The organism is Micromonospora sp. NPDC047670 (assembly GCF_043204915.1).
Classification (GTDB): Bacteria; Actinomycetota; Actinomycetes; order Mycobacteriales; family Micromonosporaceae; genus Micromonospora.
Genome location: NZ_JBIDDA010000004.1, coordinates 193,663 through 553,695, shown reverse-complemented (window position 1 = coordinate 553,695; position 360,033 = coordinate 193,663). Strand labels below are relative to the sequence as shown.

General features: G+C 73.5%; 347 protein-coding genes, 5 tRNA genes, 8 pseudogenes and 2 riboswitches. Of the genes and pseudogenes, 209 read left to right on the top strand and 151 right to left on the bottom strand.

What is annotated here, in order from left to right; all coding sequences use genetic code 11:
• Both ACGF7U_RS13820 and ACGF7U_RS13815 read left to right on the top strand, forming a co-directional pair.
• Positions 1-351, top strand: a pseudogene (locus ACGF7U_RS13820) (hypothetical protein); the annotation flags it as partial.
• A 656-nt stretch (positions 352-1,007) separates the two neighbouring features.
• The gene (locus tag ACGF7U_RS13815; protein WP_393106235.1) at positions 1,008-1,658 is read left to right on the top strand and encodes a C39 family peptidase; all 651 of its coding nucleotides are present in this window, start codon (positions 1,008-1,010) and stop codon (positions 1,656-1,658) included.
• A 91-nt stretch (positions 1,659-1,749) separates the two neighbouring features.
• Here the strand turns inward: ACGF7U_RS13815 and ACGF7U_RS13810 are convergent, their stop codons facing one another.
• Positions 1,750-2,649 carry an A/G-specific adenine glycosylase gene (locus ACGF7U_RS13810; RefSeq protein ID WP_393106233.1) on the bottom strand — a complete coding sequence of 300 codons (900 nt, stop codon included), beginning with the start codon at positions 2,647-2,649 and terminating at the stop codon, positions 1,750-1,752.
• A 141-nt stretch (positions 2,650-2,790) separates the two neighbouring features.
• Here ACGF7U_RS13810 and ACGF7U_RS13805 point away from each other — a divergent pair, with 141 nt between their 5' ends.
• The 3 genes from ACGF7U_RS13805 to ACGF7U_RS13795 all read left to right on the top strand — a co-directional run bounded on the left by ACGF7U_RS13805 (position 2,791) and on the right by ACGF7U_RS13795 (position 4,744).
• Positions 2,791-3,303: a glycine cleavage system protein R gene (locus ACGF7U_RS13805; RefSeq protein WP_393106231.1), complete on the top strand. Its 513-nt coding sequence runs from the start codon at positions 2,791-2,793 to the stop codon at positions 3,301-3,303.
• Positions 3,300-3,884, top strand: a complete 585-nt coding sequence (locus ACGF7U_RS13800) for a peptide deformylase (protein WP_393106229.1) — start codon at positions 3,300-3,302, stop codon at positions 3,882-3,884. The genes ACGF7U_RS13805 and ACGF7U_RS13800 overlap by 4 nt, the downstream gene beginning before the upstream one ends.
• A 137-nt stretch (positions 3,885-4,021) precedes the next feature.
• A complete protein-coding gene (locus ACGF7U_RS13795) occupies positions 4,022-4,744 on the top strand; it encodes a hypothetical protein (RefSeq protein WP_393106227.1) in 723 nt (240 codons plus the stop codon).
• A gap of 70 nt (positions 4,745-4,814) precedes the next feature.
• Here the strand turns inward: ACGF7U_RS13795 and disA are convergent, their stop codons facing one another.
• From disA to ACGF7U_RS13775, 4 genes are all read right to left on the bottom strand, one after another.
• On the bottom strand, positions 4,815-5,996 hold the full coding sequence (disA, locus tag ACGF7U_RS13790; RefSeq protein WP_393106225.1) for a DNA integrity scanning diadenylate cyclase DisA: 1,182 nt from the start codon (positions 5,994-5,996) through the stop codon (positions 4,815-4,817).
• A 143-nt stretch (positions 5,997-6,139) separates the two neighbouring features.
• Positions 6,140-7,594, bottom strand: coding sequence for a DNA repair protein RadA (gene radA, locus ACGF7U_RS13785; RefSeq protein ID WP_393106223.1), 1,455 nt, complete (start codon positions 7,592-7,594; stop codon positions 6,140-6,142).
• A gap of 88 nt (positions 7,595-7,682) precedes the next feature.
• Positions 7,683-8,471 carry a hypothetical protein gene (locus ACGF7U_RS13780; RefSeq protein ID WP_393106221.1) on the bottom strand — a complete coding sequence of 263 codons (789 nt, stop codon included), beginning with the start codon at positions 8,469-8,471 and terminating at the stop codon, positions 7,683-7,685.
• Positions 8,472-8,609: 138 nt separating this feature from the next.
• Positions 8,610-9,449: a UbiA family prenyltransferase gene (locus ACGF7U_RS13775; protein WP_393106219.1), complete on the bottom strand. Its 840-nt coding sequence runs from the start codon at positions 9,447-9,449 to the stop codon at positions 8,610-8,612.
• 45 nt (positions 9,450-9,494) lie between these two features.
• Between ACGF7U_RS13775 and ACGF7U_RS13770 the strand changes: the two genes are divergently transcribed.
• From ACGF7U_RS13770 to ACGF7U_RS13755, 4 genes are all read left to right on the top strand, one after another.
• A complete protein-coding gene (locus ACGF7U_RS13770; protein ID WP_393106217.1) occupies positions 9,495-10,292 on the top strand; it encodes a methyltransferase domain-containing protein in 798 nt (265 codons plus the stop codon).
• Between the two features lie 43 nt (positions 10,293-10,335).
• Positions 10,336-11,502, top strand: coding sequence for an acyl-CoA dehydrogenase family protein (locus ACGF7U_RS13765; RefSeq protein WP_393106215.1), 1,167 nt, complete (start codon positions 10,336-10,338; stop codon positions 11,500-11,502).
• 105 nt (positions 11,503-11,607) lie between these two features.
• Positions 11,608-12,666, top strand: a complete 1,059-nt coding sequence (locus ACGF7U_RS13760) for a type III polyketide synthase (RefSeq protein WP_393106213.1) — start codon at positions 11,608-11,610, stop codon at positions 12,664-12,666.
• A 38-nt stretch (positions 12,667-12,704) separates the two neighbouring features.
• Positions 12,705-13,370, top strand: coding sequence for a hypothetical protein (locus tag ACGF7U_RS13755; RefSeq protein WP_393106211.1), 666 nt, complete (start codon positions 12,705-12,707; stop codon positions 13,368-13,370).
• A gap of 99 nt (positions 13,371-13,469) precedes the next feature.
• Here ACGF7U_RS13755 and ACGF7U_RS13750 read toward each other — a convergent pair whose 3' ends face one another.
• Entirely contained in the window at positions 13,470-14,162 is a 693-nt protein-coding gene (locus tag ACGF7U_RS13750) for a hypothetical protein (RefSeq protein ID WP_393106209.1), read from the bottom strand.
• A gap of 326 nt (positions 14,163-14,488) precedes the next feature.
• Between ACGF7U_RS13750 and ACGF7U_RS13745 the strand changes: the two genes are divergently transcribed.
• The 6 genes and pseudogenes from ACGF7U_RS13745 to ACGF7U_RS13720 all read left to right on the top strand — a co-directional run.
• Complete coding sequence (locus tag ACGF7U_RS13745; protein ID WP_007073334.1) at positions 14,489-14,974, top strand: CarD family transcriptional regulator; 486 nt, start codon at positions 14,489-14,491, stop codon at positions 14,972-14,974.
• A 56-nt stretch (positions 14,975-15,030) separates the two neighbouring features.
• Positions 15,031-15,726, top strand: a complete 696-nt coding sequence (ispD, locus tag ACGF7U_RS13740; protein ID WP_393106207.1) for a 2-C-methyl-D-erythritol 4-phosphate cytidylyltransferase — start codon at positions 15,031-15,033, stop codon at positions 15,724-15,726.
• A 16-nt stretch (positions 15,727-15,742) separates the two neighbouring features.
• Entirely contained in the window at positions 15,743-16,225 is a 483-nt protein-coding gene (gene ispF / locus ACGF7U_RS13735; RefSeq protein WP_393106205.1) for a 2-C-methyl-D-erythritol 2,4-cyclodiphosphate synthase, read from the top strand.
• 10 nt (positions 16,226-16,235) lie between these two features.
• Complete coding sequence (locus ACGF7U_RS13730) at positions 16,236-17,261, top strand: tetratricopeptide repeat protein (protein ID WP_393106203.1); 1,026 nt, start codon at positions 16,236-16,238, stop codon at positions 17,259-17,261.
• Positions 17,262-17,430: 169 nt separating this feature from the next.
• Positions 17,431-17,631: a hypothetical protein gene (locus ACGF7U_RS13725; protein WP_393106201.1), complete on the top strand. Its 201-nt coding sequence runs from the start codon at positions 17,431-17,433 to the stop codon at positions 17,629-17,631.
• Between the two features lie 135 nt (positions 17,632-17,766).
• Positions 17,767-17,943: pseudogene (locus tag ACGF7U_RS13720) on the top strand (sigma factor-like helix-turn-helix DNA-binding protein); the annotation flags it as partial.
• 143 nt (positions 17,944-18,086) lie between these two features.
• Here ACGF7U_RS13720 and ACGF7U_RS13715 read toward each other — a convergent pair.
• Positions 18,087-19,253, bottom strand: coding sequence for a homogentisate 1,2-dioxygenase (locus tag ACGF7U_RS13715; protein ID WP_393106274.1), 1,167 nt, complete (start codon positions 19,251-19,253; stop codon positions 18,087-18,089).
• A gap of 96 nt (positions 19,254-19,349) precedes the next feature.
• On the opposite strand from ACGF7U_RS13715, the gene ACGF7U_RS13710 reads away from it, so the two are divergent.
• The 8 genes from ACGF7U_RS13710 (at position 19,350) to ACGF7U_RS13675 (ending at position 26,379) form a co-directional block, all read left to right on the top strand.
• On the top strand, positions 19,350-20,231 hold the full coding sequence (locus tag ACGF7U_RS13710; protein WP_393106199.1) for a hypothetical protein: 882 nt from the start codon (positions 19,350-19,352) through the stop codon (positions 20,229-20,231).
• A gap of 151 nt (positions 20,232-20,382) precedes the next feature.
• The gene (gene fahA / locus ACGF7U_RS13705) at positions 20,383-21,582 is read left to right on the top strand and encodes a fumarylacetoacetase (RefSeq protein WP_393106197.1); all 1,200 of its coding nucleotides are present in this window, start codon (positions 20,383-20,385) and stop codon (positions 21,580-21,582) included.
• A 199-nt stretch (positions 21,583-21,781) separates the two neighbouring features.
• A complete protein-coding gene (locus tag ACGF7U_RS13700) occupies positions 21,782-21,991 on the top strand; it encodes a DUF397 domain-containing protein (protein ID WP_091101629.1) in 210 nt (69 codons plus the stop codon).
• A 101-nt stretch (positions 21,992-22,092) separates the two neighbouring features.
• Complete coding sequence (locus ACGF7U_RS13695) at positions 22,093-22,566, top strand: SRPBCC domain-containing protein (protein ID WP_393106194.1); 474 nt, start codon at positions 22,093-22,095, stop codon at positions 22,564-22,566.
• A gap of 221 nt (positions 22,567-22,787) precedes the next feature.
• Positions 22,788-24,077 carry a PQQ-binding-like beta-propeller repeat protein gene (locus ACGF7U_RS13690; protein WP_393106192.1) on the top strand — a complete coding sequence of 430 codons (1,290 nt, stop codon included), beginning with the start codon at positions 22,788-22,790 and terminating at the stop codon, positions 24,075-24,077.
• Positions 24,078-24,135: 58 nt separating this feature from the next.
• Positions 24,136-24,669: a hypothetical protein gene (locus ACGF7U_RS13685; protein WP_393106190.1), complete on the top strand. Its 534-nt coding sequence runs from the start codon at positions 24,136-24,138 to the stop codon at positions 24,667-24,669.
• Positions 24,669-25,271: a hypothetical protein gene (locus tag ACGF7U_RS13680; RefSeq protein WP_393106188.1), complete on the top strand. Its 603-nt coding sequence runs from the start codon at positions 24,669-24,671 to the stop codon at positions 25,269-25,271. Before ACGF7U_RS13685 ends, ACGF7U_RS13680 begins: the two co-directional genes overlap by 1 nt.
• A gap of 25 nt (positions 25,272-25,296) precedes the next feature.
• Positions 25,297-26,379 carry a hypothetical protein gene (locus ACGF7U_RS13675; protein WP_393106186.1) on the top strand — a complete coding sequence of 361 codons (1,083 nt, stop codon included), beginning with the start codon at positions 25,297-25,299 and terminating at the stop codon, positions 26,377-26,379.
• 51 nt (positions 26,380-26,430) lie between these two features.
• On the opposite strand, the gene hisC is transcribed toward ACGF7U_RS13675, so the two are convergent.
• The 4 genes from hisC to hppD are packed head-to-tail and all read right to left on the bottom strand — an operon-like array spanning position 26,431 to position 30,407.
• Complete coding sequence (gene hisC, locus ACGF7U_RS13670) at positions 26,431-27,534, bottom strand: histidinol-phosphate transaminase (RefSeq protein WP_393106184.1); 1,104 nt, start codon at positions 27,532-27,534, stop codon at positions 26,431-26,433.
• Entirely contained in the window at positions 27,531-28,451 is a 921-nt protein-coding gene (locus ACGF7U_RS13665) for an RDD family protein (protein ID WP_393106182.1), read from the bottom strand. Before ACGF7U_RS13665 ends, hisC begins: the two co-directional genes overlap by 4 nt.
• 22 nt (positions 28,452-28,473) lie before the next feature.
• A complete protein-coding gene (locus tag ACGF7U_RS13660) occupies positions 28,474-29,190 on the bottom strand; it encodes an RDD family protein (protein ID WP_393106180.1) in 717 nt (238 codons plus the stop codon).
• Between the two features lie 11 nt (positions 29,191-29,201).
• Positions 29,202-30,407: a 4-hydroxyphenylpyruvate dioxygenase gene (gene hppD, locus ACGF7U_RS13655; RefSeq protein ID WP_393106178.1), complete on the bottom strand. Its 1,206-nt coding sequence runs from the start codon at positions 30,405-30,407 to the stop codon at positions 29,202-29,204.
• A gap of 147 nt (positions 30,408-30,554) precedes the next feature.
• On the opposite strand from hppD, the gene ACGF7U_RS13650 reads away from it, so the two are divergent.
• The 3 genes from ACGF7U_RS13650 (at position 30,555) to ACGF7U_RS13640 (ending at position 34,303) form a co-directional block, all read left to right on the top strand.
• On the top strand, positions 30,555-31,046 hold the full coding sequence (locus tag ACGF7U_RS13650; RefSeq protein WP_393106176.1) for an Lrp/AsnC family transcriptional regulator: 492 nt from the start codon (positions 30,555-30,557) through the stop codon (positions 31,044-31,046).
• A 151-nt stretch (positions 31,047-31,197) separates the two neighbouring features.
• Positions 31,198-32,568, top strand: coding sequence for a PQQ-binding-like beta-propeller repeat protein (locus ACGF7U_RS13645; RefSeq protein WP_393106272.1), 1,371 nt, complete (start codon positions 31,198-31,200; stop codon positions 32,566-32,568).
• Positions 32,569-32,635: 67 nt separating this feature from the next.
• Positions 32,636-34,303, top strand: a complete 1,668-nt coding sequence (locus ACGF7U_RS13640) for a fumarate hydratase (RefSeq protein ID WP_393106174.1) — start codon at positions 32,636-32,638, stop codon at positions 34,301-34,303.
• Positions 34,304-34,364: 61 nt separating this feature from the next.
• On the opposite strand, the gene ACGF7U_RS13635 is transcribed toward ACGF7U_RS13640, so the two are convergent.
• Positions 34,365-36,011 (bottom strand): hypothetical protein, encoded by a 1,647-nt coding sequence (locus ACGF7U_RS13635; RefSeq protein WP_393106172.1) that lies wholly within the window; start codon positions 36,009-36,011, stop codon positions 34,365-34,367.
• Positions 36,012-36,397: 386 nt separating this feature from the next.
• On the opposite strand from ACGF7U_RS13635, the gene ACGF7U_RS13630 reads away from it, so the two are divergent.
• Positions 36,398-37,807 carry a class II fumarate hydratase gene (locus ACGF7U_RS13630; protein ID WP_393106170.1) on the top strand — a complete coding sequence of 470 codons (1,410 nt, stop codon included), beginning with the start codon at positions 36,398-36,400 and terminating at the stop codon, positions 37,805-37,807.
• Between the two features lie 56 nt (positions 37,808-37,863).
• On the opposite strand, the gene ACGF7U_RS13625 is transcribed toward ACGF7U_RS13630, so the two are convergent.
• Positions 37,864-38,409 carry a CGNR zinc finger domain-containing protein gene (locus ACGF7U_RS13625; RefSeq protein ID WP_393106168.1) on the bottom strand — a complete coding sequence of 182 codons (546 nt, stop codon included), beginning with the start codon at positions 38,407-38,409 and terminating at the stop codon, positions 37,864-37,866.
• A 76-nt stretch (positions 38,410-38,485) separates the two neighbouring features.
• Here ACGF7U_RS13625 and ACGF7U_RS13620 point away from each other — a divergent pair, with 76 nt between their 5' ends.
• Together ACGF7U_RS13620 and ACGF7U_RS13615 are read left to right on the top strand one after the other, a co-directional pair.
• Complete coding sequence (locus tag ACGF7U_RS13620; RefSeq protein ID WP_393106166.1) at positions 38,486-39,451, top strand: DMT family transporter; 966 nt, start codon at positions 38,486-38,488, stop codon at positions 39,449-39,451.
• Between the two features lie 9 nt (positions 39,452-39,460).
• Positions 39,461-39,577 (top strand): annotated as a pseudogene (locus ACGF7U_RS13615) (HAD family hydrolase); the annotation flags it as partial.
• A 29-nt stretch (positions 39,578-39,606) separates the two neighbouring features.
• On the opposite strand, the gene ACGF7U_RS13610 reads toward ACGF7U_RS13615, so the two are convergent.
• Entirely contained in the window at positions 39,607-40,593 is a 987-nt protein-coding gene (locus ACGF7U_RS13610) for a hypothetical protein (RefSeq protein WP_393106164.1), read from the bottom strand.
• 194 nt (positions 40,594-40,787) lie between these two features.
• Positions 40,788-41,435 carry an IclR family transcriptional regulator gene (locus tag ACGF7U_RS13605; RefSeq protein WP_393106162.1) on the bottom strand — a complete coding sequence of 216 codons (648 nt, stop codon included), beginning with the start codon at positions 41,433-41,435 and terminating at the stop codon, positions 40,788-40,790.
• A 63-nt stretch (positions 41,436-41,498) separates the two neighbouring features.
• Between ACGF7U_RS13605 and cysS the strand changes: the two genes are divergently transcribed.
• Both cysS and rlmB read left to right on the top strand, forming a co-directional pair.
• Positions 41,499-42,914 (top strand): cysteine--tRNA ligase, encoded by a 1,416-nt coding sequence (gene cysS, locus ACGF7U_RS13600; RefSeq protein WP_393106160.1) that lies wholly within the window; start codon positions 41,499-41,501, stop codon positions 42,912-42,914.
• Positions 42,914-44,044: a 23S rRNA (guanosine(2251)-2'-O)-methyltransferase RlmB gene (gene rlmB, locus ACGF7U_RS13595; protein WP_393106158.1), complete on the top strand. Its 1,131-nt coding sequence runs from the start codon at positions 42,914-42,916 to the stop codon at positions 44,042-44,044. The genes cysS and rlmB overlap by 1 nt, the downstream gene beginning before the upstream one ends.
• Positions 44,045-44,115: 71 nt before the next feature.
• Here rlmB and ACGF7U_RS13590 read toward each other — a convergent pair whose 3' ends face one another.
• Both ACGF7U_RS13590 and ACGF7U_RS13585 read right to left on the bottom strand, forming a co-directional pair.
• Positions 44,116-44,712 (bottom strand): hypothetical protein, encoded by a 597-nt coding sequence (locus ACGF7U_RS13590; protein WP_393106156.1) that lies wholly within the window; start codon positions 44,710-44,712, stop codon positions 44,116-44,118.
• A gap of 139 nt (positions 44,713-44,851) precedes the next feature.
• Positions 44,852-45,943, bottom strand: a complete 1,092-nt coding sequence (locus ACGF7U_RS13585; protein WP_393106154.1) for an ABC transporter ATP-binding protein — start codon at positions 45,941-45,943, stop codon at positions 44,852-44,854.
• A gap of 333 nt (positions 45,944-46,276) precedes the next feature.
• Here ACGF7U_RS13585 and ACGF7U_RS13580 point away from each other — a divergent pair.
• Positions 46,277-46,353: transfer RNA gene (locus ACGF7U_RS13580), tRNA-Thr, on the top strand.
• A gap of 260 nt (positions 46,354-46,613) precedes the next feature.
• Here the strand turns inward: ACGF7U_RS13580 and ACGF7U_RS13575 are convergent.
• Positions 46,614-47,033 (bottom strand): hypothetical protein, encoded by a 420-nt coding sequence (locus ACGF7U_RS13575; RefSeq protein WP_393106152.1) that lies wholly within the window; start codon positions 47,031-47,033, stop codon positions 46,614-46,616.
• Between the two features lie 110 nt (positions 47,034-47,143).
• Between ACGF7U_RS13575 and ACGF7U_RS13570 the strand changes: the two genes are divergently transcribed.
• The 4 genes from ACGF7U_RS13570 (at position 47,144) to ACGF7U_RS13555 (ending at position 50,629) form a co-directional block, all read left to right on the top strand.
• Positions 47,144-47,548, top strand: a complete 405-nt coding sequence (locus ACGF7U_RS13570; protein ID WP_393106150.1) for a helix-turn-helix domain-containing protein — start codon at positions 47,144-47,146, stop codon at positions 47,546-47,548.
• A 35-nt stretch (positions 47,549-47,583) separates the two neighbouring features.
• Entirely contained in the window at positions 47,584-48,003 is a 420-nt protein-coding gene (locus ACGF7U_RS13565) for a VOC family protein (RefSeq protein ID WP_393106148.1), read from the top strand.
• Between the two features lie 122 nt (positions 48,004-48,125).
• Positions 48,126-48,899 carry an enoyl-CoA hydratase/isomerase family protein gene (locus ACGF7U_RS13560; protein WP_393106146.1) on the top strand — a complete coding sequence of 258 codons (774 nt, stop codon included), beginning with the start codon at positions 48,126-48,128 and terminating at the stop codon, positions 48,897-48,899.
• Between the two features lie 119 nt (positions 48,900-49,018).
• Positions 49,019-50,629, top strand: a complete 1,611-nt coding sequence (locus ACGF7U_RS13555) for a serine/threonine-protein kinase (protein WP_393106144.1) — start codon at positions 49,019-49,021, stop codon at positions 50,627-50,629.
• A gap of 96 nt (positions 50,630-50,725) precedes the next feature.
• Here the strand turns inward: ACGF7U_RS13555 and ACGF7U_RS13550 are convergent, their stop codons facing one another.
• The 4 genes from ACGF7U_RS13550 to ACGF7U_RS13535 all read right to left on the bottom strand — a co-directional run bounded on the left by ACGF7U_RS13550 (position 50,726) and on the right by ACGF7U_RS13535 (position 54,831).
• A complete protein-coding gene (locus ACGF7U_RS13550) occupies positions 50,726-51,169 on the bottom strand; it encodes an HNH endonuclease (protein WP_393106142.1) in 444 nt (147 codons plus the stop codon).
• Between the two features lie 251 nt (positions 51,170-51,420).
• Positions 51,421-52,590: a hypothetical protein gene (locus ACGF7U_RS13545; RefSeq protein WP_393106140.1), complete on the bottom strand. Its 1,170-nt coding sequence runs from the start codon at positions 52,588-52,590 to the stop codon at positions 51,421-51,423.
• 122 nt (positions 52,591-52,712) lie between these two features.
• Entirely contained in the window at positions 52,713-54,245 is a 1,533-nt protein-coding gene (locus ACGF7U_RS13540) for an FAD-dependent oxidoreductase (protein ID WP_393106138.1), read from the bottom strand.
• A 97-nt stretch (positions 54,246-54,342) separates the two neighbouring features.
• Complete coding sequence (locus tag ACGF7U_RS13535; RefSeq protein ID WP_393106136.1) at positions 54,343-54,831, bottom strand: MSMEG_6728 family protein; 489 nt, start codon at positions 54,829-54,831, stop codon at positions 54,343-54,345.
• A 112-nt stretch (positions 54,832-54,943) separates the two neighbouring features.
• On the opposite strand from ACGF7U_RS13535, the gene ACGF7U_RS13530 reads away from it, so the two are divergent.
• Positions 54,944-56,734 (top strand): NAD-binding protein, encoded by a 1,791-nt coding sequence (locus ACGF7U_RS13530; RefSeq protein WP_393106134.1) that lies wholly within the window; start codon positions 54,944-54,946, stop codon positions 56,732-56,734.
• Between the two features lie 89 nt (positions 56,735-56,823).
• Here the strand turns inward: ACGF7U_RS13530 and ACGF7U_RS13525 are convergent, their stop codons facing one another.
• Both ACGF7U_RS13525 and ACGF7U_RS13520 read right to left on the bottom strand, forming a co-directional pair.
• Positions 56,824-58,062 carry an APC family permease gene (locus ACGF7U_RS13525; protein WP_393106132.1) on the bottom strand — a complete coding sequence of 413 codons (1,239 nt, stop codon included), beginning with the start codon at positions 58,060-58,062 and terminating at the stop codon, positions 56,824-56,826.
• A 10-nt stretch (positions 58,063-58,072) separates the two neighbouring features.
• Positions 58,073-58,843, bottom strand: a complete 771-nt coding sequence (locus ACGF7U_RS13520; protein ID WP_393106130.1) for a phosphatase PAP2 family protein — start codon at positions 58,841-58,843, stop codon at positions 58,073-58,075.
• Between the two features lie 102 nt (positions 58,844-58,945).
• Between ACGF7U_RS13520 and ACGF7U_RS13515 the strand changes: the two genes are divergently transcribed.
• Positions 58,946-60,157, top strand: coding sequence for a DUF4032 domain-containing protein (locus ACGF7U_RS13515; RefSeq protein ID WP_393106128.1), 1,212 nt, complete (start codon positions 58,946-58,948; stop codon positions 60,155-60,157).
• Positions 60,158-60,644: 487 nt separating this feature from the next.
• Here the strand turns inward: ACGF7U_RS13515 and nagA are convergent, their stop codons facing one another.
• The 3 genes from nagA to ACGF7U_RS13500 are packed head-to-tail and all read right to left on the bottom strand — an operon-like array spanning position 60,645 to position 63,600.
• Positions 60,645-61,754, bottom strand: a complete 1,110-nt coding sequence (gene nagA, locus ACGF7U_RS13510) for an N-acetylglucosamine-6-phosphate deacetylase (protein ID WP_393106126.1) — start codon at positions 61,752-61,754, stop codon at positions 60,645-60,647.
• The gene (locus ACGF7U_RS13505) at positions 61,754-62,674 is read right to left on the bottom strand and encodes an ROK family protein (RefSeq protein ID WP_393106124.1); all 921 of its coding nucleotides are present in this window, start codon (positions 62,672-62,674) and stop codon (positions 61,754-61,756) included. The genes nagA and ACGF7U_RS13505 overlap by 1 nt, the downstream gene beginning before the upstream one ends.
• Entirely contained in the window at positions 62,671-63,600 is a 930-nt protein-coding gene (locus tag ACGF7U_RS13500; protein WP_393106122.1) for an SIS domain-containing protein, read from the bottom strand. The genes ACGF7U_RS13505 and ACGF7U_RS13500 overlap by 4 nt, the downstream gene beginning before the upstream one ends.
• A 195-nt stretch (positions 63,601-63,795) precedes the next feature.
• On the opposite strand from ACGF7U_RS13500, the gene ACGF7U_RS13495 reads away from it, so the two are divergent.
• From ACGF7U_RS13495 to ACGF7U_RS13405, 19 genes and pseudogenes are all read left to right on the top strand, one after another.
• On the top strand, positions 63,796-64,581 hold the full coding sequence (locus ACGF7U_RS13495) for a DeoR/GlpR family DNA-binding transcription regulator (RefSeq protein WP_393106120.1): 786 nt from the start codon (positions 63,796-63,798) through the stop codon (positions 64,579-64,581).
• Positions 64,582-64,824: 243 nt separating this feature from the next.
• Entirely contained in the window at positions 64,825-65,748 is a 924-nt protein-coding gene (locus ACGF7U_RS13490; protein ID WP_393106270.1) for an ATP-binding cassette domain-containing protein, read from the top strand.
• Positions 65,745-66,761 carry an ABC transporter permease subunit gene (locus ACGF7U_RS13485; protein ID WP_393106118.1) on the top strand — a complete coding sequence of 339 codons (1,017 nt, stop codon included), beginning with the start codon at positions 65,745-65,747 and terminating at the stop codon, positions 66,759-66,761. The genes ACGF7U_RS13490 and ACGF7U_RS13485 overlap by 4 nt, the downstream gene beginning before the upstream one ends.
• Positions 66,762-66,982: 221 nt before the next feature.
• A complete protein-coding gene (locus ACGF7U_RS13480; protein WP_393106116.1) occupies positions 66,983-67,441 on the top strand; it encodes a DUF3263 domain-containing protein in 459 nt (152 codons plus the stop codon).
• Between the two features lie 280 nt (positions 67,442-67,721).
• Positions 67,722-68,453: a hypothetical protein gene (locus ACGF7U_RS13475; RefSeq protein WP_393106114.1), complete on the top strand. Its 732-nt coding sequence runs from the start codon at positions 67,722-67,724 to the stop codon at positions 68,451-68,453.
• Positions 68,450-68,845, top strand: coding sequence for a phage holin family protein (locus tag ACGF7U_RS13470; RefSeq protein WP_393106112.1), 396 nt, complete (start codon positions 68,450-68,452; stop codon positions 68,843-68,845). The genes ACGF7U_RS13475 and ACGF7U_RS13470 overlap by 4 nt, the downstream gene beginning before the upstream one ends.
• A 22-nt stretch (positions 68,846-68,867) precedes the next feature.
• Positions 68,868-69,554, top strand: a complete 687-nt coding sequence (locus ACGF7U_RS13465) for a DUF3618 domain-containing protein (protein ID WP_393106110.1) — start codon at positions 68,868-68,870, stop codon at positions 69,552-69,554.
• Positions 69,523-70,422: a hypothetical protein gene (locus ACGF7U_RS13460; protein ID WP_393106108.1), complete on the top strand. Its 900-nt coding sequence runs from the start codon at positions 69,523-69,525 to the stop codon at positions 70,420-70,422. Before ACGF7U_RS13465 ends, ACGF7U_RS13460 begins: the two co-directional genes overlap by 32 nt.
• Before the next feature lie 156 nt (positions 70,423-70,578).
• The gene (locus tag ACGF7U_RS13455; RefSeq protein ID WP_393106106.1) at positions 70,579-71,088 is read left to right on the top strand and encodes a GNAT family N-acetyltransferase; all 510 of its coding nucleotides are present in this window, start codon (positions 70,579-70,581) and stop codon (positions 71,086-71,088) included.
• 278 nt (positions 71,089-71,366) lie between these two features.
• Entirely contained in the window at positions 71,367-71,798 is a 432-nt protein-coding gene (locus ACGF7U_RS13450) for a hypothetical protein (protein WP_393106104.1), read from the top strand.
• A 2-nt stretch (positions 71,799-71,800) separates the two neighbouring features.
• Positions 71,801-73,012 carry an SRPBCC family protein gene (locus tag ACGF7U_RS13445; RefSeq protein WP_393106102.1) on the top strand — a complete coding sequence of 404 codons (1,212 nt, stop codon included), beginning with the start codon at positions 71,801-71,803 and terminating at the stop codon, positions 73,010-73,012.
• Positions 73,013-73,047: 35 nt separating this feature from the next.
• Positions 73,048-73,224, top strand: a pseudogene (gvpJ, locus tag ACGF7U_RS13440) (gas vesicle protein GvpJ); the annotation flags it as partial.
• A gap of 214 nt (positions 73,225-73,438) precedes the next feature.
• Complete coding sequence (locus tag ACGF7U_RS13435) at positions 73,439-74,194, top strand: GvpL/GvpF family gas vesicle protein (RefSeq protein ID WP_393106100.1); 756 nt, start codon at positions 73,439-73,441, stop codon at positions 74,192-74,194.
• A 3-nt stretch (positions 74,195-74,197) separates the two neighbouring features.
• Positions 74,198-74,635, top strand: a complete 438-nt coding sequence (locus tag ACGF7U_RS13430; RefSeq protein WP_393106098.1) for a gas vesicle protein GvpG — start codon at positions 74,198-74,200, stop codon at positions 74,633-74,635.
• Positions 74,595-74,954 carry a gas vesicle protein gene (locus ACGF7U_RS13425; protein WP_393106096.1) on the top strand — a complete coding sequence of 120 codons (360 nt, stop codon included), beginning with the start codon at positions 74,595-74,597 and terminating at the stop codon, positions 74,952-74,954. Before ACGF7U_RS13430 ends, ACGF7U_RS13425 begins: the two co-directional genes overlap by 41 nt.
• 43 nt (positions 74,955-74,997) lie before the next feature.
• Positions 74,998-75,153: pseudogene (gene gvpJ / locus ACGF7U_RS13420) on the top strand (gas vesicle protein GvpJ); the annotation flags it as partial.
• 154 nt (positions 75,154-75,307) lie between these two features.
• Positions 75,308-76,147 carry a GvpL/GvpF family gas vesicle protein gene (locus ACGF7U_RS13415; protein ID WP_393106094.1) on the top strand — a complete coding sequence of 280 codons (840 nt, stop codon included), beginning with the start codon at positions 75,308-75,310 and terminating at the stop codon, positions 76,145-76,147.
• Between the two features lie 103 nt (positions 76,148-76,250).
• On the top strand, positions 76,251-76,556 hold the full coding sequence (locus tag ACGF7U_RS13410; protein ID WP_393106092.1) for a gas vesicle protein: 306 nt from the start codon (positions 76,251-76,253) through the stop codon (positions 76,554-76,556).
• Positions 76,553-77,014 carry a gas vesicle protein K gene (locus ACGF7U_RS13405; protein WP_393106090.1) on the top strand — a complete coding sequence of 154 codons (462 nt, stop codon included), beginning with the start codon at positions 76,553-76,555 and terminating at the stop codon, positions 77,012-77,014. Before ACGF7U_RS13410 ends, ACGF7U_RS13405 begins: the two co-directional genes overlap by 4 nt.
• A gap of 103 nt (positions 77,015-77,117) precedes the next feature.
• Here the strand turns inward: ACGF7U_RS13405 and ACGF7U_RS13400 are convergent, their stop codons facing one another.
• Genes ACGF7U_RS13400 through ACGF7U_RS13370 form a run of 7 tightly spaced genes read right to left on the bottom strand, consistent with a single transcriptional unit; the run spans position 77,118 to position 85,156 of the window.
• Positions 77,118-79,385, bottom strand: a complete 2,268-nt coding sequence (locus ACGF7U_RS13400; RefSeq protein WP_393106088.1) for an AAA family ATPase — start codon at positions 79,383-79,385, stop codon at positions 77,118-77,120.
• 9 nt (positions 79,386-79,394) lie between these two features.
• Positions 79,395-79,916 (bottom strand): hypothetical protein, encoded by a 522-nt coding sequence (locus ACGF7U_RS13395; RefSeq protein WP_393106086.1) that lies wholly within the window; start codon positions 79,914-79,916, stop codon positions 79,395-79,397.
• Between the two features lie 44 nt (positions 79,917-79,960).
• Positions 79,961-80,701, bottom strand: coding sequence for an ATP/GTP-binding protein (locus tag ACGF7U_RS13390; RefSeq protein ID WP_393106084.1), 741 nt, complete (start codon positions 80,699-80,701; stop codon positions 79,961-79,963).
• Positions 80,679-81,155: a DUF742 domain-containing protein gene (locus ACGF7U_RS13385; RefSeq protein WP_393106082.1), complete on the bottom strand. Its 477-nt coding sequence runs from the start codon at positions 81,153-81,155 to the stop codon at positions 80,679-80,681. Before ACGF7U_RS13385 ends, ACGF7U_RS13390 begins: the two co-directional genes overlap by 23 nt.
• Positions 81,152-81,622 (bottom strand): roadblock/LC7 domain-containing protein, encoded by a 471-nt coding sequence (locus ACGF7U_RS13380; RefSeq protein WP_393106080.1) that lies wholly within the window; start codon positions 81,620-81,622, stop codon positions 81,152-81,154. Before ACGF7U_RS13380 ends, ACGF7U_RS13385 begins: the two co-directional genes overlap by 4 nt.
• Complete coding sequence (locus ACGF7U_RS13375; protein WP_393106078.1) at positions 81,619-83,985, bottom strand: nitrate- and nitrite sensing domain-containing protein; 2,367 nt, start codon at positions 83,983-83,985, stop codon at positions 81,619-81,621. Before ACGF7U_RS13375 ends, ACGF7U_RS13380 begins: the two co-directional genes overlap by 4 nt.
• A complete protein-coding gene (locus ACGF7U_RS13370; RefSeq protein ID WP_393106076.1) occupies positions 83,972-85,156 on the bottom strand; it encodes a hypothetical protein in 1,185 nt (394 codons plus the stop codon). The genes ACGF7U_RS13375 and ACGF7U_RS13370 overlap by 14 nt, the downstream gene beginning before the upstream one ends.
• A gap of 374 nt (positions 85,157-85,530) precedes the next feature.
• On the opposite strand from ACGF7U_RS13370, the gene ACGF7U_RS13365 reads away from it, so the two are divergent.
• The gene (locus ACGF7U_RS13365) at positions 85,531-88,395 is read left to right on the top strand and encodes an alpha/beta fold hydrolase (protein ID WP_393106074.1); all 2,865 of its coding nucleotides are present in this window, start codon (positions 85,531-85,533) and stop codon (positions 88,393-88,395) included.
• Complete coding sequence (locus tag ACGF7U_RS13360) at positions 88,392-89,267, top strand: ABC transporter permease (protein WP_393106072.1); 876 nt, start codon at positions 88,392-88,394, stop codon at positions 89,265-89,267. Before ACGF7U_RS13365 ends, ACGF7U_RS13360 begins: the two co-directional genes overlap by 4 nt.
• On the opposite strand, the gene ACGF7U_RS13355 is transcribed toward ACGF7U_RS13360, so the two are convergent.
• The 3 genes from ACGF7U_RS13355 to ACGF7U_RS13345 form a co-directional block, all read right to left on the bottom strand.
• Positions 89,262-89,936 carry a DUF4232 domain-containing protein gene (locus tag ACGF7U_RS13355; RefSeq protein WP_393106070.1) on the bottom strand — a complete coding sequence of 225 codons (675 nt, stop codon included), beginning with the start codon at positions 89,934-89,936 and terminating at the stop codon, positions 89,262-89,264. The two genes, ACGF7U_RS13360 and ACGF7U_RS13355, sit on opposite strands and share 6 nt — an antisense overlap.
• An 85-nt stretch (positions 89,937-90,021) precedes the next feature.
• The gene (locus tag ACGF7U_RS13350; protein ID WP_393106068.1) at positions 90,022-90,396 is read right to left on the bottom strand and encodes a hypothetical protein; all 375 of its coding nucleotides are present in this window, start codon (positions 90,394-90,396) and stop codon (positions 90,022-90,024) included.
• A gap of 143 nt (positions 90,397-90,539) precedes the next feature.
• On the bottom strand, positions 90,540-91,196 hold the full coding sequence (locus ACGF7U_RS13345) for a hypothetical protein (protein ID WP_393106066.1): 657 nt from the start codon (positions 91,194-91,196) through the stop codon (positions 90,540-90,542).
• A gap of 183 nt (positions 91,197-91,379) precedes the next feature.
• Between ACGF7U_RS13345 and ACGF7U_RS13340 the strand changes: the two genes are divergently transcribed.
• The 4 genes from ACGF7U_RS13340 (at position 91,380) to paaN (ending at position 96,619) form a co-directional block, all read left to right on the top strand.
• Positions 91,380-91,808, top strand: coding sequence for a DoxX family protein (locus tag ACGF7U_RS13340; RefSeq protein ID WP_393106064.1), 429 nt, complete (start codon positions 91,380-91,382; stop codon positions 91,806-91,808).
• 133 nt (positions 91,809-91,941) lie between these two features.
• Positions 91,942-92,077: riboswitch (SAM riboswitch) on the top strand.
• A gap of 10 nt (positions 92,078-92,087) precedes the next feature.
• Positions 92,088-93,374, top strand: a complete 1,287-nt coding sequence (thrC, locus tag ACGF7U_RS13335; RefSeq protein WP_393106062.1) for a threonine synthase — start codon at positions 92,088-92,090, stop codon at positions 93,372-93,374.
• A 499-nt stretch (positions 93,375-93,873) separates the two neighbouring features.
• Positions 93,874-94,893 (top strand): GNAT family N-acetyltransferase, encoded by a 1,020-nt coding sequence (locus ACGF7U_RS13330; protein ID WP_393106060.1) that lies wholly within the window; start codon positions 93,874-93,876, stop codon positions 94,891-94,893.
• A 52-nt stretch (positions 94,894-94,945) separates the two neighbouring features.
• On the top strand, positions 94,946-96,619 hold the full coding sequence (gene paaN / locus ACGF7U_RS13325; RefSeq protein WP_393106058.1) for a phenylacetic acid degradation protein PaaN: 1,674 nt from the start codon (positions 94,946-94,948) through the stop codon (positions 96,617-96,619).
• Positions 96,620-96,793: 174 nt separating this feature from the next.
• On the opposite strand, the gene ACGF7U_RS13320 is transcribed toward paaN, so the two are convergent.
• The gene (locus ACGF7U_RS13320; protein ID WP_393106056.1) at positions 96,794-97,339 is read right to left on the bottom strand and encodes a GNAT family N-acetyltransferase; all 546 of its coding nucleotides are present in this window, start codon (positions 97,337-97,339) and stop codon (positions 96,794-96,796) included.
• Positions 97,340-97,547: 208 nt separating this feature from the next.
• On the opposite strand from ACGF7U_RS13320, the gene ACGF7U_RS13315 reads away from it, so the two are divergent.
• The 3 genes from ACGF7U_RS13315 (at position 97,548) to groL (ending at position 100,930) form a co-directional block, all read left to right on the top strand.
• Positions 97,548-97,751 carry a cold-shock protein gene (locus ACGF7U_RS13315; protein WP_013288855.1) on the top strand — a complete coding sequence of 68 codons (204 nt, stop codon included), beginning with the start codon at positions 97,548-97,550 and terminating at the stop codon, positions 97,749-97,751.
• A gap of 112 nt (positions 97,752-97,863) precedes the next feature.
• A complete protein-coding gene (locus ACGF7U_RS13310; protein ID WP_393106054.1) occupies positions 97,864-99,033 on the top strand; it encodes a hypothetical protein in 1,170 nt (389 codons plus the stop codon).
• A 274-nt stretch (positions 99,034-99,307) separates the two neighbouring features.
• Positions 99,308-100,930 (top strand): chaperonin GroEL, encoded by a 1,623-nt coding sequence (gene groL, locus ACGF7U_RS13305; RefSeq protein WP_393106052.1) that lies wholly within the window; start codon positions 99,308-99,310, stop codon positions 100,928-100,930.
• Between the two features lie 58 nt (positions 100,931-100,988).
• Here groL and ACGF7U_RS13300 read toward each other — a convergent pair whose 3' ends face one another.
• From ACGF7U_RS13300 to ACGF7U_RS13290, 3 genes are all read right to left on the bottom strand, one after another.
• Positions 100,989-101,186 (bottom strand): hypothetical protein, encoded by a 198-nt coding sequence (locus ACGF7U_RS13300; RefSeq protein WP_393106051.1) that lies wholly within the window; start codon positions 101,184-101,186, stop codon positions 100,989-100,991.
• A 166-nt stretch (positions 101,187-101,352) separates the two neighbouring features.
• Positions 101,353-102,279 carry a GNAT family N-acetyltransferase gene (locus ACGF7U_RS13295; protein WP_393106049.1) on the bottom strand — a complete coding sequence of 309 codons (927 nt, stop codon included), beginning with the start codon at positions 102,277-102,279 and terminating at the stop codon, positions 101,353-101,355.
• 105 nt (positions 102,280-102,384) lie between these two features.
• Entirely contained in the window at positions 102,385-102,981 is a 597-nt protein-coding gene (locus ACGF7U_RS13290) for a helix-turn-helix domain-containing protein (protein ID WP_393106047.1), read from the bottom strand.
• A 63-nt stretch (positions 102,982-103,044) separates the two neighbouring features.
• On the opposite strand from ACGF7U_RS13290, the gene ACGF7U_RS13285 reads away from it, so the two are divergent.
• Positions 103,045-103,635: a dienelactone hydrolase family protein gene (locus ACGF7U_RS13285; protein ID WP_393106045.1), complete on the top strand. Its 591-nt coding sequence runs from the start codon at positions 103,045-103,047 to the stop codon at positions 103,633-103,635.
• Between the two features lie 21 nt (positions 103,636-103,656).
• On the opposite strand, the gene ACGF7U_RS13280 is transcribed toward ACGF7U_RS13285, so the two are convergent.
• Positions 103,657-106,224, bottom strand: coding sequence for a S8 family serine peptidase (locus ACGF7U_RS13280; protein ID WP_393106043.1), 2,568 nt, complete (start codon positions 106,222-106,224; stop codon positions 103,657-103,659).
• Between the two features lie 79 nt (positions 106,225-106,303).
• On the opposite strand from ACGF7U_RS13280, the gene ACGF7U_RS13275 reads away from it, so the two are divergent.
• Positions 106,304-108,121 (top strand): glycerol-3-phosphate dehydrogenase/oxidase, encoded by a 1,818-nt coding sequence (locus ACGF7U_RS13275; RefSeq protein ID WP_393106268.1) that lies wholly within the window; start codon positions 106,304-106,306, stop codon positions 108,119-108,121.
• A gap of 83 nt (positions 108,122-108,204) precedes the next feature.
• Positions 108,205-108,735 (top strand): hypothetical protein, encoded by a 531-nt coding sequence (locus ACGF7U_RS13270; protein ID WP_393106041.1) that lies wholly within the window; start codon positions 108,205-108,207, stop codon positions 108,733-108,735.
• Between the two features lie 93 nt (positions 108,736-108,828).
• Here the strand turns inward: ACGF7U_RS13270 and ACGF7U_RS13265 are convergent, their stop codons facing one another.
• Positions 108,829-110,229, bottom strand: a complete 1,401-nt coding sequence (locus ACGF7U_RS13265) for an FAD-binding oxidoreductase (RefSeq protein WP_393106040.1) — start codon at positions 110,227-110,229, stop codon at positions 108,829-108,831.
• Between the two features lie 67 nt (positions 110,230-110,296).
• Between ACGF7U_RS13265 and ACGF7U_RS13260 the strand changes: the two genes are divergently transcribed.
• Positions 110,297-110,638: a DUF4031 domain-containing protein gene (locus ACGF7U_RS13260; protein ID WP_393106038.1), complete on the top strand. Its 342-nt coding sequence runs from the start codon at positions 110,297-110,299 to the stop codon at positions 110,636-110,638.
• Between the two features lie 62 nt (positions 110,639-110,700).
• Here ACGF7U_RS13260 and ACGF7U_RS13255 read toward each other — a convergent pair whose 3' ends face one another.
• Entirely contained in the window at positions 110,701-111,336 is a 636-nt protein-coding gene (locus tag ACGF7U_RS13255; protein WP_393106036.1) for a metal-dependent phosphohydrolase, read from the bottom strand.
• A gap of 73 nt (positions 111,337-111,409) precedes the next feature.
• Between ACGF7U_RS13255 and ACGF7U_RS13250 the strand changes: the two genes are divergently transcribed.
• Positions 111,410-112,669 carry an aromatic acid exporter family protein gene (locus ACGF7U_RS13250; protein ID WP_393106266.1) on the top strand — a complete coding sequence of 420 codons (1,260 nt, stop codon included), beginning with the start codon at positions 111,410-111,412 and terminating at the stop codon, positions 112,667-112,669.
• A gap of 85 nt (positions 112,670-112,754) precedes the next feature.
• Here the strand turns inward: ACGF7U_RS13250 and ACGF7U_RS13245 are convergent, their stop codons facing one another.
• Positions 112,755-114,023 carry an aminotransferase class V-fold PLP-dependent enzyme gene (locus ACGF7U_RS13245; protein WP_393106034.1) on the bottom strand — a complete coding sequence of 423 codons (1,269 nt, stop codon included), beginning with the start codon at positions 114,021-114,023 and terminating at the stop codon, positions 112,755-112,757.
• Between the two features lie 45 nt (positions 114,024-114,068).
• Positions 114,069-114,190: riboswitch (SAM riboswitch) on the bottom strand.
• A 63-nt stretch (positions 114,191-114,253) separates the two neighbouring features.
• Here ACGF7U_RS13245 and ACGF7U_RS13240 point away from each other — a divergent pair.
• On the top strand, positions 114,254-115,720 hold the full coding sequence (locus tag ACGF7U_RS13240) for a PrsW family intramembrane metalloprotease (RefSeq protein WP_393106032.1): 1,467 nt from the start codon (positions 114,254-114,256) through the stop codon (positions 115,718-115,720).
• A 159-nt stretch (positions 115,721-115,879) separates the two neighbouring features.
• Here ACGF7U_RS13240 and ACGF7U_RS13235 read toward each other — a convergent pair whose 3' ends face one another.
• Both ACGF7U_RS13235 and ACGF7U_RS13230 read right to left on the bottom strand, forming a co-directional pair.
• Positions 115,880-116,047, bottom strand: coding sequence for a hypothetical protein (locus ACGF7U_RS13235; RefSeq protein WP_176737359.1), 168 nt, complete (start codon positions 116,045-116,047; stop codon positions 115,880-115,882).
• 102 nt (positions 116,048-116,149) lie between these two features.
• Positions 116,150-116,488, bottom strand: a complete 339-nt coding sequence (locus ACGF7U_RS13230; protein WP_393106030.1) for a GroES family chaperonin — start codon at positions 116,486-116,488, stop codon at positions 116,150-116,152.
• A 15-nt stretch (positions 116,489-116,503) separates the two neighbouring features.
• Between ACGF7U_RS13230 and ACGF7U_RS13225 the strand changes: the two genes are divergently transcribed.
• Positions 116,504-117,946, top strand: a complete 1,443-nt coding sequence (locus tag ACGF7U_RS13225; RefSeq protein WP_393106028.1) for an AI-2E family transporter — start codon at positions 116,504-116,506, stop codon at positions 117,944-117,946.
• 182 nt (positions 117,947-118,128) lie between these two features.
• Here the strand turns inward: ACGF7U_RS13225 and ACGF7U_RS13220 are convergent.
• Together ACGF7U_RS13220 and ACGF7U_RS13215 are read right to left on the bottom strand one after the other, a co-directional pair.
• Positions 118,129-118,824: pseudogene (locus ACGF7U_RS13220) on the bottom strand (ATP-dependent DNA helicase); the annotation flags it as partial.
• Positions 118,825-118,944: 120 nt separating this feature from the next.
• A pseudogene (locus tag ACGF7U_RS13215) lies at positions 118,945-120,436 on the bottom strand (ATP-dependent DNA helicase); the annotation flags it as partial.
• Between ACGF7U_RS13215 and ACGF7U_RS13210 the strand changes: the two are divergent.
• The gene (locus tag ACGF7U_RS13210; RefSeq protein WP_393106026.1) at positions 120,435-120,941 is read left to right on the top strand and encodes a DUF402 domain-containing protein; all 507 of its coding nucleotides are present in this window, start codon (positions 120,435-120,437) and stop codon (positions 120,939-120,941) included. The pseudogene ACGF7U_RS13215 and the gene ACGF7U_RS13210 overlap by 2 nt on opposite strands.
• 55 nt (positions 120,942-120,996) lie before the next feature.
• On the opposite strand, the gene sigJ is transcribed toward ACGF7U_RS13210, so the two are convergent.
• On the bottom strand, positions 120,997-121,962 hold the full coding sequence (gene sigJ, locus ACGF7U_RS13205) for an RNA polymerase sigma factor SigJ (protein ID WP_393106024.1): 966 nt from the start codon (positions 121,960-121,962) through the stop codon (positions 120,997-120,999).
• Positions 121,963-122,158: 196 nt separating this feature from the next.
• Between sigJ and ACGF7U_RS13200 the strand changes: the two genes are divergently transcribed.
• The 3 genes from ACGF7U_RS13200 (at position 122,159) to ACGF7U_RS13190 (ending at position 125,000) form a co-directional block, all read left to right on the top strand.
• A complete protein-coding gene (locus ACGF7U_RS13200) occupies positions 122,159-123,247 on the top strand; it encodes a PPK2 family polyphosphate kinase (protein ID WP_393106022.1) in 1,089 nt (362 codons plus the stop codon).
• Between the two features lie 117 nt (positions 123,248-123,364).
• Positions 123,365-123,991: a DUF47 domain-containing protein gene (locus ACGF7U_RS13195; protein ID WP_393106020.1), complete on the top strand. Its 627-nt coding sequence runs from the start codon at positions 123,365-123,367 to the stop codon at positions 123,989-123,991.
• Positions 123,992-123,995: 4 nt separating this feature from the next.
• A complete protein-coding gene (locus ACGF7U_RS13190) occupies positions 123,996-125,000 on the top strand; it encodes an anion permease (protein WP_393106018.1) in 1,005 nt (334 codons plus the stop codon).
• A 61-nt stretch (positions 125,001-125,061) separates the two neighbouring features.
• On the opposite strand, the gene ACGF7U_RS13185 is transcribed toward ACGF7U_RS13190, so the two are convergent.
• On the bottom strand, positions 125,062-126,030 hold the full coding sequence (locus ACGF7U_RS13185) for a Gfo/Idh/MocA family protein (protein ID WP_393106016.1): 969 nt from the start codon (positions 126,028-126,030) through the stop codon (positions 125,062-125,064).
• Positions 126,031-126,101: 71 nt separating this feature from the next.
• Between ACGF7U_RS13185 and ACGF7U_RS13180 the strand changes: the two genes are divergently transcribed.
• Positions 126,102-126,935: an NUDIX domain-containing protein gene (locus ACGF7U_RS13180; protein WP_393106014.1), complete on the top strand. Its 834-nt coding sequence runs from the start codon at positions 126,102-126,104 to the stop codon at positions 126,933-126,935.
• Positions 126,936-127,081: 146 nt separating this feature from the next.
• On the opposite strand, the gene pstB is transcribed toward ACGF7U_RS13180, so the two are convergent.
• From pstB to ACGF7U_RS13145, 7 genes are all read right to left on the bottom strand, one after another.
• Complete coding sequence (gene pstB / locus ACGF7U_RS13175; protein WP_350684604.1) at positions 127,082-127,858, bottom strand: phosphate ABC transporter ATP-binding protein PstB; 777 nt, start codon at positions 127,856-127,858, stop codon at positions 127,082-127,084.
• Between the two features lie 20 nt (positions 127,859-127,878).
• Complete coding sequence (pstA, locus tag ACGF7U_RS13170) at positions 127,879-128,964, bottom strand: phosphate ABC transporter permease PstA (protein WP_393106012.1); 1,086 nt, start codon at positions 128,962-128,964, stop codon at positions 127,879-127,881.
• Complete coding sequence (gene pstC / locus ACGF7U_RS13165; protein WP_393106010.1) at positions 128,961-130,052, bottom strand: phosphate ABC transporter permease subunit PstC; 1,092 nt, start codon at positions 130,050-130,052, stop codon at positions 128,961-128,963. Before pstC ends, pstA begins: the two co-directional genes overlap by 4 nt.
• 52 nt (positions 130,053-130,104) lie before the next feature.
• The gene (gene pstS, locus ACGF7U_RS13160; RefSeq protein WP_393106009.1) at positions 130,105-131,211 is read right to left on the bottom strand and encodes a phosphate ABC transporter substrate-binding protein PstS; all 1,107 of its coding nucleotides are present in this window, start codon (positions 131,209-131,211) and stop codon (positions 130,105-130,107) included.
• A gap of 424 nt (positions 131,212-131,635) precedes the next feature.
• Complete coding sequence (gene mshD, locus ACGF7U_RS13155; protein ID WP_393106007.1) at positions 131,636-132,562, bottom strand: mycothiol synthase; 927 nt, start codon at positions 132,560-132,562, stop codon at positions 131,636-131,638.
• A 173-nt stretch (positions 132,563-132,735) separates the two neighbouring features.
• Complete coding sequence (locus ACGF7U_RS13150) at positions 132,736-133,620, bottom strand: polysaccharide deacetylase family protein (RefSeq protein ID WP_393106005.1); 885 nt, start codon at positions 133,618-133,620, stop codon at positions 132,736-132,738.
• A 149-nt stretch (positions 133,621-133,769) separates the two neighbouring features.
• A complete protein-coding gene (locus ACGF7U_RS13145; RefSeq protein WP_393106004.1) occupies positions 133,770-134,489 on the bottom strand; it encodes a winged-helix domain-containing protein in 720 nt (239 codons plus the stop codon).
• Between the two features lie 245 nt (positions 134,490-134,734).
• Between ACGF7U_RS13145 and ACGF7U_RS13140 the strand changes: the two genes are divergently transcribed.
• The 6 genes from ACGF7U_RS13140 (at position 134,735) to ACGF7U_RS13115 (ending at position 139,387) form a co-directional block, all read left to right on the top strand.
• A complete protein-coding gene (locus ACGF7U_RS13140; RefSeq protein WP_393106002.1) occupies positions 134,735-135,796 on the top strand; it encodes a hypothetical protein in 1,062 nt (353 codons plus the stop codon).
• A 78-nt stretch (positions 135,797-135,874) separates the two neighbouring features.
• Complete coding sequence (locus tag ACGF7U_RS13135; protein WP_393106000.1) at positions 135,875-136,663, top strand: DUF2993 domain-containing protein; 789 nt, start codon at positions 135,875-135,877, stop codon at positions 136,661-136,663.
• Positions 136,664-136,858: 195 nt separating this feature from the next.
• Complete coding sequence (locus ACGF7U_RS13130; protein ID WP_311202345.1) at positions 136,859-136,936, top strand: Ms5788A family Cys-rich leader peptide; 78 nt, start codon at positions 136,859-136,861, stop codon at positions 136,934-136,936.
• A gap of 208 nt (positions 136,937-137,144) precedes the next feature.
• Positions 137,145-137,993, top strand: a complete 849-nt coding sequence (locus tag ACGF7U_RS13125) for a sulfurtransferase (protein ID WP_393105998.1) — start codon at positions 137,145-137,147, stop codon at positions 137,991-137,993.
• 3 nt (positions 137,994-137,996) lie between these two features.
• On the top strand, positions 137,997-138,320 hold the full coding sequence (locus ACGF7U_RS13120; RefSeq protein ID WP_393105996.1) for a DUF1416 domain-containing protein: 324 nt from the start codon (positions 137,997-137,999) through the stop codon (positions 138,318-138,320).
• A gap of 209 nt (positions 138,321-138,529) precedes the next feature.
• Entirely contained in the window at positions 138,530-139,387 is an 858-nt protein-coding gene (locus ACGF7U_RS13115) for a hypothetical protein (RefSeq protein ID WP_393105994.1), read from the top strand.
• A gap of 8 nt (positions 139,388-139,395) precedes the next feature.
• Here ACGF7U_RS13115 and ACGF7U_RS13110 read toward each other — a convergent pair whose 3' ends face one another.
• From ACGF7U_RS13110 to ACGF7U_RS13100, 3 genes are read right to left on the bottom strand one after another with little or no spacing between them, the layout of a single operon-like run.
• A complete protein-coding gene (locus ACGF7U_RS13110; protein WP_393105992.1) occupies positions 139,396-141,453 on the bottom strand; it encodes a glycogen debranching N-terminal domain-containing protein in 2,058 nt (685 codons plus the stop codon).
• Entirely contained in the window at positions 141,450-141,830 is a 381-nt protein-coding gene (locus tag ACGF7U_RS13105) for an SCP2 sterol-binding domain-containing protein (protein WP_393105990.1), read from the bottom strand. Before ACGF7U_RS13105 ends, ACGF7U_RS13110 begins: the two co-directional genes overlap by 4 nt.
• A gap of 56 nt (positions 141,831-141,886) precedes the next feature.
• On the bottom strand, positions 141,887-142,249 hold the full coding sequence (locus tag ACGF7U_RS13100; RefSeq protein WP_393105988.1) for a DsrE family protein: 363 nt from the start codon (positions 142,247-142,249) through the stop codon (positions 141,887-141,889).
• 23 nt (positions 142,250-142,272) lie between these two features.
• Here ACGF7U_RS13100 and mtfM point away from each other — a divergent pair, with 23 nt between their 5' ends.
• Positions 142,273-142,377 (top strand): small membrane protein MtfM, encoded by a 105-nt coding sequence (mtfM, locus tag ACGF7U_RS13095; protein WP_043966460.1) that lies wholly within the window; start codon positions 142,273-142,275, stop codon positions 142,375-142,377.
• Between the two features lie 98 nt (positions 142,378-142,475).
• Positions 142,476-143,069 (top strand): FABP family protein, encoded by a 594-nt coding sequence (locus ACGF7U_RS13090; RefSeq protein ID WP_393105986.1) that lies wholly within the window; start codon positions 142,476-142,478, stop codon positions 143,067-143,069.
• Positions 143,070-143,172: 103 nt separating this feature from the next.
• On the opposite strand, the gene ACGF7U_RS13085 is transcribed toward ACGF7U_RS13090, so the two are convergent.
• Positions 143,173-144,021, bottom strand: coding sequence for an aminotransferase class IV (locus ACGF7U_RS13085; RefSeq protein ID WP_393105984.1), 849 nt, complete (start codon positions 144,019-144,021; stop codon positions 143,173-143,175).
• A gap of 114 nt (positions 144,022-144,135) precedes the next feature.
• On the opposite strand from ACGF7U_RS13085, the gene ACGF7U_RS13080 reads away from it, so the two are divergent.
• The 4 genes from ACGF7U_RS13080 (at position 144,136) to ACGF7U_RS13065 (ending at position 147,662) form a co-directional block, all read left to right on the top strand.
• Positions 144,136-144,564 (top strand): Fur family transcriptional regulator, encoded by a 429-nt coding sequence (locus tag ACGF7U_RS13080; RefSeq protein WP_393105982.1) that lies wholly within the window; start codon positions 144,136-144,138, stop codon positions 144,562-144,564.
• Positions 144,561-145,673 carry a YgfZ/GcvT domain-containing protein gene (locus tag ACGF7U_RS13075; protein ID WP_393105980.1) on the top strand — a complete coding sequence of 371 codons (1,113 nt, stop codon included), beginning with the start codon at positions 144,561-144,563 and terminating at the stop codon, positions 145,671-145,673. The genes ACGF7U_RS13080 and ACGF7U_RS13075 overlap by 4 nt, the downstream gene beginning before the upstream one ends.
• Positions 145,674-145,765: 92 nt before the next feature.
• Positions 145,766-146,608, top strand: coding sequence for a 3-keto-5-aminohexanoate cleavage protein (locus tag ACGF7U_RS13070; RefSeq protein WP_393105978.1), 843 nt, complete (start codon positions 145,766-145,768; stop codon positions 146,606-146,608).
• Between the two features lie 94 nt (positions 146,609-146,702).
• Complete coding sequence (locus ACGF7U_RS13065; RefSeq protein WP_393105976.1) at positions 146,703-147,662, top strand: asparaginase; 960 nt, start codon at positions 146,703-146,705, stop codon at positions 147,660-147,662.
• 63 nt (positions 147,663-147,725) lie between these two features.
• Here ACGF7U_RS13065 and ACGF7U_RS13060 read toward each other — a convergent pair whose 3' ends face one another.
• The gene (locus tag ACGF7U_RS13060) at positions 147,726-148,523 is read right to left on the bottom strand and encodes an alpha/beta fold hydrolase (protein WP_393105974.1); all 798 of its coding nucleotides are present in this window, start codon (positions 148,521-148,523) and stop codon (positions 147,726-147,728) included.
• Positions 148,524-148,633: 110 nt separating this feature from the next.
• On the opposite strand from ACGF7U_RS13060, the gene ACGF7U_RS13055 reads away from it, so the two are divergent.
• From ACGF7U_RS13055 to ACGF7U_RS13035, 5 genes are all read left to right on the top strand, one after another.
• The gene (locus ACGF7U_RS13055) at positions 148,634-149,236 is read left to right on the top strand and encodes a helix-turn-helix domain-containing protein (protein ID WP_393105972.1); all 603 of its coding nucleotides are present in this window, start codon (positions 148,634-148,636) and stop codon (positions 149,234-149,236) included.
• On the top strand, positions 149,233-149,991 hold the full coding sequence (locus ACGF7U_RS13050) for a hypothetical protein (protein WP_393105970.1): 759 nt from the start codon (positions 149,233-149,235) through the stop codon (positions 149,989-149,991). The genes ACGF7U_RS13055 and ACGF7U_RS13050 overlap by 4 nt, the downstream gene beginning before the upstream one ends.
• A gap of 72 nt (positions 149,992-150,063) precedes the next feature.
• On the top strand, positions 150,064-150,378 hold the full coding sequence (locus ACGF7U_RS13045; RefSeq protein ID WP_393105968.1) for a DUF2516 family protein: 315 nt from the start codon (positions 150,064-150,066) through the stop codon (positions 150,376-150,378).
• Positions 150,375-151,262 carry an alpha/beta fold hydrolase gene (locus ACGF7U_RS13040; protein WP_393105966.1) on the top strand — a complete coding sequence of 296 codons (888 nt, stop codon included), beginning with the start codon at positions 150,375-150,377 and terminating at the stop codon, positions 151,260-151,262. Before ACGF7U_RS13045 ends, ACGF7U_RS13040 begins: the two co-directional genes overlap by 4 nt.
• An 11-nt stretch (positions 151,263-151,273) precedes the next feature.
• Positions 151,274-152,011 carry an alanyl-tRNA editing protein gene (locus tag ACGF7U_RS13035; RefSeq protein WP_393105964.1) on the top strand — a complete coding sequence of 246 codons (738 nt, stop codon included), beginning with the start codon at positions 151,274-151,276 and terminating at the stop codon, positions 152,009-152,011.
• A gap of 45 nt (positions 152,012-152,056) precedes the next feature.
• Here the strand turns inward: ACGF7U_RS13035 and ACGF7U_RS13030 are convergent, their stop codons facing one another.
• Together ACGF7U_RS13030 and ACGF7U_RS13025 are read right to left on the bottom strand one after the other, a co-directional pair.
• Positions 152,057-152,959, bottom strand: coding sequence for a GNAT family N-acetyltransferase (locus ACGF7U_RS13030; RefSeq protein WP_393105962.1), 903 nt, complete (start codon positions 152,957-152,959; stop codon positions 152,057-152,059).
• A 213-nt stretch (positions 152,960-153,172) separates the two neighbouring features.
• Positions 153,173-153,868 (bottom strand): DNA polymerase beta superfamily protein, encoded by a 696-nt coding sequence (locus tag ACGF7U_RS13025; protein ID WP_393106264.1) that lies wholly within the window; start codon positions 153,866-153,868, stop codon positions 153,173-153,175.
• 76 nt (positions 153,869-153,944) lie between these two features.
• On the opposite strand from ACGF7U_RS13025, the gene ACGF7U_RS13020 reads away from it, so the two are divergent.
• On the top strand, positions 153,945-154,859 hold the full coding sequence (locus ACGF7U_RS13020) for an SDR family oxidoreductase (RefSeq protein WP_393105960.1): 915 nt from the start codon (positions 153,945-153,947) through the stop codon (positions 154,857-154,859).
• On the opposite strand, the gene ACGF7U_RS13015 is transcribed toward ACGF7U_RS13020, so the two are convergent.
• The gene (locus tag ACGF7U_RS13015) at positions 154,850-155,854 is read right to left on the bottom strand and encodes a helix-turn-helix transcriptional regulator (RefSeq protein WP_393105958.1); all 1,005 of its coding nucleotides are present in this window, start codon (positions 155,852-155,854) and stop codon (positions 154,850-154,852) included. The genes ACGF7U_RS13020 and ACGF7U_RS13015 overlap by 10 nt on opposite strands.
• 62 nt (positions 155,855-155,916) lie before the next feature.
• Here ACGF7U_RS13015 and ACGF7U_RS13010 point away from each other — a divergent pair, with 62 nt between their 5' ends.
• Together ACGF7U_RS13010 and ACGF7U_RS13005 are read left to right on the top strand one after the other, a co-directional pair.
• Positions 155,917-156,708 carry an EI24 domain-containing protein gene (locus ACGF7U_RS13010; RefSeq protein ID WP_393105956.1) on the top strand — a complete coding sequence of 264 codons (792 nt, stop codon included), beginning with the start codon at positions 155,917-155,919 and terminating at the stop codon, positions 156,706-156,708.
• Between the two features lies 1 nt (position 156,709).
• Positions 156,710-157,225 carry an O-acetyl-ADP-ribose deacetylase gene (locus ACGF7U_RS13005; protein WP_393105954.1) on the top strand — a complete coding sequence of 172 codons (516 nt, stop codon included), beginning with the start codon at positions 156,710-156,712 and terminating at the stop codon, positions 157,223-157,225.
• Positions 157,226-157,233: 8 nt separating this feature from the next.
• On the opposite strand, the gene ACGF7U_RS13000 is transcribed toward ACGF7U_RS13005, so the two are convergent.
• The 8 genes from ACGF7U_RS13000 to ACGF7U_RS12965 all read right to left on the bottom strand — a co-directional run bounded on the left by ACGF7U_RS13000 (position 157,234) and on the right by ACGF7U_RS12965 (position 165,343).
• Complete coding sequence (locus tag ACGF7U_RS13000; RefSeq protein ID WP_393105952.1) at positions 157,234-158,127, bottom strand: GNAT family N-acetyltransferase; 894 nt, start codon at positions 158,125-158,127, stop codon at positions 157,234-157,236.
• A gap of 1 nt (position 158,128) precedes the next feature.
• Positions 158,129-158,542: a RidA family protein gene (locus ACGF7U_RS12995; RefSeq protein WP_393105950.1), complete on the bottom strand. Its 414-nt coding sequence runs from the start codon at positions 158,540-158,542 to the stop codon at positions 158,129-158,131.
• Positions 158,543-158,597: 55 nt separating this feature from the next.
• Positions 158,598-159,605, bottom strand: a complete 1,008-nt coding sequence (locus tag ACGF7U_RS12990; protein ID WP_393105948.1) for a LacI family DNA-binding transcriptional regulator — start codon at positions 159,603-159,605, stop codon at positions 158,598-158,600.
• 19 nt (positions 159,606-159,624) lie between these two features.
• Positions 159,625-161,004, bottom strand: coding sequence for a GH1 family beta-glucosidase (locus ACGF7U_RS12985; protein ID WP_393105946.1), 1,380 nt, complete (start codon positions 161,002-161,004; stop codon positions 159,625-159,627).
• A complete protein-coding gene (locus tag ACGF7U_RS12980; RefSeq protein WP_393105944.1) occupies positions 161,001-161,834 on the bottom strand; it encodes a carbohydrate ABC transporter permease in 834 nt (277 codons plus the stop codon). The genes ACGF7U_RS12985 and ACGF7U_RS12980 overlap by 4 nt, the downstream gene beginning before the upstream one ends.
• A complete protein-coding gene (locus ACGF7U_RS12975; RefSeq protein WP_393105942.1) occupies positions 161,831-162,823 on the bottom strand; it encodes a carbohydrate ABC transporter permease in 993 nt (330 codons plus the stop codon). Before ACGF7U_RS12975 ends, ACGF7U_RS12980 begins: the two co-directional genes overlap by 4 nt.
• A 76-nt stretch (positions 162,824-162,899) precedes the next feature.
• Complete coding sequence (locus tag ACGF7U_RS12970; protein ID WP_393105940.1) at positions 162,900-164,204, bottom strand: ABC transporter substrate-binding protein; 1,305 nt, start codon at positions 164,202-164,204, stop codon at positions 162,900-162,902.
• Between the two features lie 377 nt (positions 164,205-164,581).
• On the bottom strand, positions 164,582-165,343 hold the full coding sequence (locus ACGF7U_RS12965; protein WP_393105938.1) for a maleylpyruvate isomerase family mycothiol-dependent enzyme: 762 nt from the start codon (positions 165,341-165,343) through the stop codon (positions 164,582-164,584).
• A 70-nt stretch (positions 165,344-165,413) separates the two neighbouring features.
• On the opposite strand from ACGF7U_RS12965, the gene ACGF7U_RS12960 reads away from it, so the two are divergent.
• Positions 165,414-166,505, top strand: a complete 1,092-nt coding sequence (locus ACGF7U_RS12960; RefSeq protein ID WP_393105937.1) for a UDP-N-acetylmuramate dehydrogenase — start codon at positions 165,414-165,416, stop codon at positions 166,503-166,505.
• An 18-nt stretch (positions 166,506-166,523) separates the two neighbouring features.
• Here ACGF7U_RS12960 and ACGF7U_RS12955 read toward each other — a convergent pair whose 3' ends face one another.
• Positions 166,524-167,330: a class I SAM-dependent methyltransferase gene (locus tag ACGF7U_RS12955; RefSeq protein WP_393105935.1), complete on the bottom strand. Its 807-nt coding sequence runs from the start codon at positions 167,328-167,330 to the stop codon at positions 166,524-166,526.
• A gap of 22 nt (positions 167,331-167,352) precedes the next feature.
• Positions 167,353-168,117: an SDR family NAD(P)-dependent oxidoreductase gene (locus ACGF7U_RS12950; RefSeq protein WP_393105933.1), complete on the bottom strand. Its 765-nt coding sequence runs from the start codon at positions 168,115-168,117 to the stop codon at positions 167,353-167,355.
• 182 nt (positions 168,118-168,299) lie between these two features.
• On the opposite strand from ACGF7U_RS12950, the gene mshA reads away from it, so the two are divergent.
• The 3 genes from mshA to ACGF7U_RS12935 all read left to right on the top strand — a co-directional run bounded on the left by mshA (position 168,300) and on the right by ACGF7U_RS12935 (position 171,474).
• Positions 168,300-169,655, top strand: coding sequence for a D-inositol-3-phosphate glycosyltransferase (gene mshA / locus ACGF7U_RS12945; RefSeq protein WP_393105931.1), 1,356 nt, complete (start codon positions 168,300-168,302; stop codon positions 169,653-169,655).
• A 153-nt stretch (positions 169,656-169,808) separates the two neighbouring features.
• Positions 169,809-170,432 (top strand): YbjN domain-containing protein, encoded by a 624-nt coding sequence (locus ACGF7U_RS12940; RefSeq protein ID WP_393105929.1) that lies wholly within the window; start codon positions 169,809-169,811, stop codon positions 170,430-170,432.
• A 79-nt stretch (positions 170,433-170,511) separates the two neighbouring features.
• A complete protein-coding gene (locus tag ACGF7U_RS12935) occupies positions 170,512-171,474 on the top strand; it encodes a hypothetical protein (RefSeq protein ID WP_393105927.1) in 963 nt (320 codons plus the stop codon).
• A 449-nt stretch (positions 171,475-171,923) separates the two neighbouring features.
• On the opposite strand, the gene ACGF7U_RS12930 is transcribed toward ACGF7U_RS12935, so the two are convergent.
• Together ACGF7U_RS12930 and ACGF7U_RS12925 are read right to left on the bottom strand one after the other, a co-directional pair.
• A complete protein-coding gene (locus ACGF7U_RS12930; protein WP_393105925.1) occupies positions 171,924-173,264 on the bottom strand; it encodes an MFS transporter in 1,341 nt (446 codons plus the stop codon).
• Between the two features lie 77 nt (positions 173,265-173,341).
• Complete coding sequence (locus tag ACGF7U_RS12925) at positions 173,342-174,721, bottom strand: MDR family MFS transporter (RefSeq protein WP_393105923.1); 1,380 nt, start codon at positions 174,719-174,721, stop codon at positions 173,342-173,344.
• Positions 174,722-174,872: 151 nt separating this feature from the next.
• Here ACGF7U_RS12925 and ACGF7U_RS12920 point away from each other — a divergent pair, with 151 nt between their 5' ends.
• Positions 174,873-175,640: a phosphoglyceromutase gene (locus tag ACGF7U_RS12920; protein ID WP_393105921.1), complete on the top strand. Its 768-nt coding sequence runs from the start codon at positions 174,873-174,875 to the stop codon at positions 175,638-175,640.
• Between the two features lie 54 nt (positions 175,641-175,694).
• Here the strand turns inward: ACGF7U_RS12920 and phoU are convergent, their stop codons facing one another.
• On the bottom strand, positions 175,695-176,348 hold the full coding sequence (gene phoU / locus ACGF7U_RS12915) for a phosphate signaling complex protein PhoU (RefSeq protein WP_393105919.1): 654 nt from the start codon (positions 176,346-176,348) through the stop codon (positions 175,695-175,697).
• A gap of 194 nt (positions 176,349-176,542) precedes the next feature.
• Here phoU and ACGF7U_RS12910 point away from each other — a divergent pair, with 194 nt between their 5' ends.
• Both ACGF7U_RS12910 and ACGF7U_RS12905 read left to right on the top strand, forming a co-directional pair.
• The gene (locus ACGF7U_RS12910) at positions 176,543-177,829 is read left to right on the top strand and encodes a sensor histidine kinase (RefSeq protein ID WP_393105917.1); all 1,287 of its coding nucleotides are present in this window, start codon (positions 176,543-176,545) and stop codon (positions 177,827-177,829) included.
• A gap of 23 nt (positions 177,830-177,852) precedes the next feature.
• Complete coding sequence (locus tag ACGF7U_RS12905; protein ID WP_393105915.1) at positions 177,853-178,536, top strand: response regulator; 684 nt, start codon at positions 177,853-177,855, stop codon at positions 178,534-178,536.
• Between the two features lie 61 nt (positions 178,537-178,597).
• Here ACGF7U_RS12905 and ACGF7U_RS12900 read toward each other — a convergent pair whose 3' ends face one another.
• Entirely contained in the window at positions 178,598-179,407 is an 810-nt protein-coding gene (locus tag ACGF7U_RS12900; RefSeq protein WP_393105913.1) for a hypothetical protein, read from the bottom strand.
• A 74-nt stretch (positions 179,408-179,481) separates the two neighbouring features.
• On the opposite strand from ACGF7U_RS12900, the gene ACGF7U_RS12895 reads away from it, so the two are divergent.
• Both ACGF7U_RS12895 and ACGF7U_RS12890 read left to right on the top strand, forming a co-directional pair.
• On the top strand, positions 179,482-180,426 hold the full coding sequence (locus tag ACGF7U_RS12895) for a Ppx/GppA phosphatase family protein (RefSeq protein ID WP_393105912.1): 945 nt from the start codon (positions 179,482-179,484) through the stop codon (positions 180,424-180,426).
• A 61-nt stretch (positions 180,427-180,487) separates the two neighbouring features.
• Positions 180,488-181,294: a sugar phosphate isomerase/epimerase family protein gene (locus ACGF7U_RS12890; RefSeq protein ID WP_393105910.1), complete on the top strand. Its 807-nt coding sequence runs from the start codon at positions 180,488-180,490 to the stop codon at positions 181,292-181,294.
• A gap of 36 nt (positions 181,295-181,330) precedes the next feature.
• Here the strand turns inward: ACGF7U_RS12890 and ACGF7U_RS12885 are convergent, their stop codons facing one another.
• Genes ACGF7U_RS12885 through ACGF7U_RS12875 form a run of 3 tightly spaced genes read right to left on the bottom strand, consistent with a single transcriptional unit; the run spans position 181,331 to position 183,372 of the window.
• A complete protein-coding gene (locus tag ACGF7U_RS12885; protein WP_393105908.1) occupies positions 181,331-181,915 on the bottom strand; it encodes a CGNR zinc finger domain-containing protein in 585 nt (194 codons plus the stop codon).
• 22 nt (positions 181,916-181,937) lie between these two features.
• Positions 181,938-183,101, bottom strand: coding sequence for a glutathionylspermidine synthase family protein (locus ACGF7U_RS12880; RefSeq protein ID WP_393105907.1), 1,164 nt, complete (start codon positions 183,099-183,101; stop codon positions 181,938-181,940).
• A 1-nt stretch (position 183,102) separates the two neighbouring features.
• A complete protein-coding gene (locus tag ACGF7U_RS12875; RefSeq protein WP_393105905.1) occupies positions 183,103-183,372 on the bottom strand; it encodes a hypothetical protein in 270 nt (89 codons plus the stop codon).
• A 131-nt stretch (positions 183,373-183,503) separates the two neighbouring features.
• On the opposite strand from ACGF7U_RS12875, the gene ACGF7U_RS12870 reads away from it, so the two are divergent.
• Positions 183,504-184,424 carry a proline dehydrogenase family protein gene (locus ACGF7U_RS12870; protein WP_393105903.1) on the top strand — a complete coding sequence of 307 codons (921 nt, stop codon included), beginning with the start codon at positions 183,504-183,506 and terminating at the stop codon, positions 184,422-184,424.
• Between the two features lies 1 nt (position 184,425).
• Here ACGF7U_RS12870 and ACGF7U_RS12865 read toward each other — a convergent pair whose 3' ends face one another.
• Positions 184,426-184,836 carry a VOC family protein gene (locus tag ACGF7U_RS12865; RefSeq protein ID WP_393105901.1) on the bottom strand — a complete coding sequence of 137 codons (411 nt, stop codon included), beginning with the start codon at positions 184,834-184,836 and terminating at the stop codon, positions 184,426-184,428.
• Positions 184,837-184,912: 76 nt separating this feature from the next.
• Here ACGF7U_RS12865 and ACGF7U_RS12860 point away from each other — a divergent pair, with 76 nt between their 5' ends.
• The 8 genes from ACGF7U_RS12860 to ACGF7U_RS12825 all read left to right on the top strand — a co-directional run bounded on the left by ACGF7U_RS12860 (position 184,913) and on the right by ACGF7U_RS12825 (position 191,826).
• Positions 184,913-185,713, top strand: coding sequence for an alpha/beta fold hydrolase (locus tag ACGF7U_RS12860; protein ID WP_393105899.1), 801 nt, complete (start codon positions 184,913-184,915; stop codon positions 185,711-185,713).
• Positions 185,706-186,281: a TetR/AcrR family transcriptional regulator gene (locus tag ACGF7U_RS12855; protein WP_393105897.1), complete on the top strand. Its 576-nt coding sequence runs from the start codon at positions 185,706-185,708 to the stop codon at positions 186,279-186,281. Before ACGF7U_RS12860 ends, ACGF7U_RS12855 begins: the two co-directional genes overlap by 8 nt.
• On the top strand, positions 186,281-186,616 hold the full coding sequence (locus ACGF7U_RS12850; RefSeq protein WP_393105895.1) for a YrdB family protein: 336 nt from the start codon (positions 186,281-186,283) through the stop codon (positions 186,614-186,616). The genes ACGF7U_RS12855 and ACGF7U_RS12850 overlap by 1 nt, the downstream gene beginning before the upstream one ends.
• A gap of 128 nt (positions 186,617-186,744) precedes the next feature.
• Positions 186,745-188,388, top strand: a complete 1,644-nt coding sequence (locus ACGF7U_RS12845; protein WP_393105893.1) for a hypothetical protein — start codon at positions 186,745-186,747, stop codon at positions 188,386-188,388.
• Positions 188,389-188,957: 569 nt separating this feature from the next.
• Entirely contained in the window at positions 188,958-189,167 is a 210-nt protein-coding gene (locus ACGF7U_RS12840) for a helix-turn-helix domain-containing protein (protein WP_007465625.1), read from the top strand.
• A gap of 218 nt (positions 189,168-189,385) precedes the next feature.
• The gene (locus tag ACGF7U_RS12835; RefSeq protein WP_007465623.1) at positions 189,386-189,487 is read left to right on the top strand and encodes a 30S ribosomal protein bS22; all 102 of its coding nucleotides are present in this window, start codon (positions 189,386-189,388) and stop codon (positions 189,485-189,487) included.
• 120 nt (positions 189,488-189,607) lie between these two features.
• On the top strand, positions 189,608-190,681 hold the full coding sequence (locus tag ACGF7U_RS12830; RefSeq protein ID WP_393105891.1) for an NAD-dependent epimerase/dehydratase family protein: 1,074 nt from the start codon (positions 189,608-189,610) through the stop codon (positions 190,679-190,681).
• A 263-nt stretch (positions 190,682-190,944) separates the two neighbouring features.
• A complete protein-coding gene (locus tag ACGF7U_RS12825; RefSeq protein WP_393106262.1) occupies positions 190,945-191,826 on the top strand; it encodes a lysophospholipid acyltransferase family protein in 882 nt (293 codons plus the stop codon).
• Positions 191,827-191,848: 22 nt separating this feature from the next.
• Here ACGF7U_RS12825 and ACGF7U_RS12820 read toward each other — a convergent pair whose 3' ends face one another.
• From ACGF7U_RS12820 to ACGF7U_RS12810, 3 genes are all read right to left on the bottom strand, one after another.
• The gene (locus ACGF7U_RS12820; protein ID WP_393105889.1) at positions 191,849-192,724 is read right to left on the bottom strand and encodes an HAD family hydrolase; all 876 of its coding nucleotides are present in this window, start codon (positions 192,722-192,724) and stop codon (positions 191,849-191,851) included.
• Between the two features lie 120 nt (positions 192,725-192,844).
• Positions 192,845-193,717: a DUF5667 domain-containing protein gene (locus ACGF7U_RS12815; protein ID WP_393105887.1), complete on the bottom strand. Its 873-nt coding sequence runs from the start codon at positions 193,715-193,717 to the stop codon at positions 192,845-192,847.
• A gap of 287 nt (positions 193,718-194,004) precedes the next feature.
• The gene (locus ACGF7U_RS12810; protein ID WP_393105885.1) at positions 194,005-194,961 is read right to left on the bottom strand and encodes an ECF subfamily RNA polymerase sigma factor, BldN family; all 957 of its coding nucleotides are present in this window, start codon (positions 194,959-194,961) and stop codon (positions 194,005-194,007) included.
• A 596-nt stretch (positions 194,962-195,557) separates the two neighbouring features.
• Between ACGF7U_RS12810 and ACGF7U_RS12805 the strand changes: the two genes are divergently transcribed.
• From ACGF7U_RS12805 to ACGF7U_RS12795, 3 genes are read left to right on the top strand one after another with little or no spacing between them, the layout of a single operon-like run.
• Positions 195,558-197,258, top strand: coding sequence for an AMP-binding protein (locus tag ACGF7U_RS12805; protein WP_393105883.1), 1,701 nt, complete (start codon positions 195,558-195,560; stop codon positions 197,256-197,258).
• Complete coding sequence (locus tag ACGF7U_RS12800) at positions 197,251-197,502, top strand: glutaredoxin family protein (protein WP_350707036.1); 252 nt, start codon at positions 197,251-197,253, stop codon at positions 197,500-197,502. The genes ACGF7U_RS12805 and ACGF7U_RS12800 overlap by 8 nt, the downstream gene beginning before the upstream one ends.
• A gap of 20 nt (positions 197,503-197,522) precedes the next feature.
• On the top strand, positions 197,523-198,200 hold the full coding sequence (locus ACGF7U_RS12795; protein ID WP_393105881.1) for an HAD family hydrolase: 678 nt from the start codon (positions 197,523-197,525) through the stop codon (positions 198,198-198,200).
• Here ACGF7U_RS12795 and ACGF7U_RS12790 read toward each other — a convergent pair.
• Positions 198,185-198,838 carry a response regulator transcription factor gene (locus tag ACGF7U_RS12790; protein ID WP_393105879.1) on the bottom strand — a complete coding sequence of 218 codons (654 nt, stop codon included), beginning with the start codon at positions 198,836-198,838 and terminating at the stop codon, positions 198,185-198,187. The genes ACGF7U_RS12795 and ACGF7U_RS12790 overlap by 16 nt on opposite strands.
• A gap of 24 nt (positions 198,839-198,862) precedes the next feature.
• Positions 198,863-200,161: a sensor histidine kinase gene (locus ACGF7U_RS12785; RefSeq protein WP_393105878.1), complete on the bottom strand. Its 1,299-nt coding sequence runs from the start codon at positions 200,159-200,161 to the stop codon at positions 198,863-198,865.
• 434 nt (positions 200,162-200,595) lie between these two features.
• On the opposite strand from ACGF7U_RS12785, the gene ACGF7U_RS12780 reads away from it, so the two are divergent.
• From ACGF7U_RS12780 to hemB, 5 genes are read left to right on the top strand one after another with little or no spacing between them, the layout of a single operon-like run.
• A complete protein-coding gene (locus ACGF7U_RS12780) occupies positions 200,596-201,366 on the top strand; it encodes a redox-sensing transcriptional repressor Rex (protein ID WP_393105876.1) in 771 nt (256 codons plus the stop codon).
• On the top strand, positions 201,363-202,757 hold the full coding sequence (locus ACGF7U_RS12775) for a glutamyl-tRNA reductase (RefSeq protein ID WP_393105874.1): 1,395 nt from the start codon (positions 201,363-201,365) through the stop codon (positions 202,755-202,757). Before ACGF7U_RS12780 ends, ACGF7U_RS12775 begins: the two co-directional genes overlap by 4 nt.
• On the top strand, positions 202,754-203,722 hold the full coding sequence (gene hemC, locus ACGF7U_RS12770; protein ID WP_393105872.1) for a hydroxymethylbilane synthase: 969 nt from the start codon (positions 202,754-202,756) through the stop codon (positions 203,720-203,722). The genes ACGF7U_RS12775 and hemC overlap by 4 nt, the downstream gene beginning before the upstream one ends.
• Complete coding sequence (locus ACGF7U_RS12765; protein WP_393105870.1) at positions 203,719-205,299, top strand: uroporphyrinogen-III synthase; 1,581 nt, start codon at positions 203,719-203,721, stop codon at positions 205,297-205,299. The genes hemC and ACGF7U_RS12765 overlap by 4 nt, the downstream gene beginning before the upstream one ends.
• A gap of 22 nt (positions 205,300-205,321) precedes the next feature.
• Positions 205,322-206,305, top strand: coding sequence for a porphobilinogen synthase (hemB, locus tag ACGF7U_RS12760; protein ID WP_393105868.1), 984 nt, complete (start codon positions 205,322-205,324; stop codon positions 206,303-206,305).
• 182 nt (positions 206,306-206,487) lie between these two features.
• Here hemB and ACGF7U_RS12755 read toward each other — a convergent pair whose 3' ends face one another.
• The 3 genes from ACGF7U_RS12755 to ACGF7U_RS12745 form a co-directional block, all read right to left on the bottom strand.
• A complete protein-coding gene (locus ACGF7U_RS12755) occupies positions 206,488-209,766 on the bottom strand; it encodes a lamin tail domain-containing protein (protein WP_393105866.1) in 3,279 nt (1,092 codons plus the stop codon).
• A gap of 97 nt (positions 209,767-209,863) precedes the next feature.
• Positions 209,864-210,880, bottom strand: coding sequence for a GNAT family N-acetyltransferase (locus ACGF7U_RS12750; RefSeq protein ID WP_393106260.1), 1,017 nt, complete (start codon positions 210,878-210,880; stop codon positions 209,864-209,866).
• A 72-nt stretch (positions 210,881-210,952) separates the two neighbouring features.
• Positions 210,953-212,257 (bottom strand): lytic murein transglycosylase, encoded by a 1,305-nt coding sequence (locus tag ACGF7U_RS12745; protein ID WP_393106258.1) that lies wholly within the window; start codon positions 212,255-212,257, stop codon positions 210,953-210,955.
• Between the two features lie 356 nt (positions 212,258-212,613).
• Between ACGF7U_RS12745 and ACGF7U_RS12740 the strand changes: the two genes are divergently transcribed.
• Both ACGF7U_RS12740 and ACGF7U_RS12735 read left to right on the top strand, forming a co-directional pair.
• Positions 212,614-212,838, top strand: coding sequence for a zinc ribbon domain-containing protein (locus tag ACGF7U_RS12740; RefSeq protein WP_393105864.1), 225 nt, complete (start codon positions 212,614-212,616; stop codon positions 212,836-212,838).
• 154 nt (positions 212,839-212,992) lie between these two features.
• Positions 212,993-215,821 (top strand): ATP-binding protein, encoded by a 2,829-nt coding sequence (locus tag ACGF7U_RS12735; RefSeq protein ID WP_393105862.1) that lies wholly within the window; start codon positions 212,993-212,995, stop codon positions 215,819-215,821.
• A gap of 116 nt (positions 215,822-215,937) precedes the next feature.
• On the opposite strand, the gene ACGF7U_RS12730 is transcribed toward ACGF7U_RS12735, so the two are convergent.
• Positions 215,938-217,599, bottom strand: a complete 1,662-nt coding sequence (locus tag ACGF7U_RS12730) for a glycoside hydrolase family 10 protein (RefSeq protein WP_393105860.1) — start codon at positions 217,597-217,599, stop codon at positions 215,938-215,940.
• A 327-nt stretch (positions 217,600-217,926) separates the two neighbouring features.
• On the opposite strand from ACGF7U_RS12730, the gene ACGF7U_RS12725 reads away from it, so the two are divergent.
• A complete protein-coding gene (locus ACGF7U_RS12725) occupies positions 217,927-219,426 on the top strand; it encodes an amino acid permease (protein ID WP_393105858.1) in 1,500 nt (499 codons plus the stop codon).
• A gap of 133 nt (positions 219,427-219,559) precedes the next feature.
• Here ACGF7U_RS12725 and ACGF7U_RS12720 read toward each other — a convergent pair whose 3' ends face one another.
• Genes ACGF7U_RS12720 through ACGF7U_RS12700 form a run of 5 tightly spaced genes read right to left on the bottom strand, consistent with a single transcriptional unit; the run spans position 219,560 to position 225,347 of the window.
• The gene (locus ACGF7U_RS12720; protein ID WP_393105856.1) at positions 219,560-220,576 is read right to left on the bottom strand and encodes a glycoside hydrolase family 43 protein; all 1,017 of its coding nucleotides are present in this window, start codon (positions 220,574-220,576) and stop codon (positions 219,560-219,562) included.
• On the bottom strand, positions 220,573-221,463 hold the full coding sequence (locus ACGF7U_RS12715; RefSeq protein WP_393105853.1) for a carbohydrate ABC transporter permease: 891 nt from the start codon (positions 221,461-221,463) through the stop codon (positions 220,573-220,575). Before ACGF7U_RS12715 ends, ACGF7U_RS12720 begins: the two co-directional genes overlap by 4 nt.
• A gap of 10 nt (positions 221,464-221,473) precedes the next feature.
• Complete coding sequence (locus ACGF7U_RS12710; RefSeq protein WP_393105851.1) at positions 221,474-222,439, bottom strand: carbohydrate ABC transporter permease; 966 nt, start codon at positions 222,437-222,439, stop codon at positions 221,474-221,476.
• Positions 222,440-222,445: 6 nt separating this feature from the next.
• Positions 222,446-223,774, bottom strand: a complete 1,329-nt coding sequence (locus tag ACGF7U_RS12705; protein ID WP_393105849.1) for an ABC transporter substrate-binding protein — start codon at positions 223,772-223,774, stop codon at positions 222,446-222,448.
• Positions 223,775-223,832: 58 nt separating this feature from the next.
• Positions 223,833-225,347: an alpha-N-arabinofuranosidase gene (locus ACGF7U_RS12700; RefSeq protein ID WP_393105847.1), complete on the bottom strand. Its 1,515-nt coding sequence runs from the start codon at positions 225,345-225,347 to the stop codon at positions 223,833-223,835.
• A gap of 138 nt (positions 225,348-225,485) precedes the next feature.
• Between ACGF7U_RS12700 and ACGF7U_RS12695 the strand changes: the two genes are divergently transcribed.
• Positions 225,486-226,493, top strand: coding sequence for a LacI family DNA-binding transcriptional regulator (locus tag ACGF7U_RS12695; protein ID WP_393105845.1), 1,008 nt, complete (start codon positions 225,486-225,488; stop codon positions 226,491-226,493).
• 128 nt (positions 226,494-226,621) lie between these two features.
• On the opposite strand, the gene ACGF7U_RS12690 is transcribed toward ACGF7U_RS12695, so the two are convergent.
• From ACGF7U_RS12690 to ACGF7U_RS12680, 3 genes are all read right to left on the bottom strand, one after another.
• Positions 226,622-227,347 carry a methyltransferase domain-containing protein gene (locus tag ACGF7U_RS12690; protein WP_393105843.1) on the bottom strand — a complete coding sequence of 242 codons (726 nt, stop codon included), beginning with the start codon at positions 227,345-227,347 and terminating at the stop codon, positions 226,622-226,624.
• Between the two features lie 102 nt (positions 227,348-227,449).
• On the bottom strand, positions 227,450-227,764 hold the full coding sequence (locus tag ACGF7U_RS12685; RefSeq protein ID WP_393105842.1) for a hypothetical protein: 315 nt from the start codon (positions 227,762-227,764) through the stop codon (positions 227,450-227,452).
• Positions 227,765-227,802: 38 nt separating this feature from the next.
• Positions 227,803-229,440 carry an ABC-F family ATP-binding cassette domain-containing protein gene (locus ACGF7U_RS12680; RefSeq protein WP_393105840.1) on the bottom strand — a complete coding sequence of 546 codons (1,638 nt, stop codon included), beginning with the start codon at positions 229,438-229,440 and terminating at the stop codon, positions 227,803-227,805.
• A 217-nt stretch (positions 229,441-229,657) separates the two neighbouring features.
• On the opposite strand from ACGF7U_RS12680, the gene ACGF7U_RS12675 reads away from it, so the two are divergent.
• The 3 genes from ACGF7U_RS12675 to ACGF7U_RS12665 all read left to right on the top strand — a co-directional run bounded on the left by ACGF7U_RS12675 (position 229,658) and on the right by ACGF7U_RS12665 (position 231,401).
• Positions 229,658-230,428 (top strand): ROK family protein, encoded by a 771-nt coding sequence (locus tag ACGF7U_RS12675; RefSeq protein ID WP_393105838.1) that lies wholly within the window; start codon positions 229,658-229,660, stop codon positions 230,426-230,428.
• A gap of 101 nt (positions 230,429-230,529) precedes the next feature.
• Positions 230,530-230,898 carry a tetratricopeptide repeat protein gene (locus tag ACGF7U_RS12670; RefSeq protein WP_393105835.1) on the top strand — a complete coding sequence of 123 codons (369 nt, stop codon included), beginning with the start codon at positions 230,530-230,532 and terminating at the stop codon, positions 230,896-230,898.
• Between the two features lie 248 nt (positions 230,899-231,146).
• Positions 231,147-231,401: a Smr/MutS family protein gene (locus tag ACGF7U_RS12665; RefSeq protein WP_013736060.1), complete on the top strand. Its 255-nt coding sequence runs from the start codon at positions 231,147-231,149 to the stop codon at positions 231,399-231,401.
• Positions 231,402-231,458: 57 nt separating this feature from the next.
• Here the strand turns inward: ACGF7U_RS12665 and ACGF7U_RS12660 are convergent, their stop codons facing one another.
• The 14 genes from ACGF7U_RS12660 to ACGF7U_RS12595 form a co-directional block, all read right to left on the bottom strand.
• Positions 231,459-232,700, bottom strand: coding sequence for a tyrosine-type recombinase/integrase (locus ACGF7U_RS12660; RefSeq protein WP_393105834.1), 1,242 nt, complete (start codon positions 232,698-232,700; stop codon positions 231,459-231,461).
• A gap of 1 nt (position 232,701) precedes the next feature.
• Entirely contained in the window at positions 232,702-232,896 is a 195-nt protein-coding gene (locus ACGF7U_RS12655; protein WP_393105832.1) for a helix-turn-helix domain-containing protein, read from the bottom strand.
• Positions 232,893-233,096, bottom strand: a complete 204-nt coding sequence (locus ACGF7U_RS12650) for a hypothetical protein (RefSeq protein WP_393105830.1) — start codon at positions 233,094-233,096, stop codon at positions 232,893-232,895. The genes ACGF7U_RS12655 and ACGF7U_RS12650 overlap by 4 nt, the downstream gene beginning before the upstream one ends.
• Before the next feature lie 89 nt (positions 233,097-233,185).
• Positions 233,186-234,772 (bottom strand): replication initiator, encoded by a 1,587-nt coding sequence (locus ACGF7U_RS12645; RefSeq protein ID WP_393105828.1) that lies wholly within the window; start codon positions 234,770-234,772, stop codon positions 233,186-233,188.
• Positions 234,769-235,659, bottom strand: a complete 891-nt coding sequence (locus ACGF7U_RS12640) for a hypothetical protein (protein ID WP_393105826.1) — start codon at positions 235,657-235,659, stop codon at positions 234,769-234,771. The genes ACGF7U_RS12645 and ACGF7U_RS12640 overlap by 4 nt, the downstream gene beginning before the upstream one ends.
• Positions 235,656-235,865: a hypothetical protein gene (locus ACGF7U_RS12635; RefSeq protein WP_393105824.1), complete on the bottom strand. Its 210-nt coding sequence runs from the start codon at positions 235,863-235,865 to the stop codon at positions 235,656-235,658. The genes ACGF7U_RS12640 and ACGF7U_RS12635 overlap by 4 nt, the downstream gene beginning before the upstream one ends.
• A gap of 26 nt (positions 235,866-235,891) precedes the next feature.
• Positions 235,892-236,173, bottom strand: coding sequence for a hypothetical protein (locus tag ACGF7U_RS12630; RefSeq protein ID WP_393105822.1), 282 nt, complete (start codon positions 236,171-236,173; stop codon positions 235,892-235,894).
• Complete coding sequence (locus ACGF7U_RS12625; protein ID WP_393106257.1) at positions 236,170-236,514, bottom strand: RRQRL motif-containing zinc-binding protein; 345 nt, start codon at positions 236,512-236,514, stop codon at positions 236,170-236,172. Before ACGF7U_RS12625 ends, ACGF7U_RS12630 begins: the two co-directional genes overlap by 4 nt.
• Before the next feature lie 764 nt (positions 236,515-237,278).
• A complete protein-coding gene (locus ACGF7U_RS12620; protein WP_393105820.1) occupies positions 237,279-237,581 on the bottom strand; it encodes a hypothetical protein in 303 nt (100 codons plus the stop codon).
• Entirely contained in the window at positions 237,578-238,078 is a 501-nt protein-coding gene (locus ACGF7U_RS12615) for a hypothetical protein (protein WP_393105818.1), read from the bottom strand. Before ACGF7U_RS12615 ends, ACGF7U_RS12620 begins: the two co-directional genes overlap by 4 nt.
• Positions 238,079-238,168: 90 nt before the next feature.
• Positions 238,169-238,354 (bottom strand): hypothetical protein, encoded by a 186-nt coding sequence (locus tag ACGF7U_RS12610; protein WP_393105816.1) that lies wholly within the window; start codon positions 238,352-238,354, stop codon positions 238,169-238,171.
• A complete protein-coding gene (locus tag ACGF7U_RS12605) occupies positions 238,351-239,241 on the bottom strand; it encodes an FtsK/SpoIIIE domain-containing protein (protein WP_393105814.1) in 891 nt (296 codons plus the stop codon). Before ACGF7U_RS12605 ends, ACGF7U_RS12610 begins: the two co-directional genes overlap by 4 nt.
• A 108-nt stretch (positions 239,242-239,349) precedes the next feature.
• Positions 239,350-240,288, bottom strand: a complete 939-nt coding sequence (locus ACGF7U_RS12600) for a hypothetical protein (protein WP_393105812.1) — start codon at positions 240,286-240,288, stop codon at positions 239,350-239,352.
• Between the two features lie 124 nt (positions 240,289-240,412).
• The gene (locus tag ACGF7U_RS12595) at positions 240,413-240,742 is read right to left on the bottom strand and encodes a hypothetical protein (protein WP_393105810.1); all 330 of its coding nucleotides are present in this window, start codon (positions 240,740-240,742) and stop codon (positions 240,413-240,415) included.
• Positions 240,743-240,937: 195 nt separating this feature from the next.
• On the opposite strand from ACGF7U_RS12595, the gene ACGF7U_RS12590 reads away from it, so the two are divergent.
• Positions 240,938-241,687, top strand: coding sequence for a helix-turn-helix domain-containing protein (locus ACGF7U_RS12590; protein WP_393105808.1), 750 nt, complete (start codon positions 240,938-240,940; stop codon positions 241,685-241,687).
• A gap of 26 nt (positions 241,688-241,713) precedes the next feature.
• Complete coding sequence (locus tag ACGF7U_RS12585) at positions 241,714-242,184, top strand: NUDIX hydrolase (protein ID WP_393105806.1); 471 nt, start codon at positions 241,714-241,716, stop codon at positions 242,182-242,184.
• Here the strand turns inward: ACGF7U_RS12585 and ACGF7U_RS12580 are convergent.
• The 4 genes from ACGF7U_RS12580 to ACGF7U_RS12565 all read right to left on the bottom strand — a co-directional run bounded on the left by ACGF7U_RS12580 (position 242,172) and on the right by ACGF7U_RS12565 (position 248,514).
• On the bottom strand, positions 242,172-242,726 hold the full coding sequence (locus ACGF7U_RS12580; RefSeq protein ID WP_393105804.1) for an HD domain-containing protein: 555 nt from the start codon (positions 242,724-242,726) through the stop codon (positions 242,172-242,174). The two genes, ACGF7U_RS12585 and ACGF7U_RS12580, sit on opposite strands and share 13 nt — an antisense overlap.
• A gap of 203 nt (positions 242,727-242,929) precedes the next feature.
• Positions 242,930-245,692 carry a restriction endonuclease gene (locus ACGF7U_RS12575; protein ID WP_393105802.1) on the bottom strand — a complete coding sequence of 921 codons (2,763 nt, stop codon included), beginning with the start codon at positions 245,690-245,692 and terminating at the stop codon, positions 242,930-242,932.
• Positions 245,693-246,668: 976 nt separating this feature from the next.
• On the bottom strand, positions 246,669-247,313 hold the full coding sequence (locus ACGF7U_RS12570) for a dihydrofolate reductase family protein (RefSeq protein ID WP_393105800.1): 645 nt from the start codon (positions 247,311-247,313) through the stop codon (positions 246,669-246,671).
• A gap of 325 nt (positions 247,314-247,638) precedes the next feature.
• Positions 247,639-248,514, bottom strand: coding sequence for an NAD(P)-dependent oxidoreductase (locus ACGF7U_RS12565; RefSeq protein WP_393105798.1), 876 nt, complete (start codon positions 248,512-248,514; stop codon positions 247,639-247,641).
• Positions 248,515-248,633: 119 nt separating this feature from the next.
• On the opposite strand from ACGF7U_RS12565, the gene ACGF7U_RS12560 reads away from it, so the two are divergent.
• Positions 248,634-249,011, top strand: coding sequence for a winged helix-turn-helix transcriptional regulator (locus ACGF7U_RS12560; RefSeq protein WP_393105796.1), 378 nt, complete (start codon positions 248,634-248,636; stop codon positions 249,009-249,011).
• 14 nt (positions 249,012-249,025) lie between these two features.
• On the opposite strand, the gene ACGF7U_RS12555 is transcribed toward ACGF7U_RS12560, so the two are convergent.
• Positions 249,026-251,701 (bottom strand): LuxR C-terminal-related transcriptional regulator, encoded by a 2,676-nt coding sequence (locus ACGF7U_RS12555; RefSeq protein ID WP_393105794.1) that lies wholly within the window; start codon positions 251,699-251,701, stop codon positions 249,026-249,028.
• A gap of 94 nt (positions 251,702-251,795) precedes the next feature.
• On the opposite strand from ACGF7U_RS12555, the gene ACGF7U_RS12550 reads away from it, so the two are divergent.
• Positions 251,796-252,206, top strand: coding sequence for a hypothetical protein (locus ACGF7U_RS12550; protein WP_393105793.1), 411 nt, complete (start codon positions 251,796-251,798; stop codon positions 252,204-252,206).
• 92 nt (positions 252,207-252,298) lie between these two features.
• On the opposite strand, the gene ACGF7U_RS12545 is transcribed toward ACGF7U_RS12550, so the two are convergent.
• Entirely contained in the window at positions 252,299-254,674 is a 2,376-nt protein-coding gene (locus ACGF7U_RS12545) for a M28 family peptidase (RefSeq protein WP_393105791.1), read from the bottom strand.
• Positions 254,675-254,969: 295 nt separating this feature from the next.
• Between ACGF7U_RS12545 and ACGF7U_RS12540 the strand changes: the two genes are divergently transcribed.
• The 7 genes from ACGF7U_RS12540 to ACGF7U_RS12510 all read left to right on the top strand — a co-directional run bounded on the left by ACGF7U_RS12540 (position 254,970) and on the right by ACGF7U_RS12510 (position 263,709).
• Positions 254,970-256,148: a PP2C family protein-serine/threonine phosphatase gene (locus ACGF7U_RS12540; protein WP_393105789.1), complete on the top strand. Its 1,179-nt coding sequence runs from the start codon at positions 254,970-254,972 to the stop codon at positions 256,146-256,148.
• Positions 256,145-257,911, top strand: a complete 1,767-nt coding sequence (locus ACGF7U_RS12535; RefSeq protein WP_393105787.1) for an ATP-binding protein — start codon at positions 256,145-256,147, stop codon at positions 257,909-257,911. The genes ACGF7U_RS12540 and ACGF7U_RS12535 overlap by 4 nt, the downstream gene beginning before the upstream one ends.
• Positions 257,908-258,360 (top strand): response regulator, encoded by a 453-nt coding sequence (locus ACGF7U_RS12530; RefSeq protein ID WP_393105785.1) that lies wholly within the window; start codon positions 257,908-257,910, stop codon positions 258,358-258,360. The genes ACGF7U_RS12535 and ACGF7U_RS12530 overlap by 4 nt, the downstream gene beginning before the upstream one ends.
• Positions 258,353-259,165, top strand: a complete 813-nt coding sequence (locus ACGF7U_RS12525; RefSeq protein ID WP_393105783.1) for an inositol monophosphatase family protein — start codon at positions 258,353-258,355, stop codon at positions 259,163-259,165. The genes ACGF7U_RS12530 and ACGF7U_RS12525 overlap by 8 nt, the downstream gene beginning before the upstream one ends.
• Positions 259,166-259,351: 186 nt before the next feature.
• A complete protein-coding gene (locus ACGF7U_RS12520; protein WP_393106256.1) occupies positions 259,352-260,383 on the top strand; it encodes a coiled-coil domain-containing protein in 1,032 nt (343 codons plus the stop codon).
• Between the two features lie 36 nt (positions 260,384-260,419).
• Positions 260,420-261,973, top strand: coding sequence for a fused MFS/spermidine synthase (locus ACGF7U_RS12515; RefSeq protein WP_393105781.1), 1,554 nt, complete (start codon positions 260,420-260,422; stop codon positions 261,971-261,973).
• Between the two features lie 71 nt (positions 261,974-262,044).
• Positions 262,045-263,709 (top strand): serine/threonine-protein kinase, encoded by a 1,665-nt coding sequence (locus ACGF7U_RS12510; RefSeq protein WP_393105779.1) that lies wholly within the window; start codon positions 262,045-262,047, stop codon positions 263,707-263,709.
• A gap of 8 nt (positions 263,710-263,717) precedes the next feature.
• On the opposite strand, the gene ACGF7U_RS12505 is transcribed toward ACGF7U_RS12510, so the two are convergent.
• Complete coding sequence (locus ACGF7U_RS12505) at positions 263,718-264,350, bottom strand: potassium channel family protein (RefSeq protein ID WP_393106255.1); 633 nt, start codon at positions 264,348-264,350, stop codon at positions 263,718-263,720.
• 28 nt (positions 264,351-264,378) lie between these two features.
• Positions 264,379-265,713, bottom strand: a complete 1,335-nt coding sequence (locus tag ACGF7U_RS12500; RefSeq protein ID WP_393105777.1) for a TrkH family potassium uptake protein — start codon at positions 265,711-265,713, stop codon at positions 264,379-264,381.
• A gap of 143 nt (positions 265,714-265,856) precedes the next feature.
• Here ACGF7U_RS12500 and ACGF7U_RS12495 point away from each other — a divergent pair, with 143 nt between their 5' ends.
• From ACGF7U_RS12495 to ACGF7U_RS12455, 9 genes are all read left to right on the top strand, one after another.
• Positions 265,857-266,981 carry a glycerophosphodiester phosphodiesterase gene (locus tag ACGF7U_RS12495; RefSeq protein WP_393105776.1) on the top strand — a complete coding sequence of 375 codons (1,125 nt, stop codon included), beginning with the start codon at positions 265,857-265,859 and terminating at the stop codon, positions 266,979-266,981.
• A gap of 440 nt (positions 266,982-267,421) precedes the next feature.
• Positions 267,422-268,621, top strand: coding sequence for a substrate-binding domain-containing protein (locus ACGF7U_RS12490; protein WP_393105774.1), 1,200 nt, complete (start codon positions 267,422-267,424; stop codon positions 268,619-268,621).
• Positions 268,622-268,627: 6 nt separating this feature from the next.
• Positions 268,628-269,371, top strand: coding sequence for an ABC transporter ATP-binding protein (locus ACGF7U_RS12485; RefSeq protein WP_393105772.1), 744 nt, complete (start codon positions 268,628-268,630; stop codon positions 269,369-269,371).
• Positions 269,371-270,153, top strand: a complete 783-nt coding sequence (locus ACGF7U_RS12480; RefSeq protein WP_393105770.1) for an ABC transporter ATP-binding protein — start codon at positions 269,371-269,373, stop codon at positions 270,151-270,153. Before ACGF7U_RS12485 ends, ACGF7U_RS12480 begins: the two co-directional genes overlap by 1 nt.
• A complete protein-coding gene (locus ACGF7U_RS12475; RefSeq protein ID WP_393105768.1) occupies positions 270,153-271,043 on the top strand; it encodes a branched-chain amino acid ABC transporter permease in 891 nt (296 codons plus the stop codon). The genes ACGF7U_RS12480 and ACGF7U_RS12475 overlap by 1 nt, the downstream gene beginning before the upstream one ends.
• Positions 271,040-272,167, top strand: a complete 1,128-nt coding sequence (locus ACGF7U_RS12470; protein ID WP_393105766.1) for a branched-chain amino acid ABC transporter permease — start codon at positions 271,040-271,042, stop codon at positions 272,165-272,167. Before ACGF7U_RS12475 ends, ACGF7U_RS12470 begins: the two co-directional genes overlap by 4 nt.
• 90 nt (positions 272,168-272,257) lie before the next feature.
• Positions 272,258-273,004, top strand: a complete 747-nt coding sequence (locus ACGF7U_RS12465; RefSeq protein WP_393105764.1) for an SDR family NAD(P)-dependent oxidoreductase — start codon at positions 272,258-272,260, stop codon at positions 273,002-273,004.
• Positions 273,005-273,135: 131 nt separating this feature from the next.
• Positions 273,136-275,328, top strand: a complete 2,193-nt coding sequence (locus tag ACGF7U_RS12460) for a DEAD/DEAH box helicase (protein ID WP_393105762.1) — start codon at positions 273,136-273,138, stop codon at positions 275,326-275,328.
• A gap of 144 nt (positions 275,329-275,472) precedes the next feature.
• Complete coding sequence (locus ACGF7U_RS12455; RefSeq protein ID WP_393105760.1) at positions 275,473-276,552, top strand: hypothetical protein; 1,080 nt, start codon at positions 275,473-275,475, stop codon at positions 276,550-276,552.
• 39 nt (positions 276,553-276,591) lie between these two features.
• Here the strand turns inward: ACGF7U_RS12455 and ACGF7U_RS12450 are convergent, their stop codons facing one another.
• From ACGF7U_RS12450 to ACGF7U_RS12440, 3 genes are all read right to left on the bottom strand, one after another.
• A complete protein-coding gene (locus ACGF7U_RS12450; protein ID WP_393105758.1) occupies positions 276,592-277,008 on the bottom strand; it encodes a helix-turn-helix domain-containing protein in 417 nt (138 codons plus the stop codon).
• A gap of 134 nt (positions 277,009-277,142) precedes the next feature.
• Positions 277,143-278,306: a class I SAM-dependent methyltransferase gene (locus ACGF7U_RS12445; protein WP_393105756.1), complete on the bottom strand. Its 1,164-nt coding sequence runs from the start codon at positions 278,304-278,306 to the stop codon at positions 277,143-277,145.
• A 133-nt stretch (positions 278,307-278,439) separates the two neighbouring features.
• Positions 278,440-280,092 (bottom strand): DEAD/DEAH box helicase, encoded by a 1,653-nt coding sequence (locus tag ACGF7U_RS12440; protein ID WP_393105754.1) that lies wholly within the window; start codon positions 280,090-280,092, stop codon positions 278,440-278,442.
• Positions 280,093-280,408: 316 nt separating this feature from the next.
• Between ACGF7U_RS12440 and ACGF7U_RS12435 the strand changes: the two genes are divergently transcribed.
• Positions 280,409-281,155 (top strand): ferritin-like fold-containing protein, encoded by a 747-nt coding sequence (locus ACGF7U_RS12435; protein WP_393105752.1) that lies wholly within the window; start codon positions 280,409-280,411, stop codon positions 281,153-281,155.
• Positions 281,156-281,226: 71 nt separating this feature from the next.
• Here ACGF7U_RS12435 and ACGF7U_RS12430 read toward each other — a convergent pair whose 3' ends face one another.
• Positions 281,227-281,454: a DUF3107 domain-containing protein gene (locus ACGF7U_RS12430; protein ID WP_091102353.1), complete on the bottom strand. Its 228-nt coding sequence runs from the start codon at positions 281,452-281,454 to the stop codon at positions 281,227-281,229.
• A 65-nt stretch (positions 281,455-281,519) separates the two neighbouring features.
• Positions 281,520-282,158 (bottom strand): TetR/AcrR family transcriptional regulator, encoded by a 639-nt coding sequence (locus ACGF7U_RS12425; RefSeq protein WP_393105750.1) that lies wholly within the window; start codon positions 282,156-282,158, stop codon positions 281,520-281,522.
• A 146-nt stretch (positions 282,159-282,304) separates the two neighbouring features.
• Between ACGF7U_RS12425 and ACGF7U_RS12420 the strand changes: the two genes are divergently transcribed.
• From ACGF7U_RS12420 to ACGF7U_RS12395, 6 genes are all read left to right on the top strand, one after another.
• The gene (locus tag ACGF7U_RS12420) at positions 282,305-285,337 is read left to right on the top strand and encodes a hypothetical protein (protein WP_393105748.1); all 3,033 of its coding nucleotides are present in this window, start codon (positions 282,305-282,307) and stop codon (positions 285,335-285,337) included.
• Between the two features lie 59 nt (positions 285,338-285,396).
• Entirely contained in the window at positions 285,397-286,371 is a 975-nt protein-coding gene (locus ACGF7U_RS12415) for an alpha/beta fold hydrolase (protein WP_393105746.1), read from the top strand.
• Positions 286,372-286,376: 5 nt separating this feature from the next.
• Positions 286,377-287,312, top strand: coding sequence for a DUF3152 domain-containing protein (locus ACGF7U_RS12410; RefSeq protein ID WP_393105744.1), 936 nt, complete (start codon positions 286,377-286,379; stop codon positions 287,310-287,312).
• 287 nt (positions 287,313-287,599) lie between these two features.
• Positions 287,600-288,283 (top strand): DUF3152 domain-containing protein, encoded by a 684-nt coding sequence (locus tag ACGF7U_RS12405; protein WP_393105742.1) that lies wholly within the window; start codon positions 287,600-287,602, stop codon positions 288,281-288,283.
• Between the two features lie 109 nt (positions 288,284-288,392).
• A complete protein-coding gene (gene moeZ / locus ACGF7U_RS12400; RefSeq protein WP_393105740.1) occupies positions 288,393-289,574 on the top strand; it encodes an adenylyltransferase/sulfurtransferase MoeZ in 1,182 nt (393 codons plus the stop codon).
• Positions 289,575-289,646: 72 nt separating this feature from the next.
• Positions 289,647-290,492, top strand: coding sequence for a prenyltransferase/squalene oxidase repeat-containing protein (locus ACGF7U_RS12395; RefSeq protein ID WP_393106253.1), 846 nt, complete (start codon positions 289,647-289,649; stop codon positions 290,490-290,492).
• Positions 290,493-290,552: 60 nt separating this feature from the next.
• On the opposite strand, the gene ACGF7U_RS12390 is transcribed toward ACGF7U_RS12395, so the two are convergent.
• Together ACGF7U_RS12390 and proB are read right to left on the bottom strand one after the other, a co-directional pair.
• Positions 290,553-291,797 (bottom strand): glutamate-5-semialdehyde dehydrogenase, encoded by a 1,245-nt coding sequence (locus tag ACGF7U_RS12390; protein ID WP_393105738.1) that lies wholly within the window; start codon positions 291,795-291,797, stop codon positions 290,553-290,555.
• Positions 291,798-291,808: 11 nt separating this feature from the next.
• Positions 291,809-292,966 carry a glutamate 5-kinase gene (gene proB, locus ACGF7U_RS12385; protein WP_393105736.1) on the bottom strand — a complete coding sequence of 386 codons (1,158 nt, stop codon included), beginning with the start codon at positions 292,964-292,966 and terminating at the stop codon, positions 291,809-291,811.
• 13 nt (positions 292,967-292,979) lie between these two features.
• On the opposite strand from proB, the gene ACGF7U_RS12380 reads away from it, so the two are divergent.
• The 3 genes from ACGF7U_RS12380 to ACGF7U_RS12370 are packed head-to-tail and all read left to right on the top strand — an operon-like array spanning position 292,980 to position 296,283.
• The gene (locus tag ACGF7U_RS12380) at positions 292,980-293,291 is read left to right on the top strand and encodes an MGMT family protein (RefSeq protein WP_393105734.1); all 312 of its coding nucleotides are present in this window, start codon (positions 292,980-292,982) and stop codon (positions 293,289-293,291) included.
• 32 nt (positions 293,292-293,323) lie between these two features.
• Positions 293,324-294,796: an MFS transporter gene (locus ACGF7U_RS12375; RefSeq protein WP_393105733.1), complete on the top strand. Its 1,473-nt coding sequence runs from the start codon at positions 293,324-293,326 to the stop codon at positions 294,794-294,796.
• On the top strand, positions 294,793-296,283 hold the full coding sequence (locus tag ACGF7U_RS12370; protein ID WP_393105732.1) for a pyridoxal phosphate-dependent decarboxylase family protein: 1,491 nt from the start codon (positions 294,793-294,795) through the stop codon (positions 296,281-296,283). The genes ACGF7U_RS12375 and ACGF7U_RS12370 overlap by 4 nt, the downstream gene beginning before the upstream one ends.
• 43 nt (positions 296,284-296,326) lie before the next feature.
• Here ACGF7U_RS12370 and ACGF7U_RS12365 read toward each other — a convergent pair whose 3' ends face one another.
• Genes ACGF7U_RS12365 through ACGF7U_RS12355 form a run of 3 tightly spaced genes read right to left on the bottom strand, consistent with a single transcriptional unit; the run spans position 296,327 to position 298,774 of the window.
• The gene (locus tag ACGF7U_RS12365; protein WP_393105731.1) at positions 296,327-297,199 is read right to left on the bottom strand and encodes a hypothetical protein; all 873 of its coding nucleotides are present in this window, start codon (positions 297,197-297,199) and stop codon (positions 296,327-296,329) included.
• A gap of 1 nt (position 297,200) precedes the next feature.
• Positions 297,201-297,839 (bottom strand): SigE family RNA polymerase sigma factor, encoded by a 639-nt coding sequence (locus ACGF7U_RS12360; RefSeq protein WP_393105729.1) that lies wholly within the window; start codon positions 297,837-297,839, stop codon positions 297,201-297,203.
• A gap of 5 nt (positions 297,840-297,844) precedes the next feature.
• The gene (locus tag ACGF7U_RS12355) at positions 297,845-298,774 is read right to left on the bottom strand and encodes a hypothetical protein (protein WP_393105727.1); all 930 of its coding nucleotides are present in this window, start codon (positions 298,772-298,774) and stop codon (positions 297,845-297,847) included.
• Between the two features lie 223 nt (positions 298,775-298,997).
• Between ACGF7U_RS12355 and ACGF7U_RS12350 the strand changes: the two genes are divergently transcribed.
• Positions 298,998-299,588 carry an NADH-quinone oxidoreductase subunit B gene (locus ACGF7U_RS12350; RefSeq protein ID WP_393105725.1) on the top strand — a complete coding sequence of 197 codons (591 nt, stop codon included), beginning with the start codon at positions 298,998-299,000 and terminating at the stop codon, positions 299,586-299,588.
• 135 nt (positions 299,589-299,723) lie between these two features.
• On the top strand, positions 299,724-301,040 hold the full coding sequence (locus ACGF7U_RS12345; protein WP_393105723.1) for a DUF2252 domain-containing protein: 1,317 nt from the start codon (positions 299,724-299,726) through the stop codon (positions 301,038-301,040).
• A 6-nt stretch (positions 301,041-301,046) separates the two neighbouring features.
• Here the strand turns inward: ACGF7U_RS12345 and ACGF7U_RS12340 are convergent, their stop codons facing one another.
• The gene (locus ACGF7U_RS12340) at positions 301,047-302,093 is read right to left on the bottom strand and encodes a glucose 1-dehydrogenase (RefSeq protein ID WP_393105722.1); all 1,047 of its coding nucleotides are present in this window, start codon (positions 302,091-302,093) and stop codon (positions 301,047-301,049) included.
• Positions 302,094-302,269: 176 nt separating this feature from the next.
• Between ACGF7U_RS12340 and ACGF7U_RS12335 the strand changes: the two are divergent.
• Positions 302,270-302,869: pseudogene (locus tag ACGF7U_RS12335) on the top strand (NADH-quinone oxidoreductase subunit C); the annotation flags it as partial.
• 305 nt (positions 302,870-303,174) lie between these two features.
• A complete protein-coding gene (locus ACGF7U_RS12330; RefSeq protein ID WP_393105720.1) occupies positions 303,175-304,137 on the top strand; it encodes an NADH-quinone oxidoreductase subunit H in 963 nt (320 codons plus the stop codon).
• Between the two features lie 48 nt (positions 304,138-304,185).
• Here the strand turns inward: ACGF7U_RS12330 and ACGF7U_RS12325 are convergent, their stop codons facing one another.
• Positions 304,186-305,205 (bottom strand): glutathione S-transferase family protein, encoded by a 1,020-nt coding sequence (locus tag ACGF7U_RS12325; RefSeq protein ID WP_393106251.1) that lies wholly within the window; start codon positions 305,203-305,205, stop codon positions 304,186-304,188.
• A gap of 202 nt (positions 305,206-305,407) precedes the next feature.
• On the opposite strand from ACGF7U_RS12325, the gene ACGF7U_RS12320 reads away from it, so the two are divergent.
• The gene (locus ACGF7U_RS12320; RefSeq protein WP_393105718.1) at positions 305,408-305,842 is read left to right on the top strand and encodes an ester cyclase; all 435 of its coding nucleotides are present in this window, start codon (positions 305,408-305,410) and stop codon (positions 305,840-305,842) included.
• Positions 305,843-305,867: 25 nt separating this feature from the next.
• Here the strand turns inward: ACGF7U_RS12320 and ACGF7U_RS12315 are convergent, their stop codons facing one another.
• Entirely contained in the window at positions 305,868-305,993 is a 126-nt protein-coding gene (locus tag ACGF7U_RS12315; protein WP_393105716.1) for a hypothetical protein, read from the bottom strand.
• A gap of 55 nt (positions 305,994-306,048) precedes the next feature.
• Between ACGF7U_RS12315 and ACGF7U_RS12310 the strand changes: the two genes are divergently transcribed.
• From ACGF7U_RS12310 to ACGF7U_RS12275, 8 genes are all read left to right on the top strand, one after another.
• Positions 306,049-306,675 (top strand): 4Fe-4S binding protein, encoded by a 627-nt coding sequence (locus tag ACGF7U_RS12310; RefSeq protein WP_393105714.1) that lies wholly within the window; start codon positions 306,049-306,051, stop codon positions 306,673-306,675.
• The gene (locus tag ACGF7U_RS12305; RefSeq protein ID WP_393105712.1) at positions 306,672-307,268 is read left to right on the top strand and encodes an NADH-quinone oxidoreductase subunit J; all 597 of its coding nucleotides are present in this window, start codon (positions 306,672-306,674) and stop codon (positions 307,266-307,268) included. The genes ACGF7U_RS12310 and ACGF7U_RS12305 overlap by 4 nt, the downstream gene beginning before the upstream one ends.
• Complete coding sequence (nuoK, locus tag ACGF7U_RS12300; protein WP_393105710.1) at positions 307,265-307,648, top strand: NADH-quinone oxidoreductase subunit NuoK; 384 nt, start codon at positions 307,265-307,267, stop codon at positions 307,646-307,648. Before ACGF7U_RS12305 ends, nuoK begins: the two co-directional genes overlap by 4 nt.
• Entirely contained in the window at positions 307,645-309,582 is a 1,938-nt protein-coding gene (locus ACGF7U_RS12295; RefSeq protein WP_393105708.1) for an NADH-quinone oxidoreductase subunit L, read from the top strand. Before nuoK ends, ACGF7U_RS12295 begins: the two co-directional genes overlap by 4 nt.
• Positions 309,579-311,084 carry a NuoM family protein gene (locus ACGF7U_RS12290; protein WP_393105706.1) on the top strand — a complete coding sequence of 502 codons (1,506 nt, stop codon included), beginning with the start codon at positions 309,579-309,581 and terminating at the stop codon, positions 311,082-311,084. Before ACGF7U_RS12295 ends, ACGF7U_RS12290 begins: the two co-directional genes overlap by 4 nt.
• A gap of 40 nt (positions 311,085-311,124) precedes the next feature.
• Positions 311,125-312,606, top strand: coding sequence for an NADH-quinone oxidoreductase subunit N (locus tag ACGF7U_RS12285; RefSeq protein ID WP_393105704.1), 1,482 nt, complete (start codon positions 311,125-311,127; stop codon positions 312,604-312,606).
• A gap of 175 nt (positions 312,607-312,781) precedes the next feature.
• Complete coding sequence (gene htpX / locus ACGF7U_RS12280) at positions 312,782-313,657, top strand: zinc metalloprotease HtpX (protein ID WP_393105702.1); 876 nt, start codon at positions 312,782-312,784, stop codon at positions 313,655-313,657.
• A 145-nt stretch (positions 313,658-313,802) separates the two neighbouring features.
• Positions 313,803-315,062 carry an MFS transporter gene (locus ACGF7U_RS12275; protein ID WP_393105701.1) on the top strand — a complete coding sequence of 420 codons (1,260 nt, stop codon included), beginning with the start codon at positions 313,803-313,805 and terminating at the stop codon, positions 315,060-315,062.
• A gap of 98 nt (positions 315,063-315,160) precedes the next feature.
• Here ACGF7U_RS12275 and ACGF7U_RS12270 read toward each other — a convergent pair whose 3' ends face one another.
• Positions 315,161-315,604: a MarR family winged helix-turn-helix transcriptional regulator gene (locus ACGF7U_RS12270; RefSeq protein WP_393105699.1), complete on the bottom strand. Its 444-nt coding sequence runs from the start codon at positions 315,602-315,604 to the stop codon at positions 315,161-315,163.
• 76 nt (positions 315,605-315,680) lie between these two features.
• Here ACGF7U_RS12270 and ACGF7U_RS12265 point away from each other — a divergent pair, with 76 nt between their 5' ends.
• Complete coding sequence (locus tag ACGF7U_RS12265; protein ID WP_393105697.1) at positions 315,681-316,931, top strand: multidrug effflux MFS transporter; 1,251 nt, start codon at positions 315,681-315,683, stop codon at positions 316,929-316,931.
• A 90-nt stretch (positions 316,932-317,021) separates the two neighbouring features.
• On the opposite strand, the gene ACGF7U_RS12260 is transcribed toward ACGF7U_RS12265, so the two are convergent.
• The 3 genes from ACGF7U_RS12260 to ACGF7U_RS12250 form a co-directional block, all read right to left on the bottom strand.
• Entirely contained in the window at positions 317,022-317,474 is a 453-nt protein-coding gene (locus ACGF7U_RS12260) for a DUF1877 family protein (protein WP_393105695.1), read from the bottom strand.
• A 253-nt stretch (positions 317,475-317,727) separates the two neighbouring features.
• Complete coding sequence (locus tag ACGF7U_RS12255; RefSeq protein ID WP_393105693.1) at positions 317,728-318,366, bottom strand: hypothetical protein; 639 nt, start codon at positions 318,364-318,366, stop codon at positions 317,728-317,730.
• 656 nt (positions 318,367-319,022) lie between these two features.
• A complete protein-coding gene (locus ACGF7U_RS12250; RefSeq protein ID WP_350681660.1) occupies positions 319,023-319,517 on the bottom strand; it encodes a YajQ family cyclic di-GMP-binding protein in 495 nt (164 codons plus the stop codon).
• A 148-nt stretch (positions 319,518-319,665) separates the two neighbouring features.
• Here ACGF7U_RS12250 and ACGF7U_RS12245 point away from each other — a divergent pair.
• A tRNA-Tyr gene (locus tag ACGF7U_RS12245) sits at positions 319,666-319,749 on the top strand.
• Between the two features lie 600 nt (positions 319,750-320,349).
• On the opposite strand, the gene ACGF7U_RS12240 is transcribed toward ACGF7U_RS12245, so the two are convergent.
• The 5 genes from ACGF7U_RS12240 to ACGF7U_RS12220 all read right to left on the bottom strand — a co-directional run bounded on the left by ACGF7U_RS12240 (position 320,350) and on the right by ACGF7U_RS12220 (position 327,107).
• Positions 320,350-322,722: a restriction endonuclease gene (locus ACGF7U_RS12240; protein WP_393105691.1), complete on the bottom strand. Its 2,373-nt coding sequence runs from the start codon at positions 322,720-322,722 to the stop codon at positions 320,350-320,352.
• Positions 322,723-322,819: 97 nt separating this feature from the next.
• Positions 322,820-324,799, bottom strand: a complete 1,980-nt coding sequence (locus tag ACGF7U_RS12235; protein ID WP_393105689.1) for a DUF3732 domain-containing protein — start codon at positions 324,797-324,799, stop codon at positions 322,820-322,822.
• Positions 324,800-324,804: 5 nt separating this feature from the next.
• The gene (locus tag ACGF7U_RS12230) at positions 324,805-325,287 is read right to left on the bottom strand and encodes a three component ABC system middle component (RefSeq protein ID WP_393105687.1); all 483 of its coding nucleotides are present in this window, start codon (positions 325,285-325,287) and stop codon (positions 324,805-324,807) included.
• 43 nt (positions 325,288-325,330) lie between these two features.
• Positions 325,331-326,518 carry an ABC-three component system protein gene (locus ACGF7U_RS12225; protein ID WP_393105685.1) on the bottom strand — a complete coding sequence of 396 codons (1,188 nt, stop codon included), beginning with the start codon at positions 326,516-326,518 and terminating at the stop codon, positions 325,331-325,333.
• A 163-nt stretch (positions 326,519-326,681) separates the two neighbouring features.
• Complete coding sequence (locus ACGF7U_RS12220; protein ID WP_393105683.1) at positions 326,682-327,107, bottom strand: GntR family transcriptional regulator; 426 nt, start codon at positions 327,105-327,107, stop codon at positions 326,682-326,684.
• Between the two features lie 552 nt (positions 327,108-327,659).
• On the opposite strand from ACGF7U_RS12220, the gene ACGF7U_RS12215 reads away from it, so the two are divergent.
• The 4 genes from ACGF7U_RS12215 to ACGF7U_RS12200 all read left to right on the top strand — a co-directional run bounded on the left by ACGF7U_RS12215 (position 327,660) and on the right by ACGF7U_RS12200 (position 330,064).
• Positions 327,660-327,992 (top strand): hypothetical protein, encoded by a 333-nt coding sequence (locus tag ACGF7U_RS12215; protein ID WP_393105681.1) that lies wholly within the window; start codon positions 327,660-327,662, stop codon positions 327,990-327,992.
• Positions 327,985-328,329: a precorrin-4 C11-methyltransferase gene (locus tag ACGF7U_RS12210; RefSeq protein ID WP_393105679.1), complete on the top strand. Its 345-nt coding sequence runs from the start codon at positions 327,985-327,987 to the stop codon at positions 328,327-328,329. Before ACGF7U_RS12215 ends, ACGF7U_RS12210 begins: the two co-directional genes overlap by 8 nt.
• Before the next feature lie 149 nt (positions 328,330-328,478).
• A complete protein-coding gene (locus tag ACGF7U_RS12205; protein ID WP_393105677.1) occupies positions 328,479-329,300 on the top strand; it encodes a GntR family transcriptional regulator in 822 nt (273 codons plus the stop codon).
• Positions 329,288-330,064 carry a glycosyltransferase family 2 protein gene (locus tag ACGF7U_RS12200; protein ID WP_393105675.1) on the top strand — a complete coding sequence of 259 codons (777 nt, stop codon included), beginning with the start codon at positions 329,288-329,290 and terminating at the stop codon, positions 330,062-330,064. The genes ACGF7U_RS12205 and ACGF7U_RS12200 overlap by 13 nt, the downstream gene beginning before the upstream one ends.
• Here the strand turns inward: ACGF7U_RS12200 and ACGF7U_RS12195 are convergent.
• Positions 330,048-330,497: a hypothetical protein gene (locus tag ACGF7U_RS12195; RefSeq protein WP_393105673.1), complete on the bottom strand. Its 450-nt coding sequence runs from the start codon at positions 330,495-330,497 to the stop codon at positions 330,048-330,050. The two genes, ACGF7U_RS12200 and ACGF7U_RS12195, sit on opposite strands and share 17 nt — an antisense overlap.
• Positions 330,498-331,149: 652 nt before the next feature.
• Between ACGF7U_RS12195 and ACGF7U_RS12190 the strand changes: the two genes are divergently transcribed.
• The 11 genes from ACGF7U_RS12190 to ACGF7U_RS12140 all read left to right on the top strand — a co-directional run bounded on the left by ACGF7U_RS12190 (position 331,150) and on the right by ACGF7U_RS12140 (position 340,895).
• Positions 331,150-331,545: a transcriptional regulator gene (locus ACGF7U_RS12190; RefSeq protein ID WP_393105671.1), complete on the top strand. Its 396-nt coding sequence runs from the start codon at positions 331,150-331,152 to the stop codon at positions 331,543-331,545.
• 301 nt (positions 331,546-331,846) lie between these two features.
• Positions 331,847-333,439, top strand: coding sequence for an FtsK/SpoIIIE domain-containing protein (locus ACGF7U_RS12185; RefSeq protein ID WP_393105669.1), 1,593 nt, complete (start codon positions 331,847-331,849; stop codon positions 333,437-333,439).
• Positions 333,436-333,690: a hypothetical protein gene (locus ACGF7U_RS12180; RefSeq protein WP_393105668.1), complete on the top strand. Its 255-nt coding sequence runs from the start codon at positions 333,436-333,438 to the stop codon at positions 333,688-333,690. The genes ACGF7U_RS12185 and ACGF7U_RS12180 overlap by 4 nt, the downstream gene beginning before the upstream one ends.
• A 5-nt stretch (positions 333,691-333,695) precedes the next feature.
• Positions 333,696-333,887 carry a hypothetical protein gene (locus tag ACGF7U_RS12175; protein WP_393105667.1) on the top strand — a complete coding sequence of 64 codons (192 nt, stop codon included), beginning with the start codon at positions 333,696-333,698 and terminating at the stop codon, positions 333,885-333,887.
• A complete protein-coding gene (locus ACGF7U_RS12170; protein ID WP_393105665.1) occupies positions 333,884-334,462 on the top strand; it encodes a DUF2637 domain-containing protein in 579 nt (192 codons plus the stop codon). The genes ACGF7U_RS12175 and ACGF7U_RS12170 overlap by 4 nt, the downstream gene beginning before the upstream one ends.
• On the top strand, positions 334,459-336,234 hold the full coding sequence (locus ACGF7U_RS12165) for a replication initiator (RefSeq protein ID WP_393105663.1): 1,776 nt from the start codon (positions 334,459-334,461) through the stop codon (positions 336,232-336,234). The genes ACGF7U_RS12170 and ACGF7U_RS12165 overlap by 4 nt, the downstream gene beginning before the upstream one ends.
• Positions 336,231-336,416, top strand: coding sequence for an AlpA family transcriptional regulator (locus ACGF7U_RS12160; RefSeq protein ID WP_018784531.1), 186 nt, complete (start codon positions 336,231-336,233; stop codon positions 336,414-336,416). Before ACGF7U_RS12165 ends, ACGF7U_RS12160 begins: the two co-directional genes overlap by 4 nt.
• A complete protein-coding gene (locus tag ACGF7U_RS12155) occupies positions 336,413-337,849 on the top strand; it encodes a tyrosine-type recombinase/integrase (protein WP_393105661.1) in 1,437 nt (478 codons plus the stop codon). The genes ACGF7U_RS12160 and ACGF7U_RS12155 overlap by 4 nt, the downstream gene beginning before the upstream one ends.
• Positions 337,850-337,863: 14 nt before the next feature.
• Entirely contained in the window at positions 337,864-338,442 is a 579-nt protein-coding gene (locus tag ACGF7U_RS12150) for a hypothetical protein (protein WP_393105659.1), read from the top strand.
• Between the two features lie 683 nt (positions 338,443-339,125).
• A complete protein-coding gene (locus ACGF7U_RS12145) occupies positions 339,126-340,157 on the top strand; it encodes a hypothetical protein (protein WP_393105658.1) in 1,032 nt (343 codons plus the stop codon).
• Positions 340,158-340,895 carry a site-specific integrase gene (locus tag ACGF7U_RS12140; protein ID WP_393105656.1) on the top strand — a complete coding sequence of 246 codons (738 nt, stop codon included), beginning with the start codon at positions 340,158-340,160 and terminating at the stop codon, positions 340,893-340,895. It begins immediately after the preceding gene.
• Between the two features lie 231 nt (positions 340,896-341,126).
• Here the strand turns inward: ACGF7U_RS12140 and ACGF7U_RS12135 are convergent, their stop codons facing one another.
• The 4 genes from ACGF7U_RS12135 to ACGF7U_RS12120 form a co-directional block, all read right to left on the bottom strand.
• On the bottom strand, positions 341,127-341,498 hold the full coding sequence (locus ACGF7U_RS12135; protein ID WP_393105654.1) for a hypothetical protein: 372 nt from the start codon (positions 341,496-341,498) through the stop codon (positions 341,127-341,129).
• 414 nt (positions 341,499-341,912) lie between these two features.
• Entirely contained in the window at positions 341,913-342,326 is a 414-nt protein-coding gene (locus ACGF7U_RS12130) for a YybH family protein (protein WP_393105652.1), read from the bottom strand.
• A 54-nt stretch (positions 342,327-342,380) separates the two neighbouring features.
• Positions 342,381-343,334, bottom strand: a complete 954-nt coding sequence (locus tag ACGF7U_RS12125; protein ID WP_393105650.1) for an alpha/beta fold hydrolase — start codon at positions 343,332-343,334, stop codon at positions 342,381-342,383.
• A complete protein-coding gene (locus tag ACGF7U_RS12120; RefSeq protein WP_393105648.1) occupies positions 343,331-343,900 on the bottom strand; it encodes an NADPH-dependent FMN reductase in 570 nt (189 codons plus the stop codon). Before ACGF7U_RS12120 ends, ACGF7U_RS12125 begins: the two co-directional genes overlap by 4 nt.
• 135 nt (positions 343,901-344,035) lie before the next feature.
• Here ACGF7U_RS12120 and ACGF7U_RS12115 point away from each other — a divergent pair, with 135 nt between their 5' ends.
• Complete coding sequence (locus tag ACGF7U_RS12115) at positions 344,036-344,497, top strand: MarR family winged helix-turn-helix transcriptional regulator (RefSeq protein WP_393105646.1); 462 nt, start codon at positions 344,036-344,038, stop codon at positions 344,495-344,497.
• 25 nt (positions 344,498-344,522) lie between these two features.
• Here ACGF7U_RS12115 and ACGF7U_RS12110 read toward each other — a convergent pair whose 3' ends face one another.
• On the bottom strand, positions 344,523-345,197 hold the full coding sequence (locus tag ACGF7U_RS12110; RefSeq protein ID WP_393105644.1) for a hypothetical protein: 675 nt from the start codon (positions 345,195-345,197) through the stop codon (positions 344,523-344,525).
• Between the two features lie 542 nt (positions 345,198-345,739).
• Between ACGF7U_RS12110 and ACGF7U_RS12105 the strand changes: the two genes are divergently transcribed.
• The 17 genes from ACGF7U_RS12105 (at position 345,740) to ACGF7U_RS12025 (ending at position 359,903) form a co-directional block, all read left to right on the top strand.
• Positions 345,740-345,880: a hypothetical protein gene (locus tag ACGF7U_RS12105; protein ID WP_393105642.1), complete on the top strand. Its 141-nt coding sequence runs from the start codon at positions 345,740-345,742 to the stop codon at positions 345,878-345,880.
• A 51-nt stretch (positions 345,881-345,931) separates the two neighbouring features.
• A complete protein-coding gene (locus ACGF7U_RS12100; RefSeq protein ID WP_393105640.1) occupies positions 345,932-348,460 on the top strand; it encodes a putative bifunctional diguanylate cyclase/phosphodiesterase in 2,529 nt (842 codons plus the stop codon).
• 96 nt (positions 348,461-348,556) lie between these two features.
• Positions 348,557-348,629, top strand: a tRNA-Thr gene (locus tag ACGF7U_RS12095).
• Positions 348,630-348,654: 25 nt separating this feature from the next.
• Positions 348,655-348,727: transfer RNA gene (locus ACGF7U_RS12090), tRNA-Met, on the top strand.
• 131 nt (positions 348,728-348,858) lie between these two features.
• Complete coding sequence (gene rpmG, locus ACGF7U_RS12085) at positions 348,859-349,026, top strand: 50S ribosomal protein L33 (RefSeq protein ID WP_013288652.1); 168 nt, start codon at positions 348,859-348,861, stop codon at positions 349,024-349,026.
• Positions 349,027-349,151: 125 nt separating this feature from the next.
• A complete protein-coding gene (locus tag ACGF7U_RS12080; protein ID WP_393105638.1) occupies positions 349,152-349,598 on the top strand; it encodes a MaoC family dehydratase N-terminal domain-containing protein in 447 nt (148 codons plus the stop codon).
• A 1-nt stretch (position 349,599) separates the two neighbouring features.
• Complete coding sequence (locus ACGF7U_RS12075; protein ID WP_393105636.1) at positions 349,600-349,992, top strand: MaoC family dehydratase; 393 nt, start codon at positions 349,600-349,602, stop codon at positions 349,990-349,992.
• A gap of 126 nt (positions 349,993-350,118) precedes the next feature.
• Positions 350,119-350,191, top strand: a tRNA-Trp gene (locus tag ACGF7U_RS12070).
• 211 nt (positions 350,192-350,402) lie between these two features.
• Positions 350,403-350,795, top strand: a complete 393-nt coding sequence (gene secE, locus ACGF7U_RS12065; protein ID WP_393105634.1) for a preprotein translocase subunit SecE — start codon at positions 350,403-350,405, stop codon at positions 350,793-350,795.
• A 38-nt stretch (positions 350,796-350,833) separates the two neighbouring features.
• Positions 350,834-351,556 carry a transcription termination/antitermination protein NusG gene (nusG, locus tag ACGF7U_RS12060; protein WP_393105632.1) on the top strand — a complete coding sequence of 241 codons (723 nt, stop codon included), beginning with the start codon at positions 350,834-350,836 and terminating at the stop codon, positions 351,554-351,556.
• Positions 351,557-351,739: 183 nt separating this feature from the next.
• On the top strand, positions 351,740-352,171 hold the full coding sequence (gene rplK / locus ACGF7U_RS12055) for a 50S ribosomal protein L11 (RefSeq protein WP_350681614.1): 432 nt from the start codon (positions 351,740-351,742) through the stop codon (positions 352,169-352,171).
• Between the two features lie 82 nt (positions 352,172-352,253).
• Positions 352,254-352,970 (top strand): 50S ribosomal protein L1, encoded by a 717-nt coding sequence (gene rplA, locus ACGF7U_RS12050; protein WP_393105630.1) that lies wholly within the window; start codon positions 352,254-352,256, stop codon positions 352,968-352,970.
• Positions 352,971-353,046: 76 nt separating this feature from the next.
• On the top strand, positions 353,047-353,868 hold the full coding sequence (locus tag ACGF7U_RS12045; protein WP_393105628.1) for an ATP-binding cassette domain-containing protein: 822 nt from the start codon (positions 353,047-353,049) through the stop codon (positions 353,866-353,868).
• Positions 353,865-354,554, top strand: coding sequence for a hypothetical protein (locus tag ACGF7U_RS12040; RefSeq protein WP_393105626.1), 690 nt, complete (start codon positions 353,865-353,867; stop codon positions 354,552-354,554). Before ACGF7U_RS12045 ends, ACGF7U_RS12040 begins: the two co-directional genes overlap by 4 nt.
• A gap of 360 nt (positions 354,555-354,914) precedes the next feature.
• Positions 354,915-355,460, top strand: coding sequence for a 50S ribosomal protein L10 (gene rplJ / locus ACGF7U_RS12035; protein ID WP_393105624.1), 546 nt, complete (start codon positions 354,915-354,917; stop codon positions 355,458-355,460).
• A 54-nt stretch (positions 355,461-355,514) separates the two neighbouring features.
• Positions 355,515-355,901: a 50S ribosomal protein L7/L12 gene (gene rplL / locus ACGF7U_RS12030; protein ID WP_393105622.1), complete on the top strand. Its 387-nt coding sequence runs from the start codon at positions 355,515-355,517 to the stop codon at positions 355,899-355,901.
• 570 nt (positions 355,902-356,471) lie between these two features.
• Entirely contained in the window at positions 356,472-359,903 is a 3,432-nt protein-coding gene (locus ACGF7U_RS12025) for a DNA-directed RNA polymerase subunit beta (RefSeq protein WP_393105620.1), read from the top strand.
• Positions 359,904-360,033: the final 130 nt, after the last annotated feature.

Here is a 360,033-nt window from a genome sequence, read left to right as displayed (position 1 = left end):
ATCGTCGACATCATGATCGCCCGGATCGAGACGCAGCTGCGGAACAAGGACATGGGCCTGGAGTTGACCGACAACGCCAAGAAGTACCTGGCCACTAAGGGCTTCGACCCCGTCCTCGGCGCACGGCCGCTGCGACGCACCATCCAACGCGACATCGAGGACAACCTGTCCGAGCGGATCCTGTTCAACGAACTGACCCCCGGCCAGATCGTCGTCGTCGACTGCGAAGGCGACCCCAACAACGTCGACAAGTCCAAGCTCGTCTTCAAGGGCGCGGATCGTCCGGCCAGCGTGCCGGACGCCGTCCCGGCCGATCTCGGCGGCACGGCCGCCGCGGGGGCGGACGAGTAAGGCAGACAGCACGAGGCGACGGCCCGGTGGCACCAGCCACCGGGCCGTCGCCTTTCCCTGTCGTTGCTGTCGAGCTGATGTCGCAGACGATTCAGTTCGGCGACCGAGGACGTCCGGGGGGCGGGAGATGCCCCGGGGGCGCGTCTTTCATCAGACGGGCCGAACCACCGGATGATGTCGTAGACGATTCAGCTCGACAGGGCGCGCAGCACAGCACCCGCCGCCACCAGGGCCCTGTAAGCGGTCGCCCGGTTGCTCGCCGAGGCGGGAGGCGGGTCGGCCCGGCCCTGGCTGTCGGGGTGAAGCCCTTACGTCTGAGCCCTATGTCGGGTTCGTGAAGGCGGTGTGGGGGTCATCTGGGGCGCGATGTCCGCTTCGTGGTGGATTGTGGTGGCGGGCGCCACCGGCCCGGCGGGCATGCACCGGGGGCCCGGGTCGTTGTACCCATCGTGACCGCGTGACCCCCGAGCCGTTCCGACGGCCCGGGCGACGGCCGGAATGCCGACCGGACCCACGTCGTTACATCCCCCGGGACCGCGCCCCACCCCCTCCGGGTCGAGGACGCCTGATCCCCTCTGGTTCGACCTTTCCTTTCCCGTGACGCACCCACCCCCCTTGGTGTGTCGCGTACCCCCGATCGAAAGGTGCACCCCATCATGCGTACCAACCTGATCCGCAACGCCGCCCTGACCGCTGCCGGCCTCGCCTTCACCGGCGGCGCCATCGCCGGCCCCGTCACCGCCGCCCACGCCGCCCCCACCGAGGGCAAGCCCACCACCGTCGGCCAGGACCGCAAGAGCGGCGAGCGGGAACTGGGCGTGCGCTACGAAGCCCAGCCCAACTTCTACTACTGCGGCCCCGCCGCCGCCCGCAACGCCCTGAGCGTGCAGGGCAAGAACATCGACGTCGACGCCATGGCCAAGCAGATGGGCACCACCGAAGCCGGCACCAACTCCATCAACGACATCACCCCCGTACTGAACAAGCAGACCGGCAAGGACGCCTACCAGTCGGTGGAGATCCGCCAGGCCAAGGCCGACGACAAGCAGACCGACAAGCTGCGCGCCGACATCACCAAGGCCATCGACGAGGGCCACGCCGTCGTGGCGAACATCGCCGGCACCGCCACCGACACCGACGGCGGCGTGCACTCCTTCGAAGGCGGGCACTACATCAGCGTCGTCGGCTACCGCGACAACGGCCACACCGTCACCATCGCCGACTCCGCCGACCCCGCCCAGGCCTCCTACCGGATGAGCGTCGACAACCTCGCCGACTGGATCGCCACCCGCGGCTACACCGCCTGACCCCAACCAGCCGAACACCACCAACGACAAGGGCCGGCCCCCACCCAGGGGCCGGCCCTTCGTCGTACCCGCCTGATCAGTCGAGGGGCGGTCAGGCGACCGGGACCGGCGGGCCGTCGCCGACGAGGCGGAACGACGATTCACCCACCGGCTCCACGAGGCCGTCCCGCACCAGCCCGGTGAGCGCCCGGGTCCGCTGCACCTCGTCGGCCCACACCTGGTCGAGACGCTGGTGCGGCACCGGGCCGGTCGCCTCCCGGAGCACGCCGAGCAGCAGCCCGCGCACCTGGCGGTCGGTGCCGGCGTACCGCTGGGGGCGGCGGGACGGACCGGCAGGGGCCTCCCGGCCGGACGCCCGCCACGCGCAGACAGACTCGACGGGGCAGCTTCCACAGCGGGGCGACCGGGCGGTGCAAATCACCGCCCCCAGCTCCATGAAGGCCGCACTGGCCAGTGCGGCGGCGGCCGGTTCGGCGGGGAGCAGTTCCTCGGTGGCCGCCAGATCGGCCGGGCGGGTGGCCGGGCCGGCGTCCGGCTCGCCGGCGACCGCCCGGCAGACCACCCGCCGCACGTTGGTGTCGACCACCGGGTGCCGCTGACCGTACGCGAACGCGGCCACCGCACGGGCCGTGTACGTCCCGACGCCCGGCAGGGCCAGCAGTTGGTCCAGCCGCTCCGGCACCCGGCCGCCGTGGCGCTCGATGATCGCGACGGCGCAGTCCCGCAGCCGTACCGCCCGACGGGGGTAGCCGAGGCGTCCCCACATCCGGATCGCCTCCGCCGGGCTGTCGGCCGCGAGCGCGGCTGGATCGGGCCAACGGGCCAGCCACGCCTCCCAGGCCGGCAGCACCCGCACGACGGGAGTCTGCTGGAGCATGACCTCGCTGACCAGGATCGCCCACGGGGTCACGTCGGGCCTCCGCCACGGCAGGTCGCGGGCGTTCTCCTCGTACCACCGGCTGACCAGGGTGGCGAAAGTGGGCTCAGTCATCGCGCCGCCGATGATGTCACGCGGCGGGGCGCCGACGCGGCGCGGGCGGCGGGCTCCGACACCCGCCCGTGCCGTCCCGCTGGCTGGGCGACCTGGGTGGGGCGCCGCGGAGCCGCCCGGCGGATCGGGCAGAATGCCCGGATGAACGAGCTCGCGATCACCGTCATCGGCCGGGACCGGCCGGGCATCGTGGCCGACGTCGCCGAGGTGCTCGCCCGGCTCGGCGCGAACCTCACCGACAGCACGATGACCCGGCTGCGGGGGCACTTCGCGATGACCCTGGTCTGCGTGGGCCCGGCCGCCGCCGACGTCGAGGCCGCGCTGGCGCCGCTCTCCGCCGACGGCCAACTGCTGGCGACCGTACGCGAGGTCACCCCCGACGGTGAGACGGCCCCGGCCGGCGAGCCGTACGTGATGGCGGTGCACGGTGCGGACCGGATGGGCATCGTGGCGGCGATGACCCGCGTGCTCGCCGACGCCGGCGGCAACGTCACCGACCTGAGCACCCGGCTGACCGGGTCGCTCTACGTGGTGGTCGCCGAGGTGGAACTGCCGCCCGGCGCGGCCGACGAGGTGGCCGGACGCCTCGCGGCGACGGCCGCGGACCTGGGTGTCGGGGTGACCCTCCGGCCGGCCGACCCGGACCTGCTGTGACCGGCGTCGAGCGGACCCCGGAGACCGAGGCGTACGCGGGCCTCGGCGACTGGACCCCGGAGTCGCTGGACCTGCCGGGGGAGGTCCGGCCGGTGGTGTCCGCTCCGGACCAGGTGCTCAGCCGGCCCGGTGGCGAGGTCGACCCGACCGCCGAGGAGACCGTACGCCTGGCGGCCGACCTGGTCGCCACCATGCGCGTGTCGCCGGGCTGCGTCGGGCTGGCCGCCCCGCAGATCGGCGTGGGCGCGCAGGTCTTCGCGGTCGACGTGACCGGCCACCCGAAGGCGGTCACCGTGCACGGCGCCTTCGTGTTGTGCAACGCCCGGGTCGTCGAGGCGAGCCGGTGGAAGGTGGCCCGGGAGGGGTGCATGTCGGTGCCCGACCTGACCGGCGACGTCAAGCGGGCCAGCCGGCTGGTGGTGGAGGGCGTGCTGCCCGGCAGCGGCAGGTCCGTCCGGCTGGTGACCGACGGGTTCGAGGCGCGGGCGCTGCAGCACGAGATCGACCACTGCGCCGGGCTGCTCTTCCTGGACCGGGTGGCCGGCGCCCACGCCGTCTACCAGCGCAAGGTGTATCTCTGACCGGCGACCCAGTGTCGCCGTCGGGACACCGTCGGCAGACATGACCGTCGCGTGTGGAGGGTGGGAACGGTGAGCTGTCGACGACTCGGCGCGTCGCGCCGGGCTGCCGCGCCCCGCGCCGCTACGGTGGGGGCATCATGCGTCTGACGGTCGGCCCCCTGCCACCCGCCGTGTACTGGCGGCGTCGCGCCGTCGTACTCGGAGCGGGGCTTCTCTTCCTGATTGTCCTGCTCTATTCGTGCACCGGTTCGGACCGGAACGCCGGCAGGAGCGGCGACGCGCAGCCCTCGGCGGGCGCGGCGTCGCCCGGCGCCTTACCGGAGGCGACCGGCCCGGTGCTCAGTCCGCAGACCGGGGAGCCCTCGCCCGGCGCGTCGGGCGGCCCGGGCACCGCCGACCCCTCGGGCGGCACGACCACCACCGACACGCCGCCTGCGCCGGTCGTGCCGGCCGCCGACGACGGCACCTGCACGGACGCCGAGATCACCGTGACCCCGGTGGCCCTGCCCACGTCGGTGGTCCGGGGCGCCGTGGTGGACCTCCAGCTGAAGATCAAGAACCGGTCCGAGCGGACGTGCAGCCGCGACGTCGGCGCCGACGCGCAGGAGCTGTTCATCAAGTCGGGGGCCGAGAAGATCTGGTCGTCCGACACGTGCGGCACGGGCAAGGGCTCCGATGTGCAGTCCTTCACGCCCGGCTTCGAGCGCTCCTACCAGGTGGGCTGGAACGGCCGCGACAGCAGCAAGTGCGCCAGCGGGGTGGCGGCGGGCCCGAATCCGCCGGCCGGGACCTACCAGGTCTTCGCCCGGGTGGGCACCAAGCTCAGCGAGCCGGTGAAGCTCACCGTCACCGACGGCTGAGCGACCCCGGGCCGCCCGGTGGCGGACGCCGGACCGGCCGGCAGGACGGACCCGCGCCGGGCCGCCCGGATCAGACGTAGCGCTCCAGGATGGACGCCTCGGCGAGTCGGGACAGCCCCTCCCGGACGCCGCGCGCCCGGGCGTCGCCGACCCCCTCGACGGCCTGAAGGTCCTCCACGGTGGCGCCGAGCAGGCGCTGGAGGCTGCCGAAGTGCACGACGAGGCGGTCGACCACGGTCACCGGCAGCCGGGGCACCTTGGCCAGCAGCCGGAAGCCGCGTGGGCTGACCGCGGCGTCCAGCGCGTCGGAGGCGGCGGGATAGCCGATCGCCTTGGCGACGGCGACCAGGTCGATCAGCTCGGTCGCGCCGAGCAGATCCAGCTCGACCAGCGCCTCGTCCAGGGTGCGGGACTTCCGGCCGGCCGGGAGGTAGTCCCGGATGACCAGGGTGCGGTCGGCGTCGACGCCGGCCATCAGCTCGTCGAGCTGGAGGGCCAGCAGGCGGCCGTCGGTGCCCAGCTCCACCACGTAGCCGGCGATCTCGTCGGCGATCCGGCGGACCATCTCCAGCCGCTGCACCACCGCGACCGCGTCCCGTACGGTGACCAGGTCCTCGATCTCCAGGGCGGAGAGGGTGCCGGAGACCTCGTCCAGCCGGAGCTTGTAGCGCTCCAGCGTGGCGAGCGCCTGGTTGGCGCGGGACAGGATTGCCGCCGAGTCGTCCAGCACGTGCCGCTGACCGTTGACGTAGAGGCTGATGATCCGCATCGACTGGCTCACCGAGATCACCGGGTAGCCGGTCTGCCGGGCGACCCGCTCGGCGGTGCGGTGGCGGGTGCCGGACTCCTCGGTCGGGATGCTCGGGTCGGGCATCAGGTGCACGGCCGCCCGGACGATCCGGGTGCCGTCGCTGGAGAGCACCACCGCCCCGTCCATCTTGCACAGCTCGCGGACCCGGGTGGCGGAGAACTCGACGTCGAGCGGGAACCCGCCGGTGCAGAGCCCCTCGACGACCTTGTCGTAGCCGAGGACGATCAGCGCGCCCGTCCGGCCGCGCAGGATCCGCTCCAGGCCGTCGCGCAGGGCGGTGCCCGGGGCCATCAGTGCCAGGTTGGCCCGCAGCGGGTCGCCGGCGCCCCCGGCGCCGCCGGTCACGCTCACGCTGATCGGGCGGGCGGGCGAGCCCACGGCGCCGGTGCGGGCGTGGGGTGTCGCGCCGGCTGGCTTGGTGGTATCGCGGTCGATCGGCACGGGCACAGTCTACGGACTGCCCTGCGGTGGGTGCTGTCGTGGTTACTGTGATGTGTCGCGATGCCCCAGCTCGCCCGGACCGGGGGTCGGCGCCCCAGCTGTCCGGTATCGCCCGCGCGGTCCCGTCGTCGGCCCACCATCGGTCACTCCGCGGACGCGCGCGCGACGGCCTGGAGCGCCGAGCGGACGTCCGTGACCTCGATCACGGTCATGCCGCCGGGGGTGACGCCGGTGCTGTCGGGGCCGCACCCGCTCGGCACCAGCGCGAGCCGGAAGCCCAGCCGTGCCGCCTCGGCCAGCCGACGCGGCACCGCGCCGACGCGGCGCACCTCGCCGGTCAGCCCGACCTCGCCGATCGCCACCAGGTGCGGCGCGATGGCCAGGTTGAGCCCGCCCGAGGCGACGGCGAGGGCGACGGCGAGGTCAGCCGCCGGCTCCACCACCCGGATGCCGCCGACGGTGGCCGCGAAGACCTCCCGGTCGTGCAGGGTCAGCCGCTCGGTGCGCCGCTGGAGCACGGCCAGCACCATGGCGAGCCGGGCCGAGTCGAGCCCGGACACCGTGCGTCGGGGCGAGCCGGCGACCGTCGCGCCGATCAGCGCCTGCACCTCGGTGACCAGCGCCCGCCGGCCCTCCATCGCCACCGTCACGCAGGTGCCGGGCACCGGCTCGGAGTAGCGGGTCAGGAAGAGCCCGGACGGGTCGGCCAGGCTGCTGATGCCGCCCTCGTGCATCTCGAAGCAGCCCACCTCGTCGGCGGCGCCGAACCGGTTCTTGACGCCGCGCACCATGCGCAGCGAGGAGTGCTTGTCACCCTCGAAGTGCAGCACCACGTCGACGAGGTGCTCCAGCACCCGGGGGCCGGCGACCTGGCCGTCCTTGGTGACATGGCCGACCAGCACGGTGGCGATGCCGCGCTCCTTCGCCACCGCGACCAGCGCGGCGGTGACCGCCCGCACCTGGGTCACCCCGCCCGACACCCCCTCGGCGCCGGTGGTGGAGATGGTCTGCACCGAGTCGAGCACCAGCAGGCCCGGCTTGACCGCGTCGAGGTGGCCGAGCACCGCGGCGAGGTCGCTCTCGGCGGCGAGGTAGAGCTGGTCGTGCAGGGTGCCCATCCGCTCGGCGCGCAGCCGGACCTGGCTGACCGACTCCTCGCCGCTGACCACCAGTGAGGGGCTGCCGGCCCCGACGGCCCACTGCTGGGCCACGTCGAGCAGCAGGGTGGACTTGCCGACGCCCGGCTCCCCGGCGAGCAGCACCACCGCGCCGGGGACCAGGCCGCCACCGAGCACCCGGTCGAGCTCGCTCACCCCGGTGGGCCGGGCCCGCGCCGGGGCGGCGCTGATGGTGGCGATCGGCCGGGCCGGCTCGGCCGGCATCCGCGAACTGACGACCTTGCCCGAGACGGTCGGGCCGGTCACGGTGCACTCGACCACCGAGCCCCACTCGCCGCACTCCGGGCACCGCCCGACCCACTTCGGCGGCTGGTGCCCGCAGGCGTCGCACTCGTAGGCCGGTCGGGGCTCGCGGCTGGCCGCCCGGCCGCGCCCGGTGGCAGCGCCGGCGCGCGGGGACGTCGATCGGGAGGTGGTCACAGGGGGACGTTAGTCCCCGGGTACGACGAAGACACCGCCGGCGTGGTGGTCGCCACGCCGGCGGTGTCGTCGAAGTCGGGAGCGGGCGTCAGTGGCCGCCGCCGTGGCCGCCCTCTTCCTCCTGGCCCTCGTAGCCACCCTCGCGCTCGATGATCGGCGACGGGGGCGCGGCCGGGGTGAGCGGCACGGCGACCGGCGCCGGGCCCGTGACGGTGACGCCGTTGCCGAAGTCGAAGGTCAGGAAGACGTTCTGGCCGGAGCGCAGCGACTCGTTCAGGCCGATGAGCTGGAGGACGCGGTCCGCCTGGGTGTTGAGCTGCACGTAGCTCAGCGGCGGGATCTCGATCCGGGCCGGCTCGCCGGCGGGCGCGGCCGGGCTCTCCGGGGCCGCCGGGGTCTCCCTGGTGTTCGGGCTCTCCGTCGCGTTCGGGCTCCCCGTGGCCTGCGGACTCTCCGTGGCGTGCGGGCTTTCCGTGGCGTGCGGGCTCCCCGTGGCGTGCGGGCTCGGCGACTCCGCCTCGGTGGGCGTCGCCGACGGGCTGGCCGCGGCACCCTTACCGGTGATCACGATCTCGCGGGCGCTGTCGGTGGTCACGGTCACGGTGACCGGCTGCTCGGAGTCGTTGTAGATCACGGCGTTCAGGACGGCGTTGGCGCCCGCCTTGTAGCCCTCGACACCCGGGAACTCGACCAGCAGGCCGCGGACCGCGTAGTCGCCGTTGCGGGCCGAGAGGTTGACGCCCTGGACCGACGGCTCCTTGTTGGCGGTCTCGGCGACCTGGCCGGTGCCGCAGCCGGACAGCAGCAGCCCGGTCGCCGCCGCCATCCCGGACAGCAGCAGGGCCGCCCGCCGGGAACCCCTGATCGAGCGCGTCACGTCGGTCCTCCTCGTCACGATCCCACCCGGTGCTCACGCCGGGCACGGTGGCCATGCCCGCGCAGACCGCGCTCCAGGGTAGTTGGGCCTGATCCACCCCCGCACGCCGACCCGGGGATGCCACCCCCGGGGCGGACCTCAGACCAGGCGACCGTTCGTGACCAGCAGGACGACGTCGATGAGGGCGATCAGCATGACGGCCCGGAACGCGGCCACCGGCCGACCCCCGGCCCGGGCGGTGGCGCGCCCGCCGTACCAACTCAGGGGCGGCACCACGACGGCGGCCGCGACCGCGGCGACGCCGACGCCCGACGGGCGCCCGGGCGGCCCGAGGACCAGGGTGGCGGTCGCCGCGAACAGCAGGGCGGCGGCTGCGGCGCGGCTGCCCGCCGGGCCCAGCCGGTGCGGCAGCCCGCGCACCCCCGTCCGGGCGTCGTCGGCCAGGTCGGGCAGGACGTTGGCGAAGTGGGCGCCGGCGCCCAGACAGGCCGCCGCGGCGACCAGCCAGACCGGTGGGGCCGGCGCCCCGGGCAGCGCCAGGACGACGAAGGCGGGCAGCGACCCGAAGGAGACCGCGTAGGGCACAACCGACACGGGCGTCGACTTCAACGGCCAGTCGTAGAGCAGCGCGGAGACCAGCCCGACGGTGGCGCAGAGCGCGGCGGCCGGGTTGGTGGCCAGCGCCAGCACCGGGGTGGCGAGCGCGGCCACCGCCGCGGCCCGGGCGGTGGCGCGCCGGCCCACCGCGCCGGTGGCGACCGGCTTGTCGGTACGCCCCACCGTGGCGTCCCGGTCGGCGTCGAGCGCGTCGTTGGCCCAGCCGACGGCGAGCTGGCTGGCCGCCACGGTGAGCGCCACGGCGAGCACGCCGGCCGGCCGGTGCCCGACACCCCAGGCCAGCAACCCGGCCACCGTGGTGACGGCGGCGGCCGGCTCCGGGTGACTCGCCCTGACCAGCCCTAGCACCGTTGACGACATGAGGGAAGTCTGGTCGTTACCGGGCAGTCGTGCCACGCTCGGTCCATGCGAGACGCGGGCCGCACCCTGCCGCGCAACGATCCGCGCCAGTACGACGACCTGGCCGGCGAGTGGTGGCGTCCGGACGGCGTGTTCGCGATGCTGCACTGGCTCGCCGAGGCGCGGGCCGCCCTCGTGCCGCCGGCGTCCCGCCCCGGCGCCCTCCTGGTCGACCTCGGCTGCGGGGCCGGTCTGCTCGCCCCGCACGTGGCGGGCAAGGGCTACCGGCACGTCGGCGTCGACCTCACCCGGTCGGCCCTGGCGCAGGCCGCCGCGCACGGGGTGACCCCCGTCAACGGCGACGCCACCGCCGTCCCGCTGGCCGACGGCTGCGCGGACGTGGTGGCCGCGGGCGAGATCCTGGAGCACGTGCCGGACTGGCGGCGCGCGGTGGCCGAGGCGTGCCGGCTGCTCCGACCCGGTGGGCTGCTCGTCCTGGACACGTTGAACGACACGGCGCTGAGCCGGCTGCTGGCCGTCCGGGTCGCCGAGCGGCTGCCCACCGTGCCGAGGGGCATCCACGATCCACGGTTGTTCGTGGACGCCCGGGCGCTCGTCGCCGAGTGCGCCCGGCACGGTGTCGGGCTGCGCCTGCGGGGCATCCGCCCGGGCGTGCCCGGGCTGCTCGGCTGGCTGGCCCGCCGGGTCCTGGCCGCCTGCCGGCCCCACCGGACGGGCGCCGGCGGTCCGGGGGCGGCGCCGGCCGACCGTCCGCACCCGATTGTGGGCGGCCCGGCGCCCCGGATCGTGCCGACCTGGTCGACCGCCGTTCTCTACCAGGGTCGTGGCACGCGGAGCGGATAGCGGGGCCGGTCGCTGGGTAGGGACAGGCCGAGAAGGGGGCTGTATGACGCAGCACGCGCTGGAGGCGGCTCGCCGCCTGGCACCGAGGCTGGCCGCCCGCGCGGCCGAGCACGACCGGGACGGCTCGTTCCCGGTGGAGGACTTCCGGGATCTGCGCGAGGCCGGGCTCCTCGGCCTGATGGTCCCCACCGAGCTGGGCGGGATGGGCGCGACCTTCGCCGAGTACGCGGCGGTCGCCACCGAGCTGGCCCGGGGCAACGGGGCGACCGCCCTGGTGTTCAACATGCACGCCTCGGTCACCGGCGCACTGGGCGCGGTCACCGAGGAACTGGCCGAGGCGCTCGGTGTGCCGGAGGAGGCGCTGGCCGCCCGGGACCGGCTCCTCACCGCCGCCGCGCGGGGCGCCTGGTACGCGGTGGCGATGAGCGAGCGCGGCGCGGGCGCGAGGCTGTCCCAGCTCAGCACCGTCTACGAGCCGGTCGACGACGGTTGGCACCTGAAGGGCAGCAAGACGTTCTGCTCCGGGGCCGGGCACGCCGACGGCTACCTCGTGGCCGCCCGCAGCGCCGCCGACCAGTCGGTGGTCTCCCAGTTCCTGGTGCCGGCCGGGGACGGGCTGACCGTCGAGCCCACCTGGGACTCGCTCGGCATGCGGGCGACCTCCTCGCACGACCTGCACCTGGACGTGACCGTTCCGGCCGACCGGCTGCTCGGCGGCGTGGAGGGGCTGGCCCTCGTGGTCGCCCAGCTCATGCCGCACTGGCTGGTGGCCAGCTACGCCGCCGTCTACGTCGGGGTCGCCCGGGCGGCGGTCGACGCCGCGGTCGAGCACCTCAACGCCCGCGGTCTCGCCGGGCTGCCGGCCGTCCGGTCCCGCCTCGGCCGGGCCGACGCGGCCGTGGCGGCGGCGCACCTGGCGGTCGCGGAGGCCGCCCGCCGGGTGGACGAGGCGCCGGGGGACGCGGAGACCAACCGCTGGGTCTGGCGGGCCAAGCTGCTCGCCGGCACGACCGCGGCCGACGTGGCGGCGTCCCTGCTGGAGGCGGCGGGCACGTCCGCCACCCGGCGGGGGCATCCGCTGGAGCGGCTCTACCGGGACGCCCGCTGCGGCTCGCTGCACCCGGCGACCTCGGACGTCTGCGCGGACTGGCTCGGCATCGCCGCGCTGGGTGGGGACCCGGACCGGGACGGATCGGTTCCTCGTTGGTGACCGTGAGATGTTCGCCGGGGTCGCGGACGGAAGCAGCCCCGGTGCGGGGGACGGCGGCCCCTCCCGGGGCGGGGTGGCCGCCCGGCGCGCAGGGCCGGACGAGAGGTGGGCATGGTGGCCGTACCGGTGATCGCGGGGCTGGGGACGGCGCACCCGCCGTCGGCCGCGCAGGGCGATTTGTGGGAGGGCTTCTTCTCGAAGCACTTCTCCGGCGGCACGCGGGCGCTGGCCGAGCGGATCTTCGCCCACTCGGGGGTCACCCGCCGCCAGGCGGCGGTGAACCCGCTGCTGGAGGACGTCTCCGACTGGCCGACCGAGCGGCGGATGCGCCGCTACCAGGTCGAGGCGCTGCCGCTGGGCAAGGAGGCGGTCGGCCGGGCGCTGACCGCGGCCGGCCTGGCCGCCGGGGACCTCGGCCTCTTCGTCGTCTGCTCGTGCACCGGGTACGCCACCCCGGGGCTGGACATCCTGCTCGCCCGGGACCTGGGCATGGCCCCGGACACCCAGCGCATGTTCGTCGGCCACATGGGCTGCTACGCGGCCCTGCCGGGGCTGGGCGCGGCGAGCGACTTCGTCACCGCCCGCGGCCGGCCGGCGCTGCTGCTCTGCGCGGAGCTGACCAGCCTGCACATCCAGCCCTCCAGCGCCCGGGTGGACACCCAGCAGATCGTCTCGCACGCGCTCTTCTCGGACGCCGCGGTCGCCGCCGTGGTCGTCCCCGGCGGCCGGGGGTATGCCCTGCGTGAGGTCGCCTCCGTCACGGACACCTCGACCGCCGACCACATGACCTGGGACGTCACCGACACCGGCTTCCGGATGGGGCTGTCGCCGAAGGTGCCGCAGGTGCTCTCCAGACACGTCCGGGGCCTGGTCGACGGCCTGTTGGGCCGGCACGGCACGGCGCTGTCCGACGTGGACGGCTGGGCGGTGCACCCGGGCGGCCCGCGCATCCTCAACGTGGTGGAGCGGGAACTGGCCCTGCCGCCGGAGGGGCTGGCGGCGTCGCGGGCGACGCTGGACGAGCACGGCAACTGCTCGTCGCCGACGGTGCTGCTGATCCTCGATCGGCTGCGCCGGGCCGCGTCGCCGCCGCGGCGGGTGGTGATGCTGGCGTTCGGGCCGGGCCTGACCCTCTACGCCGCGCTGCTCGAACGGCGGGACTGACCGGGACGCCGCGGGCACCCCGAGGTTACCCTCTGGTAATGGACGCCGAGGCGGCAGGCCGGCCGGGACGTGTGCCGGACGCCGGTGAGCACGCGACACCCGTCGGGGCCGACGACCGGCTGCGCGCGACGGTGCTGGCCGTGGCGACCCTCGCCGCCCTGGTCGGCGGTGGCTGGTGGTGGCAGGCCCATCCGCCCCGCAGCGGTCCCGTGGCGACCGCGTCGAGCGCCGGACCGGACGCTCCGCTCCGGGTCGTCGTGCCGGCGCAGTCGGACCGCGGCGCCACCTTCCGGGTGGATCCGAGCACCGGTGCCGCCTTCCGCGTGGACATGGTGCCGGAGGGGCCGGATCCGCGCCGCCTGATCGAGGGGCGGCTCGACGAGGCGGCGCGGCGCAGCAGCCTGGGCAGCTTCCCCGGCACCATCTGGACGACCCGCGTCCGGCTCGACGGGACGCAGAGGCACGCCCGGCAGGCGTTAGCCGAGGAGGGTGTCCGTCACCTGCTGCAGTACCGGTGCGTCGGCCCGGGCGAGCTGCTGGTGGTGGTGGACGGGGCGCGGGCGGCCGACCCGATCACGAGCGCGTGCGACGGTTCGGTCACCGCCACGGAGGTCACCGGCACCGGCGGGCCGTTCCAGGTCTCGCTGGCGAGCGCCAACGCCCAGCCGCTCCGGGTCGAGGCGCAGCTCGTCGCTCTGCCCTGACGCGCCTCGGCCCCGCACGGCCGTCCCGAGACGCGGCTCGTCGCCGTGCCCTGACGCGGCGCCGGGGCACGGGCGCGGCCGGTCCACGGTGGACCCGGCTCAGGCGGCCAGGCCCACCAGCTCGGCGCGGTAGTCCTCGGCGGAGCGGATCTCGGGCACCACCGCCACCAGCACGCCGGCCCGGTCCACCAGCAGCGCGGTGGCGGCGCCGGGGCGGGACGGCAGGTGCAGGAACGCGCGCAGCCCGCCGGCCGGGTCGGCCAACGGCCGCAGGGTGGTCCCGGCGGGTAGGGGCGGGGCGGGCGCCGGCCGGCCTCCGGCGACGGTGACGACGGTGACCCCGGTGGGCGCCAGGGCGGCGGCGGTGGCCACGTCGTCCGGGCAGGAGCACCCGTCGACCAGGATGATCATCGCTGGCAGCAGTCCGCGTAGCGGCACCGGTGACTGCCGCGCGTCGACCAGGTCCAGCGCCGGCAGCGGTCGACCCGTCATCCCGGGCATCGGGGCGTACGGCGCGGGGGCGGCCTCCGGCGCGGACCGGCCGGAGCGGGGCCACGTCACCGCCACCAGGCCGGCGACGGTGGCGAGCACCGCCACCAGCAGGACCAGCAGGGGCAGGGCGAGCGGGGACCGGGCGACCCCGGATCGGCCCTGACGGGCCCTCGCGCGCAGTTCGCGGCGGACCTGCTCGGCCTCGGCCGCCAGGGCGGAGGCGTCGTCCGGCACGACCACCCGACCCCACTCCGGCGGCAGGTCGGGCAGTCCGGGGCCGTCTGCGTCGGGCTTGCCCATCGGACCCCCAGGACGTCTCGGTGAGCGGACAGCGGCTCGACCTCCAGCGTCCCGCACGGGGCCTCCTACCGCTACACCTGGGCGCGTAACCGGACGGCGGGATACCATGGGAGGAGCGCATAGCCCTTGATCTCGACGTTCGCGTCACTCGTACCGGCCCGTCATCCACAGGTTACGGAGCGTGTTCGAACCATCGGTTTGGCGGCCTGTCAAGCCGAAGAAATACCTCTCACAGGGCCCCTGAGCTGCGCCAACGGTCAGGACAGCGGTGAGACATCGGTGCCTGAGCGTGTTACCCTAGACACAGCGAAAGGGGTTTCGAACCTATGGTTTTCAGTGTCGGCGAGACCGTTGTTTACCCCCACCACGGGGCCGCACTCATCGAGGCAATCGAGACTCGGGTCATCAAGGGCGAGCCTAAGCAATACCTCGTCCTGAGGGTCGCGCAGGGTGACCTGACGGTCCGGGTGCCCGCCGAGAACGCCGAGATCGTGGGTGTGCGCGAGGTGGTCGGCGAAGAGGGCCTCGGCAAGGTCTTCGACGTGCTCCGTGCACCGCACACCGAGGAGCCGACCAACTGGTCGCGGCGTTACAAGGCGAATCTTGAGAAGCTGGCCTCCGGTAACCCGCTGAAGGTCGCCGAGGTCGTTCGCGACCTGTGGCGCCGGGAGCGGGAGCGGGGCCTTTCCGCGGGTGAGAAGCGCATGCTCGCCAAGGCCCGCGACATTCTCGTCGGCGAGGTCGCGCTGGCCGAGAAGAGCACCAAGGACGAGGCGGAGACGCTGCTCGACAAGGTGCTCACCGAGGCCTAGTCCCCACAGCATCGTCGTACCCGATTCGTAGCGAAGAAACCACCGAGGACCGCGACGTGACCGCGCAGCTCAATCCGCGCGGTGACGTCGCGGTCCTCGTGCCTGCGGCCGGTGCCGGCGTACGCCTCGGGCCCGGCCGGCCCAAGGCGCTGCGCCTGCTGGCGGGGGAGCCGCTGCTGGTGCACGCCGTCCGCCGGCTCGCCGCCGCGCCCTCGGTGCACACAGTCGTCGTGGCGGCCCCGGCGGCCGAGGTGGCGGCCGTCCGCGACCTGCTCGCCCCGGTCGCCCCGGTGACCGTGGTGCCCGGCGGCGCGGAGCGGCAGGCGTCGGTGGCCGCGGCCCTCGCCGCGGTGCCCGCCGGCCCGGAGATCGTCCTCGTGCACGACGCCGCCCGGGCGCTGACCCCGCCCGACCTGGTGGAGTCCGTGGCGGCGGCCGTCCGCGCCGGCCACGACGCGGTGATCCCGGTGCTCCCGGTGGTCGACACGATCAAGGAGGTCGGCGCCGGCGAGGTCGTCCTCGGCACCGTCGACCGATCCGCCCTGCGCGCGGTGCAGACCCCGCAGGGTTTCCGCCGGGCGGTGCTGACCGCCGCGCACGCCGCCGCCGGCGATCCGCTCACCGACGACGCCGGCCTGGTCGAGAAGCAGGGCGTCCCGGTGCTCTGCGTCCCCGGCTCGGAGTACGCGCTGAAGGTCACCCGCCCGTTCGACCTGGCGTTGGCCGAGCACCTGCTGGCCGCCGGCGGCTGACGCGTACCCTCGTCGCATGATCGTTCCCCGGGTCGCCATCGGCACCGACGTGCACGCCTTCGAGGCGGGCCGGCCGTGCTGGGTGGCCGGCCTGCTCTGGCCCGACCAGGACGGCCTGGCCGGGCACTCGGACGCCGACGTGGCCGCGCACGCCGCCTGCAACGCGCTGCTCTCGGCGGCCGGCCTCGGCGACCTGGGCGCCAACTTCGGGGTGGGCCAGCCCGAGTGGGCCGGCGCGTCGGGCGTCGCCCTGCTCGCCGAGAGCGCCCGCCGGGTGCGGGCCGCCGGCTTCGCGATCGGCAACGTCTCCGTGCAGGTGATCGGCAACCGGCCCAAGATCGGGCCGCGCCGCGAGGAGGCCCAGCGGGTGCTCTCCGAGGCGGTCGGCGCGCCGGTCACCGTCTCCGCCGCCACCACCGACGGCCTCGGCTTCCCCGGGCGCGGCGAGGGCCTCACCGGGATCGCGGTGGCCCTGGTGTACGAGGCTCCGGCCGCCTAGGCTCGCCGCGATGTCCAGCGACGCCACCTCCGACCGCTCCGCCTTCCACGGCTACCTCCAGCGCGCCCAGCTCCTCGCGGAACTGGGCCGCTACGACGAGGCCGCGGCCGAGGTCTCCTACGCGGTCGCCCTGGAGCCGGCCAACGCCGGGGCGCTGACCATGCTGTCCCGGGTGCACCTCGCGGCCGGCCGGCCGACGGAGGCGCGCACCGCCGCCGATGCCGCCGTCGCCGCCGCCCCGGACGCCGTGCCGGCGCTGCTCGCCCGCGCCCTCGCCCTGACCGACCTGGAGGAGTACGCCGAGGCGGCCCGGACCGCCGACCGGATCCTGGCGCTCGGCCCCGACGACGCGTACGCCCAGCGCAGTGCCGCGGCGATCCTGGCCGGCTCGCGCAACGGGCAGCCGGCGCTGAACGCGGCCTGGCGCGGGGTCGAGCTGGCCCCCGAGGAGCCGGAGGCGCACCTGGTGCTCGGCCTGGTCGCCGCCAACATGGAGCTGTTCGACCTGGCCGAGCGGGCCTACCGCGAGGCGCTGCGGCTGGATCCGCAGCTCGCCGAGGCCCGGCACGACATCGGGGTGCTCCGGTTGGAGCAGCGGCGCTGGAGCGAGGCGCTGGAACACCTCGCGGAGGCCGCCGCGATGAGCCCCGGCCGGGTCGACTCCGGCCGCACGATCTCGGCCGGCCTTCGTCAGCTCGTCGTCTACGGCGCGGGCTGGACGATGATCACCGCCGTGCTGATCGCCTGCATGGCGCCGGGCAGCGCCGGCCTGTCCCGGATCGCCGCGGCGTTCGCGGCGCTCGGCGGGGCGCTCGTGGTGTGGCGCTTCGCCGCCAAGCTGCCCGGCCTGACCCGGACCGTCCTGCCCGGCCTGCTGCGCTCCGACCGCACGCTGGCCCTGGCCGTCTACGCGGCGGCCGCCGCGCCGGCGCTGATCCTGCTCTACGCGCTGGTCGGCACCCCATGGCCGCTGGTGCTCGCCATCGCGACGGCCACCGCCGCCGAGCTCGCCGTCCTGTCCCGCGTCACGGCCTGACCCGTTCTCCGGCTCGGTCACGAGCCGTGGGGGTCGCGCAGGGTCCGGCGGGAACGTCGCCGCCCCGCTCCGCGCCGGACACCGTCGACCTCCCGCGCGCCGGTCGGTGACCGGGGCGGACGGCGTGGTCGCTGAGAGCGGGCTCCACGGCGGTGAAGGCGGTGTGCACGTGGACGGCGACGATCGCCGCGATCTCGTGGTCGGCGTGCCCGTCGAGCGTCAGGCGCAGCAGCTCGTCGAGGAGGAGCCGCAGGACGCCGCCGAGCTGGGCGGCGGCGACGCGCGGCAGGACGTCGTCGGGCGCCGCGCCCGTCTCCTCCGCGAGCGCCCGGGCCAGTGCCCGCTCGCGGTCGTCGTGGAACTCGCGTAGCCGGGCGACGAGGGCGGGACTGCCCGGTGATCATGCGGGCGAACTCCGGGCCGGTGAAGCCGATGACCGGGTCGTGTGCGGCCACCGCCACCGGGTGGGACCGACGTAGCGCGGCCAGCGTCGACTCGCCCGGCGGAGGCGACGGTCATCTCCCAGCGGTTCGGCCTGGCCGACGAGCAGCCGCGCACCCTGGACGAGATCGGCCGGGCGCTCGGTCTTACCCGGGAACGCATCCGCCAGATCGGGACCAAGGCGATGACCAAGCTCCGGCACCCCACCCGGACCCGCGTCCTGGCCGACCTCCTGGCCTGAGCGGAAGGGGCATCACCGGGCCCGGCCGGAGCGCCCCGGTCGTGCGGCGTGGCTGCCGTCCGGCCCGCACATGAGCGCAGCCGGCGTGATCGTGGCCCGGTGCGAGGTCACGATCACGCCGGCTGGCGGCTGCCGGGTACGCCTCAGCCGCGGCGGGCCCAGGTCCAGGCGTAGCCGTCGTCCTCGCACGCCTGGGCGGCGTCGCAGAGGTCGAGCGGGCGGAAGGTGTCGACCATGACGGCCAGCTCGTCGAAGTAGTCGGCGCCGATCGAGCGCTCGGCGGCGCCCGGCTGCGGGCCGTGGGTGAAGCCGGAGGGGTGCAGGGAGATCGAGCCCTGCTCGATGCCCGAGCCGCGCCGGGCCTCGTAGTTGCCGCCGGTGTAGAAGAGCATCTCGTCGGAGTCGACGTTGTGGTGGTTGTACGGCACCGGGATGGCGTCCGGGTGGTAGTCCACCTTGCGCGGCACGAACGAGCAGATCACGAAGTTCGGGCCCTGGAACGTCTGGTGCACGGGCGGCGGCTGGTGGATCCGGCCGGTGATCGGCTCGAAGTCGTGGATGGAGAACGCCCACGGGTACATGTGACCGTCCCAGCCGACGACGTCGAACGGGTGGTGCGCGTAGACGTAGCGGGTCCAGCCGCGGCGGTGCCGGACGAGCACCTCCACGTCGGTCCCGTCCACCAGCAGCGGCGCGTCCGGCCCGCGGACGTCCCGCTCGCAGTACGGCGAGTGCTCCAGGAACTGGCCGCGGACAGAGAGGTAGCGCTTGGGCGGGCCGATGTGGCCGGCCGCCTCGACCGCGAGCAGGCGGGTCGGCTCGTCGCCGGTGGGCACCAGCCGGTGGATCGTCGAGGTGGGGATGACGACGTAGTCGCCGGCGACCGCGTCGAGGACGCCGAACGTCGACTCCACCCGCAGCGTGCCCGACTCGACGTAGAGGCAGTGGTCGCCGGTCGCGTCACGGAACAGCGGGGACGGCCGGTCCGCCAGCACGTACGCGATCCGCACGTCGTCGTTGGCGAGCAGGTACTGCCGGCCGAGCACCGGGTCGGCGCCGGTTCCGTCGAGCTTGTGGGTGCGCAGGTGGCGGGGCTTGAGCGGCAGGTTGGGCACCCGGGTGAACGCCGGCGGCGCGAACTCCTCGGCCGCGACGATCGCGGTCGGCGCGTGCCGGTGGTAGAGCAGGGACGAGTCGGAGGAGAAGCCCTCCTGGCCCATCAGCTCCTCGGCGTAGAGGCTGCCGTCGGGCTGACGGAACTGGGTGTGGCGCTTGCGGGGCACCTCGCCGACGCTGCGGTAGTACGGCATCTCGCCTCCCGGTTCGTCCCGTTCATCGAAACCCACGGCGTCCGATAGTCGGACACTGTTGTCCGTTCCTTGTAGCGTCCCGTACATTCTTGTCTCGTGTCAACGCAGGTGCCCGCGCTTCTCGACGGCCTCGTCGACGACGCCGCCGTCTTCCCGCCCGGCAGCGCGCCGCTGCCCGACGCCGTCGCCGCGCACCGGCGGCACCGCACCTCCTGGTACGCCGACCTCGTCGGCCCGCTCCTGGTTCCCGCCACACGGCTGACCGAGCTGGCCGGCCTGCTCGACCCGGGAGAGCGGATCGAGGTCGGCGTGATCGGCGACGTGCCGCTCGCCCGGCTCGACGAGGCGCGGACCGGGGTCGACCCGCGCATCCTCGTCCGCCAGGTCGAGGCGGCGGTCGCCAAGCGCGGCGAGGACCCGCTGCCGGGCCTGACCGAGCTGGTCGAGCTGGCCCGCCGGGCGAACCGGCCCGAGGCCGCCGGCGCGGAGGAGCTCACCGTCTACGCCGAGGTGCCGCTGACCTTCGGGCTCACGGGGGCGCTGGACGCGCTGGCCGAGGCCCGCGCCGGCGGGCTGCCGGTCGCGGCGAAGTTCCGCACCGGTGGGCTTGCCGCCGAGCTCTTCCCGACCCCGGCCGAGCTGGCCGCCGTCATCGGCGCCTGCCGGGACCGGCACCTGCCGTTCAAGCTGACCGCCGGGCTGCACCAGGCGGTCCGGCACCTCGACCCGGAGACGGGCTTCACCCACCACGGCTTCGCCAACGTGCTGGCCGCGACGCTGGCCGCCGCCGACGGCGCCGGGGTGCAGCGGATCGCCGAGCTGCTCACCGCGGCCGACCCCCGCCCGCTGGTGCAGTGCGTGGAGAGCGACCTGGCCGCGCCGCGCCCGCTGTGGGCCGGCTACGGCTCGTGCAGCATCCTGGAACCACTGACCGATCTGATCCGGCTGGGGCTGGTGAACGGGGGCTTCGACGCATGAGCGAGCGTCAGCGAGCGAATCATCTCTGCGGGCGGGTGGCGCCCCAGGGCGGCACTGCTCACAGTCCGACCCCCGGCCGAGGTCGTGTCGATGCTGCGGCATCCACCGACGCGGCCGGGGCTCGGACCGTTCGGCGAAGCGGAGGGCCGGCGTGAGCTGGGTGACGGGTGCCGACGGTTCGCCGTACGGGGTGGCCAACCTGCCGTACGGGGTGTTCCGCCACGGCGAGCGCGAGCCGCGCGTCGGCGTACGGATCGGCGACTTCGTGTTCGACCTGGCCGGCGCGGAGGCGGCCGGCCTGGTGCTGGCCGCCGGGACGCTGGGCCGGCCCGCCCTCAACGACTTCATGGCCCTGGGCCGCCCACAGTGGACCGCGGTCCGGCAGCGGGTGACCGAGCTGCTCACCGACGCCGCCCACCGGCCGGCGGTGGAGCCGCTGCTGGTGCCGCTGGCGGAGGTTCGGATGGCGCTGCCGTTCGAGGTCGCCGACTATGTCGACTTCTACTCCTCCGAGCACCACGCCGCCAACGTGGGGCAGATCTTCCGCCCCGGCCAGCCGCCGCTGCTGCCCAACTGGAAGCACCTGCCCATCGGCTACCACGGCCGGGCCGGCACGGTGGTCGTGTCCGGCACCCCGGTGGTGCGGCCCAGCGGGCAGCGGGCCACCCCGCAGGGCCCGGTGACCGGCCCGTCCGTACGCCTCGACATCGAGGCCGAGGTCGGTTTCGTGGTGGGCGTGCCCAGCGCGCTGGGCGACCGGGTCTCCGTCGACGACTTCGCCGACCACGTGTTCGGCGTGGTGCTGGTGAACGACTGGTCGGCCCGGGACATCCAGGCGTGGGAGTACCAGCCCCTCGGCCCGTTCCTGGGCAAGTCCTTCGCGACCTCGGTGTCCGCCTGGGTGACCCCGCTGGACGCGCTCGGCGACGCCTTCGTCCCCGCACCCGACCAGGATCCGCCGGTCGCCGACTACCTGCGCGACGTGCCGCACCTCGGGCTCGACCTGCGCCTGTCGGTCGAGTGGAACGGCGAGCGGGTCAGCGAGCCGCCGTTCGCCACCATGTACTGGACCCCGGCCCAGCAGTTGGCCCACCTCACCGTCAACGGCGCCTCGCTGCGCACCGGCGACCTCTACGCCTCGGGCACCGTCTCCGGCCCGGAGCGGGGGCAGGTCGGCTCGTTCCTGGAACTCACCTGGGGCGGGACCGAGCCGGTGAAGTTCGCCGGGGGCGGGACCCGCACGTTCCTGGAGGACGGCGACACGGTGACCATCACCGCCAGCGCGCCGGGGCCGGACGGCACCACCCTCGCCCTGGGCGAGGTGACGGGGACGATCCGCGCGGCGCGCTGACCCGTCCGCCCGCCCCGCGCCAGAGGTGTTCGCACGCGCCGGACCCCGGTCGCACAGATGGTGCGACCGGGGTTCGTCGTTGCCCCGTTGATCGTCGCGGATTCCGACGCCATGCCACGCCGCGCCGGGCCGGATGCCCCCTTTCCGGTCTTCGGCCCGGCCGCCGGCTGGTGTCCCGACGACAGGAAGGGTGACGACGATGAACGATCTCCCGGGTGCGGTCTGGCGTACCAGCAGCCGCTCCAACGACCAGGGCCTCTGCGTGGAGGTGGCGGACAACCTGGTCGACGTCCTCGGTGTGGTGGGCGTACGCGACTCGAAGGACCAGGCCGGCCCCACGCTGGCGGTCAGCCCGCCGGGATGGGCGGCCTTCGTCGGCGCGATCCGGGCCGGCCAGTTCGGCCGTTGACGGGCCGCTACTCGTGATCGGGGCGCCCGGCGGTGGAATTTCCGCTCCGGGGGCCCCGTTCCGCGCTCACCCGGCGTACCGTCGATGCCACGGGAGGTGGCATGTCGACGGTGGCGGTCACGCAGTTCGTGGAGGCGCACGACGCCGACCTCTGGCGGCTGCTGACCGACCTGACCACCCGCACCCGGCGTTTCACCGGCCCGGTGGAGGTGCTGACCCCCGGCCGATTCGGCCCGGGCACCGCCTGGCGGGAGACCCGTTCCCAGCCCGACGGCACGGCGCTGGTCGAGGAGTTCGTCGTCATCGAGGCCGAGCCGCCCCGACGGCTGGTGCTCGGCTCGAGCGGCGCCGGGGTGGACTACCGGATCACCTGGACGTTGCGCCCGGTCGAGCGGCGCCGGCGCGGCTGCACGGCCGTCACCGTCGAGCAGGAGTCGGTGCCGACGGCCCCGTACGGCCGGGTGGTCGCGTTGCTGCTCGGTGGGCTGGCCGCCCGGGCGGTCGAGCGCGCGCTGCGGCGGGATCTCGCCGACCTGGCCGCCGCGGCCGTCACGGGCGCCGCCGAGGCGGCCTGAGCGCGGCCGCCGCCGACCGGCAGGTGCTCTCGTCTCCGCCGGGCGACCGACGCGCCCGAGGGGCGCCCGGCCGGGCCTGCAGGCTCCGCCTCCACCGGTCGGCCGCTCCCGGCGCGGCTCCGGGGCGGTCAGCCGGGCCCGGCGCAGCCGCGCGGGTACGCCGCCCGACCTGACAGGGCTCTGACCGGCCCCGCTGGGTAGGGTGCCGGGCGGAGGTGCGCATGGGGTTCCCGAAGGGCCGGCGGCGGTTCGTGGTGGCGGTCGTGGCGCTGCTCGCCACCGCCGTCGTCGCGGCGACGGTCTACCGGGTGCTCGCCCCCGCCGAGGTCAGCACGCCCGCGCGGGGCGCGTACCCGGCGGCCGCCGACCCCGCGGTCGGCGTGGTCGGCCGGCTCCCGGTCGCCCCGCTGATCGTGGACGGCCGGCTGCGGGTCTACGCCGCCCACCGCCAGGTCTACGCGGACCGGCCGGTCGACGGCCGGCACCGGACCACGCCGTACTGGTCCTACCGGCGCTGGCCGGCGAAGCTGGACTCGGTGGTGGCGAGCGGGACGACGGTGGTCACCCGCTGGTCGGACGGGCGGCTGGTGGCGCTGGACGCGCGTACCGGCCGGGTGGCCTGGGACGCGGACGGGCCGGCGCCGGTCGGGGAGCGGACGGTCCGGCGCACCGGCGCGGCCGCGGTGTGGGCTCCTCGGGGCGTCTTCGTCGCCCGGGCGCCGGACGGCCGGCAGGTCGTGGCGGCGGCCGGGGCGGAGTGGATGCGTGCCGTGGACCTGGCCGACGGCCGTGAGCTGTGGCGGTCGCACACCACCGTGACGGTGCCACCCGGCGACGGCTCCGACGCGGCCGCCGGCTGTCGCGATGTCGTCGGCACGACCGGCTCGGGCCAGTTGCTCGTCGTCGATTCCTGTGCCGGTCCGGCCGTGGTGGAGTTCCGCGACGCCGCAACCGGCGCGGTCGGCGTCCGCTGGCGGCCGCCGGGCGCCGGCGACCGGTTGGTGGCGACCCCCGTGGGCTGCGGGAACGGCCGTACCGGGTGCGCCGGACTGCGGACGGCCGCGCCGGGCGACGACGCGGGCCGGGGCTGGCTGCTCGGCGCCGGCGAGCCGGTTCCCGCCCCGGCCCTGGACCGGCCGGACGCCGAACTCGTCGATGGGACGGCGGTGGCGGTGGTCGACGGGGTGCCGGTCGGCCGCTCGGCGCGCACGGGCGCGGAGCTGTGGCGTCGCCCCGACCTGCCCGGGGCGCGGCTGATCGCCGTCCAGCCCGGTCGGGTGCACCTGCTGACCGAGACGAACGACCTGGTGACGCTGGACCCGGCGACCGGGGCGCAGCGGTCCTTTTTCGCGTTGAACGCGGGCTCGGACGGCATCGGCTGGGCGCCCGGCGCGGCGTACGCGGCCGACGGCTTCGTGGCCGTGGAGCGGCTCCGCGAGCCGGTCGACCCGACGGGGGACGACCAGCGCTACTACCTCACCTCGGAGCCGGTGATCCTGGCCGCGACGTGAAACGCCGGGGCGGCCGGGCTGCTCGACAAAACGGACATAAGTTACTTATAGTCCCACTGTGCGTCTCCTGGCTGCCCTGTTGGGCGCGATCCTGATCCTGGTCACCGCGTCGCCCGCCGACGCCGCGCCGTCCGGCCGGGCGGTCCGGCTCGCCCGGACCGCAGGGGTGGACATCACCGTGCCCGCCGCCGCGAACCTCGGCGCCAGCTTCGTCGGCGGCACCCTGACCGGGCGGTTGGGCATGGTCGAGGTGCGTGACTCGCGCGGGCCGGTGAACCCGAACTCCTGGGTCGCCACCGTCTCCGCCACCGCCTTCGTCACCGGTGCCGGTGGTCCGCAGCGGACCATCGGCACCGACCGCATCTCGTACTGGTCCGGGCCCGCGGTGCGCAGCACGGGCGGCGGCACGCTGGTGCCCGGGCAACCCACCTCGGCGCAGGCGGTGACCCTGGATGTCCCCCGCGAGGCGTTTCGCAAGAGCGCCGGCACCGGCAGTAACGAGGTGGTCTGGGAGCCGACGATCCGGATCGCCATCCCGGCCGACGTCGTCAGGGGGGCGTACCGGGGCACGATTACCCATTCTGTCGCCTGATGAGCGATTTGTCCGAAAAATGGGTCATGGCCGGCTACGGCGCGTCTAACGTCCCTGCCATGAAGAAGCCACTTCTTGCCCTGACCGCCGCCGCGGCCGCCTTGGTGGCCATGGCGGCGCCCGCTGCCGCCGCGCCGACCGGCGACACCATCGTCACCTTCACCGTGGCCACCGCCGACCTGAACATCACCGTGCCGGCGTCCGTGAACCTCGGTTCGGTCTTCGCCGGCGGCGTCCTCACCGGCGAACTTGGCACGGTGACCGTCACCGACAGCCGAGCCGCGCTGAATGCCACGTGGACTGTCACCGTGTCGGCCAGCTCCTTCACGACCGGCGCCGGTACGCCGGCGGAGACCATCTCGCCGGGCCTGGTGGAGTACTGGTCCGGCGGAGCGACCAGCACCACCGGCGCCGGCGTGTTCGTGCCGGGGCAGCCCACCCAGGCGGACGCGGTCACCCTGAGCGTGCCCCGCACCGCCTTCTCGAAGACGTCGGGCAGCGGCAACAACACCGCGAGCTGGGCGCCGGACATCCGGATCGCCGTCCCGGACACCGCCGTCGGCGGCACCTACACGGGGGTGATCACCCATTCGGTGGCATGACCGGGCAGGTGCCCTCGCCCTGGCCGTGAGCGTCCTCGTCACGGCCGGGGCGCCGGCGTCGGCCGCGCACCCCGCACCGGCGTCGGCCGTCCGCGCCCCGGCGCTCGCGGAACCGGAGGGCCCGGAGGCGGACGTGCCGGCCGCCGAGCCCGACGGGCGGGACGGCCGGCACCGGCCCTCGGCGCGACCGGGCCCGGGCGGCCCCTCCACGACGGTCGGGATACGCCTGATCGACGCCCCGATCGACCGGCGCGACGACACCCGGGCGCACAAGTACGTCGTCGACCACGTCCGCCCAGGCACGACGATCATGCGGCGGGTCATGGTGCGGAACAGTTCGGAAATCCGCCGGACCGTCGCCCTCTACGCCGCCGCCGCGGACGTCGGGCAGAAGGGGTTCGTGCTCGCCCCGGACCGCACCGAGAACGAGCTGAGCAGCTGGATCCGCATCGCGCCGGCGGAGGAGGTGCTGGCTCCCGACGAGGAGGCGGAGGCCCTCGTCACCATCACCGTGCCGCGCCGCGCCGAGGCCGGCGAGCGGTACGCGGTGATCTGGGCCGAGGTCGCCGGTGTGGACGGGCGCAACGTGCGCAACGTCGGCCGGGCCGGGATCCGGGTCTACCTCTCCGTCGGGCCCGGCGGCGAGCCACCCTCCGGCTTCGAGATCGGCCCGCTGACCGGCGGGCGGGAGAAGGACGGCACCCCCGTGCTGACCGCCGAGGTGCGCAACACCGGCAGGCGGGCGCTCGACCTGGCCGGCGAACTGCGGCTCGCCGAGGGCCCCGGCGGGCTCTCGGCCGGGCCGGTGAAGGTGGAGGCGGGCACGCTCGCGCTGGGCGGCAGGGCCACCGTCCGGGTCGCACTGGACCGTCGGCTGCCGGACGGCCCGTGGGCGGCGACGCTCGACCTGGCCAGCGGCTGGACGAAGCGGTCGGCCACCGGGCAGGTCAGCTTCGGGCCCGTACCGGTGGCGGCCGTCACCGCCGTGGACCGCTCCGGCCAGATGCTCACCGGCGGGCTGGCCACCTCGGGTCTGGTCCTGGTGCTGTTCGGGGTCTACGCGTACCGGCGTCGGACCCGGGTCCGGCAGCCGGCGACGGTCGCCTGAGATTCGCCGGTCCGGTCCGCGAGGGGATGGCGGACCGGACCGGCACGGGCCTCAGCCCAGGGCCGCCTCGGCGGCGGCGAGGAAGGCGTCGTTCTCGGCCGGGGTGCCGATGGTGACCCGGACCCCGTCGCCGGGGAACGGCCGGACGATCACGCCCCGCGCCTCGCACGCCTTGCCGAAGTCGACCGCCCGGTCCCCCAACGGCAGCCAGACGAAGTTCGCCTGGCTGCCCGGCACGTCCGGGACGAGCTTGCGCAGCGCCTCGGTCACCCGGTCGCGCTCGGCGACGACGAGGGCGCACCGCCGCTCCACCTCGTCGGCCTGGGCCAGCGCGGCCAGCGCGCCCGCCTGCGCGGCCACGCTGGTGGAGAACGGCGTGACGACCTTGCGTACGGCCGCCGCCACCGCCGGCTGGGCGACCAGGAAACCGATCCGCAGGCCGGCCAGGCCCCAGGCCTTGGAGAGCGTCCGCAGCACGACCACGTTCGGCCGGTCGAGGTAGGTGAGCCCGTCCGGCACCTCGGGGTCGGTCACGAACTCCCGGTACGCCTCGTCGATCACGACGAGCACGTCCTCGCCGACCGCGTCGAGGAACCGGTCCAGCTCGGCCCGGCGCACGGACGTGCCCGTGGGGTTGTTCGGGTTGCAGACCAGGATCATCCGGGTCCGGTCGGTCACCGCCGCCGCCATCGCGGCCAGGTCGTGCCCGTGCCCGGCGTCGTTGGGCACCCGCACGCTGGTCGCGCCGCTGGTCGCCGCGATGATCGGGTACGCCTCGAAGGAGCGCCACGAGTAGAGCAGCTCGTCCCCGGGCAGGCAGGTGGCGCGGACGAGGTGCTCGGCCAGCGCCACCGAGCCGCAGCCGGTGGCGATCCGGTCGACGTCCACGCCGTACCGCTCGGCCAGCGCCTCGCGCAGCGCGACCACGCCCATGTCCGGGTAGCGGTGCACCCCGGCGACGGCCTCGGCGACGGCCTCCACCACGCCGGGCAGCGGCCCGTACGGGACCTCGTTGCTGGCCAGCTTGATCGCCTCGGGGAGCCCGAGCTCGCGGGCCAGGTCGGCCGGGCTGCGGCCGGGCACGTAGTTGGGCAGCGCGTCCAGGTCGGCGCGGGTCAGCCGCAGCGCCGGCTGGTGGCGTCCGGTGTCGGTCATGGGGTGTCTCCCGAGGGGTCGGTGCGGTCGTCCGGGGCGGTCCGGCGGGTGCGGGGGAGCTGGACCACCACGGTCTGCGCCCGCTTGTCGTGCAGGGCCTGACGCAGCGGGTGGTCGAAGAGCGGGGAGAGCGCGTCGACGAGCTGGAGCAGCAGGCCGAGGCCGCAGCAGTACCAGAGCAGGGTGGGCAGGCCGAGGGTGTTCCACCGGCGCAGCGCCCGGCCGAAGCCGAGCGGCTCGTCGGCCGCCGTCGGGACCACCCTGACGCCCACCACGCGCTTGCCGAAGGTCTGCCCGTTGGCCGCCGTCGTCGGCACCTCGTACGCGAGCCAGAGCGCGGTGGCGATCAGCAGGATGACGACCTGGAGGCCGCCGGCCTGCTCGCTGGGCTGCGGCAGCCCCTCGGTGGAGGTGTCGCCGGCCATCGCCCGCCGGAACACCTCCCGCCAGTACGGGGTGACCTCCTCGACCAGCCGCCACACGAACCAGCCGTTGACCACTGCGTTCAGCGCGAACACGATGGCGAAGTCGATCAGCCGGGCGATCAGCCGGGCGCCGAACCCGGCCAGCGGCAGACCGTGCGGGCGGGGCTCGGGCGGCCGGCCGGGCCAACTCCCCGGCGGCCAGCCGGGCGGTGGGCCCTGCGGGTGCGCGTGGGCCCCGGGCGGCTGCCAGGGCTGGGGCTGGCCGGGATGCGGCTGCCCGGGGTGGGGTTGCCGGGCCGCGGGCGCGCCCGGCGCGGAGACCGGGGCCGCGGGCGGCGTCGGGGCGGGCGCGGGCGGCCGCTCGGCCGGCGGCGGGCCCTCGGGTGGGGTGGCGTCGACGGGGATCGGCGCGCCGATCCAGCCCTCGCCGTCCCAGTAGCGCCGGGTGTCCGGATCGGCCGGGTCGACGTACCAGCCCGGTTCGACGCTCACGGCCTGGCCTCGCTGCGCTCGCTCACGCAGACACCTTAACGACGACGGTACCGGCGAACTTGTCGTGGAGGCACTGCTGCCAGGGCTTGTCCCACAGTTGCCAGAGCCCGTCGAGGTAACTGAGGCCGGGAAGGAACATCGCGGCGACGTGCTGCACGGCGTACCGCCTGCCGGCCATCCCCCGGTCGAGCGTGCGGTCCGGGTCGAGCGGCACCACCCGCAGCTTCATCACCTTCTTGCCGAACGTCTGCCCGGTGCGCTTCATGTACTCCACGTGGTAGAGCCAGTAGAACCCGAGCATCAGCACGAACAGGCCCAGTTCGAGCAGGAGCAGCGGCAGGAAGAAGTCGGTCATGAACGCCCCGGGGTCCGGCTCGACGAGGGTGCCGTCCGGGTTGGTCCGGGTCAGGTCGTCCATCATGTTCCAGAAGAACAGCAGGAACGCCGGCAGGAAGAGGACCATCGCCACCAGCGTGCTCAGCCCGACGTCGATCAGCGCGGCCAGCAGCCGGTCGGCGAAGCCGGCGAGCGGCTGGCCGCCGGGGCCGAGCGGCGGCGGGGCGGGGTGCGGGGCCCAGCCCGGCGGCGGAACCCAGCCCGGCGGGGGATGCCCGGGCGGTGCGTACTGCGGCGGCACCGCGTACCCCTGGCTGGTCGGACCGGAGGGCGGCGCGAAGCCGCCGGCGGCGGGCGAGGGCCCACCGGCCGGCGGCGTCGGGTACGACGGAGGCTGCGTCACGCTCGACAGTGTTACAGGTTGCCGCGCTTCTCCTGCTCCCGCTCGATGGCCTCGAAGAGCGCCTTGAAGTTGCCCTTGCCGAAGCCGAGCGAGCCGTGCCGCTCGATCAGCTCGAAGAAGACGGTCGGACGGTCCTGCACCGGCTTGGTGAAGATCTGGAGCAGGTAGCCGTCCTCGTCCCGGTCCACCAGGATCTTGCGGGACTTCAGCTCCTCGATGGGCACCCGCACCTCGCCGATGCGGGCGCGCAGCTCCGGGTCGTCGTAGTACGAGTCCGGGGTGTCCAGGAACTCGACGCCGGCGGCGCGCATCGCGTCGACGCTGGCCAGGATGTCGTTGGTGGCCACGGCGATGTGCTGGGCGCCCGGGCCCTGGTAGAACTCCAGGTACTCGTCGATCTGCGACTTCTTGCGGGCGATCGCCGGCTCGTTGAGCGGGAACTTCACCTTGCGCGTGCCGTTGGCGACGACCTTGCTCATCAGCGCCGAGTAGTCGGTGGCGATGTCGTCGCCGACGAACTCGGCCATGTTCGAGAAGCCCATGACCCGCTTGTAGAACTCGACCCACTCGTCCATCCGGCCGAGCTCGACGTTGCCGACCACGTGGTCGACGGCCTGGAAGAAGCGCTTCGGCTGGAGGCCGGCGTCGATCATCGGCTGCCGGTCCACGATCGGCTTGCGGGCCACGAAGCCGGGCAGGAACGGGCCGGTGTAGCGGGACCGGTCGACAAGCGTGTGCCGGGTGTCGCCGTACGCCGCGATCGCGGCCAGCCGGACGGTGCCGTGCTCGTCGCTGACGTCGTGCGGCTCGACCAGGCCGGTCGCGCCCTGCGCGGTGGCGTGCGCGTACGCGGCGTCGACGTCCGGGACCTCCAGCGCGATGTCGGAGACGCCGTCGCTGTGCTTGGTCACGTGCTCGGCGCCGGGGGCGTCCGGGCGGACCGCGCCGGTCAGCACGAACCGGGCCGAGCCGCTGGTCAGCACGTACTGGGCGTGGTCGCGGTAGCCCTGCTCGGGACCCCGGTACGCCACGCAGGTCATGCCGAACGCGGTCGAGTAGTAGTGCGCCGCCTGCTTGGCGTTGCCCACCAGGAAGTGCACGTGGTCGAGGCCCTTGACGGGGAACGGGTCGCGGCTGATGTCGTGGTCGACGGCACCGACGAGCACGTCGATGTCGACATCGTCGGTCGCCTGGGGTCGGTCGATCGCCTGGGTCATCGCGGTCTCCCTCAAGTACCGGTCGGCCTCGTGGCCGCCGCCGTGGTCTGTGCGGTCCTCTGTGGCGAGGATCGCGGTGACCCGGCGCACTGGGCAACTGTCAGCCCTGGAGCTGGTCAGGTTGCGCATTAAGTAGGGTGTTCAGCTATGAACGCTGGTCAGGCTGTACAGCTCGACACCCTCGACGCGCGGTTGATCGAACTGCTCACCGAGGAGCCGCGGATCGGGGTGCTGGAGTGCTCCCGCCGCCTCGGGGTCGCCCGGGGCACCGTGCAGGCCCGGCTCGACAAGCTGGTCGAGCGGGGGGTCGTCGGCGGGTTCGGCCCGGAGATCTCCCCGGCGGCGATCGGGTTCGCGGTGACCAGCTTCGTCACCCTGGAGATCAGCCAGCGGCACGGGCACGACCGGGTCGCCGCGCACCTGGCCGCGATCCCCGAGGTGCTGGAGGCGCACACCATCACCGGCTCCAGCGACCTGCTCTGCCGGATCGTGGCCCGCTCGAACACCGACCTCCAGCGGGTGATCGACCAGATCGTCTCGTACGAGGGCATCCGCCGGGCCTCGACCATCATCGCCCTGGCCGAGCAGATCCCGTACCGCACCCTGCCGCTCGTGCGCTCCGCGGCCGCCAGGGGGTGAGGGTGCCGAGGCGACACCACCCCCCGGGCGCGGGGAGAAAGGGCGGCGACACGGCGGCGCGGGACCACGGGAGCACGGTGGTCGTCGCTACCGTGTGCGTGTGGCGAAGGCGGGCGGCCCCGGATGGCGTGGGGGGCTGCTGCTCGCGCTGATCGTGGTCGTCGTGCTCGCCGCGACCGGGGTGTGGAACCCGTTCCCCGCCGTGTGGGACTGGGTCGACCGCAGCGAGCCGATCTCCGAGCCGGACGTGGTCTGGCAGCAGCGGGTCGGCGGCACCCCGCGCAGCGTCACCATCGCCGGCGAGACCGTGGTGGTCGAGCAGCGCACCCGGGTGGAGGCGCGCAGCCTGGCCACCGGCACCCAGCTGTGGGAACGCAAGGCCGACTGGTCCGCGGTGGCCGGGGGCGACCGGGACCCGGTCGTCGTCGTGGGCAAGCTCCTGGTCAAGGGGTACGAGGTGCTCGACCCGACCACGGGCGCCACGCGGCGGCGCGACGGCGACGCGGTGGCCGTGTGGACGTACCGCAACCTGCTGCTCGACGCCCGCTGCGTCGACGCCACCGACTGCACGATCAGCGCGTGGGAGCCGCGCGGCACCGCCCCGCTCTGGACGGCCTTCGTCCCCGGGGTGCGCAGCGGGCTGCTCGGCGACAACCCGGGGCTGCTCGGCACCCGCCGGCTCGACGCCGTCCGCGTCGACGAGGACGTGGCGGGGCCGGAGGCGGTGCCGCCGCTGCTCGGGTTCCCCATCGACGGCCGGGTGCACGTGCTCGACACGGCGACGGGGCGCGTGCTGCAGAACGTCGAGCCGGGCCGGGACGAGCGGCTGTCGGTGGTCGGCGGCCGGCTGCTGCGGATCACCGCCCGCTCCCAGGACGGCACCTGCTACTTCGCCATCTCGGGCCGCGACGCGGCGACCGGCCAGGAGACCTGGCAGCGGGCGGGGGTCAACCTGCGCACCGCCGACAACGCCGGCTGCGTGCAGCGGGAGGATCCGCAGGGCGCCCGGAACGTGCTGATCGGCGTCGCCCCGGACGCCCGCGAGGCGGTCCTCGACGGGTACGACGGGCGGCTGCTGCTGGTCACCGCCGCCGGGCAGCGGCTGCTCGCGGTCGACGACCGGTACGCCCTGGTCCGGGCGGCCGACAGGCGGGCGGTGGTCAGTCACGAGCTGGGCGGCGGGCGCGTCCGGTGGACCCGTCCCGCCGGGGCGAAGGCGGGCGCGGCGCTCACCCCGTACGCCGCCGTGATCGCCGACGAGAAGCCGTCCCGGCTAGTGGCGCTCGACCCGCGTACCGGTCGCGAACTGGCGAACCTGCGGACCGCGGCGAACGCCCTCGCGGTCGGCCCGAACGGCATGATCATCGGTGAGGGGCGGGAGATCGGGTACGTCCGCTTCGGTGGCGGGGCCGGCGCACCGCCGCCCCCGGGCGACGGCGGCGTCCCCCGCCCCGGCGGCACGGCCGGGGTGCCCAGCCCGGCGGACAGCTGCGGCCCGAAGCGGGAACTCTGCCCCGGGTGAGAGCGCCGTCCCAGGACCCACCCGGCGGGTGACACTGATCGACCCTTCTGCCCTAGGCTTTCCGCTCATGAGCAGTGCCGCCGCGTTCTCGTACGCTCCCTTGCTGCCGACCGGTCCCGACCAGACGGAATACCGCCTGGTCACCGACGAGGGCGTCGACGTCGTCAACGGTCCGGGGGGTCGCCGGTTCCTCACCGTGGAGCCGGCGGCGCTCACCGCGCTGACCGCCGAGGCGATGCACGACATCGCGCACTTCCTGCGCCCCGCGCACCTGGCCCAGCTGCGGTCGATCATCGACGACCCGGCGGCCTCGCCCAACGACCGCTTCGTCGCGCTCGACCTGCTGCGCAACGCCAACATCGCGGCCGGCGGCGTCCTGCCGATGTGCCAGGACACCGGCACGGCGATCGTGATGGGCAAGCGCGGCCGGCACGTGCTCACCGACGGCCGCGACGCCGAGGCCGTCTCGCGCGGCGTCTACCAGGCTTACACCCGGCTCAACCTGCGCTACTCGCAGCTCGCCCCGCTGACCATGTGGGAGGAGCGCAACACCGGCAGCAACCTGCCGGCGCAGGTCGAGCTCTACGCGGAGGACCCGGACGGCCACCCCGACGCGTACAAGTTCCTCTTCATGGCCAAGGGCGGCGGCTCGGCCAACAAGTCGTACCTCTACCAGGAGACCAAGGCGCTGCTGAACCCCACGCGGATGATGCAGTTCCTGGAGGAGAAGCTGCGGCTCATCGGCACCTCGGCCTGCCCGCCCTACCACCTGGCCATCGTCATCGGCGGCACCTCCGCCGAGTACGCGCTGAAGACCGCCAAGTACGCCAGCGCCAAGTACCTCGACACGCTGCCCACCTCCGGCTCGATGACCGCGCACGGCTTCCGGGACCTGGAGCTGGAGGCGGAGGTGCTGGAGCTGACCCGCAACTTCGGCATCGGGGCGCAGTTCGGCGGCCGCTACTTCTGCCACGACGTGCGGGTGGTCCGGTTGCCGCGGCACGGCGCCTCCTGCCCGGTGGCGATCGCCGTCTCCTGCTCGGCGGACCGGCAGGCGGTCGCCAAGATCACCCCGTCGGGCGTGTGGCTGGAGCGGCTCGAGACCGACCCGGCGCGTTTCCTGCCCGACGTCACCGACGAGACGCTGGACGCCGAGACGGTCGTCAAGGTCGACCTCAACCGGCCGATGGACGAGATCCGCGCCGAGCTGTCCAAGTACCCGGTGAAGACCCGGCTGTCGCTGACCGGCCCGCTGGTGGTCGCCCGCGACATCGCCCACGCGAAGATCGCCGAGCGGCTGGACGCGGGCGAGCCCATGCCGCAGTACCTGCGCGACCACGCCGTCTACTACGCCGGCCCGGCCAAGACCCCGGAGGGCTACGCCTCGGGGTCGTTCGGCCCGACGACCGCCGGCCGGATGGACGCGTACGTGGCGAAGTTCCAGGCCGCCGGCGGCTCCCAGGTGATGCTCGCCAAGGGCAACCGCTCCGCCCAGGTCACCCGCTCCTGCCAGCAGCACGGCGGGTTCTACCTCGGCTCGATCGGCGGCCCCGCCGCCCGGCTCGCCCAGGACTGCATCAAGCACGTCGAGGTCCTGGAATACCCGGAGCTGGGCATGGAGGCGGTCTGGAAGATCGAGGTGGAGGACTTCCCGGCCTTCATCGTGGTCGACGACAAGGGCAACGACTTCTTCGCCGAGGTCACCAAGCCGGTGCTGACGGTCGGCCGCCGCTGACCCGGACATGTCGCAGGGGGCGCCGGGCGGTCAGCCCGGCGCCCCTCGTCGTTTCCGGACGTCAGCTCGCCCGGCTGGCGTAGAACGTGCCGCTGAAGGTCTCCGACACGATCCCGTCGCCGGTTCGCGTGTACACGGTGATCCGGTGCAGCCCGGCGGTCGTCGGGGTGTAGCCCACCGACGCCGATCCGTCGGCGCCCGCCGCGACCCTCTGGACGGGGTGGCCGTCGAACGAGTAGACGAACTCCGTCACCCCGGGCATGCCGGGCTGGAGGGCGAAGGTCCCCGGGGTGCCGGCGACCGCCCCCTGGAACTTGTTGATCGGGTACTCGACGGAGCTGACCGTGGGCTTGGTCGCCAGGTAGAAGCGGTAGGTGCCCTCGCCCGACGGCAGGTCGCCGGCCGTCCGGCTGCGGACGTACACGTCGTTGTAGCCGGGCTTGGTCGGCGTGATCGTGACCGTGGCCGTGCCGTCGGCGACCGCGGCGACGATCTGCTCCGGACCGTCGTTGAGCCGGTAGGTGTACTCGACGACGTCCTCCATCCGGGGCGTGAAGGTCAGGGTGCGCGGCTGGCCGTACCCGGCCGTCGGGTCGCCGTCGGTGATCGTCGGGCTGGTGGTGCGGACCCGGAACCCGTAGCTCGTGGCCGGGGAGCGGTTGCCGGCCGCGTCGACCGCCTCGACGCTCAGCGTCATCGGCCCGTCCCGGTCCGGCGTGATGGTGACGGTCGCCGAGCCGCCCGGCGCGTCGGCGGCCACGTAGGCCACCGGTCCGGACATGAGGCTGTACCGGAATCCCACGGCGTCGGTGTCGCCGCCGGCCGTGAAGGTGAACCGGCCCGGGACGCCCGGACCGCCGTACCACCCGTCGCCGGCCGGGTAGTCCGTGGAGCTGACCGTCGGCTGCGCGGGGCCGGTGGTGTCGACGGTGAACCGGCACTCCGGCGACCAGGGGGAGCTGCCGCCGGCCCCGTCCGTGGCGCGGACGGCGAAGGCGTACGTCCCGTCGACCAGCTGACCGGCCGTGACGTCGTAGCGGAAGACCGACCCGGCGGCCCTGGTCGGGGATGTCCACTCGGTCCGCCCGGTCGGGTCGCTCACCCGCCACCAGGCGAAGGTGGCGGTCACCGGCTCGGTGTTCGGCGGTACCGCGTCCGGGTCGGTGACCTTCGCCGCCAGGTACGGCGTGGTCGTGCCGACGTAGAGCCCGTCGGCGCAGAGGAACCCGCTGACTCCCAGGTCGGTCGGTACGTCCGGCGGCGTGTTCGCCTCGATGGAGATGCCGAGTTCCCTGATCCAGCGGCCGTACGGCAGCTTGCCCTCGTTGTCCCCGGCGATCCGGGCCATGAAGGTGATCGAGGTCTGTCCGGCCTCGACCGCCTGCCGTACCGCCTCGGTGAGCGGCACTTCCAGCTGTCCCCGGCAAGGAGCGGTCGGCGCGATGTCAGCAACCTTCTCTCGAACCGCGGGCGACGTCTCCCAGGTCGGTGCGCTGGCCGGTACGTCGGTCCGCCACAGCTCGATTTCGCGTGGCTTCGAGCAGTCGTTGACCGCCGTCTCCTCGGTGACACCGAGGGCCCGGATGATCTGCCTGCCCTGGAACGGCGAGAGGTCGTAGGTGAAGTAGGCCCGCGAGGTGTGTTTGTCGTCGTCGGACTCCCAGGTGCCGACCGGAACGGTGCCGTCGGTCTCGGCAGAAGTGGTCAACGGCTGACGGGCGTCGGTCCAGCTGCCGCTGGTCGGCAGGATGAACCGGCTCGCCCCGGCGGTTGCCGGCCCAGCGGTCAGGACCAGGGCGCTGGTCGTGATCAGGAGAGCGGCGAACCCTGCGGTCGGGAGGATCCGGCGCGTGCGCCGGGCGGCCGAGGTGATTCGACTCTGTGGGTCGGGCAAAGGAACCTCCGTGACGTGAGAGTTCCACGATCTTAAGTTCTTCGAATCCTTGGAGGGCCCCGTTTTCCGCCGCCGTACCCGCCACTGATCGTCCACAGGCCGCCGGACGCACGCCCGTACGCGTGGCCGTGGGCAGGCCGGGCGAGATGTGACGGAACGGTCAGTGCGATCATCTGCGGCCCGGCGCTTGGCGCGGCAGGATGGTACGCGTGACGACTCCAGAGGCGACGGGCTACCGGATCGAACGCGACTCGATGGGCGAGGTGGAGGTGCCCGTCGAGGCGCTGTGGCGGGCCCAGACACAGCGCGCGGTGCAGAACTTCCCGATCTCCGGCCGGGGGATCGAGCCGGCCCAGATCCGGGCGCTGGCCCAGATCAAGGGGGCGGCGGCCGAGGTCAACGGCGAGCTGGGCGTGATCGACGCGAACGTGGCCGCGGCGATCGCCGCCGCGGCGGCGCACGTGGCCGACGGCGGCTACGACGACCAGTTCCCGATCGACGTGTTCCAGACCGGTTCCGGCACGTCGTCCAACATGAACACCAACGAGGTCATCGCCACGCTGGCCAGTCGCGAGCTGGGCCGGGACGTGCACCCGAACGACGACGTGAACGCCTCGCAGTCCAGCAACGACGTGTTCCCGTCGTCGATCCACCTGGCCGCCACCGAGGCCGTCGCGCGGGACCTGCTGCCCGCGCTGGCCCACCTGGCGGAGGCGCTGGAGGGCAAGGCGGCGGAGTTCGAGACGGTGGTCAAGGCCGGGCGTACCCACCTGATGGACGCCACCCCGGTGACCCTCGGGCAGGAGTTCGGCGGGTACGCCGCCCAGGTGCGCTACGGCATCGAGCGGCTGGAGGGGGCGCTGCCCCGGCTGGCCGAGCTGCCGCTCGGCGGAACCGCCGTGGGCACCGGCATCAACACCCCGCTCGGCTTCGCCGCGAAGGTCATCGAGAAGCTGCGCGGATCGACCGGGCTGCCGCTCACCGAGGCGCGTAACCACTTCGAGGCGCAGGGCGCCCGGGACGCCCTGGTGGAGACCTCCGGGCAGTTGCGCACGATCGCCGTCGGCCTGTACAAGATCGCCAACGACATCCGCTGGATGGGCTCGGGCCCGCGCGCGGGCCTGCGCGAGCTGCGCATCCCCGACCTCCAGCCCGGCTCGTCGATCATGCCGGGCAAGGTCAATCCGGTGGTCGCCGAGGCGATGCGGCAGGTCTGCGCCCAGGTGATCGGCAACGACGCCGCCGTCGGCTTCGCCGGCTCGCAGGGCGACTTCGAACTGAACGTCATGCTCCCCGTGATGGGCCGCAACCTGCTGGAGTCGATCCGGCTGCTCGCCGCGTCGAGCCGGCTCTTCGCCGACCGCCTCGTGGTCGGCCTGGTCGCGGACGCCGAGGTCTGCCTGGCGTACGCGGAGGGCTCACCGTCGATCGTCACCCCGCTCAACCGCTACCTCGGGTACGACGAGGCCGCCTCGATCGCCAAGGAGGCGCTGGCCAGGCAGGTCTCGATCCGCGAGGTGGTGATCTCCCGGGGGCACGTCGACTCCGGCAAGCTGAGCGAGACCCAGCTCGACGAGGCGCTCGACCTGCTCCGCATGACCCACCCCTGAGCGGTGCCGCCACTGGCCGGCTGCCGGCCCCTGGTCGTTGCGGGACGGCAGCCGGCTCAGGGCCGGGTGGCGGCCTTGCGGGCCCGGTAGGCGGTGACGGCGGCCCGGTTGCCGCAGCCCGCGTCGCAGAACCGGCGGGAGCGGTTCTTCGACAGGTCGACCAGCACGTTCGCGCAGTCCGGGTGGTCGCAGATCCGCAGCCGGCTCAGCTCGCCGTAGCGCACCAGGTCCGCCACCGCCATCGCGGCCTCCACGGCGATCCGTGCCGCCAGCGGCGCGTCGCGCGGCACGGCGTGGAAGTGGTACGGCTCGTCGTCGTGCGTGATGAGCTGCGGCAGCGCGTGGTTCTCGCGGAGCAGCCCGTTGACGACGGTGACGACCTCGTCGGTGTCGGCGTACCAGATGCGGCGTAGCCGGGGGCGCAGGTCGCGGACCGACCGCAGCTCGGCCTCGGTGTGCTCGTGCCGGCCGGTGTAGGCGTGCGCGAGGTAGAAGGCGTCCAGGGCGGCGATGTCGGGCAGCCCGTCGCCATCGGGGCCGTCGGTGTTGACGAGCGCGGCGGCCGCGATCAGGGAGCAGTCCGTGTCATGGGCGAAGAGCAACTTGACTCCTGTCAGGGGGCCGGCCTAGCGTCATGAGCATACCGACGGTTGACTGATGACAGCTAGGAGCGGATCGATGCGCCAACCACCCGCCGCCGGGCTCGGCCTGGGCCTCGCCCTGCTCTCCGCCGTCACCTTCGCCACCTCCGGCACGTTCGCCCGGTCGCTGATCGACGCGGGGTGGTCCGCCGAGGCCGCCGTGGTCGCCCGGGTCGGCATCGCCTCCCTGGTGGTGGCGATCCCGGCGGCGCTGTCGCTGCGCGGCAAGTGGGACGTGCTGCGGCGCAACCTCGCCACAATCGGCGTGTTCGGGCTGCTCGGGGTCGCGGCGGCACAGGTCTGCTTCTTCAACGCGGTCCGCTACCTGCCGGTCGGCGTCGCGCTGTTGCTGGAGTACCTCGGCATCATCCTGGTCGTGGGCTGGATGTGGCTGGTCCACGGGCAGCGCCCCCGCCGGCTGACCGTGGCCGGTTCGGTGGCGGCCCTCGCCGGCCTGTTCTTCGTCCTCGACCTGACCGGCGCCACCCGGCTCGACCCGGTGGGCGTGCTCTGGGGGCTGGGGGCCGGGGTCGGCCTCGCCGGCTACTTCGTGCTCGCGGGGCGGGTCGACGAGGGTCTGCCCTCGGTGGCGCTGGCCAGCGGCGGCATGGCCGTCGGCGCGGCCGTCCTGTTGCTGCTCGGGGCGGTGGGGGCGCTGCCGCTGCGGGCCACCTTCGGTGAGGTCACGTTCGCGGGGCAGCGCACCAGCTGGCTGCTCCCGATCGCCGGCCTGTCGCTGGTCGCCGCGGTGGTCGCGTACCTCGCCGGGATCGCCGGGGCCCGGATCCTCGGAGCCCGGCTGTCGTCGTTCGTCGGGCTGACCGAGGTGATGTTCGCGGTCCTCATCGCCTGGCTGGTGCTGGGCGAGCTGCCGACCGTCGTGCAGCTCCTCGGTGGGGCCCTGATCGTCGCCGGTGTCGCACTGGTGCGCGTCGACGAGCTGCGCGCGCCCCGCGCCGAGGAGCACCCGGAGCCGCGACCCACCGAGGCCGCCCTGTCGTAAACCGTCGTCGTGCTGACCACGGTGGTGTTCGACGCCGACGAGACCCTGCCCGACCTGCGTCCGGCGGTGACCGGTGGCCTGGCCGTACCCGGGGAGATGCGGCGGCTGACGCCGCCGTCGGGCAGCCCTCGGCCTCTGCGGGCCCGGCAGGCGGGTCAGTTCCGCCAGCCGCGGGCCGCCAGGGCGGCGCGGACCTCGACCAGCAGGGCCGGGAACTCCTGGCGCAGGCGTCGGCTCGTCGCGGACAGCACGAGCCAGCCCGCCGCGGCGAGCTGGTCGAGCTGCGGGTGGTCGAGCTGCGGGTGGCCGGCGTCGACGTGTCGGCGTCCGGCGTACCGGACGGCGACCCGGTATCGCGGCCAGGCCAGGTCGGGACGCAGGACCAGCCCCGGGGCCAGGTCGACGGGGTGCCGGGTGACCGGGCGCGGCAGCCCGGCCAGCACCAACCGGACCCGCAGCTGCGACTCGTCCGGCGACCCGGCGCCCGGATCTGCCAGGCCGAACACCCAGCGCGCCCGCCGGCCGCCGGGTCGGTCGGCGTTCCGGTCGGCGGTCTCGGCGAGCTCGTCGCGGCTGGTGAGGCCCTGTCTGAGCAGGGCGTCGACGATGCCGACCGCACGCAGTGGCTCCAACCAGACCGCCGTCTCCCACGCCGCCGCGGCCGGCGCCGTCCTGGGCGGTGGCCCGGCGGTCCTCAGTGGCGCCGTCGTCGCGTCGTCGGTCGGACGGGCGGACGCGTGGGGCCGGTCGCGCGGCAGGTCGGCGCCCGGCGCCGGTGCGGACGGTGGCGGCGTGGCCGGTCCCACGGAGTGCGCGCGCAGGCCGCGCTGGGGGCTCACCCGGATCGTCCTGGGCAGGAGGACGTGCACGTCGTCGGTGAAGGCGGCGGCATGCGCGACGCCGTGCAGGTACGCCGCCGAGGGGCCGGCGGCCACCGCCTCGGGCGGCAGGCGCAGGGTGGCCGCCCGGCACGCCAGGGCGTGATCGCGGTCGAGCCGGGCATCGGCGTACACGTCGTGGCGCAGACGCGTCCAGGCGGAACTGCGGAGCTGGTGCTCGGTGACGAGACCGCGCCGGATCGCGTCGGAGCCTCGGAAGACCTGCCAGGCCAGGGCGCTGGGCCGGTGCGGTGAGGGTGGCATGTGGACCAGCGTCGCGGCCACTCCGTCCGCCCCGACGCCCCTGTGGACGAGCCGGCCCGCCCGCCGGGCGGCACGCTGTGGACGACCGCCACGACGACCGGCGGATGTGGTAGGGGCCCGTTGGCCGGCGAGGCACCGCGGGCGGTCAGGCACCGCGGATCGGTGAGCCCGGTGGGCCGGCGGTCGGCGGGCGGTCAGGAGAGGGCGGCGGCGATGGCGGTGGCGGCGGCGAGGACCTGGGCGCCGACCGTCTCGCTGTCCAGCGGCGCCAGCGCGACGACCCCGACACTGGCCTCCAGGCCCGGCACGCCGAGCACCGGTGCGGCCACCCCGTACGCCCCGGCCTGGAGCTCCCCGGCGGTGCTCACGGGGCCGGCGGCGCCCGCCCGGCCGGCGAGGATGGCCCGCCCGGCCGCCCCGCGCTCCAGCGGGTGCCGCGCCCCCGTCCGGTACGCGACGTGGAACGACGTCCAGCTCGGCTCCACCACGGCGAGCGCGACCCCCTCGCCGCCCTCGACCACGGTCAGGTGGGCGGTCGCGCCGGCCTGCTCGGCGAGCCGGCGCAGCGCCGGCAGCGCCCCCTCGGCCAGCAGCGGCTGGGCCCGCCGGGCCAGGTGCAGCACCCCCGCGCCGAGGCGCAGCCGGCCGTCGCCGTCGCGGCGCAGCATTCCGTGCGCGGTCAGCGCGCTGACCAGCCGGTAGACCGCCGCCCGGCCGATGCCCAGCCGGTTCGCCGCCTCGGTGACTGTCAGCCCGCCCGGCGCGTCGGCGACCAAGTGCAGCAGCCGCAGCCCCCGGTCCAGGGTCTGCGCCGTCTCCCCGCCCCGCGCCGTCGTGTCCACGCCGAGCAGCGTACGACCCGGCTCCGGCCGATCCCGGAAAGCGTGGACGGCTACCCTTGTACGGTGACACTACGCCTGTATGACACCGCCACCCGATCGGTGCGGGACTTCGTCCCGCGGGAAGCCGGCAAGGTGGGGGTCTACCTGTGTGGTCTCACCCTCCAGGCCCCGCCGCACATCGGTCATCTTCGCTCCGGCGTCAACTACGACGTGCTGCGCCGCTGGCTGCTCGCCGCCGGCTACGAGGTCACCTTCATCCGCAACCTGACCGACATCGACGACAAGGTCCTGGCCAAGGCGGTGGAGCGGGGGCGGCCCTTCTGGTCGATCGCGTACGCCAACGAGCTGGTCCTGGCGGAGTCCTACCGGGCGCTCAACGTGCTGCCGCCGACGTACGAGCCGCGGGCCACCGGGCACATCCCGGAGATGCACGAGCTGATCACGAAGCTGATCGCCGACGGGCACGCCTACCCGGCCACCGACGGCTCCGGCGACGTCTACTTCGACGTCTGCTCCTGGCCGGCCTACGGGTCGCTGTCCAACCAGTCGGTGGACGCGATGCAGTCCGCGGGGGACGCGCCCGACCGGGGCAAGCGGGACCCGCGCGACTTCGCGCTCTGGAAGGGCGCCAAGCCCGACGAGCCGGCGGACGCCTACTGGCCGTCGCCGTGGGGGCGGGGCCGGCCGGGCTGGCACATCGAGTGCTCGGCGATGTGCTGGCGCTACCTCGGCGCCGAGTTCGACATCCACGGCGGCGGGCTGGACCTCACCTTCCCGCACCACGAGAACGAGATCGCCCAGTCGCAGGCGGCCGGGCTGCCGTTCGCCCGCTACTGGGTGCACCACGGGCTGCTCAGCATCGGCGGCGCCAAGATGGGCAAGTCGCTCGGCAACGCCCTCGACCTGACGTACGTCGACTCGCTCGGGGTGCGCCCGGTGGAGCTGCGCTACTACTACGCCGCCGCGCACTACCGCTCGCGCATCGACTACTCCGAGGAGGCGCTGCGGGAGGCGGCCGTCGCGTACCGCCGCATCGAGGGCTTCGTGCAGCGGGCCGTCGAGCGCGTCGGCGCCGGCCAGCTCGGCGAGCTGCCGGGGGCGTTCGCGGCGGCGATGGACGACGACCTGAACACCTCCGCCGCGCTCGCCGTCCTGCACGAGGTGGTCCGCGACGGCAACACCGCGCTGACCGGCGGCGACGATGTGACCGTCCGCACGGCGCTGGCCGCCGCCCGCGCCATGCTGGATATCCTCGGGGTCGACCCCCTCGACCCGGCGTGGACCGGTGGCGGCCGCGCGGACGACCTGCGCGCCGTGGTGGACTCCCTGATCGCGCTGGCCCTGGAGCAGCGTGCCCAGGCCCGCGGTCGCAAGGACTGGGCCGCCGCCGACGCGGTACGCGACCAGCTCAAGCAGGCCGGCGTCGTGGTGGAGGACACCCCGCAGGGCCCCCGTTGGACTATTGGAGAGCAGGACTGATGGCCGGCAACTCGCAGCGCCGTGGCCGGCGACTGACGCCGAAGGCGGGAGCCCCGAAGGGCTCCGGTGGCAAGAACAAGGACGCCCTCGCCGGGCGGGGCAGGACCCTGCCCGCCGACGAGCGGCCCTGGCACAAGGCGTACTCGGGCACCGAGAAGCTGCCCCAGCGCACCGCCTGGAAGCAGGAGAAGGAGCGCCGGGCGGCGGCCGAGGAGGGGCGCGCCCCCAAGATCGGCCAGCCGGGCAGCAAGGACACCACCTGGGGCAAGGGCGGTGGCCGGGGCACGCCGGGCGGCGGGCGCGGCACCGCCGGCCGGGGCGGTCGGCCGGCCGGCCGCGGCGGCCCCCGGGTCGCGCCGGGCCGCAAGTCCAACCCGTCGAAGGACACCCCGGAGCTGCTGGTCGGGCGGAACCCGGTGCTGGAGTCGCTGCGCGCCCAGGTGCCGGCGACCGCGCTCTACACCGCCCAGGGCATCGACATCGACGACCGGGTCAACGAGATCGTCCGGACGGCCGCCGACCGGGGCATCGCCATCCTGGAGATCAGCCGCGCCGAGTTGGACCGGATGACCGGCGGCGTCCTGCACCAGGGCGTCGGGCTCCAGGTGCCGCCGTTCGCGTACGAGCCCTTCGACGACCTCGTCGCGGCGGCGCTGGAGCAGACCGCCCCGCTGCTGGTGGCGCTGGACGGGGTGACCGACCCGCGCAACCTCGGCGCGGTGATCCGGTCCGCCGCCGCCTTCGGCGCGCAGGGTGTCTTCGTACCCGAGCGGCGTGCCGCCGGGATCACCGCGACCGCCTGGCGGACCAGCGCCGGCGCGGCCGCGCGGGTGCCCGTCGCCCAGGTGACCAACCTGACCCGGTCGCTCAAGGCGTGCCAGGACGCCGGCTTCGTGGTGGTCGGCCTGGACGCCGACGGCGAGACCGACCTCTACGACCTGGAGGCCGCCGTCGGCCCGCTGGTCGTCGTGGTCGGCTCCGAGGGCCGGGGGCTCTCCCGGCTGGTCGGCGAGACCTGCGACCTCACGGTGAGCATCCCGATGGTCTCCGAGGTCGAGTCGCTCAACGCCAGCGTCGCCGCCGCGGTCACCCTCGCCGAGGTGGCGCGCCGCCGGGCCGCCGAGGGCTGAGCCCGCTGACACGGCGGAAGGGGCGGTCCGCCCGTGGCGGGCCGCCCCTTCCGCGCGCTCGTTCATGGGTCCTACAGCTGCCGGCTCCAGGCGAAGATGACCAACGCTCCGAACAGGGCGACCACCACCGTGGCCGGGATGAGCCAGGGCGCCCGTCGTGCGCCGTGCAGAGCCAGCGTCAGCCGCTGGTGGATCGCGGCGATGCCGGCCAGCGCGGCCAGCCCGGCCAGCGCGAACGGGATGCCGATCAGGAAGTGCGCGAGCCAGGCGCCGGCCAGGGTCGGACCGCCCCACGCGTCGTCGAACGGGCCGGGCTCGACGAAGCCGTACAGGGCGCCGCGTGCCACGGTGAGCAGCGTGGCCCCGAGGGGCACCAGCGCGGCGGCGCCCAGCAGCAGGCTCAGCACGGCGTGGTTGACGACGGCCACCGGCCCCGGCCGACCTGCCGGCTCCACATCCGGCCGGCCCAGCAGGCGGGCGCGCAGGGCGCCCCACCACCCGGCGACCGACCGCCCCCGACCGAGCAGCCCGGCCGGTAGCGCGGCCACGGCGACCGGGACCAGCGCCGCGCAGTAGAGCAGGCCCCGGATCGCCGAGCGGCCCAGGCGGTACGCGCTGCCGGCGCGTGACACAGGGGCCTGGGGCGGGATGTGGATCATGGTCGGCACGGGCTCCTCGGTTCGCTACGAGTCGCGTCGAACCTATGCCGGGCCGGCGCGGCGGCGCTTCGGTGACAACCCGGATGCCGGCCCGGAGACGACGATGGGGGTGCCCACCGATCGGTGGGCACCCCCGTCTCGTCGTACGTCAGATGCGGTTTCCGGTGGCCGCGTTGAACACGTGGCTGCGGCCCTCGCGCGGCTTGACGAACACGGTGTCGCCCATGTTCGGCATGGTGCGCCGGTCGGTGCGGACCACGAAGCGCTCGTTGTTGCCCTCGAGCGCGGCGTGGCCGTAGACGTTGGCGTCCGAGCCGAGGTCCTCGACCAGCTCGACGACGACCGGCATGCCGCCCTCGGTCGGGCTGACCAGGTCGCAGTCCTCCGGCCGGAAGCCGACGGTCACCTTGCCGTCGCCGCCCTCGGCGCGGGCGGCCTCGACCTGCTCGCGGGTGAGCGGGATGTGCATCTCGGCGAACGCGGCGCCCCGCTCGTTCAGCGGCACGGTCTTGATGTTCATGGCGGGGGAGCCCATGAAGCCGGCGACGAAGACGTTGGCCGGGGTGTCGTAGAGCGCCCGCGGGGTGTCGACCTGCTGGAGGACGCCGTCGAGCATGACCGCCACCCGGTGGCCCATGGTCATGGCCTCGATCTGGTCGTGCGTGACGTAGACCGTGGTGACGCCCAGCTTGGCCTGCAGCGACGCGATCTGGGTACGGGTCTGCACACGCAGCTTCGCGTCGAGGTTCGACAGCGGCTCGTCCATGAGGAAGACCTGCGGCTCGCGGACGATCGCCCGGCCCATCGCGACCCGCTGGCGCTGACCGCCGGAGAGGGCCTTCGGCTTGCGGTTGAGGAACTCCTCCAGCTGGAGCAGCCCGGCCGCCTCCTTGACCCGCCGGTCGATCTCGGCCTTCGAGGTCTTGCGCAGCTTGAGCGCGAACGCCATGTTCTCGTACACCGTCATGTGCGGGTAGAGCGCGTAGTTCTGGAAGACCATCGCGATGTCGCGGGCCTTCGGCGGCAGGTGGGTGACGTCCCGGTCGTCGATGTAGATCGAGCCCTGGTCGACGTCCTCCAGGCCGGCGAGCATGCGCAGGCTGGTGGACTTGCCGCAACCGGAGGGGCCGACCAGGACGAGGAACTCGCCGTCGCCGATCTCCAGGTCGAGCTGGTTGACGGCGGGACGCTCCGTGCCCGGGTAGATCCGGGATGCCTTGGAGTAGGTGACCGTAGCCATGGTCAGGTGCTTCCTTTCACCGGCAGGAACGTGCCGGACGATCCGAGTGGAAGGAGCGGCCGGCACGTGCGTGCACCGGCCCACGGGCGACGCGCCGATGATCGAGGTGTCATCCGTGTCACTGCACGGTAAACGGCTTTCCGTATCCTGCCAAGACGGGGAGCATCGGGTGGGACGGATGGCATACGCATTCCGGGCACTCGGGCACGGGGAGACATCAATCGACCCCGACGCTTGGCGGGCAGGCCCGAGATGACGACGTTTCCCGTGCTCGCAGGGCCTGCCGAGGGGGAAATCCGGACGTCAGTCGCTATGCTGACGTCGACGCCACGCGCCCCTGTAGCTCAGCTGGCCAGAGCACTCGCCTTGTAAGCGAGATGTCGCCGGTTCGATCCCGGCCGGGGGCTCCATTTTTCCGCCAGGCGTTTCGCGCCCGGCGCCGTCGTGAGCCGGCGGGTTGGGTCGCGAGCCGGCGGGTTGACGGCAACGCCGGCAGCCGGCAATCAGGGACAGCGGGATCACGGGAACGGCGGAGGGCCCGTCAAGCCGCGGCGGGCGATCGCGGTGCTGATGTCCGCCCAAGGTCAGCGGGGGCCGCACCGAGCCGGATCGGTGCGTAGACCCACGACCGGATCTGCGTCATCGCCCGGTGCGGCCCCCGCCTCCCTGGCTAGGCCCTTGCCGTCTGGGTACGGCAGTTGAGCAGGTTTCCGTCGTTGGTCTGGCACGTCGTAAAGGTCACGCTGGTTCCCTCGGCGATGTCCCCCAGATCCAGGGTGCGACTGGTGTACTGGCCGCTGGTCAGCCGGAAGCCGTTCTCGTGCCTGGTGCTGCCGGACCACCACGTGGCGTTCACGTAGACGCCCCGGCCGTCCGCGGCCCCGTCGTACGCGTACAGCCTCTCGCCGTACGCCAGGAACCAGCCCTCGCCCTTCGAACTGGTGCTGTCCCCGTAGATGACGTGGCAGTCCAGGCTGCTGCCGCCCGCCGACTCGCAGCCGTAGTAGTCCGCGTAGGCGGCGGTCGACGTCGACGCAACCAGCACGGTGGCCAGCGCCGCGACGACGCCCGCCCTTGCACGCTTCCGCATGATCTCCCCTTCCGTTCCTTTCAGGAGAGCGACTATCCCATGACGATGATCTTCGAGGAAGGCGGTTCCCGACGGCCCACGAGCAGAGCATCGTTCCGTAAGCTGGCCGCGTGAGCAGGGCCACGGAGGAGTCGAACCGGGCCATGCTGCGCGCGCGGGACGCCATGGACCGCGCGTACGACCAGCCGCTGGACATCCCGGCGCTGGCCCGGATCGCGTACGTCTCGGAGGCGCACTTCATCCGCACCTTCCGGGCCACCTTCGGCGAGACCCCGCACCGCTACCTGCAGCGACGGCGGGTGGAGCGGGCGATGTACCTGCTGCTGCACAGCGACCGGGACGTCACCGACATCTGCTACGCCGTCGGGTTCTCCAGCCTTGGCACGTTCAGCCGCACGTTCCGGCAGATCGTCGGCGAGCCGCCGTCGGAGTACCGCAGGCGCAAGGCCCCGATCGCCGCGACCGTGCCGAGCTGTTTCGCCAAGGCCTGGACCCGGCCCAGCAGTTTTGGATAAGCAGCAGGTGAGGGCCGCCCCGTAGCGTCTTCGGCATGACGATGAACGCGATCACCCGCTCCCAGATCTACGTCCTCGACCAGGACGAGGCCCTCGACTTCTACGTCGGCAAGCTCGGCCTGGAGGTCAACACCGACCAGGACCTCGGCTTCATGCGCTGGCTCACGGTCAACGTCCCCGGCGACCCGAACCGCGAGATCCTGCTGGAGAAGCCCGGCCCGCCGGCGCTGGACCCGGCCACCGCCGAGCAGGTCCGCGAGCTGCTGACCAAGGGGGCGCTGGGCGGCTTCCTCTTCATGACCACCGACGACGCGCACAAGACGTACGAGGACCTGGTCGCCAAGGGCGTCGAGATCACCGACGAGCCGATGGAGCGCCCGTACGGGATCGACTTCGGCATCCGCGACCCGTTCGGCAACAAGATCCGCATCGGCCAGATGTTCCCCCGGAGCTGACCTGGCGGCGGCCACCCCGCCCGGGTGGTCTCCGGGCCCCCGCCGTTATGGTCGCCGCACCGGCGCCGCCGATCCGGGCGGCCGGCGCGGCGGGCCGGCCGCACGGCCGGGACGAAGGGGTGGTGACGGTGGCGGACGCGGAACTCCTCGTCGGGGTGACGGGTGCGGTGGCCACGGTGGTGATCCACAATCCGGCCCGGCGCAACGCGATGACCACCGCGATGTGGCGGCGGCTGCCGGAACTGCTCGACGGCCTGGAGGCCGACCCCGTCGTCCGGGCGCTGGTGCTCACCGGCGCCGAGGGCACCTTCTGCGCGGGCGCGGACCTGGGTGACCTGGACGACCTCTTCGACGGCGGCGACCTCACCCTCGCGGTCGCCGCCGAGGAGCGGCTGGCCGACTTCGCCAAGCCCACCGTCGCCGCCGTTCACGGCGCCTGCGTGGGCGGCGGCTGCCAGCTCGCCGTCGCCTGCGACCTGCGCATCGCCGCCGCCGACGCGCGGTTCGGCGTGCCGCCGGCGCGGCTGGGTCTGGTGTATCCGGCGCCCACCACCCGCCGGCTGGCCCGGCTGGTCGGCCCGGCCGCGGCCAAGCACCTGCTCTTCACGGCCGAGCTGATCGACGCCGAGCGGGCGCTGCGGATCGGCCTGGTCGACGAGGTGCTGCCGGTCGACCGCCTCGCCGCCCGGGTGGACGAGATCACCGGCGCCGTGGTCGCCCGGTCGCAGCTCAGCGTCGCGGCGGCCAAGGAGATCATCGACGGTCGGGCGGACGAGGACCGGATCGCCTGGTGGCACGGGCAGGTTCGGGCCAGCGGCGAGGCCCGCGAGGGCGTCGCCGCCGTCAACGAGCGCCGCCCGCCCCGCTTCGGCTGGACGCCGCCCGCCCGCCCCTGACCGCCGGCCATTTTCCTCCCGCCGTACGGGTTGGCCGAACGGACCGACTGACCGCGCCGCGGCGGACACGGTCCGCACGTGGGTGGTGTCGCGCGGTGCGGTGGGGCAGGCTGTCCGCTGTGCAGCGTGATCAGTTGCTCGCGGGCCGCTACCGGCTCGGCGAGCGTCTCGGCAAGGGCGGCATGTCCGTGGTCCACCGGGCGCACGACGAGGTGCTGGAACGCGACGTCGCGGTGAAGGTGCTGGTGGCGGCGGACCCCCCGGCGCGGCGGCGGATCCAGGACGAGGCGAAGGCGGCGGCCCGGCTCTCGCACCCCAACGTCACCAACGTCTACGACTACGGGGAGTCCGTCCTCTTCGGCCGGTGGGTGCCCTTCGTCGTCATGGAACTGCTCACCGGCCGTACGCTCGCGCAGCGGCTCGCCGCCGGGCCGTTGCCGCCCCGGGACGCCCTGCGGGTCTGCGCGGACGTGGCCGCCGGCCTCGCCGCCGCCCACGCGCAGGGGCTGGTGCACCGCGACGTCAAGCCCGAGAACGTCATGCTCACCCCGACGGGGGCGAAGGTGGTCGACTTCGGGATCGCCGCCGTCGCGGGCACACCCGAGATCGACTTCGAGGGGCGGCTGCTCGGCACCCCGGCGTACCTGGCCCCCGAGCGGCTCGCCGCCGGGGAGGTGCTGCCCGCCTCCGACGTCTACGCGCTCGGCCTGCTCGTGCACCAGGTGCTCGCCGGTCGGCTGCCGTGGCACAGCGAGACGCAGACGGGGATGCTGCGCGCCCACGCGTACGCCGAGCCCGGCCCGCTGCCGGAGGTCGACGGCGTGCCGCCCGAGATCGGCCGGCTGTACCGGCGGTGCCTGGCGAAGGCCCCGGGCGACCGGCCCTCGGCCGCCGACGCGGCGCGCGTCCTCGCCGGGGCGCTGACCCGGATGCCGGACCCGACGGTGTGGCACGCGGACATTCCGGTCACACACCTGGACGTTCCCATCGGGCCCGCGGACCATCCGGCGGGGCACGCGGACACCGCGGCGGGGCCGGAGGACGGGTCGGTGCGGCCTTCCGGCGGGTCGCCCGGTGCCGACGCGGCGCCGGCCGCCGGGGACGACGTCCGCCCGGCGCGCCGGGGCTGGCGGTCGAGGCAGGGCTGGCGGTCGAGACGGGCCTCGCGGGTGCTGATGGCGCTGGGCGCGGCGGTGGTCGGGGCGGTGGCCGTGGCCGGCACGCTCGGCGACCCCTCGGTCCGGCGGCCGGGCGCGGCCGACGAGCCCCGCACCGGCATCGGCACCGGCACGGTGGGGTCCACCAGCGTCGCCCTGCCGGTCACCGCCGACGCCCCGAAGCGGCCGGCCGCCCCCGGTGCCGGCCCGCCGGCCGGGTCCGCGACGGCGGCCGGTCGGTCCAGCCCCGGACCGGTCGCGCCCACAGCGCCGGGCCCCACCGGCGCGAGCCCGAGCGCGCCGGTGCCGACCGGCGGCGTCGAGCCGTCCCCCATGCGGCCGCCGGGGACGGACGTGATTTCCCGGGGCGGGGTGGTGACGGTCCGCTGCGACGGGAAGCTCGCCGTGGTGGTCGACGTCGCGCCCGCCGCCGGCCACCACGCCGAGGCGTACGCGCCGGGCCCGGCGCGGGAGGTGCGGGTCGAGCTGGTCTCCGCCGGGAGCCGCAGCGTGGTCACCGTGCGCTGCGCCAACGGCCGCCCGGTTCCCCGGGTCAAGGAGGAGGGCCGGTAGCCGCTGTCCGTGGCCCCGTCCCCGGTCAGGGGCCGGCGGGCGCCGCGCCGGGGGTCGTACCCCCGACGCGGCCCCCCGTTCCCGCCGGCCGGTCCGTCACCGCCCGGCCAGCGCCGCCCAGCTCGGGGTCGCCGGCTCGCGCCGCAGCGGCATGCCCGCCTCGGCCGGCGTCCGGTCACCCTTGCGCTGGTTGCACTCGTAGCAGGCGGCGGTCGTGTTCCGCCACGTGTTCCGGCCGCCGCGCGAGCGGGGCAGGATGTGGTCGATGGTGCCGGCCGGCCCGCCGCAGTACGCGCAGCACCGACCGTCCCGGCGCAGCACCCCGGCCCGCGACCAGGCCGGTCCGGCGCTGAACCGCCAGCGGGTCACCACGTACCGGACGAGGCGGACCACCCGGGGGACCGGGAAGACCCCGATCACCCGGTCCGGCTCGGCCTCGTGGATCTCGGCGACCCGCCGGCAGAGCATCCGGATCGCGTGCTGAACGGTGACCCGGTGCAGCGGGCCGAGGTCGGCGTTGACGACGAGGACGGCGTCCACCGGTGTCTCCCTTCGTGGCGGTGACGGTCTCGACGGGCCGGACAGCGAAAGAGCCGCCCGGTCCGGTACGTGCGGACGGGCGGCTCGACGTCGTGCGGGCACGCGTCAGTCGGGCCGGCCGCCCCCGGGGCCTTCGGCTCGGCAACCGCCGCCGGACGCCGGGTGCGCCCGGCCGGGCAGCCACGACGGCACGCGGGTGACGTGCGACATCGACATGACGGGCTCCCGTGGCGGTGGTTGACCTTGCGGGATCACGGTAGGTCGGCGGGCGAGAGACGGGCAACGGATTTCGATCGAGGGGTCGCCTCGTCGGGGCGGCGCTGCCGGCGGGCCCGGCCGGCGGCCCGCGCGGCGGCCAGCGGCCGGTCGATCCGCAGCGCCATCCGCACGGTCAGCTCGCTCTCCAGCAGTGGCCGGTTGACCTCCCCGGCGACCGCCAGCGCCGGCCCGGAGACCGTGCGCCAGATCGCGGCCATTCCCGCGCCCAGCCCGAGCAGGGCCACGGCGGCCCGGGTCGCCGGTGAGCCGGCCGCCGCGAGCGCGCTCACCCCCACCACGGCGAACAGCACCGCCAGCAGCGGTACGAGCACCGGCCAGAAGATCCCCCGGGCGGCCTGCACCACCAGCCGCCGGTCCCGAATGATCAGGTTGCGGGCGACGACCGCGTAGTCCTCCTCGTCCAGCAGGTCCCTCGGGTGCAGGCCGCCGGTGAGCACGCCCCGCCACAGCTCGCCCTGGTTGCGCAGCTCGCGGGCCAGGTCGGGCAGCCCCGCCTCGGCGGGATCGCCGACGCCCGCCCGGGCGACCGCCGACGCCCACGTCGCCAGCGACCGGCGGACCACCGCGGCCGAGTACGGGGGCAGCACGCTGGCCAGCTCGCCCAGCCAGCGGCTGAGCTGGATCTGCCGGCCGCCGAAGCGGCGGGTCACCTGCTCGGCGTCGCCGTGCCGGACGGTGTCGGCCAGCGAGCGCCCCAGCCGGTACGCCAGCCCCACCCGGTGGTTGGTCGCCATCGTCCAGCGCAGCACGTCCACGTTCAGGTCGTCGAGGGCGAGCAGCAGGTCGTCCCGGGCGCCGCCGGTCACCCGGTCCCTCGCGTCGGCGGTGGACGGCGCGGGGCCGTCGCGCCGGGTCAGCTCGGCGATCTGGCCGAGGGCGACCTCCACCCCGTCGAGGTACATCTGCATGCGCCGCCGTCCCGACATCTCGGTCAGGTTGGACAGTTTCGCCGGCGCGCCCGCCGGCCGGTCCTCCCCGGCGTCGAGCGGCTCGGCGGTCTGCGCGTGGTGGTACGCGTCGGCCATCCACCAGCCGAGCCGCAGTGCGGTCACGATGCAGGCCCGCTCGTCCCGGATCAGCGGGTACGCGTCGTCCCGCGGCACGTCGGCGACGAGCGGGCCGTCGTCTCCACGCGGCGACATCCCGCTGACCTCCCGGCTCACCCCAGAGGATCAGCCTAGGCGAGCCGAGCGACCCGTTTGTCCCTTTTTGCCACCATCGCTACCCGCCGCCCGCCGGCCGCCGGCCGCCTCGGCGGCTCCCGTCAGCGTCGGCCGGCGAGCAGGCCCCGGGGCCGGATCGAGCGCACCGGCTCGGTCGCGCCGCCCTCGGCCCGCAGGATGTGGTTGGCCGCGACGATCCCCGTCGCCGCCGACCGCTCCATCAGCGCGCTCGGGAAGTCGGTCCGGATGCCGTCGCCCGCCAGGTAGAGCCCGTCGGCATCGGTGCGCACCCCCGGCCGCCAGGCGTGGCTGCCGGGCGTGAACGCCGGCGCCTGCGCCGCCACCCGCGCCCGCACCTCCCGGACCCGCAACCGCGCCGCCTCCGGCCAGAGCGCGGTCAGCTCGGCCCGCATCCGCTCGGCCAGCTCGCCGGCGGGCACGCCCGGCTCGCAGGCGTACGCGTGCAACTCCACCACCGAGCCGCCGGTGCGTCCGGCCCAGCGCCGGGACTCGTTCTCCAGCCGGTGGTAGAGGGTCACGGAGTCCAGGGTCGGCTGCCGGGACACCCCGCTGAACACCGCCCGGTCGGCGGCCACGTCCCCGTCGCACCAGTAGCGCGCCACCGCGTACGGCGGACCGGGCCGGCCGAAGTCGGGCATCCGCTCCACCAGCGCGGGCGCGTGGTCGCGCAGGCCGGGCGACGCCGCGACCAACGCGGCGAGGGCGGGCGGGTCGACGGCGAGCACCACGTGCCGGGCGGCGTACGACGTGCCGTCGGCGGTCGCCACCCGCCATCCGGCGCCGTCGCGGGTCAGCGCGGTGGCGGCGGCGCCGGTCAGCACCCGGCCGCCGTGCTCCTCGACGTGCCGGGTCAGCGGCTCCCAGATCGCCGTCGCGTAGTCCTCGTCGGGGCAGTCGAAGGCCAGCCCCTCCGGGTTGCCCAGCAGGTAGAAGTGGAACTGCGCGATCATCTCGGCGGCCGACATCTCCGCCTCGTGGTTGAAGAACGAGTGGGAGAAGACCTCGAAGAGCATGGCGCGGGCCCGGTCCGGCAGGCGCAGCGAGGTGAGCAGCTCGTCGGCGGTGGTGTCGTCGAACTCGGCGTACGTGCGCACCGGATCGTAGGTGAGCAGCGGCAGCGCCGCGTCCCGGTCCATCCCGCGCAGGTCCCGCAGGCGCAGGCTGGGGCTGCGCAGCAGCAGCGCCAGCAGGTTCGCCGGCGGCGCGGGCGGCAGCCTGCCGAACTCCTCGGTCGGCCACCGCTCGCTCAGGATCGGGTAGCCCGGGACCGGTCGGAGGAAGCCGAGCGCCGGGTCGGCGCGGCGCAGGATCGACCGCCAGTTGTAGTACTGCCGGAAGAACGCGTGGAACCCGTGCTCGTTGACCTGTCGGGTGCCGTCCGCGAGCGTCTCCCGCCAGGCCCCGAGCCGGCCGCCGAGGGTCGGCGCGGCCTCCAGCACGGTCACCGCCACGCCGCGCTCGGCCAGCACCACCGCCGCCGACATGCCGGCGATCCCGCCGCCGACCACCACCGCCCCGACCGGGTGCGGCACCCGGGGGGCGCCACCACCGCCCGGGTCCACCTCGTGCTGGCGTACACCGACGAGCCGGCCGACCACTTGCGACAGCGCCATATGCACCTCCCCGCCCGGGTGGGCCTCCAGTCTGCCCCCTCAGGCGCCCGGAGGGGCCGCTCGCGCGACACGGGTCGCCACCGAGGCGCCCGTTTCGTCACCGCGGCGCCAGGCAGCGCCGCTCACGGTCCGAGGCGGGCCAGACGTACTCCAGGTCGGGCGGGACGTCGTCGCCGAAGATGGGGCGGTAGTGCCCGGGGTCCTTGCGCAGCAGCGACGAGCGGTGGCTCAGGTGCAGGTCCTCGCGGCCCAGCCAGGGCGGCAGCTCGCCGGCCTCGGCCAGCTCCGCCTGGGTGCGGACGCGGGTCAGGCCGCAGGCGGCGGCCAGGTCGGCGGTCATCGTGGTGGCGCAGGTGTCGGCCCGGCCCGGCTCGCACCAGACCGCGCACACGTCCAGCCCGTACCGGGTGAGCGCCTCCTCGTACCCGGCCCACATCTTCACCGCCGGGTGGTTGCGCCAGCCGTACGTGGGGCGGGTGAGCCCCCGCAGCACCTGGATCGTCTCCACCCGCTGCTTGCCCAGCCGCTTCTGGTCCAGCGTCCGGGCGCTGGCCAGAAAGTCCGGGTACGGCAGGAACGTCTGCATGCCGCTCGTCTACCCGCCCACGGGCCGGGGAATCTGCCCGGAGCGTCGGGACATGCCGGCCGAGCAGCGTTCATGATCACAGGGCTGCGCGGGGTGCGACCGGCTGACTACCATGCGGCGCATGGCGGAGCCCCTGCTGGATCGTGCGCGGCGGGCGGGGCGTCGGCTCCGGGTCAACGGGGACGCGCGGGCGCACTACGTGGTCTGCGGCCGGGACGCGCTGGCCTACTGGGTGGTGCGGGCGCTACTCGCCACCGAGCTACAGGCGACGGGCCGCGTCCGGATCACCCTGGTCGTGCCGGAACGCCCGCGCTCGGACGAGCCGGACGGGCGGGACCTCCAGGGCGTCGAGGTGGTGCGGGCGGACCGGCTGGACGAGGTCACCTTCCGGCGGGCCGGGCTGGCCGGCGCCGACGGGCTGGCCCTGCTGCATCAGGACGACGTCGGCAACATGCACGCCGCGCTCTGCGCCCAGGAGGTCGAGCCCCGGCTGCGCCTGGTGGTGCGGATGTTCAACACCGGCCTCGCCAACGGGGTGCGGCAGATCTTCCCCGACTCGGCGGTGCTCTCCGACGCGTCGATGGCCGCCCCCGCCTTCGTGGCCGCCGCGCTCGGCGAGGTCGCCCCGACCCACTTCCGGCACGGCGGGCGCACCCTCTACGTGGCCCGCCGCGACGACGTACGCCCGGGCGACGTGGTCTGCGGGGTGGCGGACACCCGCGACCCGCAGCAGGTCCGGGTGCTGCCCGCCGACGGGTCCGCCGCCGACGTGGTGCTCGCCGAGGCGACCGGGGCGCCGCCCGGCACCGAGGTGGCCGCGCGCCGGCTGAGGCGGGCCCGGCGGCGTCGCCGCCCGCTGACCGTGCTGCTCCGCGCGGTACGCAGCTTCGCCACCCGCAAGATCGGCATCGCGGTGATCACGCTGCTGGCGGTGATCGGGGTGCTCGGCTGGCTCAACGGTCGCGCCACGCACGCCAACTGGGGTGACTCGCTCTACCTGACGCTCGTGACGACGCTGAGCGGGCAGGACCCGGATCCGAACAAGCCGATCGCCCAGCAGGTCATGCAGGTGGTGCTCAACCTCGCCGGGCTGGCGCTGATCCCGCTGATCACCGCCGTGGTGGTGGACGGGATCGTCAACGCCCGGCTGGCGCTGCACTCCGGCCGGATCCAGCCCGAGCGGTCCCGGCACGTGGTGGTGGTCGGGCTGGGCAACGTCGGCACGCGGGTGATGGCCCAGCTCTGCGACTTCGGCGTCGAGGTGGTGGCGATCGACAAGGTGCCCGAGCCGCGCGGTGCGGCGCTGGCCCGGCGGCTCGGCGTGCCGCTGATCGTCGGCGACGCCGCGCTGGAGGAGACCCTCCAGGCGGCCTCGGTGGGCAGCTGCCAGGCGCTGGTGGTGGTCTCCACCGACGACGAGACCAACCTCCAGGCGGCGCTGAACGGCCGGGCCGTCAACCCCGAGCTCCAGGTGGTGCTGCGCCTCTTCGACGGCCACTTCGCCGAGCGCGTCCAGCAGGCGTTCGGCATCGGCGTCTCGCGCAGCGTGTCGTACCTGGCCGCGCCGTCGTTCGCCGCCGCGCTGCTGGACCGCGCGGTGATCGCCACCATCCCCGTCGGCCGGCACGCGCTGCTGGTCACCGAGGTCGTCGTCGCCGCCGGCTCGTCGTTGGACGGGCGGCCGCTCGCCGCCGTCGGGCGGGCCGAGAGCGTACGCCTGCTCGCGCACGCCCGGGCCGGGCAGCGCCTCGACTGGGAGCCCGATCCGCGGCTGGTGATTGTCGCGGGGGACCGGCTGACGGTGGTGGCCCGGCGGGCCGGCCTGAACGCCCTGCTCCGCGAGGCCGCGCCGCCCCCGCCGGAGGACCCGGTCACGCCGGCGCCCCGGCCGCCGGAGGACTGACCGTCGCCCCGGTCTCGGCCGCTGCCGGAAGTTGACGGCCGGCGGCGGTCGCCGCGCCCCCGGCCTGCCGCCCCCGGTGCTGCCCGGCGTCAGGCCCGGTGGGGGCGCAGGGCGTACCAGGCGGCGCCGGCGGCGAGCACGGCGAAGCCCGCGAGGACGCTGGACAGCGGCAGGTTGACCGCGAGCAGCAGGCAGCCGGCCAGCCCCAGCACCGCCAGCGCCCGCACCGGCAGGCGTCGGGCCGGGTCGCGACCCAGGGTCAGCGCGGCGGCGTTGGTGATCGCGTAGTAGACCAGCACCGTGCAGCTGGAGAAGCCGATCGCGTCCCGGACGTCGCCCAGCAGCACGATCAGCACCACCACGGCGGCCACGGCCAGCTCGGCCCGGTGCGGCACCCGGTGGACCGGGTGGACGGCGGCGAGCGCGCCGGGCAGGTCGCGGCGGCGGGCCATCGCCAGCACGGTGCGCCCGACCCCGGCGAGCAGGGAGAGCAGCACCCCGGTCACCGCCACGGTCGCCCCCGCCCGGACCAGCCACGCGAGACCGGGCAGCCCGGCGGCCGTCACCACGTCGGCCAGGGGCGCGGCGGACGCGGCGAGCCGGTCGGCCCCGAGCACGCCGACGGCGACCACCGCGAGCACCAGGTAGATCGCCAGCACCATGCCGAGCGCCAGCGGCACCGCCCGGGGGATGGTCCGCTCCGGATCGCGTACCTCCTCGCCGAGGGTGGCCACCCGGGCGTACCCGGCGAAGGCGAAGAAGAGCAGCCCGGCGGCGGTGAGGACGCCCCGCCCGGAGCCGCCGAGGTCGCCGAGCCGGTCCAGCGAGACGTCACCGCCGACCGCGCCCGCCGCCGCGACCAGGGCCAGCACCGCCAGCACCACGCCGACCAGCACCTTCGTCGCGGTCGCGGTCTTGCCGATGCCGCGCAGGTTCACGGCGGTCACCGCCAGCACCGCGCCGACGGCGACGAGCCGGGCCTGCCCCGGCCAGAGGTACGCCCCGATGGTCAGCGCCATCGCCGCGCAGCTCGCGGTCTTGCCGACCACGAAGCCCCAGCCGGCGAGGTAGCCGGCGAACGGGCCGAGCCGCTCCCGGCCGTACACGTAGGTGCCGCCGGACTCCGGGTAACGGGCCGCGAGCCGCGCCGAGCTGGTCGCGTTGCAGAAGGCGATGAAGCCGGCCAGCACCAGCGCCGCCAGCAGCCCCGCCCCGCCGGCCGCCGCGGCGGCGGGCGCGAAGACCACGAAGACGCCGGCGCCGAGCATCGACCCCAGGCCGATGACCACCGCGTCGGGTACGCCCAGTCGGCGCGCCAGTTGATCCACGCCGGGCACCTTAGGGGGTCGAGATGAACGGGCGGTCCCAGTCGCGCAGCGCTCCGGGCAACGGCAGGTCGTCCCAGGGCACCCGGTGCAGCACGCGATCGAGGACGACGCCGAGCAGCAGGGCGGCCAGCCCGTCGGTGAGCCAGTGGAAGTTGAGGAAGGTGGTGGTGACGAGCAGGATCGCCGGCGGCGCGAACCGGATCAGCCGGTACGCGACCGGGGGCAGCCGCCCGGCGGTCAGCGCGGTCAGCAGCACGGCGATCACCCCGTACCAGACGATCGCGTTGGCGACGTGCCCCGACGGGTAGGACATCGAGTAGGCCCCCGCCGGCAGCCGGTTGAAGATCTCCACCGCCTCGCCCGGCGGCAGGAACGGCTCCTTGACCGTCGCGCTCGGCGCGGCCCGGTCGGTCCACGTCTTGAGCGGGCCGATGGTCAGGTAGGTCAGCACGAACGCGCCCGCCACCAGCAACAGCGGCCGGACGGAGTGCCGGCGCCACCCCACCGCGAGGGCGAGCGCGCCGGAGACCGGCATCAGCAGCCAACCGCCCTGGCCGAGCAGGTTGAACACCCGGGCGGTCCAGTACAGCGGTGCCGGGTCGTGCGCGAACGCCCACTCGCTGACCGCCAGGTCGAGATCGTGGAGCAGCCCCTCGGCGAGCGCCAGGGTCAGCGCCGCGAATCCGGCGAGCAGGAACGCGTCGAACCACCAGCCGGCCGGCCGAACCGGCCTCAGCCGTGCTCCGGACCGTACCGTCGTGGTCTCCCGCACGACGACCACGCTACCGGCCCCGGACGGCGCGGGACCGGGACGGGCCGGGGCGGCTGTGTGCCGAGCCACGAAGGGAGGCGCTCGCCGGGGCGAGCCGTCAGACTTGTGCCCGTGCGGATCACCTCAGCCCTCGTCGACCCGGCGCTGCTCGACCTCCCGTGGTCGACCCCGCTGGAGGAGTGGCCTGCGGAACATCTGGTGGCGCTGCCGCAGGGCATCTCCCGGCACATCGTCCGGTTCGTCCGCCTCGGCGGCTACGTCTACGCGGTCAAGGAGACCGGCGAGCGGGTCGCCGAGCGCGAGTACGACCTGCTCCGCGCCCTGGAGCGGATCGACTTCCCGTCGGTGGAGGCGGTGGCGATCGTCGCCGACCGGCAGACCGACGACGGTGAGCCGCTCGATCCGGTGCTGATCACCCGGCACCTGCAGTTCTCGCTGCCCTACCGTGCGCTCTTCTCGCACACGCTGCGCCCGGAGACGATGGGCCGGCTGCTCGACGCGCTGGCGGCCCTGATCGTGCGGATGCACCTGACCGGCTTCTTCTGGGGCGACTGCTCGCTGTCCAACACGCTGTTCCGGCGGGACGCCGGCGCCTTCGCCGCCTACCTCGTTGACGCGGAGACGGGGGCGCTGCACCAGTCGCTCTCCAACGGGCAGCGCGGCGAGGACCTGGAGATCGCGCGGGTCAACATCTTCGGCGAGGCGCTCGACCTCCAGGCCGCGGGCCTGCTGCACGAGTCGATCGACCCGGAGGTGGTCTGCGAGGAGGTCGTGCAGCGCTACGAGCGGCTGTGGCACGAGATCACCTACGAGCAGCAGGTCGAGCGGGAGGCCCGGCACGACATCGAGGGGCGGATCCGGCGGCTCAACGAGCTGGGCTTCGACGTGGCCGAGGTGGCGATGTCGACCATCGACAACGGGCGCTACCTGATCCGGCCGAAGGTGGTCGACGCCGGCTACCACACCCGGCGGCTGCTCCGCCTGACCGGCCTGGACGCGGAGGAGAACCAGGCCCGCCGGTTGCTCAACGACCTGGACGCCTACCGGGCCGAGAGCGACCTGACCGACGAGCAGCAGGCCGCCCACCGCTGGCTGACCGAGGTGTTCGAGCCGGTGGTCCGGGCGGTCCCCGCGCACCTGCGCCGCAAGCTGGAGCCGCAGGAGCTCTTCGCCCAGATCATCGAGCACAAGTGGCTGCTCTCCGAGCGGGCCGGCCGGGACGTCGGCATGGCACCGGCCGTGCACTCGTTCCTCTCCGACGTGCTCGTGCACCGCCCCGACGAGCAGGCCGTGCTCGGCGTCGAGGTCCCCACCACCGGCTGACCCACCGGGCGGCGCCGCGCTGGTGGGGCGGCGCTGCGGCGGCGCTGCGCTGGTGGGGCGGCGCCGCGGCGGCGCTGCGCTGGTGGGGCGGCGCTGCGGCGGTTCGGCGGTTCGGCGGTTCGGCGGTGGTGGTCATCTTGGGGGACGGGACCCTGGTGCTGGACGTGCTCATCGGTGACCGCACCCTCTTCCCGGACGCCGCTGAGGTCCGCGAGCGCTGAGGTCCGCGAGCGCTGAGGCCCGCGAGCGCTGTCGAGCTGATGTCGTAGACGATTCAGCCTGCGCGGTCCGCGCGATGTCGTAGACGATTCAGCTCGACAGCGCGGACACGAACCCTCCCGTCTTGAGCGCCGGTGACCCTGCACGCACGGCCGACCGCCGGGACGCCCTGCCGCGCCCTGCGCCAGCCGACGCGGCCTGCGCCAGCCGACGGGATCGCCCGGCCGGCCGGACGCCCCCGCCGCGCCTCCGCCCTGCCCCGCCGGGGTCACTCCACCCAGGAACCGCCGCGCATCACCCGGACCACGTTCAGGTCGTCGTCGAGCACCACCAGATCGGCGCGGAGCCCGACCTGGAGCGCGCCCAGCCGGTCGCCGAGGCCGATCGCGCGGGCCGGCGTGGTGGCCGCCATCCGTACGGCGTCCGCGATCGGGATGCCGGCGGCCACCGCGTGCCGCAGCGCCGCGTCCATGGTCAGGGTGCTGCCGGCGATCGCGCCGTCGCGGGTCAACCGGGCCACCCCGCCCGCCACCGTGACGGCCTGGCCGCCCAGCTCGTAGTCGCCGTCGGGCATGCCGGCGGCGGCCATCGCGTCGGTGATCAGGGCGGCCCGCTCCGGGCCCGCCGTCGAGGTGGCGAAGGCCAACATCCCGTCGTGCAGGTGCACGCCGTCGGCGACCAGCTCGCAGACCACGTTCGGGGCGTCGAGCAGGGCCACCACCGGGCCGGGCTCGCGGTGGTGCACGGGCCGCATCCCGTTGAACAGGTGGGTGCCGACGCTCGCGCCGGCCGCCACGGCGGCGCGGGTCTCGTCGTACGTGGCGTCGGTGTGGCCGACCGCGGCGACCACCCGGTGCGCGGTGAGCAGCTTGACCGCCTCCAGCGCGCCGTCCCGCTCGGGGGCGAGGGTGACCATCCGGATCGCGCCGTCGCCCAGCTCGATCAGCTCGGCCAGTTCGTCCGTCGACGGGTCGCGCAGGAACTCGGGGTTCTGCGCGCCGCAGCGGGCGGAGGAGAGGTACGGCCCTTCGAAGTGGATGCCGGCCAGCACCCCCTCGGCGACCAGTGGCGCGAAGGCCGCGGTGGCCGCACGCATCAGCTCGAACGGCGAGCTGACCAGGCTCGCCAGCAGGGTCGTCGTGCCGTGCCGCAGGTGGAAGTCGGCGGCCTGCCGCGCCTGCTCGGCGTCGCCGGTGGTGAAGGTGTGCCCGCCGCCGCCGTGCGTGTGCATGTCGACGAAGCCGGGGACGATCCAGTGCCCGTCGCGCACCGACGGGTACTCGGCCACCGCCGTGATCCGGCCCCCGTCCAGCTCCACGCAGCCCTGCCGGATCACGCCGGTCGGGGTCACCACCTTGCCGTTCACCCGAATGGCCATCACTTCTCCAGACTGTCGAGAGCGAGCAGGGCGGCGCCGAGGCAGCCGGCCTCGTCGCCGAGGGCCGCCGCGACGAGGCGCGGCTCCCGGTGGAACGTCATCCGCTCGTGCAGCGCGGCCCGCAGCGGGTCGAGCAGCAGCGCGCCGGCCTGCGCCAGGCCGCCGCCGAGCACGACGGTCTCCACGTCGAAGAGGGCCTGGCCGATGGCGAGGCCGTCGGCGAGCGCCTCGACGGCCTCCCGCCAGACGTCCGCCGCCAGCGGCTCACCGGCCGCCGCCCGGGCGGCCACGTCGGCGGCGGTCGCCGGGACGCCGGCCAGCGCCGCGTAGCGCCGGCCGATCGCGCCCGCGGAGGCCACCGCCTCCAGGCAGCCGGGACGGCCGCAGCCGCAGGACGGACCGCCGGGGCGTACCAGCACGTGGCCGATCTCCCCGGCGGCACCGTGCGCGCCGACGACCGTCACGCCGTCGACCACGTGCGCCGCGGCGATCCCGGTGCCGATGGCGACGAAGAGGACGTGCCGGTCGTCGCGGCCCGCGCCGAGGCGCGCCTCGGCCAGGCCGCCGGCGCGCACGTCGTGGCCGAGCGCCGTCGGTAGCCCGAGCCGCGCCTGCGCCAGGTCCCGCAGCGGTACGTCCCGGAAGCCCACGTTCGCGGACCAGACCGCGACCCCCCGCGCCTCGTCGATCACCCCGGGCACGGCGACGCCGAGCGCGACCGGGGCGAGCCCGTCGGCGCGGGCCTTGCCGGCCAGCCCCTCGGCGACCGCCAGGATGGTGTCGACCACGGCCTCCGGGCCGCGCCCGGCGTCGGTGGGGTGCCGCTCGGTGTGCAGCACGGCGCCGTCCGGCCGGACCAGGGCGCACTTCATCCCGGTGCCGCCGACGTCCAGCGCGACGACGACGTCGGCCGGGCTCACGCGAGTACCACGGACCGGCTCAGGTGCCGGGGCGCGTCGGGGTCGAGGCCCCGGCTGGTGGCGAGCGCGACGGCGAAGCGCTGCGCCAGGATCAGGTCGGCCATCGGGTCGACGGGGGTACGGCCGGCGGCCCAGCTGCCCAGCACGGTGCGGCAGCCGTGGGTGCGGCTGTGCACGAACGCCGCGCCCGTCGCGGCCACGTCCTCCGGCAGCCCGTCGGGCAGCTCGCCGAACGCCCAGACCAGCCGGCCGGGGGCGGCGACCGAGATCGGCCCGTGCCGGTAGTCCATCGCCGGGTACGCCTCGGCCCAGAAGGTGGCCGCCTCGCGGCACTTCAGCGCCGCCTCCTGGGCCAGCCCGACCGTCCATCCCCGACCGAGGAAGGTGGCCTGCTCGATCCGGGTGGGGTCGATCGGCAGCGGGGCGCGCACCGCCACCTCCGCGTCGGCGGAGAGCGCGGCGATGTTGTCGCCGAGGTGGGCGCGGAGCAGGGCCAGCGCGGTGGTCGCGAAGCGGGTCTGCACCACCGAGCGCTCGTCGGCGAACGGCATGGGCACCGCCGCGTCGGCCAGCGCGACGGCGGGGGAGGCGGGGTCGCCGACCAGGACGGTCGTCGGCACCCGTCCGCGCAGGGCGGCGAGCAGCTCGGTGACCTCGGTGGTGGTGCCCGAGCGGGTGATCGCGACCAGCCGGTCGTAGCGCCGCCCGGCGGGGAACTCGGACGCCTGGAAGGCGTCGGTCTCGCCCTGGCCGGAGTGCTCGCGGCGGGCCGCGTACGCCATCGCCATGAACCACGACGTGCCGCAGCCCACGACGGCGACCCGCTCGCCGGGGCGGGGGAGGCGGTCGGCCGCGGTGGCGGCGACCCGCGCCGCCTCCCGCCAGCAGTCGGGCTGGCTCGCGATCTCCGCGTCGACGTACGGCATGAGAACTCCTACGCAGGGGAGCGGTGCGCAATACGGCTCGTTAGAGCCATCTTTCGCGCGTTATTCTGCGCGAACCCGGTTGGCCGTGGCAACCAGCCCCGACATCGAGCAGGCCGTGGTTTTGCGCCCTCGTAGTTTCGCGCACTACTGTGCACGCAATCAATCACCGACCGCGCAGTAACTGGAGGCCCTGGGGTGGACCGGTACGCCAGATGGAACGCCCTGCTCGAAATGCTGACCGACAGCGGCCGGGTCAGCGTCGAGGAGGCTGCCGAGCGGCTGGACGTCTCCCAGGCCACCATCCGGCGTGACTTCGACCAGCTCGCCCAGCAGCAGATGATCACCCGGACCCGGGGTGGCGCGGTGGCGAACGGTGTCTCGTACGACCTGCCGCTGCGCTACAAGACCGCCAAGCACTCGGCCGAGAAGCAGCGGATCGGCGCCGCCGCCGCCGCGCTGGTCTCGCCCGGCACCGTGGTGGGCCTCAACGGCGGCACCACCAGCACGGAGGTGGCCCGGGCCCTCGCCGTCCGGCCCGACCTGAACACCAGCGCCGAGGGTGCCCAGCTCACCGTGGTCACCAACGCGCTCAACATCGCCAACGAGCTGCTCGTCCGCTCCCGGATGAAGGTCGTGGTGGCCGGCGGCGTGGTCCGCCCCAAGTCGTTCGAGCTGGTCGGCCCGCTGGGCGGGGCGCTGCTGCGCGAGGTCACCCTGGATGTCGCTTTGCTCGGCGTGGACGCGATCGACCCCCAGCTCGGCGCCGCCGCCCACCACGAGGGCGAGGCGGCGATGAACAACCTGATGGTGGCCCGGGCGAAGCGGGTGGTGATCATCGCCGACTCGTCCAAGCTGGGCGGGCACGCGTTCGCCCGGATCTGCCCGGTGGACCGGGTGGAGACGCTGGTCACCGACTCCGGCGCCAACCCCGAGGTGGTCGAGGCGTTCCGCGCCGCCGGCGTCAACGTCATCTGCGCCTGAGGTGAGGTGAGGGGCGCCCCCTCCTGACGCCGGCGCACGAGTGGCGGCGGCAATTCTCCTCACCCTATCGGCGCGCCGAATGCATACCGCGTATTGCGCTCGGCTGCATACCGCGTATGGTGTCGCGTGTCATACGCCCATCGGGGGAGGTGCAGCTTGCCAGCTGTCCTGGAGATCGAAGGTCTACGCAAGACGTACAAGAGTCGTCGGCGCGGCACCCGCAACGCGCTGGACGGCTTCGACATGCTGGTCGAGGCGGGGCAGGTGCACGGCTTCCTCGGCCCCAACGGGTCCGGCAAGACCACCACGCTGCGCACGCTGCTCGGCCTGATCCGGCCCAACGGCGGCCGGATGGCCATCCTCGGGCACGAGGTGCCCGAGGCGCTGCCCAGCGTGGCGGGCCAGGTCGGCGCGATCGTGGAGAGCCCGCAGTTCTTCCCGCACTTCTCCGCGCGCGACACGCTGTCCCTGCTCGCCGGCGCGGGTGACGTGCGGCCGCAGCGGATCGACGAGGTGCTGGAGCTGGTCGGGCTGCGCGACCGCGCCGGCGAGCGGGTGAAGACCTACTCGCTGGGCATGAAGCAGCGGCTCGCCGTCGCCTCGGCCCTGCTGAAGAATCCGAAGCTGCTGATCCTCGACGAGCCGGCCAACGGGCTCGACCCGGGCGGCATCCGGGAGATGCGCACGCTGATGCGTACCCTCGCCGAGTCGGGGATGACCGTGGTGCTCTCCAGCCACATCCTCGGCGAGATCCAGCTGATCTGCGACTCGGTCACCATCATCTCGCTGGGCCGGCGGGTGGCCTTCGGCCCCGTCGAGCAGGTGCTCGCCCAGCACTCCTCCGGCGCGGTCCGGGTGCGGCTGGAGGCGGTCGCCGACCTGCCGGCCGCCGCCGAGGCGCTGACCCGCGCCGGGATCCGGGTGGACGGCCAGCCCGACCACCTGATGCTCGCCGGGGTCGACAAGCCGGCCGACGTGACCCGGCTCCTCGCCGAGCGGGGCCTCTACGTCAGCGAGCTCGCCCCGGTCGCCGTCGACCTGGAGAGCGTCTTCCTCGAACTGACCGCCACCGCGCCGGTACCCGGCCAGCACCGGCAGGTCGACCAGTCCACGAAGGTCGGTGGGGCGGGGCAGCCCGGCACCGCCGGAGGAGGGTGGGGCGCGTGAGCCTCTACCGTACGGAGCTGCGCCGGCTCGCCAAGCGGCGCTTCACCCGCTGGATGAGCCTGCTGGGCCTGGTGGTGCTCGCGCTCGTGGTGGTCGGGGTCTTCCTCACCAACGAGAAGATCGACGCCGCCGCGCTGGCGAAGGCCGAGCGCGCCGCCGAGCAGCAGTGGCAGCAGGACGTCCGCCACAACGAGCAGTACCGCGCGGAGTGCGAGAAGGCGAAGGCGGCGGGGGCGGGCGAGCCCGGTCAGTACCCCGACGACTGCGCCATGATCCAGCCGCCGCCCCGGGAGGCGATCGAGGCGGAGTGGTTCCTGCCCTCCACCTTCGACTTCCGCGAGAACTTCGGCTCCACGCTGCTGCCGCTCGCGGCCATGTTGGCGCTGGTCGGGTTCGTCGTCGGCGCCTCGTTCGTCGGGGCGGAGTGGAACACCGGCGGCATGATGAACCTGCTGCTGTGGCGGCCGAAGCGGCTGACCGTACTGCTGACCAAGCTGGCGGCGCTGCTCACCGGGTTGCTCGCCCTGGCGGTGCCCACGACGGCGCTCTGGTTCGGCAGCTTCTGGCTGGTCGCCACCTTCCGCGGGAGCACGGCGAAGATGACCTCCGGGGCCTGGCAGTCCTTCGCCCTCACCGGGCTGCGCGGGCTGGTGCTCGCACTGGTCACCGCGACCATCGGCTTCGCGCTCGCCTCGCTGGGGCGGCACACCGCGATGGCGCTGGGCGGGGTGATCGCCCTGATGGTCGTCGGCCAGTTCGGCCTGGGCCTCCTGCTGCATACGGCCGGGGTGCGCTTCGCCGAGGCGTGGCTGCTGCCCACGTACGCCGTGGCGTGGATGGAGAAGAAGGTGACGCTGGAGGACTGGGACGCCTGTCAGGCCACCTTCTTCGGCGAGTGCAAACCGGACACGATGGACATCACCTGGCAGCACTCCTCGGTGTTGCTGGCGGTCGGGCTCACGGTGATCCTCGGCGCGGCCTTCTGGGCGATGCGCCGGCGGGACATCTCCTGACCCACGGTGCGACCGGCGGGCTCTCCCCGGCCCCCGGTCGCACCGTCGCCCCTTCCGCCGCCCGGGCCGCCGCACCGCAGGGGCCGCCGGGCGGACACGCGGTGAACCGGCGCGGTCACGGTCCGGCACCGTCGTCCGATGCGAACCGGGTGGGCCCTGGTTAGGCTGGGGTCCCCCGGTCGGCGTCGTGGTGTGCCGCCCGCCTGCCCACGAGGAGCGCCATGCAGCCCGCCGACGCCGCACCGGCCGCCACCGAGCCGTCCACGGCGGACGGGGCTGCCGCGACCGGCGAGGCGCGTGGCGCGGGAGGCGTCGTACCCCAGCCCCGGACCGGCCCCGACGCCGGGGTCCCGGCCGTGCCGCAACCCCGGTCGGCGGTCGAGCCGGGCGTCGGCGCCGCCGGGGCGCCACCCCACGAGGTCGACCCGCCCGCGGGCGACCGGCCGGACGGCGGGCTCACCGAGCGGGAGCGCGGCATCCTCGCCTTCGAACAGCAGTGGTGGCGACACGCCGGCGCCAAGGAACAGGCCATCCGGGACACCTTCGGCCTCTCCGCCACCCGCTACTACCAGTTGCTGAACGCGCTGCTCGACAACCCGGCGGCCCTGGCCGCGGAGCCCGTGCTGGTCGGTCGGCTGCGGCGGCTGCGTTCCTCCCGGGCCCGCAACCGCCGCCGCTGACCGCTCCGGCACCTGCCGGCGGTCCCCCGCAACCGTCGCGGCCGGCTGTCGTGCCCCGGCCGTTCGTCCCGCACCAGCGGCCGCTGACCGCTGTCGCGCCGTCCGACCGTTCCGCCCCGGCGGGCCACCCGGCGTCCGGTTCTCGTTCCTGTTCCGGCCTCGGGGCCGGAATGCCGGCGAGCCGCGCGGGTAGGCGGGTGACGTTCCGAGCCGCGTCCCGCGGCCGGTTCACGTTCCGGGCCGTGACCCTGCGGCCCGGGGCCGACGGAGGGAGCGGGCGATGACGGGAATCAACCCGAGCCGGCCACCGGACGGTGCGACCGGCACCGGGCGACAGGCCCGGCAGGAAGCGTCGCGGGTCGGGCACCAGGCGACCCAGGCCGGGGGCCAGATCGCGCACGCCGCCGCCGAACAGGGCGGACACGTGGCCTCGGAGGCCCGGCGGCAGGCGCGCAACCTCACCGGTGAGGCCACCACACAGTTGCGCGACCAGGCTCAGGCGCAGCAGCGGCGGGCCGCCGAGGGGCTGCGCGGCATCGGGCGCGAACTCGACTCGATGGCGGAGCGCAGCGAGGACTCCGGCATGGCCGCCCAGCTGGTCCGTCGCGCGGCCGACGCCGCCCAGCAGGCGGCCGGCTGGCTCGACGAACGCGAGCCCGGGGCGGTCTTCGACGAGGTGCGGTCGTACGCGCGCCGGCATCCGGGCACCTTCCTGACCGGCGCGGCCGTGGCCGGCATGCTGGTCGGGCGGCTCACCCGGAACCTCACCGCCTCCGGCGACGGGGCGCGGGGCGGCGCCGGCCGGCAACCGACGCCGCCGGCGGCCACGCCGACCACGGGTGGGCCCCGGCCGTACGAGCGGGACGTCGAGGCGCCCTACCTGGCCGAGGAGGCGTACCCGCGGACGGAGACGTACCCGCGCGAGGAGGCGTACACGGGGACGGCCCGGGTGCGCAACGCCTCGCCGCCCGGCCGGCAGGGGCCGGACATCCCCGGTGGGGTGGCGCCGTGAGTGCCCCGGAGAAGGAGCGGACCCAGGCGTCGGTCGGCGACCTGCTCGGCGACGTGACGCGGGACGTCTCCACGCTGGTCCGCAAGGAGATCGAACTGGCCAAGGCGGAGCTGCGCGAGGAGGCTACCCAGGCGGGCAAGGCCGGCGGGATGTTCGGCGGCGCCGCACTGGCCGGTTTCCTCACGGTGCTGTTCGTGTCGTACGCGCTGTGGTGGGGCTTGTCCAACGTGATGGACCAGGGTTGGGCCGCGCTGATCGTGGCGGTCATCTGGGCCGCGGTCACCGGGGGCCTGCTCGCCAACGCGCGGACGAAGATGAAGGAACTCCGCGCCGTGTTGCCGCGTACGCAACAGACCGCCCGGGAGATGCCGAGGGCGATGCGAGGCCGGTGAACCAGCCGGGAGGGAGCAGATCATGTCCAACGATCCGGACCGGATCCGGTGGGAGATCGAGAACACCCGGAACGAACTGAGCAGCGACGTCGACGCGCTGGCCGACAAGGTCAACCCGCGACGGATCGCCGGTGACCGCGTCGGGCAGGCCCGTGGCGCGCTCACCCGGGCCAGGGAGAAGGTGATGGGCGTGCAGTCGGACGGGCACGGTGTCGCACAGCGGATGTCGCACGCGGCCGGAGAGCGGGTGTCGCAGGCGGCCGGCACGGCACGGTCGTTCGGGGAACAGTCCCGGGACCAGATGTCGCACGCCGCGGTGTCGGTGCGGGACGAGGCCCGCTCGCTGGGGCAGCAGTCCCGTGAGCAGGCGCAGGGCAACCCCCTCGCCGCCGGTCTGATCGCCTTCGGCGCCGGGCTGCTGGTCTCGTCGCTGCTCCCACCCAGCCGACCCGAACGGCAGTGGGCCGGGCAGGCCAAGGGCAAGGTGGCCGAGCACTCCGGGCAGCTGCGGGAGCAGGCCAGCCAGGTCGGCCACCAGGTGCGCGACAACCTGCGGAACAACATGCGGGAGCCGGCGCAGCACGCGGCGCAGTCGGTGGGCTCGACCGCGATGCACGGCGCGTCCGCCGTACGGGAGCAGGGCCGGTCGGCCGCCCACCAGGTGCAGGGGCAGGCGCATGAGGCCGCCGACGACCTCCGTCGCCGCTGAGGCGATCCGGGTGGTCGGGGCGGCGCGGACGATGCGGGTACGCTCCGCGTCCGCGCCGCCTCCCGGCCGGCCGGTGAACGAGGACCTGGTCTTCCGGTTCGGGCCGCTGGTGGGCGTGCTGGACGGGGCGACCGTGCCGGAGGGCTTCGACACCGGCTGCGTGCACGGCCCGTCCTGGTACGTGCGGCACCTCGCCGCCCGGCTCGGGCTGGCGGAGGCGGCCCGCCCGACGGCGACGCTGACGAGCAACCTGGCGGCGGCGATCCTGGCCGTGCGGTCCGACCACGGCGACGAGTGCGACCTGGACCACCCGGGCACCCCGTCGAGCACGGTCTGCCTGCTGCGCGACGGCGGCGACCACCTCGACTACCTGGTGCTCTGCGACAGCCCGCTGGTGCTGGACGCCGGTGGCCGGGTCGGCGTGGTCACCGACGACCGGCTGGACGCCGCGACGGCGGAGCTGCGGGCCACGGTCGCGGCGGTGCCGGCCGGGTCGGCCGACCGGGCCACCCGGTTCCGGCAGGCGGTCGCCCTGCAACGGGAACGGATGAACCGGACCCACGGCTACTGGGTGGCGGCCGCCGACCCGGACGCGGCGTTCCACGCGGTGACCGGCACGCTGCCGCTGCGCGGGCCCGGTGCGGTACGCCGGGCGGCGCTGCTCAGCGACGGCGCGTCGGCCGTGGTGGAGCAGTTCGGCCTGCTCGACTGGGCGGGGCTGCTGGACGTGGTGACCGCCGAGGGTCCGGGCGCCCTGGTCGACCGGGTACGCGCCGCGGAGCGCGAGCACCCGGACCGGCTGCGCCGGCACAAGCCCGCGGACGACGCCTCCGTGGTCCTCTGCGAGTTCGACACCGACGCGCCGTGACCCCGGGCCGGGGCGCGGCGGCGGCCTGCGGGGCGGTCGACAGCGGAGCGTGAGGTGGAACACGATGCGGTCCGACCGGCCCGTACCTTCGGCCGGACCGCCAGTCGGTGCCCGATGGGGTGGACTTGGGCCGGTGGGGGCGGCAGACTGCGGCACGTGGCGGGAACGGTCCGGTTGGAGCCGGTGGACGAACGGAACCTGGAGCCGTTGCTGTCCGTAGCGGCGGCTGAGGCGGAGCCCGGTGACGTGATGCCGCCGGTGGAGGCGCCGGCCGGCTGGTCGCACGCCCGTCGGGAGGCGTTCCGCGAGTTCCACCGGGCGAGCTTCGCCGGTCTGCACGGTCCCACCGGCACCCAGATGTACGCGATCCTCGCCGGGGGCGAGGTGGTCGGCATGATCCGGATGAGCCGTCGCGACGAACCGGGCACGGTCGAGACCGGGATGTGGCTGGGCCGGTCCGCCCGGGGCCAGGGTATCGGCCCGGCGGCCCTGCGCGAGTTGTTGAACGAGGCGGCGGCGGCCGGGATGCGGATCGTGGTCGCGGAGACCACCGCCGACAATCACGGGGCGTTGTCGGTGCTCGAAAAGTGCGGGGCGAAATTGCGCGAGGATGCGGGTCGGGTGCACGCCGAGATATCCCTCGATTCGACTCCGCCGGCCTTGTGACGACCATTTTGCGATTCCTGTCGCTCTGAGGTTGTCGCTGCTCGTAGCGGCCTAGCTGACCGTTTTGAGTGGTTGGCGAGCCTCGCCTCGGGGGCTCCGAAATGGTTCGGGGATATGGCGCGGATGTTTCGCCGATAAGTCATCGGGTATTGCCCGGCGGGTCCGATTGAACGCGACACCTGATTGCGGTCCGGCACGTGCTGATCCCCGGCAGCCATTTCTTTTGGACCGCTGCTTGTCAGGTGTCTGCCGCCGCTCCGGGGAGCGAAGGAGAACAGATGAACAGCGGAGCACGAATCGGGCTTGCCGTGGGTTTCGGCTATCTGCTCGGCCGCCGGCGCAAGCTGCGTACCGCCCTCACCCTGGCAGCCGCGGTCGCGGCCGGCCGCGCGAGCCGGGAGCCCGGAGGGCTGCTGAAGGCGGGCGGCAACCTCCTCCAGTCGTCCCCCCACCTGACCCACCTGGGCCGCCTCGGCGGCCCGCTCGCCGCGGCCTCGAAGGCGGCCGCGACCGCCGCCGCCGGGAGCGGCATCGACGCGATCAGCGGCAAGCTGCGCGGCTCGGCCGACGCGCTGCGCCGCAAGGGGGGTGCCGGCGCGCCCGCCGACCGACCGGACGGCGACGACTCGCCCGACGACAGGTCGGACGACGGGGACCGGCCGGACCGGGACGTCGACGCCGACACCGACGCCGGCCGGCGGGGGCGGTGACCATGGCGGACACGACGAACTCCGGCGGCCTCGGCGACAAGGTCCGGGGCCAGCTCGCCGGCGAGGCGCGGAACCTGGCGAGCGCCCTCGGCGAACGCGCCGTGCAGGTGGTGACCGAGCGGATCACCGGCGCGACCGGTCGGCTCAGCGACTACGCCAGGCAGGGCGGCGGTCCCGGCCTGATCGCCGCCGCGACGGGCGCGCAGAAGCTCGCCGAGGGCGGCTCTCCGGTCAAGGCGATGGTCCATGCCGGGCTCGCCGGCGGTAAGGAGAAGGTGATGGCGGCTCTCGGCAGGAGCGGCAAGGGCGGCAAGGGCGGCGGCAAGAAGCTCAAGGTCACCAACATCGTGGAGGCGATCGAGGTCGGCGTGCCGGTCCGGGTCGCGTACGACCAGTGGACCCAGTTCGGCGACTTCCCGAGCTTCATGAAGAAGGTCGAGAACGTCGACACCGAGGCGGACGAGAAGCTGACCTGGAAGGCGCAGGTCTTCTGGTCGCACCGCACCTGGGAGTCGACCATCGTCCGGCAGATCCCGGACAAGTTGATCCACTGGCGCTCCAAGGGCGAGAAGGGCTCCGTCGACGGCACCGTCAGCTTCCACGAGCTGTCGCCCGACCTGACCCGGATCCTGGTCGTGCTCGAGTACCACCCGCAGGGGCTCTTCGAGCACACCGGCAACCTCTGGCGGGCCCAGGGCCGCCGCGTCCGGCTGGAACTCAAGCACTTCGTCCGGCACGTGATGACCCAGACGGTCCTCGACCCGGACTCGGTGCAGGGCTGGCGCGGTGAGATCGAGGACTCGCAGGTGGTCAGGGACCACGAGACCGCCCTGCGCGAGGAGCAGGAGGAGCGCGAGGGGCAGGAGGAGCGCGAGCAGCGCGGCCGGCGCGAGCCCGAGCCGGAGGAGGAGGCGGAGGAGCAGCCGCGCGAGGAGCGCCGGCCCGCCGAGCGCGGCCGCCGCCGGCCGCCCCAGCGCCGCCGTCCGGCCGAGGAGGAGTACGAGGACGAGTACGACGAGGGCGAGTACGACGAGTACGACGAGGAGGAGCCGGAGGAGGAGGAGCAGCCGCCGCCGCGTCGCCGCGCCCCGGAGCGGGCCCGTCGCCCGCAGCCCCGGGAGGAGCCCCGGGCCCGCGAGGAACCCCGGGCGCGTCGTGCCCCGGAGGCGCCCCGCCGACCCGTGGTCCGCCGCCGACGGGAGGAGCGCGAGTGACGATCGCGACGAGTGAGGGTCAGGCCGGCGGCGCCCTGGAGCGCGGTGGGGGGGGCTCCAGCCTGGCCGACGTCGTCGAGACGGTGCTGGACAAGGGCGTGGTGATCGACGCCCAGGTGTCGGTCGCCGTGGTCGGCATCCAGTTGCTGGAGATCAACGCCCGGATCGTCATCGCCAGCGTCGAGACGTACCTGCGTTTCGCCGAGGCGGTCGACCGGTTCGACATCACCCCGAAGAACCAGAAGGGACTGCCCGACCTGGTCGAGGGGGCCTCCGGGGCGGTCGGGGCCGGCAAGGCGGCATCCGGGATCGGCCGGACCGTCGGCGCGATCGGCGGCGCGGTGAAGGACGCCGTCGACGGACTCGGCTCCGACCGGGACCGCGACCGGGACCGACCCCGGCGGCGCCGGGACGAGGAGCGCTGAGATGGCCGAGGAGACCGGACTGTTCATCTACGGCATCGTGCCCTCCGACGTGGAGCCGACCCAGGACGCCGCCGGGGTCGGCGACCCGCCCGGGGAGGTGGCCGCGATCCGGCACGGGGAACTGGCCGCGCTGGTCAGCGAGGTGAGCCTGACCGAGCCGATCGGCCGGCCGGCGGACCTGACCGCGTACCAGGAACTGGTGGACGGCACGGCGGCCGTGGCCCCGGTGCTGCCGGTGCGCTTCGGCACGGTGGTCACCGGCCCGGACGCGGTGGCCGACCTGCTGGAGGCGCACCACGACCGGTTCGCCGCCGCCCTCGACGAGTTCGAGGGCCGGATCCAGTACGTCGTGCACGGCCGCTACGACGAGCAGAACCTGATCGCGGCGGTGCTGGCGGAGCACCCGGCCGCGGCCGAACTGGCCGACCAGGTGCGCGGGCAGCCGGAGGCGGCCACCCGGCCGCAGCGGATCCGGCTCGGCGAGATGATCAGCCAGGCGGTCGAGCTGCGCCGCGAGGCGGAGAACCGGCAGCTCGTGGACGCGCTCGGTTCGGTCGTCGTGGCGAGCGCGCCCCGACCGCCGAGCAACGAGCTGGACGCGGCGAACGCCGCCTTCCTGGTCGAGCGGGACCGGGAGGACGACTTCGTGGCGGCCGTCGAGGAGTACGCCGAGCAGCGCCGGGAGCTGATCCGCACGCGCCTGCTCGGCCCGCTGGCCCCGTACGACTTCGTCAGCGCGCACCAGTTGGCGGAGTGACGGGTGGACATCCTCTGGACGCTGCTGACCCTGCCGTACGCGCCGGTGCGCGGGCTGACCGCGGTGGTCAGGGTGATCGCCCGGGAGGCCGAGTCGCGGCAGCGCAACCCGGTCGACGTCCGGCGCGAGCTGGAGGCGCTGGACGCGGCGGAGGCCGCCGGGGAGATCACCGCCGCGGAGCGGGACCGGGGGCAGCAGCAGGTGCTGACGCGGCTGACCGGCGGCGCCGGCCGGCCGGCGCCGCCCCGGGCCCGGGTCCAGGACGGCGAGCAGGGCCGGGGCGGCGATCCGGCCGGGGACGCCGTCGGGGCCCGCCGGGGTGCCGGCGGCCCCCGACGGCGGGCCGGCACGGAACGGGCGCGGCGGGTGCCGCGCGACGGTGGCGAGGGAGGTGAGCGGCATGGCGGACCGGATCCGCGGCGACGGCGGCCGGGCGCGTAGCAGGGAGCCGGACGACGACCGGTACGACGACGAACGGTACGACGAGGAGGAGTACCTGGAACCGATCTCGGCCGCCGAGGCCGCCCGCGAGGGGATGCGGCAGATCGTCGAGCTGACCGGCCGCGACCCGGTGGGGACCACCTCGCTGAAGTCGGTGCGGGACGGCTGGCTGGTCGGGGTGGAGGTGATCGAGGATCGCCGGATCCCCGCCTCCACCGACCTGCTCGGCCTCTACGAGGTGGAGCTGGACCTGGAGGGCGGCCTGCTCGGCTACCGGCGGGTGCGGCGCTACCAGCGCGGGAAGGGCGAGGTGGGTTGAGATGACCGTGCAACCGCCACCGGTGGTGCAGAACTCCGGCCAGGTGCTGCCCGCCGGGCACGAGCCGGCCAACCTCGGCGACATCCTGGAACGGGTGCTCGACCGGGGCATCGTGATCGCCGGCGACATCCGCGTCAGCCTGCTCGACATCGAGCTGCTGACGCTCAAGCTGCGGCTCGTCATCGCCTCCGTCGACACGGCGCGGCAGATCGGCATCGACTGGTGGGAGCACGACCCGTGGCTCAGCTCGCGGGCGAGGCCCCCGGTCGAACCCGGCCCCCGCGACCCGGAGCAGGTGGAGGCGGAGCGCCGCCCCCGGGTCGCCCGGCGGGCCGCCCGGAGGGAGGAGTGGGATGAGCTCGACGGCTGACCTCGCGCCCGCCGGCCGGACGGCGCGCCCGGACGCTGGGGTGTGGCTGCACGGCGTGGTGCGGGAGGCCGACCCGGCCCTGCTCGCCGCGACCCCCGGGATGGACGGCGCGCCGGTACGCGCGGTGCCGGCCGCCGGGCTGGTCGCGGTGGTCAGCACCGCCCCGCTGGCCGAGTACGGCGAGGAGGCGTTGCGCCGCAACCTGGAGGACCTGGCCTGGCTGGAGCGCGCCGCCCGGGCGCACCACGCGGTGGTGGCGGCGCTGTCCCGGGCGGGCGCGGTGGTGCCCGCCCGGCTGGCCACGGTGCACCACGACGACGACCGGGTGGCGGGGCAGCTCGCCACCCGCCGGAGCGAGCTGACCGCCGTCCTGGACCGGCTCGCCGGTCGGGACGAGTGGGGCGTGAAGGGCTACGTCGTGCCGGGGGCCACGCCCCGGAGCGCGGAGCCCGCCGGGCCGGGCGGGGCCGGGGCGGCGTACCTGCGGCGACGCCGGGCCCAGCTCACCGCCCGCGAGGAGGGGCAGCGGATCGCCGCCGACGCGGCCTGCGCCGTGCACACGGCCCTGGCCGGGCACGCGGTGGCCGCCCGGCGGCACCCCCCGCAGGACCGCCGGCTCTCCGGCGCGCCCACCGCCATGGTGCTCAACGGGGCGTACCTGGTCGAGCAGGTCACGCTCGCCGACTTCCGCCGGTTGGTCGACGCGCTGGCCGGCCGGCATCCGGAGATCCGGTTGGAGTTGACCGGCCCGTGGCCGCCGTACTCCTTCGCGGAGCAGCGTCCGCCCGAGCCGGCGCTCACCGTCCGGGAGCCGGCGTGCTGACCGCCCGGGAAGCCGGCGTGCCGACCGCCCGGGAAGCCGGCGCGGCGACCGCCCCGCAACCGGGCGTGCCGATTGCCCCGGAACCCGGCCGGGGGCCCGCGTGGTGACCACCTCGCTCGCGCCGAGCAGCGCCGACGACCCGCTGGCCTACCGCCCGGTGGCGCTGGTGGACCTGCTGGACCGCGTCCTCGCCACCGGCGTGGTGATCAGCGGCGACATCACCATCGCCATCGCCGACGTCGACCTGGTCCGGATCTCGCTGCGCGCCCTGGTCGCCTCCGTCGGCGCGCTCGCCCCGCCGGAGCTGCGGGACGCCGCCCCGGCCGACGCCCTTGCCCCGGGCTGCGGACCGCCCCTCCCGGCGGGTCCACCGCAAGGCGCCACGGGGACGCCGGGAGCGCCCGAATGACCGCGGCGGGCGGCGGGCCGACCGCCGCGCCGGATGGCGCCGACGGTCCCGGACAGGCCCGCGTGGCCGGTCGGGCCGGAGACCCCGACGGTCGGGGCGGGGGTGCCGGCCGGCGCGACGAGGCGGCCGAGCTGGCCGCCGCGCTCGGCGACACCCGGTGGCAGGCGCCCCGGGTCACGCCGCTGGACCGGCGGCTCGCGGTCGACCGGGACTCCGTCGAGCGGGGACTGGCCAGCCTCGTGCTCACCGTGATCGAGCTGTTGCGTCAGCTCATGGAGCGGCAGGCGCTGCGCCGGGTCGACCTCGGCGACCTCACCGAGGAGCAGGTCGAACGGATCGGCACGACGCTGATGGCGCTGGAGGAGCAGATGACCGGGCTGCGCGAGTACTTCGGCCTGGCGCCCGAGGACCTGAACCTCGACCTGGGGCCCCTCGGCCCCCTGCTGCCGACCGACTGACGCCCGCCGGCCCGGCGTCCCTGCGCGCTGGCGATTCGTCTACGACATCAGCTCGACAGCGTCCCGGCGGGCATACCCGGCCCCGCCGTCGCCGAGCCGGCCGTCAGCCGGGGCGCTTCTCGGCGTACGCGGCGAGCCAGGCGACCTGGGCCGGGTCCAGGGACGGACGGACCCGGGCGCGGGCGGCCGTCACGTGCGCGGCGGTGACGGTGGAGGCGGTCAGCGACTCCCGCATCGCGGCCAGCGCCGCCTCCCGCACCAGCGCGGCGCAGTCCGCCGCCGAGAAGCCGTCCAGCTCCGCGCCCAGCGCCGCGAGGTCCACCTCGGGTGCCAGCGGCACGTTACGCGCCGAGGCGCGCAGGATCTCCGCCCGCGCCGGCCCGTCCGGCGGCGGCACGTAGACCAGCCGCTCCAGCCGCCCGGGGCGCAGCAGCGCCGGGTCCACCAGGTCGGGCCGGTTCGTCGCGCCGACCACCACCACGTTGCGCAGCGTCTCCACCCCGTCCAGCTCGGTGAGCAGCGCGGCGACCACCCGGTCGGTGGTGCCGCCGTCGGTGGCCTGGCCGCGTACCGGGGCGAGCGCGTCCACCTCGTCCAGGAAGACCAGCGTCGGCGCGGCCTCCCGGGCCCGGCGGAACAGCTCGCGGACCGCGCGCTCGCTCTCGCCGACCCACTTCGACAGCAGCTCCGCCCCCTTGACCGAGAGCACGTTCGCCCGCCCCGACCCGGCCAGCGCGGTGACCAGGTAGGTCTTGCCGCAGCCGGGCGGGCCGTAGAGCAGCACCCCGCGGGGCGGCCGCACGCCGAGCCGGGCGAACGTGTCCGGGTAGGTCAGCGGCCACAGCACCGACTCCGTCAGCGTCTCCTTGACCTCCGTCAGGCCGCCCACGTCGTCCAGGGTCACCGCGGCCAGCTCCAGGGTGGACGCCGCCATCGTGGTCGGCCGGACCACCTCCAACGCCGCGGCGAAGTCCGCCATCGCCACCGTCGGCGTCTCGGCCGACTTCTGCCGCAGCGCCGCGCGCACCCCGGCCTCGCGGACCAGCGCGGCCAGGTCGGCGGCGACGAAGCCGGGGGTACGCCCGGCGACCTCGTCGAGCCGCACGTCCTCGGCGAGCGGGACCTGCCGGGTCAGCACGGTCAACTGCTCCCGGCGCAGCGCCGCGTCCGGCAGCGGGACGCTGATCCGCAGCGAGAGCAGGTCCGGCCCGCTCAGCGCCGGGTCGACGGCCTCGGGCCGCCCGGTCGTGCAGACCACCGCCGCCCCCGCCCGGACGGTCTCGGCGACCACCTGACGGAACACGGTCGCCACCGGCCCCGGCCCGTCGGCGGGGGCGAGCGCCTCCACGTCGGTGACGAGCAGCACCGCGGGGCCGTCCGCCTGTGCCGCGGCCGCGGCCGCCCGCAGCCGGTCGGCGGCGGCCTGGTTGGTCAGCGCGGCCACCTCGGGCGCCCAGAGCGGGCAGACCCGGGCCCCGACCTGGGCGGCCACCGCGCGCACCAGCGCCGCCTTGCCCGAGCCGGCCGGCCCGGCGACCAGCACGCCCAGCGAGACGGTGGTGCCCAGCCGGCCGAGCACCTCCCGGTGGTGGAAGCCGAGGTCGAGCAGCTCGGTCAGCTGTTCGGCCTGGGCCCGCAGTCCCGGCAGTTCGTCCACCGAGGGGGCGGCCTCCGCCTCCGCCCGCGCGTCGTCGTCGCGCGCGGGACGCGGCCCGCCGGGGGCGCCCGCCCACCCGTGACCCGCCGGGGCGGAGGGCCCCGCGCCGGGTCCGCCCGCCGCGCCGACGGAGCCGTGGGTCGCCGGGCCGTGCTCCCAACCGACCAGGGTGTCCATGGTGACCAGCGAGCCGTCCGGCTCGGCGTCGGCCACGGTGAGCAGGGTGCTGGTCCAGGCGTACCCGACGCTGTCGGAGAGGCTGCGCCGGGCGGCCTCCACCAGGCTGCGCACCGAGGCGTCCGGCAGGACGTCCTGCGGCAGCAGCGACACGTCGTCCCCGGTCGTCACCACCTTGCCGAGCAGGGCCAGCCGGAGCATCTCGGGGGACACCACCGCGGCGATCTGCGCCGGGCCGGCGAGGACCACCCGCCGGGCGGCGGTGACCCGCAGGGGGCTCACCGTGACCTGGCCGCCGTCGCGGACCCCGAGGTTGCCCAGCATGAGGTCGTCGGCGTAGAGCAGGGCGGTGCTGGCGGTCGGCTCGGCCGGCACGACGACGCCGGCGGTCACCCGCCGGCCGGCCAGCCGCACCGGATCGCCCGGGCGCAGCGCCAGGGCGGTGAGCGCCTCCGGGTGCAGCCGGACGATGCCGCGTCGGGCGTCCAGCGCCGCCGGCCGCAGGCTCGCGGTCAGGGTCAGGTCGGGTTGCGCCACCGCCCGACCCTAGCCGCCGCCGTCACCCCACGCGTCTCCCCGGCGGATCAGTTCGGCCAGCCGCGCCGCCGGGTCCGGGCGCACCCCCTCCTGGCCGGGCGTCCAGGCCGGCACCGTCTTGGCCGACATCGGCCACGCCGGCGGCGGTACGGCGGGTGCCTCGGTGTCGACCGTCACGCCCGTGCCGGTCCAGGCGACCCGCAGCGGGTACGCCTGCCCGTCGTGCTCGACCCGGACGGTGACCGCCATGCCGGGGTGACCCGCCACCACGCGCCGGACGGCCTCGGCGACCTCCGCCACCGGGTCGCGGGGCTCGCCGGTCCGCCGGGTGTCGGCCCAGCCGGGCCCGGCGTTGCGGCCGTCGCCCCGGCCGTCGGCGCGGCCCGGAGCGGCCCCGTTCTGCCCGGCCGGCGCTCCCGGCGCCGCGGTAACCTTCCCGTCCGCCGCGCCGCCCTGCTCGGCAGCCCGCCGGCGCAGCGCCTCCTCGCGCCGGGCCAACCGGGCCAGCGTCTCGTCCAGTCCACCTCTCATCACGACCACCCCTTCACGTGAAACGGGTCGAACCGCCGGCCGGTTCAGGTCTTCCTCTCCCGGGTGGCCCGGTCCAGCGCGCGGTCCAGGACGACCAGCAGGGCGTCCCGCACCGAGAGCCGCTCCCGGGCGTCGAACTGCACCAGGGGCACGTGGTCGCCGACGGCCAGCGCCCACCGGATGGCGTCCAGGTCGTGCGCCAGCCGCCCGTCGAAGGCGTTCACCCCGACCACGAAGGGCAGGCCGGCCCGCTCGAAGAAGTCGATCGCCGGATAGCAGTCGTCCAGCCGGGCGCTGTCCACCACGACGAGCGCGCCGAGCGCGCCGCGGGCCAGGTCGTCCCACATGAAACCGAACCGGGCCTGCCCCGGCGTGCCGAACAGGTACAGCTTCAGGCTGCGGTCGATGGTGACGCAGCCGAAGTCCATCGCCACCGTGGTGGTGGTCTTCGCGGAGCGGACGCCGGGGTCGTCGATGCCGATCCCGGCGCTGGTCATCTCCGCCTCGGTGGTCAGCGGGGCGATCTCGGAGATCGCGCCGACGGTGGTGGTCTTGCCCACCCCGAAGCCGCCGGCGATGAGGATCTTGACCGGGATCGGCGGCGCGGGACGGGGCACCGGGGCCGTCCCCGACGCGCCCGCCGGCCGGTACGGCGGCGGGGGGACCGGCGCGGCCCGCCCGCTCGGCGGTGCCTGCGCCGGGGAGCCGTACCGGGCGGTGGCGCTGTTGGCGGCGAGGCCGCCCTGCGGGGCGACCGGCCATTCAGGAGATCGCACGGAGTCCATCAATCACTCGCAGGATGATGTCGGGGTCGAGGGCGTCGGCGCCGTCGTGCACGTCCAGGTGGCCCGCGGCGCGGAGGTCGCCGACCAGCACCCGCGTCACGCCGAAGTGCAGCCGGGTCCGGGCGGAGATCTCAGCGACCGAGATCGGCTCGCCGCAGAGCGAGACGATCGCCTGCAACTCGGGCGCCAGTCGGGTGAGCGGGGTGGCCCGCTCGGCCGCCAGCCGGGCGGTCACCTGGGTCTCCAGCCCAATCGCCGGGTCGGCGCCAGCCACCCGCCCGGCGGTGAGCACGAACGGGCGCGGGCCGGCCGGCCCGCGTGGCTCGGGCTCCGGCGCGGGCGGCACCGCCGGCGGACCGGGGCGGGCGTCGTCCGCGAGCGGCGACCGCAGGTAGGGCCGGATCCGGACCGTCGGCTCCGGGTCCGGTCCCTCGCCGGGGACCTCCGGGGTCATTGCTGGACGGCGTTCTTCAGCTCGGCGATCAGCTTCGGCGTGAGGGCGCCGCCGGCCCGCCCGGCGAAGAGCGTCATCTCGTACGCGACCGTGCCGAGGTTCGCGGACCGGTCGGCGACCACCCCGAGCACGGAGCCGCTGCTGATCGCGCTGATCAGCAGGTAGCCCTCGGCCATGTCCACGATCACGCGGTTCAGCCCGCCCAGGGCGTACCAGCTCGCGGCGCCGCCGGCGAGGCTGGTCATGCCGGAGACCACCGCGGCGAGCCGCTCCGCGTTGGACCGGTCCTTGATCGCCGACATGGCCATCAGCAGCCCGTCGGACGAGACCGCGATCGCCTCCAGCACGCCGGCCGTGCTGGAGGTGAAGGAGTCCAGCAGCCAGTTGAAGGTGCGCGCCTCCGGGCTGAGGTCGCCGGGCGTCGGGTGCGGGTGGTCGACGTTGTCGTGCAGGAAGGGGCTGGTCACCGTGATGATCCCTCTTCGTAGCGGCGGTCTTGGCTGACTTCACGCAGAGCACGGGCGACGCCCGCCTCGAACTCGGTGAGCAGGTCGCGGACCTCGGCCGGGTCGCCCGGGTGCGGGCTGGTCGGCGGGCTGGGCGGGCACGCGGTCAGGTTGGCCCCGGGCACGCGCCGGGTCAGGCCGGGGCGGACCGGACCGGCCGGGAGGCGCCCCGGTCCGACCGGCGCGTCGACCGCGACGGACGGCGCGCTGATCTTTTGCTGGGCCGTGCCGCCGGCCGCTGCGCCCGGGGCGGCGGGGTCCGGCCCGGCGCCGAACGCGTCCCAGGACTCGCCGGACTCCATCGTCCGGGTGGCGCGGCTGAGCAGCGCCGCGTCGAACCCCGGCCCGGGGCCGTCCGGCGCGGCCGCGACCACCGATCCGGCCCGCGCGGCGTCGGGTGCGGCGACCGGGGTGCGCCGGTCGCGGGCGGGCACGGCGGCCCGGGCCACGGTCGCCCCGGCCCGCGCGTCGTGGTGGACCACCAGCGCCGTCTGCGGGATGTCCAGGTGCGCGGTCACCCCGCCTCCGGCCGTCGGGGCGAGCCTCACCGTCCAGCCGTGCCGGCGCGCCAGCCGGCCCACCACGAAGAGCCCCAGCACCTCCGTCGGGGCAAGGTCCAGCCGTTCCCGGCGGGTGAGCCGGGCGTTCTCCTCGGCCAGCCGCTCCCGGGACATGCCGATGCCGCGGTCCACCACGCTCAACCGGGCCCCGGCGCCCGTCGGCTCGCCGCCCACCGTGACGCGGGTGTGCGGCGGGGAGAAGACGGTGGCGTTCTCCATCAGCTCGGCCAGCGCCAGGACGAGGTCGCCGACGACGCCCGGCGCCACCGAGACGCCCGGCGGGACCTGCACGTCGACGCGGGTGTAGTCCTCGATCTCGCCGAGCGCCAGCCGGACCACGTCGCCGAGCGGCACCGGCGCCACGTGGGGGTCCGCGCCGGCCGAACCGGAGAGCACCACCAGGCTGCCGGCGTTGCGGCGCAGCCGGCTGGAGATGTGGTCGAGTCGGTAGAGGTGCTCCAGCCGGCCGGGGTCGGTCTCCTGCCGCTCCAGCCGGTCGATCAGCGCGATCTGCCGGCCGACGAGGTTCTGCGTACGCCGGCCGACGTGACCGAACATCTGCGCCACGTTGCGCCGGCCGGCCACCTGCCGTTCGACCAGCCGGGCCGCGGTGCTCTGCACCCGGTCGAAGGCCCGGGCCAGGTCGCCGATCTCGTCGCGGGCCCGTACGTCGACCGGGTCGAGGCGGATTGGCGGGGCGCTCTCGGCCTCGTCGTCGGCGACCCGGGTCAGCTCCGCCTCGGCGACGTGGGCCACCCGCTCGGCCGAGCGCGTGAGCCGGGTCAGCGGCCGGGCCACCGTCCGGGCGACGGCCGCGCTGAGCAGCAGCACCACGGCCAGGACCAGCGCGGCCACCCCGCCGACCAGGTACGCGGCGGTCAGCGCGCGCCGCTGCTGGCTGGTCACCTCGGCGATGACGTCCGCGACGATCTTCTTCTCGATGAACTGCCCGAGGGTGATCATCGAGCGGACCGACGGGAAGAGCGCGTCCAGCGGCACGTTCCTGATCGCGCCGGCCGGGTCGAGCACGCTCGTGGTGAGGAAGTCCGCGCTGGTGCGGGCGGCCACCGCCGCGTCGTTCAGCGCCGCCAGCTTGAGCTGCTCCGCCGTGATCAGGTTGCGGAACCGCTGGTTGTCCACCCGGAGCGCGGCCATGCAGGCGACGTACGAGGCGGTCGACCGGGGGGTGCCGGTCGCCTTCACCAGCACGATCAGGGTGGCGCAGGCGCCCAGCCCCTCGTCGGCGCGGAGCAGCCCGTCCAGGGCCAGCACCTGCCGCCCGGCCGCCGTGTCGGTGTCCACGCCGAACGGCAGTCGCAGCGACTCGATCAGCGCCCTGTTGACCGGCCCGTAGGCGTCCATGATCTGGTCCGGGGTGGCCGTCCCGGCGAGCACCGCCGCCCGCAGGTCGGTCAGGCCGCGTACGCCGTCGAGGGCGTCGGCGACCCGCTGCGGCAGCAGGTCTGCCCCGGCGGCGCGCAGGTCGGCGACCCGGTCGTCCACGGTGGCCGTCCGCTGCACGAGTTCGGTGCGGGCGACCCGGCCGAGCAGCAGGCCCACGGAGAGGACGCGCTCCTGTTGCAGGTCCTGCACGAGGGTGCCGATCCGGCTGGCCACGCGGACCCGGTCGGCGATGTCGCCGGCCCGCTGCGCGGCGGCCACCCGGTCGAGCACCACCGGCACGGCGAGCCCCACCGTGCTGAGCAGCGGGATGACGACGAGCAGCGCGAGCTTGGCCCGGATCCGGAGCCTACCGAGCAGCATCGAAGGGCCCCCACTGCGCGCGCCCGGGCTCGCCGACCGGCCCGGCCGGCTGGAGCTGGCGCGGGTCGCCGTCACGGGTCGGCGGCTGCCACGGGGTGTCCGCCGCCGGGGCGTCGGGGCCCTCCTGCTCGCGCCGGCCCTCCGCCGCGCGTCGCCGGGCCCGCCGGGCGGCGGCGAGCCAGACCGCGCCGAGCGCCCCGCACAGCAGGACGGCCAGCACCCCGGCTGCGACCGTCAGCCGGCGGTCCCGGTCCAGGCCGTCGGCCCGCTCGGCGAGCAGGGCGTCGAGTTCGCCCAGGATGACGGGCTGGAGCAGCCGGGCCGCGGCCTGCGCGTTGAGCCGGGCGCCGGCGACCTGCGCCGGATCGACCACGCCGCTGCGGCCGGCGGGCGCTGAGTGGGCCGCGAGCGCCTCCACGGCGCGCTGGTAGGTGTCCAGCGGGGTCAGCACGTTCGGGCCCAGGTCGGTGCTCGCCGAGCTGTCCACCGCCGCCCGCAGGTCGGCGACCAGGTCGCCGGCCGGGGCGAGGGCGGCCACCCGGAGGGCCGCCAGTTCGCCCGTGGTGCGGTCCCGGTCGGCGGCGGCCCGGCGGGCGGCGAGCACCGTCAGGTCGGCCAGCCGCCCGGTCGCCACCACCGCCTCGGGCAGGTCCCGGCCGGCGGCGTCCTGGAGGAAGAAGGAGTCCGACCGGGGGTCGCGGACCAGGCCGGAGGTCTCCCGGACCTTGCGGTGCAGCGCCAGCAGCAGGTCGGTCACCTCGCCGTACGCGGCGAAGGCCGCCTCCGGATCGGCCGGTCCCCGGTCGCCCAGCGCCTCGATCTTGGCCCGCAGGCCGGCCCAGCGCTCCTGGCTGCGCAACTCGCCCCCGACCCGCGCGTCGACCGAGGCGGCGGCCTCGACCGCGCGGGTCAGCGCCGCGCCGGAGGCGGGCCGGGCGGCGACGGCGGCCGACTGGGCGTCCACCAGCGCGTCGGTGACCGGGGCGAGGGCCCGCAGGTACTGCACGCCGAGCCGCTCCCGGGCGGCCAGGTCCCGGTCGTCGCCCGTGAGCCGCCAGGACTGGGCGAACAGCAGGGCCAGCGGCGCGAGCAGGACGACGAGGAGCAGCAGCGGCAGTACGCGGCCCGCCGCGGACGGCCGCCGACGGGCCTGCGGCGCGGGGACTGTCATGGTCTGTCTCCTCCGGCGGGAGCGGGGGATCGGCGGGTGTCGGGCATCGACGGTGAAGTCCCGTCCACCGGACCGGAAAAGTAACCGACCGGCGAGTAGATGTTCTTGGCGTAGAACAGTCAGTTTTGCGTCATGAAGCGCGATGTGACCGTCCGTCCGTGCGGCAGCCACCCTGTGTGCCGCGTCAGAGAACGACATGGATGGATCGGAGCGGATTTCCGCGGAACATCGGAATTCACATGATCCGAATTCATCTCTCTGGGGCGGTCCGGATCCGCGGCGGTCGCACCGGCCGGGCCGCCGATCGGACCAACCGGACGGACGTACGGAGGATCTCAGCCGACGCTCAGGATCCGGCCCGTACCGTGTGCCGCATGAGATCGCCGTTCTCGGCCGCGTGGATCCGACGTGCCCTGCCCACCCGCCGGCGCGCGGTCGCCTCGGCGGCGGCCGTCGTGCTGCTCGGCGCCGCCGTGACCTGGGCGGTCCTGCCGCAGGGGCCGGACGTCCGCATCGAGGCGGCGATGCTGGCTGTCCGCTCCGGGCCGACCGGCGACCAGCCGGTCGACCTGGACACCACGCTCTACCTGCCGGAGGGCGCCTCGGCGTCACGCCGGGTGCCGGCGGTGCTGCTGGCGCACGGTTTCGGCGGCACCAAGGAGTCCGTCCGCGCCGACGCCGAGGAGTTCGCCGGGCGCGGCTACGCGGTGCTCACCTGGACCGCGCGGGGCTTCGGCCGCAGCGGTGGGCAGATCCACCTGGACCACCCGGACTACGAGGTCCGGGACGCCCAGCGCCTGCTGGACTGGCTCGCCGCCCGCCCCGAGGTCCGCACCGACGCCGCCGGCGACCCGCAGGTCGGCGTCGTCGGCGGCTCGTACGGCGGCGGCCTGGCACTGCTGCTGGCGGCGCAGGACCAGCGCGTCGACGCGATCGTCCCGATGATCACCTGGAACGACCTGTCCCGCTCCTTCCTGCCGGAGAGCACCGGGAAGCAGCCCACCGAGGGCGTGTTCAAGTCCGGCTGGGCCGGTCTCTTCTTCGGCGGCGGCGGAAACGTCGGCTCCGGGCCGGTCGGGCTCTCCGGGGCCGGCGCGGTCCGGCCCGAGGGGGTGTCCGCCTCCCCCGGGCCGCCCAGCCCGGGGCCGGGCGCCGGCCCGGGGACGGCGCCGGGGACCGCGCCGGCCGGGGCCGCCGACCCGTCGTGCGGCCGGTTCGCCGCCGACATCTGCGCCGCGTACCTGCGCATCGCCACCACCGGCCGGGCCGACCAGGCCGCCGTGGACCTGCTGCGCCGCTCCAGCCCGGCCGGCGTGCTCGACCGGATCAAGGCGCCCACCCTGCTGGTGCAGGGCGAGGCGGACACCCTCTTCCCGCTCGCCGAGGCGGATGCCAACGCGCGCGGCATCGCCGCCGCCGGCACGCCCGTGCGGGTGGCCTGGTTCACCGGCGGGCACGACGGCGGCGAGGGCCCGAAGACCGATTCGGACCGGGTGAGGTTCCTGACCGTGCAGTGGCTGGACCACTACGTCAAGGGCGAGGGTGAGGCCCCGGGGGACGGCTTCACCTGGTCCCGCATCGCCGGCTTCGACGCCCTCGACCGGGGCCTGGTGGCGACCGGCTACCGCACCGCCGACTACCCGGGCGTCGCCGGCACGGCCCGCCGGGACGTTCCGGTGGCCGGTCCGGCCCAGCCGGTGGCCAACCCGCCGGCCGGCAACCCGGCCGCCATCTCCTCGGTGCCCTTCGCCGGCGAGCTGTCGTCGCTGCTCGGCGGCGTGGCGGGGGACATCCCCGGCCAGCACGCCCGGTTCGAGTCGGAGCCGCTGGCCGAGGCGGTGGACGTGGTCGGCGCACCCACCGTCGACATCCGGGCGGCGTCGCCGACCGGCGAGGCGGTGCTCTTCGTCAAGCTCTACGACGTCGACCCCAACGGCGCGGCCACCCTCCCCAACGGCCTGGTCGCCCCGGTGCGGCTGACCGGCCTGCCGCGCGCGGTCGAGGCGGCGCGGCCGGTCACCGTCACCCTGCCGGCCATCGTCCGCCGGATCGAGGCGGGGCACCGGCTGCGCGTGGTCGTGGCGACCTCCGACCAGGCGTACGCCACCCCCGTCGAGCCCACCGTCCACACCGTCGCGGCCGGCGGCGCGGTCAGCCTGCCGACCGTCGCCGGCGACCCCATCCCCACCACGGCCACGGTGTGGCGCTGGGTGCTGGCCGCCCTGGTCGCCGCGATCGCGGTCGGGCTCGTCGTGGTCGTCGCCGTGGCCCGCCGCCGGCACCGCCGCCAGGACAGCTCGGTGCACCCGGCGTACGCGGGCGTCCCGCTGGCCGTGCGGCAGCTCCGCAAGGAGTACGCGGACGGCTTCGTCGCCGTCTCCAACGTGGACTTCGAGGTGCACCCCGGGCAGGTGGTCGGCCTGCTCGGCCCGAACGGCGCCGGCAAGACCACCACGCTGCGGGTGCTGATGGGCCTGACCCAGCCCACGGCCGGCGAGATCTACGTCTTCGGGCACCGGCTGGTGCCCGGCTCGCCGGTGCTGTCCCGGATCGGCGCGCTGGTCGAGGGGCCGGGCTTCCTGCCGCACCTGTCCGGCCTGGAGAACCTGAAGGCGTACTGGCGGGCCACCGGGCGGCCGGCCGAGGACGCGCACTTCGACGAGGCCCTGGAGATCGCCGGTCTGGGCGCCTCCGTCCACCGGAAGATCAGGAACTACAGCCACGGCATGCGGCAGCGCCTCGCCATCGCGCAGGCCATGCTGGGTCTGCCCGAGCTGCTGGTGCTCGACGAACCGACCGACGGGCTCGACCCGCCGCAGATCGCCGAGATGCGCCGGGTGCTCCAGCGCTACGCCACCGACGGCCGCGCGGTGCTGGTCTCCAGCCACCTGCTGGCCGAGGTGGAGCAGACCTGCACCCACGCGGTGGTGGTCAACAAGGGCCGGATCGTCGCCTCCGGCCCGGTCGAGGAGATCGTGGGCGAGTCGCCGAGCGTGCTCTTCGAGGTGACCGACCCGGCGGCCGCCCGGGCGGTGCTGGACCGGCTGCACGGGGTGCGGGTGCTCCCCGACGGCGAGGGTCAGCTCGTGGTGGACACCAACGGGACGGCCCGCAGCGAGGTGGTCGCCGAGCTGGTCCGGGCCGGCATCGGGGTGGACCGGGTGGTGCCCCGGCGCCGCCTGGAGGACGCGTTCCTCGCCCTGGTGGGCGAGAACTCTCGGGGAAGCGGGGACCGATGATGGCGGAGACGTCACCCACGGTGGGGGCGGCGGCGGGCTACCGGCCGTCGGCCACCCTGCCGTTCGGCGCGGAGTTCCGGCGGCAGGCCTCCCGGCGGCGTACCCAGCTCGCCCTCGGGTTCATGGTCCTGTTGCCGCTGATCATCCTGATCGCGTTCCAGTTCGACACGGGCGACGACGAGGACAACGGGCGCGGGGAGTTCGGCAGCCTGGTCGAGTTCGCCACCTCGGGCGGGCTGAACTTCACCCTCTTCACCATCTTCGTCTCGGCGTCGTTCCTACTGGTCGTGGTGGTGGCGCTGTTCTGTGGCGACACCGTCGCCAGCGAGGCGAGCTGGGGCAGCCTGCGCTACCTGCTCGCCGTGCCGGTGCCCCGGGCCCGGCTGCTGACGGTGAAGCTGCTGGTCGCGCTCGTCTACTCGGCGCTGGCGCTGCTGCTGCTCGCCGGCACCGCCCTGCTGATCGGCACCCTGCGCTACGGCTGGGAGCCGCTGCGCAGCACGGTAGCGGCCCAGCTCGAGCCGGGGGAGGGGCTGCTGCGGCTGCTGGGCGTGCTCGGCTACCTGGCCGTCGTGCTGCTGGTGGTGGCCGGCCTGGCGTTCCTGCTGTCGGTGGTCACGGACGCCGCGCTCGGCGCGGTCGGCGGCGCGGTGCTGCTCTGGATCCTCTCCAGCATCCTGGACCAGATCACCGCGCTCGGCGCGCTGCGGGCGTTCCTGCCGACGCACTTCAGCACCGCGTGGTTGGGCCTGCTGTCGACGCCGGTGCAGACCGACGACGTGGTACGCGGCGCGATCTCCGCGATCAGCTACGCGACGCTGTTCTGGGGGCTGGCGTTCTGGCGCTTCACCCGCAAGGACGTCGTCTCATAGCAGCGGCGCCGACCGGGAGGGCGTCGGCACGTCCGGGGAGGCTGTCTCCGTCGCCGGATCGGCCTTCTTCCACGCGCTCACTCCGAGTCGCCCGGTGTTGCCGAGGTCGATCGGGCCGTCCAGGTCGAGGACCCGCGCGGGCCGGCCCACGGCCGGTGCGACCTCCAGGCGCTCACCGTGGGTGGCGGTCACGGTCGCGTCGGTGACCAGGTTGCGCCACAGCACGGCGGCACGGGCCCGTTCCCCAGGCCGCAGGGTCAGCGCACGGGGCGGCTGGTCGAAGCCGGAGGTGATGCCGGTCGCCCCGTTGACCACCTGGACGGGGATCGGCGTTCCGTCGGCGTCGAACAGCCGCAGCGCCGGGTAGCCGTGGAGCGGGTATGGCCGGGTGCCGCAGTTGACCAGTTCCAGGCCGAGCGCCCGCAGCCCCATCGCGGCGTCGGTGCCGAGCGACCTGATCCGGACGCCCTCCTCCGGGCAGCCGGTGGTCGCCTCGGGCCGGGAAGGCGTCGTCGGTGCCGTCGGGCCGGGTGTCGGTGCCGTCCGGTCGGTCGCCGGCGAGCAGGCGGCCAGCAGCACGAGGCCGGTGATCGCGAGCCCGACCGCGCGAGCGCGACCCGGACGCGCGCCGTCGAGGTGCGGCGCGGAGCGGTGCGTCGGGCGTGCCATCAGCCGATCATCGCACCGGTCGGCTGTCGCCGGTGGTCACGGACGCCGCGCTCGGCGCGGTGCACGCAGGAACGTCACTAGCTGATCAGCGTGCCCGCCGGCCGTCGGTGGCGCGCCGGACCACCTCGGCGGCGGCCAGCCGCCCGGCCGCCCGGTTGATCGCCGCCGACGAGTCCACGTCGTGGACCAGGAGGCGGCGCAGCACGACCCGGACCGGGGGCGGCTGTCCGCCGCAGAGCCGAGCCAGCTCGGTCCGCATCCCGTCGGCGAAGCCCTCGACGCACTCCTGGCGCAGGTCGGCCGGGCCGGGCGGTCGCCCGTCGAACCGTGTGGTGAAGGCGTACGTCGGATGCGGCTCGACGTCGGCGAGCACGACGGCGATCCCGCCGCAGGCCGTCTGGGTGCCGTGCCGCACGTGCACCGCCCGGATGGCTGTGGTCCAGTCCGGTTGGTCGGTCATCGCTTGATCATCGCACCGGCCGGGTGACCCGGCGGACGGCTCACGTGACAGGTGGATCCCGGACGATGAGGCGGCACATCGTCCGGGATCCGCCTGTCCGCCATGGTCACGCCCCCGGGCGTGCCAACCGCGTCGGCGGCGCGTCAGGAGCGGTACGGGGCGTCGGTGTGGCTCAGCTCGGTCAGCGACGTGCCCGCGAGCTGGTAGACGGCGGTGCGCCGGATGTTCAGCTCGGCCATCGCGCTGTCCGGCGTACGGGTCAGGTAGACCACCGTCGCCTTGCCGTCGCGCACGCTGACGCTCGTCACCGGGGTGCGGTCGCCGAGGTCCGTCTGCGCCTGGTAGGACGGGTCGCCGCCGACGTTCCGCCAGACCGCGAGGGTGAAGAAGCTGCCGCTGCCACCGCCGTTGAGCATGACCACGCCGACCGCGTCGTCCGCGCTGTCGCCGTCGAGGTCCCCGATCGCGCAGGGCTTCTGCAGCTCCACGGTCGCGCCGTCCTCGCCCGACCAGCGGCCGCCGGCGAGGGGGATGGGACCGGCGTACCCGTTGTAGCGGGCCTTGCTGCTGCCGACCTGGGCGTCGCGCAGCTCCGCGCAGGTCAGCCGCTCCGCGTGTCGGGTGGTGCGGCGGGGGGTGGGGGTCGCCTTGGTGACGTCGACGTCCTTCTTGACCGAGGTGCCCGCGGGCCGGTCGGAGGAGCGGTTGCGCTTCTTCCGGCTGCCCGAGGAGCAGGCGGACGTGACGACCAGCAGGCAGGCCATGGAGAGCGCGACCACCGGGACGAGCTTGCGACGCATGGTGCGATCCCTTTCCGTCGATGTGCTCGCACCGTAACGGGTCCGCGCCAGCCCCGTCGCAGCCCGGTCGGGCGGAACCGGCAACTCTTGGGAGCGTTCCCACGAAGAGGGAATGCATCGACATGGCCGAATGACTCCCGGCATCCTGGGTTCCCCATGGTCATTCTGATCGGAGGTGCCCGAATGCTCGCTGACCGGCTCGGCGGCCCGGCCCTGTCCCTGTTCCGCGCCGTCGTCGGACTGCTCTTCCTCTGCCACGGTCTGGCCTCGCTCTTCGGGATCCTGGGTGGGAACCGGGGCACCGGCGAGGCCGTCCCGTTCGGCGAATGGCCGGGTTGGTGGGCCGCCCTGATCCAGGCGGCCTGTGGTGGCCTCGTGCTCGTCGGCCTCCTGACCCGGGCGGCGGCCGTCCTGGCGTCCGGCTCGATGGCCTACGCGTACTTCGTGGTGCACCAGCCCGACGCGCTGCTCCCGCTGCGCAACGGCGGTGAGCTGGCCGTCCTGTTCTGCTGGTCGTTCCTGCTGATCGCGGTGTTCGGCCCCGGCGCCTGGGCGGTCGACACCCTGCTGCGCGCCCGCCGTCCCGCCAACCCGCGCTCGGTGACCGTCTGAGCGCGAACCGGCTCCGCCGACGCCCCCGCCGGGCCCGGCGGTCGCCCGGCGGAGCCGCCGGCCGGGTTCACACCGTGGGAACCTGGCTCGGCGGGCCCGGCGGTTGCCCTTAGACTCGACGGCACAACTGCATACCTCATCCAGAGGGGCTGAGGGATACGGCCCGACGACGCCCCGGCAACCACCCCGCGCGCTCATCGCTGAGCGACCGGCGGGGCAGGTGCCAATTCCGTCCCCGCCGCAGAGCGCGATGCGGGGAAAGATGAGAGGAATCTCGACATGACGTCGACGCTCGCCCCCTCCGGCATCGACACCACCGCCAGCCCCGCCCGCGCCCTCGTCTGCCGCGCCTGTTCGGCCCGCTACCCGCTGGCCGCCCAGCACGCCTGCTACGAGTGCTTCGGCCCGCTGGAGGTCGACTACGACGCCGCCGCGCTGGCGAAGGTCACCCGGGAGCAGATCGAGGCCGGCCCGCAGAACATCTGGCGGTACGCGGCGCTGCTGCCCGCCGGCCAGGACCCGGCCGCCCGGGTCACCCTCGACCCGGGCTTCACCCCGCTGGTCGCCGCCCCGAATCTCGCGGCCGAGCTGGGCATCACCGCCCCGCTCTGGGTCAAGGACGACAGCGCCAACCCGACCCACTCGTTCAAGGACCGGGTGGTCTCGGTCGCGTTGACCGCCGCCCGAGCGCTCGGCTTCAGCCGCTTCGCCTGCGCCTCCACCGGCAACCTGGCCAACTCGGTGGCCGCGCACGCCGCCCGGGCCGGCGCGCCGTCGGTGGTCTTCATCCCCAGCGACCTGGAGCAGGGCAAGGTCGTCACCACCGCCGTCTACGGGGGCGAGCTGGTCGCCATCGACGGCTCGTACGACGACGTGAACCGACTCTGCGGCGAGCTGGTGGAGACGGACGAGTTCGAGGACACCGCCTTCGTGAACGTCAACGTGCGCCCCTACTACGCCGAGGGGTCGAAGACGCTCGGCTACGAGGTGGCCGAGCAGCTCGGCTGGCGGATCCCGGCCCAGGTGGTCATCCCGATGGCCTCGGGGGAGCTGCTCACCAAGATCGACAAGGCGTTCGCCGAGCTGGTCGAGATCGGCCTGGTGGAGGCGCCGGCCGGCGGCTGGAAGGTCTTCGGCGCCCAGTCGGCCGGCTGCAACCCGATCGCCGCCGCCCTGCACGCCGAGACGGACACGATCACCCCGGTCAAGCCGTCCGGCATCGCCAAGTCGCTGAACATCGGCGACCCGGCCGCCGGCCTCTACGCGCTGGAGGCGGTGCGCCGCACCGGGGGGTGGATGGAGTACGCCGACGATGACGAGATCCGCGCCGGCATCCGGCTGCTGGCCCGCACCACCGGCGTGTTCGCCGAGACCGCCGGCGGCGTGACCGTGGCGGTGCTGCGCAAGCTGGTCGAGTCGGGCCGGCTCGACCCGGCCGCCGAGACCGTCGTCTTCAACACCGGCGAGGGCCTCAAGACCCTCGACGCGGTTGCCGGCCAGGTCGGCCCGACCCACCGCATCAAGCCCTCGTTGCGCGCCGCCCGCGACGCCGGCCTCCTCGGCTGACCGGCCGCCCCTGCCCGGCTCCTCCTTGCGGTCTCGAACTTTGCCGACCCGGCCCCTCCGGGCCTTCCCGCTCGTGCTTGCCGCCCCGGCTCTCCGGGCCTTCCCGCTCGTGCTTGCCGCCCCGGCTCTCCGGGCCTTCCCGCTCGTGCTTGCCGCCCCGGCTCTCCGGGCCTTCCCGGCATACCGGGAGCCCAGGGCGCGAGATCCGCGGAAGGAGCGGGCGGAACGGGGGAGGGTCGCCTCGCCCGGACGGGGGATCGGGTCGATCCGCCGGGTAACTGGCTTTTCGCTGTGAGTGCGGAAAACGCGCCGACAAGGACTTGACGACAGGAACCGGACGGCGCAAGATGCTCCGTGCGGGAGGGCGTTTCGCCGGAGACTTTCAGTTCTTGCGACCCAACGCCGGAGGCGTTGTGCGAACGTCCCTCCCGACCAGCTTCCGATCGGGCCAGCGGTTAAATCGCTGGCCCGATCGTCGTTCCGGGCGCACCCTCGGCGCATGACCATCACGATCACGCCGATCGACACCGCCGACCCGGCGGCGATCGACGAGGCGTACCGGATCGGTTCCGCGGCCAACGACGCCGACCTGCCGGACTTCCCGCCCTTCTGCCGGCGGCGCTTCGAAGCCGCGATCCGGCACCCGATGCCCGGCAACGCCCCGCTCTGGGCGCTGGCCCGGCTCGACGGCGTGCCGGCCGGCTACGTCGGGCTGGACCTGCCGCAGCTCGACAACACCGAGAACGCCGCGGCGGACCTGGTCGTGCATCCGGCGTACCGGCGTCGCGGGGTGGGTCGGGCGCTGCACGAGCACGTCGTACGCCTGCTGCGCGAGCGGGGGCGCAAGCGGGTGCTGGGGATGGCGGTCTCCGCGCTGCCGGGCGGGCCGGAGCGTTCCGTCGCCGGCGCCGCCTTCGCCGCGTCGACCGGCGCCCAGCCGGCGCTGGTCGAGGTCCGCCGCCGGCTCGACGCCACCCGGCTGGACCACGACGGCCTGGACGCCGCGCTGGCCGGGGCCCGGACCCGGGCCGCCGGCTACCGCGCCCTCCACTGGCAGGGACGGACCCCGGACGAGTACGTCGCCGACATCGCCTACCTCGACGGCCGGTTGATGGCCGACGCGCCCCTCGGCGACGTGGAGTGGGAGCCGGAGCGGATCGACGTCGATCGGGTCCGTGGCATCGAGCGGGCGCTGGAGGCGCGGGGGCGGCGGCGCTACCACACGGCGGTGCGCCACGAAGACTCCGGCCGCGTGGTCGCCTGGACCCTGCTCGACGTGGGCGACTCGGCGGACTGGCACGCGTTCCAGCAGATCACCATCGTCGACCCCGCCCACCGGGGACGCCGGCTCGGCCTGCTCGTCAAGATCGAGAATCTGCGTCACCTGCTCGCGCACGAGCCGGCGGTCCGCGCGATCGACACCTTCAACGCGGCGGTCAACAGCCACATGATCGCCATCAACGAGCAGCTCGGTTTCCGCCCGGTCGACGGCTGGACCGACTGGCAGCTGACGATCTGAGTTGTGACACGCCCCTACTGATCCTGATGCTTCCTGTTGCATGATGGCGGGCATGACGGAGACCCCGCACCCCCTGTACGACAGGCACGCCGACACCCTCACCCGTGCGCTGACCGCCATCACGGAGCGCGGGTACTGGTCCGCCTACCCCGAGTCACCCAGCCCCCGGGTCTACGGCGAGAGCGCCGCCGCCGACGGCAAGGTCGCCTTCGAGGCGTACCTCGGCGGTGACTTCCCCCTCGACCAGCCGGGCGCCGGCGACCGGGTCGCCACCGAGTCCAGCCCGTTCGGCGTCGAACTGGGCGTCCGCTACCCGCACGCCGGCGCGGACGAGCTGGTCGCCGCCGCCTCCGCCGCCCTGCCCGGCTGGCGCGACGCCGGCCCGCAGGCCCGGGCGGGCGTCTGCCTGGAGATCCTCAACCGGCTGCACAAGCACGTCTTCGAGCTGGCCAACGCGGTGCAGTTCACCAGCGGCCAGGCGTTCGTGATGGCCTTCCAGGCCGGCGGCGCGCACGCGCTGGACCGCGCGCTGGAGGCGATCGCGTACGCGTACGCGGAGATGACCCGGCACCCGGGGACGGCGGGCTGGGAGAAGGCGGCCGGCAAGGGCGACCCGCTGCGCATGAGGAAGACCTTCCACGTGGTGCCCCGCGGCGTGGCGTTGGTGATCGGCTGCAACACGTTCCCGACCTGGAACTCGTACCCGGGGCTGTTCGCCTCGCTGGTCACCGGCAACCCGGTGGTCGTCAAGCCGCACCCGCGCGCCGTGCTGCCGCTGGCGATCACGGTGAAGTACGCCCGGGAGGTGCTGGCGGAGGCCGGCTTCGACCCGAACCTGGTGCTGCTCGCCGCCGAGGCCCCCGGCGAGAAGCTCGCCTCCACGCTGGCCCTGCACCCGGCCGTGAAGATCGTCGACTTCACCGGCTCCACCGAGTACGGCGACTGGCTGGAGGCCAACGCCCGGCAGGCGGCGGTCTACACCGAGAAGGCCGGCCTCAACACGGTGGTGATCGACTCCACCGACGACTTCGCCGGGATGTGCCGCAACCTCGGCTTCACGCTGAGCCTCTACAGCGGCCAGATGTGCACCACCTCGCAGAACATCCTCATCCCGCGGGCAGGCATCTCCACCGACCAGGGGCACAAGAGCTTCGACGAGGTGGCCGGCGGCATCGCCGCCGCGATCGGCAAGCTGACCGCCGATCCGGCGCGCGGGGTGGAGTTCACCGGCGCGATCGTCAACGACGGGGTGCTGGAGCGCCTCGCCGAGGTCACCAAGGTCGGCGAGACGGTGCTGGAGTCGCGTACGGTCGAGCACCCGGCCTTCCCGGACGCGGTGGTCCGCACCCCGACGCTGGTCAAGCTGGCGGCCGACGACACCGCGACCTACTCGAAGGAGTGGTTCGGGCCGATCTCGTTCGCCATCGCGACCGACTCCACCGCGCACAGCCTGGAGATCCTGCGGTCGACGGTCGGCGAGAAGGGCGCGCTCACGGCGGCGGTCTACTCCACCGACGAGGCGGTCCTCGACGCGGCCGAGGCGGCGGCGATCGAGGTCGGGGTGCACCTGTCCTGCAACCTGACCGGCGGGGTCTTCGTGAACCAGTCGGCGGCCTTCTCCGACTTCCACGGCAGCGGCGCCAACGCCGCCGCCAACTCCGCGCTCACCGACGGCGCCTACGTGGCCAACCGGTTCCGCATCGTGCAGTCGCGTCGGCACGTCTGAGTCGTCCTGGTCGGGTCTCCGGGGCAGCCCGCCCTCACTCCGGGCGGTCAGGTCCGATCCCTGCGCGGGGCGGGCCGCCCCGGAAGCCCTTCCGTGTCACCGCACGTCACGACTGCCGGCCCAGCGGGGTTTGGCCTGGGGTGTCGCGTCGGGGGCGGCTTCCCGGCCGGTGGGTCAGGCGGGGCGGCGCATCTGGAGTTCGGTGAGCGCCGGGACGGTGGGATGTGGGACGCGCACCCCGGTGTCGACGAAGCCCAGCCGCCGGTAGGCGCGGTAGGCGCGGTCGTTGCCGACCACCACCTCCAGCATCAGCTCGGGCCGGCCGCAGGCCCGGGACCAGGCGGCCACCGCCTCGACCAGGTCGCCGAGCAGGCCGGTGCCCCGCCAGGACGGGGTGACGTACACGGCGTAGACGACGGTCAGCCCGGGCTCGTCCGGGGTCACCGTGCCCCCGGCGTGCCCGACCAGCCGGCCGCCCGGGTCCGCCACGAACTGCGCGGTGTCCGCGCCGGCCGACACGTACGCGACCCGGGCCGCGTAGTCGGCGTGCGGGCGGGCCGCGGCGTCGGCGAGGGTCTCCAGGAATGCCAGCGGCGCGTCGGCGAGCATCTCCAGCCGTAGCGCCCGCATCCGGGCCGCGTCCCGTGGCCGGACCCGCCGGACCTCCGCCCGGCGGACCTCCGTCGGAATCCGCCCCGGGCCGCCCGGCGTGCTCGTCATGCCGCATGCCTACCACAACGACGGATACCGATGTCGCTCGATCGAAATATGCCCGATTTGTGGTCGTGCGCCGCCGTCACGCCTCGTGTAGCGTGCGATTTCGGTCACCGATTCAGCGGCCCTCCGACCGCCGAACCCGGTGGTCCTCCGGTGCCGGTCCGCCGGCCTCCGGGGTCGTGGAACGCCGCGCAGAGTGAGGAAGTGCACCGTGGCACAGGGCACCGTGAAGTGGTTCAACGCCGAAAAGGGCTACGGCTTCATCGCCGTCGACGGCGGGCAGGACGTCTTCGTCCACTTCTCCGCGATCGAGATGGACGGCTACAAGGCGCTGGACGACGGTCAGCGGGTGGAGTTCGAGATCGCCCAGGGCCAGAAGGGGCCCCAGGCCGAGCGCGTGCGCGTCATCGCCTGACCGACCGGCCGTTCCGGGGGCGGGCGGATCGGGGCGCGCCGGGGCGGGCTGCGCTCCGGACGCCCGGGCGGGAAGGATCGTGAACCGTTCCAGCCATCGCTGAGGAGGGTTCATGTCCGACCAGCCGCCCCACGCCATGCCGCCCCCGGGAGACCCCGACCCCGCGCCGGGGCAGCCCGGCGATCCGACCGCGCCGCCACCGGGTTCGACCACGCCCCCGCCCGCCGGGGAGCCACCCGTCGCGCCCCCGCCGGCCGGGCAGCCGGCGGCCGCGCCCTCCTGGGACCCCACGGGCGCGCAGTCGCCGCAGGGCTGGGTGTTGCCGCCCACGGGCGGGTTTCCGGCCGGCTCCGGCGCGTACGGCGGGCAGCCGTGGTATCCGGGCGCACCGGTCGCGTACCCCGGCCAGCCGGGCCACGGGTGGTACCCGCCGGGCATCGACCCGGCCGACCCGCTGGTCACCCCGCCCGGCGGCGGCGTGAGCGGCTGGTTCGACCGGTGTGTCGGCGCGGCACGCCGGGGCTGGCGGCAACTGCTGCCCATCCTGCTGCTCACCCAGGTGCTGCCCGCCGTGGTGGTGTCGCTGCTCGCCCTGGCGGTCGACCCGACGGCCAAGTGGGACGAGTCGACGGCCGACGACCCCGCCGCGCTGCCCGACACCTTCCTCGCCGACCTGGGCACCATGCTGGCCGTGCTGATCGGGGGCAGCCTGGTCTTCGGCCTGGTGCAGAGCCTCGGCTGGGCCGCCGGCACCTGGGTGGTCGCCCGGCAGGCGGCTGGCGAACCGGCGGGCGTCGGCGCCGCCCTGGGCTACGGCCTGCGCCGGGCGCTGGGCCTCTGGGGCTGGACCCTGGTGATGAGCCTGATCGTCGGGCTCGGAATCTGCTTCTGCGTCATCCCCGGCATCTACTTCGCCTTCGCGCTGAGCATGGCCGGGCCGGTCTACCTCTTCGAGCGGCAGCACCCGATCGGCCGCTCGTACCGGATGTTCCACGACCGGCTGGGCCTGCTGCTCGGCCGGGTGGCGCTGGTCGCCGCGGCGGTGATCGTCGGCGGCGGGGCGGCCGGCGTGGTGGAGGGTGTCGGATCGCTGCCGCTCGGCACCGCCCCGCTGGAGTCGCCGGGCACGGCGGTGGGCGTGATCGTGGTGACGCTGCTCGGCGGCGTGCTGGCGCTGCCGGCCCACCTCGCCCAACTGGTCGGACTGGTCGTCACGTACGCCGAGCAGCGCGTCCACGAGGGGCCGGTGGACAGCGCGCGGCTGGCCGGTGAACTCGGCTGACGGGAGCGGGCGTGCTTGCACTCGGCAGGGGAGAGTGCTAAACAAGTCATTGGCACTCGCATACCGTGAGTGCCAATGGTCGGGGCGGTAGGGCCACGGTCGCACGGGCGTCCACACGCCGGTGCGGCACATGGCCGGTCGTCGCGGGCTATCCGGCCCGGCCGAGGAGACGTCGTCGTCGCCAGGTGGCGACGTCCCAAGGTGCGTACACCAGGCGGCCCATCCGGGACACACACTCCGGGTGGCCCGTGAGTGTCCAGGAGGACAACGCCGTATGGCCAAGATGATCGCGTTCGACGAAGAGGCGCGCCGCGGCCTCGAGCGGGGCATGAACCAGCTCGCCGACGCCGTGAAGGTGACCCTCGGCCCCAAGGGCCGCAACGTCGTGCTCGAGAAGAAGTGGGGTGCCCCCACCATCACCAACGATGGTGTGAGCATCGCCAAGGAGATCGAGCTCGAGGACCCCTACGAGAAGATCGGCGCCGAGCTGGTCAAGGAGGTCGCCAAGAAGACCGACGACGTCGCCGGTGACGGCACGACGACGGCGACCGTCCTGGCCCAGGCCCTCGTCCGCGAGGGTCTGCGCAACGTGGCCGCCGGTGCCAACCCGATGGCCCTGAAGCGGGGCATCGAGGCCGCCGTGGCCAGCGTCTCGGAGGAGCTGTCCAAGCTCGCCAAGGACGTCGAGACCAAGGAGCAGATCGCCTCCACCGCCTCCATCTCCGCCGGTGACAGCACCGTCGGCGAGATCATCGCCGAGGCGATGGACAAGGTCGGCAAGGAAGGCGTCATCACCGTCGAGGAGAGCAACACCTTCGGGCTGGAGCTGGAGCTCACCGAGGGTATGCGCTTCGACAAGGGCTACATCTCGGCCTACTTCATGACCGACCCGGAGCGCATGGAGGCCGTCTTCGACGACCCCTACCTCCTGATCGTCAACAGCAAGATCTCGTCGGTCAAGGACCTGCTCCCGATCCTGGAGAAGGTCATGCAGTCGGGCAAGCCGCTGCTGATCATCGCCGAGGACATCGAGGGCGAGGCCCTGGCCACCCTGGTCGTCAACAAGGTCCGGGGCACCTTCAAGTCGGTCGCCGTCAAGGCGCCGGGCTTCGGTGACCGCCGCAAGGCCATGCTGGCCGACATCGCCATCCTCACCGGTGGCCAGGTCATCAGCGAGGAGGTCGGCCTCAAGCTGGACGCCGTCGGCCTCGACATGCTGGGCCGCGCCCGCAAGGTCGTGGTGACCAAGGACGAGACCACCATCGTCGACGGCGCCGGCGACGCCGAGCAGATCCAGGGCCGGGTCAACCAGATCCGGGCCGAGATCGACAAGAGCGACTCCGACTACGACCGGGAGAAGCTGCAGGAGCGGCTGGCCAAGCTGGCCGGTGGCGTTGCGGTGATCAAGGTCGGCGCGGCCACCGAGGTCGAGCTGAAGGAGCGCAAGCACCGCATCGAGGACGCCGTCCGCAACGCGAAGGCCGCCGTCGAGGAGGGCATCGTCCCGGGTGGTGGCGTCGCGCTGGTGCAGGCCGGCAAGACCGCCTTCGACAAGCTGGACCTGACCGGTGACGAGGCGACCGGCGCGCAGATCGTCAAGATCGCGCTGGACGCCCCGCTGCGGCAGATCGCCGTCAACGCGGGCCTCGAGGGTGGCGTGGTCGTCGAGCACGTCCGCAACCTCGAGCCGGGTCACGGCCTCAACGCCGCCAACGGCGAGTACGTCGACCTGCTGGCCGCGGGCATCATCGACCCGGCCAAGGTGACCCGCTCGGCGCTGCAGAACGCCTCGTCGATCGCGGCGCTCTTCCTCACCACCGAGGCCGTCGTGGCGGACAAGCCGGAGAAGACCCCGGCCGCCCCGGCTGGTCCGGGTGGCGGGGACATGGACTTCTGAGTCCAGTTCCACTACGCCGAAAGGGGCGGGCCGCGTCAGCGGTCCGCCCCTTTCCGCGTCAGGTCGGCAGTGGCCGTTGGTTGCGTCTCTTCTGCGTCCGGCCGTACGGCTGCGGGATCTGGACCGGCTCGTCGACCAGCGCCACCGGCTCGTCGCTCGGCTCGTCGGCGCCGGTCATCTCCGCCTGCTGCTCGGCGTCGCCGTAGTCGAGCCGGTCGAACGGCAACGGGCCGGGGCGTTCGTCGTCCGTGGTCATGGCTGCCTCCTCTACCGAAACGGTAGGGGGCGTCGATCACTGTTGCGGGCAAATGGCGCTATCGGCGTCTATATCCCGTTCGCCCCTTCTGCCGGGCCTCGCGCGTCCGGCGGCACCCAGGCTCCGCTCGTCCGGCGGCACCCAGGCTCCGCGCGTCCGGCGGCACTCAGGCTTCGAGCGTCCGGCGGTACAGGAAGAAGACCCGCTCGATCCGGGCGCCCGCGCTGCCCGAGTAGAACGGCACCGGCCCGACCCAGCCGATCTGCGCCGCCGTCACCCCCGCCGCCCGCTGGTCGCGCAGGCAGCGGCGCAGCAGCACCCCGCCGATCCCCGAACCCTCCGCCGCCGGGGCGGTGCCCATCGGGCCGAACCAGCTCGGCCGGGACGACCCGTACGCGGCGAAGCCGAGCACCTCGCCGTCGCGTTCGGCCAGGTGGCAGCCGGCCCCCTCCCGGCCCACCGAGCCGGCCAGTTCCGCGTCCCAGGCGCCGCCGAAGGTGGCGCGGGCGAACTCCGTCAGCGCCGGCAGGTCGGCCGGTTCCGCCCGCCGTACGGTCACGCCCCGCGCCGCCAGCCGCTCCTCCGCCGGCGCCGTCGTGCGCAGGGCAGGACTCCCGTCGTACGACAGGTCGGCGGTCATGTTCCAGGCCGTGCGGTCCCGCGTGTATCCGAGCGCCGTCGCCGCGCAGACGGCCGGGGTGTAGCGCACGTCGATGCCGGGCCAGGCGTAGTACGGCGGGTTGCCGGCGAGCAGCACCTCCACCGCGCCGAGCCCGGCGAACCACGCCTCGGCGACCGCCAGCAGCGCCCGCCCGACACCCTGCCGCCGCTGCTCCGGCGCCACCGCGACCAGGTCGACGTGACCACGGGCGTCGCCGCCGTCGGCGAGGGAACCGACGAGCGCGCCCACGAGGCGCCCCTCCCGGTACGCGCCCCACGCGAGGACCGGACGGTGGGTGGCGGCCCGCGCCCAGAGCGCGTCCACGATGGCCGGCGCCTCGGCCGCGTCCTCCGGCAGGTCCAGCGCCCGCCCGCAGAGCTCCACCACGGCGGGCCGCTGGTCGGGCCCCAGCTCGACGATCTCCAGGTCCATGGACGCCGACCCTAGATCACCGGAGCCCTTCTGTTAAGAAGGGGCCCTGTTGGCGTAGCCCCGGCCGGCGGACCGCCGTGGCGTGCGACGGCCGGCCCGGTCGCGTCAGCCGGCCGGCTCGGGCTCCGGTTCCGGATCGGGCTCGGGGAGGGTCGGCGCGTCGGTGGGGTAGAGGCCGGCGACGAACCCGTACACCTGATCGCCGGAGCGGGGGATCTGGGCGAAGCGGCGGGCCAGTGCCTGCACCTCGGCCCAGAACGCGCGTACCTCCTCGACCGGGATGCGGGCGTGGACGAGGGTGCAGCGCAGGTCGTCGGCGGCGTGGGCCGCGGCGGACTCGGCCACCGCCTCCGCGAGCCCGTTGACGGCGGTCGCGACCCGTTTGTCCTCGGGGCGGGTGAGCGCGCCGATGTAGAGCGTGCGCGCGACCCGGCCGTAGTACCGCTCGTCGATCGCCCGCACCCGCCGGGTCCGCACCACCCGGAGCAGGCCGGCGTCGACGAGCGCGTTCACGTGGTAGGCGACGCTGCTCTTGGGCCGATCGACCGCCCGGGCCAGCTCGGTCACCGTGGCGGCCCGCTCCAGGAGCAGCTCCAGGAGGGTGGCGCGCAGGGGATCGGCCAGCGCGCGGAGCTGCGCGGGCGCGGTGACCACGAGCATCTCGTCGAGGTCGTAGTCCGGGATCCGCTCATTGCTCGACATTTCTCGACCGTTCTAGAATCATGGATCATTCGATCGTTGTCGTCTGTCGACAGGAGTGTAGAGATGGCCGACGTCGTCCTGTTCCACCACCTGCGGGGGGTCACCGACGGGCTGGGCGGGTTCGCCGAACAGCTGCGGGCCGGTGGGCACAGCGTGCACACGCCGGACCTGTTCGACGGCGAGCGACCGGCGACCCTCGACGAGGGCTTCGCGCTGACGAAGCGCATCGGCGGCGAGGTGCTCCGCGAGCGCGCCGACCGGGCCGTGGCCGACCTGCCCGCCGGCCTGGTCTACGGCGGCTTCTCCTGGGGCGCCGCCACCGCCCAGCGGCTCGCCCAGACCCGGCCCGGCGCCCGGGGCGCGCTGCTCTACGAATCCTGCCTGCCCGTCACCGGCGAATGGGCCGTCGGTCCCTGGCCCGCGGGGGTTCCGGTGCAGATCCACGGCATGGACGCCGACCCGTTCTTCGCCCTGGAGGGCGACATCGACGCCGCCCGCGAGCTGGTCGGCCTCGTCGGCTCCGACCTCGCCGAGCTGTTCGTCTACCCGGGCGAGGAGCACCTGTTCACCGACAGCACGCTGCCGTCGTACGACCCGGACGCGACGGCCCTGGTGGTGCGGCGGTCGCGGGAGTTCCTCGACCGGCTGCGCTGACCCGGCGCTCCGCCCCGGCTCTCACCCCCGCGCCGCCCGGACGGCGGCGTACGCGTCGACCAGGCCGGCGCCGGTGATGTTCGCGTCGCCGCCGCAGGTGTCCGTCCGGGAGGCGTACGTCGGCTCGGCCCGGGTCGCGGTGTCGCGCAGGATCTGCCGGGTCCGGGGCAGGTCACCCACCAGCGCCGGGTTGGCCGACCACATCAGCGCCACCACGCCGGCCACCTGCGGGGTCGCCATCGAGGTGCCGCTGAGCGAGTCGTACCCGCCGCCGGGCATGGCCGACAGCACCTCGTCGCCCGGCGCGACCAGGTCCGGCTTGGCGGCCCCCGGCACCGGTCCCCGCGACGAGAAGCTGGTCACCCGGCGCTGCCGGTCCACCGCGCCCACGGTCAGCACGTCCTCGTACGGCGCCGGCGGGTCGTCGATCGAGCCGCAGTACGGGCCGGTGTTGCCGGCGGCGGCGACCACCATGATGCCCGCGGCGTCCAGGGCGGCGGTGGCCGGCCGGAGCACCCGCGGGTCGCAGCCCTCGATCGCCGGGCAGCCCCACGAGTTGGTGAGGATCTCCGGGGCGCGCGCCGGCCGCCCGTCCGTGAACGGGTTCCCGCCGGGCGGGAAGGGCGCCAGCATGAACTGGAGGCAGTCCAGGTAGTACCCCGGGTTGCCGAGGTTGCGGTCCAGGTTGACGCAGCCCACCCACTGCGCGCCCGGGGCCACCCCGATCCCCCCTCGACCGACCGCGCTGCCCACCGTGTGGGTGCCGTGCCCACCCTGGTCGGTCGGCGACCGGGTGCCGTCCCACGGGTCGTACCAGGAGTCGTCGCCGCCCCGGAAGCCGGCGGCAAGCGCGGGGTGCCCCCCGTCCACGCCGGAGTCCGAGCTGCCCACGACGATGCCGGAACCGTCCACGCCGAGCTGCGACCAGACCCGGTCCGCGCCGAGCATCCGGACGTTCCACTCCGGACCGGCCGGCGCGGGCGCGGCGCCGCGACTGCGGCCGGCCGGCGCGGGCAGCGGCCGCACCCGCTGGCTGACCAGCACGCGGGCCACCTCCGGCCGGCGCGACAGCCAGGCCCGCACCGCCGGCCCGCCGTCCACCTCGACCGCGTTCACCAGGTAGTAGGGGGTGTGGTCCAGCCGCAACCGGCGCAGGTCCCGGCGCAGGTCGGCCTGGGTCCGCTCGGCGGTGTCGACCAGCCGCCGGTAGACCTCGCCGGCCCGGGCGTCCCGGCCGGCCCGACCGGCCGCCGTGGGCACGCCGCCCAGGTCGGCCTGCTCGCGCAGCACCACGAACAACCGCTCGCCGTGCAGACCGGGCTGGCCCGCGCCGACGGCCACCGCGCCGACCGCGACCAGCAGGGCGGCAGCGGTCGCCCCGGCCACCCGCCGGCTCGGCCGCCGGCCCCCGGGCCGGGCCAGCAGCACGCCGTACGCCACGGCGAGCACGGCCGCGACGGCGAGCCCGGCGCCGGCGGCGGCCGCCACCCAGAACGGCACGTCGCGGGTGTTGGCCAGGACGAGGGTGATCTCCTCGGGATCGGTGAGGGCCAGCGGGCCGAACACCGCGAGCCCGACCAGCCAGCGGGTGGCGGCGCGGGCGCCGCCCGTGCCCGCCGGCCCGACGACGCCCGACGGGTCCGCGTGGGCGGCGCCCGACGGGCCGGCCGGCCTCCTCCCGGCGGCGCCCGGCCGGTCGGCGGGGGCGGTGCGCGACGGGTCGAGCGCGAAGGGGCCGGCGTCCGGCGGGCCGGTCGGGGTGGCGCCGGCGGCCCGGCGGGCCGCCGCGTGCAGGGCCGCCAGCGCGAAGCCGGCCGGCGGCAGGGTCAGCAGCAGGGGGAGTTGGGCGCCGGACTGCCCGACCCCGGCGGCGAGCAGCAGCAGCGCGACCCCGGCGACGAGCCCGCCGACCAGCACCAGCCGCGCCGGCCGGGGTGGCTCGCCGACGGTGAAGCGTGACCAGAAGGCGTCGTCCAGCAGCGCCCCGGCCAGCGATCCCAGGGCGGCGGCGGCCAGCCCGGCGAGCACCGTCTCCAGCAGCCCGCCCAGGGCCCCCAGCCAGACCCAGGGCAGCAGCAGCGCCAGCCCGCCGGCCACCCCGAGCAGGGTGGCGGCCGGGGCCGACGCCCGGGGCGCCGCGGTGGCCGCGCGGCCGGCGAGCACCCGCAGGACGAGGGCGGCCAGGGCCGCGACGGCGGCCAGCGCGGCGAGGTACGCCTCGTGGTGCACGGGCGGGATCGCCCGGAGCAGGCCCAGCGCGCCGAGCACGAGCGCCGCCGCCAGCCAGGCCCGGCCGGTGGCGCGGACCGCCACCGAGCGGGGCAGCAGGGCCAGCGCCAGCGCGGGCGCGCCGATGAGCAGCGCCGTGAACAGCACCGTCGCCGGCCACAGCCACCCCACGCGGTCCAGCCCGGAGGCCAGCACGACCTGGTCGGCCAGCCACCCGCCGAGCTGGCCGACCACGACGAACCCGGCCGTCCAGCAGCCGGCCACCGCCGCCGCCACCACCGGCCAGGGGCTGGACGGGGCCGGCGCGGACGGCGGGAGCGGGGCGGGCCGACCAGCGGGGAACGGGGGGCCGATCTCCATGCCCCAGACAGTACGGCGCGGACGGCGTGTGCCGCCCTATGGCCACGACGGTTACCGTGGACGGGTGCGCGACCCCAACGTGTCCCGAACCGCGGCCAGCCAGCTCTCCCCGGAGCGCCGGGCGGCCGACCTGCGCCGCCTGCGGGCCGAACGCTTCGACGTGCTGGTCATCGGCGGTGGGGTGACCGGGGCGGGCGCCGCCCTGGACGCGGCCTCGCGGGGGTTGAAGGTGGCCCTGGTGGAGGCGCGCGACTACGCCGCCGGCACCTCCAGCCGCTCCAGCAAGCTCATCCACGGCGGCCTGCGCTACCTGGAGCAGTTGGAGTTCCACCTGGTGCACGAGGCGCTCACCGAGCGCGGGTTGCTCGCCACCCGGCTCGCCCCGCACCTGGTGCGTCCGGTGCCCATCCTCGTCCCGCTGCCCGCCGGGCGGGGCGTGCGCGACCTGCCCGCGCGGCTGTTCCGCCGCTCCTACTACGGCGCGGGCGTGGCGGCGTACGACGCCTTCGCCGGGATCTTCGGCGGCGGGCGGGGCATGCCGCTGCACCGCCACCTGACCCGCGAGGGCGCCCGCCGGGTCTTTCCCAGCCTGCGGGCCGACGCGGTGGCCGGCGCGATCCGGTACTACGACGGGCAGGTCGACGACGCCCGGCTGGTGGTGACCCTGGCCCGCACCGCGGCCAGCCTCGGCGCGACCGTGGTGACCAGCGCCCGGGCGGTCGGGCTGATCCGGCAGGCCCGCGAGGTCACCGGCGTCCGGGTCCGCGACCTGGAGGCGCCCGCCGGCTCCCCGGACGCCGAGTTCGAGGTGCACGCCCGCACGGTCATCGCCGCCACCGGCGTGTGGAGCGACGACATGTCGCGGCTGCTGAACGACGTCGGGCTGCGCCCCGGCATCCGGGTCCGGGCCTCCAAGGGGGTCCACCTGGTGGTGCCCCGCTCGGCGATCACCGGCGAGGCCGGGCTGATCCTGCGTACGGCGACCAGCGTGCTCTTCGTCATCCCGTGGGGCGGCCACTGGATCATCGGCACCACCGACACCGACTGGCGGCTGGACCGGTCCCACCCGGCCGCCTCCGCGCGGGACATCGAATACCTGCTGGAACAGGTCAACACGGTGCTGGACCGGCCGCTCACCACGGCCGACATCGAGGGCGTCTACGCGGGGCTGCGGCCGCTGCTGGCCGGCGAGGCCGACTCCACCTCGAAGCTCTCCCGCGAGCACGCCGTCTTCGAGCCGATGCTCGGGCTGCTGCTGGTGGCCGGCGGCAAGTACACGACGTACCGGGTGATGGCCTCCGACGTGGTCGACCGGGCCGCCCACCGGCTCGGCGCCGTACGCCCCTCGCGGACCGCCGACCTGCCGCTGCTCGGCGCCGACGGCTATCCGGCGATGTGGCGGGACCGGGCGGACCTGGCCCGCCGGCACGGGGTGCCGGTCGGGGTGGTCGAGCACCTGCTGGAACGCTACGGCACCCTCGCCCTCGACCTGCTCGCACTGATCGACGCCGACCCGCTGCTCGCCTCCCCGCTGGCCGGCGCCCCGGAGTACCTGGCCGCCGAGGTGACGTACGCGGCCCGCGCCGAGGGGGCGCTGCACCTGGAGGACGTGCTCACCCGGCGGACCCGGATCTCCTTCGAGACCGCCCACCGGGGCCTGGAGTCGGTCGGGCACGCCGCCGAGCTGATGGGCGCGGTGCTCGGCTGGGACGAGGCCACCCGGGCCCGCGAGGTGGAGCACTACCGGGCGCGGGTGGAGGCGGAGCGCCAGTCCCAGCTGATGCCCGACGACGCCACGGCGGACGCCGCCCGACTCGGGGCGCCGGACGTCCGGGGTTTCGCGGCGGACCGCGGCTCGGACGACGACCCGGTCGAACTGCCGTCCTCGTCCCGCTGACCGACCCCTCCCCGACCCCTACCGTCGACGCCCGGCCGCTCAGCCGGTTACGGCGCTACCTACGGTGGGGTAGGTTCCGGCGCGTGGCACCCGCTCTCTGGTCGCGTCTGGCTCCCTTGTCCGTCGCCGCGCTGCTGACCGCCGCTCTCGCCGGCTGTTCCCTGCCCGGGATCGCCGCCGACGACCCCGAGCCGCGACCGGCCGGGACCGGACTGCCGCAGCCGGGTCAGATCGGCGCGGCGACCGCCGAGAAGGGCAAGGTCAGCCTGCTCCAGAAGGTCGGCACGGACGGCCCGCTGCGCACGCTGAACGTGGAGGCGGACGGCCGGTGGGAGTGCGTCGACTGCGCCGGCGACGGGGTCACGTCGACCGGCACGCTCGACCCGGAGCAGGTCACCCGGCTGCAAGGGCTGTTGGCCGACCCGGGGCTGGCGAAGGAGACCGACCAGGCGCGGGCCTACCAGGTCACCTGCATCGGCTCGCTGACCTCCAGCCTGCTCACCTCCGCCGGCCTGATCACGTCCCAGGACTGCCCCGGCGAGGAGCGCCCGCCGATCGCCGAAGAGATCCTGCTGCTCCTCACCCAGGCCACCCCGGCCGAGATCACCGACTGACCGCCGCCGCGCGTGCGGCGCGCCGCGACGTCGCCGTGCCGGCGTCGAGGAGCGCCACCCCGTGCCACGGGGGCGACCCGGAACCGGGGCCGGTCAGAGGACCTTGCCGGGGTTGAGCAGGCCCGCCGGGTCCAGCGCGGCCTTGACCGCCTGGTGCACCCTGACGCCCACCGGGCCGATCTCGCGGGCCAGCCAGTCCCGCTTGAGCAGGCCCACGCCGTGCTCGCCGGTGCAGGTGCCACCCAGGTCCAGGCCGAGCCGCATGATCTCGTCGAAGGCGCGCCGGCCGCGTGCCAGGCTCGCCGGGTCGGCCCGGTCCACCACGATGTTCGGGTGCATGTTGCCGTCGCCGGCGTGGCCGACGACGCCGATGGGCACGTCGCACTCGGCGGCGATCCGGGCCACCCCGTCGAGCAGCGCCGCCAGCGCGCCCCGGGGCACGGCCACGTCGTCGATGACCAGGCCGCCGTTGCCGCCCGGGTGGGCGTCCGCGGCGAACTTCTCCATCGCCGGGTGCGCGAGCCGGCGGGCCTGCAACAGTGCGGCCGCCTCCACGGCGTCGGTGGCCGCGTAGACCTCGTCGGCCCCGGCCGCCTCGCAGACCGTGGCCAGCCCGGCCAGGTCGTCGGCCGCGCGGGAGCCCGTGTCGGCGGCGGCCAGCAGCAGCGCCTGCGCGTCCGTCCGCAGGCCCATCGGCCGGTACGCCTCGATCGCCCGCAGGTGGGTCTGGTCCAGCAGCTCCAGCAGGCTGGGGGAGAACCCCCGGGCGGCGATCTCGGCGACGGCCACGCCGGCGGCCGCGGTGGACGGGAAGACCGCCACCATGGTCAGCGACTCCGCCGGGGCGGGCCGCAGCGCGACGGTCACCTCGGTGATCACGCCGAGGGTGCCCTCCGAGCCGACGAAGAGCCGGGTGAGGTCGTAGCCCGCGACCCCCTTGGCCGTACGCCGGCCGGTGCGCAGCACCTCGCCGGAGGCGAGCACCACCTCCAGGCCGAGCACGTACTCGGTGGTGACCCCGTACTTGACGCAGCACATGCCGCCGGCGTTGGTGGCGACGTTGCCGCCGATGGTGGAGGACTCCCACGAACCGGGGTCGGGCGGATACCAGAGCCCCTGCTTCGCCACCGCGGCGGCGAGCGTCGCGTTGACCACGCCGGGCTGCACCACGGCGATCCGGCTCACCGGGTCGATCTCCAGGATGGCGTCCATCGCCACGGTGCTCAGCACGACCGCGCCCGCGACGGCGTTGGCCGCCCCGGCCAGCCCGGTCCGGGCCCCCTGCGGCACCACCGGCACGCCGTGCCGGGCGGCCGCCCGCAGCACGGCGGACACCTGCCCGGTGTCGCGGGGGCGGACCACCACCAGGGGTGTGCCGGCCGCGCAGAGGTCCGCCTCGTCCCGCTCGTGCATCCGCAGCAGATCCGGGTCGGTCAGTACGGCGTCGTCACCGAGCGCCGCCCGCAGGTCGTCGAGGAGGGGGGATCCGGGCATGCCGCCGAGGCTACGGTCGGCCGCGCGCGACCGGCAACCGGCCCACCGGCCGGGTAACTTGGCCCGCATGCTCTACCTGGACCGGCCCGCCTGGCCGTGGCGGGGGCGGCTCTGGTCCCACCTGATCAGCGACGTCTCCCACGCCGAGCTGCACGCCTTCGCCGAGGCCCTGGGCGTGCCCCGCCGCGGCTTCGACCGGGACCACTACGACATCCCCGCCGACCGGTTCGCCATGGCGGTCTGGCTGGGCGCCCGGGTGGTGCCGAGCCGGGAGCTGGTGCGCCTGCTCCGGCAGGCCGGCCTGCGCCGACCCAAGCACCTGACCCGCCCACCCACTCCCGCCCGACCCTCCGGCGGGCTTGCGCTCCCGCCCTCCCGCGGTGACGCACGGCTGCCGGCGGGGCGGTAACCAGCCGGGGGACCGGTTGCCGGCCGCGGCTGTCCGCGGCACCGCCCGTGGCGCGGGGCGGGTCAGCGGAGGGTGGCCAGCTCGCGGCTGAGGTTGGCGCGGGCGGGGGCCTCCCAGCGCGCCGCCAGCGGGGGAAGGCGGAACAGCGCCGGCAGGGCGAGCAGGCCGGCGAGTATTTGGGCGCGGCCGGCCCGGAAGGCCGGGTCGGGCACGTGGGCGTACTCCCGGCGGATCGCGGCGGCGTAGCGGTCGTACGCCTCGGGCGGCGCGGCCAGGACGGCGAGGTCGGCGTCGCAGAGCAGCGCGCCGTCGGCGTCGCCCGGCTGCACGGCGTGCCCGGCGGTGAGCAGCACCAGCCGGCGCACCTCGGCCACGGCGTCGGCCGGCAGGCCCGCCCGGGCGAGCAGGGTGTCGGCGAGCGCCGCGCTGTCCCGCTCGTTGGCGTCGCCCCCGGCGCGCGGGTCGTAGACCGCGTCGTGGCACCACGCCGCGAGGCGTACCAGGTCCGGCCGCGCGGCGGCCGACGCGTGCGCGTCGACCACGTCGAGGACGGTGGTCAGGTGGGCGACGGTGTGGTGGCGCCGGTGCGGCTCCCGCCAGCGCGCCAGCAGCTCGGCCCCGACCCGGTCGCGCTCCGCCGCGTCGGACGCCCCGGCGCCGCGGGCCGCGGCGCGCCACCGGTCGAGAAGGTCAACCACGCGGTCGAGTCTGCCGTACCGCTGCCACCGCGAGGATTCGTCCGGTCTGAGGCGGGTAGTCCCCACCATGGCAGTGGCGCGGGACCGACGACAGTCGCTGCTGCGACGCGCCGTCGGCCGGGACCGCGGGGCGGACATCGACGGGGCCCGGATCGCCGACGCCGTGGAGAAACTGCGGCACCACGGCAAGGCCACCCTGCACGACCGGCTGCACCGGGTGCGGATGGCGCTCGGCCTGGCGGTGCAGGCCGGCCTGGCGGCCGGGCTGTCCTGGCTCGCGGCACACGAGTTGCTGGGCAACCCGGAGCCGGTCTTCGCGCCGATCTCCGCGGTCGGCACCCTCGCCGCCTCGGTCGGCCAGCGCCTCCGCCGCACGGTCGAGCTGATCGCCGGGGTCGCGGTCGGCGTCGCCGTCGGTGACTTCCTCATCTACCTGGTCGGCACCGGGGCGTGGCAGCTCGGCCTCGTGGTGACCGCGGCGATCGTGCTCACCATCTTCGCCGGCGCCAGCGTGGCCATCGTCATCCAGGCGGCGGCCACGGCGGTGCTGATCGTCACGCTCAGCCCGTCGACCGCGAACCTGGAGATCCCCCGGTTCGTGGACGCCTTCGTCGGCGGCGGCATCGCGCTGCTGGTCACCGCGGTGCTGCTGCCGCTCAATCCGCTGCGGGTGCTCAACCGAGCCGCCCGCCCGGCCCTGGACCTGCTCGCCGCGCAGCTCGACAGCGCCGCGGACGCCCTGCGGGAACGGGACCGGGACAAGGCCCAACGGGCCCTGGACCGGCTCCGGAACAACCAGGAGGAGCTGACCGCCTTCACCGAGGCGATCGAGGGGGCGAAGGAGACCGCCACCATCTCGCCGGCCCGGTGGCACCGGCGGGACGAACTCACCCACTACGCCGAGGCCGCCGAGCCGATCGACCGGGCGATGCGCAACGCGGGCACGCTGATCCGGCGCGCGGTCACCCTGATCGAGGACGAGGAGCCCGTCCCCGAGCCGATGCCGGACGCGACGGCGCACCTCGCCGAGTCGGTACGCCTGCTCAAGCACGAGTTCGCCGTCGGCGAGGAGCCGGAGAAGGCGCGGGAGCGGGCGCTGCGCGCGGTCAGCGAGGCCGGCCGGGCGTACGCCGAGGGGGTCGGCTTCTCCGGCAGCGTGGTGATCGCGCAGGTGCGCACCACGGCCAGCGACCTGATGGTGGCCTCCGGGATCAGCCAGGAGGAGGCGAACCGCCTGGTCCGGCAGTCCTTCGGTGACCAGGAGCGGCTCAGCGGCCCGACCGCGCAGGAGGACACCGCCCCGAAGCCGCCGGCCGCCCCGCCGCTGGGCTGATCCGCCGGTCCGGGGGCCGGCACGCGTCGGGGGCGGGCCGCGGGACGCCCGGGCCAGTTCCCCGGCCGGCGGCACCCAGGAACGCTCAGGCCAGCGCGGCGAGGGCGGCGAGCAGCCGGTCGACGTGCTCCGCCGTGCTGCCCAGGCCGATGCTGGCGCGCAGGGCGGTCGGCGGCAGGTCCCGCCGGCCGCTGCGCGCCGCCGCCTCGTCGAGCAGCCGGCGGGCCAGCGGGTGGGCGCAGAAGAGGCCGTCGCGCACCCCGATGTCGTGGGTGCCGGCCAGCTCCGCCGCCACGTCCGCCGAGTCCCGGCCCGCGACCACGAACGACACGATGCCCACCCGGGGCGCCTCCGGCCCGAACGTGCGCAGCTCCACCACGTGCGGCAGGGCTGCCACACCGCGGCGCAGCCGGGCCAGCAGGGCCTGCTCGGCCTTGTGCAGCGCGGCCCGGTCGGCCTCGACCAGGGCGGCGCAGACCGCCGCGAGGGCGACCGCGCCGAGCAGGTTCGGCGTGCCCGCCTCGTGCCGGGCCGGGCCGGTCGCCCACCGTACGTCGTGGGTGGCCGCGCCGACGTGGCTGGTGGCACCCCCACCGGCCAGGTACGGCGGGGCGGCGTCGAGCCAGTCGCCCCGCCCGACGAGCACCCCGGCGCCGAACGGCGCGTACAGCTTATGGCCGGAGACGGCGAGGTAGTCGACGTCGAGGGCCGCCGCGTCCACCGGCGCGTGCGGCGCGAGCTGCGCGGCGTCCACCGCGATCCGGGCCCCGTACCGCCGGGCCACCCGGGCCAGCTCCGCCACCGGCCAGCGCTCGCCGGTCACGTTGCTCGCCCCGGTCACCGCGACCAGCACGGGCGGGCGGTGGTCGCCGCCCGGGCCCGGCCTGCGCAGCTCGGCGAGGGCGGCGGCCAGCGCGCGGACGGCCTCGGCCGGCTCCCGCGGCACCGGCAGCCGGACCGAGCCGCGCGGCCAGGGCAGCAGGTTGGCGTGGTGCTCCCCGCCGAAGGTCACGACCGTGGTGCCGGCGGGCAGTGCCCGGGCCAACAGGTTCAGCGCGTCGGTGGTGTTGCGGGTGAAGACCACGTGGTCGTCGGCCCGGGCACCGAGGAAGTCGCCGACCGTCTGCCGGGCACGCTCGTAGGCGAGGGTGCAGCGCCGCGACAGCGCTCCCGCGCCGCGGTGCACGCTGGCGTACCACGGGAGCAGCTCGGCCACCGCGTCGGCCGCGGCCCGCGCGCACGGCGCGGTGGCCGCGTAGTCCAGGTTGACCTGGCCCGGCACGCCGAGCACGTCGAGCGGTCGCGCGGTCCGCGCCACGTGCGGCGCCGGTGGGGGTACGAGGGTGACGGTCATCGGCCGACCTCCGGGTCCAGGGACCCCGGGTGGGCACACGGGCGGGGTCCGCGCTTGCCCGGCACGCGGATCGGGCCGGGCCCGGTCATCACCCGGGGCACCCCACCGCGAACCTCGACGAGGGTTGCCGGCCAGCAAGCCGGGGCTTGACGCTGGCGCTCGTGACCTGCCGGCAGCATAGCGCGCGGATGCGGCCGGACCAGTCGGCCGGGGGTGGCTACGCTGACCGCATGGCCGACACCCCGCCCGGCGCACCCCTGCCGCCGTCGCCGACCGCGCCCGCCCTCCAGCCGTCGGGTGCGGCCGCGCCCCGGATGCCGCTGCGCCGGCTGGGCTGGCGGCGGGCCCTGGTGCTGGCCGGGGTCGTCCTGCTGATCGCCGCCTGCGCGGTGTTCATGGTCTTCACGCTCGGCGAGAGCCTCGGCGTCGAGGCGCTGCTGATCGGCGTGGTCGCCGCGATCCTCCCGGTTCCGGTGCTGGTGGGCTGTTTCCTCTGGCTGGACCGGTACGAACCGGAACCGCTGAAATACCTGATCTTCTGCTTCGCGTGGGGCGCGTTCGTCTCCACCGCCGCGTCGCTGACCGTCAACGAGTTCTCCGCCGGGCGGTTCGAGGACTGGGGGCTGCCGACCGCGCTGACCGCGGTGCTGGTCGCGCCGTTCATCGAGGAGCTCACCAAGGCGCTCGGGCCGATCCTGCTGCTGATCTTCCGCCGGCGGGAGATCTCCGGGATCACCGACGCCCTGGTCTACTGCGGGCTCTCCGCGGTCGGGTTCGCCATGGTGGAGAACATCCTCTACCTGGGCGGCTACGGCTACGCCACGGGCGTCGAGCGGTACGGGCCGGCGACCGGCACCCAGCAGGTCATCGCGATCTTCATCGTCCGGATCCTGCTCTTCGGCTTCGCCCACCCGCTGTTCACGTCGATGACCGGGGTCGGCCTGGGCATCGCGGCGCGCACCGCCGACCGGCGGGTGCGGGTGCTGGCCCCGATCGCGGGCCTGCTGCTGGCGATGATGCTGCACGGCCTGTGGAACCTGCTGCCCACGCTCACCCAGGCCACCGGCGAGGCGTTGATCATGCTGTACGGCTTCATCGGGGTGATGGTGCCGATCTTCTTCGGCATGGTCGGGCTCGCCGTGTGGCTGCGGGCCTGGGAGGGGCGGCTCACCGAGCGCACCCTGCCGGACTACGTCCGGGCCGGCTGGCTCACCCCGCCCGAGGTGGCGGCGCTGAGCAGCCTGGGCCGGCGGCACGCGGCCCGCGTGTGGGCCAAGCGGGTGGCCGGCGACGCGGGGCTGAGGGCGATGCGCGGTTACCAGTTCGCGGCGACCCGGCTGGCGCTGCTGCGCGACGGCGCGCTGCGCGGCCTGGACCGCAGGCCGGCGGACCGGGAACGGACCGCGCGGGAGGAGCGGGAGCTGTTGGAGGCGATCGCCGCGTACCGGTCGTTCTTCGTGGGGAGGGATCCGCAGGCGCCGGCCGGGATCTGGGACGGGCAGCGCTACCACCTGCGGTTCCCGGACGGCTCGCAGCGGCCGGTCGAGGCCCCGGACGAGCCGGTCGTGCCGATCCCGGTGGTGCTCGCCCCGCCGCCGCCCCCGGTCCTGCCCGCCGGCTACGGCCCGCCCGGCTACGGTCCACCCGGCTGGCACGGCCCGCGACCCGCGGCACCCTGGCAGCCCGGTCACCACTGACGCGGCCCCCGGGCGCCGCGTCACCGCCGACGCGGCCCCCAAATCGACTGGTCGCCGCTGTCGCGGCCCTCTGGGGTCGCCCCGTCGCCGCTGTGCGGCCCTTGGTTTCCCGCACCACCGCTGCGCGGCCCCCGGGCCGCCCGGTCGTGACGCGGGCGGTCAGGTCATCAGGCTGGTGAGGAAGTCGCCGAGGCCCTGCGCCATCGCCATCAGCCCCGCCCCGATCGCCTTGAACATCTCGGCCGCGCCCTCCGGCCGGAACGCCATGAAGTAGATCAGGAACGCGACGCTTCCCCAGATCAGCAGCTTCTTCACGAATACCGGCATCGTCCCTCCCCAGGGCCGGTGGTGCGGCTGGCTTCCCGACCGGGAGCGGCGCAAACGACACCGGCGCCCGCAGCCGCGCGGGGCGGGACGGGCGGGGAGGGGTCAGAGGTAGAGGCCGGTGGAGTCGTTCTCCACCCGCTCGGCGGCCACGGCGTGCACGTCACGCTCGCGCAGCAGCACATACCCGCGGCCGTGCAGCTCGACCTCGGACCGGTCGTCCGGGTCGAACAGGACCCGGTCGCCCGAGACGATGGCGCGGACGTTCGGCCCCACCCCCACGGCGGTGGCCCAGGCCAGCCGCTTGCCCACGGCGGCGGTCGCCGGGATCACGATGCCGGCGGTGGAGCGGCGCTCACCCTCGCTCCCCTCCATCCGCACCAGCACGCGGTCGTGCAGCAGGCGGATCGGCAGGCCGGGGTCGAGATTCTTGTCGGCGGTCACGCCGGAAACGCTACCGTGTCCCGGTCGGCCGGCCATGAGCGGTTACGTGCCGGGGGCGGGGGGCACTGTGTGGCGGAACTGCCCTACGGTGGCGTGGTCGGACGTACCCTGTCCGCCCGTCGGGCGTACGGGGCCGGGTTCTCTTGCCAGGAGGTGCGCTTGAGCCGCTTCGAGCGGGTACGCGGACGGCTCCGTCGCGCGTACGAGTCGGGCCGCGAATCGGTGCGCACCCGCCGTACGGACCCGGCCGACGCCGCCGAGCCGGCCGGGGTGGCCTCGCCGGCGTCCCCGGGACCGGTGGCGCCGCCGTCCGCGACCGTCGTCGGCGCGGAGCCGCCCGCGGCGATGCACAACTCCACCTCCAGCCGCGACGACGCGGACGTGCCGCACGCGCTGCGGATCGCCGCCGCGTGGTCCTGGCGGCTGATCGTGATCGGCGTCGTCGCCTGGGCACTGCTGAAGATCGTCGGCACCGTCCGGATCGTGGTCATCCCGCTGGCGATCGCGCTGCTGCTCTCGGCGCTGCTCGCGCCGGCGGTCGGCTGGCTGCTGCGGGCCCGCTTCCCCCGGTCGCTGGCGACCGCGGTGGTGCTGGTCGGTGGCCTGGCCGGGGTGATCGGCACGCTGACCCTGGTGGTGAACGAGTTCATCCAGGGCGTGCCGGAGCTGAGCAAGAAGTCCTCGGAGGGCGTCCGCCAGATCCAGGACTGGCTCAAGACCGGCCCGTTGCACCTCTCCGACGGCCAGCTCGACAACTACATCGAAGAGGGCCAGGAGTGGATCAACAACAACACCGAGAAGTTCACCAGCGGCGCCCTCTCCACGGCCGCCACGCTGGCTGAGGTGCTGACCGGCACGCTGCTGGTGCTCTTCGCCACCTTCTTCTTCCTGCGGGACGGCAACAAGATCTGGCGCTTCCTGGTCCGGCTGCTGCCGGTGGCCGCGCGCTGGAAGGTCGACGACGCCGGGCGGGCGTCCTGGGCGACCCTGGTCGCCTACGTCCGGGCGACCGTGCTGGTCGCCTTCATCGACGCGGTCGGCATCGGCGTCTTCCTGGTCATCTTCGACATCCCGTTCGCCTTCCCACTCGCCGCGCTGGTCTTCCTCGGGGCGTTCATACCGATCGTCGGGGCGACCCTGTCGGGCGTCGTCGCGGTCCTGGTCGCCCTGGTCGACAGCGGCCCGGTGACCGCGCTGATCATCCTCGGCGTGGTGATCGGGGTACAGCAGGTGGAGGGGCACCTCCTCCAGCCGCTGATCATGGGCCGCGCGGTGGCCATCCACCCGCTCGCGGTGATCATCGGGATCGCGGCCGGCGTGGTCCTCGCCGGGATCACCGGCGCGCTCGTCTCCGTGCCGCTGATCGCCGTCCTGAACACCGCCGTCCGCCGGCTCGCCGCCCGTACCGTCCCGGACACCCCGCCCGACGCCGTCGTCGTCGCCTCCCAGGCCCCCTGACCCGCGGGCCGGCCCAGACCCGCCGACCGGCCGCGCCGGGCCGCGCCCCCGCCGCGCCCGCCTGTCCCGCGCAAGATCCCCGCGACCTCCCGGAAGGTGCGGCCCTCCCGCCGCGTGAGGCCGCACCTTCCCCGAAGTCTGCGCGGACCTTCGGTGCCGGGTGCCGGAGTCGGGTGCCGGGGTCAGGTCTTGGCGAGGCGTTCGAGGGCGCCGCGGGCGACCTCGGGCCGGGTGGTGTACCAGAACGGCGGCAGCGAGCGGCGCAGGAACGCCCCGTAGCCCCGCGCGGTCTCCAGCCGCGAGTCGAGCACCGCGACCACGCCCTTGTCGCCCGTCGACCGGATCAGCCGCCCCACCCCCTGGGCCAGCCGGACCGCGGCGATCGGCACGCTGACCGCGGCGAAACCGGACCCGCCGTTGGCGTCGACCGCCGCCGCCCGGGCCGCCGCGAGCGGCTCGTCGGGCCGGGGGAAGGGCAGCCGGTCGATGACCACGAGCTGGCAGGAGTCGCCCGGCACGTCGACGCCCTGCCACAGCGACATCACCCCGAACAGGCAGCTCTCCTTCTCCTCGCGGAACCGGCGCACCAACAGCGGCAGGGCCTCCTCGCCCTGGAGCAGGACGGGCAGGTCGGTCCGCGCGCGGAGCAGCTCCGCCGCCTGCTGCGCGGCCCGTCGCGACGAGAAGAGGCCGAGCGTACGACCGCCGAGCGCGGTGACCAGCGCGAGCAGCTCCTCGCCGGCCGCGTCGGGCAGCCCGGAGACGCTGGGCCGGGGCAGGTGCGCGGCGACGTAGAGGATGCCCTGCCGCGCGTAGTCGAAGGGTGAGCCGACGTCGAGCGAGCGCCACCCCGGACCCGACGTCGCCGGCACCCCCGACGTGCCGGTCGCCGGCCGGGCCGGGTCGCCCTCGGCCGCCCGGGTGCCCTCCGTCGACCCGGCGCGGCCGGCGGCACGGGCGGCCAGGGCGGCGGCGGCCGGCGACGGCGGGTCGGCCGGCGGCGCCTCCAGCCCCAGCGCCCGCGCCACCGTGTCGAACCGGCCGCCCAGGGTCAGGGTCGCCGAGGTGGCGACCACCGTGCGCTCGTCGTACAGGTGGGTGGCGAGGGTGCCGGCGACCGACAGCGGCGCGACCACCAGCGCGCGGCGGCCGGTGTTGTCGTTCTTTTCCACCCAGGCCACGTCGTGGTCGGCTTCCTCCAGCAGCCGCTGGGCGGTGGTGGAGAGCTCGTCGAGCACCGCCTTGGCCTGCTGCTTGCGTACCGGGTCGGGATCGTCGGCCTTGATCTCGCCGATGCCGTCGAGCGCCGCCCGGGTGGCCGCGTCGAGCAGGGTGCACGCCTCGCGCAGCGCGGGCGGCAGCCCGGAGGTGATCCGCCCGGCCGGCGCCTCGGCCAGCCCGACCGCCAGGGCGTCGCCGGCCGCGGTGAGCGACTCCGCCGTCTCCGGGCGCAGCAGCGGACGGGCCCGCTTCGCGGAGCGGTCGATCAGCTCCGGCACCAGCTCGGCCTGGGCGGCCGAGGAGACCCGGTCGGCCAGCTCGTGCGCCTCGTCCACGATGAGCAGCTTGTGCGGCGGCACGATGTGCCGGCCGGCGAGCATGTCCACGGCCAGCAGGCTGTGGTTGGTGACGACGATGTCCGCCTCGCGGGCCCGGGCGCGGGACGCCTCGGCGAAGCACTCCGCGCCGAACGGGCAGCGGGCCGCGCCGACGCACTCCCGGGCCGGCATGGAGACCAGCCGCCAGGCCTGGTCGTCGACGCCCGGGTCCAGCTCGTCGCGGTCGCCGGTGTCGGTCTTCTCCGCCCAGTCGCGCAGTCGCTGGATCTGCTTGCCGAGCCGCCCCGCCTCGCCGAGCCACTTCGTGCCGCCGCCCGGGCGCGCCGCCGGGGCGTCGAAGAGCGTGTCCTCCGGCTCGTCCTCCGTCGAGTTGTCCAGCCGGGCCAGGCAGAGGTAGTGGTGCCGCCCCTTGAGCACGGCGAAGGTGGGTCGCCGGCCGAGCACCGGCTCGACGGCGTCGGCGAGCCGCGGCAGGTCGTGGTCGACCAGTTGGGACTGCAACGCCAGGGTGGCCGTGGAGACCACCACCGGGCCGTCCACGGTCAGCGCCGGGGTGAGATAGGCCAGCGACTTCCCGGTGCCCGTGCCGGCCTGCACGAGGAGGTGCTCGCGCGACTGCACGCACTCCTCGATGGCGGTCGCCATCTGCTGCTGGCCCGGGCGCGCGGCGCCGCCCGGCACCGCGCCGACCGCGGCGGCGAGCAGCTCGGCCCCGCTCGGCCGGGCGCCGCGCCGCCGGCTTCCCGTGCGGGGCGAGGGGGCTGCGGAACCGGTGGCGAGGCGCGGAGTCACCGTGCGACGGTACCCGCCGGCGCCGACACCGGCCGTGCCGATCCGGGCGTGGCGTCGTCACGGTACGGATTCCCACGAGCCCGGTCCGGTTACTTCCGTGCGGCGACGGATGGGCGGAATCGGCTAGGGTGCGACTCATGCCGAGCGACGTGGTCCGCGTGATCTACCGCAAGTACGACGGCAGCGCCCACCGCGACTACCCGGCCCGCCGTCTCGCCGAGGACGACCTCGGCGTCTGGCTCGGCGTGACCGAGGGCACGAAGTCCGTCTACCACGGCCGGCCGTCGGTCGAGCAGATCCCGTTCGTGCTCCTGGTGCCGCACCAGGGCTGGTGGACCGGCATGTTCAACCCGCCGCCGCGGACCAGCGAGGTCTACTGCGACATCGCCAGCCCGGCCCGCTGGGAGAACGACGACACGGTCCATTTGATCGACCTGGACCTCGACGTGGTGCGCCGCCGGGCCACCGGCGCGGTCGAGTTGCGCGACGAGGACGAGTTCGCCGAGCATCGGGCGCGCTTCGGCTACCCCGACGACGTGGTGGTCGAGGCCGAAGCGGCGGCGCGGTGGCTCCTCGGCGCGCTCGGCGACGGCACGGAGCCGTTCGCCACGTCGTACCGCAAGTGGCTGGCCCTGGTGCTCTGAGCCGGCGCCGTGGACCGGCGCGTGCCCGGCCGGTGGCCCGGGACCGCCCCGGGGATCACCAGCGCGGCGGCCAGTCGTCCCGGGACTCCAGCGGCGTCAGGTCGCGCAGCTTCTCCGGGTTGAGCTGGCTGAAGATTCCGGTCACCCGCCCGCCGGCCACCGCCAGGGCGGCGACCACCCGCAGCGGCCGGCCGTCCGAGTGCACCGTCTCCAGCTGAAGCCCCACCGCGCCGTCGACCAGCACCGGGCGGGCGCGCAGCGTGCCGCCGTAGCGGCCGGCCCTGCCGAAGAGGCCCAGGACGAAACGGGCCGCCGCGTCGGGCCCGACGACCGGGCGGCGGGCCGCCGGGAAGTGGCCGCCGCTGTCGCCGATGACGATCACGTCCGGGGCGAGCACCCGCACCAGCGCCTCCAGCTTTCCCGACTCGACGGCGGCGACGAAGGCGGCGAGCACCCGGCGTTGCTCGCCCGTGTCGGCGGTGTGCCGGGGCGCGTCGGGCGCCTGCACCGCCCGGCGGGCCCGGGAGGCGAGCTGGCGGGCGGCGGCGTCGGTGGTGCCGAGCACCTCGGCGATCCGGGTGAAGGGCACCGCGAAGACGTCGTGCAGCACGAAGGCGACCCGTTGCTCCGGCGTGAGCCGTTCCAGCACCACCATCAGCGCCGTACCGACCTGGTCGGCGCGGACCGCCCGCTCGGCCGGGTCGGGCGCGAAGCCGTCGGCGCGCGGGCCCTCGTCGAGCGGGGTCACCACCGGCTCCGGCAGCCACTGGCCGGGGTACGCCTCCCGCCGCACCCGAGCCGAGCGGAGCACGTCCAGACAGATCCGGGCGCAGGCGGTGGTGAGCCAGGCGCCGAGGTCCCTGATCTCGGCGCGGGCTGCCGGGTCGGCGAGCGCGGCGGCGTACCGCAGCCAGGTCTCCTGCACGGCGTCCTCGGCCTCGCTGCGGCTGCCGAGCATCCGGTACGCGACCGCCAGCAGCCGCCCCCGTTCGGCCTGGAACTCCGTCGCCAGATCCCGCACCCCGAACCTCCCCGCCGACCGTCGCCCCACATTCTCCCGTCCACCGATCGGCCCCACCCACCCCACCCGCCCGCGCCACCGCCGGCGACCACGCAGTCGTGCTGCCCTCGCGGCGACGGCAGCGACAGCGGGCAGGAGCGGTACGGGCGGGGGCGCTCGGCGGGCGGAGTGGGCGGGGGTGGGTGATGATCCGGGGATGGGAGCGACGGGTGGAGCGGGCGTTGTCGGGCCGGTCGGCGGGGCCGTGCGGGAGTTGCTGCGGGTGGCCCCGGGCGGGACGGCGGACCTCGGGGCCGTGGACCCCCGGTCGACGCCCGGGCTGCCCGGGCCGGAGGTGACCGGCGAGCACCGCAAGGTCTGGGCCCGTGGCCAGGTCGAGCTGATCGGCGCGGAACTGGGCCGGCAGCAGGAGATGCTGTTCGCCGACGCGAAGGCGCGGGAGGCGGGCGGGGCCGACCAGTCGGCCGGGGCGGCGGGAGCGGCCGGTGCGGCGGGCGGCCCCGACGGCGGTGCGCACGGCCGGGACGCCGGGGCGGGCGGTCTCGATGCCGGGGTGTCGGGCCGGGACGCCGGGGTGCCCGGCCCGGGCGCCGGGCACCGGGTGCTGCTGGTGTTGCAGGCGATGGACTGCGGCGGCAAGGACGGCACGATCAAACGCGTCGCCGGCGCCATGAACCCGCTCGGCCTGCACATCCGCTCGTTCGGCCCACCCACCCCCGAGGAGTTGCGGCACGACTTCCTGTGGCGGATCCGGCGGGCGCTCCCGCCGCCCGGGTACGTGGGGGTCTTCAACCGCTCCCACTACGAGGACGTGCTGGTCGCGCGTGTCGACTCGCTGGTGCCGGAGTCGGTCTGGCAGGCCCGGTACGACGAGATCAACGCGTTCGAGCGGGAGCAGGCCGCGGCCGGGGTGACCCTGGTCAAGGTGATGCTGCACATCTCGTACGCCGAGCAGGGCCGGCGGCTGCTGGAGCGGCTGTCCGACCCGCGCAAGCACTGGAAGTACAACCCCTCCGACATCGACGCCCGGGCCCGCTGGGCCGATTACCAGGCCGCGTACGCCGAGGCGCTGGGCCGGTGCGGCACGGACGCCGCGCCCTGGTACGTGGTGCCGGCGGACCGCAAGTGGTACCGCGACTGGGCCGTCGCACACCTGCTCAGGGAGACGTTCGACACCCTCGATCTGGGGTATCCGGCTGCCGGTTTCGACGTCCGGCGGGAACGGGAGCGGCTGCTGGGATCGGAGGGGGCTGCCGCAGGTGAACGACAGGTGAACGATCGGTGAATGTGGCCTGGCCAGGGGGAGGCCGCCGAAATCCCGGTTCTGTCGTTTCCTAGCATTCCCAGGCGGGCACCCTCCGGGCGGCCGCCACCCTTCCACCGACACGACGAGGTCCGTGCTGTGAAGTTTTCCTTCCGCCCGAACGAGGGCGCCTTCTACGAGCTCTTCACCAGGGCCGCGCAGAACCTGGTGAAGGGCACCGAACTGCTCAACGAGCTGGCCCTCCCCGGAGTCGAGGTGCAGTCGGTCAGCGAGCGGCTCACCGAGGTGGAGCACGACAGCGACCAGATCACCCACGAGCTCTACAAGAAGATCAACTCCACCTTCATCACCCCCTTCGACCGCGAGGACATCTACCGCCTCGGCTCGCTGCTGGACGACGTGATGGACCACCTCGAGGCGGTCGGCAACCTGCTCTACCTCTACGGGCTGACCAAGATCCCGTCGCTGCCGCGCGAGATGCACGAGCTGATCAACGTCCTCGACGCGCAGGCGAAGCTGACCGCCGACGCGATGCCGCGACTGAAGTCGATGAAGGACCTCGAGGACTACTGGATCGAGTGCAACCGGCTGGAGAACGACGGCGACCAGGCGTACCGGATGCTGCTGGTCCGCCTCTTCTCCGGCGAGTACGACGCGCTGACCGTGCTGAAGATGAAGGAGGTCGCCGACGAGCTGGAGGCCGCCTGCGACTCCTTCGAGCACGTGGCCAACACCGTCGAGACCATCGCGGTCAAGGAGTCCTGATCCTGTGAGCCCCGAACTCATCGCCGTGCTGGCGGTGATCGCGGTGGCGTTGGCGTTCGACTACACCAACGGCTTCCACGACGCCGCCAACGCGATCGCGACCAGCATCTCCACCAGGGCGCTCACACCCAGGGTGGCCCTGGCCATGGCGGCGGTCGGCAACTTCATCGGCGCCCACTTCGGCGCCGAGGTCGCCAAGACCGTCGGCAGCGGCCTGGTCAAACTACCCACCGGGCAGGCCAGCCTCGGCATCGTCTTCGCCGGCGTGATCGGCGCGATCGTCTGGAACCTGATCACCTGGTACTTCGGCCTGCCGTCGTCCTCGTCGCACGCGCTGATCGGCGGCCTGGTCGGCTCCACCGTCGCCGCGTCCGGCACCGTGCTGTGGACCGGCATCGGGGAGAGCGTGATCATCCCGATGATCCTCTCGCCGATGGTCGGCTTCCTGCTCGGCTACATCGTCATGATCGCCGTGCAGTGGATCTTCCGGAAGGGACACCCGGGCAAGCTCAACCGGGGCTTCCGCTGGGCGCAGACCGCCTCCGCGGCGGCCATGTCCGTCGGCCACGGCATGCAGGACGCCGCCAAGACCATCGGCATCGTGGTGCTCGCCCTCTACGTCGGCGGCTACCAGGACGACCCGAGCTTCATCCCGGAGTGGGCGTTCTGGACCTCGGCCGCCGTGCTGGCCGCCGGCACGTACGCCGGTGGGTGGCGGATCATCCGGACGCTGGGTCGGAAGATCATCGACCTGAAGCCGCCGGAGGGTTTCGCGGCCGAGACCGTGGCCAGCTCGGTGCTGTACTTCAACGCGCTGGTCCTCGGCGCCCCGATCTCGACCACCCACACGATCACCTCGGCGATCATGGGTGTCGGCGCCACCAAGCGGCTCTCCGCCGTGCGCTGGGGCGTCGCCGGCAACATCGTCGGCGCCTGGATCCTCACGTTCCCGGCCGCCGGCTCGATCGGCGCCCTGATGTACTTCCTGGCCCGCCCGCTCTTCAGCTAAGACACGACGGAAGGGCCCCTGTCGACGCCGCGTCGGCAGGGGCCCTTTTCCGTGCTCGCCGTCAGGCGTAGGAGACGCCGATCCGGGCGCGGATCCCGTCGAGCAGCGCCATCACCTCCAGGGTGGCGGCGTGCGGCACCAGGGGGCTCTCCAGCAGGCCCTCCGCCAGGCAGCGCTGAACCTCGGCGGCCTCGTACTGGTAGCCGCCGCCGACCAGCTCGCCGGTGATCGTCTCCGGCTCCGCGCCGGCCCGGTGCAGGGTCACCGAGCCCGGGCGGAAGAACGGCTCGGGCAGGTCGATCCGGCCGGTGGTGCCGGTGATCGAGGCGACCAGCGGGGTCGCCCCCACCATGCCGCAGCTCAGCGTGGCGACCGCGCCCGAGTCGTACCCGAGGAGGATCCCGGTGTTCTCGTCCACCCCCTCGGGGCTCAGCTTCGCCCACGCCCGGACGTGGTCGGGCACGCCGAGCAGCAGGTGGGCCAGGCTGACCGGGTAGACGCCGAGGTCGAGCAGGGCGCCGCCGCCGAGGGCGCGGGCCCGCATCCGGTGCTCCGGCGGGAACGGCCCGGCCGCGCCGAAGTCGGCCCGGACGCTGGTCACCGTGCCGATCGCGCCGTCCGCCACCAGCTCGCAGACCCGGCGTACGAGCGGGTTGGTCCGCATCCACATGGCCTCCATGAGGAAGACCCCGGCCGCGCGGGCGGCGTCGACCAGCTCGACGCTGGTCGCCAGGTCGAGCGTGAACGGCTTCTCCAGCAGCACCGCCCGGCCGGCCGCAAGGCAGGTCAGGGCCGCCTCGTGGTGCGCGGCGTGCGGGGTGGCGACGTAGATGACGTCCAGGTCGTCGTCCGCGGCGAGTTCCGCCCAGGAGGCGTACGCCCGCGGCACGTCGTGCCGGCGCGCGAACCGCTCCGCGCTCTCGGCGGTCCGCGAGCCGACCGCCGCCAGTTCGGCACCCGGCACCAGCCGGAGGTCCTCGGCGAAGCGGGCGGCGATGTGGCCGGTGGCCAGGATGCCCCAACGAGTCATGGCGGCCACGCTAGCGAAGATCACCGGGCCGCAGGGCGGGCGATCCACCGGTCGGGAACTAGGCTCGGCGCATGACGATCCACGCCGACGGCTTCCCCGCACCTCCGGCGCTGGTGGAGCACGCCCGCCGGTTCCGCGCCGAGGGCGGCACGCCGGCGGCACCTCGGGTCGCGGCCACCGTGCTGCTGCTCCGCCCGGCCGGCGACGACTTCGAGGTCTACCTGATCCGCCGGGTCGCCGCGATGGCCTTCGGCGGGATGTACGCCTTCCCCGGTGGCGGCGTCGACCCCTCCGACTCCCAGGCGCACCTGGACTGGGCCGGCCCGACGCCGGCCGGCTGGGGCGAGCGGCTCGGGGTGCCCCCGGCGGCCGCCCAGGCGGTGGTCTGTGCCGCCGCCCGGGAGGTCTTCGAGGAGGCGGGTGTACTGCTCGCCGGCCCCGACGCCGGGGCCGTGGTGGGCGACGTGAGCGGCGACGACTGGGAGGCCGACCGGGTGGCGCTGGAGCAGCGCCGGGGAGGCTTCGCGGATCTGCTCGCCCGGCGCGGGCTCACCCTCCGGTCGGATCTGCTGCTGCCGTGGAGCCGGTGGATCACGCCGGAGTTCGAGCCGCGCCGCTTCGACACGTACTTCTTCGCCGCCCTGCTGCCCGAGGGGCAGCGGACCCGGGACGTCTCCGGCGAGACCGACCACACGCTGTGGATCCGCCCGGCGGACGCCCTGGCCCGCGCGGAGGCGGGCGAGCTGACCATGCTGCCGCCGACCCTGGTGAACCTGGCCCAGGTGGCGGCCTGCGCCGACCTGGCCGGCGTGGCCCGCGCGGCGGCGACCCGGGACGCCGCCACCCCCGTCACCCCGCGCCTCGACCTGCCCGACGACGGCGAAGCCCGGTTCGTCCTGGCCTGACCCGCGCACCCGCGCACCCGTCCGCCCGCGCGGCCGGGTGCCGCGCGCCCCCGCGCTCCGGGTGGCGGACCGGCGGACCGGGGTCGGAACGGGGCCGCCGGCGCCCCGCCCGGGAGGGCGGGACGCCGGCGGACGGACCGGGCGGGTCAGCCGAAGCGGCCGGTGATGTAGTCCTCGGTCTTCTTCACGCCGGGGTTGCTGAAGATCTTCTGCGTGTTGTCGTACTCGATGAGACGGCCGGGGTCGCCGGTCTTCTCGATCGAGAAGAAGGCGGTCCGGTCCGAGACGCGGGCGGCCTGCTGCATGTTGTGCGTGACGATGATGATGGTGAACTTGTCCTTGAGCTGGAACATCAGGTCCTCGATGGCCAGCGTGGAGATCGGGTCGAGCGCCGAGCAGGGCTCGTCCATCAGCACGACCTGCGGCTCGACCGCGATGGTCCGGGCGATGCAGAGCCGCTGCTGCTGACCGCCGGAGAGGCCCGCGCCGGGCTTGCCGAGCCGGTCCTTCACCTCGTCCCAGAGGTTGGCCGAGCGGAGCGCCTTCTCCGCCGCCTCGTCCAGGATCGACTTCTTGCGGACCCCGTTGAGCCGCAGGCCGGCCACCACGTTCTCGAAGATGCTCATGGTGGGGAACGGGTTCGGCCGCTGGAAGACCATGCCGATCATGCGCCGGACCGCGGTGACGTCCACGTCCCGGTCGTAGATGTCCTGGTCGTCGATCGTGAGGCTGCCCTCGACCCGGGCGCCGGGCAGCACCTCGTGCATCCGGTTGATCGACCGCAGGAAGGTCGACTTGCCGCAGCCGGACGGGCCGATCAGGGCGGTCACCGTCTTCGGCTCGACCGTCAGGTTGATGTTCTCGATCGCCTTGAAGGCGCCGTAGTAGGCGGTGACGTTCGAGGCTTCGATGCGCTTGGCCATGGTGGTGGTACCTCCGGGGTTCATCGGCCGAGCCGGTTGCGACGGGCCAGCAGCTTCGCCGCGACGGTCAGGATCAGCACGAGGGCGACCAGGGTGAGCGCCGCGGTCCACGCCCGCGCGGGCGCGTACCGTGACGCGTCACCGGCCTGCTGGTAGACGAAGAGGGCCAGCGACGACTGGTTGTTCTCGAACGGGTTGAAGTTGATCGCCGCGCCGCCACCGGCGACGAGCAGCACCGGGGCGGTCTCGCCGGCCGCGCGGGCGATGGCGAGCATGACGCCGGTGACGATGCCCGGCAGCGCGGTCGGCAGCACGACCCGCAGGATGGTCTTCCACTTCGGCACGCCGAGGGCGTACGCCCCCTCGCGCAGCGGCGCCGGGACGAGACGCAGCATCTCCTCGGTGGAGCGGACCACGGTGGGCAGCATCAGCACGCTCAGCGCGAGCGCGGCGGCGAAACCGGAGAAGCTCGGCCGGCCGTCGTTGAACCACGGCGAGACGATCAGCACCCAGAACGCCAGCACGAACAGGCCGGCCACGATCGACGGGACGCCCGTCATGACGTCCACGAAGAACCGGATCGTGAAGGCGAACCGGCCCCGGCCGTACTCGACGACGTAGATGGCGCAGAGGATGCCGAGCGGGACGGTGATCAGGGCCGCGATGCCGACCTGCTGGAGCGTGCCGACGATCGCGTGGTAGGCGCCGCCGTCCGGGTCGCGGGCGCCGATGTTGTTCATCGAGGTGAGGAAGAAGTCGGCGTCCAGCCGCTCGGCGCCCTTGCTGACCAGCGTCCAGACCACCGAGGCCAGCGGCAGGACGGCCAGCACGAACGCGGAGTGGATCAGCGCGCTCCAGGTGCGGTTGCGTGCCGACCGGCGCCCCTCGACCGCGTTCGCCGCGGCGAAGAGGCCGACCAGGTAGAGCAGCGCGCCGAGCACCACGACCAGCACCGGGCCGCCGATGCCGGCGCCGTAGACGACCGCGGCGGCGACCAGCAGGGCGGCCGCGGCGATGGCCGGTGCGGCGTACTTCGGCAGTCGGCGGGCCCGCAGCGTCGCCGGCTGCGCGGGCGGGCGGGTGCGGTGCGAGGCGGTGGTGGTCATGCGGCCGACTCCGTGAACTCCCGGCGGCGGTGGATGATCGCCCGCGCCGTGATGTTGACGATCAGCGTGATGGCGAAGAGCACCAGGCCCGAGGCGATCAGCGCGCCCCGACCCGTGTCGTTCGCCTCGCCGAACGTGTTGGCGATGTTGGCGGCGATGGTGTTGCCGCCGCTCTCGATGAGGTTGAACGAGATGTTGAAGGTGATGCCGAGGGTCATCGCCAGGGCGATGGTCTCGCCGAGCGCCCGACCCAGGCCGAGCATCACCGCGGCGACGATGCCGGGGCGGCCGTACGGCAGCACCGCGGTGCGGATCATCTCCCAGCGGGTGGCGCCGAGGGCGAGGGCCGCCTCCTCGTTGGCGGTCGGGGTCTGCGTGAACACCTCGCGGGAGAGCGAGGTGATGATCGGCAGCACCATGATCGCCAGGACCAGCGCGCCCAGCATGATGGACTTGCCGAACGGGCCGTCGCCGCCGAAGATCGGGATCCACCCGAAGTACGTGTTCAGCCAGGCGGAGAAGTCCCGGACCGGGTTGATGAAGACGTCCCGGCCCCAGAGGCCGAAGACCACGCTCGGCACCGCGGCCAGCAGGTCGATCAGGAAGCCCAGGGTGGTGCCGAGCCGGCGCGGGGCGTAGTGGGAGAGGTAGAGCGCGATCCCCAGGGCCACCGGCACCGCCATCAGCAGGGCCAGGGCGGAGCTGAGCACGGTGCCGAAGGCGAGCGCGCCGATGCCGAACTTCGGCTCCGCGTCGTTCGGGAACCAGCCCTCGAACGTCCAGAAGCCCTCGGTGTTGGCCCGCAGCGCCGGCACGGCCTTGGCGATCAGGAAGACCGCGATGGCGGCGATGATGACCAGGACGGCGACGCCGGCGGCCAGGGTGAGGCCGCGGAAGGCCCGCTCTGCGCCGAACGCCCGGGCCCGCGGCAGCGCGCCGCCGCCGCCCAGCCCGGCTCCGCCCGGGGTACGGGTGCGAAGTGGTGCCTCGGCCAGACGCGCCGAGGCACCGGCGGGCCGGTCGTGACCTTCGGTCACGCGGGTCCCGCCGGTGCCGGCGTCAGCCGAGCGGTGAGGGGTTTCACCCATCTGCTCGCTCGCTTCGAGTTGAGGTGGTGGTGACGGTGTCGGTGAGGGCGGGTCAGGCGAGGTTCTTGACCGCGGCCTCGACCTTGGTGCGGACCGACTCGGGCAGCGGGGCGTAGCCCAGCTCTGTCAGGTCGGCCTGGCCCGCGGTGCTGGCGGCGTGGCCGAGGAAGCCCTTGACCAGCGGGAGCTTGTCGGCGGGCAGGCCCTTCGAGCAGACGATCTCGTAGGTCACCAGGACGATCGGGTAGGCCCCGGCCTCCTTGGTGTTGTAGTCGATCTTCATCTTGAGGTCGTCGCCCTGGCCGACCACCTCGGCGCCGGCGATGGTCTTACCGGCCGACTCGGCGGTCAGCTCGGCGAACTCGCCCGCGCCGTTGCCGACCTTGGCGGTCTTCAGGCCACCGTTCTCGGCGTACGACCACTCGACGTAGCCGATGGTGCCGTCCTGGTTCTTGATGGCGCTGGCCACGCCGTCGGACTTGGCCGCACCGGTGCCGCCCGGGGCCTTCCACTCCTTGGCCTTGCCGAAGGTCCAGTCGGACGCGGCGGTCTTGGCGAGGAAGTCGGTGAAGTTGTCGGTGGTGCCGGAGGAGTCCGAGCGGTGCACCGCGTTGATGGCGGTCGACGGCAGCTTGGCGTCCGGGTTGTCGGCCTTGATCGCCGGGTCGTCCCACTTGGTCACCTTGCCGGCGAAGATCTTCGCCAGGGTGGCCGGCTTGAGCTGGAGGTTGTCCACGCCGTTGACGTTGTAGGCGATGGCGACCGGGCCGATCACCATCGGCAGGTTGATGGCGGCGCCGCCGACGCACTTGGCGTTGGCCTGCGGCTGCTCCTCCTCCTTGAGGGCGGAGTCCGAGCCGGCGAAGTCGGCGGTGCCGGCGATGAAGGCCTGGATGCCGGCGCCCGAACCGGACGACTCGTAGTTGATCTTCGCCCCGGAGCACTTCTGCTGGTACGCCTTGATCCACTCGTCCATGGCGTTCTTCTGCGCCGACGAGCCCTGGGCGTTCAGCGTGCCGGTGGCGCAGTCGGCCGCGGCGGCCGACCCGGAGGCGGAGGCGCCGCTCGCGGACTCGTTGTTGTCCGAGCCGCATGCACTGAGAGCGAGCGTCGCGGTAAGAGCGAGGCAGGCGAGAGTGCCGTGCCGCTGGAGCTTCACCTGAGGGGTATCCCTTCACGTCTGACTTCGCACCCGGATTGGGGGCCCGGGGTGCCGGCGCTGACCGGCTGGTCCAAAAGTTAGGAGTGCCAGGTAGCCGGTTCGCCGGTCAGAAGTGAACGGGGGGTGAACACGTGCGGCAGCGCAGGTGACCGCTTGCTGAGGGTGGGTTGTCCGTTAAGTGAACTCGGGTGCCCCTGTCGGACGTATGGGGATTTTCCCGGTTAGCCGTTATCTCGCCGACGCGCCGCCGTTATCCGGCGGTGACCGGTCGCGCGCCGGCCCGGCCCCGGACCCGCCGCCCCGAGCGGAGGGCCGGCCCGGAGAGGGCTCGTCGCGCCGCGCGGGCCGGCCCTGCGGACGCGGGCGCCGGCCCGGCTCCCGGCTCGCCACCTCCTGGTTGGGCCCGGAGCCGGGCCGGTGGTCAGGCCGACTGGTAGTTCACGTGGGCGGACCAGCGGGCGAAGCCGAGCCGCTCGTAGAGGGCCACCGCGGCGGTGTTCGACTCGTCCACGTAGAGCATGACGCGGTCCAGGCCCCGCCGGTCCCGCAGGTACGCCAGGCCGGCCGCCGTCAGCGCCCGGCCCAGCCCGCCGCCGTGCGCCGCCGGGTCCACCCCGAGGACGTAGACCTCGCCGATCCGCGCCGAGCCGGGCCGCTCGTGGACCTTCGTCCAGTGGAAGCCGAGCAGCCGGCCGGTGGCCTCCTCGACGGCGAGCAGGAAGCCGTCCGGGTCGAACCACGGCTCGGCGAGGCGTACCCGCAGGTCGGCCGGGGACCAGCGGCCCTGCTCCGGGTGCTCGGCGAAGGCCCGCGCGTTGAGCGCCAGCCAGGCCGCGTCGTCGTCGCCGGGCCGGAACGCGCGCAGCGTCACCCCGTCCGGCAGCCGGGGCTCGGGGATCGGGGCGGTCAGCGGCCGGCGCAGTTGCCAGAGCACCCGTGCCCGGCGCAGGCCCAGGTCGACGCCGAGCGCGGCGGCCGACGGGTGGTCGCCGTGCGCCCACACCCGCAGTGGGCCGGGGGCCGCCGCCAGTACGCCCCGGGCCAGCGCCCGGCCCGTCCCGCGCCGCCGGTACGCCGGGTGCACCGCCAGTTCCGCCCCGGTGCCGGCGTCGCCGTCGGTGGTGTCCAGATGGGCGTAGCCGGTCAGCGTCCCGTTGGCGGCCCGGGTGGTCAGGTGCACGGCGGCCGCGTCCGGGTCCCGCAGCCGGAGCAGGACGTGCTCGTCGAACGGGTCCGCCCCGTCGGCGTCACCGGCGGCCCGGGCGAGGGCGAGCACGTCGGCGATCTCCGTGGGGCTGAGGCGGTCGGTCCGGGTCACCTGCTGGCTGGTCGGTTCGGCGCTGCTCATGCCGTCACCGTAGTCCGGTCGGTCGCCGCCGCCGCCGACCCCGGCGCGCTCCGCCGCGTGGTGTAGCGGGCGTCACGCCGGCGTGGGCGCGCCGCACGACCCGACCCCGGGGTAAGCCGGCACCTGGCTCCCGCACGGCCCGCCCCGTCGGGGAGCGCCGCCACGTGACGCCCTCACGTCCCGCCGTCGGGGAGGGCCTCCACCTGGAACCGGCTGGTCAGGCTCGGCAGGATGCGGTAGAGGGCGTCCACTGTGCCCTGCCGGTCGCCGCCGGCGTCGTGCAGCAGCACGACCGAGCCGGGTTCGACGTTGGTGACGACCATCGTGGCGATCCGGCCGGCCCCCGGCGCCGACCAGTCCGACGGGTCCACCGTCCAGTGCAGCGGCGTCATGCCGAGTTCCCGGGCCACCGACACCACGGGGCCGGTCCAGGCGCCGCCGGGCTGGCGGTAGTAGGCGATGGGGGCGCCGGGCACCGCCGCCCGGATCGCCGCGCTGGTGCGCAGCAGGTCCGCCCGGATGACCTCCGGCGACCGGCGGCCGAGGTTGACGTCGTGGTTCCAGCTGTGGTTGCACAGGGTGTGCCCGTCGGCCACGATCGCCTGGATCAGGTCCGGGTGGTTCTGTGCGTTCTCACCCACCACGCAGAAGGTGGCCCGGACCTGGTGCCGGCGGAGCAGGGCGAGCACCTGCGGGGTGTACTGCGGGTCCGGGCCGTCGTCGAAGGTCAGGGCGACCAGCGAGGTGCCGCTGGTGGTCTGCGCGCCGAACGGGCCGGCGGTCCCGGTCGCGCCCGGTGTGCCGCTCGGGTCGACGCCGCCGTCCTGCCCGGCCTCGGCCGGTGCGGGGCTCCGGTCCCCGCCGGGCGTGCCCTGGCGGGAGGAGTCGTCCGCCGGCGGCTGGTCGGCGTAGTGCGGGCCGGTGGCGCTCGTCGTCACGCTGGAGGCGGGTGGGTCGGGCACCAGGCTGCGCCCGAGCGCGTACGCCGTGCCGAGCAGGACGGTCACCACCAGCGCGACGAGGCCGACGGCTCGGGCGGCCGAGGGATCCCGTCTCACTGCGCCCGTCCGTGCCGAACCGCCGCCCCCGTGGTCGATGCGCACGCCGCCGCCTCCCTCTCTGCCCGGCAAACCCGGCAGTCAGAATAGAGCCGACTAGCGGTGCAAAAAGGGCATATGGGGAATAGGCCCCGGAATGGGGTGCGGGATCAGACTGGCAGGGGGGCGTGCTCCGCCTCCGGCAGCGACCGGGACGGCGGCACCACGAACTTGTAGCCGACCTGCCGCACGGTGCCGATCATCGACTCGTACTCGGAGCCGAGCTTCGCCCGCAGCCGCCGGACGTGCACGTCGACCGTGCGGGTGCCGCCGAAGTAGTCGTAGCCCCAGACCTCGCGCAGGAGCTGGTCCCGGGTGAACACCCGACCGGGGTGCTGGGCCAGGAACTTCAGCAGCTCGAACTCCTTGTAGGTCAGGTCGAGCGGGCGGCCCTTGAGCTTGGCGGCGTAGGTGTCCGGGTCGATGGTGAGCTCGCCGGCCCGGATCGAGCCGCCGGCGCCGGAGGTCGCGTTGCTCAGCCGACCGACCGCCAGCCGCAGCCGGGCCTCCACCTCGGCCGGCCCGGCCGAGGCGAGGATGACGTCGTCGACGCCCCAGTCGGCGTTGAGCGCGATCAGGCCGGCCTCGGTGACCACCGCGACCAGCGGCACCCCGAGCCCGGTGGCGTGCAGCATCCGGCAGGTGGCCCGGGCCTCGCTCAGCTCGGAGCGGGCGTCCACCAGGACCGCGTCCGGGCTGGGGCCGGCGACCAGGGTGCGGACGTCGCGCGGCGCGGTGCGGACCGAGTGCGGCAGCAGGTCGAGTGCCGGCAGCACAGCGGATGGTTCGCCTGCGCGCGCGGTCACCAGCAGCAGGATCTCCACGATCACCTCCGTCCCGGCGGCCGTCGGCCGCGCGCGACCAGCGCACCCCGAAGGGGGTGTGGCGCTGATGAAACTTGCGTGGGTCCCGGCGTCGCTGACGGGCGGGTAACGCTCCGAGCCTAACGGATGACCCCGGCTTCACCTTCGCGTCCTTTCCCGTTTGCCCGGCTTGCCCGTGATCGCGCCGCAGGTTTTAACGTTGCCGAAACCGTGACCTCCGCGTGGGCCGGCCGGTCTGGCACGATCGGGGCGTGTTTCCCTCCAGCTCGCCCGAGACCGGCCGCGACCCGTGGCCCGACGGGCCCCGCCCGGGCCCGGCGGGCCCGTCCCGTGGCCAGCCGCCGGCGCCGCGCACCGGGCCGGCCACCGACGACGACGGCGACCGTCGGGAACGCGGCGGGCCGCGTCGCGCCCGGCGCGGTGGCGAGCCGCCGCGCCGGCCCGACGACGAGGCCGACGCGGAGCCGGACGAGGAGGAGGTGGAGCCGGTCGAGGTGCGCCGCCAGCTCGCGCTGTCCGTCGCCGGGTTCGCGGTCCTGCTCGGGGTCGGCCTGGTGCTCGGGGCGCAGACCTCCGGCCCCGGCCACCGGCTGCCGTTCGCGGGCATCATCTTCGGCGTACAACTGCTCTTCGTGCTGGCCTGGACGATGGCCATGCGGCCGCCGGCGCTGCTGCTGGTCGCCCTGGTCAGCGGGGTGGCCGCGGTGGCGGCCGACGCCGCGGCCGTGCAGACGGACGTCGCCGGCCTGGCCCCGCTGGGCTACGTCGCGGCGGGCGGCTTCCTCCTCGGGGTGCTCGGCCAGCTCGTCCGGCGGGTCGACCGCGTGCGGGTGACCGACTCCCTGGGCAGCACCCTGCTGATCGTGGTGGGCGTCGTCGCCTTCGCCACCCTGATCACGCTCAGCCGGATCCCGGCCGGCACCCAGGCCATCACCGTCTGCCTCACCGCCAGCGGGGTCGCGCTCACCGTCGCCCGGCTCACCGACGCGGTGGCGCCCTGGCCGCGGCTGGCGCCGCAGGTGCCGAGGGGCGCGGCCGGCGTGGTCGGCGGCGCGATGGTCGGCACGCTGGTCAGCGCCGTCCTCGGTAGCTACCTGGTGACGCCCTTCACCCCCACGAAGGCTGCGATCATCGGGCTGGTCGCGGCGGTCGCCGCCGTGCTGGCGGACCTCGCCGTGGGGTACGCCGAGGCGGGCCGCCTGATGGCGGGGGAGCCGCCGACGATGTGGGTCGCCCGGCACATGCAGGGGCCGCTCGGCGGCTTCGCCCTCGCCGCGCCGGCCGCGTACGCCATGTGCAAGCTCGTCCTCTGACGGCGATTGGGCGTTCGTCCGTTCGGGTACCACCGGGGGGCCGCTGTGCGGCACCCGGCACTCACGACAGGAGGCGGCGTGGCGCAGGATCACACGTACGGGGAGCGGCCCCGTCGACGCGGGCGCAAGGTGCTGATCACCCTCGTCGTCCTGCTGCTGGTGCTGGGCGGCCTGATCGTCGTGGCCGACCGGGTCGCGGTCGGGGTGGCCGAGCGGGCCATCGCCGACCAGGTCCGGCAGGAGATCGCCAAGCAGGGGGCGCAGTCCTCGGCCCCCGAGGTCGAGGTCGGCGGCTTCCCGTTCCTCACCCAGGTGCTCGACGGCCGGTACGAGCGGATCACCATCGGGCTGCGGGACGTGCAGGGCCCGGTGCAGGGCGACGTGGTCGCGCTGCCGAAGCTCGACGTGGACGCCCGCGACGTCCGCGCCTCGCTGGACACGATCCGCTCCGGCCAGGGCGAGGTGGTCGCCGAGACGGTCGACGGCACCGGCACCATCAGCTACGACAGCCTCGCCAAGCTGCTCGACCGCCCGGGGCTGACCCTCGGCGAGCAGGGCGGCCGGCTCGCCGTCACCGCGCCGGTCGACATCCTCGGCCAGCGGCTCACCGTGACCGGCACCGCCGACATCACGGTCGGCGACCAGGGGCAGGTGGCGCTGCGCTTCAACGACCTGAACGCCCAGGGGCTGCCGAACGTGCCGCTGGCCCGGACGCTGCTCAACAACTACGCCAAGAGCATCTCCGTCAACGTGCCGCTGCCGGAGCTGCCGTTTCAACTCGCCGTCCGGGAGGTCCGGCCGCTGCCCGAAGGGCTGGCGGTGACGGCGGACGCGAAGAACGTGCCCATCAACTCCGCCACCGGCTGAGCTCCGACCCGGCCATCGGCTGGGCCTGGTCCCGGCCATCGGCTGGCCCCGACCCGGTCATCGGCTGGGCCTCGACCCGGCCGTCGGCTGGGCCTCGACCCGGCCGTCGGCCGGGCCGCCGGCGGCCCGGCGGCGCGTCCCGGATGCTGGTCGGTCCGCTGGCGTCCCCCGGCGTGGCTGGTAGGCTCCCTGCTCATGGGGACGCTCCTCACCAAACGGCGCGCGGTCGACCTGTGCCGCGTGGCCACCTGCCTGTGTCGCCCCGTCATCTGACGGCGGGGCTGTCCTCGGCTGCCTGACGCAGCCAGTGGCACTCAGGGTCCGCGTACCCCCGGTGCTCTCCCACCGAACGCCCGGCAGCGGCGCCGTCGCACGAACCCGTGATCCGTTTCTCGCTATGGGTCCCGCGCGTGGTGCGACAATCATGTGCATCGATTTCCGCGCGCTGGCTCACCATCCATCCTCACCAGGGAGTGATCTGATGAGTCGCGACACCGCACTCGTCTCGGCCGAGTGGGCCGAGAAGAACATCGACGCCCCGGGCGTCGTCTTCGTCGAGGTCGACGAGGACACCTCGGCCTACGACACCGGCCACATCGCCGGCGCGATCAAGCTGGACTGGAAGACCGACCTGCAGGACCCGGTGCGCCGGGACTTCGTCAACAAGAGCCAGTTCGAGGCGCTGCTCTCCGAGCGCGGCATCGGCAACGACGACACCGTCATCCTCTACGGCGGCAACAACAACTGGTTCGCCGCGTACGCGTACTGGTACTTCAAGCTCTACGGCCACCGGGACGTGAAGCTGCTCGACGGTGGCCGCAAGAAGTGGGAGCTGGACGCCCGCCCGCTGGTGAAGGACGCGGTGACCCGCCCCGCGACGCAGTACGTGGCGCAGGAGCCGGACACCTCCATCCGGGCCTTCCGCGACGAGGTCGTGGCCGCGATCGGCACCAAGAACCTGGTCGACGTGCGCAGCCCCGACGAGTTCGCCGGCCGGCTGCTCGCCCCCGCCCACCTGCCGCAGGAGCAGGCGCAGCGGGCCGGGCACATCCCCACCGCGATCAGCGTGCCGTGGTCGAAGGCGGCCAACGAGGACGGCACCTTCAAGTCCGACGACGAGCTGCGGAAGATCTACGCCGACGCGGGCCTGGACGACAGCCGGGAGACCATCGCGTACTGCCGGATCGGCGAGCGCTCCTCGCACACCTGGTTCGTGCTCCAGGAGTTGCTCGGGCACCGCAACGTGAAGAACTACGACGGATCCTGGACCGAGTACGGCTCGCTGGTCGGCGTGCCGGTCGCGCTCGGCGACGAGCCCGGGGAGGCCTGAGCCATGACCGCACCCACCGCCGCCGGCTGCGCCGCTCCCGACCAGGCAGCCCCGCTGCCCGCGAGCCTGGACCTGGAGAAGGAGACCGTGATAACCGGCGTCGTCCGGTCCGACGAGGGCGAGGCCGTCCCGGGCGCGTACGTCCGACTGCTCGACTCGACCGGTGAGTTCACCGCCGAGGTGGTGACCTCGCCGGCCGGCCAGTTCCGGTTCTTCGCCGCGCCGGGCACCTGGACCCTGCGGGCCCTGTCCCGGCACGGCAACGGCGACACCGCCGTGACCGCCGGCCGGGGCATCAACGAGGTCGCCGTCACGGTCGCCTCCTGACCCACGCTCTGATCGGCCCGTGGCCCGCCCCTCGCCGAGGGTGCGGGCCACGACCGTCCCCGGGCGCCGGCACGATCCTTCCGGCCGGCGCGGGCGCGGAGCGCGACCGTCTCCGGGCGGGTTCGCGGGCACGATCCTTCCCGGCCGGCGTGGTCGCCGGACCGCGACCGTCTCCCGGGGGCGGGCCGCCGACGTGACACGATGATGTCGTGAACGGTGTCGTAGAGGCGGGGCAGGCCCCGCCGACCGGTCCCGACCGGCCGGCGTCCCCCCGGCGGTGGCTGCCCTGGCTGCTCGCCGCCACCGTGGCCTGGGCGGTGCTGCTGGCGGCGCTCACCTGGACGTCGGTGCGGGACGACCCGCCGACCGTCCGGGAGCAGCGCTCCCTGGCCGAGGCCGGCCCGGTCGTCGACCGCGCGGTCGGCGAGCTTGTCGCGGCGGCCGGCGACACCGCCGTCCTGACTCCGCCCGAGATCGAGCGGGGCTGCCGGGTCACCCCGTTCGCCGACGGCGCCGTCCTGACCCGGGGGGTGGACGTGTTCGTCCCCGCGGGCCTGGAGCGGGCGCTGCTGGAGCGGGTCGCCGACCGGCTCCCCGAGCGCTGGCGGGCCGGCGTCCGGGTGACCTCGGACGACGGCCCCCGGCTGCGCGCCGACGCGGGCGAGTTCGTCACCGTCTCCGGCGGGATCGAGGCCGACGGCCGGGTCCGGTTGACCGCCGACACGGGCTGCCGGCCGGTCGGCGCCGGCTACGCCGCGCCGGCGGTCGCCGCCGACGGCGAGCAGGCCGACGCCCTGGCCGCGGCGCTGCGGGCGCTCGGCGCTCCGGCCGATCCGGCCCCCACGCTGGTCGTGGCGCCCTGCCCGGCCGGCGGCACCGCCCGCACCGCCCGCGCGGCCGCCGTCCCGGCCCCGTCGTCCCCGGCCGCCGCGCTCGCCCCCGTCGCCCGCCCCCCGCTGCTGGACACCGCGCAGGCGTACGCCTACCGGCACGGCGGCGTCATCGTCGTCGCCGACCTGACGGGCGACCGCGTCGTCGTCTCCGCCAGCACCGGCTGCGCCGCCTGACCCGACGGTCAGTGGCGCGGGGCCTGGTCGCGCGGGCGGCGGCTGCGCCCGAGGGCGTCGACGTGCCCCCAGCGACCGGGGATGTCGAGCAGCTCGACGCGCCCCATCCCCTCCGGCACGGCGGGGTCGATGATGAGGTGCTCACCCTGTGGCTCCAGCCCCAGCATCACCCGGAGCAGCAGCAGCGGCGTCCCCGCCGACCAGGCCTGCGGGCTGCACGCGGTCGGATACTCCACCGGGTACTCGGTCAGGTCGCGCTCGTAGCCGGCGAAGGCCTCCGGCAGCCGCCCGCCGAAGAACCGCGACGCGGCCAGCATCGCCTCGCAGATCTGGCCGGCCTCCTTGCGGAACCCGTACCGCCACAGGCCCCAGGCGATGAGCGAGTTGTCGAACGGCCACACGGTCCCCACGTGGTAGCCGACGGGGTTGTACCGCCCCTGGTCGTCGGCGAGGGTCCGGACCCCCCAGCCGGAGAAGAGCCGGGGCCCCAGCAGGTGCTCGGCGATCCGTCCGGCGCGCGACTCGTCCACGATGCCGCTCCAGAGCAGGTGCCCGATGTTCGAGCTGAGCGCGTCCACGTGCCGGCCGTCGGCGTCGAGGGCGAGCGCGTAGTACTCCCGCTCCGGGATCCAGAAGTCCCGGTTGAACCGCATCTTGAGCTCGGCCGCCTCCCGCTCCAGCCGGTCGGCGTACGCGGGGTCGCCCCAGAACAACCGGGCCATCCGGGCGCCACGGATCTTCGCGTCGTACGCGTACCCCTGGAGTTCGCAGGTGGCTCGGGGGAAGCCCGGTAGCCGGCCGTCGCGGTAGGAGATCGAGTCCCAGGAGTCCTTCCAGCACTGGTTCGCCAGCCCGGTGTCCGGGTTGCGGGTCCGGTACCAGATGTACCCGGTGCCGAGCAGGTCGCCGTACGTGTCGATCCAGGCGAGGGCCGCGCGGGCGTTCGCCTCCAGTTGCCGCACCAGCGCGGCGTCGCCGGTCCACCGCTCGTACTCGTCGAGGAGGATGACGAACAGCGGCGTGGAGTCGGCCGCCCCGTAGTACGGGGAGTGGGGCTGCTCCTCGAAGCCCGCCGTCTCGCCGTAGCGCAGCTCGTGCAGGATCTTGCCCGGCTCCTCGTCCCGGAAGTCGTCGACGCGGTGCCCCTGCAGACCGGCGAGCATCAGGATGGTCGCCGGGATCAGCTCCGGCAGGAAGGGCACCACCTGGAGCGAGGTGATGATGCTGTCCCGGCCGAACAGGGTCATGAACCACGGCAGGCCGGCGGCCATCAGGCGTACGCCGAGGGCGATCGACTCGTAACGCAGCGCCGCCAGGTCGTTCAGGCTCTGCCGGTACGCCCCGGCCAGCGGCTGGCAGTCGCAGCCGAGCTTCGGCGCCCGCTCGATCAGCTCGTCCTGCTCGGCCCGGATCGCGGCCGGGTTGCGACTGCCCCCGTAGAGCGGCAGGTTGGCCCGGATGTCCTCGCCGCGGGCCCCGTAGACGACGGTCGACACGTGCAGCCGGGTCGTCCACTCGCTGTGCGGGCCGACCCGGATCCGGAACGTCATCCCCGCGACCCCGATGTCCGCGGGCGCGCTGGTGCTGATCACCGTCTCGCGGTGGAAGCCCTCCCGGCGGTACGTGAGGCGCAGGTCCCTGTCGCCGGTGGTGGCGATGGTGCGACCCTTCTTCCGCCGGACGTGCTTGATCTCGAAGACGTCCGCGAAGTCGGCGCCCATGTCGAGCCGGACGGTGAACTCCATCTCCTCCCCGGCGTGGTTGAGCAGGGTCAGCTCCTCCTCGAAGCTGCCGCCGATGGCCCGGCTCCGGATCACCGAGACCTTCGCGTCGAGGTAGTGGGTCGGCTCGCCGGGGACCAGGAAGAAGCGGGTGCGGTAGGACTCCGCGTCGTCGACGGAGAGCGCGTGCAGCCGCTCGCCGTCGACGGTCAGGATCCAGGTCGAGAGGTACCGGGTGTCGAACGAGAAGAGCCCGGTCGGGAAGTCGAGGGACGGCTCGATGTCGCCGTGCCGGTCGCTGACCAGGAAGGTGTTGCCGTCCAGGATGCTGACCAGGTCCTTCATCGCAGCCGCCCGGCCTGTTCGCGGGCGACCTCGCGGGGGTCGCGGGTGTCGGGCGGGTCGGGGAAGAACCGCCGGAAGGCCAGGAAGAGCACGACGTCGCCGCTGAAGCTGCTCTCGTTGCGCAGCACCGTCGAGATCGCCTGGGCCCGCCCGGTGACGAGCCGGTCGAACAGGTCCTCGCTGGTGTACCAGATCGCGTCGGCCGGCCCCCGTTGGCGGCTCACCTCGATCGCGCCCGGTCGCATCCGGACCACCCAGTGCGCCGTCTGGTTGCCGCGGGCGAGGTCGATCTGCATCGTCCCGTTGACCGGACCGCGCAGCACGTGCGGGGCGCGCGCCGGCAGTGATTCGAAGAACCGCTCCGTCGCCTCGCTCACACCCGAATCGTAGGCATTGGCCCGACTTGCCGGGTCGGTATCGGAAGGGGTGGCCGTCAGTAGACCAGCGCCTGCGTCCCCTCGGCCATCGCCTCCTCGACGAAGACCGCCGCGCCGGCGATGCGCACGCCCGGCAGCACGTCGTCCGGGCCGATGTCCCGTCGGGCGGCGCACTGGGTGCAGGCGGTCACGGTGCCGGTGGTGAGGATCACGTGCAGCAGCTCGGCCAGCGGCGCCGAGTGCGGCAGCTCGAACTCCTGCGCCCGGCCGGGCAGCGCGAACCAGGTCGACTCCCCGGTCAGCCAGAGCGACACGTGCACCCCGGCGGCGGCCGCGGTGGCGGCGACGGTGAATGCCTGGGCGCACCGCTCGGGGGCGTCGGCGCCGGCGGTGGCCTTGACGACCAGAGTGCGGGCCATGGGGCCAGCATAGGATGGTCGCGATGGTTACCGAGATCGGGTTCGTCAGCCTGCTGGTCGCCGGTCTGGGCGCGCTCGCCGGTGGCCTGGTCTACGTTGCCGTACGCATATCGAGAGGACGCTGGTGAGCGCGAGGAGTGAGCCGGGTTTGCGAGCCCCGCAGTCGCGAACGAAGGTGGCTCGGTGAGCTGTGGTGGCCGCTGGCGAGGAGAGGCGGAGTGAACCGGTGAGCGACGAGAACCCCCTGCAGCCGCCGCCGTGGCTGAACGCGCCGCCGGTCGACCCGTACCCCTTCGAGGAGAGCCACGACCTGCGGGTCGGCCCGAAGCTGCACCCGTCGCTGGACGGCCTGCTGCCGTACATCGGGGTGTGGCGCGGCCGTGGCCGGGGCGGCTTCCCGACCATCGAGGACTTCGACTACGCCCAGGAGATCCGGATCAGCCACGACGGCCGACCGTTCCTGTTCTACGAGTCGCGCGCCTGGCTGCTGGACGAGCAGAGCAAGCCGGTCCGCCCGGCCGGGCGCGAGGTCGGCTGGTGGCGGCCGGTGATGGACGGTGACCGGGTCACCGACGAGCTGGAAGCGCTGATGACGACCCCGACCGGGGTGATGGAGCTGCACATCGGCAAGCGCAGGGGCACGCAGCTGGAGTTCGTGACCGACGCGGTGGTCCGCACGGCCACCGCCAAGGAGGTCACCGCCGGGCACCGCCTCTTCGGCATCGTCGAGGGCGCGCTGCTCTACGCCCAGGAGATGGCCGCCGTCGGCCACGGCCTCTCGCCGCACCTCTCCGCCCGCCTCACCCGCGTAGCGGGCTGACCCGGCCCCGCCCGTCCGCCCCCGGATCCCGCGGACTCCGGGGCGGGCAAGGGAGGGGACCGGCCCCGCCCGTCCGCCCCGGAAGACGCGGGCCCGGGGCGGGTCAGGGAAGGGGAAAGGCCAGGAGTGCCTGGAGCGCGGGCGTGCGCGGGCAGCGACGCAACGGGACGGCGTCCAGGGTGCGGACCTCCGTCAGGCCGCGGACGGACGAGGTGAGCCAGACGCCGTCGGCCGAGCGCAGCTCGGCCGGGGTGACCAGGCGCTCGTCGGCGCGCAGGCCCAGTTCGTCGGCGTTGGCGAGGAGCCAGCCCGCCGTCACGCCCGGCAGGATGCCGGTCCCGGCGGCGGGCACGGTGCAGAGGGTGTCGTCGGCCAGCCACACCACGTTGGCCGTGGGCCCCTCTAGGGCGTACCCGTCGGAGGAGACCCAGAGCGCGTCGTCCACCCCGTTGCGGGCGGTCCAGCGGCGGGCGGCGGTGCTCACCGCGTACGAGGTGGACTTGATCCCGGCGGGCAGCCAGTCGAGTGCGGCGCGGGCCCCCGCCGCCACGCCGAGCGGCAGGGTGGCGACGGTGATCCCGTCCCGCCGGGCCGTCCGGGTCGTCGCCGGCACCTCGCCCAGCGTGGCGTAGACGCTCGGCGGGCCGCCGCCCTCCGGGCCCCGCGTGCAGACCAGCCGCAGCGCGCCCTCGACCTCGGCCGGCCAACCGGCGCTCACGGTCTCCAGCAGGTCGACCAGCACGCCGGCGGGGGGCAGCGCCAGCTCGACGGCCGCCGCCGCCCGGGCCAGCCGGGCCAGGTGCGCGTCGCGCAGCCACGGCCGCCCGCCCCGCAGGTGCATGGTCTCGAAGAGGCCGTCGCCGTGCAGCACGCCCCGGTCGTCGCCGCGCAGCACCGGCTCCCCGGGCGGCACCAGCCCGCGCCCCGGCACGGCGATCCTCGACGCCACCATGACCGCCGAGCGTAGCGGCGGACCCGGCGACCCGGCGGCCGGTGCGGCGGGACGAACACGGCGGCGGCCCGTCGAGCCGGCGGTCGGGGCGTCCGGGCGAACTATGATCGGACGGTGTCCGAATCCTCCCTCGCGGAAATGCTCCGCGCCCGTGGGCTGCGGCTGACGGCGCAGCGGCAACTGGTGCTGCAGGCCGTGCTGGACCTGGGGCACGCCACCCCGGAGCAGGTGCACACGGCCGTTCGGGAAGTGGCCGCGGGGGTCAACATCACCACCATCTACCGCACGCTGGAGCTGCTGGAACGGCTCGGCCTGGTCACCCACACCCACCTCTCGCACGGCTCGCCGACCTACCACGCGGCCGGCGAGGACCAGCACGTCCACCTTGTCTGCCGGGAGTGCGGCGCGATCGACGAGATCGATCCGGAGTTGCTGCGCCCGCTGGTCGACCAGTTGGCGCAGCAGCGCGGGTTCCGGGTGGACATCGGCCACGTCTCCCTCTTCGGCGTCTGCGACCGCTGCGAGAACGGGGACCCGAAATGATCGACATCGCGGGCGCGGTGAGCGTCGAGAGCATCGACGAGGCCAGCCGGGACCAGCCCGAGCCGGCGCACGCGGCGGCCGGCGTCCGGGGGGTGGCCGCGCACTACGGCGACCCGATGCGCGAGCAGCGCACCCTCGACACCGCCGTCGGCCTGGTCGACCGCTCGCACCGGGGCGTCGTCGCGGTGCCGGGCGAGGAGCGGATCGGCTGGCTGCACACCCTCACCACCCAGCACCTGGCGCAGCTCACCGCCGGTCAGGGCACCGAGTTGCTGGTGCTCTCCCCGCACGGGCACGTCGAGCAGCACGCCATGGTGGCCGAGGACGGCATCACCACCTGGCTCGACACCGAGCCCGGCGCCACCACCGGCCTGCTGTCGTACCTGGAGCGGATGCGGTTCTTCAGCAAGGTCGAGCCGCGCGACGTCACCGGCGAGCACGCGCTGCTCTCGCTGGTCGGGCCGCAGGCCCCCGCCGCGGTGGAGACGCTCGGCGTGACCGGGCTGGCGGCGCCCGACGTGGTCGCGGTGCCGGGCCCGAAGTTCCGCTCCGGCGAGGTCCCGCCCCGGCCGACCGCGCTCTACGACGTCAAGCCGCTCCCGGTCGGCGGGTGGGCGCGGCGCGGCCCGCTGGGCGTGGACCTGCTGGTCCCCCGGGCCGCGATGGAGCAGGTGGTCACGGAGCTGCGCGGTAACGGGGTGCCGGTGGCCGGGCTGTGGGCGTACGAGGCGGCGCGGGTGGCGGCCCGGCGGGCCCGGGTCGGGGTGGACACCGACCACCGGACGATCCCGGCCGAGGTGGACCTGGTCGCCCCGGCCGTGCACCTGGACAAGGGCTGTTACCGGGGCCAGGAGACCGTGGCCCGGGTGCACAACATGGGCCGGCCGCCGCGCCGGCTCGTCCTGCTGCACCTGGACGGGGTCACCACCGACCAGCCGCCGGTCGCCGGTACGCCGGTGACCCTCGACGGCCGGGCGGTCGGCTTCGTCGGCACCGCCGTGCACCACCACGAGCTGGGTCAGGTCGCCCTGGCCGTGGTCAAGCGCAACGTCGCCGACGACGCCCGCCTCCTGGTGGGCGAGACCGCCGCCGCGATCGATCCGGCCTAGCCCTCGGCCGGCGAAAGAATCTCTCCTTCGCGGCGCTGAGGCGGGAAAAGTTCCGGTCGACTGCCTCCCGGACCTCGGTCTAGGATCCGGGCATGACGACAGGGACGTTGATCACGGTTGCCCCCACCGGCGCGGAGTCGGCCAAGGCGGAGGTGCCGGCGCTGCCGGTGACGCTCGACGAGCTGCTGCTCACCGCCAAGGAGTGCGAGGCGCTCGGCGCCGCCGTGATCCACGTCCACATCCGCGACGACGAGGCGAAGCCCACCCTGGACCAGGGGCGGCTGCGGGAGACCGTGGCGGCGCTGCGGCAGAGCACCGACCTGATCGTGCAGCTCTCCTCCGGCGGCGCGGTGACCGACCCGGAGGCCGACCGGCTCGCCGTGCTCGACGCGGGGCCGGACATGGCCTCCTGCACGATGGGCACCCTCAACTTCGGCGACGACGTCTTCCTCAACCGCTGGGAGTTCATCGTCGACCTGCACACCCGGATGCAGGAGCGCGGCATCGTGCCGGAGTACGAGATCTTCGACCTCGGTCACCTGACGGCCCTGCAACGGCTGCTCGGCAAGTACGGCCTGCCGGCCGGCGGGCACGTGCACGTCGACTTCGTGATGGGCGTGCCGGGCGGCATGCCGGGGACCACGGCGGCGCTGGTCGCCGCCCACCAGGCGCTGCGCGACCTGCCCGAGGGCACGACCTTCTCGGCCACCGGCATCGGCCGCAGCACCATCCCGGTGATGTTGGCGTCGCTCTCGGCCGGCGGGCACCTGCGCGTCGGCATGGAGGACACCGTGACCTACGCCAAGGGCCGCCCGGTGGAGTCCAACATGCAGCTCGTGGCCCGGGCGGTCGGCTTCGCCCAGCTCGCCCAGCGGCCGCCGCTGACCACCGCCGAGGCGCGTGAGCTGCTCGGCGTGCCAGCCGCCGGGCGGTAAGCGGCGGTTCCGCCCGCACTCCTGTACGCCGGCGCGCCGACGTCCTGGTCACCCGCCTGCCGGGGGTCACCGGGCGATCGGTACCGTCCACACCGTGGGAAAGACGTACGAGGGCGGCGTGCCGCTCGCCGAGGTGGTCCGGTCCGGGTTCGTGGAGGGCGTGCACCGGGGCTCGGTGGTGGTGCTCGACGCCGACGGCGCGACGGTGGCCGGCGCCGGGGACGTGACCTCCCCGGTCTTCCCGCGCTCGTCCAACAAGCCGATGCAGGCGGTCGGGATGCTCCGCGCCGGGCTGTCGCTGACCGACCCGGCGGACGTGGCGCTGGTGTCGGCCAGCCACGCCGGGGAGGACTTCCACCTCGACCGGGTCGGCGCGCTGCTGGCCGGCGCCGGGCTGGACGAGTCGGCCCTGCACTGCCCGCCGGAGCTGCCGGTGGGCGAGGACGCGCGGGCCGCCGTGCTGCGCGCCGGCGGCGGTCCCACCCGTACGCAGATGAACTGCTCCGGCAAGCACAGCGGGATGCTGCTGACCTGCCTGGCCGCCGGCTGGCCGCTGGACGGTTACTGGCGCCCGGAGCACCCGCTGCAGCAGCGGCTCCGCGACGCGGTCGAGGAGTTCACCGGTGAGCGGGTGGCGGCGGTCGGGGTGGACGGCTGCGGTGCCCCGGTGCTCGCGGTGTCGCTGACCGGCCTCGCCGGGGCGTACCTGCGGCTCGTCTCGGCGGAGCCGGGCTCCGTGCCGAGGACGGTGGCCGACGCGATGCGCGCCCACCCGGAGATCGTCGGTGGCACCCAGGCCGACGACACCCGGCTGATGCGCGGCGTCCCCGGGCTGCTCGCCAAGGTGGGCGCCGAGGGGGTCATCGCGGCGGCGGTACCCGGGGTCGGGGCGGTCGCCCTCAAGATCGACGATGGGGCGGGCCGGGCCCGGATGCCGGTGCTGGTCTCCGCCCTGCGCCGGCTCGGCCTGGACGCCCCGGTGCTGGCCGAGTACGCCAAGGCGCCGCTATTCGGCGGCGGCCTCCCGGTCGGCGGCGTACGCCCCCTCTGGTAGCCACGCCGCCGCGCCGGGCGGTGACCGCCGCCGACCCGGCCGGCACCGGCGGGCCACCGCGGGTCAGGGCAGGAAGTCGAGCAGGGCGGCGTTGACCGGGGCGGGGCGTTCCAGCGGCAGCAGGTGGGCGGCGTCCGGCACGTCGGGCAGGCGGGTCGCGTCCGCCGCCTCGGCCGCGATCCGGTCGGCGAGCCGGCTGATGTCGGGCACGTCCCCGGCGCCCGCGGTGACCAGGACGGGCATCCGCAGCTCGCCGAGGCGTCCGATCGCGGGTGGATCGAGTTCGGCGACGTCCACCGCGCTGAGGGCCAGCTCGGCGGCGAGCGCCCGCTGGTCCATCTCGCGGGCGAAGGCGACCAGCTCCGGGTCGACGTCCTCCGGGCGGCGGCCGGGTCCGACCACCCAGAAGCGCACCTCCCCGGCGGCGGTGGCGGCGAAGTCCTCCTGGTCGACGTCGCCCACCAGCGTCTCCCAGAGGCCGTTCGCCTCCTCGGACCACTCGTGCCCGGTCACGGCGCTGCCGAGCAGGGCGAGCGCCGTGACCCGGTCCGGGTGGGCCAGCGCGGTGTTGATCGCGACCGCGCCGCCGAACGAGCAGCCGACCAGGGCGGCTTGGGGGAGGTCCAGCGCGTCGAGCAGCCCGGCCACGTCGTCGTGGTGGGCGAACGGTGCGGGCGGCAGCTCCGAGTCGCCGTAGCCCCGCAGGTCCAGGGCGATCACCCGGTGCCGCTCGGCCAGCGGGCCGAGCTGTTCCCGCCACATCCGGCGGTCCGCGATGCCGGCGTGCAGCAGGACCACGGGGCTGCCGCTGCCGGCGTCGTCGTACGCCAGCAGCGCGCCGTTTACTTCGATCTTGGTCATCGGGGGAACCTACGTACGGCAAGGCCGGGCACGCAACCGCATATGAGACGTCGCTAACTCTGGTTAGCGTTTTGCTTGCAGGAGTTAGCAGGGCCGGTTAGCGTCGAGGCATGGCCACTGGTAAGGACCTTCCCGACGTCGGCGGGTTCATTCGCGATCTGCGCCGCAACGCGAAGATCTCGCTCCGGCAGCTCGCCGAGCAGGCGGGGGTCAGCAACCCGTACCTCAGCCAGATCGAGCGCGGCCTGCGCAAGCCGAGCGCGGAGGTGCTCCAGCAGCTCGCCAGCGCGCTGCGGGTCTCCACGCCGGCGATGTACCTGCGCGCCGGGCTGCTCGACGACAAGGAGGGTCAGGGCGTGCTGGCGGCCATCGCGGTCGACCCCGACCTGACGATGGCGCAGAAGCAGTCGCTCACCCAGATCTACGAGACGTTCCGGCGGGAGAACGCGCGGCTCGCCGAGGCGACCGCCACCGCACCGGACGGCGCCGAGGCCGGGGCCACCCCGGCCGGCGCCAGCCGGGGCGCGGGCGCGCCGGAGGCCGCCCAGGCGCCGGACCTGGCGAACCTCGCCGCCACCGGGCCCACCACGCCGGAGGGCACCCCGACCGAGGCCGTCCTCGAGTCGGTCGCCGTCACCGAGGCCGGCTCCGCCCCCGCTCCGACCGACACCCCCGCGAAGAAGGCCGCCGACGCGGCCGAAGAGGAGAAGTGATGACCCAGCCGAAGACCCACCGCATCCCGGCCCCGATCTACGCCGCCGCCGGCGCCGGCGAGCTGGCCCTGGAGCAGCTCCGCAAGCTCCCCGCCGTGGTGAGCGGCCTCGGCACCAAGGTCGTCGCCGACCTGGGCGGCAAGGCCGTCGTCACCGGCGTCGAGCTGCGCCAGAAGGCCAACGAGACGCTGCGCACGGCGAACCTGACCGCCGGCGGCCTGCGGGACAAGGCCGTCCCGGCCGACCTCGACCTGAAGCGCCTCCGCGAGGTCGCCGACCTGGACAAGCTGCGCGAGGTCGCCGACCTGGACAAGCTGCGCGAGGTCGCCGACCTGGACAAGCTGCGCGAGGTGGCGACCCGGAACGCCGCCGTGGTGGTCGCCGGCGCCCAGGCCGCGCAGGAGCGGGCGCAGGCCGCGTACGTCGCCCTGGTCGCTCGCGGTGAGCGGGTCGTCGGCGCCGGCGTGCTGGAGGCCGCCGAGACCGTGAACGCCGACATCGAGGCCACCGAGGCCGAGGTCGAGCCGGCCGAGGCCGCGAAGCCGGCCGCCCCGGTCACCGCCGAGGCGACGGTCCCGGCCACCGCCGAGGTGCCGACCCCGGCCGACGTGGCCGAGATCGTGGAGGCCAAGCCGGCCGCCGCGAAGAAGGCGACCCGGGCTCCGCGCGCCACCAGGGCCGCCGCCAAGCCGGCCGCCACCCCGTCGGCGAAGCTGCCCCGGGCCACCAAGCGGACGCGTCCGGCCGCCGAGTAGTTCCCGCTGTGCCGGCGACCCCGGAGGCGTCCTGTCGGACGTTTCCGGGGTCGCCGGCATAAGCTTGCCGTCATGGCCTACGCCGCGCCGCTCTTCGCCTTCGAAGTTCGCTACGTGATCGAGCTGATCCTGCTCGTTTTCGCGTTGATCGTGCAGGGCGTCGCCCTGGTGCACGCCATCACCCAGCGCTCCGACGCCTTCGCCGCCATCGGCACGCTGCCCAAGGGGGGCTGGATCGCCATCCTGGCGGTCTGCCTGGTGCTGACCCTGCTCGGCTTCGGCCCGATCAGCCTCTTCGGACTGATCGGCATCGCGGCGGGCCTCATCTACCTGCTCGACGTCCGGGTCGGCCTGCGCGAGCTGAACGACGGCAGAGGGTCCTGGTGAGGGGTTTCCGTTGGCCGCCCCCGCCCGACGGCGGACCCCGCACCTGGGGTCCCGGCCCGGGCGCCCCGCGCACCGGTCGGCCGGCCCTGCCGGAGCCGGAGACCGAGCTGGTCGCCACGCCGCACGGCGTACAACTGGAGCAACTCGTCACCGGGGCGGGTGACCCGACCACGGTGTTCGCCCACGGGCTGGGCAACGGCATCGCCACCACCAGGCCCTTCGGCAGCGGGGTGACCGGCCGAAGGCTCTTCTTCCAGTTCCGTGGGCACGGCCGCTCCGACGCGCCGCCCGGCGCGTGGAGCTACCTGGACCTCGCCCGTGACCTGCGCGCGGTGGCCGACCTGGGCGGCGCCACCCGCGCCTTCGGTGCCAGCCTCGGCGCGGGCGCGCTGTGCCGGCTGCTCGCCGAGAGCCCCGAGCGCTTCGAGCGGCTGGTCTTCCTCCTGCCCGCGGTGCTGGACCGGCCGCGCGGCGAGGTCGCCCGGGCCCGGCTGACCGCGCTGTTCGACGCCGTGGAGAGCGGGGACGCCTCCGCCGTCGCCGACGTGGTCCAGACCGAGCTGCCGCCCGCCGTGCGCAACACCCCGGCCGGCTGGGCCTACCTGCGTCAGCGGCTCGACCAGCTCCTCCGCGACGGGCTCGCCCCCGGGCTGGCGAGCCTGCCCGAGCAGGCGCCGCTGCGCGACGCCGGGGTGCTGGCCGCGGTCACCGCGCCCGCCCTGGTGATCGGCTGCGCCGGCGACGACCTGCACCCGGCCGAGGTCGCCGAGCAGCTCGCGGCCGCGCTGCCCCGGGCGACACTGCACGTGTACGACCGGCCCGGCTTCCTCTGGACCGAACGCGCCGACCTGCGCAGCCGGATTTCCGCCTTCCTCAACGAGTAACGTGCCCTGACATGGGCGTCACACACCACGGTCGTACGCACCGGCTTGACCTCGCCGACCCCACGCTGCGGGAGTGGGGGTGCACGGTGCTGCACGCCGACCCGGAACAGGGCATCGTGCTGGACAGGTCGGCGTTCTACCCGGGCGGCGGCGGACAGCCGCCGGACCACGGGGTGCTGCTCTGGCAGGGGGTGCAGACCCGGATCGTCGGTACCCGCAAGGGCGACGACCTCTGGCTGATCCCGGCCGAGGGCGACCCGCTGCCGCCGGCCGGCACCGCGGTGACCGGCGCGGTCGCCGACGAGCGGCGGACCAGGCTGATGCGGACCCACTCCGGGCTGCACGTGCTCTGCGGGGTGGTGTTCCGCGACTTCGGCGCGCTCGTCACGGGCGGCAACATGGAGCCGGGCGAGGCCCGGATGGACTTCAACCTCCCCGAGGTGCCGCCGGACTTCAAGAGCCGCATCGAGGAGCTGGTCAACGCCGAGGTGGCCGCCGACCGGGCGGTCGCCGTGCGGGTGCTGCCCCGGGCCGAGGCGCTCGCCCTGCCGGACATCATCCGGACCCAGTCCAACCTGATTCCGCCCGAGGAGCAGGAGGTCCGGATCGTCGACATCGTCGGCCTGGACGTCCAGGCCGACGGCGGCACACACGTCGCCTCCACCGCCCAGATCGGCAAGGTGCAGGTGGTCAAGGTGGAGAGCAAGGGCCGCGCCAACCGCCGGATCCGCGTCCGGCTGGCCGACTGACCCGGTGACTCCCGGCGCCGGGGCACCGGCGCCGGGAGCCTGCCGTCACACGAGATCGATGCGTTCCCGCTCGATCGGGTAGCCCGCCCGGGCGAAGGCGGCGGCCATCGGGTGGTTCGTCTGGTCGGTGGCCGCCACGATCTCGTCCATCCCCGCCTCGACCAGCAGGTGGGTGGCTTCGACCAGCAGGTCGTACGCGTAGCCGTGCCCGCGTTGCTCCGGCACCACGCCGACGAAGCCCACGATCGGGTCGCTGTGGTTGCGCGCCGGCACGGTGATGCCCGCCAGTTCGCCCGCCGGCGTCCAGGCCAGCCGCCACCAGTCGCGCGGGCTCGGCAGCCAGCGCAGCAGGTCGAGTTCCTCCTGCGCCGCCGCGTCCGGCCCGTGCTCGGCGGCGGTACGGCGGGTGTGCGCGTCGAGGCTCTCCTCGCCGATGCGGCGCAGCACGTCGAGGATCACGGCGTCGTCCGGCTCCGGGCGGAACTCCAGCCGCCCGGGCCGCCCGGGCAGCCCGCACTCCCGTGTCCAGCGGTACCGGTACCGCTCGACGAGCAGCGACATGCCGGCCGCCGTCGCGGCGTCGATCCGGGCCTCGGCCTGCGCGCGGACGGCCGGGTCGTCCCGCCAGCCGGGCGGCAGGGACAGGGAGTACTCGGCCCGCAGCGGCGCGGTCCGCAACAGCCGGACCGCCGCCTCCCGGTCGGTGAAGTCGAACCAGTCGAGGGCCAGCGGCGCGTCGTCGTCCGGCCCGCCCCACCAGGCGGCGCGGGCCACCACCTTGCCCTCGCGCAGGGCGACCCAGCTCCACTCGGGACGGTACTGACCGTCGGCGGCCATGTCGGAGTAGTTGTCACCGAACGCGGCGCGGCCCACCAGTCCGGGGTCGGGCAGCGAGTCGAACAGTGTTTCCTCGCCCGCGGTGAGCGGGCGGATGACCAGATCGGTCATGCGAGTCCTTCCGGGTCTGACGTGCTCCCGGCTCAGGACCGTGGCGTCCTCGTGACCGGGCGGGAGCACAGCGATGTCGTGATGGACACGGTGCCCACCTCCCTTCCAAGATCGAGGACGCGCGAGCAGGCTAGCAGCGGCGCCCCGGCCGCTCCAACTGCTTTCCGGCGATCGTCTTCCTGCCGGTCGCCGGGCTGGCAGTGGGAGTGCGGGTCAGCGGGTGGTCAGTCCGGGCGGCAGGTGGGCCGCGCGGACGTCGAGCAGCCAGCGTTCCACGGTGGCCTCGTCCGGGCGGTCCGGCAGCGGGGAGCGGGTGCGGTCGAAGTCGCGTTCCGCCTCGGCGAGCAGCGTGCGCGCCTCGCCCAGCTCGCCGCCGGCCACCCGCTCGCCGAACGCCCGGAACCACCCCGGGTCGGCGAGCCGGATCTCCAGCACGCCGGTGGCGTAGAGCAACCGGCCCTGGTGCACGAGTCGAGCCAGGTGCCGGGCGTGCTTGGTGGTCCGCCGCCGGGTGTCGGCCGAGAACGTGCCGTCGCCCCGGGACTCCAGCTTGCGGAACTGCTGGCCGGCGTACCCGAGGTAGGCGTCGCGGACGCGGGGCGCGCTGAGGAACGCCGAGCGGATGGCGACCAGCCGGTCGCCGAGCTCCGTCCGGGTCTCGTAGCAGTCGTCCGGCAGCCAGGCCAGCTCGGTGGCGGTCGGGTTGCCACTCAGCGCCAGGCGGCACCACTTCGCCGCCTCGTGCAGGGTGGTGTCGGGGTCGGTGGTCACCACCGACTCGCGGGGCGGGCGCAGGCCGTGGAACGCGACGGTGGGCGCGGCGAAGACGCCGATCCGGTCGACGTCGGAGCCCGGCCCGGCCAGCCCGTACGCGACCGAGCCGACGATCCCGGAGAGCAGCAGGTGCATGCCGGCGAGCATGACGCATCACACCGATGCGCGAAACCGGACTTCCGTTGTCAGGTATCGCTGACAGGCTCGCCGTATGACGAAACCGTTGACAGGCAGGGTCGCGCTGGTCGCCGGGGCGACACGCGGCGCCGGGCGGCAGATCGCCGTCCAGCTGGGTGCCGCTGGCGCCACCGTCTACGCGACCGGCCGCAGCAGCCGGGCCGGCCGCTCCGAGATGGGCCGGCCGGAGACCATCGAGGAGACCGCCGAGATGGTCACCGAGGCCGGCGGCACCGGAATCGCCGTCCGGGTCGACCACCTTGTGCCGGAGCAGGTCCGCGACCTGGTGGCCCGGATCGACGCCGAGCAGGGCCGGCTCGACGTGCTGGTGAACGACATCTGGGGCGGCGACCTGCTGACCACCTGGGAGAAGCCGGTCTGGGAGCAGCCGCTGGAGGCCGGCTTCCGCGTCCTGCGGCTGGCGGTCGACACGCACATCGTCACCAGCCACTTCGCGCTGCCGCTGCTGATCCGCCGCCCCGGCGGGCTGGTGATCGAGGTCGGCGACGGCACCAAGGAGTACAACGACACGGCCCGCCGTCTCTCGGTCTTCTACGACCTGGCCAAGGTCTCGGTGAACCGGCTCGCCTTCAACTGGGCGCACGAGCTGGCGGCGCACGGAGGCACCGCCGTCGCGCTCACCCCGGGTTGGCTGCGTTCGGAGGCGATGTTGGAGCACTTCGGCGTCACCGAGGAGAACTGGCGGGACGCCCTCGACCGGGAACCGCACTTCGCCATCTCCGAGTCGCCCGCCTTCGTCGGGCGGGCGGTCACCGCCTTGGCCGCCGACGAGGACCGGGCCCGCTGGAACGGGCGGTCCGTGTCCAGCGGCGAGCTGGCCAAGGTGTACGGCTTCACCGACGTCGACGGCAGTCGGCCGGACGCCTGGCGCTACGTGGTCGAGGTGCAGGACCCGGGCAAGCCCGCCAACGTCACCGGCTACCGCTGAGCGGAGGCGTCCTGCCCGGCGGGCGGCGTGGCGTAGAGCGCGGCGGACCGCCGGGCCGCGTCGGCCAGCCGCGCCCGCAGCTCGGGCGGATCGAGCACCTCAACCTCCGGGCCGAGCCCGAGCAGCTGGTGGTACGCCACGTCGACGGACTCGACGGACAGCCAGGTCACCACCCAGCCCTGCCCGTCGGGCCCGTCGGCGGCGGCGACCGCCTCGTCGTACACGAAGGGGGCGTCCGCCAGGTGCCGGAGCTGGCGCAGGCCGGCGGGGCTCAGGCGGAGCGTCACCCGGGCCCGGAGCATGTCCCGCAGGAACGACCCGGCCTGCGCCCGCCAGTATCCGGCCAGGTCGAAGTCCTCGTCCCGGTCGAACGTCTCCGCGCCCACCGCGACCCCGGTCACCCGGTCCACCCGGTACGTGCGCACGTCGTCGCCGACCCGGCCGACCAGATACCAGACGCCGCTCTTGAGCACGAGCCCGTACGGCCGCACGGTGCGGGTCACCTCGCGGTCGCCGCGCCGGTAGCGCAGCTCGACCACCCGGTCCCGCCAGACCGCCCCGGCCAGCTCGGTCAGCCACGGCGGCGGCCCCACCTCCCGGAACCAGCCCGGCACGTCCAGGTGGAACCGCTGCCCGGTGCGGGCCGGCGCGTCACGCAGCGCGGGCGGCAGCGCGGCCAGCACCTTCAGCTCGGCCGAGGCCACCGCGTCGGCGAGCCCCATGTCGCCGGCCGGTCCGCGCAGCCCGGCCAGGAAGAGCGCCTCCGCCTCGTCCCGGGTCAGCCCGGTCAACCGCGTCCGGTAGCCGCCGAGAAGCCGGTAGCCACCGGCGCGCCCCCGGTCGGCGTAGACCGGCACCCCGGCGGCGGAGAGCGCCACGACGTCCCGGTACACGGTCCGCTCGGAGACCTCCAGCTCCCGCGCCAGCTCCGCCGCGGTCATCGTCCCCCGCGACTGCAGCAGCAACACCAACGAGATCAACCGGGCCGCCCGCACCCGTCCATCCTGCCCCGGCGTCGTGCGGCCGCCGGCGGGGGCGACCACTAGGCTCTGCGGTCGTGACCGCACCCCGTATCGCCGCGCCCGTCACCGGTGCCGTCGGCCGGTTCCTCACCGGCGTGGGCCTGCTCCTGCGCGGCCTCGGCCTCTACGTCCGCAGCCCCGGCCTGATGCTGCTCGGCGTCATCCCGGCGTTGATCTCGGGCGCGCTCTTCGTGGCCGCGTTCGCCACCCTGGCGTACTTCGTCGACGACCTGGCCGCGCTGGTCACGCCGTTCGCCGACGACTGGTCGACCACCTGGCGCAGCCTGGTCCGGGTGGTCGCCGGGCTGGCCTTCCTCGGGCTCGGCGGCCTGCTCGCCGTGGTCAGCTTCACCGCGGTGACCCTGGTCATCGGCGACCCGTTCTACGAGAAGATCTCCGAACGGGTCGAGGAGCGCCTCGGCGGCACGCCCGGCGCGGTCGACGTGCCGTTCTGGTCGTCGCTGCGGCGCAGCCTCGCCGACTCGGTACGCCTGGTGGGGCTGTCGGTGCTCTTCGGCATCCCGCTCTTCGCCGCCGGCTTCGTCCCGGTGGTCGGCCAGACCGTGGTGCCGGTGATCGGCGCGGCGGTCGGTGGCTGGCTGCTCGCCGTGGAGCTGGTCGGCGCCCCCTTCTACCGGCGCGGGATGCGGCTGCCGGACCGGCGGTCGATACTCAGGGCGGACCGGCCCACCACGCTCGGCTTCGGGGTGGCGGTCTTCGTCTGCTTCCTGATCCCGCTCGGCGCGGTGCTGGTCATGCCGGCCGCCGTCGCCGGGGCGACCCTGCTGGCCCGCCGGTCGCTCGGCCAGTCGACCGTGGAGGGCTGACATGGACGTCACCCTGGTCGAGGGGGACATCACGACCCAACGGGTGGACGTGATCGTCAACGCCGCCAACTCCTCGCTGCTCGGCGGCGGGGGAGTGGACGGCGCGATCCACCGGCGGGGCGGCCCGGCCATCCTCGACGAGTGCCGGGCGCTGCGCGCCTCGCGGTACGGCCGCGGCCTGCCGACCGGCCAGGCGGTGGCCACCACCGCCGGGAACCTGCCGGCCCGCTGGGTGGTGCACACGGTCGGGCCGGTCTGGTCGGCCCCCGAGGACCGCTCGGCGCTGCTGCGCGACTGCTACGCGAACAGCCTGCGGATCGCCGACGAGCTGGGCGCGGCCACCGTGGCGTTCCCGCTGGTCTCGGCCGGCGCCTACGGCTGGCCGGTCGAGGACGCCGTCCGGCAGGCCCTGTCGGTGCTCCGGCCGGCCACCCCGGCGCACGTCACCGAGGCCCGGCTGGTCCTCTTCGACGCCGGGACCCTGGCGGTCGCGCGGCGGGTGCACGCCGCCGGCTGACCGGGCCGTCAGGCGAGCTCGCGCAGGCAGGACCAGCTCGAGCCGACCGGCCGGTAGCCGAGCCGGACGTTGACCGCCAGCATCGGCGCGTTCGCCTCGTCGTTCGAGGTGTAGGCGACGCGCACCCCGCCGGCGGCGGCGCGGTGCAGCGCCGCCGTCTTGACCAGGCGGGCCAGCCCACGCCCCCGGTACGCCGGCACCGTGCCGGTGTAGTCCGACCACATCCGGTCGCCGTCGCGCTCGACGAGGCTGAACGCCACGATCTCGTCGCCGATCTCGGCCGCGGTGCTGGCCGCGCGGTCCAGGCCCAGGTTGTCCCAGACCTCGTAGCGCCAGTTCTCGTAGCTGATCGAGTCGCCCGGCACGTCCGCCGGCTCGTCGGACGCCGCCAGGTTGGCCAGGTGCATCCGGCGCGGGTCGACGTCGGTCAGCGGGAGCAGCCGTACGCCGGGCGGCGGTTGCGGCATCGGCGGGGCCGGCCGCAGGTCCAGCGCCGAGTAGCGCAGCTCCCGGCTCGGCGTGAAGCCGTGCCGGCGGGCGAACGGCAGCGACTCCGGCAGCGCCCAGGTGCGCACCCGGCGCGCCCCGACGTCCCGCAGGTGCCCCAGCGCGGCGGTCAGCAGCGCGGTGCCGGCGCCCCGACCCCGGTGCTCCGGATGCACGTGCAGGGTGGAGACCTCCCCGACGCCCGCCTGCGAGGTCCGGTCGTTGCGGTACGCCGACACCCAGCCGACCAGCGTGTCGTCCACCTCGGCGACGTACGCGGTCCAGTCCTCGCCCGGCGGAGGCTGGGCGATCATGCGCCGGGTCGACTCGACGCCGCGCACCAGGTAGGGGTGCACGAGCGCGCGCAGCGCCACCGCGGCGGGCGCGTCGTCGGGGCGGGCGGTCCGGATCCGCACGTCAGCCCTCCTCGCGTACGGCGGCCACGGCCTCGACCTCGACGAGCTGGTCGGAGTGACCCAGCACGGCCACCCCGAGCAGGGTGCTGGGCGGCTCGTGGTCGCCGAACGCGTCCCGGACGACCTCCCAGACGGCCACCAGGTCGGCCTGGCGGGGCGACGCCACGTAGACGGTGGTCTTGACGACGTCGGTGAGCCGGGCGCCGGCCGCCGCGAGGGCGGTCTCCAGGTTGGCCATCACCTGCCGGGCCTGGCCGACCGGGTCGCCCGGCGCGACGGTCCGCCCCTCCGCGTCGAGCGGGCAGGAACCGGCGGTGAAGACGAGCCGGGCCGGCGGCTCGACCGTGGCCGCGTACGCGTACTCGGCGACGTCGGAGAGGGCGGGCACGCGGATCAGTCGGGTCGGTGGGGTCACGGCGGCGACGCTACCGCCGGACCCCGGGCGGCTCGACCGGATAATCGCCGGCCGGTCAGGCCGACTCGCGGACCACCAGCTCGGTGGGGAGCACGACGGCCCGCTCGATCTCCTCGCCGGCGGCCAGCCGCAGCAGCAGCCGGGTCATCTGCCGGCCGAGCTCCACGATCGGCTGGCGGACGGTGGTCAGCGGCGGCTCCATGTACGCGGCCGTCTCGATGTCGTCGAAGCCGATCACCGCCACGTCGTCCGGCACCCGCCGCCCGGCCTCGCGGAGCGCCCGCAGGGCGGCGTGCGCCATCAGGTCGGATGCGGCGAAGACCGCGTCCAGGTCGGGGTGCGCCGCCAGGAGCTGCCGCATCGCCGTCGCCCCGGACTCGCGGGTGAAGTCCCCGGTCGCCACCAGCTCCGGCAGCCCGGCCTCGGCGAGCGTGTCGCGGTAGCCCGTGAGCCGCTCGATGCCGGCCACCATGTCCTGCGGGCCGGCGATGGTGGCGATCCGCCGGCGACCGCCCGTGATCAGGTGCCGGACCGCCCCGGCCACCCCGCCGACGTGGTCGACGTCGACGTAGGGCACGTCGGCGCCGCCGAGCGGGCGACCGCTGCACACCACCGGGATGCCCAGCCGGGCCAGCCGGCCGGGCAGCGGGTCCTCGCCGTGCAGCGAGGCGAAGAGCACCCCGTCCACGTGCCGCCCGGTGGTGTAGCGCTCCACCCGGTCGTGCCCGGCCGGCGAGCCGGCCAGCATCAGCACGAGCTGCTTGTCGGCCGCCTCCAACTCCTGGGCCGCGCCCCGGATGATGCCCGGGAACACCTGGTCGTCGGAGAAGACCCGGGTCGCGGCCTCCGGCAGCACCAGGGCGATGGAGTCGGTCCGCTGGGTGACCAGGCTGCGGGCGGCCAGGTTCGGCACGTACCCCAGCTCGGCCACCGCCCGGCGGACCGCCTCCTGGATCGGCTCGGCGACGGTCGTGGAGCCGTTCACCACCCGGGACACGGTGGCCCGCGAGACCCCCGCCCGCCGGGCCACCGCCTCCAGTGTCGGCCGTTGCGCCGTCGTCATCCCCGTTACCACCGCCTCGTCACAGCCCGTTCCGGGAGATCACCTCCTGGTACCACCGGGCGCTGGACTTCGGTGTGCGTCGCTGGGTCAGGTAGTCGACGTGGATGATCCCGAACCGTCGGCGGTAACCCTCGGCCCACTCGAAGTTGTCCAACAACGACCATACGAGATAGCCCCGCAGGTCCACTCCCCGGGAGATCGCCTCGTGCGCGGCGCGCAGGTGCCCGTCGAGATAGGCGATCCGGTCGGCGTCCACCACCTGCCCGGCGCCGTCGGGGGCGTCGGGGCCGGCCTTGTCGGGGAACGCCGCGCCGTTCTCGGTGACCATCAGCGGCACGCCGGGGTAGTCCGTCGCGATCCGCTCCAGCAGCCGGGTCAGCCCGGCCGGCTCGATCATCCAGCCCATGTCGGTCAGCGGCCCCACGGGCGGGAGGAACTCCACCGCGCCCTCGGTGCCCGGGTACGCGTCGCCGCCCGCGCCGCCCGGCCGGCCGGCGACGTAGGTGGGCGCGTAGTAGTTGATCCCGAGCAGGTCGATCGGGGCGGCGATCAGCTTCTCGTCGCCGTCCCGGACGAACGTCGGCTCGACGGTCCGGGCCACGTGCTCCAGCACGTCCTCCGGGTAGGCCGCCCGCAGCAGCGGGTCGAGGAAGATCCGGTTGTGCAGGCCGTCGACCAGGCGGACCGCCGCCGCGTCCGCGGCGCTGTCCGGGTCGGCGGGGCGCACGTCGGCCGGGTTGACGGTGATCCCGACGGTCTCCGCGCCGGCCGTGCGCAGCGCGCGGGCCGCCAGGCCGTGCCCGAGCAGCAGGTGGTGTACGGCGGTGAAGGCCGCGCCCGGGTCCCGCTCGCCGGGGGCGTGCACCCCGTTGCCGTAGCCCAGGTACGCCGAGCACCACGGCTCGTTGAGCGTGGTCCACGTGCCGACCCGGTCGCCGAGCCGGGCGTGCACCGCCGTGGCGTACGTGGCGAAGTGCTCGGCGGTCTCCCGGTTGGTCCAGCCGCCCCGGTCCTGGAGGGTCTGCGGCAGGTCCCAGTGGTAGAGCGTGACGATCGGGTCGATGCCCCGGTCCAGCAGCGCGTCGGTGAGCCGGTCGTAGAAGTCCAGGCCGCGCGGGTTGACCGGGCCGCTGCCGTCCGGCTGGATCCGCGGCCAGGCGACCGAGAAGCGGTACGCCTTCAGCCCGAGCTCCGCCATCAGCGCCACGTCGTCGGCGTACCGGTGGTAGTGGTCGCAGGCGACGTCGCCGGTGTGCCCGTGGTGGACCTTGCCCGGCGTGCGGCTGAAGGTGTCCCAGATCGACGGGCCGCGACCGTCGTCGGTGGCCGCGCCCTCGATCTGGTACGCCGCGGTGGCCGCGCCCCAGACGAAGTTCTCGGGGAATCGCAGAGTGCTCACGCCTTGACCGCACCTTCCATGATGCCGCCGATGATCTGGCGGCCGAACAGGACGAAGACCAGGAGCAGCGGAAGGGTGGCGATGGCCGTCCCCGTGAACACCTGGGACATGTCGGTGTAGTAACCGTCGGAGAGGGTGCGCAACGCCAGCTGCACGGTCGGGTTCTCCGGATCGTTGAGGACAGCGTACGGCCAGAGGAAGTCGTTCCAGGTCGTCATGAAGGTGAGCAGCCCGAGCACGGCGGCGGCGGGGCGCAGCGCCGGCAGCACCACGTTCCAGTAGATCCGCGCCGTGCCGCAGCCGTCGATCCGGGCCGCCTCGATCAGCTCGTCGCTGACGGCCTGGCCGGCGTACTGCCGCATCATGAACACCCCGAAGCCGGTGACCAGGGCCGGCACGATCACCGCCGGCAGCCGGTCGTTCCAGTTCAGCTTGGTCATCAACATGTAGAGCGGGATGACGCCGAGCTGCGTCGGCACCATCATCGTCGCGATGATCACCATGAGCAGCGCGTTGCGTCCCCGGAACCGTAGCTTGGCGAAGGCGAAGCCGGCCAGGGTGGAGAAGAAGACCACCGAGACGGTGACCGTGGTCGCCACGATCGCCGAGTTGACCAGGCCGGCGACGAAGTACGCGTCGGTGTTGCCGAGCAGCCGGGAGACGTTCGCGCCGAAGTTGCCGCCGGGGGTGACCGGGGGTGGCAGTTGGCCCATCGCGTCGTTGGAGCGGCTCGCCACCACGAACATCCAGTAGATCGGGAAGACCGACAGGATCCCGGCGGCGATCAGCGCGGCGTAGGTGAGCCGGCTGGCGGCCCAGAGGCGGGTCATCGGGGTCCTTCCTTCGGCCTCGCGCCCCCGCCGAGCCGGCGCAGGAGCAGCACGTTGATCGCCGCGACGACCGCGATCAGCGCGAAGAGCAGCCACGCCACGGCCGAGCCGTACCCGAAGTTGTAGTGGGGGGCGAAGGCGTTCTCGAACATGTACATGGTCACGGTCTGCGACTCCCGCAGCGGTCCGCCGCGGATCGGGTTGGTGCCGGAGTGGAAGAGCCGGGGCTCGGTGAAGAGCTGGAGCCCGCCGATGGTGGAGATGATGACGGTGAAGATGATCGTCGGCTTGAGCAGCGGCACCGTGATCGACCAGAACTGCCGGGCCCGGCCGGCGCCGTCGATGGCGGCCGACTCGTAGAGGTCGCGCGGAATGGCCTGCATCGCGGCCAGGAAGATCAGGGCGTTGTAGCCCGTCCACCGCCAGTCCACCATGGCGGAGATGGCCACCCAGGACGCGAACCGGTTCGACTTCCACTCGATCGCGTCGACCCCGACCAGGTCGAGCAGCCAGTTGACCATGCCGAAGTCGCGGCTGAAGAGCACCCCGAAGACGATCGCGACGGCGGCGGTCGAGGTGATGTTCGGGATCAGCACCGCCATCCGGAACGTGGTCCGCGCCCGCAGCTGCCGGTTGAGCAGGTTGGCCAGCCAGAGGGCGGCCAGCAGCTGCGGGACGGTGGAGATGACGAAGATGCCGAGGGTGTTGACGACCGCGTGCCAGAAGTCGGTGTCCGCCAGCAGCCGGCTGTAGTTGTCGAGGCCGACGAACGGGTGGTCGCTGCCGAGCAGGTCCCAGTCGTGCAGCGAGACCCAGAAGGTGTAGACCAGCGGGTACACCCCGAACACGGCGAAGAGCACGAAGAACGGGGCGATGAACAGGTAGGGCGAGAACTGCGTGTCGAGGCGGCTGAGCCGCATCGCCCGCGTACGCCGGCCGGCGCGGGGTGCCGGTGCGACCGGCGGGCGCGCGTCGAGCTGGACGGTCATGCCCGGACCACTCCTTTCCACGGTGCGGGCGGGATCGGCGCCCCCGGCGCCCACCCGCCCGCACTCCCGGTTCGGGCTACTTGGCGGCGGCCTTCTTGGCGTTGTTCACCGCGTCCGTCCAGCCCTGTTCCGGGTTGCGCTGACCCAGTTCCACCGTGCGGACGGCGTTCTCCACCTCGGTGCGGACGGCCTGGTTCTTCGGCCCCATGTAGACCGGCTTCAGGGTCTTGGCGCCCTCGCCGAAGATCTGCCCCACCGGAGCGTCGGAGAAGTACGCGTTCTTGGCGTCGACGATCGCCGGGTCGTTCAGCGCCTGCGGGGAGGAGGGCAGCGGGCCCTTGGCCTTGAACGCCCCGATCTGGCCCTTGGCGCTGGTCAGGAACTTCGCCAGCTCGATCGCCTCGGCCCGGTGCTTGCTCTGCTTGGGCACGGCGAGCCACGAACCGCCCCAGTTGCCGCCGTTGCCGGGCACCCGGGCGATGTCCCACTTGCCCTTGGCCTCGGCACCGGCGTTGCCCTCGATGACGCCGGTCATCCAGGCCGGGCAGGCGATGGTGGCGAACTTGGCCTGCTTGAAGGCCGAGACCCACTCCTCGGACCAGGAGCCGTACTTGCCGGAGAGGCCGGAGTCGATGATGTCCATCGTGGTGTCCCACGCCTGCCGGACCGCCGGGTTGCTGTCCACCACGAGGTTGTCGCTGGTGTCGTAGTAGTGGTAGCCCTGCGCGTTGCCGGCCGTCTGCAGGACGATGGTGTTGAAGATGTTGGTCGCGGCGTCGAGGAACGAGGCCCCGGTGTTCTTCGCCCTGAACTGCTCGCCGACCTTGATGTAGTCCTGCCAGGTCGGCCAGAGCTTCGACACCGCGTCACGGTCGGTGGGCAGGCCGGCCTTGGCGAACAGGTCCTTGCGGTAGCACATCGCCATGCCGCCGACGTCCGTGCCCAGGCCGATCAGCTTGCCGTCCTGGGTCATCCCGCCCTTCCACTTCCACTCCAGGAAGTTGCCCTGGAGCGCGGCCCCGCCGTGGTCGAGCAGGTTGACGAAGTTGTCGGGGTTGGCCTTGTACTCGACCATCAGCCCCTCTTCGATGGCGACCACGTCGCCCGCGCCCTTGCCCGCGGCGAGCCACTGGGTCAGTTTGGGCGAGTAGTCGTCGAGGTTGGTGCCGGTGCCCCGCTCGACGATCTTCACGTTGGGGTGGCTGGCCATGTATTCCTTGTAGAGCTCTTCGTAGCCGAACTGGCTGAACACGTCGACCGTCAGCGTGATCTGGCCGTTGTCGGCGGGTTCGTCGCCGCCGGCGCAGCCGGCGGTGGCGAACAGCGCGGTGGCGGCGACGAGGGCCACCGCCGCCAGGCGGCGGCGCGGGAAGACACCCATTCTTTCGGACCCCTCTCAGGTCGTCTGAGGTGGTGAGGAAGGTGGTGGAACAGAGCTGAGAGAGCGCTCTCACGTCAGGGTGGTGGCTGCCGGGGCCGGTGTCAAGAGAGCGCTCTCTGTCGAAGCTGGTCGACTGCCGAGGCCGGGCGGGCGCCGCGAGGGACGGGAATCCGGGTAGGGGCCAGGTGTCGCGAGGGTCCGCGCGCCGCGACGCGGCCGGGCGCCGCGACGACGCGGCCGCCCCCGGTCGGGGACGGCCACTTTCGTCGGGCGCTGCGGTTGTCGTCGCCGTTGCGGTGGGTGACGGTGCTGCGGTGGTGTCGGTGCGTGCGGCGGGGGACTACGCGAAGCCCTCGGGGCCCGGCTCCGCGCGGAGGTCAGCCGACGCGGAGGCCCTCGAGCAGGCCGCGGTCGCCGGCCACGTCGAGCGTGTCGAAGCTGACCCGGCCCCAGAGCGCGAGCAGCAGGTCGCTCGCCGTGCCGCTGACCTGCACCCGGGCGTGGTGGTCGTCGTGGTCGAGGATGGTCGCGGTGTCGAGCAGGGCCACCCCCTCGCCGCGCAGCCGCAGGAACCACTGCTGGGCGGCGTCGACCGCGGAGAGCTGCACCACCCCGTGCCACTGGCCGGCGGTGCGGCGCCGGCCGGCCGGCAGCCACGTGTCCAGCACCTCGCCCACCCCGTCGGCGGCGAGCTTCGCCTCGACCGGCTCGCCGGCGGCGATCGCGAGCTGGGCGTCCCAGCGGTGCACCGCGGTCTCGTGCGCCATCCGGCGCGGCCAGAAGCCCGCCTTCTTCGGCTGCGGCGCCCAGTTCCAGGCCGGGGCCTCCGGGTCGAGGGCGTCGAAGAGGGTCATCAGCTGGTCGTACGCCTGCTGCCAGAGCTGGAGCGGGGCGACGCCGGGCTCCGGCTCGACCGGCGTGGACCTCCCCGGCGACGGAGTGGTCGCGCCCGAGCCGGCGAACGAGTGCACCCAGCGGTAGATGGACGTCAGGTGCAGGGTCAGGTCGGCGACGGTCCAGCCGGGACAGGACAGCACCGGTGTCTCGGGTGGGGCCTCGGCCGCCGCCGCGGCGAACGCCGGGCCCTCGGCCCGGAGCGCGCCGATCCAGAAGTCCTTCGTGCCGTGCAGTCTGCTCATCGCCATCCTCCCGGGGGTGACCGGGCCACCAGTGGGCGCCGCGGCTACCCCTCAGCCTAGGGTGAAAGGCGTGTCTGACGTCTACGCCCAGCCGACAACCGGAGCCGAACCCGCCGATACGTGCGAACTGGCGCCCTACACCACATTGCGCCTGGGCGGCCCGGCCGGACGCGTCGTCGCCGGCACCGACGCCGACGAGATCGTCCGGGCGGTGCGGGAGGCGGGCGACCGGGACGAGCCGGTCCTGGTCCTCGCCGGCGGCAGCAACGTCGTGATCGGCGACGCCGGCTTCCCGGGCACCGTGGTCCTGGTCCGCTCGCGGGGGCTGCGGGTGGTCGCCGAGGACGCCGAGACGGTCACCGTACGCGTCGAGGCCGGCGAGCCCTGGGACGACCTCGTCGCCACCACCGTGGCCAACGGCTGGTCCGGCCTGGAGTGCCTCTCCGGCATCCCCGGCTCGACCGGCGCCACCCCGATCCAGAACGTCGGCGCGTACGGGCAGGAGGTCGCCGAGACCATCACCGGCGTGCAGGTCCACGACCGGGTCGACGGGACGGTCGGCCGGATCGACGCCGCCGACTGCGGCTTCGCGTACCGGTCCAGCATCTTCAAGTACAGCGACCGCCGGGTGGTGCTCTCGGTCGACTTCCGGCTGGCCCGCTCGCCGCTCTCCGGCCCGGTGCGCTACGCGGAGCTGGCCCGGGCGCTCGGGGTCGAGGTGGGCGACCGGGTGCCGCTGGCCGACGCCCGGGCCGCCGTGCTGCGGCTGCGCGCCGGCAAGGGCATGGTGCTCGACGCGGCCGACCCCGACACCCGCTCGGTCGGCTCGTTCTTCACCAACCCGGTCCTGGACCACGCGGCCCACGAGCTGCTGCGCGAACGCGCCGCCGGGCTGGGCGAGCCGCCGTCCTGGCCGTGCCCCGGGGACATGGTCAAGGTCAGCGCGGCCTGGCTGATCGACAAGGCCGGCTTCGGCAAGGGCCACCCGGGCCCGGAGGGCACCGCCATCTCCAGCAAGCACACCCTCGCCCTGACCAACCGCAGCGGCACCGCCAGCACCGCCGCCCTGGTCGAGCTGGCCCGGGAGATCCGCGACGGCGTCCACGACCGCTTCGGCGTCACCCTCCACCCCGAGCCGGTCCTCGTCAACTGCGTCATCTGACCCCCGCGCCCCTGGCCCTCACCGGTCGTCCGTGGGGGCGACGGCCGGCCAGGGGAGGGTGACTTCGCCGTGGCGCCAGCGGCGGGGGCCGTCGAGGACCGGCCAGCCCGCCTCGCGTACGGCGGAGACCGCGCGCAGCCAGCGTTGGCGGGGGCCGAACGGGGCGTAGCCGGCGGCGGCGTGCCACGCGTCGTCGAGCGCCCCGATCAGCTCGTGGATCCGCTCGCCCGGCACGTTGCGGTGGATCAGCGCCTTGGGCAGGCGTTCGGCCAGCTCCGCCGGGGTGCCCAGGGTGGTGAGCTTCGCGGCCAGGGTGAGCGTCCGGGGGCCGTCGGCGTCGAGCAGCACCCAGCCGCCGAGCCGGCCCAGCTCGTCGCAGGTGCCCTCCACCAGCAGCCCGCCCGGGGCCAGCGCGGCGGTCGTGGTCCGCCACGCCTCGGCCACCTCGCGCTCGTCGTACTGGCGCAGGACGTTGAACGCGCGGACCAGGGCGGGCCGGAGCCCGGCCAGCTCGAACCCGCCACGGGCGAAGGTGAGCCGGGGCGGGTCGGCGGACGGCTGCGCGGCGGCCACGCGTACCGGATCGATCTCCAGCCCGACCACCCGCACGTCGGCGCGGACCCCGGCGGCCAGCCGGGCACGCAGCTCGACGGCGGTCACCGGGGTGGCGCCGTAACCGAGGTCGACCACCAGCGGGTCGGCGGCCTCGCGCAGCGCCCCGCCGCAGGTCTCGACGATCCAGTTGTCCACCCGGCGGAGCCGGTTGGGGTTGGTCGTGCCCCGGGTCACCACGCCGAGCGGCCGGCGCCGCCCCGTGCCCGCCATCGTCCGCGCCGCCCCGGCCGGCTCAGCCGGCCCGGTGCACCTTGTGCTGGGCGGCCTGCGCGAGCGGGCGCACCACCAGGCGGTCGACGTTGACGTGCTGCGGGCGCGTCGCGCACCAGGCGACGCAGTCGGCCACGTCCTCGGCGACGAGCGGCTCGGCGACCCCGGCGTAGACCGCCGCCGCCTTCTCGGCGTCCCCACCGAAGCGCACCAGCCCGAACTCGTCGGTCTTCACCATGCCAGGGTCGATCTCGATCACCCGCACCGGCCGGCCGCAGAGCTCCAGGCGCAGCGTGCCGGCGACGGCCGTCTGCGCGTGCTTGGCGGCGGTGTAGCCGCCCCCGCCCTCGTACACGGTGAAGCCGGCGGTGGAGGAGACGATCACGATGGTGCCCGCACCGGACGCCTCCAGCGCGGGCAGCAGCGCCTGGGTGACGCGCAGCGTGCCGAGCACGTTGACGTCGTACATCCACTGCCAGTCGCCGACCGACCCGGACTCGACCGGATCCAGCCCGCGCGCGCCGCCGGCGTTGTTGACCAGCAGGGTGACGGGCCCCGGGGCGCGGGCGGCGGCCTCGGCGAGCCCGGCCACCGACTCGTCGGAGGTGACGTCGCAGGCCACGGCGGTGGCCGTGCCCCCCGCCGCCTCGATCTCCGCGACCAGGGCGGACAACCGGTCGGTGCGCCGCGCGGCGGCGAGCACGTGGAAACCCTCGGCGGCGAGCCGGCGGGCGGTGGCCGCGCCGATCCCGCTGGACGCTCCGGTGACGACGGCGACAGAGGTCATCCGGCCATTCTCACCCCGGCGACCGGGCTGGGCGACGCCGGCGCGGTGATGAGGTCCGTCACGCCCAGGGGTCGTCCCCGCGCATCACGGGAGTCGGATCGGGAAGATGACATCCGGCGAGGACGTTGTCCGAAAAGCGCCGGGCGTGCGGGACGGCATAAACCGTGACAGAGGGAGCGGACGTGGCGGAAATGCACACCGGTGTCGGTCGTCAGCGCGGTGCGCGTCCGTGGCCCCGCCCCCGGCGGATCGCCACGCTCTCGGTGCACACCTCGCCCCTGCACCAGCCGGGCACCGGCGACGCGGGCGGCATGAACGTCTACATCCTGGAGGTCGCGCGGCGGCTGGCCGAGGCGGACGTCGAGGTGGAGATCTTCACCCGGGCGACCTCCGGCGACCTGCCCCCGGTCGTCGAGACGGCGCCCGGCGTGCACGTCCGGCACGTCACCGCCGGCCCGCTCGAGGGGCTCACCAAGGAGGAGCTGCCGGGGCAGCTCTGCGCCTTCACCGCGGGCGTGCTGCGCGCCGAGGCGTCCCGCCCGCCGGGCCACTACGACCTGATCCACTCCCACTACTGGCTCTCGGGGCAGGTCGGCTGGCTGGCCAAGGAGCGCTGGGGCGTGCCGCTGGTGCACACCGCGCACACCCTGGCGAAGGTCAAGAACGCCCAGCTCGCCGACGGGGACCGGCCGGAGCCCAAGGCCCGCGTCATCGGCGAGGAGCAGGTGGTCGCCGAGGCCGACCGGCTCGTCGCGAACACGGCGGTGGAGGCCCGGGACCTGATCGACCGGTACGACGCGGACCCGGCCCAGGTGACCGTGGTCGAGCCCGGCGTGGACCTGGACCGGTTCCGGCCCGCGCCGGAGAGCCGCAGGCACGCCGCCCGTCGCCGGCTCGGGTTGCCCGCCTCCGGGTACGTGGTGGCCTTCGTCGGCCGGATCCAGCCGCTGAAGGCGCCCGACGTGCTCGTCCGCGCGGTGGCCGCGCTCCGCGAACGCGATCCGGCGCTCGCCGAGGAGGTCACCGTGGTGATCTGCGGGGGCCCCAGCGGGAGCGGCCTCGACCGGCCGACGGCCCTGATCGAGCTGGCCGCCTCGCTCGGCGTCGCCGACCGGGTGCGGTTCCTGCCGCCGCAGACGGGTGACGACCTGCCCGCCCTGTACCGGGCGGCGGACCTGGTCGCGGTGCCGTCGTACAACGAGTCCTTCGGCCTGGTGGCGCTGGAGGCCCAGGCCTGCGGCACGCCGGTGGTGGCCGCCGCCGTCGGTGGCCTGGTGACCGCGGTCCGCGACCAGGTCAGCGGCGTGTTGATCGACGGCCACGACCCGGTCGACTGGGCCCGTACGCTCGGCCGCCTGCTGCCGGACCGGCTCCGCCGCGCCGAGCTGTCCCGGGGCGCGGCCCGGCATGCCCGCGGCTTCTCCTGGCACCGGACGGCATCGGGGCTGCTCGCCGTCTACGGCGAGGCGATCGCCGACCACCGGGCCCGGCTCGCCTCCGAGCTGGCCGGCGGCCCGGCGATGTCCTGTTCCTGGTGACCGACCCGGCCGTCCCGCCGTCAACCGGCCGCTCCGCCACTGCCCCGCCGTCAACCGGCCGCTCCGCCGCCACCGGCCGCCGGCCGCACTTGGCGGGGGGAGGGTCCCGCCGCCACCCGGTGGCGGGGCGGGGCCGGCCGTAGAGTGGGTCCGATGAGCGCGAAGAGTGATCTTGGGGCCCTGATCGAGGCGGTCTGCGACGAGCGGGAGCTGGCCTGGGAGTCGACCGGCCCGGGCTCGTACGCGGTCACGCTGCCGGGCACCCACAAGCTGAAGACGGTCTGCAACCTGATCGTCGGCGAGCACGCGCTGCGGATCGAGGCGTTCGTGATGCGCCAGCCGGACGAGCGGCGCGAGGAGCTGTGGGCCTGGCTGTTGCAGCGCAACGCCCGGATGTACGGGGTGTCGTTCTCCATCGACGCGGTCGGCGACGTCTACCTGACCGGCCGGGTCAACCCGGCGGGGATCGACGCCGACGAGCTGGACCGGCTCCTCGGCGCGGTGCTGACGTACTCCGACGAGTCCTTCGACACGATGCTCGAGATCGGCTTCGGCAGCTCGATCCGCCGGGAGTGGGAGTGGCGGGTCAAGCGGGGCGAATCCACCGCGAACCTCGCGGCCTTCGCGCACCTCTTCGAGCCGTCCCCGGCCGGCCCCGTCGCCGGGGCGCCAGCCGCACCCGCCGTAGCGGCGGGGTCCGCACCCGAGGCCGGAGCGGGCGCCGCGGGCGGCGGTGCCGACGCGGGTGTCCCCGGCGGAGGTTCGGACCGGTCCTGACGGGTATGCCGCACCGCGCGGTGCGGCACTGGGACCCGCCGCGCGCCGAGGACCAACTGTCGAGGAGCGTGAGCGTCCCATGGCTCAGCGGAACAGCCCAGGTCGCGGCGGGACTGCGACCAGGACCAAACGGCAGGCGGGCAACCAGACCCCGAACACGCCGGGGATCTCGGAGTCCGACATCTCGCGGATGAAGGTGGACGAGATCCGGGGGCAGCTCCGCCGACGCGGGGTCTCCGGGATCTCCGCGCTGCGCAAGCCGGAACTGGTGAAGACGCTGGTGCGCACCCTGCGGGCGGAGCGACCCGCGGGCGGCGCCGCCCGTCGCAGCACCGGTCCCGCCGGCCGCGCGGCGGGAACGAAGGCGTCGGCCGGCCGGGCCGCCGCCACGAAGAAGGCGGCCGCCGGCCGGGCCGCGGGCAAGGCGGCCCCGAGCCGGACGAAGGCCGCGAACAAGACCGCCCCGGCGAAGAAGGCCCCGGCGAAGAAGGCCCCGGCGAAGAAGGCCGCGGCGAAGGCGGCCCCGGCCAAAAAGGCGGCGCCCGCGAAGAAGGCCGCGCCCGCGAGGAAGGCGGCGCCGGCGGCCCGGAAGACCACGGCGGCGAGGAAGTCCGCGCCGGCGTCGACGCGGGCCGGCTCGACCCGCGGCGGTACGGCGACCAAGGCGACCCCGGTCCGCACCGGACGCACCACCTCGCGGTCGGTGCGTTCCTCGCAGGCGATCACCTCCACCGCCGACCGGCCCGAGCGCCCGGGGCGCAGCCTGGTCACCACCAACCACGACGTGATCCGGCGCTGGGCCCAGGAGCGCGGCGCCAAGCCGGCGACGATCGCGGGCACCGAGCGGGAGGGCCGGGCCGGCGTGCTCACGTTCAACATGCCGGGCTACCGGGAGAGCAGCCGGATACGCGAGATCACCTGGGAGGAGTGGTTCCGCACGTTCGACGAGCGCAAGCTGAACCTGATCTACCAGGAGCAGCTCCGCGACGGCCGGCCCAGCAACTTCTTCCGTACGGAGTCCCCCGATCGTGAGGACGCCTGACGTGTTTGGGGGAATGGTCGACGGGTATCCGCTGTTGGCCACGACGGGGAGGCCCGACGCAGCGACATCCGGGTGGGACACCGGGCGCTGTGACCGGCGAGACAGCCGATCCGGCTTGAATCGTTAATCCGGGCGAACTAACTTTATTGCACCGCGCCACGCTTGGAAACGTTCGGGGGAGCGGCGGATCGATCAGATCCGTGCACCGAGCGAGGCGCAGGGGACGGGTGGAACAACACCGTTGGGGGACGGTGGCCACCTGTTTGGACCGGCGGCGCGAGCGGGCGACGCCTACGGGGGTGGGTATCGCCCGCCGCCGCCGGTCATACCGTGCGAACGCCCATCACGACCACCGGTCGCGATGGGCGTTCTGCTTCCTCCCCGAACGCCCGCGGTCGGACCACGCGGTCGGCGGCGAACGCCGGCTCCGACTGCCGCCGGCCCCGTCGTCAACGCGCCGCCGCGCGGGCGGGGATCGGGGACGGGGTCTGCCGCCGGCGGAGGGCGGCCACGCGCCGGTCGCGGGACGGGCCCGTCACCAGGTGGCACACGGCGGCCAGCAGCCCCAGCCCGCCGACGATGAGCCAGTGCCCGTTGCCGAGGTACTGCAGGCTCACCCCGCCCAGCGTGGGCGCCACGAACGACGCCGCCGGGAACGCCAGGTAGAACACGGACTGGTAGCGGGCGCGCAGCTCGGGTGGTGCGAGGTCGGCGTTGATCTGCGCGTTCGGCGGGGCGGCGAGCATCTGGCCGATCGTCCAGACCACCGCCGCGCCCAGGTAGACCGCCAGGTCGTCGGCGACGGCGAGGGCGGCGAAACCGACCGCCAGCACGGCGGTCGAGACGGCCAGGACGTGGTGCTTGCGGTGCCGCTCGATCAGCCGCGGCACGAAGAGCTGTCCCACCACGATCAGCACCCCGCCGAGCGCCACCACCGCGCCGTACGCCGACGGGCGCAGCCCGTCCGCGCGCATGGCCAGGGGCATGATCGTCGAGGTCTGCATGGTCAGCACGGCCAGCACGAAGGTCAGGCCCACGAAGACGAGGAAGGTGCGGTCGGTCAGGGCCGTGTGCAGCCCGGGCGGGCGCGGTCCCCGCCGCTGCCGTGCCGCCCGCCCGCCGGGCTCCGCCGACGCCGGCTCGCGCCCCGCCGACGCCGGCGCGCGCCCCGCCGCCCCGTCGGTCCGGGCGGTCCGGAGCCGGGGGAGCGTCTCGGGGACCTTCCAGCCGATCACCGCGGCCGCGACCAGGGTGGCGGCGGCGTCGACCAGGAAGAGCGCGACGAAGCTCGCCTCGGCGAGCACACCCGCCAGCAGCGAGGCCACCGCCATGCCCAGGTTGAACGCCCAGAACTGGAGGTTGAACGCGCGCGAGCGGCGCTGTTCGGGCACCACGTCGACGATCGCCGCGACGAAGGCGGGGCTGGGCATCGAGTGCACCACCCCGACCAGGGCGGCGAGCACGGCGATCACGGCGAGGTGCCGGCTGAAGGCCAGCGCCACCATCAGCCCGGCGGTGGCGAGGTGCGCGGCGAGCAGGGTGGCCCGGCGTCCCCACCGGTCGGCCAGCACCCCGCCGAGCAGCACGCCGCCCGCCCCGCCCAGCCCGTACGCCCCGACCACCGTGCCGGCCAGCGCCTCGCTGGCGCCGCGCATGTCGGTCAGGTAGAGCGACAGGAAGAGCATGGCGAAGGCGCCGGCCCGGTTGATCAGCAGGCCGGCCCAGAGGTACCAGAAGGTGGCGGGAAGCCCGCCCGCGGTGTCGTCCAGCCAGCGGCGCAGGGCCCGCACCCATCCTCCAGAAGGTTTCTTTCCGATTCAGCCTCGACCGTAGGAAGCCCGGGTCCGGAGCGCCAGGGTATTTCTGGTCACCGGGCGCCGGTCGACTCCGCCTCGCGTCGCGGGTCCGCGGGCCGGGCGGCGTCCCGCGCGGGTACGACCGGCTCGGCGGGGCCCGTGGCCGCCGCCTCGGCCGCCTCCGGCGCGGGCGGCTGGACGGCCACCACCGGCACGACGACCCCGGTGGCCCCGCGCAGGGCGACGGCGCGCCGCTCCCGGGCCGGGCCGGAGACCAGGTGGGCGACCGCCATGAGTGCGCCGATCGCGGCGCAGCCGAGCCAGAGCTGGGTGTTGCCGGCCTGCTCCCGGACCAGCCCGCCGAGCACCGGCGCGACGGCGCCGGCCACCTGCCAGGAGAGCGAGAAGACGCCCTGGTAGCGGCCGCGCAGTTCGCCGGGGGAGAGCTCGGCGATCAGGGTGGCGTTGGAGGGCGAGTTGAGCATCTCGCCGACGGTCCAGATCAGCACGGTCAGGCCGTAGAGCCAGGCGGCGTCGGCGAACGCGGTGAGGCCGAAGCCGACGCCCATCACCACCGAGGCCAGGGCGAGCACGTGTGACCGGCTGCGGCCCTTGATCAGCCGGGGTACGAAGAGCTGGCCGGCCACGATCAGCACCCCGTTGAGCGCGATCACCGAGCCGTACGTGGCGGGGCTCAGGCCGTCCTCGCCCATCGCGATCGGCAGCATCGAGATGTGCTGGAGGAAGACCAGCGCGCTGAACAGGTTGAGCACCACGAAGCCCAGGAAGACGCGGTCGGTCAGGATGGTGCGCAGCGCCCCGGCCGGCGCCCCGGCGCCCTTGTGGCGGGCGGCGGCGGGGGCCTGCCGCGTCTCGCGGACCTTGACGAAGATGATGAGCGCGGTGATCACGGTGGTGGTCGCGTCCACCACGAAGAGCAGCAGGTAGCCCGCCTCGGCGGCGAGGCCGGCGAGGACGGCCGCGCAGGCGAAGCCGAGGTTGATCGCCCAGTAGTTCAGCGAGAACGCGCGCAGCCGGTCCTTCTCCGGCACCACGTCGATCATCATGGCCCCGAACGCGGGGCGGGCCGCCTCGGCGAACGTGCCGAGCAGCAGCGCGCCGAGCGCGACCGCCCAGAGTTCCTCGGCGAAGCCGAGGGCGAGCATCATGGTGGCCGCGCCGAGGTGGGCGGTGAGCAGGGTCGGCCGGCGGCCCCAGCGGTCGGCCAGCGTGCCGCCGACGGTGGTGCCGACGGCGCCGCCGACCCCCCACAGCCCGATCACGAGGCCCGCCTGGGACGCCGAGAAGCCGCGCTCCTGGGTCAGGTAGATGGCGAGGAAGACCAGGACGAACGAGCCGAGGCGGTTGATCAGCGTGCCCGCCCAGAGGTACCAGAAGGCGACCGGCAGCCCGCCTGTCGTGTCCCGGAACCAACCCCGCACCGTCCGCATTCGGCGCCCCCCGCTCGCGTAATGACCGCTGTGATTGTTGCGCCTTACAACCTAGTGTCAGGCCCGTTCGCCGGTCATCGGCTTTTCCACGTGGTGGTCGTCACGACCACTGCCCGCGTGTTCCCGCACGGCGTGCGGCAGGATGATCGGCATGACTGCGAGCGAGGGGCCCACCGTCGGGACGCTGGTCCTGCTGCGGCACGGCGAGAGCGACTGGAACGCCAAGAACCTCTTCACCGGCTGGGTCGACGTCGACCTGACCGAGAAGGGGGAGAACGAGGCGCGCCGCGGCGGCGAGCTGCTGCGCGAACACGGCCTGCTGCCGGACGTGGTGCACACCAGCGTGCTGCGCCGGGCGATCCGCACCGCGGAGCTGGCGCTGAGCGCGGCCGACCGGCACTGGATCGCCGTGCGGCGGTCGTGGCGGCTCAACGAGCGGCACTACGGCGCGCTGCAGGGCAAGAACAAGAAGCAGACCCTGGAGGAGTACGGCGAGGAGCAGTTCATGCTCTGGCGCCGCTCGTACGACACCCCGCCGCCGCCGATCGCGGACGACGACGAGTTCTCGCAGGTGGGCGACCCGCGTTACGCGCTGCTGCCGAGCGAGCTGATGCCGCGCACCGAGTGCCTCAAGGACGTCGTCGAGCGGATGCTGCCCTACTGGTACGACTCGATCGTGCCGGACATCCTGGCCGGCCGGACGGTGCTGGTGGCCGCACACGGCAACTCGCTGCGCGCGCTGGTCAAGCACCTGGACCAGATCTCCGACTCCGCGATCGCCAAGCTCAACATCCCGACCGGGATCCCGCTGCGCTACGACCTCGACCCGCAGCTGCGCCCGCTCACGCTGGGCGGGACCTACCTCGACCCGGCCGCGGCCAAGGCGGCCGCCGCCGCGGTCGCCAACCAGGGCCGCTGACGTACCCGCGAAGGGCCCTCGTCGCGCGCCGACGACGAGGGCCCTTCGCACGTCTCAGCTCGCGGCGGGCGGGGTCTCGCCGGTGATCAGGTAGACCACGTGCTCGCCGGCGTTGACGGCGTGGTCGGCGAAGCGCTCGTAGAAGCGGCCGAGCAGGGTGGCGTCGATGGCGGTCTCCACCCCGTACGGCCAGTCCTCGCCGAGCAGCACCCCGAACAGGCTGCGGTGCAGGTCGTCCATGGTGTCGTCGTCGCGGTCCAGCTCGGCGGCGAGGTCGGCGTCGGGCTTGGCGAGCACCGAGCCGATCTTGACGGCCATCCGGTCGGCGGTGGCGGCCATGTCGGTGAAGATCGGCCGCAGCTCCGCGGGCACGGCCGGCGACGGGTGCCGGCGCAGCGCCGTCTTGGCGACGTGGTCGGCCAGGTCGCCCATCCGCTCCAGGTCGGCGGCGACGTGCAGCGCGGTGATCATCGCGCGCAGGTCGGAGGCGACCGGCGCCTGCCGGGCGAGCAGGTCGCAGACCCGCTCCTCGACGTGCCGGTAGAGGTCGTCGATCTCGGCGTCCCGCTCGATCACCGTCTCGGCCGCCCGGCGGTCCGCGGTGAGCAGGGCGCGGGTGGCCTGCCGCATCGCGGCCCGGACCCCCTCCGCCATGTCCACCAGCAGTTGGCTGACGATCTGCAGGTCAGCCCGGAACTCGTCGCGCATTGTCACGTCCTGTGGTCGGTGGTCGCCGCCGGGGCGGCCAGGGGCAGTGCGCCGCCCACGGTAGGTCGGGCGGGCGGACCCGAGGTGAACCACGGTGAACGACGCCCGGCGCGGGAGTGAACTTTCCCGGAAGCGAGAGTGATTCGCACCTTTTGTGGTGGTTGCCAGGTTAACAATGACCCTACGATCGCCGGGTGGAGTGGGCGGTGACGGTCGCATTGGCCGTGGGGCTGGTGGCCGGACTGGTCGCCGGGGTCGTGCTGCCCCGGTTCGTCCCCGCGCTGGGCGGGCGCTCCACCTCGCCGGGGAGCCGCTCCGGCTTCCCCTTCACGCGTGGGAGGCACCCGATAGCCGAGGATCCGCAGTCCGGGCTCGGCCGCCGGACCATCGACTCGCTCCGGGCGGGCGTGGTCGTGCTCGACCCGGAGGACCTGCCCGTCCTGGTCAACCCCGCCGCCCGCGCGATGGGGCTGCTCCGCACCGGCCCGACCCCCGGCTCGATCGCCGCCCACCCGCTGATCCGTACGCTCGCCGGGCAGGTGCGGCGCACCGGCGTGCGGCGCGAGATCGAGCTGGACCTGCCGCGGGGCCGCGACAACGCCGGGGTGAACCCGCTCGGGGTGCACCTGCGGGCGATGGGCCTCGGCGCGGGCTACATCGCGGTGGAGGCGGCGGACGTCACCGAGTCGCACCGGCTGGCCCGGGTGCGCCGGGACTTCGTGGCCAACGTCAGCCACGAGCTGAAGACCCCGATCGGCGCCCTCCAGCTCCTCGCCGAGGCGCTCCTGGACGCCACCGAGCCGGCCGGCGCCGGCGCGCCCGACCTCTCCGAGGACCTGGTCGCCGCCCGGCGCTTCGCCGAGCGGATCCAGCACGAGTCGACCCGGCTGGGCCGCCTGGTGCAGGAACTGCTGGAGCTGACCCGGCTCCAGGGCGCCGAGCCGCAGCCGCCCCCGGAGCCCGTCGCCGTCGACTGGGTGATCGCCGAGGTGGTCGACCGGACCCGCACCTCCGCCGCCGCCCGGCGGATCGACGTGGTCGTCGAGGGGGAGCGCGGGCTCACGGTCCACGGCAGCGACACCCAGCTCGCCACGGCGGTGTCGAACCTGGTCGAGAACGCCATCAACTACTCGGGCGAGGACACCACCGTCCGGATCACCGCGCGCGCCGACGACGAACACGTGGAGATCGCCGTCGCCGACCAGGGCATCGGGATCGCCCCGACCGACGTCGACCGGATCTTCGAGCGGTTCTACCGGGCCGACCAGGCCCGGTCCCGGTCGACCGGCGGCACCGGCCTGGGGCTGGCCATCGTCAAGCACATCGCCGGCAACCATGGCGGGCGGGTCGAGGTGTCGAGCACTCTTGGTGGTGGGTCGACGTTCACCCTGCGGCTGCCCGCCCGTCCCCCCGACGAGATCCTGGCGACACTGCCGTCCGCTGGGATCGAGGCCGGCCCGGCCGAGCTCCGGCAGGTCTGACAGCAATGGAAAGGAAATCCCCGTTGAGCCGCGTTCTGGTGGTCGAGGACGAGGAGTCGTTCTCCGACGCCCTGTCGTACATGCTCCGCAAGGAGGGCTTCGAGGTGTCCGTCGCCGCGACGGGCCCCTCCGCCCTCACCGAGTTCGACCGGACCGGCGCCGACATCGTGCTGCTCGACCTGATGCTGCCCGAGATGTCCGGCACGGAGGTGTGCCGGCAGCTCCGGCAGCGCTCGCACGTGCCGATCATCATGGTCACCGCGCGGGACAGCGAGATCGACAAGGTGGTCGGCCTGGAGATCGGCGCCGACGACTACGTGACGAAGCCGTACTCGCCGCGGGAGCTGGTCGCCCGGATCCGGGCGGTGCTGCGCCGACAGAGCGCCGAGGTCGCCGAGACGGGCGCGCCGACGCTGGCCGCCGGCCCGGTCCGGATGGACATCGAGCGGCACGTGGTGACCGTCGACGGCGCCCCGGTGCAGCTCCCGCTCAAGGAGTTCGAGCTGCTGGAGCTGCTGCTGCGCAACGCCGGCCGGGTGCTGACCCGGGGACAGCTCATCGACCGGGTCTGGGGGGCCGACTACGTCGGCGACACCAAGACGCTCGACGTGCACGTCAAGCGGCTCCGCTCCAAGATCGAACCGGAGCCGTCCGCGCCGCGCTACATCGTCACCGTGCGGGGCCTGGGCTACAAGTTCGAGCCCTGACCGGCGTACGCGTCGAGGGGCCCGCGCCGGCGCGCGGGCCCCTCGCCGTGCGCGGCGGTGCTCAGGCGGGGTCGGCGGGGTGCGGGGCGACCATGCCCTGCCGGCTGCGCGCCCCGCACAGCTCGGCCAGCTTCGCGTACGCGGGCGCGCCGATCAGCGCCGTCAGCTCCGGGCCGTAGGAGACGTACATCGGCTCGGCGCCGACGTGCGCGTCGGTGGAGGAGGTGCACCACCAGTCCAGGTCGTGCCCGCCGGCGCCCCAGCCCCGCCGGTCGAACTCGGACAGCGTGGAGACCAGCACCTTCGTGTTGTCCGGCCGCTTGACCCACTCCTGGTCGCGGCGGATCGGCAACTGCCAGCAGACGTCCGGCTTGTATTCCAGCGGGTGCACCCCGTCGCGCAGCGCCTGGGCGTGCAGCGCGCAGCCGGCGCCGCCCGGGAACCCGGCGTCGTTGAGGAAGACGCACGGGCCCTCCGCCTCCTGCGTGGCGGTGCGGCGGGCCGGGTTCCTGCCGTCGATGGTGTCGTTCTCGGTCCAGTTCTTGAACCCGCGACGGAAGTGCTGCCAGGTCGCGGGGCTGAGCCGCTTCACCGCGGCCCGGACCCGCCGCTCGTCGTCCGAGTCGGTGAAGAACGCCCCGTGCGAGCAGCAGCCGTCGGCGGCCCGGCCGGCGACGATGCCGTGGCAGCCCCGGCCGAAGACGCACGTCCAGCGGGAGAGCAGCCAGGTGAGGTCGGCCCGGACGAGGTGGCTCTCGTCCGCCGGGTCGACGAACTCGATCCACTCCCGGGGAAAGTCCAGCGGCACCTCGCGGCTGCGCGGGTCGTCCGGGTCGTCCACCAGCACACGGAGCTCGATCTGCCCTGTCACCCGGCCCAGCGTACGCGTGGAGCCCCGCCCGGTCCGCCGAGCCGCGCAATCGCGTTGCCCCTAGTGTCTTCAGCATGCGACTGGGTGTCCTCGACGTCGGTTCCAACACGGTGCACCTGCTGGTGGTCGACGCCCACCACGGCGCGCACCCCTGGCCGGCGCACTCCGAGAAGGTGGTGCTGCGCCTCGCCGAGCAGATCGGCCCGGACGGCGCGCTCACCGAGCCGGGCGCGGACGGCCTGGTCAAGGCGGTCAGCATGGCCAAGGCGGCCGCCGCCGGGCTGGACGCCGACGACCTGATCGCGTTCGCCACCTCCGCCGTCCGGGACGCCACCAACGCCCCGGACGTGCTCGCGCGGGTCCGCGCCGAGACCGGCGTACGCCTGGAGGTGCTCCCGGGCGCCGACGAGGCGCGGCTGACCTTCCTCGCGGTGCGGCGCTGGTTCGGCTGGTCGGCGGGGCGGCTGCTGGTGCTGGACATCGGCGGCGGCTCCCTGGAGATCGCGGCCGGCATCGACGAGGACCCGGACGTGGCGGTGTCGCTGCCGCTCGGCGCCGGCCGGCTGACCCGCGACCGGCTCCGGGTGGACGCGGACAGCGCGACCCCGCCGCCGGCCGAGGCGGTCGACGAGCTGCGGGCGTACGTCGACGGGCTGCTGGAGCCCGTCGTCGCCCAGATGACCGCGGTGGGCTGGGAGCGGCCGGTGGCCACCTCGAAGACGTTCCGGACCCTCGCCAGGCTGGCGGGGGCGGCTCCCTCCGGCGCGGGCCTGTGGGCCCCGCGCCGGCTCACCCGGCGCGGGCTGCGGCAGGTGCTCGGGTTCATCCGGCACATCCCGCCGGCCCAGCTCGCCGAGCTGGAGGGGGTCAGCGCCGGCCGGGCCCACCAGTTGCTCGCCGGGGCGGTGGTCGCCGAGGCGGTGCTCCGCCGGCTGGACGTCGAGGCGCTGGACATCTGCCCCTGGGCGCTGCGCGAGGGTGTGATCCTGCGCCGGCTCGACCAGCTCGGTTCCGGATGATCTGGGCGCTTTGCCGCTTCCCGTCATGAGGCGTCAATCGACCCCGGCTACCCTCGATGGTGTGACTTCCCGCGTCCCGGTGCTCCTGTCCAGTTCCTCGGTCTTCCCTGAGCGGACCGCGGCGGCGTTCCAGTTGGCCGCGGCGCTCGGTTACGACGGCGTCGAGGTGATGGTCTGGACCGACGCCGTCAGCCAGGACGTCGGCGCGCTGCGCGGGCTCGCCGAGCACTACGGCGTCCCGGTGCTCTCCGTGCACGCGCCCTGCCTGCTGGTCACCCAACGGGTGTGGAGCCCGGACCCGTGGGAGCGGCTGCGCCGCTCCGCGGAGATGGCGGCGACGCTGGGCGCCCCCACCGTGGTGGTCCACCCGCCGTTCACCTGGCAGCGGGACTACGCGCGCCACTTCGCCGACGGGCTGCACGCGATCGCCAGCGAGTTCCCGGACCTGCGTTTCCCGGTGGAGAACATGTACCCGGTGCGGATGGCCGGCCGGCAGTTCGTCCCGTACGTCCCGGGCTGGGACCCGACCGAGACGGGCTACCCCTCCTACACCCTCGACCTGTCGCACTGCGCCGCCTCGCACACCGACTCGATGGCGATGGCCGACCGGATGGGCGCCGGCCTGGCGCACGTGCACCTGGGCGACGGCACCGGCGAGGGGCGCGACGAGCACCTCGTGCCCGGGCGCGGCACGCAGCCCTGCGCCGAGCTGCTCTCCTCGCTCACCGGGCGGGGGTTCACCGGCTCGGTCGCCGTGGAGGTCACCACCCGGGGCGCGAAGAGCCGCGCCGACCGGGAGGCCGACCTGCGCGAGGCGCTGGAGTTCGCCCGCCAGCACCTCGGCACCCCGTCCCCGGTCGACGCCTGACCGCCGCCGGCCGGCGTCCCGGCCGGCCGCGAGGTCTCAGGTCACCGGGGTGAGCGACTCCACCGCGGTGGTCCGCGCGGCGACGGTCACCTGCTCGCCGATCGCCGCGCGCTTGCGGGCGCGGTGCGCGGCCACGTGCGAGCGGGTGGCGCAGCGCTCCGAGCAGAACCGCCGGCAGCAGTTGGACGAGGTGTCCAGGTAGACGTTGCCGCAGCGCTCGTCGGCGCAGACCCCGAAGCGGGCGCTGCCGTACTCGCAGAGCCAGACCGAGAGGCCCCAGACCGCGCCGGCAAGGTATTCGGCGCTCACGGAGGCGCCCCGGCTGGTCACGTGCATGTGCCAGTCGCTGGAGTCGTGCCCGGAGATGCGTGGCTGCACCGGGAACGCCTCCAGCAGGGCGTTCAGCTCGGCCACCGCCTGGGCGTCCCGCCCGGAGGTGCCGTATTCGAAGACGTCACGCAGGCGCTTCTGCGCCCGCCGGAAGGTCGCGAGATCCCGCTCCGCCACCTCGTCACGCATCCACGCGTTGTCTTCGGGGAAGAGGGCCCGCAGGTCGTCGAGGTCGTCCAGGCGGGCGTTGACGAGGTCAACGCCGGTCCGGGCGTACGCGTCGAAGTTCACGCCCCCAACGGTAGACGACTCGTCAGCCCCGTGGCGCGTCGATGTAGTGCGGCAGGAACCGCGCGTAGCCATCGGTGATGAGGCTCGCGCTCTCCCGCACCCCCGCCCCGGCCGACTCGCCGTCGACGACCCAGCTGCCCAGCACCATCCGGTTGCCGTCGAACTCCGGCAGCGCGCGGAACTCCTGGTAGCAGAAGCCCTCGTCGCCGTAGATCCCCGGATTGGCGATCTCCCCGTCGCCGGTGACGATCCGCACCGACGCGCCCTCCCGGCCGAGCAGCGGCTTGGCGACGTACTCGGACATTCCGCGCGGCGAGTCGAGATACGCCGGCAGCAGCAGCTCGTGATCCGGGTACAGCTCCCAGAGCACGGCGAGCAGTGCCTTGTTCGACAGCAGCAGCTTCCACGCCGGCTCGATCCAGGTGGTCGGGGTGCCCGGCTCCAGCGCCAGCGGCCCGTACGGCTCGGCGAGCATCCACTCCCAGGGGTAGAGCTTGAAGCAGGTGGTGACCGGCCGGTCCGCCGCGTCGACGAAGCGCCGGCCGTCCCAGCCGATGTCCTGGATCGGCTGGAGCTCGACCTCCAGCCCGGCCTGCCGGGCGGTCTCGGCGAGGTAGCCGGCGGTCATGTGGTCCTCGCCCGACTCCTCCTCGTTCGACCAGACCACGTGCACCCGCCGGTCGTGCAGGCCGGCGCCGATCTTCGCCCAGGCGCCGACCAGGCGCTCGTGCAGGCTGTTCCACTGGTCCAGCTCCGGCCGGGTGTCCTCCAGCCAGTACCACTGGACGATGCTCGCCTCGACCAGCGCCGTGGGGGTGTCGGCGTTGTACTCCAGCAGCTTCGGCGGCCAGCTGCCGTCGTAGGCGAGGTCGAAGCGCCCGTAGAGGGTGGGCGGCGACTCGCGCAGCGACCGGGCCACGGCCTCGGCCGCCCAGTCCGGGATGCCGAACTCGGCGTGGCGGCGGCGCGCGACGACGTGCTCGGCGGCGGCGACCGACATCCGGTGCAGCTCCTCCGTCGCCTCCTCCAGCCGGAGCACCTCGTCCAGCTCGAACGCGTACGCGGCGGTCTCGTCCCAGTACGACATGACCCCGCCGTCGGGCAGCTCGGTGTCGACGTACACCAGGCCCTGCTCGCGGATCGCGGCGTCCCAGCCCGGGCGGGGGGTGACGGACTCCCGGCGCACCTCAGCCGCCGCAGGCGGCGAGGTGGGTGCCGAAGCCGCCGCGGTCGGGGACGGCCGCGGTGGCCGGTTCCGGCGCGGGGCGGCCGGCGGTGACCTCGGGAACCCGCAGCGCGACGGCCACCGTGCCGTCGCCGCCGACGGGCCCGAGGGCGCAGTCGTCGTCATCGTCGTCGGAGGTCGTGTTGCAGGCGGAGAGGGCGAGCGCCAGCGCGGTGAGCGCGCCGAGCTGCACGGAGGCCGAGCGGAGCCGGCGGCGGGGGCGTTGTTCCACGTCATGGTTGTAACCGATGGACACCAGTGCCGTCCGCCCCCGGGTGGGGCCTGTGATGTGGTTGGGACATGGGCGCGGGCACCCTGGCCGCCGCCCGGCGCGGGGGCGTGGCCGGGCGTTACGCTCGGTCCATGCTCCGTTCCGTCATCCTCGCCGCCTCCCGGTCATCCCAGGTCGAGCGGCTCGTCGCGACGGCCCCGTTCACCCGGGACCTCGTCCGCCGGTTCGTCGCCGGCGCCAAGACCGACGACGCGTTGCGCGCGACCCGCGAACTCGTCGACGACGGTCTCGCGGTGACCCTCGACCACCTCGGCGAGGACACCGTCACCCCCGAGCAGGCCAACGCCACCCGGGACGAGTACCTCCGGCTGCTGAAGCTGCTCTCCGGCGCGGGGCTCACCCCCGCCGCCGAGGTGAGCGTCAAGCTCTCCGCGCTCGGCCAGATGTTCGACGAGCAGCTCGCGTACGACAACGCCCGGGCGATCTGCGCCGCGGCCGACGAGGCGGGCACCACGGTCACCCTCGACATGGAGGACCACACCACCACCGACTCGACGCTGGACATCCTGGCCAAGCTCCGCAAGGACCACCCGTCCACCGGGGCGGTGCTCCAGGCGTACCTGCGGCGGACCGAGTCGGACTGCCGTGAGCTGGCCACGGCCGGTTCCCGGGTGCGGCTGTGCAAGGGCGCGTACAAGGAGCCGGAGTCGGTGGCCTACCAGTCCGCCCGCGAGGTGGACAAGTCCTACGTCCGCTGCCTGAACATCCTGATGTCCGGCGACGGTTACCCCATGCTGGCCACCCACGACCCGCGCCTGATCGCCATCGGTGAGGACCGGGCGCGCTGGTTCGACCGCGGCCCGGAGCGCTTCGAGTTCCAGATGCTGTACGGCATCCGGCCGGAGGAGCAGGCCCGGCTGGTCGGCGAGGGCTACACCGTGCGCACCTACGTCCCCTACGGCGACGAGTGGTACGGCTACCTGATGCGCCGCCTCGCCGAGCGCCCGTCGAACCTGGCCTTCTTCGGCCGGGCCGTGCTCAGCAAGAAGTGACTCAGTCGTTCGACCAGCCCCGGGTGCTGAGCACCAGGCGGTAGCCGTCCGGATCGGCCACCGTCACTCCCCAGCGGTCCCAGTACGGGCCGGCGGAGACCCTCGTCCCGCCGGCCCGTTCCAGTTCCTGGACCAGCTCGTCGGCGACCGGGCCGTCGAGGTAGAGCACCAGCAGATCGTCGGCGGTCGGCGCGGGGTCGGCGGCGAGCCGCTCGCCGCCGACGAGCTCCAGGTGCCAACCGGCCCCGGGCAGGCCCACCATCAGCAGGTCGTGCTCGCCGGACCCGTCGGCGGTGGAGCGCCACAGCACGTCGAGGCCGAGCCCGCCGACCCAGAACCGTTCGGCCGCCGCCAGGTCGCGGCTCGGGCGGGCGATGCGTACGTGGGGATCCAGGGTCCGGGAGAGAGGCACGTCGTCGATCTTGCAACCTCAAGCTGACTTGAAGTCAAAGTTGACGATAAAAGCTAAGCGGGTTAGCTTTTTGGCTATGGATGTTAGCTACGTGGAGCGGGACGGCGGACGGATCGCCTACGAGGTGCACGGGCAGGGGCCGCTCGTGGTCCTCGCGCACGGCATGGGAGAGAACCGGGGCTCCTTCCGCCACCTGGCGCCGCTGCTCGTCGCGGCGGGGCACCGGGTGGCGTCCGTGGACGTCCGGGGGCACGGCGACTCCAGCGCCGGCTGGTCGTCGTACGCCCCGGCCGAGGTCGGCGCCGACCTCCTGGCGGTGACCCGCGCCCTCGGCGGCGGGCCGGCCACCCTCGTCGGCAGCTCCTCCAGCGCGTCGGCCGTGGTCTTCGCCGCAGCCGACGCTCCCGCGCTGGTCAGCGGGATCGTCCAGGTCGGCCCGTTCGTCGAGCAGCCGAAGCTCAACCCGTTCCTGCGGGTGGCGCTGGCCGCCGTGCTGCGCAGCCCTCGGCTGTTCGGGATGTTCCACCGCACGCTCTTCCCGTGCGACCGGCCGGCCGACGACGCGGCGTACCGCAGGGCGATGGTCGCCACCCTGCGCGAGCCGGGCCGGATGGCCGCCATGCGCGGGGTGGCTGCCCCAGTCGATCCGCACTGGACGACCCGCGCCCGCGACGTCCGGCAGCCGGTGCTGGTGCTGATGGGCGCGAAGGACCCCGACTTCCCGGACCCGGGCGCGGCGGCCCGCGCCGCCCGGCGGCAGTTCGCCACCGCCGAGGCCCGCATGATCGCCGACTCCGGTCACTACCCGCACGCCGACCGGCCCGGGCAGACCGCCGCCGACCTGGTGGAATTCCTGGCGGTGACCGGGCGTGCCTAGGGCCGGGCTCAACCAGCGGGCCGTGGTGCGGGAAGCGGCCCGGCTCGCCGACGAGGTCGGCGCCGACCAGCTCACCCTCGCCGCGCTGGCCAACCGGCTGGGCGTCGCGCTGCCCAGCCTCTACAAGCACGTCCGGGGGGCGGACGCCCTCGCCCAGAAGCTCTCCGCGCTGGCCACCGCCGAGCTCGCCGACGCCCTGACCGCCGCCGTCGCCGGCCGGGCCGGGCCGGACGCGCTGCGGGCCCTCGCCGCCGCCTACCGGGCGTACGCCCGCCGGCACCCCGGCCGCTACCCGGTCACGCAGCGGGTGCCGGACCCGACCGACCCGGAGCACGTCGCGGCGGGGGAGCGGGCCGTCGGGGCGATCTACGCCGTCCTGCGGGGCTACGGGCTCGACGGCGACGACGCCGTCGACGCGACCCGGATGCTGCGCAGCACCCTGCACGGTTTCGTCTCGCTGGCGGCCGCCGGCGGCTTCGGCCTGCCCCGCGCCGTCGACACGACCTTCGACCAACTGGTCGCCGCCCTGGACGGTGCGTTCCGGTCCTGGCCCCGCGAGGAGCGCTGATGTACGCCGTGGGTCTGCTGCTGCTCTTCCTGCTCGAACTGGCCGTGCTGGCGATCGGCGGCTGGTGGGGCTGGGCGCTGGACGCCGGGACGCCCGTCCGGCTCGCCGCCGCCGTCGCCGTGCCGCTGCTGCTGGCCGCGCTCTGGGGCGTCCTCGGCTCGCCGAAGGCCCGGGTGCCGCTGCCGGCGGCGGGCAAGCACGCGTTCCAGGCCGCCTGGTTCGCCGTCGGTGGCGGGCTGCTCGCCCTGCTCGGGTGGCCGCTCGCCGGCGTCGCTCTGGTCGTCGGCTGGGCGCTCACCGTCGCCCTGGTGCGCCGGGCGGGCCGCCCCGCCTGAGCCCGCCCCGCCTGAGCCCGCCCCGCCTGGGCCGCCCACCCGCGTCCGGGGCGGCGCGATCCGTCCGGCACCGCGCCGCCCCGGCGCGGTGGTCGCCGGGGCGACCGAATGGTCGTACCCTTCGCCGGGTGACTGACGGGCAGCCCGGGGCGGACGATCGACCGCTGGCGGACGACGCGCCGGGGGCCGGAACGGGACCGGCCGACGCCCGGCCCGCCCCCGCGCCGCCCACCCCCGACCCGCCGCCCACCCCGCCGCTGCGGACCGACCCGAGCCCGCCCGCCGCGCCGCCCGACCCGGGCCCGCCCGTCGAGTCGCCCACGTCCGTCGTGCCGGCCGCACCGGCCGCGCCCGTCGTGCCGGCCGCACCGGCCGCGCCCGTCGTGCCGGCCGCGCCCGCCGGAGCGGAGCTGGCCCCGTCGGCCGAGCAGGCCGGGCCGGGGCTGTCGACCGCCCATCCCGCCGCGACCGGGCCGGCCGGCCCCGACGTCGTGCGGGCGGCCCGTCCCGGGCGGGCGTCGCGGCGGCTCCGGCCGCTCTGGGCGGCGCTCGCGGCGGTCGTGGTGATGCTCGCCTGCGGCCTGCCCACGGCGTTGCTGGCCAACCTGGCGCGCGACAACACCGGGCCCCTGCCGGGGCGCTCCTCCAGCGCGGCCGACGACCCTGCCACGCGGGCCGCCCGCCAGCTCGGCGAGCGGATGAACACGGAGCTGGCGCGGCAGTCGGCCGCCCTGCTCGGCGGGGACCGGGCCGGGTTCCTGGCCGTCGCCGAGCCCGTCGCCCACCCGGACCTGCGCCGCCGGTACGCCGCGCTGCGGGCGCTGCGGGTGACCACGTGGCAGGCCGAGGCGACCGGCCTGCCCACCCCGGTCGAGGGCCGGCCCGGCGAGTGGCGCTTGCTGGTCGAGTACCGGTACTGCTTCGTCGTGCCGGACTGCCGCACCAGCCCGGTGCTGACCGGCACCCGCTGGCGGGCGGGGGAGCGGCCCCGGCTGCTCGCCGTCGAGCCGTCCCGGTCGGCGGAGACGGGCACCCGGCCCTGGGAGGCCAGCGAGCTGGCCGCCGCCGTCGGTCCGCGCACCCTCGTGGCCACCACCCCCGCCCTGCGCGGGAAGCTGCCCGGCCTGCTCGCCCAGGCGGAGGCGGCCGCCACGGTCGCCGACACGTACGCCGTCGGCGACCGGAAGCCGGACCGGTACCGGATCTTCTACGCCGGTCCCGCCGAGTGGCGGCGCTGGTACGGCGGCGGCCGTCCGAAGTGGACCGGCGGGTACGCGGTCACCGTCGGCGGCGGCCACCACGAGGTGGTGCTCAACGCCGACGGGCTGGTGTCCAGCGGGGTGGACGACCTGCTCCGGCACGAGCTGACCCACGCCGCCTCGCTGCCCGAGCGGGGCTACCCGGGCAAGGGCACCTGGTGGCTGGTCGAGGGACTGGCCGAACACGCCGGCGCGGACGGCCAGCCCGTCGACCGGTACGAGGGACTGGCCGAGGTGCGGCGGCTGGCGGGCGGCGGCTGGGACGGCCGGCTCGACAGCCTCACCCCCGCCGCCGACGCCCCGGCCGACCGGGTCAGCGGCAGCTACGGCATCTCCTACCTGGCCGTCCGGCACCTGGTCGACCGGTTCGGCCCGGAGCGGATGCTGGCCTTCTTCGCGGCCGTTGTGCACGAGCGCCGCCCGTTGGCCGACGCCGCCGAGGCGACCTTCGGTGAGCCGTGGAACGCCCTGCACGACGAGTGCGTCGCGTACGTCCGTGCCGTGGTCGACTGAGCGGCATCCCGGCCCGCCGGCGGGCCACGCACCGGACCCGGCCCGCCGGCGGGCCACGCACCGGACCGGCGCGCCGCGCGACGGCGTGGCCGTGGACGACGCGCAGCCCGGGGCGTTCATGATCGACCGCTGTCGGGCGCCGTCCGGCGACCTGACACACTGGTGCACGCTCCCAGCGCGGAGCCCCGGTCCGCGTCCGGAAGCGGTCCGGGGCACCCGCCCGGTGGTTCCGGTGGCGCCGCCGGAACCACCGGGCGCCTTCCGCGCTGCGGAGGTGTTCGTGACGGCGGCCGAGGCGCACCCCGGGTGTCCCCGCGCGGCGGGCCGGGCCCCTGGACCCGGCGGCCGCGTCGCGGGCGGAACGAGGACCGATCGGACGACGGGCGCAACAGGTTCGACAACGACGTAACCGGTCGGGTGGACAACCGCCCGAAGCATGATCAGTTGTACGAAGGGATCGCGCCGGTCACAGCCGCCCCGCTACCGTACTGGTAACACGCGCGTCGCCGGTCCGGGCGGGAGGATCCCGTCCGGTGGCACGCGCCGGGCATGGGATGGGTCGGTGAGCCATGGCCGGGTCGCAGTCCGACGGTCGGCTGTCGGAGGTCAAGTTCCTCACCGTCGCCGAGGTGGCGACGGTGATGCGGGTGTCGAAGATGACCGTCTACCGCCTGGTGCACAGCGGTGAGCTCACCGCGGTCCGGGTCGGCCGGTCGTTCCGGGTGCCCGAACACGCCGTGCACGAATACCTGCGGGGCGCCTTTCAGGAGACCGCCTGAGCCGCCCGCGGGCCCCCCGCCGAGTGCGACGTAACGGGCATCGACGGGGGCGCGTTGGTCCTGCTGACGCTCTCCGGCTACCCTGGACCCGACCGTGACCGCAGGTGCGCCCCGCCGCATTCCCCGCTGGCCCGGTCCGTTGTCCGCACGCGGTCGTCGACGCCACCCGGTTGTGGTGTCATCCGGTCGCCCCGCATGTTGCATCGAAAGGCTGTCGTATGGGCTCGGTGGTCAAGAAGCGCCGCAAGCGCATGGCTAAGAAGAAGCACCGCAAGCTGCTGCGCAAGACCCGCGTCCAGCGTCGCCGTCTCGGCAAGTGACCGGGGCCGGGCCGTTGCCCGGCACCCCTCGTCACTTGCCAACTGTCGACCCTCGGAGGCTCAGGTGATCAGGCCGCGGACGTCCCGGCTCGATCCCGCCTGCCGGGGGAGGTGCGCGACATGACCCCCGGCGGCACCCCAGGTGCCCCGGGGGTCGTCGTCGTGACCGGGGTCAGCCGCTACCTCGGCGCGCACGTCGCCGCCCGGCTCGCCGCCGACCCGCGCATCGAGCGCGTCATCGGGGTCGATCCGCCGGAGCCGGGCGCCGAGTTCACGGACCTGCTCGACCGCGTCGAGCGCGTCCGCGTCGACGCCGGCTCGCTCGGCGGCCTCCTCGCCGACCTCGACGTCGACGCCGTGGTCCACCTCGCCCTGGTCACCGCCCCCGATCAGCAGCACGGCGGTCGCGCGGCGATGAAGGAGCAGAACGTCATCGGCACGATGCAGCTCCTCGCCGCCTGCCAGCGCGCGCCCCGGCTGCGCAAGCTCGTGGTCCGCTCCTCGACGGCCGCGTACGGGGCGTCGTTCCGCGACCCGGCGGTCTTCACCGAGGAGACCGAGCCGCGCGAGGTGCCGCGCGGCGGCTTCGGCCGCGACATCCTCGACATCGAGGGGTACGTCCGCGGCTTCCGGCGCCGCCGGCCCGACGTCACCGCCACCGTGCTGCGCTTCGCGCCGTTCATCGGCTCGACCGCCGACACCACGCTCACCCGCTACTTCTCCCAGCCGGTGGTGCCCACCGTCTTCGGCCGCGACCCCCGGTTGCAGTTCCTGCACTTCGACGACGCGCTGGAGGTGCTGCACCGGTCGATCGTCGAGGACCATCCGGGGACGTACAACGTGGCCGGTCCCGGGGTGCTCTCCCTCTCCCAGGCGATCCGCCGGGCCGGCCGGGTCGCCGTGCCGGTGCTGGAGCCCGGCCTCTCCGGGGCGGTCGCGTTCGCCCGCAACCTCGGCTTCGGCCGCTACGGCCTGGACCAGGTCGACCTCTTCGTGCACGGCCGGGTCGTCGACACCACCCGCCTGGAGCAGGAGTATGGCTTCACGCCCCGCTCCACCGCCGCCGCCTTCGACGACTTCATCCGCGCGCACCACGGCGGCGTCGTGGTGACCCGGGACCAGTTGGCCGTCGCGGAGCGACTCGTGCTGGAGGGGATCCGGCAGGTCCGGGCCGCCGTGCGGGAGCGCTCGTGAGCGGTCCGGGGGAGCGGCGCGACGGCCGGTACGACGTACCGCTGACTATCGGCGCGCCGAGCGCGGAGCCCGCGCGGGCGAACGGACACCGCCGGGCCGCCACGGCCGACGCGCCGGACACCACCACCGGCGACGCGACGGTCGCGGCCGACGAGCCGGACACGGCCGCCACCGACGAGCCCGTCACGGCCGCGCCCCGCCCCGCGAACGAGCCCGACGAGTCGGCCGCGACGGAGGCCGACCGGCCGGACGGAGCCGGGGACGTGCCGGCGACGGCCGGGCCGGCGGTGCCGGACCGACCGGGCGACCACTGGGACCGCAAGGTCGCCAAGGGGCTGGCGTTCCTTCGTCGCCGGCTCTCCGGCGACTACGAGGTCGACGAGTTCGGCTTCGACCCCGACATCACCGAGGCGGTCTTCCACCCGCTGCTGCGGGTGCTCTACCGGGACTGGTTCCGCACCGAGGTCACCGGCCTGGAGCACGTACCCGCCGAGGGCGCGGGCCTCGTGGTCGGCAACCACTCCGGCACCGTGGCACTGGACGCGCTGATCCTCTCGGCCGCCCTGCACGACCAGCACCCGACGCACCGCTACCTGCGGCTGCTCGGCGCCGACCTGGTCTTCCGGATGCCGGTGGTCTCCGAGATCGCCCGCAAGACGGGCGGCACGGTCGCCTGCAACCCGGACGCCGAGCGGCTGCTCGGCAACGGTGAGCTGGTCGGCGTCTTCCCGGAGGGCTTCAAGGGCATCGGCAAGCTCTACTCCGAGCGCTACAAGCTGCAACGCTTCGGCCGGGGCGGCTTCGTCTCGGCGGCGCTGCGCACCGGCACCCCGATCGTGCCGGTCGCCATCGTCGGCGGCGAGGAGATCTATCCGATGCTCGCCGACATCAAGCCCCTGGCGCGGCTGCTCAAGCTGCCCTACTTCCCGGTGACGCCGACCTTCCCGTGGCTGGGGCCGCTGGGCATGGTGCCGCTGCCGAGCAAGTGGCTCATCGAGTTCTGCCCGCCGATCCCCACCGCGCACCTGACGGACTCCGCCGACGATCCGCTGGTGGTGTTCAACCTGGCCGACCAGGTGCGGGAGACCATCCAGCAAGCCCTGCACAAGCTGCTCGAACGCCGCCCGGACCCGTTCGGCCCGTGACGCGCGGCCGGCCCGGCCGGGGTCAGCCGCCGCGGCGGCGCCGGTGCAGCGCCATCCCGGCCGTGACCGCCCCGACCACCAGCCCGGCGGCGGCGGTGGACGGCACCGCGATCTTGACGGCGCGCCGGCCGGTGCGGAAGTCGCGTACCTGCCAGCCGCGCTGCCGGGCCTCCCTGAGCAGGGCGGCGTCCGGGTTGACCGCCACCTGTCGGCCCACCGCCGAGAGCATCGGCAGGTCGTTGCAGGAGTCGCTGTAGGCGGTGCAGCGGCCGAGGTCCAGCCCTTCCACCGCGGCGAGCTGGGTGACCGCCTCGGCCTTGGCCGGGCCGTGCATCAGGTCGCCGACCAGCCGGCCCGTGTACGCCCCGTCGACGACCTCGGCGACGGTGCCGATCGCGCCGGTCAGGCCCAGCCGCGCGGCGATCACCCGGCCGATCTCCACCGGCGCCGCGCTGACCAGCCAGACCCGTTCGCCGGCGTCCAGGTGCTGCTGGGCCAGGCGGCGGGTGCCGCCCCAGATCCGGGGCGCCATCAGCTCGTCGAAGATCTCCTCGGCGAGGCGCTCCACGTCGTCCACCCGCCAGCCCTCGACGAACGCGAGCGCGGCCTCCTTGGCCTGCGACATGTCCCCGGCGTGCTCGGTGGCCAGCACCCGGAAGCGCAGTTGCTGCCAGGCGAAGCGGGCCAGGTCGGTGGTGGTGAAGTAGTTGCGCGCGGCGAGGCCCCGGGCGAACCAGTAGATCGAGGCGCCCTGCATCATCGTGTTGTCGACGTCGAAGAAGGCCGCCGCGGTCGGGTCCGGCTCCCGCGGGGCCAGCGGCGCCAGGTCGGTCTCCGCCCAGCCGGCGGTGTGACCGTGGGCGTCGGTGCTGACCGTCACCTTTCGGCTGCGGGCCACGCGGCCTCCCTCCACTGGGCCGGCGCGACGTGTGCCTGCCTCTCCGCGAGGGTAGCCGGACGCGGGTTGCCGACGGTCGCCCGGCGGATGAACTGTGGCGTGGACGGCTCGCCGGCCGGGTCAGCGTGCGCCGGGGCAGGTGGCCGGGGCCGGGCCGAGGGTGTCGCTGCCGGCGGGGGCCGGCAGGCCGCACGCGATGGCCGCGCGGAGCGCGTCGGAGCGCTTGCGGACCGCGTCCAGCAGGGCCAGCGAGCGGCGGGTGCGCTCGCGGTCGGCCCGGGTGCCGTCGTCGAGGAGACCGCCGACCGCGCGGCGCTGCCCGGTGAGGAAGGAGTTGACCGCGTCCAGCGCCGCCGGGTCGGAGCGCTGCACCGCGGCGGTGGTCAGCAGGCGTACGCCCTGACGGGTGTCCGCGTCCATGTCGTCCAGCACGGCGCTGTAGCCGTCCCGGTCCCCGCGCAGGGCGGCCGCCTCGGCCAGCCGGGTGCGGGCGAAGTCCAGGAAGAGCTGGCCCCGGCTGATGTCCGAGCTGGCCAGGGCGAGCTGGGCCCGTTCCGTCGAGCGCTTCATGCCGTACAGCGCGTCGCCGGGGACCGCGTTCTCGCTGGCGGCGGAGATGCCGGAGAGGGCGACCGCGCCGGCCGCGATGCCGACCAGGATCGCCCCGCGGGCGCGGGCCCGGCGGGCGGTGGCCGCGGGCAGCAGCCGGCTGCGACCGGTGTCGGCGACGGCCGGCTCCGGTGCGGCGGCGGCCGGTGAGCCGATGCCCTCGCGTTCGGCCGTGGCGAGCAGCATGGCCCGCAGCCCGGTGCGGAACTCCGGGTCCACCTCGACGGCCGGCGGGGCGGCGCTCAGCCGCTGCCCCACGGCGACGAGCCCGGCGAGCTGGTCGTCCGCCCGGGATCGGACGTGGTGCCGCCGGCCGCCGTTGGCCTCGTCGAGAAGCTGCGCGAAGCGCTCCGCGCGCCGACGGGAGAAGAGGTCGCTGTCCACCGCAGGCACCTCCTCTCGCTGGTCACGGCCGGTCGGCCGCTGTCATCGCCAGCGACCGGTGACGGCGTGACACACGGACGAACGTCGTGGCCGGCCGCGCTGCCGGACCTCGGGGGCCCGGGGGATGCCGGGGCTGCCACCGGTCGCACCCGGAGAAACGGTCCGCACCGGGCATGGGTTACGGGCCCGGCGGGGCCGAAATCACGGAAAGTGATGGTCGTCACGGCGTGAGAACGGCGCTGAGCTGCGCGTACTCCGATCGAGGCTCGTCGGTCCGATCCACGGGACTACGGTTGAAAGCCGTCCGGCAGCAGCCGCGCCAGCGCTCGTACCGCCCGGTACTGCAACGCCTTGATCGCGCCCTCGTTCTTGCCCATCGCGCGGGCCGTCTCGGCCACGGAGAACCCCTGCAGGAAGCGGAGCACGATGCACTCCTGCTGTTCGGGGTTGAGCTGCTTGACGGCGCTGAGCAGGGCCACGTTGGTGATGTGCTCGACGACCGCCGCCTCCGGGCTGCCCTCCGGCCCCCGGTCCTCGCGGTCGGCGTCCAGCACGTCGCCGGTGGTCACCTCCAGCCGGTAGCGGCCGGACTTGAAGTGGTCGGCCACCAGGTTGCGCGCGATGGTGACCAGCCACGCGCCGAGGTCCCGGCCCTGCCAGGTGAAGCTGCCGATCCGCTTGAGGGCGCGCAGGAAGGTGTCGGAGGTGAGGTCCTCGGCGAGCTGACGGTTGCCGACCCGGAAGTAGACGAACCGGAAGACCGTGTCGACGTACCGGTCGTAGATCAGCCCGAACGCCTCGGACTCGCCGGCCTGGGCGCGCTCGACCAGGGCCCAGACCTCCGTCGCCGGGTCGGACGGGTCCGGCCGGCTGGGGAAACCCGTCGGGGTGGCGGGGACGGCGGTCGCCGGGACCGCCGGGAGCACCGCCGTCTCGGCGGCAGACTCCTCGGCGGCCGTTGACGGTTCCGCCGTGCGGCGGCCCTGCGCCGGCATGGTGGGCCGGGCCGGCACGGCGACCCGGCCGCCGGTCGGCATCGCGTTGCCCCCCGGTGCCGCGGGGCGTGGCGGTGGCTCGTTGTGGTGCGGCCGGTGGCGGATCCGGCTCGACGCGCCCTCGCCGCGGAGCGCGAGGCTGCCCGTGTCGTCCAGCGGACCCCGGACGGCGGGTCGTTCGTTGACCGGGGCGCGGGTCGCCGGGCTGGTCAGGCCGAGCGGCCGTTCCGCGTAACCGAAGGTGGTCACCGCGCCGCCTCCGTCCCGCCGGCCGCCGACCGCGCGGGTCGGCGCGTCGGTGCCGCGCCCCCACCCGGACGGTCGGGCAGGGCTGGCTCGGGGTGTGCCGACGGGCGGCAGATCCCCTTGAGGTGCTGGTCCAATGCGCTCACAGGCACGGGGGCCTCCTCGGGCTGAGGGGTGTCGACTCACGGCAAATGGGGTGAGCCGACCCGAGTGATGATAGGGCCAACGTCACCCGCGCGTGGCAAGTCCGTTACACAGGGCGGAAGTATTTCCCGCTGTGTCGCACAGATGGCGGACCCGTTGTCCGTCGTGGGCGGTTGACTTTCGCATCGGGGCGTGGTTGCGAACGGATTTCCAGGTCAGCGGGCCTGCGGGCCGACGCGGGGCGGGCCCGTGGGCGGGGGGCGACTGAGGACCGTCGGGCGGGTCCGGGAGCGTCCCGGCGTGTCCCGTTGACGAGACCTGAGCCGTCTCGCCCGCGCACGCGGGGCGTCCCGCCGACGGGACTCGGCGCGGCCGGCGCCCCCGACGGCCCCGGGTGCGGCACGGGCCGGCGTGGGCATGGCCCGCGACCCGGTGCTGTGCCAGACTCAGCCACCGTGCAGGACGCATCCGACAGCACCGCGTCGAACCTCGCCGACCGGCTCCGCCGGGCGGCTGTCGCCCACGGCGACCGACCCGCGCTGCACTGGCGCGAACGGACCCTGAACTGGTCCGAACTGGACGCGTCGGTGACGGCCGCGGCCCGGGCCCTGGCGGACCTGACCGGCACGGCCGCGACCGCCGAGGCCCCGGCCGCCCGGTCCGTCGCCGCCGACCGGCACCCGCCCCGGGTCGCGATCGCGCTGGGCAACTCGCCGGACTTCGTGGTGGGCTACCTGGCCGCCCTGCGCGCCGGGCTGGTGGCGGTGCCGGTCAACCCCGGCCTCACCGCGCCCGAGCTGCGGCACGTGCTGGCCGACTCCGGCGCCTCGGTGCTGATCGGCACCCCGCGCGTGCGGGACCTCGTCGCCGGCGTCGCCGGGGAGCTGCCCGCGCTCACCGCCGTGCACGGCGCCCCGCCGACGGCCGACGGCGGGGGGCCGTTCCCCGTCCGGGGCGGCGACGACCTGGCGGTGCTGCTCTACACCTCCGGCACCGAGGGGCGGCCGAAGGGCGCGATGCTCACGCACCGGGCGCTGGCGGCCAACCACGAGCAGGTGGACCGCATCGACCCGCCGGTCGTCGGCCCGGACGACACCGTGCTGCTGGCGCTGCCGCTGTTCCACGCGTACGGGCTGAACTCGGGGCTGGGCGCGGTCGTCCACCATGGCGCGACCGGGCTGCTGGTCGACGAACCCGGCCCCGACGCCGGGCTGGCCGAGATCGCCCGCCGCCGGGCCAGTGTGCTGGTCGGCGTACCGTCGATGGTGGCCGCCTGGTCCGCGTCGGGCGCCGACGCGGTCGCCGCGGCGATGGCGTCGGTGCGGGTCGTCGTCTGCGGCGCCGCGCCGCTGGAGCCGGCCGTCGCGGCGCGCTTCGCCGGGGTCGCCGGTCGCCCGGTGCACGTCGGGTACGGCCTCACCGAGACCGCGCCGGTGCTCACCTCCACCCTGGTCGGCGGCGAGCCGAAGCCCGGCTCGATCGGCCGCCCGCTGCCCGGCGTCGAGCTGCGCCTGGTGGGGACGGACGGGGCCGACCTGTGGCGCGACGGCGTGGCCGAGCCGGACGACGACGCCGACGAGCTGGACCTCGCCGACCTCGCGCCGGGCACCGACCCCGGCCAGATCGTGGTGCGCGGGGCGAACCTCTTCTCCGGGTACTGGCCGGACGGCCGGGGCGGCCCCGACGCGGACGGCTGGTGGGCCACCGGCGACGTCGGGTACGCCGACTCCGACGGCGACCTCTTCCTGGTCGACCGGATCGGCGAGCTGATCCTGGTCAACGGGTTCAACGTGTACCCGCGCGAGGTCGAGCTGGTGCTCTCCGCCCACCCGGGCGTGGCCGAGTCGGCCGTACTGGGTGTGCCGCACCCGCGGACCGGCGAGACTGTCCGGGCGTACGTGGTGCCGGCGCCGGGGCGTCCGGTCAGCGGCGAGGAACTGCTCGCCCACTGCGCCCGCAACCTGGCCCGGTTCAAGTGCCCGACGGCCGTCGAGTTCGTCGACGAGCTGCCGCACTCGGTGATCGGCAAGGTACGCAAGACCCTGCTCCGGCCGGCGTCGTCCCCGGCGGCTCCGGTGCCGTCCCCGGCGGCGTCGCCGGAGACCCGCCCGCCGGCCCCGGCCGGCACCAGCACGACGGAGGAGACCGATGCGTGAGCCCCGACTCACCCTGATCACCCGACCCGGCTGCCACCTCTGCGAGGACGCGAAGGCGGCGCTGGACCGGGTGGTGGCGGTCACCGGGGACCGGTGGACCGAGAAGGACGTCACCGACGACATCGAGCTGGAACGCGAGTACGGCGACCGCCTGCCGGTGGTGCTGCTCGACGGCAAGGAGCACGGCTACTGGCGGGTGGAGGAGGAGCGGCTGCTGCGGGACCTGACCACTCCGCAGCTGTAGGTCGCCGTTATGGTGCTGCGATGACCGCTGCGCGCCCCCACCTGGTCTGGGACTGGAACGGCACCCTGCTCAACGACCTGGACCTGGTGGTCGCCTCCACCAACGTCGCCTTCGCCAGCGTCGGCGGGCCCGCCGTGACCGCCGAAGAGCACCGCGTCCGGTTCCGCCGCCCGATCGCCGACTACTACGCCGACGTGCTCGGCCAGGCGGTCGACGACGACGAGTTCGGCCGGCTGGACCGGATCTTCCACGACGCGTACCGGACCGGGCTGACTACCTGCGAGCTGGCGCACGACGCCACGGTCGCGATGGCGGCGTGGCCGGGCACCCAGTCCCTGCTGTCGATGTGGTTCCACGAGGAGCTGGTGCCGACCGTGCACACGTACGGGCTCAGCGGGCACTTCGTCCGGGTGGACGGGCTGCGCGCGAGCGTCGGCGGCGACCGCAAGGCCGAGTCGCTGCGGGCGCACCTGGCCGGGCTGGGCGTGGACGGCCGGGACGTGGTGCTGATCGGCGACTCCATCGACGACGCCGACGCCGCCCTGTCCGTGGGCGGCCGTGCCGTCCTCTACACCGGCGGGTTCACCGACCCGGCCCGCCTGCGCGCCTCCGGCCACCCGGTCGCGGACACCCTCACCGAGGCGGTGAGGGTGGCGGCCGCCCTGTCCGAACCGGCGGCCGATCAGTTGCGCAGGTAGGCCAGGACGGCCAGCACGCGGCGGTGCTGCTCCGTGTCGGGCGGGAGCTGGAGCTTGGTGAAGATGTTCCGCACGTGCTTCTCGACGGCGCCGTCGCTGACGACCAGGGTCCGGGCGATCGCCGTGTTCGAGCGGCCCTCGGCCATCAGGCCGAGCACCTCGCGTTCGCGCGGGGTGAGCTCGCGCAGCGGGTCGTCGCGGCGGCGCCGGGCGAAGAGCTGGCCGACCACCTCCGGGTCGAGCACCGTCCCGCCGGCGGCCACCCGGTCCAGCGCGTCGAGGAACTCGTCGATCGCGGCCACCCGGTCCTTCAGCAGGTAGCCGATCCCGCCCCCGCCGCCGCCGGTCGTGGCGAGCAGGTCGTCGGCGTACGACACCTCGACGTACTGGGAGAGGACCAGGATCGGGGTGCGGGGCACCAACCGCCGGGCCTCGACCGCCGCGCGCAGCCCCTCGTCGGTGTGCGAGGGCGGCATCCGGACGTCGACGATCGACACGTCCGGCCGGTGCGCGACCACCGCCGCCACCAGCGCCTCGCCGTCGGCGACCGCGGCCACCACCTCGTGCCCGCGCTCGCTGAGCAGGCGTACGAGCCCTTCCCGGAGCAGCACGGCGTCATCCGCGATCACGATCCGCATGGTGCGTTGTCTATCACGTCCGCGTCACAGCGGGAGTTCCGCGCGGATCTCGGTGGGCCCGCCGGCCGGGCTGGTCACCGAGAGCCGACCGCCGGCGGCGCGAACCCGGTCGGCGATGCCGATCAGCCCGTGCCCCTTGGCCAGGTGGGCGCCGCCCTGGCCGTCGTCGCCGACACCGACCTCCAGCCGCCCGTCGCGACGGGCCACGGTGACCTGGCACTCGGTCGCCCGGCTGTGCTTGGCGACGTTCGTCAGCGCCTCGGCCACCACGAAGTACGCGGTGCTCTCCACCGCCGGGTCGAGCCGGCCGGCGGGGCTGGCCAGCTCCGGGTCCACCCGCAGCTCGATCGGGATCAGCCCGCGCCCGGCCAGCGCCGCCAGGGCGCTGGGCAGGCCCCGGTCGACCAGGACCGGCGGCGCGATGCCCCGGGAGAGGGCGCGCAGCTCGGCGAGCGTCTCCCGGGTCTGGGTGACCGCCTCGTCCAGGGTGCGCCCGGCGGCCTCCGGGTCGGAGGCGAGCTGCTGACGGGCCCGGCTGAGGTCCATGGCGAGCCGGACCAGCCGCTGTTGCGGGCCGTCGTGGATGTCCCGCTCCAGCCGGCGCAGCGCGCTCGCCTCGGCCGACACGGCGGCCCGCTTCTGCTCCTCCAGCACGGTGATCCGGTTGCGCATCTCGGCCACGCCGGTGAGCAGGGCCCGGCCGAAGCCGGCCTGGAGCAGCGCGCAGCCCCGGGCCACGATCGGCAGGGTGATCAGGAAGAACAGCCCGATCGCGGTGTGCAGGCCGATCCGGGCGACGGTCGAGGTGCCCAGGCCCAGGAGCTGGGGAAGGTCGACGTCCTCCGGGTCGCCGTGCGGCAGCGCCCAGTCGTACGCCCAGTAGAGCGTGCCGGCGACGGCGCCGGCCCACCAGACGAGCGTGACCACGAAGGTGACGATGGCCACGATCACCTTGAGGATGCCGTGCGCCAGGTCGAGCCAGGACTGCGCGTCCCCCATCGGTACGAAGATCCGTCGCCAGGCGCTCGCGCCGGGCTCGGCGAGCCGGTACTGCGGGCGGATCCGGGACTGGTGCAGGACGGTGGGGAGGCGGAGCCGCTCGATGTCGGCCAGCCCTCGGGCGGCGTAGAGGGTGCCGCTGAGGATGGGCAGGCCGATCACCGTCACCACGAGCCCGAGGCCCGCCGCGAGGCCCACCAGCAGGACCACGAAGCTGGCGAGGGCCAGCGGGAGGCCCAGCAGCACGTAGCCGGAGTCCAGGAGGAGCTGGCGGGAGATGGTCGGTGCCGGCGCGGGCTGTTCGGCGGCGGGTACGGCGGTCATGCCACGAGGCTAGGCAGCGCGGGGCGCCGGACCCATCCCGCCGACCCGCCTCTCCGGCGTAGGGCTGTCCCTACCGTGACGGCGCGCCGGCGCGGCGGGCCGAGGGCGTCGAGTCGCGCCGCGCGGGGTCGGGCCGGTCCGGCGTGACGTAATCGGCGGCGAGCCGCGCTCGCGCGATTGGTCAGAGAAGTCGTAATTGAGCAATAATCGCCGAGCGGCGCCGGCGGAGGTCGCCCGATCGATCTTGCGGAATGGAGGGCCAGGTGAAGCCGCGTCGCGAGCTTTCAAGATCGCGATTTGTGCACGCCTTCACAAGCGCCTACTCTGTGATTCCGACGCGCCCTGCTAGCACAGCCGGCAATCTCGGTCGCCAGCGGGAGTCCCGAAACGGCCGGCCGCTGGAGCTGGCCGAGGATCGCACCGCACGGAGTCTCATGAGTCAGCACCGTCACCCTGGCGCGCCCGGTCGCGCCGGTGCCGTACCGGCGCTCCCGGACCTGCCCGAGGCGACCGTCGCGCGGCTCCCCGAATACCTCCGTGCCCTGCACAACCTCGCCGAGACCGGTCACGAGACGGTGTCCAGCGAGGGGCTGGCCAGCGCCGCGGGCGTGAACTCCGCCAAGCTGCGCAAGGACCTCTCGCACCTCGGCTCGTACGGCACCCGGGGCGTCGGCTACGACGTGGCGCTGCTGATCGACCAGATCGAGTTCGTGCTCGGGCTCACCCAGCGCCGGGCGGTCGCCCTCGTCGGCGTGGGTAATCTCGGTCACGCGCTGGCCGGCTACGACGGCTTCGCCAGCCGCGGCTTCCGGATCGCCGCGCTCTTCGACGCCGACCCGGGACGCGTCGGCGAGGAGATCAACGGGCTGGTCGTCCGGCACATCGACGAGCTGCCCCGGGTCGCCGCCGAGGAGTCCATCGCCATCGGCGTGATCGCCACCCCGGCCCCGGCCGCCCAGGCGGTCGCCGACCAGCTCGTGGCCGTCGGTGTGACGAGCATCCTGAACTTCGCCCCGTGCGTACTCTCGGTTCCGGAGGGGGTCGACGTGCGCAAGGTCGACCTCGCCATCGAGCTGCAGATCCTGTCCTTCCACGAGCACCGCAAGGCATCGCTGACCGCGCTCCCCGCCACCGGCGGGTCCGCCCTCACCGCCCTGCCGGGCGGGCTCGCGGTCACCGACACCCAGGAGGCGATCGGCACGTGAAACTGCTCGTCGTCGGTGCGTCGTACCGCACCGCTCCCGTCGCCACGCTGGAGCAGCTCGCGGTCGCCCCCGCCGATCTCACCCGCACCCTGGACCGCCTGGTCGCGCAGCCGTACGTGACCGAGGCCGTCCTCGTCTCCACCTGCAACCGGGTGGAGGTCTACGCCGCCGTGTCCGGTTTCCACGGCGGCCTCGGCGACATCTGCGCGGTGCTGGCCGACCACGCCGGGTCCCAGCCGGCCGCGCTCGCCAACCACCTCTACGTGCACTTCGACGCCGCCGCCGTGGAGCACGTCTTCCGGGTCGCCGCCGGGCTCGACTCGATGGTGGTGGGCGAGGCCCAGATCCTCGGCCAGCTCCGCGACGCGTACCACTCGGCGACCGGGGCCGACACCGCCGGCCGGCTGCTGCACGAGCTGATGCAGCAGGCGCTGCGGGTCGGCAAGCGGGCCCACGCGGAGACCGGCATCGACCGGGCCGGCCAGAGCGTGGTGACCGCCGCGCTGGAGCTGGCCGCCGGGCACCTCGACGGCGACCTCGCCGGCCGCCCGGCGCTGGTGGTCGGGGCGGGCGCGATGGGCTCGCTGGGCGTGGCCACGCTGTCCCGGCTCGGCGCCGGGCCGATCACCGTGACCAACCGGGGGGCCGACCGGGCCGTCCGGCTGGCCGAGGCGTACGGGGCCAGCGCGACGCCGATGGCGGAGCTGACCACCGCGCTCTCCACAGTGGACATCGTAGTGGCCGCCACCGCGGCCACCGAAGCGGTCCTCACCCGCGAGGTGGTCACCCGGGCGCTCGCCGGGCGTGACCGCGGGCGGGGGCCGCTGGTCCTGCTCGACCTGGCCGTGCCCCGCGACGTCGAGCCCGGCGTAGCCGAGCTGCCCGGCGTCGAGGTGATCGACATCGACCGGATGGCGGGGCTGCTCGCCGACGGGCCCGTCGCCGCCGACGCCGCCGCCGTCGAGCGGATCGTGGCCGGCGAGGTCGACGCCTTCCTCACCTGGCTGCGCGGTGCCGACGTGGCGCCCACCGTGGCCGCCCTGCGCGGCCGCGCCGACGACGTGGTCACCGCCGAGCTGCGCCGGCTCGCCCAGCGCCGCCCGGACCTCACCGACGACCAGCGCGCCGAGGTCGCCCGGACGGTGCACCGGGTGGTCCAGCGGCTGCTGCACCAGCCCACCGTGCGGGTCCGCCAGCTCGCCGCGGAGCCCGGCGGCGACCAGTACGCGGCACTGCTGCGCGAGCTGTTCGACCTCCAGGTGCCGCAGACGTCCCCGGTCGACACCGTCCCCGACGTCGTGGACAGCGACGTCGTGCCGCTGTTCGGCCTCGCCGACGTCCCGCCGTCGTCCGGCCCCGCCGACGTTCCGCCCACCGGAGGTGAGCGATGAGCACGCCCCTGCGCCTCGGTACCCGGGGCAGCGCCCTCGCGATGGCCCAGTCCGGCCACGTCGCCGAGGCCCTGACGGCCGCCACCGGGCGCCCGGTCGAGCTGGTCGAGGTGGTCACCGCCGGCGATCGCTCCTCCGCGCCGGTGCACCGGCTCGGCGTCGGCGTCTTCGTCTCCGCGCTGCGCGACGCGCTGACCGCCGGCGAGATCGACTTCGCGGTGCACTCCTACAAGGACCTGCCCACCGCGGCGGCGCCCGGGCTGCACATCGCGGCGGTGCCGACCCGGCAGGACCCGCGGGACGCGCTGGTCGCCCGCGACGGCCGGACGCTCACCGAGCTGTCGACCGGCGCGACCGTCGGCACCGGTGCGCTGCGCCGCATCGCCCAACTGCACGCGCTCGGGATGCAGTTGGAGGTCACCCCGATCCGGGGCAACGTCGACAGCCGCCTCGCGCGGGTGCTCGGCCCGGCGGCCGACCTGGACGCCGTCGTCCTGGCGCGGGCCGGGCTGGCCCGGCTCGGGCGGACCGACGTGATCACCGAGACGCTCGACCCGATGCTGATGCTGCCGGCGCCCGCCCAGGGCGCGCTGGCGGTGGAGTGCCGGATCGACGACACGGACCTGGTCGAGCTGCTCGCGGTGCTCGACCACGCACCGTCCCGCGCCGCGGTCGTCGCGGAGCGGGCGCTGTTGGCCACCCTGGAGGCCGGATGCTCCGCTCCGGTCGCCGCCTACGCCGAACTCGCCGAGGGCGACGCCGGTGAGGAGATCTACCTGCGCGGAGCGGTGATCAGCCCGGACGGCACGAGAGACCTCCGGCTGTCCCGCACCGGAACGCCCGCCGACGCGGCGGAGATCGGCAAGGCACTCGCCGCCGAACTCCTCGACCTCGGCGCCGACTCGATCCTCGGCCAAGAAGGACACGCCGGCCCGGGGACCCAGCAATTTGGGAGCACAGAATGACCCGCACCCGTAAGCCCGTAGGCCGTATCGCGTTCGTCGGGGCCGGTCCCGGCGACCCGGGCCTGCTGACCCGCCGGGCGCACGACGCCCTGGTCGACGCGGACCAGGTGGTGTACGACCGGGGAGTCCCCGAGTCGCTGCTCGACGCCGTCCGCGCCCAGGCCAGGTCCGACGCCCAGTTCACCCCGGCGGAGGGCGCGCCCGGTGACGTGGCGAAGGTGCTGATCTCGGCGGCCCGGTCCGGGCTGAACGCGGTGCACCTGGTCGCCGGCGACCCGTTCGGCCACGAGTCGGTGGTCCGGGAGGTGCAGGCGGTGGCGCGTACCGCCGCGCACTTCGAGGTGGTCCCGGGCGTCGGGCAGGCCGAGGGTGTGGCGACCTACGCCGGCGTGCCGCTGCCGGGCGTACGCACGGCGGCCGACGTCGAGGACGTCAGCACGCTGGACTTCGACGCGCTGGCCGCGGCCGTCGGCCGGGGCTCGCTGGCCCTGGCCGTGGACGCCGGTGACCTCGCCGCGATCCGCGACGGGCTGCTGGCCGCCGGGGTGGACGGCGCCACCGGCGTGGGGGTGACCGGCGACGGCACCGGCGAGACGCAGTACACCACCACGTCGACCGTGGACTCCTTCGTGGCGGCGGCGCTCGGCTTCACCGGCCGCGTGGTGCTCACCGTCGGCGAGGGCGTCGGCCAGCGGGACAAGCTGAGCTGGTGGGAGAACCGGCCGCTGTACGGCTGGAAGGTCCTCGTGCCCCGCACCAAGGAGCAGGCCGGCGTGATGAGCGCGCGGCTGCGGGCGTACGGGGCCATCCCCTGCGAGGTGCCGACGATCGCGGTCGAGCCGCCGCGGACCCCGGCGCAGATGGAGCGGGCGGTCAAGGGCCTCGTCGACGGCCGGTACGCCTGGGTGATCTTCACCTCGGTGAACGCCGTCCGCGCGGTCTGGGAGAAGTTCGCCGAGCACGGCCTGGACGCCCGGCACTTCGGCGGCGTCAAGATCGCCTGCATCGGCGAGGCGACGGCCGACGCCGTCCGCGCGTTCGGCATCCAGCCCGAGCTGATCCCGGCGGGGGAGCAGTCCTCCGAGGGGCTGCTGGCCGAGTTCTCGCCGCACGACGAGATCCTCGACCCGGTCGGCCGGGTGTTGCTGCCGCGCGCCGACATCGCCACCGAGACCCTCGCCGCCGGGCTCACCGAGCGGGGCTGGGAGGTCGACGACGTGACCGCGTACCGGACCGTCCGGGCCGCCCCGCCGCCCGCCGAGATCCGGGACGCGATCAAGTCCGGCGGCTTCGACGCGGTGCTTTTCACCTCGTCCTCCACGGTGCGGAACCTGGTCGGCATCGCCGGGAAGCCGCACGCCCGTACCGTTGTTGCAGTCATCGGGCCCAAGACGGCGGAGACGGCGACGGAGTTCGGCCTGCGGGTCGACGTCCAGCCGCCCCACGCCTCGGTCCCCGACCTGGTGGAGGCGCTCGCCGCCTACGCCGTCGAGCTGCGCGAGAAGCTCGCCGCCATGCCGGCGAAGCAGCGCCGCGGCTCGAAGGTGCAGGGGCCGACCGCCCTGAGGTTCCGGTAGTCGTCGTAGCAGGAGGCCCGTGATGCCGTACCCCGAGATCCGGCCCCGCCGGCTGCGCCGCAACGCGGCCGTCCGGCGGCTGGTGGCCGAGACCCGCATCGACCCGGCCGAGCTGGTCGTGCCGATGTTCGTCAAGGAAGGGCTGACGGAACCGCGGGCGATCGCGTCGCTCCCGGGGGTGCTCCAGCACTCCCGGGAGTCGCTGCGCAAGGCCGCCGCCGAGGCGGTCCAGGCGGGCGTCGGCGGGATCATGCTCTTCGGCGTGCCCGAGCGGCGCGACGCCACCGGGTCCGGCGGGATCGACCCGGACGGCATCCTCAACGTCGCGATCCGCGACGTCGTCGCCGAGGTGGGCGACGCCACGGTGGTGATGAGCGACCTCTGCCTGGACGAGTTCACCTCGCACGGCCACTGCGGCCTGCTCACCCCCGACGGCGGCGTCGACAACGACGCCACCCTGGAGGCGTACGCCGAGATGGCGGTCGCCCAGGCCGCCGCCGGGGTCGGGATGGTCGGGCCGTCCGGGATGATGGACGGCCAGGTCGGCGTGGTGCGCCGGGCGCTCGACGCCGCGGGCCACCAAGACGTGGCCGTGCTGGCGTACGCCGTCAAGTACGCCTCGGCCTTCTTCGGCCCGTTCCGTGAGGCGGTGGAGTCGGCCCTGGAAGGCGACCGGCACACCTACCAGCAGGACCCGGCCAACCTGCGGGAGTCACTGCGCGAGGTCGAGCTGGACGTCGCCGAGGGCGCCGACCTCGTGATGGTCAAGCCGGCGCTGCCGTACCTCGACGTGGTGTCGGCGGTCCGCGCGGCGGTCGACGTCCCGGTCGCCGCCTACCAGGTCTCCGGCGAGTACGCGATGGTGGAGGCGGCCGCCGCGAACGGCTGGATCGACCGGGAGCGGGCCATGCTGGAGTCGCTGACCTCGATCCGGCGGGCCGGCGCGCAGATCATCCTCACCTACTGGGCGGTCGAGGCCGCCCAGCTCCTCCGCCAGCGCTACTGACCGCTCCCGACGCGGAGAGTCCCGCCCCCGCCTCGCGTGGGCCGGCAGATGTGCTGGTCAGAAGGGCGACTGCGGGCGGGGCGCGCCGACCGGGACGGTGACGGCACGACCGACGCCCCCGCCGAACCAGAGACGGCCCGCCGGCCAGGGAACCCCCTGGCCGGCGGGCCGTCGAACGACGTTCAGTCGTCGTCGGTGATGGTGCCCACCGCGACCGGGTCGGCGAGGCGCAGCCCGGGCACGCCGGCCACCAGCAGCGTCAGCTTCTCGTCGGCCTCCCGCTTCCGGTCACCGTGCACGGTCACCGGGAAGGCCAGCGAGGTCTGCCCGGCGGCCAGGACCTTGCAGCCGACGTACGGGTCGTAGTCGGCGCCGGCCTGGGCCGTGGTGCCGTACGTGGTGGCGCAGAGCACCACCGGCTGGGACAGCGGCCGGGACACGGTGGCGGTGAAGGCGAGCTGCCGAGCGCCCTTGTCGCCCTCGACAACCGACACGTCGGCGACGCTCAGCGAGGCCCGCGAGCGGAACCGGGCCACCTGCGGGTCGTGGTCGCTGGAGCCGCGCGTGCCGTCGCCGGCGTGCTCGGCCGGCCAGTCGGCGTTGATGTGCGCGGCCCGCATCTCCACCAGGTCCCGGTGCAGCGCGCCGTTGACGAACAGGTGGTCCAGCGTCTGCGCCTGCCCCTCGAAGCTGTACGAGTAGGCGGACGACGGCGCGTCGGCGAGCAGGTCGTCCCACAGGTTGCGCATGCCGGCCTCGTACAGCGGGGCGAGCTGGTCCGACGGGGTCGGTTCCGCCGCCGTGGCGATCGGGTCGTCGGGGCGGGGGAAGACGTTCAGGTCCCCGCCGTACACCACCCGCGCGTGCGGGTCCGACGCCTCGATCGCGGTGACGATCGCGGCGCCGTACGCGGCCTGCTCCCGGCGCTGCCCGACCCGGCTGTCCGGCCCGGACGAGTAGTGGTTGCTGGCGGCCCACAGCGTGTACCGCTCGGCGGAGCCGGGCGCGGCGGCGACGGTGAACCTGCCGAGCTGCGGGGCGCGGGTGAAGACGTTGTTGCCGTCCTTGCCGGTGGACGTGTCCACGTCGGCGGGGAGCACCGCGTTGAGCGCCTTCGGGTTCTGCACGTCCGCGTTGCCCGGCAGCGGTGCGCCCCGGTACGTCACCGTCGGCGTCGAACCCAGCAGCGGGTCGCCGGCGGTCGCCTCGGCCAGCGACACGCGGTCGGTGCGGTACAGGAACGCCGCGGTGATGCCCCGCGCGTCCGCGCCGCTCCGGTCGTACGCGGCGGCGTAGGCCGGGCCACCGTTCGCCGCGATGGTCAGCGCCAGGTCCTGGAGGCTGTCCGGCGCGCCGTCCGCGTTGTCGGTGGCGCCGCACACCAGCTCGCCGCCGGAGACCGCGCAGATGTCCTGGTCCTCCGCCTCCTGCACCAGGATCAGGTCCGGGGAGTGCAGGTCGGTGGTGATCTGGTCGGCCAGCGCGGCGAGCTGCTCGCGGTACTCCTGCTCGCTGCCGGGCACGTAGTCGAACGGCGGGCGCACCCCGGTGCAGCCGGCGTTGCCGGCGAAGTCGCAGCCGTCGAACGGGTCGTCGCGGTAGTCGTACAGGTTCTCGACGTTGTAGGTCGCGACCGCGACCTCCTCCGACCGGTTGGCCGGCTTCGGCGGGTTGTTCGTCGACGGGTCGGTCCCGCCGGTGAACGCGGCCCGCTCGACCTGCACGCCGTACTTCTCGAACGAGTAGTAGAGCCCGCCCACCGCGTCGGCGGTCAGCGTGTCGAAGGTGTGCGCGGGCGGGAGCAGCGCGCCGCTGTCGCCCGTGGCGCCCTTGACCCCCATGCTGCCGAGCAGGATGCGCTGGCCGTTGCCGTCGTCGAAGCGGCGGCTCGGGTCGTTGTCGAGCGGGTGCGCGTCCCGGAACACCCGGCGGGCGTACGGGTCGGCGCGGTCCAGCAGCGGGTCGTCCCGGTCGATCACGAAGATCTCGCCGTCGGCGGTGGAGGCGAAGACGTTCCGCCCGCTCACCGCGCCGGAGCCGGCCCGCACCCGCAGCCGGGCGCCCTCGTGCCGCTCCCAGAACCGCTGCGCGTCGGCCACCTCGATTGGCGGCACCGCGTCGGCCACCTCGACCTCGGCGTTGACGTCGACGCCGGAGGCGAGCTTGCGGACCAGCGAGGCGCCGGAGAGCTGGGTGAAGTTGAAGTACTCGGAGACCCGCGCCCGGAGCACCACCTCGTCGCCCACCGTCGGCACGTAGCCGCCGATCAGCGAGGTGAACGAGCCCATGAAGACGAAGATGCCGTCCGAGCTGGTCGGGTCGCCGTCGGTCGCGCCGGACCGGCTCTGCAGGAAGAAGCCGCGCTGGTCCCGGCCGGACGAGTCGCGGGCCAGGGTCAGCTGGGTGATCACGCCGCGCACGTCGTACAGCGTGCTGCTGGTGCCGTTGCCGGACGCCGGCGCGAGCGGGGACCGGTCGGCCGGGCCGGACTCGCCGTCGGCGGTCGGGCCCTGCACCTCACCGACGGTCAGCTCCCGGGTGACCTGCACCGCCAGGGCACAGGTGGCGGTGCCGCCGTCCGCGTCGGTCGCGGTCAGCACCACGGTGTACGCCCCGGCGGCCAGGTCGGCGCTCGCGGCGACGGTCGCGCGGGCGGTGCCGCCGACCGCGTCGGCCGGGGTGCCGGCCGTGCGGCTGATGGAGCCGGTGGCTGGGGTCGGGCTGACCGAGGTGACCGTCAGGTCCACGATCCGGTCGTCGGCGTCGGTGGCGGTGACCTCGCGGGTGGCCGCCGTGCCGGCCGGGGTCACCAGCGTCGGGCCGCAGGTGAGCGTCGCCGGCGCGTCGACGGGGCCGCCCCCGTCGACGGTGTGCGTGCCGAGCCCGTCGAACGTGTCGACCGGGAACCCGGCCCACTGCGCGGCCGGGTCGAACGCGTCGGCGGGGTCGGTGTCGCCGGCGGTGACGGCGGCCGACCGGCGCAGCGTGTTGTCGGCGGTGCTGGTGGCGCCGGCGCCCCACTCTGTGCCCGGGTCGACGCCGACCTGGCCGATCGAGTCGAGCACCGTGCCGCCCCGGCGCAGCACGATCGCGTCGTCGCCGTTGAACAGGCTGGCGGTCGTGGTCTGGTCGGCCCGGTCGAGGACCGCGGGCGCGGCCGAGGCGGACGCGAGCACGAAGACGTCGCCGGCCGCGACGGTCCCGCTCAGCGCCAGGTTCGTCGGGGTGGTGGAGCCGTTGAAGTGCAACTGGAGCTGGTAGCCGCCGGCGGTCAGGTCGACGGCGGCGCCGGTGCCGTTGAACAGCTCGATCGCCTTGTTGTTCGACGAGCCTTCGACGTACTCGGAGATGAACAGGTCGGTGGGCGCGGCGCTGGCCGCGGTGGGTGCGACGCCGACGGCCGCCACGGTTACGGCGGCGGTGGCGGTCGCGAGCGCGGCAAGAGTGCGGCGCGGGCGCATGAGGCCTCCACGATGGGTGGACGGGGAACTAACGCACGTTAAGGGGCGCTGCTGACCGCCGTCCATCCCCCACCGGACGGTTTCGTGAACTCTCCGGTCAGCGTCCGGCGTCGAGACGGTGCACCAGCTCGGCCACGTCGACGCTGTATTCGCACCACTCGCGGTCCGGGCGGTAGCCCAGCTCGGCGTTGACCTTCAGCATGGCCTCGTTGGCCTGGGCGTTCCAGGTCTGCACCTCGGTCAGCTCCGGCTCCGCCGAGCGCAGCTCCAGCAGCATCCGCGCCTTGATCGCCCGGTCGATGCCGTAGCCCCGGTGGTCTTGCACGACGATGGTGTCGTACTGGTCGGCGCGGGTGGGGTGCTGGGCGGGCACGACCACCTCGGTCAGGCCGGCCACCTCCCCGGTCTGCTCGTGGCGGGCCAGCACGATGTAGGGCTTCATGCCCCGCCGGTGCAGGCAGTCCAGGCTGTCCCGCAGCCGCTGCGGGTCGTACGAGCTGGGGCGCAGCTCGCCGTCCTCGACGTCGCGCACCTCCGCCTTCGCCCGGGCGTACGCGTCGATCAGGTCGTCCGGCGGCCCGCCGGGGCAGAACTCCAGGTGGTAACCCGCGCCGATGCCGGTGGCCATCCCGGCCAGCTCGGCCCAGTCCACCCCGGACAGGTCGAGCACGCTGCGCGTCTCGACGTATTCCTTCGCGAAGCCGAGCGACTCGTAGAAGGCGACGGCCGGGGTGTCGCCGACCACCTCCACCCCGATCGACTGGAAGCCCTCCTGGTAGACCCGGCGGGCGGCGACCAGGACCAGGTCACGGCCGAGCCCGTTGCGCCGCTGCGAGGGGTGCACCAGCACCTCCAGCACGCCGATGTCGCCGAGCAGGAGCACGTTCACCTGGCCGAGGATCGCTCCCGGCGCCCCGCCGGCGGCCGGTTCCGCCTGGGCGACCCAGGAGATCCGCCGCTCCCCGGGCATGACCTCGGAGAGGTATTCCCGCAGGGAACCCTCCCGCCACGGCGGATCCTGCGGCAAATCGGCCGCCAGGACCGCGTTCAGCGTGTCCAGCAGCGACGCGATCTCGGCGGACGACGCGGTCCTGGGGTCCCACTCGCGCACCATCACCTGTCTAGCTTGCCGCTAACGGCTGCCCGGCGGAAGTGTCCAGTTCTCCAATGTATGCGGACGATCACTTCACGTGCGGCTGGCCTGTCCGTACCGGTTGGCGGTGTCGAAGACGTCCTGGGCGTACTGGCGGACGTCGTTGTACGACAGGATCGCGTTCCACCAGTCGGCCGGGATGGTGAGGTTCCGGCTGCCCTTGCAGAGGTAGTTGCCGGCGGCGAGGGCGGCGTCGTCCAGGTCGTGCGGGTCCTTGACCCCGTCGTTGTCGGCGTCCGCCCCGATCTCCTGCCAGGTGGTCGGGATGAACTGCATCGGCCCGATCGCCCGGTCGAAGGTGGTGTCCTTGTCCAGCCGCCCGCCGTCGGTGTCGGCGATCCGCATCCGGTTGCCCTGCCCGTCCAGCGGCAGGCCGATGATCTCGGGAAGCGCCTTGCCGTCCTGGCCGAGCCGGGCGTTGTTGGCCTGGCCGTGCCCGGACTCGACGAAACCGATGGCGGCCAGCGTGGTCCAGCTCAGGCCGCAACTGCGGTTGGTCTGGGCGAGCACCAGCTCGGCGTAGCCGTACGCCTGCATGGCCACCGGCGAGATGCCCACCTTCGGGCCGACCTCCGCGGCCCAACCGGCGAGCGCGTCCGCGGGCCGGCCGGTGGTCACCCCGCCGACGGCCGGGCCGGTCGGCAGCGTGCCGAGTGGTGGCACCGTCTGGGTGGGCAGCGGCAGCCCGCCGGGCAGCGGCTGCTGCGGGGCCGCCGTCGGCGCGACGGAGGCGGCGTCGGCGACCGGGCGGGGCGCGCGGACCGTCGCGGGCACCAGCAGCGCGCCCGCGGCGGCGGTCGCCGCGACCAGGGCGAGCAGGAACACCCCGGGCAGGGTGAGCCGTCCGCTGGGGCGCCGCGACCAGTCCCGGGTGGCCCGGACCGCGATCGCCGCCGCCCGGCGCGGCGGCGGCAGGCGTACGGCGTGCGCGAACGGCACCCGGTGTCGGCGGGCTCGCGTGGCCGGCCCGTTGGTGAGCACGTCGACCTTCGTCGCCGCCAGGTCGTTCCTTCCCTCCGGCGTCGACCCGGCGGAGCCGCCCGCGGCGCCGGCCCCGGAACCACCGGCCTTCGTGCCGGCGCCGGAGCCATCGGCCTTCGTGCCGGCGGTGTCGCCGGGCATCGCCTTCGTAACGGGCGTGCCGGCGGATCTCGCGTCGGCGGGTGGGCCGGAGTCGCCGGGCGTGCCCGCGCCGGCCGGACGGCCTTCGGGCTTCGCGTCGGCCGCGGGCGGGCCGGCCGGCTTCGCGGCGGCGGGGGGCGGGCCCGCCGGCTTCGCGTCGGCGGGGGTGTCGGGCGCGTCGGTCGGCTTCGCGGTGGCGACCGGCCGGCTCGTGATGTCGACCGGCTCGGCGGCGGGCGGGCCGGCGACGTCGCCGGGCTTCGCGTCGGCCGTGTCGTCGCCCTGCCTCCGCGTGGCTGCGGGTGCCGACCCGGCTGGCGGGGCGTCCGGGCTGGACGGTGCGGCGGGAGGGGCCGGCGGGGCGTCGGCCGTGGTCTCGGATCTCAGCCACGGGCGGCGGGGACGGGGCGGCCGCGGCGGCGACCCGGCGGCGGCCCCGGAGCCGGCGGGTGGCCCGTCGGGCGGCACGGCCGGTCGCAGGGGCCGAAGGGTCGATCTGTCCTCGCCGTCCACCACAAGTTGAGTATCACCCATGTCTCCTCGGGAGTCAGGCCCGGCCGTACCCTGGTGTCATGCCCCGGTACGAGTTCCGTTGCCGCGCGTGCGGCGACACCTTCGAGGTCAACCGTCCGATGGCGCAGGCCGGCGAGCCGGCGCCCTGCCCGTGGGGACACACGGACACCGTCAAGCTCCTCTCCACGGTCGCCGTCACCGGCCAGGGTCGCGGCGCGGTCGGCGGCGCGGCCGCTCCCGCCGCCGGTGGTGGTGGCTGCTGCGGCGGCGCCTGCGGCTGCTGACGCGTCGGCGTCCGCCGACCGTCGGGCCGGCCCCGTCCGTCCGCGCCGAGGTCGCCGGGCACCTTCGAGTCCGAACCCGGCCGGGCCGTTCTCACGATGCGTGACGGTCGGGTATCAGGCAGCATGAGTCGACGTCACGGGGGAGGTCCCACGCATGTCGCCACGGATCCACCTCCCGAGCGGGTGGGTGACCTTCGTGTTCACCGACATCGAGGGCTCGACCCGGCTGGCGCAGATGCTCGGCCCGGACTACCGGCCGGTGCTGCGGGAGCACCGCCGCCTGCTGCGCCGGACGATAGCCGCCACCGAGGGCGCGGAGCTGTTGACCGAGGGCGACTCGTTCTTCCTCGCCTTCGGCGACGCGACCGCCGCCCTGACCGCGTGCCTGACCGCGCAGCGGGCCCTGGCCAGCCACGACTGGCCCACGCCGGACGCCGTGCCCCGGGTCCGGATGGGCCTGCACACCGGCCGGGCCGAGCCGCGTGACGGCGAGTACGCCAGCCCCGAGGTGCACCGGGCGGCCCGGGTCGCCGCCGCCGCGCACGGCGGGCAGGTGCTCTGCTCGGCGTCGACCGCCCGGCACGCCGACCCGCTGCCGGCCGGCGCGTCCCTGCTGGACCTGGGCCTGCACCGGCTGCGTGGCTTCGACGACCGGGAGCGTCTCTTCCAACTGGTCGCCCCCGGCCTGGAGCGGCAGTTCCCGCGGCCGCGTACCGCCGACGCGATCGCGCACAACCTGCCCACCCAGGTCACCTCGTTCGTCGGCCGGCAGGCCGAGCGTGCCGAGCTGCGCCGGCTGGTGGAGGCGCACCGGCTGGTCACCGTGCTCGGCGCGGGCGGCGCCGGCAAGACCCGGCTCGCCGTGGAGCTCGCCGCCGACCTGGTGGAGGCGTACCCGGACGGCGTCTGGTTCGTCGACATCGCCGCGGTCACCGACCCGGGTCTGGTGGCGTTCGCCGTCGCCGCCGTGCTCGGCCTGCGCCCCGAGCCCGGCCGCCCGATGGTCGAGACCCTGGTGGAGTACGCGGCCGCGCGCCGGATGCTGGTCGTCCTGGACACCTGCGACGCCCAGCCCGCCGCCTCCGCCGACGTGATCTCCCGGCTGCTCGCCGGCGGGGTGGGCGTGCAGGTGCTCGCCACCAGCCGGGAGTCGTTCGGCCTGCCCGGCGAGGTGGTCTGGCGGATCCCGCCGCTGTCGGTCGACCCGCCGGTGGACGGGGCGGAGAGCGACGCGGTCGCGCTGCTGCTGGACCGGACGGCGGCGGCCCGGGGCGGCCGGCAGCCGGATCCGGCCGAGTCGGCCGACCTGCGCCGGGTGGTACGGCGGTTGGACGGGCTGCCGCTCGCCATCGAGCTGGCGGCGGCCCGGCTGCGGGTGCTCTCGGTCGGTCAGCTCGCCGAGCGCCTCGACGACGTGCTGGGCACGCTGGACGCGGGCCGGGCGGACCTGGAGCCGCCGCCGGTGGAGCGGGGCTGGTCGGGCAACCAGCAGGACACGGTGGACCTGGTCGCCGCGGCCGTCGGGGTGTCGCCGCCGACCCCGGCGACCCGGGCGGTGCAGCGGTCCGCCACCGAACGGCACCTCACCATGCAGGCCACGGTCACCTGGTCGTACCGGACGCTGGGGCCGCGCGCCGCCCGGTTGCTGCGCTGGCTGGCGGTCTTCGCCGGCCCGGTGGACCTGGCGGCGGTGGAGTGGCTGCTCGGCACCGATCCGCTCGACCCGCTCTCCGTGCTGGTCGACAAGTCGATGGTGCTGGCCGAGCCGCACGCCTCGGGCAGCACCTACCGGATGCTGGACCCGATCCGGGCGTACGCGGCCCGGCGGCTGGCGGAGGCGGGGGAGGAGCAGGCCGCCCGGGACCGGCACGTGGCCTGGTCGGCGCACGCGCTGGAGCGGGCGCACCTCGGCCCGGACGGGCGGCCGGTCACGCTCTCGCTCTACGCCCTGGACCCGCTCGCCGGCGAGCTGCGCGCCGCGCTGCGCTGGTGCGCGACCGGTGGCAGCGCCCGGGCCGGGCTGCGGCTGGCCGGTGGCCTGGACCAGTGGTGGCGGGAGCGGGGCCTGGCCCGGGAGGGGCGGCTCTGGCTGTTCCGGCTGTACGGCCGGATCGCCGAGACCGGGGAGCGGATCCCGGAGGCCGAGCTGGCGGCGGCGTACCACATGCACTCGCTGCACGCCGGCGCGGACGGCGAGTTCGCCGAGGAGCTGCGTTTCTCCCAGCGGGCGGAGGCGGCGGCCCGGCAGGCCGGCGACGCGGCCCTGCTCGCCCGGGTGCTCGCGGGGCGGGCGGCCCCGCTGGTCGACATGGGACAGTTCGCGGAGGCCGAGCGGGTCTGCCGGGAGGTCATCGACTGGGCGCACGACGAGGACGTGGTGGGCGACGCGCTGTTCGCCGTGTTCAGCCTGGCCGAGCTGCTCTGGCGGCGGGGTGCCCTGGACGAGGCCGCCGAGTTGTTGGGCGCGGCCCGCCCGGTGGAGGCGGCCCGCCCGGTCGAGCGGGGGCGGCGCTCGGTCGACATGCTGCTCGGGATGGTGGCCCTGGCCCGCGGCGACCTGATCGCCGCGCACGAGCACCTCCAGGTGGCGCTCCGCTCCCGGATGAGCCACGGCTTCCACGGCCGGGCCTGCGACACGCTGCACGCGCTCGCGGTGCGCTGCGCCGCCGGTGGCGACGGGTTGACGGCCGCCCGGCTCTTCGGCGCGGCGGGCGCGATCCGGGCCAGCATGCGGTGCACCCCGGGCATCTACGGGGCGTACTGGGCGCAGCGGCAGGGGGAGCTGCGCAGGGCGCTGGGCGACGCGGCCTTCGACGCCGCGTACGGCGAGGGGGCGGAGCTGGGGCTGGAGGAGGCGGCGGCCCTGGCGCTCGGCGTCGAGCACCCGGACCTGGCGGCGGATTCGACCCGGTTCGGCGGGGACCCGGCCCGCCCGGCCCCGCGCCGGCCGGTCACGCCGGACCGCCACACCGAGCACGCCTGACCCGGTTTCGATCGATGGCCGCGCGCGGAGCTGCGGGGGAGTCGACGATTGGTCACAGGCGTGGAAACAGACGGATGCCCCGGGTGCCAGCGGCACCCGGGGCATCCGGTGGGACGTCAGCGGACGAACGCCGGCGGGCTGGCCGGGCTCTCGTTCGCGAGCCGGTCGAGCGCGGTCACGTAGTAGGTGTACCGCTTGCCGGCCTCGGCCGTGGTGTCCACCCAGGACTGGGTCCGGTTGTCGGCGTCGGCGCGGACCGTGTCGACCAGGTGCGCCGCGTCGGCGAAGTCGCACCGGCCGGCCAGGCCGACCCCGTCGAAGCGGTAGATCGCGTACGACGTGGCGGTGCCGAGCGGGCCCGCGCCGTCGGCCGGCTGGAGCCAGTTCAGCCGGACCCCGTCGTCCTGCCGCGCGGCCTTGGTGACCACCGGCATGAGCAGCGGCTTCGACGGCAGGTGCGGCATGGTCGGGATCAACGCCGGCCGCGAGTAGTGCTCGGCGGCGTAGATGTCGGTCGCGCCGAGCCGGTTGGCCCGGACCTGCACGGCCGAAAAGTGGACGTTGCCCAGCACCTCGGGGTGCGCCCGGTTGAGCGTCAGGTGGTCGGACAGCTCGCGCGGGTTCATCCAGAACGAGCCGTAGACCGGGTCACCGCTCTTGTAGTCGGCCTGCCCGATGTAGAGCTGCACCCGGGTGCCCTTGACCACGTCCGCCCACCACGGGACCAGCCGGGCGTAGTCGGCGGCCGGGTACTGGCCGATGTACCAGTAGAGCTGCGGCACGATGTAGTCGATCCACTCCTCCTTGACCCACTTGCGGGTGTCGGCGGAGATGATGTCGTACGACTGGCTGCCGGTGGTGTCCGAGCCCAGCGGGTCGACCGACTGGTTGCGCCAGATGCCGAACGGGCTGACGCCGAACTTCACCCACGGCTTCTCGGCCTTGATCTTGGCGTTCATCTCCTGGATCAGCAGGTTGATGTTGTCCCGCCGCCAGTCGGCCTTGTTGGTGAAGCCCCGGTTGTGCGCCGCGAAGGTGGCGTCGTCGGGCACCTGGTGGGTGCCGCTCGGGTAGGGGTAGAAGTAGTCGTCGAAGTGCACGCCGTCGACGTCGTACCGCTTGACCGCGTCCATCATCGCGGTCTGGACGAACTCGCGGACCTCGGGGACGCCGGGGTTGTAGTAGAGCCGGCTGCCGGCGACGCCGGCCGGCGGGTACGCGAAGGTCCACTCCGGGTGCTCCCGCGCCGGGTGGTTGGGCGCCAGCTTGCTGATGTCGGCGCCGGCGCCGCCCGGGGCGGGCATGGAGATGCGGTACGGGTTGAACCAGGCGTGGAACTCCAGGTTCCGCTCGTGGGCCTCGGCGACCAGGAAGGCCAGCGGGTCCCAGCCCGGGTTCTCGCCCCGGACCCCGGTCAGGTACTCCGACCAGGGCTCGTGCGGCGACGGCCAGAACGCGTCGGCGGTCGGCCGGACCTGGACGACCACGGCGTTGTGGTTGAGCCGCTCGGCGAGGTCGAGCAGCGAGCGGTATTCGGCCTTCTGCGTGGCGATGCGGTCGGGTGCGGTCTGGGACGCCTTGGTCGGCCAGTCGATGTTGACGACCGAGGAGATCCACATGGCCCGGAACTGCCGCTTCGGCGTGGCCGGGTCGGTGACGCAGGTGGTGGTGGAGGCGGTGGTGGCCGCGTCGGGCGCCGCGTTCGCGGGGGTGGCGGCGACGAGTGCGCCGAGCAGTGCGGCGGCCAGCCCGGCGGCTCCGAGCCGAGTTGCCTTCATGCGGTGTGTCCCTTCGTTGGGGCTCCCGTGTCAGGGGTTCATCGCGGCGCTACCGGCAAGATTCGCCGTCGACTATCTGCCGCTTGGTAGGAAATTTTCACACCTCACGGGTCCGGCGCAAGGGTCTGCGCCGGATCGGTCCGTCCGTCGGGTTCGGCTCCGCCGTGTGGCCGGGCTCACCCGCGCCGACAGTGATCATGCGCACACGCCGGGTCATGACCCTAATGGGCCGAGAAGTGGCGGTTGGGGAGGGTACGCCCTGGGTAGCATCGCCGGTCACCGGCCGCCGCGGGGGCGGTCCGGGCGGTGGGGAGGGGTGAGCGCGCGGTGTCCATGCTGCGTACCAAGCCGATCAAGGACGTGATGGCCCAGGGCGCGGCGGACGGCGCCGACGGCGGTCCCGGCCTGAGGCGGCGACTCGGCGCGCGCGACCTCACCGGCTTCGGCATCGGCATCGTGATCGGCACCGGCATCTTCACCCTCACCGGCATCGAGGCCCGGGACAGCGCCGGGCCGGGCGTGGTGATCTCGTTCGGCATCGCCGGCCTGGTAGCCCTGCTCGCCGCCCTCTGCTACGCCGAACTGGCGTCCAGCGTGCCGACCGCCGGCAGCGCCTACACCTACGCGTACGCGACCATGGGCGAGATCGCCGCCTGGATCATCGGCTGGGACCTGCTGCTGGAGTTCGCCCTCGGCGCGGCGGTGGTGGCCCGCGGCTGGTCCGGCTACCTCGCCGAGCTCGTCGGCCTGCCCACCGCCTGGTTCGGCGAGGAGGGCAGCGTCGTCAACGTCGGCGCCATCGGCATCGTGCTGCTGCTCGGCGTCGTGGCGATCGTCGGCATCCGCGAGTCCGCCCGGGTCACCAACCTGCTGGTGCTGGTCAAGGTCGCCATCTGCGTCTTCATCGTGATCGCGGGCCTGTTCCTCGTGAAGGCGGCGAACCTCACCCCGTTCATCCCGCCGGCGCAGCCCGCCGACGGCGGCGAGGACGGCATCAAGCAGCCCGTCACGCAGGCCCTCTTCGGCCTGGAGCCCTCGGTCTTCGGCTTCGTCGGGGTGCTCAGCGCCGCCGCGGTGGTCTTCTTCGCGTACACCGGCTTCGAGGCGGTGGCCAACCTCGGCGAGGAGACGAAGCGGCCCCGCCGGGACCTCACCCTCGGCCTGCTCGGCACGCTGCTGATCTCCACCGTGCTGTACGTCGGCGTCTCGCTGGTCGTGGTGGGCATGGTGCCGTACCACGAGATCGATCGGAGCGCCCCCATCGCGGCGGCGTTCGAGGCGGCCGGCGCGGACTGGGCCGGCGTCCTGGTCTCCATCGCCGCCGTCGCCGGCCTGACCAGCGTGATCCTCGTCGACCTGGTGGCCATGGGCCGAATCGGCTTCGCCATCAGCCGGGACGGGCTGATCCCGCCGTCGATCGCCAGGGTGCACCCGCGCTGGGGCACCCCGTACCGGATCTCGGCGGTCATGACGGTGGCGGTCGCGCTGCTCGCGGGGTTCCTGCCGCTGTCGGCGCTGGCCGATCTGGTCAGCATCGGCACGCTCGCGGCGTTCGTGCTGGTCTCGGCCGCGGTGCCGATCCTGCGGCGCAGGCGGCCGGACCTGGACCGGCCGTTCCGGGTGCCGTTCTCCCCGGTGCTGCCGATCGTGTCGGCGCTGGCCTGCCTCTACCTGATGCTCAACCTGTCGGTGGAGACCTGGCTGCGGTTCGGCGCGTGGATGCTGCTCGGCGTGCTGATCTACTTCGGCTACGGCTACCGGAAGAACCGTCTCGCCCAGCGTTCCCCGTCCGTCGAGGAGCGCGCTGCCGAGCCTGCATCCGTCTGATCCCGGGGCGGGCTCCCCGGAACCCCGGTGGTCGCCGGCCGCGACCCGGCCCGGCTTCGTTCCCGTGTACGCGACGACGCGGCACCCGTCGGCGGGTGCCGCGTCGTCGCCTGCGGCTCGGTGGAACTGCGGGTCAGGGGCGGGGCTGGGGCTTCCCCGTCGGGCCCTTGACCACCGGCCTGCCGTCGGTCCAGACGACCTCGTCGAGCCAGACCTGGCGGCCCGGGTCGACGGTGCCCTCCTGGCCGGGCGGCCAGGCGTGGTAGAGCAGCCAGGTACGCCCGTCCTTGACCACCATCGAGGCGTGCCCCGGCCCGGAGGCCACCTCGTTGGTCCTCAGGATCGGGTTCTCCGGGGCCTTCACGCACGGCCCGGTCGGCGACTCGCAGACCGCGTAGCCCTCGGCGTACTCGGCCCGGTCGTAGGCGTTGGCGGCGAAGAACAGGAACAGCTTCCCGTCGTGCCGGTGGAAGAACGGCCCCTCGACGAGGGCGCCCTCCCACGGCTCCGTCTGCTTCAGCAGCTTCGTCGGCTCGCCGACCAGACGCAGCCCGTCGTCCGAGAGGCGCTGCGACCAGATCCAGGTGTCCACCCCGATGGCGTTGCCGTCGTTCTTCCAGAGCAGCCAGAGGCTGCCGTCGGTGTCCCGGAAGGGGCTGGCGTCGATCGCCCCGCCCAGTTCCGCCTGGCAGATCAGCGGGGCGGTCGAGTCGTCCCGGTACGGCCCCTGCGGGGCGTCGGCGACCGCCCGGCCGACGCACTGCCGCCCGGACTCCCGCCCCGCGACGGTGTAGTAGAGCAGGAACCGGTCCGGGGCCAGCTCGATCACCTCCGGCGCCCAGTTCTTCCCGGCCTCCGCCCACGCCGGCAACTCCGGCAGCGCGTCGCCGACCGGCGTCCAGTCGACCAGGTCTGGGGAGGTGAGCACCGGGACGTTGCGGCCACCGGCGTTGGTGTGGAAGAGATACCAGGTGTCGCCGACCCGGATGGCCTGCGGGTCGGGCGCGTCGGTGCGTACGACCGGGTTGGTGAACATGCTCGCGTCGTCTCCCGTGCTCGAAGGGTCTTCGTCGCCACCGCAACCGGCGGCGAGCAGCGCGGCGGCGAGCACCGCCGCCGCGCCTCGTCGCCGGGGCGTCCCGGCCGTCATCCCTTCAGGCCGCTGCGGGAGACGCCCTGGATGATGTGCCGCTGGGCGAGCACGAAGAGGATCAGCACCGGCACGCTGGCCAGTACCGCCCCCGCCATGATCACCGGGTAGTCGGTGACGTAGGAGCCCTGGAGCAGACCCAGACCCGGCGGCAGGGTGAGCGTCTCCGGGCTGAACAGCACGAAGATCGGCCAGAGGAAGTCGTTCCAGTTGGTCAGGAACGACAGCACCGCGAGGGTGGCCAGCGCCGGCCTGGACAGCGGCAGCACCACCTTCCAGAAGATCTGCCACTGGTTGGCGCCGTCCAGCACCGCGGCCTCCTCCAGCTCCCGGGGCAGGGAGAGGAAGAACTGCCGCAGGAAGAACACCCCGAACGCGCTCGCCGCACCGGGGACGATCACCACGGCCAGGGTGTCGATCCAGTTCAGCTCGTCGACGATCAGGAAGTTCGGGATGATCAGCGAGGTCGGCGGGATGAACAGCGTCCCGACGATCAGCGCGAAGAGCACCCCGCGGCCGCGGAACCGCATCCGCGCCAGGGCGTACGCGGCCATCGAGGCGGTCGCCAGCACCAGCAGCGCGTGCGCCGTGGCGGCCAGCATGCTGTTGGTGAACCATCGCAGCACGGGGTTGGCCGAGTTGTTCAGGATCTGCTCGTAGCCGTACCCGGAGATCGGGTCCGGCAGCCAGGTCGGCGGGATCTGCTGGGCCCCGGTGTAGGTCTTCAGCGAGGTGATGACCATCCACACCAACGGCATCAGGAAGACCAGGGAGAGGGCGACCAGGGTGGCGTAGAGCGCGGTCCGGCGCAGCCCGGTGGCCGGGCCGCGGCCGGCGGCCGGTGCGCCGGCGCGGGTCGGCGCGGGGGTGCGCGTGGGCGTCGTCATGGCGGTCCCCTCAGTCTTCCCGGTAGCGGAAGAGGCGGAAGTTGGCGATGCTCACCACCGCCAGCATCAGGGCGAACACGATGCTCATCGCGGCGGCGCGGCCGGCGTCGTTGTCCCGCAGCCCCTCCTCGACGATGAACCAGACCACCGTGCGGGTCTCCGTGCCCGGCGCGCCCTGGGTGATCAGGAACGACTGTCCGAACACGTTCGCCGAGGCGAGCACGGTCGTGGTGATCACGAACAGCAGCACCGGACGCAGCCCGGGGAGCGTGACGTGCCGGAACCGTTCCCAGGCGGTCGCGCCGTCCACCTTGGCCGCCTCGTACAGCTCCTGCGGGATGTCCTGGAGCCCGGCCAGGTAGATCACGGCGTTGAAGCCGGACGTCCACCAGACGGTCACCCCGACCAGCGACACCCAGGCCCACGGCACGTCCGTCACCCACGGGGTGTCGGCCGGCAGCCCGACCATGCCGGCGAGTCGGTTCACCAGGCCCAGGTTGGCGTCGAGCAGGAAGCGCCAGAGCAGGCCGATCACCGCCACACCCAGCACGTACGGCGCGAAGTAGATCGCCCGGAAGAAGGTCCGGCCGGGGAACGAGCGGTTCAGCAGCAGCGCCAGCCCGAGCGGGACGACCACCAGCAGCGGCACCGAGAAGACGGTGAAGATCGCCGTCGCCCGGACGCTCTGCCACCAGTCGCCGTAGACGGCCGAGTCGCTGGAGAACAGCTCCTGGTAGTTGTCCAGCCCGACGAAGGGCCGGTTGGGCAACTGGAAGTCCCACTGGTGCACGCTGAGCCAGAGCCCGAGCAGGATCGGCAGCAGGCCGAAGACCCCGAACAGGACCAGGTACGGGGCCAGGAAGAGGTACGGCGTCAGCCGCCCCGTCCGGCCCGCCGAGGTGCCCCGGCGGGCAGCGCCGGCCGCCGGGGGCGGCGCGTCACCGCGCGCCGCCCCGACCTCGATCACGTCCGCCACGGGAACTCAGCTCCCGTACTTCTTGCGGTTGTCCTCCAGCTGCTTGTTGGCCTTGGCCACTCCGTCGTCCAGCGCCTGCTTCGGCGACTTCTTGCCCAGCGCCGCCTCGTTGAACGAGTTGTAGAACGTCGTCATGACCTCGCCGAGGCCGGGGGTCGCCGGCGGGAAGGCGGCGTACTCCAGCTCCGGGGCGAGCGCGTTGACCTCGGCCAGCGCCTTGAACTCGGCGCTCTCCCGGACCGTCTTGCGGGCCGGCACCTGGCCGCCCTTGGCCCAGTCCAGCGAGTGCTGGCTGAGCCAGTTGATGAAGACCTTCGCCGCCGAGACCTTGTTGGCGTCGTTGGCCCGCTGCTTGACGATCGTGAAGTTGTGCGAGTTGGCCCAGGCGGCCGGCTGGCTGCCGATCTGCGGCAGCGGCGCGACGCCCCACTGGACCTCCGGGCTCTTCTTCAGGTCGTTGACCTGCCAGATGCCGTTCCAGTTGAAGGCGTTCTTGCCGCTCTTGAAAGCCAGGTAGTCGGCGTCCTGGCCGACGTTGGCCGGGGAGTGGCCCTGCTTGATCAGGTCGGTCAGCCAGGTGCACGCCTCGACGGCCTGGTCCGAGTTGAAGGTGGCCTTGGTGGCCTCGGCGTCGAACACGCTGCCGCCCCACTGGTGCAGCAGGGAGTAGAAGGTCATGCCGCCGGTGAACTGGAACGGGCTGACCCAGAAGCCCTGCACGCCGGACTTCTTCAGCTCGGTCAGCGCGGCGGTGTACTCGTCCTTCGTCGTCGGCGGCTTGTTCGGGTCGAGCCCGGCCTTCTGCATGACCCCCTTGTTGTAGTAGAAGCCGAGGGGGTGCATGTCCAGCGGGATGCCGTACCGCTTGGAGTTGTAGAGCCCGCCCTTCCAGACGGTGGGGGCGAAGTCGCCCTCGGAGAGCTCCAGGGCCTTGGCCACGTCGTCCAGCTCCGTGATCACGCCGCGGGCGGCGAAGGTGGCGAGCTGGTCCATGTGCATGACCGCGATGTCCGGGCCGCTGCCGCTGGAGGCGGCGCCGGGGAGCTTGTTGTAGTAGTCCTCCCACTGGTACGTGGCGATCGAGACGGCGATGTTCTGGTGCTCGGTGTTGAACTGGTTCACCAGCGCCTTGAAGATGTCACCGTCGCCGCCGGTGAACCCGTTCCACAGCTTCAGGTCCACCTTCGGGCCGGTGTAGTCCTTGCCGCCGTTGCCGGCCGCCGGGCCCGAGCTGTCGTCGTCGCCGCCGCAACCGGCCAGGGTCAGCGAGGCCGCGGCGCCGAGCCCGAGGCCGAGGCCGAGCAGGCGCCGCCGGCTCATTTCGTTCTGCATCATGCGGATTTCACTCCTTGGGGGACGGGATGAATTGTGCCTGCCCAGGGCCGGTGCGGTGTCAGCCACCGACGGGGGAGAAGCGCAGCACGTTCCAGGAGACGGCCGGCAGGCGCACGGAGCACCGGCCGCCGTCGGTGGTGGGGGTGGGCAACTGCCGGGGCGTCACCCGGTCGGGCTCGGCCTCGGTGTTAGTCGCCGTCGGGTCGTCCCCGGCGGCGAGGCTCAGGTGGGATTGGCCGGACAGTCCTGCCAGGCCGCGCAGGTCGAGCCCCAGCGCCAGGTCGTCCGAGCCCCGGTTGACCGCGAAGACCGTCAGCTCGCCCGTCTCCTCGTCGTGCACGGCGACCGTGTCGAGCACCGGGACCTCGCCGTACCTCTTCGTCTCGTAGCTCGGGCCGACCGGCTCCGTGCGCAGCACCGTGCCCCGGGCGTGCCGGGCGGTCAGCGCGAACGGGTGGAAGATGCTCTGCCGCCAGGCCGGCCCGCCGGTGCGGGTGCGGATCGGGGCGATCACGTTGGCGAGCTGCGCCTGGCAGGCCACGCCGACCCGGTCGGCGTGCCGGAGCAGGGTGATCAGCAGGTCGCCCACCACCACCGCGTCGACGGCGGTGAAGTCGTCCTCGATCAGCGCCGGGGCCTCCACCCAGCCGCGCCGGTCCAGGTCGGCCTTCAGCCGGGACTCGTACCAGACGTTCCACTCGTCGAAGGAGACCTTGAGCTTGCGCCTGTCCCGCCGCTTCGCCGCCACGTGGTCGGCCGTGGCGACCACGTCCCGGATGAAGTTGTCCATGTCGACGGCGGAGGCCAGGATGCTGGCCTGGTCGCCGTCGGACGGGTCGTAGTAGGTGTGCGCGGAGATGTAGTCGACGTGCTCGTAGGTGTGCTCCAGGACGGTCGCCTCCCAGGAGGCGAACGTGGGCATCCGCCGGTTGGAGCTGCCGCAGGCGACCAGGCTGATCGAGGGGTCGATCATCTTCATGGCGCGGGCGGTCTCGGCGGCCAGCCGACCGTACTCGTCGGCGGTCTTGTGGCCGACCTGCCACGGGCCGTCCAACTCGTTGCCCAGGCACCAGAGCCGCACCCCGTACGGCTCCTCGGCACCGTGCTTGCGGCGCAGGTCGGACAGTTGGGTCCCGCCCGGGTGGTTGGTGTATTCGAGCAGGTCGCAGGCCTCCTGCACGCCCCGGGTGCCGAGGTTGACGGCCATCATCGGCTCCACCCCGGCCGTGGCGGCCCAGGTCATGAACTCGTCCAGCCCGAAGGCGTTGGTCTCGATCGTCTTCCAGGCCAGGTCGAGGCGGCGGGGACGGTCGCCGACCGGGCCGACGCCGTCCTCCCAGCGATAGCCGGAGACGAAGTTGCCGCCGGGGTAGCGGACGACCGACACGCCCAGCTCCCGGGTCAGCTCCAGCACGTCCCGGCGCAGCCCGCGCGGATCCGCGCTCGGGTGCCCGGGCTCGTAGATCCCGCCGTAGACGCAGCGGCCCATGTGCTCGACGAACGAGCCGAAGAGTCGCCGGTCGGCCGGTCCGATCGCGAAGGCCGGGTCGATCGTGAGCTGCGCGGTCCGCAAGGGGGTGCCACCTTTCCTCGTCACCGGTCACCGAGTGACCGTGGTCACCCGGTGTCCCTGGTTTCTACAACGTTGTAAGCAACGTTGTAAAGACCTGGCCACGCGGTAAAGTGCGCAGTCGTGGCGGGAGGTGGCGCGGTGCGACACAGACTCAAGGACGTGGCGGAGCGGGCCGGCGTCTCGGTCAAGACCGTCTCCAACGTGGTCAACGGCTACGCGCACGTCCGCCCCGACACCCGGGCCCGGGTCGAGGAGGCCATCGCCGAGCTGAACTACCGGCCCAACCTCTCCGCGCGCAACCTGCGCAAGGGGCGCACCGGCGTGATCGCGCTGGCCGTGCCCGAGCTGGACATCCCCTACTTCGCCGAGCTGGCCCGGCACGTCGTCACGGCCGCGGCCGAGCTGGGCTGGACGGTGCTCATCGACCAGACCGGTGGCGGCCACGAGCAGGAGCGGGTGGTCGCCTCCGGCATCACCGAGCACCTCATCGACGGGTTGATCTTCAGCCCGTTGGCGCTCACCGCGGAGGACCTGACCGGGCTCGACGGCACCCCGATGGTGCTGCTCGGCGAGCGGGTCGACCACGGCCCCGCCGACCACGTCGGCATCGACAACGTGGGCGCCGCCCGGGAACTCACCGCCCACCTGCTCGGGCTCGGCCGCCGTCGGATCGCCGCCGTCGGCTCGCAGCGCACCCCGGAGGGGGCCAGCGCCCGGCTCCGGCTCGCCGGCTACACCGCCGCGCTCGCCGACGCCGGCATCGCCTACGACGAGCGGCTGGTGGCGCCCGCGTCGGCCTGGCACCGCGCGGACGGCGCCGCCGCGATGCGCGCGCTGCTGGCCTCCGGCGTACGCCCCGACGCGGTCTTCTGCTTCAACGACACCCTCGCCCTGGGTGCCCTGCGCGCCCTGCACGAGGCGGGCCTGCGGGTCCCCGAGGACGTCGCGGTGGCCGGCTTCGACGACATCGAGGACGGCCGCTTCTCCGTGCCGACGCTGAGCACCATCGCCCCCGACAAGGAACGCATCGCCCGGCTGGCCGTGGAACTGCTGGCCGGCCGCATCGACGGCGACCGCGCCGCGCCGCCCCGGGAACTCTCCGCCCCCTGGCGCCTGACGCCCCGCGAGAGCACCCTGGGTCGCTGACGCCCGCCGGCTCCGCAGCGTCACCGGCCCGCGGACGTGCGCGCCCCGGACGCCCGGCTGCGCCGAGGAGCGTCACCGGCCGGGCGCACGCGCGCGCCCGGCCGCGCGTTTTCGCCAGGTGGGACGGGTCAGTCGAAGAAGCGGGCCAGGTGGGCGGGGGTGGGGCCGTCCGCGTCCGGGGCGAGCGGGGTGAGGTCGGCGAAGATCGAGGCCCCGTCGCAGCCGACGTGCAGCGGGTACCAGCGCGGGGTGCCCGGCGGGCGCTGGAGGCAGATCCCCTTGACCGTCTGCACGTCGAGCAGCCGGACATGGGTGGGGTCGGCGACCGCGTTCACGTGCCGCCACCACGGGCTCATCACGTGCAGCACGCCGCCCGGCCGGAGCACCCGGTGGCACTCGTCGACCAGCGGCAGGAAGTCGACCAGGTGCTCCAGGATGTGCACCGCGAAGAGCACGTCCACCGAGTCGTCGGCCAGCGGCAGCGAGCCGGAGAGGTCCGCCACGGCGTCCACCCCGGGGGCGGGGAAGATGTCCAGCCCCAGGTTGCCCGGCCACTGCTTGGTGGCGCCGCAGCCCAGGTCGACCACCACCGGGTCGCGCCCGGCGACGCGTACCCGGCACCAGACGCCGAACACCCCGGCGAGCCGGCCCACCCGGTCCCGGACCAGGCGCAGGTCGGACTGCTCGGCGACCTCGCCGCTCAGGTGGGCGACCCCCCGGTCGAAGCGCACCTCCACCGCGAGGTCGCGTAGCCGGTCGTCGTGCCGGGCCTCGTCGGCCCACGCCTCGGCGAGGAATACGTCGATCGCCCGCAGCCGCTCGGCCGAGGGCGGGGTCTGTGCCAGCGCGACCATCCGGGCCCACCTCCCGCGGGCCGATACCCGGATCTGCGCCCGGTATGCCCCGCGCCGTACCGCGAGCCGGCTCCGCCCGTCCCGGGTGGCCCGGGACGGCGGTCAGCCGCTGATCGTCCGCCGGGGGCGACCGCCGCGCATCCGCTGCCGGGGCGGCGGGGCGGCCGGCTTGGGCCGCTTGAGGTGGTAGCGGTGCAGCTCGTTGTTGCCGGGCAGGGACGGATCCTCGCTCATCGCGACCAACTCCCAGCCCTGGTCACCGGCCCGGTTCAGGTGGGCCAGCGCGGTGTCGCCGTAGGGCGTCACGTCGACCATGGAGCCGTCCGGGCCGTACCAGACGAAGACGACCTCCCAGCCGATGTCGTTGGTGGCCGCCTGGCGGCGGCGGACCAGCAGCGCGTACTCCCACTTGAGCATGGAGTCATTGTCACCCGCCGCGAGCGGGTCGGCACGGATCAATCCTCGGCGATCCGTCCGGCGTCGACGCGCAGCCGCCGGTTGGTCGCCACCGCGTCGAGCATCCGCCGGTCGTGGGTGACCAGCAGCAGCGTGCCCGGGTAGCTCGCCAGGGCCGACTCCAGCTGCTCGATGGCCGGCAGGTCCAGGTGGTTCGTCGGCTCGTCCAGCACCAGCAGGTTCACCCCGCGTCCCTGGAGCAGCGCGAGCGCGGCCCGGGTCCGCTCGCCCGGCGACAGGGTCGCCGCCGGCCGCAGCACGTGCGCCGCGCGCAGGCCGAACTTGGCCAGCAGCGTCCGCGCGTCCGCCGGCGGCAGGTCCGGCACGGCGGCGCGGAACGCGTCGATCAGGGGCACGTCGCCGAGGAAGAGCCCGCGGGCCTGGTCCACCTCGCCGACCACCACGCCCGGGCCGAGCGCGGCGTGCCCCTCGTCGAGCGGAAGCCGGCCCAGCAGGGCGGCGAGCAGGGTGGACTTGCCGGAGCCGTTCGCCCCGGTCACCGCCACCCGGTCCGCCCAGTCGACCTGGAGGGTCACCGGGCCGAGGGTGAAGCCGCCCCGGCGTACGACTGCGTTCCGCAGCGAGGCCACGACGGCGCCGGCGCGGGGCGCGGCGGCGATCTCCATCCGCAGCTCCCACTCCTTGCGCGGCTCCTCGACCACCTCCAGGCGCTCGATCAGCCGCTCGGTCTGCTTGGCCTTGGCCGCCTGCTTCTCGGTCGCCTCGGCGCGGAACTTGCGGCCGATCTTGTCGTTGTCGGTGGCCTTGCGGCGGGCGTTCTTGACGCCCTTCTCCATCCAGGCCCGCTGGGTGCGGGCGCGCGCCTCCAGCGCCGACCGGGTGTCGGCGTACTCCTCGTACTCCTCGCGGGCGTGCCGGCGGGCCACCTCGCGCTCCTCCAGGTAGCCCGCGTAGCCGCCGCCGTAGTGCCGGACCTGCTGCTGGTGCAGGTCCAGCTCCAGCACCCGGGTCACCGTGCGGGCGAGGAACTCGCGGTCGTGGCTGACCAGCACCGTGCCGGCGCGCAACCCGGTGACGAACTCCTCCAGCCGCGCCAGCCCGGCCAGGTCCAGGTCGTTGGTCGGCTCGTCGAGGAGGAAGACGTCGTAGCGGCTGAGCAGCAGCGAGGCCAGCCCGGCCCGGGCCGCCTGGCCGCCGGAGAGCGCGGTCATCGGGTGGTCCAGGTCGACCGTGAGACCCAGTTCGGCGGCGACCTGCTCGGCGCGCTCCTCCAGGTCCGCCCCGCCCAGGCCGAGCCAGCGCTCCAACGCGTCGGCGTAGTCGTCGTCCGCGCCGGGCCTGCCGTCGGTGAGCGCGGTGGTCGCCGCGTCGAGGGCGGCCTGCGCGGCGGTGACCCCGGTGCGCCGGGCCAGGAAGTCCCGGACGGTCTCGCCGGCGCGTCGCTCGGGCTCCTGCGGCAGGTGCCCGACGCTCGCCGTGGGCGGGCTGAGCGCGATGCTCCCGGCCTCCACCGGCAGCATCCCGGCGAGGGTACGCAGCAGCGTCGACTTGCCGGCGCCGTTCGGCCCGACCAGCCCCACCACGTCCCCGGGCGCGACCACCAGGTCCAGCCCGGCGAACAGCGCCCGGTCCCCGTGCCCCGCGGCCAGCCCCTTGACGATCATCGTCGCGCTCATCAACCCCCGACCCTATCCCGCCCCCGCCCCCACGCCCCCGCCGCGCCACCGCCCCGCTCCCGCCGCGCCCACGCCCCGGCTCCCGTCGCGATCTTGCGCTTCGTGACCGGCGAAGCGGGTCGGAAGCCGCGAGTCGGCGGCCGCAGGTGCAAGATCGACGACGCGGGTTCCGGGAGGTACCGAACAGGGGCCGGGAGGCAGGCGGCACACTGCTCGGGTGGTGACCACTCTGGCGATCGACTGTGGCGGCGGCGGGATCAAGGCGTCGGTGCTGGACGAGGCGGGCACGATGCGCGCCCGGCCGCTGCGAGTGCCCACGCCGTACCCGCTGCCGCCGGAGCTGTTCGTGAAGACGCTGCTCGGCCTGGCTGGCCGGCTGCCCGCGGCGGACCGGCTGACCGTGGGCCTGCCGGGGATGATCCGGCACGGCGTCGTGGTCGCCACCCCGCACTACGTGACTCGCTCCGGCCCCCGCTCGAAGGTCGACCCGGGCCTGGTCGCCCAGTGGTCCGGGTACGACGCGCGGACCGCGCTCGCCGAGGCGTTCGGGGCGCCGGCCCTGGTGCTCAACGACGCCGAGGTGCACGGCGCCGGGGTGGTCGCCGGGACCGGCTGCGAGCTGGTGCTGACCCTCGGCACCGGGCTGGGCAGCGCGCTCTTCGACGGCGGCGTGCTCGCCCCGCACCTGGAGCTGTCCCACGCCCCGGTGCGCTGGGGCACCACCTACGACACGTACGTGGGCGAGCCCGAGCGGCGCCGGCTCGGGGACGCGTTCTGGTCCCGCCGGATCCGGCAGGTCGTGGACGGGCTGCGTCCCGTGTTCCGCTGGGACCGGCTCTACCTGGGCGGCGGCAACTCGCGGCTGGTCCGCCCCGAGCAGCTCGCCCGGATGGGCGACGACGTGGTGGTGGTGCCCAACACCGCCGGGATCATCGGCGGCGTACGCGCCTGGGAGCTGGTCGCCGGCCGGCACGGCGCCTCCACCTGACCCCCACTTCCGCGGCGTCGCGGCCGGGGAACAGTCGCGGTACGCCGGGTGTTGTGCCAGCGTCGGGAGAAGTGGCGGCGCGACACGAGGGGGTGGGTCGAATGGATCTTCTGGCCGAGTACCGGCGAGCGACCATGTTCTTCGAGGCCGGTGACCCGACCGGAGCGGCCCGGCTGCTCGAACCGATCGTCGAGGCGGAGCCCGGCAACGCCTCGGTGCGGCAGCTGCTGGCCCGGGCGTACTTCCAGTCGGCCCAGCTCAAGCGGGCCGAGGAGCAGCTGCGGGAACTGGTCGACCGGGACCCCAGCGACCACTACGCCCACCACGTGCTGGGCCGGACGCTGGAGCGGCTGAACCGGCACGTCGACGCGCTGCGGCACCTGCGCATCGCGGCGGCGATGCACAGCGGCAACGACGACTACCGCACCGCCCTGGACCGGGTGCAGAGCCGGGTCGCGGGCGGTCGCTGACGGCGGACGGCCCGCCGCCGGCCGGGGGCTGACCGTGGTCAGGCCCCCCGAGGGTGTGGGCGCACGGACGGGGCGGCTCGACAGGGCCGCCCCGTCCCGTCTGCGCCGGCGCGGCGGAGCCGCCCTGGTCGCACCCACCCCGCCCGCCACGACCGCATCCACCCCGCCCGCCGCGGCCGCACCCCGCCCGCCGCGGCGGCGCGGCCTACCATCGGTGTCATGGGACCTGACCTGCCGGCGGGTGCGGCGTGAAGCTGAAGCTGGACCTGCACGACATCTTCAACAAGGGCCACGACATCGACCGGGCCCTGCGCGGGATCATGGACGAGGCGGTGGCGAAGAAGGCCACCCTGGTCGAGATCATCCCCGGCAAGGGTTCCGGTCAGCTCAAGAAGCGGGTGCTGCGCTTCCTCGACCAGAAGGACGTCAAGCAGCTCTACCACCGCGTCGAGAAGGACTCGAAGAACTTCGGCCGCCTCTTCGTGCACTTCCGCTGGAAATAGGGAAGGCATAGGCCATGACCTGCACTTCCACCCGCCTACCGGCCCTCTCAAGCATGATCATGCCGTCTCCAGGCCGTCAGCGGCTTTCGGGCCGTCGTCGGCCCCCTGGTCCTCGCCGAGCGCCTTGTCGATGGCCCGCCGGGTGCGGTCCTCGCTCGCCGGCAGCAGGTGTGTGTAGGTCCGGAGGGTAAAGCCGGGGTCGGCGTGTCCCAGGTACGCCGACAGGGCTTTGATGCTCTCCCCGGCGTCCAGGAGCACCGAGGCGTAGGTATGCCGGAGGACGTGCATCCCGTTGTGCCGGTCGTCCGGGATGCCCGTTGCCCGAATGGCGGGCTTCCAGACGCCAGAGTTGAACATCGACCGGCTCAACGCAGTGCCGGCGGGTGTCGTCAGGTACAGCTTGACGGTGCGCGGCTCGCCGGTCAGTGTCGCCCACGGCAGTGTCACCGCAACGGGCGGGCAGTTCTGCGAGTGTTGTCTCAGCCTGCCGGCTACCGAGTTCGGCAACGGGACCTCGCGGGACTTGCCACCCTTTGGCGGCGCGAAGATCAGGGAACCGCGAACGAGTTTGATCTGCCGAGTGACGTGCAGGGTCGGGCGGGACGAGTCGATATCCTCGGGACTCACCGCGAAGATTTCCCCTTGCCGTAGACCGCAGCCCGCGCCCAAGTCGACAGCTATCCGGTACCGAGGCCGCACGTTCTCCCTAAAGGCGATCAAGCGGGTGACCGGCCACGGCACCACCTTGGTTGGGGCGGGCTTCGGCCGGCGGATGCTCTTGACCGCGAACGGATTGCTTACGATCTTCCGGTCATCAACCGCCGCGTTGAAAATCATCGACACGTCCGTGAAGAGGACTCGGCGGTAGCCCACCGATAACCCGGACTCCTGTATCCGGCGTGCCCATTCCCGGATGGTGGCTGGCTGAATCGAGGCCATCGGCTTCTGACCGAACACAGGGTAGACGTGCAGCCGAAGTTCGTACTCAATCCTGTCTCGCGTCAGGATGTCCGTTGTCGCGGCGGCGAGCCATTCGTCGGCGTACTGCTTGAAGGTGACGCGTCCGGCGTCCGGGTCGATGTAAGAGCCTTTGAGGATGTCGGCCTGGACTTGGGCGAGGAACGCTTGTGCCTCGCGCTTCTTCTTGTCGGGGAACGACTTTGATTTCTCTTTGCCGTCCGGGGCGATGTACCGCACACGGTAACGCATTCCCTGGCCGCAGTCGGGTTTGGGTACTTGCCGTGACTTGCCGTCCGGCCCGGTGACGGTGTCGTACCAGCGGTCAACGATGTGTGCCATGTCAGGCCGCCTTCGACTGGTCCGCGAACCAGGCACGCACCGATTCGGGGTCGTAACGAAGGTGGCGGCCCACGCGGGCGGCGGGTGGGCCGTATTTGCGTTTGCGCCATTGGTAGAGGGTCTGCACCGGAACGCGGAGGTAGGCGGAGACGTCTTCGATTTCCCAGAGGGGTTCTGGGGTGACGGCTGGGGTCATTCGGGTTCCTTCCGAGTGATGGTGATGTAGACGCGGCTCTCGCCGGCCTGACGGGCGGAATGGGTGCTCGTTCGGCAGGTGACGCGCTCGCGGCCGTAGCGAGCCGTGAGTTGCGCGGCGATGGTGGCGGCGTGGGCGGTGACGGTGGCGGTCGGGCCGATGAGCCGGACCGCGATCAGGGGGCGGGGGCGTGTGGGCATGGCTCTCCTTCCGGGGTCGGTTGTGTGGGTGTTGCGTGCGCTGTGGAGTTGTCAAGGAACAGGGATCGCGGGGCGTTGACACGTACGTGTCAAGCGGCCACGAGGTGACCCGCGCGGTGGGCGGCCAGCTCGTCGGCCAGGGCGTCGAGGCCCGCCTGGTGTCGGGCGCGGGCCATGGCGGCGGCGGTGTTGGCGAGTAGGGCGTCGCCGGTGGTGATCCAGCCGGTGGCTTGGTAGCCGAGTTCGTAGATGACGCGCTCGGTTTGTTCGTCGTCCCAGGTGTGGGGGTGGCCCTCGGTCCGTCGCCAGATGGTGCGTTGCATGCGGATGAAGCCGAGGGTGGCGGAGAAGGCGCGGCTCTTGGTGGTGATGTGGCCGCCGTAGCCGAACTGGTGCGCCCAGCGCCGCAGGCGTGCGTAGTGGGGGTGCTCGCCCAGGTCCCAGCAGGCGCGGATGAGCCGGCCCAGGTGCGTGGCCGGATTGCCGTGGACCTCGACGGAGAGGTCGTCGACGCGGCGCAGGTTCAGGCCGGTTACCTCGGTGCTTTTGGTGACGTACTTGGCGATGTAGCCGGTGATCTGGGCGAGGTTGACCTCGCCGCCGGGGGCGTTGACGTGCTTGAGGTCGAGTCCTTTGTCGCCCCAGGCGATGTGCCAGCCCTGTCCACCGTTGGCCGGGTGCGCGGCGGAGGTGTAGGCGGTCTTGACGAACGCGGCTTTCACGGCGGCGGCGAACATGTCGCGGTCGATGACCCGGGGCGGGGGGACGATCGCGGCGGGGCAGTCGGGGTTGTGCCCGTCGAGGCGGATGAGGGCGTGGTAGTGGATGACGCCGCGTACCTGGAATTCGTAGACCTTGATGTAGCGGCGGCGCAGCTCGACGCCGTGGGCGCGGCCGAGGCGGCGTAGCTCGCGGTCGACCTGTTGGATGGTGCGGCGCCACAGTTCAGGTGCTTCGTGGTTCCAGATGACCTGGCCGGTGTGGTCGTAGCAGTCGAGGCAGAGCGGCTGCCCGAGCTGGTTGTCGCCGGCCTTGTGTCGAGCACCGCAGCGCAGGTCCACGCCGTGGGGGCAGGTCCGGCCGAAGGGGTGGCAGGCAGCCGCGCGGCAGGTGCAGCCGTCTTTCTTGCGGCAGTCCGCGGCGTGGACCTTCACGACCCGGTGGTGGACCGGCCCGAAGGAGGGGGCGGTGGCGGTGAGGAAGATGGCGATGTGTTCGTGCAGTGGCGGCAGGCCCCAGCGGTCGCCCTGGAGGCCGGCTTTGATGAGGTGGAAGGTGTCGCGGCGGTAAACCTCGGCGCAGGACGGGCACACGGAGGCGCGGCGGTTGCCACACGGGGTGTAGATCGCTCCGTCGGGCATGTCCTCGGTGTCGACGGTGGCGATGCGGTTGCCGTCGGCGTCGTTGACGTGGATCTGGCCGGCGAGGCGGATGGGGTGCTTGCAGGCGGCGGCGGCGCGGACGTGGCCGAGCCATTCGGGGTAGTTGGGGTCTTGGGCGCGGGCGCGGCCGGAGGCGACGGTGCGGGGGCCGTGGCCGCGTACCCAGCCGTCATCGGGGCGGCGGGTGCTGGTGGGGGTGGCCCAGGGCCAGAAGTCGGCGGCGGACTCAGCGCAGGCTCCCGTGCCCGAAACCGTGGTGGTTTCGGGCGCGAGAGGCAACGTCGAGGACGTCACGCGATGGCTCCGACAGCGGTGCCGTTGTGGGTCTTGTTGTTGGTGGTGGGTTGGTTGTTGAGGGCCGTCAGGATGTCGGCGGCCGTGGCGGTCGGGACGCGCAGTCGCACGGCGAGCTGACCGGGGCTGATCGGTTCACCGTGAGTCTTGGCGTGCGCGGTGGCGACCAAGCGGGCGTTGGACAGCAGCGCGGGCGGCAGGGCGGCGGTGACCGGTGCCGCAGGTGCCGGCGTCGTGTCGGTGTCGGCGGTGGTGTCCGGGGTGTGCTCGACGGTCGGTGCGAGTTCGGTGTCCTCGCTAGAGGTGGGCAGGTTGATGGGTTCGTGGACAGGGGCGGGAACGGTGTCGGGTGCGGGGTTGGTGGCCGGGGTCGCGGCGGCCGGGCGGACCAGCGGCGAGGCGGGGATGTCAGATGACGACGCCTCGACGGTGGTGGCCGGCACCAGTGCCGGGACAGGATCAGTGGGCCGGGTGGTGCGCTTTCCGGTGGCGAGTAGAGCAGTGGTGGCCATGAGCATCAGGCCATCCACGGCGAGGGGGCCGAACCAGACGACGAGGGTTTCCTCGTTGTAGTGGTCGAGTAGGCCGGACAGGTGCCGGTAGGACACGAACGCGGCGACCAGGGCGACGGGCGGCAGCCCGACCCAGCGCAGCACGTTCCAGCCCCAGCCGGTCGGCCAGGGCGTGCGAGCAAGGATCTCGATGGCGATGAACAGGAACAGCGGCCAGACGATCGCGGAGATGACCGCGCCGGGTTCCGGCTTCCAGTCAGCCGGTGCCCCGTCCGGGGCGATGAACGAGTGAGCGATGTTGGCGGCGACGGAGACAGCACCGCCGGAGACAGCGCCGATGTAGGCGTAGACGCGGCCGTTGTTTTTGGTGGTCATGACGCCGCCTGCGAGGTGGGGGCGGGGTCGGCGAAGAGGGAGAAGCCGAGGACGACGGCGTTGACGTAGCCGTTGCTACGCAGGTCGTTGACGATTTTGGTGATGTCGTCCATGGAGCGGATCTGCCGCTTGCAGGGCCATTCGACGCCCATGAAACCGATGCCGGTGGGGGCTTCGTAGCTGAACGAGATCATGTAGCGGTACATAGGTGGTCTCCTTTCAGAGCAGCGGGTCAGCGGATGCTGCATCCGGGGCAGGTCCAGCCGATGCGGCTGCGGTAGGCGGGTTCGTTGGTGAGGATTGGGCCCTTGCAGCGGGCGCACTTGCGGGGACGGCGGGCGGTGCCCTTGCCGGGGGTGGGCTTGCGCGTCGCGGCGCGCGGGCTGGCCGGACGGGTCCGGCGGGCGCGGGTGTTGGTCGGCCGGGTGGCCGGGGTGCGGTTGATGCAGTAGTGGGCGACCAGGAGGGCCGCGATCACGATGAGCAGGGCAGCGAAGAACAGTGCGGTGGTCATTGGGCACCTCCGGTGCAGTCGAGGCAGGAGCCGGTGCGGCGGGGGATGTAGTAGGGCTTGACCTGCTGGCAGTCGGGGCAGGTACGGCGCGCGGTGAGCGCTTTGGTGATGGCCGCGCGTTGGGCGGCGGTGGCGGTGCGCTTGGGCATCGCCAGGTCGAGGCGGTAGAGGTAGGCGATGCGCTTGCCGCGCCGCCACATGATTTGCGCGGCGGGGTCTTGGCCGCCGGGGCGCAGGTTGCGGGCGCGGAGCTGACGGCGGGTCAGCAGCCCGTTCGGGGCGAACTTGAACGGGTAGGTCGGCAGGCCGAAGCGCTCGCCGGTGGGGTCGTAGAAGACCATCGGGTCGTCCTCCGGGTCGGCCGCCTCCTGGTCGCCGTTGCCGGCGGGGCCGGTGGCGACGGTGGGGTGTTCGTAGGTGTCGCGGTCGATGTCCTCGGGCAGGAATGCCGCCTGGCAGACGGCGCAGACGATGGGGCCTTCCTCGAAGGCCGTCGTGGAGATGCGCAGCTTGCGGGGGCACTCGCACTCACACGAGACGCCGTTGTTGTTGTTCGTGCGGGTCTTGGCCTCCCCGGTCGGTTCGGGGTGGCGGTAGAAACGCAGCGCGTCGGCGAGGCCGGTGATGATGGGCCGGTAGCGGGCGCGGGTGAGGTCGGTCAGGGTGCAGGGCGAGTAGCCGAGCTTGTCGTCCTTGGTGGTGGACATGCCGAGTTCGGCGGCGAGGGTGGCGAACTTCTTGTTGTGCCAGCGGCCCTGCCGGGACGTGTCCTGGATGCCCCGAGCGTCAGCGAGGGCGTGGGTTGCTTCGTGCAGGAGGGTGGTGAACACGGCTTCCGGTTCGCGGGCGAGGCCCTCACCGGAGATGAGGACTTCGGGGAGTTGGTTGTCGCCGGCCTGCCAGCGCAGGGCGGCGAAGTGGCCCCACTTCATGCCCTGGTTGGGTTTGGTGGGGGAGCCGGAGCCGACCACGAGGACGGCGGCCGGGATTTCGGGGTGCCGGTCGCGGATCGCGGCCCAGGCGGATTCCAGCGCGCCGATGAGAGCGGCAGTGGACGCGGGGTTTTGACACGTAGGTGTCACGTCGGTGATCTGGGCAGCGGTGGTCATCGGGTCACCTCGGCGGGAAGTGCGGTGGACAGCCGGTTGCCGGTCAGGTCGGCGAGCTGGTTCGGGGTCAGGGCGTCGATCGCGCCGGGGGCTTCGTGGCGGCGGCGGCGCAGCAGGGGTCGCACGACGGCGGCGGTCGGGCACAGCGGTGCCGTCTCGCTGTAGGGGTGGCCGCAGCCGGGACAGGTCAGCGGAACGGGAAGGCGGGCCGGCGTGTGGTCGGCCCAGATGGTTGCGAGTTGGGCGACGGTGACGCCCAGGCCGGCGGCGAGGAGCCGGCGGTCGAGGCGGGCGCTCATCGGGCACCGAGCCAGGCGAGGAACCCCTCATGGGTGGGGTGCTTTTCCGCCCACACGCAGGCATCGGCGTAGGTTTCGAGCTGGTCCTCGGTGGCGTGCGTCCAGTCGTAGTCGTCGGCGGCGGCACGCAGGGTGGCGATGACCTGTGCGGCGGTGCGGTTCGGTCGGTCGTTCCAGCCGAACGGGGTGGGGTCGTCGTGGTTGTTTTCGTCGTGCAGGTCGAGGTAGTCGACCAGGTACTGCACGGCCCGGTCGTAGTCGCCGAAGCCGGGGTCGTGGGTCATGTCGGCGGGCATGAGGGTGAAGCGGCCGTAGGCGGCCATGCCGATCGCGCCCGTGACGCAGGCCGGCGGGAACGGGCTGTTGTCGGTGAGGGCGTAGTAGGTGCCCTGGTTCCAGCCGTGCAGTTCCAGGTAGCGGGCGGCGCAGCGCAGGATGTCGGCCGGGGTCAGGTCGGCCGGCGCGCCGGGGTCGGGCTGATTTTGGGTAGGGTTCATGGCGGCCACGTCCTTTCGTGGGCGTTGGTTGGTGGCCGGCAGATCGGGGAGCTTTCTCAGGGCTTGTGTCCCGGTCTGTCGGCCGTTCCTCTATCGGTGGTGCAGGTGGAGCCGGAGGAACACCCGCTGCCGGCCGTCGTCGGCGGCGGTGGGTGCGGAGCGGAAGACGAGCGAGCCCGTCTGGCGGGCGATGGCGGTCAGGGCGGCGATGTCCTCGCCGGTGCCGACGAGCACCAGGTCCAGCACCCGGGTTCGGGTCGCGGTGGTGGTGTTCATGCCGCCGCCTTGATGTCGGTGGTGGCGTCGGCGGGAGTGGTGAGGCCGCTTTGCCGGCGGGTCCAGGTTGCGTAGTCCGCGACGCGGATGATGTCGGCGTCGGTCATGTAGGCGGCCTTGACCAGGGCCGGGATGCCGCCCTCAGCGATGAGGAAGCCGGCGCCCTGGTTGTTGGGGTCGATGCTGTTGGAGGAGAAGCCGCGGGCGGCCCAGCCGTGCCCGAGCACGATGTCGGAGGACACGTCGGTGGTGCAGCGGCCAGCGAACCGCCACGCGAACAGATCACGCAGCGAGGTCGGGATGATGTCCGAGGACGGCCGCTGCGTGGCGGCGGCGACGATGATGCCGACGGCGCGGCCACGGGCCACGATGTCGCGCAGCAGCGCGGCGAACAGTTCCTGGTCCTTCTTGTCTCCGGCAGTGGCGGAGAAGTAGGCGATCTCGTCGCAGGCGACAAGGATCTGACCGAACACGTCGTTCGGGCCGATCTTCCGGCGGCGGCGGGCCTTGAGGAAGGCGTACCGGTTGTCCATCACCGTCTGCACCCGGCGAAGCGTGCGGATCGCGTGGTTCAGGTCCGGGCCGACGAACACGTCGCAGGCGTCCTCCCACAGACCCAGCTCGACCTGCTTGCCGTCGAGCAGGCACAGCCGCACATCCGGGCACAGGGCCGCGTGCCCGACGATCGTGTTCAGCAGCGATGACTTGCCCGCGCCGGGCTCACCGCCGATGAGGATGTTGCGGTAGATCATCGGCAGGTACACGGCCTGCCCGAACTCGTCGATGCCGAGGAAGACCGGATCGAAGATGGACAGGTCAGCGCCGACCGGCACCGTTCCCGACGGGTCGGTGTGGGCGGGTAGTTCGATGGTGTCGGTGAGGTCCATGGCGGGCTCCCAACGGGGTTGGTTGACACGTACGTGTCAAAGCGGGTGGAGGGTGGGAAGGGCGCGGACGTTCGACCCGTCAGGGGTGCTTGGTCCGCGCCGTCCCGGTCAGGCGTAGTCGGAGGGGTCGAACCCGTTCGGGCTCGTCTCGGTGGTGGTGGGGTTGCGCGGCTTGCGCGGCCGGGGGGTGTCGGCGGTCGTGGTGACCGGGGTGTCCGGCACGTCGGGCAGGTCGAGGCCGACAGGCGGCATGCCCGGGGAGGTGGGAGCATTCGTCGGCACGTCGGTGGGGACGTAGTCCGGCAGCGGAGACAGGACCTTGCCTGCGAGGGGCTCGCGGCGGGTGATGTCCACGCGGATCAGCGCCGCGTACTTGCGGGAGGCGCGCATGGCACGGACCTCGTTGGCCCAGCACGCCACGGCGAGCTTCTGCACCTGGCCCTCTTGCTCCAGGTCGCGCAGCGACAGGCCGGGGCGCAGCCACACCCAGACCCGTTCACCGGCCGGGGTCGGCCGTGCGAGCAGGATCAGCGGCAGCGAACCGGAACGGTTGGTGGCGATGAACGCCGCGAAGCACATCCGCAGCCGGTGCCGCACGATTAGGCACCACGCCCAGGCGACGATCCGGCGGCGGACCGGGCCGATCGCGGCCGGGACGCCGACGACCAGGACGACGACGAGCAGCGACCCCCACAACGGGGTGGATTGCATCAGCGTGGTCCAGCCGTAGACGGTCACCAGGCCGAGCACGATTTCCGGCAGCCAGTGCCAGAAGACGCGCAGCACCGGCCACGCCACGATCAACGCGAACACGACCGCGCCGCAGGCGACGCCGATGACGCCACCCAGAAGGGCACCCACGATCGGGTGCATGTAGTGCGACGCCACCGTAGCGGCCAGCAGGCCAACCACACCGAGGACGACCCAGAACGCGATGATGGCCCGACGACGATACGAGCGGGCGATCGGGGCTTCGATGACGGTGACAGTGTTGGTGCCCCCACGGTTCGACCAGCCGAACGGGGACCTCTGGCTAGACTTGGACACGACAAGTCCTCCCTAGGTAGGGACCGGAGTTGTTGGACAGGACGCGGGGTCGCAGCCGACGCCAATCAACGGCGACCCCGTGTCCACCTCTTCGCTTCTGTGGAGCCGATCGACACGCCCGCCGCTAGGCGGCGGTGTCCAGCGGCGTCAGGGCCGAGGCCCGGAACGCCACACCCGAACGGACCTTGCCGTCCCGGTCGTTGACCCAGGGCAGCGCCTCCAGGTCCACCGGAACCACCGGCTGACGAACGGTCACCGGCGGCATCACCGGGTTGACCACCGTCACGTTGATGACCTCCGCGCTCCCCTCGGAGAGGGCGTACAGGTGCACCGTCCACATCGGGTTCTTCGTCTCCCGGTCAAACTTCTGCTGACCGTTCTGGTCCAGCTTCGGCACCGGGTTGACCGACACCTCGTACGACACCCGCGAGGTGTCCAGCAGCAGACGTCCCATGACTGACTCCTTCATCTCGTGAGCTGAGCCCGCATCGGTGGGCCAAGTGCGTCCTCTCTGGACGGCAGCTCTTGTGACTTCAGGATCCGTCGATGGGCAATGACGAGTTCACCACGAGCTATGGACGACTAGGGACGTCTTTGTTAGGGTTAGTCGTCCCTTCGAGTCGTCCCCGCCCAACGAACAGGAGCCGAGATGCCGAACGACCGCCTACGCAGCGGGATGCTCAAGAAGGGCCTGACGTCGGCCACGCTCGCCGACAGACTCGGCGTCGATCCGAAGACCGTGGAGCGGTGGATCACCCAGAGTCGGAACCCGTACCCGCGCTACCGCCACTCCATCGCCGAGCTGCTGGACGAGAGCGAGTCGTACCTCTGGCCGGACGCTCTGCCAACACAGCGAGCGGTGCAGGTCAGCCAGTCCGAAGTCGTCCACATCTACCCGCGCCGCGGGGCGGTACCGACCGACCTTTGGCAGCAGCTCCTGGAGAAGGCCACCCGACAGGTCGGCGTCCTGGTCTACGGCGGGTTGTTCCTGCCCGAGTTCAACCACCGCTGGGTGCCGACCCTGCGCGAGAAGGCCTTGGCCGGGGTCCAGGTCGAGCTGCTATTTGGCGACCCAGAGGGCAAGAACATCGCTGAGCGCGGGGACGACGAAGGCATCGGCCACGCCATGTCCAGCAAGATCCTGAACGCGCTGGCCTTCTACAAGGACCTGCGGGACCTGGACAACGTCGGGATCTACTACCACGACACGATCCTCTACAACTCCATCTACCGCTTCGACGACGAGATGCTCGTCAACACCCATCTCTACGGCACGCCAGCCGCGTACGCCCCCGTGCTGCACCTGCGCCGGCTCGGCGGCGGCGACCTGTTCGACAGCTACGTCGCCAGCTTCAACCGCGTTCTCGGCAAGAAGCGAGCCGTCTGGCCGGAGCACTGAGCCGGCGGCGGTGAGAGGCTAGGGCTATGGCCCGGATCGAACACTTCAACAACCCAAACGCACCGAAGCCGAACAGCATCGTCGTCGCGGTGACTGTCTTCGTTCAAGACGACCAGGGACGGGTCCTGCTCATTCAGCGCACAGACAACGGCCTGTGGGCGCTGCCCGGCGGCGCCCAAGACTTCGGCGAGTACATCACCGAGACGGCTGTGCGAGAGACGCGCGAGGAGTCCGGTGTCGACATCGAAGTAGTCGGCGTCGTCGGGATTTATACCAACCCGAAGCACGTCGTTGAGTACAGCGACGGCGAGGTCCGGCAGCAGTTCTCGATCTGCTTCCGCGGTCGGTATGTCGGCGGCGAGCCTGCAACCAGCGACGAGTCCTCAGCGGTCCAGTGGGTCGCCCGGGACGACCTGGAGCGCCTCTCGATGCATCCGTCGATGCGCCTGCGTGTCGACCACGGCTTTGAGCGACGAAATGAGCCCTACATCGGTTGAGTCGACAAGCGGGACTCCGTCCTTCGAATTGCTTCCAGCAACGGAGGCTCGGCCTTCTGCCAGAACCGTGTCACTAAATGCTCAGGGCCGTACCGCTTTCGAATCTCGGCGAGCCGCTCCTCCACGGTCAGGTCCTGGCCGTCGGGTCCCGTCGTCATATCCGCGAACCATAATGCGTCCGAGGTCGGGGACTCCTCGAGCGGAAACTCTTCTGCCAGGGCGTCGCTCAAACCGCGCTCCCGAGCTTCGTAGAGCGCGCAGGAATGGTGGGCTACTAGTGCGGCGAGGCGGAGACTGTACCCCTCGTCGCGAAGCCATCGCGCACCGTCCAAAGAGTGGAATCCAGTGTTGATGATAGTGGGTGCATATCCGATGTCATGAAGCCATGCAGCCGCAGTGAGTAAGTCGCCATCGTCGCCAACAAGCGGCGCGAGCCGCTGCGCCTTTGCTGCCACCGCCTGTACATGGCGCCATCGTCGTGGGAGGGTTTCAGCGAGGCATGCCCTCGCTGCTTCCGCAGCGCGCGCCGACAGAGTTGTCATTCCTTTTGCCTCCCGCCACTATCAGTTACCTCCTCTGGCGGAAAGGTCTTGTCAAAGCCCTTGCCGGCAGCGTCCGAGACCTTCTTTGAGTCGAGGCCTAGGGCACCCGGCACGGCCCTAACCAACGGAACCAGACTGGCGCCGACGAGTACCGAAGCAGGAGACATGGGTTGGATTCTAGCGTTTCAATCCGCAAGGGCAAGTCACTGTGCGCCTTCGCTCCAGGCGTCGAACAGCGATTGAGGCTGACCTTCCGCATCAGCCCGAGGTGCCTGTCTCAGTGCTGTGAATAGGCCAGCTCGTCTGGCCCACCCTCGGAAATGTTTGCCTACCGACTGAGTTGTAGCGTATTTCCACTCGGCCGAGTGTGCTTCCTGAAAGATTTGGCCGATTTCCGCTGGTGAAGCCGCCGGGTTCCGCTTTAGGAGATTGAGGGCGTCGCTTCCACCTGGAACCTTAAGCAGTAACTCCAGCAAAACGTCCTCTATGACCTTGCCATCCCGAACAAGGTTTGGTCGGGCGATGCGGAAGGTATCATTGGACTCCGGTTGGACTGCTCCGAGGGCGAGAAGCTGGCGCAGCGAATCACGTTCGTAGCGGTCAAGTGTCGACATGCTAAGGGGGCCGTCGACTAGCTTAAGCAGCAGCGCGATGCATGGCCCTACGGGCTCCTGCGGGAAGACTCCCTTCGTTCTGATGGGAAGGCGAGCCCCAAAAAGCCTGCCGACTCCTGCGGAGCCTTCCGGCAGCATGAGAATATGTTGCCCTACAAATTTAGCGATGCCGGCGTACTCGAACCACAGCACAAACGCGCGGGCGTAAGCGTGCCACGTCTGGGGGGCGACCTCGATCGCTGGGAACGCGTTCGGCAGGGTCTGGGCGTACAGCGCGAGGCTCACCCGGTTCCCTGACCTCTCTGCCATTGTCCGGAGAGTCGAATAGGCCCGATGCCTACGTAACGCCTTCGCTACTTCACGTCGGAGGGTTTCCTCGCGATTTTGGCTGTTCCATACATGGTCTACTAAGCGCACATGATTCGGCTCGTAGGCTGAAACCCCCAACACGCGAAGTTCGCGGGCCATGTTCCAGATAGAGTTTTCGCTGGTCTGAAGCCGGTTTGCGACCTCTTGGACGTTGGAAGTGCCACCATCACGCTCGATCTCTTGCAGAACTCGAGAGACGGAGAGCGGCGCATACCGGATTGTGTACGAGTCTTCGATAGGGATGCGTCCGGTATTGAGGAAGTCTCGGAAGATATCCCAGTACGTGTCGAATCGCTCCGAAATCTGAACGATAAGCCGTCGGTCGATGAGGCCCCTAACGATCTGCGCCGGATATCGGTCCATGACCTCTGTGGCGAGGATCGGGGCAAAGCGCGCGACGAACCGCAGCGCCTCCTGCTCTTGGGCGTTCAAGACTGCCAAGTCGGCCTCGAAAAGGCTCTGTACGTTCAGCGACTCGCTAAGGAGCTGTTCCTGGGTCGCTCCCGTCCTGACTTCTGCAATCAGATGGTCAGCAAGCTTCTTAAAGAGCCAAGGCAAACCCTGCGAGTATTCGCGAAGGCCGCGGCGCAGTTGTGGCGAAAGTCGTTCCCCGAGTTCGCGCTCCAGCCGCCTCATGAGAGTGTCAACCTCGCGAGGGCCGAAGCGATCGAGATTGACTACCCGTGCAACGCTCCGGATATCCTGGATCAAAGTGTAAGGGTGGCTCTCGGTCCAGCCGATGTAATCGGTCTTCCAGGCGAATCCGACGATGAGCGGATTCTTGGCTTCCATTACCAGTAGCGCTAAGTCGCGGAAGTCCCGAGTCAGTTCCTCGTCGCGAAAAACATTCTCGAACTGATCGAAGAAGACTAGGAGCGGAGCATTGCGACGCCAGCGAGCGGAGGCGATTGTGGCCAGCGCGGTGGAGAGACTAGCCCATGATGCGTTCTCTGGCAGCGTCAGCAAGCCTCGCTCTTGGCCCTCGATTGCGACTCGCCTAAGTGCGGCACTCACGAAGGATCGGCGACTTGTGGCGGTCCGGGTGTCAATCACGATTGCATGGCCGCCGCGCTCGGTGGCGAGGCTCGCCATTCTGAGGGCCAGCGAACTCTTGCCCCACCCGGACTGGGCGTTCAGGACCACAACCCCTGGTGCATCGGAGAGGGAACCATTGACAGCCTGAAGCGACTGCTTGCGCCCGACAAAGAATTCAGGTGAAGCCGGGAACTGGTACTCGAAATCTGCCCGGCTGCCTCTGACTAGCGCGATGACAGGCTCTTCGATGGGAGGCGCAGTTGGTTCGATGGGAGCGCTGGCGTCAACGACCGGAAGCTCCTCGGAATATTGAGAAGCGGCGAGCAGGTCAACGGCAGCTTTTGGGACCGGGCCGGCGGCGCCGTTGACAAGCACGCGTTGAGCTATCCGCGTGCTGGGGTCATTTTCCTTCCCCGCGACGAACATCCCATACGGCGTAATAACAAGAGCCTCGTCGGTGATGTAGCTATTGCCCAGGGAGAGAGTGGGAACCAGATTGTGACTGCGTAGTATCCCGACTATGTCCCTTGACGTCAAGACGGTCAGGCCAGCATCGGACTCCTGCACTTCACGGACAAATTCGTCTGCTTCAGGCGAAAGTCGCGGCGTTACGATAAGAAATCCGTGGACATTCTTGTCTCGGAGTCGTTCCTTGGCTAACTTGCCAAAGAAGGAAGTTGCTGCCGGTGCCTTTACTGGCGTTGAGTAGCACTTGCATTCGACGATAGCCCGGTGTCCCGTCAGCCGATGCCGAAGGCTAAGGTCAAGCTCGATGCCGTCGGAAGTAACATTGACTCGCCGAGGCTGTGGTTCTTCGTAGCCGTGAAGTTCTAGTAGGCGACCTGCGAACTCCTCAAAGAGGTGCCCCTTCGCATTCCGAACTGCTGCGGGGGTGTCCCCTTCGGCAAGCACGAGGACGACGGGGTCCGCCGACAGGGTGGTCTCCATCGCGCTCCTCGGTCTCCATCGGGATCATCTACAGACTATGTGGAGCGTCTGACACCTAGCCTGCTGCGGCGAGCTGGCTTGTCTGTGGCGCGGGTATGCCAGCGTTCGGCTGTAGGTGCGACATCGGGGAGGATGCAGCGCAAGACCCACAAGCATCATATGCGCTCTACGCTTGAGTTAGGACTGCCTGCGTGGGCGATCTGAGGCGTGTGAAAAGTTTCTGTACGAGATCAAGGCGGCCCGCGTCGCGGGCCGCTCGCGCCGCCGAACCTGGGCCGGGCCGATGGCCCGCCGCCGCGCCTCTGGCCTTCGGCCGCCAGCGCGTCGGTGATAGCCCGCCGGCGGCGCGACATACGACGAAGCCCCGGGCCGCCATAGGTGCTGGCAGATCCGGGGCTTTATGTCGCTCAGTGCAAGGGCAGTGCCTCCGGCGGGGCGCTCAGGCACTCCAGGATGGTTGGCGCCATCCCGACAACCTTCGTCCGGGCAGAGCCGAGTGGGTGGGGCCTGCCCGGTCAAGGTCGTTCAGACGTAGGGTGCTCCACCTTGACCGGGCAGGCCCCACCCACTCCACGGTGTGCGGACGAAGGTCGACAGGATGGCTGAGGGCGCAGCCGGGGGAGAGGGCGAGGCGGTTCAAGATCATGCCGTTTCCAGGCCGTCCAAGGGGAGCCGAGGGTGACTATCTTTGACCATTCATGGCAGACGTATCGGCAGGTCAGCGGCGGATGCGTCCGGTTTGATCGACTGCGCCCCGAGTCTTGATCAATACCGCTGGAAATAGCGCCGGCAGGGACATCTGACCTGCGCCGCAAGGCGCGGCGCCGGCGTGGGGCGGGCGGGCCGGCACCGCTGCGGGCAATTCGGGCCGCTGAGCGATGATCACGGCGTCGGCAGCCCGAGCTGCCGACGCCGTGACGAAGTGCTGACCTGGCGGATCCACCGCCGACGACACGGACCCACCTAACGGGCGGCTTCAGTCGTCGCGCCCGACCCCGCGGTCGGGGGCGCTCATGTCCCCCGCCCCGGGCGTGCCGTCGGCGCGGCCGTAGCGCAGGTACACGGTGCCCTTCGAACTGGCTACCGGCGGTTCGAGGAGGGTGACGTTCGTGGGCACCGCGCCACCGTCGAACACCTTCTTCCCGACGCCGAGCACGATCGGATGCACCCAGAGGTCGAGACGGTCGAAGAGCCTCTCGCGCAGGAGGGTCTGCACCAGGTTCAGGCTCCCGACGACCTTCACGTGCTCGTGCCGGTCACGGATCTCGCGCACCGCGCCGAGAAGATCCGGGCCGAGCTGCGTGGAGCCGGCCCACGAGAGGTCGGGCCTGCCGCGGGAGGCCACGTACTTCGGGACGCGGTTGAAGAGCGTGGCGATCTCGTTGTCCGCACCGCCCTCCTGGTGCGGCCAGTAGGCGGCGAAGATGTCGTACGTCCGCCGGCCGAGCAGGAGGGCGTCCGTGCCCTCGTACGCGGCGCCGACCTGCGCCCCGGCGACCTCGTCCAGCAGGGGTGCCTGCCAGCCGCCGAACGGGAACCCCACCGGGTCCTCGTCGGGGCCGCCGGGCGACTGCCCGACGAGGTCGAGGGTTGCGAACAGCTCGATGTGGATGAGGCCCATGCCCTACTCCCGGTGAGTTGGTTGTCCCGGTCGGGAGGTAGACCCCTGGGCGCCGCGGATTCATCGCTGACTCAGGCCCGCACGTCCGATTCGTCGAACAGCACCCGCCGACCGATCTCGGGGCGTGCCGCACGGTGCCCTGCCTGCGTCACCAGGCCGGGACGCCGCGCCGACACGTCCCGCTCACGATAGGTGACCGAACGCGTCCGAGTCGGCTGGCCGCCCCGCGTCCAGCGTCCGCAGGTCACCGGGCGCGACCTGCGGCTGTGCCGCGGGATCGGTACCGCCGGCAGTGCCTCCGCCGAAGCCTCGTGGGCTGCCGCCGTCAGCCGGGGTGCTTGATGCTCTCGATGATCCGGGCGAAGCCCTCCTTCCCGTGGCCGGCGTCGATCTGGCGCCGGATGAGGCGCTGGACCATGTCGACGACCTCCGTGCTGACACCCAGCTCGGCGCTGGCCCTCTGGATGTCGCCGAGGTCGGAGAACTCCAGGCTCTGCTGCCCCTCGACGGTGTAGTCCCCGCCGTCGATGACCGTGGCGTATCCGTGGAAGCCGCCGGTCATGGCGGTCAGCCAGGGCGCGGCCATGGCGGCGAACTTCGTCGCCGGCACGCCGGCCGACGCGACCATGGCGGCGCCGTGCATGAACCCGGCGAACATGACGTACATGCCCGCGAGCAGGGCGAGGTCGTAGAGGGACGCCAGCCCGGCATCCTCCCCGAAGTAGGTGCTGGTGCCCCAGCGGTCCAGCAGCGGCTGGTACTGCGCGAAGGCGTCGGCCGACCCGCTGTAGAGGATCGACGACCCGGGCTGGCCGATCATGTGCGGGACGGCCATGATGCCGCCGTCGAGGTACGCGACGCCCGCCTCGGCGGCCCAGGCCGCCAGTTCACGCGCCTGGGCCGGTGACGTCGTGGTCACGTTGACCAGGGTCCGTCCGGCCAGGTCGCCGGCGAGCGGATCGAGCACCTCGTGGACCGACGCGTGGTCCAGCAGGCAGGCGATCACCAGCCGGCTGGCCCGGACCGCGTCGCCGGCCGTGGCGGCGGCCCGGGCCCCCTGCGCGACGAGGTCGTCCGCCCTGCCCGGCGAGCGGTTCCAGACCGTCGTCTCGTGTCCGGCCCGCACCAGCGCGGCGGCGAGGGCGCTGCCCATCGCGCCCAGCCCGAGCACGCTCACCTGGACGCCGTCGTTCGTTGTCATCTTCGAGCTCCCCCTCGTGTCTGGTGGTACGGGAAGATCGTCGCCGGTGCGGGTAGAGTGCGCCAGTACCGACTATTTACTCAGGTACTCACCTTTCGGTAGGTAAGGCGGGAGGGCGGATGGCGACGTCGGGGCGACGCGGTCCCTACCACTGCGGCATCGACGCGGCGATGGACGTGGTCAGCGGCAAGTGGAAGTCGTTGATCCTCTGGGAGCTGCACCACCACGGGACCCGGCGCTTCGCCGAGCTGCGGCGCGGCCTGCCGGGCGTCAGCGAGAAGATGCTGATCCAGCACCTGCGGGAGATGGAGGAGGACGGGCTCGTGCACCGCGAGGTCTATCGCGAGGTGCCGCCCAAGGTCGAGTACTCCCTCACCGAGGACGGCGTCTCCCTCAACGCGGCCCTGGCGCCGCTCGGCGAGTGGGGCACCGACCGGATCCGGCGCATCGGCGCCGAACGGCTCCCGGTGGACGCGGCCGGCCCGGCCCGTCGCTAGCCGGGCGGCCGTCCCTACCGAGGCGGGGCGATCGCGGCCAGTTGGGCCCGGGAGGTGACCCCCAGCTTGGGGAACGCCTTGTAGAGGTGGTAGCCGACCGTGCGTGGGCTGAGGAAGAGCTGAGCGGCGATGTCGCGGTTGGAGGCGCCGTTCGCCGCCAGCCGGACGACCTGGCGTTCCTGCGGGGTGAGCACGCTGAGCGGGTCGCCGGACCTGCGCGGGGCCGCCGGCACGTCTCCCGTCGCGCGCAGCTCCGCGCGGGCGCGCTCGGCCCACAGCTCCGCACCGAGGCGATCGAAGGTCTCCAGCGCGCCCCGCAGTTGCGCGCGGGCGTCCGCCCGCCGCCGCGCCCGTCGTAGCCACTCGCCGTACGCGAGCTGCGTCCTCGCCTGCTCGTACGGCTGGACGCCCCGCCCGTGGAGGCGTACGGCATCCGCGAAGTGCGCTTCGTCCTCCTCGACGAGGGCGCGGCAGCGCAGGGCGACGGCGTCCGACGACGGCTGCCGGACGTGCCGGGCCCAGGTCAGGTAGCGGTCGAGCGGCTCCTTCGCCCGCTCGGGCCGGCCGCTGCGGATGGCCGCCTCGACCTGGTCCGCCGCCGAGATGGCGCCGACGCCCGCCGACGGGATGGCCGACAGCTGCTCAAGAGCGGCGTCCGGCCGGCCCAGGCCGAGTTCGAGCAGCCCGAGTGCCCAGCGCCCGATGGCCGCCGCGAGGACCTGCCCCTGGTGGTCGGCTCTCGCCACGCCCTCTTCGGCCTTCGCCCGGCACTCCCGCGCGTCCCCCTGATGGGCGAGCACCCACGCCAGCGACGAGGTGAGGTGGCCGATCCCGTGCTCGTGACCCAGCTCCGTCGCCAGCCGCAGCCCCGCGCTCAGGGTCGCCCTGGCCTCGCCGTACCGGCAGAGCAGCCCCTGGGCGAAGCCGTGCTCCCGCAGCGCGATGGCGAGCCACCCGATCATCCCGCTCCGCTGGCAGTCCGCCACGACGCCTGCGGTGATCTCCTCGTACCGGCCGACACGGCCCAGCGGGAGGCACAGAGCGGAGGTGAAGGTCAGTCCGGGTACCGCCAGCCCGGTGAGGGCGGGTACGTCGACCGCTTCGCCCATGAGCCTGATCCCGCCGCCGACGTCGCCGTTCAACAGGCGGGCCAGCCCGAGCGCCCCGCCGACCAGCGGCGAATCGATCCCGGGGAGCGCGCCGAGGCCCGCTGCGGCCTCCTCCGCCAGCCGGCTGTCACCGGCGAACCAGGCGCAGCGGATGGCCTCCACCAGCAGCCAGGTGGCCCGCTCGGTGGACCGGGCCGCCACGCGGGGGACGCCGTCCAGGATGATCCTGCCCGCCGCGAGGGGGGTGCCCAGCTCGAACTCGCGATGGGCGCGTACCTGGACCAGCGCGGTGATCATGTCGGGGTCGTCCGCATCCGGCGTGGCGCTGTCGGCCAGCGCGGCGGCACGACCCATCAGGCCGGCGTCACTCGCCGCCAGCGCGGCGTCGGCCAGCCGGCCGGACCGTCGTACCGGATCGACGGTGAGTTCGGCGGCCCGCTCGTAGGCGTCCGCCACCGCGACGTGTCCGCCGCGGGTGCGTGCCCGTTCCGCCGCTTCCTCCAACTCCCGTGCCACGTCCTCGTCGGGACCGAGCGCGGCGGCGGCCAGGTGCCACGCCCGCCGGTCGGCCGCATCCGTGGCCGCCGAGCGCGCCAGGGCGTCCGCGAGGGCGCGGTGTACGGCGAGGCGGCGGGTGACCGGCGCGCTCTGGTAGGCGGCAGCCCTGATCAGGGGATGGCGGAAACCGACACTTCTGCCGCGCACCTCGATCAGCCGCCCGCGCTCGGCCGTCTCCAGAGCGTCGAGGGAGGCACCCGCACCCACCAGCGTCTCCAGCTCACCGGAGCCGTCCGCCGCCGCGATCAGCAGCGCGGTCCGTGCGGCCTCGGGAAGCGCGGCTATCCGCGCCTGGAACGCCTCCTGCACCCGGTGGGCGACGGGCATCGCGCCCACCGGTGGCAGTCGCCCCGCCCGCTGCTCGGCGTCGAGCGCGGCGGGCAGCTCGATGAGCGCCAGCGGGTTGCCGTCCGACTCCTCGATGAGGCGCTCGCGTACCTGTGGCGGAAGGTCGGCCGGAAGCAGCGCGGCGGCGGCCGCGCCGTCGAGTCCGCCGAGCCGGAGTTCGGGCAGCCCCGCGGCCCGGAAACCCGAGCGGGCGGCGAAGATCATGACGACGCCCTCGGCCTCCAGGCGACGGGCGGCGAACAGCAGCGCGTCGATGGACGCCTGGTCGAACCACTGGGCGTCGTCGACGAGGCAGAGCAGCGCGCCGTCCCCGGCGAGTTCCGCGAGCAGGCTCAGCGTTGCCAGCCCGACCAGAAACCGGCTCTCCGGAGCGATGTCGCCCAGCCCCAGGGCGCCGTTGAGCGCGCTGGCCTGCGCGTCGGGCAGCGCGTGGATCCGGTCCAGCCCGGCGCGCAGCAGCAGGTGGAGTGCGGCGTAGGGCAGCGTGGCCTCGGACTCGACACCGACGCCGCGCAGCACCCGCATGCCCTCCGCACGCCCGGCGGCGTCATCGAGGAGCGCGGACTTGCCGATCCCCGCCGGGCCCCGGACGACCAGGGCCCCGCTCTGGCCGGCCCGGGCCGCCGCGAGGAGCCGTTCGATCTCCGCCTGTTCCGCGGCTCGTCCGTGCAGCACGTCAGGAACCTACCGTCACGGTGACTGATTCGGCCGGGAGCGGACCTGCCTAGCGTCGTGGTGACAGATCGTCAGCACCACGAAGGGACATCCGATGGCCACCATCGCGAGCACCGTGCAGACCGTCGCCGACGCCAAGCTGCTCCGTTTCGCCCTCAAGCAGGATGCCATGGGCTCCGGCGCCAACGGCGTCGTCTATGTCGTCGCCGCGGCGATCTTCGGCGAGATGTTCGGCTTTCCCGCCGCCTTCCTCTACCCGATCGGCGCGTTCCTGGTCGTCTTCGCCGCGGCCCTGTTCCTCCTCGCCTCGCGCCCGACGGTCAGCACGGCCGCCGTGGTCGTCGTGATGGCGGTCAACATCGCCTGGGTGGCCGCGAGCGTGGAGCTGCTCGTCGCGGGTTGGTTCCCGTTGACGGGCCTCGGCACCGCGCTGGTGATCGCTCAGGCGGTCGTGGTCGCCGGTTTCACCGCACTGCAGTTCGCCGGTCTCCGCAAGACCGGTTGACCGATCCGCCGGCCTGTTCGGCAGCGACTGACACCGCCGGAACCACGATCCCGCCGGGGGCCGCCCTGGCCGGGCGGCCACCGGCGGGCGCGTCACAGCGGGTAGGTGCGGGCGACGGCCAGCATCTCCGAGCTGTGCGAGCCCACGATCCCCACGCCGGGCGGGCGGGGCCGGAAGCCCGGCACCGCCTCCAGGCCGTCGCTGGCGTCCATCGCCCGCAGCGCCACCTGCCCCGCCCTGGGCGTGACGGTCAGGGTCACCTCGACGCCCTCCGACGGCGGGGCGTGGAAGACCACGCCGAAGCCCCAGCGGCCCTCCCGCGCCTCCACCGGCACCGGCCGGCCGGCCACCTCCGCGCGCAGCACCGTCGCCGTCGCCGCGTCGACGTGCAGGGTGGCCAGGCGGACCTGGCGCTGCGGAACGAGCCGCAGGCGCAGGGTGCGTTCGGCGCCGGCGGTGCCGTCCGCGAGCACCTCCAGTTTCGGCGCGGGCAGGTTCGCCGCCTGCGCCGGGCCGGCGCGCAGCTCGGCGTCGCCCAGGCCGGGGAAGTCGGCGACCTCGACGACCCCGTCGACGTAGCCGTCGGTCCAGGGCTGCGGGTCCTCCTCGTGGCTGAGCCAGCGGGCCTGGCCGGTGCCGGCGTCGAGGGCGTACATCAGGTGAGTGGGCGCGGGGTGCGCGGCGTCGAAGCGGTCGACGGCGAGCCCGACCCCGGCGAACACCGCCGTTGCCAGGGCGGCGGCCCCGGCCGGCAGCGCGCCGAGCCGGCGCGCGCGCAGGGCGACCAGACCCCGCTGGCCGCCGGCCTGCGGGTGCAGCAGGTCGACCACCGGCAGCGCGGCCAGGCCGAGCAGCACCCCGACCAGCGCCGCGACCCCACCCATCGCCATGCCGAGCGCCGGGAACAGCAGGACCAACGTGGGTAGCAGGACCACCACGGCCACCGCGGCGGCCAGCGTCACCGCGACCACCGGCCACGGGCCGTCGATCCGGGCGCTCAGCGCCACCAGCCCGGCCAGCGCGCCGGCCAGGGCCGGCAGGGTGACCAGGTACGCCCCGCCGGGTACCAGCACGGCGAGCAGCACCCCGAGCAGGGCCAGCCAGCCGAGCCCACCCACCGCGAGCGCGGCCGGGCCGACCCGGCGGCGGGTCAGCGCGTACCAGGCGAACAGGACGGCGGCGGCGAGCGCCACCACGGCCAGCCGGTACCAGGTCGGCCGGTACGGGTCCAGCAGCTCCGCGTAGCCCGGTCGGAGCGCGGTGACCGCCGCCCACAGCAACTGGGCGGCGAGCGGGGCGACCACGATCGGCGCCAGCGCCAGCCCGAACCCGGCGGCGAGCCGACCGCCGGTGGCACGGCCCCGCCGCCGGGTCAGCCAGCCGAGGGCCACCACGGCGGCGAGCGCCAGCAGCGCCAGGGGCAGCACCAGCCAGCCGGGGTAGCGGACCAGCCCGCCCGGGACCGGGAAGTAGGTGGCGTCGTGCCCGGAGTCCAGCGCGGTCAGGTCGACCCGGCCGAACTCGCGGGCGAGGCCGAGGGCGTTGTCGCCGTGGTGCTGGAGGCTGGCCCGGTCCATGGCGGCAGGGGTGTCCAGCGGGGTGTGGTAGATCGCGCCACCGTCGATGTACGCCGAGTTCAGCCCGACGAAGTCGGCGTCGAGGAATGCGGTGAAGTCGGTGTCGTTGGGCAGCGCCCGGTAGATCTCGACCGCGAACGAGGTGCCCACCGGATGCGGCGCGGCCCGCCCGAAGGCGTCCACCAGCGCGGCGTTGTCCCGCGAGGTCTCGAACATGATCACCGGGCCGGTGGAGCCGCGCGCCTCCAGGTTGAGCACCACCCCGCCGTCGGCCGCCAGGGGGTGGCCGGACGCGAACGCCGACGCCCCGCACAGGCACGCCTCCTCGGCGTCGGTCAGCACGAAGATGATGTCGTTGCGTGGCCGGGGGCCGGCGGCCAGCGCGCGGGCCACCTCCAGGATCGCCGAGGTGCCGGCGGCGTCGTCGTTGCCGCCCGGCCCGGACTGCACCGAGTCGTAGTGCGCGACGAGGAAGACCCTGCCGGTCGGGGCGGTGCCGGGAAGCCGGGCCACCACGTTGCGGACCCGGGCCAGGGTCGCCCCGCCGGCCGCCCCGCTGAGCTGGCCGGCCTCGGTCGCGACGGTGTCCTGCACCTCGGTCTCCAGGCCCAGCCCGCGCAGCACCCCCTCGACGTGGGCGCGGACCAGCTCGTTGGCCGGGCTGCCGGCCACGTGCGTCCGTGCCGCGACGACCTCGACGTGCGCGTACGCCCGGTCGGCGCTGAACTCGCCCGGCGGCGCGTCGGCCGGTCGCGGCGTGGGGGCGCGCAGGTCGAGCAGGGTGCCGGCGCCGACGGCGGCGAGCGCGGCGAGCGCCGCCACGGCGGCGGCCAACCGGCGGCGCGGCCGGGCCAGCGCACGGTCGGCGGCACGGGTGGGGGGTGCGCCCACGGGGACTCCTCGGGGGTGGGGCCAGGGGTGGCACCATCCTGCACCGGGTCGGTCGCCCGCGGGACTCCCCCGGACGGGCGGGGCGGCCCGTACCCCGCGGCGGAGTGATCCGGCCCATGCCCGCGCCTGCGGCGTCCGTCGTGTTGTGTGCGAACGTTGTCTAATACAGGATCAGCAGGGCACTCGGAAGGAGCCCGACATCACCAGCGATCTCCCGCGCCTCGCGGCGGTGACCCGGCCGCTCCGGGGGACCGGCCCGGCCGGTTCCCCTGTCGTGCCGTACCCGCACGGCGGCATGGGAAGGCACCCCAACCTGCCTCCGGGCGAGCGGCTGCGGGTGCTGCTGGTCGAGGACGACGAGGGCGACGCCTTCCTGGTCGGCGAGCTGCTCGCCGAGACCAACTCGATGATCGACCTGCTGGTGGCGACCAGCCTCAGCGAGGCCCGGCGGCGGGTGATGGGCGTCGACTGCGTCCTGCTCGACCTCGGCCTGCCCGACGCGCAGGGGCTCGACGGCCTGCGCCAGGTGCTGGAGATGGCCAGCGGCGCCGCGGTCTGCGTGCTGACCGGCCGCTCCGACGAGCACCTCGGCATCGTCGCGGTCGCCGAGGGCGCGCAGGACTACCTGGTCAAGGGCCAGGTGGACGGGGTGCTGCTGACCCGGGCGCTGCGCTACGCGGTGGAGCGCAAGCGGGCCGACGAGAACGCGCGGCGGCTGCGCGAGGTCGAGCTGCGCCAGGCCGAGTCCGCCCGCCTCGAACGGGGCCTGCTGCCGCAGCCGCTGATGACCACCGACGAGGTCGCGGTGCACACGTTCTACCGGCCCGGCCGGCACGCCGCCCTGATCGGCGGCGACTTCTTCGACGTGGTGCAGACGAGCCCCGACCGGCTGGAGCTGATCGTCGGCGACGTGTGCGGGCACGGCGCGGACGAGGCGGCGCTCGGCGTGGAGCTTCGTGTCGCCTGGCGGGCGCTGATCCTCGCCGGCGTGCCCGACGACGAGGTGCTGCCGGCGCTGGAGCAGGTGCTGATGAGCGAGCGCCGGCTCCAGGAGATCTTCGCGACCGTCGCCACCGCGCGGCTGGACCTCGACGCCAACCGGGCCACGGTCCGGCTGGCCGGGCACCCGCCGCCGCTGCTGCTCGCCGGCGGCAAGGTGGTGCCGGTTCCGGCGCCCGGTGGTCTGCTGCTCGGCGTACGACCCCGCCGGCCCGTGGCCTACGACCTGGAGTTCGACACCGATGACTGGTCCCTGCTGATGTACACCGACGGCGTGATCGAGGGACGCGTCGGCGAGGGCGACGAGCGCCTCGACGTGCCCGGCCTGAGCGGCCTGCTCGCCGACCCGGCCAGCCAGGCGGTGCCCCTGGCGGAGCTGCCGGCCTGGCTGGTCGGCAGCGCCGAGCAGATCAACGGCGGGCCGCTCGCCGACGACGTCGCCATGCTGCTGGTCAGCCGGGGCGGTGGCCGATGACGGGCGTACGCGAGTGGACCCTGCGCCAGCGGGTCGTCACGCTCCTCGCCGTCGTCGCGGTGCTCCTGGTCGGCCTGGCCGGTGGCGCGGTCGCCGTGGCGGCGAAGAACCGGACGCACATCGACGCGATCCTGAACCGCACCGGCCCCCTGCGGGTGCAGGCGCAGGAGGTGCTGAACGCGCTGCTGGACCAGGAGAACGCCGTCCGGGGCTTCGCCGTCAGCGGCGACCCCGCCGACCTGGCCCCGTACGACGCGGGCCGGGCGCGGGAGCGTGACCTGGTCGCCTCGATGCAGCGGCTGCTCGGCGACTACCCGAGGGTCCGGGATGAGCTCCGGGTCGTCGAACAGCGGGCCGAGGCGTGGCGCCAGGCGGTGGCCGTGCCGGTGATCACCACGACCGAGCAGAGCGGCACCGCCGCCGGGCAGGCGCTCATCACCGACCTGGCCCGCCAGCAGTTCGAACAGGTCCGCGCCGCCCTGGACAATCTCCAGTTCGAGATCTTCCAGGTCCGGCAGCAGAGCGCCGAGGACGTCCGGCGGACGAGCAATCTGCTGGTCGTCCTGCTGATCACCGCCCTCGCGGTGGTGGTCATCGCCGGCAGCATGCTGCTGGTCTCCCTGGACAAGATGGTGATCCGCCCGCTGACCGGGCTCGCCGACCAGGTCCGGGAGGTCGCCGAGGGCGACTACCGGCACGGCATCACCGGCGACGGCCCGCCCGAGTTCGTCCGGCTCGCCGACGACGTGGACGCGATGCGGCGCAAGATCGCCAAGGACCTGGACGAGGTACGGGAGGCCCGGGAGCGGATCGAGTGGGTCAACAGCCAGCTCCAGAAGCAGGCCGAGGAGCTCACCCGCTCCAACCGTGACCTGGAGCAGTTCGCGTACGTCGCCTCGCACGACCTGCAGGAGCCCCTGCGCAAGGTGGCGAGCTTCTGCCAGCTCCTCCAGCGCCGCTACGCCGGGCAACTGGACGAGCGGGCCGACCAGTACATCGCGTTCGCCGTGGACGGCGCGCAGCGGATGCAGCGCCTGATCAACGACCTCCTGGCGTTCTCCCGGATCGGCCGGCTCACCACCGGCTTCACCGAGGTCGACATGAACAAGGTCATGGGGGACGTGGCCGGCCAGACCGAGGCGGCCCTGCAGTACGCCGACGCCGAGCTGACCTGGGGCGAGATGCCGGTCGTCCGCGGCGAGGAGCCGCTGCTGACCAACCTGCTGGCGAACCTCGTCAGCAACTCGATCAAGTTCCGTCGTCCCGAAGTGCCGCCGAAGGTGCACGTGTCGGCCCGGCTGGTGGGCGACGAGTGGGAGATCAGCTGCCAGGACAACGGCATCGGCATCGAGCCGGAGTTCGCCGACAAGATCTTCGTCATCTTCCAGCGGCTGCACGCGAAGGACGCGTACCCGGGCACCGGGATCGGCCTGGCGATCGTCAAGAAGATCGTGGAATACCACGGCGGCCGGGTCTGGGTGGACACCGACACCGGGGAGGGCACCGCGATCCGTTTCACCCTGCCCGCGCTGCCCGAGGACGTCGAGGCCGCCGCGGCGGCCGCTGACGCCGGCGGGCCGGCGGCCGACGGCGGCGTGGCCGAGGACGACGCGACCGGCGGCGACGACCCGACGACCGGTGAGGGCGGGACGGGCGTCCCGGAGCAGGCCGGCGGCCGCCGCGACGGGACGGACGGCACGGACGGCCCCGACCGGGCGCCGGAAGGCGGTAGAACGGGTGACATGAGGGAGACGGTGGGATGACCGCGCCAGCGGACGGCAAGAGCCCGATCGAGGTCCTGCTGGTCGAGGACGATCCGGGCGACGTGTTGATGACCCAGGAGGCGTTCGAGGAGCACAAGCTCCGCAACCGGCTGACTGTCGTCTCCGACGGCGCCGAGGCGCTGGCCTACCTGCGGCGCGAGGGCGAGTACGCGGACGCCGTGACCCCGGACCTGGTCCTGCTGGATCTGAACCTGCCCCGCCGGGACGGGCGGGAGGTGCTGGAGGAGATCAAGAAGGACGAGCAGCTCTGCCGGATCCCCGTCGTGGTGCTGACCACCTCCCAGGCCGACGAGGACATCCTGCGCAGCTACCAGCTGCACGCCAACGCGTACGTGACCAAGCCGGTGGACTTCGAGCGGTTCATCTCGGTGGTCCGGCAGATCGACGAGTTCTTCGTCAGCGTGGTCAAGTTGCCGCCGCGTGGCTGACACCCTCCTCGACGACGTCGGTGGGCTGCTGCGCGAGACCGCCGACCAGGTCGTGCTGCCGCTGTTCCGCAAGCTCGACGACGACGAGGTCACCGAGAAGGCGCCGGGCGAGCTGGTCACCGTCGCCGATCGCCGCGCCGAGGAGGTGATCTCGGCGACCCTGCGCCGGCTGCGCCCCAACTCGGTGGTGGTCGGCGAGGAGGGGGTCGCCGACGACCCGAGCCTGCTGCGCCACCTGCGCGGCGCCGGCGACGTGTGGCTGGTCGACCCGGTCGACGGCACCTCGAACTTCGCGGCCGGCCGGCGGCCGTTCGCGCTGATGGTGGCGCTGCTGACCGATGGCGAGCCGGCCGCGGCCTGGGTGCTCGACCCGCTCGCCGGCACGCTGGCGGTCGCGCGGGCGGGCGAGGGGACGTGGCTGGACGGCCGGCCGGTGCGGACCACCGGTGACACGCCGGCCGTGGACGCGCTGCGCGGCGCCGCCATGTCGCGGTTCCTGCCGCCGGCGTCGAGGACGCGGGTCGAGGCGGGTGGCGACCGGCTCGGCGAGCTGCTTCCCGGACAGCACTGCGCGGGCCGGGAATACCTGGACGTGCTCACCGGCGAGCAGCAGTTCGTGCTGTTCTGGCGCACCCTGCCGTGGGACCACGCCCCCGGCACCCTGCTGGTCCGGGCGGCCGGCGGCGTCGCCCGGCGCTTCGACGGCTCCGACTACCACCCCGCCGACGAAGGTCGCGGCCTGCTGGTCGCGGCGAACGAACGGGTCTGGGCGCAGGTGCGCGAGGCGTTGCTGGGCGCTGAGTGACGTCGATGCGACGCTGTGTCGATGTTCGATGGGGAGAGCGGTCGCGGGCCTGGTCGGGGACGGCCGGTCCGGTATCCTGACCGCCGGTCTCCGCCAGCAGGCCGCCGACCGGCGCCCGGCGGGGGCCGCCGCCGCGCCGCGCTGTCACCCGGCGGCCGACGAAAGGATGCTTTCGTGCGCAGGACCATGCCCGTCGGGCGTCGCCCGCTGATCGCCCAGTCGGCGCGGCGCGCCCGCCGCCCGGTGATCGCCCTGCTCGTCGCGGTGGCGCTGCTCTTCGGCGGCGGCGCCGTGCCGGCGTACGCGGAACCCAACGAGGGCGGCACCAAGAAGCTCCGGGACGCCCTCGAGGCCACCGCCAAGGCGCACCTCGAGGCCAAGGCGAAGCTGGACAACTCCAAGCGCCGGCAGAAGAAGCTGACGGGGGAGCTGACCGCGCTGGAGGGCCGGCTGGTCGAGCTGACCGCGCAGGTCGGCGAGGTGGCCGCCCAGTCCTACCGGGTGGGCCGGCTCACCCCCACGGCGATGCTGCTCAACAGCGCCTCGCCCGAGGCGTTCCTGGAGCGGGCGGCCAGCCTGGACATGATGGCGCAGCGCGACAGCCGGCGGCTGCGCGACCTGACCGACGCGCGGGAGCAGGCGCGGCAGGCCAAGGTCGCCCTGGACACGGAGGTCCGGGAGCAGCAGAAGCAGCTCGCGGTGATAGCGAAGAAGAAGCGGGAGGCCGAGACGGCGCTCGCCGCCGTCAGTTCGGGCAGCAGCGGCGGCTTCAGCGGCGGCAGTTCCACCTCGGCGCGGCCCGCCCCGCGCAACCCGGACGGCTCCTGGCCGTCGGAGTCCTGCTCGGTGAACGACCCGACCACCTCCGGCTGCATCACCCCGCGCACGCTCAACGCCCTCCAGCAGACCCAGGCCGCCGGCTACAAGCGGCACGTCTCCTGCTACCGCAGCGGCGGCTCCGGTGAGCATCCCAAGGGTCGGGCCTGCGACTTCTCGGCCGCCGCCGGCGGGTTCGAGGACGAGACCGCCACCGGCGGGGACAAGGCGTACGGCGACAGCCTCGCCGCCTGGCACGTGCGCAACGCCAGCCGCCTCGGCGTGCTCTACGTGATCTGGTACCGCCAGATCTGGCATCCGGGCACCGGGTGGCGGGCGTACGGCGGCAGCGGCAGCCCCGCCGCCGACCACACGAACCATGTTCATCTCTCGATGTACTGACCCGCGACCCCGGTTCCACTGCGTAGCATCGCGCGGGTGAGCTCCCCATCGTCCGACGTCACGGTCCCGCCGGCCCGGCCGGCGCCGCCGACCGCCACGGCACTGCCCAACGGTCTCGCCGCGTTCCTGGTCTTCTTCTCCAGCGGCGCCGTCCTGGTGCTGGAGACCGTCGCACTGCGCCTGGTCGGGCCGTACGTCGGGGTGACCCTCCAGGTGACCAGCTCGGTCATCGGCATCGCGCTGGCGGCGATCGCGTACGGGGCGTGGTCGGGCGGCTGGCTGGCCGACCGGCGCAACCCGCGCACCCTGCTGGCCCCGGCCCTGGTGCTGGCCGGCATCGCCACCGCGGTCACCCTGCCCGTCGTCCGGTACGCCGGCGAGGTGCTGCGCGGCGGGGCGGCGACGGCCATCCTGCTGCTCGTGGCGCTCGCCGTCTTCGTGCCGGCGGCCCTGCTCGCGGCGGTCACCCCACTTGTCGTCAAGCTCCAGCTCGCCGACCTGCGACGCACGGGCCAGGTGGTCGGCCGGCTCTCCGGCATCGGCACGCTGGGCGGGATCACCGCCACCCTTGGCACCGGGTTCGTGCTGGTCGCCGCGCTGCCCAGCACGGTCATCCTGTTCGCCCTGGCCGCCTCGCTCGGGCTCACCGGGCTCGGCCTCGGGGTGTGGCTGCGCCGTCAGGACTCCGCGGAGCTGCCCGGCCCGGCCCGGGCCAAGGCGGCCCTGGCGGTGCTCGGTCTCGTCGGCGCCGGGCTGACCACGGTCGCGCCGAACCCGTGCGACATCGAGACGGCCTACCACTGCGCCAGCGTCGAGGCCGACCCCGGCCGGGGCTCCGGCCGCACCCTGCTGCTCAACTCGGCCCAGCACTCGTACGTCGACCTCGCCGACCCCACCCACCTGGAATACGCGTACACCCGGTGGATCGGGGCCGTGGCCGACGTGGTGGCGCCGCGGGGGCAGCGGCTGGACGCGCTGCACCTGGGCGGCGGCGGGTTCACCGTGCCGCGCTACCTGACCGCCACCCGCCCCGGAACCGACAACGTGGTGTTCGAGATCGACGGCGGGCTGGTCGAGCTGGGGGAGCGCGAGCTGGGCGTACGTCAGGGGCGTGACCTGCGCGCGGTGGTGGGTGACGCCCGGATGCTCGTCGCCGGCGAGGCGACCGACAGCCGCGACCTCGTGGTCGGCGACGCGTTCGGGCACCTGGTGGTGCCCTGGCACCTGGCGACCCGGGAGATGGCTGCCGAGATCCGCCGGGTGACCCGGCCCGGCGGCGTCTACGTGCAGAACGTCATCGACTATCCGCCGCTGCGCTTCATCCGCAGCGAGCTGGCCACCGTCGCCGCGGAGTTCCGGCACGTCGCGCTGATCGCTCCCGCGGCGGCGCTCGCCGGGCAGGAGGGCGCGAACTTCCTCATCGTCGCCTCCGACGCCCCGCTGCCGCTGGACGCGATCCGCGCCCGGCTGGCCGACCCGCGGGAGGGGGTCAGCCTGCTCGCGGGCGCCGAGCTGACCTCGTTCGTCGGCGAGGCGCTGGTGCTGACCGACGACTACGCCCCGGTGGACCAGCTCCTCGCCACCGCCTGATCGGGTGACATCGCTGACCGATTCCGACCCCGCAGGTGTAGCCGGGGCCGTCCCGGGCAACAACGACCCCCATGGGTGGAGCGAACCGGGACGGCGCGCAACTGCTGGGTGAGCGGTACCGGCTGATCGAACAGCTCGGCGCGGGCGGGATGTCCGTCGTGTGGCGGGGCTACGACGAGGTGCTCGGCCGCCAGGTGGCGGTCAAGGTGCTCGCGTCCCGGCTGGCCAGCGACCGCGCGTTCCGGCACCGCATCCGGATCGAGGCGCAGGCCGCGGCCCGGCTGTGCCACCCCAACATCACCAACGTCTACGACTACGGCGAGTCCGAGCAGGTCGGCCTGACCGTGCCGTACGTCGTCATGGAGCTGGTCGACGGCGAGTCGCTGACCGGCCGGCTGCGCCGGGGGAGCCTGCCCTGGCGGGAGGCGGTGACGATCGGCGCGGAGGTGACCTCGGCGCTGGCCACCGCCCACGCGCGCGGCGTGGTGCACCGCGACGTCACCCCGGGCAACATCATGCTGACCGCCACCGGCGTGAAGGTGGTCGACTTCGGCATCTCCGCGCTGGTCGGCGAGAAGGAGAAGGGGCCGGACGGGACCCTGCTCGGCACGCCCGCGTACCTCGCGCCGGAGCGGCTCGACAACGGTCAGGTCTCCCCGGCCACCGACGTGTACGCGGTCGGCCTGCTGCTCTACCGGATGCTCACCGGCCGGCTGCCCTGGCAGGCGAGCACCACCACCCAGATGCTGCGCGCGCACATGTACAACGACCCGGAGCCGATGCCGCCGGTGCCGGGGCTCCCCGACGAGGTGCGCGACCTGGTCCACCGGTGCCTGGCGAAGCAACCCGAGGACCGCCCCGGCACCGCCGAGGTGGCCCGGACGCTCGCCGAGGCGGCCGGCATCGTCGCCGCGGTGCCGGTCTCCCCGGCCGCCGGGCCCGTGGACCCGGCCGCACTGGCCAGCGCGGGCACCACGATCCTGCCCTGGTCCGCCGCCACCGACGCGCTGCCGTTCTCCGGTACGCGCAACAGACGGGCGGCGGCGCGACGGCGGCGGGTCGAGGCGGGGGTGGCCGCCGCCGGGCTGGTGGCGGTGACCGCGGCGCTGTGGGGGGTGACCTCCCACAGCCCGGCCAGCGGCGGCATCGACCAGCCGACGGAGGCGCGGATGGGCGCGGAGCAGCCCGCGCCCTGCCAGGTCGCGTACACGCTGCGCAAGGACTCCGGCAGGGACTTCGCCGCCGAGCTGACGCTGACCAACACCGGCCAGCGGGAGCTGCGCGGCTGGCGGATGAGCTTCGCCTTCCCCGGCCAGCAGACCGTGACGAAGTCGGTGCCCGTCCCCGTACGCCAGGAGGGGCGGACGGTGCTCGTGGAACCGGCCCCGGAGCAGGCGGCGCTGGCTCCCGGCGCGTCGGAGAAGCTCACCCTGACCGGCCGCCACACCGGGACCAACCCGCTGCCGGTGGAGTTCCGCCTCGGCGACGAGACCTGCGACGTGCAGGTGGCCGGGGTGGCCGGTTCGGTGCCCACCACCGCGCCCACCACCAAGGCCCCGACCGCCAAGGCACCGACGGCGAAGGCGCCCACGACGAGGGCCGGCACCTCCGGGGGCGACTCCGGCGGCTCGAAGGCCAAGTCCGACAACTCCGGCAAGGGCAAGGGGTCGGGTGGTGGAAAAAAAGCGGTAAGTCCGGAAAGGGACGACGATGACGACGACGGCGGCGACGACTGAGCCCGGCGTCAGTTGAGCGCCGCGAAGCGTTGCACCTGCTCGATGTTCCCCTCGACGATCAGCATGCTGCCCGGCGCGACCACGGTGGCGTCGGTGGCGTACCGGAAGCGTTCGCCGGGCAGCTTCACGCCGACCACCCGCACCCCGTAGCGTTCGGTCGGGGTCAGGTCCGCGAGCGGCCGGCCGACCATCGCCTCGGGGGTGCAGACCTTGGCGATGGCGAAGTCGTCGCCGAACTCGATGAAGTCCAGCATCCTGCTGACGATCAGGTGGGCCACCCGTTCGCCGGTCTCGGCCTCGGGAAAGATCACGTGGTGCGCGCCGACCGAGCCCAGGATCTTGGCGTGTTTCGCCGAGGTGGCCCGGGCCCAGATCTGCGGCACGCCCAGCTCGGTCAGCGCCAGCACGGTCAGCACGCTCGCCTCCACCGAGGCGCCGATGGCGATCACCGCCCGGCCGAAGTCCGCCACGCCGAGCTGGCGCAGCGCCCCCTCCTCGGTGGCGTCGGCCTGCACGACGCGGTCGAGCTGGGCCGACCATCGCTGCACCTGGTCCGGGTTGCGGTCGATGGCCAGCACCTCGTGGTCGAGTGCGGTCAGCGCGCTGGCGAGGTGGCAGCCGAACCGGCCCAGCCCGACCACCACGACGCCGCTCTCGTCCGTCGTCTTCCTAGCCGACAATGGGTTGCTCCTCCGGGTAGCGGTACAGCCGCCGACGGGTGTTCAGGGCGATCGCCGACCCGAGGGTCAGCGGCCCGATCCGGCCGACGAACATGAGGACGATCAGGGCGAACTGGCCGGGCTCCGGGAGGTTGGCGGCGACCCCGACGCTGAGGCCGGTGGTGGTGAGCGCCGAGGTCACCTCGAACAGCGCGGCGTAGAGGGGAATCCCCTCGGTGAGCAGGATCAGCGCCACCGTGCCGCCGGCCACCAGCGCGACGCTGAGCAGCGCGACGGTGATCGCCTGACGCTGGCTGGCGGTGGCCACGCGGCGGTGCCCGACCGTCACGTCCGGCTCGCCCCGCAACTCGGCCCAGATGACGAAGGCGAGCAGGAAGAAGGTCGTCACCTTGATCCCGCCGGCCGTGCTGGCGCTGCCGCCGCCGATGAACATCAGCGCGATGACCAGCGGGTAGCTCTCCTCCTCCAGGCCCTCGACGTCGACGACGTTGAAACCGCCAGTGCGGATGAACGCGTCCTGGGCGAACGCCACGAGGAGCTTGTCGTGCCAGGCGTAGATGCCCAGGGTGCGCGGGTTGGCCCACTCGACGGCAAGCATCCCCAGAAAGCCCGCCACCAGCAGCGCCACGCTGCCCCAGACGGTCAGCTTGGTGGCGACGGCCCAGCGGCTCGGGCCGCGCCACTCCCGGGCCGCCTCGAACAGGGCCGGGAAGCCGAGACCGCCGATGACGGTGCCGATCGCCAGCGGCAGGATGATCCAGGCGTCGGTCGAGAAGCCGATCAGGCTCTCGGAGTAGAGGGCGAACCCGCCGTTGTTGAATGCCTGGACGGCGTGGAAGACGCTGATCCAGAGGGCCCGGGCGAACGGGTAGTCGTAGGCGAGCCACAACCTCGCCGTCATGACGACCGTGATGATCGACTCGCAGACCAGCGCGAGGCCGGCGATGCGCAGCAGCAGCCGGCGTACGTCGCCGATGCCGAACTCGGCCGTCTCGGCCTGCACCAGCAGCCGGCTGCGCAGCCCGAGCCGGCGGGCCACCACCAGGATCACCAGGGTGGCGCCGGTGACGATGCCGATGCCGCCGACCTGAGTGAGCACCGTGATCATCAGCAGCCCGAACTCGTTCCAGTAGTTCGGGGTGTCCACCACGGACATGCCGGTCACCGAGACCGCCGAGGTCGCGGTGAACAGGGCGGTCAGGAACGGGGTGTGCTGGTGCTCGCTGGTGGCCCAGGGCAGCATCAGCAGCCCGGTGCCGAGCAGGATCGTCACCAGGAAGCCGAACGGCACCAGCCGCACGGGGTGACGGAGAAGCCGGCGCACCAGACAATCTTCCTTTTCCGCCGCGGTTCGGGTGTGGAAACCGGCATCCCGAGGATTCATCCCCCCGTCAGGCGCCGACCAACTCGCCGTCAACCCGGACCGGTCTGCTGAGGCCGATTCCTCGACGACGACAGGAGACGGCGTTGCGACGTACCCTTTCCGCCCTCGGTGTGGCCGGCGTCCTGCTCGCGGCCGCCGTGGCCGTGCCGACCGTGGCCGCGTCGGCCGCCCCGACGCACGCCGCCGAGCGGGCCCGGCCGACCGACCGTCCGCTCGTGATCGGCCATCGCGGCGCCAGCGGCTACCGGCCGGAGCACACCCTGGAGGCCTACCGGCTGGCGATCCGGCAGGGCGCGGACTACATCGAGCCGGACCTGGTCGCCACGCGCGACGGCGCGCTGATCGCCCGGCACGAGAACGAGATCAGCGGTACGACCGACGTGGCCGCCCGCCCCGAGTTCGCGGGTCGCCGGGCCACGAAGACCATCGACGGCGTCACGGTCACCGGCTGGTTCACCGAGGACTTCACCCTCGCCGAGCTGAAGACGCTGCGGGCCAAGGAGCGGCTGCCGCAGGTGCGTGTCGCCAACACCGCCTTCGACGGCCGGTTCGAGGTGCCCACCCTCCAGGAGGTCATCGACCTGGCCCGCGCCGAGGGGCGGGCGCGGGGCCGCACCATCGGCGTCTACCCGGAGACCAAGCACCCGACCTACTTCGCCTCCATCGGGCTGCCCCTGGAGGAGCCGCTGGTCGAGGTGTTGCGGCGCAACAAGCTGACCCACCGGAACTCGCCGGTGATCATCCAGTCGTTCGAGACGGCGAACCTGCGCAAGCTCGACCGGATGATCGACGTCAAGCTCGCCCAGCTCCTCGACGCCACCGGCCGGCCGTACGACTTCACCGTCGCCGGTGACGCCCGCACCTACCAGGACCTGGCCAAGCCCGCCGGCCTGAAGTGGATCGCCCGGTACGCCGACGGCGTCGGCGCCAACAAGAACCTGATCGTCCCGCGCGACGCCGGCGGCAAGCTGCTCGCCCCGACCACCCTGGTCCCGGACGCGCACCGGGAGCGACTGGTCGTGCACGCCTGGACGTTCCGGGCGGAGAACCAGTTCCTGCCGGCCGACCTCCGGATCGGCGCGGACCCGAACGCGCGCGGCGACATCCAGTCCGAGTACGAGCTGTTCCTCGGCCTCGGCCTGGACGGCGTCTTCACCGACCACCCGGACACCGCCGTCGCCGCCCGGGAGGGCCTCGCCCGGCGCTGACCTGCCCGCCGCCCCGCGCCGGCCCGCCACCCCTGTCCCGGGTGGCGGGCCGGCGTCGTTGTCCCGGTCGCCGGCCGGCGCGTCGTCGGGTGCCCTCCGCCGTGCCCGGCCGGATGGTCGCGTCTCCGGCCCTGTCGAGCTGATGTCGTGGACGACTCAGGCGTGCCAGGACCTCGCAGGAGCTTCGCCGGCGGTGCGGCGGGACGAATACCCCATTCGGCCGGTGTCGGTGGCGCGGCGCGACACAGGAGCGCTTCCATCGATGGCGGGAACGCCCATCGCGTACGCCCGAGGTCACCGCCGGGTCGCGGCCGCTGTAACCCTCGGCCACCCCACCCCTGTTACTTGTGTGTTTCGGCCACATAGCCCGTGGGTGACGTCACTTCTAGCGTGAGCCGTCACATGTGTTCCCTACCTCCGAGTCCTCACGTGGAGTCGCAATGACGGTCCGGACGACGCGGCGGGTGTTCCTCTCCGCCGCCACAATGATGGCCGCGGCGCTCGCCGCCACGGCCTGTGGCAGCCCGCAGGAAACCGCCTCCGGCGGCGGCGACAGCACCGCCCCGGTGAAGGTTGGCCTGGTGTACTCCCAGTCGGGAGCCCTCGCCAGCTACGGCAAGCAGTACATCGAGGGGTTCAAGGCCGGCCTCGACTTCGCCACCGGGGGCACCAACAAGGTCGGCGACCGGACGATCGAGATCACCGAGGTCGACGACGCCGGTGACCCGGCGAAGGCGGTCTCCGCGGCCAAGGACCTGATCGGCAAGGGCAACAAAATCATCGCGGGATCGACGGCGTCCGGCGTGGCGCTCCAGGTCGCCCCGATCGCCGCGCAGAACAAGGTCCTCTTCATCTCCGGCCCGGCCGCCACGGACGCGGTGACCGGCGCGAACAAATACACCTTCCGCTCCGGGCGGCAGTCGTACCAGGACGTGGTGACCGCCAGGTCGTTCATCGGCGACCCGGCCGGCAAGAAGGTCGTGGTCTTCGCCCAGGACGGCGCCTTCGGCGACGCCAACGAGGCGGCCGTCAAGACCGTCATCGGCGGCGCGGGCGCGACCGTCAGCAGCGTCCGGGCGCCGGCCAGCGCGACGGAGTTCACCCCGTTCGCCAGCCAGATCAAGTCCGCCAGGCCGGACCTGCTCTTCGTCGCCTGGGCCGGCACCACCGCCCCGGCCATGTGGCAGACCCTCGACCAGCAGGGCGTGCTCTCCTCCACCACGGTCGTCACCGGCCTGGACATCCGCGCCTCGTGGCCGACCTTCGGCGCCGCCGGCAGCAAGATCTCCTTCCTGTCGCACTACTTCGACGGGGCCTCCGACAACGAGGCCACGAAGGCGCTGAAGGCCAAGGTCGGCACCATCGACCTGTTCCACCCGGACGGCTTCGCCGCCGCGCAGATGGTCGTCCGCGCCGCCGCCGAGGGCGGCGACGACGTCGAGAAGATGGTCAAGGCCCTGGAGGGCTGGAGCTTCGACGGGGTCAAGGGCAAGATGACCATCCGCGCCGAGGACCACGCCCTGCTCCAGCCGATGTTCCAGGCCAAGCTGACCGGCAGCGGCACGACGTTCACGGCCACCGCCCAGAAGGCGCTGACCGGGGACGAGACCGCGCCGCCGGCCGTGGCGATGAAGGGCTGACAACAGATGCTCGCCACCCGCGGTCTGACCTGGCGGATCGGTGAGGTCGCCATCGTCGACAGCGTCTACCTCGACCTGGCGCCCGGGGAGTTCCTCGGCGTCATCGGGCCCAACGGCGCCGGCAAGACCTCACTGTTCAACCTGATCACCGGCGTACGCCGGGCCACGGAAGGTCGGATCACCCTCGACGGGCAGGACATCGGCTCCCTCCCGCCGCACAGGCGGGCCCGCCTCGGGCTCGGGCGTACCTTCCAGGCATCCTCGGTCTTCGGTTCGCTCAGCGTGCGGGAGAACGTCCGGCTCGCCGTGCAGGCGCACCGCGGGGGCTCGATGAAGCTGTGGCGGCGGGCGGCGGCCGACCGTGAGGTCGCCGCCGCCGCCGACGCCGCGCTCGACCGGGTCGGCCTCGCCCACCGGGGCGCGGCCCTCGCCGGCACCCTCGCCCACGGCGAGAAGCGGAAGCTGGAGATCGCCCTGCTACTCGCCGGGGAGCCGCGGGTCATGCTGCTCGACGAGCCGATGGCCGGCGTCAGCGCCGAGGACGTGCCCGAGCTGGTCTCCGTGATCCGCTCGCTCACCGGCGACAGCGGCCGGTCGGTGCTCATGGTCGAGCACCACATGGACGTCATCCTGGAACTGGCCGACCGGATCGCCGTGATGCACCACGGCGCGCTGCTCGCCTGCGACACCCCGGAGACGGTGATGGCCAACCCCACCGTGCAAGAGGCCTACCTGGGGGAGTCGCTCTAGTGGAACCCATTCTCAGCGTGGAGAACCTGTCGGTCCGGATCGCCGGGCTGCACATCCTCCAGGGGGTGTCCTTCACGGTCGCCCCGACCGGCGTCACGGTCCTGCTCGGGCGCAACGGCGTCGGCAAGACGACCACGTTGCGCGCGATCGTCGGCCTCACGCCGCGCGGCGGCGAGGTGCGGGGCGCGATCCGGATGGGCGCGCAGAGCCTGCTGGCCCGGCCGACGCACCGGCTGATCCGCGGCGGGCTCGGCTACGTGCCGGAGGACCGTTGCGTGTTCGCCGGGCTCACCGTGGCCGAGAACCTCCGGCTCGCCGAGCGGCGGGGCGCCTCCCCGGCGTACGACAAGGTCTATGCGCTCTTCCCGGAGCTGGACCGGCGCGGACGGCAACGGGCCGGCTCGCTCTCCGGCGGCCAGCAGCAGATGCTCGCGATCGGCCGGGTGCTGCTCAACGACAACCGGCTGCTGCTGGTCGACGAGCCGACCAAGGGCCTGGCGCCGAAGGTGGTGACCGAGGTCGCCGAGGTGCTGGAACGGGTCGCCGAATCCGTGCCGGTGCTGCTGGTCGAGCAGAACCTGGCCGTGGTGCGGCGGCTCGCCCGGGACGCGGTCGTGCTGGCCGCCGGCCGGGTGGCCTGGACCGGCGACGCGCAGGAGTTGCTGCTGGAGACCGCCCTGACCAGGTCGTTGCTGGGCGTGGGTTCGGCGGAGGGGCATCACGCGCCGAGCGCGACCAGTGAGCTTGCGGGCCCCGCAGGCGCGAGGAAGGAGCAGCGCTGATGGACACCGTCATCCTGTTGACGCTGACCGGCCTCGGCCTGGCGGCGCTCTACTTCCTGGTCGCCAGCGGGCTCTCCCTGGTCTTCGGCCTGGCCGACGTGCTCAACTTCGCCCACGGCGTCTTCCTCGGCGTCGGCGCGTACGGGACGTGGTGGGCGGCGCACAACCTGCCCGGCGCCGGGTCCGACGGCTTCGGCTTCGTGGTCGCGGTCGCCTTCGGCGTGGCGGCCGGCACGCTGGTGGCGATGCTGGTCGAGCTGGTGCTGATCCGGCCGCTGTACTCCCGCACCATCGAGCAGGTGCTGGTCACCGTCGGCCTCTCGCTGGCCGGCGTGGCCCTGCTCCAGGCGACCTGGGGCGCGGACGCGCGGCCGTTCCCGCGCCCCGAGTGGACCCGGCAGGTCACCGGCATCCTCGGCGCGAACGTGCCGAACGGCGGCCTGCTGCTGATCATCGCCGCGGTGCTGGTGCTCGGTGCGATCCTGGCCTTCCTCCGGTGGACCCGCTACGGCCTGGTGATCCGGGCCGGCGTGGAGAACCGGGAGATGGTCACCGCGCTCGGCATCGACGTGCGCAAGGCGTTCACCCTGGTCTTCGCGATCGGCGGGGCGGCTGCGGCGCTGGCCGGCGCGCTCGGCGGCGTCTACTTCGGCACCGTCTCACCCGGCCAGGGCGGCTCGCTGCTGATCTTCGCGTTCATCGTGGTGGTCATCGGCGGGATGGGCTCGGTGGTCGGCTCCGCGTACGCGGCGGTCGCCGTCGGCCTCACGCAACAGTTCGTCAACTACTACGGCACCTCCGGGCTGGGCGACATCTGCGTGGTCGCGCTGCTGGCCGTGGTGCTGCTGCTGCGCCCGCAGGGCATCGCCGGAAAGGTGGCAACGGCATGACCGAGGTCAAGAGCCCCGAGGTCCCGGCCCCGCCCGCGGCGGTGCCCGGCGAGCTGGACCCGCGGCGGGGACGCTGGCACGGGCTGCGCCCCTTCCTGCCGCTGGCCGCGCTGGCCGTCGCGCTGGTCCTGCCGTACTCCACGCTGCACCTGCCGGGCATCTTCGAGGGGGCGCTCAACTCCCCGGGCACCCTGCAACTGCTCGCCGTCTGCCTGGTCTTCGGCGGTCTGGCCGCCGGGTACGACCTGCTCTTCGGACGGACCGGGATGCTCTCCTTCGGGCACGCCCTCTACTTCGCCGCCGGCGTCTACGGCACCGACATCCTCGTCACCAAGGCCGGGCTGCCGCTCTGGCAGGCGGCGCTGCTGGCGATCACCGGCGGGACGATCCTCGCCGCGCTGCTCGGCGCGGTGGCGCTGCGCACCGTCGGCATCGCGTTCGCCATGGTGACGTTGGCCTTCGCCCAGGTCGGGGCGATCCTGGTGGCCCGCGACTTCGGCGGGCTGACCGGCGGCGAGGAGGGGTTGCCGCTGGACGTCTCCGGGCTGCCGCAGGGGCTGGTCGGGGTCACCAACACGGTCAACCTCTACTGGCTGGCGCTGGCGTACCTGGTCGTGGTGGTCTTCGTGGTGCACCGGGTCTCCGGCTCGCCGACCGGGCGGGTGCTCGCCGGCCTGCGCGACGACGAGCGGCGCATCGGGGTGCTCGGGCTCGACCCGTACCGGTTCAAGCTGGTGGCGTTCACCCTGGCGGGTGGGCTCGCGGCGGCCGGCGGCGTGGTCTACGTCCTGATCGTGGGCGGCGCCTCGCCGCACATCACCTCCTCCGAGTGGACCCTGGCGCTGCTGGTCATGGTGGTGCTCGGTGGGCCCGGCACCCGGTGGGGCCCGGTGATCGGCGGCGTCCTCTACATGTACCTGGACCACCGGCTGGTGGCCTTCGGCACCTCCGACGCGGTGGAGGCCCTGCCGGGGTTCCTGAGCCGGCCGCTCTCCCAGCCGCTCTTCGTGCTCGGCACCGTCTTCATCCTGGCCGTCTACTTCTTCCCCGGCGGCCTGGCCAGCCTCGCCCCGCGCCTGGCGCTCCTGCGGCACTCCCTGCGCACCCCGTCCCGCCGCTCCTGACGGCACGGGCCCGGCCCCGCCGGTATGGAGTTGCGCCCACCCGGCGACGGCTCCAAGATCGGCGGGGCTTCTGCGCGAAGGAGGATCACCATGGGTGAACGGTTTGCGGTTGTCAGTGGCGGTGGAACGGGAATCGGTGCGGCCGTCGCCCGGGCGCTGGTCGCGGACGGATGCTCTGTGCTGGTCGTGGGGCGGCGGGCGGACGTGCTCGCCGCCGCCGCCGACCGTATCGGCGCCGAGTGCGGGCGACCCGGCGCCGTACGCGCCGTCGCCGCCGACCTGACCGACCCCGGGCAGGTCGCCCGGGTGGTCGACGCCGTCGGCGGGCGGGCGGTCGACGTGGTCGTCAACAACGCGGGCGGCTACCTGGGCGGCGACACCGGCACCCTGGCCGCGACGGCGGCGCACTGGCGGGCCAACCTGGACGCCAACGTGCTCACCGCCGTGCTGCTCACCGAGGCGCTTCGGCCGGCCCTGCGCCGCCCCGGCGGCCGGGTCGTCCTGGTCAGCTCGATCGCCGCCCAGCGGGGTGGCGGCGGCGCGTACTCGGCGGCGAAGGCGGCGCTGCACGGCTGGGCGTACGACCTCGCGGCGCAGCTCGGACCGGAACAGATCACGGTCAACGTGGTCAGCCCCGGCTACGTCGCGGACACGGAGTTCTTCGGCGACCGGATGACCCCGGAGGGGCACGCGAAGCGGGTGGCGGCGACCCTGGTCGGCCGCGCCGGCACCCCGGAGGACATCGCCGAGGCGGTCCGCTACCTGGCCGGCCCGGCGGCCGGCTACGTCACCGGGCAGGTGCTCGGGGTCAACGGCGGCTCGGTCCTCGGCCGCTGACCGGGAGGGGCGGGCGGCGAGGGGGCGACTTCGGGGATGTTGTCGCCCCGTCCGGCACGGAAGGGGACAACATCCCCGAAGTAGCGAACTCGGCCGACCGCCCGCCCCGCGAACGCTGGTAGAAATGCCGGATGAGCCAGGATCGGACGGCGGTACGGGAGCGGGCTGAGGCGGTGCTGCGGCGGTTGGCCGGCGAGCACGCCCGGCTCCGCGAGGACCAGTGGCGGGCGATCGAGGCGCTGGTGGTCGACCGCCGCCGGGTGCTCTGCGTGCAGCGCACCGGGTGGGGCAAGTCGGCCGTCTACTTCGTGGCCACCGCCCTGCTGCGCGACCGGGGGCCGGAAGCCGGCGCTCCCGCCGCCGGCGCGCCCGCCCACGGCGCGTCGGCCCCGGCTCCCGGCCGCGACGCCCCCGCCGGGCCGACCGTGATCGTCTCGCCGCTGCTGGCGCTGATGCGCAACCAGGTCGAGTCGGCGGCCCGCGCCGGCATCCGGGCCCGCACCATCAACTCCGCCAACCTGGACGAGTGGGACGAGATCACCGCCGAGATCCACGCCGGTGCCGTCGACGTGCTGCTGATCAGCCCGGAGCGGCTCAACAACCCGGACTTCCGGGACACCGTGCTGCCGAAGCTGGCGGCGACCACCGGCCTGCTGGTGGTCGACGAGGCGCACTGCGTCTCCGACTGGGGGCACGACTTCCGACCGGACTACCGGCGGCTGCGTACCTTCCTCGGCAACCTGCCGGAGCGCACGCCCGTGCTGGCGACCACGGCCACCGCCAACGCCCGGGTCACCGCCGACGTCGCCGAGCAGTTGGGTGACGCCCTCGTGCTGCGTGGCAGCCTCGACCGCGAGTCGCTGCGGCTCGGCGTGGTCGACCTGCCGAGCCCCGCGCACCGGTTGGCCTGGCTCGCCGACCACCTGGACCGGCTGCCCGGCTCGGGCATCGTCTACACGCTCACCGTCGCGGCGGCGGGGGAGACGGCCGAGTTCCTCCGCTCCCGGGGCTACGCCGTCGCCTCCTACACGGGCCAGGCCGAGGACGCCGACCGGCGGGCCGCCGAGCAGGACCTGCTGGACAACAAGATCAAGGCGCTGATCGCCACGAGCGCCCTGGGCATGGGCTTCGACAAGCCCGACCTCGGCTTCGTGGTGCACCTCGGCGCGCCGCCCTCGCCGATCGCGTACTACCAGCAGGTCGGCCGCGCCGGCCGGGCCGTCGCGCACGCCGAGGTGCTGCTGCTGCCGGGCGTCGAGGACGCCGCCATCTGGCGCTACTTCGCCTCGCTCGCCTTCCCGCCGGAGGAGCAGGTCCGCGCGGTGCTGGCGGCCCTGCACACCGACCGTCCGCTCTCCACCCAGGCCCTCGAACCGATCGTCGACCTGCGCCGGGCCCGGCTGGAGCTGATGCTCAAGGTGCTCGACGTCGACGGCGCGGTCCGCCGGGTGCGCGGCGGCTGGCTCGCCACCGGCGAGCCCTGGGTCTACGACGAGGCCCGGCTGCGCCGCGTCGCCCAGGCGCGCACCGCCGAGCAGCAGGCCATGCGCGAGTACGTGAGCACCCCCGACTGCCGGCTGCGCTACCTGCGCGAGTGCCTGGACGACGCCGGGGCCGCCGACTGCGGCCGGTGCGACCGCTGCGCCGGTCCGCTGTTCACGCCCGAGGTGTCGGACGTCGCGCTGATCGCCGCGCAGACCTTCCTCGGCCGGCCCGGCGTGGAGATCGGGCCGAAGAAGCTCTGGCCGACCGGGCTGGAGGCGGTGGGTGTACCGCTCAGGGGGCGGATCGCCCCGGCGGAGCAGGCGCTGCCGGGGCGGGCGGTGGGGCGGCTGTCCGACCTGGGCTGGGGCGGGCGGCTGCGCGGCCTGGTCGGGCCGGAGGCGGCCGACGGGCCGGTTCCGGACGACGTGGCCGCCGCCGTGGTCGAGGTGCTGAAGGCGTGGGCGCACGGCGACGACCCGTGGCCGCGCCGCCCGGTCGCCGTGGTGGCGGTCGGCTCGCGTCGCCGGCCCCGGCTGGTCGGCTCGCTCGCCGAGCGGATCGCCGCCGTCGGCCGGCTGCCCCTGCTCGGCCAGGTGACGCCGGCCGGCCCGGCCGCCGGTGAGGGCCCGCGCGGCAACAGCGCCCAGCGGGTACGCGCGCTGCACGGTGCCCTCACCGTGCCGGCGGACCTGGCCGACGCCCTCGCCGGGCTCGCCGGGCCGGTGCTCCTCGTCGACGACCTGGTCGACTCGGGCTGGACGATGACGATGGCCGCCCGGGAGCTGCGCCGCGCCGGCGCGCCCGACGTGCTGCCGCTGGCCCTGGCCGTGGCCGGCTGACCCGCCGGCCGGTAGAGCTGCGCGGTCCCCGTCGGGGCCGGGGACGGGAAAGTTCCCGGCCGGCCGGGAGTGCGACCGTCGCCACCCCGCGTCGATGCGGGACCGGGCCGATCGTGACGGAGGGTAGCGTGAGCGGCATGACCGATGAGCAGCCCGGCCGCGAGCGGGACGGCGGCGGTGCCTGACCAGTCCCCGGTGGTGCCGGACCACGCCCCGGCCCTGGGGCACCTGGCGTCGGGCGCGTCGGACCGCCCCTCGGCCGTGCCGGACCAGTCCTCACCCGGGCCCGACCGGGCCGCCGTGGAGCCCCGCCGGGTGTCGGCCGTGCCGGACCGGAGCACGCTCCGGCTGGCGCTGGTCGTCGGCGGACTGGTGCTCGCGGTGCTGCTCGGCTTCGGTCTCGGGCGGCTCGACGGCGGGGGCCCGTCCGCGTCGGCGGGGCTGGACAGCGCCCTCGGCGAGCACACCCACGCGCCGGGGACCGGCGCCCACCAGCACGGCGCAGACCAGGGCACGGTGGCGGAGGCGTCCGGCCTCTCGGTCACCTCGGCCGGCTACACGCTCACCCCGGTGGCGTCGACGTTCACCGCCGCCCGGCCGGGCGAACTGCGCTTCCAGGTGCGCGACGCGCAACGCCGCCCAGTGACCCGGTTCGCCGTCGTGCACGACAAGCCGATGCACCTGATCGTGGTGCGCCGCGACCTGACCGGCTACCAGCACCTGCACCCCACCATGGCCGCCGACGGCACCTGGTCGGTGCCGCTGACCCTGCCGCAGCCCGGCGTCTGGCGCGCGTACGCCGACTTCACCGCGCTCGCCGACGACGGCCGGCAGGCGGCGGTGACCCTCGGGGTCGACCTGGTCGCGCCCGGCGGCTACCAGCCGCGGCCGCTGCCCGCGCCGGCCACCACGGCCACGGTCGACGGGTTCACCGTCAGCTACCAGGGCACGCCGCAGACCGGCCTGACCGTGCCGCTGACCTTCCGGTTCGGCGCGGCCGGGGGCACCCCGACGCTGGAGCGCTACCTCGGCGCGTACGGGCACCTGGTCGCGCTGCGCGAGGGCGACCTGGGTTACCTGCACGTCCACCCCGAGCCGCAGGCGGCCGACGGGGCGGTGACGTTCTGGGTGACCACGCCCGGCCCGGGCCGCTACCGGCTCTACCTCGACTTCCAGGTCGGCGGCGTGGTGCGGACCGCCGAGTTCACGCTGACCGTGCCCTGACGTCGGCCGGCGGCCGGCGCGGACGCCGACGGATGGCGGTCAGCCGGCGCGGCGGATCGGGCGGCGGGCCAGGTAGCGCAGCAGGTCGCGGATGTGGTGCTTCTCCTCCGCCGGCACCGTCGGGTCGGCCAGCCGTTGCAGGATCACCCGGACGTCCGCCTCGACCGGGCCGTCGTCGAGGCGTCGGCGCGGCGAGGGGCCGGCGTCGGGCAGGCCGAGCGCGCGGAACGCGGCCGCGACCGGCAGGTCCAGCGCGGCACAGAAGCCCCGTACCTTGGCGAGCTCCGGATAGTCCTGCCAGTCGCCGGCGAGCCAGCGGAACACGGTGGAGCGACCGACGCCGGTGTGGGACGCCAGGTCCGTGACCGTCCACCCGCGCTCCTCGCGGGCGTCGTCGATGGCGCGCCGCACGAAGCGTGCGAAGGCCATCTGCGGCGATACCTCTACCGAACCCATCCCTGCGGGTCTTCCCTCCCGACCGGCACCCGGCGGTGCGCCTCCGAGGGTAGTACGGAAAGGTAAGGAAACAATTGACTGACCGACCAGACCGTCCCGTGGGCGGGACTTTCCGCCGGGAACGATGACGTGGATCACCCGGCTGACGGGGCCGGGGCCGCCGGGAGCAGGGTCTCCAGCCGGGGGGTGACTCCCCACTGGTCGACCAGTTGCCGGTACTCCGCCCGCTGACCGTCCGTCGGCGCGGTGCCGGTGCGCCGGGCCCGGATGAGCAGGTTGCGCGGCGTGTGCCGGGAGTCGACGAACTCCACCACCTCGGCCCGGTAGCCGTGCAGGCGGAGCAGCCCGGCCCGCAGCGCGTCGGTGAGGACGTCCGCGAAGCGCTCGCGGAGGATGCCCTGCCGGGTCAGCAGGTCGTACGGCGCGGGAGCCGGCCGCGCGCGCAGCTGGGCCGCGACGTCGTGGTGGCAGCACGGCGCGGCGAGCACCCAGCGGGCCCCCCAGCGCACCGCCCGGGCCAGCGCCTCGTCGGTGGCGGTGTCGCAGGCGTGCAGCGCCAGCACCAGGTCGGGGGCGGGTGTCACGACGGCGTCGGCGATGGTGCCGGCCACGAAGCTCACCCGGTCGGCCCAGCCCAGCCGCTCGGCCAGCTCGGTGTTGCGGCGGCGCTGGTCCTCCCGGACGTCCACGCCGACCAGTTCGACGTCGAGCCCCCGCTGCGCCAGCCACCGGTACGCGGCGAAGGTCAGGTACGCGTTGCCGCACCCGAGGTCGACGACCCGCAGCGGCCCGGTGAGGTCGTCGGGGAGGGTCGCCGCCAGCGCCCGCAGGAACGCGTCGACCTGCCGCCGCTTCGCCGCCGAGCCGCCGATCTCGGCGAAGATCGGGTCGCCCGGGTCGAGCAGGTACTCCTTCGCCCGGTCGTGCCCACCCGGCTCGGCCACCGGCCGCGCCGCGGCGGCGCGGTGGACCTGCGCCTCGCCCGACTTGGTCACCCGCAGTTGCAGCGTGGCGTCGGCCGTCTCCACGTGCCAGTTGCCGAACGGCTCGGCCAGCAGCGCGTCCACCGCCGCGTCCGCCTCCGGGCCGGGGGCGACGTTGCGGGTGTACGGCCGGGAGCCGTCGGAGGTGGAGATCTGCAGCCGGGGACCGGCCTTGAGCGCGACCGGCCTCAGCTCGGCGCGGACCACCGAGGGGCGGTGCCCGCGTCGACGCCCGGCGGCGACCGCCCGGGTCAGCGCGGGGTCGAGCAGCAGGGCCCGGACCTCGGTCAGGGCGGCATCCAGCGGTTCGGGCATTGCTCCATCTTCCTCGTCGTCGGCGGGGCGCCGCCGCGCGGCCCGACACCGCCGGGCACCCCGTGCACGGGGCACGACGGCGACATCCCCGCACCGGGGACCGGTACGGGGATGTCGGCTGTCGTGCGTGGGGTCAGTCGGCGGTCGTCGCCTCGGCCGGCGTACCGGCGGAGCCACCGCCACCACGACGGCGCCGGCGGCGGCGCGGCTTCGGCGCCTCGCCCTCGGCGGCGGCCGGGGCGTCGGCGGCCTCGGCGGTGATCACCGCGGTCGGCTCGCCCGAGACCGTCTCGCCGGCCCGGCGACGCCGACGGCGACGCGGGGTGCGGGTGCCCTCCTCGGTGGCCTCGGCCGGCGCGTCGGCGTCCGGCTCGGCGATCGTCCCGGCGGCGTGGCCCTGGCGGCGCTCACCGCGACCGCGGCTCTCGCCGCGCCGGGCACCGCGGCCCTCGCCCCGGCGGGACCGGCCACCGCCCAGGTCCTCCTCCACCTCGGCCGACAGCCCGGCGCGGGTGCGCTCGGCGGTCGGCAGGGTGCCGCTGACCTCGGTGGGGATGTGCAGGTCGGTGTAGAGGTGCGGGGACGTGTGGTACGTCTCCGGCGGCTCCGGCATCTCCAGGCCCAGCGTCTTGTCGATGATCCGCCAGCGGGGCATGTCGTCCCAGTCGACGAAGGTCACCGCGACGCCGCTCGCCCCGGCCCGGCCCGTGCGACCGATCCGGTGGGTGTAGGTGTCCTGGTCCTCCGGGCAGTCGTAGTTGATGACGTGGGTGACGCCGCTGACGTCGAGCCCGCGCGCCGCCACGTCGGTGGCGACCAGAATGTCGATCTTGCCGGCCCGGAACGCCCGCAGCGCCCGCTCGCGCGCGCCCTGCCCGAGGTCGCCGTGCACGGCGGCGACGGCGAAGCCCCGGAAGTCGAGGTCCTCGGCGACCCGGTCGGCGGCCCGCTTGGTGCGGGTGAAGATCATGGTCAGCCCGCGCCCCTCGGCCTGCAGGATGCGGGCCACGATCTCGATCTTGTTCATCGAGTGGGTGCGGTAGACGAGCTGCTCGGTCTGCGGCGACGGCCCGGTCTCGGCGGTGTGCCCGGCGTGGATCGTCACCGGGTGGCGCAGGAAGCGCCGGGAGAGGGTGACGATCGGGTCCGGCATGGTCGCCGAGAAGAGCATCGTCTGCCGGTCCTCCGGCAGCATCGCGAGGATCCGCTCGACGTCGTCGAGGAAGCCCAGGTCGAGCATCCGGTCGGCCTCGTCGAGGACCAGCGCGTGCACCCGGTCCAGGCGCAGGTGCTTCTGCTTGGCCAGGTCGAGCAGGCGGCCGGGGGTGCCGACCAGGATCTCCACGCCCTTGCGCAGCGCGTCGACCTGCGGCTCGTACGCCACGCCGCCGTAGATCGGCAGCACCCGGACGCCCCGGGTCCGGCCGGCGGCGGCGAGGTCCTTGGCGACCTGGATGCCCAGCTCGCGGGTGGGCACGACGACCAGCGCCTGCGGCACGCCGTCGCTGCCCTCGCCCGGCGCGAAGACCCGCTCCAGCAGCGGTACGCCGAAGCCGAGGGTCTTGCCGGTGCCGGTGGGCGCCTGCCCGATCAGGTCGGTGCCGCGCATGGCGATCGGGAGCGCGTACTCCTGGATGGCGAACGCGCGGGTGATGCCGGCCGCGGCCAGCGCGTCGACGGTCTCCTGACGCGCGCCCAGCTCGGCGAAGGTGGGTGCCTCCGGTCGCACCGGAGCGGTGGGGGCCAGTTCCTGGCCGTCCATGAGGTCTTGGGTCAGCTCGCTCATATGGATTTGGGGGTGCCCTCTCGTGGGTGCGCCCCGTCATGTCCTCAGGGCGCGATCGGTGTGGCGCGGGCCACACGGTCGGCGGCAGACTGCCTGGCCGGACCGGGCCGCACGCGCGCCGTGGGGTCGGACTTCGATCGGACCGACCGGTCGGTTGGACCAGCCTGGCCAGCTCGGCGCCCACGGCAACTGCTCTATCCTACCCGAACCGCCGGGTGGGCGTCCTGATTCCTGGAGCGGGCGGTGCGTCCGGGGTTGCCTCATGTGACCTGCGTCACTCCACCCGAAGATGCGGCCCCGGCGGTAGCCTGCGCTCGTGCCCGACCCCGATCACGATCCGCCCGAGAGTGCCGTCCCGGACCCGTCCGGCAGGACGCTGCCCGGCGCCGCCGCCACGGACCCGACCGGCCCCGCCGTCACCGAACTGCCCCACCACGCCGTCACCGACCTGCTCGGCCTGGTGGCCCTCGGTGAGCTGCTCGCCTTCGAGCGGATGGCCGTCGACGCCCGGCTCGCCCCGGACCTGCGCCGCCGGGCGGCCCTGAGCGAGATGGCCGCCGCCGAGATCGGCAACTACCGGCGGCTGGCCGACCGGATCGCCGCGCTCGGCGTGCTGCCGGACGACGCGATGGCGCCGTACGTCGCGCCGCTGCAGGCGTACCACGATTCGACCGAGCCGCGGGACTGGGCGGAGGCGGTGACCAAGGCGTACGTGGGCGACGCCATCACCGACGACTTCATCCGGGAGATCGCTGCGGCCCTGGCGGAGCCGGACCGCCGGCTCGTCCTCGACGTGGTGCACGACTCCGCGTACGCCGACTTCGCCGTCGCGGAGATCCGGGCCGCCCTCGCCGCCGACCCGAAGGTGGCCGGCCGGCTCTCGATGTGGGCGCGGCGGCTGGTCGGGGAGGCCCTGTCGCAGGCCGGCCGGGTCGCCGCCGCCGACCGGGGCGCGCTGACCGCCCTCATCGCGGGGAACGACCGGGTGGACGTGCAGGGATTGTTCCGCCGGCTGACCGCGGCACACACCACGCGGATGGCCGCCGCCGGGCTGAACAACTGACGCACCGGCCGACAACGGTCGGCGGATCCGCGACGGGTGACCGGGTCACCCGTCGCGGCCGGCCGGCCTGGTCAGCGGACGGTGAAGCCGACCGCTCGCGGCGACGCCTCGGCGATCTCGACGTAGGCGACCTTGTTGACCGGCACGATCACCCGCCGACCCTTCTCGTCGGTCAGGGAGAGCGTGCCCTCGTCCTTGGCCATGGCGTCGGTCACGATCTGCTCGATCTCGGCCGGCGACTGCGCGCTCTCCAGCACCAGCTCGCGGGGCGCGTACTGCACGCCGATCTTGACCTCCACAGTGCCTCCTCGTTCGGGCGAAAGAGCCGCCGATGGGAAGGCTATCCGATCTCGCGGCCCGATGCTCAGGCTGACTCACCTTGCAACGGGAAGCTGGCGATGCCCCGCCACGAGAGGGCGGCGACCAGCGCCTCCGCCTCCGCCTTGGGCACCTGCCGGCCGCCGGCCAGCCAGAACTGCGCGGCGGTCTCGGCCGCCCCGACCAGGCCGGAGGCGAGCAGCTCGGCGTGCGCGCGGCTGACCCCGGTGTCGGAGATGATGGTGTCGGTTATCGCCGCGATGCAGCCCTGTTCGACCCGCTCGACGCGCTGCCGCACCGCCGGGTCGTTGCGCAGGTCCGACTCGAAGACGAGGCGGAACGCCTCGCTCTCGTGGTCGATGAAGTCGAAGTAGGCGCGCACCGACGCGCCGACCCGCTCCTTGTTGTCGTTGGTGCCGCGCATCGCCTCGTGCACCTTCGCGAGGATCGCGTCGCAGTGCGTGTCGAGCAGGGCGAGGTAGAGCTCCATCTTGCCGGGGAAGTGCTGGTAGAGCACCGGCTTGGAGACCCCCGCCCGCTCGGCGATGTCGTCCATCGCCGCCGCGTGGTAACCCTGGGCGACGAACACCTCCTGGGCCGCGGCGAGCAGTTGCTTGCGGCGCGCGGAACGGGGCAGGCGGGTGGGCCGGCCGGCGGTCTGTGCACCGTTCCCCACAGCGGTCATGGGAACCTCCGAGTTTCTTCGTACGAGCCGGCATTTCACCCGAACCGGTCGGGGCTCATGACCCGTCGCGGAATTGGCCCGCCGCTGTAACTTATCGCCACTGTCACCACACGGTAGCCTCAGCGGGGGCGACCAAGGAGCGCGCGGTGAGTGAAACAGGGCAACCCGGTGCCGCCACCCCGGGAGAGCACGGCGACGGGACGGGTCAGCGGGACGACCTGGGCCGGGCCGGCAGCGGGTGGGCGCCCCCGACGGCCGGTTGGTCCCGGGGCCAGGACCTCTCCGGGGTCCGCGAGCACCCCACGGCGTGGGCCCAGCCCGAATCCGTTCCCGGCTGGGCCGCCTCGTCGCCCCGCCACGGCGACCTGCCGTCGCCGCTGCCCGGCCCGCCGGCCGGAGCCGAGCCGCCGGCCCGGGTCAACGGCCACCACGCCAACGGCGTCAGCCACGCCGACGACGCGCCCGCCGGCCGCCAGGCGCCGGTGAGCGCCCCGCCCGGCATCCCCGGCGAGCAGCGCCGCGATCCGGGCGGCGACCGGCTGGTGGTACCCGCGCAGCGGCCGGCGCCCGCGGCCGAGCAGCCGGGGGGTCCGCAGCACGGGCCCGCCGAGCCCGAGGGTGGGCCGGCCCGGCACTCCTCCGACGAACCGTCGCTCGGTCGCCAGACGCGCTGGGCGGAACCCGGCCTGCCGACCTCGGCCCCGCCCGCCGTGCAGGTCCCGCCCGTCGGCACGGCGGCCAGCGGCTTCGAGGTGCCGCCGGGGTTGCACGCGCCGACCGCCGACCGCGCCGCCGCCGAGGAGCCCTCCCCGACCGCCCGCGCGCAAGGCTGGGCCGACCCGTTCCCGCCGGAGCCGCCGTCCCCCGACCCCCGCCCGTTCCCGCCGACCGTCGAGCGCCCGCCCGCAGCCGGGACGTCGGCGGCCGACCGACCGGCGACCGGCGACCGGCTCTCCGGCGTCGACCGCGCGCTCGGCGCGGACCGGCCCTTCCGCGCGGACGACGGCTCCGGCGCCCTCCACGAGCACCACGGCGGCGGCCCCTTCCGTGCGGACCACGGCTCCGACCCCGGTCGCAGCCCGCTCGCCGGGCAGGACCCGCCGGTCTCCGCGGAGAAGGACGGCCCGTCGACCGCCTACGGCACGTCGGGCCCGGACCGGCCGGCCGGCGCGGAGCACGCGGCGGGGGGCGAGGGTGGGCCCGGCGTCGAGCGGGAACCGGACGCCTCCCGTCCGCCGGCCGTCGAGTGGTCCCCGGCGACCGAGCCCGACTGGTCGGGCCCGAACTGGAACCGGCCGAGCTGGGGCAATGCCTGGGCGCCGCCCTGGTCCCGGGAGGAGACCGAGCCGGCCGGCCGCCGGTCCCGGGACGAGCCCGGGTCGACCGGCCGCCGGTCGCGGGCCGAGGATGAGCCGGTCGGCCGCCGGTCGCGCGAGGAGGGCGAGCCCGTGGGGCGCCGGTCCCGCGAGGACCAGGCGCCGGCCTGGGCCGCCGAGCCGGCCCGGTCCTACGAGCCGTCGCGCGCCGAGCCGGGGCGTCCCTACGACGCCGGGCCGGCCGAGTCCACGCCCCGCCCGGCGTACGAGCCACCGGCCGACCCCGCCGACCGGGCCACGTCGCCCGTCGCCAGCCGGTCCGTCCCGGTCCCGATGGAGCGGCCCGCCTGGGCGGGCGGAGGGCCGTCCGGCGCGCCCGCGAGCGCGCCCCCGGCCGCGTACGACCTGGCCGGCCCGGAGGTCACCACCCCGGCACCGGCAGTGGACGAGACCGCGGCCCGGGCCGCGCGGCCGTTCCGGCTCCGGCCGGTCAGCGAGGAGGTGCCTGCGGCGTCGCCGGAGGCACCGGGCGGCCCGCAGGCCGCCACCGGTCCCGCCGCGAGCGGGCCCGGGCGGCTTGACCGCAGCCCGTCCGCGCCCGCCCCGACGAGCGCACCTTCCTACGCGGCCCGCCGATCCGCCCCCGAACCGGCGCCCACTGCCGAGCCGGCCGGCGGCGACGGGCTCCCGGACCGCCCGGCGGCGGTGTTGCCGCAGCGCGTACCCGCCGAGCCGGACGTGCCCGTCGTGCCGGAGCCGCCAGCCGTGGAACCCCCCGCCGAGACCCCGGAACTCGCCCGCATCGCCACCCACCTGCGCCGTGACGACGAGCCCGCACCGCTGCGGGAACGGCCCGAGGGCTTCGACGTCAACGCGATCCTCGACGCCGTACGCGGCGTGGCCGGCGTCCGCGACGCGGCGCTGCGCCGCACCCCGGCCGGGGCGCACAGCCTGCGACTCGACCTGGCGGACGGGGCCGACCCGGCCGAGGTGAGCCGGCAGGTCGCCCGCCTGCTCCAGGAGCGGATGGGGCTGGCCGCCGCGCCGCAGAACGTTCCCGGCATGCCGGCCGCGCCGGCCCCGCCGGTGCGCCGCCGGTCGGCGGAGCCGCGCGCGGCCGAACCCAGGTCGCCCGGGTCCGCCGGGCCACGGGGCGCCGAGCCGGCGGCCGCCGAGCCGCGGGTGCCCGGTAGCCGGGCGGCCGGCGGCCCGCCCGCAGCCCCGCAGGCCCGCGCCGAGCAGCGTCCCGAGGCAGCGCCGGAGCCCCCGCGCCGCCGGCGTCAGTCGGCCGCCCCGCACCGGGGTCGGGCCACTGTGGAGGAGCCGGGCTCGGTCTCCGTCGCCCCGGCCGGGCCCCCGCCCGGCAGCCCGGCGACCGTCGGCACGTCGTACTCCGGTGGGCAGGTGACCACGACGGAGACCGCGCCGTCCCGGCCGCTGGACACCGGCGGCGCGGCCGGTCCCCGGGTCGTGATCGACCACGTCCAGGTGAGCACGTTCGGGCTCGACGCCACCGTGGAGGTGCGCCTCGTCGCCGGCGGGGAGAGCGCCGCCGGCTACTCGACGGGACCGGCCGTCGACGGGTACGTGCTGCGACTCTGCGCGGTGGCCGCCGCGGCGGCGGTGGACGAACTGCTCCGCGGCGGGGACCCGGGGCCGGAACGGGGCCGCTGCTTCGTCGAGCACGCCGCGGTGGTGCCGTTCGGCAACTGCGAGGTGGCCACGGTCGTCGTGCTGCTCGTCTGCGACGGCTGGGTCGAGCAGCTCGCCGGCTCCGCGCTGGTCGCCGGTGATCCCCGGCAGGCGGTCGTCCGGGCCACCCTGGCCGCGGTCAACCGTCGGCTCGAGGCGCTGCTGGCCTGAGCGCGGGGGAGCGGGTCCGACGCGCTGCCGCTTCGCGCGGGCGCGGGCAGACTGGAGGGATGAAGCGCGCCACCCTCTGGCCGGACCATGCCCTTCCCGAGCACTCCGTGCCGCCGCCCTGGCCGGGGCGCGAGGTGCGCCTCGACGGCACGGTGACGTACGTCCGGGACACCCCGGCCACCGCTCCCGGCGCGGAGCCGGCGCTCTACGTGCACGGCCTGGGCGGCTCGTCGCAGAACTGGACCGACCTGGCGGGCCTGCTCGCCGACCGTCTCGACGGGCAGGCCATCGACCTGCCCGGGTTCGGCCGCAGCGAGCCCGGGCGCCGCTACACCATCCCGGCCTTCGCCGAGCGGGTGATCCGCTGGATCGAGCACTCCGGCCGGGGGCCGGTGCACCTGTTCGGCAACTCGCTGGGCGGGGCGGTCTCGGTGCAGGTGGCGGGGCTGCGGCCGGACCTGGTCCGGACCCTGACCCTGATCTCGCCGGCCCTGCCGTTCCTCGACTTCCGGCGCTCGTTGCAGGGCCGGATGCTGCCGCTGCTGGCGATCCCCCGGGGTGAGCGCCTGGCCGCCTGGCGGCTGGCCCAGCTCGCGCCCGAGGTGATGGCGCAGCAGGTGCTGGAGGCGTGCATCGCCGATCTGAGCCGGATCTGCGAGCAGCGTCGGCAGGAGGCGCTGGAGGAGATCCGGGTGCGCTACGAGGCCGAGCACTACGCGGCCGCGTACGTCCGGACCTTCCGGGGGCTGGTCTCCAGCTTCCTGCGGTCGTACCTGCCGGGACCGGGGTCGCTGTGGCGGCTCGCCGCCGCGGTCCGGGCGCCGACGCTGGTGGTCGGCGGGCGACACGACCGGCTGGTGGACGTCCGGGTGGCGCCGCAGACCGCGCGGGTCATCCCGGACAGCCGGCTGTTGATGCTCGACGGGGTCGGTCACGTGGCACAGGTGGAGGTGCCGCGCCTGGTCGCCCGCGCGGTGCTGGGCCTGCTCGCCGAAACGGGGGACACCGCGAAGCGGTCCGACATGGCAGGCTGAGCGGGATGCCCTCTGCACGCCGCCGCCCCGCCACGCCCCCGACCGGGGGCCACCGCACCGACGCCCCGCGCGGAGGGCGTGGCCAAGCCACCAGGCGGGTCCCGGCCGGCCCCGACCTGACCCGTCCCCGGCACCGCCGTCCGGCCCGCCGGCGCCGGCTCGTCGAGCTGGTCGCGCTCGTCCTGGCGGTGGGTGCGGCCGTGGCGGTGGTCGCCGACCGGCGGGGCGCCGACGTCGGCGCGGAGGTGCTCACCGCCGAGCAGATGCCACCGGCACCCGGGCTCGCGCCGGTGTCCGCCTCGCCGGTCCCGTCGTCGCCCGCCGCCGCGCCGCCGGTGCTGCGGCTGCCCGGGCCGGTGCCGTCGGAGGGCCGGGGCAGCTTCGGCTACGACGACCGGGTGGGTCCGGTGCTGGGTGAGACCGGCACGCTGCGCCGCTACCGGGTCGCCGTGGAGTCCGGCTCCGACGAGGACGCGGGCGAGTTCGCGGCCGCCGTGGAGACGGCGCTCACGGGGCCGGGGAGCTGGGTCGACGGGGGGCTGCGCCTGCAGCAGGTACGCGGCGACGCCCGGCACGACTTCACGGTCTACCTGGCGACCGCCGCGACGGCGGGCCGGATGTGCGCGGCCGGCGGGGTCGACATCCGGGTGGGCGGGCGGCCGTACACCTCGTGCCGGGCGCCCGGCAAGGTGATCATCAACCTGGACCGTTGGCGGCTCTCGGTGCCGCACTACGTCAGCGCCCGGGTGCCGCTCTCGGTCTACCGGACGTACGTGGTGAACCACGAGGTCGGGCACCAGTTGGGGCACCGGCACGAACGGTGCCCGGGCAAGGGCCGACCGGCGCCGGTGATGATGCAGCAGACGCTGTTCCTCGACGGTTGCGTCGCCAATCCGTGGCCCTACCGCGACGGTCGGCGCTACGCCGGGCCACGGCTCTAGGCGGCGGCGGACATCGGGCGCAATGGCGCGAAAAGGTGACGGAACGGTCGTGAGCGGCCCGTCATTGCGCTAGCGGAATTGCGTATAAGGCGCGGAAATGCCCGATTAAGTGGGACGCTCGATTCATGACGCCGTCGTCCCCTTGCGACCCGCCTGGACCGTCCTCGCCCCACTCTTCGCCGTCGCCGCGCCCGCGAACCCCGTTCCGCGACCGGCGCCCGCCGGCCCTGTTCCGGGACCGTCGGGCCGTCGGGCTCGGCCTGGCCCTGCTGCTCGCGGCGGCCGTCATGGTGACGCTGCCACGGGCGGGCGACCCGGCCGGGGACCCGTCCGCGGGCGGCCGGGGCCGGACGGCCCACGGGGCCGGGGCGGGCGAGCGGGCGCGGCCCACCCCCTATCCGCGGGAGGGCACGGGCAGCTTTGCCACGGCGACCGGGGACTCCCCGGTCCGGGGCACGAACGGGCCGGTGTGGCGCTACCGGGTGGCCGTGGAGTCGGGCACCGGGCAGGACGTCGCCGCCTTCGCCGCCACCGTCGACGAGGTGCTGGCCGACCCGCGTGGCTGGACCGCCTCGGAGGAGCTGCGGGTGCAGCGGGTCGCCGAGGCGGCCGACGCCGACTTCACCGTCTACCTCGCCACGCCGGGCACCTCGGAGCGGATGTGCGCCGAGGGCGGCCTGAGCACCGAGGGCTACACCTCCTGCCGGCTCCCCGGCCAGGTGGTCATCAACCTGGCCCGCTGGCTGGAGGCGGTTCCGGACTACGGCGCACCGCTGGAGACCTACCGCGCCTACGTGATCAACCACGAGGTGGGCCACGAGTTCGGCGAGGTGCACCAGGCCTGCCCGGCGCCCGGCGAGCCGGCGCCGGTGATGCAGCAGCAGACGTACGGCCTGGACGGCTGCGTCGCGAACGCCTGGCCCTACGTCGACGGCTCGCGCTACGCCGGCGAGATCGTCCCCGGCATCTGAATATTCCCGTTCCCGCAGTTCGGGCGACGTGTCCCTCCTCATGGCCGGCCGACCCAACCACGAGCGACAATGGCTCGGTTCGCCACCAGCCGATTCCGGGGAGTCCACCGTGTCGTTGCCCCCGCTCGTCGAGCCCGCCGCCGAGCTGACCGTTGACGAGATCCGCCGCTACTCGCGCCACCTGATCATCCCGGACGTCGGGGTCGAGGGGCAGAAGCGGCTGAAGAACGCCCGGGTGCTCTGCGTCGGCGCCGGTGGCCTCGGCTCGCCGGCCCTCATGTACCTGGCCGCCGCGGGCGTGGGGACCCTCGGCATCATCGACTTCGACACCGTCGACGAGTCCAACCTCCAGCGCCAGATCATCCACGGCGTCTCCGACGTCGGCCGCTCCAAGGCCGAGTCGGCCGCGGCGTCGATCCGCGAGATCAATCCGCTGGTCAACGTGGAGATCCACAACACCGCGCTGGACCGGGACAACGTCCGCGACATCTTCTCCCGGTACGACCTGATCGTCGACGGCACGGACAACTTCGCCACCCGCTACATGGTCAACGACGCGGCGGTGCTCCTCGGCAAGCCGTACGTCTGGGGTTCGATCTACCGCTTCGACGGCCAGGCGTCGGTGTTCTGGGCCGAGCACGGCCCCTGCTACCGCTGCCTCTACCCGGAGCCCCCGCCGCCCGGGATGGTGCCGTCCTGCGCCGAGGGTGGCGTGCTCGGCGTGCTCTGCGCGTCGATCGGCTCGATCCAGGTCAACGAGGCGATCAAGCTGCTCGCCGGCATCGGTGAGCCGCTGGTCGGCCGGCTGATGGTCTACGACGCCCTGGAGATGAGCTACCGCAAGATCAAGGTCCGCAAGGACCCGAACTGCGTCCTCTGCGGCGACAATCCGACGGTCACCGACCTGCTGGAGGACTACGAGGACTTCTGCGGCGCGGTGTCGGTGGAGGCCCAGGAGGCGGTGGTCGACTCGACCATCACCGCGCTGGAGCTCAAGGAGTGGCAGGACGCGGGCAAGGACATCTTCCTCGTCGACGTCCGCGAGCCGGCCGAGTACGAGATCGTCCGGATCCCCGGCGCGACGCTGATCCCCAAGGGCGAGATCATCTCCGGCGAGGCGCTGGCCAAGCTGCCGCAGGACCGGCAGATCGTGCTGCACTGCAAGTCCGGGGTCCGCTCGGCGGAGGCGCTCGCCGCGCTGAAGGCGGCCGGGTTCCGCGACGCGGTGCACGTGCAGGGCGGCGTGCTCTCCTGGATCAAGCAGATCGACCCGTCGCTGCCCGCGTACTGACGCGGTCGGCCGAGGTCGCGGCGGGCCGTCCCGACCCCCGCGACCTCGGCCGATTCGCCGAGGCGGGATCACATTCGCGCCGGTAGCGTTGCCGCCGTGGTCGACATCGATGCGGCGATCGGGTTCGTCGTGGCGCACGGGGACGCGGTGGACCGCGCCCGGCTCTCCCGGCTGCGCGCCGGTTCGCCGCCGCCGCCCGAGCTGCTCGACGCGGCGGAGGTCGGTCAGACGCCCGGCGGTGGCTGGCCGGCGACGCTGGGCGGGGACGTCGCGTCGGTCGACGCCACCTGCTTCCGCCTGTCCGAACTGGACGACCTCGGCGCGCTCGGCCGTCCGGCCGCCCGCCGGGCGCTGGACTGGCTGGCCGCCCGGCAGTTGCCCGACGGCGGCTGGGAGGAGGACCCGGCGCTGGCCGGCGTCGCCCCCGAGTGGGCCCGGCCCGGCGATCCCGAGGCGGGGTTCTACCTCACCGCCAACGCCGGGTTCTGGCTGACCGTCGCCGGCCTGGACGCCCGGGCCGCCGGCCCGCTGGACCACCGGGTCGGCGGAGCGTACGCGGGCGTCGTGCACGCCGCCGCGCAGTCGCTCGTCGCCCGGCTGCGCCCGGACGGCGGCTGGCCGTCCTTCCTGCCCGCGGGATGGCTCGGCGCGGCCGTCCTGCACCGGCAGGAGATGTTCCACGAGGCGGCGCGGATCCAGGTGCTGCTCGCCGACCGGGTCCCGCAGCTGTCCCCGGGCGACGTGGCCTGGCTGGCCGCGACGCTGCGCCGCGTCGGCATCGACGGGCAGGACTGGCTGCTGGTGCGGGCGCGTCGGCGGCTGGCGGAGACCCAGCGCAGCGACGGCGGCTGGGACAGCGAGGACGGGCACCAGTTCGACGTGCACACCACGCTCAGCGCGATCCGGGCCTGCCGCTGAGCCGCCGGCAGGCGGTGTAGACGACCTCCACGTCGAGCTTCTCCCGGCCGGTTGGGACGGTCAGCCGCGCAGGTGACCGTCCCCGGTCACCACGTACTTGGTGGAGGTCAGCTCGGGCAGGCCCATCGGCCCGCGGGCGTGCAGCTTCTGCGTGGAGATGCCGATCTCGGCGCCGAAGCCGAACTCCCCGCCGTCGGTGAACCGGGTCGAGGCGTTGACCAGCACGGCCGCCGCGTCCACCCGGGCCACGAACTCCCGGGCGGCGGTGGCCGAGTCGGTGACGATCGCCTCGGTGTGGCCCGTGCCGTACCGCCGGATGTGCGCGACCGCCGCGTCGAGCGAGTCGACGACGGCGACCGAGATGTCGGCGGAGAGATATTCGGTCGCGAAGTCCTCGTCGGTGGCCGGGACCACCGCCGCCGAGTGGACGGCGACCCGCTCGTCGCCGTGCACCGTGACGCCCGCCTCGGCGAACGCGGCCAGCACCGGCGGCAGGAACGCGTCGGCGACCGCCGCGTGCACCAGCAACGACTCGGCGGTGTTGCAGGTGGACAGCCGCTGCGTCTTGGCGTTCAGCGTGATCGCGACCGCCTTGGCCAGGTCGGCGGCGGCGTCGACGTAGACGTGGCAGTTGCCGACGCCGGTCTCGATCACCGGCACCGTCGACTCCTCGACGACCGTGCGGATCAGCGACGCGCCGCCGCGCGGGATCAGCACGTCGACCAGGCCGCGGGCGCGCATCAGCTCCTTGACCGAGTCGCGGGTGGTGGCGTCGAGCAGTTGCACCACGTCCGCCGGCAGGCCCGCGCCGGCAACCGCGTCGCGCAGCACCGCGACCAGGGCCGCGTTGGAGTTCGCCGCCGAGGAGGAGCCCCGCAGCAGCGCCGCGTTGCCCGACTTCAGGCAGATGCCGGCGGCGTCGACCGTCACGTTCGGCCGGGCCTCGTAGATGATGCCCACCACGCCGAACGGCACCCGGATCTGGCGCAGCTCCAGCCCGTTGGGCAGGGTCGAGCCCCGGACCACCTCGCCGACCGGGTCCGGCAGCGCGGCCATCTGCCGCAGCGCGTCGGCGATGCCCGCCACCCGCCCCGCGTCGAGGGCGAGCCGGTCCAGCACGCTCGCGCTCAGCCCGGCCTCGCGTCCGGCCGCCAGGTCCGTCGCGTTGGCGGCCAGGATCTCGGGCGTACGCGCCACCAGCGCGTCGGCCATCGCCACCAGCGCGGCGTCCTTGGCCGTACGCGTGGCGACGGCCAGCGCCTCCGCCGCCGTACGCGCCCGCCGGGCCTGCTCGCTCACGCTCATCGCCGCACTCCTCACAGCAGTACGAGATCGTCGCGGTGGACGACCTCCCGTTCGTACGCCGGGCCGAGCGCCGCGGCGAGTTCCGAGGTCGACCGGCCGAGCAGCCCGGGCAGCTCCACCGCGTCGTAGTTGACCAGCCCCCGGGCGACCGGCGCGCCCTCGACGTCCACCAAGTCGACGGGGTCGCCGGCGGTGAACGCCCCGTCCACGGCCGTGATCCCGGCGGGCAGCAGCGACTTGCGTCGGCCCACCACCGCGGCGACCGCGCCCGGGTCGAGGTGCAGCCGCCCCCGGGGCGAGGTGGCGTGGGCGAGCCAGAAGAGCCGGGCCGCCGGGCGCCGCCGGCTCGGGTGGAACAGGGTGCCGACGGGCTCGCCGGCCAGCGCCGGGGCGGCCAGCGGCGCGGCGGTCAGCACCACCGGGATGCCGAAGCCGGTGGCGATCCGGGCCGCCTCCACCTTCGTCACCATCCCGCCGGTGCCCACCCCGGCCCGGCCGGCGCCGCCGATGTCGACCCCGGTCAGGTCCCGCTCGTCGTGCACCTCGGCGATCCGGCTGGAGCCCGGGCGGCTGGGGTCGCCCGTCCAGAGGGCGTCCACGTCCGACAGCAGCACGAGCAGGTCGGCGTGGACCAGGGCGGCGACGAGCGCGGCCAGCCGGTCGTTGTCGCCGAACCGGATCTCCTCGGTCGCCACCGTGTCGTTCTCGTTGACGATCGGCACCGCCCGCAGGTCGAGCAGTTTGCGCAGGGTGCGGTACGCGTTGCGGTAGTGCGCCCGCCGGGTCACGTCGTCGACGGTGAGCAGCACCTGCCCGACGGTCAGCCCGTGCCGGGCGAAGGCGGCCGCGTACCGGCCGATCAGCAGGCCCTGCCCGACGCTGGCGGCGGCCTGCTGGGTGGCCAGGTCGCGCGGGCGTCGGGCCAGCCCCAGCGGGGCCAGGCCGGCGGCGATCGCGCCGGAGCTGACCAGCACCACCTCGCGGCCCTCGGCGGCCAGCGCGCCGAGGGTGCCGACGAGCGCGTCGACCCGCTCGTCGTCCAGCCCGCCGGCGGCGGTGGTCAACGAGGAGGATCCGATCTTGACGACGACCCGTCGGGCCGCCGTGACTGCGTCGCGCACCCGCCCATTCTGCGCGGTCGCTCCGGGTGCGCCCCGGCGCGTTCCCATATCGTGGCCGGTCGTGACACCTGACGAGTACGTCGAGGCGGTGCTGGAGTTGGTCGAGCGGATCCCGCCCGGCCGGGTGATGTCGTACGGGGCGGTCGCCGACGCGCTCGCCGAACGCTCGGGGCGGGCGTCGGCCCGGCTGGTCGGCTCGATCATGGCCCGGCACGGTGGCGGGGTTCCCTGGCACCGGGTGGTGAACTCGGCGGGCCGGCTGCCGCCCGGCCACGAGCGGGAGGCGCGGGCCCGGCTGCGTGCCGAGGGGACGCCGCTGCGCGGCGACGGGGTCGACATGGCGGCGAGCTGGTCTCCGGAAGAGGGGATGTGACGAGGACCATAACGTGAGTAACATTCGGCCCCATGGACGCGCCGCCGGGTGGAGCCGGCTCGCCGGGCGCCGCCGCGCCGACCGCCACCGGGTCGCCTGCACCCGGCCCGGCCGCCGGCGGGCTGCCGCGCCGGGTGCACGCGGGGTACGCCCTCGGGTCGCTGGCCACGGGCGCGTTCGGCACCGTGCCCGGGCTGCTCCTGCTGCCGTACCTGACCGACACCCTCGGCGTCGCGGCGGGCGTGGCCGCCCTGCTGGTGCTCCTGCCGAAGGCGTGGGACGTGCTGGTCAACCCCGTCGCCGGCCGGATCTCCGACCGCACCCGGTCGCGCTGGGGCGCCCGCCGGCCGTACCTGCTGGGCGCCGGTGTCGCGCTCGGCGTGCTGTTCGCCGCCATCTTCGCCGCGCCGTTCGGGGCCGGGCCGGCCGCCGGGGCGTACGTCGCCGTCGCCTTCCTCGCCACCGCCACCGCGTTCGCCTTCTTCCAGGTGCCGTACGTGGCGATGCCGGCCGAGCTGACCGGCGACTACGCCGAACGTACCCGGCTGATGAGCTGGCGGATCGCGGTGCTCGCGCTGGCCATCCTGGTCTCCGGGGCGGTGGCCCCGCTGGTGCGCGACGCGGGCGGCGGTGGCGTGCCGGGACACCGCTGGATGGGGCTCTTCGTCGCCGGCCTGATCGTGCTCGGCGCGGTCGGCGCGTTCGCCGGCACCCGCGCCGCCCCTGAGGGCGCGGTGGGGGAGAGCGAGCCGACGCTGCGCGCCCAGCTCGCCGTCGCCGGGCGCAACCGGCCGTTCCGGGCGCTGCTGGTCTGCTTCGTGGTGCAGTCCGCCGGGGTGGCCACCATCCTCGCCGGGGTCAACTATTTCGCCGACCAGATCCTGCGCGACCCCGACGGCGGGCCGACCGTCCTGTTCGTCTGCTTCGTCGGGCCCGCGCTGCTGGTGATGCCACTCTGGACCCGGGTCGGCGCGCGGGTCGGCAAGCTCGCCGCACTGGTGGCCGCGTCGCTGATCTTCGCGGCGGGCGCGCTGGCCCTGCTCGCCACGCCGCTGCTCCCCGCGGCGGCGGTCTACGTCCTGGTCGCGCTGGTCGGCGTCGGGTACGCGGGCCAGCAGGTCTTCGCCCTCGCCATGCTCCCGGACTGCATCGCGTACGACACGGCGCGCACCGGCCGGCGGCAGGCCGGCGTGTTCACCGGCCTCTGGACGGCGGGGGAGACCCTCGGGCTGGCCCTCGGGCCGGGCATCTTCGGCCTGGTGCTCCAGGTCGGCGGCTACGTCTCCTCCGACACCGGCACCGCCGCCGCCCAGCCCGGCACCGCCCGCCTCGGCATCCTGCTCGGCTTCACCGTGCTGCCCGCCCTCCTGGTGGCCGTGGCCACCCTCCTCCTGCGCCCCTACGACCTGACCCCGGCCCGCCTTGCCGCCGCCGGACCCGCCCCGGCGGGCGCGGCCGGGGACGACAGTCACCGCACCCACGGAAAGGGCGTCACGACTCCATGATCGACGAGAGGCCGGGCGGCACCGCGCTGCCCGGGACCGGGTTGCCCGCCGAGCGGGTGCTGGCCGAGGTGCGCGCGCTGCGCGCCGCCGACCGGCCCACCCACGGGGGGCGGCTCTTCGCGTACGTCTACGACCCGGCCGTGCCGGGACTGGACGAGCTGGCCGCCGCCGCGCACGCGGAGAGCGCGCACGTCAACGGGCTCGACCCGACCGCCTTCCCGTCCCTGCTGGCGATGGAGAACGCGCTGGTCGGCGCGGCGGCCCGGCTGCTCGGCGGCGGCCCGGACGGCGCCGCGCCGGACGCTGTCGGCAGCGTCACCAGCGGCGGCACGGAGTCGCTGATCCTGGCCGTGAAGGCCGCCCGCGACGCCCACCCCGCGATCGACGCGCCCCGGATCGTGGTGCCGGCCAGCGCGCACGCCGCGTTCGCGAAGGCGGCCCACTACCTGCGGGTCGCCGTGGACACGGTGCCCGTGGCGGCGTCCACGCTCCGGCCGGCCGCCGCCGACGTGGCCGCCGCCATCGGCCCGGAGACCGTGCTGGTGGCCTGCTCCGCCCCCTCGTACGCGCACGGCGTCGTCGACCCTGTCGTCGAGATCGCCGGGGCGGCCGCCGAGGCCGGGGTGCGCTGCCACGTCGACGCCTGCTTCGGCGGCTGGACCCTGCCCTACCTGCGGCGGCTCGGGGCGGACGTGCCGCCGTTCGACTTCGCCGTCGCCGGGGTCACCTCGATCTCGGTCGACCTGCACAAGTACGCGTACGCGCCCAAGGGCGTGTCGGTGCTGCTGCACCGCGACCCGGCGCTGCGCGCCCCGCAGTACTTCGCGTACGCGGACTGGCCCGGCTACACGATGGTCAACCCGGTCATCGCCTCCACCCGCTCCGGCGGCCCGATCGCCGCCGCGTACGCGACCCTGCGGCACCTCGGCGACGACGGCTACCTGCGGCTCGCGGCGGCGACGCGGGACGCCGTGACCGGGCTGGCCGACGCCGTCCGCGCGGTCGACGGGCTGCGGCTGATGGCCGAGCCGGAGTCGACAGTCGTCTGCTTCACCACCACCGACCCGGGGCTGGACCTCTTCGTCCTGGTCGACGAGCTGACCGCCCGGGGCTGGCACACCCAGCCGCAGCTCGCGTACGCCGACCTGCCGCGCAGCGTGCACCTGACCGTGACCGCCGCGGTGGCGCCGCGGGTGGCCGAGTTCGGCCCGGCGCTGGCCGACGCGGTGGCCGCCGCCCGGGCGGCCGGGCCGGTCGCGCTCCCCGGCGACCTGCTGGCCCTCGCCACCACGCTGACCCCCGACGCGCTCACCCCGGACCTGGTCGCCGGCCTGGCCGCCGGGCTGGGCCTGGGCGGCCCGGCCGCCGCGAGCCCCGCGTTGGAGCGGATGGCGGCGGTGAACACCCTGCTCGACGCCGTCCCGCCTGCGCTGCGGGAACGCCTGCTCGTGGAGTTCGTCGGCCTGCTGCAACGCCCCGCCTGGTGACCGGCGGCGGCGCCCGTGCCGCCGCCGGTCAGCTCCTACCGGCTCACGCGGAGGGCAGCCTGAGGTCGGTCGGAGCGGTGTTGTCGGCGGGGGTACGGTCGGCGGGGAATGCGCCCCGCACGTTCGCCCGGACGGTCAGCGCGAAGCCGGTGAGTGTGCGCGCCGGCCCGCCCGGCGCGACGTCCACCCGCACGCCGAACCGGTACGACCGGGAGCCGCCCGCCGGGATCTGGCTTTCACCGGTGCAGAACATCGTCTTCGTGTCGTCGTTCTGGCCCTGGTGGAAGCAGCCGCCGATGCCGGTGCCGTCGAGGACGAGCGTCGCCTCCACCGGCAGCACCACGACCAGGTCCCCGCTGTCGTAGGCGCGGGTACCGGCGTTGGCCATGGTGACGTCGAGCCAGCCGGCGTAGGCGCCGTCGGACGGTTGCAGGGTGAGGGTGCGCGGGGCGTCGATCGACAGGTCTACGTACCGGGCCGAGGTGGCCGACGGCGTGCCGCCGGGGCGGGGCCCGGACGGGGCCGGCGCGCCGGTGGTCGGCGCCGGTGTCGGCGTTGCCGTGCGGCTCGGCGTCGCCGAGGGGCTGCCGTCGCTCGGGGCTGCGGACGGGCTGGCCGGCGATGGCTCGGACGAAGCCGATCCGGTCGAGGGCCAGGCGGAGGGAAGGCCGGTGGGGCCGGTCGCCGTCACGGGCGCGGGCGGCAGGCGGACCGCGCTCCCGGCCAACCCCACCGCGCCGGCCAGCAGGACGACCGCCGTCGCCACCGCCGGGACGGCGGTCCGGTTGCGCAGCCGGCGGTACGCCCGACGGCGCGGCTCGTCCGGATCAGGGTCGGTGACCTGACGCAGACTGGCGGAGCGCAGTTCGGCGAAGGCGCCCGCCAGTCGGTCAGGACCCAGGTCCGGCTGGTCCATCTCAGTCCACCGTCCTTCGAGTCGGGGGTGCCGCCAGGCGACTGCCGTCTGGATGCTCCGTGCCCTTGTCGGAGAGGCTGGCGGCGAGTGTCGTGCGGGCGCGGTGCAGCCAGGACTTGACCGTCCCAGGCGCCACCGCGCATTCCTCGGCGATCTCGCCGACAGTCAGTTCGGCCAGGTAGTACAGCACCACCGCGCGCCGCTGCTGGGCCGGCAGCGTACGGAGTGCGGTGGCGAGCGCGACCCGGTCCGGGCCCGGTCCGTCCACCACCTCCAGCCGCTGGCGCTGGTGGAACAGCCGGGCCGTTCGCAGCCGGCGCCACCGGCTGACGCCCGCGTTCCAGGCCACCCGGCGGACCCACGCCACCGGGTCGTCGTAGCGGGCGATCCGGTGCCAACGCGGCCACGCCCGGCTGAACGCCTCCTGCACCAGGTCCTGGGCCTCGCCCATGTCGCCGACGAACGCGTACAACTGCACCACCAGCGGCTGGAAGTGGTGGCGGTAGACGTCGTCGAAGCCGGGACCGGCATCCTCCACCACCGCGGCCCGCACCTCGATCGTCGGTCGCTCCGTCCCGCGTGGCGGAGGGGTGGTGCGCGGCCGTGGGGTCACCCACGGCCGCGCATCGGTCTGCGTCATCGTCGTCAGTCGGTGGCGGTGACGGTGAACGCGGCGGTGTTGTCGGCCGGGTCGACGTCGAGCCGCTCGCCGTCCCAGCCGAAGACGGCGTACAGTCGCACCGAGCCCGTGCCCAGGTCGCCCGGGGCGACCTCCGCGGGCGCGCGGAGCAGCAGCGACACGGTGCGCTCCTCACCCGGCAGGAACCGCCCGCCGGGCACGGTGCAGGCGCCGGCGCAGGTCTCCTCCGGCTCGATGCCGGCGAGGCTGACCCCGGCCGGCAGCGTCGGCTCCAGCCAGTACGCGTCGTGCGCGGCGTCGCCCGCGACCCGCACGGTCACCGGCAGCCGGCCCCGCCAGCTTCCGTCCTCCTGCCGGGTCAGGGCCGCCGCCCCCACCGCCAGCGACGCGTCCGTCAGGGTGTCCCAGACGTACGGCCGGGGGTCGCGTAGCGAGCCGGTGGTGGAGCGGAACAGCGTGCTGAACTCGCTGGTGTCGTTGGTCGGGTTGGCGTCCCCGGTCGCCACCGTCACCCGACCCGCCGGGGCGGACATGGCGTGGTCGCGCAGGGTGGTCAACACCCGGAAGTCGACGGTGAACCGTCGGCGCTCACCCGGCTGGAGATCCCCGCCGGGGACCTGGCAGTAGATCGTGCGCACCGGGTTCGGGCTGCCGGAGAAGCACGGCTCCGCCGGGGTCAGCCCGGCGAAGGCGCCCGGCACCGGCTCGGTGACGGTCAGGTTGAGAGTGCTCGCCCGCGTTCCCCTGTAGGTGACGGTCACCGGCAGGCTGCCGGCGTATCCTCGGTCGGTCGGTTCGAGCACCAGCCGGCCGACCGACACCGACGTGTCGGCCGGCACGGCGGCGGCCTGCGCGGCGGGCGCCGCCGCGCCGAGCAGGGCGAGCCCCGCGCCCAGGACGCCGGCGACGAGCCGACGGGCGATGGTACGGGCCATGTCCGTTCCTCCAGATCCCCGTGGTTCCACCCGCGGCCCTTGCCGTCGGGCGGTGTTACGGGCAAGACACCTGTCACCCCAGGGAACGGTTGCGGCGGGATGAACACGAACTGACGTCGCCCACCCGACAGTGGTGCGCCCGAGGTGGTGCGGGCCGAGCGACCGGCCGGCGTCGCCGCGGGCTGTGGTTGACTTGGGGCGGGGTTCGGGGAAGGGGGCGGTCGTGCAGGTGCCGGGAGTGCTCGGGGAGCCGATCCGGTTCGTGCTGAACTGGGGCCGCCGCTACTCGCTCTGGGTCTTCAACTTCGGCCTGGCCTGCTGCGCGATCGAGTTCATCGCCACCAGCATGGGCCGGCACGACTTCATCCGGCTGGGCGTGATCCCGTTCGCGCACGGCCCCCGGCAGGCCGACCTGATGGTGGTCTCCGGCACGGTCACCGACAAGATGGCGCCCGCCATCAAGCGGCTCTACGACCAGATGCCCGAGCCGAAGTACGTCATCTCGTTCGGCGCGTGCTCCAACTGCGGCGGCCCCTACTGGGACTCCTACTCGGTGACCAAGGGCGTCGACCAGCTCATCCCGGTCGACGTCTACGTGCCGGGCTGCCCGCCCCGGCCCGAGGCGCTGCTGCACGGCATCCTGCGGTTGCAGGAGAAGATCGCCGCCGAGCAGTCCGGGATCGGCGGGGTGTCCCGGCCGGACGCGCTCGCCGCGCCGGTCGACGCTCCGCCCGCCGACGCCGGTAGCACCGGCGCGGTCCCGCGCTCGGCGGAGTCGCTGACCGCCCCGCCGGTCCGCCCGCCCACCCGCTGAGCGTCCGCGACCCGTGCCGGGCACGCCGGCCGTCGGGGCACGCGCTGGAAGAGGCCCCCACCCGCCGCCGGGCCGGGAAGGACCGGTCGGACGGACGACGCCGGAGGGTGGTCGGCGCGGGCTAGCCTGCGCACCATGAGCCAGTCCGCGGACCAGCGTTCCGCCCACATAGTCCACGTGCTCACCGAGGAGTTCGGCGAGTCGATGGCGCTCGACCCGGCCGCCTTCCGGCGCAAGTTCCGCAAGATGGCCGCCTCGCCGTTCGCCTTCTACCGGGGCAGCGCCTCCCTGTTCTACGCCGACCAGCGCGGCGACTTCGCCGACGACCGGTTCCTCGACGACCGGACCAGTCGGGTGTGGATCCACGGCGACCTGCACGCGGAGAACTTCGGCACGTACATGAACGCCTCCGGGCGGCTGGTGTTCAACGTCAACGACTTCGACGAGGCGTACGTCGGGCCGTTCAGCTGGGACCTGAAGCGCCTGGCGGCCAGCGTGGCCCTGCTCGGCTACGCCAAGGCGCTCTCCGACCGGGCGATCAGCGACCTGGTCGCCGGCTTCGCCGGGTCGTACCTGACCGAGCTGCGGGCCATCGCCGCCGGTGGCGACGACGCGATCGGCTCGATCACCCTTGACAACGCCGACGGCGTGCTGCGCCGGGTGCTCCAGCAGGCCCGGCTCAACACCCGGGTCGACCTGCTCGCCACGCAGACCACCGTCGACAACTACGAGCGCCGGTTCTCCCTCGGCGACGGCGTCTTCGAGGTCGACGGCGAGACCCGGGCGAAGGTGTGCGCCGCGTTCGAGGACTACCTCGGCACGCTGCCGCTCTCCTCGGCCCGGCTCCGCCCGGTGGCGACGCACATCAAGGACGTGGTGCTGCGCAAGGGGGTGGGCATCGGCTCGGCCGGGCTGCCGTCGTACAACCTCCTGCTGGAGGGGCACACCGAGGCGCTGGAGAACGACGTCGTCATCTACATGAAGCAGGCCCAGGTGCCGGCGGTGGCCCGGCACATCGCCGACGAGTCGATCGCCGGCTACTTCCGGCACCAGGGGCACCGCACCGCCGAGTCGCAGCGGGCGCTCCAGGCGCACGCCGACCCGTGGCTGGGCTTCACCGAGCTGGACGGGGTGGGCCAGCTCGTCGCCGAGGTCTCCCCGTACGCGGCCGACCTCGACTGGGCCGACGTGAACGAGCCGGAGGAGCTGGCCGGGGTGCTGGCCGACCTGGGCCGGGCGGTCGCGCGGATGCACTCGGTCGCCGACGACGAGTCGAGCCACGACCTGGTGGACTACTCGACCGAGGAGGCGATCGTGGCGGCGGTGGACGCCGACGAGGCGGGTTTCGTGGCCCACCTGGTCGACTTCGCCCACGCGTACGGGGTGCGGACCCGGCAGGACCACCAGCTCTTCGTCGACCTGTTCCGCAACGGCCGGCTGCCGGGACTCTGACCCTCGTCAGGAGGCGAACTCCAGCACCACCTTGATGTCGTCCGGCTCGGAGGCGTACGCCTGCGCGTACGCCTCCACCGGCACGCGCCGGGTGATCAGCGAGTCGAGCCACGACTGGTCGGCGCGGGTCAGCGCCTCGGCGGCCAGGTCCCAGTGCCGCCGGTTGGCGTTGACTGAGCCGAACACGACGTTGTTCTCCAGCACCAGCGCGCGGTTGAGCGCACCCGCGTCGAGGTCGATTGTCCGCCCGCCGCTGGAGACCCCGGTGAGGCAGACGATGCCGTTCGGCCCGACCTTGCACATCACGTCGAGGACGACGACCGGCGCCCCCGTGCACTCCAGCACCACGTCCGGCTCGAAGTCGAGCTCGGCGACCGGCACCGTGTGGTAGGTCGCCCCGAGCGCCCGGACCAGCTCCGGCTTCGGCCCGGTGGTGTTGCGGTCCAGCACGTGCACGGCCAACCCGCGCTGCGTGGCCAGCAACGCGGCCAGCAGGCCGATCGGCCCGGCGCCGGTGACCAGCACGGTCTGCGGCTGCCACTCGGCGCGCGCGCCGATCCGCTCGATGTGGTCCCACGCCTTCGCCACCACGCTGGTCGGCTCCAGCAGCACGCCGACCGGGGCGAGGGCCCGGTCCAGCCCGACGGCGAACCGGGGCTGCAGCCGCCACCGGTCCCGGGCGAAGCCGGGCAGCGCCTTGATGCCGTGCTCGGTGAACCGCCCGTTCCGGCACATGTCCCACTCGCCGACCGCGCAGTTCTGGCAGGGCACCGGGTCGGGGTGCCGGACGATCCCGGCCACCAGGTCCCCGGCCTGCAGGGTGCCGGACGGGTCCTCCAGCACCCGGCCCAGCGACTCGTGCCCCAGCACCAGCCGGTCCGCGCCGGGCGGCGCCTCGCCGTAGTGGCCGGCGATGATCTCGTGGTCGGTGCCGCAGATCCCGACCGACAGCGCCTCGACCAGGATCGCGCCCTCCTCGGGCGGCGGCTCGGGATGGTCCTCCGACAGCCGCAGGGAGTCGGCGGCACCCGGGGTGACAGTGACAGCGCGCACGGCCTCATCCTTCCCCGCCGGGCGGCCCGCCGCCGGGCAAAGCGGCCAGATCGCGCCGAACCGGTTTCGGGCCGGCCAGGGTCGCCCGCCGTCCGGGGCCCCGGCTCGCTCCGGCGGTCACCCACCAGCCAGCCGTGTCCCTAACCTCTCTGGGCAGAACACCTAGGATCAGCGGCATGACTCCGGAAGAGGTCGGCCAGCGGATGGTCGCGCTGCTCGCGCCCGCCGAGGCGACCCCGTCGGTCTCCGGCGGTCAGGCGCATGCCCGCGCCACCGTCGACGTGCCCCCGGCGGCCTGGCTCAACGCGCTCCGCGCGGCGCGCGACGACGCGGAGCTGGCCTGCGACTTCTTCGACTGGCTCTCCGCCGTCGACGAGCTGGCCGGCGGCTTCGACGTGGTGGCGCACCTCTGGTCCACCACCCATCGGCACGGGTTGCTGCTGCGCACCCGGGTGCCCCGCGAGGCGGCGGCCGTCGCGTCGGTGGTCGACGTCTACCCGGGCGCCGCGTGGCACGAGCGGGAGACGCACGAGATGTTCGGCATCGACTTCCCCGGCCACGCCGGGCTGGCGCCGCTGCTGCTGCCGCCCGAGTTCGAGGGACACCCGCTGCGCAAGGAGTTCGTGCTCGCCTCCCGGGTGGCCAAGCCCTGGCCGGGGGCCAAGGAGCCGGGCGAGTCCGAGGCCGGCGGCGGACGCCGGCCGATCCGTCCGCCGGGCGTGCCCGCGCCGGGGGAGTGGGGGACGACGCCGACGCCGGCCGGCGCGGGTGGTGCCGGCGAGGGCCCGCGCGGCGGCGTCCCGGCCCGCCCGGCCCGGGAGCGGCCCGCCCGACCGGCCCCCGGGGCCCGTCCGACCCGTACCGCCCGGCCCGCCGGCGCCGCCGACGGCCCGGCACCGGCCGCTCCGACCGCGGCCGACGGCGCGGCACCGGCTGCTCCGGTCGCCGATGACGCCGGTCCGCTGCCGGGCGCGCCGGGTGGGCGCGGCGGGGGGACCGCCCGCTCCGGCCCCCCGGCCGACCGGCCGTCGCGGGAGGGGCCGGCCGCGACCGAGCGGGCCGACGACGGAGGTACGCCCTGATGCCGCTGTGGTTGGAGCTGGTGATCCGGGTGGGCGGCGTGCTGGTCGCCTTCCTCACCCTGCCGCTGCTGGTCGGCCAGGTCGAGCACAAGGTGATGGCGCACATGCAGGGCCGGCTCGGCCCGATGTACGCGGGCGGCTTCCACGGCTGGGCCCAGTTGATCGCCGACGGCGTGAAGTTCGTGCAGAAGGAGGACGTCACGCCCCGCGAGGCGGACCGGGCCGTCTTCCGGCTCGCCCCGGCGGTCGCGCTCGTGCCCTACCTGCTGGTCCTGCTGGTGATCCCGCTCGGCCCGGGCGACCTGGTCGCTCAGCCGCTGGACATCGGCCTGTTCTTCGTGCTCGCCGTCGTCGGGGTGGGCGTGGTGGCGGTGCTGATGTCGGCGTGGGCGTCGGCCAACAAGTACAGCCTGCTCGGCGGGCTGCGCGGGGCGGCCCAGCTGCTCGGCTACGAGCTGCCGCTGGTGCTGGCCGCCGCGTCGGTGGCGATGGCCGCCGGCACGCTCAGCCTCTCCGGGATCGTGGCGGCGTGGCAGCCGTGGTGGCTGCTCTGGCAGGCCCCCGCCATGGTCGTCTTCTTCCTCGCCGGGCTCGCCGAGATCCGCCGGCCGCCGTTCGACATGCCGGTCGCCGACTCGGAGCTGGTCTTCGGCTACATGACGGAGTACACGGGCCTGCGGTTCGCCTTCTTCCTCCTCGCCGAGTACGTCGGCATCGTGGTCATCGCCGCGCTCACCACCGTGCTCTTCCTGGGCGGCTGGCAGGGCCCGGTCGCCGACGCGCAGCTCGGCTGGCTGTGGACCCTGCTGAAGGTCTTCGCCGTCTCGTTCCTGATCATCTGGCTCCGGGTCTCCTACCCCCGGCTGCGCGAGGACCAGCTCCAGCGCCTCTGCTGGCTGGTCCTGGTCCCCGTCTCCCTCGGCCAGCTGGTCCTCACGGCCGCCGTCCGCGTGGCCCTGTGAGGGCGGGGCGTTGAGCGCCCCTTTCCTCCCGCGCCAGCGGGCGCGCCGTCAGCCCAGCGGGGTGTGGGCGGGGTCGACCCGTTCGGCGGCCGGGGGTGGCGGGGGCGGCGTGCCGTCGCCGAAGGGCCGGCCGCCGAGGGCCTCCCGGCCGTGCGGCGTGAGCCAGTTCGCCAGGTCCGGTCCGAGCGGCACCACCTCGGTCGGGTTGATGTCGCGGTGTACCTCGTAGTAGTGCCGCTTGATGTGGTCGAAGTCGACGGTGTCGCCGAAGCCGGGGGTCTGGAACAGGTCCCGGGCGTACGCCCACAGCACCGGCATCTCCGTCAGCTTGCTCCGGTTGCACTTGAAGTGGCCGTGGTAGACCGGGTCGAAGCGGACCAGCGTGGTGAACAGCCGCACGTCGGCCTCGGTGATGGTGTCCCCGACGAGGTAGCGCTGCCCGGCCAGCCGCTCGCTCAGCCAGTCCAGCCGGTCGAAGAGCCGGTGGTACGCCTTCTCGTACGCCCCCTGGTCGCCGGCGAAGCCGCACCGGTAGACGCCGTTGTTGACGTCGCGGAACAGCACCGCGCTCACCTCGTCGATCTCGTCGCGCAGCCGTTCCGGGTAGAGCTGCGGCGCGCCCGCCCGGTGGTACGCCGTCCACTCGGTGGAGAGGTCGAGGCTCATCCGCCCGAAGTCGTTCGTGACCACCTGCCCGGTCGGCACGTCCACGATCGCGGGCACGGTGATGCCCCGCTCGTACCCGGGGAACCGGGCGAAGTACGCCTCGGCCAGCCGCTCGATGCCGAGCACCGGGTCGCGCCCGCCCGGGTCCAGGTCGAACGTCCAGCTCCGCTTGTCGTGGGTCGGCCCGGCCACGGCCATCGAGATCGCGTCCTCCAGCCCGAGCAGCCGGCGGACGATGATCAGCCGGTTCGCCCACGGGCAGGCGCGGCTGACCGCCAGCCGGTACCGGCCGGGCTGTACCGGCCAGCCGTCCCGGCCGTCGGCGGTGATCCGGGTGGCGATGTAGCGCTGGTCCCGGGTGAACTCGCCGCCCGGCTCGACGTACTTGCCGCCGGTCCGCATCAGCACCTCGTCGCCGCTGCCCGCCGGGCCGCCGCCCGTCGTACCGCCCTCGGTCGTGCCGCCCACGCCCGCCCCCTCCGCCGTCACCTGTCGCTCGTCCCATCATGGCGGCTCCGCCGCCCGGCGGCGCACCGAGCGCCGACCTCCGCCGCCCGCCCGGACGCCCCGCCCGAGTCGGCCGGTCGGCGGCTACGCTGCCGCGATGACCGATCTGGGGGCGGTGGCCCGCCGCTTCGTCGCCGACGTGTGGAACGCCGCGCGGGAGGAGTCCGCGTACGAGCTGGTCGCGCCGGAGTGCCCCGGGCTGGGCGGCGCCGGCCCGGAGGCGACGCTGGCCTGGCACCGGGACCGCCGCGCCGCCTTCCCGGACCTGCGCTACAAGGTCGTCGACGTGGTGGCCGCCGGGGACCGGGTCGCGGTGCGCTGGCGGGCCGCCGGCACCCAGGCCGGCCGGTTCGGGCCGGTGCCGCCGACCGGGCAGGTGGTCAGCTACTCGGGGGCCACGTTCCTGCGCTTCGACGACAGGGGCCGGATCGTCGACGTGTGGAGCTGCAACGAGCTGTTCCAGCTCCTCCAGCAGCTCGGCGTGGAGATGCTTCCGCCCGCGCCGGGTGGGATCAGCGGGACCGGGGCGTGATCCCGCCCCGAGGGAGGTCGATCTCTCACGGCTCCGGGACGAGGATGCCGTCGGTCATCCGGGCCTGCTCGACGTAGGCCCGCTTCGCCGGGTCGAGCTTGTGGGCGTGCACGCCCCCGACTTCCCGGTGCGCCGCTCTCCCCGGAGTCACGGTACCGCCGGCAGACCCCGGGTGGTGGTCGCGCGCGCCGGGGCCACAGGGCAGGATGGTCGGCATGAGCGACCGCAGCGAGCGCAGCGAGCCGGGCGGCGCCGGCGGAGACCGTGGCCTGCCGGGCGCGGGCCTGGTCAAGGGGCTCGCAGTCACGTTGAAGACGATGACCCGGCGCACGACCACCCAGCAGTACCCGGACGTCGCCCCCGAGCTGCCGCCCCGCTCGCGCGGGGTGATCGCGCTGCTGGAGGAGAACTGCACGGTCTGCATGCTCTGCGCCCGCGAGTGTCCGGACTGGTGCATCTACATCGACTCGCACAAGGAGGAGGTGGCGGTGCCCGGCGCCGCCCGCCCCCGCCAGCGCAACGTGCTCGACCGGTTCGACATCGACTTCTCGCTCTGCATGTACTGCAGCATCTGCGTCGAGGTCTGCCCCTTCGACGCGCTCTACTGGTCGCCGGAGTTCGAGTACGCCGAGTACGACATCAAGGACCTGCTGCACGACAAGGACCACCTCGGGCAGTGGATGGGCACCGTCCCGCCGCCGCCCGCGCACGACCGCAACGGCGAGCCGGCCAAGGAGGAGACCACCGCCGCGCGCAAGGCCGCGGTTCCGGCCGCCCCCGCAGCCCGTCCCACCGCCCCGCCCGTACGCCCCGAGCCCGAGGCCGGCGCATGACCGGTGCGGACGTGCTGCTGCTCGCCCTCGGCGCGGTGGCGGTCGGTTCGGGGGTGCTGGTGGTGGCCACCCGGCACCTGGTCCGGGCCGGCCTCTACCTGGTGGTGTGTCTCGGCGCGCTGGCCGGGATGTACCTGGTGCTCACCGCCGAGCTGGTGGCCTGGGTGCAGGTGCTGATCTACGTCGGCGCGGTGGTCGTGCTGCTGCTCTTCGCGGTGATGCTCACCCGCGCGCCGATCGGCGCCTCCGACGACCTGGACCGGCCGGGCTGGCCGGCCGCGCTGATCGGCGGCGGCACCGGGCTGGGGCTGGCCGCCCTGCTGGTCGACGCCTACCGCTGGACGGCCGTGGAGCTGCCCGAGGCGGGCACCGCGGAACGCCTGGGCGACCAGCTCTTCCGCAGCTGGGTGCTCCCGTTCGAGGTGCTCTCGGTGCTGCTGCTGGCCGCCCTGGTCGGCGCGATCGTGCTCTCCCGCCCCGACATCGGCCGGCCGGGGGCAGATCGGCCCGGCTCCGGCCGGCCCGCCACGGACCGGTCGGGTGCGGCGGCCACCGGGAGCGGACCGGGCGGCGTCGGCGGGCGGTCGCGGTGAGGCCGGTCATCCCGTACGTCACCGCCGCGCTGCTGTTCGGCCTCGGCGTCTACGGCGTGCTGCGCCGACGCAACGCGGTGCTGGTGCTGATGGCCGTCGAGCTGATGCTCAACGCGGTCAACCTGATCCTGGTCACCGCCGACACCACCGTACGGGCGCAGTTGCCGCACGGCGGGCAGGTGTTCGCGCTCTTCGTGATCGTGCTGGCGGCCGCCGAGATCGGGGTCGGCCTGGCGATCGTGCTCCAGCTCTACCGGCTGCGGGCCAGCGTCGCCGTCGACGAGGTTCCGCTGACCGAGCGCGCGGCGGAGCCGGTCGCGGCCGGGCGCCCCGTGCGGGCCGACACCGGTCCCTTCGACCGACCGGAGGGGGAACGGTGAGCACGACCACCCTGCTCGGCGCGCTGCTGCCGGCCGTACCGCTGGCCGCGGGTCTGCTCGGCCTGCTGCTGCCGCCCTCGCCGCGCGGCGCCGGGACGGGCGGGGACCGGGCCCGGCGGGTGGCGGTCGCGCTCGGCGTGGCCGGGGCGGCCGGCGCGCTGGCGCTCGCCGTGGCCCTGCTGGTCACCCTCGACCGGCCCGCGGCGGCGTCCACCACCTGGGTCGACCTGGGCGGGCTGACCGTGACCCTCGGCGTCCGGCTGGACCCGGCCGCCGCGGTGGTCGCCGTCGCGGTCGCCGCGGTGGCCCTGGCCGTGCAGGTCTACTCGATCGGCTACCTGCGCCGGGGCCCGCACGACGACGTCGACACCGACCACCGCTACCCGCCGTACGCGGCGCAGATCAGCCTCTTCACCGCCGCCATGCTGCTGGTGGTGGTCGCTGGCGACCTGATCCTGCTGCTGGTCGGCTGGGAGGTGATGGGCATCTGCTCCTACCTGCTCATCGCCCACGACCGCCGGCTGCCCGAGGCGCCGGCCGCCGCGATGAAGGCGTTCCTGGTCACCCGGGTCGGCGACGTCGGCTTCCTGCTCGGCATCGCGCTGCTCGGCGTCTCGGCCGGCACCTTCCGGATCGGCGACGTGCTCGCCCACGACCACGCCACCGGCACGCTGACCGCCGCCTGTCTGCTGCTGCTCGCCGGGGTCGCCGGCAAGAGCGCCCAGTTCCCGCTGCACACCTGGCTGCCGGACGCGATGGCCGGCCCGACGCCGATCTCGGCGCTGATCCACGCCGCCACCATGGTCGCCGCCGGCGTGTACGCGGTGACCCGGCTCTACCCGCTGTTCGAGGCGACGCCCGTCGCGCTGGCCGTGCTGGGCGTCATGGCCTCGGTCACCCTGCTGCTCGGCGCGTTCGCCGCCACCGCGCAGGACGACCTCAAGCGCGTGCTGGCCTGGTCGACGGTCTCCCAGATCGGCTACATGACCGGCGCCCTGGCGGTCGGTTCCACGCCGGCCGCGCTGTTCCACCTGCTCACCCACGCCGCGTTCAAGGCGCTGCTCTTCCTCGCCGCCGGCGCGGTGATCCACGCCGTCGGCACCACGCTGATGTCCCGCATGGGCGGGCTGCGCCGCAGCATGCCGGTCACCTTCTGGTGCACGGTGGTTGGGCTCGGGGCGCTGGCCGGGGTGCCGCCGCTGTCGGGCTTCTGGAGCAAGGACGGCGTGCTGGCCGCCGCCGGGGAGGCCGCCCTGCGCGGCGCCGGCCCGGCACCGTCCTGGGTGGGCTGGCTCGTCTGGCTGGCCGGGCTCGTCGGCGTCGCGGTCACCGCCTGGTACGCCACCCGCCTGCTGCTGCGCACCTTCTTCGGCCGGACGCGGATCCCGCTGGCCCACCCGCACGACCCGCCCGCCGTGATGCGCTGGCCGGTGCTGCTGCTCGCCGTGCCCGCCGCCCTGCTCGGCCTCGCCGGCTTCGCCCGGGCCCTCGCCCGCCGGCTCCTGCCTACGTCCACCGCCGGCGAGCCGACCGGGGAGCAGGCCCTGATCCACGTCGGCCCGGAACTGCTGCTGCCGCTGGCGCTGCTGGCCGTCGGCGCGGGGCTCGCCTGGGCCCGCTGGCGGCGGGACCCGGCCGCCGACCCGGCCACCGCGCTCGGTCCGCTGCGGCCGGTGCTCGCCGCCGCGTTCCGGCTCGACGACGTCCAGCGCGCCCTGGTCGTACGCCCGACCAGGGCGCTGGCCCGGGCGGCGCGTACCGCCGACGAGGTGGTGGTGGACGGCGCGGTCGAGGGCAGCGGCCGGGCCGCGCGCGGCCTCGGCGGCGGGCTGGCGGCCCTGCACCGGGCCGCGCTGCCGCGCGCGGCCGCCGGGGTGCTGGCCGGCGCGCTGCTGATCGGGCTGGCGGCCGCCCTGGTCGGAGGGGCCGCATGAACCTGGGGGAATTCCTGCTGGTGGCGGTGCTGGCGTTGCCGGCGCTGGGTGCGCTGGCGGTGGCGGCGACGCCCCGGGACCGGGCGGCGCGGGCGGTCGGCACGGCCGTCGCCGCGCTGACCCTGGTGGCCGCCGCGCTGCTCTTCCTCGGCGACCGCACGTGGACCACGTACGCGGCCGGCGCTCCCGCCGTGCGTCCGTGGCACCGGCTGGACCTGCCCTGGGTGCCCGGCCTGGACCTGCGTTTCCACCTCGGGGTGGACGGCATCTCCTGGCCGCTGGTGGTGCTGACCGCCCTGCTCACGCTGCTCTGCTGCGGCTACACGCTGTGGCGGGTGCCCGAGGGCGGCAGCGGGCGGGCGCTGGTGGCGCTGCTGCTGGTCGTGGAGGTCGGCATCCTCGGCACCTTCCTCGCCCTCGACCTCGTGCTGTTCTTCGTCTTCTTCGAGGTCGTCCTCCTCCCGATGTACGCGGTCATCGCCGGCTGGGGCGGCGCGGACCGGCGGCGGGCGGCCCGCAAGTTCGCCCTCTACACGCTGCTCGGCTCGGTGCTGCTGCTGGTCGGGGTCTACACGGTGGTGGCCGCCGCCGGCACCGCCGACATCGTGGCGCTCACCGGCGGGACCGGCCTGTCCCGGGGCACCCAGCTCGCCGCCTTCACCCTGCTCGCGCTGGCCTTCGCGGTGAAGAGCCCGCTCTGGCCGCTGCACTCCTGGCTGCCCGACGCGCACACCCAGGCGCCCACCGTCGGCAGCGTGATCCTCGCCGGGGTGCTGCTCAAGATGGGCACGTACGGGCTGATCCGGATCGCGGTCGGGGTGACGCCGGAGGGCGCCCGCTGGGCCGCCCCGGTGCTCGGCGCGCTCGCGGTCGCGGCCATCCTGGTCGGCTCGCTGGTCTGCCTCGCGCAGCGCGAGCTGAAGCGGCTGATCGCGTACTCCAGCGTCGGGCACATGGGCTTCGTGCTGCTCGGGGTGGCCACGCTCACCGCCACCGGCATCCAGGCGGCCCTGATCGGCAACGTGGCGCACGGGGTGATCACCGGCCTGCTCTTCTTCCTCGCCGGGGCGATCAAGGACCGTACGCACACCGGGTCGCTGGACGAGCTGTCGGGGCTGCGGGAGACCGCGCCCCGGCTCGCCGGGCTGCTCGGCTTCGCCGCCGTCGCCTCGCTCGGCCTGCCCGGGCTGGCCGGCTTCTGGGGCGAGGCGTTCGCGGTGGTGGCCGCCGTCGAGGTCGGCGGGGCGCTCTGGACCACCCTCGGCGTGCTGGCCGCGGTCGGCGGGGCGCTCACCGCGGCGTACCTCCTGCGGCTGTTGCGGCGGGTGACGCACGGGCGGCCCAGCCCGGCGGTCGGGCGGCTGGCCCCCGGCCTGGCCCGCGCGGAACTGGTCGCGTGGGCGCCGCTGGTGCTGCTCGCCCTCGCGGTCGGTCTGGCCCCGACCCTGGTGCTCGGCGTCGCCGAGGCCCCGGTCGACGCCCTGGTGGAGGTGCTGCGATGAGCGTGTCGGGCCGGCGGAGCGGACGCGGCGAGGTGCCGGCGTGAGCGTGGTGCAGAGCGTCGACAACGTGGCGCTGCTCCCGACGTACCTGGCCGCCGGGACGGCCGTGCTGGTGCTGCTCGCCGACCTGCTGGTCGCCCGGGCCCGGGTCACGCTGGCGACGGCCGCCGCCGGCGCGGTGGCCACGGCCCTCGGCGCGGCCCTGGTCGGCGGCGGGGACGAGCGGCGCACGTTCTGCGTCGGCCCCGACTGCTCGTACGTCTTCGGGGGCCGGGCCGCCCTGGTCGCCGTCGTCGTCGCGCTGCTCACCCTCGGCGTGCTCGCGCTGTCGGGGCCGCTGCTGCGGGCGGGGCAGTCGCCGGCGGGGGAGTACGCCTTCCTCCTCGCCTGCTCGATGACGGGCGGCGTGGTGCTCGGCGCGGCCGGCGACCTGATCACCCTGATCGTGGCGCTGGAGACGCTCACCCTGCCGCTCTACGTCCTGGTCGGCCTGCGCCGGGGCAGCCTGGCCAGCGCCGAGGCGGCCGTCACGTTCTTCGTGGTCAGCGTGGTCGCCACCACGCTGACCCTGCTCGGGGCGGCGCTGCTCTACGCGGCCACCGGCGGGCTGCACCTGGGCCGGATCGGCGCGCTCCTCGCCGACCGGCCGGACCTGCTGGATCTGCCGTTGACCACCGCCGCCGTGGCGCTGGTGGTGCTGGGGCTGGCGTTCAAGGTGGCCGCGGTGCCGTTCCACGCCTGGGCCCCGGCCACCTACGACGGCGCGCCCCTGCCGGTGGCGGCCTACCTGTCCACCGCCTCCAAGCTGGGTGGCGTGGTGGCCCTGCTCGCCGTCGTGCGGCACGCGCTGCCGGCCGACGTGACCGGTCCGGTGCTCGCCCTGCTCGCGGTGCTGACGATGACCGTCGGCAACCTGGTGGCGCTGCGCCAGCGGCGTACGGTCCGGCTGCTCGCCTGGTCCTCGGTGGCCCAGGCCGGCTACATCCTCGCCCCGCTCGGCGCGCTGGCGCTGGCCGCCGGGCGCACCACCGACGCCCGCGACGCCGCGTACGCGGCCGCCGTCGCGTACGCCGTCTTCTTCGTGGTGCTGGAGCTGGCGGCCTTCGCGGCCGTGGTGGCGCTGCGCCCGGCGGGCGCGGACGGCGGCACGGTGGCCGACCTGCGCGGCGCGGGCCGGCGGCACCCGTGGCGCGCGGCGGCGCTCGGGCTGGCGCTGATCGGGCTCGCCGGGCTGCCGCCGGGCCTGGCCGGCCTCTTCGCCAAGGTGACCGTGGTCCGTTCGCTGCTGGACGGTGGCGCCGGCTGGCTGGCCGTGGTGGTGGCCGTGAACGCGGTGATCGGCCTCGCCTACTACCTGCGCCTCACCGCCGCTCTCTGGGCAGCCCCGGCCGCCTCGCCCGCGTCTCCGACCGCCCCGGTCGTGCGCGCGCGGACGGTCGGCGCGGTGCTGGTCGTGGCGACGGTGGTCGCCGTGGTGATCGGCTTCGCCCCGCAGCTCGTGCTCGACGTCGCCGCCCGCTGAGCGCTCCCGGCAGCCGGCTCCCGCGCCCGGATTCCCGCTGTTCGCGGCGGTAATCGCCGGTGGGCGACTCCGGACATCCCAGGCAACTCACAGCCATGAGACGGATGGTTGGCGGGTACCGGGTTGTTGAACCGGTCAGCGGATCCCGCGTGGTCCGTGCACCGAAGGAGTGACCGTGCATCACAACCGTCTGAAGACCGCCGCGCTGCTCGGCCTGCTCACCTCGCTGATCCTGGCGGTGGGCTACTGGTTCGGCGGCAGTGGCGGACTGGTCATCGCCGTCGTCCTGTCGCTGGCGATGAACGGCGTCACCTACTTCTACTCCGACAAGCTCGCGCTGCGCTCGATGCGGGCGCAACCGGTCAGCGAGGCGGAGTTCCCCGAGCTGTACCGGATGGTCCGCGAGCTGGCCACCGAGGCCGGCCAGCCGATGCCGCGCCTCTACGTGAGCCCGACGTCCCAACCCAACGCGTTCGCGACCGGGCGGAACCCGCAGCACGCGGCCGTCTGCGTCACGCAGGGGATCACGGAGATCCTCGACCAGCGCGAGCTGCGCGGGGTGATCGGGCACGAGCTGTCGCACGTCTACAACCGGGACATCCTCATCTCCAGCGTGGCGGCCGGTCTGGCCGGCATCGTCACCACGCTGGCGAACATCGCCTGGTTCATCCCGCTCGGTGGCGGCGACGACGAGGACGCCCCGAACCCGGCCGTGCTGCTGCTCACCATCATCCTGGGCCCGATCGCCGCGACGATCATCCAGCTCGCGATCAGCCGCAGCCGGGAGTTCCAGGCGGACGCCTCCGGCGCCGCGCTGACCCGCGACCCGCTGGCCCTGGCCAGCGCCCTGCGGAAGATCCACATGGGCACCCAGCGCCGGCCGCTGCCGGCTCAGGGGCAGCTCACCAGCACCGCCCACCTGATGATCGACAACCCGTTCCGGGGCGGCGGCGTGGCCGCCCTCTTCTCCACCCACCCGCCGATGGAGGAGCGGGTCGCCCGCCTGGAGCAGTTGGCCGTGAGCGGCGGCCCGGTGCGGTTCCCGCGCTGAGGCGCTGATCACCCGGTCCGCCCGTGCCCGGTCTCCCGGGCGCGGGCGGACCGCTGTGTGACCGCGTTAACCGTTTCGCCCGCCCGGCGCGCGGCGTTAGGGTCGAAACGTTTCCCGCTCATTACATGTCCCCTGGAGGTCGACCGTGGCCGCACTGCGCCAGTACCTGGGCGTCTGGCGGATCCCCGGAGCGCCGATGCTGCTGGTCACCGGCATCATCGGTCGGCTCGGGATCGGGATGACGCCGCTGGCGCTGCTGCTGGTCGTCGAGCAGGTCACCGGTCGCTACTCGCTCGCGGCCGTCGCCGGGGGCATCTACGCCCTCGCCGGCGCCGCGCTCAGCCCCGTGGCCGGCCGGATCGCCGACCGGATCGGCCCCAGCCCGGTGCTGCTCGGCACCGCGGTCGCCCACCCCCTGGCCCTGCTCGGCCTGCTCTGGTCCGCCCGCTCCGACGCCGGCAGCCTGGCGCTGGTCTTCGTGGCCTCCGGGGTGGCCGGGGCCACGTACCCGCCGCTGACCGCCGCGATCCGGGGCGCGTGGAACGACCTCACGTCGCCCGCCTCCGGCCGGCGGCACCTGCGCAACACCGCGCTCGCGGCCGAGACCACCCTCTTCGAGATCGTCTTCGTGCTCGGCCCGCTGCTGGTCGCCGGCTTCATCCTGGTCGCGGACGCCGGGGCGGCCCTGGTCGGTTCGGCCGTGGTGACCCTCGTCGGCACCACGGCGGTGGCGCTGGGCCGGGTGATGCGCGGCTGGCAGCCGCACCCGCGTGAGCACCAGACCAGGGGGCTCGGGCCGCTGCGCGTCGCCGGCTTCCCGGCGTTGCTGCTCTGCGTGGGCAGCCTGGGCATCGCCTTCGGGGCGGCCGGCGTGACCGTGCCGGCGTTCGCGACCGACTACACCTCCGACGACCCCGACAGCCTCGCCGGCGTGCTGCTGGCGGTCTGGGGCGTCGGCAGCGCGGTGGGCGGGTTCTGGTTCGGCGTCCGCAAGCCGGCCCGGAACATGACCCGGCAGTTCGCGTGGCTGCTCGCCGCGGTGGCCGCCAGCTTCGCCGTCTTCGCGGTGATGCCCACCCCGGCGGCGCTGGGCACCGCCCTGGTGATCGGCGGCGCCACGATCGCCCCCGCGCTCACCCTGGAGAACACCCTGGTCGGCCGGGTCTCGCCGACGAGCATGCTGAACGAGGCGTACACCTGGGTGGTGACCATGTCGGTGGGCGCCAGCGCCGCCGGCGGCGCGGTGGCCGGCCTGATCGTCGACCACGCCGGCGGGGTGCCCTGGGCGTTCCTCTTCGCCGGGGCGGCGGTCGCCGTCGGGGCCGGGATCGCGGCCCTGCCCGCCGGGCCCATCGCCCGCGCGGAGGCCACCGCGGTACGCGCCGAGGAGCTCGTCCGCGCCTGAGCGGCGGCGCACCCCGTCCCTGACGACGGCGCCGAACTCCGGCCGGCCGCGCCGGATACGCCGCCGGGCGCGGGCCTGCACCCGCCCGGCGCGACGCCTCAGCGCTGCCGCGTCACCCGGTCGGCCAGGCGACGCAGCGCCGGCACGGCGGCGAGCAGCGCCTCCCGGTCCGGGTCGTCCAGTTCGGTGAGCGCCGCGCCGAGCAGGTCGCGCCGGTGCCGCCCGTACGCGGCGATCCGCTCCCGCGCCGCGTCGGTCAGCTCCAGCCGGACGGTCCGCCGGTCGACCGGGTCGCGTTCGCGGTGCAGCAGCCCGGCGGCCGTCAGCTCGCCGACCAGCGTGCTGACCGTGTTCGGCGCGGTGCCCAACCGTTCGGCGGCCTCACGGACGCCGATCCCCGGCTGTCGCTGCACCAACCGGAGCACCTCGACCTGGGCGTCGGGCAGCGCGACCCGGCCGGCCCGCTGGCTGGCCGCCCGGCGCAGCACCCGGTGCAGGTCGCCGAGGGCGGCGCCGAGCTGGTCGATCGTCTCGTCCGTCACAGGGCACTCTCCACGCTTCAACAGCTCTGTAGGCAGAGCTAGCGTAAACGGACCAGCCGTCACCGAGGGGACCTCCATGCCGCACGCCACCGCGCCGCCCGCACGCCCGGCCGAGCGCGTCGCCGCGCCGACGGGACGGGCCGCCGCCGTGCTGCTGGTGCTGCTCGGGACGATCACCGCGTTCGGGCCGCTCTCCCTGGACACCTACCTGCCGGCGTTCCCCGAGATGACCCGCGACCTGTCCGCCAGCCAGGCGCAGATCCAGCTCTCCCTGACCACCTGCCTGATCGGCATGGCGCTCGGCCAACTGGTCACCGGCCCGCTCAGCGACCGCTGGGGGCGGCGCCGGCCGGTGCTCGTGGGCGTCGGGGCGTACACCCTGCTGTCGCTGGTCTGCGCGGCCGCGCCGTCGGCCGAGGCGCTGGCCGCGGCGCGCTTCGCCCAGGGCTTCGCCGGCGGCATGGGCGTGGTGGTGGCCCGCGCCGTCGTCCGGGACCTCTACGCCGGGCGGGACGCCGCGAAGTACTTCTCCCGGCTCACCCTCGTCTTCGGCATCGCCCCGATGGCCGCGCCGGCCTTCGGCAGCCTGGTGCTGCGCTTCGGCTCCTGGCGTACCGTCTTCGTCGCCCTCGCCGTGATCGGCGTCCTGCTCGCCGCCGCCGTCGCGTGGCGGCTGCCGGAGACCCTGCCCGCGTCGCGGCGCAGCACCGGCGGCCTCGCCGCCACGGCCGCCGCCGGCCGCGCGCTCTTCACCGACCGGATCTTCCTGGGGTACGCGCTGGCGCAGGGCCTCGCCTTCGCCGGGCTGTTCGCCTACATCTCGGGGTCGTCCTTCGTCTTCCAGGACGTCTTCGGCGTCTCGGCCGGCACCTTCAGCCTGATCTTCGGCGTCAACGCGCTCGCCCTGGTCGCCGTCGGCCAGGTCAACGCCCGCCTGCTGGACCGCTTCGAGCCTCGCAGGCTGCTGCTCACGCCACTGGGGGTGGGAGTGCTGGCCGCCGTCGGGGTGCTCGCGGGCGCACTGCTCGACGCCCTGCCGCTGGTCGTGGTGGCACTGTTCGTCTTCGTCGGGTCGCTCGGCATGGTGACGCCGAACGGCACCGCGCTCGCCCTGGATCGGCACGCCGCCCACGCGGGCACCGCCGCCGCCCTGCTGGGGGCCATCCAGTCGGTGGTCGGAGCGGCGGCGGCGCCGCTGGTCGGACTGGGCGGCGAGGGCAGCGCCGTCCCGATGGCGGTGGTGATCACCGGTGCGGCGGCCGCCTCCCTCGCCGTCGTCCTCACCCTGGCGCGCGCGCCCCGGCCGGCCACCCCCGCCGCGGGCTGACGGTCGCCGCGCCGCGCGCTCCCCGCGCCGGCCGCGTCAGCCCGCCGCGGGCTGACGGTCACCGCGCCGCGCGCTCCCTCGCCGACGGCGTCAGAAGTTGAAGTACCGGACCGCGGCGTCGTCCGAGGCGGCCGTCGCCGCGAAGAACTCGACCAACTCGGCGTGGTGGCGCTCCAGGTAGTCCAGGTCATCGTCGTCCCAGAGTTGGGGGTAGACCTTCCGCTCGGTCATCCGCTCCGGGTCGAAGTGACGGGCCAGCACCTCGAACGGCGCCGCGTTCAGCGCCCGAGCGGCGTCGGCGACCATGCCGGCGTCCCACGCGAGGAGGGTGCACTCCTCGTCGATGACGTCGCCGTCATCGTAGAGATCGACTCTCACCCCGGCCGCGTCCAGCAGGAACTGGATGCCGGCCCAGGCCTTGTCGAGGTAGCAATCCGGCCGGTCCTCGTCGTCGACCACCTGCTCCATCGCCCACTCCGGGTCCGCCATCGCCCGGTCCAGTTCCTCCGGGGTCACCCGGATGAACGACAGGACACTGCCCATGGTCCCACCACTTCCGCGTCGGCCGGTCGAATCGGCGGCCATTCTGGCAGCCTCCTCCGACAACCCCGGCCGCAGCGACCCCGGCCAAGGCCCCGAAACCAGCAGTTCACTGACGAACGGGGGCACCGAGCGGCGCGTGTCCCTTGCCGGCGTCTCAACTCGCCGCCGTCAAGGGGTGAGGGGCGCGAGCAGCACTCCGCAGGCCGGGACGAGCCGACCACCGTCGCCGCCGACCACGTGGCGAGGTCTCACCTCACGCCGGGGGTCGCATGCCGGATCCGACGAGGCTCTCTGCTGCCAGGCAGGCCAACTCCCCTGGCTGCGTCTGGACGTCGGCAGGGTGCCATGCCTCCACCCTCCCGGTGCGGATACGCGCCAAGACACATCCGTACCGCCCGCTCTCTTCGAGCGGGAAGCGCAACGCCACGCCCACTGCCCCGCTCCCCGTCGCCACGTCGACCCGGACTGTGGCGTCGACGGAGAGCCTGGCGAGCGCCGCACGTACGCCGGCCTCGTCAGCGGCGGTCGCCGAGAGCGCAGCACGTAACTCGTCCGGCGACGGCACCCTCGGCCTGGCAGGCGGGGGGAAATCCAGCCTGGCGGCAGGCGAGGGGCAGGGGACGCTCCGTGGGGACGTCGGAGCGGTGGGGGCGAAGCGCAACTCGAAGCAGAAGTCCTCGACGACCCACTCCGGTTCCAGCCACGAGCCGTCTGTACCCCTGCCGGCGATTCGAAGCACGGCGGTGACGCCGCCAGGACGGGCGGTGTCCGATCCCGAGATCGCTATCAGGTCGGCCTCCGAACGATCAGCCAGTGCCCGGCCGATCTCGTCGGCCGTACGTGGGTGGGAGCCGGGTCGGACCTGGAGGTCGGCGACGACCTGGGCCACCATGTCCCGGGCGTTCGCTTCAGCCTCGGCGGTGCGTGCGGGAGAATCACCTGAGACGCCGCATCCCGCCATGACTCCGGCAAGAACCGCCGTCCCCGTGACGACGCTCCATCCGCGCCATGTCGAGATCGACAGCCGATCGCATCGGCGCGGGCCGAACGGCCACCTCGGCGCCAGAGCGGCGACTTTCGTGTTGGGCGAGTGTGGCCGGCTGCTCAAGGTAGGCAGCCGGTAGCTTGCAGCGGCACCGCTGACCTGGAGATCAGCTCCCCATCCATGGAAGGCATGAGGGCAGGATCTCGTAGGTCCCACCCGGCCGCACGAGTACCGCTACTCACCCCGTAGCGGTCGGCGGGACTGCTCGTGCTTGCCGCAGCGGTCGACACCGGCGCATGAGGGTCCGCCACGCAGAGCGTGGCCGTCCCGCCTGTGCCTCGACCGCCAGCCGGCACCGAGCCTGGGGCCGAGATCCGCGTCCGGTCCCAAGCTCATGTCAGCCGTCCGGCCGTGCTGCGAATCTGCTGGTGGACAGCGTCACCCCGGGCCGCCGCCAGGCCGTCGAACGTCAGCCAGGGCATGACGAACGACGACCGGCGGCGAACATGTTCGCGTACGTCACGGGGCGTAGCCAGGTTTCTGGCCAGCGCCACGCCTCACGGCTACCTGTAGTTGGTGAACTGGAGGGCGACGCCGAAGTCCTCACCCTTGAGCAGCGCGATGACGGCCTGGAGGTCGTCCTTCTTCTTGCCGGTGACCCGGAGCTGGTCGCCCTGGATCTGCGCCTGGACGCCCTTCGGGCCCTCGTCGCGGATCTTCTTGCTGATCGCCTTGGCCTTGTCCGAGTCGATGCCCTGGATGACCTTGCAGTCGATCTTGAACGTCTTGCCCGACGAGCGCGGGTCGCCGGCGTCCAGCGACTTGAGCGAGATGTTCCGCTTGACCAGCTTCTCCTTGAACACCTCCAACGCCGCCCGCACCCGCTCCTCGGTCTCCGCCTGGAGGCTGATCGCCTCCTCGCCCGACCAGGAGATCTCGGCGCCGGTGCCCCGGAAGTCGAACCGCGTCGCGAGCTCCTTCTCCGCCTGGCGGAGGGCGTTGTCGACCTCCTGGCGGTCGACCTTGCTCACGATGTCGAACGACGGGTTGGCTGCCATGCTCATGCTCCTGCTGTCCGGCGGTTTGTGGTCGTGTGTCCCCCGCTGACCAGCGGTACGACCCCCTGACGGTACCCGGTTGCGCTCCTGCCGGGGGGAGCCGCTATCCTTGCTACCGCCGCCGCGTTGCGACGCGGTGGGGTGCCCTGGCGGGTTGCCCGAGCGGCCAATGGGAGCGGACTGTAAATCCGTCGCGAAAGCTACAGAGGTTCGAATCCTCTACCCGCCACCAGGAGCACCAACGGCCCCTGACCAGCAGGAATGCTGATCGGGGGCCGTTGTCGTTTGTCTGGCCGAGTCCGACTGCGTCCAGCCGTTGACGGCTGGTTGTGGGCAGATCGTGGGCGGGTCGATCTTGCCTCTGAGCGCTCCACTGGGGGCTGCGCTGTTGGTGCTGGCGGCGCTTGCCAGGCTGGCGCGGGGCCGTACGCGTAGGGACCGGCTGAGGGCTCCGCGGCTGGCGTGTCGCTGGCTACGGGAGGCAGGCCGAGGGCAAGCCAGTCCCGGGGTTGGACTGGCGCGGCAGTCGGAAGCCCCGGCCCTCGACCAGGTCGACCCGTTCGGCTTCCGTACCGCCTGGCCGTAATCGTGCCGCTTCCTGGATCCGCAGATTCGGGGGCGGCGGTCCGGCGGCAGTCGGTGGCTCTCCGCCCCGGCGCCGAAGGCGGCCGGGGCGGTTTGCCGCCGGCCGGCTCACCGCCCCCGCGCCGCGCGGAGCGCGGCGCCTTGATCCAGAACAGAGCAAATCGGCAGTACGTAGAGAGAAGGGAACGGAGACGTCTCGCACATTCACTTGCAAGAGCCGTTCGCAAGCCGAGCCGAGTGACACGATCTAGAGAAGGTCGAACAGCCTCGAGGGGTCAGCAGTAGCCGAACTGCCCCCACCTGTCTGCTTCAGCATACTTAAGAATGGTTGCGGGAAACTGGAGTCCGCCTCCGACTCTTCTCGCTCCCGCTGTCTCTCCAGTAGCTCTTCAATCTCAGATGTGTCTAGGGAACAACTCCACCTGTCGGCCATAGAACTTATATCTTCATAGATATCTTCCTCATCCCCCTGCGGGTCCCCTTCAAGTTGGGAAACCAGTTCAGCTATTAGTTCAGATGCAAACGCCTCAAACCTGTCGGTCATGTCATTGACGAAATGATCAGTAACCGGGATGATGTTCATGGCGGACTTCAAAAGTCCCCAATCCCTCACATCCTCGGCTCGCGATAGCCTTTCTAGAATTTTCACCTCGAAGGTGGTCCGGGCGGGCCTCCACTCCTGGGGCACTTGGTCCGATCGAAGAGCCTGGAGTACGCGGATTAGGTCACTAGCGTCCAGGTGCTGGAATTTCTGAATGATTCCGTCTGCGATCTGCTCGAACAGGCCACTGCGCGGCCTCATTCGCGTGACGCTATACATATTCAGAAGGAATTCGAGACGTGTTCCTATCTGTCGATACCAAGGTTGACTGATGGCAAAGAGCACGTTCTCCGTTGATGTGACGGACGAGGAGAACAGGGTGCGTTCGATGTTCCTGACGATCGCTTCTCCTGCCTCTTTTCGTTGAGGGTTAGGTTGAGTTCGAGGCAGTTCGAAAGGATACCCAAAAAAGCCTGCTAAGGACCTAACTTGGATGTAGGAAACGGCGGACTTGATGATAGACAGCATCAGGCCCGGATATCGAGCCAAAAACGCGCCCACTGCATCCGCGAGTCCTGGATTCAGCGCACCAACAGAGCCTCGCTGGCGGTCGCTCAATTCCAGCGACAGAAGGTCTCCCTCGAGAATGGAAACAGCGGAGTCGAGGTCAACCTCTAAGCAACGACGGTCCTCTTGCTCGCAGAAGGCTCTCGTGGCGGCGTATAGCTCACTGGTAAGGATACTCGCGGAGCCCATAGAAAAACGAACGAGGAGAACAGCTCGCGGTAAGTCATCGAGCTGGTGTCGAAGAACGTGATCCCACAGTTCCTCCGGCTTTTCTAAAGCTTCTAGAAGACGAGCTGGGACTTCTGTGGGGTCCAAGAAATTGGTGCGGTATTCTCTCTCCTCGGAGACCGGAGGATCTCGTCTCCGTGGTTTGAGCCCGGCTTCTCGAACGAGCGCCGCGATGGCGGCCTCAGTCATGCGCGGATTGAAGTTGCGATGTGAGACCACCCGAATGTATTCACCGCTTGGAGCAGCGGAAGCTGCTCTCCTCAGGGGAGAAAAGTAGAGCTGGTTATACAGAATGTGGCACTTCTCGTGTAGCGATAGAGACTCGGCGTTAACAAGAATTCGGGCGGTACCGAAAATCGGATCACCTAGCTTTTCGTAGCTCTGCTGGGCCTGTCGAAGGATGTAGTCCCGTGTTGTCATGATAAAGACCTTGGTTGGATCAGACTCGACATGACGAATAAGGCGCAGCAGCTCTCCATCACCCCCTGTCCTTACCTTCTCTTCTAGCGATGTCTGGCCCAAAAAATCGTCAAAGAAGAGGATCTGACGCATATTTGGGTCTATTTGTGCCTCGAGTTCTCGCACGTCCCCTACAGCGGTAACTGGCTGCCAGCCGTCTGCCATGAATCGGAGAAGAACGATGTGCGCGGTCGTAGTCTTGCCGACCCCTGGCGGCCCGGCGAGAATGCAAATGCCGTGCTCGTCGATGCTTTCCATTGCCTTCGCCACAAACTTTGTTTCGATAAAGCTGCGCTGCAGGCGGCGCAGTTCTTCTCGAAGGTAGACGGATCGCAGATGCTCAAGATGGTGCACCAGCACGCTCAGAACTGCGCCGCTCGACATCCACAGCTTAGGTGTCGCCTTCTCTACATCGGGATGGCGTCGGATTAGGGCGGCAATGTCGTCCCGCCCCAGGATGTCGACCTCAGATATTCTATTCCCGAATATCGCCTCTATGCTCTTCTTGTTCGCTCGGGTGAGCCTTGCGGAAGTAACCAGGATATATCGAGAAGCCGCACCGGCAATGCCTTTCTTCGCCTCTTTGGTGAGCTCGCTTTTGACGTCTTTGAAGGCCGCTGTCGGTCGATGCTTACACTGAACTACAACTTCATCACCTGGCGCGAGATACAAAGGCCTCTCCGCCGGCCCTAAGACCCGCAGGTCGACCCCACCGTCTCTGCCTCGCGGAAAGCTTTCTACGTGGACGTTCCATTCCGCAGTCAGCAGGTCCGCTACCAATCGTTCGAAGTCATAGTCCGACAGATTCTCGAAGTTTTCGGTCATGGTCTACCTCAGGCGGCGTGCGCAATAGTTAGGCCAAGGCGGCTAGAAGGCTAAGCGTAGACGTGGACAGGCGACTGCTCGTCTAGATTTGGAGCTCTTAACGCGCCGCTTCTTCCTCGATCCATTCCTTGGGTATCAGCTTTTCCCCGGCGCGCCAATTGTGTCTTACGGAGTTCTGGAACCACTGCTCGGGTAGGTTGGCGTGGTCGCAGACGATCACTTGCATCTCGGGGGCCAGTTCCACGATCACGTCGTGAATCAGGCGGAACAGTCGACCCACTGCCTCACGGTCGGTGTCCTGGCCTGGTGTGCCTGACCTCTGGTCGACCTCGGATCGGTACCAGACTTGCGTGGGTTGGTCGAGCATGAGCAGTCGTGGGACCGGTCGGTGCTGTCTTACGAAGTAGCGGTGCAGTGCGAGGTGGGTGATGAGGTGGTAGCCGACCCAGTTCTCTCCACTACCGATGCGGAACAAAGGTGCTGGACCTTGCTCGGTGTCGGTGACAACGGTGAGGCGGTTCAGATCGAGACGGACGCTTCCGCTACGGTGCTCCAACTGGAGCCGGTCAGCCCATCTGGTCATGTCTTGGCTGATGGTCACCAGGCGTGAGGTCAGCTGTTCGCGTTCCTCGGCAGGGTCGAGTTCGGCCTCGAGCGTTCGCACTCGGCCGAGGGCAGTCTCGTACTGGTGACGTAGCCGAGCCAGCTCGGCCTCCGAGCTGCCGGGTAGTGCAGCGAGTGTCGCGTGGATACGGCCGCGGGTGAAGTCGCGCCGTGCGGTATCGGGAAGCTGCTCGGTGACTGCCTGACTTGCGATCAGCGACTGAATGGCGCCCTCGGCTGCTCTGAGTTGGTTGCGCAGAGCGGCGGCTTGCTCATCGAGGGCCTGCAAAGCGGCGCGTCGGGCAGGACGGGCGGCGTCCACGCCGCTGAGCTGGTTGCTGAGCTGCACCAGACTCTGCCGCAGTTGCTCTGGCGCGGGGTCTGGTTCGGCGAGTGCCGAGCCGCAGAGTGGGCACGGGAAAGGTCCCTCGTGGGTGTCGGCCATCGCGGCGGTGGTGCCGTTGGTGGGCAGTCCCAGAAGGTCGAGGCTTGCCAATCTGGCGGTTTGAACTCGAATGGCCCCGGTGAAGTCGGTCTCGGTGTCGTTTTGTTGCAGAAGTACGTCCCGTTCAGCATTGAGGCCGCGGAGACGGTCACGTACCTGGTCGCGTTCCCGCTGTAGCGCGGCGATGCGGCCGCCCATTTCGGGATCAGGTATTTCCGGGGTAGTGGCAGCTGCGGTGACGGCGGCGTGCAGAAGACCGACCATGCTGGATCGATCCACTGGTTGGTCCCTGTCGACCAGTCCGAGCGTGTACGCCTCCCGCCAGAGCGTCGCTAGGCCTGCGTCGGCGGCCTCGCTTGCTCGAACCGCTTGGCGATAGACCGTCTCCGCACGGCGCAGCTCTCGACGGGCCGCGCTGAGTTGGGCGCGCTTGAGCGCCTGGTCTCGCGGTACGGCGCCGATGAAGTACGGGATGGTGTCTTTAAGGGTTTGCGCCATGCCCTGATCGCCTTGCCGGTGGAACAGTAGGTCGCGGGCGGCGATTTCGCCCTGCCGCTGCAGGCACAGCAACGCGGCGTGCCCGATGTGCGCCTCAAGTGGATACCGCGCCGAGCCCACCGGCGGCTCGTGCAGGTTCTCCTCGATGCCGATGCGACGCCCGAGCTGCTCCCGAACAGCGTCCGAATCCGCGTTCACCACGAGGTCTTCAAACTCAAGTGGGGCCAGGTCGGCTCCGAATTCCAGCATTGCGCGCTGGGTCGACGCCTTGCCAGCGTCAGGCGCGGGCCTCGCGACGAACGCCCGACCGCCGTCCAGTTCGAACAACGCCGCATACCATGAAACGGTGCTGGTGATCGGGCCGATCGGCATTTGCAACGTGTCGCGGCCCAGGCAGTACTCGACGATGTCGAGCAGGGCACTCTTCCCCGTCTTCGACTCCCCGGTCACAATGTTGAGAGCCCCAGGGGTGAAGTTGAGGACGCGCCGACGACCGTGATTGCTGTAGAGAATGATCGCGAGCAGTTGCACGGCAATCAGGGTGTCACGCCGAGGACCGCAAAAACGGTCGCGGTGTTGTCAATCTTCGCCAACCAACGGCCAACGAAGCTCGCTCTTCGGAGGATGTCCGCAAGTTCATCGGGCATCTGGAATCCCCTCGGACGGCGGGTCCTACCTTGCAAGGCATCTCCTTCGACGGTGAGCACCCCCTGGGCGAGGCCAAACCGTACGCCCTCTCTCACTGGCTCGACAAGGCTCTGCGCTCGAGGTGGGAACCCAGTGCGCAGCAGCGGGTTACGGGAAGTCCACGTCGCCAGGTGAGTTCTGGTCGAGGTGGGTAGGGCTTGCCGAGTCCCGCGATGAAGCACCAACGGAACGATGATGAAGGCCAAAGGCCACGGCAGTGCGCGATCCGACTCTTTGCGGTACCCGTCGGCGGCGGTAGCGAGGATTACCGCGATCAGCGCAGGGTTCAGCATTGCGGCCACGATCGGCGGTCGATCAGTCCACACCGTCATAGCACCCCCTTAGGTCACGTACTTCCTGGCGAGATGAGCTGCCTCACGCGACGACTTGCAGCAACTTCTTGACGCGGCTTTCAAAGTCCGGATGCCAGCCGATGCGTCCAGCATCAGCTAAAACGTGACGTTTTCCGCGAACAAAGAAGGGCTCGTTATAACGAGCACGGACGGTGATGCCCGTCTGAGCCAGCAATTGCCGCAACATCTGCTTGCCGGCCTCCTGCTTAGCCGCTTCGTCCGCGTCGTCATCGAGCGTGTCGAGCATCCAGTCGAACTCGCGCTCCCACTCGTCGACGAGCTCTGCCTCGAATTTGGTCAGCTCAGCTACACCAATCAGATCCTCATCCAACCACCGGACAGTCTGGGTGTACGCGCGATAGTAGTCGACGATCGCCTTCTGCAGGTTCCGCGGCGGATAGGCAACCCACTGCATCTGTTGCACGAACGTGTGAGTTCGGTATTCGGCAGCGACCGTGTCGACATCGACGTCCAGCAAATCGACCAGGGTGGGCAATCTCCCGCTGGTGAACTGGTCGCGAATGTCCGCTATCGCCGCCTGCGCCACGCCGACATCGAGGCTGCGGAGCCGCTTTTGCAACATCGCCAGTGCCTGTTCATCCCACCATCGCCAGACCATCGCCAAAAACAACTCCTCATGCCCCAGCGGCAGCGCCCAGTGCAGGTGTGTGCGTACCAACGCGGGCACGTCCTGGATGTGGGGCGAACCATCGATGACGCGGATCCTGGTGAGGAAGGTACGGCGATCGCCCGGACTAAGTGCGAGAAACTGCTCCCGGGCCTTTCTGGTTTGGTCTGATGCCGTGTCTCTAGCCACAGCCTCAAGCCCTGCGAGGGCGGTGCGTTCGTCGAGGGTCTCGGGGCGCAGGGCTGCAACCGCCGTACCGGCACCCGCTGTTTGAGTCGTGATCAAGAGCAGTTGCGGGCCGGACGGGTCGCTCGGCGTCGCGGTGTCCATCCAGACCTTCAGCGTGCGCCACACATCTGTGGAGGTATCGGTCAGTGCTCGATGGGTCTGCTGGTGGTGCTTGACTTGAAGCAGATGCGTCGGGCTGGTGTCTTCTTCCCAGGCGACGTCGTCATGCAGCTCCAAAGTGATGGACGCATCCGGCCTGTCAACCCCAGAGCGCAGGAGTTCCACCAACGCCCACCAGGTCTGATGCTGATAGCCGACTGCGCTCGGGGCAGCGCTATGCGAAGCCGAAGCCATCCCCTGAGTCTCTACCCTGCCGAACGATCATGTCCAGCCTTCAAACGGTGCATTGACATGGACAAGATGCTGTCTCCTGGGCTCGTGACCCTGACGGGGCGGGGCGGGGCGTCCAGCGGGCCGATCGGGACGATGCCCTTGACTGTGTGGCTGGGCATTCGCTCTACCGCCTTGTCTGAAGCAGTCGATAGGTTCTGACGACTGCTCCGACGGTCCCATTCTTTCGGGTGACACTCTGCTGTTCGACCAGGGCCGTACCCACCTCGACAGCAAATAGGGCTGCAAGCTCCCGGTCGGCGGGGATTTGGCGCTGCCGTGTTTCCGCTTCTACGGAGCCCTCATCTGGCCCGTTCTCGTGCCGGCGTGGCTTCGCGTAGGTGCCTCGTCCGTGTTCTGTTGCAACCAGGCGTTCGTCGCGCAATACCGCAATGGCCTGGCGGATCGTCCCGCGACTTGCCTTGAACTCGGCAGTGAGCACGCTCTCGGCTGGTAAGAGGGCGCCGGGCGGGATGGCATAGCTCTCAATGCGTGCTCGCAGCTCATCGGCGATCGAGCGATAGCGGGGCTGGCCGTAGTGCGGGGTGGGCACTTGCTCACCGTACCTGGCACTTGTCTTACCAAGTGCCAGCCAAGTGGCCCGTTTCGACGTGTAGACAACACGTCCACTTGTAGGTACGTTTCCCGATGTGCGGCCAGGGTGACGGCTCGTATCAGGGGTGGTGGCGCGCGCTGGCCCTGGTCGCACCTGATGCGCGGCGTCCTGTCGGACCGGTTGCGGTAGCCGCGCGTACAAGTTGGCTCGGCGACACCCGACCCGTCTGTGTCGGATGGTGCGCCGTGCCTTCATCCGGGCCGGTGGCCGGCTGCATTCCCCCGTGGCTGGCCACCGGTCCCCGACTACCTGTGGAGGTGTGATGTCCGGCTTTCATCGTCGACGCCGCTGGTTCTCGTCCTGGTGGTCCTGGATGCGCCCGTCGACCCGGGTCGCCAGCTTCAACGCTTTGTCGCATCCGCGGCCGGTTTCTGTCGCGCCCTCGCATCGGTGGCCCTCGGGGCCGACGCGGGAGCTGCCCGCGCTGCGATACGCGCCACCGATGACGCGGGCGCAGCTCTACCGGGGCAACGGTGGACGGTGGCCGCGGTGAGCCGCACGAGCAAACCGGCTGACGTCATGAGCCACCCGGACTGGTGCGCCCCGGATCGCTGCGGCCACCTGGTGCCGCCGCTGATGACGCACATGGCCCGGCGCCATCGCGGCCCGATGTACCGGGTCGGCGATACCCGAGTGAGCGGCCACATCGTCACGTACCTCATCGGTGCAGACGCCACGGTGCCCTTGATCGCGGTTCACGCGGCGTGCCGGGCCGGGATGGGCTGGGCGGAGTTGCCGTTGCCGCAGGTTGCCCAACTGGTCGAGCAGCTTCGCGAGCTACTGAAGCAAGCTGGCGGCCAGCAGGGGGCCGACGATGAGTGAGGGCGAACCCATGACGGGGCGTCAGCCGTTGTTGTTGATCGTGCCAGTCGTGTGCCCGATGTGGTGCCGGGGCTGCGGACCGAACGACCCGATGCACCGAGGCTTCCCGGCCACCATCGGGCGGGAGCAGACCGGTTGGATCAGCCTCCAATTGCTTATCGACCGGTTCGCGCGTCGGGACCTGGCGGTGAAGCTCGACGCGACCCGCTACGGCGCAACGCAGACTGTGCTCCTGTCGCCGGCGCAGGTGGACCGGCTCATTGACGAGCTGACGCAAGCCCGTCTGGCGATGCTTCCACCGGGTGGTCGACACGAACGGACGGGGGAGACGCGGTGAACACCAGCAGCCGTCGGGGCGTAGCCGCCTCTCGCACTCCCGGCCCGCGCCGTGTGCAGTCGCCGCGAGCTGCGGTAGTGGTCCCTCCCGTTCCTGAGCGGCCCGCCGGGGGGACCACCTGGCAGACGTTGGAACGTCTAGGGGGTACGGTGACCGGTGTGCATGGCCGGGACTGGCGCCCTCGCTACCTGCAACTCGCGGAGGAGTTGCGGGCGAAGATCATGAGCGGTGAGCTGGCCCCTGGCACGCTGATGCCGAGCGAGACGGAGTTGGCCGACACGTCCGGCCTGTCCCGAACCAGCGTGCGCAACGCGATCCGGCAGCTTCGGGAATGGGGCCTGGTCCGGGCCGAGCAGGGCCGCGGCACCTACGTGCGGGCACCGCGCCAGCGGGTACGCCGTCGCAACACCGAGCGGTACCAGTGGGAGAAGGACCGGGTCCTGCTCGACGAGGCTGAGCGGTTGAAGACCGGCGCCATCGAGCACGACACCGGCCTGACAGTCGATGACCTCAAGTTCCACGCTGAGTACTCCCGTGTCGACGCGGACGAGGAGATGGCGGCGGCCTTGCAGGTCGAGCCGGGTACGCCGCTCCTGCGCCGGGTCTATTGGACCTCCTCCCGCCACGAGAACGCGCCGCTGACGCTGTCGTACTCCTACCTGCCGTACGACCTGGTGGCCGTGAACCCGGACCTGCTCGACGAGAGCAAGGAACCATGGCCCGGCGGTACGCAGCACCAGCTCTACACGCTGGGCATCGAGCTAGACCGGATCGACGACGAGGTCCGGGCTCGCCCGCCGTCACCTGATGAGGCCGAGCTGCTGGACATCGACCCAGGCGTCTCAGTGCTCACCGTGCGGAAGACCTCGGTCGACACCACGGGCCGCGTCGTCGAGGTCGCCGACGCGGTGATGCCAGGCGACCGCACCGAGCTTGTGTACTCCCACAAACTTCAACGGTGGAAAACTTGACGCAGCTCGTCTCGGTCATCACGCCAGTCCACGCGCCCAGCATCGAGCACCTTGCTGGCGCCTACGAGTCGTTGGCTAAGCAGGAAATGCCTGCCGGGTGGGACTGGCAATGGCTCGTCCAGGAAGACGGGCAGACCGGCGCCCTGGTCGACGCGCTGCCCGATGATCCTCGGATCAGCGTCGGCACCGGCCGTTCCGGTGGACCTGGGGTGGCCCGTACCCTTGCGCTGGCCCGGGTGTCGGGGGATCTCATCAAGGTCCTGGACGCCGATGACCAGTTGACCCCTGGTGCGCTTGCCCGGGACATCGCCGCCTTCGCCGTGCATCCTCACATCGGCTGGGCTACCTCGCGCGTACTCGACCTGCTGCCCGACGGGTCGACCGCCGGATGGGACAAGGACCCGGCCGGCGGGGTCGTCGATCGCGGTTCGGTCCTGTCGTTCTGGCAGGCCAACGACTACCGGGCATCGGTTCATCCAGCGACCCTGTGCCTGCGGCGGGATCTCGTCTTCGCCCTGGGCGGCTGGATGGCCCTGCCCGCCAGCGAGGACACCGGCCTCCTGCTCGCCGCCAACGCGGTGAGCGAAGGTTACTTCACCCGCGAGTACGGCCTGCTCTACCGCAAGTGGCCCGGCCAAGTCACCAGCCAGGCTGCGCACCGGGAACCGGCCGAGTATCGGGCCCGGATGAGGATCATCGAGGCCAGAGCCAACGCCCTGGCCTCGATGCTGCCTAACGGTCTGCCGCTTACGCCTCTGGCGTAGCCTCATGCCCCGGCATGCCGTGGGTGCGGCGCCGCTGCTTCATCTCCGCCTCGTAGATGTGCCGCCGCCCACCGGCCAGCTTCTCCCGCGCGTCCCGCTCGATCTCCTGGAACGCCGCGTAGTAGCCGTCGTCGAACTCCTCCACGATCTGAAACGTCCACCGCCCGGGTAGCACGTTGCGCCCCAACAGCTCGTGCTCGACCCGGTCGGCCACCTCGTCGTGCCCGGCTTCGCGAAGCAGCTTCACCACACGGTCAAGGGTGAGATCCGCGCCGCCAACGAGCTGGTGCGCCGAGTACAGGTGACCGCGCACCCGGTGGATCGTCTCCAGCGCTTTGCTCAACTCGCCCAGCGCCTCGATCGTCATATCGTCAACCCCGTCCGGACGGGAATGAGCATCATCGACGGCTAGGCCCTGTCGTTCGTCTGCCATGGCATCAGCAGTACCCCGAACTTGCCCTGACTACCGCCGAATTGAGCTGGCTGACCCCATCTGTCACGCCACGAGTCTGTCCAGGCAGCCATCGCAACGGCGGTGAGGGTCGCCCTGTCGGAACTCGATTCTCACCCAAGGGGCGAGCGCTGATGCCAGGTCTTCCCAGGTGGGACCGCTTCCGGATTCATGACTAATTGCTGTTAGCTGCGCTAGACGTGTGACCACTACTACGATCAAGATGACCAGCGGAAAACCAGTTATCCCCGCCCCCCATTCAATACAGTTCAAAACGAATTCCCACACCTTGCTGCCCTTTCTTGAGGATTATTGCCTGCTTGTTTTGTTGCACGCTTGCCGCGTGCTGCCAATAGCGTAAGGGCTTTGGGGTTTGGCGTCAAGAGTGCGAATACCCCGTTTGTGTTTGATTAAAGTGAAGTCTGCACGCGCTTATCATCCCACTTTTGGGGTGGTTTAATTCCGCACAGCAAATCTGTATCTGGATTGGATTACGCCGCGCCTGCGTAAGCCGAACCAAGCTTCCATGTGGCTGCGGCGACCCCGTCAAGCAAGGTTGTTGACTTGTCTGCCAAGTGCCGTCTACCTTGGAGTCTCAACTTGGCAGACATGCCAACAACCTGGAGGTTGAGCGATGGCTCTGCGTGGCGGTACGAGGTTCGCCGTGCGTTGTGAGGACGTGTTCCCGGCGGGGTGCGCGTTGGTGCCCGAGTCGCTGGGCGAGGTGGAGGACTACGACGAGAAGACGGGTCGGCGTTCTCCGGCGAAGGACAAGCTGACCGGCCAGCGCGTGTGGCAGGTCCGCGTGATGGACCTCGACCCCGAGCTTGGTAAGCGCTCCCGGGAGACGACGGTGAAGATCTCCGCGGACTACCAGCCGGTGCCGCCGACGGGCGCCCCGTTCGAGGCGGTGGAGTTCGACGGCATGACGGTCACGCCGTACGTGTCGAACAACGGCCGGATGGCGTACTCGCTGCGGGCGACCGGGATGCGCGCCCCGGCGGGCGTGGCGAAGAAGGCGGCGGCGTAGCCGCATCAGGTGGGGGCGGGGCTGTCAGGTCTTGGCGGACGGCAGCCCCGCCCTCTGTCTCTTCCCCCTGCTCTGTCGAGAGAGGTAGTGACGTGTCCAAGCGTAGGCGTTCGGCTGCCCCGGCTCAGCCTCGGTGCGGCGTCTGTCAGTCCCGGTTCGACCCGGCCGGCGGTGCGGCTGACCGCTGCCCGCTCTGCGTCGGGCAGCTCGTTCTTCCCCTTCCCCCGGTCCGGGACTCGTCGGGCCGGTTCGTGTCGCTGCGGGGTGCGCGATGATGCGCCGGCCGCGGGGCGAGGTGGTGATGACGACCGCTGGGGATCTGATGGTGATCCGGCCAAAGCGGTTCGAGCTGCCGATGTGGGCGGTCGTGCTCGGCCTGGTGCTGCGCTGGCTCGCCCGGGGCTGCTGGTGGTGCCTGTGCCACCCGGTCGCCGTGGGCCTGGCCGTGCTCGCCGTCGTCCTCTACGCCGACCACGGCTGGGCGGGCTTGGTCGTGCCGTTGGTCCTGGCGTCGGCGGTGTCGGCCGTCTGGCGGTGGCGCGATGAAGCGTCCTGGTGGCGGTGGTGGGCTGGGCCGCTGCTCGGCCGGTTCCGTCAGGTCTTCGTGTACCGGCGGGCGTGGCGGGAGGCCATGACCCTGTGCGGCCTGGCCGAGACGTACGACCATCGCGCCGTCCTGCCGGAGCTGCTGCGCGTGCGCTCGGACCAGGCCCTCGACGTGCTGACCATTCGCATGGTCCGCGGGCAGACCCCGGCCGACTTCCAGCGGGTCACGGCGAACCTCGCGTACGCCTTCGGCCGGCGGCACGCCCGGGTCTACTCCGAGCGGCCCGACGACCCGCCGAACCGGACCGGCTATTGGGCGTTGCTGCTGCGGCTGGTGGACCGGGTGCGGTTCCGGGATCGGCCGACCGTGGTCTACCTGGTGCTCGTCCGCACCGATGCCCTGCGGCCGGTCGTGGCACCGTTCGACGCCCCGGCCGTCCCGGACCTCACCGCACTGCCCCTCGCGAGGCGGGAAGACCTGGGCACCTGGTCTCTGCACCTGCTCGCCACGCACGTCCTCATCGGCGGGGCCACCCGGTCCGGCAAGGGCTCGGTGCTGTGGTCGCTGGTCCGCTCGCTGGCCGGCGGGATCACCTCCGGCCTGGTCCGGCTCTGGGTGATCGATCCCAAGGGCGGGATGGAGTTCGCCATGGGCCGGCCGTTGTTCGCCCGGTTCGCCTGCAAGTCCTTCGAGGCCATGGCCGACCTCCTCGACGAGGCCGTCACGGTCATGCGGGAGCGGCAAACCCGGCTCGCCGGAACGGTCCGGGTGCACACCCCGACCGAAGCTGATCCCCTCGTCGTGGTCGTCATCGACGAGATGGCCGCGCTCACTGCGTACCTGCAAGACGCCGACCTGCGCAAGCGCATCGCCGGCTCGCTCGGGTTGCTCCTGTCGCAGGGTGCCGGCGTCGGGGTCCTGGTCGTGGCGGCGTTGCAGGACCCTCGCAAGGAAGTGCTGCCGTTCCGGGACCTGTTCCCGACCCGCATCGCGCTCGGACTCACCGAGGCGTCGCAAGTCGACCTGGTCCTTGGCGACGGTGCCCGCAACCGGGGCGCGCTGGCCGACCAGATGCCCCGATGGGCCAAGGGCGTCGGCTACGTGATCCTCGACGGCACCCCCGAACCCCTGCGGGTCCGGTTCTCGTACATCAGCGACGACGACATCCGCGACATGGCGCAGCAGTACCCGGCACCCGTCGACGCGTCGGACATCCTCGCCCAGGTCGGCCGCGAGTCGGCCCCGGAACCGGTGCGCCCTCCGCTGCCCCGCAAGCCGTCCGGGCCGCTGCTGCCCGATGCGCTCCGCAACCTGCTCGACCGCGACAGCGGGGGTGAGCCGCGGTGACCGACACCCCGAACGGCCGCCGCTTCTACCGGCTCCGCACCCCCGAACCCAACACCGCGGTCTCCGTCCGGGTCGACCCCGAACGGCCCGACCCGTACCCGGTCTATCTGGCGGTCGGTGCGGGCCGGCGACGGATGTCTCTGACCCCCGACGAGGCGTGGGCGCTGTGGCGCTGCCTCTCCGAAGCAGTCGCCGCGCTCGGCACCCCTCCCGACTACATCCGCACTGACATCCGACCGGCCCGGAGGTAACCGCCATGACCACCCTCACCCGCTTCATCAACCGGCTCCGGCGTCCGCTGCGCATCCAGCTCGTCGGCCCCGCCGACCAGACCGCCGCCGCCCTGCACGGCCTGGCGCACATGGTCAACCGCCGACGCGACATGAACGACCGGCGCATCCGCATCGACGTGGTCATCCGCGAGAAGCCGTTGGAGGAGTGGCGATGACCGAGCGCACCGAATCGGCCGTACGCCTGGTGATCCTGCTCGCCATCGGCACGATGGCCGGCGCCGCCGCCTTCACCCACGTCCACGACCTGTCCGTGGCCCACGGCCAACCGCACTGGATCGGCTGGGCCAACGCCGTAGCCGTCGAGCTGATGGCGATCTACCTCGGGCTCGAACTCCGCGCCCGCCGCCGTGCCCGCCGCCCGGTCGGCCTGGTCGCCTCGCTGCTCGTCGCGTTCGCGCTGTTGTCCCTCGCCGCCCAGGTCGCCGAAGCGGAACGCTCCGCGTGGGGCTGGATCGTGGCGGCCGTGCCGTCCCTGGCCTTCCTCGCCCTGGTGAAGGTCGTCCTGTCCAACGCCCCGGCCACCCCGCCGGCTCCCGAACCGGACCAACCCCAGACCGACTGGTACGAGGTGCCCGAGCAGGTCACCCCCGACCCCGAACCCCAGCGTCCGGCCGACCCCGTACCGCCGGCTGTGCCGGCTCCGGCTGTCACCTCCGCCCCCGCGACGGTGCTGCCTCCGCGTAGCGTCGTCCAGTCGAACCGGCCGCACGTCGTCGGGATCATCCGATGACTGCTGCGACCCTGCCCGGCCTCGCCCCGGCCGCCCCGACCCCGGTTGCTCCTCGCCCGGGGTCGCGGGCGGCCCGCATGGCGCTACCCCGCTCGGTCGACGTGCTCAAGGAAATCGCGGCTGAGTACGGCGTCTGCGTTCGCCCGCTGGCCATGCGCCGCACCGACCTGGACACCGGCCTGACCGAGGTCATCGACCTCCCCTGCGGCGCCACCCGTGAGGACAAGTGCGGACCGTGCGCGAAGAAGAACCGCCGGCTGCGGCAGGCCCAGATCCGCGAGGGCTGGCACCGCGACGACGAACCGCTACCCGGCCCACAACCCGCGACCGAGGAACAAAAGTCGCTGATCCTGCTGCGGGCGCACTTCGAGTTCGCCAGGGACGAGGCATGCCGGGCCAGCCAGTACGACCAGGTCGCCGACCTCGACGAGGCGATCCGCGAGGTGGAAGAGGCCATCGCCGCTGAGGGCCTACGCGGTCGCGTCGGGCCTCCCCACGGCAACGTCGACGAGGACTCCGACGAGGAGCCCAGCCGTCGGCGCAAGCGTTCCACCAGGCGGCGCCAGGATGCCCCCGACCTGCCCCGCCGCAAGGTCGAGCGGCGCACCGTCGGCAAGACCTACACCGCCCCGGACGGGTCGACCTTCCGGCCGTCGATGTGGCTCACGCTCACCCTCGACTCGTACGGGCCGGTCCGCCCCGACGGCACCCCGGTCAACCCCGACCGGTACGACTACCGCCGTGCCGCCTGGGACGCCGTCCACTTCCCCCGGCTGCTCGACCGGTTCTGGCAGAACCTGCGCCGCTGTGAGGGCTGGAACGTCCAGTACGCCGGTTGCGTCGAGCCCCAACGTCGACTCGCCCCACATGCGCACTTCGCCATCCGGGGCACCATCCCCCGCGACGTGCTGCGCACCGTGGCGGCGGCGACCTATCACCAGGTGTGGTGGCCTTCGGTCGACGTCCAGCGGTACACCCTCGACCGGCTCCCGGTCTGGGATGAGCAGGCGGCGGCGTGGGTCGACCGGGACACCCGCGAGTCGCTGAGTACCTGGACGGAAGCCCTCGACGCCATCGACGACGACCCGGACGCCGAGCCCGTGCACGTCGTCCGCTTCGGCGCCCAGGTCGACGCCCGCGGCGTCATGCCCGGCACCGAGGACGCCGAGCGGACCATCCGGTACGTCACGAAGTACATCACCAAGCACACCGGCGACTGCCACAAGGCGACCACCGACCGGCAGCGCAAACACCTCGACCGGCTCTGGCAGCAACTCCAGCTCACCCCGTGCACCGACCGCTGCGCGAACTGGCTGCTCTACGGCGTCCAGCCGAAGAAGGCGCACGCGAAGCTCAAGCCCGGCCGCTGCAAGGGCAAGGTGCACCAGCGGGACACCCTCGGCATCGGCGGCCGGCGCATCCTCATTTCCCGCGACTGGTCTGGCAAGACTCTCGCCGATCACAAGCACGACGCGCGGGCGTGGGTGCGTGCCCTGCTCGGCGCCACCACCGACAGCGGCGCGACTGGCGAGGCCGGGCAGCTCGTCGACGACCAGGGCGCCACCGTCGAACGGGTCCGGCATGCCTGGGAACTCGCCCGGCCCGACGACCCCGACGTGGGACCGCTGTCGCATCGGCTCATGCGGTCGATCAGCGAACGCGCCCGCTGGCGGTCCGAACTGCTCGCCGCCAAGGACCGGGCCGCGCAGGGGTCCTCAGATCTTTCGGCAACTCAGCACAGCGCACAGCACCACGGGGAGGAAAGACAGTGAACGAAGAGTTGTTGACCGTGCCGGAAGTGCTCGCCGAGCTGCGCGTACCGCGCTCGACCTGGTTCTACTGGCGGCAGACCGGCAAGGGACCGCGGGTGATCAAGCTCCCGAACGGGCAACTGCGGGTCCGCCGGTCGGCGCTCGGTCGGTGGCTCGGTGAGCTGGAGCAGGACGCTGCGTGAAGAGCTACGAGGTCCAGATCTGGGAGATCGGCAAGCGCGCTGACCGGAAGGCTCGGCCCTGGCGGGTCCGCTGGGCAGTGAGCGGCCAGCGCTTCGAGGAGATGTTCCGTACCAAGGCGCTGGCGCATTCGTTCCGCGCCGAGCTGGTCCAAGCGGCCAATGCGGGGGAGCCCTTCGACCCGGCCACCGGGCGCCCGGTCTCCGAGGCCAGAACCAAGAACCCCACCACCTGGTACGCGCACAGCCGCGCGTATGTCGAGATGAAGTGGCCCCGGGCGGCGGCCAAGACCCGGCGGTCGATCGTCGAGGCGCTGACCTCGATCACGGTGACCCTGACCCGGCCGACGAAGCGGGGCCGACCAGATGACGCCCTGCTCCGTGAGTCGCTGTACCTCTACGGGCTGAACCCGCGCCGCTGGTCCGACGAAATCCCGGCCGACCACGCGGCTGCCCTGGCCTGGCTGGAAACCGCGTCGCTGCCGGTCGTCGAGCTGGACTCGCCCGCGATGGTCCGCCGGGTCCTGGACAGCCTGTGCGTACGCCTCGACGGCAAGCCCGCGGCTGCCTCCACCGTCCAGCGGAAACGGGCCACCTTCTACAACGCGCTCGGGTACGCCGTCGAGCTGGAGCTGATCGCCTCCAACCCCGTCGACCGGGTCCAGTGGACCGCCCCCGAGGTCGCCCAGTCCATCGACCGGCGGGTGGTGGCGAACCCGGCCCAGGTCGCCACGCTGCTGGAGGCGGTGAAATCTCTCGGCAAACGGGCCGACAAGGTCACGGCGTTCTTCGGCTGCCTCTACTACGCGGGCATGCGGCCCTCTGAAGCGGCGGACCTTCGGCGGGAGGACTGCGACCTTCCCGGGCGCTGCCTCGACTGCGGGACCGACTTCGACGACCTGGCGGCGGTCAAGGCGTCCGCGTCCTGCGACCACGAGAAGATCGAATACCGCTGGGGCCGCCTGGTGCTCGCTGGGACCGCCCCGCGCGCCGGGTCGCACTGGACCGATGACGGTGGCTCGCACGAGCGGCGCGGCCTCAAGCACCGGGGCCGGCAGGAAACCCGAACGGTCCCCATCCCGCCCCGGCTGGTCGAGCTGCTGGCAGCGCACGTCGACAACCACGGTGTCGGCCCGGACGGTCGCTTCTTCCGCGGCCTGCATGGCGGTCCGCTCTCCGAGTCGGTCTACGACCGGTGGTGGAAGCTCGCCCGAGAGAAGGCGCTGACCGAACCACAGGTCGCCTCGCCACTCGTCCGCCGGCCCTACGACCTGCGTCACGCGGCAGCCTCGCTCTGGCTGAATGCCGGCGTCCCGCCGACCGAGGTCGCCCGGCGCCTGGGCCACGGCGTCGCCGTCCTGCTCCGGGTCTACGCCAACTGCATCGACGGGGGAGATGACACCATGAATGACAAGATCGGCGATGCGCTCGGATGAGCCCCTGGGAATTAGTGGAGATCGAAGAGGTGGCTATGCCGGGTGGTGCTGAAGGGTTATCGCTGATCGTCCGGGTAGGAATCGTCCTGGGGCTTGTCTTTGCGCTGGCGGCGTGTGGAGCCGAGGGTGACACTGCGCCCGTGAAGCAGCCTGGCCCGCCCACCTGTCCCGCCACCTTCGTCAAGCAGACACCCGTCAAGGCCAGCCGCGACGGTGATTTCGTGCCCGGGGGCGGCTCGACGGCGCTGCTGTGCGTGTACTCGTTTCCACGTAGCGGGCCCGAGTATCCGTTGCGTCAAGCGATCCCGTTAACTGTGGACAAGGTCGGCGAGCTGGTCGACTACCTGAACACGCTTGACTCGGCCGACCTTGAAAACAACGCCTGTTTGTTCATCGGGCGTGACCAGTATCAGGTCATCCTTGGCTACCCGGACAATACCAACGTGACGGTGCGGGTCGACTACAACTGCGGGACCGTGTCCGCCGCCGGTGCCGTCCGGCGGCTGGGCGGCGGGAGGAAACTGCTGGGCTTCTGGCCCGAGGGGGCCGCCACGGTGCGACGACCCGCTGACCCACCTTCCGCACACAAGTAACGGGAGACGGCACTGCCAGTCGTGTTGAACGGGAGCTTTGTGGGCGAGGGCAGATGGTGGGCATCTGACCTGTCGGTGTCGGCCCGGCGGAGAGAAACAGCAGCTCAGTCGAGCTGACCGAGGCAAGACCGCGGACGCCCTGTAAATCCGTCGCGAAAGCTACAGAGGTTCGAATCCTCTACCCGCCACCAGGAGCACGAACGGCCCCGTGAGCTGCGGAAACGCACTCCGGGGCCGCTCTCGTTCAGTCCAGCGGAGTCCAGCGAAGTCCAGCCCGATCCGGCGTTCTGTGGCTATCCACGGGAACATAGCGGGAACAGACGATCATGGTGCCGCTCCCAGTCAGAAGCCCGAGCCGAGGGGGTAGCGATGTCAACAACGCCCTTACCGGATCAATCCGACCGGCGCTGCGGTCGGAGCATCTGATCAGCCATCCTTCCTCGTGCGATGAAGTACCAGCGTGGCGTTACGGTCCACCTGGTCACGAGCTGGATCCGATCGACGAGCCGAGCGCAATCTCTGTCACCTCAGCGGACAGATGCCGGGGTTACGGGACGTCGCTTAGCATCTACATGACAAACCCGTGTTGCCGTATTAGCGATCTTCAAGAAAGGTTCGTTCAGGATCGAATCGTGGCCGCTTTGGCGCCTATCTTGGCTGCACCTCCGGTAGGCTTGCCGGCCATGCCGGAACTCGCCCTCGTCCAGACCGCCGAGATACCCTTCGGCCGCCTTGCGGACTTTGACCTCGTCACCACCAGCAGAGGTCCACTGCTGGTAGGCACCCATCCCGATGGGGCGTGCACCTGGGATCCGCTGCGGGACCGGTGGGCGGTGCACCGCCTTGACAGCCCACCGTGGCCGCCGGGGTACGGACCGGACGGCCCTGCCACACTGTCGGCGCTGGGGGCCCTGGTCGTTGACGGGCGGATTGTGGTTGGCGGAGGCTCGAACAGGCAGCGGTTCGTGCAGTGGGATCTGGACAGTGGTGCGGTCCGCGCCTTCGCGGACATCCACTACTTCAATGTGGACACGGTCGGCACGCTGGAACTCCCCGGCCGGTCACTGTTCCTCACCTCGCCCGCGGACGAGGCCGTACACGTGTGGGACGCCACCGCCAGCGGCGATGGGCATCCCGCCGAGGAACACAACGTCAGGTATGACCGCAGCACAGCGCCAGGGGTGCTCGATGGCCGGCCGGTACTGGTGGCCTATGACGGTGACTACGGTTGCAACGGGGTGTGGGATCTCGACGAAGGTTTACCCTTCGTGAAGTTCGACGCCGAGCTGGAAACCGAGGACGGCGAGGAAAGTCTGACATCATTCGCTCTGGCGAACGTGGAGGGTCGTTCTCTCGTGCTCGCCGCCGGAGCATTCGGCAGCGTTGTCCCGGTCGACATCGACCGCGGCGAGTGGGGTGAGCCGTTCACCGGGAACGAACGGCTCGGAGAGGAAACCGACATCATGGTGGCCGTCGGCGCCGCGGATGGCCCCCCGATCGCGGTTACTTGCACCTACGCCGACTACCCCGACCCGGGCTTCACCAGCACGATGCGTGCGTGGGACCTGGAACGAGGCCACGCGTTGGGTGGTCCGGTCGCCGCGCACGAGGGCGGCGGCGCGCTCGGCGTCCAGTTCACTGAGCTGGACGGGCGGTCAGTTGCCATCACCGTGGGGCGAAACGATGCGTCGGTGCGGGTGTGGGCACTTCGTTGAGTGCTCGACCATCTCGTTGCTGAGTTCTCCCCGCCGGATGATCTCCTGGTCCTGGTCCTCGCCTACGGCGGGCTGCGGATCGGGGAAGCGCTCTGCTTGCGGCGCCGGCATGTCGATGTGGCAGATGGCCGCATGACCGTTGCTGAGTCGGTCGCCCAGATCCCCAGCGGCCCGGTGATTGACACTCCGAAGAGTCACCAGCGCCGGGAACTCGCCCTACCGGCCTTCGTGGTCGACCGGCTCCGACAGCACCTCGCCGAGCTGCCCGAGAACCCGAACGCCTTCCTCTTCCCCGGCCGACAGCAACGGACCGCCGACCGGCCGCAGAGCTGCAACGGCTGGAAGTACCGATTCGACCGGGCGGTCGAGCGGGCTGGCCTGACCGACCTAATCCCGCACGACCTTCGGGCGACGCACGGCAGTTGGGTAGCTGACTCACACGGCGTCCTGGTCGCCGCGCGCCGGCTCGGACACTCCAACGCCAGCGTCACGACCCGGCACTACGCCCGAGCGGTCAACGGCCGGGATGCCGAGGTGGCGGCCTTCCTCGACCGGGCGCGAACGGGCGAGGACCTTTCCAATCAGGTCGCAACGGCCCCAGGGGTAAGACCAAGCCCTCCGGTGAGTCGCCGCAGGGATCCTGACCGGGGCTCGGATTGGGGTGCGGTGCGCCGGAACGAGCCCCGAGCCAAGCGTGACGGCGACCTGGGTGAAGGGGAAGATCATCTTCAAGCTTGATGCGTCCGACGTGTAGCGCGGGTGTACTCCCTCTAGCCAACCTCCTCATTGGGCAGATGCGGCCCTTCCAGCGGCCGGAGCAGCCTGGGGTCTAGAAGAAGATCGCGGATGGCTGGTCAGGTGACCGTGCCCCTGGTCAGCCCGTCCGTCATTGTCGGGCAGCGTCGACGCTCGCAGGCAGGCTTGCTGTACAGCCAAGCCCTGGTCCCCAACCGTGGCTCATGAAACGGCCTACAGTTCCTCAGGAGCAGGCCGGAGTAGGCCTAGCTGCGGGTCGAAGCAGACAAGGCCCTGCTCAGCGGCAACTCGTGCGGCACCGGCCGACACTTCGTCACAGCGGCTGTACACCATCGGGAAGTAGGCGAACGACCCCGATGCCTCCTTGATCAATGGCCCCGTCGACCACGGGCTTCGCTCATCGTCGTCGTCCTCAGTGAGGTCGATCCACCGCTCAAGCAGGGCTTCGACGTAGGCTCGGATACGCGGCGTCGGCGGGATCCGGCCGTTACCGACGTACCTCTCGTAGAGCGCTCTGAAGGTGGTCAGCGCGGCGGCGTTGTCAGCGGGCCTGTCACCTTCCCACACCGCCAAGTCGTAACTCATGCGCCGGAGTGTGCCAGCCAGCGCTGAAACGTCACCCAGCAGCGGGCTACGGGGTGAGCGATGGGAACGGATCTGTCCGTCAGACAGTCGCCAGGCCGTCCAGGCTCCCGGGCGCAGGTCGTCCGGACGGGCACCCCACCACGCCGGCAACTCGGCGGACCGTTGCGAGCGGCCTGAGGAGGGTCAGCGGGAGTGCGTCCCGCCGACCCTCCTCAGGTCGAGCGGCCAGCGCTTCGGCACCGTCGGACCCGGTGCCGCAGGACCGTGCCGGCCATCTGAACCGAGGTGGAATGGCGACCTCGCTGAGCGACACAAGCTCGCCGGCGTCACCGCTTCCGGATGGCCTGTCCCGTTGAGGGCCCGGCGTCACGCCCGACGAGGATTCGCGAAGTCAGGCGACCAACTATTCGGCCGTCATGCCAGTACGTTGGTGTTCTGCATGGCACTGATCCACCATTCTCCGTCCATCTTGACCGTCACGACCGTGCCGTGGTTGCTGAAGCTCCGGTCGGGAGTTGTCGTGTCCTGCTTCACGTGGACGACGGCCACCTCGGGGCTCAACTGGCTCACGCTCAGAACGGAGAATCGGGTGGACCAGTCACTGACGGCACCGGCCAGCCGCCCGGTGTGGTACTCGTAGAGTTCGGTCCATCCCCGCAACACCGTGCCATCGGGCACGATCAGGACGGCGTCGGCGGTGAAACGGCCATCGAGGGTCGCCGCGTCCTTGCGGTTGAAACCGTCCTCGAGTCCGGCGATGAGCTCCTCGAGCTGTTTGACATCGGCCTCGTCGGCGGGCGAGTGGTAAGCGTTGGGGCGGTCAGACATCTTCACTCCGGTGTTTGCGTGTTCGGCGGGCACTCTTCCGGGGTGCCCGTGCTGTCACAGGGATCTGAGAAAGGAGATGAGCGCCTCGTTGACCTCTGCGGGACGTTCCTGCTGTGTCCAGTGGCCGCAGCCCGGCAGCACGATCGCCTTTCGCAGGTTCGGCACCACCGTCGAGGTGCCGGCGATCAGTTCCTTGCCGCCTGGCAGCGCCGAGGCGGTGTCCCTGTCGCCGGTGAGGTAGAGGGCCGGGGGCTGCACTGCGGCGTTGTGCCAGGGTGCGGTGAGCGCCCAGTTCCGGTCCAGGTTGCGGAACCAGTTCAGCGCACTGGTGAAGCCGGTGCGTTCGAACTCCGCGGCGTAGATGTCGAGGTCTTCCTCGGACAGCCAGCCGGGGAGCTGCTCGGGCTCGCTCCAGGTGTCCAGCAGCCCGCCGCCCTCCGGGACGACTGGATGCCACGGGTATCCCTCACCGGACGCGCCGTACAGTGCCCGGCGGATCGTCGTGCGGGGGTCCCGCTGGAGTTCCTGGTCGGCGACTCCTGGCCGCTGCAGGTAGGCGATGTAGAAGTTCTCGCCTGCGTTCTCGCGCATGGTGGCCAGGGGAGACGTGGTCGGCCGGGGCCCTTGCGGCGCACCCAACCCGATCACAGCGCGGATCCGGTCTGGCCGCATCAACGCACTGTGCCAGGCGACTCCCGCGCCCCAGTCGTGACCGGCGACGACCGCCTGCTCCTCGCCGAGTGCGTCGATCAGGCCGATGACGTCACCGACGGTGTGGAGGATCGTGTAGTCCTCGACCGCGTCCGGACGGTCTGTCCGGCCATATCCCCGCTGGTCGGGGGCGACGGCGTGGTACCCCGCGGCGGCCAGCGCGACCAACTGGTGACGCCAGGAGTACCAGGACTCCGGAAAGCCGTGGAGCAGGATCACCAGCGGGCCCGAACCCGCTTCGGCGATGTGCATCCGGATGGCGCCGGCCTGCACGTACCGGTGAGCCACGTCGGTCATCGGTGCACCTCACGCAGTGGGGCGAGGGCGTTGGCCCACGCGATGACCTGGTCGAGCATGCGCTGTAGGACCGGTTCGTGATGGTCCCCCGGCGCGAGGTCGGTTCCGTTCACGAAATCGGTGAACACCGACAAGGCGATCTGGTCACGTACGTCCGCGACGTGCAGCTCGCCCATCACCAACCGCAACTGTTCGACTGCCCTTGTCGCGCCCAGCAGGCCGTATCCGACGAAGCCCGCGGACTTGTTCCGCCACTCGTGGTACAGGTAGTCGATCGCGTTCTTGAGCACGCCGGTGACGGCGTGGTTGTACTCGGGGGTTACGAAGACGTAGCCGTCATACGAGGCGATCGTCTCCGCCCACCGCCTCGTGTGCGCCCCGACGTAGTCCGAGCCCAGGGCGGCCGGCACCGGCTCGTCGAGGTGCGGCAGTTCGTAGTGGGCCAGATCGACGATGTCGAACGTGGCGTCGTCGCGTTGGGACGCGATCTTGTGCACCCATTCGGCGACTGCCTCGCCTTTTCTGCCCGGGCGAGTGCTGCCGATGATGATGGCAATGCGGGTCATGGGTAACTCCTTCCAGTGACGACGTGGCGCAGCCGCCGGTACGCGCGCCGCCATGTCGCCCCCAACGGGATCGTTGGGCCTCCAACGGTAATCGCTACTTCGTTGGATGTCCAACGAATCTGTTAGGCTGGCCCGGTGCACGAACCCCCGCCGAACCAGGACGTCCTTCCGCCGGAGCGGTTGCGGTGGTTGACGTCCTGGCTGCTGCACCATGCCAGCTCGCACGCGAACCGACTGGTCGCGGCGCATGCCGGCCGGCCGGGCTTTCGGATGCGGTACGCCCTCCTCGCCGGGCTCGACCAGTACGGGTCGCTCAGCCAGGCCGAACTCTGCCGGAGGCTGGGGGTCGATCGCGGCGACGCCGTTTCGGCGCTCAACGACATGGAGCGTGATGGGCTCGCCCGGCGCCTTCCCGATCCGGCGGACGCGCGTCGCAACGTGGTCGAGATCACCCCAGCGGGCGCCGAGGCGCTGTTCGAGCTCGACGCCGTCGTCAACGCGGCTCAGGACGAACTGCTGCAACGGCTGACGAAGGAGGAGCGGGGCCAGCTCAACGTCCTGCTGCACAAGCTGATCGAGCCCCCCGAGGCGCGGTAACCCGGTCTCCGCTGAAGAAGCGGGCTCAGCCGCAGTCGAGCTCGTGCAGCGCCGGCCACACGGGGTCGCCGCCGCGACCGCTGACGTTCAGCACGCCGCCGTCGGTGCCCCACGTCAGCTCGTAGGTGCCGGAGGCGATGGGGCGGTAGCCGTCGTCGGCGGTCCACGAGCCCACCCGTCGGCCGATCCCCACGGGGCCCACCTCGTACACCGCACCGCTGCCCGCGAAGAGGAACGACGTCTCCCGTGCGACGGCCCGGCAGTCGCCGGGGCCGTCCGGCGTCAGGACGTGGTAGGTCGCGGAGAGGTCGTTCAGCGCGCCGAGCGCGCCGGCCAGCGCCGTCCCGACGGTCAACAGCGTCAGCGCCCACCGGGGCCCGCGGCCCGCGCCGCGCGGCCCGGGCGCCGGTTCGCGTACGCGGCGCCGGAACAGCCCGAGCGTCAACGAGGCGACGAGCAGGGCGCCCCCCAGCGCCCACCCGGGCACGACGCGCCCGCCGACCACCAGCAGCAGGCCGCTCCACCCCGCGGCGACGACCACGGCGGCCAGCACCCCGCATCCCGCCGCCGCCACGGAGGGGTAGGACACCTCGCGGCGCGCCCCGGCCGGCGTGCCGGCCCGATCCTCCACGGCGCCGGTCCGCGCGCCCGCCGCGACGTGGTCGGTCGTTCCGTCGTGTCCGCCGGCGTCCCCCGTCACGGGCTCAGCCTACGAACGTGCAGCCACCGCGATCGCGCCGCTTCGTACCAGGGCGCCCGGGTCCGGGCTCGCCGCCTGCCCGTCGCCGGGCGACGGGGACGCCTCACCCCGTCCGCGTCGCGCATTGATTTGTCCGGATCGCCGATCTGGCCGGGGTGCCCTCCGCCGATCGGACGCATGGCGTCGCGGCACTGGCGCGTCGGCCAAGACCGGGTATGGTGGTCGATGCCCGGGCGCGTGTCCCGACCGGCGGGCGCGGCTCCCCGGGCGGCCGATGGACGGTGGCCGTACGGGGCGACACATCCCCGACATCAGGCTGCCGAGCGGTATGCGTCGAAGGTCGTATTCGGCACTGTGCGAAGTGGTCGGTGGCCGCCGCAGGCGCGTGATCTGGCCCGGTGCGACGAGGGTGGTGGTCCGAACGGCGGAACGTCACCGACGCTCGGGTCGGCGGTACGCGCACCGCTTTTCTGGGTACCTGCCTTGTGGCACGATCGTGGAACCTCCACCATCCTCGTGACACTTTCTCGACAGGAGCAAACATGTCTGGTCGAAGGCTGGGCCGGCTGCTTGGCTCGTTTCTCGCACTCGGCGCGCTCGCGGGCGGCGTCTTCGTCGGCGACGTCTGGGACCTCGGGGACGCGCAGACGATGGACTTCATCTGGAACATGCCTGCGCGCTGACGTTCCACGACTTCGATGATGTGAGCCGGCGCGGCCGGTGAGGGGAGCGGCATGGCGGGTCGAGGCCGCACCGGTCCCCGCTCGACGGAGTACGCCTGGCTGATCACCGGGCCGCTGGCGCTGCTCGCCGTCGTCTGCGCGACGGTGGTCGGCCTGGTCGCTCCGGAGCCCTTCGGGGAATGGCCACTGGCGGCGCTGCTGCTGGTGGCCATGGTGGCTGCCGGCATGCCGGTGCTGAACTTCACGGTCCGGCGTCAGTCGATCGGCATGACGCTCAACGAGATTCCGCTCGTCCTGGCGTTCTTCCTCGTCCGACCGCTCACCGTCGTCACGATCTACACGCTCGCGGCGGTCATCACCCACGTCCGGCACCGCTTCGGCGCCACCAAGTTCTGGTTCAACGTCGCCCGGGCCGCCGCGGGTTCGTCGCTGGCCGTGCTGGTGCTCCAGGCGTTCCCGCCGCTGGACGACGTCGGTCCCGCCACCTGGTTCACCATGATCGCAGCGGCGAGCATGGTCATCCTGGTGAGTCTCACCGCGATCGCCGGCGTGCACACGCTGTTGCAGGGCTGGCAGGCCGGCCGCGAGGTGTTCCGGAAGTCCGTGCCCGGGCTCCTGGCCGCGGCGATCAACATCGTCTGCGGGATGATCGTCCTGATCCTGATCGCCGTCACCTGGTGGTCGCTGCTGCTCCTGGCGGTCCTGGTCGCGGCACTGGCCCTCGTCTACCGGGCCTACGCGCAGTTCTTCCGGCAGCACCGCACCCTCACCGACATGTACGAGCTGAGCCGCGCGGTCAGCGAGAGCGGCCAGTACGGCACCCTGCCCGACGCCCTCCTCGGGCGCGTGCGGGCCCTGATGCAGGCGGAGTACGCCACGCTCTGGCTGCCCGCCCAGGGGCGGCATCCCGAGGTGCTGCTGACCGCGCGCAACGACGACCCGGGTCTGCTCGACTTCGCCAAGACCCCGCCCGCGCTGCGGGAACGCGCCCGGGACCAGGGCCGTACGGTGGCCGTGGGGCGGGGCATGACGACCGACGGCGACCTGCGTGCGGCGCTCTCGGCGCAGCGCGTCAAGGACGTGATCGTCATCCCGCTGCGGTCCGGTCAGGCGGTCATCGGCACGCTGGAGGTGGCCAACCGCCTGGGCGACAGCAACTACTTCGTCCGCACCGACGTGCCCCTGTTCGAGACGGTGGCGGCGCACGCGGCGGTGGCGCTGGAGAATTCCCGGCTGGTCGACCGGCTGCGGCACGACGCGTACCACGACACGCTGACCAAGCTGCCCAACCGGCGGCGGATCAGCGGCGCGCTGGACGAGGCCGTCAAGATCCGGGCGCCCGGCGAGGTGGTGGCGCTGCTCCTCTTCGACGTCGACCGGCTGCGTCAGGTCAACGAGTCGCTCGGGCACGCCGCCGGCGACAAGGTTCTGGTCGAGGTCGCCGACCGGCTGCGCGCCTGCGCCCCGTCGTCGGCCCTGGTCGGCCGGGCCGGCGGGGACGAGTTCCTCGTCACGCTGCGGCTGGAGAGCGCCGAGGCGGCGGTGGAACTGGCCGCGCAGCTGCGCGAGCAGATCCGCGACGAGATGGTCTTCGACGCGCTCACCCTGGACGTGGACACGGCGGTCGGTGTCGCCGTACACCCGGATCACGGCAGCGACGCCGCCTCCCTGCTGCAACGGGTGGACCTGGCGGCGACGGCGGCCAAGTCCGTGCCGGGCAGCGTGCAGCTGTTCAACCCGGCGCTGGAGTCCCGGTCGCTGCGGCGGCTCGGGCTCGCCGGGGACCTGCGGCGGGCGCTGGACGACGGCGAGCTGGAGGTCTACTTCCAGCCGAAGGTGACGCTGCGGGACCGCCGGCTCGTCGGCGTGGAGTGCCTGGCCCGCTGGGAGCACCCGGCCCACGGGTCGGTCGCCCCGGAGGACTTCGTCGCGGTGGCCGAGCACACCGGCCAGCTCGCCCGGTTCACCGAGTTCGTGCTCCGCGAGGGGCTGCGGCGCAGCCGGGACTGGTCGCACGCCGGCCAGCCGCTCGCCGTCGCGGTCAACCTCTCCGCCCGTACGCTCACCGACCAGCACTTCCCGGCCCGCGTGCAGGAGCTGCTCGACGAGTACGACGTGCCGCCGCAGCGGCTCACGCTCGAGATCAAGGAGGCCGGGGTGCTGGACGGCACCGACCGGCCCATCCCGACCCTGCGGCGGCTGCGGGACCTCGGCGTACGGCTGTCGGTCGACGACTTCGGCACCGGGGATTCCTCCCTGGCCCACCTGCGCCGGCTGCCCGTGCACGAGGTGAAGGTCGACCGCTCCTTCGTGCAGGGCATGGCGACGGACCCGGGCGATCTGGCGATCGTGAACGCGGTGGTCACCCTCTCCCAGCAGTTCGGCCTGGCCGTGGTCGCCGAGGGCGTGGAGAGCGAGCTGACCCTGGAGCTGCTCCAGGACATCGGCTGCGAGATCGGCCAGGGCTTCCTGTTCAGCCGGCCGCTGCCGTACGAGCGGCTGGAGGCGTGGTTCGGCGCCCAGGTGGATCCGGAGACGATCTCCGCCGGGGAGCTGCCCAGGCTGCGGGTCGTGCCCTGACCTGCGGGAACACGGCAGTGGGGGATCCGATTTCATCTCCGCCGCGGGGCCGTGTAATGTATCCCCTGCGCGTCACCCCCCGGGGAGATCGCGCAGGCCCCCTTAGCTCAGTCGGCAGAGCGTCTCCATGGTAAGGAGAAGGTCTACGGTTCGATTCCGTAAGGGGGCTCAGAGGGTCCGGCTGGACCCGCCACGGCGGTGTAGCTCAGATGGTAGAGCAAGCGGCTCATAATCGCTGTGTCGCCGGTTCAAGTCCGGCCACCGCTACTCTCGTCCACCGGGCCGGTCCCGGCGGCCGGTGGGATGGGCGCCACAGGCGCCCACTTTGCATGTCCGCGTCGTCAGCGCGTAGGCTGACGCGCTGTAGTTGTTACCCGTAGCGAGGAAGGCACTCCGCCGTGGCGAAGGCGACCGATGTCCGGCCGAAGATCACTTTGGCGTGTGTGGAGTGCAAGGAGCGCAACTACATCACGCGCAAGAACCGTCGTAACGACCCGGACCGCATCGAGCTGAAGAAGTTCTGCCCGCGGGACGGCAAGCACACGGTCCACCGCGAGACCCGCTGACCCACGGCCGGCTCCGCCGGCCCGGTCCCTGGCACTTCCCGATCGCCGATCCGCACGGACGGCGCGGCTCCGGCCGCCGCCGCCCGCACGGATCGGCGATTGTTTTTTGCGTGTAGGTTCGCGGCATGTCCCTGGACCCGTCCTTCGTCGGCCGGACGTATCCGCCGACCGCCCCCTACCAGGTGGGCCGAGAAAAGATCCGTGAGTTCGCGACGGCGATCGGCGCCGCCGACCCGGCCCACCACGACCCGGAGGCCGCCCGCGCGCTCGGCCACCCGGACGTGGTCGCCCCACCGACCTTCCCCGTGGTGGTCAGCATGGCCGCCAGTCAGCAGATCATCGACGACCCGGCCCTGGGCGTCGACTACAGCCGGGTCGTCCACGGCGACCAGCGCTTCGCCTACACCCGCCCGGTGGTGGCGGGGGACGAGCTGGTCTGCGTCTGCGTCGTCGAGGACGTCAGCAGCCGTGGCGGGCACGACTTCCTGACCACCCGCACGGAGGTCGCCACGCCGGCCGGGGAGCCGGTGGTGACCGTCTGGTCGAAGCTTGTCGTACGCGGGGAGGGCTGAGATGGAGCTGCCAGCCAAGACGTTCCGGGTGACGCGCGCGGACCTGGTCCGCTACGCCGGCGCCTCGGGAGACTTCAACCCGATCCACTGGAGCGACCGGTTCGCGACCAAGGTGGGTCTGCCGGGCGTGATCGCCCACGGCATGTTCACCATGGCGCTGGTGGGCCGCGCGCTGACGGAGTGGGCCGGCAGGCCCGACGCGGTCGTCGACTACAACGTCCGCTTCACCCGGCCGGTGGTCGTGCCCGACGACGACGAGGGCACCGAGATCGCGGTCACGGCGGTGATCCGCGAGATCACCGAGGAGGGCCTGACCAGGCTCGACGTGACCGCGACCTGCCACGGCGAGAAGGTGCTCTCGCAGGCCCGGGCGACCGTCCGGACGGCCGGCTGACCGGGTTCGCGACGCGCGATGGGCAGACCGGTTGGGAAAGTCGCGGGACTACCCGTACACTGGTCCGCCGTGGGGCAAGTGACCCCTGCGCGGTCCTGTGACCGGGCGGGGCGAGCGTTGCCGCACAGGGGTGTAGCTCAATTGGCAGAGCAGCGGTCTCCAAAACCGCAGGCTGCAGGTTCAAGTCCTGTCACCCCTGCGCCTCAGGCCTGACCGTTCCCGTGGGTCGCGCCGCCGCAGGGCGGCGTCCGGCCCGTGGTGGTGGCATCGGCGGGGTGGTTCCGAGGCATTCGGGCCGTCCGGTCGATCCGCCGGCCGCGGCCCGTCGCGGGACGGTTGGTCCGGCCGGCGTGACCAAGCGCTGCGCACGCCGACGGCGTGTGACCCGACATCCCGCGACGGAGGGCGAAGTGGCCGACAAGAAGCGGCGCGGCGAGGACGCCGGCGACGATCGTCTGAACGACGAGATCGTCGACGACGTGGCCGACGACGACGCCACCGACGCCGAGGAGCCGGTCTCCCGCGGCGGCACCGCGACGCGGTCGCGGGCGAAGGCCGAGTCGGCCGACAGCCGGCCGAAGACCAAGGCGGACACCGACCGCGTGGGCCTGTTCGGCCGCATCGCCCGATTCATCCGCGAGGTCGTGGCCGAGCTGCGTAAGGTCATCTGGCCGACCCGCAAGGAGCTGCTGACCTACACGGCCGTGGTGGTCGCGTTCGTCGCGGTGATGCTGACGATCGTGGCCGGCCTTGACTTCGCCTTCGCGAAGGGCGTGCTGTGGGTCTTCGGCAACCCCAGCTGACCGGCCGACTGAGCCGATAGTGACGGAAGTGAGCGAGCGTGCCTGAGTACGACGAGACCGCCGAGACCACGGACGAGCAGTCCACGGTGGCGACGGCGGCTGGTGACGAGTCGGTCGAGGCCGCCAGCGAGCCGGAGTTCCCCACCACCGAGCCCGCCCCGGACGAGGACTACGACCCGGTCGCCGAGCTGCGGCAGAAGCTGCGCTACGCACCGGGCGACTGGTACGTGGTGCACTCGTACGCCGGCTACGAGAACAAGGTCAAGACCAACCTCGAGACCCGGATCACGAGCCTCGACATGGAGGACTACATCTACCAGGTCGAGGTGCCGACCCGGGAAGAGGTCGAGGTCAAGAACGGGAAGCGGTCGCAGGTCCAGGCCAAGGTCTTCCCGGGCTACATCCTGGTCCGGATGGAGCTGACCGCGGAGTCCTACTCCTGCGTGCGCAACACGCCGGGCGTGACGGGCTTCGTCGGCGCGACCGACCGGGCCGACCGGCCGGCCCCGCTCTCCCTCGACGAGGTGCTGAAGTGGCTGGCGCCGGCCGTCGAGACCGAGCAGAAGAAGGCCAAGCCCGAGATCAAGGTCCTCGACTTCGAGGTCGGCGACTCGGTCACGGTCACCGACGGCGCCTTCGCCTCGCTGCCGGCGACGATCAGCGAGATCAACGCCGACCAGCAGAAGCTCAAGGTGCTCGTGTCGATCTTCGGCCGCGAGACGCCCGTGGAGCTCAACTTCAACCAGGTCACCAAGATCTGACGTACGGTCGCCGGCGGTGGGCAGCAGCCCGCCGCCGGCGTACCCGTTCCGATCGCCCGCTCGACCTCGGCGGGAGGGGCGGCGGGACGCTGCGCTACCCTAGAACGTCGCCGCTGTCGCATCGCGCTGACCGTGCGCGCCCGCGGCCGGCACCTTTCCCAGTTTCAAGCCCCAGGAAGAGACATGCCTCCGAAGAAGAAGCTCGTCAAGACGTTCACGCTTCAGCTGCCGGCGGGCCAGGCCACCCCGGCGCCGCCGGTCGGCCCCGCGCTCGGCCAGCACGGCGTGAACATCATGGAGTTCTGCAAGTCCTACAACGCGCAGACCGAGTCCCAGCGGGGCGACATCGTCCCGGCCGAGATCAGCGTCTACGAGGACCGCAGCTTCACGTTCGTGCTGAAGACCCCGCCCGCCGCCCGGCTGCTGATCAAGGCCGCCGGCGTGCAGAAGGGCTCGGGCGTCCCGCACAAGGAGAAGGTCGGTTCGGTCACCCGCGCCCAGGTGCGCGAGATCGCCGAGAAGAAGATGGCCGACCTCAACGCCAACGACATCGACCAGGCTGAGAAGATCATCGCCGGCACCGCCCGGTCGATGGGCCTCAACGTCACCGACTGACCCCCGGTCACCGCCAGATCCAGTTCGTGGGAGGGCGCGCGGGGGACCGCGGCCCGCCATAGACCACAGGAGTTACAGGAACATGCAGCGCAGCAAGAGCTACCGCAAGGCCGCCGAGGTCATCGACCGGTCCAAGCTCTACACCCCCGCCGAGGCCGTGAAGCTGGCCAAGGAGACCACCAACGTCAAGTTCGACGCCACGGTCGAGGTCGCGATGCGCCTCGGCGTCGACCCCCGCAAGGCGGACCAGATGGTCCGCGGCACGGTCAACCTGCCGCACGGCACCGGTAAGACCGCCCGCGTGATCGTCTTCGCCGCCGGCGCGAAGGCCGAGGAGGCCGCCGCCGCCGGTGCGGACGAGGTGGGCACCGACGAGCTGGTCGCCCGGATCCAGGGCGGTTGGCTCGACTTCGACGCGGCGATCGCCACGCCGGACCAGATGGCCAAGATCGGCCGGATCGCGCGGATCCTGGGCCCGCGCGGTCTCATGCCGAACCCGAAGACCGGCACGGTGACCATGGACGTCACCAAGGCCGTCGCGGACATCAAGGGCGGTAAGATCACCTTCCGGGTGGACAAGCACTCCAACCTGCACCTCATCATCGGCAAGGCCTCGTTCTCCGAGACCCAGCTGATCGACAACTACGCGGCGGTCCTCGACGAGGTCCTGCGGGCCAAGCCGTCCGCCGCGAAGGGCAAGTACCTCAAGAAGGTCACCCTCACCACCACCATGGGCCCGGGCGTTCCGGTCGACCCGAACCTGGTGAAGAACCTGCAGGAGGGCTCGGCCGAGGGCTGAGCAACCGCACCCGTGACGGGGCGTCGCCACACTGTGGCGGCGCCCCGTTCCCTTTCCGTTGTGGCATGCTCGGCCGGTGCGGCTGGAAGACGTCTGGCTGCGGTACCGACGGCGCGGGCCGTGGGTGCTGCGGGCAACCGATGCGCGGGTCGGCCCCGGTGAGGTCGTGGTCGTGCTCGGCCGCAACGGCGTGGGCAAGTCGACGCTGCTCCAGGTGGCGGCCGGGGTGCTGCGGCCGAGCCGGGGGCGGGTGACCGACCGGCCCCGCCACGTCGGGTGGGTCCCGGAGCGCTTCCCGGCCGACCAGCCCTTCACCGTCGAGCGTTACCTGACCGCCATGGGGCGCGTCGCCGGCCTCGATCCGGTGGCGACCGGTCGGGCGGTCGACCACTGGACCGACCGGCTGGGCCTGACCCGGTTCCGCCGGGTCCGGCTGCCGGAGCTGTCCAAGGGCACCGCCCAGAAGGTCGGCCTGGCCCAGGCGATGCTGCGTCCCCCCGGCCTGCTGGTGCTCGACGAGCCCTGGGAGGGCCTCGACGCCGCCACCCGGGAACTGGTGCCCGCGGTGATCGACGAGGTGCTGGCCGCAGGCGGGTCGGTGCTGGTCAGCGACCACCGCGGCGAGATCGCCCGGCTGCCCGGCGCCCGGCGCTGGACGGTGGCCGACGGCACCGTCACCGAGGGCTCGCCGCCGACCGACGAGGCGATGGCGGTGGTCGAGGTCGCCGTGCCGGCCGCGCGGGTCGCCGGCACCGTCGCGCGGTTGCGCGCCGAGGGGCATCACATCCTTCGCGTACGCCCCGAGGCGCCCCCAGCGGCCGCCGAGCAGATGCCGGCGGGGACCGTCGAGGTCGGCGCGGCGGAGCCGGGCGGTCCGGTGCCCGGGGGAGCGCGGTGACCGCGCTGCTCCGGCTGCGGCTGGCCGGGTTCCTGCGTACGGGACGGGCGCTGGCGCCGCTGCTCGCCGGCCTGGTGGCCCTCGGCGTCCTCTACGGCGGCGGCCGGGCCCAGCCGGGGGAGGCGTACGGCGTCTCGGCGGTGGTGCTCTTCCCGGTGCTGGCCTGGCAGACCAAGGTGCTGCTGGACGTCGAGCCGGACGTGCAGCGCCGGCTCGCCCAGGCGCTGGTCGGGGCGCGCCGGGAGCGGCTCGCCGGCCTGCTCGCCGCTGCCGCCGCCGGCCTGGGCACGGTGGCCGTCGCGCTGGTCTTCCCCTGGCTGGTCGGCGGGGTCACCGGCCCGGTGGAGCCGGGCGACCGCTCGGTGCCCCTCGGCATCGCCGTGGGGCTGTGGGCGCACCTGCTGGCCGTACCGGCGGCAGTGGCGCTCGGGGCGCTGGCCAGCCGCGCCTCGGCGGGCAGCGCCGGCTACGGCGTCGCGGTGCTCGCGCTCGGCGGGGTCGGCGCGGTCGTCCTCGGCCTGAGCGGGTCGGTGGCGCCGTGGCTGGCGCCGCCGGTGATGGCGACCGCGCGGGCCGCCGCCGGGGACCTGGCCGCGTCGACCGTCGCGCTGCTGACCGTCTGGGCCGCGGCCTGGAGCGCGGCCGCCGCCGCGGCCTACCTCTGGCGACGCCGCCATCGACCCTGACCACCGGGACGCCACCGGTCCTGGCCGCGGTGCGGCCACCGGTCCCGGAGGCGTGACCCGGCTTACCAACGGCGATTTGGTGGTCGGGGCACTCCTCGCGTAACCTTGGCCGCGAAGTTCCACCCAGAGACCGCTGGTCACCGTGCCCCGGCACGGTCGAAGGTCCCGCGACGACGGGCGACCCGCGCAGGGCGGTAAGCGAAAATCGGTGCTGAGCACGGTCCGCCGACTGTGCCTTTGTTCCGGCCCTCGCCCCGTGCGCCCTGCGCCGGGGCTTTCTCGTTCTCGTGATGCCTCCGCTCCCGTCGAAAGCTCCGGCCGACGACGGTGACCAGCCTCGAGCAACGAGAGAGGAGGGACATGGCGGACAAGCCGATCCGGGCCGACAAGGCCACGGCCGTCGCTGAGCTGACCGAGAGCTTCCGCAACGCGGGCGCCACGGTGCTGACCGAGTACCGCGGTCTGACGGTTTCCCAGCTCACCCAGCTGCGACGCTCGCTCGGCCAGGAGACCAGCTACACGGTCGCGAAGAACACGCTCGCGAAGCGTGCCGCGTCCGACGCTGGCATCTCCGGTCTCGACGAGATGTTCACCGGTCCTACCGCGCTGACTTTCGTTTCGGGCGACGTCGTCGAGGCGGCGAAGGGGCTTCGCGACTTCGCGAAGGCCAACCCGAAGCTCGTCATCAAGGGCGGTGTCTTCGAGGGCAAGGCCATTTCCGCGGCCGAGGTCACGAAGCTCGCCGACCTGGAGTCCCGTGAGGTGCTGCTGGCCAAGCTGGCCGGCGCGATGAAGGGCAACCTGAGCAAGGCCGCGGCCCTGTTCCAGGCTCCGCTCTCCAAGGCCGCCCGTGCGGCGGCCGCTCTGGCGGACAAGCGCGAGAAGGAGGGCGCCGAGGCGGCCTGAGGCCCCGCGGCGCACCCAGTTCTTACCTAACAGATTCAGGAAAGGACGCCAGACATGGCGAAGCTCAGCACCGACGAGCTGCTCGACGCGTTCAAGGAGATGACGCTGATCGAGCTCTCCGAGTTCGTGAAGCAGTTCGAGGAGACCTTCGAGGTCACCGCCGCGGCTCCGGTCGCCGTTGCCGCCGCCGGTGGCGCTGCCCCGGCCGCCGCCGAGGCCGAGCCGGAGAAGGACGAGTTCGACGTCATCCTCGAGGCTGACGGCGGCAAGAAGATCCAGGTCATCAAGGTCGTGCGCGAGCTGACCGGCCTGGGCCTCAAGGAGGCCAAGGACCTGGTCGAGGCCGCTCCGAAGGCCGTCCTGGAGAAGGCCAACAAGGAGACCGCCGACAAGGCCAAGGCCAAGCTCGAGGGTGAGGGCGCCAAGGTCACCCTCAAGTGACCTGAGGTCGACCAGGCGCGCGTCCGGCTCACGTGAGCCGGGGCACACCGCGTCACGGCGGGCGGTGATCCGACAGCGGATCGCCGCCCGCCGTCTTGGTGGCCCCGGCGGCAGGGCGGTGAGCAGGGCGTCCGCGTCCGGTGTCGGCGAGTGCGCGGTGCGCGGCGTCAGCCCGTGGGTGGGAAAGACGGGGCGACCCGGATGCCGGCCCTTGACGCGGCCCTGGGATGACAGGCACGCTGACACCAGCAAGACCTTCCGCGCTTGCAACGGCCACCACTTGGGTAATGGCAGCGGCAGCACCATCCGCCGCGACACCCGAGCGGCCCGGCAGGAATGTCGCGTTCCGAGCGGCCCGGTGAGACCCGGTTCGAGGGTCCCGAGGCACGTTCCGTGACGACCTGTGGGGTGGGCTGGACAGCGGTTAGCCTCTCGGCTACACTGCTAGTTTGCGCTGCCTTCCGACTTGACCCCTGCTCGGAAATGTCCGTTTGTGGATATTTCTGGTGGGGTCATTGGAGTGCACGCGTACCAGCCGTTCTGCAGCACCGGTCCTCGGAAGGACGCATCTTGGCAGCTTCCCGCCCTGCGAAGACCAGTCGTACGTCGAGCGCATTCGCTCCCCGCCGAGTTTCATTCGGCAGGATCACCGAACACCTCGAGGTCCCCAACCTCCTCGCCATCCAGAACGAGTCCTTCGACTGGCTCGTCGGCAACGAGGCTTGGCAGGGCCGGTCGGCGGACGACCCGCACGCACGCTCGGGTCTCGCGGAGATCCTCGACGAGATCAGTCCCATTGAGGACTTCTCCGGCACCATGTCGCTCTCCTTCTCGGCTCCGCGCTTCGACGAGGTCAAGGCCTCGATCGAGGAGTGCAAGGAGAAGGACCTGACCTACTGCGCCCCGCTGTTCGTGACCGCGGAGTTCACCAACAACACCACCGGCGAGATCAAGAGCCAGACGGTGTTCATGGGTGACTTCCCGATGATGACGCCGAAGGGCACCTTCATCATCAACGGCACCGAGCGCGTCGTGGTCAGCCAGCTCGTCCGGTCCCCGGGCGTCTACTTCGACAAGCAGCCGGACAAGACCTCCGACCGCGACCTCTCCAGCGTCAAGGTCATCCCGAGTCGGGGTGCCTGGCTGGAGTTCGACATCGACAAGCGCGAGACGGTCGGCGTTCGCATCGACCGCAAGCGCCGGCAGGCCGTCACGGTGCTGCTCAAGGCCATCGGTTGGTCGGCCGAGCGCATCCGCGAGCGGTTCGGCTGGTCCGAGCTGATGATGACCACGCTCGAGAAGGACCACATCGCCGGCCAGGACGAGGCGCTCCTCGACATCTACCGGAAGCTCCGCCCTGGCGAGCCGCCGACCCGCGAGAACGCCCAGACCCTGCTCGACAACCTCTTCTTCAACCCGAAGCGGTACGACGTCGCCAAGGTCGGTCGTTACAAGTTCAACAAGAAGCTCGAGCTGGACGTGCCGATCACCACCGGCACGCTGACCGAGGACGACATCGTCGCCACCGTGGAATACCTCTGCCGGCTGCACGCCGGTGAGGAGGGCTACGAGGCCGACGACATCGACCACTTCGGCAACCGGCGCCTGCGTACCGTGGGCGAGCTGATCCAGAACCAGGTCCGGGTCGGTCTGTCCCGGATGGAGCGCGTCGTCCGCGAGCGGATGACCACCCAGGATGTCGAGGCGATCACGCCGCAGACCCTGATCAACATCCGCCCGGTGGTGGCGGCGATCAAGGAGTTCTTCGGCACCTCGCAGCTGTCCCAGTTCATGGACCAGACCAACCCGCTGGCGGGCCTGACCCACCGGCGCCGGCTGAGCGCGCTCGGCCCGGGCGGTCTGTCCCGGGAGCGGGCCGGCTTCGAGGTCCGCGACGTGCACCCGTCCCACTACGGCCGGATGTGCCCGATCGAGACGCCGGAAGGCCCGAACATCGGCCTGATCGGCGCGCTGTCCACCTTCGCCCGGGTCAACCCGTTCGGCTTCATCGAGACGCCGTACCGGAAGGTCGTCGACGGTCGGGTCACCGACCAGATCGACTACCTGACCGCGGACGAGGAGGACCGGTTCGTCAAGGCGCAGGCCAACGCGCCGCTGAAGGCCGACGGCACGTTCGCCGAGGACCGCGTCCTGGTCCGCCGTAAGGGCGGCGAGACCGAGGACGTCCCGCCGGCGGCCGTGGACTACATGGACGTGTCGCCGCGGCAGATGACCTCGGTCGCGACCGCGATGATCCCGTTCCTCGAGCACGACGACGCCAACCGGGCGCTGATGGGCGCGAACATGCAGCGCCAGGCGGTGCCGCTGGTCAAGGCCGAGTCCCCGCTGGTCGGCACCGGCATGGAGTACCGTGCCGCGGTCGACGCCGGTGACGTGGTCGTCGCCGAGGTCGGTGGCGTCATCGAGGACCTCTGCGCCGACTACATCACCATCCACCAGGACGACGGCCACCGCCGCACGTACCTGCTGCACAAGTTCCGCCGCTCCAACGCCGGCTCCTGCGTCAACCAGAAGCCGGTCGTCTTCGAGGGCGACCGCGTCGAGGCCGGCCAGGTCATCGCCGACGGTCCCTGCACCGACGAGGGCGAGATGGCGCTCGGGCGCAACCTGCTCGTGGCGTTCATGTGCTGGGAGGGCCACAACTACGAGGACGCGATCATCCTGTCGCAGCGCCTCGTGCAGCAGGACGTGCTCACCTCGATCCACATCGAGGAGCACGAGGTCGACGCCCGGGACACCAAGCTGGGCCCGGAGGAGATCACCCGCGACATCCCGAACGTCAGCGAGGAGATGCTCGCCGACCTCGACGAGCGCGGCATCATCCGGATCGGTGCCGAGGTCGTTCCCGGTGACATCCTGGTCGGCAAGGTCACGCCCAAGGGCGAGACCGAGCTGACCCCGGAGGAGCGGCTGCTCCGCGCGATCTTCGGTGAGAAGGCGCGCGAGGTCCGCGACACCTCGCTGAAGGTTCCGCACGGCGAGACCGGCACGGTCATCGGCGTGCGTACCTTCTCCCGGGAGGAAGGCGACGAGCTGCCGCCGGGCGTCAACGAGTTGGTCCGGGTCTACGTCGCCCAGAAGCGGAAGATCCAGGACGGTGACAAGCTCGCCGGCCGGCACGGCAACAAGGGCGTCATCTCCAAGATCCTGCCGGTCGAGGACATGCCGTTCCTGGAGGACGGCACGCCTGTCGACATCGTGCTCAACCCGCTGGGTGTGCCGAGCCGGATGAACATCGGCCAGGTGTTGGAGACGCACCTCGGCTGGGTGGCCAAGACCGGTTGGAAGGTCGAGGGCGACGACGCCGAGTGGAAGCGTCAGCTCCGCTCGATCGAGGCGCACGAGTCCGAGCCGGACACCAACGTGGCCACGCCGGTCTTCGACGGCGCCCGCGAGGAGGAGATCTCCGGCCTGCTGGCGTCGACCCTGCCCAACCGGGACGGCAAGCAGCTGATCGGCTCCAGCGGCAAGGCGCAGCTGTTCGACGGCCGCTCCGGTGAGCCGCTGCCGGACCCGATCGCGGTCGGCTACATCTACATCCTGAAGCTCAACCACCTGGTCGACGACAAGATCCACGCCCGGTCGACCGGCCCGTACTCGATGATCACCCAGCAGCCGCTGGGTGGTAAGGCGCAGTTCGGTGGCCAGCGCTTCGGTGAGATGGAGTGCTGGGCGATGCAGGCGTACGGCGCCGCGTACGCCCTGCAGGAGCTGTTGACGATCAAGTCCGACGACGTCCTGGGCCGGGTCAAGGTCTACGAGGCGATCGTCAAGGGCGAGAACATCCCCGAGCCGGGCATCCCCGAGTCGTTCAAGGTGCTGCTCAAGGAGCTGCAGTCGCTGTGCCTCAACGTCGAGGTGCTCTCCAGCGACGGTGTGGCCCTGGAGATGCGCGAGACCGACGACGAGGTGTTCCGGGCCGCGGAGGAGCTGGGCATCGACCTGTCCCGGCGCGAGCCGAGCTCGGTCGAAGAGGTCTGAGGTGAGCGGTGGGGGGGGGGGGCGCCCCCCGCCCCCCCCCCCCCCCCCCCCAAACCACACAAAAACACCAAAAGGGGCAAAAGGAGGGCGGGAAAAAATTAAAGACTAGAAGCAGAAGGGCAGCCCCACC

Bases quoted from the DNA above. Each gene is read 5' to 3' on its own strand.
- ACGF7U_RS13815 (WP_393106235.1), top strand. From the start codon at position 1,008: ATGCGTACCAACCTGATCCGCAACGCCGCCCTGACCGCTGCCGGCCTC.
- ACGF7U_RS13810 (WP_393106233.1), bottom strand. From the start codon at position 2,649: ATGACTGAGCCCACTTTCGCCACCCTGGTCAGCCGGTGGTACGAGGAG.
- ACGF7U_RS13805 (WP_393106231.1), top strand. From the start codon at position 2,791: ATGAACGAGCTCGCGATCACCGTCATCGGCCGGGACCGGCCGGGCATC.
- ACGF7U_RS13795 (WP_393106227.1), top strand. From the start codon at position 4,022: ATGCGTCTGACGGTCGGCCCCCTGCCACCCGCCGTGTACTGGCGGCGT.
- ACGF7U_RS13775 (WP_393106219.1), bottom strand. From the start codon at position 9,449: ATGTCGTCAACGGTGCTAGGGCTGGTCAGGGCGAGTCACCCGGAGCCG.
- ACGF7U_RS13770 (WP_393106217.1), top strand. From the start codon at position 9,495: ATGCGAGACGCGGGCCGCACCCTGCCGCGCAACGATCCGCGCCAGTAC.
- ACGF7U_RS13765 (WP_393106215.1), top strand. From the start codon at position 10,336: ATGACGCAGCACGCGCTGGAGGCGGCTCGCCGCCTGGCACCGAGGCTG.
- ACGF7U_RS13755 (WP_393106211.1), top strand. From the start codon at position 12,705: ATGGACGCCGAGGCGGCAGGCCGGCCGGGACGTGTGCCGGACGCCGGT.
- ACGF7U_RS13750 (WP_393106209.1), bottom strand. From the start codon at position 14,162: ATGGGCAAGCCCGACGCAGACGGCCCCGGACTGCCCGACCTGCCGCCG.
- ACGF7U_RS13745 (WP_007073334.1), top strand. From the start codon at position 14,489: ATGGTTTTCAGTGTCGGCGAGACCGTTGTTTACCCCCACCACGGGGCC.
- ispF (WP_393106205.1), top strand. From the start codon at position 15,743: ATGATCGTTCCCCGGGTCGCCATCGGCACCGACGTGCACGCCTTCGAG.
- ACGF7U_RS13730 (WP_393106203.1), top strand. From the start codon at position 16,236: ATGTCCAGCGACGCCACCTCCGACCGCTCCGCCTTCCACGGCTACCTC.
- ACGF7U_RS13715 (WP_393106274.1), bottom strand. From the start codon at position 19,253: ATGCCGTACTACCGCAGCGTCGGCGAGGTGCCCCGCAAGCGCCACACC.
- ACGF7U_RS13700 (WP_091101629.1), top strand. From the start codon at position 21,782: ATGAACGATCTCCCGGGTGCGGTCTGGCGTACCAGCAGCCGCTCCAAC.
- ACGF7U_RS13695 (WP_393106194.1), top strand. From the start codon at position 22,093: ATGTCGACGGTGGCGGTCACGCAGTTCGTGGAGGCGCACGACGCCGAC.
- ACGF7U_RS13690 (WP_393106192.1), top strand. From the start codon at position 22,788: ATGGGGTTCCCGAAGGGCCGGCGGCGGTTCGTGGTGGCGGTCGTGGCG.
- ACGF7U_RS13680 (WP_393106188.1), top strand. From the start codon at position 24,669: ATGAGCGATTTGTCCGAAAAATGGGTCATGGCCGGCTACGGCGCGTCT.
- hisC (WP_393106184.1), bottom strand. From the start codon at position 27,534: ATGACCGACACCGGACGCCACCAGCCGGCGCTGCGGCTGACCCGCGCC.
- hppD (WP_393106178.1), bottom strand. From the start codon at position 30,407: ATGACCCAGGCGATCGACCGACCCCAGGCGACCGACGATGTCGACATC.
- ACGF7U_RS13650 (WP_393106176.1), top strand. From the start codon at position 30,555: ATGAACGCTGGTCAGGCTGTACAGCTCGACACCCTCGACGCGCGGTTG.
- ACGF7U_RS13640 (WP_393106174.1), top strand. From the start codon at position 32,636: ATGAGCAGTGCCGCCGCGTTCTCGTACGCTCCCTTGCTGCCGACCGGT.
- ACGF7U_RS13630 (WP_393106170.1), top strand. From the start codon at position 36,398: ATGGTACGCGTGACGACTCCAGAGGCGACGGGCTACCGGATCGAACGC.
- ACGF7U_RS13620 (WP_393106166.1), top strand. From the start codon at position 38,486: ATGCGCCAACCACCCGCCGCCGGGCTCGGCCTGGGCCTCGCCCTGCTC.
- ACGF7U_RS13610 (WP_393106164.1), bottom strand. From the start codon at position 40,593: ATGCCACCCTCACCGCACCGGCCCAGCGCCCTGGCCTGGCAGGTCTTC.
- rlmB (WP_393106158.1), top strand. From the start codon at position 42,914: ATGGCCGGCAACTCGCAGCGCCGTGGCCGGCGACTGACGCCGAAGGCG.
- ACGF7U_RS13585 (WP_393106154.1), bottom strand. From the start codon at position 45,943: ATGGCTACGGTCACCTACTCCAAGGCATCCCGGATCTACCCGGGCACG.
- ACGF7U_RS13575 (WP_393106152.1), bottom strand. From the start codon at position 47,033: ATGCGGAAGCGTGCAAGGGCGGGCGTCGTCGCGGCGCTGGCCACCGTG.
- ACGF7U_RS13565 (WP_393106148.1), top strand. From the start codon at position 47,584: ATGACGATGAACGCGATCACCCGCTCCCAGATCTACGTCCTCGACCAG.
- ACGF7U_RS13545 (WP_393106140.1), bottom strand. From the start codon at position 52,590: ATGTCGCCGCGTGGAGACGACGGCCCGCTCGTCGCCGACGTGCCGCGG.
- ACGF7U_RS13540 (WP_393106138.1), bottom strand. From the start codon at position 54,245: ATGGCGCTGTCGCAAGTGGTCGGCCGGCTCGTCGGTGTACGCCAGCAC.
- ACGF7U_RS13535 (WP_393106136.1), bottom strand. From the start codon at position 54,831: ATGCAGACGTTCCTGCCGTACCCGGACTTTCTGGCCAGCGCCCGGACG.
- ACGF7U_RS13530 (WP_393106134.1), top strand. From the start codon at position 54,944: ATGCGGCGCATGGCGGAGCCCCTGCTGGATCGTGCGCGGCGGGCGGGG.
- nagA (WP_393106126.1), bottom strand. From the start codon at position 61,754: ATGGCCATTCGGGTGAACGGCAAGGTGGTGACCCCGACCGGCGTGATC.
- ACGF7U_RS13500 (WP_393106122.1), bottom strand. From the start codon at position 63,600: ATGCCGTACGTCGACGCGGAGATCGCGAGCCAGCCCGACTGCTGGCGG.
- ACGF7U_RS13490 (WP_393106270.1), top strand. From the start codon at position 64,825: ATGCTGGTCGAGGCGGGGCAGGTGCACGGCTTCCTCGGCCCCAACGGG.
- ACGF7U_RS13480 (WP_393106116.1), top strand. From the start codon at position 66,983: ATGCAGCCCGCCGACGCCGCACCGGCCGCCACCGAGCCGTCCACGGCG.
- ACGF7U_RS13475 (WP_393106114.1), top strand. From the start codon at position 67,722: ATGACGGGAATCAACCCGAGCCGGCCACCGGACGGTGCGACCGGCACC.
- ACGF7U_RS13465 (WP_393106110.1), top strand. From the start codon at position 68,868: ATGTCCAACGATCCGGACCGGATCCGGTGGGAGATCGAGAACACCCGG.
- ACGF7U_RS13460 (WP_393106108.1), top strand. From the start codon at position 69,523: ATGAGGCCGCCGACGACCTCCGTCGCCGCTGAGGCGATCCGGGTGGTC.
- ACGF7U_RS13450 (WP_393106104.1), top strand. From the start codon at position 71,367: ATGAACAGCGGAGCACGAATCGGGCTTGCCGTGGGTTTCGGCTATCTG.
- ACGF7U_RS13445 (WP_393106102.1), top strand. From the start codon at position 71,801: ATGGCGGACACGACGAACTCCGGCGGCCTCGGCGACAAGGTCCGGGGC.
- ACGF7U_RS13435 (WP_393106100.1), top strand. From the start codon at position 73,439: ATGGCCGAGGAGACCGGACTGTTCATCTACGGCATCGTGCCCTCCGAC.
- ACGF7U_RS13425 (WP_393106096.1), top strand. From the start codon at position 74,595: ATGGCGGACCGGATCCGCGGCGACGGCGGCCGGGCGCGTAGCAGGGAG.
- ACGF7U_RS13415 (WP_393106094.1), top strand. From the start codon at position 75,308: ATGAGCTCGACGGCTGACCTCGCGCCCGCCGGCCGGACGGCGCGCCCG.
- ACGF7U_RS13405 (WP_393106090.1), top strand. From the start codon at position 76,553: ATGACCGCGGCGGGCGGCGGGCCGACCGCCGCGCCGGATGGCGCCGAC.
- ACGF7U_RS13395 (WP_393106086.1), bottom strand. From the start codon at position 79,916: ATGAGAGGTGGACTGGACGAGACGCTGGCCCGGTTGGCCCGGCGCGAG.
- ACGF7U_RS13390 (WP_393106084.1), bottom strand. From the start codon at position 80,701: ATGGACTCCGTGCGATCTCCTGAATGGCCGGTCGCCCCGCAGGGCGGC.
- ACGF7U_RS13385 (WP_393106082.1), bottom strand. From the start codon at position 81,155: ATGACCCCGGAGGTCCCCGGCGAGGGACCGGACCCGGAGCCGACGGTC.
- ACGF7U_RS13375 (WP_393106078.1), bottom strand. From the start codon at position 83,985: ATGCTGCTCGGTAGGCTCCGGATCCGGGCCAAGCTCGCGCTGCTCGTC.
- ACGF7U_RS13370 (WP_393106076.1), bottom strand. From the start codon at position 85,156: ATGACAGTCCCCGCGCCGCAGGCCCGTCGGCGGCCGTCCGCGGCGGGC.
- ACGF7U_RS13365 (WP_393106074.1), top strand. From the start codon at position 85,531: ATGAGATCGCCGTTCTCGGCCGCGTGGATCCGACGTGCCCTGCCCACC.
- ACGF7U_RS13360 (WP_393106072.1), top strand. From the start codon at position 88,392: ATGATGGCGGAGACGTCACCCACGGTGGGGGCGGCGGCGGGCTACCGG.
- ACGF7U_RS13355 (WP_393106070.1), bottom strand. From the start codon at position 89,936: ATGGCACGCCCGACGCACCGCTCCGCGCCGCACCTCGACGGCGCGCGT.
- ACGF7U_RS13350 (WP_393106068.1), bottom strand. From the start codon at position 90,396: ATGACCGACCAACCGGACTGGACCACAGCCATCCGGGCGGTGCACGTG.
- ACGF7U_RS13345 (WP_393106066.1), bottom strand. From the start codon at position 91,196: ATGCGTCGCAAGCTCGTCCCGGTGGTCGCGCTCTCCATGGCCTGCCTG.
- ACGF7U_RS13340 (WP_393106064.1), top strand. From the start codon at position 91,380: ATGCTCGCTGACCGGCTCGGCGGCCCGGCCCTGTCCCTGTTCCGCGCC.
- thrC (WP_393106062.1), top strand. From the start codon at position 92,088: ATGACGTCGACGCTCGCCCCCTCCGGCATCGACACCACCGCCAGCCCC.
- ACGF7U_RS13330 (WP_393106060.1), top strand. From the start codon at position 93,874: ATGACCATCACGATCACGCCGATCGACACCGCCGACCCGGCGGCGATC.
- paaN (WP_393106058.1), top strand. From the start codon at position 94,946: ATGACGGAGACCCCGCACCCCCTGTACGACAGGCACGCCGACACCCTC.
- ACGF7U_RS13320 (WP_393106056.1), bottom strand. From the start codon at position 97,339: ATGACGAGCACGCCGGGCGGCCCGGGGCGGATTCCGACGGAGGTCCGC.
- ACGF7U_RS13310 (WP_393106054.1), top strand. From the start codon at position 97,864: ATGTCCGACCAGCCGCCCCACGCCATGCCGCCCCCGGGAGACCCCGAC.
- groL (WP_393106052.1), top strand. From the start codon at position 99,308: ATGGCCAAGATGATCGCGTTCGACGAAGAGGCGCGCCGCGGCCTCGAG.
- ACGF7U_RS13300 (WP_393106051.1), bottom strand. From the start codon at position 101,186: ATGACCACGGACGACGAACGCCCCGGCCCGTTGCCGTTCGACCGGCTC.
- ACGF7U_RS13295 (WP_393106049.1), bottom strand. From the start codon at position 102,279: ATGGACCTGGAGATCGTCGAGCTGGGGCCCGACCAGCGGCCCGCCGTG.
- ACGF7U_RS13290 (WP_393106047.1), bottom strand. From the start codon at position 102,981: ATGTCGAGCAATGAGCGGATCCCGGACTACGACCTCGACGAGATGCTC.
- ACGF7U_RS13285 (WP_393106045.1), top strand. From the start codon at position 103,045: ATGGCCGACGTCGTCCTGTTCCACCACCTGCGGGGGGTCACCGACGGG.
- ACGF7U_RS13280 (WP_393106043.1), bottom strand. From the start codon at position 106,224: ATGGAGATCGGCCCCCCGTTCCCCGCTGGTCGGCCCGCCCCGCTCCCG.
- ACGF7U_RS13265 (WP_393106040.1), bottom strand. From the start codon at position 110,229: ATGCCCGGATCCCCCCTCCTCGACGACCTGCGGGCGGCGCTCGGTGAC.
- ACGF7U_RS13260 (WP_393106038.1), top strand. From the start codon at position 110,297: ATGCTCTACCTGGACCGGCCCGCCTGGCCGTGGCGGGGGCGGCTCTGG.
- ACGF7U_RS13245 (WP_393106034.1), bottom strand. From the start codon at position 114,023: ATGACCGTCACCCTCGTACCCCCACCGGCGCCGCACGTGGCGCGGACC.
- ACGF7U_RS13240 (WP_393106032.1), top strand. From the start codon at position 114,254: ATGGCCGACACCCCGCCCGGCGCACCCCTGCCGCCGTCGCCGACCGCG.
- ACGF7U_RS13235 (WP_176737359.1), bottom strand. From the start codon at position 116,047: ATGCCGGTATTCGTGAAGAAGCTGCTGATCTGGGGAAGCGTCGCGTTC.
- ACGF7U_RS13210 (WP_393106026.1), top strand. From the start codon at position 120,435: ATGCCGAGCGACGTGGTCCGCGTGATCTACCGCAAGTACGACGGCAGC.
- ACGF7U_RS13200 (WP_393106022.1), top strand. From the start codon at position 122,159: ATGGGAGCGACGGGTGGAGCGGGCGTTGTCGGGCCGGTCGGCGGGGCC.
- ACGF7U_RS13185 (WP_393106016.1), bottom strand. From the start codon at position 126,030: ATGACTCGTTGGGGCATCCTGGCCACCGGCCACATCGCCGCCCGCTTC.
- ACGF7U_RS13180 (WP_393106014.1), top strand. From the start codon at position 126,102: ATGACGATCCACGCCGACGGCTTCCCCGCACCTCCGGCGCTGGTGGAG.
- pstB (WP_350684604.1), bottom strand. From the start codon at position 127,858: ATGGCCAAGCGCATCGAAGCCTCGAACGTCACCGCCTACTACGGCGCC.
- pstA (WP_393106012.1), bottom strand. From the start codon at position 128,964: ATGACCACCACCGCCTCGCACCGCACCCGCCCGCCCGCGCAGCCGGCG.
- pstC (WP_393106010.1), bottom strand. From the start codon at position 130,052: ATGGGTGAAACCCCTCACCGCTCGGCTGACGCCGGCACCGGCGGGACC.
- mshD (WP_393106007.1), bottom strand. From the start codon at position 132,562: ATGAGCAGCGCCGAACCGACCAGCCAGCAGGTGACCCGGACCGACCGC.
- ACGF7U_RS13130 (WP_311202345.1), top strand. From the start codon at position 136,859: ATGGGGACGCTCCTCACCAAACGGCGCGCGGTCGACCTGTGCCGCGTG.
- ACGF7U_RS13125 (WP_393105998.1), top strand. From the start codon at position 137,145: ATGAGTCGCGACACCGCACTCGTCTCGGCCGAGTGGGCCGAGAAGAAC.
- ACGF7U_RS13120 (WP_393105996.1), top strand. From the start codon at position 137,997: ATGACCGCACCCACCGCCGCCGGCTGCGCCGCTCCCGACCAGGCAGCC.
- ACGF7U_RS13110 (WP_393105992.1), bottom strand. From the start codon at position 141,453: ATGAAGGACCTGGTCAGCATCCTGGACGGCAACACCTTCCTGGTCAGC.
- ACGF7U_RS13100 (WP_393105988.1), bottom strand. From the start codon at position 142,249: ATGGCCCGCACTCTGGTCGTCAAGGCCACCGCCGGCGCCGACGCCCCC.
- mtfM (WP_043966460.1), top strand. From the start codon at position 142,273: ATGGTTACCGAGATCGGGTTCGTCAGCCTGCTGGTCGCCGGTCTGGGC.
- ACGF7U_RS13085 (WP_393105984.1), bottom strand. From the start codon at position 144,021: ATGGTGGCGTCGAGGATCGCCGTGCCGGGGCGCGGGCTGGTGCCGCCC.
- ACGF7U_RS13075 (WP_393105980.1), top strand. From the start codon at position 144,561: ATGATCGACATCGCGGGCGCGGTGAGCGTCGAGAGCATCGACGAGGCC.
- ACGF7U_RS13070 (WP_393105978.1), top strand. From the start codon at position 145,766: ATGACGACAGGGACGTTGATCACGGTTGCCCCCACCGGCGCGGAGTCG.
- ACGF7U_RS13060 (WP_393105974.1), bottom strand. From the start codon at position 148,523: ATGACCAAGATCGAAGTAAACGGCGCGCTGCTGGCGTACGACGACGCC.
- ACGF7U_RS13055 (WP_393105972.1), top strand. From the start codon at position 148,634: ATGGCCACTGGTAAGGACCTTCCCGACGTCGGCGGGTTCATTCGCGAT.
- ACGF7U_RS13045 (WP_393105968.1), top strand. From the start codon at position 150,064: ATGGCCTACGCCGCGCCGCTCTTCGCCTTCGAAGTTCGCTACGTGATC.
- ACGF7U_RS13035 (WP_393105964.1), top strand. From the start codon at position 151,274: ATGGGCGTCACACACCACGGTCGTACGCACCGGCTTGACCTCGCCGAC.
- ACGF7U_RS13030 (WP_393105962.1), bottom strand. From the start codon at position 152,959: ATGACCGATCTGGTCATCCGCCCGCTCACCGCGGGCGAGGAAACACTG.
- ACGF7U_RS13025 (WP_393106264.1), bottom strand. From the start codon at position 153,868: ATGCACCTGCTGCTCTCCGGGATCGTCGGCTCGGTCGCGTACGGGCTG.
- ACGF7U_RS13020 (WP_393105960.1), top strand. From the start codon at position 153,945: ATGACGAAACCGTTGACAGGCAGGGTCGCGCTGGTCGCCGGGGCGACA.
- ACGF7U_RS13005 (WP_393105954.1), top strand. From the start codon at position 156,710: ATGGACGTCACCCTGGTCGAGGGGGACATCACGACCCAACGGGTGGAC.
- ACGF7U_RS12990 (WP_393105948.1), bottom strand. From the start codon at position 159,605: ATGACGACGGCGCAACGGCCGACACTGGAGGCGGTGGCCCGGCGGGCG.
- ACGF7U_RS12980 (WP_393105944.1), bottom strand. From the start codon at position 161,834: ATGACCCGCCTCTGGGCCGCCAGCCGGCTCACCTACGCCGCGCTGATC.
- ACGF7U_RS12975 (WP_393105942.1), bottom strand. From the start codon at position 162,823: ATGACCGTCCAGCTCGACGCGCGCCCGCCGGTCGCACCGGCACCCCGC.
- ACGF7U_RS12970 (WP_393105940.1), bottom strand. From the start codon at position 164,204: ATGGGTGTCTTCCCGCGCCGCCGCCTGGCGGCGGTGGCCCTCGTCGCC.
- ACGF7U_RS12965 (WP_393105938.1), bottom strand. From the start codon at position 165,343: ATGAGCAGACTGCACGGCACGAAGGACTTCTGGATCGGCGCGCTCCGG.
- ACGF7U_RS12955 (WP_393105935.1), bottom strand. From the start codon at position 167,330: ATGGCGGGCACGGGGCGGCGCCGGCCGCTCGGCGTGGTGACCCGGGGC.
- ACGF7U_RS12950 (WP_393105933.1), bottom strand. From the start codon at position 168,117: ATGACCTCTGTCGCCGTCGTCACCGGAGCGTCCAGCGGGATCGGCGCG.
- ACGF7U_RS12940 (WP_393105929.1), top strand. From the start codon at position 169,809: ATGAGCGCGAAGAGTGATCTTGGGGCCCTGATCGAGGCGGTCTGCGAC.
- ACGF7U_RS12935 (WP_393105927.1), top strand. From the start codon at position 170,512: ATGGCTCAGCGGAACAGCCCAGGTCGCGGCGGGACTGCGACCAGGACC.
- ACGF7U_RS12925 (WP_393105923.1), bottom strand. From the start codon at position 174,721: ATGCGGACGGTGCGGGGTTGGTTCCGGGACACGACAGGCGGGCTGCCG.
- ACGF7U_RS12920 (WP_393105921.1), top strand. From the start codon at position 174,873: ATGACTGCGAGCGAGGGGCCCACCGTCGGGACGCTGGTCCTGCTGCGG.
- phoU (WP_393105919.1), bottom strand. From the start codon at position 176,348: ATGCGCGACGAGTTCCGGGCTGACCTGCAGATCGTCAGCCAACTGCTG.
- ACGF7U_RS12895 (WP_393105912.1), top strand. From the start codon at position 179,482: ATGCGACTGGGTGTCCTCGACGTCGGTTCCAACACGGTGCACCTGCTG.
- ACGF7U_RS12870 (WP_393105903.1), top strand. From the start codon at position 183,504: ATGCTCCGTTCCGTCATCCTCGCCGCCTCCCGGTCATCCCAGGTCGAG.
- ACGF7U_RS12860 (WP_393105899.1), top strand. From the start codon at position 184,913: ATGGATGTTAGCTACGTGGAGCGGGACGGCGGACGGATCGCCTACGAG.
- ACGF7U_RS12850 (WP_393105895.1), top strand. From the start codon at position 186,281: ATGTACGCCGTGGGTCTGCTGCTGCTCTTCCTGCTCGAACTGGCCGTG.
- ACGF7U_RS12840 (WP_007465625.1), top strand. From the start codon at position 188,958: ATGGCCGGGTCGCAGTCCGACGGTCGGCTGTCGGAGGTCAAGTTCCTC.
- ACGF7U_RS12835 (WP_007465623.1), top strand. From the start codon at position 189,386: ATGGGCTCGGTGGTCAAGAAGCGCCGCAAGCGCATGGCTAAGAAGAAG.
- ACGF7U_RS12830 (WP_393105891.1), top strand. From the start codon at position 189,608: ATGACCCCCGGCGGCACCCCAGGTGCCCCGGGGGTCGTCGTCGTGACC.
- ACGF7U_RS12800 (WP_350707036.1), top strand. From the start codon at position 197,251: ATGCGTGAGCCCCGACTCACCCTGATCACCCGACCCGGCTGCCACCTC.
- ACGF7U_RS12795 (WP_393105881.1), top strand. From the start codon at position 197,523: ATGACCGCTGCGCGCCCCCACCTGGTCTGGGACTGGAACGGCACCCTG.
- ACGF7U_RS12790 (WP_393105879.1), bottom strand. From the start codon at position 198,838: ATGCGGATCGTGATCGCGGATGACGCCGTGCTGCTCCGGGAAGGGCTC.
- ACGF7U_RS12785 (WP_393105878.1), bottom strand. From the start codon at position 200,161: ATGACCGCCGTACCCGCCGCCGAACAGCCCGCGCCGGCACCGACCATC.
- ACGF7U_RS12780 (WP_393105876.1), top strand. From the start codon at position 200,596: ATGAGTCAGCACCGTCACCCTGGCGCGCCCGGTCGCGCCGGTGCCGTA.
- hemC (WP_393105872.1), top strand. From the start codon at position 202,754: ATGAGCACGCCCCTGCGCCTCGGTACCCGGGGCAGCGCCCTCGCGATG.
- ACGF7U_RS12765 (WP_393105870.1), top strand. From the start codon at position 203,719: ATGACCCGCACCCGTAAGCCCGTAGGCCGTATCGCGTTCGTCGGGGCC.
- hemB (WP_393105868.1), top strand. From the start codon at position 205,322: ATGCCGTACCCCGAGATCCGGCCCCGCCGGCTGCGCCGCAACGCGGCC.
- ACGF7U_RS12755 (WP_393105866.1), bottom strand. From the start codon at position 209,766: ATGCGCCCGCGCCGCACTCTTGCCGCGCTCGCGACCGCCACCGCCGCC.
- ACGF7U_RS12750 (WP_393106260.1), bottom strand. From the start codon at position 210,880: ATGGTGCGCGAGTGGGACCCCAGGACCGCGTCGTCCGCCGAGATCGCG.
- ACGF7U_RS12740 (WP_393105864.1), top strand. From the start codon at position 212,614: ATGCCCCGGTACGAGTTCCGTTGCCGCGCGTGCGGCGACACCTTCGAG.
- ACGF7U_RS12735 (WP_393105862.1), top strand. From the start codon at position 212,993: ATGTCGCCACGGATCCACCTCCCGAGCGGGTGGGTGACCTTCGTGTTC.
- ACGF7U_RS12730 (WP_393105860.1), bottom strand. From the start codon at position 217,599: ATGAAGGCAACTCGGCTCGGAGCCGCCGGGCTGGCCGCCGCACTGCTC.
- ACGF7U_RS12720 (WP_393105856.1), bottom strand. From the start codon at position 220,576: ATGACGGCCGGGACGCCCCGGCGACGAGGCGCGGCGGCGGTGCTCGCC.
- ACGF7U_RS12715 (WP_393105853.1), bottom strand. From the start codon at position 221,463: ATGACGACGCCCACGCGCACCCCCGCGCCGACCCGCGCCGGCGCACCG.
- ACGF7U_RS12705 (WP_393105849.1), bottom strand. From the start codon at position 223,774: ATGATGCAGAACGAAATGAGCCGGCGGCGCCTGCTCGGCCTCGGCCTC.
- ACGF7U_RS12690 (WP_393105843.1), bottom strand. From the start codon at position 227,347: ATGGTCGCGCTGGCACAGACCCCGCCCTCGGCCGAGCGGCTGCGGGCG.
- ACGF7U_RS12685 (WP_393105842.1), bottom strand. From the start codon at position 227,764: ATGCTCAAGTGGGAGTACGCGCTGCTGGTCCGCCGCCGCCAGGCGGCC.
- ACGF7U_RS12680 (WP_393105840.1), bottom strand. From the start codon at position 229,440: ATGAGCGCGACGATGATCGTCAAGGGGCTGGCCGCGGGGCACGGGGAC.
- ACGF7U_RS12670 (WP_393105835.1), top strand. From the start codon at position 230,530: ATGGATCTTCTGGCCGAGTACCGGCGAGCGACCATGTTCTTCGAGGCC.
- ACGF7U_RS12660 (WP_393105834.1), bottom strand. From the start codon at position 232,700: ATGGCACACATCGTTGACCGCTGGTACGACACCGTCACCGGGCCGGAC.
- ACGF7U_RS12655 (WP_393105832.1), bottom strand. From the start codon at position 232,896: ATGACCCCAGCCGTCACCCCAGAACCCCTCTGGGAAATCGAAGACGTC.
- ACGF7U_RS12650 (WP_393105830.1), bottom strand. From the start codon at position 233,096: ATGCCCACACGCCCCCGCCCCCTGATCGCGGTCCGGCTCATCGGCCCG.
- ACGF7U_RS12640 (WP_393105826.1), bottom strand. From the start codon at position 235,659: ATGACCACCAAAAACAACGGCCGCGTCTACGCCTACATCGGCGCTGTC.
- ACGF7U_RS12635 (WP_393105824.1), bottom strand. From the start codon at position 235,865: ATGTACCGCTACATGATCTCGTTCAGCTACGAAGCCCCCACCGGCATC.
- ACGF7U_RS12630 (WP_393105822.1), bottom strand. From the start codon at position 236,173: ATGACCACCGCACTGTTCTTCGCTGCCCTGCTCATCGTGATCGCGGCC.
- ACGF7U_RS12625 (WP_393106257.1), bottom strand. From the start codon at position 236,514: ATGGTCTTCTACGACCCCACCGGCGAGCGCTTCGGCCTGCCGACCTAC.
- ACGF7U_RS12620 (WP_393105820.1), bottom strand. From the start codon at position 237,581: ATGAGCGCCCGCCTCGACCGCCGGCTCCTCGCCGCCGGCCTGGGCGTC.
- ACGF7U_RS12615 (WP_393105818.1), bottom strand. From the start codon at position 238,078: ATGAACCCTACCCAAAATCAGCCCGACCCCGGCGCGCCGGCCGACCTG.
- ACGF7U_RS12610 (WP_393105816.1), bottom strand. From the start codon at position 238,354: ATGAACACCACCACCGCGACCCGAACCCGGGTGCTGGACCTGGTGCTC.
- ACGF7U_RS12605 (WP_393105814.1), bottom strand. From the start codon at position 239,241: ATGGACCTCACCGACACCATCGAACTACCCGCCCACACCGACCCGTCG.
- ACGF7U_RS12595 (WP_393105810.1), bottom strand. From the start codon at position 240,742: ATGGGACGTCTGCTGCTGGACACCTCGCGGGTGTCGTACGAGGTGTCG.
- ACGF7U_RS12590 (WP_393105808.1), top strand. From the start codon at position 240,938: ATGCCGAACGACCGCCTACGCAGCGGGATGCTCAAGAAGGGCCTGACG.
- ACGF7U_RS12585 (WP_393105806.1), top strand. From the start codon at position 241,714: ATGGCCCGGATCGAACACTTCAACAACCCAAACGCACCGAAGCCGAAC.
- ACGF7U_RS12580 (WP_393105804.1), bottom strand. From the start codon at position 242,726: ATGACAACTCTGTCGGCGCGCGCTGCGGAAGCAGCGAGGGCATGCCTC.
- ACGF7U_RS12575 (WP_393105802.1), bottom strand. From the start codon at position 245,692: ATGGAGACCACCCTGTCGGCGGACCCCGTCGTCCTCGTGCTTGCCGAA.
- ACGF7U_RS12570 (WP_393105800.1), bottom strand. From the start codon at position 247,313: ATGGGCCTCATCCACATCGAGCTGTTCGCAACCCTCGACCTCGTCGGG.
- ACGF7U_RS12565 (WP_393105798.1), bottom strand. From the start codon at position 248,514: ATGACAACGAACGACGGCGTCCAGGTGAGCGTGCTCGGGCTGGGCGCG.
- ACGF7U_RS12560 (WP_393105796.1), top strand. From the start codon at position 248,634: ATGGCGACGTCGGGGCGACGCGGTCCCTACCACTGCGGCATCGACGCG.
- ACGF7U_RS12550 (WP_393105793.1), top strand. From the start codon at position 251,796: ATGGCCACCATCGCGAGCACCGTGCAGACCGTCGCCGACGCCAAGCTG.
- ACGF7U_RS12540 (WP_393105789.1), top strand. From the start codon at position 254,970: ATGGGAAGGCACCCCAACCTGCCTCCGGGCGAGCGGCTGCGGGTGCTG.
- ACGF7U_RS12535 (WP_393105787.1), top strand. From the start codon at position 256,145: ATGACGGGCGTACGCGAGTGGACCCTGCGCCAGCGGGTCGTCACGCTC.
- ACGF7U_RS12530 (WP_393105785.1), top strand. From the start codon at position 257,908: ATGACCGCGCCAGCGGACGGCAAGAGCCCGATCGAGGTCCTGCTGGTC.
- ACGF7U_RS12520 (WP_393106256.1), top strand. From the start codon at position 259,352: ATGCCCGTCGGGCGTCGCCCGCTGATCGCCCAGTCGGCGCGGCGCGCC.
- ACGF7U_RS12510 (WP_393105779.1), top strand. From the start codon at position 262,045: ATGGGTGGAGCGAACCGGGACGGCGCGCAACTGCTGGGTGAGCGGTAC.
- ACGF7U_RS12490 (WP_393105774.1), top strand. From the start codon at position 267,422: ATGACGGTCCGGACGACGCGGCGGGTGTTCCTCTCCGCCGCCACAATG.
- ACGF7U_RS12485 (WP_393105772.1), top strand. From the start codon at position 268,628: ATGCTCGCCACCCGCGGTCTGACCTGGCGGATCGGTGAGGTCGCCATC.
- ACGF7U_RS12475 (WP_393105768.1), top strand. From the start codon at position 270,153: ATGGACACCGTCATCCTGTTGACGCTGACCGGCCTCGGCCTGGCGGCG.
- ACGF7U_RS12470 (WP_393105766.1), top strand. From the start codon at position 271,040: ATGACCGAGGTCAAGAGCCCCGAGGTCCCGGCCCCGCCCGCGGCGGTG.
- ACGF7U_RS12465 (WP_393105764.1), top strand. From the start codon at position 272,258: ATGGGTGAACGGTTTGCGGTTGTCAGTGGCGGTGGAACGGGAATCGGT.
- ACGF7U_RS12460 (WP_393105762.1), top strand. From the start codon at position 273,136: ATGAGCCAGGATCGGACGGCGGTACGGGAGCGGGCTGAGGCGGTGCTG.
- ACGF7U_RS12455 (WP_393105760.1), top strand. From the start codon at position 275,473: ATGAGCAGCCCGGCCGCGAGCGGGACGGCGGCGGTGCCTGACCAGTCC.
- ACGF7U_RS12450 (WP_393105758.1), bottom strand. From the start codon at position 277,008: ATGGGTTCGGTAGAGGTATCGCCGCAGATGGCCTTCGCACGCTTCGTG.
- ACGF7U_RS12445 (WP_393105756.1), bottom strand. From the start codon at position 278,306: ATGCCCGAACCGCTGGATGCCGCCCTGACCGAGGTCCGGGCCCTGCTG.
- ACGF7U_RS12440 (WP_393105754.1), bottom strand. From the start codon at position 280,092: ATGAGCGAGCTGACCCAAGACCTCATGGACGGCCAGGAACTGGCCCCC.
- ACGF7U_RS12425 (WP_393105750.1), bottom strand. From the start codon at position 282,158: ATGACCGCTGTGGGGAACGGTGCACAGACCGCCGGCCGGCCCACCCGC.
- ACGF7U_RS12415 (WP_393105746.1), top strand. From the start codon at position 285,397: ATGAAGCGCGCCACCCTCTGGCCGGACCATGCCCTTCCCGAGCACTCC.
- ACGF7U_RS12410 (WP_393105744.1), top strand. From the start codon at position 286,377: ATGCCCTCTGCACGCCGCCGCCCCGCCACGCCCCCGACCGGGGGCCAC.
- ACGF7U_RS12405 (WP_393105742.1), top strand. From the start codon at position 287,600: ATGGTGACGCTGCCACGGGCGGGCGACCCGGCCGGGGACCCGTCCGCG.
- ACGF7U_RS12390 (WP_393105738.1), bottom strand. From the start codon at position 291,797: ATGAGCGTGAGCGAGCAGGCCCGGCGGGCGCGTACGGCGGCGGAGGCG.
- proB (WP_393105736.1), bottom strand. From the start codon at position 292,966: ATGGGAACGCGCCGGGGCGCACCCGGAGCGACCGCGCAGAATGGGCGG.
- ACGF7U_RS12375 (WP_393105733.1), top strand. From the start codon at position 293,324: ATGGACGCGCCGCCGGGTGGAGCCGGCTCGCCGGGCGCCGCCGCGCCG.
- ACGF7U_RS12370 (WP_393105732.1), top strand. From the start codon at position 294,793: ATGATCGACGAGAGGCCGGGCGGCACCGCGCTGCCCGGGACCGGGTTG.
- ACGF7U_RS12365 (WP_393105731.1), bottom strand. From the start codon at position 297,199: ATGGACCAGCCGGACCTGGGTCCTGACCGACTGGCGGGCGCCTTCGCC.
- ACGF7U_RS12360 (WP_393105729.1), bottom strand. From the start codon at position 297,839: ATGACGCAGACCGATGCGCGGCCGTGGGTGACCCCACGGCCGCGCACC.
- ACGF7U_RS12355 (WP_393105727.1), bottom strand. From the start codon at position 298,774: ATGGCCCGTACCATCGCCCGTCGGCTCGTCGCCGGCGTCCTGGGCGCG.
- ACGF7U_RS12345 (WP_393105723.1), top strand. From the start codon at position 299,724: ATGAGCCAGTCCGCGGACCAGCGTTCCGCCCACATAGTCCACGTGCTC.
- ACGF7U_RS12330 (WP_393105720.1), top strand. From the start codon at position 303,175: ATGCCGCTGTGGTTGGAGCTGGTGATCCGGGTGGGCGGCGTGCTGGTC.
- ACGF7U_RS12325 (WP_393106251.1), bottom strand. From the start codon at position 305,205: ATGCGGACCGGCGGCAAGTACGTCGAGCCGGGCGGCGAGTTCACCCGG.
- ACGF7U_RS12320 (WP_393105718.1), top strand. From the start codon at position 305,408: ATGACCGATCTGGGGGCGGTGGCCCGCCGCTTCGTCGCCGACGTGTGG.
- ACGF7U_RS12310 (WP_393105714.1), top strand. From the start codon at position 306,049: ATGGTCGGCATGAGCGACCGCAGCGAGCGCAGCGAGCCGGGCGGCGCC.
- ACGF7U_RS12305 (WP_393105712.1), top strand. From the start codon at position 306,672: ATGACCGGTGCGGACGTGCTGCTGCTCGCCCTCGGCGCGGTGGCGGTC.
- ACGF7U_RS12290 (WP_393105706.1), top strand. From the start codon at position 309,579: ATGAACCTGGGGGAATTCCTGCTGGTGGCGGTGCTGGCGTTGCCGGCG.
- ACGF7U_RS12265 (WP_393105697.1), top strand. From the start codon at position 315,681: ATGCCGCACGCCACCGCGCCGCCCGCACGCCCGGCCGAGCGCGTCGCC.
- ACGF7U_RS12260 (WP_393105695.1), bottom strand. From the start codon at position 317,474: ATGGGCAGTGTCCTGTCGTTCATCCGGGTGACCCCGGAGGAACTGGAC.
- ACGF7U_RS12255 (WP_393105693.1), bottom strand. From the start codon at position 318,366: ATGGTGGCCCAGGTCGTCGCCGACCTCCAGGTCCGACCCGGCTCCCAC.
- ACGF7U_RS12250 (WP_350681660.1), bottom strand. From the start codon at position 319,517: ATGGCAGCCAACCCGTCGTTCGACATCGTGAGCAAGGTCGACCGCCAG.
- ACGF7U_RS12240 (WP_393105691.1), bottom strand. From the start codon at position 322,722: ATGACCGAAAACTTCGAGAATCTGTCGGACTATGACTTCGAACGATTG.
- ACGF7U_RS12230 (WP_393105687.1), bottom strand. From the start codon at position 325,287: ATGACGGTGTGGACTGATCGACCGCCGATCGTGGCCGCAATGCTGAAC.
- ACGF7U_RS12225 (WP_393105685.1), bottom strand. From the start codon at position 326,518: ATGGCTTCGGCTTCGCATAGCGCTGCCCCGAGCGCAGTCGGCTATCAG.
- ACGF7U_RS12210 (WP_393105679.1), top strand. From the start codon at position 327,985: ATGAGTGAGGGCGAACCCATGACGGGGCGTCAGCCGTTGTTGTTGATC.
- ACGF7U_RS12195 (WP_393105673.1), bottom strand. From the start codon at position 330,497: ATGGCAGACGAACGACAGGGCCTAGCCGTCGATGATGCTCATTCCCGT.
- ACGF7U_RS12190 (WP_393105671.1), top strand. From the start codon at position 331,150: ATGGCTCTGCGTGGCGGTACGAGGTTCGCCGTGCGTTGTGAGGACGTG.
- ACGF7U_RS12185 (WP_393105669.1), top strand. From the start codon at position 331,847: ATGACGACCGCTGGGGATCTGATGGTGATCCGGCCAAAGCGGTTCGAG.
- ACGF7U_RS12175 (WP_393105667.1), top strand. From the start codon at position 333,696: ATGACCACCCTCACCCGCTTCATCAACCGGCTCCGGCGTCCGCTGCGC.
- ACGF7U_RS12170 (WP_393105665.1), top strand. From the start codon at position 333,884: ATGACCGAGCGCACCGAATCGGCCGTACGCCTGGTGATCCTGCTCGCC.
- ACGF7U_RS12165 (WP_393105663.1), top strand. From the start codon at position 334,459: ATGACTGCTGCGACCCTGCCCGGCCTCGCCCCGGCCGCCCCGACCCCG.
- ACGF7U_RS12145 (WP_393105658.1), top strand. From the start codon at position 339,126: ATGCCGGAACTCGCCCTCGTCCAGACCGCCGAGATACCCTTCGGCCGC.
- ACGF7U_RS12135 (WP_393105654.1), bottom strand. From the start codon at position 341,498: ATGAGTTACGACTTGGCGGTGTGGGAAGGTGACAGGCCCGCTGACAAC.
- ACGF7U_RS12130 (WP_393105652.1), bottom strand. From the start codon at position 342,326: ATGTCTGACCGCCCCAACGCTTACCACTCGCCCGCCGACGAGGCCGAT.
- ACGF7U_RS12125 (WP_393105650.1), bottom strand. From the start codon at position 343,334: ATGACCGACGTGGCTCACCGGTACGTGCAGGCCGGCGCCATCCGGATG.
- ACGF7U_RS12120 (WP_393105648.1), bottom strand. From the start codon at position 343,900: ATGACCCGCATTGCCATCATCATCGGCAGCACTCGCCCGGGCAGAAAA.
- ACGF7U_RS12105 (WP_393105642.1), top strand. From the start codon at position 345,740: ATGTCTGGTCGAAGGCTGGGCCGGCTGCTTGGCTCGTTTCTCGCACTC.
- ACGF7U_RS12100 (WP_393105640.1), top strand. From the start codon at position 345,932: ATGGCGGGTCGAGGCCGCACCGGTCCCCGCTCGACGGAGTACGCCTGG.
- ACGF7U_RS12080 (WP_393105638.1), top strand. From the start codon at position 349,152: ATGTCCCTGGACCCGTCCTTCGTCGGCCGGACGTATCCGCCGACCGCC.
- ACGF7U_RS12075 (WP_393105636.1), top strand. From the start codon at position 349,600: ATGGAGCTGCCAGCCAAGACGTTCCGGGTGACGCGCGCGGACCTGGTC.
- rplK (WP_350681614.1), top strand. From the start codon at position 351,740: ATGCCTCCGAAGAAGAAGCTCGTCAAGACGTTCACGCTTCAGCTGCCG.
- rplA (WP_393105630.1), top strand. From the start codon at position 352,254: ATGCAGCGCAGCAAGAGCTACCGCAAGGCCGCCGAGGTCATCGACCGG.
- rplJ (WP_393105624.1), top strand. From the start codon at position 354,915: ATGGCGGACAAGCCGATCCGGGCCGACAAGGCCACGGCCGTCGCTGAG.
- rplL (WP_393105622.1), top strand. From the start codon at position 355,515: ATGGCGAAGCTCAGCACCGACGAGCTGCTCGACGCGTTCAAGGAGATG.